Source organism: Exiguobacterium chiriqhucha RW-2, from assembly GCF_000416965.1.
GTDB classification, from domain to species: domain Bacteria; phylum Bacillota; class Bacilli; order Exiguobacteriales; family Exiguobacteriaceae; genus Exiguobacterium; species Exiguobacterium chiriqhucha.
On record NZ_ATCL01000009.1, the window covers coordinates 1 to 363,486 of the forward strand.

Annotated in this window: 346 protein-coding genes, 3 tRNA genes, 1 other RNA gene, 2 pseudogenes, 3 riboswitches and 2 other annotated features; of the genes and pseudogenes, 274 read left to right on the plus strand and 78 right to left on the minus strand. The window is 52.1% G+C overall.

The genetic code is table 11. The features are described from left to right. From M467_RS31685 to M467_RS17315, 5 genes are all read left to right on the plus strand, one after another. Window positions 1-441 (plus strand): hypothetical protein (locus M467_RS31685; protein ID WP_235045155.1); only part of this gene is annotated, 441 nt, incomplete at its 5' end. A 176-nt stretch (window positions 442-617) separates the two neighbouring features. Then, complete coding sequence (locus M467_RS17300) at window positions 618-974, plus strand: flagellar protein FlaG (RefSeq protein ID WP_021065396.1); 357 nt, start codon at window positions 618-620, stop codon at window positions 972-974. 12 nt (window positions 975-986) lie between these two features. After that, window positions 987-2,666, plus strand: a complete 1,680-nt coding sequence (gene fliD, locus M467_RS17305) for a flagellar filament capping protein FliD (protein WP_021065397.1) — start codon at window positions 987-989, stop codon at window positions 2,664-2,666. 14 nt (window positions 2,667-2,680) lie between these two features. After that, the gene (gene fliS, locus M467_RS17310; protein ID WP_021065398.1) at window positions 2,681-3,055 is read left to right on the plus strand and encodes a flagellar export chaperone FliS; all 375 of its coding nucleotides are present in this window, start codon (window positions 2,681-2,683) and stop codon (window positions 3,053-3,055) included. Next, window positions 3,052-3,405, plus strand: a complete 354-nt coding sequence (locus M467_RS17315) for a flagellar protein FliT (RefSeq protein WP_021065399.1) — start codon at window positions 3,052-3,054, stop codon at window positions 3,403-3,405. The genes fliS and M467_RS17315 overlap by 4 nt, the downstream gene beginning before the upstream one ends. Before the next feature lie 35 nt (window positions 3,406-3,440). Here M467_RS17315 and M467_RS31380 read toward each other — a convergent pair whose 3' ends face one another. Continuing rightward, window positions 3,441-3,818, minus strand: coding sequence for a DUF3021 family protein (locus M467_RS31380; protein ID WP_021065400.1), 378 nt, complete (start codon window positions 3,816-3,818; stop codon window positions 3,441-3,443). A 191-nt stretch (window positions 3,819-4,009) separates the two neighbouring features. On the opposite strand from M467_RS31380, the gene M467_RS17320 reads away from it, so the two are divergent. Together M467_RS17320 and M467_RS17325 are read left to right on the plus strand one after the other, a co-directional pair. Continuing rightward, window positions 4,010-4,195 (plus strand): hypothetical protein, encoded by a 186-nt coding sequence (locus M467_RS17320; protein ID WP_021065401.1) that lies wholly within the window; start codon window positions 4,010-4,012, stop codon window positions 4,193-4,195. Window positions 4,196-4,343: 148 nt separating this feature from the next. Continuing rightward, complete coding sequence (locus tag M467_RS17325) at window positions 4,344-4,970, plus strand: hypothetical protein (RefSeq protein ID WP_021065402.1); 627 nt, start codon at window positions 4,344-4,346, stop codon at window positions 4,968-4,970. Between the two features lie 157 nt (window positions 4,971-5,127). Here M467_RS17325 and M467_RS17330 read toward each other — a convergent pair whose 3' ends face one another. The 8 genes from M467_RS17330 to M467_RS17365 form a co-directional block, all read right to left on the minus strand. Then, the gene (locus tag M467_RS17330) at window positions 5,128-5,628 is read right to left on the minus strand and encodes a DUF1572 family protein (RefSeq protein WP_021065403.1); all 501 of its coding nucleotides are present in this window, start codon (window positions 5,626-5,628) and stop codon (window positions 5,128-5,130) included. Window positions 5,629-5,882: 254 nt separating this feature from the next. Continuing rightward, window positions 5,883-6,548, minus strand: a complete 666-nt coding sequence (locus M467_RS17335; RefSeq protein ID WP_021065404.1) for a DUF2225 domain-containing protein — start codon at window positions 6,546-6,548, stop codon at window positions 5,883-5,885. A gap of 9 nt (window positions 6,549-6,557) precedes the next feature. After that, window positions 6,558-7,001, minus strand: a complete 444-nt coding sequence (locus M467_RS17340) for a YaaR family protein (RefSeq protein ID WP_021065405.1) — start codon at window positions 6,999-7,001, stop codon at window positions 6,558-6,560. A gap of 21 nt (window positions 7,002-7,022) precedes the next feature. Next, the gene (locus M467_RS17345; protein ID WP_021065406.1) at window positions 7,023-7,847 is read right to left on the minus strand and encodes a flagellin N-terminal helical domain-containing protein; all 825 of its coding nucleotides are present in this window, start codon (window positions 7,845-7,847) and stop codon (window positions 7,023-7,025) included. Then, a complete protein-coding gene (locus tag M467_RS17350; protein ID WP_021065407.1) occupies window positions 7,831-8,211 on the minus strand; it encodes a flagellar protein FliS in 381 nt (126 codons plus the stop codon). The genes M467_RS17345 and M467_RS17350 overlap by 17 nt, the downstream gene beginning before the upstream one ends. Next, window positions 8,208-8,498, minus strand: a complete 291-nt coding sequence (locus tag M467_RS17355; RefSeq protein ID WP_021065408.1) for an EscU/YscU/HrcU family type III secretion system export apparatus switch protein — start codon at window positions 8,496-8,498, stop codon at window positions 8,208-8,210. The genes M467_RS17350 and M467_RS17355 overlap by 4 nt, the downstream gene beginning before the upstream one ends. A 9-nt stretch (window positions 8,499-8,507) precedes the next feature. After that, window positions 8,508-10,172 carry a hypothetical protein gene (locus tag M467_RS17360; protein WP_021065409.1) on the minus strand — a complete coding sequence of 555 codons (1,665 nt, stop codon included), beginning with the start codon at window positions 10,170-10,172 and terminating at the stop codon, window positions 8,508-8,510. A gap of 90 nt (window positions 10,173-10,262) precedes the next feature. Then, on the minus strand, window positions 10,263-10,757 hold the full coding sequence (locus tag M467_RS17365) for a competence protein ComK (protein WP_031199784.1): 495 nt from the start codon (window positions 10,755-10,757) through the stop codon (window positions 10,263-10,265). A 273-nt stretch (window positions 10,758-11,030) separates the two neighbouring features. Here M467_RS17365 and cspD point away from each other — a divergent pair, with 273 nt between their 5' ends. The 11 genes from cspD to M467_RS17420 all read left to right on the plus strand — a co-directional run bounded on the left by cspD (window position 11,031) and on the right by M467_RS17420 (window position 23,375). After that, the gene (gene cspD, locus M467_RS17370; protein WP_021065411.1) at window positions 11,031-11,228 is read left to right on the plus strand and encodes a cold-shock protein CspD; all 198 of its coding nucleotides are present in this window, start codon (window positions 11,031-11,033) and stop codon (window positions 11,226-11,228) included. Window positions 11,229-11,541: 313 nt separating this feature from the next. Beyond that, complete coding sequence (gene hpf, locus M467_RS17375) at window positions 11,542-12,102, plus strand: ribosome hibernation-promoting factor, HPF/YfiA family (RefSeq protein ID WP_021065412.1); 561 nt, start codon at window positions 11,542-11,544, stop codon at window positions 12,100-12,102. Window positions 12,103-12,243: 141 nt separating this feature from the next. Beyond that, a complete protein-coding gene (secA, locus tag M467_RS17380; protein ID WP_021065413.1) occupies window positions 12,244-14,766 on the plus strand; it encodes a preprotein translocase subunit SecA in 2,523 nt (840 codons plus the stop codon). Between the two features lie 54 nt (window positions 14,767-14,820). Continuing rightward, window positions 14,821-15,921, plus strand: coding sequence for a peptide chain release factor 2 (gene prfB / locus M467_RS17385; protein ID WP_021065414.1), 1,101 nt, complete (start codon window positions 14,821-14,823; stop codon window positions 15,919-15,921). A 61-nt stretch (window positions 15,922-15,982) separates the two neighbouring features. After that, complete coding sequence (locus tag M467_RS17390; protein WP_021065415.1) at window positions 15,983-16,840, plus strand: YitT family protein; 858 nt, start codon at window positions 15,983-15,985, stop codon at window positions 16,838-16,840. A 107-nt stretch (window positions 16,841-16,947) separates the two neighbouring features. Then, window positions 16,948-17,280, plus strand: coding sequence for a cytochrome c551 (gene cccB, locus M467_RS17395; protein ID WP_021065416.1), 333 nt, complete (start codon window positions 16,948-16,950; stop codon window positions 17,278-17,280). A 433-nt stretch (window positions 17,281-17,713) separates the two neighbouring features. Continuing rightward, window positions 17,714-18,400, plus strand: coding sequence for a cell division ATP-binding protein FtsE (gene ftsE / locus M467_RS17400; RefSeq protein WP_021065417.1), 687 nt, complete (start codon window positions 17,714-17,716; stop codon window positions 18,398-18,400). Beyond that, window positions 18,390-19,292, plus strand: coding sequence for a permease-like cell division protein FtsX (gene ftsX / locus M467_RS17405; protein ID WP_021065418.1), 903 nt, complete (start codon window positions 18,390-18,392; stop codon window positions 19,290-19,292). Before ftsE ends, ftsX begins: the two co-directional genes overlap by 11 nt. Before the next feature lie 30 nt (window positions 19,293-19,322). Next, window positions 19,323-20,696, plus strand: a complete 1,374-nt coding sequence (locus M467_RS17410) for a murein hydrolase activator EnvC family protein (protein ID WP_021065419.1) — start codon at window positions 19,323-19,325, stop codon at window positions 20,694-20,696. A gap of 98 nt (window positions 20,697-20,794) precedes the next feature. Next, window positions 20,795-22,198, plus strand: coding sequence for a S41 family peptidase (locus tag M467_RS17415; protein ID WP_021065420.1), 1,404 nt, complete (start codon window positions 20,795-20,797; stop codon window positions 22,196-22,198). 40 nt (window positions 22,199-22,238) lie between these two features. Next, window positions 22,239-23,375: a PDZ domain-containing protein gene (locus M467_RS17420; RefSeq protein ID WP_031199785.1), complete on the plus strand. Its 1,137-nt coding sequence runs from the start codon at window positions 22,239-22,241 to the stop codon at window positions 23,373-23,375. Window positions 23,376-23,416: 41 nt separating this feature from the next. On the opposite strand, the gene glpK is transcribed toward M467_RS17420, so the two are convergent. From glpK to M467_RS17435, 3 genes are all read right to left on the minus strand, one after another. Next, window positions 23,417-24,934, minus strand: coding sequence for a glycerol kinase GlpK (gene glpK / locus M467_RS17425; RefSeq protein ID WP_021065422.1), 1,518 nt, complete (start codon window positions 24,932-24,934; stop codon window positions 23,417-23,419). A 30-nt stretch (window positions 24,935-24,964) separates the two neighbouring features. Next, complete coding sequence (locus tag M467_RS17430; RefSeq protein ID WP_021065423.1) at window positions 24,965-25,672, minus strand: MIP/aquaporin family protein; 708 nt, start codon at window positions 25,670-25,672, stop codon at window positions 24,965-24,967. Between the two features lie 101 nt (window positions 25,673-25,773). Next, on the minus strand, window positions 25,774-26,658 hold the full coding sequence (locus tag M467_RS17435; RefSeq protein WP_144060644.1) for a sulfite exporter TauE/SafE family protein: 885 nt from the start codon (window positions 26,656-26,658) through the stop codon (window positions 25,774-25,776). A 114-nt stretch (window positions 26,659-26,772) separates the two neighbouring features. Between M467_RS17435 and uvrB the strand changes: the two genes are divergently transcribed. The 4 genes from uvrB (at window position 26,773) to M467_RS17455 (ending at window position 33,291) form a co-directional block, all read left to right on the plus strand. Continuing rightward, the gene (uvrB, locus tag M467_RS17440; RefSeq protein ID WP_021065425.1) at window positions 26,773-28,749 is read left to right on the plus strand and encodes an excinuclease ABC subunit UvrB; all 1,977 of its coding nucleotides are present in this window, start codon (window positions 26,773-26,775) and stop codon (window positions 28,747-28,749) included. Further along, window positions 28,750-31,623 carry an excinuclease ABC subunit UvrA gene (uvrA, locus tag M467_RS17445; protein ID WP_021065426.1) on the plus strand — a complete coding sequence of 958 codons (2,874 nt, stop codon included), beginning with the start codon at window positions 28,750-28,752 and terminating at the stop codon, window positions 31,621-31,623. A 66-nt stretch (window positions 31,624-31,689) separates the two neighbouring features. Next, the gene (locus tag M467_RS17450) at window positions 31,690-32,868 is read left to right on the plus strand and encodes a DUF4097 family beta strand repeat-containing protein (RefSeq protein WP_021065427.1); all 1,179 of its coding nucleotides are present in this window, start codon (window positions 31,690-31,692) and stop codon (window positions 32,866-32,868) included. Window positions 32,869-32,931: 63 nt separating this feature from the next. Further along, a complete protein-coding gene (locus M467_RS17455; RefSeq protein WP_021065428.1) occupies window positions 32,932-33,291 on the plus strand; it encodes a hypothetical protein in 360 nt (119 codons plus the stop codon). Between the two features lie 49 nt (window positions 33,292-33,340). Here the strand turns inward: M467_RS17455 and M467_RS17460 are convergent, their stop codons facing one another. After that, on the minus strand, window positions 33,341-33,697 hold the full coding sequence (locus M467_RS17460) for a hypothetical protein (protein ID WP_021065429.1): 357 nt from the start codon (window positions 33,695-33,697) through the stop codon (window positions 33,341-33,343). A 153-nt stretch (window positions 33,698-33,850) separates the two neighbouring features. On the opposite strand from M467_RS17460, the gene hprK reads away from it, so the two are divergent. From hprK to M467_RS17520, 12 genes are all read left to right on the plus strand, one after another. Beyond that, entirely contained in the window at window positions 33,851-34,789 is a 939-nt protein-coding gene (gene hprK, locus M467_RS17465) for an HPr(Ser) kinase/phosphatase (protein WP_021065430.1), read from the plus strand. Beyond that, the gene (lgt, locus tag M467_RS17470; RefSeq protein WP_021065431.1) at window positions 34,789-35,607 is read left to right on the plus strand and encodes a prolipoprotein diacylglyceryl transferase; all 819 of its coding nucleotides are present in this window, start codon (window positions 34,789-34,791) and stop codon (window positions 35,605-35,607) included. The genes hprK and lgt overlap by 1 nt, the downstream gene beginning before the upstream one ends. Then, complete coding sequence (gene ppaX / locus M467_RS17475) at window positions 35,607-36,257, plus strand: pyrophosphatase PpaX (RefSeq protein WP_021065432.1); 651 nt, start codon at window positions 35,607-35,609, stop codon at window positions 36,255-36,257. Before lgt ends, ppaX begins: the two co-directional genes overlap by 1 nt. After that, window positions 36,250-36,732, plus strand: coding sequence for an acyltransferase (locus tag M467_RS17480; RefSeq protein WP_021065433.1), 483 nt, complete (start codon window positions 36,250-36,252; stop codon window positions 36,730-36,732). Before ppaX ends, M467_RS17480 begins: the two co-directional genes overlap by 8 nt. A 295-nt stretch (window positions 36,733-37,027) precedes the next feature. Further along, window positions 37,028-38,500 (plus strand): tetratricopeptide repeat protein, encoded by a 1,473-nt coding sequence (locus tag M467_RS17485; protein ID WP_021065434.1) that lies wholly within the window; start codon window positions 37,028-37,030, stop codon window positions 38,498-38,500. Between the two features lie 68 nt (window positions 38,501-38,568). Further along, on the plus strand, window positions 38,569-39,522 hold the full coding sequence (trxB, locus tag M467_RS17490; RefSeq protein WP_021065435.1) for a thioredoxin-disulfide reductase: 954 nt from the start codon (window positions 38,569-38,571) through the stop codon (window positions 39,520-39,522). A gap of 125 nt (window positions 39,523-39,647) precedes the next feature. Continuing rightward, window positions 39,648-40,520, plus strand: a complete 873-nt coding sequence (gene rapZ, locus M467_RS17495) for an RNase adapter RapZ (protein ID WP_021065436.1) — start codon at window positions 39,648-39,650, stop codon at window positions 40,518-40,520. 1 nt (window position 40,521) lies between these two features. Next, window positions 40,522-41,517, plus strand: coding sequence for a gluconeogenesis factor YvcK family protein (locus M467_RS17500; RefSeq protein WP_021065437.1), 996 nt, complete (start codon window positions 40,522-40,524; stop codon window positions 41,515-41,517). Between the two features lie 31 nt (window positions 41,518-41,548). Beyond that, entirely contained in the window at window positions 41,549-42,502 is a 954-nt protein-coding gene (whiA, locus tag M467_RS17505) for a DNA-binding protein WhiA (RefSeq protein ID WP_021065438.1), read from the plus strand. A gap of 87 nt (window positions 42,503-42,589) precedes the next feature. Beyond that, the gene (locus tag M467_RS17510) at window positions 42,590-42,826 is read left to right on the plus strand and encodes a hypothetical protein (protein WP_021065439.1); all 237 of its coding nucleotides are present in this window, start codon (window positions 42,590-42,592) and stop codon (window positions 42,824-42,826) included. A 95-nt stretch (window positions 42,827-42,921) separates the two neighbouring features. Then, window positions 42,922-43,437 (plus strand): DUF2179 domain-containing protein, encoded by a 516-nt coding sequence (locus M467_RS17515; RefSeq protein WP_021065440.1) that lies wholly within the window; start codon window positions 42,922-42,924, stop codon window positions 43,435-43,437. A 63-nt stretch (window positions 43,438-43,500) separates the two neighbouring features. Continuing rightward, on the plus strand, window positions 43,501-43,941 hold the full coding sequence (locus M467_RS17520) for a hypothetical protein (RefSeq protein ID WP_031199788.1): 441 nt from the start codon (window positions 43,501-43,503) through the stop codon (window positions 43,939-43,941). Between the two features lie 39 nt (window positions 43,942-43,980). Here the strand turns inward: M467_RS17520 and clpP are convergent, their stop codons facing one another. Both clpP and M467_RS17530 read right to left on the minus strand, forming a co-directional pair. Further along, window positions 43,981-44,556 (minus strand): ATP-dependent Clp endopeptidase proteolytic subunit ClpP, encoded by a 576-nt coding sequence (gene clpP / locus M467_RS17525; protein ID WP_021065442.1) that lies wholly within the window; start codon window positions 44,554-44,556, stop codon window positions 43,981-43,983. A 151-nt stretch (window positions 44,557-44,707) separates the two neighbouring features. After that, window positions 44,708-44,780: transfer RNA gene (locus M467_RS17530), tRNA-Arg, on the minus strand. A gap of 122 nt (window positions 44,781-44,902) precedes the next feature. Here M467_RS17530 and M467_RS17535 point away from each other — a divergent pair. The 20 genes from M467_RS17535 to M467_RS17630 all read left to right on the plus strand — a co-directional run bounded on the left by M467_RS17535 (window position 44,903) and on the right by M467_RS17630 (window position 66,311). Continuing rightward, window positions 44,903-46,045, plus strand: a complete 1,143-nt coding sequence (locus M467_RS17535) for an RNA polymerase factor sigma-54 (protein ID WP_021065443.1) — start codon at window positions 44,903-44,905, stop codon at window positions 46,043-46,045. Between the two features lies 1 nt (window position 46,046). Continuing rightward, the gene (locus M467_RS17540; protein ID WP_021065444.1) at window positions 46,047-46,304 is read left to right on the plus strand and encodes a glutaredoxin family protein; all 258 of its coding nucleotides are present in this window, start codon (window positions 46,047-46,049) and stop codon (window positions 46,302-46,304) included. Between the two features lie 109 nt (window positions 46,305-46,413). Further along, complete coding sequence (locus M467_RS17545; protein ID WP_021065445.1) at window positions 46,414-47,442, plus strand: sugar-binding transcriptional regulator; 1,029 nt, start codon at window positions 46,414-46,416, stop codon at window positions 47,440-47,442. 59 nt (window positions 47,443-47,501) lie between these two features. Then, window positions 47,502-48,509 carry a type I glyceraldehyde-3-phosphate dehydrogenase gene (gene gap / locus M467_RS17550; RefSeq protein ID WP_021065446.1) on the plus strand — a complete coding sequence of 336 codons (1,008 nt, stop codon included), beginning with the start codon at window positions 47,502-47,504 and terminating at the stop codon, window positions 48,507-48,509. 98 nt (window positions 48,510-48,607) lie between these two features. After that, complete coding sequence (locus M467_RS17555; RefSeq protein WP_021065447.1) at window positions 48,608-49,792, plus strand: phosphoglycerate kinase; 1,185 nt, start codon at window positions 48,608-48,610, stop codon at window positions 49,790-49,792. Between the two features lie 18 nt (window positions 49,793-49,810). Further along, on the plus strand, window positions 49,811-50,563 hold the full coding sequence (gene tpiA / locus M467_RS17560; protein WP_021065448.1) for a triose-phosphate isomerase: 753 nt from the start codon (window positions 49,811-49,813) through the stop codon (window positions 50,561-50,563). Then, the gene (gene gpmI / locus M467_RS17565; RefSeq protein ID WP_021065449.1) at window positions 50,564-52,102 is read left to right on the plus strand and encodes a 2,3-bisphosphoglycerate-independent phosphoglycerate mutase; all 1,539 of its coding nucleotides are present in this window, start codon (window positions 50,564-50,566) and stop codon (window positions 52,100-52,102) included. Between the two features lie 37 nt (window positions 52,103-52,139). Further along, window positions 52,140-53,432 (plus strand): phosphopyruvate hydratase, encoded by a 1,293-nt coding sequence (gene eno / locus M467_RS17570; protein ID WP_021065450.1) that lies wholly within the window; start codon window positions 52,140-52,142, stop codon window positions 53,430-53,432. 382 nt (window positions 53,433-53,814) lie between these two features. Next, complete coding sequence (locus M467_RS17575) at window positions 53,815-54,612, plus strand: phosphotransferase enzyme family protein (RefSeq protein WP_021065451.1); 798 nt, start codon at window positions 53,815-53,817, stop codon at window positions 54,610-54,612. A 255-nt stretch (window positions 54,613-54,867) separates the two neighbouring features. Continuing rightward, complete coding sequence (galU, locus tag M467_RS17580; RefSeq protein WP_021065453.1) at window positions 54,868-55,749, plus strand: UTP--glucose-1-phosphate uridylyltransferase GalU; 882 nt, start codon at window positions 54,868-54,870, stop codon at window positions 55,747-55,749. Window positions 55,750-55,770: 21 nt separating this feature from the next. After that, window positions 55,771-56,979: a glycosyltransferase family 4 protein gene (locus M467_RS17585; protein WP_029595061.1), complete on the plus strand. Its 1,209-nt coding sequence runs from the start codon at window positions 55,771-55,773 to the stop codon at window positions 56,977-56,979. Beyond that, window positions 56,976-58,316 carry a glycosyltransferase gene (locus M467_RS17590; RefSeq protein WP_021065455.1) on the plus strand — a complete coding sequence of 447 codons (1,341 nt, stop codon included), beginning with the start codon at window positions 56,976-56,978 and terminating at the stop codon, window positions 58,314-58,316. The genes M467_RS17585 and M467_RS17590 overlap by 4 nt, the downstream gene beginning before the upstream one ends. Before the next feature lie 55 nt (window positions 58,317-58,371). Continuing rightward, window positions 58,372-59,259 carry a YitT family protein gene (locus M467_RS17595; protein WP_021065456.1) on the plus strand — a complete coding sequence of 296 codons (888 nt, stop codon included), beginning with the start codon at window positions 58,372-58,374 and terminating at the stop codon, window positions 59,257-59,259. A 73-nt stretch (window positions 59,260-59,332) separates the two neighbouring features. After that, window positions 59,333-59,557 carry a preprotein translocase subunit SecG gene (secG, locus tag M467_RS17600; RefSeq protein ID WP_012726902.1) on the plus strand — a complete coding sequence of 75 codons (225 nt, stop codon included), beginning with the start codon at window positions 59,333-59,335 and terminating at the stop codon, window positions 59,555-59,557. 102 nt (window positions 59,558-59,659) lie between these two features. Continuing rightward, window positions 59,660-60,400: an alpha/beta hydrolase gene (locus M467_RS17605; protein WP_021065457.1), complete on the plus strand. Its 741-nt coding sequence runs from the start codon at window positions 59,660-59,662 to the stop codon at window positions 60,398-60,400. A 15-nt stretch (window positions 60,401-60,415) separates the two neighbouring features. Next, the gene (gene rnr, locus M467_RS17610) at window positions 60,416-62,809 is read left to right on the plus strand and encodes a ribonuclease R (protein WP_021065458.1); all 2,394 of its coding nucleotides are present in this window, start codon (window positions 60,416-60,418) and stop codon (window positions 62,807-62,809) included. A gap of 49 nt (window positions 62,810-62,858) precedes the next feature. After that, the gene (gene smpB / locus M467_RS17615) at window positions 62,859-63,329 is read left to right on the plus strand and encodes an SsrA-binding protein SmpB (RefSeq protein WP_029595066.1); all 471 of its coding nucleotides are present in this window, start codon (window positions 62,859-62,861) and stop codon (window positions 63,327-63,329) included. A gap of 49 nt (window positions 63,330-63,378) precedes the next feature. After that, window positions 63,379-63,734, plus strand: a transfer-messenger RNA (tmRNA) gene (gene ssrA, locus M467_RS31565). Window positions 63,735-63,861: 127 nt separating this feature from the next. Then, window positions 63,862-64,017, plus strand: a complete 156-nt coding sequence (locus tag M467_RS17620) for a hypothetical protein (RefSeq protein ID WP_021065460.1) — start codon at window positions 63,862-63,864, stop codon at window positions 64,015-64,017. 590 nt (window positions 64,018-64,607) lie between these two features. Then, a complete protein-coding gene (locus tag M467_RS17630; RefSeq protein ID WP_021065462.1) occupies window positions 64,608-66,311 on the plus strand; it encodes an ATP-dependent nuclease in 1,704 nt (567 codons plus the stop codon). A gap of 650 nt (window positions 66,312-66,961) precedes the next feature. Here the strand turns inward: M467_RS17630 and M467_RS17635 are convergent. Both M467_RS17635 and M467_RS0115770 read right to left on the minus strand, forming a co-directional pair. Beyond that, window positions 66,962-67,369 carry a hypothetical protein gene (locus M467_RS17635; RefSeq protein ID WP_021065464.1) on the minus strand — a complete coding sequence of 136 codons (408 nt, stop codon included), beginning with the start codon at window positions 67,367-67,369 and terminating at the stop codon, window positions 66,962-66,964. Window positions 67,370-67,371: 2 nt separating this feature from the next. Further along, window positions 67,372-67,962 carry a TIR domain-containing protein gene (locus M467_RS0115770; protein ID WP_021065465.1) on the minus strand — a complete coding sequence of 197 codons (591 nt, stop codon included), beginning with the start codon at window positions 67,960-67,962 and terminating at the stop codon, window positions 67,372-67,374. A gap of 407 nt (window positions 67,963-68,369) precedes the next feature. On the opposite strand from M467_RS0115770, the gene M467_RS31385 reads away from it, so the two are divergent. Both M467_RS31385 and M467_RS17640 read left to right on the plus strand, forming a co-directional pair. Continuing rightward, the gene (locus M467_RS31385) at window positions 68,370-69,236 is read left to right on the plus strand and encodes a hypothetical protein (RefSeq protein ID WP_021065466.1); all 867 of its coding nucleotides are present in this window, start codon (window positions 68,370-68,372) and stop codon (window positions 69,234-69,236) included. 254 nt (window positions 69,237-69,490) lie between these two features. Next, on the plus strand, window positions 69,491-69,955 hold the full coding sequence (locus M467_RS17640) for a hypothetical protein (protein WP_144060645.1): 465 nt from the start codon (window positions 69,491-69,493) through the stop codon (window positions 69,953-69,955). A 48-nt stretch (window positions 69,956-70,003) separates the two neighbouring features. Here M467_RS17640 and M467_RS17645 read toward each other — a convergent pair whose 3' ends face one another. Next, entirely contained in the window at window positions 70,004-70,195 is a 192-nt protein-coding gene (locus tag M467_RS17645; RefSeq protein ID WP_021065468.1) for a hypothetical protein, read from the minus strand. Window positions 70,196-70,334: 139 nt separating this feature from the next. Between M467_RS17645 and M467_RS17650 the strand changes: the two genes are divergently transcribed. The 3 genes from M467_RS17650 (at window position 70,335) to M467_RS17660 (ending at window position 74,713) form a co-directional block, all read left to right on the plus strand. Beyond that, window positions 70,335-71,747 (plus strand): NAD-dependent epimerase/dehydratase family protein, encoded by a 1,413-nt coding sequence (locus M467_RS17650; protein WP_021065469.1) that lies wholly within the window; start codon window positions 70,335-70,337, stop codon window positions 71,745-71,747. 160 nt (window positions 71,748-71,907) lie between these two features. Beyond that, window positions 71,908-72,999 carry a phosphotransferase gene (locus M467_RS17655; protein WP_021065470.1) on the plus strand — a complete coding sequence of 364 codons (1,092 nt, stop codon included), beginning with the start codon at window positions 71,908-71,910 and terminating at the stop codon, window positions 72,997-72,999. A gap of 157 nt (window positions 73,000-73,156) precedes the next feature. Beyond that, on the plus strand, window positions 73,157-74,713 hold the full coding sequence (locus M467_RS17660) for a SulP family inorganic anion transporter (RefSeq protein WP_021065471.1): 1,557 nt from the start codon (window positions 73,157-73,159) through the stop codon (window positions 74,711-74,713). On the opposite strand, the gene M467_RS17665 is transcribed toward M467_RS17660, so the two are convergent. Continuing rightward, window positions 74,710-75,039, minus strand: a complete 330-nt coding sequence (locus M467_RS17665; protein WP_021065472.1) for a YolD-like family protein — start codon at window positions 75,037-75,039, stop codon at window positions 74,710-74,712. The two genes, M467_RS17660 and M467_RS17665, sit on opposite strands and share 4 nt — an antisense overlap. Further along, entirely contained in the window at window positions 75,036-76,331 is a 1,296-nt protein-coding gene (locus M467_RS17670; RefSeq protein WP_021065473.1) for a Y-family DNA polymerase, read from the minus strand. The genes M467_RS17665 and M467_RS17670 overlap by 4 nt, the downstream gene beginning before the upstream one ends. A 236-nt stretch (window positions 76,332-76,567) precedes the next feature. Between M467_RS17670 and secA2 the strand changes: the two genes are divergently transcribed. The 6 genes from secA2 to M467_RS17695 all read left to right on the plus strand — a co-directional run bounded on the left by secA2 (window position 76,568) and on the right by M467_RS17695 (window position 86,291). Further along, window positions 76,568-78,937 carry an accessory Sec system translocase SecA2 gene (gene secA2, locus M467_RS17675; RefSeq protein WP_021065474.1) on the plus strand — a complete coding sequence of 790 codons (2,370 nt, stop codon included), beginning with the start codon at window positions 76,568-76,570 and terminating at the stop codon, window positions 78,935-78,937. A 1-nt stretch (window position 78,938) separates the two neighbouring features. After that, the gene (locus tag M467_RS17680) at window positions 78,939-79,760 is read left to right on the plus strand and encodes an SLAP domain-containing protein (RefSeq protein ID WP_021065475.1); all 822 of its coding nucleotides are present in this window, start codon (window positions 78,939-78,941) and stop codon (window positions 79,758-79,760) included. Window positions 79,761-80,052: 292 nt separating this feature from the next. After that, window positions 80,053-82,797 (plus strand): bifunctional 2',3'-cyclic-nucleotide 2'-phosphodiesterase/3'-nucleotidase, encoded by a 2,745-nt coding sequence (locus M467_RS0115780; protein ID WP_021065476.1) that lies wholly within the window; start codon window positions 80,053-80,055, stop codon window positions 82,795-82,797. Window positions 82,798-83,006: 209 nt separating this feature from the next. After that, a complete protein-coding gene (locus tag M467_RS17685) occupies window positions 83,007-84,449 on the plus strand; it encodes a carbon starvation CstA family protein (protein WP_021065477.1) in 1,443 nt (480 codons plus the stop codon). Window positions 84,450-84,544: 95 nt separating this feature from the next. Then, entirely contained in the window at window positions 84,545-85,216 is a 672-nt protein-coding gene (gene trhA / locus M467_RS17690; RefSeq protein WP_021065478.1) for a PAQR family membrane homeostasis protein TrhA, read from the plus strand. A 157-nt stretch (window positions 85,217-85,373) separates the two neighbouring features. Beyond that, a complete protein-coding gene (locus M467_RS17695) occupies window positions 85,374-86,291 on the plus strand; it encodes a proline dehydrogenase family protein (RefSeq protein WP_021065479.1) in 918 nt (305 codons plus the stop codon). Between the two features lie 15 nt (window positions 86,292-86,306). Here M467_RS17695 and M467_RS17700 read toward each other — a convergent pair whose 3' ends face one another. The 3 genes from M467_RS17700 to M467_RS17710 all read right to left on the minus strand — a co-directional run bounded on the left by M467_RS17700 (window position 86,307) and on the right by M467_RS17710 (window position 88,547). Further along, a complete protein-coding gene (locus tag M467_RS17700) occupies window positions 86,307-86,876 on the minus strand; it encodes a YcxB family protein (RefSeq protein ID WP_021065480.1) in 570 nt (189 codons plus the stop codon). Window positions 86,877-86,959: 83 nt separating this feature from the next. Continuing rightward, window positions 86,960-87,514 (minus strand): hypothetical protein, encoded by a 555-nt coding sequence (locus M467_RS17705; RefSeq protein WP_021065481.1) that lies wholly within the window; start codon window positions 87,512-87,514, stop codon window positions 86,960-86,962. 130 nt (window positions 87,515-87,644) lie between these two features. Beyond that, entirely contained in the window at window positions 87,645-88,547 is a 903-nt protein-coding gene (locus M467_RS17710; protein WP_021065482.1) for an SDR family oxidoreductase, read from the minus strand. A 214-nt stretch (window positions 88,548-88,761) separates the two neighbouring features. On the opposite strand from M467_RS17710, the gene M467_RS17715 reads away from it, so the two are divergent. The 6 genes from M467_RS17715 to gcvH all read left to right on the plus strand — a co-directional run bounded on the left by M467_RS17715 (window position 88,762) and on the right by gcvH (window position 95,810). Continuing rightward, complete coding sequence (locus M467_RS17715) at window positions 88,762-91,173, plus strand: 3-hydroxyacyl-CoA dehydrogenase/enoyl-CoA hydratase family protein (RefSeq protein WP_021065483.1); 2,412 nt, start codon at window positions 88,762-88,764, stop codon at window positions 91,171-91,173. Window positions 91,174-91,192: 19 nt separating this feature from the next. Further along, entirely contained in the window at window positions 91,193-92,365 is a 1,173-nt protein-coding gene (locus M467_RS17720; RefSeq protein WP_021065484.1) for an acetyl-CoA C-acetyltransferase, read from the plus strand. Between the two features lie 13 nt (window positions 92,366-92,378). Next, the gene (locus tag M467_RS17725) at window positions 92,379-94,163 is read left to right on the plus strand and encodes an acyl-CoA dehydrogenase family protein (RefSeq protein ID WP_021065485.1); all 1,785 of its coding nucleotides are present in this window, start codon (window positions 92,379-92,381) and stop codon (window positions 94,161-94,163) included. An 87-nt stretch (window positions 94,164-94,250) separates the two neighbouring features. Further along, window positions 94,251-94,979, plus strand: coding sequence for a hypothetical protein (locus M467_RS17730; protein WP_021065486.1), 729 nt, complete (start codon window positions 94,251-94,253; stop codon window positions 94,977-94,979). Between the two features lie 45 nt (window positions 94,980-95,024). Further along, a complete protein-coding gene (locus M467_RS17735; protein ID WP_021065487.1) occupies window positions 95,025-95,387 on the plus strand; it encodes an arsenate reductase family protein in 363 nt (120 codons plus the stop codon). Window positions 95,388-95,426: 39 nt separating this feature from the next. Further along, on the plus strand, window positions 95,427-95,810 hold the full coding sequence (gene gcvH, locus M467_RS17740) for a glycine cleavage system protein GcvH (protein WP_021065488.1): 384 nt from the start codon (window positions 95,427-95,429) through the stop codon (window positions 95,808-95,810). Window positions 95,811-95,852: 42 nt separating this feature from the next. Here the strand turns inward: gcvH and M467_RS17745 are convergent, their stop codons facing one another. Next, window positions 95,853-96,905 (minus strand): PTS sugar transporter subunit IIC, encoded by a 1,053-nt coding sequence (locus tag M467_RS17745; protein WP_021065489.1) that lies wholly within the window; start codon window positions 96,903-96,905, stop codon window positions 95,853-95,855. Between the two features lie 187 nt (window positions 96,906-97,092). Here M467_RS17745 and M467_RS17750 point away from each other — a divergent pair, with 187 nt between their 5' ends. The 12 genes from M467_RS17750 to M467_RS17805 all read left to right on the plus strand — a co-directional run bounded on the left by M467_RS17750 (window position 97,093) and on the right by M467_RS17805 (window position 108,736). Then, window positions 97,093-97,350: a thioredoxin family protein gene (locus M467_RS17750; protein WP_021065490.1), complete on the plus strand. Its 258-nt coding sequence runs from the start codon at window positions 97,093-97,095 to the stop codon at window positions 97,348-97,350. Window positions 97,351-97,803: 453 nt separating this feature from the next. Then, a riboswitch (SAM riboswitch) is annotated at window positions 97,804-97,909 on the plus strand. Window positions 97,910-97,986: 77 nt separating this feature from the next. Then, window positions 97,987-99,015 (plus strand): methionine ABC transporter ATP-binding protein, encoded by a 1,029-nt coding sequence (locus M467_RS17755; protein WP_021065491.1) that lies wholly within the window; start codon window positions 97,987-97,989, stop codon window positions 99,013-99,015. Continuing rightward, a complete protein-coding gene (locus M467_RS17760) occupies window positions 99,005-99,667 on the plus strand; it encodes a methionine ABC transporter permease (RefSeq protein ID WP_021065492.1) in 663 nt (220 codons plus the stop codon). The genes M467_RS17755 and M467_RS17760 overlap by 11 nt, the downstream gene beginning before the upstream one ends. Before the next feature lie 30 nt (window positions 99,668-99,697). Continuing rightward, entirely contained in the window at window positions 99,698-100,531 is an 834-nt protein-coding gene (locus M467_RS17765; RefSeq protein WP_021065493.1) for a MetQ/NlpA family ABC transporter substrate-binding protein, read from the plus strand. A gap of 101 nt (window positions 100,532-100,632) precedes the next feature. After that, window positions 100,633-101,847 (plus strand): MDR family MFS transporter, encoded by a 1,215-nt coding sequence (locus M467_RS17770; RefSeq protein ID WP_021065494.1) that lies wholly within the window; start codon window positions 100,633-100,635, stop codon window positions 101,845-101,847. Window positions 101,848-102,019: 172 nt separating this feature from the next. Then, window positions 102,020-102,781: a Fe-S cluster assembly ATPase SufC gene (sufC, locus tag M467_RS17775; protein WP_087576453.1), complete on the plus strand. Its 762-nt coding sequence runs from the start codon at window positions 102,020-102,022 to the stop codon at window positions 102,779-102,781. A 12-nt stretch (window positions 102,782-102,793) separates the two neighbouring features. Continuing rightward, window positions 102,794-104,062 (plus strand): Fe-S cluster assembly protein SufD, encoded by a 1,269-nt coding sequence (gene sufD, locus M467_RS17780; protein WP_021065496.1) that lies wholly within the window; start codon window positions 102,794-102,796, stop codon window positions 104,060-104,062. A 1-nt stretch (window position 104,063) separates the two neighbouring features. After that, window positions 104,064-105,284 carry a cysteine desulfurase gene (locus M467_RS17785; protein WP_021065497.1) on the plus strand — a complete coding sequence of 407 codons (1,221 nt, stop codon included), beginning with the start codon at window positions 104,064-104,066 and terminating at the stop codon, window positions 105,282-105,284. Then, the gene (gene sufU, locus M467_RS17790; protein WP_021065498.1) at window positions 105,274-105,708 is read left to right on the plus strand and encodes a Fe-S cluster assembly sulfur transfer protein SufU; all 435 of its coding nucleotides are present in this window, start codon (window positions 105,274-105,276) and stop codon (window positions 105,706-105,708) included. Before M467_RS17785 ends, sufU begins: the two co-directional genes overlap by 11 nt. Window positions 105,709-105,727: 19 nt before the next feature. Beyond that, entirely contained in the window at window positions 105,728-107,125 is a 1,398-nt protein-coding gene (gene sufB / locus M467_RS17795) for a Fe-S cluster assembly protein SufB (protein ID WP_021065499.1), read from the plus strand. Between the two features lie 134 nt (window positions 107,126-107,259). Then, a complete protein-coding gene (locus M467_RS17800; protein WP_021065500.1) occupies window positions 107,260-107,634 on the plus strand; it encodes a YciI family protein in 375 nt (124 codons plus the stop codon). Window positions 107,635-107,761: 127 nt separating this feature from the next. After that, window positions 107,762-108,736: an L-lactate dehydrogenase gene (locus tag M467_RS17805; protein ID WP_021065501.1), complete on the plus strand. Its 975-nt coding sequence runs from the start codon at window positions 107,762-107,764 to the stop codon at window positions 108,734-108,736. A gap of 35 nt (window positions 108,737-108,771) precedes the next feature. On the opposite strand, the gene M467_RS17810 is transcribed toward M467_RS17805, so the two are convergent. Further along, window positions 108,772-110,154 (minus strand): alanine/glycine:cation symporter family protein, encoded by a 1,383-nt coding sequence (locus tag M467_RS17810; RefSeq protein ID WP_021065502.1) that lies wholly within the window; start codon window positions 110,152-110,154, stop codon window positions 108,772-108,774. A 92-nt stretch (window positions 110,155-110,246) separates the two neighbouring features. Here M467_RS17810 and M467_RS17815 point away from each other — a divergent pair, with 92 nt between their 5' ends. From M467_RS17815 to M467_RS17850, 8 genes are all read left to right on the plus strand, one after another. Then, window positions 110,247-110,519: an acylphosphatase gene (locus tag M467_RS17815; protein WP_021065503.1), complete on the plus strand. Its 273-nt coding sequence runs from the start codon at window positions 110,247-110,249 to the stop codon at window positions 110,517-110,519. A 241-nt stretch (window positions 110,520-110,760) separates the two neighbouring features. Further along, the gene (brnQ, locus tag M467_RS17820; protein ID WP_021065504.1) at window positions 110,761-112,080 is read left to right on the plus strand and encodes a branched-chain amino acid transport system II carrier protein; all 1,320 of its coding nucleotides are present in this window, start codon (window positions 110,761-110,763) and stop codon (window positions 112,078-112,080) included. Between the two features lie 114 nt (window positions 112,081-112,194). Continuing rightward, window positions 112,195-113,376, plus strand: a complete 1,182-nt coding sequence (locus M467_RS17825) for an MFS transporter (RefSeq protein WP_021065505.1) — start codon at window positions 112,195-112,197, stop codon at window positions 113,374-113,376. Window positions 113,377-113,393: 17 nt separating this feature from the next. Next, window positions 113,394-114,239, plus strand: a complete 846-nt coding sequence (locus M467_RS17830; RefSeq protein ID WP_021065506.1) for a DUF72 domain-containing protein — start codon at window positions 113,394-113,396, stop codon at window positions 114,237-114,239. 14 nt (window positions 114,240-114,253) lie between these two features. Continuing rightward, on the plus strand, window positions 114,254-115,594 hold the full coding sequence (locus M467_RS17835; RefSeq protein WP_021065507.1) for a bifunctional metallophosphatase/5'-nucleotidase: 1,341 nt from the start codon (window positions 114,254-114,256) through the stop codon (window positions 115,592-115,594). Window positions 115,595-115,642: 48 nt separating this feature from the next. Beyond that, a complete protein-coding gene (locus tag M467_RS17840) occupies window positions 115,643-116,023 on the plus strand; it encodes a YutD family protein (protein ID WP_021065508.1) in 381 nt (126 codons plus the stop codon). 165 nt (window positions 116,024-116,188) lie between these two features. Further along, window positions 116,189-116,494: a hypothetical protein gene (locus M467_RS17845; RefSeq protein ID WP_021065509.1), complete on the plus strand. Its 306-nt coding sequence runs from the start codon at window positions 116,189-116,191 to the stop codon at window positions 116,492-116,494. Between the two features lie 100 nt (window positions 116,495-116,594). Next, window positions 116,595-117,263 (plus strand): DUF975 family protein, encoded by a 669-nt coding sequence (locus M467_RS17850; RefSeq protein WP_021065510.1) that lies wholly within the window; start codon window positions 116,595-116,597, stop codon window positions 117,261-117,263. Window positions 117,264-117,300: 37 nt separating this feature from the next. Here M467_RS17850 and glpX read toward each other — a convergent pair whose 3' ends face one another. After that, entirely contained in the window at window positions 117,301-118,281 is a 981-nt protein-coding gene (glpX, locus tag M467_RS17855; protein WP_021065511.1) for a class II fructose-bisphosphatase, read from the minus strand. A gap of 158 nt (window positions 118,282-118,439) precedes the next feature. Here glpX and M467_RS17860 point away from each other — a divergent pair, with 158 nt between their 5' ends. Further along, window positions 118,440-118,883, plus strand: a complete 444-nt coding sequence (locus M467_RS17860) for a DUF86 domain-containing protein (protein ID WP_021065512.1) — start codon at window positions 118,440-118,442, stop codon at window positions 118,881-118,883. Window positions 118,884-118,887: 4 nt separating this feature from the next. Continuing rightward, window positions 118,888-119,658: a TIGR01457 family HAD-type hydrolase gene (locus tag M467_RS17865; protein ID WP_021065513.1), complete on the plus strand. Its 771-nt coding sequence runs from the start codon at window positions 118,888-118,890 to the stop codon at window positions 119,656-119,658. Window positions 119,659-119,692: 34 nt separating this feature from the next. On the opposite strand, the gene M467_RS17870 is transcribed toward M467_RS17865, so the two are convergent. After that, window positions 119,693-119,950 (minus strand): NifU family protein, encoded by a 258-nt coding sequence (locus M467_RS17870; protein ID WP_228617585.1) that lies wholly within the window; start codon window positions 119,948-119,950, stop codon window positions 119,693-119,695. A 96-nt stretch (window positions 119,951-120,046) separates the two neighbouring features. Here M467_RS17870 and M467_RS17875 point away from each other — a divergent pair, with 96 nt between their 5' ends. Further along, window positions 120,047-120,340 (plus strand): DUF1462 family protein, encoded by a 294-nt coding sequence (locus M467_RS17875; RefSeq protein ID WP_029595112.1) that lies wholly within the window; start codon window positions 120,047-120,049, stop codon window positions 120,338-120,340. A gap of 38 nt (window positions 120,341-120,378) precedes the next feature. On the opposite strand, the gene M467_RS17880 is transcribed toward M467_RS17875, so the two are convergent. After that, entirely contained in the window at window positions 120,379-121,809 is a 1,431-nt protein-coding gene (locus tag M467_RS17880) for a S8 family peptidase (protein ID WP_021065515.1), read from the minus strand. A 238-nt stretch (window positions 121,810-122,047) separates the two neighbouring features. Further along, window positions 122,048-123,103, minus strand: coding sequence for an NAD(P)/FAD-dependent oxidoreductase (locus M467_RS17885; RefSeq protein ID WP_021065516.1), 1,056 nt, complete (start codon window positions 123,101-123,103; stop codon window positions 122,048-122,050). Window positions 123,104-123,200: 97 nt separating this feature from the next. Between M467_RS17885 and M467_RS17890 the strand changes: the two genes are divergently transcribed. Then, the gene (locus M467_RS17890) at window positions 123,201-123,437 is read left to right on the plus strand and encodes a YuzB family protein (RefSeq protein ID WP_021065517.1); all 237 of its coding nucleotides are present in this window, start codon (window positions 123,201-123,203) and stop codon (window positions 123,435-123,437) included. Between the two features lie 210 nt (window positions 123,438-123,647). Then, the gene (locus M467_RS17895) at window positions 123,648-124,859 is read left to right on the plus strand and encodes a NupC/NupG family nucleoside CNT transporter (RefSeq protein ID WP_021065518.1); all 1,212 of its coding nucleotides are present in this window, start codon (window positions 123,648-123,650) and stop codon (window positions 124,857-124,859) included. A 96-nt stretch (window positions 124,860-124,955) separates the two neighbouring features. On the opposite strand, the gene M467_RS17900 is transcribed toward M467_RS17895, so the two are convergent. Continuing rightward, on the minus strand, window positions 124,956-125,534 hold the full coding sequence (locus M467_RS17900) for a nucleotidyltransferase family protein (RefSeq protein WP_021065519.1): 579 nt from the start codon (window positions 125,532-125,534) through the stop codon (window positions 124,956-124,958). Window positions 125,535-125,612: 78 nt separating this feature from the next. Further along, window positions 125,613-126,200: an ECF transporter S component gene (locus tag M467_RS17905; RefSeq protein WP_031199812.1), complete on the minus strand. Its 588-nt coding sequence runs from the start codon at window positions 126,198-126,200 to the stop codon at window positions 125,613-125,615. A 159-nt stretch (window positions 126,201-126,359) separates the two neighbouring features. Next, a riboswitch (FMN riboswitch) is annotated at window positions 126,360-126,501 on the minus strand. A 97-nt stretch (window positions 126,502-126,598) separates the two neighbouring features. Here M467_RS17905 and M467_RS17910 point away from each other — a divergent pair. Then, window positions 126,599-126,955 carry a HesB/IscA family protein gene (locus M467_RS17910; RefSeq protein ID WP_021065521.1) on the plus strand — a complete coding sequence of 119 codons (357 nt, stop codon included), beginning with the start codon at window positions 126,599-126,601 and terminating at the stop codon, window positions 126,953-126,955. A gap of 40 nt (window positions 126,956-126,995) precedes the next feature. Here the strand turns inward: M467_RS17910 and M467_RS17915 are convergent, their stop codons facing one another. Then, window positions 126,996-127,238, minus strand: coding sequence for a hypothetical protein (locus M467_RS17915; RefSeq protein WP_021065522.1), 243 nt, complete (start codon window positions 127,236-127,238; stop codon window positions 126,996-126,998). A gap of 128 nt (window positions 127,239-127,366) precedes the next feature. Here M467_RS17915 and M467_RS17920 point away from each other — a divergent pair, with 128 nt between their 5' ends. Further along, window positions 127,367-128,221, plus strand: coding sequence for a Rossmann-fold NAD(P)-binding domain-containing protein (locus tag M467_RS17920; protein WP_021065523.1), 855 nt, complete (start codon window positions 127,367-127,369; stop codon window positions 128,219-128,221). Window positions 128,222-128,256: 35 nt separating this feature from the next. On the opposite strand, the gene M467_RS17925 is transcribed toward M467_RS17920, so the two are convergent. Next, on the minus strand, window positions 128,257-129,234 hold the full coding sequence (locus M467_RS17925) for an NAD(P)/FAD-dependent oxidoreductase (RefSeq protein ID WP_021065524.1): 978 nt from the start codon (window positions 129,232-129,234) through the stop codon (window positions 128,257-128,259). Window positions 129,235-129,500: 266 nt separating this feature from the next. Between M467_RS17925 and M467_RS17930 the strand changes: the two genes are divergently transcribed. The 5 genes and pseudogenes from M467_RS17930 to ptsG (M467_RS17950) form a co-directional block, all read left to right on the plus strand. Beyond that, window positions 129,501-130,712, plus strand: coding sequence for an NAD(P)/FAD-dependent oxidoreductase (locus M467_RS17930; RefSeq protein WP_021065525.1), 1,212 nt, complete (start codon window positions 129,501-129,503; stop codon window positions 130,710-130,712). A gap of 126 nt (window positions 130,713-130,838) precedes the next feature. Then, window positions 130,839-131,156, plus strand: coding sequence for a YuiB family protein (locus tag M467_RS17935; protein ID WP_021065526.1), 318 nt, complete (start codon window positions 130,839-130,841; stop codon window positions 131,154-131,156). A gap of 105 nt (window positions 131,157-131,261) precedes the next feature. Then, entirely contained in the window at window positions 131,262-132,107 is an 846-nt protein-coding gene (gene glcT / locus M467_RS17940) for a glucose PTS transporter transcription antiterminator GlcT (RefSeq protein ID WP_021065527.1), read from the plus strand. Between the two features lie 217 nt (window positions 132,108-132,324). Further along, window positions 132,325-133,824: pseudogene (ptsG, locus tag M467_RS17945) on the plus strand (glucose-specific PTS transporter subunit IIBC); the annotation flags it as partial. A 140-nt stretch (window positions 133,825-133,964) separates the two neighbouring features. Continuing rightward, window positions 133,965-135,902 (plus strand): annotated as a pseudogene (gene ptsG / locus M467_RS17950) (glucose-specific PTS transporter subunit IIBC); the annotation flags it as partial. 137 nt (window positions 135,903-136,039) lie between these two features. Here the strand turns inward: ptsG (M467_RS17950) and ptsP are convergent. Then, a complete protein-coding gene (gene ptsP / locus M467_RS17955; RefSeq protein ID WP_021065530.1) occupies window positions 136,040-137,758 on the minus strand; it encodes a phosphoenolpyruvate--protein phosphotransferase in 1,719 nt (572 codons plus the stop codon). A gap of 329 nt (window positions 137,759-138,087) precedes the next feature. Between ptsP and M467_RS17960 the strand changes: the two genes are divergently transcribed. Together M467_RS17960 and M467_RS17965 are read left to right on the plus strand one after the other, a co-directional pair. Further along, a complete protein-coding gene (locus M467_RS17960; protein WP_021065531.1) occupies window positions 138,088-139,530 on the plus strand; it encodes a leucyl aminopeptidase in 1,443 nt (480 codons plus the stop codon). A gap of 135 nt (window positions 139,531-139,665) precedes the next feature. Beyond that, entirely contained in the window at window positions 139,666-140,325 is a 660-nt protein-coding gene (locus tag M467_RS17965) for a DUF429 domain-containing protein (protein ID WP_021065532.1), read from the plus strand. 4 nt (window positions 140,326-140,329) lie between these two features. On the opposite strand, the gene ytvI is transcribed toward M467_RS17965, so the two are convergent. After that, window positions 140,330-141,457, minus strand: a complete 1,128-nt coding sequence (gene ytvI, locus M467_RS17970) for a sporulation integral membrane protein YtvI (RefSeq protein WP_021065533.1) — start codon at window positions 141,455-141,457, stop codon at window positions 140,330-140,332. Window positions 141,458-141,542: 85 nt separating this feature from the next. Between ytvI and M467_RS17975 the strand changes: the two genes are divergently transcribed. After that, on the plus strand, window positions 141,543-142,331 hold the full coding sequence (locus tag M467_RS17975) for a MazG nucleotide pyrophosphohydrolase domain-containing protein (protein WP_021065534.1): 789 nt from the start codon (window positions 141,543-141,545) through the stop codon (window positions 142,329-142,331). Between the two features lie 126 nt (window positions 142,332-142,457). Further along, window positions 142,458-144,401 carry an N-acetylmuramoyl-L-alanine amidase gene (locus M467_RS17980; RefSeq protein WP_021065535.1) on the plus strand — a complete coding sequence of 648 codons (1,944 nt, stop codon included), beginning with the start codon at window positions 142,458-142,460 and terminating at the stop codon, window positions 144,399-144,401. A gap of 54 nt (window positions 144,402-144,455) precedes the next feature. Here the strand turns inward: M467_RS17980 and M467_RS17985 are convergent, their stop codons facing one another. From M467_RS17985 to M467_RS17995, 3 genes are read right to left on the minus strand one after another with little or no spacing between them, the layout of a single operon-like run. Continuing rightward, window positions 144,456-145,496, minus strand: coding sequence for a ribonucleotide-diphosphate reductase subunit beta (locus M467_RS17985; RefSeq protein WP_021065536.1), 1,041 nt, complete (start codon window positions 145,494-145,496; stop codon window positions 144,456-144,458). Further along, on the minus strand, window positions 145,453-145,959 hold the full coding sequence (locus tag M467_RS17990; RefSeq protein ID WP_021065537.1) for a flavodoxin domain-containing protein: 507 nt from the start codon (window positions 145,957-145,959) through the stop codon (window positions 145,453-145,455). The genes M467_RS17985 and M467_RS17990 overlap by 44 nt, the downstream gene beginning before the upstream one ends. Before the next feature lie 29 nt (window positions 145,960-145,988). Next, on the minus strand, window positions 145,989-148,256 hold the full coding sequence (locus tag M467_RS17995) for a ribonucleoside-diphosphate reductase subunit alpha (RefSeq protein WP_021065538.1): 2,268 nt from the start codon (window positions 148,254-148,256) through the stop codon (window positions 145,989-145,991). Window positions 148,257-148,765: 509 nt separating this feature from the next. Between M467_RS17995 and M467_RS18000 the strand changes: the two genes are divergently transcribed. The 12 genes from M467_RS18000 (at window position 148,766) to M467_RS18055 (ending at window position 158,721) form a co-directional block, all read left to right on the plus strand. Beyond that, complete coding sequence (locus tag M467_RS18000) at window positions 148,766-148,999, plus strand: DUF1871 family protein (RefSeq protein ID WP_021065539.1); 234 nt, start codon at window positions 148,766-148,768, stop codon at window positions 148,997-148,999. 12 nt (window positions 149,000-149,011) lie between these two features. Next, on the plus strand, window positions 149,012-149,260 hold the full coding sequence (locus tag M467_RS18005; RefSeq protein ID WP_021065540.1) for a NifU N-terminal domain-containing protein: 249 nt from the start codon (window positions 149,012-149,014) through the stop codon (window positions 149,258-149,260). Next, window positions 149,257-150,057 (plus strand): glycosyltransferase family 2 protein, encoded by an 801-nt coding sequence (locus M467_RS18010; protein ID WP_021065541.1) that lies wholly within the window; start codon window positions 149,257-149,259, stop codon window positions 150,055-150,057. Before M467_RS18005 ends, M467_RS18010 begins: the two co-directional genes overlap by 4 nt. Before the next feature lie 3 nt (window positions 150,058-150,060). After that, window positions 150,061-150,555, plus strand: a complete 495-nt coding sequence (locus M467_RS18015) for an Lrp/AsnC family transcriptional regulator (RefSeq protein ID WP_021065542.1) — start codon at window positions 150,061-150,063, stop codon at window positions 150,553-150,555. After that, a complete protein-coding gene (locus M467_RS18020; protein ID WP_021065543.1) occupies window positions 150,552-151,739 on the plus strand; it encodes an aminotransferase in 1,188 nt (395 codons plus the stop codon). Before M467_RS18015 ends, M467_RS18020 begins: the two co-directional genes overlap by 4 nt. A 58-nt stretch (window positions 151,740-151,797) precedes the next feature. Then, a complete protein-coding gene (locus tag M467_RS18025; protein WP_021065544.1) occupies window positions 151,798-153,042 on the plus strand; it encodes a lysine N(6)-hydroxylase/L-ornithine N(5)-oxygenase family protein in 1,245 nt (414 codons plus the stop codon). A 194-nt stretch (window positions 153,043-153,236) separates the two neighbouring features. Continuing rightward, window positions 153,237-153,629 (plus strand): S1 domain-containing post-transcriptional regulator GSP13, encoded by a 393-nt coding sequence (gene yugI / locus M467_RS18030; protein ID WP_016509788.1) that lies wholly within the window; start codon window positions 153,237-153,239, stop codon window positions 153,627-153,629. 94 nt (window positions 153,630-153,723) lie between these two features. Beyond that, window positions 153,724-154,722 carry a Gfo/Idh/MocA family protein gene (locus M467_RS18035; RefSeq protein ID WP_021065545.1) on the plus strand — a complete coding sequence of 333 codons (999 nt, stop codon included), beginning with the start codon at window positions 153,724-153,726 and terminating at the stop codon, window positions 154,720-154,722. Window positions 154,723-154,790: 68 nt separating this feature from the next. Next, on the plus strand, window positions 154,791-155,954 hold the full coding sequence (locus M467_RS18040) for an iron-containing alcohol dehydrogenase (protein WP_021065546.1): 1,164 nt from the start codon (window positions 154,791-154,793) through the stop codon (window positions 155,952-155,954). 106 nt (window positions 155,955-156,060) lie between these two features. After that, entirely contained in the window at window positions 156,061-157,413 is a 1,353-nt protein-coding gene (locus M467_RS18045) for a glucose-6-phosphate isomerase (RefSeq protein WP_021065547.1), read from the plus strand. A gap of 98 nt (window positions 157,414-157,511) precedes the next feature. Next, a complete protein-coding gene (ytkD, locus tag M467_RS18050) occupies window positions 157,512-157,985 on the plus strand; it encodes an RNA deprotection pyrophosphohydrolase (RefSeq protein WP_021065548.1) in 474 nt (157 codons plus the stop codon). Continuing rightward, window positions 157,966-158,721 (plus strand): alpha/beta hydrolase family protein, encoded by a 756-nt coding sequence (locus M467_RS18055; RefSeq protein ID WP_021065549.1) that lies wholly within the window; start codon window positions 157,966-157,968, stop codon window positions 158,719-158,721. Before ytkD ends, M467_RS18055 begins: the two co-directional genes overlap by 20 nt. 35 nt (window positions 158,722-158,756) lie before the next feature. Here the strand turns inward: M467_RS18055 and pckA are convergent, their stop codons facing one another. Further along, complete coding sequence (pckA, locus tag M467_RS18060; RefSeq protein ID WP_021065550.1) at window positions 158,757-160,328, minus strand: phosphoenolpyruvate carboxykinase (ATP); 1,572 nt, start codon at window positions 160,326-160,328, stop codon at window positions 158,757-158,759. Window positions 160,329-160,643: 315 nt separating this feature from the next. Then, window positions 160,644-160,763, plus strand: a riboswitch (SAM riboswitch). A gap of 132 nt (window positions 160,764-160,895) precedes the next feature. On the opposite strand from pckA, the gene metK reads away from it, so the two are divergent. After that, the gene (gene metK / locus M467_RS18065) at window positions 160,896-162,104 is read left to right on the plus strand and encodes a methionine adenosyltransferase (RefSeq protein WP_021065551.1); all 1,209 of its coding nucleotides are present in this window, start codon (window positions 160,896-160,898) and stop codon (window positions 162,102-162,104) included. Between the two features lie 40 nt (window positions 162,105-162,144). On the opposite strand, the gene M467_RS18070 is transcribed toward metK, so the two are convergent. Then, window positions 162,145-162,642: a hypothetical protein gene (locus M467_RS18070; RefSeq protein ID WP_021065552.1), complete on the minus strand. Its 498-nt coding sequence runs from the start codon at window positions 162,640-162,642 to the stop codon at window positions 162,145-162,147. A 164-nt stretch (window positions 162,643-162,806) separates the two neighbouring features. Here M467_RS18070 and M467_RS18075 point away from each other — a divergent pair, with 164 nt between their 5' ends. Then, complete coding sequence (locus tag M467_RS18075) at window positions 162,807-163,277, plus strand: GNAT family N-acetyltransferase (protein WP_021065553.1); 471 nt, start codon at window positions 162,807-162,809, stop codon at window positions 163,275-163,277. A gap of 89 nt (window positions 163,278-163,366) precedes the next feature. Further along, window positions 163,367-164,083, plus strand: coding sequence for an alpha/beta fold hydrolase (locus M467_RS18080; RefSeq protein WP_021065554.1), 717 nt, complete (start codon window positions 163,367-163,369; stop codon window positions 164,081-164,083). Window positions 164,084-164,113: 30 nt separating this feature from the next. Here M467_RS18080 and mnmM read toward each other — a convergent pair whose 3' ends face one another. Both mnmM and mnmL read right to left on the minus strand, forming a co-directional pair. Beyond that, window positions 164,114-164,686, minus strand: coding sequence for a tRNA 5-(aminomethyl)-2-thiouridylate-methyltransferase MnmM (mnmM, locus tag M467_RS18085; RefSeq protein ID WP_021065555.1), 573 nt, complete (start codon window positions 164,684-164,686; stop codon window positions 164,114-164,116). Continuing rightward, a complete protein-coding gene (mnmL, locus tag M467_RS18090) occupies window positions 164,640-165,617 on the minus strand; it encodes a tRNA modification radical SAM protein MnmL/YtqA (protein ID WP_021065556.1) in 978 nt (325 codons plus the stop codon). The genes mnmM and mnmL overlap by 47 nt, the downstream gene beginning before the upstream one ends. Before the next feature lie 176 nt (window positions 165,618-165,793). Between mnmL and M467_RS18095 the strand changes: the two genes are divergently transcribed. The 4 genes from M467_RS18095 to M467_RS18110 all read left to right on the plus strand — a co-directional run bounded on the left by M467_RS18095 (window position 165,794) and on the right by M467_RS18110 (window position 171,374). Then, the gene (locus M467_RS18095; RefSeq protein WP_021065557.1) at window positions 165,794-166,984 is read left to right on the plus strand and encodes an MDR family MFS transporter; all 1,191 of its coding nucleotides are present in this window, start codon (window positions 165,794-165,796) and stop codon (window positions 166,982-166,984) included. A gap of 42 nt (window positions 166,985-167,026) precedes the next feature. Continuing rightward, window positions 167,027-167,245 (plus strand) — a binding site (T-box leader). A 38-nt stretch (window positions 167,246-167,283) separates the two neighbouring features. After that, the gene (gene leuS / locus M467_RS18100) at window positions 167,284-169,689 is read left to right on the plus strand and encodes a leucine--tRNA ligase (protein ID WP_021065558.1); all 2,406 of its coding nucleotides are present in this window, start codon (window positions 167,284-167,286) and stop codon (window positions 169,687-169,689) included. Between the two features lie 117 nt (window positions 169,690-169,806). Next, a complete protein-coding gene (locus M467_RS18105) occupies window positions 169,807-170,847 on the plus strand; it encodes a hypothetical protein (protein WP_021065559.1) in 1,041 nt (346 codons plus the stop codon). A gap of 14 nt (window positions 170,848-170,861) precedes the next feature. Then, complete coding sequence (locus M467_RS18110; RefSeq protein WP_021065560.1) at window positions 170,862-171,374, plus strand: pyrophosphohydrolase domain-containing protein; 513 nt, start codon at window positions 170,862-170,864, stop codon at window positions 171,372-171,374. Between the two features lie 44 nt (window positions 171,375-171,418). Here the strand turns inward: M467_RS18110 and M467_RS18115 are convergent, their stop codons facing one another. Further along, a complete protein-coding gene (locus M467_RS18115) occupies window positions 171,419-172,693 on the minus strand; it encodes a BaiN/RdsA family NAD(P)/FAD-dependent oxidoreductase (protein WP_021065561.1) in 1,275 nt (424 codons plus the stop codon). Window positions 172,694-172,821: 128 nt separating this feature from the next. On the opposite strand from M467_RS18115, the gene M467_RS18120 reads away from it, so the two are divergent. Continuing rightward, window positions 172,822-174,519 (plus strand): putative polysaccharide biosynthesis protein, encoded by a 1,698-nt coding sequence (locus tag M467_RS18120; RefSeq protein WP_021065562.1) that lies wholly within the window; start codon window positions 172,822-172,824, stop codon window positions 174,517-174,519. Next, complete coding sequence (locus tag M467_RS18125; protein WP_021065563.1) at window positions 174,519-175,229, plus strand: pseudouridine synthase; 711 nt, start codon at window positions 174,519-174,521, stop codon at window positions 175,227-175,229. Before M467_RS18120 ends, M467_RS18125 begins: the two co-directional genes overlap by 1 nt. Window positions 175,230-175,312: 83 nt before the next feature. Here M467_RS18125 and M467_RS31575 read toward each other — a convergent pair whose 3' ends face one another. Then, window positions 175,313-175,534 carry a DeoR family transcriptional regulator gene (locus M467_RS31575; RefSeq protein ID WP_081637897.1) on the minus strand — a complete coding sequence of 74 codons (222 nt, stop codon included), beginning with the start codon at window positions 175,532-175,534 and terminating at the stop codon, window positions 175,313-175,315. A 306-nt stretch (window positions 175,535-175,840) separates the two neighbouring features. On the opposite strand from M467_RS31575, the gene pepV reads away from it, so the two are divergent. The 6 genes from pepV to M467_RS18155 are packed head-to-tail and all read left to right on the plus strand — an operon-like array spanning window position 175,841 to window position 182,858. Beyond that, window positions 175,841-177,226, plus strand: a complete 1,386-nt coding sequence (gene pepV, locus M467_RS18130; RefSeq protein ID WP_021065564.1) for a dipeptidase PepV — start codon at window positions 175,841-175,843, stop codon at window positions 177,224-177,226. 59 nt (window positions 177,227-177,285) lie between these two features. After that, entirely contained in the window at window positions 177,286-178,437 is a 1,152-nt protein-coding gene (locus M467_RS18135; RefSeq protein ID WP_021065565.1) for an MFS transporter, read from the plus strand. 4 nt (window positions 178,438-178,441) lie between these two features. Continuing rightward, complete coding sequence (gene thpR, locus M467_RS18140) at window positions 178,442-179,017, plus strand: RNA 2',3'-cyclic phosphodiesterase (RefSeq protein ID WP_021065566.1); 576 nt, start codon at window positions 178,442-178,444, stop codon at window positions 179,015-179,017. Next, a complete protein-coding gene (locus M467_RS18145) occupies window positions 178,987-179,826 on the plus strand; it encodes an NERD domain-containing protein (protein WP_081637898.1) in 840 nt (279 codons plus the stop codon). The genes thpR and M467_RS18145 overlap by 31 nt, the downstream gene beginning before the upstream one ends. Before the next feature lie 21 nt (window positions 179,827-179,847). Beyond that, the gene (gene pulA / locus M467_RS18150) at window positions 179,848-182,013 is read left to right on the plus strand and encodes a type I pullulanase (RefSeq protein WP_021065568.1); all 2,166 of its coding nucleotides are present in this window, start codon (window positions 179,848-179,850) and stop codon (window positions 182,011-182,013) included. Between the two features lie 50 nt (window positions 182,014-182,063). Further along, window positions 182,064-182,858: a phosphotransferase family protein gene (locus M467_RS18155; protein ID WP_029595153.1), complete on the plus strand. Its 795-nt coding sequence runs from the start codon at window positions 182,064-182,066 to the stop codon at window positions 182,856-182,858. 45 nt (window positions 182,859-182,903) lie between these two features. Here the strand turns inward: M467_RS18155 and cydS are convergent, their stop codons facing one another. Continuing rightward, window positions 182,904-183,014: a cytochrome bd oxidase small subunit CydS family protein gene (cydS, locus tag M467_RS31875; protein ID WP_021065570.1), complete on the minus strand. Its 111-nt coding sequence runs from the start codon at window positions 183,012-183,014 to the stop codon at window positions 182,904-182,906. 135 nt (window positions 183,015-183,149) lie between these two features. Here cydS and trmB point away from each other — a divergent pair, with 135 nt between their 5' ends. Both trmB and M467_RS18165 read left to right on the plus strand, forming a co-directional pair. Beyond that, on the plus strand, window positions 183,150-183,797 hold the full coding sequence (gene trmB, locus M467_RS18160; RefSeq protein WP_021065571.1) for a tRNA (guanosine(46)-N7)-methyltransferase TrmB: 648 nt from the start codon (window positions 183,150-183,152) through the stop codon (window positions 183,795-183,797). Window positions 183,798-183,902: 105 nt separating this feature from the next. Next, window positions 183,903-184,412 carry a hypothetical protein gene (locus M467_RS18165; RefSeq protein ID WP_021065572.1) on the plus strand — a complete coding sequence of 170 codons (510 nt, stop codon included), beginning with the start codon at window positions 183,903-183,905 and terminating at the stop codon, window positions 184,410-184,412. Window positions 184,413-184,436: 24 nt separating this feature from the next. Here the strand turns inward: M467_RS18165 and dhaM are convergent, their stop codons facing one another. The 4 genes from dhaM to M467_RS18185 form a co-directional block, all read right to left on the minus strand. Beyond that, window positions 184,437-184,805 carry a dihydroxyacetone kinase phosphoryl donor subunit DhaM gene (gene dhaM / locus M467_RS18170; protein ID WP_021065573.1) on the minus strand — a complete coding sequence of 123 codons (369 nt, stop codon included), beginning with the start codon at window positions 184,803-184,805 and terminating at the stop codon, window positions 184,437-184,439. Next, entirely contained in the window at window positions 184,798-185,388 is a 591-nt protein-coding gene (gene dhaL, locus M467_RS18175) for a dihydroxyacetone kinase subunit DhaL (RefSeq protein WP_021065574.1), read from the minus strand. The genes dhaM and dhaL overlap by 8 nt, the downstream gene beginning before the upstream one ends. Window positions 185,389-185,411: 23 nt before the next feature. Next, on the minus strand, window positions 185,412-186,389 hold the full coding sequence (dhaK, locus tag M467_RS18180; protein WP_021065575.1) for a dihydroxyacetone kinase subunit DhaK: 978 nt from the start codon (window positions 186,387-186,389) through the stop codon (window positions 185,412-185,414). A 104-nt stretch (window positions 186,390-186,493) separates the two neighbouring features. Beyond that, complete coding sequence (locus tag M467_RS18185; RefSeq protein WP_021065576.1) at window positions 186,494-186,796, minus strand: PepSY domain-containing protein; 303 nt, start codon at window positions 186,794-186,796, stop codon at window positions 186,494-186,496. A 136-nt stretch (window positions 186,797-186,932) separates the two neighbouring features. Between M467_RS18185 and M467_RS18190 the strand changes: the two genes are divergently transcribed. Further along, window positions 186,933-188,006 (plus strand): M42 family metallopeptidase, encoded by a 1,074-nt coding sequence (locus M467_RS18190; protein ID WP_031199836.1) that lies wholly within the window; start codon window positions 186,933-186,935, stop codon window positions 188,004-188,006. Between the two features lie 127 nt (window positions 188,007-188,133). After that, window positions 188,134-189,150, plus strand: coding sequence for a PTS sugar transporter subunit IIC (locus tag M467_RS18195; RefSeq protein WP_021065578.1), 1,017 nt, complete (start codon window positions 188,134-188,136; stop codon window positions 189,148-189,150). Window positions 189,151-189,199: 49 nt separating this feature from the next. Here M467_RS18195 and M467_RS18200 read toward each other — a convergent pair whose 3' ends face one another. Continuing rightward, window positions 189,200-189,532, minus strand: a complete 333-nt coding sequence (locus tag M467_RS18200; RefSeq protein ID WP_021065579.1) for a hypothetical protein — start codon at window positions 189,530-189,532, stop codon at window positions 189,200-189,202. 114 nt (window positions 189,533-189,646) lie between these two features. Between M467_RS18200 and M467_RS18205 the strand changes: the two genes are divergently transcribed. From M467_RS18205 to M467_RS18230, 6 genes are all read left to right on the plus strand, one after another. After that, window positions 189,647-189,958: a thioredoxin family protein gene (locus tag M467_RS18205; protein WP_021065580.1), complete on the plus strand. Its 312-nt coding sequence runs from the start codon at window positions 189,647-189,649 to the stop codon at window positions 189,956-189,958. Between the two features lie 5 nt (window positions 189,959-189,963). Next, entirely contained in the window at window positions 189,964-190,755 is a 792-nt protein-coding gene (locus M467_RS18210; RefSeq protein WP_021065581.1) for a DUF1444 family protein, read from the plus strand. A gap of 48 nt (window positions 190,756-190,803) precedes the next feature. After that, complete coding sequence (gene ytpR / locus M467_RS18215; RefSeq protein WP_021065582.1) at window positions 190,804-191,424, plus strand: YtpR family tRNA-binding protein; 621 nt, start codon at window positions 190,804-190,806, stop codon at window positions 191,422-191,424. 53 nt (window positions 191,425-191,477) lie between these two features. Then, a complete protein-coding gene (locus M467_RS18220; RefSeq protein WP_021065583.1) occupies window positions 191,478-192,413 on the plus strand; it encodes a hypothetical protein in 936 nt (311 codons plus the stop codon). 88 nt (window positions 192,414-192,501) lie between these two features. Continuing rightward, the gene (gene murC, locus M467_RS18225; protein ID WP_021065584.1) at window positions 192,502-193,809 is read left to right on the plus strand and encodes a UDP-N-acetylmuramate--L-alanine ligase; all 1,308 of its coding nucleotides are present in this window, start codon (window positions 192,502-192,504) and stop codon (window positions 193,807-193,809) included. Between the two features lie 102 nt (window positions 193,810-193,911). Continuing rightward, window positions 193,912-194,364 (plus strand): Dps family protein, encoded by a 453-nt coding sequence (locus M467_RS18230; RefSeq protein ID WP_021065585.1) that lies wholly within the window; start codon window positions 193,912-193,914, stop codon window positions 194,362-194,364. 40 nt (window positions 194,365-194,404) lie between these two features. Here M467_RS18230 and M467_RS18235 read toward each other — a convergent pair whose 3' ends face one another. After that, a complete protein-coding gene (locus M467_RS18235) occupies window positions 194,405-195,517 on the minus strand; it encodes an aminopeptidase (protein WP_021065586.1) in 1,113 nt (370 codons plus the stop codon). Window positions 195,518-195,690: 173 nt separating this feature from the next. Between M467_RS18235 and M467_RS18240 the strand changes: the two genes are divergently transcribed. The 4 genes from M467_RS18240 to ccpA all read left to right on the plus strand — a co-directional run bounded on the left by M467_RS18240 (window position 195,691) and on the right by ccpA (window position 199,318). Continuing rightward, on the plus strand, window positions 195,691-196,209 hold the full coding sequence (locus M467_RS18240; protein ID WP_021065587.1) for a DUF948 domain-containing protein: 519 nt from the start codon (window positions 195,691-195,693) through the stop codon (window positions 196,207-196,209). A 22-nt stretch (window positions 196,210-196,231) separates the two neighbouring features. Continuing rightward, on the plus strand, window positions 196,232-196,948 hold the full coding sequence (locus M467_RS18245) for a YtxH domain-containing protein (protein ID WP_021065588.1): 717 nt from the start codon (window positions 196,232-196,234) through the stop codon (window positions 196,946-196,948). Window positions 196,949-197,086: 138 nt separating this feature from the next. Then, window positions 197,087-198,178, plus strand: a complete 1,092-nt coding sequence (locus M467_RS18250) for a bifunctional 3-deoxy-7-phosphoheptulonate synthase/chorismate mutase (RefSeq protein ID WP_021065589.1) — start codon at window positions 197,087-197,089, stop codon at window positions 198,176-198,178. A 126-nt stretch (window positions 198,179-198,304) separates the two neighbouring features. Further along, window positions 198,305-199,318: a catabolite control protein A gene (gene ccpA / locus M467_RS18255; RefSeq protein WP_021065590.1), complete on the plus strand. Its 1,014-nt coding sequence runs from the start codon at window positions 198,305-198,307 to the stop codon at window positions 199,316-199,318. A 49-nt stretch (window positions 199,319-199,367) separates the two neighbouring features. Here ccpA and M467_RS18260 read toward each other — a convergent pair whose 3' ends face one another. The 3 genes from M467_RS18260 to M467_RS18270 are packed head-to-tail and all read right to left on the minus strand — an operon-like array spanning window position 199,368 to window position 201,808. Continuing rightward, window positions 199,368-200,537, minus strand: coding sequence for an acetoin utilization protein AcuC (locus M467_RS18260; RefSeq protein WP_021065591.1), 1,170 nt, complete (start codon window positions 200,535-200,537; stop codon window positions 199,368-199,370). Beyond that, entirely contained in the window at window positions 200,534-201,166 is a 633-nt protein-coding gene (locus M467_RS18265) for an acetoin utilization AcuB family protein (RefSeq protein WP_021065592.1), read from the minus strand. Before M467_RS18265 ends, M467_RS18260 begins: the two co-directional genes overlap by 4 nt. Window positions 201,167-201,178: 12 nt before the next feature. Continuing rightward, on the minus strand, window positions 201,179-201,808 hold the full coding sequence (locus M467_RS18270) for a GNAT family N-acetyltransferase (protein ID WP_021065593.1): 630 nt from the start codon (window positions 201,806-201,808) through the stop codon (window positions 201,179-201,181). Between the two features lie 155 nt (window positions 201,809-201,963). Between M467_RS18270 and acsA the strand changes: the two genes are divergently transcribed. Then, window positions 201,964-203,670 (plus strand): acetate--CoA ligase, encoded by a 1,707-nt coding sequence (gene acsA / locus M467_RS18275; protein ID WP_021065594.1) that lies wholly within the window; start codon window positions 201,964-201,966, stop codon window positions 203,668-203,670. A 44-nt stretch (window positions 203,671-203,714) separates the two neighbouring features. Here acsA and M467_RS18280 read toward each other — a convergent pair whose 3' ends face one another. Continuing rightward, entirely contained in the window at window positions 203,715-206,189 is a 2,475-nt protein-coding gene (locus M467_RS18280; protein ID WP_021065595.1) for a transglycosylase domain-containing protein, read from the minus strand. A 167-nt stretch (window positions 206,190-206,356) separates the two neighbouring features. Then, window positions 206,357-206,554, plus strand: a binding site (T-box leader). A 47-nt stretch (window positions 206,555-206,601) separates the two neighbouring features. Here M467_RS18280 and tyrS point away from each other — a divergent pair. After that, complete coding sequence (tyrS, locus tag M467_RS18285; RefSeq protein ID WP_021065596.1) at window positions 206,602-207,849, plus strand: tyrosine--tRNA ligase; 1,248 nt, start codon at window positions 206,602-206,604, stop codon at window positions 207,847-207,849. Window positions 207,850-207,956: 107 nt separating this feature from the next. Beyond that, window positions 207,957-208,583: a GTP pyrophosphokinase gene (locus tag M467_RS18290; RefSeq protein ID WP_021065597.1), complete on the plus strand. Its 627-nt coding sequence runs from the start codon at window positions 207,957-207,959 to the stop codon at window positions 208,581-208,583. A 43-nt stretch (window positions 208,584-208,626) separates the two neighbouring features. On the opposite strand, the gene rpsD is transcribed toward M467_RS18290, so the two are convergent. Together rpsD and M467_RS18300 are read right to left on the minus strand one after the other, a co-directional pair. Next, complete coding sequence (gene rpsD, locus M467_RS18295; RefSeq protein WP_021065598.1) at window positions 208,627-209,226, minus strand: 30S ribosomal protein S4; 600 nt, start codon at window positions 209,224-209,226, stop codon at window positions 208,627-208,629. A gap of 222 nt (window positions 209,227-209,448) precedes the next feature. Then, on the minus strand, window positions 209,449-209,931 hold the full coding sequence (locus tag M467_RS18300) for a GAF domain-containing protein (RefSeq protein WP_021065599.1): 483 nt from the start codon (window positions 209,929-209,931) through the stop codon (window positions 209,449-209,451). A 236-nt stretch (window positions 209,932-210,167) separates the two neighbouring features. Between M467_RS18300 and ezrA the strand changes: the two genes are divergently transcribed. Together ezrA and M467_RS18310 are read left to right on the plus strand one after the other, a co-directional pair. Next, window positions 210,168-211,898, plus strand: coding sequence for a septation ring formation regulator EzrA (gene ezrA, locus M467_RS18305; protein WP_021065600.1), 1,731 nt, complete (start codon window positions 210,168-210,170; stop codon window positions 211,896-211,898). Between the two features lie 74 nt (window positions 211,899-211,972). Further along, on the plus strand, window positions 211,973-213,544 hold the full coding sequence (locus tag M467_RS18310; protein WP_021065601.1) for an amidohydrolase: 1,572 nt from the start codon (window positions 211,973-211,975) through the stop codon (window positions 213,542-213,544). 45 nt (window positions 213,545-213,589) lie between these two features. Here M467_RS18310 and M467_RS18315 read toward each other — a convergent pair whose 3' ends face one another. Next, the gene (locus M467_RS18315) at window positions 213,590-214,408 is read right to left on the minus strand and encodes an NAD kinase (RefSeq protein ID WP_031199840.1); all 819 of its coding nucleotides are present in this window, start codon (window positions 214,406-214,408) and stop codon (window positions 213,590-213,592) included. Between the two features lie 155 nt (window positions 214,409-214,563). Here M467_RS18315 and tpx point away from each other — a divergent pair, with 155 nt between their 5' ends. The 5 genes from tpx to M467_RS18340 all read left to right on the plus strand — a co-directional run bounded on the left by tpx (window position 214,564) and on the right by M467_RS18340 (window position 219,584). Next, complete coding sequence (gene tpx, locus M467_RS18320) at window positions 214,564-215,052, plus strand: thiol peroxidase (protein WP_021065603.1); 489 nt, start codon at window positions 214,564-214,566, stop codon at window positions 215,050-215,052. A 99-nt stretch (window positions 215,053-215,151) separates the two neighbouring features. After that, complete coding sequence (locus M467_RS18325) at window positions 215,152-216,039, plus strand: class I SAM-dependent methyltransferase (RefSeq protein ID WP_021065604.1); 888 nt, start codon at window positions 215,152-215,154, stop codon at window positions 216,037-216,039. 126 nt (window positions 216,040-216,165) lie between these two features. Next, entirely contained in the window at window positions 216,166-217,377 is a 1,212-nt protein-coding gene (locus M467_RS18330) for an acetate kinase (protein WP_021065605.1), read from the plus strand. 433 nt (window positions 217,378-217,810) lie between these two features. After that, window positions 217,811-218,404, plus strand: coding sequence for a 3D domain-containing protein (locus M467_RS18335; RefSeq protein WP_021065606.1), 594 nt, complete (start codon window positions 217,811-217,813; stop codon window positions 218,402-218,404). Window positions 218,405-218,561: 157 nt separating this feature from the next. Further along, window positions 218,562-219,584: a serine hydrolase domain-containing protein gene (locus tag M467_RS18340; RefSeq protein ID WP_021065607.1), complete on the plus strand. Its 1,023-nt coding sequence runs from the start codon at window positions 218,562-218,564 to the stop codon at window positions 219,582-219,584. Window positions 219,585-219,632: 48 nt separating this feature from the next. On the opposite strand, the gene M467_RS18345 is transcribed toward M467_RS18340, so the two are convergent. Then, a complete protein-coding gene (locus M467_RS18345; RefSeq protein ID WP_021065608.1) occupies window positions 219,633-220,070 on the minus strand; it encodes a universal stress protein in 438 nt (145 codons plus the stop codon). A gap of 183 nt (window positions 220,071-220,253) precedes the next feature. Here M467_RS18345 and M467_RS18350 point away from each other — a divergent pair, with 183 nt between their 5' ends. Both M467_RS18350 and M467_RS18355 read left to right on the plus strand, forming a co-directional pair. Beyond that, window positions 220,254-220,979: an SDR family oxidoreductase gene (locus tag M467_RS18350; protein WP_021065609.1), complete on the plus strand. Its 726-nt coding sequence runs from the start codon at window positions 220,254-220,256 to the stop codon at window positions 220,977-220,979. Window positions 220,980-220,991: 12 nt separating this feature from the next. After that, window positions 220,992-221,714 (plus strand): metallophosphoesterase family protein, encoded by a 723-nt coding sequence (locus tag M467_RS18355; protein WP_021065610.1) that lies wholly within the window; start codon window positions 220,992-220,994, stop codon window positions 221,712-221,714. A gap of 43 nt (window positions 221,715-221,757) precedes the next feature. On the opposite strand, the gene M467_RS18360 is transcribed toward M467_RS18355, so the two are convergent. Continuing rightward, window positions 221,758-222,855: a M24 family metallopeptidase gene (locus tag M467_RS18360; RefSeq protein WP_021065611.1), complete on the minus strand. Its 1,098-nt coding sequence runs from the start codon at window positions 222,853-222,855 to the stop codon at window positions 221,758-221,760. Window positions 222,856-223,016: 161 nt separating this feature from the next. Between M467_RS18360 and M467_RS18365 the strand changes: the two genes are divergently transcribed. Beyond that, window positions 223,017-224,327 (plus strand): DRTGG domain-containing protein, encoded by a 1,311-nt coding sequence (locus M467_RS18365; protein ID WP_021065612.1) that lies wholly within the window; start codon window positions 223,017-223,019, stop codon window positions 224,325-224,327. A 44-nt stretch (window positions 224,328-224,371) separates the two neighbouring features. Here M467_RS18365 and M467_RS18370 read toward each other — a convergent pair whose 3' ends face one another. Beyond that, window positions 224,372-224,686 (minus strand): YtpI family protein, encoded by a 315-nt coding sequence (locus M467_RS18370; protein WP_235045157.1) that lies wholly within the window; start codon window positions 224,684-224,686, stop codon window positions 224,372-224,374. 77 nt (window positions 224,687-224,763) lie between these two features. Between M467_RS18370 and M467_RS18375 the strand changes: the two genes are divergently transcribed. Further along, window positions 224,764-225,729 carry a DHH family phosphoesterase gene (locus M467_RS18375; RefSeq protein ID WP_031199843.1) on the plus strand — a complete coding sequence of 322 codons (966 nt, stop codon included), beginning with the start codon at window positions 224,764-224,766 and terminating at the stop codon, window positions 225,727-225,729. Window positions 225,730-225,747: 18 nt separating this feature from the next. Here M467_RS18375 and M467_RS18380 read toward each other — a convergent pair whose 3' ends face one another. After that, window positions 225,748-225,939 carry a YtzJ family protein gene (locus M467_RS18380; RefSeq protein WP_021065615.1) on the minus strand — a complete coding sequence of 64 codons (192 nt, stop codon included), beginning with the start codon at window positions 225,937-225,939 and terminating at the stop codon, window positions 225,748-225,750. Between the two features lie 102 nt (window positions 225,940-226,041). On the opposite strand from M467_RS18380, the gene dnaE reads away from it, so the two are divergent. The 15 genes from dnaE to coaE all read left to right on the plus strand — a co-directional run bounded on the left by dnaE (window position 226,042) and on the right by coaE (window position 245,668). Continuing rightward, entirely contained in the window at window positions 226,042-229,212 is a 3,171-nt protein-coding gene (dnaE, locus tag M467_RS18385) for a DNA polymerase III subunit alpha (protein WP_021065616.1), read from the plus strand. Window positions 229,213-229,286: 74 nt separating this feature from the next. Further along, on the plus strand, window positions 229,287-229,841 hold the full coding sequence (locus M467_RS18390; protein WP_021065617.1) for a FadR/GntR family transcriptional regulator: 555 nt from the start codon (window positions 229,287-229,289) through the stop codon (window positions 229,839-229,841). 14 nt (window positions 229,842-229,855) lie between these two features. Further along, entirely contained in the window at window positions 229,856-230,710 is an 855-nt protein-coding gene (gene accD, locus M467_RS18395; protein WP_029595180.1) for an acetyl-CoA carboxylase, carboxyltransferase subunit beta, read from the plus strand. Beyond that, the gene (locus tag M467_RS18400) at window positions 230,703-231,638 is read left to right on the plus strand and encodes an acetyl-CoA carboxylase carboxyltransferase subunit alpha (RefSeq protein WP_021065619.1); all 936 of its coding nucleotides are present in this window, start codon (window positions 230,703-230,705) and stop codon (window positions 231,636-231,638) included. Before accD ends, M467_RS18400 begins: the two co-directional genes overlap by 8 nt. Before the next feature lie 160 nt (window positions 231,639-231,798). After that, a complete protein-coding gene (gene pfkA, locus M467_RS18405; protein ID WP_029595181.1) occupies window positions 231,799-232,767 on the plus strand; it encodes a 6-phosphofructokinase in 969 nt (322 codons plus the stop codon). Between the two features lie 95 nt (window positions 232,768-232,862). After that, window positions 232,863-234,605, plus strand: coding sequence for a pyruvate kinase (gene pyk / locus M467_RS18410; RefSeq protein ID WP_021065621.1), 1,743 nt, complete (start codon window positions 232,863-232,865; stop codon window positions 234,603-234,605). A gap of 67 nt (window positions 234,606-234,672) precedes the next feature. Next, window positions 234,673-235,137, plus strand: coding sequence for a DUF441 domain-containing protein (locus M467_RS18415; RefSeq protein ID WP_021065622.1), 465 nt, complete (start codon window positions 234,673-234,675; stop codon window positions 235,135-235,137). Between the two features lie 183 nt (window positions 235,138-235,320). Continuing rightward, window positions 235,321-236,433 (plus strand): citrate synthase, encoded by a 1,113-nt coding sequence (gene citZ / locus M467_RS18420; RefSeq protein WP_021065623.1) that lies wholly within the window; start codon window positions 235,321-235,323, stop codon window positions 236,431-236,433. Between the two features lie 118 nt (window positions 236,434-236,551). Then, on the plus strand, window positions 236,552-237,820 hold the full coding sequence (gene icd / locus M467_RS18425) for an NADP-dependent isocitrate dehydrogenase (RefSeq protein WP_029595182.1): 1,269 nt from the start codon (window positions 236,552-236,554) through the stop codon (window positions 237,818-237,820). Between the two features lie 30 nt (window positions 237,821-237,850). Continuing rightward, entirely contained in the window at window positions 237,851-238,786 is a 936-nt protein-coding gene (mdh, locus tag M467_RS18430) for a malate dehydrogenase (RefSeq protein WP_021065625.1), read from the plus strand. A gap of 185 nt (window positions 238,787-238,971) precedes the next feature. Next, the gene (locus tag M467_RS18435) at window positions 238,972-239,676 is read left to right on the plus strand and encodes a response regulator transcription factor (protein ID WP_021065626.1); all 705 of its coding nucleotides are present in this window, start codon (window positions 238,972-238,974) and stop codon (window positions 239,674-239,676) included. Then, window positions 239,673-241,400, plus strand: coding sequence for a two-component system histidine kinase PnpS (pnpS, locus tag M467_RS18440; RefSeq protein WP_021065627.1), 1,728 nt, complete (start codon window positions 239,673-239,675; stop codon window positions 241,398-241,400). The genes M467_RS18435 and pnpS overlap by 4 nt, the downstream gene beginning before the upstream one ends. 207 nt (window positions 241,401-241,607) lie before the next feature. Next, window positions 241,608-244,205, plus strand: a complete 2,598-nt coding sequence (gene polA, locus M467_RS18445; protein ID WP_021065628.1) for a DNA polymerase I — start codon at window positions 241,608-241,610, stop codon at window positions 244,203-244,205. A gap of 20 nt (window positions 244,206-244,225) precedes the next feature. Then, the gene (gene mutM, locus M467_RS18450) at window positions 244,226-245,050 is read left to right on the plus strand and encodes a DNA-formamidopyrimidine glycosylase (RefSeq protein ID WP_021065629.1); all 825 of its coding nucleotides are present in this window, start codon (window positions 244,226-244,228) and stop codon (window positions 245,048-245,050) included. 12 nt (window positions 245,051-245,062) lie between these two features. After that, window positions 245,063-245,668, plus strand: coding sequence for a dephospho-CoA kinase (coaE, locus tag M467_RS18455; protein WP_021065630.1), 606 nt, complete (start codon window positions 245,063-245,065; stop codon window positions 245,666-245,668). Between the two features lie 17 nt (window positions 245,669-245,685). Here coaE and M467_RS18460 read toward each other — a convergent pair whose 3' ends face one another. Next, window positions 245,686-246,168 carry a site-2 protease family protein gene (locus tag M467_RS18460; protein WP_021065631.1) on the minus strand — a complete coding sequence of 161 codons (483 nt, stop codon included), beginning with the start codon at window positions 246,166-246,168 and terminating at the stop codon, window positions 245,686-245,688. A 155-nt stretch (window positions 246,169-246,323) separates the two neighbouring features. Here M467_RS18460 and M467_RS18465 point away from each other — a divergent pair, with 155 nt between their 5' ends. The 8 genes from M467_RS18465 to M467_RS18500 all read left to right on the plus strand — a co-directional run bounded on the left by M467_RS18465 (window position 246,324) and on the right by M467_RS18500 (window position 254,477). Next, window positions 246,324-247,355, plus strand: coding sequence for a glyceraldehyde-3-phosphate dehydrogenase (locus M467_RS18465; RefSeq protein WP_021065632.1), 1,032 nt, complete (start codon window positions 246,324-246,326; stop codon window positions 247,353-247,355). 231 nt (window positions 247,356-247,586) lie between these two features. Next, window positions 247,587-247,973: an adenosylmethionine decarboxylase gene (speD, locus tag M467_RS18470; protein ID WP_029595188.1), complete on the plus strand. Its 387-nt coding sequence runs from the start codon at window positions 247,587-247,589 to the stop codon at window positions 247,971-247,973. Window positions 247,974-248,084: 111 nt separating this feature from the next. Beyond that, window positions 248,085-248,456: a hypothetical protein gene (locus M467_RS18475; RefSeq protein WP_021065633.1), complete on the plus strand. Its 372-nt coding sequence runs from the start codon at window positions 248,085-248,087 to the stop codon at window positions 248,454-248,456. Between the two features lie 12 nt (window positions 248,457-248,468). Further along, the gene (gene nrdR, locus M467_RS18480) at window positions 248,469-248,936 is read left to right on the plus strand and encodes a transcriptional regulator NrdR (protein WP_021065634.1); all 468 of its coding nucleotides are present in this window, start codon (window positions 248,469-248,471) and stop codon (window positions 248,934-248,936) included. A gap of 42 nt (window positions 248,937-248,978) precedes the next feature. Next, window positions 248,979-250,331: a DnaD domain protein gene (locus M467_RS18485; RefSeq protein ID WP_021065635.1), complete on the plus strand. Its 1,353-nt coding sequence runs from the start codon at window positions 248,979-248,981 to the stop codon at window positions 250,329-250,331. Between the two features lie 5 nt (window positions 250,332-250,336). Next, window positions 250,337-251,251, plus strand: a complete 915-nt coding sequence (gene dnaI, locus M467_RS18490) for a primosomal protein DnaI (protein ID WP_021065636.1) — start codon at window positions 250,337-250,339, stop codon at window positions 251,249-251,251. 312 nt (window positions 251,252-251,563) lie between these two features. After that, entirely contained in the window at window positions 251,564-253,501 is a 1,938-nt protein-coding gene (gene thrS / locus M467_RS18495) for a threonine--tRNA ligase (RefSeq protein WP_021065637.1), read from the plus strand. A 112-nt stretch (window positions 253,502-253,613) separates the two neighbouring features. After that, window positions 253,614-254,477: a DUF1002 domain-containing protein gene (locus M467_RS18500; protein WP_031199847.1), complete on the plus strand. Its 864-nt coding sequence runs from the start codon at window positions 253,614-253,616 to the stop codon at window positions 254,475-254,477. A gap of 52 nt (window positions 254,478-254,529) precedes the next feature. Here the strand turns inward: M467_RS18500 and M467_RS18505 are convergent, their stop codons facing one another. After that, window positions 254,530-254,739 carry a hypothetical protein gene (locus tag M467_RS18505; protein ID WP_021065639.1) on the minus strand — a complete coding sequence of 70 codons (210 nt, stop codon included), beginning with the start codon at window positions 254,737-254,739 and terminating at the stop codon, window positions 254,530-254,532. Window positions 254,740-255,077: 338 nt separating this feature from the next. Here M467_RS18505 and infC point away from each other — a divergent pair, with 338 nt between their 5' ends. From infC to pheT, 9 genes are all read left to right on the plus strand, one after another. After that, window positions 255,078-255,608 (plus strand): translation initiation factor IF-3, encoded by a 531-nt coding sequence (infC, locus tag M467_RS18510; protein ID WP_021065640.1) that lies wholly within the window; start codon window positions 255,078-255,080, stop codon window positions 255,606-255,608. Window positions 255,609-255,638: 30 nt separating this feature from the next. Continuing rightward, on the plus strand, window positions 255,639-255,833 hold the full coding sequence (gene rpmI, locus M467_RS18515) for a 50S ribosomal protein L35 (protein WP_021065641.1): 195 nt from the start codon (window positions 255,639-255,641) through the stop codon (window positions 255,831-255,833). Between the two features lie 28 nt (window positions 255,834-255,861). After that, window positions 255,862-256,221 (plus strand): 50S ribosomal protein L20, encoded by a 360-nt coding sequence (gene rplT, locus M467_RS18520; protein ID WP_021065642.1) that lies wholly within the window; start codon window positions 255,862-255,864, stop codon window positions 256,219-256,221. A gap of 86 nt (window positions 256,222-256,307) precedes the next feature. Next, window positions 256,308-256,562 (plus strand): hypothetical protein, encoded by a 255-nt coding sequence (locus M467_RS18525; protein WP_021065643.1) that lies wholly within the window; start codon window positions 256,308-256,310, stop codon window positions 256,560-256,562. Window positions 256,563-256,585: 23 nt separating this feature from the next. Further along, the gene (locus M467_RS18530; RefSeq protein ID WP_021065644.1) at window positions 256,586-257,068 is read left to right on the plus strand and encodes a dUTP diphosphatase; all 483 of its coding nucleotides are present in this window, start codon (window positions 256,586-256,588) and stop codon (window positions 257,066-257,068) included. A gap of 23 nt (window positions 257,069-257,091) precedes the next feature. Beyond that, window positions 257,092-258,171 (plus strand): M42 family metallopeptidase, encoded by a 1,080-nt coding sequence (locus M467_RS18535; protein ID WP_021065645.1) that lies wholly within the window; start codon window positions 257,092-257,094, stop codon window positions 258,169-258,171. A 1-nt stretch (window position 258,172) separates the two neighbouring features. Next, a complete protein-coding gene (locus tag M467_RS18540; protein WP_021065646.1) occupies window positions 258,173-258,919 on the plus strand; it encodes a TrmH family RNA methyltransferase in 747 nt (248 codons plus the stop codon). 301 nt (window positions 258,920-259,220) lie between these two features. After that, window positions 259,221-260,243 (plus strand): phenylalanine--tRNA ligase subunit alpha, encoded by a 1,023-nt coding sequence (pheS, locus tag M467_RS18545; protein ID WP_021065647.1) that lies wholly within the window; start codon window positions 259,221-259,223, stop codon window positions 260,241-260,243. A gap of 12 nt (window positions 260,244-260,255) precedes the next feature. Next, window positions 260,256-262,631 carry a phenylalanine--tRNA ligase subunit beta gene (gene pheT / locus M467_RS18550; RefSeq protein WP_021065648.1) on the plus strand — a complete coding sequence of 792 codons (2,376 nt, stop codon included), beginning with the start codon at window positions 260,256-260,258 and terminating at the stop codon, window positions 262,629-262,631. A gap of 41 nt (window positions 262,632-262,672) precedes the next feature. On the opposite strand, the gene M467_RS18555 is transcribed toward pheT, so the two are convergent. The 3 genes from M467_RS18555 to rnhC form a co-directional block, all read right to left on the minus strand. Beyond that, window positions 262,673-263,695, minus strand: a complete 1,023-nt coding sequence (locus M467_RS18555) for a PTS sugar transporter subunit IIC (RefSeq protein ID WP_034796886.1) — start codon at window positions 263,693-263,695, stop codon at window positions 262,673-262,675. A gap of 327 nt (window positions 263,696-264,022) precedes the next feature. Next, window positions 264,023-264,835, minus strand: a complete 813-nt coding sequence (locus M467_RS18560; protein ID WP_021065650.1) for an alpha/beta fold hydrolase — start codon at window positions 264,833-264,835, stop codon at window positions 264,023-264,025. Window positions 264,836-264,907: 72 nt separating this feature from the next. Next, window positions 264,908-265,819, minus strand: coding sequence for a ribonuclease HIII (gene rnhC, locus M467_RS18565; protein WP_021065651.1), 912 nt, complete (start codon window positions 265,817-265,819; stop codon window positions 264,908-264,910). Between the two features lie 123 nt (window positions 265,820-265,942). Between rnhC and M467_RS18570 the strand changes: the two genes are divergently transcribed. The 7 genes from M467_RS18570 (at window position 265,943) to M467_RS18600 (ending at window position 273,997) form a co-directional block, all read left to right on the plus strand. Then, window positions 265,943-266,344, plus strand: coding sequence for a hypothetical protein (locus M467_RS18570; protein ID WP_021065652.1), 402 nt, complete (start codon window positions 265,943-265,945; stop codon window positions 266,342-266,344). Beyond that, on the plus strand, window positions 266,344-266,865 hold the full coding sequence (locus M467_RS18575) for an NfeD family membrane protein (RefSeq protein WP_021065653.1): 522 nt from the start codon (window positions 266,344-266,346) through the stop codon (window positions 266,863-266,865). Before M467_RS18570 ends, M467_RS18575 begins: the two co-directional genes overlap by 1 nt. Window positions 266,866-266,868: 3 nt before the next feature. After that, window positions 266,869-268,383, plus strand: coding sequence for a flotillin family protein (locus M467_RS18580; RefSeq protein ID WP_021065654.1), 1,515 nt, complete (start codon window positions 266,869-266,871; stop codon window positions 268,381-268,383). Window positions 268,384-268,526: 143 nt separating this feature from the next. Next, window positions 268,527-269,498 (plus strand): BMP family lipoprotein, encoded by a 972-nt coding sequence (locus M467_RS18585; protein WP_021065655.1) that lies wholly within the window; start codon window positions 268,527-268,529, stop codon window positions 269,496-269,498. Beyond that, entirely contained in the window at window positions 269,495-271,138 is a 1,644-nt protein-coding gene (locus M467_RS18590; protein WP_021065656.1) for a methyl-accepting chemotaxis protein, read from the plus strand. Before M467_RS18585 ends, M467_RS18590 begins: the two co-directional genes overlap by 4 nt. A 155-nt stretch (window positions 271,139-271,293) precedes the next feature. Further along, window positions 271,294-271,863 (plus strand): helix-hairpin-helix domain-containing protein, encoded by a 570-nt coding sequence (locus M467_RS18595; protein WP_021065657.1) that lies wholly within the window; start codon window positions 271,294-271,296, stop codon window positions 271,861-271,863. A 1-nt stretch (window position 271,864) separates the two neighbouring features. Beyond that, window positions 271,865-273,997, plus strand: coding sequence for a DNA internalization-related competence protein ComEC/Rec2 (locus M467_RS18600; protein WP_021065658.1), 2,133 nt, complete (start codon window positions 271,865-271,867; stop codon window positions 273,995-273,997). A gap of 59 nt (window positions 273,998-274,056) precedes the next feature. Here the strand turns inward: M467_RS18600 and M467_RS31580 are convergent, their stop codons facing one another. Further along, complete coding sequence (locus tag M467_RS31580) at window positions 274,057-274,221, minus strand: YqzM family protein (RefSeq protein WP_016508105.1); 165 nt, start codon at window positions 274,219-274,221, stop codon at window positions 274,057-274,059. A gap of 90 nt (window positions 274,222-274,311) precedes the next feature. Here M467_RS31580 and holA point away from each other — a divergent pair, with 90 nt between their 5' ends. Further along, window positions 274,312-275,322 carry a DNA polymerase III subunit delta gene (gene holA, locus M467_RS18610; RefSeq protein WP_235045161.1) on the plus strand — a complete coding sequence of 337 codons (1,011 nt, stop codon included), beginning with the start codon at window positions 274,312-274,314 and terminating at the stop codon, window positions 275,320-275,322. A 9-nt stretch (window positions 275,323-275,331) separates the two neighbouring features. Then, a complete protein-coding gene (locus M467_RS18615) occupies window positions 275,332-275,766 on the plus strand; it encodes a GNAT family N-acetyltransferase (RefSeq protein WP_021065660.1) in 435 nt (144 codons plus the stop codon). A 30-nt stretch (window positions 275,767-275,796) separates the two neighbouring features. Here the strand turns inward: M467_RS18615 and rpsT are convergent, their stop codons facing one another. After that, entirely contained in the window at window positions 275,797-276,057 is a 261-nt protein-coding gene (rpsT, locus tag M467_RS18620; protein WP_021065661.1) for a 30S ribosomal protein S20, read from the minus strand. 220 nt (window positions 276,058-276,277) lie between these two features. Between rpsT and lepA the strand changes: the two genes are divergently transcribed. From lepA to hemW, 5 genes are all read left to right on the plus strand, one after another. Then, window positions 276,278-278,101, plus strand: a complete 1,824-nt coding sequence (gene lepA / locus M467_RS18625) for a translation elongation factor 4 (protein WP_021065662.1) — start codon at window positions 276,278-276,280, stop codon at window positions 278,099-278,101. Between the two features lie 101 nt (window positions 278,102-278,202). Next, window positions 278,203-279,279 (plus strand): 3-phosphoserine/phosphohydroxythreonine transaminase, encoded by a 1,077-nt coding sequence (gene serC / locus M467_RS18630; RefSeq protein ID WP_029595204.1) that lies wholly within the window; start codon window positions 278,203-278,205, stop codon window positions 279,277-279,279. Further along, window positions 279,257-280,420, plus strand: a complete 1,164-nt coding sequence (locus tag M467_RS18635; RefSeq protein ID WP_021065664.1) for a 3-phosphoglycerate dehydrogenase family protein — start codon at window positions 279,257-279,259, stop codon at window positions 280,418-280,420. Before serC ends, M467_RS18635 begins: the two co-directional genes overlap by 23 nt. Window positions 280,421-280,432: 12 nt before the next feature. Further along, a complete protein-coding gene (locus M467_RS18640) occupies window positions 280,433-281,617 on the plus strand; it encodes a DUF1015 domain-containing protein (protein ID WP_021065665.1) in 1,185 nt (394 codons plus the stop codon). A 65-nt stretch (window positions 281,618-281,682) separates the two neighbouring features. Continuing rightward, complete coding sequence (hemW, locus tag M467_RS18645; protein WP_031199852.1) at window positions 281,683-282,852, plus strand: radical SAM family heme chaperone HemW; 1,170 nt, start codon at window positions 281,683-281,685, stop codon at window positions 282,850-282,852. Window positions 282,853-282,891: 39 nt separating this feature from the next. Here hemW and M467_RS18650 read toward each other — a convergent pair whose 3' ends face one another. After that, window positions 282,892-283,497 (minus strand): DUF1054 domain-containing protein, encoded by a 606-nt coding sequence (locus M467_RS18650; protein WP_021065667.1) that lies wholly within the window; start codon window positions 283,495-283,497, stop codon window positions 282,892-282,894. Between the two features lie 191 nt (window positions 283,498-283,688). Between M467_RS18650 and hrcA the strand changes: the two genes are divergently transcribed. The 8 genes from hrcA (at window position 283,689) to M467_RS31390 (ending at window position 294,929) form a co-directional block, all read left to right on the plus strand. Beyond that, window positions 283,689-284,711, plus strand: a complete 1,023-nt coding sequence (gene hrcA, locus M467_RS18655; protein ID WP_021065668.1) for a heat-inducible transcriptional repressor HrcA — start codon at window positions 283,689-283,691, stop codon at window positions 284,709-284,711. A 17-nt stretch (window positions 284,712-284,728) separates the two neighbouring features. Then, the gene (gene grpE, locus M467_RS18660; protein WP_021065669.1) at window positions 284,729-285,301 is read left to right on the plus strand and encodes a nucleotide exchange factor GrpE; all 573 of its coding nucleotides are present in this window, start codon (window positions 284,729-284,731) and stop codon (window positions 285,299-285,301) included. Between the two features lie 29 nt (window positions 285,302-285,330). After that, the gene (dnaK, locus tag M467_RS18665) at window positions 285,331-287,154 is read left to right on the plus strand and encodes a molecular chaperone DnaK (protein ID WP_021065670.1); all 1,824 of its coding nucleotides are present in this window, start codon (window positions 285,331-285,333) and stop codon (window positions 287,152-287,154) included. Window positions 287,155-287,263: 109 nt separating this feature from the next. Then, complete coding sequence (gene dnaJ / locus M467_RS18670; RefSeq protein ID WP_021065671.1) at window positions 287,264-288,373, plus strand: molecular chaperone DnaJ; 1,110 nt, start codon at window positions 287,264-287,266, stop codon at window positions 288,371-288,373. An 18-nt stretch (window positions 288,374-288,391) separates the two neighbouring features. Then, window positions 288,392-289,330, plus strand: coding sequence for a 50S ribosomal protein L11 methyltransferase (gene prmA / locus M467_RS18675; RefSeq protein ID WP_021065672.1), 939 nt, complete (start codon window positions 288,392-288,394; stop codon window positions 289,328-289,330). A 3-nt stretch (window positions 289,331-289,333) separates the two neighbouring features. Beyond that, the gene (locus M467_RS18680; RefSeq protein WP_021065673.1) at window positions 289,334-290,080 is read left to right on the plus strand and encodes a 16S rRNA (uracil(1498)-N(3))-methyltransferase; all 747 of its coding nucleotides are present in this window, start codon (window positions 289,334-289,336) and stop codon (window positions 290,078-290,080) included. Window positions 290,081-291,016: 936 nt separating this feature from the next. Further along, a complete protein-coding gene (locus M467_RS18685; protein WP_021065674.1) occupies window positions 291,017-292,993 on the plus strand; it encodes a DUF4435 domain-containing protein in 1,977 nt (658 codons plus the stop codon). A 238-nt stretch (window positions 292,994-293,231) separates the two neighbouring features. Beyond that, the gene (locus M467_RS31390) at window positions 293,232-294,929 is read left to right on the plus strand and encodes a reverse transcriptase domain-containing protein (RefSeq protein ID WP_021065675.1); all 1,698 of its coding nucleotides are present in this window, start codon (window positions 293,232-293,234) and stop codon (window positions 294,927-294,929) included. Between the two features lie 718 nt (window positions 294,930-295,647). Here the strand turns inward: M467_RS31390 and M467_RS18690 are convergent. Continuing rightward, entirely contained in the window at window positions 295,648-299,307 is a 3,660-nt protein-coding gene (locus tag M467_RS18690) for a S8 family serine peptidase (RefSeq protein ID WP_031199854.1), read from the minus strand. A 339-nt stretch (window positions 299,308-299,646) separates the two neighbouring features. Between M467_RS18690 and M467_RS18695 the strand changes: the two genes are divergently transcribed. The 26 genes from M467_RS18695 (at window position 299,647) to M467_RS18820 (ending at window position 323,266) form a co-directional block, all read left to right on the plus strand. Beyond that, the gene (locus tag M467_RS18695) at window positions 299,647-300,291 is read left to right on the plus strand and encodes a class I SAM-dependent methyltransferase (RefSeq protein WP_021065677.1); all 645 of its coding nucleotides are present in this window, start codon (window positions 299,647-299,649) and stop codon (window positions 300,289-300,291) included. Beyond that, window positions 300,288-300,755, plus strand: a complete 468-nt coding sequence (locus tag M467_RS18700) for an S-ribosylhomocysteine lyase (protein WP_021065678.1) — start codon at window positions 300,288-300,290, stop codon at window positions 300,753-300,755. The genes M467_RS18695 and M467_RS18700 overlap by 4 nt, the downstream gene beginning before the upstream one ends. Continuing rightward, window positions 300,756-301,694, plus strand: a complete 939-nt coding sequence (locus M467_RS18705) for a PLP-dependent cysteine synthase family protein (protein ID WP_021065679.1) — start codon at window positions 300,756-300,758, stop codon at window positions 301,692-301,694. Next, complete coding sequence (locus M467_RS18710) at window positions 301,660-302,817, plus strand: bifunctional cystathionine gamma-lyase/homocysteine desulfhydrase (RefSeq protein WP_021065680.1); 1,158 nt, start codon at window positions 301,660-301,662, stop codon at window positions 302,815-302,817. Before M467_RS18705 ends, M467_RS18710 begins: the two co-directional genes overlap by 35 nt. Window positions 302,818-302,949: 132 nt before the next feature. Then, window positions 302,950-303,828 carry an EamA family transporter RarD gene (gene rarD, locus M467_RS18715; protein ID WP_021065681.1) on the plus strand — a complete coding sequence of 293 codons (879 nt, stop codon included), beginning with the start codon at window positions 302,950-302,952 and terminating at the stop codon, window positions 303,826-303,828. A gap of 91 nt (window positions 303,829-303,919) precedes the next feature. Next, window positions 303,920-304,585 carry a deoxyribose-phosphate aldolase gene (gene deoC, locus M467_RS18720; RefSeq protein WP_021065682.1) on the plus strand — a complete coding sequence of 222 codons (666 nt, stop codon included), beginning with the start codon at window positions 303,920-303,922 and terminating at the stop codon, window positions 304,583-304,585. A 77-nt stretch (window positions 304,586-304,662) separates the two neighbouring features. Then, the gene (rpsU, locus tag M467_RS18725) at window positions 304,663-304,857 is read left to right on the plus strand and encodes a 30S ribosomal protein S21 (protein WP_029334745.1); all 195 of its coding nucleotides are present in this window, start codon (window positions 304,663-304,665) and stop codon (window positions 304,855-304,857) included. A 33-nt stretch (window positions 304,858-304,890) separates the two neighbouring features. Continuing rightward, window positions 304,891-305,340: a GatB/YqeY domain-containing protein gene (locus M467_RS18730; protein WP_021065683.1), complete on the plus strand. Its 450-nt coding sequence runs from the start codon at window positions 304,891-304,893 to the stop codon at window positions 305,338-305,340. Between the two features lie 136 nt (window positions 305,341-305,476). Next, on the plus strand, window positions 305,477-305,989 hold the full coding sequence (locus tag M467_RS18735; protein ID WP_021065684.1) for an NfeD family protein: 513 nt from the start codon (window positions 305,477-305,479) through the stop codon (window positions 305,987-305,989). Continuing rightward, window positions 305,986-306,966 carry a flotillin-like protein FloA gene (gene floA, locus M467_RS18740; RefSeq protein ID WP_021065685.1) on the plus strand — a complete coding sequence of 327 codons (981 nt, stop codon included), beginning with the start codon at window positions 305,986-305,988 and terminating at the stop codon, window positions 306,964-306,966. The genes M467_RS18735 and floA overlap by 4 nt, the downstream gene beginning before the upstream one ends. 5 nt (window positions 306,967-306,971) lie before the next feature. Beyond that, window positions 306,972-307,406, plus strand: coding sequence for a hypothetical protein (locus tag M467_RS18745; protein WP_021065686.1), 435 nt, complete (start codon window positions 306,972-306,974; stop codon window positions 307,404-307,406). Between the two features lie 134 nt (window positions 307,407-307,540). Then, window positions 307,541-308,497 (plus strand): PhoH family protein, encoded by a 957-nt coding sequence (locus M467_RS18750; RefSeq protein WP_031199860.1) that lies wholly within the window; start codon window positions 307,541-307,543, stop codon window positions 308,495-308,497. Between the two features lie 18 nt (window positions 308,498-308,515). Beyond that, complete coding sequence (locus tag M467_RS18755; RefSeq protein WP_021065688.1) at window positions 308,516-310,597, plus strand: HD family phosphohydrolase; 2,082 nt, start codon at window positions 308,516-308,518, stop codon at window positions 310,595-310,597. Then, window positions 310,575-311,051 carry an rRNA maturation RNase YbeY gene (ybeY, locus tag M467_RS18760; RefSeq protein WP_021065689.1) on the plus strand — a complete coding sequence of 159 codons (477 nt, stop codon included), beginning with the start codon at window positions 310,575-310,577 and terminating at the stop codon, window positions 311,049-311,051. The genes M467_RS18755 and ybeY overlap by 23 nt, the downstream gene beginning before the upstream one ends. After that, a complete protein-coding gene (locus tag M467_RS18765; RefSeq protein WP_021065690.1) occupies window positions 311,048-311,398 on the plus strand; it encodes a diacylglycerol kinase family protein in 351 nt (116 codons plus the stop codon). The genes ybeY and M467_RS18765 overlap by 4 nt, the downstream gene beginning before the upstream one ends. A 35-nt stretch (window positions 311,399-311,433) precedes the next feature. Continuing rightward, window positions 311,434-312,342 (plus strand): GTPase Era, encoded by a 909-nt coding sequence (gene era, locus M467_RS18770; RefSeq protein ID WP_021065691.1) that lies wholly within the window; start codon window positions 311,434-311,436, stop codon window positions 312,340-312,342. A gap of 3 nt (window positions 312,343-312,345) precedes the next feature. Continuing rightward, entirely contained in the window at window positions 312,346-313,095 is a 750-nt protein-coding gene (gene recO / locus M467_RS18775; RefSeq protein WP_021065692.1) for a DNA repair protein RecO, read from the plus strand. A gap of 288 nt (window positions 313,096-313,383) precedes the next feature. Next, the gene (gene glyQ / locus M467_RS18780) at window positions 313,384-314,277 is read left to right on the plus strand and encodes a glycine--tRNA ligase subunit alpha (protein WP_370447070.1); all 894 of its coding nucleotides are present in this window, start codon (window positions 313,384-313,386) and stop codon (window positions 314,275-314,277) included. After that, window positions 314,270-316,324, plus strand: coding sequence for a glycine--tRNA ligase subunit beta (gene glyS, locus M467_RS18785; protein ID WP_021065694.1), 2,055 nt, complete (start codon window positions 314,270-314,272; stop codon window positions 316,322-316,324). Before glyQ ends, glyS begins: the two co-directional genes overlap by 8 nt. A 21-nt stretch (window positions 316,325-316,345) precedes the next feature. After that, window positions 316,346-316,975, plus strand: a complete 630-nt coding sequence (ccpN, locus tag M467_RS18790) for a transcriptional regulator CcpN (RefSeq protein WP_021065695.1) — start codon at window positions 316,346-316,348, stop codon at window positions 316,973-316,975. Next, window positions 316,962-317,810 carry a pyruvate, water dikinase regulatory protein gene (locus tag M467_RS18795; protein WP_051627707.1) on the plus strand — a complete coding sequence of 283 codons (849 nt, stop codon included), beginning with the start codon at window positions 316,962-316,964 and terminating at the stop codon, window positions 317,808-317,810. Before ccpN ends, M467_RS18795 begins: the two co-directional genes overlap by 14 nt. A gap of 107 nt (window positions 317,811-317,917) precedes the next feature. Further along, entirely contained in the window at window positions 317,918-319,738 is a 1,821-nt protein-coding gene (gene dnaG, locus M467_RS18800) for a DNA primase (RefSeq protein ID WP_235045158.1), read from the plus strand. A gap of 35 nt (window positions 319,739-319,773) precedes the next feature. Continuing rightward, window positions 319,774-320,868, plus strand: a complete 1,095-nt coding sequence (gene rpoD / locus M467_RS18805) for an RNA polymerase sigma factor RpoD (protein ID WP_021065698.1) — start codon at window positions 319,774-319,776, stop codon at window positions 320,866-320,868. Between the two features lie 133 nt (window positions 320,869-321,001). Continuing rightward, the gene (gene cccA, locus M467_RS18810) at window positions 321,002-321,340 is read left to right on the plus strand and encodes a cytochrome c550 (RefSeq protein WP_021065699.1); all 339 of its coding nucleotides are present in this window, start codon (window positions 321,002-321,004) and stop codon (window positions 321,338-321,340) included. A gap of 97 nt (window positions 321,341-321,437) precedes the next feature. Beyond that, window positions 321,438-322,154 carry a tRNA (adenine(22)-N(1))-methyltransferase gene (locus M467_RS18815; protein ID WP_021065700.1) on the plus strand — a complete coding sequence of 239 codons (717 nt, stop codon included), beginning with the start codon at window positions 321,438-321,440 and terminating at the stop codon, window positions 322,152-322,154. Further along, window positions 322,154-323,266, plus strand: coding sequence for a Nif3-like dinuclear metal center hexameric protein (locus M467_RS18820; RefSeq protein ID WP_021065701.1), 1,113 nt, complete (start codon window positions 322,154-322,156; stop codon window positions 323,264-323,266). The genes M467_RS18815 and M467_RS18820 overlap by 1 nt, the downstream gene beginning before the upstream one ends. Before the next feature lie 42 nt (window positions 323,267-323,308). Here M467_RS18820 and M467_RS18825 read toward each other — a convergent pair whose 3' ends face one another. Continuing rightward, complete coding sequence (locus tag M467_RS18825) at window positions 323,309-324,262, minus strand: 4-hydroxy-3-methylbut-2-enyl diphosphate reductase (protein ID WP_021065702.1); 954 nt, start codon at window positions 324,260-324,262, stop codon at window positions 323,309-323,311. Window positions 324,263-324,382: 120 nt separating this feature from the next. Between M467_RS18825 and M467_RS18830 the strand changes: the two genes are divergently transcribed. The 5 genes from M467_RS18830 to M467_RS18850 all read left to right on the plus strand — a co-directional run bounded on the left by M467_RS18830 (window position 324,383) and on the right by M467_RS18850 (window position 330,035). After that, window positions 324,383-326,146: an ATP-binding protein gene (locus M467_RS18830; RefSeq protein WP_021065703.1), complete on the plus strand. Its 1,764-nt coding sequence runs from the start codon at window positions 324,383-324,385 to the stop codon at window positions 326,144-326,146. Continuing rightward, window positions 326,143-327,081, plus strand: coding sequence for a sugar ABC transporter substrate-binding protein (locus M467_RS18835; RefSeq protein ID WP_021065704.1), 939 nt, complete (start codon window positions 326,143-326,145; stop codon window positions 327,079-327,081). Before M467_RS18830 ends, M467_RS18835 begins: the two co-directional genes overlap by 4 nt. A 52-nt stretch (window positions 327,082-327,133) precedes the next feature. After that, complete coding sequence (locus M467_RS18840) at window positions 327,134-328,486, plus strand: DEAD/DEAH box helicase (RefSeq protein ID WP_031199865.1); 1,353 nt, start codon at window positions 327,134-327,136, stop codon at window positions 328,484-328,486. 81 nt (window positions 328,487-328,567) lie between these two features. Then, a complete protein-coding gene (locus tag M467_RS18845; protein WP_021065706.1) occupies window positions 328,568-329,470 on the plus strand; it encodes a deoxyribonuclease IV in 903 nt (300 codons plus the stop codon). After that, window positions 329,427-330,035, plus strand: a complete 609-nt coding sequence (locus M467_RS18850) for a hypothetical protein (protein ID WP_235045159.1) — start codon at window positions 329,427-329,429, stop codon at window positions 330,033-330,035. Before M467_RS18845 ends, M467_RS18850 begins: the two co-directional genes overlap by 44 nt. A gap of 33 nt (window positions 330,036-330,068) precedes the next feature. Here M467_RS18850 and M467_RS18855 read toward each other — a convergent pair whose 3' ends face one another. The 3 genes from M467_RS18855 to M467_RS18865 all read right to left on the minus strand — a co-directional run bounded on the left by M467_RS18855 (window position 330,069) and on the right by M467_RS18865 (window position 334,026). Further along, window positions 330,069-330,239 (minus strand): DUF1427 family protein, encoded by a 171-nt coding sequence (locus tag M467_RS18855; protein WP_021065708.1) that lies wholly within the window; start codon window positions 330,237-330,239, stop codon window positions 330,069-330,071. A 92-nt stretch (window positions 330,240-330,331) separates the two neighbouring features. Continuing rightward, on the minus strand, window positions 330,332-332,497 hold the full coding sequence (locus tag M467_RS18860) for an RNA degradosome polyphosphate kinase (RefSeq protein ID WP_021065709.1): 2,166 nt from the start codon (window positions 332,495-332,497) through the stop codon (window positions 330,332-330,334). Next, the gene (locus tag M467_RS18865) at window positions 332,494-334,026 is read right to left on the minus strand and encodes a Ppx/GppA family phosphatase (RefSeq protein WP_021065710.1); all 1,533 of its coding nucleotides are present in this window, start codon (window positions 334,024-334,026) and stop codon (window positions 332,494-332,496) included. Before M467_RS18865 ends, M467_RS18860 begins: the two co-directional genes overlap by 4 nt. A 189-nt stretch (window positions 334,027-334,215) precedes the next feature. Here M467_RS18865 and M467_RS18870 point away from each other — a divergent pair, with 189 nt between their 5' ends. The 4 genes from M467_RS18870 to M467_RS18885 are packed head-to-tail and all read left to right on the plus strand — an operon-like array spanning window position 334,216 to window position 337,687. Then, window positions 334,216-334,974 (plus strand): metal ABC transporter ATP-binding protein, encoded by a 759-nt coding sequence (locus tag M467_RS18870; RefSeq protein ID WP_021065711.1) that lies wholly within the window; start codon window positions 334,216-334,218, stop codon window positions 334,972-334,974. Then, window positions 334,971-335,834 (plus strand): metal ABC transporter permease, encoded by an 864-nt coding sequence (locus M467_RS18875; RefSeq protein ID WP_021065712.1) that lies wholly within the window; start codon window positions 334,971-334,973, stop codon window positions 335,832-335,834. Before M467_RS18870 ends, M467_RS18875 begins: the two co-directional genes overlap by 4 nt. Further along, the gene (locus M467_RS18880) at window positions 335,821-336,231 is read left to right on the plus strand and encodes a Fur family transcriptional regulator (RefSeq protein WP_021065713.1); all 411 of its coding nucleotides are present in this window, start codon (window positions 335,821-335,823) and stop codon (window positions 336,229-336,231) included. Before M467_RS18875 ends, M467_RS18880 begins: the two co-directional genes overlap by 14 nt. Before the next feature lie 58 nt (window positions 336,232-336,289). Further along, entirely contained in the window at window positions 336,290-337,687 is a 1,398-nt protein-coding gene (locus tag M467_RS18885; RefSeq protein WP_021065714.1) for a bifunctional ADP-dependent NAD(P)H-hydrate dehydratase/NAD(P)H-hydrate epimerase, read from the plus strand. Between the two features lie 50 nt (window positions 337,688-337,737). Here the strand turns inward: M467_RS18885 and M467_RS18890 are convergent, their stop codons facing one another. Continuing rightward, entirely contained in the window at window positions 337,738-338,319 is a 582-nt protein-coding gene (locus M467_RS18890) for a hypothetical protein (protein WP_021065715.1), read from the minus strand. 71 nt (window positions 338,320-338,390) lie between these two features. Continuing rightward, window positions 338,391-339,512, minus strand: a complete 1,122-nt coding sequence (gene ispG, locus M467_RS18895; protein WP_021065716.1) for a flavodoxin-dependent (E)-4-hydroxy-3-methylbut-2-enyl-diphosphate synthase — start codon at window positions 339,510-339,512, stop codon at window positions 338,391-338,393. A gap of 217 nt (window positions 339,513-339,729) precedes the next feature. On the opposite strand from ispG, the gene M467_RS18900 reads away from it, so the two are divergent. Then, the gene (locus tag M467_RS18900) at window positions 339,730-341,406 is read left to right on the plus strand and encodes a methyl-accepting chemotaxis protein (protein ID WP_021065717.1); all 1,677 of its coding nucleotides are present in this window, start codon (window positions 339,730-339,732) and stop codon (window positions 341,404-341,406) included. Between the two features lie 43 nt (window positions 341,407-341,449). On the opposite strand, the gene M467_RS0115795 is transcribed toward M467_RS18900, so the two are convergent. After that, entirely contained in the window at window positions 341,450-341,896 is a 447-nt protein-coding gene (locus tag M467_RS0115795) for a hypothetical protein (RefSeq protein ID WP_021065718.1), read from the minus strand. A 182-nt stretch (window positions 341,897-342,078) separates the two neighbouring features. Between M467_RS0115795 and M467_RS18905 the strand changes: the two genes are divergently transcribed. The 22 genes from M467_RS18905 to M467_RS19010 all read left to right on the plus strand — a co-directional run. Then, on the plus strand, window positions 342,079-343,722 hold the full coding sequence (locus tag M467_RS18905; RefSeq protein WP_021065719.1) for a Na/Pi cotransporter family protein: 1,644 nt from the start codon (window positions 342,079-342,081) through the stop codon (window positions 343,720-343,722). Between the two features lie 108 nt (window positions 343,723-343,830). After that, a tRNA-Met gene (locus M467_RS18910) sits at window positions 343,831-343,907 on the plus strand. A 5-nt stretch (window positions 343,908-343,912) separates the two neighbouring features. After that, window positions 343,913-343,986: transfer RNA gene (locus M467_RS18915), tRNA-Ile, on the plus strand. A gap of 125 nt (window positions 343,987-344,111) precedes the next feature. After that, the gene (locus M467_RS18920; protein ID WP_021065720.1) at window positions 344,112-345,581 is read left to right on the plus strand and encodes an alpha-amylase; all 1,470 of its coding nucleotides are present in this window, start codon (window positions 344,112-344,114) and stop codon (window positions 345,579-345,581) included. 83 nt (window positions 345,582-345,664) lie between these two features. Further along, complete coding sequence (locus tag M467_RS18925) at window positions 345,665-346,273, plus strand: superoxide dismutase (RefSeq protein WP_021065721.1); 609 nt, start codon at window positions 345,665-345,667, stop codon at window positions 346,271-346,273. A gap of 166 nt (window positions 346,274-346,439) precedes the next feature. Further along, entirely contained in the window at window positions 346,440-348,497 is a 2,058-nt protein-coding gene (locus M467_RS18930; protein WP_021065722.1) for a peptidoglycan D,D-transpeptidase FtsI family protein, read from the plus strand. Window positions 348,498-348,650: 153 nt separating this feature from the next. Then, complete coding sequence (locus tag M467_RS18935; protein WP_021065723.1) at window positions 348,651-349,586, plus strand: PstS family phosphate ABC transporter substrate-binding protein; 936 nt, start codon at window positions 348,651-348,653, stop codon at window positions 349,584-349,586. An 83-nt stretch (window positions 349,587-349,669) separates the two neighbouring features. After that, a complete protein-coding gene (gene pstC, locus M467_RS18940) occupies window positions 349,670-350,614 on the plus strand; it encodes a phosphate ABC transporter permease subunit PstC (protein WP_021065724.1) in 945 nt (314 codons plus the stop codon). 1 nt (window position 350,615) lies between these two features. Continuing rightward, a complete protein-coding gene (gene pstA / locus M467_RS18945; RefSeq protein WP_021065725.1) occupies window positions 350,616-351,527 on the plus strand; it encodes a phosphate ABC transporter permease PstA in 912 nt (303 codons plus the stop codon). Between the two features lie 103 nt (window positions 351,528-351,630). Beyond that, window positions 351,631-352,392 (plus strand): phosphate ABC transporter ATP-binding protein PstB, encoded by a 762-nt coding sequence (gene pstB / locus M467_RS18950; RefSeq protein ID WP_052013661.1) that lies wholly within the window; start codon window positions 351,631-351,633, stop codon window positions 352,390-352,392. Window positions 352,393-352,407: 15 nt separating this feature from the next. Next, window positions 352,408-353,070: a phosphate signaling complex protein PhoU gene (gene phoU / locus M467_RS18955; protein WP_021065727.1), complete on the plus strand. Its 663-nt coding sequence runs from the start codon at window positions 352,408-352,410 to the stop codon at window positions 353,068-353,070. 119 nt (window positions 353,071-353,189) lie between these two features. Further along, window positions 353,190-353,960, plus strand: a complete 771-nt coding sequence (locus tag M467_RS18960) for a DUF4912 domain-containing protein (RefSeq protein ID WP_021065728.1) — start codon at window positions 353,190-353,192, stop codon at window positions 353,958-353,960. A 14-nt stretch (window positions 353,961-353,974) separates the two neighbouring features. Continuing rightward, the gene (locus tag M467_RS18965) at window positions 353,975-356,176 is read left to right on the plus strand and encodes a 1,4-alpha-glucan branching protein domain-containing protein (protein WP_021065729.1); all 2,202 of its coding nucleotides are present in this window, start codon (window positions 353,975-353,977) and stop codon (window positions 356,174-356,176) included. Between the two features lie 84 nt (window positions 356,177-356,260). Continuing rightward, the gene (gene rpmG / locus M467_RS18970) at window positions 356,261-356,425 is read left to right on the plus strand and encodes a 50S ribosomal protein L33 (RefSeq protein ID WP_255313299.1); all 165 of its coding nucleotides are present in this window, start codon (window positions 356,261-356,263) and stop codon (window positions 356,423-356,425) included. 55 nt (window positions 356,426-356,480) lie between these two features. Further along, window positions 356,481-357,035 (plus strand): 5-formyltetrahydrofolate cyclo-ligase, encoded by a 555-nt coding sequence (locus tag M467_RS18975; protein ID WP_021065730.1) that lies wholly within the window; start codon window positions 356,481-356,483, stop codon window positions 357,033-357,035. Then, on the plus strand, window positions 357,014-357,784 hold the full coding sequence (locus M467_RS18980; protein ID WP_021065731.1) for a DUF92 domain-containing protein: 771 nt from the start codon (window positions 357,014-357,016) through the stop codon (window positions 357,782-357,784). Before M467_RS18975 ends, M467_RS18980 begins: the two co-directional genes overlap by 22 nt. Before the next feature lie 169 nt (window positions 357,785-357,953). Continuing rightward, window positions 357,954-358,910 carry an L-lactate dehydrogenase gene (locus tag M467_RS18985; RefSeq protein ID WP_021065732.1) on the plus strand — a complete coding sequence of 319 codons (957 nt, stop codon included), beginning with the start codon at window positions 357,954-357,956 and terminating at the stop codon, window positions 358,908-358,910. A 155-nt stretch (window positions 358,911-359,065) separates the two neighbouring features. Next, window positions 359,066-360,118: a rhomboid family intramembrane serine protease gene (locus M467_RS18990; RefSeq protein ID WP_021065733.1), complete on the plus strand. Its 1,053-nt coding sequence runs from the start codon at window positions 359,066-359,068 to the stop codon at window positions 360,116-360,118. 15 nt (window positions 360,119-360,133) lie between these two features. After that, on the plus strand, window positions 360,134-361,156 hold the full coding sequence (locus M467_RS18995; RefSeq protein WP_021065734.1) for a M42 family metallopeptidase: 1,023 nt from the start codon (window positions 360,134-360,136) through the stop codon (window positions 361,154-361,156). Beyond that, a complete protein-coding gene (locus tag M467_RS19000) occupies window positions 361,153-361,347 on the plus strand; it encodes a YqgQ family protein (protein ID WP_021065735.1) in 195 nt (64 codons plus the stop codon). Before M467_RS18995 ends, M467_RS19000 begins: the two co-directional genes overlap by 4 nt. A 93-nt stretch (window positions 361,348-361,440) precedes the next feature. Then, window positions 361,441-362,403, plus strand: a complete 963-nt coding sequence (locus M467_RS19005) for an ROK family glucokinase (RefSeq protein ID WP_021065736.1) — start codon at window positions 361,441-361,443, stop codon at window positions 362,401-362,403. A 241-nt stretch (window positions 362,404-362,644) separates the two neighbouring features. Next, the coding region (locus M467_RS19010; RefSeq protein ID WP_021065737.1) for an LTA synthase family protein at window positions 362,645-363,486 on the plus strand (842 nt) is incomplete at its 3' end.

A 363,486-nucleotide genomic window follows, 5' to 3' on the forward strand; every position in this document is an offset into this window, starting at 1 on the left:
ACAGAGGGGACGACATATGTGAGCTCTGTGCCGAGCCGGGTGAGCGTGGACGCCGAGGGCCTCTTGACGGTCCCGGCGGGAGCAACTTATGGAATAGTAACCATTACTGTAAAAAATGGGGTTGTGAGTCACAAGATTACGGTGACCGTTTCAGAGAATCCTTACAACACACTTAAAGAATTAATGGTTTCTGATTCTACAATTTATCTTAGAAGAGGAGAGTCCTATTCTCTATCTGTTCAAGGGATTTATTTATTGAGAACTGAAGATTTAACTCTAGGATCGACTGGAACCACCTATATCAGTTCAGTCCCGAGTCGATTAGTTGTTAGTGGTGATGGCGTTTTATTAGTACCTTCAAGTGCAACCACTGGGTTAGCGGTCATCACCATTAAAAACGGACAAAAATATGTAAAGAAAACTATCCACATAATCAACTAAATGATAGGTGTCTAATTTCATCCAAAAACAGAAACAATCCTGTGACGATTGTTTCTGTTTTTTAGTACAAAAAATACATTACATAAATTGAGTAAAGAAAACTCTTCATCAATAAGTGAAGAGTTAGGTATTTATTGCCGATACTAATTATGAATATAGTAAAGGGGAGTATAAAAATGAGCTCTACGATTTCGGAAATTCGCCTTCATTTGCCATCTTCAGTATTACCGTATGAACAAACAAAAAATATATTTAGTGAGGATTCTCAAACACGGTTGGCTACTGAGGGATTTGTAGTTTTGCCAACTCCTCAGCATGTTACAAAACTAGAAACAGCAATCGAAAAAGCTAACCAATCATTAGATTTGCAACGAGCGGGGTTGAAATTTGTTAAGCACGAAAAGTTAAATGATTACTACATTCAAATTGTAGACACTAATAACGAAGTTATTAGAGAAATTCCTAGCAAAAAATCACTTGATTTTTTTGCTGCTTTCATGGAATTCAATCGATTGTTCGATGAACGTGTATAAAGGAGGCAAATCATGACAACACCTATCCGATTCGGCGGACTAGCTAGTGGGATTGATACTGATACAATTATTAAACAATTGATGCAAGCAGAGCGAGTCCCCGTCGATAAACTTGAACAGAAAAAACAGACCACCGAATGGAAGCGTGATGCGTATCGTGAAATTAACCGATCACTCATGACACTCCGGAACAGTGCAGTCGATTTGATGTTCAGTCGAAACTTCTATGCAAAAACTTCTAGTTCATCTGATGAGTCACGCGTCTCAGTTGTAGCAGGACCATCGAGCGGTAACACAGCAATTCGTATTGAATCCGTTGGTCAGCTTGCGACAGCTGCAACCCAAGTTGTCGAACCAAAAGACAAAAATGGGAATGCAGTTACAAAGACAACAAAAGTTGCAGATATGAACTTGCAATCGGCCACTCAAGAAGTGACATTATCTACCGTTACAAAGGAATGGACACTCTCGCCAAAACCAAGAGCAGGGACAACAATCACTTTGAAAGATGCAACGAGTAATCCTATTGATGCATCAACCTATACTTACGATGAAGCGACAGGGAAAGTAACGATGAACGATGGGACAGATGTACCTATCGGAGCAACCGCAACCTATACTTCCGGTTATCAAGTGCAAATTCGTTCCGTCAGCGGTGGCGATTTTAAAACCATTCAAGTAGCAGAAGATGCTACTATGGAGAATTTAGTAACTGCTTTAAATGGAAAAGATTCAGGGATTTCCGCATTTTTTGAGCCGGTTTCTGGGAAGTTGTCACTTACTCAAAAACAAACGGGTGAAGATGCGATTATCGAATTTGATGCTACTACCAAAGCTGCTTTAGGGATTGATCCGGCAGCCGTTCCACAAAAAGGAATGAACGCTAATTTTATAGTGAATGGCATTTCCATGACACAAAGCTCGAACACTGTGACAATTGATAATATGACGATAACGTTAAAGTCGCAGTTTACGGCAGGCGAAGGTGCAGTTACTCTTTCTGCGGCAACTGACACACAGAAAGTCTTTGATAACATAAAAGCGTTTGTTGATAAATATAATGAAACAATCGATCTTATGAACAAAAAAGTAAAAGAAGATCGTTTCCGTTCATTTGCGCCACTTACGCAAGCACAGCGTGATGAATTGTCAGATGACGAAGTTAAAAAATGGGAAGAAAAAGCGATGAGTGGGATGTTACGAGGTGATACAATTATTCGAGGGGCAATGGACTCGCTCCGGAGTAATTGGTCAAGCACTTCAATCGCGACGAACGACACAGACATGCGCCAATTGTTTCAAATCGGTCTATCAACCGGAGCAGACTTCACAAACGGTGGGAAAATTGAGTTGAACGAAGAAAAACTCAAAGCCGCTATCGAAAAAGATCCAGACCAAGTATATCAGTTATTCGCCAATACGAAGAGTGGGTTACTCACACAAGTTCGTGATGCTGCAACTAGCTCACGTTCGTCGATCACACGGATTGCCGGCGCGGAAGGCTCTGGTGCACCGACATATTCGATGGGGCGCGAAATGACAGAAATCGATACTCGGATTAGACGATTAAATGATTTGTTAATCGATAAAGAAAATGCCTATTACCGTCGCTTTGCAGCGATGGAAACGGCCATGAACCAGGCGAACTCACAAGCCGCCTCACTGCAACAGTTCTTAGGCGGAGGCATGTAAGAGGAGGAATTTAAATGGTATCCAACCCATATGCAGCATATCAAAATAGTGCGGTCACGACCGCAAATTCGCAAGAATTGACGCTCATGCTTTATGATGGGGCGCTCAAGTTCATGCGCCTCGCCAAACTCGCCATCGAGCAAGGGAATTCAGATTTGAAGAACACGAACATCCAAAAGACGCAAGCCATCTTCCAAGAGCTTCGTCTGACACTGAATAAAAAAATCGCCGTCTCCGCGAATTTGGATTCGCTCTATGAGTACATGTGGCGCCGTCTCGTCGATGCGAATGTCAAGAACGACACGACGATTCTCGACGAAGTGCTCGATTTCACGACGGAACTCCGCGACACGTGGAAGGAAGCGATGAAACTCGCGAAGCAAGCATGAGACCCATCGATGAGATCATCTTCAAAACACAGCGATTAAAAGATTTACTAGCGAAAGTGCCGGAAGAGCCGACATATGACACGTGGATGGATCAAATCCATGAGTTGCTCGATGACCGCGAGCAGTTGCTTGCGGCGCACGGACCGAACTTGAAGGATGCTGACCAGACGGTGATTCGTCAGCTCGTCGATGATAGTCAACAGATCGCACGTTTGATTGAGGCGGAGCACCAACGGCTCGGGATGACGCTCGGGACGGCGCGACAAGAACGGAAAACGGTCAAGTCGTACGTCGACCCGTACGAAGACGTCGATTCGAACTTCTCAGGATTATTCGATCAACAGACATGAAACAGCTCGAAGGCGCGCCTTCGAGCTGTTTTCGTTCATGAAGATTTGACTTGTCGTCGTACTTTCAACAGGGTTCTAGACAAGGTGAACAAAATCAACCCGCTCACATTAAACTTCAAGTAAACCAATAGGGCATCATGTAACGACGTCACCGGTAGAAAACCACTGAATATGACGAGCGGCAGAATCGTCACATGCATCGTGGTCCAATGAATCAAAATCTGTTTCGGGAACGACCAACGTTTCACTTCGTAGATGACGCTTGTCAGACCAAGGAAAAATGCCATCCCGCCATAGACGAGCATATTATGTACGCCTTCCATATTTCCACTCCACCACTGATACGTTGCAAGCAATCCGAATAGCGCGAACCACTTCACGCCACGAACGAATCCTATTTTCAATAACATCATCTATATCGTCCCCTCATGTATTTGTTATCATCATTTACGACCCGATTACTAAAAAGTTTCATTCCATTTGATAGGGATGCAAAGATGTCTGATTTCATTTACAATCGACTCAATACCATTTAAACCGGTAGAAAACCGGGTAAATACCACTGTAACCGTTGCTTCTTTTCTGGAAAGGGGAGGGAAACGAGATGAGTGAGAAAAAAGTGAAACCTGAGTCTGTGAAAAACCGTCGTTACTTCGTCTATGGTCCAGAAGGGGCGTATGATGAATATGTGGAACGTGACCCTAAACTTGAAGCGTACATCGAAGACGATGCGCCAATCGAGGACGGTCCCGATCCATATGAAGAAGAAGAGCTCAAATCACGAGGATAAGTCAGTTAAAGTCAAGGTCCAATCACGGGCCTTGACTTTTATTTGTATGGGGTAATAACCCTATACGTTTTCTTACACCGGTCATGCTAGACAATCCAGTATGCTTATCTTATCAACCACCACTCACACGGAAAAGGAGAGAATGAAGATGAACATGAAACGATATGGATTGCTCCTCGCTTTACCTTTAACACTGCTTGTAGGCTGCGGGGAAGCCGATGAACTGAAGACGACGACCGACACGGAGGAAGTCGTCGAAGCCGAAACGACGGAAGAACCAGTGGTAGAATCAACAGAAGAAGTAGAAGTGCAGGAGAGCGAACTTGGGTCGAACCAGATTTATATGAAGAACAAAGCGCTCGACATTAAAGAGACGATTGGCTCCATCAACTTTGCCATCGATAAAGTACAGACGTCCCGACTCACTGTCAACGAAGCGTACAGCGACTCGTTTGATGGACAAGAAGAAGTGACAGTCGTCGCGATGAACATGCTCGTGGAGAATACGATTGATGAGACGGTCAATTTCTATCCGGACCAGGCGACGCTCGTGACGAACACAGGGGAGCAAGTGTCAGCTGACTTGTGGTTCTCGGATGACGTCGGCGGCGAGTTCCTCGGGAAAGTGAAGAAGGAAGGGAACGTCCTCTTCTTCGTCAAGGCGATGCCGGAAGAGTTAGCGGACCTGAAAGTCGTCATTGACGGACCGTCGGACACGAACTATGAGTCAATCGGGGAATCCCGCTACGAATATACAATCAACGTCGAGAAATAAAGGATGGCCGCTCCAGGGAACTGGTGCGGCCATTTGCTATCCTTTTGTTGTGGAAGGATTTTCTAATGATTAGTTCCGTAAAATTGCCGAGGAGCGATATGGATATACAATCGACATCACTAAATAAGAGAACGAATATCTCCGCGATGCGAGTCTCTTATTTTCGTTGATGTGGCAACGGGATTGTCAACACGTTCCAGTTCTCACCGGCGAACAGCTTCGCGAGATAGACGATCTGTCCGACATGATAACTGTAGTGCGACACTTGCTTCTCAATTGCCCAGATGACGGTCTTTTCCTCACCACGGATGAAAACGGTCTTACTGAGGTCTTCCGGCGTGAGACTCGATAGCACGTCGTCCAATAGCTGCCAACGTTCGTCCCACGTCGCCATCAGTTCGGCGCGGGATTGTTGTTGGTCCTCGAACTCGGCGTCGCGGTTCCGGTTCGGCTTCTCGCCGTCCGTCGTCAAAAAATCGGTCCAGCGGGATTTCATGTTGTTCGAGATGTGCTGCACGATGACCGCGAGCGAGAGTGTGTCTTTCGCGAGCACACGATGCATATCCTCGTCGTTCACTTGGTTCAACGCGTCTTCGGCGAGCTGTTTCTGTTCCTGAAAAATCGAGCGTACCGTTTCGATATAGCGAGTTTCAAACATGGAATGACCTCCTTTGGATTCCTCATAAGCATACCCCAATCTGAACGTGATAAAAATAATTGAGAATGAACCTTGTAACACGCCGCCGCGCAATCGGTTCTTGGGTGCCCTGTTTAGGTTTTGACGTGAGTCATGTCGCGTATATCTCCTTTCGGTTTGGGGGTTTACTCATGAAGAGAGCCGACCGCGTTTGCCCGTGAGTGGATGAGCGCGGTTTTTTTGTATGCCAAAAGGGAGAGCCGTGGCTCTCCCTTTTAGGCATGTTCGATTCTAAAGTCTTCCCAATGTGACCGGGCCTGGGTACGGATTCGCTCCGACACTTCCTTACTGCCGAGCAAGATGCCGTACCAACGCCTCGCGTCTTCATATAGACCGAGCGCGGCCGACAAGTCGGCGATTCGCAGCATGAGCTGATCGTACGGGAGGCCGGTCCGGATTTGATCCGTGTATGCCTCCTGTACCTCGTTGTACTTGTCGAGCGTCCGCTTCATCCATTCCTTCTCGGACGACTCGTCGCCCGTCAAGCGATACATCCAGACGAGGCGCATGCCGAGCATGGCGACGACGGACGGTTTTTGGCCGCTCAATTGGGCTGTCATGACGGCGAACTTGTAGAGCCGGATGACGTGTTCGGCCGAACGGTCGCCCGCGAGCGCATCGGCGTTGACCCGATTGAAGTAACCCGTCTCGAGCGCCTCACGATGTGTCTTCCTCACCTTATCGAACGAATCGTGGAAGACGAGATGACAATGGCTGCAGACGGTCGGCTCATAAAAATATGGGTTGGCGCCGCCGTAAGTCGTATATCCGTCCTTCGCGACTTCCTGCGGTCGGATGTGGCGCGACAAAACGCGCGGTGTCTCACTCTGTTTCAAACAATACGGACATTTCACTTTTTTCGAAAAGATATGTTCTGCCATATTCTCACCTCACACGTATACGTTGACGAGCAGGCCGCGAATCTCACCGACTTGATCGAGGAGCGACAAACGTGATGCTTCGCCCGAGATGACTTGATCGGTCAAGGCAAGTAGCTTCTGGTCGACTTGTTCGACAATCTTATAAATTTTGGCTCGGCCACGGCGGTTGAAGCCGCGTTTGTCCTCGAGGCGGAGTGCCGCGTCAACGGCGTCTTTCATAAAGTCTTTAATGAGCTGCTTATATTCAGCGAGTGACTCGACCGTCTGGCTCTCGGCGAGGAGCTCGCCTTTCTCTTGGATGGCCGCGATTTGGCGTTGGAAGCGCTCATGCTCGCGGTCCTCACGTTTTTGACCGATGACGTTCTGGAACGAGACGCCGGGCTCAGCCTCGGGGCGTTTCGCCTTGCCGGCGCCGTGAAGCGACTGTGTCTCCATGATGCGACGAATGTCCATAGGGATCCGTCCTTCCTTAAGTTAGTTCAACAATTGTAGCACGCCTTGCGGCAATGCGTTCGACTGGGCGATCATCGCCATGCCGGACTGATTCAAGATGTTGAGGCGGGCGAAGTCCATCATCTCGCGCGCCATGTCGGCGTCGCGGATGCGTGACTCGGAAGCCGTCAAGTTCTCAGAACCAATCGTCACGACGCTCACATTCGCCTCGAGCCGGTTCTGGATAGCACCGAGCTTCGAACGTTCGAGCGAGACCTTTTGGATGGCGGCGTCAAACTTGGCGATGGCGTCGTTGGCGCCACCTGGTGTGGTCACGTCCAAGCCGTCAATCCCGAGTGCGGCAGCACGCATGTCGTCGACGTTCAAGACGACACCTTCACCGCTACCGGCCCCGAGTTGGAAGAAGAGCGTCTCATTGCCGGCGATATAGTCACCGTTCATGATCTTCTTCGAGTTGAACTCGGTCGTCTCGGCGATTCGGGTCACTTCATCGGTGAGCGCTGAAATCTCGTCTTGAATCGCCTTGGCGTCATCACCGCTCAACGTCCCGTTCGACGCTTGGACCGACAGCTCCCGCATCCGCTGCAGGAGGGAATGCGTCTCGCTCATCCCGCCTTCGAGCGTCTGGGTGAGTGAGATGCCGTCGAGCGTGTTGCGTTCGGCCATCGACAGCGAGTCGAGCCGGATGCGCATCTTCTCGGAGATGGCGAGCCCGGCCGCGTCATCGGACGCCTTATTGATGCGGACACCGCTCGAGAGGCGGTCCATCGTCTTCTTCATCGTCGCTTGGTTAAGAGTGAGCGACGAGTAGGCTTTCAGTGCTTGGACGTTATTGGTAATTTTCATAACGGTTTCCTCCTGCCGGTACGGGTTTCAGACGAGCGTTCTCGATTGCCTCGCCCCAGGTCTGGTCGAGCTCGGTCGCGAGGCCGTGGAGCTCTTCGATTTTGTCCATGTCTTGCTCGATCAACGCCTCAAGGCTTGATTTTGCCATATAGAGGTAAAGCTCATCGAGTTGAGCCGAGATGATGCCGCCACCGTCGTGGAGGCCTTGATGGAGCTTCGCGAGCAATTCGCGTGCTTGACGTAAGTGGCGATTGCGTTCGGCGATGGTCGCTGTCCTGGCGTTTGCATAGTGATAGACGAGCGCGTGGAGCATCGCTTGGGTCAGCTCTTCCGGGCTCATTTCGTATAATCGGTTCGATTTCATGATGGATCTCCTTTGATAGTGTCGAGTTCTTCAATCAGTAATAGCACTTCGGCCATGACGTCATACAGTTGGGGCGGAATCGCGTCCCCGAGGTCGAGGTCAAGCAGGTGGCCAAGGAGCGAATGGTCATGCTCGATGGCGACGCCGCGCGCTCTCGCCTCATCTAAGATTTTATCGGCGACGGCACCCGTCCCGCGGGCGACGATGACCGGGGCACGGTCAATCGTCTCGTCATAGCGGACGACGGCGGCCGTCTTGCGTTTCGTCAAATCCATGCGTTGATACATAACAGCCTCCTAGATGCGGAAATCATAGCCGGTCGTCTCGAGCGTCGGGCGCTCGGTCTCCGGTCGGTCGGACTTCGTCAATGGGCGGAACTGGGTCGTCACGCTCTTGTAGCCGATCGCCTCGAGCGTCGTCTCGATCTTGCCGAGCAGGGGACGCGCGAGTGCCTCGACGGTCGGGTCATCGTGTTCGAGCGTGAGCCGGAGATTCCGGTCGATCGCTTCGAGCTTGACGCCAATCTCACCGAGCCGTGGCGTCTCGAGCCGAATGTAGAGCACGCTGTTCTCCCAGTCGACGACGTCCCCGGCCTCACGGTTTTGGATATGGACGTGGATGCCGGTGTCAATCTCTTGGACTTTCGCCGGCAAGGCAAGGATGAGCTGATGGAGCTGCCCACCGTCCAACCGGTTCAACGTCTGTTGGACTTGGAAGAACGAGGCGAGTCGTTGTGCCTCGGGTGTCGCCGCGTCGGCTTTCAATGACAACGTCGACGCCTGGACGCGCTGCGCCGTCTCTTGGATGACGCGGCCCGATAGGTTCGGGTCGACCTTGAACGGCGTGACGCGCGGCAGTTCACCGGCGCGGGTCGCCTGATGCGGGATGTATTCGAGCCGGACGTGGTTCGGCACGTACCGGAACTCGTTCAAGCTGGCGCGCACTTCTTTGATGAGCACGGCGCTCTCGGCCGGTTTCGTCGACAGCAGGCCGAGGGCGACGTCGAGTTTCGCCGTCATCACGACGAGCGCCTTCTCTTGGGTCGCGCTCGTATGTAACAGGGCGTCCGTCTTTTGGATGAGCTGCGTCAAGCGGGTCGATACCGTCTCGAGTGCGGGACGTGCCTGATGCGGGTTCGTCTCGACGAGGGCGGCGACTTGGCCGAGCTGTTTCGTCACCGTCACTTGTTCGCTTCGGAACGTGTTCGTCACGGTCGCGAGATGCGTCGTCACTTCTTTGACGAGCACCGGGCGTCCGAGGACGGGCGGTAACGCCTCACGCGGTTCGATTCGCGTCGGGCGCGGCTCCGGCAACGCGTTGATGAGCCGATCGACCGTCTCCGGTGTCGGGGTCATGCGCTCGCTGACGGGGCGTGACAGATTGACGTGCTCGATGAACCGTTCTTTCTGCGGGTACGGCGCGTCAGGTGCCGGTGGTTTGATTTGTTGTCTCGCTTCATCTAATGACGCGACGGCGAGATCGCGCGCGACATCACGCGGGAGCGTCGGCGCCTCAACTGTCTTCAGCCAAAGGACGGCATCGCGCATGTCACCTTTGAAGACGGTTTCGAGCAGACGCACCGTGTCCTCGTTCATCGGCAGCCGTCCTGATTGGAGCAAACGGCTGACGGCGCTCCGGACCTCGGGCGGGAGCGATGCGAGCAACGCCTGAATTTTCGTATCGAGTTTTACCGGTTGACTGGTCGGCATGTCCGGCGTCTCGGGTTCAGGCTTGACGACAATCGTCGCGATGAGCTGGCCGTCTTGTTCGGCGAGTGTCAGTTGGAACGGGTTCGTCTTCGGGAGCCCGCCCTCGAACGTGACCTCGACGTGCTCGCCATTGATTTTGACGATCCCGGAGTCGGGTCCGGTCTGTTTGACGAGCTCGGCTTTATAGATGCGATTCGTCTGGATGCCGGCTGTGACCGCAACGGCCGCGGTCATGGGGGCTTGGATTTGCATAGTTGTCACCTCGACCAATATATCGACCTCTTTTTCAAAAAGTGAAGCGAAACCGACAGAAAAAAACCTCCCGTCGATTCGACGGAAGGGTCAAGAGTTGAGCGTTGCGCTCTGGTTTAATTGTTGGAACCGGGCGACGAGTTCGCCCGTCGCTTTCAATTGATTGCGGAGGACGTATGAGGTCGCGTTCGTGGCAATCCGGTGACCGTTCTGGGTGACGACCAAGCCTTTCGACTCGATCGGGTCACTCGTGATGTCACGGACGTGCGACCAGGCGTACCATTCACATTCAGGACGCTTCGGGGACATCGTCGGGAAGAAGACGAGCCCGGACGTCGGTTCGATGACGACAGGCACTTTGCCTTTGATTCCGGCGACGCGCTTGGCGACGAAGATGCGCTCCTCGATCGAACTGCTGTACTGGCGGCATGAGAGCTGTAGGAGCTGGTAAGGCCGGAGCGGGGTCGTAATCTCAGAGCCGTCCTCGAGAATGACGCGCGATTGAGCGGACATCTCATAACAAGGTAGGATGGCTACAGTCCGCTTCGTAATACGGTACTTTTCCTCGGAATGGTAGGGGCGCATATGGCTGCACCGTCCTTTTCGTATTAGATTTTCAGGCTCGGCTCGCCCAGATGGCGTACAAACCTAAATCATCCCTTTCATGATATATCACAAAATATGTAAATTCAATAACTCTATATGAAAAGTAGGGGAATAGAATTCCAATGTAAGCCAAAAGACGATTCATTTACAAAAATATGAGAAAGTGTTTGTCACGCTTCCAAGAAGGTGGTAAGATTACCGATAGAGGGAAAGCCTCTGTATTCTTCAATGGTGAAAGGAATGGATTTACACATGGTAGGTAAAGTAAAATGGTTTAACTCAGAAAAAGGTTTTGGATTCATCGAAGTAGAAGGCGGCAAAGACGTATTCGTACACTTCTCTGCAATCCAAACTGACGGCTACAAATCACTTGACGAAGGTCAAGAGGTAGAATTTGAAATCGTTGATGGCGAGCGTGGCCCACAAGCGGCTAACGTTACAAAATTATAATTTCAAGCCGTAAGCCGGTTCCCTCGTGGAGCCGGCTTTTTATTTTTCTTACATAGCGTCCTTCGAATCAAAATCGCGTTTAAGAACCGGCAGAACGGGTAGTTTCTTTTTATACCGCCGATTCAAGTTGAAGACGACGCAATCGGAACAAAATTGTCATTATTTTCTGATGATAACGTTTTCAAACGATTTGAATTCGGGGTATACTATAAATGAGCCACCTGGTTCCACTTTCTTTTCAGAAATGAAGCAGGAGATTCGGTCCAGATCGACGAATCATTGGGTCAAGCGGTTATTTTAAGGAGGAGTTCAGATGATTTATAACATTCGCGGCGAAAACATTGAAGTCACACCAGCTATTCAAGACTATGTCGAGAAAAAGTTGGACAAATTGACTCGGTATTTCACAACTCCTACGGATGCACAGACGGCTTACGTCAACTTGAAAGTGTACAATGAGAAGCAAAAGGTGGAAGTGACGATCCCGATGCCGAACTTGTTGCTCCGTGCTGAGGAAACAAACCTCGACATGTACGCGGCGATTGACCTCGTCGTCGATAAATTGGAACGTCAAATCCGTAAGCACAAAACGAAACTCAACCGTAAATCACGTGCCAAAGATGGCGGTATCGGCGAGTACTTCAAGTCACTCGAAGGTCCTGAGGACGTGGTCGTCTACGACGAGGACGAGGCAGAACTCGAACTCGTGCGGACGAAGCGTTTCACGCTCAAACCGATGGATACGGAAGAAGCGATTCTTCAGATGGACATGCTCGGCCACAGCTTCTTCGTCTTCTCAGACGCAGAAACGGGCAACACGAACGTCGTCTATCGTCGTAAAGACGGGAAATACGGCTTGATCGAACCAGAATAATTTAACCTTGAAACCACACGGCCCTCCAACTCGGAGGGCCGTTTCGTTTGGCCTTTCCTTGAAAGCGAGGGTCACTTCGGTTAAACTGTACATTAGGGAAAAAACATGCATTTTTCAGTGAATGCAGAGGAGATAAAGCGTATGGCGAACTTTTTGAAAGATTTATTTGCTCCACAGAAACGAGTATTGAAAAAAGCAGAAAAAGCGGCCGACCTCGTCGAGTCGTTCGCCGAACCGATTAAGGCATTGTCTGACGAAGCACTTCAGGCGAAGTCGATTGAGTTCCGGGAGCGTTTGGACAAGGGCGAGACGCTTGATGATATCTTGCCAGAAGCGTTCGCGGTCTGTCGCGAGGCGTCTGAGCGTGTGCTCGGCATGCGCCACTACCGTGTCCAGCTCATCGGGGGCTACGTGCTCCATAACGGTGACATCGCTGAGATGAAGACCGGGGAAGGGAAGACGCTTGTCGCGACCCTTCCGGTATATTTGAACGCGCTCACGGGCCGCGGCGTCCACGTCGTGACGGTTAACGAATATTTGGCTCGCCGTGACAAAGAACTCATGGAACCGCTCTACTTCGCACTCGGTCTTTCGGTCGGCCTCAACGTGTCGAACATGGACCGTGTCGAGAAGCAGGCGGCGTATAACTGTGACATCACCTACTCGACGAACAACGAGCTCGGTTTCGACTACTTGCGTGACAACATGGTCCTTTATAAAGAAGACCGTGTCCAACGCGAGCTCTACTTCACAATCGTCGATGAAGTCGACTCGATTCTCGTCGATGAGGCGCGGACCCCGCTCATCATCTCGGGTTCGGCCCAAAAATCGACAGAGCTTTACACACGGGCCGATGCTTTCGTCCGCACGCTCAAAATCGAGGACGACTACACGGTCGACGTGAAGACGAAGTCGGTTCTCCTCACGGACAAAGGGGTCGACCTCGCCGAGAAGTTCTTTGGCATCGACAACTTGTTCGCGATCGAGCACGTCTCGGTCAACCACCACGTCGGGCTCGCCCTTCGTGCCAACGCCGTCATGCATCATGACGTCGACTACATGGTCCGTGACGGCCAAGTCATGATCATCGACCAGTTCACCGGTCGGGTCATGGACGGACGCCGCTACTCGGAAGGGTTGCACCAGGCGATCGAAGCGAAAGAAGGCGTCGAGATTCAGCGTGAATCGATGACGCTCGCGACGATCACGTACCAGAACTACTTCCGTATGTATGAGAAGCTGGCCGGGATGACCGGAACGGCGAAGACAGAGGAAGAAGAATTCCGTAACATTTACAACATGCAGGTCGTAACGATCCCGACGAACAAACCGATCCTTCGAGAAGACCGTTCGGATCTCATCTTCAAATCGATGGATGGCAAGTTCAAAGCTGTCGTCGAAGAAATTATGGCAGCCCACGCGACGGGACAACCGGTCCTCGTCGGGACGGTCGCCGTCGAGACGTCGGAGCATTTGAGCAAGCTTCTCTCGAAGAAGAAAATCAAACACGAAGTCTTGAACGCGAAGAACCACGCCCGTGAGGCCGAAATCGTCGAGAACGCCGGCCAAAAAGGTTCGGTCACGATCGCGACGAACATGGCAGGACGCGGAACCGACATTAAGCTCGGCGAAGGCGTCATCGAGCTCGGCGGATTATATATCGTCGGGACCGAGCGCCACGAATCACGCCGGATTGACAATCAGCTCCGTGGACGGGCCGGACGACAAGGGGACCCGGGTAAATCCCAGTTCTACTTGTCACTCGAAGATGAGCTCATGCGCCGCTTCGGAACGGACAGCCTCCAGAACATGATGGAGCGCCTCGGTATGGACGACACGCAACCGATTGAGAGCCGTATGGTCTCGAAAGCGGTCGAGTCGGCCCAGAAACGTGTCGAAGGGAACAACTATGACGCTCGGAAACAGCTCCTCGGTTACGATAACGTCATGGCCGACCAACGGAAAGTCATGTACAAAGACCGGGCCAGCATCCTCGAGAACGAATCGGTCACGAACATCGTCCGTTCGATGATTCAAGAGACGGTCGAGACGGGCGTCGCACAATATACACCGCTCGAGCTCGTGCCGGAAGAGTGGAACATCGATGAGCTCGCGCACTGGGCCAACCAGACGCTCGCCCTCGAGCAGCCGGTCGAAGGTAAGGACTTCTACGGCAAAGAGCGCGAAGAGATCATCGAGCTCTTGAGCGAACGCACGACCGCGCAGTATGAGGCGAAACGCCAACTCGCGCCGCCGGAACGCTTCAACGAGTTCGAGAAGATCATCGTGCTCCGTGCCGTTGACTCACACTGGATGGCACACATCGACCACATGGACCAACTCCGTCAAGGGATTCACTTGCGTGCCTATGGACAGAACGACCCGCTCCGCGAGTATCAGGCGGAAGGCGTCAACATGTTCGACGCGATGAACGTGGCCATCTCCGAAGAAGTGACCGGCTTCGTGCTTCGTGCTGAAGTCGGCGACAACCTCCGACGCGAGAAAGTCGTCGAGGAGGAAGTGGCGGTGTCTGGCAAGGACGACACGCCACTCAAGAAAAAGCCGGTCCGTCGCACGGAAGACCAACGGCTCGGGCGCAACGACCCGTGCTGGTGTGGTTCAGGCAAGAAGTTCAAAAACTGCCACGGCAAACAACAGGCTTAATTTTGAAAGAGGCGAGTCCGCTCGCCTCTTTCCTACGGAAAGGTGACCTACACTATGGAAATTTCAGATATTCGCAACGAACTCGAGGCGATGGCGAAACGCCTCGAGAATTATCGCCAATCGCTCAACCTGACAGAGAAGCAGGCTCGCATCGCCGAGCTCGAGAACGAGATGACGTACCCAGACTTCTGGGACAGCCAAGAGAAGGCGCAGAAAGTCATCGACGAGTCGAACGCGCTCAAAGCGATGGTCGACAAATACCAAGAGCTCGCCGATGGGCATGAAGACGGCGAAGTCACGCTCGAACTGATCAAAGAAGAGCCGGACGCCGAGATGCAAGGTGAATTAGGAGAGATGGTCACGGCGCTCAAGGCCGATTTCGACGCGTTCGAACTCGAAATCCTCTTGAACGGACCGTACGACGCCAATAACGCCATCCTCGAGCTTCACCCGGGGGCGGGCGGTACCGAGTCGCAAGACTGGGCCTCGCTCCTGCTTCGGATGTACCAACGCTTCGCGGACAAGCAAGGCTGGAAAGTCGAGACGGTCGACTATCTGCCGGGCGAAGAAGCCGGCGTCAAGTCGGTCACGCTCCGCATCGTCGGGCATAACGCCTACGGCTACTTGAAGGCGGAGAAAGGGATTCACCGTCTCGTCCGCATCTCGCCGTTCGATTCGTCGGGCCGCCGCCATACGTCGTTCGTCTCGTGTGACGTCATGCCGGAATTCAATGACGACATCGAAATCGAAGTGAAGACCGAAGACCTCCGGATCGATACGTACCGCGCGTCAGGCGCCGGCGGTCAGCACATCAACACGACCGACTCGGCCGTCCGGATCACGCACGTGCCGACGGGCGTCGTCGTCTCGTGTCAAGCCGAGCGTTCGCAAATCAAGAACCGCGAAGCAGCGATGAAGATGCTCAAGGCGAAACTGTATCAACGCGAACTCGACGAGCAGCAACGCAAACTCGATGAGATCCGCGGCGAGAAGACAGACATCGGTTGGGGCAGCCAAATCCGTTCGTACGTCTTCCACCCGTACGCGATGGTCAAGGACCACCGCACGAGTTATGAAGTCGGGAACACGAGCGGCGTCATGGATGGCGACATCATGGGCTTCATCGACGCTTACCTCCGCAAGACAAATATGTGATGCAAGTGGCTCAAGGACTGACGTCTTTGGGCCACGTTGTATGTAGAGGAGAAAACCTTTAATGAAGCAAATCGTCAAAGACTATATCTATTTACTGACCGGGTCCGTCTTCGTCGCCTCGGCGTTCAGTTTGTTCCTATTGCCGAACAACCTCGCCTCGGGCGGCGTCAGCGGGATCTCAATCATCACGTACGAGCTGTTCAACATCTCGCCAGGGGCGTTCCAGCTCGTGTCGAACGTGTTGCTCCTCCTCGTCGGCTGGATGATTCTCGGGCTAGGCTTCGGCGTGAAGTCACTCGTCGGGTCGATTTTTTTACCGGGCGTGATCTTATTTTATGAAGCGATTGACGCGGGTGCGGCCGTCAATGACACGTTGCTCGCGGCCATTTTTGGCGGGGCAGGCGTCGGCATCGGTCTCGGGCTCATCTTCCGGGGACGGGCCTCGACCGGTGGGATGGATTTGCTCGCGCAAATCTTACATAAGTTCACCCACATCCCGCTCTACCTCTGTATCGCCATCCTCGACGGGGCGGTCGTCCTCGTCGCTGCTGTCACGTTCTCGTTCACGACGGGACTGTATGCACTGATCGCCCTCTTCATTACGATCAAGATGATCGACTTCGTCCAGCTCGGCTTCACGCAGGACAAGATGGCGTATGTCATCTCAGAGAAACGGGACGTCATCACGCGCGCCGTCTTCGATGAGCTCGACCGGGGCGCGACGGAGATACAAGCGATCGGGGCGTACTCGCGTCTCGAGCGCCCGATGCTCCTCGTCGTCGTCCGCCAGAACGAAGTGAGCCGGCTGAAAGAAATCATTCGCCGCATCGATCCCGATGCGTTCCTCATCTTCAGTGAGGCGCACGAGGTGATGGGGCAAGGGTTCACGTCGGACAAACGCTATATCAACGTTCCCTAAGTTGTGGAATCTTTGTGTATTTTTCGTGAGTTAGGTTAGAAAGCGGTTCATAACGGCTATAATGGTAAAAGTAGGTTATTTCTACAACTTAGGAGGGGAACCCTATTATGAAGAAATGGATGATGGCGATTGGACTTGGCGCCATGCTCACGCTCGGTGCGTGCGGCGGTGGCGATGAAGAAGAGTCGACGAGCAACGGGGACGGCGCCAACACGGCGTCGGTCGACGCGGAAGCGGTCTACGCACAAAACTGTGCGGCATGTCACGGCGCAAATCTAGAAGGGATGAGCGGTCCGAAACTCTCGGACGTCGGCTCACGTCTATCGGCCAGTGAAATTGAAGAAGTCATCAAAAACGGGAAAGGCGCTATGCCTGCGAATGTGATTGAAGACGAAGAAGAAATCACGGCTGTCGCCGCTTGGCTCGCCGAGAAAAAATAATCATGGGGAACCACGAGACGACTCGTGGTTTTTTTGTTTCCTTCAATCTCGACTGAATCCGGATTGTCAGTGATTGAAGCGAGGGAGTTGCGAACGCGGGTAGCTTTTGAATGTGCGTTTCATCATATGTGTCCGAGTCGTGAAATCTGTCTTCAACGCGACAATTTCACACCGAACTCAATCCAACTGAAACATTCCTGTAATGGTTATTTAAAAGTCCGATTGCTATAATTGTAGGCGCTTGAACTATATTGCCTGTCGCCTTTTTGGGTCAGGTTGGCACGAACAGGGTCCCTTGACAGGACGAGTGCTTATCGTGTAGAACAGAGGCTAGACGAAAATATTCACTTAACTAACTAATCCAATCTTCGTCATAGATGCATGAAACGTGATAGATGCATAAAAAATATATAAAAAGGGTAGGGAATACGTTATGATTTCGATGCAAAAAGTCAGCAAAGTATATCCAAACGGCGTCGTCGCCGTCGATGACCTCGAGTTAGAGATTCAAGACGGCGAATTCTTATACGTCGTCGGACCATCCGGCGCCGGGAAATCGACGTTTATGAAGATGATTTATCGGGAGGAGAAACCGTCGAGCGGTCTTCTTTTGATTGACGGGATTGACGTCGGCAAGTTGAAAAACCGCCACGTCCCGAAATTACGCCGTCAACTCGGCGTCATCTTCCAAGACTATAAGTTGTTGCCGTCACTCACGGTATATGAGAACGTCGCGTTCGCTCTCGAAGTCGTACAGGCCGACACGAACACGATGCGTAAGCAGGTCATGGACGTGTTGAACCTTGTCGGACTGAAACATAAGGCGCGCAACTATCCGGATGAACTATCGGGTGGGGAGCAACAGCGTGTGTCGATTGCTCGTGCCATCGTCAATAAGCCAAAGCTCATCATCGCCGACGAGCCGACGGGTAACTTAGACCCGGACACGGCTTGGGGCATCATGGAAGTGTTCCAAGAGATTCACCGTCGCGGTGCAACCATCGTCATGGCGACCCACAACCGTGATATCGTCGACAAGATCCGCCATCGCGTCATCGCGATCGAGAACGGGAAAGTCGTACGCGATGAAGAGAAAGGAGCATATGGCTATGATATTTAAAAGTGGATTACGTCATCTGCGCGAAGGGTTCAAGGGAACACTACGCAACGGTTGGATGACATTCGCGGCCATCAGTGCCGTTACCATCACCTTGTTACTCGTCGGGGTATTCGCCCTCGTCATGTTCAACGTCAATGAGATTTCAGAGAACGTCGAGAGCGACGTCGAGATTCAAGTATTCGTCACCCGGACCGCGGAGGAAGCGAACGTCGAGAAGCTCGGTGAGAACTTAGAGCAGATTCCAGGCGTCGAATCGGTCACGTTCAGCTCGAAAGAGGATGAACTGGAGAACTTCCGCAACCAACTCGGGGAAGATGCGAACGCCTACGGGACGGTCGAGAAGGACAACCCGCTCCACGACCGCTATATCGTCAAGGCGTCAGACCCGCTCAACACGGAGACGGTCGCTGATGCGGTGCAATCGCTCGCTAACGTCGATAAGGTCACATATGGACAGGACTATATCGACAAGATGTTCGCCTTCTTCAACGGGATTCGCATCGGCGGACTCGTATTGATCGTCGGTCTCACGCTCATGGCGATGTTCCTCATCTCGAACACGATCAAGATGACGATTTTCTCACGCCGTCGCGAAATCGAGATCATGCGTCTCGTCGGAGCGAAAAACAGCTTCATTCGCTGGCCGTTCTTCATCGAAGGGCTTCTCCTCGGTGTATTCGGTGCGCTCATCCCGATCGCCGTCATCTACTTCGGTTATGACGTCGCATATAGTGCTTTACAACCATCGCTAGATCAACTGAATAGTGATATATTTAAATTGATTGATCCATCGATTTTGACGACGCAAGTGTCACTCGTCCTCTTAGCGCTCGGTGCCTTCATCGGGATCTGGGGTTCGACGACATCGCTCGGTCGATTCTTGAAAGTCTAATCTAATTTAAATATGAGGAGGAGTTGGCGGATGAAACGTTCGCTTGCGCTTGGATTGAGTTTGACGCTACTTGCCTCGCCTGTATGGGCGACGGAGAAAGACACGCTGAAAGCACGACAAGATCGTTTATCCAATCAATTGGAGGAATCCAAGAAAGCGCAAGACGAGACGGACGCCGAGCTCGAAGTCACCGAGGCGGAACGCGACGCGGTCACGACAGAAATCCGCGCCGTCAATGAGCGTCTCGAAGGCTTAAGTGAACAGATCGCCGTCCAACAGGAAGAAGCGGACGCGGCGCGCACCGAGCTCGAGGAAACCCGTGATCAACTCACTGCCCAAGGGCAGTACCTCGAAAGCCAGAAGGCGCTCCTTAGTGAGCGTCTTCGTGTGCTTCAAGTACATGAGGACCAGTCCTATCTCCAAGTCGTCTTCGAGTCCCGTTCATTCGGAGACTTCGTAACGCGGCTCTTGACCGCGCAGACGATTGCCGATCAGGACCGGGACCTCATACATAGTTACATGAGTGAAGTCGAGCGGCTCGAAGCGCTCGAAGCACGGCAGCGGACCCAGCTCTCGTTCCTTAAACAGAAAGAGCGGGAACTCGTCGTGACGAAACAGGCGCTCGACGTCGCCGCTGAACAAAAGCAGGGTTTGTTGTCGGAACTGAACGAACAAGTCGAACTACTCGAGCTTGAGAAGATGAGCCGTGAAGAAGAACAGGCGCTCATGAGTGAGCAGAGCCGGATCATCGCCGGTCAACTCGAAGCGATCGCCCAAGCGGAGCGGGAAGCCGCCGCCCGCGCCGAGGCCGAAGCGAAGGCCAAGGCCCAAGCAGAAGCACAGGCAAGAGCCGAGGCAGAGGCGAGAGCACGAGCTGATGCCAAAGCGGAAGCGGACAAGCGGGCAGACGACAAAGCGCCAACCGCCCCAGCTCCTGCTCCAACAACCCCACCGCCTGTGGAAACCCCGACGGACGTGACGGGACCGGCGACCTCGTTCGTGCGGCCGGTATCCGGCTACGTGTCGAGCCCTTTCGGCCCGCGGCAAAACCCGCTCACGGGCGTGGCGGAGTCGCACCGTGGCATCGATCTCGTCAATGCGACCGGGACACCGATCGTCGCGGCGGCACCAGGCATCGTCATCAAGGCGGCCCCGGCGACCGGTTACGGCAACGTCGTCTTCGTGTCCCATATCGTCGGCGGGGAAGTATGGACGACCGTCTATGCCCATCTCGACGCGATTACGGTCACGTCGGGGCAAACGGTCGGAGCCGGACAGACCGTCGGTACGCTCGGCAGCACGGGCTGGTCGACAGGCCCGCATCTCCACTTCGAATTACATCGCGGACAATGGGCGCCAGGGCAACCGAATGCGGTCGACCCGGGTCCATACATCGGTTACTGATGAGACGGACGTGTTCCAAATTTCTGGAACACGTCCGTTTTTCTGAACTTTTTGCTATACTGGATGAAAGACTGACAAAGAGAAATGAGGGACTACCCGTGAAAAATACAACCGCAGGATTACTAGCCGGTGCCACGTTCGTCGCCGGTGCCGGTGCTGGGCTCGCGACGATGGCGTTCACCGATACAGCGTTACCGATTCAACCGAAAGCGGAAGGCTGGGACAAAGTCGACCAAGTCCGACAATTGATCGAGACGCATTCGTTAAAGGATATCTCGGAAGAAGACTTGTTGACCGGTGCCCTCGACGGGATGACGGGAGCGCTCGACGACCCGTACTCGGACTTCCTCGACGCCGAAGAGACGTCACAGTTCACTGACTCGATCGAGTCGAGCTTTGAAGGAATCGGCGCGACTTTGGAGAAGAAAGGAGAAGACATCTTAATCGTCGCTCCAATCAAAGGCGCACCAGCCGAAGAGGCGGGTCTCCGAGCTGGAGACGTCATCACGGCGGTTGACGGGGAATCGATTGAAGGGATGGCCGTCGAAGAGGCGGTCCAACTCATCCGTGGCGAGAAAGGGACCGTCGTCACGCTCACGATCCGTCGCGGCGGCCAAGAGGCCGACTATGAGATTACACGCGATACGATTCCGATCGAGACCGTCTATTCAGAAGTGAAAGAACAGGACGGCAAGAAAATCGGCTATATCGAGGTGACCCAGTTCTCTGAGCCGACGGCCGATGAGTTTTTGGAGCAGCTTGAGACGCTCGAGTCAGAAGACATCGATAGCCTTATCATCGACGTGCGCGGGAACCCAGGTGGCTTGCTTCCGGCCGTCATCGAGATGACCGAAGGGTTCGTCCCGACGAATAAACCGGTCGTCCAAATTGAGAACGCGGACGGGGAACGCGAGTCGCAGAGCGGCCGCGCCCGAGAAGCGAAGCCGTACGACTTGTTCGTCTTGACGGACGAAGGATCGGCGTCGGCATCTGAGATTTTGGCTGGGGCGCTCAAAGAAGGGGCCGGTGCAACGATTATCGGCAACAAGACTTTCGGAAAAGGGGTCGTCCAGACGGCGTTCGATTTAGAGGACGGCAGCAACTTGAAGCTGACGACGAGCAAATGGCTCACGCCGGACGGCAATTGGATTAACGAGAAAGGCATCGAGCCGGACGTCGAGGTCAATCAACCGGATTACTTCGGGGTGAACCGCATCCTCGCCGACACGGACTCGCTCAAAGTCGGCGACTACGGCGAGGCGGTGTCGAACCTGCACACGGTCTTGTCGGGCATCGGCTATGAGCCGGGCGGACAGCCAGGATATTACGGCGACACGATGGCCCGCGCCGTCAGCGACTTCCAAGCCGACAACAATTTGCCGGAAGACGGGGTCGTCAATGAGGCGACGGCGTCGGCGCTTGAGTCACGCTTGCTCGAGGTGATTCAAGATGAGGCGAACGATGCCCAATTGAACCGAGCGCTCGAAGAAGCTGCAAAATAAGGATTAGGGAAAGGATTGGACAAGTGTGGACGTTCTACGAATGAGTTTTACTGCTTTGTTGACCTTGATCGGTAGTCCGCTACTCTGGGCGACACTCGTCGCCCTCGCTTACATATCCATGACGCGCATCAAACGGGAGCGAGGCATGTTCCGCTCACGGCGACGTTCGCCGAAGTCGGACTGGCGCCATTTTGTGTGGCCGAGCCTGTTGCTCGCCGTCATCGGTTCAGCCGCATTGATTTTGCTCGAGACGACCGTCAACTGGGAATGGCTCGTGACGTTCAGCGTGCTGTATGCGCTCATCGTCTTGACGATGCACCCACGTTTCAGCAGCCCGGCGTTCCCGTTCCTCCTCATGCTGACGGCGGTCGCGTTGCGTGACGTCGTCGACTACGGCGCCGTCTCGGGCTGGATGGACCGGCTATCCGAGGTCGAGTGGCCGGTATATGCGCTCGTGTTCGGCGTCGTCACATTGGCGGAAGCGATTCTCTTACGTTGGAACGGGTCGATTGAAACATCACCGACGCTCATCTTGTCCAAACGAGGCCAGTTCATCGGCGGACATGTCGTCAAACGGCTTTGGTTTTTCCCGCTCGTCGTCTTTTTGCCACCGTCGTTCGGTCTCGACATGCCGGTGCCGGTCATCTTGCCGATCCCAATCGGGGTCAGCCTGTTATCGACCGGGGCCTTGCCAGGGACGCTCCTCGGTCGCCTGAGCCTGTATCGCGGCTTGCTCGCGCTCGTCGCCCTCGGTTTGTTCGGGGCGTCGTACGTCATCGACGTGCCGTATGCGGCTTACGGCTTGCTCGTCGTGTTCGTCTTGTATGAGCTAGCGCTTCAAATGATCAAGCGAGAGAACCGCGGGACGACACCAGTGTTCATCAACGGCAACCGGGGCGCGGTCATCATCGACACGCTCCCGGGTTCGCCAGGTGAATCGATGCAGCTCATCCCGGGCGAGTCGATTTATAAAGTGAACGGGACGGTCATCACGGGCGGGAGCAGCTTCTATGAGGCGCTCCAGCTCCATAAGCCGTACATCAAGCTCGAGGTGCTCAACTTGAACGGAGATATCCGTTTCGTGCAACGGGCGATGTATGAGACCGACCCGCATGAGCTCGGCATCTTGTTCGTCGCCGAGCCGGCGAGTCCGCGTCTGCGGTTACGGAAATTATAAAAGGGAGCATCCTTGGCGGATGCTCCCTTTCGTGCGTTCGATTAAAGTTCAAGTTTCGATGGTTTGAAGCCCATCGTCGCTTCGACGGCGTGTTGCCAGCCTTTATACAGATTTTCGCGGTGTGCCTCGTCCATGTTCGGTTCGAACTGGTGGTCGAGTTTCCACTGCTGTTTAATCTCAGCTTGGTCTTTCCAGAACCCGACGGCGAGTCCGGCGAGGTAGGCGGCACCGAGGGCCGTCGTCTCGCTCACTTCCGGACGTTCGACCGGCACGTTCAAGATGTCCGCTTGGAACTGCATGAGGAAGTTGTTGTTGACCGCACCACCATCGACGCGGAGTGTCTTCAACTCGATGCCAGAATCTTGTTCCATCGCCGTCAAGACGTCGCGCGTCTGATAAGCGAGTGATTCGAGCGTCGCCCGGACGAAGTGTTCTTTCTCCGTACCGCGTGTGAGGCCGAAGATGGCACCGCGGACGTCCGAGTTCCAGTACGGGGCACCGAGACCGACGAAGGCAGGGACGACGTAGACGCCGTCAGTCGTTTCGACACGGTTGGCGTACTGTTCCGTATCTTTCGCCGACTTGAGCATGCGGAGTCCGTCACGGAGCCATTGGATGGCCGAACCGGCGACGAAGATCGATCCTTCGAGCGCGTATTCGACTTTGCCACCGTAACCCCAAGCGATTGTCGTGAGCAATCCGTGGTTCGATTTGACGGCTTCTTCACCCGTGTTCATGAGCATGAAGCAACCCGTACCGTACGTGTTCTTACCTTCGCCTGACTCAAAGCAAGCTTGACCGAAGAGGGCAGCCTGTTGGTCACCGGCTGCACCGGCGATTGGGACTTCGAAGCCGAAGAAGTGGTACGGAATCGTGTTGGCATATACTTCACTCGACGGTTTGACTTCTGGGAGCATCGATTTTGGTACCGTCAAAATCTCGAGGAGCTCATCGTCCCACTTCTGCTCATAAATGTTGTACATGAGCGTCCGTGAGGCGTTCGAGTAATCCGTGACGTGGGCGTGACCGCCTGAGAGCTTCCAGATGAGCCATGTGTCGATTGTCCCGAAAAGGAGATCGCCAGCTTCCGCTTTCTCGCGCGCACCTTCGACGTTGTCGAGAATCCATTTGACTTTCGTTCCTGAGAAGTAGGCGTCAATCAAGAGGCCCGTCTTGTCACGGAACAAATCCCCGTGTCCGGCCGCGTTCAGCTCGTCACAGATGCCAGCCGTTTGCCGCGATTGCCAGACGACCGCGTTATAGACCGGGCGTCCTGTCGACTTCTCCCAGACGACGGCCGTTTCCCGTTGGTTCGTGATTCCGATGGCCGCGATCTCTTTTGGATCGATATCAGCCGACCCGAACGCCTCGGCCATGACGGCGAGGACAGAACCCCAAATCTCGTTCGCGTTATGCTCGACCCAACCCGGTTTCGGGAAGTATTGTTTGAACTCACGTTGCGCGACTGTGACGATTTTCCCGTCATGGTCGAAGATGATAGCCCGTGAGCTTGTCGTTCCTTGGTCAAGTGCTAAAATGTAACGTTTTTCTTTCTCCATATGAGAGAGCCTCCTTAGAAAGTAGAGAGATTATGGTACAAGAATGCCGTACACCAATGCGGCGATGATCGCCCCGATAATCGGTCCGACGACCGGGATCCATGAATAGCCCCAGTCCGACGTGCCTTTGTTTTTAATTGGAAGGACTGCGTGCGCAATCCGCGGCCCTAAGTCACGAGCCGGGTTGATCGCGTAACCCGTAGGTCCCCCGAGCGACATCCCGATCGACACGACGAGGAACGCCACGATGAGCGGATTCAAACCGTCGGTGAACGTGTTGGCCCCGAATGACAAAATCCCGAAGACGAGGACGAACGTACCGATGATCTCAGAGATCAAGTTGAACGGCGTGTTGCGGATGGCCGGTGCTGTCGAGAACGTGGCCAATTTGCCGCCCGGATCATCTGTCGCGTCATAGTGTGGCTTGTAGTGCAGGAAGACGAGGACGGCCCCGATGAACGCCCCGATAAACTGCGCCAAGATGTAGCCTGGCACATCAGCCCAAGGGAATGAGCCTGCTGTCGCGAGCCCGACCGTGACGGCAGGGTTCAAGTGCGCCCCTCCGTAGATTCCGGCCGCGTACACCCCGATCATAACGGCGAAGCCCCAACCGAACGTGATGACGACCCAGCCTGCGTTCTCCGCTTTCGAATGGCGTAGGACGACGCCGGCGACGACACCGTTACCGAGCAAGATGAGTAGCATTGTACCGATAATTTCACTGACGAATGCTGACATGTGATAATCCCTTCCTTCCATATTAAATTTGGCTTACCACTTCATTATATGCCCCAAATGTAAGCGTTTCAAAACCGAATATGCAAAAAAAGCCACTTTTCTTATGAAAAGTGGTTTTGATTGACAATACGCCGTTTGAAGTCGAGTCCAATCCCGATAAGAAAAGCGAGCAGGACCGCCAAACTGACGTACGCGAGCGGCGCATAGACGGCGGCACCGAGATCGAGCGCGATCGAGGTGATGACGGCCATATACAACCAGGCGAGTCGGTTAGAGATCTCTTTATCGTGATAGCGATTCGTGAGCGTGGCGCCGAACGGGGCTCCGATGAAAGCGCCGATGACCAACGCGAGCGGCGTCACGTAGTCGAGCGACAGCGACGGGAGATAACCGACGAGTCCGCCGAGCGAGATGAACAGGACGGCAGCCAGGCTCGTTCCGACCCCGTGATGTGTCGAGAATCCAAGCCAACTGACGAGGAGCGGGACGATGATGAAGCCGCCACCGATACCGAGCAGCGCCGACAACAGCCCGGCCATCATCCCGATGACGAGGGCGGCAAGCAGCGATGATTTTTTCGGCTTCTGCGGTTTAGATGTTTTCTTTAATAGCGTAACGGCAAAATAAGATAGGATAGCCAGATAAAATAGATTGAGCAACCAGTCATACGAGCCCGAGATCGAGAGGACGAGCCGGCTCGACAGCTGCGCCGTGACGGCACCGGCCAAGCCGACCGTGATGCCTGTCGACCAGGACACGTTGCCGAGCGACGTATGTTTCTTGGCGCCGGACAGGCTCGTCCCGACGACGAATAGGAGCGACGTGGCGACGGCCTCGGCCGCCGAATATCCACTAAAGAGCAACACCGGGACGATGATGACCCCGCCGCCGATGCCGAAGAAGCCGGACAAGGCGCCGACGACGGCACCGAGCGGGATAAAGAGAAGCGACCACATGACGACCAACTCGTTTCTGTTTAGATTCACTCTCCATGATAACGAAAAGCGGAACGATTTGGGAAGCGTGTCAGAAGCGAATATTTGTTCGTGTATGTGATATAATCAAGCCAATATGCAAGGTAAAGAAAGCGAGGAATATACATGGATAAGATTAGCGTTCCGTTCGACTTACATTCAGAATATAAGCCGGCCGGCGACCAACCAGAAGCGATTCGTCAGCTCGTCGAAGGAATCAATCGCGGCGACCGGTATCAGACGTTGCTCGGTGCGACCGGCACCGGGAAGACGTTCACCGTATCGAACGTCATCCAAGAAGTGAAGAAGCCAACGCTCGTCTTGGCCCACAACAAGACGCTCGCCGGACAGCTTTACTCCGAGTTCAAAGAGTTCTTCCCGAACAACGCCGTCGAATATTTCGTCAGTTATTACGACTACTACCAGCCGGAGGCGTATGTGCCGTCGACCGATACGTTCATCGAGAAAGATGCCTCGATTAACGATGAAATCGATAAACTCCGCCACTCGGCGACATCGGCCTTGTTCGAGCGGGACGACGTCATCATCGTCGCCTCCGTCTCCTGTATTTACGGTCTCGGTAACCCGGAAGAATATAACAGTCTCGTCTTAAGTCTCCGCGTCGGCAAAGAGATGGGGCGCGACCAGATGCTCCGCAAACTGATCGACATTCAATATGAACGGAACGATATCGATTTCCAGCGCGGCCGTTTCCGTGTCCGCGGGGATGTCGTCGAGATTTTCCCGGCGTCACGTGACGAGCAGTGCTTGCGCGTTGAGTTTTTCGGTGACGAAATCGACCGCATCCGCGAGATGGACCCCCTCACCGGAGAGATTATCGCCGACCGGGAGCACGTCTCGATCTTCCCGGCGTCCCACTTCGTCACCCGTGACGAGAAGTTGCAAAAAGCAATCGTCAACATCGAGGCCGAGCTCGAACAACAGCTCGAAAAGTTCCGCGAAGAAGGCAAACTGCTTGAAGCACAGCGCCTCGAACAACGGACGAACTATGACCTCGAGATGATGCGCGAGATGGGCTACTGTTCAGGCATCGAGAACTATTCACGTCATTTGAACTTGACGGAGGCAGGGGCGACGCCGTACACGCTCATCGACTACTTCCCGAAAGACTTCTTGCTCATCGCCGATGAGTCGCACGTGACCCTCCCGCAAGTGCGCGGCATGTACAACGGCGACCAGGCCCGAAAACAAGTGCTCGTCGACCACGGTTTCCGTCTGCCTTCGGCCAAAGACAACCGACCACTCAAGTTCGACGAGTTCGAGAAGAAGTTGTCGCAAGCGATCTTCATCTCGGCGACACCGGGTCCTTACGAGCTTGAACATACACCGAACATGATCGAACAAATCATCCGGCCGACGGGTCTACTCGACCCGACGATCGAGATTCATCCAATTAAAGGACAGATCGACTACTTGATGGATCAGATTCGCGACCGCATCAAACAGGACGAACGCGTCCTCGTGACGACGCTCACGAAAAAGATGGCCGAGGATTTATCGGACTATCTGCGTGAAGCGGGCATCAAGGTCAACTATATGCACTCGGAAATCAAGACGCTCGAGCGGATTGAGATTATCCGTGACCTGCGTCTCGGGAAATACGACGTCCTCGTCGGAATCAACTTACTGCGGGAAGGACTAGACATCCCGGAAGTGAGTCTCGTCACGATTCTAGACGCCGACAAGGAAGGGTTCCTCCGTTCGGACCGATCGCTCATTCAGACGATCGGGCGGGCGGCGCGGAACTCGAACGGGCACGTCATCTTGTTCGCTGATAAGATGACCGACTCGATGACGCGCGCGATTGAAGAGACCGACCGTCGTCGCTCGATTCAAGAAGCTTATAATGAAGAACACGGCATCACGCCGCAGACGATCCGTAAAGAAGTACGCGGCGTCATCCGCGCGACGGTCGACGCCGAGGAGGATGTGCTCGAATCACTCAGCTCGATGAAGCCGGCTGAACGTGAGGAAGCCATCGCCAAGCTAGAAGAAGAAATGAAACAAGCGGCCCGCGACCTCCAGTTCGAACGGGCGGCCGAATTGCGTGACTTAATCTTGGAGTTGAAGGTAGGGAATTAAATGGCTGAAAAGAAAAATGCGATCGTCATCAAAGGGGCGCGCGTCAACAACTTGAAAAACATTGATATCGATATTCCACGGGACCAGCTCGTCGTCTTGACGGGCTTGTCCGGTTCCGGTAAATCGTCACTCGCGTTCGACACCATCTACGCCGAGGGGCAGCGCCGTTACGTCGAGAGTCTATCGGCCTACGCTCGCCAGTTCCTCGGACAGATGGACAAACCGGACGTCGATACGATTGAAGGGCTGAGCCCAGCCATCTCGATCGACCAGAAGACGACGAGCCGTAACCCGCGCTCGACCGTCGGGACGGTGACGGAAATCTATGACTACTTACGTCTTTTGTTCGCTCGCATCGGGAAACCGGTCTGTCCGCGTCACGGTATCGAAATCTCGAGCCAGACGATCTCACAGATGGTCGACCAAGTGATGGAGCTTCCGGAGAAGACGCGCCTGCAAATTTTGGCGCCAATCGTCTCGGGCCGCAAAGGGACGCACGTCAAAGTGTTCGACTCGCTCAAAAAAGAAGGGTTCGTCCGTGTCCGTGTCAACGGGGAGACGATTGAACTGACCGATGAGATCGAGCTCGACAAGAATAAGAAACATTCGATTGAAGTCGTCGTCGACCGTCTCGTCGTCCGCGCCGACGTCGAAGGACGTCTCGCCGACTCGCTCGAGACGGCGCTTCGCCTCGCCGACGGTCGGGCCATCATCGACAAGATGGACGGCACCGAGCTCTTGTTCAGTGAGCATCATGCCTGTCCGATTTGCGGGTTCTCGATTGGGGAGCTCGAACCGCGCATGTTCTCGTTCAACTCGCCGTTCGGCGCTTGTCCGACATGTGACGGCCTCGGCACGAAGCTCGACGTCGATCCGGAACTCGTCATCCCCGATCCGTCGAAGACGCTGAAGGAAGGCGCGGTCGTCGCTTGGCAGCCGACAAGTTCACAATATTATCCACAACTGCTCGCCTCGATGTGCAAACACTTCGACATCGACATGGACGTCCCGTTCGAACGGTTATCGAAGCGCGACCAAGATCTCGTCTTGCACGGGACGGACGAAGAGTCGTTCCTGTTCCGTTACGAGAATGACTTCGGACAAGTTCGGACGAACACGATCTTCTTCGAAGGGGTGCTCCGCAACATCGAGCGTCGCTATAAAGAGACGACGTCGGACTATATCCGTGAACAGATGGAGACGTACATGGCGACACACGCCTGTCCGACATGTAGCGGCTACCGGTTGAAAGAAGAGACGCTCGCCGTCAAAATCACGGGCCACCATATCGGCCAAGTGACGAACTTGTCGGTCGTCAACGCCATCGACCTGTTCGATTCGATCATGACGGAACTGAGCGAGAAAGATATCGCCATAGCCCGTCTCATCTTGCAAGAGATTTGCGAGCGGCTCAGCTTCTTGAACAACGTCGGTCTCGACTATTTGACGTTGTCACGCGCCGCTGGGACATTATCGGGCGGAGAAGCGCAACGGATTCGTCTCGCGACGCAAATCGGTTCGCGACTCACAGGCGTGCTCTACGTCCTCGATGAACCGTCAATCGGGTTGCATCAACGGGACAACGATCGCTTGATTGCGACGCTCAAACAGATGCGCGATATCGGCAACACGCTCATCGTCGTCGAACACGACGAGGACACGATGATGGAGGCCGATTATTTGATCGACATCGGACCGGGCGCCGGGGAGCACGGGGGTCAAGTCATCGCCGCCGGCACACCGAAACAACTCATGAAAAACAAAAACTCACTGACGGGCCAATACTTGTCCGGTAAGAAGTTCATCCCGCTCCCGGCCGAACGAAAAGTGCCGGATGAGCGCTTCTTGAAAATCTTGAAGGCGGAAGAGAACAACTTGAAAGGGGTCGACGTCTCGATCCCGCTCGGTATGTTCATCGCCGTTACCGGTGTGTCCGGTTCCGGGAAGTCGACGCTCATCAACGAGATTCTGTATAAATCGCTCGCCCATCACATCAACCGGGCCAAGGCGAAGCCAGGGAAGCATAAGAAGATTGAAGGACTCGACCATATCGATAAAGTCATCGATATCGACCAGTCGCCAATCGGACGGACGCCGCGGTCGAACCCGGCGACGTATACCGGCGTATTCGATGATATTCGTGACGTGTTCGCGTCGACGAACGAGGCGAAGATGCGTGGGTACAAGAAAGGCCGCTTTAGTTTCAACGTCAAGGGCGGACGCTGCGAGGCGTGCCGCGGGGACGGAATCATCAAAATCGAGATGCACTTCTTGCCGGACGTCTATGTCCCATGTGAAGTGTGTCACGGAAAACGCTATAACCGTGAGACGCTCGAAGTGAAATACAAAGGTAAGACGATTGCCGACGTGCTCGATATGACGATCGAGGAAGGGCTCGACTTCTTTGACAAGATTCCGAAAATCAAGCGCAAGATTCAGACGATTTATGACGTCGGTCTCGGCTATATGAAACTCGGGCAACCGGCGACGGAACTGTCGGGTGGGGAAGCGCAGCGCGTCAAGCTCGCCTCTGAGCTCCATAAACGTTCGACCGGCAAAACGATTTATATTTTGGACGAGCCGACGACGGGACTTCATGTCGATGATATCGCCCGGTTGTTGAAAGTGCTGCAACGCCTCGTCGAGAACGGGGACACGGTACTCGTCATCGAGCATAACCTCGACGTCATCAAATCGGCCGACTACTTGATCGACCTCGGACCTGAGGGCGGTGACGGTGGCGGTACAATCGTCGCGACCGGGACTCCGGAAGAAGTCGCTGAAGTGGCAGCCTCGTATACGGGTAAGTATTTGAAGCCGGTGTTAGAACGGGATTCGGCCCGAGCGAAACCAAAAGCAGGAAAACGGAAGTAAGGTATAGAAATGATGAGAAACGGGAACATGATTGACGTGTAACCAAATCGAAGGGGGAAACGAACAGTGAAACAAGAAATGCGTGAACTGATTCTCCAGCAAGTGAAAGATGGAAAGCTGACGATTGAAGAGGGCATGACCCAACTCGAGCGACTGGAACGGCTCGAACCTGAGCGCGTCCAAGCGCTCGAGGAACGTCAAGAGACGGAGAAAGTCGATGCGTATTCGGTCGAGTCGCTCACGACGAAACTGACGTCGGCCGTCGAAGGACTCGTGACGAAACTTCGTGACAGCGACTTCACGTTCAGCTCGAACTTCGGACCAGAAGTGACGTATTCGAAATCGTTCCCGTTCACTGGGAAAGACATCTCGCTCGACTTGTTCAACGCCTCGGCGACGATTGTCTCGTCCGACAACGACGAGTGCGAACTGATCGTCACGGGCCGTCCGCTCCGTCAACAAGACGCGGATAAGGCGCTCGAACAGCTCCAGTCGGCGGTCAAGCATTCGGTCATCGGCGACCGTCTCGTCGTGTCGCTCCGTGACAAACTCGTCCGGGCCCACGTCGAATTGTACGTCCCGCATCATCATTTCGATCACCTGCACGTGCAGACGCTCAACGGGGAAGTCCGCGCGGACGGCCTCGATGTCGAGAGCGTTCGCATCCAGACGGCGAACGGCCGGGTCGTGCTCCATGACGTGCACGCCTCAGAGCTGCTCCTCAATACGGGGAACGGCACGGTCGAGGTCGAAGCGGTCGAGTCAGAACTCGTCCACGTACGGACCGGCAACGGTGCCGTCATCGTGAACGGGAAATATGACAAGGCGTCGCTCAAGACCGGCAACGGGAATATCCGGGCCGAACTCGCGACGGCCCGTCCGGCCAAGTTCGAGCTCGTCTCGCTCGCCGGAAACATTCGTCTCGTCTTGCCGCACGGCGTCGAGGTCGAAGGGGAACTCGAGACGAACTTCGGTGGACTTCACTGTAACTTGGACGAGCTCGAGTTGATCCGTGACCGGAAAGATGTCGCCCAGCGTCGTCTTGAATTCCTGTCGGGACGCGGTCAGACACCACGCATCGAAGTCGAGGCCGGAACACGTACCGGTACAATCGACCTCGAACACGGCTCGCTCCATACGCCGTCGACGTTCCTCGAAGAGGACAAGCACGAGCCGGTGGAACCGATCGACCCGGTCGACCCGGTCAATCCGGCCGACTTGAACAACCCGTTCCATCAGCAATGACCGACAACCCGAAGGCCTCTCGCCTTCGGGTTTCTTTTAACTCTACAGACGAGGAGGGACGGGATGAAGCGATTTGTGTCAACGTACGGATGGATGATGATTGCGGTGCTGTTGCTCGGTGGATGTGACGACGAACAGCGCATCGTCAGTGGGAACGAGCCGGCAGGCGACGAAGCGATTGCCATCGCCTGGGCGTATGTGACCGCGCGAAACTGGCAGGAGCCCGCAATCGATGCGGGAGCGAGTGCCGAGGTACATCGTGTCACGGTCGATGATGGCTATGAACTGTTGGACGATGCGTATACAGGGACCGAGGCGCTCGCCGTCTCGTTCGAAGCGGACCCGAACAGTAGCGTCGGCGTCCCGACAATCTTGGTCGCACCGGAGTCGAACACCGTGGTCGGTTATTTGCCGGGCGAATGAGACACCCATGACAAAACCCGAAGGCGAATGCCTCCGGGTTTTTGTCGTGTCATAGATTCATTTGATACTCCATCTGTTCCCAATCCATCATTTGACCGTCATACAGCGTGAATGAGCCGATGATAAACAGGATAAATAGGACCGGTCCGGCGATAAGCAAGAAGATTCCGAGATACCGCATCTTCTTCGATCGGTTCCAATAGAAGATGATGGCGACGATCATCGATAAGAGCGACCCGGACAAGAACAAACCGACGATGTTCAAGATGAACAATAAGAGCACCGTCTCGTTCTTCGTCGCCGCATATTCGCGCCACATGTCAAATAGTGACTTGACCAAGTAGACGAGCGCCGCGATCCCGACGATAAAAATAAAGACAATGGCAATCCAAAATAGTGAATTCATGTGATTTCACCTCCCTATTCGTCTATACCCGTTCTACGCAATTGCCACGATTTAGTTTCACCTCTTTTTTTCGACACGCTTCGGCTCACTTTCGTTGACACTTCTCAAGAAGAGCTATGATACAATAATGAGCGTGAAAGGGGCAGATTACTCATGCAAAATATCGTACGCACGGCTCAACTCGTTGAGCGCTTCAAACTTCAAGTCATCGCCGGGGAAGAAGGACTTCACCGTCCTGTCGCCACACCGGACCTCAGTCGACCAGGACTCGTCCTTGCCGGCTATTATACCCACTATGCGAAAAATCGGCTTCAAGTGCTCGGGAAGACCGAGCTCACGTTCTATGCGAGCTTGTCGGAAGAGAGCCGCCGCGAGCGGGCGAAGATTTTATGCACGGAATTGACACCGGGCATCCTCATCACGCGCGGCTTCGACATCCCGAAAGAGATTGAACAAGAAGCCGAGGCGGCTAACGTTCCGCTCATGCGCACGAACGCGGTCACGACCTCAATCGAGTCACAAATCACAAACTTCCTCGAGATGGAACTCGCACCGATGACGGCGATGCACGGCGTGCTCGTCGACATCTACGGCGTCGGCGTGCTCATCAAAGGGCAGAGCGGCGTCGGGAAATCCGAGACCGCCCTCGAACTCGTCAAGCGGGGCCACCGTCTCGTCGCTGATGACTCGGTCGAGATTCGCCAGACCGGGGACCAATTGCTCGTCGGTTCAGCGCCGAAGCTGATTCGCCACTTGCTCGAGATTCGCGGAATCGGCATCATCGACGTCATGACGTTGTTCGGCGCCGGTGCCGTCCGTTCGCACAAGAAAATCAGCTTGATCATCAACCTCGAGAACTGGGATGCGGGCAAAGTATATGACCGCGTCGGGCTCGATCACAACACGATGAAAATCATCGACAGTGAAGTGCCGATTTTGACGATTCCGGTCCGTCCGGGACGTAACTTGGCCGTCATCGTCGAAGTCGCGGCGATGAACTACCGTCTGCAGAACATGGGCATCAATACGGCCGAAGAGTTCGCGGAGCGGCTCGCGAACGCCATCCATGACAATGAAGGAGACATGGAATAATGGTAGAGCCAACATTTGACCGCGTCGCGTTTGAGATCGGGTCACTCCCGATTTATTGGTACGGCATGATTATCGCCTTCGGGGCGATGCTCGGCCTCGTTCTCGCCTTGTTCGAGGCGAAGCGCCTCAATTATGATTCAGAACGGGTCGTCGACGTCATCATCTGGTCGATTCCGATCAGCATCGTTTTCGCCCGGATTTACTACGTCATCTTCCAATGGGACTACTATAGTCAGAACCTCGGCCAAATCATCGACATCCGTCAAGGCGGCATCGCCATTCACGGGGCCATCTTCGGGGCGCTGCTCGTCGTCATCATCTATTGCATGCGCAAGTCGATGTCGTTCTGGAAGATCACGGACATCCTCGCACCGTCGCTCTTGCTCGGACAGGCGGTCGGACGCTGGGGCAACTTCATGAACCAAGAGGCGCACGGTGCCGAGACGACGAGTCGTTTCTTGAAAGAGACGCTCTTCCTCCCGGACTGGATCGTCAATCAGATGTATATCGACGGGGCCTACTATTTGCCGACGTTCTTATTCGAGAGCGTCTGGAACATCATCGGCGTCATCTTGCTCGTCGTATGGCGTATGGTCGGTAACCCGCCGCGCGGCTATATCTTCTTGTCGTATCTTGTCTGGTACTCGATCGGTCGCTTCTATATCGAAGGACTGCGGACCGACAGCTTGATGGCCGGTGATCTCCGGACGGCACAACTCGTCTCGATCGCGATGATCGTGTTCGGTATCTTCATGATGATCGTCCGCCGTAAAGCGAAACGATACGACGACCCTTCAGAGAAAGGACTGTTTGATTGATGGATACACTTCTATTCGATTTGGATGGTACGTTGCTCGATACGAACCCGCTCATCATCGCGAGCTTCCGTCACACGCTCGGGTATTACTTCCCAAACGAGACGTATCGCGATGAGGACATTTTCCCGTTCATCGGACCGACGCTCGAGAAGTCGTTCAAAGCGCTCAATGAGCCGGAATGGAAAGAGATGCAGGCGTTCTATCGCAGCTTCAACATCGCCATGCACGACCAACTCGTCGCCGAATATCCGGGTGTGATCGAAGGGTTGTACCGCCTTCACGCCAAAGGATACAAGATGGGCGTCGTCACATCGAAAGGCCGTCCCGTCGTCGAGCAAGGCTTGCGTTTGTTCAACATCGACCACTTGTTCGACGTCGTCATCACGGCCGACGATGTCGTCCATGAGAAACCGCATGCCGAACCGGTCGAGCTTGCGCTCCGCGCGCTTGGGTCGACGGCGGACCGCGCCGTCATGGTCGGCGATAATGACACGGACATTTTCAGCGGCAAGAACGCCGGCACGAAGACGGTCGCCGTCGGCTGGGCGTTGAAAGGCCGCGCGTTTTTAGAAGCGCTCGAGCCTGACGTCATCATCGACTCGATGGAACATTTTGAGGCGTGGCTCGACGAGGTTACGGTCCATGCGTAAGACGGAACGGTTTCGTCTCGACGGGCCGAACCCGCTCTGGCAGATGTATCGGACGATTCGTTTCCTGCGCGTCTTCAAGAACACGACCGTCGTCTTGATTGGCCGCTACTTCCCATCCGTCAAAGCGAAACGCTGGTTGTACCGGACGTTACTCGGCATGGAAATCGGGGAGTATAGCGCGCTCGCCCTCATGGTGACACCGGACGTCATGTTCCCGGAGCGAATCTCGATCGGCCGTAATACAGTCATCGGGTTCAATTCGACGATTCTCTGTCACGAGTACCTCGTCGACGAGTACCGGATCGGGGATGTCCGCATCGGGGACGAGGTGTTGATCGGGGCGAACGTGACGATCCTTCCTGGCGTCACGATCGGCGACCGGGCCGTCATCGGTGCCGGTGCCGTCGTGCATCGCGACGTCCTGCCCGGAGAGCGCGTCGTTGGCGCAAAGCTCCAAACCATCGACACAAAATAGACACAATTTAGCGCGAAATCATTTTGAGGTCAAGACATGTTCGTCCTCATAAAATTACTAGAGCGGTATCACTTTTTTTAAAGGGGATGCCGCTTTTTTGTGTCTGTGGGCGCTGACACGAAACCCTCATATTTTTGTCAAAAAGCATTTAGCGGACCTAGCAAAATATATTCATTATAGAAGGAATATAGTCCCGATTTTTTTTAAGTTTTTCAGTTGCCCTCACTGATTGAGTGCGGTATTCTTAACCCTGCAACTAAAAAAAGATTTAGAGATGATGTGGAGGATTTAGAATATGGAAGCGAACTATGAAGCAGTAATGACGCTACCCGAACCAGAATCTCCGCTCGCCGCGGAGCTCCACTACTATAGAGGTCGTCGTGCGTTACGTGAAGGTCGCCTAGATGAAGCGACTTTTTTCATGGCTGAAGCCACTGCCGCTGCAGCCCACCGCGTCGACTATCACAAACAGTACGCTGAACTGTTATTTGAAGTAGGGGAGATCTACCACGCCAATGACGTGTGGAAACGGGTGCTTGAACTCGATGAAACGTCAACAGAGGCCTTATATCACCTTGCGAGCAACTGCGCCTATATCTCTTTATATGAAGAAGCAGCGATGTATGCGAACCGATACCTCGAAGTCGAGGCACACGGACGCTACGCGGACTCGGTCCAATCCCTGTTAGAACTGATTGAACTCGAACAAGAACTCGAAGATGACGAAGAAGACGAGCTAATCACGTGGCACACCGAGGCCCAACAGCATATCGACAAAGGCCGCCTGTTCGCCGCCAAGTCGACGCTCGAACGGTTAATCGATCGCTATCCGCGCTTTTGGCCGGCGTTCAACAACTTGGCCGTCGTCAATTTCTATCTCGGCAACGATGACGCGGCTTTCGAGACGCTCGAGTACGTGCTCGATGAGAACCCGGGCAACTTGCATGCGCTCTTGAACACGATTCTGTTGTTGCATGAAGCCGGACAATCAGAGGCGGCGCTCCAACTGTCGGTCCCACTGACACGTGTCCGTCCGCTCCAGTTCGATTTACGCTACAAACTCGCCACGACGCTCGCGCTCGTCGGTCAATACGACCGCGCGTACGAAGAACTCCGCCTGTTGAAAGAACGCGGATTCCGTGGGGATTCACTGTTCGGGCATTGGCTCAGCGTATCCGCCTACAAGACCGGGCGTCTTGAAGAAGCGGCTACCTATTTGAACAGTGACGAGTTGAAACAATTCGAAGAGAAGAGCCCGTACGACATCCGCGACAACCTCGAGTTCCGCTCGGCGCTCGTCCAAGGATTGCGCCAAGAAGAAGACGCGGCTCGAATCGAAATCATCCGAATCATCTCGAAGCTCGCCGATGACGAGGCGTTCGAAGCGCTCGCGTTGACGAGCGGCATCACCGACAACGAGACGGTGCTTGCGTTCGCAGAGAAGTGCCGGGCCGAGATTTGCCAGGCCCCGTTCACAGGCGATGTCCGCATCGCTCGGGCATATGACGCGCTCTTGCTTGCCGAGACGGAAGTGTCGGAAGCAGAACAGATGAGCCTCGACGGCGACTTTTATGAACGGTTCGCGCTCTTGCTGCTCGCCGGTGCATCATTCGAGGACACAACGGCATCGGCCGCTGCCCTCGTCTGGATGTTCTATGCGAAACGGGACGCTCTCGTCCTCGACGACTGTGCCGATGCGTTCGGTATCGATGTCGCGACGCTCACGGAGACGATCCGTTCGTTCAAACAAACACTCGAACAAGCATAAAGATAGACGATACCTCCCTAGGTTTCTTATACTGAAGTCAATCAATTTCATGCAGAGGTGGAATCATTATGACAGAAGAAAAAATCTATGACGTCATTATCATCGGGGCCGGCCCAGCCGGAATGACGGCGGCACTTTACGCGTCGCGTGCCAACTTATCGACACTTATGATCGAACGCGGCATCCCAGGTGGACAGATGGCGAACACGGAAGATATCGAAAACTATCCGGGCTATGACAGCATTCTTGGTCCAGACTTGTCTCAAAAAATGTTCGACCACTCGAAAGCGTTTGGTGCGGAGTACGCCTATGGCGACGTCCAAAGCATCTCGGACGAGACGGAGTATAAAGTCGTTCACGCCCACAACCGCGACTATAAAGCGCGGGCCATCATTCTCGCCTCAGGCGCGCAATACAAGAAAATCGGTGTCCCGGGCGAAGAAGAGCTCGGCGGCCGCGGTGTCTCTTACTGTGCGGTCTGTGACGGAGCATTCTTCAAAGGCAAGAACTTGTTCGTCATCGGTGGCGGTGACTCGGCAGTCGAAGAAGGCGTGTTCTTGACGCGCTTCGCTGACAAAGTCACAATCGTCCACCGTCGCGACGAGCTTCGCGCGCAAAAGATTCTTCAAAAACGGGCGTTCGACAACCCGAAAATCGACTTCATCTGGAACCACACGCTCAAAGAGATCGTGGAAGCGGACGGAAAAGTCGGTGGGGCGCGTCTCGTCAGCACGGTCGACGGAACCGAGTCGGACCATGAGATCGATGGCGTGTTCATCTATATCGGCATGAACCCGATCACTGGTTTCGTCAAAGACCTCGGCATCACGAACGAGCAAGGCTATATCGTCACGAACGAAGCGATGGAGACGACGATCCCTGGGATTTTCGCAGCCGGAGACGTTCGCGACAAGACGCTCCGTCAAGTCGTCACCGCGACGAACGACGGGTCGATTGCCGCTCAAAACGCGCAACATTATATCGAGGGACTCCTCGAGGCGTTGCACGAACAAAACGCGTGACTAGAGACAGAAGGGATTGCGGGCGACCGCAATCCCTTCTCTTTTTTTCAGGCGTTCGTTATACTAAAGACAGAAGAGAGCTACACACACGGCTCGGTTGTCAATTTTAAGGGGGCGTCAGTGACATGGAAGACTTTAAAGGATTAGAAGAATTGATTATCATCAGCGGGATGAGCGGGGCCGGGAAATCGGTCGCGATGAACAGCTTTGAGGACCTCGGCTATTTTTGCGTCGATAACTTGCCGCCGGTGCTATTGCCGCAATTGATTGACGTCATCAGCTCGGTCCGACCGAAAATTGCTGTCGCGATCGATACGCGCACGCGTGACTTCATCGACAGCCTGTTCATCGTCATCGACGACTTGGAACAGAAGAACGTGCACCCGCACTTACTCTATCTCGACACACGGGACGAAGTGCTCGTGCGCCGCTATAAAGAGACGCGCCGGTCGCATCCGCTCGCCCCGGAAGACGCACCGCTCGTCGGCATCGGTCTCGAGCGCTCGTTACTCGAAGGCTTCCGTGACCGGGCCCATACGCTCTATGACACGACCGACTTGAAGCCACAGATGCTCAAAGACCGCATCCTGCTCCAATTCAACGAGGAACGGATTCCGTTCACGGTCAACTTCATGTCGTTCGGGTTCAAGCACGGCGTCCCGCTCGATATCGATTTGTTGTTCGACGTCCGCTTCATCACGAACCCGTTCTATATCCCGGAGCTCCGTCCGCTCACCGGACAGACGGAAGAAGTCCAGAATTACGTCATGTCGCACCCCGAGGCGCGGGCGTTCTATAAGAAACTGATCGACATGCTCGAATTTCTGTTACCGCAGTACAAGCGCGAAGGGAAGACGCAAGTCGTCGTCGCCTTCGGCTGTACGGGCGGGAAGCACCGTTCGATCACGTTCGCCGAGAAAGTGTCGGCCCATTTCGCCGAGCGCTATAACGTCAAGACCGTCCATCGCGACCTCGCGCATGCGACGAAGGAGAAGTGAGATGAGACGCGAAAGGAAAGTTGTGGCCATCGGTGGCGGTACGGGCCTCTCGACGCTCGTACGGGGCTTGAAGCACTATCCGCTCGACATCACGGCCATCGTCACGGTCGGGGACGATGGGGGCAGCTCGGGACGTCTCCGTGACGAGTTCCACATGTTACCGCCGGGCGATATCCGGAACGTCATCCTCGCCTTATCCGAGGTCGAGCCGCTCATGGACAAGATTCTGCAATATCGGTTCGACAGTGGTTTTGGGCTCGAAGGCCACTCGCTCGGCAACCTCATGCTGACGGCGGCGACGCATATCTGTGAAGGCTCGTTCGTCAAGGCGGTCGACGTCTTGTCCCAGCTGTTGAACGCCCAGGGCAAGGTGCTCCCGGTGACGGAGACGCTCATGACGCTCGCGGCCGAGTTCGAGGACGGGACGATTGTCAAAGGCGAATCGAAAATCCCGCTCGTCGAAAAACCGATCAAGCGCCTATTTTTGCTCGAAGAAGGCATCAAGCCGGCGGCCGGTGTCGTCGAGGCGATCGAGGACGCGGATTTGATTGTGCTTGGACCAGGGAGCTTATATACGAGCATCATCCCGAACCTGTTGATTCCGGAAGTGCGCGACGCCATCGTCCGCTCCGGGAAGCCGGTCGTCTATATTTGCAACGTCATGACGCAGCCGGGCGAGACGAAAGGGTACGACGCGATGAAGCATTTGAAATCGATTGAGGCGTATCTCGGCAAGTCGACGGTCGACACGATTGTCGTCAATAACGAGCCGATCGAGGACATCTATTTAGAGCGTTACCTCGAGGACGGCTCGGAAGAGGTCCGGTTCGATCGCAAGAAGCTTCGGAACTATGGCACGAACGTGCTCGCCGGTGACATCGTCGACTATAATCGCGATTACATCCGCCACGACTCGGACGCCATCGCCGGCCTCGTCATGCAGCGCGTGCTGCGCATCAAGAAACCACGCTCGTTTCAAGAGCTCGAGCTGAAATAAGTTGTGATTGAACAGAAAGGAGGGGACTGACATGAGCTTTGCCTCTGACGTCAAAAAAGAACTGACGCAACTCGTTGTGACCGATGCCGAGGCGAAAGCGGAACTGTCCGCGCTCGTCCGGATGAACGGGGTCATCTCGCTCGCCTTAGGGCGGGGGATGACGCTCGACGTCTCGACCGAGAACGCCGCCATCGCACGCCGAATCTATTCCCTCATGAAACGGCTGTACGACCATCATCTCGATTTGTTCGTACGGAAGAAAATGCGGTTGAAGAAGAACAACGTCTATATCGTCCGTGTCGCCCAACGCGCCGAGACGATGTTGAAGGACCTCGAGATTCTCGGGGAGAATTACGAGATGATTCGGACGCTCAACTCGGATATGACACGCGACGAGAACCTCGCCCGGGCGTATTTGCGCGGGGCGTTCCTCGCCGGCGGATCGATTAACCATCCGAAGACGTCATCGTATCACCTCGAGGTATATAGCTTGTACGAGAACCATAACCAGGCGCTCCGGGACCTCGCCAACCGCTTCGGCTTGAACGCGAAGACGCTCGAGCGGAAGAAAGGTCATATCCTCTACATCAAAGAGAGCGAGAAAATCTCGGACTTCCTGAAACTCGTCGGCGCCACGCGCGGTATGCTCGACTTCGAGGACGCGCGCATCATCAAGGACATGCGCAACTCGGTCAACCGGCTCGTCAACTGTGAGACGGCGAACTTGAACAAGACCGTCGGTGCGGCGCTCCGCCAAGTCGAGAACATCAAGTTCCTCGAGCGCACGGTCGGGCTTGAGATTTTACCGGTCAAACTCCGAGAAATCGCTGAACTCCGGGTCACCCATCAAGACGTCTCGCTTCAAGAACTCGGCGAGATGCTCGAGACGGGACCAATCTCGAAGTCAGGAATCAACCACCGGCTCCGTAAAATCGACCAGATCGCGGACAAGGTGCGCAACGGTGAAGAAATCAGCTCATCGTGACGTTGGTTGCGCCAAAACCATTCTTCCTATATAATTAGCAATTGTGTATAGGACTTTAGAAATGTAACTTAAAGGAGCTTCATGATTATGTCGAATGCAAAGAAAAGAATCTCGCTCACGATTGACGCTGACTTAGACCAGGTCATCACGGAGCGTGCGAAACAAATCGGGATCCCGAAAAGTGCCCTCGTCACGTTCGCGACAAGCCTCTTCCTCAACCAATTGCGGGCCGAAGAAGTATTGTCAGGCGACACGAATGCCATCTATCAGGTCATCCGTAAAGACTATGAACTGCTCACGAGCGTTGATAACTTAGACAAATAATTGCGAAAGGCTGACTCCGGTCAGCCTTTTTTGGTTGCATCCGGCCCTGAAATTTGAAATAGTGGTTGTATTGAATTCGAATGGAGGTCGTTCCAATGGGGCAAATCTTGCTCATCCTAGTATTACAACTCGTCTATGTACCGGTGCTGACGCTTCGTACCATCATGCTCGTCAAAGGAAAAACGATGATTGCGGGGCTGTTCGGTACGCTTGAGACGCTTATCTATATCTTCGCGCTCGGCATCGTGTTCCAAGATTTGACGACACTCGGGATGATCGTCTATGCGGTCGGCTTCGGACTTGGGATTCTCGTCGGCGGTTACGTCGAGCGGAAACTTGCGATCGGCTACAATATGATTCAAGTCCACACACAAGAGTTCCCGGCCGAGCTCATCCAGAAGATGCGCGACAGCGGCTACGGGGTGACACACTACCAAGGGCAGGGACGTGACGGCATCCGCTATCGTCTCGATGTCTTGGCAGCGCGGACACGGATGAAAGATTTGCGCCAGATGGTCGAGGAGTATGAACCGAAGGCGTTTCTCGTCGCTTTCGATCCAATCGACTTTAAAGGCGGCTATATGATGAAAGGGCTCCGACGCCCGAAATGAACAGGACGACTCACGAAAGTGGGTCGTTTTTTTCGTAGGACGGGGAATAGACGTACAAAGGGGATGAGCGGGTTGAGACGAAAAGGATTATGGATTGTTGTGATTGGGTTGCTCGTGGTCGGCGGGGCGTTGTACGCCACCTCGTTTTGGAACTCGGAGTCGTCACTGAAACCACCGCTCCCGACGGTCCGGGTCGGAACCGTGACTGCGGAAGTGAAACAGTCGACATTCTGTTGGTCGGACGGGGGAGAGGCTGTATGCGAGGACCACGCTCTGCCGGAGGCGGATGACCTGCAGCTCGTGCCGGTCGAAGCGGGTGCCGAGATTGATGTCGAGTTCCACGCCGAGCCGTCGAACGCCTCGTTCCATCAACTCGTCGATGGGGAACTTGTCCCGGCTGAACCGGTCGTGCCAGACGAGCCGGGCGTCTATGTATTCGAGACGGGCGGGGATTGGCCGCAAGGCGATAGCCGCTATGTGTTCGGGGTCGAGGTCAAAGAGTAAACAAAAACCCCATTCTCCGAGGAGAATGGGGTTGCGTCATTAACGCGTCATGACTTTGTCGATGAGACCGTAGTCTTTCGCTTGTTCAGCTGACATGAAGTAGTCGCGCTCTGTGTCGCGCTCGATGACTTCAAGCGGCTGACCTGTGTTATCGGCCATGATTTGGTTCAATTTCTCACGCATCTTGATGATGCGTTCGGCATGGATTTTGATATCCGATGCTTGACCTTGCGTACCGCCGAGCGGTTGGTGAATCATGATCTCTGCGTTCGGAAGCGCGAAGCGTTTGCCTTGTTCACCGGCTTGGAGCAAGAAGGCACCCATCGATGCGGCCATTCCGATACAAATCGTCGACACGTTCGGCTTGATGAAGTTCATCGTGTCATAAATCGCCATTCCGGAAGTGATCGAACCACCCGGGCTGTTGATGTAAAGTGAGATGTCCTTATCTGGGTCCTCGGCTGCAAGGAAGAGAAGCTGGGCGACAATCGAGTTGGCGACGTTGTCGTCGATTGCACTTCCGAGCAAGATGATGCGGTCCTTGAGCAAGCGTGAGTAAATATCGTACGCGCGTTCCCCGCGACCTGTTTGTTCGATAACTGTTGGAATTAACATTGAATCTGCCTCCTTTATGTAGGTTGTAAACATATCATACCGCTATAGTCAATGTTGGTCAAACGATAGTCATCGTTTTTGACCTATTCCACGGTTTGACGATTCTAAAACGACAAAAGAGGCCAGGCATATGCCTGACCTCTTGCTGTGATACACCCGGAGAGATTCGAACTCCCGACACCTGGCACCGGAAACCAGTGCTCTATCCCCTGAGCTACGGGTGCATGTTCTCTGACACGATTTATTATACATTTGTTTTTTTAAAAAAGCAATCCTGTTCGGCTCACTTTTTTTGAGCGCGATTTCCCGCTGTTCGATACAATAGGAAGCGAGAGGGGTGTGACCGATGCAACGGCAAGAACAGCAACAACTTCAAACACAACAGCTGACCCAGGACATGGTTCGGCGGCTGCCGATTCTCGAGGCGGACCGGACCGCGATCGCCTTTCAGCTCGGCCGGTTGGCTCGACGCAATCCATGCATCGCCACGGGGAGCGGTGCGGTCGAATGGGTAGCCGATACGGCGAGTGGGTTCGAGGAGCGATTGTTCGAGCAAATCGAGGAAGGGAGCGGGACTGAGGCCCAGCGCGCGCTCCAGAAACGGCTCGTCCTCGCGCTCGACCATCGTGGTCTGCTACCGGAGAGCGACTTCGTGCTCGCCCATCGTTTCGAGGTCGATGTGGCGGACATTGAGGCGGCGCGCCAGGCGCTCTTGTTTCTAGAACCGACAGGGATCGGGGCGAAGAATGAGCGCGACTGCCAATATCGGCATGCGATTGAACATGACGACCCACTCGTCTTAGACGTGTTCGAGGCGCTCGACGCGCACCTTGACGACATCCCGGGACGACTCGACATCTCGGTTGCCGAGTACGAACGAGTGACGCGTATCGTGGCAACGCTCCCGAAGACGCCATTATTATATGAAGGAACCGAACACGTCGTCCCGGAACTTGAAGTCGTCCGTCGTGACGGCGAGCTCGTGACGACATGGTTCAGCCCGACGCTCGATGCGGCTCGAATCGGGGACGACCGCGAGGCAAAATGGTGGCATGAGACGCTCGAGATGCGGAACGCGACGCTTCGATTGGTATGGGCCGTCATCGCCGAACGGCAACGCGACTGGTTGGACGGGAAGCTCGTCTTACATCCGTTGACGCGAAAAGAAGTCGCCGAACAAATCGGCAAGCACGAGTCGACCGTCGGCCGGGCGATTCAAGGCAAGTACGTGACGACCGAAGGCGGCGTGATGGCGTGGCGTCACTTTTTCGTCCGGGCCTCGCACGGGCAATCGCCGTTCATGGTGAAGAAGGCGCTCGCCGAACTGATTCAACAAGAGACGTCGCCGCTGAGCGATGCCGCACTCATGCGCGAGCTGGCAAGGCTCGGCTATACGGTGACACGACGGACCGTGGCGAACTATCGGGAGGCGCTCGGTTTTGGAAACTCGCGGGAGCGGGAACGACAACTATGGAAAGGAGGGGACTGACATGGTCCTGACGTTATACCGCCGTGCCAACTGTTCGCTTTGCGAGGAGGCACTCGTCATGCTCGAATGGCTCATGGAAGACTATCCGTTTGAGCTCGAGCAGATCGACATCACCGGCAACGAAGAACTTGAGGCGAAGTACTTGTTTGAGATTCCTGTCGTCTTACACGAGGGGCGTGTCATTAGTCAAGGTCGATACGATGACAGTAAAGTTGAAGATTTTGTTAAGTATACGCTTACATCGAAAAAAAACGTTTGAAGGGGTTGCAAGACGGAAAGGTGATTGATAAGATGAAGTCGTAGCGGTGGGACGCAAATATAAAAGTGGGACAAAAATTGTCCATGCTTTAAGTCGAGGGGGAATGAGTATGATCCAGCAGCTGATTCAAGTTCAGAAGCAAATCGTTCCCGACATGCTCGATACGCTCCGACATCGTTACGATATCTTACATTATGTCCGTTTGATGCAGCCGATCGGCCGCAGGACATTGGCCACAAGCCTCGGGCTGACGGAACGAATCCTAAGACGAGAAGTCGACTTTTTGAAAGACCAAGGTCTATTGATGGTCGCTACTCAAGGTATTTCCCTTACGGAATCGGGCCGAAACGTTCTCCGGGACTTGCACGAGGTCATGGGAGAGATCCTAGGCATCTCGGAAGTCGCACGAGAACTCGAGCGCAAACTAGGCGTTCGCCAAGTCGTCATCGTACCGGGTGATTCCGACGAGACGTTCTGGGTCCAGCGAGATATCGGTCGGGCCGCCGTCACGCAACTGAAAGCGAGACTGGCACCGGACGACAATATCATCGCGGTCACAGGCGGGACGACGATGGCATCGGTTGCGGCTATGATGTCGCCCGATAAAAAAGAACGGCCGATGCATTTCGTGCCGGCACGCGGCGGACTCGGAGAGACGCTCGAGTTACAGGCGAACACCGTCTGTTCTCGGATGGCCGACCGGGCCCATGCCGACTATCATTTACTCCACATTCCGGACGAGGTATCGCAAGAGACGTTCGAGCGGATGGTGGAGGAACCTAGCATTAAAAATGTACTGGAAATGATTAGAGCGGCGCGAATTGTGGTACATGGAATTGGTGAGGCGGAAACGATGGCGAAACGCCGTCATGCGTCACCAGAGCATTTGCGGATGATTGAACGGCACGATGCCGTCGCCGAAGCGTTCGGATATTATTTCAACGCGGAAGGTGAAATCGTGCACCGGGTCAAGACGGTCGGGATCCAATTGGAGGAGCTCGACGACATGGACACCGTCATCGCTGTCGCCGGAGGAAAGTCGAAGGCACAGGCGATCGCCGCATATGCGAAACACACGCCGAACATCATCCTCGTCACAGACGAAGGTGCGGCGACAGAATTATTAACTCGTTATTAAAGAGTTGACCCCCGTTGGCTCTTCAATAAATAGCTTCTACCCTAAGGAGGAAATTAACTATGGCAGTAAAAGTTGGTATTAACGGATTTGGACGTATTGGTCGTTTGGCATTCCGCGAGATTATCAAAAACGAAGGAATCGAAGTTGTTGCAATCAACGACTTGACTGACACGAAGATGCTTGCTCACCTTCTCAAGTACGACACGACTCAAGGTCGTTTCGACGGAGACGTTGAAGTACACGACGATCACTTCCTCGTAAACGGCGAGAAAGTCATCACACTTGCTAACCGTAACCCAGAAGAACTTCCATGGGGCGAGCTCGGTGTTGACATCGTACTCGAATGTACTGGATTCTTCACAGACAAAGAAAAAGCGGAGCTTCACTTGAAAGCTGGCGCGAAAAAAGTTGTCATCTCGGCTCCAGCTACAGGTGATATGAAGACTGTCGTTTATAACACAAACCACGACATCCTCGATGGTACAGAGACAGTAATCTCTGGTGCTTCATGTACGACAAACTGCTTGGCGCCAATGGCTAAAGTTCTCCAAGACCAGTTCGGAATCATCGAAGGTCTTATGACAACAATCCACGCTTACACAGGCGACCAAAACACGCTTGACGCTCCACACCCGAAAGGCGACTTCCGTCGTGCGCGTGCGGCAGCAGCTAACATCGTACCGAACACAACTGGTGCGGCTAAAGCAATCGGCCTCGTTATCCCAGAACTTCAAGGTAAACTTGACGGTGCGGCACAACGTGTACCAGTTGCTACAGGTTCACTCACAGAGCTCGTAACAGTTCTTGAGAAAACTGTATCTGTTGACGAAATCAACGCAGCAATGAAAGCAGCAGCGAACGAGTCTTACGGTTACACTGAAGACGAAATCGTATCTTCTGACATCGTCGGAATCACTTACGGTTCACTCTTCGATGCAACACAAACTAAAGTAATGACAGTTGGCGACAAGCAACTCGTTAAGACAGTTTCTTGGTACGACAACGAAATGTCTTACACTGCACAATTGGTTCGCACACTCAAGCACTTCGCTGAAATCGCGAAGTAAGTTCGTGAACTAAATAGAATCAAATAGGAGCGGAAACAAGAGATTGTTCTCCGCTCTATTTATGAAATTGACACGCACGACATATGGAGGCGAAGGTTATGAACAAACAGTCTATTCGTGACATCGATGTAAAAGGGAAACGCGTCTTTTGCCGCGTTGACTTCAACGTTCCACTCAAAGATGGCGTCATTCAAGATGAAACGCGGATTCAAGCGGCACTTCCAACGATCAAGCACTTGATCGACGGCGGCGCGAAAGTCATTTTGGCGAGCCACCTCGGCCGTCCAAAAGGCGAGAAGAACCTCGAGTTCTCACTCGCACCGGTCGCTAAACGTCTCGCTGAACTTCTCGGCAAAGAAGTACCCCTCGTCGAAGAGGCGTACGGTCCAGTCGCAGAAGAAGCCGTTTCAAAACTTGGTGAAGGTGACGTCGTCGTTCTCGAGAACGTCCGTTTCTACCCTGGTGAAACGAAAAACGATCCAGAACTCGCTAAAGGTTTCGCGGCACTCGCTGATATCTTCGTCAACGACGCGTTCGGTGCGGCTCACCGTGCCCACGCTTCGACAGAAGGCATCGCGCACCACGTCGACCACGCGGTTGCTGGTTTCTTGATGGAGAAAGAACTTGAAGTCCTCGGCAAGGCACTCTCGAATCCTGACCGTCCGTTCACGGCGATTATCGGCGGATCGAAAGTTGCTGACAAGATTGGGGTCATCGACCACCTTCTTGACATCGTGGATACACTCATCATCGGTGGCGGTCTCTCGTACACGTTCTCGAAAGCACTCGGGCACGAAGTAGGGACATCACTCCTTGAAGAAGACAAGCTCGACCTCGCTCGTCAGTTCATGAAAAAAGCAGAAGACAAAGGCGTGAAGTTCTTGATGCCAGTCGACTGTGTCATCACGAAAGAATTCGGCGAAGAGACATACGTCGGACCAGTCGATATCGACTCAATCCCAGCGGATCACATGGGTCTTGATATCGGACCGAAGACAGTCGAACTTTACGCGGCAGCGATTCGCGAATCGAAACTTGTCGTTTGGAACGGACCGATGGGCGTATTCGAACTTGATAAGTACGCCAACGGAACGAAAGGTGTCGCTCAAGCACTTGCAGACAGCGATGCATACTCAATCATCGGTGGTGGGGATTCAGCGGCAGCAGCAGCCAAGTTTGGCCTTGCTGACCAAATGAGCCACATTTCAACTGGTGGCGGCGCTTCACTCGAATTCATGGAAGGCAAGAAACTTCCAGGCGTCGAAGCGTTGAACGACAAGTAAAACAGAGGAGGGTTATCGATGCGTAAACCGATTATTGCAGGTAACTGGAAAATGAACAAAACACTCTCGGAAGCCGTCGCTTTCGTAGAGGAAGTTAAAAACAATATCCCGTCAACGGACAAAGTTGACGCGGCGATTGGTGCACCAGCAGTATTCTTGGCCCCAATGGTAGAAGCGGCTAAAGGATCGAACTTGAAACTCAGTGCACAAAACATGTACGACAAAGACAGCGGGGCATACACAGGCGAAATCAGCCCGGCCATGGTCGCTGACCTCGGCGTGACATATGTCATCCTTGGACACTCAGAGCGTCGCGAATACTTCGGCGAATCAGATGCGTTCATCAACAGCAAAACGAAAAAAGCGTTCGAACACGGTCTTACGCCAATCGTTTGTGTCGGTGAGACATTGGAAGAGCGCGAAGGCGGCAAGTTCGAAGAAGTCATCAAGACGCAAGTCGAAGGTGGCCTCGCGGACCTCTCAGCTGACCAAGTCAAACAACTCGTCATCGCGTACGAGCCAGTTTGGGCAATCGGCACTGGTAAATCAGCGGACGAAGCAGATGCGCAAAGCTCATGCAAATATGTTCGTGACGTGGTAAAAGGTCTTTACGGTGAAGACGTGGCGGCTGCGGTTCGCATCCAATACGGTGGTTCTGTAAAACCTGAGAACATCAAGGAGTATATGGCACAAGAAGACATCGACGGCGCACTCGTCGGCGGTGCTTCACTTGAAGCTGCTTCGTTCCTCAAGTTGTTGGAGGCGATTTAAATGGCAAGACCAGTCGCCCTCATCATCTTGGATGGTTTTGGAATGCGGAACGAGACGTTCGGTAATGCGGTCGCTGCGGCGAACAAACCGAACTTCGACCGCTTCTGGGAGCAGTATCCACATACGCTCTTGAACGCGAAAGGCGAGTACGTCGGCCTTCCGGAAGGTCAGATGGGGAACTCGGAAGTCGGTCACTTGAACATCGGTGCCGGCCGGGTCGTCTATCAGTCACTTTCACGCGTCAACAACTCCATCAAAGACCGTTCACTCTTCGACCGCCAAGCGATGAACCACTTGGCCGGACATGTGAAAAAGTATGATTCGAGCCTTCACATCATGGGCCTCGTCTCAGACGGTGGGATTCACTCTCACATCAACCACATGTACGCCATCGTCGAGTTTGCAAAACTTCATGGTATCGAAAAAGTATTCATACACGCTTTCACGGACGGCCGTGACTGTGATCCGAAATCAGGCGCTGGCTTCCTCGAACAAACGGAAGCGAAGCTCGCTGAACTCGGACTCGGTCAAGTCGCTAGCGTGTCTGGACGTTACTATGCCATGGACCGCGACAACCGTTGGGAACGCGTCGAGAAAGTATACGACGTGCTCGTCAACGCGAAAGGCGAAGTCGGCACGAATGCAGTCGACGTTCTTAAACAGTCGTATGCAGACGGCTTGACGGATGAATTCGTTCTTCCGACGGTCATCGAGAAAGACGGTCAACCGATTGCGACGATTAAAGACAACGACGCAATCATGTTCTTCAACTTCCGTCCGGACCGGGCGATTGAACTTGCGAAAGTGTTCAAAGAGAAGACCGGCTTCAAAGGCTTCGAACTTTCGAGCGCACATCCAGAGAACATCTTGCTCGTCTCGATGACGAAATTCTCGGATGAAATCGACACGGATATCGTCTTCCCACCAGAAGATTTGAAAAACACGCTCGGTGAGACTCTCGCCGCGCAAGGGTACAAACAGCTCCGCGCTGCGGAAACTGAGAAATACCCGCACGTCACGTTCTTCTTGAACGGACAACAAGAAACACCGTTCGAAGGTGAAGATCGTTTCCTCGTACCGTCACCAAAAGTGGCGACGTACGACTTGAAGCCGGAAATGAGCGCATACGAGCTCACGGAAGGTCTTCTCGAACGCATCGAATCGGACACGTATGACGCGTATATCATCAACTACGCGAACCCGGACATGGTCGGCCATTCCGGTATGCTCGAACCGACGAAGAAAGCTGTCGAAGTCGTCGACGAATGCCTCGGTAAAGTAGTGGACGCACTCATTGCCAAAGGCGGCGCGGCGATCATCACGGCGGACCACGGGAACGCTGACCTTGTCACGAACCCGGACGGATCACCGATGACGGCCCACACGACGGAACCAGTACCATGTATCGTCACGAAAGAAGGGGTGGAACTGAAACCAGTTCTAGAAGGCGCCTTGTGCGACCTCGCCCCGACGCTCCTTCACCTTCTCGGTGGAGAGCAACCGGCCGAAATGACCGGCACATCAATCGTCACGAAGTAACTCAAAAAACTTTCCAAACAAAAAGGAGCGAATTTTCATGTCAATGATTACAGAAATTTACGCACGCGAGATTTTGGATTCACGCGGTAACCCAACAATCGAAGTAGAAGTCTTCACAGAAGACGGCGGTTTCGGCCGTGCCCTCGTCCCATCAGGCGCATCAACTGGTGAGCACGAAGCAGTTGAACTCCGTGATGGCGACAAGTCACGTTACCTTGGTAAAGGCGTACTCAAAGCCGTTGCTAACGTAAACGACACAATCGCACCAGAACTCATCGGCTACGATGTATTCGATCAAAACGCACTCGATAAGAAAATGATCGAGCTCGACGGTACGAAAAACAAAGGTAAACTCGGCGCAAACGCGATCCTTGGTGTCTCTATGGCAGCAGCACACGCAGCAGCAGACGAGCTCGGCCTTCCACTTTACACGTACCTCGGTGGATTCAACGCGAAGACGCTTCCAACTCCAATGATGAACATCATCAACGGTGGTTCGCACGCTGACAACAACGTTGACTTCCAAGAGTTCATGATCATGCCTGTTGGCGCACCAACGTTCCGCGAAGCGCTCCGCATGGGTGCAGAAGTATTCCACGCCCTCAAATCAGTTCTTTCTGGTATGGGTCTTAACACAGCTGTCGGTGACGAAGGTGGTTTCGCACCAAACCTTAAGTCTAACGAAGAAGCGATCACAGTTATCCTTGAAGCGATCGAAAAAGCTGGTTACAAAGCTGGCGAAGACATCTACCTCGCAATGGACGTTGCGTCTTCTGAGTTCTACGACAAGTCGACTGGCAAGTACGAACTCGCTGGCGAAGGCAAGTCAATGACAACTGCTGAGCTCGTAGACTTCTACGCTGAGCTCGTAAGCAAGTACCCAATCATCTCAATCGAAGACGGTTGCGACGAAAACGACTGGGACGGCTTCAAATTGCTCACTGACAAAATCGGTGACAAAGTTCAGCTCGTTGGGGATGACCTCTTCGTAACGAACACTGAGAAATTGGCTGAAGGTATCGAAAAAGGAATCTCGAACTCGATCCTCATCAAAGTTAACCAAATCGGTACGCTCACAGAAACATTCGACGCGATCGAAATGGCTAAAAAAGCTGGCTACACAGCTGTTATCTCACACCGTTCTGGTGAAACAGAAGATGCGACGATCGCGGACATCGCTGTTGCGACAAACGCTGGTCAAATCAAAACTGGTTCGCTCTCGCGTACAGACCGTATCGCGAAGTACAACCAACTTCTCCGCATCGAAGACATGCTCGGCGATGTAGCGAAATACGACGGTATCAAGTCGTTCTACAACCTCAAAAAATAATTGATTGTTTCAGGTCCGCCTCGTGCGGGCCTGTTTTTTTGTTGGTGGATCAGACGTTCATCAGACGGTGGGACGCTTTCCTGGGGTGATGCGGATGCCTCCGCAGCGCATGCGCGCTTTACGGGGTCATCCTTGCATCACTCTCCCCAAGGAGTCGCCCACCGTCTGATTCAGTCGCGCGCCAATCTATCGTCTTGCAGGATTCGACAATGGGTGTATGTATATTCCGAGATTCGCCTGTCCGCGCGGCAGCGATGCTTTCTGCAGGGAATCTACAGTGCCGCTTGGACGGGGCGCGAACGCTCCGTGTCGAGGCTCATGGTCATCGGTACCCCTTGTTGCGGTATACTGAACGTGACTGATGAAGAGTAGGGGGGATTAGATGGACCGATCAAATGAGCAAGAGGAAAGATTGAGCGGCGGGAACGTATCGATCGTCTATAAAAAGGGGAATCACGTCTATCGGACGCAGAAAGAGGGGAGTGCGAATGTCCATCGCTTGTTAAAGCACTTAGAGGCGAAGGGGATATCGGGCGTGCCGCGATTTATCGGGGTGGATGAACAGGGCCGAGAGGTCTTGACGTACCTCGAAGGCGAGACGGCTGATTATCCGTTGAAAGCCTATATGTGGTCCGATGAGGCGATTCAGGATGCCGCTCGGCTGATGCGCCGGCTGCATGACGCGACGGCGGATGTCGCATGGCCATCGGACTGGCAACCGCTCGACCATACGCCAGAACCGTTTGACGTGATTTGCCATAACGACTTCGCCGTCTACAATACGATTTTCCATGACGGGAAAGTGGCAGGGGTCATCGACTTTGATTTGGCGGCGCCCGGACCACGAGCCTGGGATATCGTCTATGCGCTCTATACGTTCGTCCCGCTCAGCCGGCGTCATCAAGCCGAGTCGGGTGAAGTTGTTCACTATGAGGCGAAGCGCGATGATGGGACGTACAAACGACGAGTCTCTCTCTTCTTGAAAGCATACGGCTGGGAAGGGTCGACAACAGAGTTACTGACGATGTTGCTGTTACGAATCGATGCGCTCTGTCGATTGATGAAACGGAGAGCTTCGGAAGGGGATGCGGCGTTCCAACACATGATCGATGAAGGGCACTATGACCATTATCAAGAAGAGTACCGGTTCATCGAGGTGCACGGACGGAAGTGGTTCTAAGAAAGGTTTGAGACGAACGCTTGCCGACCGTTCATTCCGGGAATAGAGTAGTGTAGGTGAAAGGAGGCGTTCGTCATGATGATCAGCGGTTTTCTCCTTCTTCTCATCGCGCTCGGTGTCGGTGGTTGGTTCCTGTATAAGTATATGGACGACCGGAAATGGTCGTGACGTATGTCACGGCCGTTTTTTTGTGTGCGTGAACGCTAGGAAATTGGGTATAATCATCAGATACAGCATAAAAAAGGAGAGACGTCCATGACACGCGTACGGAAAGCCATCATCCCGGCCGCCGGGCTCGGCACCCGCTTCTTGCCGGCGACGAAAGCGATGCCGAAAGAGATGCTCCCGATCGTCAACAAACCGACGATCCAATTCATCGTGGAAGAAGCCGTCGCTTCCGGCATCGAGGACATCATCATCGTGACCGGGAAGAACAAGCGCGCCATCGAGGACCATTTCGACCGGGCCATCGAGCTCGAACAGAACCTTGAGTCAAAAGGAAAGACCGAACTCCTCGAGTCGGTGCGCCACTCATCGAACCTTGCCAATATCCACTACATACGGCAACAAGAGCCGAAAGGGCTCGGTCACGCGATTTGGTGTGCCCGCAAGTTCATCGGCGACGAACCGTTCGCGGTCCTGCTCGGGGACGATATCATCGAGGCGGATGTGCCGGCGACGAAGCAATTGATTGACCAGTACGAGCAGTATGAGCGTTCGATTATCGGGGTACAGCGCGTCCCGTATGAAATGACGAATCGATATGGTATAATTGACCCGCTTGCCGTCGAAGGGAAGCTGATTCCGGTCCGGACGTTCGTTGAGAAACCGGCCGTCGGTGAAGCCCCATCGAACCTCGCCATCCTCGGCCGCTACATTTTGACGCCGGACGTCTTCGAGGCGTTGTCGGCGCAAGAAATCGGGACGGGCGGCGAGATCCAACTGACGGACGCCATCGCCCGCTTGAACGAGGTGGAGACCGTCTTCGCCTATGAATTTGACGGGCGTCGCTATGACGTTGGGGAACCGATCGGCTTCATCGAAGCGACGATTGCCCACGCGCTCTGCGACCCAGATTTAAAAGCCAACGTCCACACGCTCTTGAAGCGCTTCGTGGACGAACTCGAACAACAGTAAGGTGTGTTATTTTTGAAAACAATGTTAATGGTCTGTCAAAACTATTATCCGGAAATCGGCAGTGCCGGTAACCGGATGCAAAATATTACGCATCTCATGAAAGAACGCGGTTACGAGGTGGAGGTCATCACGGCCGCCCCGTCGTATCCGAACTTCAACTTGTATAAAGACGACCGCTTCTGGAACGACAAGGCGCTCAACAACCAGCCGTTCATCAAGCGTCTCATCACGAAAAAACGCAAGCATACGTCGAACATGGTGAGCCGGCTCGCTTTGTTTTTGGAACAGATGATTAAAGGCGTCGCCGCCGTCCAAAAGCTCGACTCGAAACCGGATGTCGTCTTTGCGACGACCCCGTCTTTTTTTATGGCGTTCGTCGGTGTGTATGCGAAACGGAAGTATGGCGTCCCGTTCATCTTGGACGTCCGTGACCTCTGGCCGGAGTCGGTGAAAGGCGTCGGCGTGTTCAAACACGACTGGATGCTCGCCCCGGCGTTTTGGTTTGAGAAGCGGCTGTATAAGGCGGCCGATGAAATCATCATCAACTCGGAAGGGTTCCGTAGCTATCTGCGCCAACGTGGTGTCGACAACGACATGATTCACTATATGCCGAACTCGATTCGAGAGAGCGAGCGCAACCTCGAGCGGACCGTCCCCGAGGACGACCGGATGGAGATTCTGTACGCCGGGAACATGGGCCTCGCCCAAGACGTATCGCTCTTGCTCGAGCTTGCGGAGCGGTTCCGTGACGAACCGCGCGTCCATTTCAAATTGATTGGCTACGGGTACCGGAAGAACGAGTTGAAAGACATGATTAAAGCCCGCGGTTTCAAGAACTTCCTCTTCCTCGAGGCGATGCCTCGGACGGAGGCGTTCCAAGCCATCAAGAACGCGGACGTCGCGTTCGTCAGCCTGATCGAGCAAGAAGTGTTCGATACGGTCATCCCGGGCAAACTGATCGATTATATGGCGGTCGGCAAACCAATCGTCGCGGCGGTGTCAGGCCATGCGGCGAATGTCATCGAAGCGGCCGAAGTTGGTTACGTGTCACGGAAACGCGACATCAACGAAATCGAGCTCATGCTCCGGAAACTGCTCGAACGTCCCGAGTTGCGTGAGAAGTACGGCGTGAACGGGATCCGTTATGTGAAAGACAATCTGTGTTGGGAAAACAACATACACGTCCTCGAAGACGTGATAGAAAAAGTAACGATGGAGGAAACACGATGAAGTCAGTATGTATGTTTGTATGGAACCATTTTACGAATGATGCGCGCGTCTTGCGCGAATGCTCGGCGCTCGCCGAGGCGGGCTATGAAGTCGATTTGATCGCGCTCCAAGACCCGAAAAATCCGTCGCTCCCGAAAGAGGAGATGCGTCCGGAAGGATTCCGCGTCATCCGCGTCAAACGTCAGCCGTCGATTCTCGCCAACGGGATGAAGGCGCTCAAATCGGTCCGCACATGGGTCAGCGCAAAGAAGACGCGTCAACTCGGGGCCGGACTCGTCGGCGCGGGACTGCTCGTCCTCGCACCACTGACGATGCTCGGACTCGGCGCGGCAGCGGGTGCGATTTTGTTCCCACCGGTGCGTAAAAACATCGTCAACGCGAGCGCGATGCTCGAGATGGTGTTCACTTCGACGAAGAAGTCGTACGATTTCTATCACGCCAACGACTTGAACACGCTCCCGCAGGCATTGATTGCCGGGAAACTCGTCAACAAAGGTAAAATCGTCTACGATTCGCACGAAGTACAGACGGACCGGACCGGTTACGGTTATATCCAAAGTAACCTCGAGGGCTGGCTCTTGCCATACGTCGACTCGATGATGGTCGAGAACCACACGCGCGCGGCGCACAATGAGGAACTCTACGGCTTCTATCCGTACGTGCTCCACAACTATCCTTTCTATCGTCCGCTCGACTTCACGCTCCGCAAAGACTTGCATGCGCTCCTCGACTTGCCGAAAGATGAAAAGATCCTCTTGTACCAAGGCGGCATTCAAGCCGGCCGCGGACTCGAGCAGCTCATCCTCGCCGTCAAGGACTTCAACGAAGGCACGCTCGTCATGATTGGGGATGGGAAACTCAAGCCGGTGATCAAACAGATGATCGAGGACGAAGGCGTCAGCGACCGCGTCAAGATGATTGACAAAGTACCGGTCGAGGCGTTACCGTACTATACGATGAACGCGTATCTCGGTTTCCAAGTGTTGAACAACGTCTGCTTCAACCACTACTCGGCGTCATCGAACAAGCTGTTCGAATATTTGATGGCCGAAGTACCGGTCGTCTCATGTGACTTCCCGGAAATCGAACGTGTCGTCGCCGGCAACGACGTCGGTGTCGTCGTCGATTCGCACGACCCACAATCAATCGCCGAAGGCGTCAACCGCCTGCTCGACGATCAAGCACTCTACGCTCGTGTCAAAGAGAACACGAAGACGGCGCGTGAGCAATATAACTGGGATTTGGAAAAAGAGGCACTCTTGAATGTCTACACGAACGTCGTGGACCGCAAGTTGCCGATTATGAAAGACGGTGCGCCAAAGCCAGTTCAACAGTAAGACTTAGACTGCGGCTTTGTGCCGCGGTCTTTTTTATATGGAAGGGGGACAAATGATGAAACGTCAGCAACAACATCTATTGCGTCAACAAGTCTGGAAGAAGCTCCAATCGATTTCCTTGAAGGATATCGCCTGGATCGTCGCCGGCTCATTCATTCTCTCGTTCGGGGTGAACTACTTCACCGTCCCGAACGATTTCTCGGAAGGCGGCCTGCTCGGGGTCACCATCATCCTGTACTACATGTTCGGCTGGGACCTCGGGGTCACGTCGATTATCGGGAACGGGATTTTATTCATCGTCGGCTATAAGCTGCTCGACCGCCGGACGATGGTCTATTCGGTCGTCGCCGTCATCGCGACGTCATTCTTCCTCAGCTTGACCCATGACTGGGGCAGCCCGGCCGAGGACAAACTGCTCGCGGCCGTCTACGCCGGGATCATGATCGGTGTCGGCATCGGCATGGTGCTCCGCGTCGGCGGGACGACCGGGGGCGGGGTCATCATCGCCCGCCTCATGGAGCGGTATTTGCATATGAGCGTCGCCGTGTCGATGTTCATCATCGATGCCATCGTCGTCGGGGCGTCGGGCTTCATCCTCGGGGAACAGATCGTGCTCTATACGTTGATCGCCATCATCATCGGCTCGTGGGTCATCGACCTCGTCGCCGAAGGGCTCAATATCCGTAAGGCTGTCACGATCATCAGCGACAAGCAAGAAGAGCTTGCTGTCGTATTGACGGAGACGCTTGGCCGCTCGGCGACGATTATCCACGGTCACGGCTACTATACGAAGCAGGATAAGAACATGCTGTATATGATCGTCGACAAGCGCCAAGTCGGTCCACTCAAGAAAATCGTCGAAGTGACAGACCCACGTGCCTTCGTCGTCATCCACCAAGTGAAAGAGGTCATCGGGGAAGGGTTCAGCTACCCGTCCCGATAATTTGAAAGCTGGTGTTTTGACGCCAACTTCTATATAATAAGAAGCGTGTAAAAAGAAGGAGGAACTGACTACTATGCAAACGATCGCTACAATCAGCCTACTCGTCGTGGCTGTTTTATTGATTGTCGTCGTACTGCTCATGTCAGGTCGGTCGCAAGGTCTTGGGGCGATTGCAGGTGGCGCGGAGCAGTTGTTCGGCCGCCAGAAAGCGCGCGGCTTCGACGCTGTTTTGAACCGAACTGCAGCTGTACTAGGCACATTGTTTTTCATTTTAGGATTACTAGTCGCATCACTATGATGAAAGGCTGATCGTTCTCGATTTTCACGTGAGGCGGTCGGCTTTTGTTTTTTTCAATTATTTTTTGGGAATAATGGATTGTATGAGGAGATGACGTTAGCAATGAAGATTACAGCACCGAAACCGTTCTTCTTTGAAGGCGGACCACGTGCCGTGTTGATGTTACATGGCTTTACCGGATCGAGCGCGGATGTCCGCATGCTCGGTCGTTTCCTGCAAAAAGAAGGCTATACGTGTATGGGTCCCCAGTACCGGGGCCATGCCGTCCCGCCGGAAGAATTGCTTCAGTACGGACCGGCCGACTGGTGGGAAGACGTCTTGAACGCCTACCAATCGTTGAAAGATAAAGGCTATGAGGAGATTGCCGTCTGTGGCCTCTCGCTCGGAGGCGTCATGTCGCTACGCCTCGCTTCGGAGGAAACCGTCAAAGGCGTCATCCCGATGTGTGCCCCGACCGGAATCGATGCCGAGGACCGGTTATACAAAGGAGTCAAAGCCTACGCTCGAGAATATAAATCTCGAGAAGACAAATCACCTGAACAGATCGAACAGGAGATGGCGGATTTCAAACCGATGCCGACGCTCAAGGACCTCCGTGCCTTCGTCCGTGACACGACGACAAAACTCGAAGATATTTTCGTCCCGGCGCTCGTCGTCCAAGGGGCGAAAGATCAAATGGTCGATCCTGAATCTGCACACGAAATTTACGAGGCGATCAACGCGTTCCAAAAAGAACTGCTCATGTATGAGGAGTCGGGACACGTGATCACACTCGATAAAGAAAAAGAGAAACTGCACCAGGACGTGCTCGATTTTCTCGAAACGTTAGACTGGTCAGTCTAAAAAGGAGGTGTCACGTTGAATTTACGTGACCAACTACTAGAAATCATCCAAGCCAGTGATAAAGCACTGACGGTGGACCAATTGACCGAGCGTCTCGCGCTCGAGTCGACGGATGCCTTTAAAGAGCTCATCCGCACCTTGAACACTCTCGAAGAAGAGGGCTTAATCGGCCGCACACGGACGAACCGTTACGGGACGCTCGCCGTGCTCGGCCAAGCAGCGGGAATCATCTCGATTCACCAACGCGGCTTCGGCTTCTTATCGGTCGAAGGGGAGACGGAGGACGTGTTCCTTCCGCCCGACCAATTGAAAGACGTCTACCACGGGGACACGATCCTCGTCAAAAAACGCGAGGACAACCGCGGCAAGACCGAGGGCGTGCTCCTCAAAGTCTTGAAGCGCGGCTTGTCGGAGTTCGTCGGGACGTATACGCTCCCGAGCGGACGCCTCGACCAGTTCGCCTTCATCGAGCCGGACGACAAGCGCATCAACTTCTGGCCGGTCGTCAACCCGGACAAATCGCTCGGTGCCGTCGATGGCCATAAAGTCGTCGTCCGCATCACGAAATATCCGGACGGACGTTTCGCCGGAGCGTGTGACGTCGTCCGCATCATCGGACACAAGAACGACCCAGGCGTCGACATCTTGTCGATCGTCTATAAGCACGGCATCCCGACGGAGTTCCCGGAAGATGTCATCGACCAGGCGAACGCCGTGCCGGACGAGGCAGACGAGAAGGACTTCATGGGACGCGTCGATCTTCGTAACGAGACGATCTTCACGATTGATGGCGAAGACGCGAAAGATTTGGACGATGCCGTCCACGTCAAGAAACTCGACAACGGCAACTATGAGCTCGGCGTCCATATCGCTGACGTGTCACACTACGTGACGGAAGGCTCACCGCTCGACGTCGAGGCGTTCGAACGGGGGACGAGTGTCTATCTCGTCGACCGCGTCATCCCGATGTTGCCGCACCGTCTCTCGAACGGAATCTGTTCACTCAACCCGCACGTCAACCGTTTGACGCTCAGCTGTGTCATGGAGATTTCCCCGCAAAACGGGAAGGTCGTCAACCATGAGCTGTTCCCGAGTGTCATCAAGACGACGGAGCGGATGACGTATACGAACGTCCGTGAAATCATCGAACGCGATGACGAAGCGACGCTCGAACGGTACGAGCCGTACATCCCGTTGTTTGACCTCATGGCCGAGCTCGCGGAAGTACTCCGCACGCGCCGTAACTCGCGTGGTGCCATCAACTTCGATTTCGCCGAGGCCAAAGTCGTCGTCGACGAAGAAGGCAAACCGGCCGACATCGTCTTGCGTCCACGCTCGGTCGCCGAGAAGTTGATCGAAGAGTTCATGCTCGCGGCCAACGAGACGGTCGCTGAACACTTCCACAAGATGGACGTGCCGTTCATCTATCGTGTCCACGATAATCCGAAACCGGACAAGCTCGATTTCTTCTTCGACTTCGTCGCGAACTTCGGTGTGCACATCGAGCGCTTCAAAGGACAGAAGGTCGAACCGAAGACGCTTCAGAAAATTTTGAAGGCGATCTCGGGTGAACCGGAAGAGCCGGTCATCAGCACGATCATGCTCCGTTCGATGCAACAGGCGAAGTACGATGACGTCTCGCTCGGCCACTTCGGCCTCGCGACCGACTTCTATACGCACTTCACATCGCCGATCCGTCGCTACCCGGACTTGATTGTCCACCGTCTCATGCGCACGTACGTCTTTAACGGTGACGTGTCCGAGAAGACGATCGCCAAGTATGAGGACCGTCTCGACTCGATTGCTGAACAGGCGTCGAAACGTGAGCGCCGTTCAGTTGATGCCGAGCGCGAGACACAGTCCTTGAAGAAAGCCGAGTACATGGAATCACGTCTCGGTGAAGAGTTCGACGGCGTCGTCAGCGGCGTCACGAACTTCGGGATGTTCATCGAGCTCCCGAACACGATCGAAGGGCTCGTCCGTCTCCAGTCGATGGATGACTACTACCACTTCGACGAGTCGCAGCTCATGTTGCTCGGCGAGCGGACGAAACGTCAGTTCCGCATCGGTGACGCGGTGCGCGTCAAGGTCGACGCTGTCAACTTGGACGAGCGCACGATTGACTTCACCGTTGTCGGCATGCCGAAGCGGGAACAGTCGCGCCGTCGCCAACCGACGACGATCAAAGCGACGGAAGGCCGTCCGAAGAAGGACGACAAAAAAGGCCGCGGCCGTGACGACAAACGTCCGAAGCGCGGCAAGCCTGGGAAACCAGGTCAAGCCGGCAAACCGTCTAAACCAGGCGAGAAGCCGAAGACGTCGCAAGGACGCTCGGCACTCGACTTGAAGAAGAAAGACGGTCAAAAACGAACAGGCGACGCCAAACGCGGAGCGAAGAAGCGTCGTTGATGGGAGGGGGCGACCCCTCCTCCATATTGAAGTAAAGGACTGAATGTCTATGGCCAAGAAGAAAGATTCGAACGCACTCGCGCAAAACCGAAAAGCGTCCTTCGATTATGCGATTGAAGATACGATTGAAGCCGGCATGGTGTTGACGGGGACCGAGATTAAATCGGTGCGGCAGTCAAAAATCAATATCGCCGACGCGTATGTCCGCTTTGACGGTGGCGAGGCGACACTTCATAACTGTCATATCAGCCCGTTCGAGCAAGGGAACCGGTTCAACCATGAGCCGCTTCGTGTCCGAAAGCTATTGTTGCATAAGAAGCAAATCAATCAGCTCATCGGCGCGCAAGGCCGTGACGGGTATACGATCATCCCGCTCAAAGTGTATCTGAAGAACGGCTTCGCCAAATGTCTCCTCGGCATCGGGCGCGGGAAGAAGAAGTATGACAAGCGCGACGACTTGAAGAAGAAAGATGCGAAGCGCGATGTCGACCGGGCACTCCGGGACCGGCAAAAATACTGACAGCGAGACCTGATTGTGGTATAGTTGTTGTAGCACCAATTACCACCTCGGGGACGTTATGGATTCGACGGGGGTAGGTCGGTCGTATGTGGCGTGTCGAGGGGTCGGCCTCGTTAAAACGCAAACGCCTATAACTGGCAAAACTAACACACAACTCGCAGCAGCCTAAGTGCCCTGCGGATCCTGACATCCATCGCTTGTGTGGATGATTATCAGGGTCTCAAACTAAGCAAGCTACGCTTCAACCTCGCCGTCTGAGGGCGCGAAGAAGAGATGAATCAGACTGGATGCGACAACGCCTGTTTATCGGCAGTGTCACATTGAGATTCAATAGATAAACTACACACGTAGAAGCATGCGTTACGATGCCTTCGGACGCGGGTTCGACTCCCGCCGTCTCCATTTTTAAGTAGTCTGCAACGACTGCAATCAATGATTTGTAATGAAGACCTTCTAATTTCATTGAGATTAGAAGGTCTTTTGATGTGAACGGAGCAAGTCAATCACAATGAAATGAAAGTAGGTGAATCGAATGGGAAAATATCAATTGGATACGAAAAGTAAAGTAGCTGCTGCCAAGTATCAAGACGGTAAAAAACCAGCTGTCTCGAACAAAAAAGATAAGATCAATCAGATTCGAGAAGCATATTTGCAGAAGAAAAATGAGAAGAAACAAGCTGGTGAATGATCAGACAGCTTAGCTGACTTCAAGTGCTTTGCCATTAGAAGTTAAAATAAACAAAGAGGGTCACCCGTGCGTAGTTTATGCCTAGGTGGCCCTTTTCTTGTTTTGCAGTTTGTTAATGAGATTCGATTTGAATTTCACCCCAAGTTAAACAAAGCCGCAATGATTGCATCACTCCAATTCTGGAGCATGAATAATCTGAGTGCGATTAAAAGCCTTACGATGAGGAGTGTGCCGAACGGGATGAGTTTGTTCTTGTTCTTTTTTAAAAGGCTGCGAGTTACGAGCCATACACCCGAATATGACAACGCCTATTTATCAGCAGTGTCATATTGAGATTCAATAGATAAACTACATACCTAGAAGTAGCATACGTTACGATACCTTGAATTGCGGGTTCGACTTCCGCAGTCTCCATTAAGAAGTAATTGAATTTAATTACTTCTTAATTCTTTTTTTTAAGATTTAGAAGGAAATTTTATATATACAAATATAACCTAAAATGATAAAATATTTTTGATTTAAATGGATAAAAAAAGAATAATTTACAATTAGTTATAAAAATTAAATTTTAGTCTTATGGAGGAATTATTGTGTACATATCTAAAATTCATATTCATAACTATAGATCTATTATTGATGAAAAGTTCGAACTCTCTGGATTTAATTTATTGGTTGGTGCCAATAACTCGGGGAAATCAACTGTCATAAATGCAATTTTGACGTTTTATGAAAAAATAAAATTTAATTCCAAAAATGATTTTCCTAAAATTGGTTTTTTTGATAAAGAGTCTTGGATAGAAATCACTTATGGATTAGAGAAAGAAGAATACGATAATCTCCCTGACGATTATAAATCTTTAGATAAAAATTTAACGATTAGAAAATTGTTATATTCTGCAGATAAACAAAGGTTTAGCACAAGTCAGAGTAATTTATTTGCTGTAATTGATGGTCAATTAGATGAAAAACTATTCTTTGGAGCTAAAAATGTAGGTAATGCTAAATTAGGTGAGGTTGTATACATACCAGCTGTTAGCAATATATCGGATAATTTAAAAATGACAGGCCCATCTCCACTTAGAGATACTATTAATTTTTTATTTAAAGAAGCTGTTCAAGAGCATCCGAGCTATAATAGCTTGAAAAAAGCATTCGATAATTTCAATGAATTTGCAAATGAAGAAAAAGGAATTTTTAATAACATTGCAAATCCTTTGAATAAAGGAATCGAAGAATGGGGTATCTCATTTAAATTAAGAATAAACCCTATTAGTACAGATGAGATTACTAAAAGTTTAATTACTTATCACTTTAATGATAGAAACATAAACAATGAAGAAGTAGGGATAGATCAGTATGGTCACGGATTTCAAAGGTCTATAGTATTTAATTTAATTAAACTTTCAGCAAGTTTTAAAAAAGAAAAAAAATCTGTAAAAAAAGAATTCAATCCTAAACTAGTAATTTTATTATTTGAAGAACCTGAAGCGTTTTTACATCCTACCCAGCAAGATCAATTGGCATATAATTTAAAAAAACTATCTAAAAATCAAGAATATCAAATCCTAATTACAAGTCATTCATCTCTATTTATCGGAAAAGCAAATGATCAGTTAAATCAAATTATTAAAGTCAATAAGTCTAACGGATGTTCAACTTTACATCAGCCGACATTAAAAGAGTTAGAAAATTTCTTTGCTTACAATAAATATTTTAAAACATTATTTGAAGATGATTTAATTGAGGGTGTTGACGAGGAATTATCAGTGCAAGAAGAGAAATTTAGATATCAATTATGGTTAGATTCGGAAAGGGCATCTATGTTTTTTGCCGATAAAATTATTATCACTGAGGGAGCTACTGAAAAAATATTATTAGATTATTTATTAGATAATGATTGGGCAGATTTAAAAAAAGAAAAAATTTATGTTTTAGATGCGATGGGCAAATATAATATTCATAGGTACATGAAATTACTATGTTTATTTGGAATTAAACATTCAATATTTATTGATTCTGACTCGCAAGCAAAAGGTAAACGTATAAATCAACATCGGATTTTAAACAATCATATTAACGAGTGTGTAAACGAATTCACAATTTCAGATGCCTATTTAATTGACCCTGACTTAGAGACATTTTTGAATTTGCCGATGCCTAGAAAAGATCGTAAACCTTTAGATATGATAATGGCTCTAACTGAAAATAAAATTAATCCTGATAAACTTGTAGAATTAAAAGCAATAATTTCTAAATTAATTGATTTGCATGAACTCGAATTACAAACTTTATAAAAATGGAAGTACGAGTTAAACTGACATAATGATATGAGACACGTATAAAAAGCACCTTAATTTGGCCACTATTACCCCGTATTTTATCGGTGTCAGGTAGCCATTTTTTCTTGAATACGTTTTTTGTTATAGTAATTTAGATAATAATTCACCCGTTCAAACACTTCATTGTACTCATCTCTAAGAAGATATACAATCTTCAGAACTGCTAATTTCTCAACTCTCTTTCGATATCCACGTATTTTTTGAGGTTTCGTTCTCCGTCTTCAGGGGGGGGGGCTGATGTTCTTTTTTGCTATCCTCACTCGCGGAATCAGGACCGTGTCCGTAGGCATACTGTTTCCCAATTGGCTAATCAAATCGATAGATTTCATTCAACCCAGAACATCTTAGCCATGTGTGAATCTAAGATTCGCTTTTGATTTCGTGTTTTTCCATAAATCTATCTAATCTTCAACTCACTACGTAGTTTATTTTCTATCACAACTGCCCATTTCACTTCGCTTTAACATGCATTTTTGACCACGCAAAAACACCTCCGATGCCAGCACTTTTTAAAAGTGTATCACTCAAAGGTGTTTTAAATATTGTCTCAAAAAAATTAGCAGAGCATATGTCATACTTTGCAACTTATGCGTCTTTTAGTGTATTTAATTTTTAGATAAACAAATCGCCAAAAAAATTGCAATTATTATTGAGAAATAAAACATAAGGAGAGTTTTTGAAAAACAAACTATTAACCATGAATCAATATCCTTCTTGAAATCAGAAGTATCCATGGAATAGTCTATTGTTTCATCCGATTTTATTCTGACCACATCATACAATTTGCGAAACAGCTTTTCTTGGTGAAGATAAAATCCATCTAAAAACCAAAAAAATATAGTTGGAATTAATGCGATGTATATATATCGAGAGTCCATATCCTTGACATTTGCAAATGCCAATATTGCAGCTACAAGGGTTACTGCCCATCCTTTAAGATAGAACGAGTTTGAGGCCATTCTACTAATAGTTTGTTGAATGAATTCCAAATGCTTTATTTTATGTTCTGCCATATTTACTCACTCCTTTCAATTGGTTCATTTCCAGTTACCCATCTAGCCAAATCTATATACTTATTAGGGTTGTCTTGAATCCAAATTGTTATTTCGCCATTTTCATTTGTACCATGTACTCCATATGAGTATAAACTTAAATATTCTTGCCCTATAAATTCTTCACTGTTTGTGTAAGTTTTAGTTATTGGTAAAATTGCAATCCTTCCGACTTTAGAATCGAAATATCCTATTTCCCAAGGAACCCATTTGGATTCTGGTGATGATTCAGAATATGCAACTAACATTGTTTTACAATTGTTCATTCTGCTTCTTAATCTATCAGCAGTAGACTTATTTACCTGACTTCTATCTAACTCAGGATCATCTATCCAATCAATATAAACGTCCAATGAATAAATATTTTCAATAAATATTTTTAGTCCATGAATGACTTCTGCATCATGAAAGCTATGAGAAATGAAAACATCATATTTCTTACCATAATCGAATGATGAAGAGGCATGTTTTAATATTTTTTCGCTACTTTCATAAAAATTCTTATTTTTTTGAGCCAATTTTTTTAACTCAGTTTCATTAAACTTCATTGCCATTATTTTTTACCCCTTTATAAAGTCTATTATCCCCCTATGATGACTTCTTAGTTATGTATTATTTAAATTTACAGGAATGTCCTGCATTTAGTATATAGTATATTTACAAATAGTATCTGTAATGTAGTATTTGGAAAAGTAATTTCATTATCGAGGTTGCCAGATAATTAGTTTGTTTCAGCCTGTCTAAATTTTTAATACATAGATAGTGAGCTACATTTGAAAGATGGAATATAATTATTACTGAGTGAATAAGAGAAGTTTTACAAAAATGTTTATAAAATTTATTCGATTCTCTACTAGGAAAACCTATAAGTGCGTTCTTGTATTAGACACTTTAATTATAAAGAAAGATAAACGATATTATTATAAATCATATCTGGCTAATTATTTTTGGAGGATAAATTATGAATGAATTAACAAGAGAAAACATATTTTTATTTATGATCAATAATATTGATGAAGTGGATATAGGTTCTTTCTCTGAGTCAAATTATATAAAAGAAATATATGAAATAAATTTAATTGTTTTAAATGAGATTGAAGAGAAATTTTACAGCTCAACTCCAAATTTTAATATTGACTTAATAAATCAATTGGAAATTAATATCACAAATATTGAAGATTTAACTAAAAATAATAATTTTGAGTTAAGTAACGATTTAATTAAAAAACTAATTACTGACCTTACTGTGTTTAATAATAATAATTATGAAAATAAAATGAAATCACAAAACCTTTTTAATAAATTGCTAAAAATATTAATGGATTGGTCTGATAAGGCTTTAAAAAGAAAATTTAATAATATAAGGAACCATGTTAAGTCATTTAATGATAAAAATTATAAAAAGATATTTTTATCATATGCATTTGAAGATCATCTGTATACCTTAGCGCTATTTTATTATTTTTATTCTAATCAATTATATCTGTATGTGGATTGGCTTATAAATGATGAAATTCCAAAAACTGATTATTTAAAAAGAAATTTATTTGATAATTTAAGTGACTCTGAACAGCTTTTATTTTTACAAAGCCCAAATATGGAGTTAAATATCCAAGGAAACCCTAGTATTAAAGCTTGGTGTGCATGGGAGTTAGGTAGTTTTTTCTACAAAACTAATTCTCAATTTAGTGGAAACCCTTATAATTATGACTCCAGTAGAAAATATAAATTTTTTATAAACATTTATCGAACTAATGCAAGTAAAAGTCATCGAATATTAGAAGGTTTAACTGAACTAAGTGGTATATCACCAAATGGATTAACTTAGATTTTCACTTTAAGAATTGCTGATTAAATAAGGAATTTAATTTAGAAATATTTATCAAATAAAAAACAATCATTTTATACTTTGACAACTCTACGCGACAGCCGTATTTTATAAATTTGAGAAAGTTAAGTATAAGAATTTGGTGCGTCTTCTATTAACCCACGCATACTTGGTGCTAATCGGGATTATAATGGTCATCGTCGGACTTGCGTTTGCTTTTTACTCAATCGATGTAACATAATCATGACGAAGAGATGAAAACAATTGTAGTATCTAGGCTATATGTAGCCAAAGTATTCGGAAATGTTGAAGTGACGAGAACTGATTTTTTTGTCTACGCGGACGAGACGACAGGGGAAGTCGTCGACACGTTCCTGGCATCGAAATGGGAAGATGACGTGACGGATGTCATCGAGGATTCGGTCATGACGGCGTTTGGCCGTGATGTCACGTACGATGTTTTTTACGATGAAGTAGCCGTACGAGAACTCGACACCGCGGCTGCGAACCCGCTCGCCTATAAAACGGCCGACGTCGTACCGACAATCTTGGTGACGATTCATCGGGAGCCAGCGTCAGGAGACGAGGCACTCGTCCGCACTTGGATGGCGGCGCTAAAAGAGAACGACATGTTACGCCATGCGGAAGTTCATGTCGACTATGTCGCTAAAAATGGGGAGATCCTCAATGACGGTACCCCGTTAATTCTATCGTTCTAATGAAAAAACACTTTCTGCGCGCAGGAAGTGTTTTTGTTCAATCAATGGTCACCACAAGTTAAACAAATCCGCCACAATCGCATCACTGCCGTCTTGGAACATAAACAAGCCGAGCGCGATTAACAGCCCTCCGATGACGAGAGTACCGAATCGTATCAGTCCGCTCGTGTTCTTTTTGAGTAAGCCGCGAATCACGAGCCCTCCACCAATCAATAGCATCAAGAAATACCAAAACCCCATAGCCATTCCTCCTCTGCCTGTAGTTGAGTCTAGTTTACATATATTTTCCAGTACATACTGTAGGGCGTGAGACTGATTTAATCTAAGCCCAAGACGGGTACAGTACCTTTATGTGTAAATAAAGGGGAGAGTGACCACTATGCGGAAAACCATCGTCATCGCGGGGGCGAGCGGCTATATCGGCTCGAACGTGATGGACCATTTAAAAGAAGAATACGACATCATCGCCTTATCTCGTTCGACGAAGAACAAAGAAGACGAGGACCACATCACGTGGCGGTCGTGCGATTTGTTCTCGTATGAACAGACGCGCGAGGCGTGCGAGGGGGCGGACTATGCCATGTTCCTCGTCCACTCGATGATTCCGGACGGCGGGCTGACGCAGGCGACGTTCGAAGACATGGACGCGCTCATCGCCGATAACTTCGCCCGGGCGACGAAAGCAAATGACATCGAACAGATTGTCTATTTGAGCGGGATCATCCCGAAAGAGTCGAAGACGTTGTCACGTCACTTGAAGAGCCGGCTCGAGGTCGAACGGATTCTTGGTGGCCAAGGGGTACCTGTGACGACGATTCGGGCCGGACTCATCATCGGTCCAGAAGGTTCATCGTTCCCGATTCTCGCGAAACTTGTCAAACGGTTGCCGGTCATGATTCTCCCGAACTGGACGAAGACGGAGACGCATCCGATTGACCTGCGTGAAGCCGTCCAAGCGCTCATCTCGGTAATCGGGGCCGAAGCACTGTATGACCATCATATCGATATCGGTGGACCGGAAGTGATGACGTATCGCAAGATGATTGAAGATACGGCTGACGTCATGGGCAAACGTCGCGTCATGATCGATTTCCCGTTCCCGACGATCAAACTGTCCCGCCTTTGGGTCCTGGCCGTGACGGGTGAACCGAAAGACACCGTCTATCCGCTCGTCGAGAGCATGGGCCACGCCATGGTCGCGAAAGACACGACCGGCGTCAAGCAAGGGGAGATTCCGTTCAAGGAAGCGGTCGAGCACGCGCTCGAGGAAGAAGAGAAGCAGAAGTCGGGCGGCAGCAAGAAGAAAAAAGCACCGCAACAGTATACCGTCCGCTCGATTCAACGGTTCGGTCTGCCGGATAACAAATCGGCGCTATGGATGGCCGACACGTATTTCGAGTGGCTCGGCCGGCTCGCCTATCCGCTCATCCAGACGACGAAAGAAAACGATGATTGGGAGATCGCCCTCCTCCGTCCATCATTCGTCGCGCTTCATCTGTCGCTCGAAGACGAGGCGACGGACGATATGGCCTCTTATGAAATCGATGGCGGCTTGTTCGCGAAGTTGAGTGAGGATGACAAGACAGGCCGACTTGAGTTCAGACGGCTCCCCGAGTCGGACCAAGGGCTCGTCGCCATCCATGAGTTCGTGCCGGCGCTACCATGGTGGTTCTATACGAAGACGCAGGCGAAAGCCCATCTCGTCGTCATGTGGCTGTTCGGCCGTCACGTCCGTCTGCTTGGGGAAGATGCGGATGAGGGCGATCAAGTTGTCGAAGCGCCGACGAATTAACGAAGACGCATCCATCGCGATGCGTTTTTTTGTTTTAACAAATGTCAGGAATTAAAAATAGCGATATACTCGAATGAATAATTTTCGTTAAAATGGAAAATGAATCAAGTGGATCCGCTGAAAGATGAATCAAATCGAGTTGAACAATGGAGGATTGAATATGTCGATGACGATTCAACAAAGGACCAAAGAAAAACGAATCAAGGCGCTCCGACATGCTGGTGTCACCGAACCAATTTTTCTTGGTGAAGGTGCGTGGCATGACGCATGGAAAGTGTCAAAAGACGGTCGCGAACTGGTTTTGCGGATTCCGAAAGAAGTCGCTTACGGAAAGCCTGTTACGTTCGATCATGATGCCTTGATGGCAGAGTATGCCGCTACGAAATTGTATTATCAGTCCGTGAATCGCGCGGTTCAAGGAGCTGCTCCAAATTTTTTTGAATTCTACGTGTCTGCTGAGTTCACGTATACGTTAGAGTCATTCGGAGGTGTCCCTCTTTCTTTACCTGCGATGACGAAAGAACAAGCTTCGCAGGTGGGAGCTCAGATTGGCGAGATTTATCGAAAAACCGATCAAATCCGACACGATGTCGAGGGGTTAGGTTATTTGATGTGGACGGACGAGAAGAGATTACACGGCAGTTTGAACGGGGACCTTCACACGTTTATCCGGGAAGAAAGTGCTGAGCACTTGGCAGACTATAAAACGTTATGCGCCACGTATCCCGAGTTTAAAGACGATGTAGTCGAACAAATGCTCGATGCCGCGACAGAACTTCGCAACGATCAAATCAGCGTGCCGAGTCTCGTCAATCAAGATGCGTCTCCCGAAAATATTTTATTGAACGGCAATCGCGTCTGTTTGATTGATCCTTATCCGATTGTGTATGCACCGCGAGGCATGGCTGGTAATTTCATGAACTTATACGAGACCTTTTTTGTCGCCCTTTCACATACGGAACGCTATCAGAGGCATCGATTTGATTTGTGTGAAGCACAATTAAAAGGAATAGCAGAAGGGTTTCTTGCAGGCTACAGCGACGGGAATCAGTCAATTGTTCGAGAAGTGAGAGGGGAACAGTTGCTCCAAATACTCGAGACGGCTTACCTTCACCATCAGCTGTTACTTCAAGAAGAATTGACACGGGAGGATACGATTCGTTATGGAAGCAAGGAAGCCATCACAACCCGGTTGTTCGTATTATGTGACGCACTGAAACAGTTCGCCACCTCTCGATTGACTGAACTATGAATTTGTTGTTGTACCCCGGTCACTCTTCGACGCATCCATCGCGATGCGTCTTTTGTTTTGTCGATTATGTTAACGTTTCGCCAGAGTCGTTTACAAAGGGCAGGGACAGGCGTACACTGAACTCGTTTTCGACTGAATGGAAAGAAGGAATGCAAGAATGGACAACTTCATGACATCACGCCAAGGATGGCAAAAAGACATCTCGGCCGGGATCACCGTTGGGGTCGTCGCCGTGCCGCTCGCGATGGCGTTCGCGATTGCCTCTGGCGTCGGACCGGTGTACGGCCTCTATACGGCCATCATCGCCGGTATCCTCGTCAGCCTGTTCGGGGGCTCGACGTTCCAAATCGCCGGACCGACCGGCGCCTTCATCCCGATTGTCTCGGGCGTCATGCTCGCGCACGGCTACGAAGGGTTGCTTGTGACGACGTTCCTCGCCGGGATCCTGTTGTTCCTCATGAGCGTGCTCCGCGTCGGACGACTGATCCGCTTCATGCCGCGGGCTGTCACCATCGGGTTCACGGCCGGAATCGCCGTCGTCATCTTCGTCGACCAGCTCGATGAACTGTTCGGCATCTCGTTTCAGAAGGCGCCGCACTTCCACGAGAATTTACTGAAGCTCGTGACGTCGTTACATGAAGCGAGTTTATGGCCTGTCTTCATTGCCGCCATCGGTTTCTTGACGCTCTGGCTCGTGCCGAAACTGCCCGTGAAATTGCCACTTCTCTTGATGGCGATGCTCGTGCCGACGTTCGTCAGTCTCGTCATCCCAGGGGAAGTCGCGACGATCGGCAGTGCCTATGGCGGCATCCCGAGCGGACTGCCTGAGTTCGACTGGCTCGTGATTGACCTCGATTTGATTGCGACGCTCATGCCATCGGCGTTCGCCATCGCCTTCCTCGGGGCGCTCGAGTCGCTATTGTCGGGTGCGGTCGCGGACGGCATGGCCGGTACGAAGATGAACCCGGACAAGGAACTGTTCGGGCAAGGGCTCGCCAACGTCGTCGTCCCGTTCTTCGGCGGGATCCCGGCGACCGGCGCCATCGCCCGGACGGCGACGAACATTCAAGCAGGTGCCGTCAGCCGCCGCTCCGGCGTCATCCACGGATTGACGGTGCTCCTCGCCGTGCTCGTGTTGGCACCGCTCGCGAGCTATGTCCCATTGGCCGCACTCGCCCCGATTCTAATGCGCGTCGCTTGGAACATGTCGGAGCGGCACCACGTCTTCGAGATGCTCAAGCATCGGTCGGCCGAGTCGCTCGTCCTGCTGATCACACTCGGTCTGACCGTGTTCGTCGACCTCGTCGTCGCCGTCGAGGTCGGGGTCATCTGTGCGCTCGCCTTGTTCGCGAAACGGATGGCCGATACGATCGACGTCCGCGAACAGACGGAACGGTATGTGACGCGGGACGGCCAGGTCGTCTTCAGCGTCGAGGGACCGCTCTTTTTCGGCGCGATCGAGATGTTTGAGCACGTCCTGCATCATATCCATGACGAGCCCGACGTGTTCATCTTCAACTTCCATCGCTGTCCGGTCATCGATGTGACGGCCGTCGAAGAGATTCGCCGTGTCGTCCGGGAGCTGAAAGCGGCCGATCGTCGTGTCGTTTTCGCGCACTTGTCGGCACCGGTGCGGCAGACACTCGCGCATTACGGCGTCCTCGATGACGTCGATACGTTCGAGACGACGCAGGAAGCGGTTGACGCGTCTTAACGGACGGACAGAATCTGACCGAACGGGATGCGAAGCACCTCGGTGTCGAACAGCTCGACTTCACGCTCGGCGTAATAGATGGCGTGGACGTAACCGCGCACCGTATGGGTCATGCCGTTATCGAACAGCGTTAGCTCGACGGCGTCCCCTTCACGGATGGCGCGTTCGAGCTCGGTCTGCCACAAGTAGAGGAGCTGCTCATCCAAATCGGGTAGCTCGATCTTTTGGACGTGGGCGTAATATTTCTTCAGGAGCGCCACATGCTCGGGCATGAGGAACGGGATCCATTTCAATTCACCGCGGTCTTTGTATCGGGTCTGGCTCATGACGATTCACCTCCTTGTTTATGTCCGCCGATTAACCGCTGGCGGGTACGGAGCGGACTGTCTTTCAGTAAACTCGATGCCGGGCGGATCGTGCCGCGCCCGAAGCGGACGTTCAAGCTATCGACGAGGTCGAGGAAGTCGAACCGGCGCGCCCGGGCCCACTCGTCTTCGAAGAACGACAGCTGAACGTGGTCGCTCCGGGGCTCGAGTTTGCCGAGGGCGACCGAGACGTAACGGACCGCCTCCGTCTCGTCCCACGCGTCGAGGAAAAGCGTCAACAACACCGGCAAGAACTCGCGCTCGTCCGCTGTGAAGCGGGCGAGTTTTTTTTGTTTGCTGAACCCGCGCCGCTCGCTCGTCCGGGTGTAGCGGACGCCGAGATGGACGCTCCCGCCGACGAGTCCGGCCTGTCGCGTCCGCATCCCGACCTCGACCGCAATCGCCTGCAGGACGAGCCGGATGGCTGCGTACGTCGCATAGTCCTTCACGAGCGTGATGCCGTGGCCGATCGTCCGGGGCCGTTGCCGCTTCGCCCCGAACAGGGAGCTCGGCGGGAGGATCGTCGGCGACTCGTCGATGCCCCAGGCGTGATGCCACAGCTCGGCGCCGATGACGCCGAACTTCTCATGGAGCGTCTCGAGCGGATAGCGGGCGAGGTCACCGATCGTCTCGATGCCGAGCCGCCGGAGATGGACTTCCATCTTCGCCCCGACGCCCCACATCTTGCCGATCGGGGCCGGGTGGATCAATCGTTCGACGTCGTGGAGGAAACAGCTGGCGACACCCATCTTTTTTCCATGTAGGTCGAGGACGAGCTTGGCGAGGACGTTGTTCGGCCCGATGCCGATTGTGACCGGGATGCCGGTATAGCGGAACACGGTCGAGCGGATGAGGCGGGCGACGTGCGCATCGTTCCCGAACAGCCGCTCCGTCCCGGTCAAGTCGACGAGCGTCTCGTCGACCGAGTAGACGCGAATCGCCTCCGGGGGTGCGAACTGATGCAAGATGTGGACGATTTGCACGGACACGTTCAAATAATGACTCATCCGGGCCTCGGCGTAGATGACGTGCCGTCGCTCGTGCCACGGCAACCGGTCGATGTGGAACCGTCTAGAGCCGGTCTTGATGCCGAGCTTCTTCATCGGCGGCGTCGCGGCGAGGACGAGGGCACCGTGGTCCTGCAGGTTCGATAAGACGACGAGCTTTGTCTTGTACGGGTTCAATTTGCGGGCGGCGCACTCGCAACTGGCGTAGAACGAGACGCTGTCGATACAAAAAATCCGACGTCGCATAGCCACCTCTCCTTTTTACGAACAAGCGTTCTGTTTTTCTCATCGTATCACGGTCTCACGCCGTCTCAAATAGAAAAATGAAAACAAATTTTGAAAAGAGTTAAAAAAAGGATGGCTGATGCATGAAATTCCATCTTTTTGGAATTTACCGAAATAATAAAGCGAGGCGGAAACAAAATCCGTTATAATGAGAGGGTAGCTAGACAAATATGGTTTCGGACGATGGAGGCTATCCTGTGATTGATTTTGTGAAGCAATTGACCAATGATCAGGCACGACGATTGAAAACCTATAAGAAACAAGTCGAACGCATCAACGCGTACGAGGAAACGATGCGCGCTTTAGACGATGAGGCGCTTCGCCAGTACGCGCTCGAACTAAAACAGCGGCTCACGGACGGTGCGGATGTCCGCGCCATCACGGAGGAAGGGTTCGCCCTCGTCCGCGAGGCATCCGTCCGGACGATCGGGCTCCGTCATTATGACGTCCAACTCATCGGCGGTCTCGCGCTGCTCGAAGGAAATATCGCCGAGATGCCGACCGGGGAAGGGAAGACGCTCGTCGCGGCTCTCCCGGCGTTCGTCAAGGCGCTCGAAGGGAAAGGCGTCCATGTCATCACGGTAAACGACTATTTGGCGATGCGTGACGCCGAACAGATCGGCAAGATCCATACGTTTCTCGGGCTCACAGTCGGACTGAACGTCCCGGAGATGGAGCTTGCTGACAAACAGGCGGCGTATGCGGCCGACATTACATACGGGGTCGGGACCGAGTTCGGGTTCGACTATCTTCGGGACCATTTGGTCGGTTCGCCGCAAGAACGCGTGCAGCGTCCGTTCCATTTCGCCTTGCTCGATGAAGTCGACAGCGTCTTGATTGACGAGGCGAAGACGCCGCTCATCATCGCCCAGAAGGATGAGTCACACGTCCGCTTGAAACGTCTCGCCCAAACCGTGTTCGGTCAATTGACGGAAGATGACTATACGGTCGACCTCGAGGCGCGCGCCGTCATGTTCTCGGATCAGGGCATCGAGAAGATTGAAGCGTTGTTCTCGGTCGACAACTTGTTTTCCGCCGAGCACCACGTCCTGTATCACTACATGATGCAGGCGCTCCGGGCGAACGTGTTGTTCGAGCGGGACGTCGACTATATCGTCCAAGAAGGCAAGATCGAGTTGATCGACTTGTTCACGGGTCGGGTCATGGAAGGACGCAGCTTGTCGGAAGGCCTCCATCAGGCGCTCGAGGCGAAAGAACAGCTCGACATCACCGAAGAGAACAAGACGACGGCCGAGATTACGATTCAACACTACTTCCGGATGTACCCGCTCCTCGGCGGCATGACCGGTACGGCCCAGACGTCACGCGAAGAGTTCATGAAGACGTATCAGATGGACGTCGTCCAAGTGCCGACGAACCGGCCGCGTCTGCGTGAAGACTTGCCGGACCTCGTCTTTGACACGATCGCTCATAAATATGCGGCGGTCGGACAAGAAGTGGCGGCCATCCACGCGACAGGACAACCGATTTTGATTGGGACGACCTCGATTGCTCAATCCGAAGCGGTGAGCGAACAGCTCGAGCGACAGGGCATCACGCATGAGCTGTTGAACGCGAAGACGGTCGCCCAAGAAGCCGAGATTATCGCCGAGGCGGGACGGCTCGGACACGTGACGATTGCGACGAACATGGCCGGACGCGGGACCGACATCGTCTTAGACGAGACGGCGCGCGAACGCGGCGGCTTGTATGTCATCGGGACGGAACGACACGAGTCGCTCCGCGTCGACAATCAGCTCCGTGGACGGTCGGGACGCCAAGGCGACCCAGGCATGTCACGTTTCTTCGTCTCGCTCGAGGACGACCTCGTCAAACGATATGCCGCCGAGCGGTTGAAACGTGTCGAGCACAAACTGAAGCCGGACGAGCACGGGGAGATTCGCCATAAGGAAGCAGGCGACATCATCGAATACGCCCAGACGACGATCGAAGGCGTCGGCGTATCGGTCCGTGACTACATGTTCAAACTCGACGACGTCTTGAACGAACAGCGCCGCATCATCTACTCGATTCGCGATGAGGCGGTCGACGCCAATGCGACGGCCATCTTGAACAACGTGCTCGCCATGATGCGCCTCGCGCTCAACGAGACGCTCGACCGTCATATCGACGCTGAGCTCGTCCCGGAAGAGTGGGCGACTGACGCGCTTATCGAGGACTATATGTATTTGACGCAACAGGCGCCGACATGGGACGACACGGTCGGAGACAAAGACGAGTTGAAACGAGCACTCGCACCATGGATCGACGGCATCGTCGCGATGGCGCAAGAGCGTATCGAGGGCTACCCGGAAGTCATCGCCTTCGCGCGGCAACAACTGCTCAGCCACCTTGATATCCGCTGGACGAACCATTTGACGACGATGAACGCCTTGAAAGAGGGCATCGGACTCCGCAGCTACGGCCAGGAAGACCCGAGTCGTCAGTTCGGCAAGGAAGGGCTCGAGATTTTCCAAGAGACGTATCTCGATATCGCCCGCGACGTGACGATTCAACTGTGCCAGCTTGATCTATACTTTGCGCAACGGGAAGAGGAGGGGCTGTGACATGTTCGGACTGTTGAAACGAAAGAAAGTCGAGACGATCATCCGCCAAGACGACGAGCGGGCGCTCCGCCTCGTGTTCGATGAAGGGATGGATATCTCGAAAGAAGATGAGTACGTGTTCCGTTATCATGCGACGACGCTGCCGCCGCTCGCGGACAACCAGTTGTCGATTGAACTGCTCAGTGCGACGAAGAACCCGGGAGGCCTGTCCGTGGTCGCCTTGTTCCGCAACACGGTCGCGACCGAGTTCTCGCTCGACGAGATCCCGGTGCTCTTGTTGAACGAACGCCGCGAACCGCTCGGCCAGAAGATGCTCAGCCGGATGGACTTGCCGTCGTTTGAGGCGATGACGAGTAAGCCCGTCTATCTCGACTTTTTCGAAGAGGAACTGTTCACCGATGTCGACGAACTCGACACCGAGTCGATTCAGCTCGCCTTCCAAATGAACCCGACGGCACCGCTCCAAGATGTGACCGACGCCGAACGGGACGCGTTCCCAGACGTGGCGTGGCACCGCCTGAAGCGGATGAACGTCCTCAGCCGTCCGGTCGCCGAAGGCCAGTTCGATTTGTTGCTCGTCCATCTCGACGTGACCGACACGGAAATCGGCGCCTCACTCCTCGTCCGGAACGGCTATTCCGAGCAGGCGCTCCAAATCCCGCGCCTCCCACTCGAGTTGATGCAGCGAGACGAGGTCGTCGGCCGGGCCGATGCCGTGCTCGCCGAGCCAATCTTGCCGAAACACGACTATCCGCTCCACGTCCGCTTCCCGCGGCCGGAAGGCGACAACGACGGACCAATCTCGATTCGCATCCGTTCGTGACGATATGACCATCCCCGATACGCGTCGGGGATGGTTTTTTAGGTCTAATGGACTGCTTGTGCGAAGTCTAGCCTCTGTACAAGTTCGACCAAAAAAATCTCGTGAAGCGAAGTCGTCTGTTCGGTTCCATCATACTGATTCGGACCTTTTCTATGTTCTCGGAAAGTCGTCTGAGACTAGACCTTTCTTTACCAAATTTTAAAGGAAATAGGGCGTTAGATTCATTAAATTGAGAGTCCGGCTATGGTATATTTAGTCCGCAATGCACACCACATGAATGGGGAGAAAAATCATGTCTAAATTTACGAAGATGGCCATTGCTACGTCGCTCATCGTCCCAACACTTATCCCGCTCCAACACGCGGCAGCGGAAGACGAGGACGTCGTCAAACTGCGCTTCTTGGAGACGACCGACCTACATACGAACATTACGAACTACGATTACTTCCAGGACAAAATCGATAACACGATCGGGTTGACGAAAGTCGCGACGTTGATTCAGCAACATCGCACGGACGCCGGAAAGCCGAACACGTTCCTATTCGATAACGGGGATACGCTTCAAGGGACGCCGTTCGGGGATTACGTCCGCGAGCAACACCAAAAAGCACCAGGCGCGTTCGAGCATCCGATGTATCAAGCGATGTCGGCGCTCGAGTTCGACGCCGTCACACTCGGGAACCACGAGTTTAACTTTGGGCTCCAGTTCTTGTATGACGCGATGCAAGGGTCGAAAGGCAAGCTTCGCTTCGTCAACTCGAACGTGAAGGACTTGTCAGGTGAGCCGATCGTCTCGAAATACAATGAAGACGGACAAGAAGTCCAAATCATTGAACGCCAAGTCGTCGACGGGGACGGCGAGACACATACAATTAAAGTCGGTGTCTTCGGTGTCGTGCCGCCAAAAATCATGTCGTGGGATTCAGGGAACCTCCAAGGCAAGGTGACGGCAGATGATATGGTACCGGCAGCAAGAGCGGCCGTCGCCAAATTGAAAGAGCAAGGGGCGGACGTCGTCGTCGCGCTCGCGCACTCAGGGATCGGGGAAAGTGCGGCACTTGCGGAAGAACAGTCAGATGGGGAAGAGAACGTCGGCTACACGCTCACGAAAATCGAAGGGCTCGACATGGTCATGACCGGTCACCAGCACGGGCGTTTCCCAGACGCGAACGGCATGTTCAAAGATTTCCCGCACGTGAACATGGAGAAAGGGACAATCAACGGCAAGCCGGTCGTCATGGCGAACAACCAAGGGAAAGACCTCGGTGTCATCGACCTCGACCTCGAGCTCGTCGACGGCAAGTGGAACGTGCTCGACGCGAATGCGAAACTCGATACAGTCAAGGCGGACACACCGGTCGACCCAACGATCGCCTCGCTCATCGACGCGGACCATAAGGCGACGATCGAATACATCAACCGCCCGGTCGGTGAGATTCAAGACGATATCCAAAGCTACTTCGCGCTCGTCCGTGACGACGCGTCGGTCCAGTTCGTGACGAACGCGCAGAAATGGTACGTCGAGAGAGAACTCGCGACGAACCCGGAACTCGCGGCGTATAAAGAGCTTCCAATCCTCTCGGCCGGGGCTCCATTCAAAGCGGGTAACCGTAACTTGACGGACGCCAGCTATTACACAAACATCCCGAAAGGCTCAATCGCATTGAAAAACGTGGCCGACCTATACGTCTTCCCGAACACGCTCGAAGTCGTCAAAGTGACAGGCGCGGACGTGATGGACTGGCTCGAGATGTCAGCTGGGGCGTACAAACAAGTGTCGGATACGAACGATGAATTGCTCAACTTGGAGTTCCGCAGCTACAACTTCGATATCCTTGACGGCCTCACGTATGAGATTGACGTGACGGGTCCAGCCAAGTTCGATGCGGGCGGGAAATTGATTGAGGAAAACAAAGATGCGAACCGCATCAAGAACGTGAAGTACAACGGCAAGCCGATCACACTCGACCAAGAGTTCCTCGTCGCGACGAACAACTATCGCGCTGGCTCGACATCGTTCCCGGGACTCGGTGGCGGGAAGAACATCGTCTATCGTTCGGCGTATGAGACACGGAACGTCATCTCGGACTATATCGTCTCAGGCAAGCTCGAATACAAAGCGGATGACAACTGGAAAATCGTCGCTGATGCGAAACGGACAGCGAAGTTCGAGACGGCCGATGCCGGCAAACAGTACGTCGACCTGTATGAAGGTATCGAAGCGACCGAGACGACACGTCCGGATGCGGCGAATCGCTTGTTCCGCACATACACGATCGAACTCGATCAAGCGGCAGTCGAACTCGCCCTCACGGTGAACACGATCAAACCAGGTGCGAAAGCGGTGACAGGGACGACGACACCGAACGCCAACGTCACGTTGAAAGATGGCGACAAAGTGCTCGCGACAGCGAAAGCGGATAAAGACGGTGCGTATACGCTCGTGACGAAACCGCTCAAGCTCCGCCAATCGCTCACCATCGTCTCTGAACTCGATGGCGCTTCGGTCACGGAAACGAAAGTCGTCGGTGCTGGCTTCGTCGGTACACCGGCGCTCGCGTCGAAGTTGACGTACGCCAACACGAACGTCATTACCGGAAAAGCGACACCGGAGACGAAGTTGACGCTCAAGCGTGACGGCAAGACGATCGCGTATGCGACGGCTGACAAGAACGGATCGTTTGAATTCACGAAACGGGCCGGCTTCATCTATGGCGACTATGAAGTCGTCGCCAAAGATGTGACGGGAACGGTCGCCAAAGCGAAGGCGTTCACGCTCAAGAAAGCGGCCATCGCGACACCGAAGAACACGAAAGGCGTGAAAGCCGGCACGAAAGCAATCATCGGGAAAACGACACCGGGAGCCGTCGTCGTCTTGAAAGACGCGAAAGGCAAACAAGTCGCCAAAGTGAAAGCGAGCTGGGCCGGAACGTATACATTCACATTCAAAAAAGGTCTCGCCAAAGGAAGCTACGCGGTCATCGCGAGCGACTATACTGGCGCAGGGGCGAAGCAAGCGAAGTTCGCCTTGAAATAAGCGATTCAACCGAGACGGCGTCCTAAAAGGGCGCCGTTTTTTCGTGATCGAAAAAGTGTCAAAAAAGTGAACGAAACCCCTTACAAAATTTTGGGAACTCCTGTATAATCAGTCACGTAAGCGTTTACATTATACGTGTAAAACAACGGGATTCATTTTTTCGGGGCCGACGGGGATCGGCTACATATGTACAAAAGGGGACAGCACACATGATTACATTCTTTATTGCCTTGGCGATTTTATTCGTCGGGTACAAAGTGTACGGCAGCTATGTCGAGAAGACGTTCGGCATCAAAGAAGAGCGGACGACACCTGCCTATGCGTCACAGGACGGCATCGATTACGTGCCGATGGGGAAAAAACGGAACTCGATGATTCAACTGTTGAACATCGCCGGTGTCGGGCCGATTTTCGGACCAATCATGGGGGCTCTCTACGGACCGGTCGCGTTCCTATGGATCGTCTTCGGGTCGATTTTCGCGGGAGCGGTACACGACTATTTGACGGGCATGATCTCGCTTCGTAACAACGGAGCGCACTTGCCGCAGCTCGCTGAGAAGTTCCTCGGCCGCTCGCTCCGCCACGTCGTCAACGGGTTCGCACTTTTGCTTTTACTCTTGGTCGGGACAGTATTCGTCACGTCACCGAGTAACATGATCAACAACTTGTTCGACGGCAATGCGACGACGCTCACGATCGTCATCTTCGCCGTGTTCGCCTACTACATCTTGGCGACGCTCCTTCCGGTCGATAAAATCATCGGACGCATCTATCCGTTCTTCGGGGCGCTCCTCATGATCAGCGCCGTCGGGATCGCTGTCAGCCTGTTCGCACAAGGCTACCAGATTCCAGAGATGACACTCACGAACATGCATCCGGATGGCTTGCCGATTTGGCCGCTCCTCTTCTTCACCATCTCGTGTGGGGCGTTGTCTGGTTTCCACGCCACGCAGTCGCCGATCATCTCGCGGACGACGATGAAAGAAAGCAATGGCCGTGAAATCTTCTATGGCATGATGATTGTCGAAGCGGTCATCGCCATGATTTGGGCCGCTGCAGCCATGGCCATCTTTGAGCCAGGCGAATTGCTCGGGCTGATTCAAACGGGTACACCGGCACTCGTCGTTCAAGAAGTGGCGACACTCATGCTCGGCAGCATCGGCGGCACACTCGCCATCCTCGGTGTCATCGTCTTGCCAATCACGTCAGGTGACACGGCGTTCCGTAGCGCGCGGATGATTATCGCCGACTACATGAGCATCGCGCAGAAGAAATTCTCGTCACGCCTTTGGATCGCACTTCCACTCTTCGTGATCTCATACGCGCTCACGAACATGGACTTCCAGATGCTCTGGCAATACTTCAACTGGGCCAACCAGACGACGGCGGTCATCGCCTTGTTCGTCGGGGCGATGTACTTGTACATCAAAGGGCGCAACCACTATATCGCGCTCATCCCAGGGACGTTCATGTTGTATGCCGTCTGGTTCTACATTTTGACAGCACCGATCGGCTTCAAGATGGATGGGGTCATCCCGTACGTCATCGCTACCATCGGGACGATCACGTTGCTCGTCTTGTTCCACATGCGCGCGAAAGCGATGCGAGCACAAAATATGGAATGTGACGTTCCGGTGAAGGAAGTCGCATAATTCACAGACATGGGTCGCTTCGGCCCATGTTTTTATTTGCGTTGAAATCGGGAAATGACCATACTAGAGGAATAGATTTGAAAGGTGGGACCTGAATGGATCAAGAGAAGCTAAAAGACATGCTCCATGCCGATACGCTTGGAGAAGAGATTGCGAGCGCCATCACCCACGGGCTTGGCGTCATCTTTAGCATCGTCGCATTCGTTCTGCTTGTCATGACGGCAACCGAGACGGGAAGCACAGGTAATGTCATCGCGGTGAGCGTGTTCGGGGCATCGATGATTTTACTGTATCTGTTCTCGACACTCATGCATGCGATTCCGCACCCACGGGCGAAGCGCGTGCTCCAAGTGTTCGACCATGCCGGGATTTACTTACTCATTGCGGGGAGTTATACGCCGTTCGCGCTCGTGTCGCTCAAAGGGACGCTCGGCTGGACGTTGTTCGGGATCGTTTGGGGCGTCGCCGTGCTAGGTATTGTCTGGAAGTTGTTCTCGACGGGGAAATACATGTGGGTGTCGAACGTGACCTATCTCGGCCTCGGCTGGATTTGTGTCATCGCCATCCGCCCGCTGTACGAGTCGCTCGGTCATAACGGCTTCATGTTGCTCCTCGCCGGAGGGATCGCCTATTCGGTCGGGATCATCTTCTACGTATGGCAGAAGTTGCCGTTCAACCATGCGATTTGGCACTTGTTCGTCCTAGCCGGAAGCGTGTTCGTTTTCCTTAGTATCTTGCTCTATGTGGCACCGAATACGGGCCTGTGAAACGGACGTCCTGCTGGGCGTCTGTTTTTTCTGAATAGAGGGAAATGAAATCCTGAAAACGATTACAAAATTACAGACGAATTGACGTTTGTATGTCATAATAATTTCAGACATCGTCATAGAGATAGATGGGTGTAAACGTAAGGGGGAAAATCAGATGGAAAAAGTGTTGCGCGATGGATTTATCTACATGTCTCAAAACAAAACACTCAACAGTTTGGCTAAAAAATACGGGCTTCGGTTCGGGGCTTCGCGCTTTGTGGCGGGGGAAGATTTTAAGACGTCGGTACCGACGATTCGCGAGTTGAACGCGAAAGGATTATCGGTCACGGTCGACCATTTAGGGGAGTTCATCACGACGGTCGCGGAAGCGAACGAGAACCGTGATGAAATTATCCGGGCGATTGAAATTATGGCAGAAGAGAAACTCGACGCCTACATGTCACTCAAACTGACGTCACTCGGATTCGACATCTCGGACGAGTTGATTGAAGACAACATGCGTCAAATCTTGACGACGGCTCAAGCGGTCGGTGTGTTCGTTGCTATCGACATGGAAGACGAGACACGCTGCGAGAAGACGCTCGACTTATTCAAGAAGTTGAAAGCTGACTTCGACGGGCTCGGGACGGTCATCCAGTCGTACTTGTACCGCTCGGAAGACGACATCAACCATCTCGCACCGCTCAAGCCGAACCTCCGGATCGTTAAAGGGGCATACAAAGAGCCGGCGACGGTCGCATTCCCGGAAAAGGAAGACGTCGACCACAACTACTTGAAGCTCGTCAAACTCCATCTTGCGAACGGGAACTACGCTTCTATCGCGACACATGACGACCACATGATCGATGCGGTCATCGAACATGTGAAACTGAACAACATCCCACTCGACCAGTTCGAGTTCCAAATGCTGTACGGCATCCGGGTCGAGCGTCAACTCGAGCTCGTTCGCCAAGGCTATAAAGTCCGCGTCTACGTGCCATACGGCCGTGACTGGTATGGCTACTTCATGCGCCGCCTCGCAGAACGTCCGGCGAACGTTGCGTTCGTGTTAAAAGGAATGGTCAAGAAATGAAACAAGCACACGGGTTCAACGTGAACTCGTGTGCTTTTCTGTGTTCATATGTTTGTCGAGGATCCGCTCGATTTCACTCTGTTCGACTTCTGTGACTCCATTTTTCACTTTCGGGATAATCAACGCCTCATCTTCTTCGTAATAGAGGAAGCGATGCGTCTCGTTCTCGTTCACTTTGAGAATGGATGTCCATGGGACTTGAGTTGTTCGATGGATGTTGCCACGAATGGCCTGCATTTCGATGTGCGTATCAGAAAGTTGAAGCGTGATGTCTGTTGGCCAGGCACTGTCTTTATTAACTAGACGAAATTGCCGAAGGACGAATGGTGCATATAAATCTTTAAGGAGGGGTCTGAGCAACAGCGCGAACAAAATACCTACACCGATTACAGTGAGTAAAAATAAAACGATTGACTCGGACCGGGGTAGAATAAAGGTTGTTGCTAAATATCCGAGTAGGAATGCGGGGATACTCATGACAGTCAACCATATTTTGCGGCTCTTCTTATGTTGAGGTGAATGGTAAATCATGTCTTGTTGAAATGATAGAACATCTTCAAGCGTCATTTTATATGCGGTGATCATTTGAGGTACTCCTTTCTGATTAAATCATATACGTGTACGTTCAGAAACATCGGACCATGTCTGTCTTCAGATCACATAGAAAATCAGAGTGTGATATTTAAGTGTTTTTGTAACAGGTCATTAATCTTAATTTGTTCCGTCTCGCTCAGCATATGGTGTTGCTTCGGGACAACAATCGTATCTCTTGCTTCCACATATAGATAATGATTTTTCTCATCGCCACTTACTCGTTCAATCGCTTCCCATGCGACTTGAAGCCGTTTATTCACATTGTTGTGAAGCGAGTTGCGCTCAATCCCGTGCTCATTGATGTACAAGGTGATGTCACGTGGCCATTTCGTCTCTTGGTTCAGTAGATAGCGGAATTGCCAAAGTGTGATGTTTACATACGCTTTTTTTAAGAAGGGAAACAATAGAAGCGCTAGGAACAAACTTGAACCGATGGCGAGTCCGAGAAATAGAGGGACAGAAATCGTTTGAGGTAACAAAAAAATTGCGAGCAAGAATCCCCATAATACTGTAAGCAACATCAATACAATCGTGACGCGTCTCGCTCTTCCTTTATGATAATCGGAATTTTCGATGAAGTTTTTTTGTAAGGCGAAAAAATCATCTTTTGTCAATTGAAAATGAATCATCAAGCGTTGGCTCCTTTCTTCCGTATAATCGTCTAAATGACAAGTTGACGCCTGCAAATTACGCTAACATAGGATGGATGAATTTTCCATACAAAAGGCCCAGTGACTGAACACTGGGCCTGCGACAATATTATCCGTTGATGACCGTACCACCGTTGACGTGCATGACCTGCCCGCTGACGTATGTCGAGTCGTCGCTCGCGAGATAGACGTAAGCCGGGGCGAGTTCCGCTGGTTGGCCCGGACGTTTCATCTCGGCCGAGTCACCGAACGAGGCGACTTTTTCTGCCGGGAACGTCGCTGGGATGAGCGGCGTCCAAATCGGACCTGGTGCGACGCCATTGACGCGAATTTTCTTCTCGGCCAAGTTCTTGGCGAGCGAACGCGTGAACGCTGTGATCGCACCTTTCGTCGACGCATAGTCAATCAATTGGTCGTTACCTTCATACGCCGTGATTGACGTCGTATTGATGATGCTCGCGCCTTCGTTCAAGTATGGAAGGGCGGCTTTCGTCAAATAGAACATGCTGAAGATGTTCGTCCGGAACGTGCGCTCGAGTTGGTCGTCCGAGATGTCGAGGAGCGACTCTTGTGGATGTTGCTCGGCGGCATTGTTGACGAGGATGTCCAAATGTCCGAACGTCTCAATCGTCTGTTTGACGACGTCTTGGCAGAAGGCCGAGTCGCCGATGTCCCCTTGTAGCAACAGACAGGCTTGGCCGAGTTCCTCGATGCGCTCTTTCGTCGCCTCGGCGTCCTCGAGCTCGTTTTGATCTTTATAGACGATGACCGTGTTCGCGCCTTCGTGGGCGAAGAAGATGGCGACCGATTTCCCGATTCCCGAGTCGCCTCCTGTGATGATGGCCACTTTATCTTTTAGTTTATCGCTTCCTTTATAGCCTTCACGCTCATAGATCGGGAACGGCTCCATCTTCGAGTCGATCCCCGGTTGATGGGCCTGCTCTTGGCCGTCCTTCTTGAACGATTCAAAATCATGTCGGTTCCCCACTGTGTTTAAACGATTATCACTCATGTATACATTCCCCTTTCTAAAATTGACTCTTTGTGTCTATACCACAGTGACCGAGAAATAAATCGTCCTCAGTGAAATTGGAACGAATTTGAAAAATGAACGCTTGCGAATGAATTGTCATTCATTTATGATAGAAGAGTAAACACGATGGTGATTGCGATTTTTTTTACGCTTGAAATGAATCACTATTCATTCTCATTGAGGGGGGAACAATATGACGAGTCACATCGAACAATCAGCCGACCTCCGTTTGACGAGCAATATCCGTTTTGCGGTCGTCATCGGTTCAGGAGTAATGGGGGCGGGGATTGCGGCTCACTTGGCGAACGCGGGGATTCGTTCGCTCATGCTCGACATCGTACCACGTGAATTGACGGCGAAAGAAGAAGCGAAAGGGCTCACGCTCGAATCACCAGAAGTGCGGAACCGCATCGCTTCCGAGAACCGTCAGAAGCTATTGAAACAAAACCCGGCACCACTCGCGACAGCGGAGCACTTGAACTTCATCGACGTGGGGAACTTAGAAGATGATCTCGAGCGCTTGAAGGAAGCGGACTGGGTCATCGAGGTCGTCGTCGAACGGCTCGACGTGAAACAACAGCTGTTCGAGAAAATCGTTCCTTACATCCGTGAAGACGCGATTCTCAGCTCGAACACGTCTGGTATCTCGATCGAGGCGATGGCGAGCGTATTGCCGGAAGGCTTGAAGACACGTTTCCTCGGAACACACTTCTTCAACCCGCCACGTTATTTGAAACTGCTCGAACTCATCCCGACGGAGCAGACGGCACGTCCGGTCATCGATTTCATGGCCCGCTTCGCGGAGGACCGTCTCGGGAAAGGCGTCGTCGAGGCGAAAGACACACCGAACTTCATCGGTAACCGCATCGGTACGTACGGACTCCTCGTCACGTTCGAAGAGATGCTCAAGCAGAACGCCTCGATTGGCGAGATGGACTCGATCACCGGACCGCTCATCGGCCGGCCAAAATCGGCGACATTCCGTACGCTCGACGTCGTCGGCATCGATACGTTCGTCCACGTCGCTGGTAACGTCTATGAGACACTCGACGCAGGTGAAGAGAAGGACACGTTCGACGTCCCAACTGAAATGAAGACGCTCGTCGAGAGGGGCTGGATCGGTCAAAAGGCCGGACAAGGCTTCTATAAGAAAGACGGCAGAGTCATCCAAGAACTCAACCTTCACACATTCGAGTACGAGCAATTGAAAGCGATTACAGGCCCAGAGCTCGATCAAATCAAATCGCTCCCGGGCTCGAAAGCGAAGTTGAAAGGTGCCATCTTGAACAAAGGACGCATCGGACAACTGCTCTGGCCGGTCACGGCGAAGACGCTCGTCTACTCGGCTCGTCTCACAGGCGAAATCAGTGATTCGATCGTCGCTATCGATGACGCGATGAAGTGGGGCTTCGGCTGGAAGTTCGGACCGTTCGAGACGTGGGACGCACTCGGTGTCGAGAAATCGGTCGCCCGCATGAAAGCGGAAGGTTATGACGTCCCGGCGTGGATCGACGAGATGCTCGCTGCCGGACACACATCTTTCTATAAGGGAGACCAGTATTACGACCAAGCGTCACAGACGTACGTTGAGAAGACCGTCAACCCGAAAGAAGTGAAACTCGCGCCGCTCGCCAAATCGAACGGCATCGTGCTCGAGAACGGTGGGGCCCGCCTCATCGATATCGGAGACGACGTCGTCGCCCTCGAGTTCACGTCACCGAACAACGCGATCGGTGTCGATATCATGCAGATGATTGAACAGTCAATTGACCTCGTCGAGACAGACTTCAAAGGACTCGTCCTCGCCAACGACGGCAAGAACTTCTGTGTCGGCGCCAACCTCGCGATGATGCTCATGGAAGCGGAAGACGAGAACTGGTACGAACTCGACTGGATCATCAACAAGTTCCAACAAGTCGTCCAGAAGATTCGCTATGCGGGTCGCCCGGTCGTCGTCGCGCCTTACGGCATGACGCTCGGCGGTGGGACAGAAATCAGCTTGCCGGCCGCACGCATGCAGGCGGCGCTCGAGACATATATGGGTCTCGTCGAAGTCGGTGTCGGCCTCATCCCAGGTGGGGGCGGAAACGTCAACACGTACCGTCGACTCCTCGAGCAGACGCCGAAGTCGATGCAAAACATCGAGAAAGCGGCGCAACAGACGTTTGAAAACATTGCCATGGCGAAAGTATCGAAGTCGGCCTATGACGCGAAAGCGCTCGGCTATCACCGTCCGGTCGACGGCATCTCGATGAACCGCGACCACTTGACGTTCGATGCGAAACAGACGGTACTCGGTCTCGCTGACGGCTATACGGCACCGGTTCGTGAGAAGTTGCCGGTCGTCGGTCAAACGGGGAAAGCGACGCTCGAACTCGCGGCGTACGAGATGTTCTACGGTGGCTATATCTCTGAACACGATTTGAAGATTGCGAAAAAACTTGCCCACGTCATCAGCGGCGGCGATTTGGCATACGGCACGATGGTCGACGAGCAGTACTTCCTCGACATCGAGCGCGAGGCGTTCCTAAGCCTCATCGGGGAACCAAAATCGCAGCAACGGATGCAACATATGCTCGTCAAAGGCAAGCCACTTCGGAACTGACAAAAGGGGGACTTAACAGATGAGAGAAGCAGTCATCGTGGCCGGCGCACGAACGCCGGTCGGAAAAGCAAAACGCGGTTCGTTCCGAAATGTTCGCTCGGACGAACTCGCGGGTCATGCGATTAAAGCGACGCTCGAGCGGTCTGGCTACACGGGACCAATCGACGACGTCATCATGGGATGCGCCATGCCGGAAGCGGAACAAGGGATGAACATCGCCCGCTACGCGGCCGTCCGGGGCGGCTTGTCGCACGAAGTACCAGCCATCACGATCAACCGTTATTGCTCGTCAGGTCTGCAAGCCATCGCCGACGCGGCAGCGAAAATCATGATCGGCCAAGCGACGGCGGTCATCGCCGGCGGTATGGAATCGATGAGTCTCGTCCCAATGGGCGGACACGTCATCCGTCCGAACCCGACGATCATGGAGACGGCTCCGGAATACTATATGAGCATGGGCCACACGGCAGAACGTGTCGCGGCCGAATATAACATCTCGCGCGAAGACCAAGACTTGTTCGCGATCGACAGCCACCAAAAAGCGGCGGCGGCGATTGCGGGCGGCAAGTTCGAAGAAGAGATCGTCCCGGTCACGGTCGTCGAGCAAGTGCTCGGCGAAGACGGGAAAGTCGCGGAACGTGAATTCGTCGTCAAACATGACGAAGGCGTCCGTGCCGACTCGACGCTCGAGGCGCTCGGTAAACTGCGCCCGGCGTTTAAAATTAAGGGTTCAGTGACGGCGGGGAACGCGTCACAAGTGTCAGACGGCGCAGCGGCCGTGCTCGTCATGGAGCGCGAAGAAGCCGAACGTCAAGGCTTGAAACCGATGGCGAAATTCCTCTCGTTCGCGGTCGGCGGTGTCCGTCCGGAAGTGATGGGAATCGGGCCAGTCGTCGCCATTCCGAAAGCACTCGAGATGGCCGGCGTGAAGCTCGAAGAAGTCGGATTGTTTGAATTGAACGAGGCGTTCGCGAGCCAATCGCTCGGCGTCATCCGTGAACTCGGGATCGACCCGTCGAAAGTGAACGTCAATGGCGGCGCGATCGCTCTCGGGCATCCGCTCGGTTGCACGGGCGCGAAACTCGCGGTCTCGATCTTGCATGAGATGAAACGACGCAATGAAAAGTATGGGGTTGTGACGATGTGCATCGGTGGCGGTATGGGTGCTGCTGGCGTCTTCGAATTACTATAAGGGGGAATTGACAATGGAACGTACAGAACACGAATTGATTAAAGGCGGTAGCTTCGTCATCGACGCACTCGACGCGGATCGTTTGTTCACACCGGAAGACTTCTCAGATGAGCACAAAATGATTGGCGACACGACGGCGAGCTTCGTCGACGACCGTGTCATGCCTGTCCTTGGACGCATCGAGAAACACGAGTTCGATCTCTCGGTCGAACTGTTGAAAGAAGCGGGCGAGCTCGGCCTCCTCGGCGCGGACGTGCCAGAAGAGTATGGCGGTTATCAGCTCGATAAAATCTCGTCATCGATCATCACAGAGCGATTCGCCAAAGCGCGTTCATTCGCCCTCAGCTACGGCGCCCACGTCGGCATCGGGACGCTCCCGATCGTCTTCTTCGGGACAGAAGAGCAAAAGCATAAGTACTTGCCGAAACTCGCAACTGGCGAATGGATTGCCGCCTACGCGCTCACAGAGCCAGGCTCAGGCTCGGACGCGCTCGGTGCGAAAGCGACGGCCGTCTTGAACGAGGCCGGCACACACTACGTCTTGAACGGGGAGAAACAATGGATCACGAACGCTGGTTTCGCGAACGTGTTCGTCGTCTACGCGAAAATCGACGGCGACAAGTTCAGCGCCTTCATCGTCGAGCGTGAATTCAAAGGTGTCTCGACAGGCGCCGAAGAACAGAAGATGGGCATTAAAGGCTCATCGACACGGACGCTCATCTTAGAAGACGTCGAAGTCCCAGTCGACAACCTCCTCGGAGAAATCGGCAAAGGTCACGTCATCGCCTTCAACATCTTGAACGTCGGTCGTTACAAACTTGCGGTCGGTGCGGTCGGTTCGTCGAAACGTGCGTTCGATCTTTCGGTCCAGTACGCGAACGAGCGCAAACAGTTCAAGACACCGATCAGTCAGTTCCCGCTCATCCAAGAGAAACTCGCGACGATGGCTGCGAACATTTATGCGATGGAGAGCTCGGTCTACCGGACGGGCGGTCTGTTCCAAGACAGCCTCGACGCGCTGGGCGACGACAACATGCGTGACGGTTCGAAAGTTGCCCAAGCCATTGCCGAATACGCGATTGAATGTTCACTCAACAAAGTGTTCGCCTCGGAGACGTTTGACTACGTCGTCGACGAAGCGGTTCAAATCCACGGCGGCTACGGCTTCATGACTGAATATGAAGTCGAGAACTTGTACCGTGACTCACGCATCAACCGCATCTTCGAAGGAACGAACGAAATCAACCGCTTAATCGTACCGAGCACGCTTCTTAAGAAAGCGATGAAAGGCGACTTGCCGCTTCTCGCCGAAGCACAGAAGCTCCAGAAAGAGCTCATGAGCTACATGCCACAAGAACTTGACGGTACGCCGCTCGCACGTGAGAAGATGCTTCTGTCGAACATGAAGAAAATCAACTTGATGATTGCCGGAACTGCCGTCCAGAAATATCAGCAGGCCCTCCAAAACGAGCAAGAGATCCTCGCGAAGATTGCCGACATCATCAGCGCCATCTATGCGCTTGAAGCGGCCATCGCACGGACGGAGAAAGCCATCGCTCGCACAGGCGCTGAGAAGAACCAGCAGAAAGTCCGCTATACAGAAATCTTCGCCGAGCAAGTGTTCAAGCAAGTCGAACTCATGGCGAAAGAAGTCTTGTATGCGGCCGCATCGGGCGACGAGCAGCGCATGCTCTTGTCGGCGATGAAGAAGTTCAGCCGCTATCAGCCGATCAACGTCATCGGCACGAAGCGCGAAGTCGCAGCGAGCCTCATCAAAGCGAACAAGTTCATCGTATAAGCAAGCGAGAGAAAGGGTGGCCGGACGCGGTCGGCCCTTTCTTTTTGCTGTCTGCGGACGATACAATGGACGAAGGAGGGGATACGCATGAAACGAGATGACTTATTAGAACGGATGGATGCAATCGGCCGCTCGGTCGCCAAGCATGAGGGCACGCTCATGCTCCTCGCGCTCGGTTCAATTGGACTTGAGATGGATCGGCTCGACGACTATTCGGACCTCGATTTCTTTTTGATCGTCGAGGACGGGCATAAGGCCCGCTTCATCGACAATTTGGACTGGCTCGCGGTCGAGCCGTTGGCGTACCAGTTCCAAAACACGAAAGACGGGCACAAGGTCATGTATGAGGACGGCATTTACGCCGAGTTCGCCGTGTTCGAGATCGTAGAGATGCCTGGAATCGCTTATACACCGGGTCGTGTCGTTTGGCAGCGTGACGAGGCGCTCGATACGTTTGCGACGCCGAAGCTTGTCACACGCCCTTCAGACGCCGCACATCGCTACGAGGAAGCGCTGACGAACCTATACGTCGGACTGCTCCGGGAACGGCGCGGTGAACAGCTCGCTGGCTTCGAACTCATTCAAGTCGCGGCTGTCAACAACGTGTTAATCGCGTACGGGGAGACGAGCGACCCGTTCAACCCGACGCGACGGGTCGAAGGGACACATCCGGAGCTCGTCGCACGTCTACAGGAGTGGTTACCCGGTTACGGAAAATCGGTCGAGGCGGCCGCAGCCATCCTCCGCCACATCGAGGCGCACCACTCGGTCAATCCGGCGCTCAAGCAAGAGATTGTGCGCTTGCTTGAAACGTGAACCGACGAATCGGAATATGCTACAGTAACAGGAGAGGTGATGAACATGGTGACACTATATGGCTATCCGCCATGCAGTACGTGTAAAAAAGCAGAGAAGTGGTTGAAAGAGAACGGCATCGACTATACATATATCCATATCGTCGAGGCGACGCCGTCGAAAGACGAGTTGGCTGAACTATGGAAACAGTCGGGTCTCCCGCTTAAAAAATTCTTCAATACGAGCGGCCAAGTGTATCGGAACGAAGGCATCAAAGACAAGCTACCAAATCTATCAGAAGACGAACAACTCGAGCTTCTTGCGAGCAATGGTATGCTTTTAAAGCGCCCAATCGTGACAGATGGTCAAAAATCAACTGTCGGATTTTCAGAAAAGTCGTTTACAGACGTTTGGGGCGAAGTGCTATAATACTCGTGTGAGTCTAATTCATTTGAGGGGGAAGTTAAGATGAGCAAAGTACCTGCCAATCTACGTTATTCAAAAGAGCACGAATGGGTGGAAGTGAATGGAAGCGTCGCCCGCATCGGGATCACGGATTTCGCACAAAGCGAACTAGGGGATATCGTCTTTGTCGAACTTCCTGAAGTCGGTGGCACGATCTTACTCGATGAGCCATTCGGTTCGGTTGAATCGGTCAAGACCGTATCAGAGCTTTACGCACCGATCTCTGGGAAAATCACAGCAGTGAACGAATCACTTGCCGATTCACCAGAACTCGTCAACGAAGCACCGTTTGAAGGCGCTTGGATGATCGAAGTCGAGTTGAACGACGCGTCTGACGTCGACAAGCTCATGTCAGCCGAAGAATACGAAGCGATGATTCAAGGCTAAACAAAACCCGGTTTCTCTTTACGAGAAGCCGGGTCTTTTTGATTAATCGAAGTCGAGACGGTAATGATCAGGCTGGATGAGCGACGTCCGGTTGAACAACCGATAGAACAGAATCCCGAGTGCGATTGGGATGAGCCCGAACAAGACGACGACGAGCATGACGTTCCAGAGCGCGAATCCTCCCGGCATCAAATGTAAGGCGTTGACCGGACCGATGAGACCGGAGACGCCGAAACCGGCACTGATCGGTGTGCCTTCGATTCGAAGGATCCCGGCGAGTGCTCCGAGGATGGCTGCATTGGCGAGCACCGGTAGCATCATGATTGGACGACGGACGAAGTTGGCCATTTGAATCTTCGGTGAGCCGAGGAAGTGGGCGATTGACGTTCCGGTCGCATTCATCTGCCAGCCGGCGATGGCGAGACCGAAGCCGGCGGCGACGACGCCAAGGTTGGCGGCCCCGGCAGCGACACCAGACAGGCTGATGGCTGTAGCGATCCCGACCGTCGAGATTGGCGAGACGATGATGAGCGAGAACGCCATCGCGATCAACATGCCCATCACGATCGGTTGCAGTTCCGTCATCGTCATGATGATTGTTCCGACGTACGTCGTGATCTGTGAGATGTAAGTGAGCAGGAACGCCCCGATGCCTCCAGCGACGACGATGACCGTCATCGGCAAGACGAGCACCGTGTATGTCTTCAAGCGTGGCGACAACTGCATGACGAGAAACGTCGCGAGAGCGGCCGTCACACCGGCCGTGATGACGTCACCGATTCCGGCCATGAGGAATGTGCCTTCCTCGACGCGGATGGCGCCACTTCCGACCTGGGTCGCGATGCCGATCGTCCCGGCCTCGAGCGCCGAGCGTCCGAACTGCATGGCGACGGCGACACCGATGATGACCGGTAAGAGGCGCATCGCAATCGTCGTCGCATCTAAGATGAACTGCAAGGACGGAAAATACGGCAAGATGGCTTTCGTTAATTCACCGAGCAAAGCGCTCGGGATGAGGGCGATGAGAATGGCAAGACTGAGGCCGTTCAAGACGTTCATTAAAAATTGTTTTCCGGTAAGCTTCTCTTCCGTCATTGGGGATTCACCTGTCCTTTTCCACTGGTTTGCTGTTATGTACAAAAGCGATAAAGTTAATGACCATACTATGCCTCTTTCTGCCGAGCGTCAACAAAAAATGTTGAAATGTTCAGAATTTTCCATTTGAGCACAACTTTTGAACCGACTGGCCCGGATTCATATACTTAGAAGAGAGGTGAGCAAAATGATGACAGACGGATTCTTATATATATACGCCCCAATGTGCGGTACATGCGCCGTGGCCGAGCGGATGCTCTCGGTTGTCGAGGCGGTCGACCCAGAATTGAAGATTGAAAAACGCGATGCCAACTTTATCCCGAACGAGCTCGAGGCGTATCAGGTCATGAGCGTTCCGGCGCTATTGAAGCTGGAGAATGGCCAAGTTCGCGATCGTTTGTACGCGTTTCAAAACGTCCAGCACGTCCTATCTTTCGTTAAATGAGATAGGATGATTAGAATAATCTGAAAATTTTAAATAATCAGTTGACACAGAAAGTTCACGAATGATATATTCATTACAACATCTTACTTGAACACAACATAGGACGAGATTTTCCCGTCATCAAGACGTTTTCGAACAACCGCTGCATGAGCTTACGCGATTTCAGGTGGACCTTCCCTTCGATTGTCCCCCAAAAAAATCAAGCGTCGGGGCACCGGTCGCGTAATTGCATGGTCCGTTCGAAGACCGAGTGATGGTTGGGTAAAAATCCCCCATATAAGGATGAATGCTCTGATCGGGCAAAAGAGGTTCATCTATGGGTTGTCCTTCAGTGACTCAAGGTGCTACGTTCTGTGTCATCCTCGGATGGCACCTTTTTTTATTTTGCTGAAAAAAATAGTTTGACATGAAAATAATGTGTCGCTATGATAAAGCTAATCAAATACGCAACCACTCTTATCAAGAGAGGCTGAGGGACTGGCCCTATGACGCCCAGCAACCGCGGAGCAATCCGAAATGGTGCTAATTCCAGCAAGGTGTATACCTTGGAAGATGAGAGCAATCGTTGTCCGTACGATAAAGTACGCACGTTTGCTCAAACGTGCGTACTTTTTTTGTTGTCAGGAGGGAAATGGATTGATTCAATTACGCAATGTGGCCAAATGGTTCGACACGAAAAACGGTCGGGTCCAGGCGGTCGATGATGTGTCGCTTACTATCGAAAGCGGCGAAATTTTTGGAATAATCGGATATTCAGGGGCGGGGAAGTCGACGCTCATCCGCTTGCTCAACCGACTCGAGGCACCGTCAAGCGGTGAAATCGTGGTCGCCGGCAGCGAGCTGACGAAGCTCACGCCGAAGGAACTGCGCGGGGTACGTAAAAACGTCTCGATGGTGTTCCAACACTTCAACTTGTTATGGTCGCGCACAGTCGCTGAGAACATCAGCTTCCCGCTCGAGCTCATCGGGGTACCGGCGAGCGAGCGCAAACGCCGCGTCCAAGAACTCGTCGAGCTCGTCGGCCTCGCCGGACGAGAAGATAGCTATCCGTCACAACTATCAGGCGGCCAAAAGCAGCGAGTCGGGATAGCCCGTGCGCTCGCTACGAATCCAGAAGTGCTCCTCTGCGATGAAGCGACGAGCGCACTCGACCCGAAGACGACGGATTCGATTCTCGAACTGCTCGTCAGCATCAACAAGAAACTCGGTTTGACAATCGTCCTCATCACCCATGAGATGCACGTCATCCAAAAGATTTGTCACCGTGTCGCCGTCATGGAGGCCGGAAAGGTCGTCGAGACCGGACAAGTCGCCGACGTGTTCCAACATCCGGAACAGCCGATCACGAAAGAGTTCGTCAAGCAGATCGGCGCGGTCGAAGACATGTCGCTCACATTCGAACATTTGAAAGCTCGTTATCCGAGCGGTCAAATCGTCAAGCTCAAATTCTTGAACGAGACGGCCGAACAACCGATTCTGTCGGAAGTGTTGAAGCAGCATGACATCGGCTTCAACATCATCGGCGGGAACGTGACGCAGTCACAAGTCGGTGCCCTCGGGACATTATTCATCCAATTGATCGGAGAGCCGGCTGAAGTCGAGCGGGCCATCGCCTCAATCCGATCACAGGCAGTGGAAGTGGAGGTAGAAAGCGATGTTTCCTAATGTAGATTGGCAAGTCATGTTAGAACAGACGTGGGAGACGCTCTATATGACGCTCGTCGCCGGAGCCGCGACGTTCGTCATCGGTCTCGCCCTCGGGATGCTCCTATATGTCACAAACGAGCCGCTCATGATGAAGAACCGTCCGATTTACACGGTCATCAGTGCGGTCGTCAACATCTTCCGGTCAATCCCGTTCATCATTTTGATTATCTTGCTCATCCCGTTCACGCTACTCGTCGTCGGGACGATGCTCGGGTCAACGGCAGCACTGCCGGCACTTATCATCGGTGCGGCCCCGTTCTATGCGCGGATGGTCGAGCTCGCGCTTCGCGAAGTCGACCGCGGCGTCATCGAGGCGGCTGAATCGATGGGTGCGACAAAATGGCAGATCGTCTATAAAGTATTGTTCCCAGAAGCATTGCCGGCCATCGTGTCAGGCATCACGGTCACGATTGTCGCGATCGTCGGTTACACGGCGATGGCAGGGGTCGTCGGCGGTGGAGGACTCGGGAACTTGGCGTTCCTTGAAGGCTTCCAGCGTTCACAAAGTGACGTCACGTTCGTCGCGACCGTCTTAATCTTGGTCATCGTCTTCGTCATTCAGTTCATCGGCGATCGACTCGTATCTGTAATTGATAAGCGTTCTGCTTAATCTAAATAGAAAATTTGGAGGGGTTTTATAATGAAATCATGGAAAACAGTACTCGGTTTAACGGCAGCTTCAGCACTTACGATTCTCGCGGCTTGTGGCGGTGGGGATTCAGAATCAGGTTCAGGCGATGACAAGACACTCGTCGTCGGCGCATCAAACGTCCCGCACGCTGAGATTTTAGAGCACGTCCAAGACGAATACGAAGAGAAGGGCTATACGCTCGAAATCAAAAAGTTCCAAGACTACGTCCTCCCGAACAAGACGCTCGCAGACGGGGAGTTGGACGCGAACTACTTCCAACACGAGCCGTACCTCGAGTCGCAAATGGCTGAAAACAAAGACTACAAATTCGCTTCAGCCGGCGGCGTTCACATCGAGCCGATCGGTGTGTACTCGAAAGACTACGCGTCACTCGATGAGCTTCCAGAAGGCGCTGAAATCATCATGAGTTCGTCGGTCGCTGACCACGGACGTATCCTCACGATGCTTCAATCTGAAGGGTTGCTCACACTCGCAGACGGCAAGACAACGGACGCGACGGTTTCAGACATCGTCGACAACCCGAAAAACTTGGAGTTCAAGACGGACGTCGAAGCGGCACTTCTCCCGCAAGCGTTCAACAACGGTGAAGGGGACGCGGTCCTCATCAACACGAACTACGCGATTGATGCCGGCCTCAACCCACTCGAAGACGCAATCGCTCTCGAAGGTGAAGATTCACCTTACGTCAACTTGATCGTCACACGTGAAGGCGACGAAGATGATGAGCGCGTCAAAGCACTCCTTGAAGTCCTCACGTCAGAAGAGACACAACAGTGGATCTTGGATGAGTACAAAGGTGCGGTCGTACCGGTCAAACAATAATTTCGTCAAGGCCCGGGCTATCCCGGGCCTTTTTTATTTGGAGTAGTTTTGGTTCACCAATAGAAGTACACTACATATATGTAGGAAAAGGGGGGATCCGGATGAACATACGACACATTCATCCGCTGACGCTGGGTGTCTTGTTTGGCACATTTTTTGCCCGGCTGTCGACATTTTTTGTTATGCCGTTTTTTGCGATTTATCTCGCGACGCTCGGTTTCTCGGCGAGTGTCATCGGGACGGTGTTCGCCATCTCGGCGCTATCGGGTCTGTTCATGAGCTTTTTCGGGGGAACGCTGTCTGACCGGTACGGGCGCAAACAGTTGATGCTGATCGGCATCGTCTTGAACGCCTTGACGTTCAGCGGCTTCGCGCTCGTGACAGAATTATTTTGGTTTTACATATTTTCGGTACTCATGGGTGTGTCGCGGTCGTTCCTCGAACCGGCGTCTCGCGCGCTCATCAGCGATACGACGCAGCCGGACCAGCGCGTCATCGTCTATAACGTCCGCTACTTTTTAATCAATATCGCGGCGGCGATTGGGCCATTGCTCGCGGTCGTCTTGTCGCTCACCGGCGCAAAGAGCGCCTTCTTCGTCGTGACGGGCGTTTACGTGATGTACGGACTCGTCATTTCGACGCTGTTCCGAAAGTATCCGTTCGAGGAAGGGGACGGCGTCAAAGTCCGGCCGCGCTTGACGGAGACGTTCCGTGTGTTACAACAAGATAAGACGTTCCGCTTCGTCATCATCGGGATGATTTTTGCCATCATCGGCTATAGTCAGTTCAATGCGACGTTGCCACAGTTCATCGCTTTCCATGACGGATTCAGTGACGGCTCGCGTTTGTTCGCCTATCTATTGACGGTCAATGCGATCACCGTCCTTGTCGTCCAATATCCGATTATGCGATTCGGGATGCGGGTCTCACCGATCAAGTCACTCTTCTTCGGTGTCGCCACGCTGTCGTCGGGACTCCTCCTGATCGGCTTCGCGACCGAGACGTGGATTTTATTCGTCGCGATGGTCATCTTCACGGTCGGCGAGGTGCTCATGTTCACGATGACGGACGTGTTGACGGACGAATTGGCACCGGCCCATCTGCGCGGGACGTATTTCGGGGCGATGGGGTTGACGGCGCTCGGTCAGACGATTGGCCCCGTCATCGGAGGAGTGTTGCTTGATGGATTCGACAATGCAGCGTTGCCAGTGTTTGGAAGCTTGGCCGTATTGACGGCGTGTGGCGCCTTCTTCTTCACCGGCGCCTTGAAAGAACGGAAAGCAAGTTTGGCGTTAACCGAGGAAAAAGTTGGATAATGTCTTGATTTCCCGATATTCTCATTCTCAACATTTATGTTTTATTGAGAATGAATAATAAGGTGAGTCGCTTGAAATAAAAAATTGCCTAGATTAAGATTAGAATATATCTAATCTACGCCAAAAATGGCGAGAAAACGGAAGGGGTATCCGAATGTCTAACGTACCACACATGAAAATTGATGACCTCCGCGTCTCAATCGAAGGAAAAGAGATCGTCAAAGGTCTTAATCTTGAAATTAAAGGTGGCGAAATTCACGCCATCATGGGTCCTAACGGGACGGGTAAATCAACACTCGCATCGGCACTTATGGGTCATCCATTGTATGAAGTAACAGGCGGAAGCGTCGATTTGAACGGTGAAGACGTACTCGAGATGGAAGTCGACGAGCGCGCGCAAGCCGGAATGTTCCTCGCGATGCAGTATCCTGCTGAAATCAGTGGTGTCACGAATGCCGATTTCTTGCGTTCAGCAATCAACTCGCGCCGTGAAGAAGGCCAAGAAATCTCGCTCATGAAGTTCATCCGTGAACTCGATGCGAAGATGGACGTCCTTGAAATCCCTTCAGCAATGGCACACCGCTATTTAAACGAAGGTTTCTCAGGCGGAGAGAAAAAACGTAACGAGATTCTTCAGATGATGATGATCAAACCGAACATCGCCATCCTCGATGAGATTGACTCAGGTCTTGACATCGATGCGCTCAAAGTCGTCGCGAAAGGCGTCAACGAAATGCGCAACGAAGAGTTCGGCTGCTTGATCATCACGCACTATCAACGTCTCCTCAACTATATCGAGCCAGACTTTGTTCACATCATGATGGACGGAAAAATCGTCATGTCAGGTGGCAAAGAGCTTGCACAACGACTCGAAGCAGAAGGTTACGACTGGGTGAAGCAAGATCTTGGAATGACAGTAGACACAGAAGCGTAAGGAGGCTGTACGATGACCGTACAATTTGAATTGGATGCACAAGCAGTAGCGGCACGTGCAGAGGCGCTCGGTGGACCTTCATGGATGGTCAACCGTCGCAAAGAAGCAGCAGAACTTGCGCCGACTCTCGCCTTGCCAAAAGTTGAAAAGATCAAGATTGATAAATGGGACTTCGTCTCTGGAGACGTCGAGCTCACGAAGCATGACGGCTTGACGCCTGAAATCGAAGCACTTCTTGGAGACCACCGTACAAACGTGCTCGTTGAACGCAACGGTCATGTCGTCTACAACGAACTTGCGACGCCAGAAGGTGTCCTCTTCATGGGCATCAACGAAGCGATGGAACAACATCCGGACCTCGTCGAGAAATACTTCATGACGGAAGGTGTCCGCGTGGACGAAGAACGTTTGTCTGCGTTGAACGCTGCCCTCATGAACGGCGGTGCGTTCTTATACGTACCGAAGAACGTTCAGTTGAAAGACCCGCTCCAAGCCATCTTCACGATGGAACAAGCGAACGGCGCGCTCTATCACCACACGATCATCGTCGCAGACGAAGGCAGTGAATTGACGTACGTCGAGAGCTTCCTCTCGAACACGAACGAGCCGCACACGGTCAACGCTGTGACGGAAGTGTTCGCTGGCGCGAACGCGAAAGTCGTCTTCGGTGGCGTCGACCAGCTCGCTGAGTCGGCTCTCTCGTTCATGAACCGCCGCGGTGTCGTCTATGAGAACGCACGCCTCGAATGGGCGCTCGGTCATATGAATGACGGCAACTCGGTCGTTGAGACGAAAACACACCTCGTCGGAGACAACACGTTCTCAGACACTAAAGCGGTCACGATCGGTCGTGGCGCACAGAAACAAAACTTCAACATCCGGACGGACCATTTCGGGAAGTCTTCAGAAGGGTTCATCTTGATTCACGGTGTCCAAAAAGATTCGGCCACGGCCATCTTCAGCGGGACATCGATGATTCACCATGGCGCTTCGAAATCGAACGGCGTTCAAACGGAACGTGTGCTCATGTTGTCTGAAAAGGCACGTGGAGATGCGAACCCGATTCTCCTCATCGATGAGGACGACGTCATGGCAGGTCACGCCGCTTCGGTCGGACGCGTCGACGACGTGCAGCTCTACTACTTGATGAGCCGCGGTTTGTCACGTAAAGAAGCCGAACGGTTGATCATTCACGGATTCTTGAACCCGGTCGTCGAGCAACTCGCGATCGAGTCGGTCAAAGACCGTCTCCGTGAAGTCATCGAAGGGAAAGTACGTTAAGATGATTGATGCCTCGATTCGTAAACAGTTCCCGATTTTAGATCAGGAAATCAACGGTCATCCGCTCGTCTATCTCGACAGCGCGGCGAGCTCCCAAAAACCGCTTGCTGTCATCGAGGCGATCGAGGATTACTATCGCCGCATCCACTCGAACGTGCACCGGGGCGTCCATACGCTCGGGACGCACGCGACGGATGCGTATGAAGGGGCGCGGGAGCGCGTCCGTTCATTCATCAACGCCGCCGTCCCAGAAGAAATCATCTTCACACGCGGGACGACGACGGCGATTAACCTCGTCGCGTCAAGCTACGGGGACGCCAACGTCGGCGCGGGGGACGAAATCGTCCTCACGCCGATGGAGCACCACGCCAACTTGATTCCGTGGCAACAGCTCGCCAAGCGTAAAGGGGCCACGCTCCGTTACGTCGAACTGACGCCGGACGGTCGGGTCACGCTCGACGCGGTCCGTGCCGTCTTGTCGGACCGGACGAAAATCGTCGCCATGAGTCACGTCTCGAACGTGCTCGGCACGATCAACCCGATCACCGACGTGGCGAAGCTCGCCCATGAAAAAGGCGCGGTCATGGTCGTCGATGCGGCGCAAAGCGCACCGCACCGGAAACTTGACGTGCAAGCACTCGATTGCGACTTCCTCGCCTTCTCAGGCCATAAGATGCTCGGTCCGACCGGGATCGGTGTCTTATACGGGAAGAAGCAGTTGCTCAAAAACATGGAACCGGTCGAATTCGGTGGCGAGATGATCGATTACGTCGACTTGTATGAGTCGACATGGAAAGACATCCCTTACCGGTTCGAAGCAGGGACGCCGATTATCGCCGGCGCCGTCGGTTTGGCAGCGGCCATCGACTTTTTAGAAGACCTCGGTCTCGAGAACGTCGAAGCCCACGAACGGGCGCTCGCGACGTACGCCATCGAACAGATGCGTACGATTGAAGGCATTGAAATTTACGGACCAGAGGAACGGGTCGGACTCGTCACGTTCAATTTAGGTGACGTGCACGCTCACGACTTAGCAACCGTCTTGGATATGCAAGGCATCGCGGTCCGGGCCGGCCACCACTGTGCCCAGCCGCTCATGCGTCTCCTGAAGCAATCATCGACAGCCCGAGCGAGCTTCTACTTGTACAATACGAAAGAAGAGGTCGACCGCTTCATCGAAGGGCTACGTCAAACGAAGGAGTATTTCAATTATGAGTTTTAACAATCTCGACATGTTGTACCGACAGGTCATCATGGATCATTATAAAAACCCAAGAAACCGTGGCGTCATCGAAGATGGCGTGACGGTCGACTTGAACAACCCGACATGCGGGGATTCACTCCGACTCCAACTCCAAGTCGAGGACGGAATCGTGAAAGATGCCAAGTTCGAAGGTGAAGGCTGTTCAATCAGTCTCGCGTCGGCATCGATGATGACTCAAATCGTGAAGGGCAAGTCTGTTGACGAGGCACTCCAATTGGCCACCATCTTCTCGGAGATGGTCCAAGGAAAAGACTATGATACAGACAAGTTCGACCTAGGCGACATCGAAGCGTTGTCTGGCGTCTCAAAGTTTCCGGCTCGCATCAAGTGTGCCACGCTCGCGTGGAAAGCGCTTGAAAAGGGAGTCGACGAGGAAGCGTAAGTAGAAGGAGGAGACCGATATGGCGAAAAACATGCCTGACATTGGCGATTATAAATATGGCTTCCATGACCGAGACATCTCGATTTTCCGTTCAGGCCGCGGCTTGACGAATGAAATCGTAGAGACGATCTCGCGCATGAAAGAAGAACCGGCATGGATGCTCGAGTTCCGCTTGAAATCACTCGAACAGTTCCGCAAAATGCCGATGCCGACATGGGGCGGCGATCTCACAGCACTAGATTTCGATGAGATCACGTATTATGTCAAACCGTCTGAAAAGACAGAGCACTCGTGGGACGAGGTTCCTGAAGAAATCAAACGTACGTTTGACAAGCTCGGAATCCCGGAAGCGGAGCAAAAATACTTGGCAGGCGTCTCGGCTCAGTATGAGTCTGAGGTTGTCTATCACAGCATGCAAGAAGACTTTGAAGCGAAAGGTGTCATCTTCAAAGATACAGACACAGCGCTCAAAGAAAACGAAGACCTCTTCCGTGAGTACTTCGGAAAATTGATTCCACCGACGGACAACAAGTTCTCGGCGCTCAACTCGGCTGTATGGTCAGGTGGCTCGTTCATCTACGTACCAAAAGGGGTGAAGCTCGAGCAACCGCTCCAAGCTTACTTCCGCATCAACTCGGAGAACATGGGTCAGTTCGAGCGGACGCTCATCATCGTCGACGAAGGCGCTTCTGTCCATTACGTCGAAGGATGTACAGCACCGGTCTACACGACGAACTCACTCCACTCAGCGGTCGTTGAGATTTTCGTCAACAAAGACGCATACTGCCGCTATACGACAATCCAGAACTGGGCGAACAACGTCTACAACTTGGTCACGAAGCGTGCTGTTTGTGAAGCGGGTGGATCGATGGAATGGATCGATGGCAACATCGGTTCGAAACTCACGATGAAATACCCGGCCGTCATCTTGAAAGGTGAAGGCTCACGCGGTATGACGCTCTCAATCGCTCTCGGCGGTAAAGGGCAGCACCAAGACGCGGGCGCGAAGATGATTCACCTCGCACCGAACACGTCGTCGTCAATCGTCTCGAAGTCGATCTCGAAACAAGGCGGAAAAGTCTCGTATCGCGGAATCGTCCACTTCGGTCGTAAAGCGAAAGGTGCACGTTCGAATATCGAATGTGACACGCTCATCATGGATAACCAGTCGACGTCGGACACGATCCCGTACAACGAGATCTTGAACGACCAAGTCTCACTCGAGCACGAAGCGAAAGTCTCTAAAGTGTCAGAAGAGCAACTCTTCTACCTCATGAGCCGTGGAATCTCGGAAGAAGAAGCGACGGAGATGATCGTCATGGGCTTCATCGAGCCGTTCACGAAAGAATTGCCAATGGAATATGCCGTCGAAATGAACCGTCTCATCAAGTTTGAGATGGAAGGATCGATCGGATAATCCTGAATAGATGAGGAAAGACGGTTGACATGATTTCATGTCGACCGTCTTTTTGTGTAGGCAATGCCTGTAAACAGGGAATAGGGAATGGGATAAGATGATGCGTGACTGTAGATTCGAGAGGAGAAGATCACATGATGTTCTTGGTAACGGGATATTTCAACGCTGACAAAATGAACGAAAAGACCGACCTGGAAATCGATCAAATCATGGCTACGTGTGAACCATACTTACAGGAGCTATATGCAAGTGAACAGGTGTTGATGGATATGGGGCTTGAAGCGAGCATGAAACAACTCAAGCGGGAGTCACATCAGATTTCGATTACGGATGGGCCTGTTACTGAATCGAAGGAAGTCATGGGAAGTGCGTTCGTGATTGAAGCGTTGGATATGGAGGATGCGGTCAGAATCGCTTCCATCCATCCGACGACCCAAGTGCCCGAAGCGGAAGCATTAGGGTGGCGGCTCGAGATTCGGCCGGTTCACTATTATCGGGAGCGAGAGTGACATGTGTCATAAACATGGTTTTGTTTAGAAGCGAATTCCTCACAAGTGAGTTCGCTTTTTTTGTCGTGAAACGAACGCCAGTCGGGTATGCTAAGTAAGAGAACACGTTTAGAAAGGGATGAAGCATATGGATCACTTGAACACGATTGACCCAGAAGACATCACCCGTATCGCCGTCGTCGGCGCTGGATGGGTCGGCGTCAGTTTCGCCTATCAACTGTCGATGGCCGCGCTCTGTGAAGAGCTCGTCTTGATTGATTCGAACCACGCCAAGGCTGAAGGAGAGGCGATGGACCTCAATCACGGGATATCATTCGCCCCGAGTCCGGTCCGGATTTGGGCAGGTGACTACTCGGACTGCCGCGACGCCGATATCGTCGTCATCACGGCCGGTGCCGCGCAAAAGCTCGGTCAGACCCAGATGGACCTCGCCGAACAAAATGCGAAGGTCATGCAACATGTCACGGAACAAATTATGGCGAGCGGATTCGACGGCATCATCGTCGTCGCGACGAACCCGGTCAATGTCATGGCACACGTCGTCTGGAAGGCGTCCGGCTTGCCGAAACATCGCGTTATCGGTTCAGGAACAGTCCTTGATACGGCGCGTCTCCGTTATAAGGTAGGCGAGTACTTCGACTTGTCGTCGCGGAACTGTCACGTCTATTACATGGGTGAGCACGGTGCCGGGGGCTTCGTCGCCTGGGACAACGCCCGCGTTTACGGGAAGTCGATGAAGCAGCTACTTGAGGAGAATGAATCGTATCGCCAAGAAGATTTGGACGCCATCTATCAAGGAGTCCGCGATGCGGCGAATCAAATCATCGAATATAAGAGCGCGGCGTACTACGCGATCGGGCTCGGGCTCCTCCGAATCGTCCGCGCCATCGTCCGGAATGAGAACTCCGTCGTGACAATCGGTGCCCATCTCGATGGCGAATACGGTGCCTCAGGTCTCCATATCGGCGTACCGGCCTTGATTGACCGGACTGGTATCCGCCAAATTATCGAGATTGAACTGACGGACGAGGAACAAGGACAGTTCGATGCCTCGGTCGGACGGATTCGCCAAGCGATTGACAACATCGAATCATCAACATAAAAAGGACCCGGCTGCAATCGCAGCCGGGTTTGTCATTACGACGCCTTCTTCTCGGCGACGTCTTTCTTATAATATTTCTCGGACGTGAAGAACTCGGTCGTCAAGCGCTTCACTTCGCCGCTCAACATCAAGACGGCAATCATGTTCGGGATAAGAATCATCGCGAGCATCAAATCAAGGAAGTTCCAAATCATCTGTGCTCCACCGATTGCACCGATGACGATTGAGCCGATATAGACGACTTTCATCAGGAAGCCGGCCTTCAAACCGAATAAGTACTCGGCTTGGCGCGACCCGTAGAAGATGATGACGATAATCGTCGACAAGACGAAGAAGATGAGCGAGATTGTGACGAGCAGGCTACCCGTGTACCCGAAGTACTGTTGGAACGCGATGGTTGTCAGGGCTGCTGGATCGTTCATCGCATCGGCCCGTGTCCATACACCGGACGACAAGACAACGAACGCCGTCGTGCTACAGATGATGAGCGTATCGATGACGATCCCGATCACGGCCCAGAAGCCTTGCCGGACCGGATGATCCGTTTGCGCAGCGGCGTGGGCAATCGGTGCCGTCCCGAGTCCTGCCTCGTTCGAATAAAGACCACGGGCGAAGCCCCAACGAATCGTCTCGGCGATGGCGGCACCAGCGAAACCACCGAGCGCGGCCATCGGTTGGAATGCGTATGAGAAGATGAGCCCGAGTACTTCCGGGATTTGTGAGAAATTCATCAAGACGATAATGAAACCGGCACCGACATAGACGAGTGCCATCGCCGGGACGATGACTTCCGTCACTTTCGCGATGCGTTTCATACCGCCGAAGACGACGAGGGCGACGAGCCCGGCGACGATAATCCCGGTCACAAGGGTATTGCCGTTGAACGTCTCTCTGACGGCCGAACTGACGGCGTTTCCTTGAACCATGATACTCGGGATGAGTTCGATCATGAGAGCGAAGGCGAACCATGAGGCGAGCCATTTCAGCTTCAAGCCTTTCGCCATATAGTAGACGGGACCGCCGACAAATTCACCGGTCTCGTTCTTCTCGCGGTAACGGACGGCGAGGACGCTCTCCGAGAACTTGATGGCCATCCCGACGACGGCGATGACCCACATCCAGAAGATGGCGCCCGGCCCGCCGAACATGATGGCGGCCGGTACCCCGATGATATTGGCGGCACCGATCGTCGAAGATAAGGCTGACGTCAACGCCTGGCGGGGACTGATATCACCTTCACCTTTTGGTTTTTTGAAAACACTGCCTAACGTTTGTTGCATTATGTAGAGGGGGTATCGGAATTGGAAGAATCCTAAACGAATCGTCAAATAGAGTCCAGACAAAACGAGTAACGAGATGATTGGCACACCCCATAGCCAATCTGAAATTGTCGTCACCACAGTCACAAGTTGTTCCACATCACCACTCCTATCCAGTATTTTACTTATATATTGTTGCCTAACGAGACAGAGGCTAAACCCATTCTTTCAAATTAGAGGAGGAGACTTATATGAAACAAGCACAGCATCTTATCGTATCGGGCCGGGTCCAAGGGGTCGGCTTCCGTTACTTCGCGCAAGCGACTGCCCTTGAATACGGCATCACAGGTTGGGTCCGGAATTTGAATGACGGGACGGTTGAACTTCAAATCGAAGGAGACGCGGAGAGACTCGAATCATATAAACGCGCCCTCTATGACGGCAATCGTTTTGTCGGGGTCGAACGGATTGAAGCGGAAGACACGACGGTCGAATCATTCCGGAAGTTTGATATCCGTTATTGACCATTTTTCTCATTTACAGCTAGTCAATGAGTGTGACCAACCGATAATTTGTAAATTAAGGGAACGGTTCCATACAATAAATCCACATTTCAAAAAAATAAACATCATTTTTATGGATAGGGTGGTCAAAAAAATGAAAGTGTGTATAATGAAATAGACCAAGCGGTTTATTGTCAGAAAATTTAGTCATTTGATTCATTGGGTAACACGGAAGGTATTACATGTATGTGGAGGTAGTTGTATGAAAAAATCGACATTATTCCCGTTAGCATTCACGATTTTCGCATTATTCTTCGGGGCCGGGAACTTGCTGTTCCCACCGATGCTAGGTGCGATGGCAGGACAGAACCTCGTCCCAGCCCTAGTCGGCTTCGTCATTACCGGCGTCGGGCTACCATTACTCGCGCTCTTCGCAGTCGCGCGGGTCGGCGGTGGATCTGACCAAATCGCTCGGTATATTCCGAAGCGACTTGCGCTCGTCTTGACGGGATTAATGTACGTGGCGATTGGACCGTTCTTCGGGATTCCTCGGACGGCAGCAGTCACGTATGAGATGGGAGTCGTACCGTTCCTCGGTGCGCCATCTACGCTCACGCTCGCAATCAGTTCAACTGTCTTCTTCGGTTTGACGTTCTTCTTGACGTTACGCGCTCAGAAATTGATTGAAGTCATCGGACGTATCATCACGCCAATCCTCTTGCTCTTGCTTGCGGCAATTGGAATCACGAACCTCGTGGCTCCACTCGGGAAGCCGGTCGCACCAGCAGAAGGATATGAGACGTGGATTGGTGCCCTCGGGGAAGGCTTCAAACAAGGCTACTTGACGATGGACGTCTTCGGCGCTCTCGTCTTCGGTGCCATCGTGCTCGTCACGCTCAAAGCGAACGGTATGACGGACCAGAAAGAAGCATCTTCACTCCTTCGGACGTCTGGAATGCTCGCTGTCACATGTTTAATGCTCGTCTATATCTCGCTCGGGTCGATTGGAGCGAACATGACGGGCCAAACGGGAACGACGGACGGAGCAAGCTTGCTTCAAGCGTTTGCAGGTTCGTCTTTCGGACAAGTCGGAATGCTCGCGCTCGGGGCTGCGGTCTTCCTCGCTTGTTTGACGACAGCGGTCGGACTCATCACTGAGTTCTCACGCTTCATCAGCAACACGTTCGAATCACTCAAGTATTACCAAGTCGTCATCGCGACGACGTTGTTCGGCTTCATGATTTCACTCGTCGGACTCGGTATGTTGATTGAAATCGCAGTACCGCTTCTCACGCTCTTGTATCCGGTCATGATCGCACTCGTGCTCGTCTCGATTACGGAGCGGATTCAACGCAACCCGCATGTCGCGATGAAGGCGACTGTATATACGGCCCTCGTGCTCTCGCTCTTCGAGACGACACACGGATTGGCGCCGTCAGCAGTTACAGCTTGGATCACGAACTTGCCGATGGCTGAGATCGGACTCGCTTGGGCAGTTCCAACATTGATCGTGTATGTGATCACACTGTTTTTACCGAAAAATCGTTCCAACCAATCACTCGCTCAATCACGCATCTCATAAGCAAGTGTTTGAACACCCATCCTCTGGTCAAGGATGGGTGTTTTGCTGTCTTATCGTTTGCTCATTTCATTCATCAACAAGTAAAATGAAAGGATGAAAAGGAAGTGACATACATTGACGACTAAACAAAAGAAACAATTGGCGATTCTCATGTTGAACATGTTCATCGCTGTAGCAGGATTCGGGATTATCATACCGATTATTCCTGATTATTTGAAGATGATTGGAGAAGGCGGAACCGCTGCCGGACTCATGATCTCTGTCTTTGCCGGGGCCCAGCTGCTCATGTCGCCGATTGCCGGGAAATGGGCGGACGTTTACGGCCGCAGGCTCATGATCATCCTCGGACTCATCGGGTTTACCATCTCGATGGGCGTCTTTTACTTATCAGACAACTTGACCGTCCTGTTGATTTCACGGGCGATCGGCGGCGTCGGGGCCGCTCTCTTGATTCCGGCCATCTTTGCTTACGTGGCCGATATCACAACGCTCAAACAACGGGCGAAAGGGAACAGTTATATTTCCGCGGCAATGTCGCTCGGGATTGTCATCGGCCCAGGAATCGGTGGTTTCTTCGCCGAATTCGGGTTGAAGGCACCGCTCTTGTTATCGGCGATCGTATCATTCGTTGCCGTCATCTCGTCAATCATTCTATTGAAAGAACCGGACCGTGAACCGTATGTCCAAACGAGTGAGAGTGAATCGTTACCGCGTCAACTCGTGTCATCGACACGGAAACCGTATTTCTTCGTGCTCGTCATCAACTTGGTCATGGCGTTCGGTTTGATGGCATACGAGTCGGTCCTCGGTCTGTTCGTCAGTGAGACGTTCAGCGCAACGCCGCAACAAATCGCGGTCATGATCACCGGGACGGGAATCGTCAGCGTCATCGTCCAGCTGTTCGCGGTCGATCGTCTTGTCTCGCTGTTCGGTGAGATTAAAGTCGTGCTCATCTTTATCATGCTCGCTGCGCTCGGTTTCTTGTTCTCACTGTTTGCCGGGTCTTACACGATTTTCTTCGCGGTCACGTTGATTATCTTCTTGTCGACGTCAATTTTACGACCGGTATTGAATACGCTCGTATCGAAAATGGCAGATAAAGAGCAAGGGTTTGCGATGGGGATGAACAATGCTTATATGAGCATCGGGAATATCGTCGGACCAACGCTTGCCGGAATCGCCTTCGATATCGATATGCGCTATCCGTTTGTGATGGGGCTCGTCCTGTTGCTCGTGACGTTCGCGGGAACGTTGAATTGGTCGAAACGGAACACGGCGGCCACGTTCGAACAATAAGTTGAGGAGGGAATGTGATGATTTATGTCGGTGTGACGGGGTGGGGAGACCATGATTTACTGTATACGACCCCAGAAGAACGAAAACATAAACTGTCGACCTATGCGGGGCATTTCCCGACCGTTGAAATCGATTCCTCGTTTTATGCGATTCAACCGGTGAAGAATTACGAGAAGTGGAACTTGGAAACACCGGAGACGTTCCAATTCATCGTCAAAGTTTCCAGGGAAATGAGCGGCCATGACCGGGAGCCGAAGCTACCTCTCGCCGAGCTGTTCGAGCGGTATCGAACGTCTGTCGAACCGCTGAAACAAGCTGGGAAGCTACGAGCCGTGCTCGTCCAACTCCCGCCCTGGTTCGATGTCTCGAAGCCACATCTCGATTATTTACGGACGATCCGTGACGAGTTGCGCGACTATGACATCGCCATCGAGTTCCGGAACCCGACGTGGTTCTCCGAGGCGTTCCGGGAGCGGACGCTCGCATTCTTAAAGGAACAACGCTTCATCAATACGATTTGTGATGAGCCGCAAACGAAAGAGAGCAGCATCCCGTTCGTCCCGGTCGTGACCAATCCGGACGTGGCCGTCGTGCGCTTGCACGGCCGCAACACCGCCGGCTGGCTCCGAAAGCCGGGCATGACGAGCCAAGAATGGCGTCACGTCCGCTGCCTGTATCGCTATAGTGAGGATGAACTGCAGGAGCTCGCTGCGGCCCTCAAACAAGTCGATGAAACAGCGAAGTCGGTGTACGTCTACTTCAACAACAACTCGGCCGGCGACGCGGTACCAAACGCCAAACGGTTGATTGAGATTCTCGGTGCTGAATATGAACTCGCCCCGAGCCAAATCAGTCTGTTCTAGGAAGGGGGATCGTCTTGAGAACGATTACGATGTTCCATTATAATGACTTACATTCGAAATTCCATAACTGGCCGCGGTTCGTCTCGTTTTTGAATGAGCATCGGACGGACGAGACGCTCGTCTTCGATCTCGGCGACCATGCCGATCGGACCCATCCGGCGACAGAAGTGACGCGCGGACAAGTGAACGTCCGACTGCTCAATCGGATTCGACCGACGGCGGTCACGATCGGCAATAATGAAGGCATCACGTTCCCGCACGACTGGCTCGCCCATCTGTATGACGAGGCCGCGTTCCCGGTCCTATTAGGGAACGTCTATCAAGCAGCTGGTGAACGACCGGAATGGGCGTCGGAGACGCTCATCGTCGAACGAGAGGGAATTCAGATCGGGCTGTTCGGAGTGACCGCTCCGTATGAAGAGCTTTATCCTGAACTCGGCTGGGCCATCGAAGCACCACATGCGGCAACGGCGCGTGCCCTCGAGACACTTCGAGACTGCGACGTCATCATCGCGCTCAGCCATCTCGGCTTTTATGCCGACGAGCGGCTGGCCGAGGCGTTCCCAGAAATCGATGTCATCCTCGGAGCCCATACCCATCACGTGCTCGATGAGGGTGTCGTCACGAACGGCGTCCTGATTGCGCAGGCCGGCAAATACGGGCAGTACGTCGGGCAAATCGAGCTGACCATCGAAGGAAAGCAGGTCATCGAGAAACGGGCTTGTCTCCACGATGTATCGGAGCGCGAACCTGATGAAGCGACGGTCGCGGTTCTAGCCGCAGAGTATGGTCAAGCCGAGCGTCTGCTCGATGTGACGATTGCCGAGACACCAGGTTATGAAAGTGACTGGTTCGGTCCGTCGGCCATCGGAGACCTATTGGCGAGCGGACTTGCGGACTGGTGTGACGCCGAGTTGAGTATTATCCCATCCGGTGTCTTGTTAGAAGGTTTGCGCCCGGGCCACGTCACGCTCAATATGTTGCACCGGATTTGTCCGCATCCGATCAACCCTTGTCTCTTGACGCTTGACGGGGCGACCCTCGTCCGATTTTTGAACGATGTCCAAGAAGATGCGTTCACGACAATGCATGTCCGTGGCCTCGGTTTTCGCGGGACGGTGCTCGGTAGCCCGATCCTCCATGGAATCGACAGCCGACACGGTCGCTATTCGATCAATGGTGAGGAAATCAAGCTAGACGGGACGTATCGTGTCGCCACGGTCGACATGTTCACGTTCGGACCGCTCCTTCCGTATTTGGCCGATCAGCCGAAGCGTTACTTTATGCCGGAACTGCTTCGTGACGTGTTACGCGAGACGATCGTGACCCGTCATAATGCCATCCGAAAAGGATAGGGACGGGACCGGTCGGCATGCTATGATAGAACAGTGGAGGTGTGAAACATGATTAGAGTGAATCGCCACGGCTATACCGTCATTGAAGAGAAACGTGACGGTTTTGACGAGGAAGCGTTCATCGCACGCTATAGCGACGTGCTTGATAAATACGATTATATCGTCGGGGATTGGGGCCACGGACAGCTTCGGTTGAAAGGGTTCTATGAGACGAAGTCCAAGTTCGCGACGTATGATAATCGAATCGATCACGTGATGGATTACGTGTATGAATACTGTAACTTTGGGTGCCCGTTCTTTGTACTCAAAAAAGAGACGGAAATCGATGAGGCGGAAGACGGTCCAGTCTTCGGTGGCACGAAACAACCGCTCAAACTGAAACGCAAATTCAATAAATCGGAAGAAGCCGAGCCTTCGACCGGTACATGACGCGCTGATGACATCAGCGCTTTTTTGTTACATTTATTTTCCAAATGTTTCTTTTAGGTGAAAAGACGGTGTGACAGGTTTAGGGATAGGAAAATTGTGATAACTTATATTTAAGGTTATTGTTTCTGTTCGGGTTTTTGTGGGTTTTGGAAGTGAGGTGGAAGTATGCAACACGTACAAACGGCGACCGTCGGTGACCGCGATGACGTCCATAATCGAATTCATAATTTCGGCTTGGGCGTACTGGCGATGTTGTTCTTCGGGTTCGGGAGTATCATGACGTTTTACTTCACCGCCGCAGTCCTGATTTATGAGGTTGTCCACGTCTTGCTAATCCGCCGCTTTGAATATCGTCAGGCGTTTTTGAGAAGCCGCCTCTTTAAAATTATTTCGTTGGCGGCAGTGGCCACAGGTGTGCTCTTATTTATCGTATCGATGTCACAGTTTTTCATGGGCAACGTCATGTATTGAAGGGAAAGGAAAAACCTTTTCCCTTTTTTCGTGTTTTTTTGAAACTTTTCGTGAAGTGATGACGTACACTGAAGAGAGAACTCAAAAAAGGATGATGAAAATGACTGCACAACTTAAGCAACATGCACAACAAATGTTAACTGGTAAGCGTTGGCTACTCGCCGGGCTATTAATTTTGTTCGTCGTCTTGAACGGGATTCCACAATCGTTCGCGCCTCCTGTAGATCCAGAAGCGGTCCCAACAGCAGCGGACACGGGACTTACGTTCTTGTCGCTCCTCCTCACATTATTGATCGCACCGCTCGCCATCGGTTGGTCTTGGCTCGTCCTATCTGTATCGCGCGGTGACAAGCCTGCTGTTTCGACGTTGTTCGAGCCGTTCAAAACGGGATACGTCAAGCACGTGCTCGCCCCGTTCTTCATGGGATTGTTTATCTTCCTTTGGTCGCTGCTCCTCGTGATTCCGGGAATCATCAAAAGTTTCTCGTACTCACTCACGTATTACATCTTACGTGACCAGCCGGAATTATCGGCCCTCGAGGCGATCACCGAATCACGCCGGATGATGGACGGGCATAAGATGGACGCGTTCAAACTCGTCCTCTCGTTCATCGGTTGGTTCCTTCTCGGGGTCATTACACTCGGTATCGGTTTCTTGTACGTCTATCCATACTTTACGACGACGTATGCGACGTTCTACGATTCACTTCGGAAAGCAGAACAACCGCAGACGAACCATGTCGGGACAGATTTTGAACAAGGATTCTAAACGAAAACCTCCGCTCATCGAGAGCGGAGGTTTTGTATTAGGCGTTGACTTCTTGTTTTTGGAGGTAGGGCTTGAGCGATAACGTGTGTTCGGCGACGACTTTACGAATCGTCTTCGTCTTCGATCGCATGACGAGTGACGTCGTCTCGACGATATCGTCCGTCAAGAATTTTACGCCGTCGAGCAATTCGCCCGATGTGACGCCTGTCGCCGCAAAGATGCAGTCGTCGCTCTTGACGAGGTCGTCAAGCGTGAGCAATTGGAGTGGGTCCTCGATGCCCATCGAGATGACACGTGCTGTCTCTTCCTCGTTCATCGGGTGGAGCCGTGCCTGCATGTCACCGCCGAGCGCTTTGACGGCCGCTGCGGTGATGACGCCTTCTGGTGCGCCGCCCGTACTGATGAAGATATCGATCGGGTTCGACTTGACGGCCGCTGCGATTCCAGCGGAGACGTCGCCGTCTTCGAACAGCTTGACGCGTGCGCCCATGTTCATCGCCGCTTGACGGAAATGTTCATGACGATCACGGTCTTGCATGATGACGGTCACTTCCTCGATACGCTTGCCGTTATAAAGGGCGGCTTTCTCGATAATCGACTCAAGCGGTTCGTCGAGTGAGACTTTGCCTTTTAAATTCGGTCCGACGACGAGCTTATCCATATACATATCTGGTGCGTGGAGGAGGGCGCCTTTATCCGCGACCGCGATGACGACCATGGCGTCCCCGAGTCCTTTGGCGACGATCGATGTCCCTTCGAGCGGGTCGACGGCGATATCGACTTCTGGTCCGAACGTCGTGCCGAGACGTTCCCCGATGTATAGCATCGGCGCCTCATCGAGTTCACCTTCACCAATGACGACAGTTGCATCCATATTGATCGTACCGAGTACTTCACGCATGGCCGATGTCGCTGCGTCATCCGCTTCATTCTTCTGACCACGACCGATCCATTTCGATGAGGCCAATGCTGCTGCCTCGGTTGCTCGTACGATCTCTAACGCTAATTCTCGTTCCATAGTGTTGTACCCTCCACGTGATATCTATTTAATGTGACATACTAATAGTTGTGTTAATCCGTGGATTAGTGTATCACAATTACGTAAATGATGTAAATAGGAGAGATTCTTTTCTCGAACGAGAAAAAGGATTACTATAGGAGGCAGGGGGGATTGCGATGTATTTTGTAAACAGAGAAAAGATTAACGAGACGTTGACCCATATGGAGACGATGCTCAGTCGACTCGATCAATTAGAGGGGGACGCGTTCACCATCGAGCTGGCGAAACAACGTTTGGCCGTTCACTTGATGGAGGGCGTGATTGACGTCGGCAACTCGATGATTGACGGGTTCATCATGCGTGACCCGGGCAGCTATGAGGATATTGTCGACATCTTGCTCGACGAGCGTGTGCTCGACGCTGAGACGGCGGAAGCGACGAAAGCGCTCGTCGGATTACGGGCGCACTATGTCAGGGAGTTCGTCACGGCAAATTCGGCCCGGTTCGACGCCTGGGTCGACCGTGATAAATCAACGTTCGAGGCATTCCCGGAGCAGGTCCGACGCTATCTCGAGGTGGAGCTCGGTCCTGTATCAGCATTTTTACCAGAAAGCGAGTGATTGGATGAATCCGATTAAAGGATACTTATTTGATTTAGATGGCACGATGTATGCGGGGACGGCCCCGATTCAAGCAGCGGTCGATTTTGTGAATCGACTCGAGGCGACTGGCTTCCCATACTTATTCGTCACGAACAACGCGTCGATGACGCCGGAGCAAGTGGCGGATAAACTTGTCTCGATGGGTGTGCATGTGACGCCTGAGCACGTATTGACGAGTGCGATGGCGACGGCCCGTTATATCGAGAAGATGACGCCAGGGGCGACGATTTACATGATCGGGGAAGATGGCCTGCGCCTGGCGCTCGAAGAACGCGGTTTCCATGTGACGGAAGAGGCGAAGGCGGATTACGTCGTCGTCGGGCTCGACCGGCACATCACATACGAAAAGTTGGCGAAAGGCGCGCTCGCGATCCGTTCCGGCGCTCGTTTCATCTCGACGAACGGCGATATCGCCATTCCGACGGAACGCGGCTTTTTACCAGGGAACGGTGCGCTCACGTCCGTCTTGACGGTAACGACGGAAAAAGATCCGTTCTTTATCGGCAAACCAGAACCGGTCATGGTCGATATCGCGCTTGAAATGATTGGTCTCACGAAAGAAGAAGTCGTCATGGTCGGGGATAACTACCATACTGACATCTTGTTCGGGATCAACGGCGGGATTCGGACGCTCCACGTCAACTCAGGCGTGCATGGTCCGGCTTTCATTCAGGAACAAGAAAAACTCCCGACCTATATGGTCGAGAGCTTGGACGAATGGACGCATGCATGAAAAAAAGGGATGACATGATTGTCTCCCTTTTTGTTTAGAATACTTGTTCGACTTCAACGATGCCAGGTACTTCTTCGATGAGCGCGCGCTCAATCCCGGCTTTCAATGTAATTGTTGAAGATGGGCAGCTGCCGCATGCACCCATCAAACGAAGTTTGACGATGCCTTCTTCTACATCAACGAGTTCGACGTCACCGCCGTCGCGAAGCAAGAACGGGCGTAATTTATCGAGTACTTCTTGGACTTGATCAAACATTTCCATGGTATCTACCCCTTTCTGGTTCTCTTTCATTCTAGCAAGTTTGAGATTGTTTCTCAATCATTAACGCTGAGCGTTTTGTGACGATGCCCCTTCTTGATTTTTGTATAATAGGAAAGAAGAGGGGGAATGGACATGAAAATCACAGTATATGGGGCCGAAGTACAGTGTGCGAGCTGTGTCGGGGCGCCGAGTTCGATTGAGACATACGAATGGTTGCAAAGCGCATTGGCACGGAAATACCCGAATCAGGCGTTCGAGTTCGAGTACATCGACTTTGAGACGGCAGATGATGACATCGCCGAAGCAATCAAGCAAGACGAGTGGTTCTATCCGCTCGTGCTCATCGATGGGGAAGTGGTGGACGAAGGGGTCGTCCAACTCCGAAAAGTCTATTCGGCCATCGAACAGACGACAGCATGAAAAGAGTCGAGCGACGATTGTCGTTCGACTCTTGTGCGTTATAGAAGACGGAACGACGACGTCGCCGAACCTGCCGTGTAACCAGCGAGCGTCGCATCAGATTTTACTTGATACGTCCCACGTTGTGACGAAGAGCTTGTCGAGAGCGTGAACGTGATGGCGCCCGTTGAACTTGTCTTGCCTGTCCCTGTGAGCGTCGCGCCGTTTGGCTGTGTGACCGTCACACGGACGTCGGCGTTCGCGACCGCTTGGCCGTTCGAATTCAGGACTGTTGAAGAGATCGAGACGACTTCACCAGCGTAGTAAGTTGATTTCGATGTCGATACTGTCGTCGTGAGCGCTTGGACCGGTTGCGTCGTGCCACCAGACGTCGGTGCTTGCACGAGTCCGTTTCCGAACCATGTGTCACGTCCGGCCGTTCCGAGGTCGATTGACTCTTGTGACAGTTTCGTGCGGAGTTGCGAGCTCGACAACGTCGGGAACGCTTGCTTCATGAGTGCGAGGTTACCGGCGACGTAAGGTGTCGCCATCGATGTCCCGCTCATTTGACCGTAGCCGCCGTTCGCGAGTGTCGAGTTGATACTCACACCTGGTGCTGCGACTTCGACCGTGCTACCTGTCGCCGAGAACGAGGCGCGGTTGTTGTTGATGTCCGTCGCCGCGACGGCGATGGCCGAGCTGTAACGGGCTGGGTAGTTGACGAGGTCACCTGTACCGTCAGCGCGTCCGTTGTTACCGGCTGCCGCGACGACGAGGATACCCGCGTTATTGGCGCGATCGACGACTTGTTGGAGCGTCGTCGATGGACTTGTCGTCCCGAGACTCAAGTTGATGACGTCCATATCGTTCGTGATCGACCAGTCAATCCCGGCGATGATACTCGAGAGGCTACCACTACCGTTGGCTTCGAGTGCTTTAACGGCATAGATGCTCGCCTCATGGGCAATCCCGACCGTTCCGATGCTGTTGTTGCGGGCACCGATAATCCCGGCGACGTGCGTACCGTGACCGTTGTCATCCGCGTATGAGCTCGTGACTGTACTGAACGAGGCACCACCAGAAATCGTCAAATCAGGGTGCGGCGAGATTCCGGTATCAACGACAGATACTTTCACGCCTTTCCCGGTGTAGCCACTCTGCCAAGCTGATGGAGCTTTCAACTTCGGAATGCCCCAGTCTTGCGTCTGATTTTCGATTTGTACCGTTTGATCGACTTCCACGTGGGCGACGTTCGGGTTGTTCTTCAAGCCATTCAAGGCAGCCTTCGGTACTTCGAGCGCTGCGGCCGGAATGTTTTTGTACTGTTGGCGAACTTCCATGCCTTCAATCGAGAGCGGGATGTTTTTCGCCGATTCCTTGAAGACGACGATGACACGTTCTTTCTCTTTGTTCGGGGCGGCTTCTGCGCCTCCTGGAACGGTTGACAAGACGAGCAGTGAGGCGAGGACAGTGCTGCAAACTTTTTTCAACTTGTTTCCTCCTTCGGGTTATGTAGGCGAGGTGACGCGATGTCGAACTGCCGTGCCCATAGAGTAACAAGTTTTCCCATCGGGTAAAATATGTCAATGGAATTAAAAATCTGAATATTTAGATAAGGATACAGGGGATTCAGATACAAGACTTTTGACTCAAGGAGATGGCAGCAGAACGCCAAATCGAATCCGATAAACAAAAAAACGGGTGACCCTAAAGGTCGACCCGTTCATGTTATTTAATGACTTTATGTTTCCAAAGAATCCCGGACTTGAGCAGTCGAGCGACTTTTCCGGTGAGCGACTGTTTGCCCATGAAGACACCGAAGCCGGCCTTCTTCCCGAGCGAGCCGAGCGTTCCTCGGAGTTTGATATCCGGTAAATCCGGATAACTGACGCCTTTCCATTTACAGAGCAACACTTGGACGATCTGTTCCGCTTGCGCTTCAGCGAGTTGACCGGAAGGTGCATACGGAAGGCTGGCGTTGTCTCCGACGACGAAGATGTCCGGCTGTTCCGGGACGTAATGGTGCGGTGTCAATTTGACGCGCCCGCCGCCATCGAGTTCCCACCCTTGATTTCGGACGACGGCGACCGGTTGAATCCCAGCCGTCCAAACCGTCAAATCAGACGGGAAGTGTTGCTCGTGATTCCATAGGCCGTCGGCGTCGACCCGGACGATATTCGACTGGTTGATGACCTCGACGCCGTGCTCTTCGAACCAAGACTGGACATACATCGAGACGCGGCTCGATAGGAACGATAAGACCGATGGGCCACGGTCGAACAAACGGACCGTCAAATCAGGACGGCTCTCGCGCAGCTCGCTGGCGAGTTCGACACCCGATAATCCAGCACCGACGATTGAGACGATTGAACCGGGCGACAGACCGTTGATGGCTTGTTGGGTCTTACGTGATTCTTCTAACGTTTGGATGCTGTACGTGAACTCGGCGGCGCCAGGCACGTTGTGATACTTGTCCTCGCATCCGAGTCCGATGACGAGGTCGTCATACGGTACTTTTTCACCGCTCGCGAGCAGAACCATCTTGTCTCCAGCGTCGATATCGGTGACTTGACCGTATATGTAATCGATCTCTTCTGGAAAATCGATACGGATATCGCGATCCGATACGGTCCCCGCCGCAAGTGCGTAATACTCTGTTTTTAACCCATGGTAAGGTAGACGATCGATGAGTGTGATCGATACGTCCTTCAGCTGATGGCCGAGGACGCGTTCGATTACACGCATACCCCCGTAACCGCCTCCCAAGACGACTAATTTGCGCATAAAAATCCCCCTTTGTTACACTTCAACTGTATCATGTTATAATACGCCGTAGAAGAACCATTTTCCTGTTTTGAGGGAAAGGGGAAGGGTGAATGACATGATGAATCCGATCATTGAGTTCTGTGCCTCCAATTTGGCGATGGGCTCGCAAATCGCCCGGGCCAAACTAGAGTCCGATCCAGACCTAGATGTCGTTGAATACGGCTGTACAGGCTACTGTGGCGTCTGTTCGCTCGACTTGTTTTGCCTAGTCGATGGAGAGGTCGTGACGGGAGATACGCCAGAGCAACTCGTGACGAACGTATATGAAAAAATTGAAGAAATGGCTTGGTGAAAAAGTTTGAAGCAACTTCAAACTTTTTTTATTTTGACTGTTTTGACCCGTTGCATTTTTAAAAAGGGTCTGTTATATTCAAAGAGGTTCGAATGTAGGTTGTCTGACGTTTAACAACATAAAAAGAAAGCGTTTCAAACGGTAGGACACATCTCGATTCGGGTATATCACAATATCAGGTTTCCCCAATATGAAAGGAGCACAACACCAATGAATATCATGAGCGTGGTTGGTATTTTGGCACTAATTGGAATCGCTTACATCTTTTCAACCAACCGTAAAGCCATCAAATGGCGTACCGTTCTTGCCGCTTTCGCGGTACAGTTTACGTTCGCTTTCCTCGTCCTCTTCACATCAGCAGGACGTAGCGCGTTAGAATGGATCTCAGGAGGCGTTCAGAACGTCTTGAACACAGCAAATGACGGAATCGCCTTCGTTTTCGGTACAGCTGTAGGAGGGGACAACTTCGTCTTCGCATTCCAAGTGTTGCCGATTATCATTTTTATGTCTTCTTTAATCGCTTTGCTTTACTACCTCGGTGTCATGCAATGGGTCATCCGTATTCTCGGGACAGCCCTTGCGAAAGCTCTCGGCACATCACGTAAAGAGTCGCTTTCAGCGACGGCAAACATCTTCGTCGGTCAAACGGAAGCACCACTTGTCATCAAGCCTTACCTTCCGACAATGACACAATCGGAGCTCTTCGCCGTTATGGTCGGGGGACTCGCGTCGGTTGCCGGTTCGGTTCTCGCTGGATACGCTGCCCTTGGTGTACCGCTTGAGTACTTGCTCGCAGCGAGTTTCATGGCTGCACCTGCTGGTCTCATGTTCGCGAAAATCATCGTTCCTGAAACAGAAGAGTATAATGATGATATCGAAATTGCTGAAGATGAAGAGGACAAAGCAGCGAACTTCGTCGATGCGGCCGCTCGCGGTGCGTCTGACGGTCTCTTCCTTGCATTGAATGTCGGTGCGATGCTTCTCGCGTTCGTTTCATTGATTGCACTCGTCAACTTGATTCTTGGTGGAATCGGCGGCTTGGTCGGATTCGACGGTCTCTCGCTCGAATTGATTCTTGGTTATGTGTTCGCACCACTCGCATTTGTCATCGGTGTACCGTGGGCTGATGCCGTTCAGTTCGGTAGCTTCCTCGGTCAGAAACTCGTCTTGAACGAATTCGTTGCCTTCTCAGAGTTCGCACCAATAATTGGAACGGGTGAGCTCTCAGCACGTACGGAAGCGATGATCGCCTTCGCACTCTGTGGATTCGCTAACATCTCGTCACTCGCGATCCTTCTCGGTGGTCTTGGTGGAATGGCACCGAACCGTCGGAACGATATCGCGCGCATGGGTGTCCTCGCGATTCTCGCAGGTACGCTTGCTAACTTGATGTCAGCCACGCTTGCTGGTTTGCTTCTCTAATCAAATACGATTTACTCAGAGTGATCACTTCGGTGGTCACTCTTTTTTTTTGTAGATGAATGAATAGCAAAACCCGACCGTATCGGCGGTCGGGTTCTACAGTCCGTGACGAGTCACGTCCACTTCTTGAAGTTTCGGCCAAGTGGCTTGCCAATTCTTATTTTGGATCCGCGCTTGATAAATGTGGTGATGCGGGGATCCGTCTTCAAATGCTGGGGTCGGTCGCAATTTCAGTCCAATGATGTCGTCAATGCCGTAAGGGGCAGCCAACTTCAACCGTCCGCTGTTGTCGAGGCTGACACCGATGGCTGTGACGGTCTCGGGGAAGTGGGCCAAGGCGTCGGTCGCAGACTGATAGGGTGGCAATTGATTGACCAGGTGCATGCGGGCTTGGTTTTTGACCGACCAAGCGACGTTTGGTAACAGAGCGTATAGTTGTGCCTCATACTCTTTTTCGATTGCTTCGTCGTTGTGAGATTGGTCAAAGTAGATGACGTCGACATCTTCGGTCGGCGTCGGTACTGGATAGCCGTGCACGTCATCCCATATCTTCGCCCGTACGTATCCGGCACAGATCCACCAGTCGGGTAAATTGAGCGAAGCGACGGTCGTCAATAGACGCATCAATTCATCGTCATTTTCTAAAAAAAGGGTCACCTCTTCAGTCGTGTTCAATCCATCTCCTCCAATCCTCTCCTAAGCATAACGTATCCAAATAAAAAGCACCTCGATCGAAATCGAGGTGCATGTCAGTTACGCTTGAAGTTGCATCCGCTGGCGTTCGATCCACGGCTTCAACTTGAGGAAGAGTGGGACGAACAAGGCGCTGATCAACAACGCTTTAATAAGGTTGAACGGCAAGATGCCATAGAGGACGAGGTCCGTTTTGACTGCCGGTTGCGCCATCTCGGTCATGCCGAAGAAGAACGCGTATGCTGGTAAGATGAGCAAATAATTCAAAATCGCCAAGCTGAGTGCCATCGTGATTGTGCCGGCCACGAGGCCTGAAGCGAGCGCTTTATTCGTTTTACGTTTATGGTAGAACCATGCGACCGGATACATGAAAGCGACACCTGCAAAGAAGTTTGCGACTTCACCGACCGGAACGCCGCCACCGTTAAAGACATAGTAGAGGACGTTTTTTAGAGCGACGACCACGACGCCTGCGAGTGGGGAAAACACGATTCCGGCGACGAGCGCGGGAATGTCACTAAAGTCCACTTTTAGGAATGGTGGTAGGAATGGCAGCGGGAAGTTAAAGAGCATGAGGACAAAAGAAATGGCCCCGAGCATCGATAGCGTCACCAGTGTTGTCAATCGTTTGTTGCGCGTTGTTTTCATCAAAATCTCTCCTTTTGTCGCTCCTTGATGAATGGCACCCGTCGCATAGAAAAACCCGATTGTATCAAACAATCGGGAGAGTTTACGCGCATACGAAATAGATGTTCTCGTCGGCGTTTAGACCACGCCAAAGAAAACATCCGGATATCGGTCGGATGCCGCCATCTTCTCCCATCCAGACTATACTGTCGGCTTTCGAATCTCACGAAATCAGCAAGCAACGCCTTGCTCGCTCACGGGCTGAGAAGATCATGTCTTCAATACCGCCGGTCGGGAATTTCACCCTGCCCCGAAGATGGAACGATTTAATTTTTTTTGTTACAGTTTAGTTATACAAGATATTTCACAAAATCTCAAGTCAGTTGACTTGAAGTTAAGATAATGAAGGAGGAGTTCAGATGATTCATTTGACAGAGTCAGCTGCATTGCAAGTCATCGATATGATGAAACAGACAGAACACCCCGAAAATCAGTACTTGCGCATCAAGGTACAAGGTGGGGGATGCACCGGCCTCTCGTACGGGATGGGGTTTGATGAAGACAAGACGGATCGAGATATCCAGTTCGACCATCACGGCGTCCGTGTCATCGTCGCTGAAGCCGATCATGGCGTCGTCGATGGCCTCGAGATTGACTATAAGCAGTCGATGCTCGGTGGCGGGTTTACGATTAAAAACCCGAACGCCATCGCCACGTGCGGATGCGGTTCGAGTTTCCGGACGGCGTCGAACGCCGGGACACCTGGAGATTGCTAAACGAAAGGCCAATCATATGGACGATTGGCCTTTTTTTGGTTCAGTCGTTTTCTTCCATCAAAATCAAGCGAATCACTTTTGACGTTGCATCCAATTCGATGTGATGTTGCCAAGGGCGAAACGCCGTGATTTTACACGTGTCGGTCGTGATTTGGAATGAACAGACGCTCTCTTCCTCTTGGTCAAGGACCGAGTAGCGGCTGAAATCCGATAAACTTTGGTAGATGGCGTATTGCTTCGGTAACTCACACGTCCATCCTTTTTCTAACATGATTTGATGCATGGGCCTCGCCTCTTTCTTTTCTATATATATAAGAATAACAAAAAAATTCAAGGAAGTGGAAGATTAGGCGAGAGGATGCAAGGGAAAATGAAAAGAGATGTCATTTTTATGTAGGAGGGGTAGGGACGATGAGAAAAGTATTGATATTCGGTGGGTCACGTTATTTTGGAAAGCGATTGGCACTTCGTTTGGCGGAAGCCGGGGATGATGTGACGATTGTGACGCGAGGACAACTGCAAGTACCTGAGGCGGAAGGAATCCGTTCGATCAAAGGGGACCGACAATCGGTGGCGACGATGAAAGACTTGTCGCGCGATCATTATGATGTCGTCTATGACAATATTTGTTTTAACCCATATCAAGCGAAAATCGCCTCGGACGCCTTCATGGACCAAGTCGGAAAATACGTTCTCACGTCGACGATGTCCGTCTATGCACCGGGTGCCGATTTGAAAGAAAGTGACTTCAATCCGCTCCACCACGACTATCATCTTGAATCCGAACATGACTATGGTCAAGGGAAGCGGGAAGCCGAGTCCTACTTCTTCCATCGCGCCTCATTCCCGGTCGCGACCGTCCGTTTGCCAATCGTCTTAGGCCCGGACGACTATACGGACCGTCTCAAGTTTTATATCGATGCTGTCCGTCGAGAAGAACCGGTTGTCCTGCATCATCCCGAAGCGAAGATGGGCTTTATCTCAAGTTTTGAGGCGGCGGCCTTTTTAGAATGGGTCGGTCGGGCCAACGTGTCCGGACCGTTCAATGCGGCGAGTGAAGGGATCATCTCACTTGGGGCGCTCATGGAACGGATTGGCCATCACTTAAATAAACCCGTCCAAATCATCAAAGACGGCGAGTCGTCGCCGTACGATACGGACGTCGACTATTACATGTCAATCGCCGAGGCGAAAAAGGCAGGTTTTGTCTTTACCCAACTCGATGACTGGCTCGATCGGGTCATCCTCCAAACAATCCGTAAATGAAAATGGCCCTCATCATCGCGATGAGGGCCACATCTTTATTTCCCGGCGAATACCGAAGTCGAATGTTGCGGGTGACGCGCTGTCGGGTCGACGAGCTGCTTCACTTGGTTGATGGCAATCGGAGCTTCTCCGAAGCCTGTCGCAATCAATTTTACTTTTCCTTCGTACGTGGCGATGTCACCACACGCGAAGATGCCGGCGACCGTCGTCTCCATCCGCGAGTCGACGCGGATCGTGTTCTTCTCGAACTCCATGCCCCAGTTTTTGATTGGGCCGAGCGATGAGACGAAACCGTAGTTACAGATAAGGTCATCGATCTCGACGAATTTCGATTCGCCGTCCTTGTCTGTCAATTCGACCGACTCGATGTGCGTCTCACCTGAAAGTGATTCGATGTTATATGGCGTCCAGACGTTAATCGTCGACGCTTTCATCTGTTCGACCGTATGCTCGTGGGCACGGAACCGGTCGCGACGGTGGACGATATGGACTTCTTTGGCAATTCCTTCGAGCATGAGTGCCCAGTCGACAGCCGAGTCGCCGCCGCCGGCGATCATGACGCGACGATCACGGAATTTCTCCATGTTGTCGACGAAGTAATGAAGGTTCGCATAGTCTTCACAACCATCGAGACCGAGTGGTCGTGCGGCGAATGCCCCGTTCCCAGCCGTGATGATGATCGCTTTCGTATGGTACTCGTCTTTATTCGTCGTAATCTGGAACGTGCCGTCCTCGAGACGCTCGACTGTTTCAACTGTCTCCCCGAGGCGATAGTCCTGTTCGAACTGATCGGCTTGGGCTTTCAATTGGTCAATCAAATCTTGGGCTTTCACTTTCGGGAAGCCGGCGATGTCGTAAATATATTTTTCTGGATACAGTGTCGACAATTGTCCGCCGAGTTGTGGCAAACTTTCAATCAACGCCGTATCGAGTTGGCGCATACCTGCATAAAATGCGGTGAACAGTCCGATTGGGCCGCCACCGATGATGATCACATCTTTCGTCGATTTCATCGAATTCCTCCTCAAAACGTATACATCTATTATAGTGACAATCGTGAATTAAATCCATTCTGTACAAACATGCTATACATTCAAAAAAAATTCAAGAAGATATGCTTTTCCATTGAGAAAACAAAACAAACAGCGTACAATGAACGAGAAGCAATTGTGAACATTGGTTGAACAAGGTTTAGGCTTTATTGTGAACACTCATGTGAAAAAACACACAACATGGTTGTTCAAGAAAACAAAACTATCAAAACAAGGTGGAAATGAACATGAAACGACCTAACATTGTTATTCTTGGCGCAGGTTTCGGTGGACTCATCACAGCGGTCAACCTCCAGAAGACGCTCTCAGCTGGCGACGCGAACATCACGCTCATCAACAAGCATGATTACCATTACCAGACGACGTGGCTTCATGAGCCAGCGGCCGGAACGATGAAACCGGATCAAGCTCGCATCTACATCAACGACGTCGTGAACCCGTCACGTGTGAAATTTGTCAAAGGGATCGTCGATCGCGTCGATACTACGGCAAAACAAGTCTTGCTCGTAGACGGTTCAGCCGTTGAATATGATTATGTCGTGTTCGCACTCGGCGGCGTACCTGAAACATTCGGTATCCCTGGCCTTAAAGAGAACGCGATGACAATCAGTTCATTGAACAGCGTCCGTAAAATCAAAGAACATATCGAGTACTCGTTCGCTCAATATAAAACGAACGGTTCAGCTGACCGCTCGTACGTGACGATCGTTGTCGGTGGCGCAGGATTCACAGGAATCGAGTTCCTCGGTGAGCTCGTCAACCGTGTGCCTGAGCTTTGCAAACAGTATGACGTGCCACGTGAAGCGGTTCGCATCGTGAACATCGAAGCCGCTCCGACTGTACTTCCTGGTTTCGACCCAGAACTCACGACGTACGCGCAGAAATGGCTCGAGCGCAACGGCGTCGAGATGAAACTCGGCAACGGCATTAAAGGCGTTGAGCCTGGTGTTGTCACGTTCGGTCCACTCCAAGGCGACACGACAGAGACGATTGAAGCGAACACGATTCTCTGGACAGGTGGCGTCAGCGGTAGCCCGATCGTTGAGAAGTCTGGCTTTGAAGCGGTTCGGAACCGTGTCATGGTCGAGGCGGACAACCGTGCCCCTGGTCACGACAACGTCTTCATCATCGGTGACTGCTCGGCTGTCATGGATCCGGTCTCAAACCGTCCATACCCACCGACTGCCCAAATCGCGACACAACAAGCGCACAACGTGGCGAAAAACATCGCAGCACTCATCAACGGGAAATCAACTTCGAAATTCACGTATGAGAGCAAAGGGACAGTCGCATCACTTGGCCATAACGATGGCATCGGCATCGTCATGGGCAAAAAGATCTTCGGTCGTAACGCTTCATTCATGAAGAAAGTGATCGACAACAAACACTTCCTCGAATTGAAGAAGTACGGTCTCGTCCTCAAAAAAGGTAAATTCTAAGCCATATATCTGAGTGGCCCGCTCATAGGAGCGGGTCACTTTTTTATTGTCGGTGGCGTACGGTTCACCTTTGACCTAAGCGCAAACGATTCGGTATAATAGACAACGGGAAAAGGGGGCAATCGCATGCATATTATCCAGGCTGTCATTGGGGCGATTCTTTATTTGGTCATCTTCTTCAGCATCGGCTTCATTTTGAACATGCTGCTTAAAAAAACATGGACGCTCGTGTTCATCTATCCGATTTTCGTCATTATGATGATTGATAACGTCAAGCTCTCGAGTTACATCACTGAGACGTCGACCGCGCTCGCCAACGTTTACGAACGCGTGCTCGGTCTTCAATTTCTGGATGTGTTCATGCTCGGTTTCGGGTTGCTCGGTGCGATTTTGGCTGGGGTCACGATTCGCTACTTGCGCAAGAGTGGTTATTCAATGTTTTAAAGACGACAGAAATGTTCGTCTTTTTTGTTTTCCGCCTACTTTTTTGGGGGATGAACCGATATACTTAGTACGAAACGATTATAGTGAGTAAGGGATGCGATACGAATGACATTACCGATGTATACGATCAAGAAAGTGTTGAATAATAGCGTTGTCATTTGCCAACATGATCCGGAACCGGAAGTCATTCTACTCGGGAAAGGGATTGGCTTCGGCAAGAAAGCGGGCGATCTCGTCGACCCGGCCAGTGTCCCGGAGAAAGTGTATCAACTGACGGACAAAGAAGAACAATCGCAATATCGTGAACTCGTCAAACACGTCGACGAGGACTTTATTGCTTTCATGCAAGAAATCGTCGGCTTTATCGAGAACAACACCGGTAAAAAAGTCGACCAGCATATTCATATCGGTTTGACCGACCACTTGTTCTTCACGATGAAGCGGATTGAACAAGGGATGGAAGTCACGAATCCGTTCTTGCTTGAGACCGAATCGCTCTATCCGAACGAGTACGCGCTCGCCGAACGTATCGTCGATATGATTCACGAGCGGCTTGACGTGTTATTGCCGGACGCGGAGATCGGTTTCATCGCGCTCCACATCCATTCGGCGACGACGTTCAAAAACGTCCTCGAGGTCAATCGACACAACCAAATTATCGGGCAGATCGTTCAGACGATTGAGAGTCGTTTGAACGTCAAAATGGACCGGAGTTCACTCGATTATAAGCGCTTACTTCGGCACTTAAGGTACGCCGTTGAGCGGGTTGCGACGGGTGAGATGGTGGAGGCCCCACAAAAAATTGAAAAGGTATTGCGCGAAGAATATCCGCTATGCTATAGTACTGCTTGGGAGCTGATGGGCATCATGGAACGCGAATTAAAGCGTCCGGTCCCGCGAGGTGAAGCGACATATTTGACGATGCATCTCCAGCGCCTAACAAGTAGATAACTGATACCACGTATCTTACGTGTTACTGATTCGATCAGGCATGAGTAAGGAGTGGAACGCAACGATTTCTCTATTAGGAGAGGTCTACGTTCTATACCTTATTCATGCCTGTTTCTGTTTTTATAAACGTTTATTATGAAAACGTTTAGATACGTCGGTTGTCTGACATCTACAGTCGTCTTTCCGCACGAAACAATCACAAAAAGGAGGATTTATCATGTTTAAGCAGATCTTTGGTGTTCTTCAAAAAGTCGGTAAAGCACTTATGCTTCCTGTTGCGATTTTGCCGGCAGCCGGTCTTCTTCTTGCATTCGGTAACGCGATGCAAAACCCGGCCCTTACATCACGCGCTGGTTGGTTAACGAACGAAGGCGTTGTGAAATTCGCTCAGCTCATGGAGCAAGCGGGTGGCATTATCTTCTCGAACTTAGCACTCTTATTCGCAGTCGGTGTCGCGATCGGTTTAGCAGGGGACGGCGTTGCCGGACTCGCGGCCATCGTCGGATTCCTCATCATGAACAAAGTTATGGGTGTTTGGCTTGAACTCACACCTGAAATCATCGCACAAGGTGATCCGGCTTACGCATCAGTACTCGGGATTCCAACGCTCCAAACTGGGGTATTCGGAGGTATCATCGTCGGTCTGATAGCCGCCTGGGCATATAATAAGTACTTCAACATCGAGTTGCCGCAATTCCTTGGCTTCTTCGCTGGTAAGCGTTTCGTCCCAATCGTTACTGCGGTATTGGCAGTTGTCGCTGGTTTCGTCATGCTTCTCATCTGGCCACCAGTTCAGCACGGCTTGAACACGTTCTCAAACTTCATGTTGACTGAAAACCGCACGTTCGCGGCATTCATCTTCGGTTTGATCGAACGTTCATTGATTCCATTCGGTCTTCACCACATCTTCTACTCACCATTCTGGTTCGAGTTCGGCTCGTACACGGATGCAGCGGGTAACATCGTTCGTGGTGACCAAGCGATCTTCTTCGCACAAATTCGTGATGGCGCTGAGCTCACAGCCGGTACGTTCATGACTGGTAAGTACCCGTTCATGATGTTCGGTCTTCCAGCAGCAGCACTCGCAATGTACCACGAAGCACGTCCTGAACGTAAAGCAGTCGTCGGTGGTCTCTTGGCTTCGGCAGCACTTACATCGTTCTTGACTGGTATCACTGAGCCGATCGAGTTCTCATTCTTGTTCGTTGCTCCACTCTTGTTCGCAGTACACGCAGTCTTCGCTGGCCTTTCATTCATGGTCATGCACATCTTGAACGTCAAAATCGGGATGACGTTCTCGGGCGGTTTGATCGACTACCTTCTCTTCGGTGTACTTCCTAACCGTACAGACTGGTGGCTCGTCATTCCAGTCGGTCTCGTGTTCGCAGTCGTTTACTACTTCGGATTCCGCTTCGTTATCCGTAAGTTCAACCTTAAAACACCGGGCCGTGAAGATGAAGTCGTTGAGCAATCAACTGCTACAGGTTCGGAACTTGCACAAGATATCCTCGTTGGTTTCGGTGGTTCACAAAACATCAAACACCTTGACGCATGTATCACACGTCTCCGCGTCGAAGTAAAAGATAAGAGCCAAGTCAACAAAGAAGAGTTGAAACGCCTTGGGGCAGCTGGTGTCCTTGAAGTCGGTAACAACATTCAAGCCATCTTCGGACCACGTTCGGATGCGTTGAAATCAGAAATGCAAGCGGTCATCGCTTCAGGTAACGAAAAGAAAGCTAACTAATTGAAGCTATAAGCCAATCCATTATGGGTTGGCTTTTTTTGTATGGGTGAAACGGTTTCAGCCTACTGGCAGATGGGGAAAAGTAAGTATTCTGACAAAAGGAGGGAACCATGATGTGGAAGAAAGTGTTTGGTGTTTTGCAGCGAATCGGGAAGGCACTCATGCTTCCGGTTGCGATTCTACCGGCAGCCGGTCTATTACTCGCATTTGGTACCGCGTTCCAAAACCCTGATCTCGTTTCGCTCTTACCTTTCTTGGCAAACGATTCACTCGTCCTCGTCTGGCAAGTTATGACAGATGCCGGGGATATCGTGTTTGCCAATCTAGGTCTTCTGTTCGCCGTCGGTGTCGCCATCGGGCTAGCCAACGGGGACGGTGTTGCCGGGTTAGCAGCTATCGTTGGTTATTTGATTATGAACAAGGTTATCAGCACGTGGAACGGTATTACCGCGGAAATAGCCCAGGGAGACCCGGCCTATGCCACGGTACTCGGGATTCCGACGCTCCAAATGGGGGTATTCGGGGGTATCATTGCCGGTTTGATTGCCGCATTCGCGTACAACAAGTACTTCAACATCAAGTTGCCGGATTTCTTAGGGTTCTTTGCAGGGAAACGGTTCGTGCCAATCGCGACCGCCGCGTTCAGCTTATTGATCGGGATTGCGCTCGCCTATATTTGGCCGCCAATCGGTTCAGCGATCAACACGTTCTCGAGCACGATCATTGAAGCGAACGTCGCGGTCTCCGCCTTCGTCTTCGGTTTGGTCGAACGTTCACTAATCCCGTTCGGTCTGCATCACATCTGGTACTCTCCGTTTTGGTTCCAGTTCGGGGAATATACGAACCAAGCGGGGGATCTCGTCCAAGGGGACCAACGGATCTTCTTCGCCCAGCTTCGTGACGGGGTCGAATTTACAGCCGGTACGTATATGACCGGTAAATTCCCATTCATGATGTTCGGATTACCTGCCGCTTGTCTCGCCATGTTCCATACTGTCCCGAAAGAACGTCGCAAAGACGTTGAAGGACTTTACTTCTCAGCAGCCCTCACTTCATTCTTGACGGGAATCACCGAGCCGGTTGAATTCTCGTTCGTCTTCGTTGCACCTCTTCTCTTTGGTATTCATGCCGTCTTTGCTGGACTTTCCTTTATGACCATGCACTTGCTCAATGTTAAAATCGGGATGACATTCTCGGGCGGACTCATTGACTATCTCTTGTTCGGGGTATTACCGAACCGGACAGCCTGGTGGCTCGTCATTCCAGTCGGTCTCGTCTTCGCGGTCATCTATTACTTTGGGTTCCGTTTCGCAATCACGAAGTTCGACTTGAAAGTACCGGGACGTGAAACCGTCGCCGAAGGCAAAGGCGCCCGCGCCGTCGTCGGAGATGATTTACCGTATGAGGTGCTCGTTGGACTCGGTGGACCGGATAACATCAAACACCTCGATGCTTGTATCACACGCTTGCGTGTCACTGTGAACGATGTCAAACAAGTCGATAAAGACTTGCTGAAAGATTTGGGAGCGGCCGGAGTGCTCGAGGTCGGGGATAACATTCAAGCCATCTTCGGTCCGAAATCGGATACGCTCAAATCGCAAATCGCGGCCATCATCGAAGGCGGCGAATATAAACCGAAAGAAAAAGCTGTCATCACACCGGAAGCGGCTGAACATGCCGACCATCGATTCCTTGCCCCGATGTCGGGTGTCATCTTATCGCTTGACGATGTGCCGGACCAAGTCTTCTCGGGCCGGATGATGGGTGAAGGATTTGCCATCGAGCCAAGCTCGGGACAAGTCGTTGCGCCGGTCACCGGTCAAATCACCACGTTCTTCCCGACGAAACATGCAATCGGCCTACTCGCGGACGACGGACGAGAGATTCTCATCCACGTCGGACTCGACACGGTCAACCTGAAAGGGGAGGGCTTCGTCGCCAAAGTGAAAGAAGGCGACCGGGTCGAAGCAGGGGACGTCTTGCTCGATGTCGACCTCAACTTGATTCGTGACAAAGTCCCATCGCTCATCACGCCGATCATCTGGACGAACGGAGACGGCAAAATCGTCGTCGTCCCATTCGGAGAGACGGTCGTCGCCGGGGAAGCGCTCGACTTCAGAACGGATGACAAAGGAGCCGAGTAAACAAAAAAGAAGCTCTCGCAACCGCGAGAACTTCTTTTTTTGTGTTACTTCTTAATATCGAATTTTTCACTGAGGAAGTTCACGACTTCTTCAGCTGTATCCATGTTGAGGACGTCGTTGACGATTGCTTCTGTTTCCGACTTCGTCAAACGCTTCACGAGGCTACGTGCGCGAAGGACGCTTGAAGCCGACATCGAGAATTCGTCAAGACCGAGTCCGAGCAGGATTGGAATCGCAAGCTCTTCTCCAGCCATCTCTCCACACATACCGACCCATTTACCGGCTTTGTGTGCTTCTGTGATGACGTTGTGGAGCAAGTTCAAGATGGCCGGGTTGAACGGTTGGTACAAGTACGAGACTTTCTCGTTCATGCGGTCCGCTGCCATCGTGTATTGAATCAAGTCGTTCGTGCCGACTGAGAAGAAGTCGACTTCTTTCGCGAATTGCTTCGCCATGACGGCAGTCGATGGAATCTCGACCATCATCCCAGTTTCGTAGTTACCGACAGCAATTCCTTCTGTCTTCAACTTCGCTTCTTCTTCAAGCAAGATGGCTTTCGCAGCACGGAACTCTTCAAGCGTCGCGATCATTGGGAACATGATGGCGAGGTCACCGTGCGCTGAGGCACGGAGAAGCGCGCGAAGCTGTGTGCGGAACAAGTCCGTCTCTTCGAGGCAAAGGCGAATCGCACGATAGCCGAGGAACGGGTTCATCTCTTTTGGAAGGTCGAGGTAAGACAATTCTTTATCTCCACCGATATCGAGCGTACGGATGACGACTTGTTTGCCGTCCATACCTTCGATGACTGCTTTATAAGCTGTATACTGCTCTTCTTCCGTCGGGAACGTTTCCGAGTCCATGTAGAGGAACTCAGTCCGGTAAAGACCGATGGCGTCAGCGCCGTTTTTCAATACGCCTTCGAGGTCGTTCGGTGTACCGATGTTCGCTGCAAGTTTGACCTTGTGGCCGTCGGCTGTGATCGACTCTTCGTTGACGAGTTGTTTCAACTCTTCTTTATACGCTTCGAATGCAGCGCGTTTTTCGTTATATTCGTTGACGAGTTCTTCAGACGGGTTGACGAACACGTCGCCCTCTGTCCCGTCAATGACGACGAGATCGCCATTTTTGATTTCTTCGAGTGCTACTTTTGTACCGACGACGGCAGGGATCTCGAGTGAACGAGACATGATTGCCGAGTGAGACGTACGTCCACCGATGTTTGTCGCGAATCCTTTGACGTACTTACGGTTGAGCTGAGCTGTATCAGACGGCGTCAAATCTTCAGCGATGATGATGACTTCTTCTGAGATTGAGGCTGGCGTCATGAACGTGACACCGAGAATGTGCGCCATGACACGTTTCGTGACGTCACGAACGTCTGCTGCGCGCTCACGCATGTACTCGTTATCCATCGATTCAAAGATCATGACCATCATTTGAGCGACTTCATCGAGCGCCTTCGCAGCGTTCATGTGTTCGCTTTCAATTTTGTCGTTCACTTGTGAGACGATCTCAGGATCCTCGACGATGAGCAAGTGAGCCGAGAAAATCTCAGCCTTGTCTTCACCGAGCTCACGAAGCGTGATTTGACGGATTTCTTCGAGTTCTGTTTTTGACTGAGCGATGGCCGCTTGGAAACGGGCTTTCTCAGCTGCTACGTCCTCGATTTTGTTTGTCGGGATGTCGAATGAAGGTGTCTCCATGACGAATGCTTTCGCAACTGCGATTCCTGCAGATGCGCCAATACCTTTAATGTGTGACATAAGCGTAGTCCCTCTCTTCAAAGAAATAGTGGTTTCCAATGTTATCTCGTTAGTTCTTACCCGAAATGAAAAAGGAACTAACGAAAACCTGGAAGATTAAAGTAGCAACGGTCTACTACTAGGGGAAGCCTCGACCGAACAAAATGGCCTCGCCTCAACAGTGAGGGATGCCTGATTGCGTACTTTCTTATCCTATCATAAAATAAATCATCGTCACAACGAGGAGTTAACGCCTGAATTCGAAGAATTCATGACTCTTACGCATACTGTTTCATTATTTCGCCGAAGTTCGTTATGCTAACCATATATAAAGAAGGGAAGTGGCAAACATGTATCAAGTGAAGGATTTAGATTGGAACGGTTCATACGACACGATCGTCGTCGGAATCGGTGCGGCCGACACGATTGACGAAGGCCTCGATACGTTGTTTAACGGGCGCGTCAAGTCGCTCATCCAAGCGTCGGATATCTCGACGAAAACAGGGGAACTGTCCATCGTCCCGACGTTCGAAGGAACGGTCAAACGCATCCTATTCGTCGGTCTTGGACAACGCAACGAGAATACGCCTGAGAACGTGCGCAATTGGTTCGGGAAAGTCGCGAAACAAATTAAAGCACGCGCCTTCACAAACGTCGCGGTCGCGCTCGACACGTTCGGACCGAACACGGCGAAACTGTTTGCCGAAGCGTATGAGATGGCGACATATGAGCACCCTACATACAAATCTGAACCGAAGCCGGCGAAGTCAGACGTGACGATCACGTTGCTCGGTGCTGGTGTAGAGGAAGAGGCGTTGACGGGTGCCGCTTACGGACGCGGTGTCAATGTCGCACGGACGCTCACGATGATGCCGGCCAATATTTTGACGTCGGAAACACTCGCGGACTATGCGGTCGAATTGGCCGAACGTCATGGATTCAGCCATCGCATCTTGGAGAAGGAAGAGATGGAGGCGCTCGGGATGGGGGCGCTGCTCGCCGTCAATCAAGGGTCGACCATCCCGCCGAAATTGATTGTCCTCGAATACCACGGTGCAGGCGATGCAGCGCCCGTCGCTGTCGTCGGAAAAGGAATCACGTTTGATACGGGTGGTTACTCAATCAAACCGAAAGACGGCATCGTCGGCATGAAAGGCGACATGGGGGGCGCGGCGACCGTGCTCGGCCTATTCGAGACGCTTGCGACGACGAAACCGAACGTGAACGTCATCGGCGTCATCCCGTCGACGGACAACATGATCTCAGGGGACGCGTTCAAACCGGATGATGTCATCACAGCGATGAGCGGGAAGACGATTGAAGTGCTCAATACCGACGCGGAAGGTCGTCTTGTCCTCGCCGACGCTGTCACCTTTGCCAAGACGTATGAACCACAAGCCATCATCGATGTGGCGACGCTCACGGGCGGTGTGCTCGTCGCACTCGGCACAGAAGTGACTGGTTGCCTGACGAACGATGCGTCGCTCTACGGCGCCTTAGAAGCTGCGAGCCGAGAGACGAATGAACTCGTCTGGCAAATGCCATACTTCGACGTCTTCATTAAACAAGTCCGGAAATCAGAAGTCGCAGATTTGAACAACTCGCCGGGCCGTTATGGGCATATGATCTTTGGTGGCGCGTTCGTCGGTGAGTTTGTCGGCGACACGCCTTGGCTCCACCTCGATATCGCCGGGACGAGTGAACGTTCGGCGGCAAGCGATCTCGGACCAAAAGGACCGACTGGGGTCATGGTGCGCACGCTCGCATTGATGCTCGAAGAGTGGAAACGTTGAAGTCAGGATTGTTATTGATTGGCTTAGCCGTCGTCTCCGGACTCGGATACACGGCTTGGCCGAGTCAATGGTTGTTGGGAGTGACCGTCTTATGCGCGGTGCTCGGAATATTGTTTTTGATGCAGGAGGGACGACGTGGTCGGAGTAGGAATTGATGGCGCGCGCGGGAGCTGGGTACGAATCACGTACGACAGCATCTCGCTCTGTTTGACCATCTCAGAAAAGTTGGAAGATTTATTGATTGAAGGGGCCGTCCATTTTGTCGACATGCCGAAAGACTTGGCGACGATTGATGCGCCGGACCGGTCGTGTGATGCCTGGATGCGGTCACAACTGAAGCAGCGGAAGTCGTCCATCTTCACGCCGCCGATTCAAGACGTGCTCATGGAGGCGTCCTATGCCGAGGCGAATGCAAAGAGCCGGGAACTGGTCGGAAAAGGGATCAGTAAACAGGCGTGGAACTTGGTGCCGCGTATCCGTGAGTTTCAAACGATCACGGATGCAGATGTCTACGAGTCGCATCCTGAAGTGTGTTTTGCCGTCATGACGGGAAACGAGGCGTCCTTCAGCAAGAAGACCGAGGCGGGAGAGCTTGAACGGATCGAGTTGTTGCGCCGTTATTCGAACAGCTCACCATGGAAATGGAAGATGTCGAACGTGCAAGTCGATGATATCATCGACGCCTGTATTTTGGCCGTTGCCGCCTATGAGGCGGGCACGACCGGGATGGTTACGCATCCGGACCAAACTGAAGGGGCACCGTTCGTGGCGGTACCGAAGACAAAAGAGCGATGACATGTCATCGCTCTTTTGGTGTCGTCGGCCCGATGACGAACTTCCACATATAGTGGAACACTTGGGCGTTATAGAGGGCTTTAAGCAGGACGGCCAATACCGGCCCTAAAATGAAGCCGAGTACCCCGAACAGCTGGAGTCCGACAAAAATCGAGATGAGGGCGGCGAGCGGGTCGAGGCCGATGTGAGAGCCGACGATTTTCGGTTCGGCCAGATTGCGTTGCACGATAACGACGATATAGAGGACGACGAGCCCGATCGCGAGGAACCATTCGCCCGTGACGGCGGCATAGGCGGCCCACGGCAATAACAGCGTCCCGACACCGAGGTACGGCAACAAGTCAAAGATGGCCGCGAGCAGGGCGAACGAGAACGGGTTGTCGACACGAAGGATGAACATGCCGATTAAGACGATTCCGAACGTGATCGAGATGAGCGTCAATTGCGCGCGGACGTAACCGAACAGCGCCGAGCGTAAATTCGTCATGACGAGCTCGAACTCCTTGAAGCCTTTTCGTTCATTCAAGCGAGCGATGGACTTCATATAGTCCGGCCAGTCTTTCGTGATGAAGAACCAGGCGAGCACGATGACGATGAACAAGAGCAAGACGAGCGGCAACGCGCTCAAGATGTCCTGCAACAAGCCGGCGACACCTCGGGACAAGACGCCGATCGCGGCGCCGAGTTGGACACCGATTTCGGTGATACCGCCTTCGAGCGAGTTCGCCTGTTCGGGGTTCAGCCGTTGGATGCTATCGTACGCATCGTTGACCAACGGGGCGAGTTTTTCATTGAATAGGCGTTGTATGTATTCGGTGAACGTTTCAATCTGGGCAGGCAGTTTTTCGGCGGCAATCGTCAAGTAGCGAATGAGTTGCGTCACGACGATGGCGATGATTCCGCTGACGACGCTCATGACAATCAACAAAGAAACGAGTGTGCCGAGGGCGCGTGGTAACTTGGTCTCACGCTCGATCCAATTGACGAGTGGGACCGTCAACAAGGATAACAAGAGAGCGAACACGAATGGATACGTGTACGTGAAGAGGACACTCAGTCCCCAGATGACGAAGACGAGGCCGATGATGACGAGCAGGAAACGAAGTAATTGCCATAGTCTGGCTGGCGACAAGATGCATAGCCCCTTTCTTAACAATTTGATTGAGCATAGTATACCACGCAGGCGGTAAATAAAGAGGATGGATAGGTGATTAAATATGAAGGAATTACAACGACGAATCGATCAAATGATTATTCATTTAGGTGGCTATTGGCGGCCACTATCGGGGTTGGCCCGACTGCTAGAAGAAGTCGGTGAAGTCGGCGGAGCATTGTATGCGAACGACCAATCGGCGCTACGGGAAGAACTGATGGACGTGTTCGTCATTTCGACGTGTCTGGCGAACCAGTACGCCATCACGCTTCAGCGTCAAGAGGCCGGAAATGGTCAGGAGGCGCAGGACAAGACGTACTATCGGCTCGTTCGTGAGGCCGGGGAAGTCGGACGGATTTTAAACGCCTATGAAGGGGACAAAAAACTGAAGGCGTCCGCGACGCCGGGTTCGTTGCAGCGACATATCGAGGCTGTCCAACGAGCGGTCCTCGACCTTGCGTCCCAAAACGACTTTGATTTATATGCAGCGATTGGCTCACTCATCGAAGACAAGTCATCCCGGGACTTCGGACGTTTCGACCATACCCCGGACCCGATCACGGAAGCGTCGGTCCGCGCCTACGTGGCGTATGTCGAAGGACGCTATTGGGGTGGAGTAGCGGCTAAACCTTTCGAGGAGGCGAGCCGATATAGAGAGCGAGAAGGGCATTTGACGCGATTTTTAAAAATTGCCGAAGTGGAAGGGCTTGATGGATTCGTGATCCGTCAGCCAGAGCCTCCGCTCCAAACAAACGGCTCGTTGACTGCAGCTTTCCAGCTCCCGGACTCTTTCGTGGTCGAGACCGAGCGGCATGGTGCCGATTCGTTCTTGATTGTTCGAAAACAAGGGTAAAAACATTCCCCTTTTTTGTAAAAAGTATTCATCGTTTTTTCAAATATTTACTTTTTTAATAAAAGCAATGTGCTACTATGAAGGTGTTGTCAGTTGCGATGCGCGTAGAAGAAAGGAATATTTTGGATGAATATGAAGCTTTTTAAACTTGCCCTCATCATGATTGTCTTGTTGTTTTCAATCCAAATACCGTCAGCTGAAGCGGCTACTTTGGAAGGAGAAACAACTGTCAATCTGAATGTGCGCGCTACACCGAGCACGAACGGGAAATTGATTCAAACGCTAAAAAAGGGAACAAAAGTAAAATATGGAACTTATAACAAAGAGTGGAGCAAAATATATTTAAACAGTCGTACGTATTATGCTTCAGCACAGTATATCAAGCGAATCGCTACACCATCTTCGACCGTAACGAAGCAAGCGGCCACTTCGACAGGCGTGACCACGGTCAACTTGAATATCCGTGTGTCCGCCCATAGCAAAGCGACTGTCTATCGGACGCTCAAAAAAGGCACGACCGTCCAATATGCGGTCCACAACTCGTCTTGGGCAAAAGTGTATATCGGCGGCAAAACGTATTATGCGGCCAAAGCATACATTGCCCCGAAAGTCGTCGCCTCGACACCGACCGTGACGAAAGAGGATGGTTATGCCAACCGATCGTTGAAGCTGTTCGGTGAACGAAATCAACGGTCGACCGTATTGAAGGTGCTTCCGGTCAAGTCGAAAGTCGTCTCGAGCAAGTACAACACGAGCTGGTCAATCGTCTATCTCGGCAATGAGACGTTCTTCACGCCGACCGCTTGGATTACGTCGGGAGCGCCAGCCACTCCTCCGGCGACGACAAAACCGCCAGTAGTGAAAACGGATGGTTACGCGAATCGTGAGTTGAAGCTGTTCGGTCAGCGCAATCAACGTTCAACGGTGTTGAAGGTATTGCCGATTAAGTCGAAGGTCGTCTCGAGCAAGTACAACACGAGCTGGTCGGTCGTCTATCTCGGGAACGAGACGTATTACACGCCGACAGTTGGGATCACGACGGGTGCGCCTCCGGTAGCAAAACCGCCGATAGCGAAGCCACCGGTCATTCAAAAAGTACAAGGCTATGCGAATCGGAATGCGAACCTCTACAAGAAAACGCTTCAGTCTTCACCGGTCGCTCGCGTATTGCCGAAGTATACGACCGTGACTTACAGTAAACATAATTCGAGCTGGTCGGTCGTCTATATCGGAACGGAGACGTTCTATACGCCAACGTCTTGGCTGACGGCTGGAAAGGCCCCGGCCGCCCCTGCGGCCACGCCGAAAGGGAAAGTGTACACGAATACACCAGGAGACGTGTTGAACGTTCGGGCGAGCGCTTCGGCGAGCTCGGCGGTTCTCGGTCGCCTCGCGCACGGGACTCAAGTCGACCATTACGGTTCGGCGAACGGTTTCTATAAAATCAAGTACAATGGCCGCGATGGCTACATCTCAACGGCTTACGCGATGACGCTTAAACCGAATGCAACGAGTGGCGCCGTCATCGTCCTCGATGCGGGCCATGGAGGCGGTGACCCGGGAGCGGTCAATGGATCACTCTATGAGAAGACGATCGTCCTCGACGTGACGAAGCGGGTCGAGACGTATCTTCGGTCGAAATATGGATATCAAGTCCGGTTAACGCGCTCGACGGACGTCTATTTGACGCTCGATCAACGCGTTCAGACCGCTAAGACACTTCGCGGCAACTTGTTCGTCAGCTTGCATACAAACGCAGCGACGACGCCTGCGGCCAAAGGGGTCGAAACATTCTATTCGTCTTATTCGGCCCATAGCGCCAAGAGCCGTGTCCTGGCGACGAATATCCAATCCAACTTGATGGGGAAAATGTCCGGGATGACGAACCGTGGCGTCAAGACGGCCAACTATTATGTCATCAGTTATAATACGATGCCATCGGCCCTCGTCGAACTCGGCTTCATTTCATCTCCGCAAGACGTCACACATTTACGAAATAACACCTCACGTCAACGGATGGCGGAAGGTGTCGCAGAAGGAATTGCCCAATACGTACGCGCTTATCATTAAGCTTCATCCATTATAAAAATCCCCCGACTCACGATGAGTCGGGGGATTTTGTGCTTACAGGTCGTCGAAGCCGTTGGCGTCGGTGACTTTCGCGTACGAACGTGATTTTTGTTCGAAGAAGTCTGACTTGGTCGCGTTCAATGAATCATCTGAATAAGCGCGAATCCAAGGCATGACATCCTCATTGAACCCTTCATACAGATCGTTCAAGCCGATGACACGGAGACGCTTGTTGGCGAGATATTTGACGTAGTCGCGCATCTCGCTGACGTCGAGTCCATCGAGATCACGCAACACATACTCACACCATTCGATTTCAAGGTCGACGGCTTCCGCCATCGTGTCGTAGACGAACTGACTGAAGCTACCGTCCGCGTCAATCTCCGGATTTTCCGTCAAGACGGCCCGGAGCAACTGGCTGACGAAATAGGAGTGCTGCATCTCGTCGCGCTGGATGTAACTGATCATCGTCGACGTGCCGACCATCTTCTGATGGCGCGCCAAGTTATAGAAGTAGGCGAAACCGGAATAGAAGTTGATGCCTTCGAGAATGATTGAGGCGACGAGCGATTTGGCAAACGTCTCGGCCGTTTGATCGGCGCGGAAGTCCTCATATAAGTCCAAGATGAATTGATTGCGTTTCATGACCATCTCATCGTCCTTGGCGATATCGAAAATACGATTTTGTTCGCTGAGCGGGACGAGGCTCGAGAGGACGTAGCTATACGATTGGTTATGCACGACTTCTTGTTGGGCGATGACGGCGAGCACGGCGTGCACCGACGAGTCGGATGAGAACATTGATGACTCGAGGATGTAACGCGTCTGCACCGAGTCAAGGATTGACAGCAGACCGATGATGCGTTTGAAGGCATCCTGCTCGCGCTCCGTCAACTGTGGCCATTGCTGCATGTCTTTGGACATCGAAATCTCATCCGGGATCCAAAAGTTCGAGAGCAGTTGCTTATAGATGGTATAAAACTGTGGATAGGCGATGTCGTTCCAATTCACGATGGAACTCGTCTCGCCCCCGATAATGGCTGTCGCCCGGTTAGGATGTTTGGGCGACAGTAGTTTGATCTTTTGAATGTTCATGGACATATACTCCTTCTTCGGCGTTTCTAGCCAACCGTTCGGCCCAATGACGGACGTTGTACGGTTGATTGCGCGGTGATTGCTCGATTTTCAACGTTTCACCGGCGAGGGGGATCCCGTATTTCGAAAGGTGGTACGCCATCTCATCGACCGCTCGACAGAAGTGGACGAACATCTTGTCCCCGGTCCCGAATACGGCGGCTTGGCGAAGCGGCACGTCGAGCTCTTTCAAGACGAGCCGGAACGTGTCTTTCATCTCGTCCGGCAAGACGCCGTCGGCCCACGTGTACGATCCGAAATAGACGAGGTCGTACGTGGCGAGCGATCGGGCTTCGCGATGGCCGATGCGGTCCGCCTCGAACAAGACGACGCGGTCGCCCCGATTAACGTGGCTTTCCTGAATCAGCTCGGCGACTTCTTCTGTATTCCCACTCATGGAACTATAGACGATGGCGATGTGCATGGTTGTTCCCACCTTTCTGTTACGTGACGTTATGAAGCACACGATTCACATTCGTCGACTTCAACAGTCGTCGAACGCGTGTAGTAGATTGATTTCATTCCGAGCGACCACGCCTCGAGGTGCATCGAGAGGAGTTCGGTCGCTTTGACGTCGTTTTTGACGTACAGGTTGAAGCTGATTGCTTGGTCGATGTGACGCTGGCGCGCCGCGTTTTGACGGATGCTCCAGAGTTGGTCGACTTCGAACGCTGATTTATAGAACCAGTTCGTCTCCGAGTTGAGGTCAGGGACCGTCACCGGAATCTTATAGTTTTTCTTCTCTTCCGAGTAGACCTTCTTATAGACCGGGTCGATTGACGCGGTGCTGCCAGCGATGATGGCCGTCGACGAGTTCGGAGCGACCGCCATCATATAGGCGTTGCGGACACCGTTTTGATGGACCGCTGCGGCGAGACCGTCCCAATCGAGTTCGTCGTGTGAGCGATAGTTGCGGCGCTTGAAGTACTCACCCGTGTGCCATTCCGATCCTTCGAAGACCCCGAACGCGCCTTTTTCTTTGGCGAGTTCCATCGAGGCTTGAATCGTCAAGTAGGCGATTTTCTCGTACAGCTTCTCCGCGTATTGGACGGCATCGACCGATTCCCAACGGATGCCTTCAAGTGCGAGCAAGTGATGCCAGCCGAACGTACCGAGTCCGACGGCGCGGTATTTCTGGTTCGTGATCATCGCTTGTGGCACTTCGATCGTGTTCAAGTCGATGACGTTATCGAGCATCCGCATTTGAATCGGGATGAGTCGCTCGAGGACGTCCGATTTGACGGCCCGGGCGAGGGCGATTGAGCTCAAGTTACAGACGACGAAGTCACCAGGGGTCTTCGTAATGACGATTTTTCCGTCTTCCGTGTACTCTTCATCGATTGTCGTCGGCGACATGTTTTGCGCGATCTCTGAGCAGAGGTTCGAGCTGTAAATCATGCCGGCGTGTTTGTTCGGGTTGGCGCGGTTCACGGCGTCGCGGAAGAACATGTAAGGAGTTCCTGTCTCGAGCTGTGAGCGCATATACCGTTTGACGAGGTCGATGGCCGGTACCGTGACGCGAGTCAGTTCAGGCGTATTGACGCACGCCATATATTTCTCCGTGAATGAACCGCCGTTCTCTGTCTCATCATAGAAGTCTTCGAGGCTGAAGCCCATGACCGTCCGGATCTCGTGCGGGTCGAACAAGTGCCAGTCACCGCGGGCTTCGACCGTACGCATGAACAAGTCTGGCAAACAGACGCCCGTGAACAAATCGTGGGTCCGGAGACGCTCGTCCCCGTTATTCAATTTCGCATCGAGGAACTCGAAGATGTCCTTATGCCAAATGTCGAGGTAGACGGCAATCGAGCCTTGACGCATGCCGAGCTGGTCGACCGAGACGGCCGTGTTGTTCAACTGTTTCATCCAAGGGAGCGCGCCGCTCGAGACACCTTTGAAGCCTTTGATGTCACTGCCGCGTGAGCGGATCTTGCCGAGATAGACGCCGATCCCGCCGCCGCCTTTCGAGAGCGTGGCCACGTCCGTGTTCGAATCGTAGATGCCGCGGAGTGAGTCATCGACCGTATCGATGAAGCATGAGCTGAGCTGCCCGTACGATTTCCCGGCGTTCGAGAGCGTCGGTGTGGCAACCGTCATATAGAGATTCGAGAGTGCCCAGTACGCTTCTTCGACGAGTTTGACGCGCTGGTCGGCATTCTCCTTTTGCATGAGCGTCATGGCGATGACCATGAACCGCTCTTGCGGTAACTCGTATAGGTTCTTGACATGGTCACGGCCGAGATAACGGTCCGACAACGTCCGGAGACCGATGTAAGTGAACATGCGGTCGCGTGACGGGTCAATCAACGTCTCCAAGTAGGCAATGTCTTCTTTTGAGTACGTATCGAGTAGGGCCGACGTGAAGATGCCTTTTGTCGTGAGCGTCTCAATCATCGGATAGAGCGCACCGTAACGCATCGAGGCGTCATAGCCACGGTTTCGTGCCGCTTCTAAATAGAGGCGGTTTAAGTACATCTCAGTGGCAACGAACGTCCAGTCCGGCTCTTCTGCCTGCAACATGTCGAGGGCGTGCATCGTCAAGAGTTCATATACTACATCTTGTGTCAGTGTCTTTCCTTCGAGCGCCCGAATGGCCCGTTCTTCATATCGTTCAACACTGAGTTGTGGGTAGCGTTGTTTAAGGGATTGGATCAATGTCGAGACGTCAGCGAGCGTTGGCGTCGCAGCCAACAGCGTCTCGTGGTGGATAGGGGATGTCAAAACGATCACTCCTTCTTCGGATGTAGATATTATAAAGGTATAGCGGAACTTGTCCGATACGACGTCAATGTGAGCGGAACGTGATAAATATCCGTTAACTATATATTGACGTTTTCTTGTCTTTTTAATCATAAATCACCTATATTTAGTTTTGCAATCTTAACATTCGGCAAACTGCAGACGCTTGAATTACTTTTACTCAAAAACGGCGCTGTCATCCGATTTGAGATGAGATTTGAGATAGAAAAAAGTTTGAGCGACGGTTAAACGACAGCACATTCATTTTTATGTAAGCGGTCAATCGAGAAGCGAACGACCTCATTCGGCAGTCGCCTTCGTTGTTTTTTGAGAAAATCCTGCTTCTTTTCACTGTTGATTCATTACTATATATAGTGGTCGCTTGTTTTTGAAAACGAGGGAAAATCGAACGCTCACTAGCATCGGATTGAAAAGTGAGGTAGATTGAGGGAGTACGATTTGAAATCAAGGTAAAAAGAAGGGTTTAACAAATGAGAGCAGAAGACTTATTATTAGCATGGGACCCACTCGGTTACGGGCTTGGGTCGTATGGACCAGAGTTTGATGATATCGCCTTGGCGCTCATCCACATCGACACGATCGATGAGTTGGATGAAACGATTCGCCGGATTTTGACAGACGCGTTCGGCGACTGTCCGACCGAATCGGAAACACGGGCCATGGCGGCACACTTACTCGCGTCTTCAGAATCTTGTCACTTATAAGGGGGAACCACGATGTTACGTATCGATCCAACACCGAATCCAAATGCAATGAAAATCACACTTCCTGAGAACGTCTTCGGCGCGAAAAGCCAAAGCGTAAAAGCTGGCGAAGAGACGGACCAACCGCTTCTCGCGAAACTCGTCGCCATCGAAGGCGTGGAGAGCGTATTCGCCTATGGCGATTTCGTCACGGTATCAAAAGAGAATGGCGTGAGCTGGGAAACAATCTTGCCACACGTCGAAACTGCTTACCGCGGATGAACCCGCTCGTTTCCATCGTCATCCCGGTCTATTCACGGGAGACAGAATTGACCGAACTGCTGGAAAGCCTGGTCGTCCAGACGTTTCAACAGTTCGAAGTACTTGTAATCAATAATGACGGGCCGCCAAAACAGCATCTTTTGGCGCCTTTTTTGAATCGATTGTCGATTCGTTATATCGAACTTGGCGAGAACCATCACGTCAAAGCCCGCAATCTCGGCGTGCAAGAGGCGAACGGCGAGTATGTCTTGTTGCTCGACGATGACGATCTGCTCATGCCGACACATCTCGAGCAGGCGCTCGAGGACATCCGCGCGGCCGACCTCGTCTTCACGGATGCGGAACTGTTCCGCTTCATATGGGAAGACGGACGCCGACGCGTCACCGACTGGGAGGCGTTCGCCTACGACCTCGATTTGGAACGACTCCGTCAAGACTCGACGTTCATCCCGTCCGGCACGCTGTATCGAAAACAGCTCCACGAGACGATTGGACCGTTCGACGAGGATGTCTATAACTACTGGGACTGGGATTTCATTCTACGTGTCAGCGAAGTCGGGACGATTCGGCATCCCGCGCGCGCGACCGTGCTATACGCGTTCAACGGCACGGACAATCTGTCGGCCAAACAAGATGAGACGCGTCGTCGTTACTTTGATCGGTTCTGTCACAAGCACGGCCTCGTCAATATGGAGATGAAAAACTTCCATATCGTTCAAGCCGAGCGACGGGACTACGTGAGACAGACAGAGAGAACGTTCACAGGGGCGTTCCCCGGTAGAACGGAAGGAGAATAAATTATGTACACATCGAAAGAATTAGAACTGCTCGAGTTGCTAGAAGAGAAAGGCTACCTCGAGACGAAATTGTTGGCGAACTTGCTGGCGACAGACGAGGCGACCGTTGAGGCGATGCTCGAGAAGTTCAAGGCGGACGGAATTTTGCTCGGTTTCCGGGCGATGGTCAACTGGCAAAAAATCAATCGGCACGACGTCACGGCGTTCATCGACGTCAAAGTCACACCGAAACGTGGCCGCGGCTTCGACGAGGTCGCCGAGCGGATTTATCGCTTCCCTGAAGTGACGGCGCTCTATTTAATGTCAGGGGCTTACGATTTGCAAGTCGTCATTCGGGCGAACTCACTTCAAGACGTCGCGTCGTTCGTGTCGGATAAACTGTCACCGCTCGATTCGGTCGTCTCGACGACGACGCACTTCAAATTGAAGACGTATAAACACGATGGCATCTTGTTCACCCCACAAGTCGAAGACAAACGGTTGAACATCACGCCATGAAGTCACTATCTCAACAAGTCGTCTCGATGAAGCCGTCCGGCATCCGCCGATTCTTCGATTTGGCACAAACGATGGAAAATGTCGTCTCTCTCGGGGTGGGGGAGCCAGATTTCATCACGCCATGGAATGTGCGCGAGGCGAGCTATGCGGCGCTCGAGCAAGGTTATACGGCTTATAGCGCCAACGCAGGACTCCTCGAATTGCGACAAGAAATCGCGAGTTATATGACGGACCGCTTCGGGGCGACGTATGATCCGGCGACGGAATTGATTGTCACGACGGGCGCCTCGCAAGCGCTCGATATCGCGTTCCGGGCGCTGCTCAACCCGGGTGACGAGGTCATCGTCGTCGAGCCGGCCTTCGTCTCGTACGGACCGCTCATCGAACTCGCCGGCGGGACGGTCGTTCCTGTCGCCTGTCGTCCGGAGAACGGGTTCCGTTTGAACCGGGACGATGTCGAGGCGGCCATCACCGAACGGACGAAGGCGATGCTCCTCTGTTTCCCATCGAATCCGACCGGGGCCACGATGACGGGCGAAGAGCTCACCGAAATTGCGGAACTCGCGACGAAACACGATCTCTGGGTCGTCAGCGATGAGATTTATGCCGAGCTGTCTTACGATGAGCCGTTCACGAGTTTCGCGACGCTCCACGATATGCGCGAGCGGACGATTGTCGTCAACGGGTTCTCGAAGGCGTTCGCGATGACGGGCTGGCGGCTCGGGTTCACATGCGCGCCGGAAGTCGTGACGCGAGAGATGCTCAAAGTCCATCAATACGGCATGATGTGTGCCCCGACACTCGTCCAATTCGGCGGTCTCGAGGCGCTCCGTAGTCGCGACCAACATGTACCGAAGATGGTGAAGAGCTATCGACAGCGCCGTAACTACTTCATCCAGGCCCTCAATGACGCCGGATTACCGACGCACGTGCCGGGAGGCGCGTTCTATGCCTTCCCGTCAATCCGTCACACGGGCTTGACGAGCGAAGAGTTCGCCGAGCGTCTCTTGCTCGAGGAACGGGTCGCGGTCGTACCGGGCAACGCGTTCGGTGCGAGTGGCGAAGGTTTCGTCCGTGCCAGTTACGCGACGTCGGTCGAACAGTTACAAGAAGCGATTCGTCGCATCGATCGGTTTATGAAACAGTTCGAGGTGACGACGACAACAACAGACTCTCAGCGATGAGGGTCTGTTTACGTTTTAGCGGTATAATAGGTGGGAAAAGACGAGCGAGGTGAAGCCAATGGAACAAGTGGATTTTGTAGCGATCGGCTGTGGGCCGTACAATCTCGGATTGATGGCGCTCAGTGAAGCGACGTCATTGAAGGGTGTCTGTTTTGAGGAACGGGACGACTTCAAGTGGCACGAAGGCATGCTGCTCGAGTCGGCGACGATGCAGACGCATTACTTATATGATCTCGTGACGCTTGCCGATCCGACGAACCGTCACAGTTATTTGAACTATTTGAAACAGAACGGCCGCTTGCAGACATTCATCGTCCAGGAGAGCCCGACAATTCCCCGGACGGAGTTCAACCGGTATTTACAATCGGTCGCCGCCTCGCTCGACACGATCAAGTTCTCACACCGGGTCACCGATGTCCGTCCGGCGGCGGATGGGTTTCTCGTCACGGTCGAGACACCGGATGGGGAAACGGTGCTGTCGTCACGTCACGTCGTCATTGGTACGGGAGCAGAACCGCTTGTCCCAGACGCCTTCCAAGATGTCGTCCATACGAGTTCGTATCGGATGGAGCGGGAGCGCTTGCTTGAAACCGATCGCATCGTCATCATCGGTAGCGGTCAAAGCGCGGCTGAAGTGTATCTCGACTTATTGACCCGGTCCGATAAAATGCGCCAACGCATCGATTGGGTGACGCGCTCGGATGTGTTCGAATCACTAGAGAGCGGTAAGCTCGGCGAGGAAATTTTCAGCTTGCCGTATGTCGACTATTTCAATCAATTGCCCTATGCGGAGCGGGAGCAGCTCGGGAAAGCGTTCGAGCGGTTCCGGAACGGGGTCAATCCTGAGACGCTTCGGGCGATTTATGGATTTTTGTATCATCGGACGGCGGACGGAAGTGATCAAGCGACGAACCTGTACACGCAGATTGAAATCGAGCACATCGCACACGAAATCGTTTATACTGTCGAAGGGACGCAACAATATACGGGGCAATCGTTTACGGGTGAATATGATGCGGTCGTGGCGGCGACCGGATATCGACCGCGCATCCCGACATGGGTCGAACGGTTCGACATCGAATGGGAGGCGGACCAGCAGTGGCGCGTCAACAATCGCTATCAGATTGCGACGAAGACGACATTGGCGGGAAGTTTATTTACCCATACGAATTTAGAACATTCGCACGGTCCGGCGGCGACGAATTTGGGGATGGCAGTGTATCGAAACGCGATCATGTTGAATGAAATGATGGGGGAAACGGTGTTCGATGTGGCCGCTCAGCAACCGTTTACAAGTTTTTGAACAAAAAAAGGGCTAGGCGTTAGCCTAGCGGAATCAGGGGGGAATACTTGAAGTCTTGCTTGATTTGTATTTACCCGACCCGTCGACTTTGAAACACAAAAACAATCCCAAATAATCTTTTTTACTAATTTGTACACTTTATCGAAAAAAGTATGTTATAGTAAGTTGATGAATTTAGCATAGGAGTGTTTGTAATGGCAAAATACGAAAAAGATCAAGTTTTAAAAGGTAAAGTAACAGGAATCCAACCTTTCGGTGCGTTCGTCGCACTCGACGACGAGACTCAAGGTCTTGTCCACATCTCTGAAATCTCACACGACTACGTGAAAGACGTGAACGAGTACGTTCAAGTCGGTCAAGAAGTTGAAGTGAAAATTCTTGATGTTGATGAAGCATCTAAGAAAATCAAGCTTTCAATGAAAGCAACACAAGAAGCTCCAAAACGCGAGAAGTCGGCTAAGCCAGCTCGTCGTGGCGCACCACGCCGCAACGAAGCTTCAAACTTCAAGCAAGAAGAAGCACCAGGCTTCACTGTCCTCAAGGACAAGCTCGAAGACTGGATCAAAAACACGAACTTCAAAAAGTAAGTGATTGAGACGACCTGCCCTGTGCAGGTCGTCTTTTTTTTGTACAGGAAATGTCCCACACGTTCACGAACAGTACAGAAAAGGAGTGAGGACCATGAAAATCGGAATCATCGGTACGGGCGGGATTGCCAAGACCGCCCACATCCCGCAATATATCGCAGCAGGCGCAGACGTCGTCGCCGTCATGAATCGGACACGCGAACGCGGGGAGGCGGTGGCGAAGCAGTTCGGAATCGAACGGGTGTACGAGACGGTCGAGGAGATGCTCGCCGAAGAAACACTCGATGCGGTCAGCATCTGTACACCGAACGCCTTACATAAACAACAAGTCATTGCCGCACTCGAGGCCGGCTGTCACGTCCTCTGCGAGAAACCGCCGGCCATCTCGGCTTACGAGGCGAACGAGATGCTAGAAGCGGCCAGACGAGCTGAGCGAACCCTTCATTATGGCTTCCATTACCGGCATCGGTCGGATACCCAACTATTGAAGCGGATGATCGAGGCGGGTGAACTCGGACACATCTATGCCGCGACCGCGCTCGCCCTTCGGCGCCGTGGCATCCCGGGATGGGGCGTGTTCACGAATAAAGAGTTGCAGGGCGGCGGCGCACTGCTCGATATCGGGGTGCATATGCTCGACCTTGCCCTCTATTTGATGGATTATCCGAAGCCGGTCGATGTGGTCGGTCACGTCGGTCAATATCTCGGAACACGACCTGGTGTCGGGCTGATGGGCGATTGGGACGCGGACGCGTTTTCGGTCGAAGACACGGCGCGGGCGATGGTCACGTTCGATAATGGGGCATCCTTGTTCTTAGACGCGAGTTTCATGGCCAACGTCGACGCGGCGGACACGATGCGGGTCGAACTGCGTGGGACGAACGGTGGCGCGTCGCTGTTCCCACTCGTCATCCATACGGAAGAGCACGGGGCGTTGTTCGATAAGACACCGGCTCACCTCGCGCTCGAAGACCCGTATGCGAGACAGATTCACACGTTTCTCGAGGCGTGTCGTCAGGAGCCGTCGTACCAGCAAGCGGAACAGGCGGTGACGCTCCATACAATCATCGACCGCATCTACGCTCAGGCCTGATTGCTTTTCAATCACAAAAAACAGGGTATATAGTGTAGGTGTTACATATTTTCGAAGGAGGATGAATTATGCACAACTTTGAATACAAAAACCCGACGAAACTTATTTTCGGGACTCATCAAATCGAAAAACTCGCGAGCGAGTTACAGGCGCTTGACGCCAAGAAAGTGATGCTCGTCTATGGAGGCGGGAGCATCAAAAAGAACGGCACGTACGAAGAAGTCGTGGCCGAGTTAAACAATGCTGGGATCGATTACGTCGACTTCTCAGGCGTCGAGCCGAACCCGCGCATCGAGACGGTACGTCGCGCGGTCAAACAAGCACGCGAAGAGAACATCGACGCGTTGCTCGCGGTTGGCGGTGGTTCGGTCATCGATTGTACGAAACTCATCTCGGCGGCCATCCCGTATGAAGGCGATGCTTGGGATATCGTGCTTCGCGACCACATCCCGACAGAAGCGGTCCCGTTCGGTACGGTGCTCACGCTAGCGGCGACTGGTTCTGAAATGAACTCGGGCTCGGTCATCACGAACTGGGAGACGCAAGAGAAATATGGTTGGGGTCACCCGCTCGTCTATCCGACGTTCTCGATTCTCGATCCGCGTTATACGGTATCGGTACCGAAAGATCAAACGATTTACGGTATCGTCGACATGATGAGCCATTGTTTCGAGCAATACTTCCACCCGAACCATGCGCCGGTCCAAGAGCGTATGACGGAAGGTGTGTTGAAAGCGGTCGTCGAATCGGCACCGAAACTCGTCAATGACTTGGAGAACGTCGACTTGCGCGCCATCATCTTGTTCGCCGGAACAATCGCCTTGAACGGTGTGCTCCAAATGGGCGCCTCGGGCGACTGGGCGTCACACAACATCGAGCATGCGGTCTCGGCTGTCCATGACATTCCACACGCAGGCGGACTCGCAATCTTGTTCCCGCGCTGGATGGAGCATGTGCTTGAAGAAGACAACGCTGCTCGATTTGCACGCCTCGGGACGGAAGTGTTCAACGTTGAACCGGCCAGTAACGATCTTGAGACGGCGAAACGGACGATTGCAGCTGTCCGCGCCTTCTTCGACGAGCTCGGTGCACCAAGCTCACTCCGTGACTATGACATCGATGAATCGACATTTGACGCCATCCTCGACTCGGCGATGAAACGAGGCGCATTCGGTCGCTTCCGTACGCTCGAACGTGAAGACGTCGCAGCGATTCTTGAACTGAGCAAATAAGGCGATTTCATGCCTATTTTGCAATAATGATTGAACGAATCCGACGTTTCCGTTTATGATGGGTCATGTATGGCTCTTCAATGAGCGATTTAAAGGAGGAAATGACATGTCAACAGTACGTTTCGATTATTCAAACGCCCTGTCTTTCGTCGGGGAACATGAAGTCGATCAATTGCAAGAAACCGTGAAAGCAATGCATTCGGTCATTCATGACCGCAGTGGGGCAGGTAGCGATTTCCTTGGGTGGGTCGACCTTCCAACAAACTACGATACGGATGAGTTTGCTCGCATCAAAGCGGCTGCGGAACGAATCCGTGAAAATTCGGACGTCCTCGTCGTCGTCGGAATCGGTGGATCATACCTCGGCGCACGCGCGGCAATCGAGATGCTCCAACATTCATTCTTCAACGTGTTATCTAAGGAAGAACGCAACGCACCACAAGTCTTCTTCGCCGGCCACAACATCTCGTCGACATACTTGACGGAGTTGCTCCAAGTGCTCGAAGGCAAGGACGTCTCAGTCAACGTCATCTCGAAATCGGGAACGACGACTGAACCGGCCATCGCGTTCCGTGTCCTCAAACAGTTCATGGAAGACAAGTATGGTCAAGATGGCGCACGTGAACGCATTTATGCGACGACAGACCGTGCCCGTGGCGCCTTGAAGACGCTCGCGGATGCAGAAGGCTACGAGACGTTCGTGATTCCAGATGACGTTGGAGGTCGTTTCTCGGTGCTCACACCGGTCGGACTCCTTCCGATCGCGGCAGCAGGCATCGACATCGACGCCCTCATGGAAGGTGCACGCGATGCCCAAACGGCTTACTCGTCTCCGAACTTGGTGGACAACGAAGCGTACCAGTACGCGGTCGTCCGTAACGCTTTATATGCGAAAGGCAAGTCGATCGAGTTGCTCGTCAACTACGAACCAGCCTTGCATTACGTATCGGAGTGGTGGAAACAGCTTTATGGCGAGTCAGAAGGGAAAGACAACAAAGGGATTTTCCCGGCGGCAGTCGACTTCTCGACGGATCTCCACTCGATGGGACAATACATTCAGGAAGGTCGTCGTGACTTGTTCGAGACGGTTATCCGTGTCACGAACGTCCGTCACGCGATGAACGTGCCGGAAGATTCACAAGACCTCGATGGCTTGAACTTCCTCGCTGGTGAGACGATTCAATTCGTCAACGACAAGGCAGCTGAAGGAACACTCCTCGCCCACACGGACGGAGAAGTCCCGAACCTCGTCGTCGAATTGCCAGAGATGACGCCGTACCACCTCGGTTACTTGTTCTACTTCTTCGAGAAGGCATGCGCGATGAGCGGATACATCCTCGGAGTGAATCCGTTCAACCAACCAGGCGTTGAAGCGTATAAAGCGAACATGTTCGCGTTGCTTGGAAAACCAGGTTACGAAGAGCAAAAAGCTGAGCTTGAAAAGCGCTTGAACCAATAATTTTGAGTAGGTCCGCTCCGGCGGGCCTATTTTTTTGTTTGAAACTAGTGGAAGACAAGGTAAAGTGAGAGTAGACAGGGGAAAGAAAGGGATGGACTATGTTGACATTCACGGACTACTATCACAATAAAGTCGAGTTGAGCTTTGCGCACTATCCATTTTCGGATACACCGCTCCACGTCTGGGTCGTCGCTCGCTTTGAAAATCAATGGGTGCTGACGAAGCACAAGCAGCGCGGGCTCGAGTTTCCGGGTGGGAAAGTCGAACCCGGCGAACACGAGGATGACGCCGCGATTCGGGAAGTGTATGAAGAGACGGGCGGTGTCGTGAAGACGCTCCATTATCTCGGCCAATATCGCGTGCTTGGGCGTGGCGACACGGTTATTAAAAATATTTATTTCGCCGAAATCGAACGTTTCGACGATCATCCGGCGGTCGACGAGACCGATGGGGCCGTCCTTATGAAGGAATTGCCGACGAATCTGCTCCGGAACAATCGGTACAGCTTCATGATGAAAGACCGGGTGCTCCCGGAAACGATGAAGGTGCTCTATGAAAAACAATTGGTTTGACAAGGTCGAGGTCCTGCCGCCGTACGCCGGTTATCCGGTCCATCGTGGCTGGTATGCGACGCGTGACGGTGAGGACGTCGTCGCCTATACGATCACACCGAAACGGCCGAACGGACATGTCCTGTTCTATCTGCGCGGCGGAACAGGACGCATCGGGGATGTGCGTTTGCCCCGGTTGATGCAGTTCGCTGCCAAAGGTTTTCACGTCGTGGCGCCCGTTTACCGGGGTAACCATGGCGGGAGCGGGAAAGAGGACTTCGGCGGCGCCGATCTAGAGGACGTCCTGTCTCTCTACGATCGCGTCCGTCGAACGGATACGTTCATTCATGCCCTTGGTTTCTCGCGCGGGGGCATGATGGCGTTGTCGCTCGCCGCGGAACGACCGCTCACGTCCGTCACGTCATGGGCGGGTGTGACCAATCTCGAGTGGACATATGAAGAACAGCGTTCGATGCGGAAGATGTTGCGCCGTATGACCGGGGGCGACCCGGAAGCGGCCCGTGCCGCTTATGTTGAGCGCTCGCCGCTCTACAAGGAATGGGATGCACCGACGTTGTTGATTCACGGCACCGATGATGAACAAGTCCGCCTCCGCCATGCGACGGCGGTCGCGGAACGGATGGGGGAGCGGGCCGAACTTTGGGTCGTCCCATTCGCCCATCAACTCCCGTTTTGGGAAAAATGGAAGACGACCGATGCGGCGATGGAATGGATGCTCGCCAACTCAAAAAAATGAGACGACTGCCGAATCGGCAATCGTCTCATTTTTCGTTATACGATGATTGGTCCGGCCGCAACGACCGCCTCACTCGCTTTCGTGAATCGTTTGAAATTGTCCTGGAACTTCCGGGCGAGCGCCGTTGCCTCGGCATCGTAGCGCGCTCCGTCTTTCCATGTGTCCCGCGGATTGAGCACGTCGCCTGGCACGCCGTCAATGTGGCGTGGAATCTCGACATTGAAAATGTCGTGGCGCGTCGTCTCGACGTCACGCAATTTGCCGTTGACCGCCGCGTTCACCATCGCCCGTGTATAGGCGAGCTTCATCCGTGATCCTTCTCCGTACGCGCCGCCGGTCCAACCCGTGTTGACGAGATAGACGTCGACGTCATGCTTTTCAATCAGCGTACCGAGCATGTCCGCATAGCGCTCCGGTGCGAGTGGCAAGAACGGTGACCCGAAGCAGGTCGAGAACGTCGCCTGTGGTTCAGTGACGCCGCGCTCCGTGCCAGCGAGTTTTGACGTATACCCTGACAAGAAGTGGTACATCGCCTGCTCTTTCGTCAATTTGCTGATTGGAGGCAATACCCCGTATGCATCGGCCGTCAAGAAGACGATCGTGTTCGGATGACCGGCCCGTGACGGAAGCATCGCGTTATCGATGAATTGAATCGGATAGGCGGCCCGTGTGTTCTCGGTGAGCGAGATATTCTTATAATCCGGTGCCCGGTTCTCGTCTAAGACGACGTTCTCAATCAATGAGCCGAAACGGATGGCATCGTAGATTTCCGGCTCGTTCTCGCGCGACAAATTGATCGTCTTCGCGTAGCAACCGCCCTCGATATTGAAGACGCCGTCGGGTGACCAACCGTGCTCGTCATCCCCAATCAAATGGCGTTCCGGGTCGGCCGACAGTGTCGTCTTCCCAGTTCCCGATAGACCGAAGAAAAGGGCCGTCTCGCCGGCGTCCGATACGTTCGCCGAGCAGTGCATCGATAACACATGTTGTTCCGGCAACAGGAAGTTCATGACCGAGAAAATCGATTTTTTAATCTCGCCGCCGTATTCTGTTCCCCCGATCAGAATGGTCCGCTTGGCGAATGAGACGAGAATGAACGTTTCGGAGTTCGTCCCGTCGATGATTGGGTCGGCCTTATAACTAGGTGCATAGATGACCGTGAAGGGCTCGAAGGCACCTTTCGTCGGCCATTCACGCAAGAACAACTGTTTGGCGAACAAATTGTGCCACGCGTATTCCGTGATGGCACGGACCGGGAGCGTATAGTGCTCGTCTGCCCCCGCAGAAGCCTCGAGATAATAGAGCTTGTCTTTCGTTTCGAGGTGCGTCAACACTTTGTCGAGTAGCGCGGTGAACTTCTCTTCCGCGATCGGTTGGTTGACTGGACCCCAGTCTACTAAATGATTGCTGACTTCATCTTGCACGACGAATTTGTCTTTCGGTGACCGTCCTGTGAATTTCCCGGTACTGACCGATAAAGCCCCGTCTTTCGTCAGTACGCCTTCACCGTTGCGAATGGCTTCTTCCACCAGTTCTGGAACCGTCAAGTTCCGCATCATGTCGGCACCTTTAATTAATTCTTCGATTTTCAGGAGCGTTGTCGCCATCCTGAATCCCACCTTTCCCCTAAATAGATGTGGATGAAATCCGCATACTTCCGCGTTTAATCAGTATGACGTTTTTATTATATGTGACATACTAATCAAAAACAAGCATTTTTTACCCTTTAAAGTAAGCGCTTTCTTACATTGTCATTCTAACATATTCTGTACCAGGTCATAGTACAAAAACCAAAACGGACAAAAAAATGTTTGATATTTCACAAACATAACTATTTGACCGTTTGTGAAAAGTTTGACGAATTCGGTCGATACGCTTGACAGAACGGGGTGTCATTTATATGATGGTCTTCGTAACGGATACTCTTATTCTGAGCGGTGGAGGGAACAAGGCCCTACGAAGCCCAGCAACCGTCCGATTTTTCATTGTTATTCGGAAAAGGTGCTATCCTGAAGCGAAGCGTAAGCTTCGAACGATAAGAGGGTAAGGAAGAACGATTCAACCTTTCCCATTTGAACATGGCGAGAGGTTTTTTTCATTACCGTCCCAAAGCAACGCGTAAGGGGAACGAGTACCGTCCACACATCACCCTTTATTATAGGAGGTTTTTCGAAATGGCAAACTTGAACCGTCGACTTTTCACTTCGGAGTCCGTCACGGAAGGACATCCGGATAAAATTTGTGACCAAATCTCAGATGCGATTTTGGATGCAATTTTAGCTGAAGATCCAAACGCCCGCGTTGCGGCTGAGACGTCTGTCACAACAGGTCTCGTGCTCGTAGCAGGTGAAATCACAACATCAACTTACGTGGATATCCCGAAAGTTGTTCGTGAAACTGTTCGTGAGATCGGCTACACACGTGCGAAATATGGTTTCGATGCAGAGACTTGTGCTGTCCTCACATCGATCGATGAGCAATCGGTAGACATCGCGCAAGGTGTTGACCAAGCGCTCGAAGCTCGTGAAGGACAAATGACTGAAGAAGAAATCGATGCGATCGGTGCTGGTGACCAAGGTCTCATGTTCGGTTACGCAACAAAAGAGACGCCGGAACTCATGCCGCTCCCGATTTCACTCGCTCACAAATTGTCACGTCGTTTGGCAGAAGTTCGTAAGAACGGCACGCTCGCTTACCTTCGCCCAGACGGTAAGACACAAGTGACAGTCGAATACGACGAAGCGAACAACCCAGTTCGCATCGACACAATCGTCATCTCGACACAACACGCGGAAGACATCACGCTCGAGCAAATCCAAGCTGATTTGAAAGAACACGTCATCGATGCAGTCATCCCGGCTGAACTCATCGACGCGGACACGAAATACTTCATCAACCCGACTGGCCGCTTCGTAATCGGTGGACCACAAGGGGATGCAGGTCTCACAGGACGCAAAATCATCGTCGATACGTACGGTGGATACGCTCGTCACGGCGGCGGCGCGTTCTCAGGTAAAGATCCTACCAAAGTTGACCGTTCAGCAGCGTATGCAGCTCGTTACGTGGCGAAAAACCTCGTTGCAGCGGGACTTGCTGACAAAGCAGAAGTTCAACTTGCTTACGCAATCGGTGTTGCTCACCCGGTATCGATCGCGGTTGATACGTTCGGCACAGGCAAATTGAGCGAGACTGAGCTCGTCGAACTCATTCGTGAGAACTTCGACCTCCGTCCGGCCGGCATCATCAAGATGCTCGACCTTCGTCGCCCGATTTACAAGCAGACAGCAGCTTACGGCCACTTCGGTCGTACAGACGTTGAACTCCCATGGGAGCAAACGGACAAAGCGGCAGTGCTCGAAGAAGGCGCGAAACGCTTCGCATAAGCATAGAAAAACGACCTTTCACGCGAAAGGTCGTTTTTTTTTAGGCTTGCGGCTTGTCTTCAGTTGTCGCGTTCTCTTTGCCAAGTGCGGTATCTTTCGCTTCGACGACTTTCTCGCCAATAGATTGTAAATCCGATTTCGCTTCTTGTGCCGTCCCGACGACTTTGTTCACGTCTTGTTTGACCGTGTCGACTTCACCGGCGACTTTTTCATAGACGTTTTGCACGTCGGTCGCGACGTCTTGAATGACCTCGGTCGCTGCTTTCACTTGACCGATGACTTGTGACGCCGTTCCGGCCGGGTCTTGTTTGACCGTGTCGACGAGACCGCCGACCGATGACTTCGCGCTCGAGAACGATTGTTTCGTGTTCTCACGGTTTGACGTGCTAAGTAAGGCGAGTAGGCCGCCGACGAGGGCGCCGAGGAGCATCCCGGTCACGACTGTGATTTTTGGGCCTCCTGTGTTCGTCTGTTCAAACTGACGGTTCGGATGATTGGCTTGCTCGACTTGTGGATCGTGTTGTAGTTTCGGTTCCATGGTAACACTCCTTTTTATAAGTTGGCATTGATACTCTTATACCCGACACAAAATGGAAAATAACGTCTTCCTTCATTTCGACATCAAAAAGTAATGAACGGGCAGGATATTTTTTTGCCGATGGGGAATGTTACTACTAGATTGGCCAAAAGGGGGATGCCGTTATGAAGATTCGAGAAGCCGTGCCAGAAGATGCCGCCACCATCCGCGACATTGCGCTCGCGACGGTCAGTGAACAAGACGAGGTTCGTTCGAAAGTGATGGAACGCGCCTATCAGCAAGAAGAGATCGTCCGCGCCATCAGTTCGAGCGAGGAAGCGAAAGAGCAGTTGTTCATTGTCGGTGAGGCCGAAGGCGACGTCATCGGATTCTATCACGCCATCGACCGCGGGGACACATGGGAAGTACTCCGTCTCTATCTTCATCCGGCTCATCACCGCCAAGGTCTCGGGACAGCGCTGTTGTCGCATCTACGGGAGCGGAAAGTCCAACCGATTGAGCTGTACGTCGAAAGCTCGAACGAGCAAGCCATCGCTTTTTTGAGTCATGAGGCGTTCATCGAACTGAATCGCATCCAAGAGGAAGTGTACGATCAACCGATGGAGCTGATTCATTTACGGTACGACCCGCGCTAAGACCCTAGACGGATTTTCAACCAAACATCAGTCTGGGCTGATGTTTTTTGTTAGTATAAAGATATGTGATAACAAAATGAGGTGACAGCATGGCATATGAAGAAGAATCACGAAAAGGGGTCATCGTGATCGTATATCCGCTCCAGTTCACGTCGCGGTTAAGTGAGGCGTTTTTAGGACGGTTGCGGGACGAGTATGAAGTCCTCGTCGTGACCGGCCAGACGGTCGGATTGACGGCGGAAGACCATAAATTATTAATCAAGAACACGTTGCGCGAGGCAAGTCAATACAAGCTACCGATTCACGTCATCGCGTTCAGTCTCGGGGCGTTGTTGACTAACCGTCTGCTCCAGGAATATGATGTGCCGCTTGGTAGTCTGACGTACATCTCACCGCTATTCGACTGGCATCCGTCCCGCCAAATCGGCGGACTGAAGCAAGTCGTCGCCAGTGCGGTCGATCGTTTCCGTCCCGACCTCCCGCTCGGCATGATGACGTTCATGGGTGGCGGGGAAGAGTCGTCGCGCTTCGGAGAGATCACGTACGGTCAATACCGTGAAATCGAAGAAGAGATCGTCGAACATCAAGAAGAGAAAAAACATCTACCGCGTCTGCCGCTCGCTTGCTTCTATGCACCGGACGACCGCTTCGCCGATGTGAAATTGACACTCAACGTCTGTCGGAAAATCGGTGGCGATCAAGTGTATATCCGCCGACTCGAAGGATTCCCACATTTCGGCTACGAACGATTGAATACGAAATTCGCGGAGACGCTCATCACGTTTTATGAATTGATTCGAGAATGAAGACAGGCGACTCGCATGAGTCGCCTGTTTTTATTCTCGTTTTTCAATCGCCACGATGAACGGGGGATGATTGATTTGATTGATGAAGCCGTAACGGAGGACGCCAGCCCGCTTTTGATCGAGTGCCTCGGTATACGCGAGCACCTCGTCACGCTCGACTTTGCCACTCTCATGGCCGTGATAGATGACGACGACGATGACGCCACCGACGGCCATGACGTCGAGCAGTTGCTCGAGGGCGTCGATGGTCGTATTGCCGGTCGTCGTGACCGACTTGTCGCTCCCTGGTAAATAACCGAGATTGAACACGGCCGCTGTGATTGGGCGTGTCTCGTCTGCCACGATGTCCCGGACCGTGTCGTGGCTATCATGAATGACGGTGACACGGTCCGTCAATGTTGCCTCCTCGATACGAGTCCGTGTTGCCTCGACCGCCGCGGCTTGAACGTCGAACGCATAGACATGTCCCGTCGCTTCGACGAGTTCGGCTAAAAACAATGTGTCGTGCCCGTTGCCGGCCGTCATATCGATGGCGACGGCACCTGGCGTCACATGTTCACGAAGTAGGTATTTCGCGAACGGTAAAACTCTCATTAATCCCATGGCTCTCATCCTTCTTTTTTCCTTGGAAAGAATCACGACGCATTAATTCGGCATCGATGGCGTTTAGGACGGCCATCTTGTGCCGGCTCCACGTCGGACCGATCAACAGATCGGGTGGACCGTCACCGGTCAGACGATGGATGACCATCTCGGGCGGTAATACTTCCAATTGATCACAGACGAGCGAGACGTAAGTCGTCTCGTCCATGAGCTCGAGCAGTCCTTTTTCGTATTGTCTGGCGAGCGGGGTCTGCTTCAAGACGTGGAGCAAATGAATCTTGATTCCTTGTACGTCCATTTTAGCAACTTCTCGCGCCGTGTCGAGCATCATGTCCGTCGTCTCGCCCGGCAAACCGTTGATGATATGGACAACGACGCTGATTTGGCGTCGCCGGAGTTTGTCGAGTCCTTCCAAGAACGTCTTGTAGTCGTGACCACGATTGATTTTCCTCGCCGTCGCATCGTGAATCGTCTGCAGGCCGAGTTCGACCGTGAGTGACGTCCGTTCATTCAACTCGGCGAGATAGTCGACGACGTCGTCTGGCAGACAGTCCGGTCGGGTCGCGATCGATAGACCGACGACACCGTCCTCCTCAAGGGCGGGCTCGAATAATTCCTGGAGCCGGGAGACGGGGGCATACGTGTTGCTGAACGCTTGGAAGTAGGCGATGTAACTGGCGTGTTTCCATTTTCGGTGCAGCCGCGCCTTCACTTCGGCGAATTGGACCGAAATCGGATCACAGGCATTGCCTGCGAAGTCGCCACTTCCGTCATCCGAGCAGAACGTACACCCGCCCTTCGAGACGAGCCCGTCCCGGTTCGGACAAGTGAAGCCCCCGTCGAGCGGTACTTTAAACACTTTCCCGCCGAACTCGCGGCGATATGCTTCATTTAATTTGTGATATCTGGCTTCGCCAAACGGATGTTGCATGAATATCCTCTCCTTCTTTGCTCATGCTATCACAAAGATAAGTCACCGTTATTTCATAATAAGTAATTTTTCTTGACAGTTATGAGGCGTTCCGTTAGCTTGGAGGAGGACTTATTTTTGATTCGGCCGTCGTGCCGAATTTTTATCGTTTAACGGGTAGGAAAGGAGTAACTGGTATGAACAACAAAATGCCGATTTCGGTATGGATTTTGGTCATCGCGATGGCGCTCAATACGACGGCGGCGTCTTTTTTATGGCCATTTAACACACTCTATATAAATGGATATTTAGGCGAGTCAATGACGCTCGCAGGGGTGGCGTTGCTCGTTAACTCGGCGCTCGCCATTGCCGGGAACTATATCGGGGGGACGCTGTTTGACCGGATCGGCGGGAAGCGGACGCTCATCCTCTCGGTCGGCCTATTGCTCGTGAGCTCGCTCGGGTTCTTGTTGTTCCATGCCACGTTCCTCGGCTACTTGGGCTGGCTCGGCTTAATCGGGTTCTCCGGCGGTCTCGTCTTCCCGACGGTATACGCCTTTGCCGGCTTGATTTGGCCGGAAGGCGGACGCCGTTCGTTCAACGCGATTTACGTCGCTCAAAACGTCGGGGTCGCCCTCGGGACAGCGATGAGCGGACAGATTGCGCGCATCGATATCGAGTTGATTTTCTACGCCAACTTCTTCTTATCGGTCTTATTCGTCGTCGTCCTCTTATTCGGGCTCCGTTATTTGAAAGACCCGGCACGTCCGGTCGTCCAGTCGCAGCTTGAGGCTGCGGCGACGACGTTATCGAGTGCGACGATGAAATCGATGTGGTTCGTCGCCATCGGCTACGCGGCCCTTTGGTTCGTTTACGTGCAGTGGCAAGGGACAATCGCCGTCCATTCGAAAGACCTTGGCGTGACAATCAGCCAATATTCACTCCTTTGGACGGTGAACGGAGCCTTGATCGTGTTCGCTCAACCGCTCCTCAACCGGGCGCTTCGTTACTTTGAAGATGATTTGAAGAAGCAACTCATCGTCGGCGCCGTCATTTTCCTCGCTGCCTTCGCGGTCGTCCCGTTCGCGGGGGGCTTCACGATGTTCATGGTCGCGATGATCGTCATGACGATCGGGGAGATGTTCATTTGGCCGGCCGTTCCGACGATTGCCGCGAAACTCGCACCGCCGGGGAAAGCAGGTCAGTTCCAAGGACTCGTCAATATCGCAGCCTCGGTCGGTCGGATGATCGGTCCGACCGTGTCGGGTCTCGTCTATGACGTATTCGGCATCGGTGCCGTCTTTACAATGCTATTCTTGCTCACGGCCATCGCGCTCGCGTTCTTCATTTTCATGAAGGACATCCGAGTACCTGAAAAATCAAGTTGACGCTCTAAAACAGATTGGGCTAAAATGAACGAGTGAGATCATACACATGCGTAGAAGAGGAATAGTATCGTGACGTCTGTATTTGTAGAGAGCCGGTGGGTGGTGTGAACCGGTATATGGACCGCGAGAACTCGCCTTGGAGCAGTTCGCCTGAACGAACAGTAGGGTGAACCGGAGTTACGCCTCGTTACCGGCGTCTCAAGTGGCAGAAATGCAACATGGGTGGTACCGCGGAAAGCTTTCAAGCCTTTCGTCCCATTACCGGGGCGGAAGGCTTTTTATTATGCAGAGGAGGATGAATGTTGGACTATTTTAAACATCAAGACATCGAGCCGAAATGGCAAAAGCGTTGGGACGAGAAAGATGCATTCCGGACGACAGAAGACCCGGACAAGGAGTGTTTCTACGTCCTTGACATGTTCCCTTATCCATCAGGAGCGGGACTTCACGTCGGTCACCCGGAAGGTTACACGGCGACGGACATCATCGCCCGCATGAAACGGATGCAAGGCTTCAACGTCCTCCATCCAATGGGTTGGGACGCGTTCGGTCTTCCGGCCGAGCAATATGCCCTCGACACAGGGAACGACCCGCGCGAGTTCACAGAGCGCAACATCGGCACATTCCGCCGCCAATTGAAAGAGCTCGGTTTCTCATACGATTGGGATCGTGAAATCAGCACGACCGACCCGAAATACTACAAGTGGACGCAATGGATCTTCACACAACTTCATGACCGCGGACTCGCCTATGTCGACGAAGTCGCCGTCAACTGGTGCCCGGCCCTCGGGACGGTACTCGCCAACGAAGAAGTCATCGACGGATTGTCGGAGCGGGGAAGCCACCCGGTTTACCGTGTGCCGATGAAGCAGTGGGTGCTTCGTATCACAGAATACGCCGAGCGCTTGCTCGATGATTTAGAAGGGCTTGACTGGCCAGACAGCGTCAAAGAGATGCAACGCAACTGGATCGGCAAGTCGGTCGGGGCCGAAGTCGATTTCAAAGTCGACGGTCACGATAAAGTCGTGACGGTGTTCACAACACGTCCGGACACACTTTACGGCGCGACATACGTCACGCTCGCACCGGAGCACCCGTTTGTGAAAGCAATCGCGACACCGGAACAAGTCGTCGCCATCGAAGCGTACGTCGAAGAAGTCTCGAAAAAGACAGACCTCGAACGGACGGATCTCGCCAAAGAGAAGACGGGTGTATTTACCGGCGCTTACGCCATCAACCCGGTCAACGGGGAGAAGCTTCCGATTTGGATCGCTGACTACGTGTTGTCGACATACGGCACGGGCGCGGTCATGGCCGTACCTGGACATGATGAGCGCGACTATGAGTTCGCGAAGACGTTCGACCTTCCGATCCGTGAAGTCGTCACAGGCGGCAACTTGGATGAGGCGGCTTACGTCGAGGACGGCGTCCACGTCAACTCAGGCAGCTTGGACGGCCTCAATAAAGCCGACGCGATCGCCAAAATCATCGAAGAACTCGAACTCGCCGGCACTGGCCGTGCGAAGACGACGTATCGTCTCCGCGATTGGTTGTTCAGCCGTCAACGCTATTGGGGCGAGCCGATTCCAATCATTCATATGGAAGACGGTACGCTCAAGACCGTTGCGATTGAAGAGCTTCCGCTCGAACTCCCGATTATCGATGAAATCAAGCCGTCGGGTACGGGAGAATCACCGCTTGCGAACGCCGACGAGTGGTTGACGTACACGGATCCTGTGACCGGTGAGAAGGGGCGTCGCGAGACGAACACGATGCCACAATGGGCCGGCAGTTGCTGGTACTACATTCGCTTCATCGATCCGCACAATGAAGACATGATTGCGGATCCAGAGAAGTTGAAGCGTTGGCTTCCGGTCGACTTATATATCGGTGGTACGGAGCACGCGGTCCTACACTTGCTCTACGCTCGTTTCTGGCATAAAGTGCTCTATGATATCGGCATCGTTCCAACGAACGAGCCGTTCCAAAAGCTCTATAACCAAGGGATGATTCTCGGTGAGAACAACGAGAAGATGTCGAAGTCAAAAGGGAACGTCGTCAACCCGGACGATATTATCAAATCGCACGGTGCTGACACGCTTCGCCTTTACGAGATGTTCATGGGACCGCTCGACGCAGCCATCGCTTGGTCGACGAACGGCCTTGACGGCGCTCGTCGCTTCCTTGACCGCGTCTGGCGCTTGTTCGACCAGACGGAGCTCACGGACGGCGCTCCGTCGGCCGACTTCGAACGGACGTACCATCAGACGGTGAAGAAAGTGACAGAAGACTACGAGGCGCTCCGTTTCAACACGGCAATCTCGCAACTCATGGTCTTCATCAACGAGGCGTACAAACAAGACACGCTTCCAAAACAAGAGATGGTCAACTTCATCAAGATGCTGTCCCCAGTCGCGCCACACTTGGCCGAAGAGTTATGGGAACGTCTCGGCATGACAGAAGACTTGACGTACGCGGCATGGCCGGCGTTCGATGAGTCGAAACTCGTCAGCGACACGATTGAAGTCGTCATCCAAGTGAACGGGAAGCTTCGTGCGAAGATGCACGTGGCCCGCGACGCTTCGAAAGAAGCGCTCGAGGCCGATGCGCTTGCGAACGAACGCGTTCAAGAGTTCACGGAAGGAAAGACGGTCCGCAAAGTGATTGTCGTTCCAGGGAAACTCGTCAATATCGTCGTAGGATAAGCAAAGGAATGTGTGACATTGTCACACGTTCCTTTCTTTTTCGTCATGTCGTTTTCTTTTCGGGTCGGGTTTGTTACACTAAAGGGCGATACTGCATATAAAGGGGACGAAACGTCCATGAAACGTTCATACGTACTATATACGACGCTATTTGCCGTCGTCGTCGGTGTGATTTTATGCTATGTGTTCGTCTTTTCGGACGAGGACATCCAAAGCCAAATCGCCTCGACGTTTGAGAAAATCGATATTCAAACGAGCCATCAATCGACTTCGGTACCTCCCGTCGAAGCCTCGCCGGACGAGGAGGACATCGATACGACCGATGCCCTTGAACAGATTCAAGAGATTGATGAAGTGTATTATAGTGACACGATCGGATCGTATCTCGTCTTGACGAAAAATAAAGAGTTCTTCGAAGTGAGCGGGAACGCCAATCGCGTGAATTCGTCGCTCATATTGGAGAACGAAGGGCAACCCTATCGGTTCGGCGAGTTCATCGGCATGCGCATGATTTCCGAAGACAAGATATATGCCGTCACGGCGAACGGGGTTCTCGTGACAATCGAGCGGGTAGAAGGCCGTTGGACGGAACAACGACGCAAATTGATTAAAGGAATCGCCTCGACAGATCGGTTGTTCGGCCTCGGTTACGATGAAGAGACGAAACGATTGATTATCATGAGCCGTTTGGAGGACACGCCGGATGTAGAACTGTTGTACGTCCAAGAGCGGACGCTCGAGGAAGAGACGGCCAACGACAGTGAGGCGGAAACGGATACATCGTCGGAAACCGATTCAGACGACGATTCGACATCGACGACAGATGAAGCGGATGCTGAAGCAGCACCGGAACCGAAGACGGAATGGGCTGTTGAGTCGAGAAAACCGCTTACGACCGAAGGAATGAGCGCCTCGATTCAACAGAAGTTCGAGAACTTCCGCGGTGTCGGCCTCGTCGAACGCCAAGGGCGCATTTACGTCCTTGATTCGGAAGAACTCGTCCTCTATACGGTCAACCCGGACGAAGGGACGATGAACGGACAGATGGTGACACCTCGCGTCTACGGCTCGACCGGCATGTTCCTGCAAGACAATGAGATATTCGCCATCGTGCGACCAGATGTGTTCGACCTTGACGATTTCGTCTCGGTCGACTGATAGGAGAGAATGAGATGAGCAAACGTTACTTTTATGAAGAGGTTCGCCAGTTCCACGAGACGTTCGGACACCCGGAGGCGAGTGCACCGCAACCGCTCGGCTTAGACCGTGCTGTCAAACGTTCGGTCTGGACGGCAGAAGAAGCTGTCGTCGAATTTTTACATCAATCGGCACGGAATGAAGACGAGTTCCTTGCTGCCGTCGCCACGTTCCAACAAGGATTCGAACAGGCGGTTCAAAAATCGCTCCAAGACGCACCGCCGACGGACGACGTCGCTCGCCTCGTCGGACAAGGTGATGCGCTCACGGACGCCCTCTATTTCGTGATGGGCAGTTTCGTCGAACTCGGGCTCGACCCGGTTCCGTTGTTTGAAATCGTGCAGCGTGCCAATATGGCGAAGCTCGGACCAGACGGCAAGCCGATCCTCCGTGCGTCAGACAATAAAGTCATGAAGCCGGAAGGCTGGTTGCCACCCGAGCCAGAGCTCGAGGCGGAAGTAAGACGTCAACTTGAAGCAAAACAGTGACACTAAAAAGAGAGCCGATCGCACGTGCGATCGACTCTCTTTGTTTATACGGTCGTCTGTTCCGCGAACTGTGCCGCGTGTGAACCGGCACAGTGTCCGGTCGTGAAGGCGGCCGTGATGTTATAACCACCCGTATAGCCGTGAATATCGAGCACTTCGCCGGCGAAGAACAAGCCGTCTGCTTTCTTCGACATCATCGTCTGTGGGGCGATTTCTTTGACGGAAACGCCGCCGCCCGTGACGAACGCTTTATCGAAATCGAGCGTTCCGGTGGCGTGCAACTCGAACGTCTTCAATCGGGTCGCGAAATCGATGACCGATTGTTTCTTCAGTTGACTCGCGTCCTCTTCGCCGAACGCGAGGTCGGCCAACAACAAGTCGAGCATACGCTCCGGGATAAATCCTTTCCAGACGTTCTTAACGGCCCGCTTCGGTTGGTCTTGCACTTGGTTCCAAAGCTCTTGATACAGCTCGTCACGTGCCATATCCGGGAACAAGTCGAGCGAGAGGGCGACGACGCGCTCTTTGCTACGTTTGCGTTCTTTAATCGTATATTGACTGCACCGGAGGGCAATCGGACCCGAAATCCCGAAATGCGTGAAAATCATGTCGCCACGGTGTGTCTTAATCGGCTTGCCTTTCTTGCCGTGAACGGTGAGGGCGACGTCACGGAGCGACAGCCCTTGCAGCTGTTTCGTGCCGATGAACGCATCGTTCAACAAAATCGGTACTTCAGTCGGGAACAGCTCGGTGATCGTATGGCCGGCTTTCTCGGCCCATGGATAGCCGTCCCCGGTCGAGCCGGTGTGAGGGACAGATTGTCCACCGACGGCGATGACGCAAGCGCCGGCCTCAATCCGCTCGCCGTCCTCGAGTTCGACCGCTTCGAACTCATTTGCTTCATTAAAATGGAGCGTCTTCACTTTCGCATTTTTGCGAATCTCGACACCGAGTTGGTCGATGGCCCCGAGGAGCGTGTTGACGACGTCTTGCGCTTTATCCGTCACCGGGAACATCCGGCCGTTATCTTCCTCTTTTAACGGGATGCCGAACCCGGTGAACAAGTCGATAATCGACTGGTTGTCGAACTGGGCGAGGGCGCTATATAAGAAGCGTCCGTTCCCCGGGATGAATTGAATCAACTCGTCGACGGGCTTGCGGTTCGTCACGTTACAGCGTCCTCCGCCAGAAATGGCGAGCTTGCGTCCGAGCTTCGAACCTTTATCAATTAGGAGCGTGTTCGCTCCGGCTTTGGCGGCGGCATAGGTCGCCATCAGACCGCTTGGGCCTCCTCCGATGACGATTACATCTTTCATCATGGTATCCCTCGTTTCTCTTTCAAATCAAATTCGTAACTTTATTATCTGCAACAGTAAGAGTATAATGAGAAACGGTCGTTTTGTAAAATTAGGTACATTAGTTGTGAAACAATAGATGGAGGTATCTCATGTCATCAAGCGTCAAACAAGATTCAGGACGAGAGTCCTTCGTCAAAGGCACGCTGCTGCTGTCAGCCGGAAATTTGATTTCACGTGCACTCGGACTGCTCTATACGTTCCCGTTCCAAGCGATGGTCGGGATTGCCGGTGTCACGCTCTATCAGGCGGCGTACACCTATTATGCGCTCATGATCGCCATTTCGACGGCGGGGATTCCCGTGGCCGTATCGAAATTCATCGCCAAGTATAATGCGCTCGGCGAATATGGCACGAGTCAGCGCTTGTTCCGCCAAGGGATGAAGCTGATGCTCGTGACCGGAGTCGTCGCTTTTTTATTACTGTTCTTCTCAGCACCGTGGTTATCGGAACTCATGGTCCGCAACTCGGAGAACAATCAGCAATATATCGACTCGTTGACGCTCGTCACGCGTAGCGTCAGTTTCGCCCTCCTGCTCATCCCAGCGATGAGTATGGTGCGCGGCTATTTCCAAGGACATCAGGACATGGCCCCGACGGCCATCTCCCAGGTCATCGAACAGATTGTCCGCATCATGTTCCTGCTCAGTGGGACGATGCTCGTCTTGTTCGTCTTCTCGGACTCGGCACTCATTCGTCCGCTCGCCGACTCGCTCGGTGGCACCGCTGCCGTGGCGACGACCGAGTTGAACGGTTTGAAAGTGCTCGCCGTCACGATTGCGACGTTCAGCGCCTTTATCGGTGCGATTGGTAGTATCGTCGTGCTCGCCATGTACTGGCGCAAACGGAAAGACATCCATCGTCAAACCGATAATCCGGCCGGCACACCGGTCCGTTCGATGAAATCACTATTGCTCGAGTTGCTCAGCTATTCGATTCCAATCGTCATGGTCGGTCTGTCGACGCCGCTCTATCAGTTCGTCGACCAGTTGACGATGGTCAATACGTTGCTCAACTCTGGGAAGTCGGTCGCCGAAGCGACGTCCGCGTTCGGATTCTTGACGGGGAACGCCCATAAAATCGTGTTGATTCCGGTATCGATTGCGGCGAGTGTGTCGATGGCGACCATCCCGCTCGTGACAAAATCGTTCACGCACGGCGATATGAACAAAGTTCGCAATCAAGTGAACCATATTTTCCAAGTATCGTTCTTTGTCACCATCCCGGCCGTCATCGGATTGGTCGCGCTCGCGGAACCGTTGTTCGGGACGTTGTTCCCAGGTGACCGCGAAGGGTGGGTCTACCTGCTCCACTACGCACCGAGTGCGTTCTTCCTCGCTTATTACTCGGTGGCGGCGGCCATCCTGCAAGGGATCAACCGTCAATATTTCACGATCTTCGCGACGGCGATGGGTCTCATCACGAAAGCTGTGCTCAACGTACCGTTCGTGTATGCAATCGGCGGGATCGGCGCTGGTTATGCGACGATCGCCGGTTATATCGTCGCGATTATCCTCATGGTTTGGAAAATCCAACGGGCGCTCCAGTTTCCGTATAAGCAACTGTTGCGTCGGACGATGCTCATGTTTGCCATGGGTGGCGCGATGTTTATCGCCGTGTATGGCTCGCTGTTCGTCACGCTCCGGAATGAACCGAGTTGGAGCAATGATATCGTTGCCACGATCGTCGGTTTCGGAATCGGTCTCGTCGTATACGGCTATCTCGGTTGGAGAAGCCACTTGGCCGGAAAACTATTAGGGAAACGATTCCAGTATCGGAGGAAAGCTTAATGCGAATTGATAAATTATTGGCGAACATGGGATACGGTTCGCGCAAAGACGTCAAGATTTTACTGAAACAAGGGGTCGTCCGTGTCGATGACCAACCTGTCAAAGACGCGAAACGTCAAGTCAACCTTGAAACGGAACGGGTGACCGTGCAAGGCGAGGTCGTCGAGTACAAACCGTTCGTCTACTTGATGATGAACAAGCCGGTAGGTGTCATCAGTGCGACCGAGGACAAGGTCGAATCGACGGTCGTCGATTTGATCGACCCGTCCTACGCCCATTACGAGTTGTTCCCGGTCGGACGTCTCGACAAGGACACGACCGGTCTGTTGCTTCTCACAAACGATGGGGCGTTCAATCATGCGCTCATGTCACCGCGTAAACATGTCGACAAAGTGTATGTCGCCGAAGTTGACGGGGAGATGACGACAGACGATGTCCGTCACTTCGCCGAGGGTGTCGAGCTTGAGGACGGCTATACGACGAAACCGGCCCGACTTGAGCTCATCAGCAAATCCGGACGTCGTTCGACGGTCCGGCTGACGCTCTCGGAAGGGAAGTATCATCAAGTAAAACGGATGATTGCCGCGGTCGGGAAACACGTCGAGCAGCTCGAACGGGTCCAAATCGGCGAGCTCGAGCTCGACCCGACGCTCGAACCCGGGGCGTATCGGGAATTGAGCGAAGAAGAAGTCGACTTGTTCTTCACATGAAATGAAGGCACGTGTCAGCCGACACGTGCCTTTTTGGGCGCAAAAAAAGGGACCCGTTGCCGGAATCCCTCGTAACTTGTTATTTAATTTGCCGTCTTGAGCGAACGTTTTGATGATGTCCACGTTCCGCGACTCGGACTTTCAACCAGATTGTTGTATTCAAGCACGTTCAAATCACGCTGTACGGTGCGTGATGTGATCCCGAACTCCTCTACTAGTTCAGAAGTGGTGACGCATTCCCTTTCGTTAATGAACAAATAAATGGACTTGATGCGGGTTAGCATACGATCTGTTGAACCTTTCATTGGATAACCTCCCAATGCGTAGAATGATGAAAGACAAAACCTACGGACGACAAATGAAATATGAAATTGTTATTTTCTAAAATTACACCTTTAGTATACCGCTCCTGCATAGAATTGCAAGGGAAAAGAACGAACAATCGAAATGTAAAGAAACGATTATGAACGTAAATATCGAATGAAGGATATGTAAAGACGTAGACAAAAGGCTAAAAGACGAACGAAAAAATATTTTCGAAATGAATGTTCGTCTTTCTAACATTTGGATATACTAATAAGGGAGAGAACATTCGCAAAGGGGAGATCCATATGAATTGGAGACAAGAAGTCGACGCACGAAAAGACGCATTTTTAGAAGATTTAACAGGGTTATTGCAAATCCCAAGCGTGCTTGATGAGACGAAGACCGGCCCGAACGAACCGTTTGGACCTGAAGTCCGCCGAGCTCTCGATTACATGTTTGCACTCGGAGAGCGAGACGGGTTCGCTACGAAAGACGTCGCCGGATACGCGGGGCATTTAGAATACGGGTCAGGGGAAGAAATCGTTGGCATCCTCTGTCACTTAGACGTGGTGCCGGCTGGGGAGGGATGGACGTATGGGGCGTTCAATCCTACCATCGCCGACGGGAAAATATTCGCCCGTGGCAGCAATGACGATAAAGGACCGACGATGGCTGCTTATTACGGACTGCGCATCGTGAAGGAACTTGGATTGCCGCTATCGAAACGCGTCCGCCTGATTGCAGGTTGCGACGAGGAGAGCGAATGGCGTTGTGTCCGCGAATACTTCAAACAAGAGGCGATGCCGACATATGGCTTCGCACCGGACGCTGACTTTCCAATTATCAATGCTGAAAAGGGGCTATACGATGGCGTCTTGAAGCAGCTCCCAATTCAACGGGTGCCAGGCTCGAAACATCACTTGGTCTCGTTCGTGAGCGGAGAACGGCCGAACATGGTCCCGGACTTTGCGACAGCGGTACTCGAGACAGAAGACGTTCTCGAAGAAAAGTTTGAAGCGTATCTCGAAAAATATGAAGCGGACGGCACGTGCACATGGGACCAAGGGACGTATACGTTCACGATGAAAGGTGTGGCCGCCCACGCCATGGAACCAGATAACGGAGTCAACGCGGCCTACGTCCTCGCCGGCTTCTTGTTGACGCTCCCGCTCGACATTCAAGGAGAGCGCTACATCGAGTTCATTCGTCACGTGTTCGCCGATTCACGCGGGATTTCACTCGGTATCGAAGCGAGTGATGAGACGGGTGATTTGACGATTAACGGTGGCGTGTTCCGCTATCAAGGGGACGAACGGACGGCGACGGTGAATATCCGTTATCCATACACCGCGAAATTCGAGGAACGGTTGCAAAACTTGAAAGAGATCGCCTTGTCGTTCGGGTTCGAACTGTCGACGCGTCATCATATGCCGCCGCACCATGTGGCCGAAGACCATCCGCTCGTGAAAACGTTGGCAGGCGTCTATGAGCGTCAGACCGGCGAGTCAGCGCACTTGATGGCCATCGGCGGAGGGACGTATGCGCGCTCGCTCGAGGCTGGTGTCGCTTTTGGGGCGCTGTTCCCTGGAGCGAAAGACGTCGCCCACCAAGTCGATGAATACATGGAAATTGAAGATTTACTTCGCGCCGCCGCCATCTATGCGGAAGCGATTTATGAGCTCGCTAAATAATAACCCGTGAGAGCTGACTGATTCGGTCGGCTCTCTGTCTGTTAGGAAGGAAGTTTACTGTGAACCAACAAAAAATATCGTTTCAATCGATTTACGTCGCCATTTTCTTTGCCCAAGGAGCCCTCATTCCTTACATGGCACTTTTCTTCTCGCAGTCACGTTTTGATTTGTCTCCGGGTCAGGTCGGAACAATCGTCGCCATCATGCCGATCCTCTCAATCGGTGTCCAACCGCTATGGGGCATGCTCGCCGACCGAACGGGGCGGGTTCGGGCTTGGCTGATTATCGCGATGCTCGGGGCGGCTGCCTTATCGCTCACGTTCTTGTTCGCGACGTCTTACGTATGGATTATTATATTGATGATTGCCTGGTCCATCTTCCAATGTGCACACATCCCGCTCGTCGATATGATGACACTCGAGTATACGTCACGCGCCAAAATCGACTACGGGGCCATCCGGCTGTTCGGATCGGCCGGATTTGCGATTGCGGTGTTCGTCATGGGTCGCATCTCGGACACGACATGGGGCCTCGCGAGTACGTTTTTACTCAGCGCGGTCATGCTGGCAATCGGTACGCTGTTCGTGCGGAGCGTATCTGAACAGGAACCGAAGCAAGTACACACGACGGCACCGTTCCAATGGTCGGCCGTCTGGAATGGGCCGTTCATCGCCTTTTTGATTGGGGGCATGCTCGTCTTCGGCCCGATTTACGCGAATAACTATTACTTCGGAATTTATGTGACGAGCATCGGAGGCTCGACGACGCTCGTCGGGACACTGTTCCTTGTCGCGGTATTATGCGAAATTCCATTCATGAAAGTGGCGTACCAAATCGTCTCACGTCTAGGTACGGTTAACGTGCTGGCGGGAGCCGCCTTGATTTCGGCGCTTCGCAACGGCTGGTTAGCACTTGAGCCCCCGATTTGGGTCGTTTGGATTCTTGCCATCGTTCAAGGACTGGTCGTCGGATTATTGATTCCGGTCGCACTTCAATTTGTCCGCAGCCTTGTCAGTCGCAACGTCGTCTCGACGGCGATTGGCGTCTATATGGCCATCACGTCAGGACTAGCGACGGCCGGATTCAACCTCCTCAGTGGATTTATCATTGAATATAACAGCATCATCGGTGTATTTTGGATGTACACGGTGGTCAGCATCGTAGGAGCGGTCCTCTTCTTTGGACTGAGACGTTTTCGAGTGAAAGGATGATGGCATGTCGACACATTATTTTTTGGCGCTACCCATCGAGGACGAAAAGTTCGAACATGTACAGCGGGACATCTTGCCGTTTTATTCGTATCGTCGGACGTATCGTCCGGAGGAATTTCATTTGACACTTCAGTTTCTCGGTTCATTGGACGATGATGAAGTCGAGGCAGTGAAAGAACTCACACGTGAAGTGACAACGTCGACGGCCCCGTTCGTGCTGACGTTCCAGCAAATTGACCACTTCGGTAGACCGGATCGTCCGCGTGTCTTGACGATCGTCCCGGAACCGTCCGTGGACTTGACGGCGCTTACCGGGACGCTTCGACGAAAGTTATCCGAAGAGATTCCAGCACTCGACCGTAAACCGTTCGTCCCCCACGTCACACTCGCGAAGAAGTGGGACACAGGCACACGAATCCCGTACATCGCCCCGACGTTTACCATCGAGGAGCCGATTGAAACGGTCGTACTTTATCGAATCAATCCAAACCATACCCCTGCCTATGAGGCAGTCGAAGTATTTCCGTTACAGCGGTCAGAGGAGGACACATGGCGATCCCGATTAAAATTTTTGACGTAACATCTAAATATGAACGAAACATGCTCGACCAGTTCAATCGCTTTCAAGAGTATGTCGAGTCCGATGTCGCTCGCATGCGTCGTCTTCACGATTCCAATCGGTTGAATCCTCCCGAAATCATGGAGTTTGAGAACCCGTGGTGGAAATTTTGGCGCCGTACGGAACGCATCGAGCTCGAACCGACACCGCTCTCGGAGTCGCAGTTCCAGACGTTGCTCGCGAACCGCCGTCATATCCAAAAACTGCAGTACGCCTGTGAAGGGGCGACCGAGGCGGACGTCCCGTTGTTGCCGTTTTTGCGAGAATACGGATATCGCAAGATGGTATCCGAATGGAACGACCAACACTTCTTCATGTATCGTCCGGTCGTCGAATGGAACGGGGCGACGGTCGAACTGAGCCATCTCATCATCGGACCATCGCATATTTACCTGGTCGAATGGCTCGACGGCGACCGCAGCATCTATCACATATCGAAGCAGAAGACGTGGATTCATCAACCGCTCAAAGGGGAAAATAAACGTGTAGTCAACCCGCTCATCGCGTTGACGCGCACCGAAGAAATCGTTCGACAGTTTCTTCCGTCCTATGACGGGGTCATCCAAAAAGTGACGGTGGCCCCACAAGGCTATTTCGATCATGTGCCTGAAATTCGGTCGACTCAGTTCATCTCACGCGCGGATTATGAGCCGTGGATGAAACAAGTGAACACGAGGGCGCCGATCGTCAAAGCCCAACAAATTCGAGATGTGGCGAAACTACTAGATGCGACAGCCCAGATGCCGTTTCGACAATTTTTGGACCAGTAGGTAGGAGAGGATGGAACGCGTATGCATCACACACCAAATCAGCAAACGACGTCTCATGTGACGATTGAACGGGCTTCCTTGCTCTCATTCGAGACGATTCGACTCGAGGTCATTGCCGAATATGAATCCGTACCGGTACAAATCGAACAAAACGGTCGACCGGTCGATTATGTGGTGCTCAACGAATGGACGACAGAGGCGGGCACGATTGAACGAGATATCCAATTGACGCGCCCGGTTACGCTCGAAGCGGTCTATACCGTGTTTCACCCTGGACATAAGACGATTGTCGTCGTGCCCCGCGAAATTGTGCATACGGACGAGTTTGAACGTCGCTATGCCTATGACGGACCGCTCGGCCTTTCATTTTCCGGGCAATCGATTGAGGCATATGTCTGGTCGCCCGTCGCGTTTTCGATTTGGTTCGTCATCCATGATCCCGAAACGCATCGTGAGATTGAACGGTTTCGCATGTCTCGGAGCGGTCGAGGCGTCTGGCATGCCGATGTTCCTAGACTGTACGAAGGCTATTTTTATCGACTGTACGTCAAGACACCTGTCGAAACGAACGAGGTCGTCGATCCTTACGCCAAAGCCGTCAGCCTAAATGGCGAATTTGGCGTATTGATTGATGTTGAGACAGCCGTCGCTGAGCACGTGGAGCCGGCAGAACGCCCGCCTCTCCGCAAAGCGACAGATGCCGTCATCTATGAACTGCATATCCGTGACTTCACGAGCCACCCTGCGTCGACGAGTCGACGGCAAGGGCTGTACGCCAGCATCGTCGAGACCGGGCTTGAAACCCGGGCGAGGAACAGTGCCGGTTTCGATTATTTGAAAGAACTTGGGGTCACGCACCTGCAGTTATTGCCGGTCCATGATTTTGGAAGCGTCGACGAAGCGACCCGGATGCCCTACAACTGGGGTTATGATCCGATCCATTGGTTCGGGTTGGAAGGCAGTTACGCCTCGAAACCTGACGAGCCGCTATCACGCATTCTAGAGTATGCCGAAATGGTCGATGCCTTGCATCGCCATGACATGCGCGTCGTCGTCGATGTCGTCATGAACCATATCTTCATCCGTGAGCAATCGTCGCTCGAAGCACTCGTCCCGTACTATTATTTCCGTTATGAACATGACGGGACGGTGGCGAACGGGACCGGCGTCGGAAACGACACGGCCTCAGAACGGTATATGATGCGACGGATGATTGTCGATTGTGTGACGTACTTTGCCGAGACGTATCACGTCGACGGTTTCCGGTTCGACTTGATGGGCATTCATGACGTCGAGACGATGAATCAAATACGGGCCGCACTCGATAAAATCGATCGCTCGATTTTGATTTACGGGGAAGGATGGGATTTGGCGACACCGCTCAGCCCGTCATTGAAAGCCTCGTCGCATAACGCGGCTTTCATGCCCCGAATCGGTCATTTCAATGACATGATGCGGGACGCCTTGAAAGGGTCGACGTTCAATGACCGGGAGCGCGGGTTCGTCTCCGGGAACGAGTGGCGGGAGTGGGAGCTTCGCGAATGTATCACCGGAGCGGTCCAAATCCCGAACGTCACCGTCGGGCGTTTCCCGAGCCCGCAGTATACGATCAACTACGTCGAAGCACATGACAATTATACGACGTACGATAAATTGCTCTTGTCGTGTGAAGATATGGACGAGACGATGCGGTTGCGGATGCAACGGTTCGCCACAGCCATCGTCATCACGTCGCAAGGCGTCCCGTTCCTTCACGCCGGCCAAGAGTTTGGTCGAACAAAACAAGGGGTTGAGAACAGCTATAATGCACCGGACCGAATCAATCACTTCGATTGGGACTTACGTGACGAGCGGCAAAGTGAGGTCGAGTTTGTGAAGACACTACTCAAGTTACGGCGCCGTCACACGTGTTTCCGTTACGATACCCGGCAAAAAGTCATCGAACAGTTCAAGTTCTTACCGTCGCCCCCGGGCGTGATTGCATACGAGCTGACGGCGAGCCATTCTTATGATGCCTGGCAGCGCGTCCGCGTCTATCTGAACGGAACGTTCCACGATGTGACATTCCAAGCGGAGGGGGACTGGAACGTCTACGTCCAAGGGGAAACGGCGAGCCTCGTCCCGATTGAACGAAATCCGAGCCAGATTCAAGTCGAGTCGTTGTCAATGACGATTATCGCGTGTTAATATGGTGATTGTATCTTTGTAATTCTTAATGAGATTTGAGCGTGATGAATATGTATTCAGATATAATCGGTGCGCTCGGTGAAGAGTGGACGGTGGCTTCCGCAGGCGGGATTACAGGCGAAGCGTACGTAGCGACGACGCGCCAACAAAAAATCTTTGTCAAACGAAACTCGTCCCCGTTTTTAGCCATTCTTTCCGCCGAAGGCATCGTCCCCAAATTGCTGTGGACGAAACGGATGTTTAACGGTGACGTCCTCAGTGCCCAACAGTTCATCGAAGGTCGTGAGCTCTCGCCAGCCGATATGAAACGGGCTGATGTGGCGGCACAGCTTGGGAAGATTCATCATTCGAAAGAGCTATTATTCATGTTGCAGCAGTTGAATCATACACCGGTCACGTCCTCACTGTTGCTCCGGCAATGTGCCGCTTACGAGCAAGACGAGGCGGACGTGACGATTGATGAGGCAATTCGTTGGTTGTCGGTCCATCAGCCGATTGATGACGAACGTGAACTCGTCGTCTGCCATTCAGACTTGAACCATAACAATTGGATTGAGGATGAGACCGGTCTGTTATATTTGACCGACTGGGATGACGCCATCATCGCCGACCGTGCCTTTGATTTGGCCATGGTCGTCTACAGCTACGTCGACGAGGTGGACTGGGAGACGTGGTTCAGCCATTACGGTATCCGTTTCACGTCCGAGTTACACTATCGAATGCACTGGTATGCGATTGCCCAGACGGTTCTGACCTTATATGGTGAACAGAATGGCATCGCCCGAGCAGAAGGATTGACCGTGCTCCGGGAATTGCTCGATGAAGCAGAGGAACGGACACAATGAAAAAAGGGATGGATCACAAGTGTGAGCCATCCCTTTCCATATGCATCAGACATCATCAGGTTTCATGAAATACGCCCATACGAACGTCGCGATGACGGCGCCGAAGAACGTCAACGGAGCCGCGTAAAAAATAAGAAATTGATCTAACGTGCTCATCGATATAACCTCCTTGTGAAGGATGATTCATGTTCATTAAACAATGATTTCGTGTATAATCGCAAGGGGACTGCTCGCGCGAAGCGGCTAGTCAGCTGAAACTTGAACATTTCTTGAACGAAAGGTTGGAAAAACATGCGTTTACGTCACAAGCCTTGGGCTAAAGAATACATGGAAGCTCAAGAACACGTCTTTATTACTCATCCCGAAACGTTAAAAGGGAACTGGAAATCAGAATTTAAGAACGACAATCCGCTCTTCATCGAAGTCGGGTCGGGGAAAGGGCAATTCATTTTAGGGATGGCCCAGCAGTTCCCGGACGTCAACTTCATCGCTATCGAGTTGTTCGAGAGCGTCGCCGTGTCGATCGTGCAAAAGCTCGTCGAAACGCCGATGCCGAACGTCCGCGTTTTGACTGTGGATGCCAAGCAACTCGTCGACTATTTCGAAGCCGGCGAAGTCGACCGCGTCTATTTGAACTTCTCAGATCCATGGCCGAAGACCCGACATGCGAAACGTCGTTTGACGTATAAGACATTCCTCGCCACGTACGAGGCTGTGTTGCCACGCGGAGGCGAGATTCACTTCAAGACGGATAACCGCGGACTGTTCGAATATTCACTCGAAAGCATGAGTCAATACGGCATGTACTTCACAGATATTTCACTTGATCTTCACGCGAACGAACCGGCAGATAACGTCCGTACCGAGTACGAAGAGCGCTTCAGCGCCATGGGACAACCGATTTATCGGATGGAGGCCGCGTTCCGCCCGAAAATTTGACACGCTTTTTTCTTATTTTAATAGCATTTTCTTCACACTTTTTTCTTTCTTCTTGGTACAATAGGAATGACGCTAAACTGGAATTAGAGAAGGGGGAACATGGGGATGTTGAAAAAAGCATGGGCAAGCCTGCTTGCACTAATCTTCATTCTAACAATCGCACCACTTAATACCTCGGCAAATGAGGCGTTCTTGGACGCCCTTGAAGAGGATTTGAAGGCCACGCACTATGATTACAAAGAAGGAACGGCTGAAATCGTAAAAGAAGAGACGCTCCGTCACTCGAATGGCAACGAAGTCATCGCGGCGGTCGTTGAAATTGATACGGTCCGTGACGGCATCTTCATCACACGTAAGACGGAGTTCCATTACTATGATGCGACGGACAACAAAATCCTCGCAACAGCTGACCTTGCAGAAGTCGAAGGCGCGACTGAATTTGCAGACGCAAACATCGACATGCTCGGACAACAAATCGTCTATTGGTTGCCTGTCTTGATCTTGTTACTCTTGATCGCAATCCCGGCTGTCATCTTGTTCGTTGTCGTGCCACGTTTCTACTCGACGACTGAATACATGAACCCGATTTACGAGAAAAACGATAACCCACGTTAAAAAAAGAGCCGCGAGGCTCTTTTTTTATGCCATCTTTAACTGTTCGACGATTTGAGCAACGTCCATGCCGTTACCGGCTGAGACGGAAGCGACGAAGGCGCTCTCGACGATCGGGCCGTCATAAAACTGGACGGTCTTCTCGCCTTCATACATATCGACGGCCAGTTCGGCGTTCATCGTGGCCGAACCGATATCCGATAAGATGAGTGCCTCTTTGTCGACGGCTTCAATGGCTTCAAGGATTCGGGTCACATCAGTCCCGATGCTGCCGTCTTCAAGCCCGCTCGCTAAATGAATCGGAACGGACGGGGCCATCTCTTTCATCAAGTCTTGAATCCCTTCAGCGATTTTAGCGCTATGGGATACGATGATGAGCTCTACGATATCACTCAACCTCCTTCATAATCGCTTTTAAGACGATTGAACTCGAGAGTGCCCCCGGGTCGACAGTGCCGCGAGAGTTCTCACCAAAATAAGACGCCCGTCCTTTCGTGGCGACCATATCTTCGGTCGCACCGACGAGTTGATCAAGTTTTGCGTCAAAGTCGTCGGACTCGTTCAAGTCACTCAAGAACGGGTCCCACACATCGACCATCGTCTTTTGGCCAACTTCCGATTTCCCGCGCGCCTTGATCGCTGTCGCTGCTTCGACAAGCGCTTCTTTGACGAGATTGAAATCGGCTTCGGTCGCGTCACCAAACTTAGGCGCTGCCTTGACGAAGGCGGAACCGTAAAGTGGACCGGCTGCACCACCGACTTTCGACATGAGCGTCATCCCGACTTTCTTACTCAAGTCGCCGAGAGTCGCGTAGTCGTCATCGAGGACAGCGACGACCGCTTCAAAGCCACGCGACATATTGATGCCGTGATCTCCGTCGCCGATGGCGCGGTCGAGATCGGTCAATGTATCCTTGTTCGCCTCAATCTCTGATTGGGCGTGCCGTAATGCTTGCTTGAATCCTTCAATCGTCAACATTGCATGAACACCTCATTCGTAGATTAGAGTTTGAAACCGAGTGCCGCCGATGGTGCATCGAGATAGCTCGTCAACTCTTCATCGAGCGGCAAGAGTGTGATCGAGAAGCCGTGCATCTCGAGTGATGTCATATAGTTGCCGACGTATTTTCGTTTCAATGAATAGCCGGCATCTTCTAATTTTTTCGCGACGAAGTGATACGTCACGTACAGTTCAGATAGAGGCGTTCCGCCCATACCGTTGACCATGACGGCGACTTCGCCGGGGCTGACTTCTTTTTTCAAATGATCAAGCAAGTCATCGACAATCGCATCGACGTTCGTCGTCGGTTTCCGTTCGACGCCGCGTTCTCCGTGAATCCCGATTCCGATTTCCATTTCTTCTTCGTTCAAATCGAATCCAGGTTTACCGCTCACCGGCATATAGCAAGGTTCGACGGCCATCCCCATTGAGCGGACATTGGCCGCGACTTTCTCTGCAAGCGCTTTCACTTCATCGAGCGACTTCCCGCTCGCTGCGGCTGCACCGGCAATCTTGTGGACGAACACGGTACCGGCGACACCGCGACGGTCTTCTTTGTTCGTGATAGCGACATCATCGGCGACGACGACGTGGTCGACTTTAATGCCTTCGGCGTCCGCGAGCTCGGCGGCGAGTTCGAAGTTCATGACGTCACCTGCGTAATTTTTGACGACGAGCAATACGCCATTGCCGCCATCGGCCGCTTTGATGCCTTCGAGTACCATGTCCGGTGTCGGGGACGTGAACACTTCACCGCATACGGCGGCATCGAGCATCCCATCGCCTACATAACCGGCGTGCGCTGGTTCGTGACCGCTCCCTCCACCTGAGACGAGTCCGACTTTCCCGGACTTGGCCCCGTCGGCACGACAGATGACATTGAATCCTTCCACACGACCGTACAGTTCAGGGTGGGCGTGGACCATACCTTCGACCATTTGTGACACGAGCTCGTTTGCTTCACCGATCAGTTTCTTCACGTGGGATCACTCCTTTTTGAGTTTGAAAAGTACCATATTCAATTTTCCACTCTTTTGGGTGAATTAAACAAAAAAAGTCGGCGAAAATATTCGCCGACCTCATCTCATGCATATTCAAGTAGAGCGCCAGTCTCTGAATCGACTGTGAATTGGTACGTCTTCTCTTCGTCGTTCTCGAGAACCGAGATGCCGCCTTTGAAGACGTCGTACTCGCGTCCGTCATACGTATAAATCTCAGGTGATGCCGAGATCCATGCCCCTTGGACGTGACCTTTGGCTGAAAATGCACGCTTCGTGTACTCAAGCGCATCCTCGGCCGATAAGCTTCGTTCATCTAACACTTTTTTCGTCATAAGTGCGGCTGCGATGGCAACCCCGATTCCAACTAACCAATATCTTTTCTTCATATGACTACCTCCCCTTGAACTATGGCTATCATGTACATCGTACCAAAACCTGTACCCCATTGGAACGAAAACCATTCGCATCTGTCGAAAAGTTCTGTATATAATGAAAGAAGAACGGTTGAAGGGATGGATGGAAATGGAACAAAAAACGAGAGACTTATTCAAGACGTTGACAGAGCTTCCGGGCGCGCCCGGGTTTGAATCAGAGGTCCGCCGGTTTGTTCGTGACCGAATCACACCGCACGTCGATGAAGTCATGACGGATGGCATCGGCTCGATCTTTGGGAAACGAGTCGGCGATGAGGCGGGACCACGCATCATGGTTGCCGGTCATATGGACGAAGTCGCATTCATGGTCACCCGAATCACAGAAAACGGGATGCTGTACATACAACCGCTCGGCGGATGGTGGAGCCAAGTGCTCATGGCACAACGATTTGACATCGTGACGGCGGATGGATTGATTCCAGGGGTCGTCGCATCGACGCCGCCGCACTTGCTTGGACCGGAGGCGATGAACAAGCCGATGGACATGAAGCAAATGTTTATCGATATCGGGGCCGATACGAAAGAAGAGGCCGAATCGTGGGGCGTACGTCCGGGTCTACCGGCTGTGCCGACGAGCGAGTTCACGCCACTCAAACATCCGAAAAAAATTATGGCCAAGGCATGGGACAACCGCTACGGCGTCGGGCTCGCCGTCGAGTTGCTCGAAGAGACGACAAAAGCCGATCACCCGAACATCTTGTTCGCCGGGGCGACCGTACAAGAAGAAGTCGGTCTCCGTGGTGCCCAAACAGCAGCCGAAATGATTCGTCCGGATGTCGCGCTTGTCCTCGACGCATCACCAGCCAACGATGCATCAGGCAATAAGACAGAGTTCGGACAGCTCGGGGAAGGGGCACTCATTCGTATCCTCGATCGGGTCATGGTCATGTCTCCTGAGATGCGTGACTTCCTGCTCGATACGGCATCTGATGAAAACATTAAGACCCAGTATTTCGTCTCGCCAGGTGGCACGGATGCGGGTCGCATCCACATGAGCGGGGAAGGGGTGCCGACGGCCGTCATCGGTGTCGCGGCGCGTTATATCCACACGCATGCCTCGATTTTGCATACGGAAGACTACGACGCGGCGAAAGCGCTCCTGAAGGCACTCGTCAAACGACTCGATCGCTCGACGATGGAGACGCTCCGGGCTTCACGCTAATTGAACGAAGAACGTCACTCGTGGAGTGGCGTTTTTTTCATATTGAAATTTCCCGAGAAACGCTTATACTGATAAAAGTGTGAAGACAGAAACTTTACGACTGACAAGACAGAAAAGAGGAATTTCCATGCTTAAGAAAAAAGGGATTACGCTCAGTCCGTCGCTCTATTTCGTGACGGCTCTCAGTTATATGGCACTCGGATTATTCAGTACGCTCATTATCGGCTTGATTATGAAGACGGCCGGAGGACAGTTGCTCGAGACGAGCCTGTCCGGATTTGGTTCGACACTCATCGAGATTGGTGACGTGGCCATCGGCTTGACCGGGCCTGCCATCGGGATCGCCATCGCCTATGCACTCCAGGCACCACCGCTCATCTTGTTCTCGGCACTCGTCGTCGGGGCGTTCGGCTATGAGTTCGGACCGGCCGGCAGTTATGTGGCGACGTTGCTCGCCGTCGAAGTCGCCAAGCTCGTCTCGAAGTCGACGAAACTCGATATTTTGGTCACGCCGTTCACGACGATCGGCATCGGTTATTTAAGTGCGACCTATATCGGTAAATACGTCGGGTTGTTCATGACACAGCTCGGCACATGGATCGAATGGGGAACGGAACAGCAGCCACTGTTCATGGGCGTCGTCGTCGCGACGTTGATGGGGCTCGCGCTCACGGCTCCGATCTCGAGCGCGGCCATCGCCCTCATGCTCGGTTTGAGCGGGATTGCCGCCGGCGCGGCGACGGTCGGGTGTGCTGCCCAAATGGTCGGGTTTGCCATCACGAGCTATCGGGACAATGGCATCGGAGGCGCCATCGCCCAAGGCATCGGTACATCTATGCTCCAAGTCGGCAATATTGTCAAAAACCCATGGATTTTGTTGCCGCCGACCGTGGCCGGCGCCGTGCTCGCGCCGATTGCGATTCTGTTGTTTGAACTCGAGAGCGTCGCGGCAGGCGCTGGCATGGGAACAAGTGGACTCGTCGGACCGATCGTCATGCTCGAAACGATGGGCTTCAGTTGGTATACGTTCATCGTCGTCTTCGGCTTTTTAATCGTCGGGCCAGCGGTGCTCAGCTACGCCGTCTATCAAGTGTTGGTCCGGATGAACCGGATTCGACCGAACGACATGAAAATCGAATATTGAACATACGAAAGAGAGCGTCCCGGCAAATAAGCGGGACGCTCTCTTTCGTTCACCACCCGAAAAAATTCCGGACGATTTCGACCGTTTCCCGCGGGACGCGGAAGCTCGCGAGGAATAGTACGAGCAGGACGGCATAAACGGGGAGTAAAAAACGTTTTCGAATGATGGGCAGCCTGCGCACAAGACGCTTGCCGACGCGTTCAAGTATGTAAATCACGGCGAATCCGACGACGAGCCAAATGAAAATCTCGCCTCGTGATTTGTCCGTATCGATGAACAAATAACCGTAGCGCAGAATCGCCAACATGCCGATGACGCCGACGAGTTGTTCAAGTGGATGCTTCATTTCTGGATTCAACTGTTCGCGTGTCCATTTTGTCATGACTTCACCTTTTTCACGTAGTCTTCACTCCCGACTATCATAAAACACGAGAGCGGAATGTGACAACGGACTTATGCTATCATGAATGAGGAAAAAAGAACAGGAGTGGTGAAGATGAAACAACTGACAACGATGAACGAATATACAGCAGCGAAACAAGGGAAGAGCGTCCTCATGTTTTCAGCAACATGGTGCGGCGATTGCCGTTTCCTCGACCCATTCATGCCGGACATTGAAGCGAAGTTCTCAGACTGGTCATTTTATTACGTCGATCGTGATGAATGGATGGAGCTTGCGCAAGAACTCGACATTTTCGGAATTCCAAGCTTCGTCGCTTTCAACGGCGGACAAGAAGTCGACCGCTATGTCGGACGCGAACGGAAGACGCCGGAGCAAGTCGAAGCCTTCCTTCATGGGTTAGGGTGATTTAAATGGAGCGGAATGAATTACGTCGTCATCTCGAAAGTAAGTTCACGGACGGATACCGGACCTCGTACGACCGCGAGAATGAGGTGTTGCGCATCGAACGGGCGACCGATCGTTTCGGCGTCAACATCCGTCTCGCCCCGCTCGTAGCGAAAACAAAAGTTCGAGGGGAAATCGCTGTCGATGAGGTCGTAGAATACATCAAGACAGCGCTCACCGCGGATGATGACATCACATTAGCGGGTAATGAGGCCAATCTTTATCCTGTCATCCGTTCTGCTTCGTTCTCGACCGAGACGAAACGGGGCGAGACGTTGGCGATGACGCCGCATACAGCTGAGACTGCCGTCTTTTACGCCCTAGATTTGGGTAACGGCTATCGATTGATTGAAGAGCGACATTTGGGCGGGATGACGCTCGAACGCCTTGATGAGTTGGCGCGGGATAACGTCAAAAAATTACCGACCGATTTAAAAGAAGATACCGTTGCCGGCAACACGTTCTATTTCCTGGCGGCACGGGACGGCTACGAGGCGTCGCGTATCTTGAACGATGACTTTTTACGAGTTATGGAACGCCGCATCGAAGGCGATATGCTCGTCGGAGTGCCGCATCAAGACGTCATGATTATCGCGGACATCCGCAACGATCAGGGTTATGATGCGATGCAACAGCTCATGTTCGACTTTTTCACGAACGGTCGGATTCCGGTGACGGCTCTTTCTTTCCATTATGAGGCTGGCGTACTCGAGCCAATTTTCATTGTCGGAAAAAAGAACCCACCAACCGACGCATAATCTGCTAAACTATTTGTGTCTAGTTTGAAAGAAGGGGCGTTTTTACGTATGCAAATCAATGCTTTTTATAACCGTGAAGGAATCGGCGATGTCCTCATGGTCCTGTTAAGAGAAGGCGATCGCCATCATCAAGTTGTTGAACGGAAAGACGATGTCGCCATCGTTAAGTCGACGACAGGGAAAGTCAATGGCTACAACGTGTTCAACGCGAGCAACTATTTTGATGTCAGCGATTGGCATGGACCGGTCGAATTGACGGCCGAATTGATTGAGACGCTCGGTGTCATCTTGCGCAAACAAAATATCGAAGCCGAGTTGTCGGGCGTGGACTTTACCCCGAAATTCGTCGTCGGCTATGTCAAAGAAGCTGAGAAACACCCGGATGCCGATAAATTGTCGATTTGTCAGGTCGAGACTGACCAAGGTATGGTCCAAATCGTCTGTGGCGCACCGAACGTCGCGGCCTGCCAAAAAGTCGTCGTCGCGAAACCGGGTGCAGTCATGCCATCAGGTTTGATCATTCGCCCGTCTAAATTACGTGGTGAGAGCTCACACGGGATGATTTGTTCGGCGCGTGAATTGAACTTGCCTGATGCACCGCAAGAAAAAGGAATTCTCGTATTAGATGACGAATATGAAGTAGGTAAAGCATTTGAAATCGGTCGCTAAACTCGACCGATTTTTTGCTAAATAGGATTGAGTGAAAAAGCGAGGAATCAAGTATGGATGCATATGAACGTTCATTAAAACAGCAAGCAGACCGAATTCGACGCGAACTATCCCAAGAAGGGAAGAAAGGTGCGCCTGCACCGAAGCCCGAGCCGAAGGATGAATTTGTGCCGTCGGATGTACCGTCTCCGATTTATGGATACGCCCGACCGAAACCGAAAATCATCCTGCCGACTGAACATTCTCCGGAGACGCGAGACGATTCAGCGATGCGTCAAGCGAAGCGAGTGGCCGTCCCAGTCGAGGAAATGTCAGAGGCGGTGCCACCAAGCGTAACGCCTGAGCCTGAGAACGAACCGGTAATTGATTCTGTAGATGAATCGGTGATGGAGTCAGTAGACGAATCCGTTGTTGAATCAGTAGATGAATCGGCGCCGGACACGGACGAAGCGATGACACCACAGTCTGACTTTGATGTCATAGCGGACGAAGCGCCAGTAGTGGAGACGCTTGAGGAAATGGTGGCCGAGCAAACAGATTCACCAATCGAAGCGTCAATTATTTCCGCGGAAACATCGCAACCGATTGACGAGAGTCCGACCGTCTTGGAAGATGAGCCGGATGAATCAGATACAAAACCGCTTCTCGGGGAAGTCTCGATTGTAGAGAGCGGATTTGCCTCGGTCTTCATGGGGTCGACCGATTTGAAATCGTCAAAGATTGCCGTTCGTGAAGAAAAACAAGATGTGACCGAACCATCGTTGCCGACCGAGGCATCGGTCGAGACGGTGGCACCGATTGTTGAGGATGTTGCGAAAACATTACAGTCGGACGAACCGGTCGATGTGCCTGATGAAGAAACATTGACGCCCGCCATGGGCGTGTCATACAAAGCGGAAGGCCCTCCGCTCAACGTCATGATGACGCCGCAAGACCGGATGGCGATGTACAAGAGTCGCCGATTGGCTAAAAAAAACAATAATCTGTAATAGCATGACTCCGGTAGTTTTGCTATAATGACAAAGGTTTGTCGCATTTTTGAAACAGACCGCAATGAATTAGGGGGGCTATTTACAGATGAACCGTTATCACTTCGTCGGAATTAAAGGAACGGGCATGAGTCCTTTAGCTCAAATTTTAAATGACATGAATAATGAGGTCCGAGGTTCGGACGTTGACAAAGCATTTTTTACTGAAGAAGCATTGAACCGTAAAGGAATTGAAATCCTTCCGTTTGACCCTGAAAACATTACTGAAGGGCAAATCGTCGTCCAAGGTAACGCCTTCACAGACGATCACCCTGAAGTTGTTCGGGCACGCGAACTCGGATTGACGATATACAAGTACTATGAGTTTCTAGGCGAGTTGGCTGACCACTACACTAGTGTCGCCATCACTGGATCTCACGGGAAAACATCGACGACAGGTCTGTTGGCCCACGTCATGCGTGGCATCGAGCCGACATCATTCTTGATTGGCGATGGTACGGGTGAAGGTGTCGAAGACTCGAAAAACTTCGTTTTCGAGGCTTGTGAGTATAAGCGTCACTTCTTATACTATCGTCCGGACTATGCCATCATGACGAACATCGACTTTGATCATTCTGATTACTTCTCAGGACTCGATGACGTCATCGACGCATTCCAAGAGATGGCCAAGCAAGTGAAGAAAGGCATCATCGCTTGCGGGGATGATGAAAATCTTCAACACATTCAAGCGAACGTGCCAATCGTCTATTACGGTTTTGGCGCTCATAACGACTTCCGCGCCGAGAACGTGAACTCGACGGATAACGGGACGACGTTTGACGTGTATTTGCGTGACGACTTCTATGGGACGTTCCGGATTCCAGGATACGGGAACCATAGCGTCTTGAACGCACTTGCCGTCATCGCGACATGTGACTACGAGAACTTACCGAAAGAGTTGGTCAAAGACCGCCTCGAGACGTTCAACGGCGTGAAACGTCGTTTCAGCGAATCGACGCTCGGAAGCCAAGTGTTAGTGGATGATTATGCCCACCATCCACGGGAAATCAGTGCGACAGTGGAAGCGGCGCGTAAAAAATACGTCGGCCGTGAAGTTGTAGCTATCTTCCAACCGCACACGTACACGCGTCTTAAATCATTCATGGATGATTTCGCTGCGGCATTAGCCGAAGCGGATGCCGTTTACTTGTGTGACATCTTCGGTTCGGCTCGCGAACAAGAAGGTACAGTTACGATTGAAGACCTGCAATCGCGCATCGAAGGCGCGAACGTGTTGAAGCGCGGCGGAACGCAAGTGCTCCAGGCACATGACAATGCCGTCCTCCTGTTCATGGGGGCTGGGGACATCCAGACTTATCAACGCGAATATGAGAAACACGTCCAACTTGAAGCGTGAATCGAGAGCGAACGGCTGATGCCGTTCGTTTTTTTTGTGTTTAACATCGAGCTAAGACGGTAATAATACTAGCGACTGAATTTGGAAAAGGAGATGTTAAGGATGGCAAGCCAAGGCGCATTAAACACATTGAACAAAGAGGTAGCCAACTATGGCCTCTTATTCGTCAAACTGCACAACTACCATTGGTACATTAGCGGCCCTCACTTCTTCACGTATCATGAAAAATTAGAGGAACTGTATAATCTCGTCGCCGAACTGTACGATGACGTGGCGGAACGTCTATTGATGAACGATGGCGAACCGTATGCGACGATGAAGGAGTATCTCGAACATTCGACGTTGCAAGAAGGGGACCGCCACGCGGATACCGAGCAGATGATTAAAGATGTCATCAGTGACTTCAAACAGATTCGCCAAGAGATGCAAGACGCGATGGAGAACTTCGAAGACGGGGACGAAGCCATCGAGGACACATTCGTGTCTCATATCGAACGACTCGAAAAAGAGATTTGGATGATGTCGGCTGCGCTCGGTAAAAAGACGAAGCTGTAACGAAAAAACAAGCGTGCCGTCATCGGCACGCTTGTTTTTGTTATTTCAAGTTCTCTGGGTTGAGTGGCAAGAGCGAGTCGACGACGAAACGCCCGTCCTTACGAATCAAGACATCATCGAACCAAATCTCGCCGCCGCCGTAATCAGGGCGTTGGATATTGACGAGGTCCCAATGGATTGACGAGTTGTTGCCGTTATAAGCGTCATCATACGCCTGACCCGGTGTAAAGTGGAAACTGCCGTCGATTTTCTCATCGAACAAGATATCCTTCATCGGATGTTGGATGTACGGGTTGACGCCGATGGCGAACTCGCCGACGAAACGTGCCCCTTCGTCCGTATTGAACACTTCATTGATTCGGTCTGTGTCGTTCGCTGTCGCATCGACAATCTTTCCATCTTTGAACGTCAACGACACGTTCTCGAACGTGAAGCCGTGATACGGTGACGGCGTGTTGTACGTGATGACACCGTTGATCGAATCTTTGACCGGAGCTGTGAACACTTCACCGTCCGGAATGTTCATTTGGCCAGAACACTTGATGGCCGGAATGTCTTTAATTGAGAACGTGAGGTCCGTCCCTGGTCCTTTGATTGTGACACGGTCGGTCTCATTCATGAGGCTGACGAGCGCGTCCATGGCCCGGTCCATCTTACCGTAGTCGAGTGTGCAGACGTTGAAGTAGAAGTCTTCGAACGCCTCAGTCGATTTACCAGCGAGTTGTGCCATCGACGGCGATGGATAACGGAGCACGACCCATCTCGTTCCTTTGACGCGGTCCTCGGTATGCATTTTACCGATAGTGGCCCCGACGAGTTTTTGTTGCTCGGCCGGCACGTCTGACAGTTCGTTGATGTTGTCACCGGCACGAAGGCCGATGTAAGCGTCCATCGCTTGCATCTGTTTGCGTTCGATGTCGGCCATGAGTTCGAGCTGTTCCCGGCTCGCTCCCGTATAAAGTTTGCGCAAGATGCGGCTCTCTTTCAATAAGACGAACGGATGCCCCCCAGCCTCATACGCCTTTTCGACGAGCGCTTCGACAAGCGATTCCTCGACGCCGAAATTTTCAATGAGAACGCGTTCCCCCGGTTTCAATTCGACTGAATAATTGATTAATCCATCAGCGAGTTGCGTGATTCTTGGATCTCTCATACGAACACCCCTTTTAACTTTTTTAAATTTATTTCTATTTTAGTGTAATCGAAAACATAAAAACGGGTAAAGGAATAATCAGACCGGATGGCGAAAACGGTTGTGACAAATCTTTTGAGTCATAATGGTGCTATAATGAAACCACCACATTATCGAATAGGAGGAATGGATGCATGGAAATCACATTAGGAGGCATTGCAGGGCTCGTCGCAGCACTCGCATTTGTCGTACTCGTATTTTTCTTGGCACGTGTTTTGTCGAACGTCAATCGGACACTCGGTAGCGTCGCCAACACAACTGAAAACTTAGAACGTCAATTAGACGGAATTACAATGGAAGTGACGGCGCTCTTACATAAGACGAACCGTCTCGTGGATAACGTCGAAGAGAAAACAGAATTGCTCGCACCGGTGGCACACGCCCTTGATGAGCTCGGCACGTCACTCAACGAAGTGACAGAGTCGGTACGGACGGTTTCTTCTTCTGTTCACGTAGCAGCAGACGAGAATAAAGAGCAGATTGCCCAAGCGGTACGTTGGGGATCGGTCGCTGTAGAATTATTTAAGAAAAACAAAACAGAAACGTCTTCAGACGAACGACCATCACGTCGTCGCGGCCGTCGGGACCGTAAACAAGAACCGACTACGGTTTCACCAGGGTTGATTGCGACAGACGATACAATCAAATCATAACTATCACAAGGAGGAAGTAACGATGACATACGACAAGAACAAGACATATACGAATGAACAGCAATCAAGCGGTGGGTTTTTAGCTGGTGTCGTCCTCGGCGGCGTGATTGGTGCAGCAGTAGCACTCCTCACATCACCGAAGAGCGGACGTGAAGTACGGACATACCTCGACGAGAAAACGGCGACGTCGCGTGAGCGATTGACCGTCAAGTCGAAAGAAGTTCGTGAAAAAGCAGAACCGGTCGTCGGCGAATGGATTAAAGTAGCGAGCGATAAAGCGGCTCCGGTCTTAAACCTCGTCAAAGACAAGGCCCGTGAAGCGGCTGAATTGAAACAACAAGTCGATGAAGACGAATTGTCAATCGAAGAAGCGATGGAGAAAGCTGATCAACTCGTAGCGGAGGCGGAAGCCGAAGTGAAAGAGCAACTCGATAAGGCTTCAGAAGAGCAGTCGAACGAAGCAAAAGATTCGAACGAAGCGAAAGCTTCAAATGAGTCAAACGAGTCGTCGAAGTCAGAAGCGTCGACAGACAAACCGAAACAATCAGACAGTAAGCCGAACGCGAACAAATCGAACGCGACGAAATCGGCTGCAAACAAACAAAACACAACGAGCAGCCGTGACCAGTCGGAAGACTATGAGTCAGACTTCGAGGCACCTGTGAAAGACTTGCTCGACGATGAGTCGAAACAAGAATTGAACAACTTGAAGCAAGACCTTAAAAACGGCAACAAATAAGTGATGACGCGTCCGGGACTAGCCGGGCGCTTTTTTTTGTTGATTTTGTGTCGTCAGCCCATTTCCCTATGACAAAGCGATTAAAGTTCGTTATAATTAGGAATCTGGAAAGAACGGCTTAGAAATGAGAGGGTAATTATGAGTCCACAAGATCAGTTGAATCGATTACGTCGCGAGATGGATGAGTTGAATCGTGAGATGCTCGACTTGCTCAGCCGCCGTGGCACACTCGCTGTTGAGATTGGAAAAGTAAAACGTCTGCAAGGTGTGGAGCGATACGATCCGGTACGTGAACGTGAGATGCTCGACTTCATCGCGGCAGAGAATCCGGGTCCGTTCGAGACGGCTCGCTTGCAACATCTGTTCAAAGAGATGTTTAAAGCTTCGGCCGAACTGCAAGGCGAAGACCGTGACAAGACGCTACTCGTTTCACGGAAACGCCAAGCCGAAGACACGATCGTCACGCTCGATGATGTCAAAATCGGCAATGGACGTCCGCAACTGATTGCGGGACCATGTGCGGTCGAATCGTTTGAGCAAGTGAACGCCGTCGCTGAGAAATTGGCGCTGTCCGGAGTGAAAATCTTGCGGGGCGGGGCGTACAAGCCACGTACTTCACCATACGACTTCCAAGGTCTCGGCTTCGAGGGATTGAAACTGCTGAAGCAAGCGGCAGATCGTCATGACTTACGGGTCATCTCTGAAATCATGACGCCTGGTGCGGTCGAATCGGCACTTCCATACGTGGACATCATCCAAGTCGGTGCGCGCAATATGCAAAACTTCGACTTGCTGAAAGAAGTCGGGAAGACGGATAAACCGGTGCTCTTGAAGCGTGGCTTATCGGCTACGATTGAAGAGTTCATCTATGCGGCCGAGTACATCATGGCGAGCGGCAACAGCCAAGTCATCTTGTGCGAACGCGGCATCCGGACATATGAACGGGCGACACGCAACACGCTCGACATCACCGCGGTCCCGATTTTGAAACAAGAGACGCATTTGCCGGTCATGGTCGACGTGACGCACTCGACAGGACGACGCGACTTGTTACTGCCAGCGGCCAAAGCGGCGCTTGCAGTCGGGGCGGACGGGGTCATGGTGGAAGTACACCCGAACCCGGCCATCGCCTTATCGGATGCCCAGCAACAACTCGATTTCGATCAGTTCGATCAATTCGTGGACGGGCTAACGGCCCAGTTCCCTCAACTTGATTTGGTGAAAAAGTAAGCTTTCCAATTGGAAACGTTTTATATAGCGTGAAGACAGGGTAAAATGATGACAGATACCTGTCTTCCTTTTTTGACACGTTTTTTGAAAATCGTTTGAAAATCATTGCTTGTAGGAGGAGTTTTAATGAATAGTAACAATGTAACCATCTATGATGTCGCACGAGAAGCCGGGGTGTCGATGGCAACCGTCTCACGCGTCGTCAACGGAAACCCGAACGTCAAACCGACGACCCGCAAGAAAGTCCAGGATGCGATTGACCGTCTCGGCTATCGTCCGAACGCTGTTGCACGTGGACTGGCCAGTAAGAAGACGACGACGGTCGGCGTCATCGTCCCAGATATCTCGAACATCTTCTTCGCAGACCTTGCCCGCGGAATCGAGGACGTCGCGACGATGTACAAGTACAACATCATCCTCGGGAACTCGGACTCGAACCGTGACAAAGAGATCCATTTGTTGAACACATTGCTCGGGAAACAAGTCGACGGCATCATTTTCATGGGCGGTCGTCTGCATGAAGACCTCGTCAACGAGTTTAAGAAGTCACCGGTCCCAATCGTCCTCGCGGCGACACTCAACCAAGGGTATGACCTCCCTGCGGTCAACATCGATTATGAGCAAGCGGCATACGACGCGACCGAAATGTTGATTGGCCACGGTCATAAACAAGTCGGCTTCATCACAGGTCCACTCGAGCAACAAATCAATGGCGAGAAGAAATTCTCTGGCTACCGCCGTGCCCTTGACGACGCCGGACTCCCGTTCCGTGAGAGTGACGTCGTCCTTGGGAATTACACGTACGCATCAGGCCTTGAGGCGATGCAGAAGATGCTCGAACGTGACGATTGCCCGAAAGCGATTTTCGCCGGTACGGATGAGATGGCACTCGGTGTCATTCACGCGATTCAAGACGCCGGTTTCTCGGTCCCGAACGATTTTGAAGTCGTCGGCCATGATAACACGCGTCTCGCTACGATGATTCGTCCGAAATTGACGACGGTCGTCCAACCGATGTATGACATCGGTGCCGTTGCCATGCGTCTCTTGACGAAAATCTTGAATGCGGAAGAAGTCGAAGAGAAGAACGTTGTCTTGCCGCACCGCATCGAACGTCGCGATTCGGTACGTCAAGACTGAATAAAAATCCCCTCGCCTGTCGGAGTCACTCCGCGGACGAGGGGATTTTTTAGACATATAGTGATTTGCGATCGTGCGAAATGAACGGCCAGAACGCCCGTTTCGTCACTTCCCAATTTTTCTCCTCAATTTGTTGGCGTCGGGGAATATGTTGGAACGTGTACGGATGGTCATCCCAGCGTGTCGGCAAGGCTAAATCCGCTTTGTCCTGCCACTGCTCGATCCATTCGGGCGGAATGTCGCCGCTGTACGGCGCCTCGCGCGTCAGTCCGGCCCACACTTGCGCCCAAGCCCGGGGTACGGTCCGATACCAATCATAGCCGCCGCCGCCGAGGGCGACGAGTCTTCCTTCCGTATACTCGTCGGCAAGTCGAGAGGCGATTTGAGGAATCTGTTCGAACGTCCGAATCGTCGAGGCAAGGTGCGTCAACGGATCAAAGGCATGGGCGTCGGCCCCGTTCTGCGTCACGATGATATCCGGCTTGAACCATTCGCACGCTTCCCGGAACACTGTCTCGTAACAGCGCAAGAACGACTCGTCTTGGGTGAACGCATCGACCGGGACGTTCCAGCTATAGCCGTACCCATTCCCGTTGCCGCGCTCTGTGACGGCTCCTGTCCCCGGGAACAGGTAGCGGCCGGTCTCGTGGATGGATAACGTCATCACATCGTCATCGTCATAAAACAGCCATTGTACGCCGTCTCCGTGGTGGGCGTCAGTATCGACATAGAGGACCCGGCTGCCGTACGCTTTACGGACGTGGGCGATGGCAACCGCTGCGTCGTTATACACGCAAAATCCGGACGCTTTCCGCCTCATCCCGTGATGGAGGCCGCCCCCGACGTGAAAGGCGCGCTCCAGTTTACCGCTCGCGACCAAATCGAGTGCGTGAACGGTGCCCCCGACGAGCCGGGCCGCCCCTTCATGGATGGTTGGGAAAATCGGCGTGTCTTCAGTGCCGAGGCCGAACTTGTTCGCTTTCAATGTCGACAGCTCACCGGCCGCCGCCGCTTGAACCGCTTCGATATAATCAAGGTCATGGACGAGCGCGAGCGACTCGACCGAGGCGAGGGGCGGGGCGATGCACTCGGAGGCCTGAAGTTTACCTGAGGCGATGAGCAGGGACGTCGTCAGCTCCAGGCGGACCGGATTGAACGGATGATCCGCATGGAAGCGGTACGAGTTCTCGTTCTCCCCGAATATGTAGGCCGGTCTCATTGGGACATCTCCGGACCGAGCACGTCATAACCTTCGCGTTTCAACCGTTCGATGATGCGGAGCGGATTCATCGTCTGGACGCGGAACGAGATGATGCGTTTATACGGGTCGGGCGTCGGGTGAACGAACACGTTGATGATGTTGACGTTCGTCTTGGCGAGGAGCCGGGTCACTTTCTCGAGCGTCCCCGTCGTGTTCTCGACCAAGAGCTCAATCTGAGAGCTCGGCTCGAGCGCGCCCGTCAATTGGACGAAGTAACGCAATAAGTCTGTCTCGGTCAAGACGCCGACGAGTTTGCCTTGTTCGACAATCGGCAGGCAGGTCAGGCGATACTCATAAAACAGAGCGGCCGCATCTTCGAAGAAGTCGTACGGATGTGCCGTCGTCACATCTTGACGCATGATGCTCGAAACGGGGTTTTTGAAGTCGGCGCTCTCGCTCTCCGGATGGAACACGCTCGTCGCTCCGCTCATCTCGAACTGGCCGACGATTCCGACGACTTGTCGGGCCGGGTTGGTGACGATGAGATGGCGCACTTTATGATCACGCATGAGCTTGGCCGCATGGGCGATCGTGTTGGTCGGTTGAATCGTCACGACATGACGGTTCATCATTTGTTCAATCAACATCCAGGTCCCTCCTTAGTCATACATGAACCGGCGCCGCAGCCGGAGCGAATCGAAATGGTCGATCGTTTCTTGCCGGACGTTCTTGCCAATCCGTGCCATGAGACAGTTGGCCGGATGCGAGGCAATCTCCGGGTCATCGGTCGGGAAGAAGACGAGTCCGCCGTGGTTCATCATCTTTTCCATCACTTTCCGATAGTCCCAGATAGAGAGCCCGCTCCCTTTCAAGTCCCAGTGCCAATAATATTCGGTCGTCAAAATCAAGAAGTCATCCATATGCGAGTCCATCATTGACACTTCAAGCAGTTGCTTGCCGATCCGTTGGCCACGGAAGCGCGGGCTCACTTCGATCGCGCCGAGCTCGAGGATATAGGGGTCGTTCCCTTCACTCCAACGTTCATATGGGTCCGGATATAAATACGTGACATAACCGATGACGAGGTCATCGACGCGGGCCACGATGATGCGGCCTTCTTTCAAGTGAGCGATTTCGACGAGCGCCTTGTGTTGGTCCTCAGGTTCACGAAATGCGGTCAATCCCTCATCGAGCCGATACGTGGCCAACACGTCGCTCTCGATCGGTCCATCGATGATTACGGCTCCGAGTGAGGTTTCCCACACCTTTGAATGATATTGTTTTTCCATGGAGTCACCACCTTTTCCACCTTCTATTATAGCGCTTTCATTTAGCTTGTTTCACACTCTTTTGGAGATTTTGGAAATTCATTGATTTGTCATAATATTAACACTATACTGAAAGTGGTTATACCATTCATTACAGGGGAGGCGAATCTTTAGCGATGGAAAAATTGAAAGCGTTATCAGGGGAACATCAATTGGCGTCGTATGAAGATGCTTGTCAGTCGTTCGAGTGGACACAAGCAGAAGCATTATTTTCTTGGAATTTGACGGGGAACGTCAACATGGCGTACGAAGCAATCGACCGTCACGCAGAAGGTGAACTCGCCACGAAGCTGGCGTTGCTCTATTTCGATGGGGAACGAGAAGAGCGCTACACGTATGAGGACATGAAACGAGAAAGCAATCGGGCCGGAAACGTTCTGAAATCGGTTGGAGTGGAGAAAGGCGACCGCGTCTTCATCTTCATGCCACGGAGTCCAGAACTTTATTTTATTTTGCTCGGTACACTCAAGCTCGGGGCGATTGTCGGTCCGTTGTTTGAGGCGTTCATGGAGCAAGCCGTCCACGACCGTCTGCTCGACTCGGAAGCGAAAGTCATCGTCACGACCGAGGCGCTCCTACCGCGTATCCCGGTCGATCAACTCCCGCACTTGGAGACGATTTTAATCGTCGGTGACGAGGTAAAAGAGGCAGGGAAAATCATCGACTACCGCAAATTGGCGGGTGATGCCTCGACCGATCTCGACATCACGTGGGTCGACCGCGAAGACGGCATGATTTTGCATTATACGTCAGGGTCGACCGGGAAACCGAAAGGTGTCTTGCATGTCCATAACGCCATGGTGCAGCATTTGATGACCGGCAAATGGGTGCTTGACTTGCAACCGGACGACATTTACTGGTGCACAGCCGATCCAGGTTGGGTGACGGGTACGAGCTACGGGATTTTCGCACCGTTCTTGAACGGGGCGACGAACGTAATCGTCGGGGGACGATTCAATCCTGAGTTCTGGTATTCGGTCATCGAACGGTTCGGTGTCACGGTCTGGTACAGCGCGCCGACAGCGTTTCGGATGCTCATGGGTGCCGGAGAAGAGGCGTTTGAAAAATATGATTTGTCGTCACTCCGCCATATCCTGTCGGTCGGAGAACCGCTCAATCCGGAAGTCATTCGTTGGGGGAACGAATCGTTCGGATTACGGATTCATGACACGTGGTGGATGACAGAGACCGGCGCGATGATGATTTGTAACTATCCGACGATGGATATCAAACCGGGGTCGATGGGCAAAGCTATCCCGGGTTGTGAAGCGGCCATCTTAGACGACCGCGGTCAACCACTCCCGCCTCACCGGATGGGCAACTTGGCACTCAAGACGCCATGGCCGTCGATGATGCGGAAAATTTGGAAGAATGACGCCAAGTATGAGAGCTACTTCTGGGGTGACTGGTACGTCTCGGGTGACTCGGCGTATATGGACGAGGACGGTTACTTCTGGTTCCAAGGCCGCGTCGATGACGTCATCATGACGGCAGGGGAACGGGTCGGTCCGTTCGAAGTCGAGAGCCGTCTCGTCGAGCATCCAGCTGTCGCCGAGGCCGGGGTTATCGGGAAACCAGATCCGGTCCGCGGCGAGATCATCAAGGCGTTCATCGCGCTCCGTAAAGGCTATGAGCCGTCGGACGAGTTGAAGGCGGAGATTCAAAAGTTCGTCAAAGAAGGTCTCGCGGCTCACGCGGCTCCGCGTGAGATCGAGTTCAAAGACAAATTGCCGAAAACGCGAAGCGGGAAAATCATGCGTCGCGTCTTGAAAGCATGGGAGTTGAACCTCGAGACGGGTGACTTATCGACAATGGAAGATTGAACGACAAAAGGTCGACACGCGATGTGTCGACCTTTCTTGTCGGATTAGGCGCCGTCTGCAGCTTCGGCGTCTTCTTTCTTCTTGTCTTCCTCAGCCTTTTTCTCAGCTTCGGCTTTCTTCTTTGCTTCTTCTTCAGCTTTCTTCTTATCAGCTTCCGCTTTTTTCTTTGCGTCGGCTTCTGCTTTCGCTTTTGCGTCAGCCGCTGCCTTTTCCTTCGCAGCAGCGTCAGCTTCTTGTTTCTCTTCTTCAGCCTCTTGTTTCTTCTCTTCGGCTTCTTCTTTCTTCTTCGCCTCTTCTTCGGCTTTCTTCTTCGCTTCCTCTTCCTTCTTCTTCTCTTCGACTTTTTTTTTCTCAGAGAATGAACCAGAGTCACCGAAGTCGCCAGCTCTTACGCTAGCCGGTTGTACGAAGCGAGCGTTCGAGTTGAACACTTCTGGACGATCGAGATAGACGTTGTTGGCAATCTTAGACCACATACCTTGTGTCCGTTGGTAGTAGCGGCCATAAGCGCCTCCGTCAGTCAAACCATTTTCTTTATCATATCCTGTCCAGACAGCAAGCGTGACACCCGGTGTCGAACCGACCAAGTAGGAGTCGCGAATATCTTGGGTCGTACCCGTTTTACCCATCCAGTCGCCGGGGACGTTCAAGAGCGAGTTGGCATACGTCGCTGTTCCTGACGTATAGACGTCACGGAGCATATCGACAATCAAGTAGGCCGTACGATCTGAGTAGATACGTGTCTTCTTCGGATTTTTCTCGTAAATGACTTCACCTTGATACTCGACGCGGTCGATGATATACGGTTCGACATGTTCACCACCGTTGGCAAGCATCGCATAACCTGAGGCAAGTGATGCGAGTGAGACCGAGCTGACACCGAGTGCCATTGATGGCGCGTCGCGTGTATCGTCAGGGACGTTCATGCCCATCTGAATCAATTTCTCCGTATCACTTCTAAAGTCGCCTTGCTCTTCGTAAATTTTCACGGCCGGGACGTTTCGCGATAGCTTCAACGCGTCACGAGCCGTCATCGGTCCACGGTAGCCGCGGTCTTCGTTTCGAACCGAAATCGTATTCGGGTTTGTACCGTTTTGGTATTTATACTCCTCATCGATGATGACCGTATCCGTCGTGATGAGACCTTTTTCAATCGCGTTCGCATAAACGAGTAACGGCTTCGCTGTCGACCCGATTTGGCGTTCCATTAAACGGGCGCGGTTGAAGTCATCGGCCTTACCGTTCACATAACGACCACCGACGAATCCGAGGATGCGACCGGTCTTGTTGTCGAGCATGATGGCTGCCGTTTGCTCCGGACCTTGGTCAGGATCGACATTTGGTGAATTGTTTGGTCCAAAGTTATTGACGTTCCGGGCCGGTTGTTGCATCGATTCGTGAACTTGTTTATCGAGTGACAAATGAATCTTGTATCCACCTTGACGGAGCGCGTTGTGAGCGCGACGTCCGTACGTGTTCGTAATTTCTTTGCGCTCTTCTGCACTTAATTCGTTCACGTTCACGCCATCTTGTTTAAGCATGTGGTCCCGAACGATAATGAGAGCATCTTCTTCAGCCCATTGCACGACATACGGATAGCGGTCACGCGGCTTCGATTGCGTCTTCATGAAGTCGTTTGTGATGTCGTAGTTGTATGCAGCGTCGTAGTCTTTTTTCGTGATTTTCCCGGCTACGTACATCCGGTTGAGTACCGTTTTCATCCGGTTGATGGCCGGTGCCACGTCCTCTTTAATGACACCGCCTTGGTAATACGGTGTGTACAAGAACGGGTTTTTCGGAATCCCGGCGAGGAAAGCAGCTTGTGGCAACGTCAATTTCTCAGCCGATGTGTTGAAGACACCGCGAGCGGCTGCTTCAATCCCTGAGATGTTGCGTCCCATCGAGTTTCGTCCGAATGAGACGACGTTCAAGTACGCGTTCAAGATCTCATCTTTGTTCATTGCTTTCTCGAGGCGAAGGGCGAGTAAAATCTCTTTCGCTTTTCGTTCGAACGACACTTCGTTCGTCAGCATTTGGTTCTTGATGAGCTGTTGTGTGAGCGTAGAGCCACCGGTCCGATCTTCCGATCCGGTCGCTTCTTGTAAGATGGCACGGAGCGTCGCTTTCGGGACGACACCATCGTGTTCGTAAAACTCGACGTCCTCTGTGGCGAGTAATGCGTCGACGACGAACGGAGAAACTTTATCGACGGCGACGGGAATCCGTACTTCATCCGTCGTGTAGTTTCCGATTCGTTCACCGCTTCCAAAATAAATGTCAGAAGTCGATGAGTACGTGTTGATTTGTGACGTCATCGTCTTATATGCAGGTGCCGGCATATCCTTGACGAGGGAAGCGAAATAACCCGCTCCGATTCCTGCGCCTAAAAATCCAATGAGAACGACCGATATAATCGTTAGGAGCAGGACGTTCCACGATACATCGTAAAATACATTGGCATAACGGCGGGCTTTCAAGGACTTTGGTTGGTTCCATGTGTCTCGAATCTTTTGCAGCATGACAGCCTCCTTAATATGGTGTAAAACTATTTTGGACAGTAATATATACGATTATAGCACAAGTCATTGCCGACCTTCCTCCCAATCAACTGTCGGCTGCAAGTTTCCATCTTCCAGTTGACAATTTGGAAATAGAACTTATAAAATGTAAAGCATAGTCCATAAACAAAGATGCTATGAAGAAAGCGAAGTAGTCGACTGACCGCTTGTCCAGAAAGCTAGTGGGTGCTGTGAACTAGCCAATGTCAATCGATGAATTACACTTTTGGAGCGTGCCGTTCGGCCGGGTCGAGACCGTTATCTCTCGCTACAAGTGGCCACAGCTGTGGCAATTAGGGTGGTACCGCGGAATCTCCGTCCCTTCTCATATGAGAAGGGACGTTTTTTTATGTCAATCGAAGGAGTGGAACAGATGGAATTATTGAAGGATTTAGAATTTCGAGGTCTCGTCAACCAAATGACGGACGAAGATGGATTGAAAGAACAGTTGAACAAACCGACGACGCTTTACACCGGGTTCGACCCGACGGCAGACTCGCTTCATATCGGGCACTTGCTCCCGATTTTAACACTCAAACGTTTCCAAGAGGCGGGACACCACGTCATCGCCCTCGTCGGTGGCGCGACCGGGATGATCGGTGACCCGTCAGGTCGTTCGGACGAGCGTTCGCTCAACACGCTCGACACGGTCAAACAGTTCTCGGATCGGATCAAAGACCAATTGAGCCGTTTCCTCCCGCTCGAAGGTGAGAATCCAATCTCTATCCGCAACAACTACGAGTGGACGGAAGAGTTATCGATTATCGATTTCTTACGTGATATCGGGAAACACTTCCCGATCAGCTACATGCTCGCCAAAGACTCGGTCGACTCACGTTTGGAGAACGGAATCTCGTACACGGAATTCTCATACATGTTGTTGCAATCGTTCGACTTCTTGAAGTTGTACGAAAACGAGAACTGCCGCCTTCAAGTCGGGGGCAGCGACCAGTGGGGCAACATCACGGCTGGACTCGAACTCATCCGCCGCTTCGGTCACTCGGAGAAGGCGTTCGGGTTGACGGTGCCGCTCGTGACGAAGTCGGACGGTCAAAAATTCGGGAAGACGGCCGGTGGTGCAGTCTGGCTCGACGCCGATAAGACGACGCCGTACGAGTTTTACCAGTTCTGGATTAACGTCGACGACGCTGACGTCATCAAGTTCATCAAATACTTCACGTTCATGTCGCACGAAGACATCTTGGCGCTCGAAGCAGAAGTGGTCGCTGCACCGGAGAAGCGTGTCGCCCAACGTCGTCTCGCTGAAGAGATGACAAAACTCGTCCACGGAGAAGCGGGTCTTGATCAAGCGCAACGCATCACGACTGCCTTCTTTAGTGGCGACTTAAAAACGCTCAAACCAGAAGACATGGATGCCGCATTCAAGGGCATGCCACAGTTCGAGCTCGAAGGCGAGCGCAACCTTGTCGACCTTCTCGTCGAAGCGAAGATTGCACCATCGAAACGTCAAGCCCGTGAAGACGTTCAAAACGGGGCGATTTACTTGAACGGGGAGCGGGAGCAGTCGCTCGATAAGACGGTGACACGCGCCGATACGCTCGGTGAGTTCACCATCATCCGTCGCGGTAAGAAAAAATACTTCGTGATCCGTCACGTCTGATGCATGCGTCCATGTCCGCCAATGTTGCGAACATGGACGTTTTTTTCTGACTCAACATCGATTCGGTCTGCTACGATAGCAAGTATAGACGACAAGGAGGCTTTGTTATGGACATTGAAGAATTTTTTGGCGAGCAGTTCCATCAATGGCGGGAGCGGTTCCGGTACTACGAGATGGCGATCACTGAACTCGAGAGCGATCTCGGCATCATCGACCTCGATTGGCAGACGCGGCTCGGCTATTCGCCGATTGAACACGTGAAGACGAGGATGAAGACGTTGCCGTCCATCATTCGGAAGATGAATCAAAAAGGGCTTCCCCTCGAAGTGGAAGCGCTGTGGGACAATATATCTGACGTCGCCGGAGTGCGAATCGTCACGAGTTTTCGTGATGACATCTACGCCATCCTCGATCATTTGAAAAAACGGGACGATTTAGAAATTGATGAGATTAAGGATTACATCCAACATCCGAAACCGAGCGGCTATCGGAGCCTGCACCTCATCGTCCGAACGAAAGTATATTTGGCGGAACGCGTCATCTGGGTGCCAGCCGAGATTCAAATTCGTACGCTCGCTATGGACTTTTGGGCGGCGACGGAGCATAAGCTTCATTATAAATACCAGCACGTCGTCCCGGAGGCGTCGAAACTCGAATTGATTGAAGCGGCGAAGATGGCGGATGCGCTCGATACCCAGATGGGCCGGATTCGTGAACAGATTTTAAAGAAATAAAAAAATCCCCTTTCCTGCCGAGGCAGGGAAGGGGATAAAAGCATTAACGTGAGTAGTACTCAACGATAAGTTGCTCTTTGATTTGGTCGTTCAATTCAGCGCGCTCAGGAAGACGTACGAATGAACCTTCGAGCTTCTCAGCATCGAATGTGACGTAGTCTTTTGTAGCTGGTGCTACTTCGAGAGCTTCAGCGATCGCTTTGAAGTTTTTAGACTTCTCGCGAACTGAGATGACTTGACCTGGTTTTACACGGTAAGACGCGATGTCTACACGTGAACCGTCAACTTGGATGTGACCGTGGTTGACGAGTTGGCGCGCTCCGCGACGTGTGCGAGCGAGACCCATACGGTAAACGAGGTTGTCAAGGCGTGACTCGAGCAAGAACATGAAGTTCTCACCGTGGATACCTTGCATTTTCCCAGCATCGTTGAAGATGCGACGGAATTGCTTCTCGTTGATTCCGTACATGTGACGGAGTGCTTGCTTCGCTTGAAGCTGAAGACCGTATTCAGAGATTTTACGACGACCATTTCCGTGTTGACCTGGTGCGTAAGGACGTTTTGCTAATTCTTTACCCGTTTCGCTAAGCGAGATGCCTAAGCGACGCGAGAGTTTCCAAGCTGGACCTGTGTAACGAGCCATGTTTGGACTCCTCCTTGTTGTTCATGTATTTTGCACAAAAGAACAACGGTGTCAAAGACGGGTGACGCCCCTTTCTAGGTTCAAGCACCTTCACTTGATAGCGAAGCTACGAGATGCTCCTCCGACTCAGTCGAGGCCCGAAAGGTGGATACGTCTGTCAATGACTGCTATCGTCATTTCATGCACAAAAATCAGTATACGACGAAACGATTCGCTTGTCAATCAGATGAAGCGAAGTAATGTCTGGCAAAATTGCTCGAGCCCTTGGCGGTCGACATCTGAGAAGCGGTCGAACTCGGGGCTGTCGATATCGAGGACACCGATCGTCTTGCCGTCGCGAACGAGCGGGACGACGATTTCTGAGTTAGAAGCCGCATCACAAGCGATATGGCCTGGGAATTGATGAACGTCTGCAATGAGTTGCGTCTCTTGCGTTGAGGCCGCCGTGCCGCAAACTCCTTTACCGAACGCGATATGGACACAAGCCGGAAGGCCTTGGAACGGTCCGAGGATGAGGGCATCTTCTCCCTCTGTTAAATAGAAGCCGACCCAGTTGATGCGGTCGAGGAACTGGTTAAGCAATGCGCTCGCGTTCGATAGGTTGGCGACACGGTTCGTCTCGCCTTCTAGAAGTGCTGCCAACTGTTTATTGAGCATGTCGTACCCGGCGGCCAAGTCGCCAGTGTAAGTCGTTGTTTGAAACATTTGATTCCCTCCTATGAATGAATGCATGATGAATTAGCATTATGGTACACGCATTTTTTCGGTTTGTCTTCTTAAAAGATTCGCGTGAAAAATAACATTCTCTCCCTAAACCGTTGGAAAACCTATGCAAATCATTGGTTCTATAATATGATTAGTATTATCTATACTCATAAAATACTTCATTTATTCATTTAGATACATAAGTCCATGAAAGCGGCTTGGAGGTTGTGACAGAGATGGATTACGGAATCTACGGAATTTTAATTGGAATCATTGTCATCGCATTAGGGGCCATGCTGGGAAGCATGCTCGTGCGAAGGAATTTTTACCAGAAAATTGATGATTTAGACATGCGCAAACAAAGTGTGCTCAGCGCCAGCGTGCCGGCTGAACTGCAAAAGTTCAAACAATGGCCGATGGAAGGCGAGACGAAAGAGAAGTTCGAACGATGGCACCAGTCGTGGGACGAACTCGTAAGTGTACATACGGGGCAAATCGATGAGGCGCTCTATCATGCCGAAGAAGATTTGGACAAATATCGCTTCCTTAAAGTGAAATCCGATTTGAACGCGACGGAACAGTTGATTGAAGAGCTCGAGTCGATGGTACACGCCATGCTCGATGAGATGGATGAGTTCAATCAACACCATTCGTCGCTTCTCGATATCGTCAAAAAAGACGAGAAAGAGTTGTATCAATTCCGGAAGACGCTCGTCGCCCAAAACAGTGCGTTTGGCCCGACATACGAGCTCGTCGAGTCTGAAATCGCGGCAGCGGAAGCGAAGCGGACCGAGATGATCACGTTGAAGCAGGAAGGACAAGTGTCGGAGGCGTATATCGCCGGCCAAGTCTTGTCTGAGAAAGTGACGAAGATTCGTGAACTCGTCGGCGTCATCCCGCAGTTCGTGCGCACGGTGCAAATCGATTTGAAACAACAGCTCAACCAGTTGCGCTCGGGTCATAAAGAGATGCAAATGGACGGCTACGCGCTTGAGCCGCTCGGTTTAATGGAAGAGATCGAGCAAGCGGAAGATCGCCGGGCCGCGCTCATGGACCGGATTGAACAACTCGACTTCGATCATTTCGAGATGGACATGCAACAGCTCAGCTCGGACATCGATCAGCTGTTCGAAGCGTTCCGGACCGAAGTCGATGCACGCCAATACGTGAAAAAAGAATTCGCGACCGTGAAAGAACGTGACCGCCAGACGAGTGAAGTCATGGCTCGTCTCCATCAAGAGATGACCCGCCTCGTCAGCAATTACGAGATTAATGCCCGTGTCGGCGAAGAGTTTGAACAGCTCGAAAGGGAGCGTGCGACGCTCACAGCGAACGTACTCGACATCGAACAGGCGCTCGTCGCCCAGATGATTCCGTTCAGCATGATTAAATCAAAAGTACAAGAAGCGAAACGTTCGCTCGATCAGTTCAGTGCGATGCATGAACGGTTCATCGAGAACACGAACTCCCTTCGCAAAGAAGAACTCGAAGTCCGCAACAAACTCGAGTCATGGAAGCGCGAACTGTCTGCCCATCGCCGTTTGCTCGCGAAGAGCGCCATGCCGGTCGTTCCGACTGATTTGACGAGCGATATGCGCCAGTTGCAAAAAGGCGTGCAATCGTTGGATGAACAGTTCGAGAAAGCACCGTTTAATATGACGTATATCGTCGGCCTCAGCCACGACGTCGAAGAGACGATGGACAACTTCCGGGACCGGGTCAAAGCGCTCTTGCGCCAAGTCACGTACGCCGAACAGCTTCTGCAGTATGCGAACCGCTATCGCCGTCGCGACAACGAGGTGCATATCGCCTTGACGCTCGCCGAGAACAAGTTTTTACATGGTGAGTATGGGACGGCCGTCGAAATTGGCGAGCGTGTCCTCGGACGTTTCGATGAAGGAGCGGCCCGTGAGATTCGCCAACGTGTCGAAAAAGGATTGGAACAGCAAGAGCTATTACGAAAATAATGATGCATGAAGATTGACGTAAACGGGAATTAACGTGTACGTCAATCTTTTTTGAATCGAGGAGGAATTTTGTGATGGGAACGCTATGGGTTAACGGAAAGATTTATACGATGAACAAAGAGCATGAACAAGCTCGTGCCATGTACGTGGAGCACGGCCGGATCTTGAAGATGGGGGAAGAAGGCCACCTTCGTCGTACATACGCCGGAAGAATCAAGCAAATTGTGAATCTTGAAGGGAAGAGCGTCTATCCGGCGTTCACCGACTCACACATCCACTTGATCGGGTACGGGGAAGCGCTCGACCGGATCGATGCGACCGAGACGACGGACTTGCAAGCTCTGCTCGAATCGATGAAGCAAAAGGGTGGAAACGACGATTGGATCGTCGCGGAAGGGTTCAATGACCGTCTGCTTGGCGAAATGCCGACGCGTGAGATGATTGATGCCGTCATTCCGGACCGCCCCGTCGTCTTGAAACGGGTCTGTCGCCACGTTGCCGTCGTCAACTCGAAAGGGTTGGAACGGCTCGGCTTGATTCATCATACCGTCATCGAAGGCGGGAAGCTCGGACGCGATGCGGACGGCAAGTTGAACGGGGTACTGTACGATGCGGCGCTCGACCTGCTCCACAAAGAGCTGGGCGGGAATCGCGAGAAAAATGTCGCCTCGCTCCACCGGGCCATCGACTCTCTGTTCGCCCACGGCATCGTCAATGCCCATACGGAAGACTTGTTCTATCACGGTGACCCGCTCGAGACGATTCAAGCGTATGAAGACGTGTTGGCGGACCTCCCGTTTCACGCGCATCTGCTCGTCCATGAACAAGTCGTCGATACGTTGATTCGTCACGATGCGCTCGCCAAGCGCCCGCGTTTTGATTTCGGGGCGATGAAATTGTTCGTCGACGGATCGTTCGGGGGACGGACGGCACTCTTGTCGGAACCGTACACGGATGATCCGGCACAGCGGGGAATCGAGGTCCATCGTCCGGATCATCTCGAGGCGCTTGTCAAAAAGGCGCGGTCCTACGGGATGAACGTGGCGGCCCACGTGATTGGGGACGCCGCCGCCGAACAGTTCATCACGCTGCTTGAGAAATATCCGGCCAAGCGCGGGACGAGAGACCGAATCATTCACGCTTCACTCTTGAACGACGCGCTCTTGAAACGGATTCAAGCGTTGCCGGTGTTGATTGATGCCCAACCGATTTTCTTGTCGGACGACATGAACTTGTTGTTCGACCGGCTCGGCAACGACCGCGTCGATGACGCCTACCGCTTCAAATCGATGCTCGATACGGGAGCGCTCGTCCTTGGAGGCAGTGACGCCCCGATTTCTACCGTCGATGTACGGAAAGGTTTGTATGCGGCGGTCACCCGTCAGTCATTTGAGGAATCAGGGGCGCTCAACCCGCCGGAACGCCTATCGATGTATGAGGCGCTCCGTAGCTTCACGTATGCACCACGTGTCGCCACAGGCACACACGGACGCGACGGCTTGTTGATTCAGAGCTATAACGCGACGTTCACAGTGTGGGAAGAGGACTTCTTCGACTTGCGTGGACGCGACATCCTCGACAACCGACTCGTCATGACGGTCGTCGACGGGGCTCCGGTATACGAGGCCGACGTCGTCAACACGTAATAAAAAAAGGCTAGCCATCCACGAGGACGGCTAGCCTTTTGTCGTTTAGAAGAATGAGCGTTGGACTTTGTGCCAGAACGAGTTGTTTTTCAGTTTGACCGTCTTGATGACCTGGTCAGACAGTTCGATATCGATGCGGTCTGTATACTTCAAGCTGAGCGCCTCGTTGTCCATGCCGATAATCGGATAGTCGTTCCCGTCCTCAACGATGCGGAGCGAGAGTTTGCGTGAGTCGTGCACGATGAACGACGAGCCGAGCGTGCGGTAACGATTATTGTTCACCGAGGCGATCTCGCTCACTTGCATACATGGGATGAGCGGGTCGACGATGGCGCCGTCGAGTGATTTGTTGTACGCTGTCGAGCCGGTCGGTGTCGAGACGACCATGCCGTCACCGCGGAACGTCTCGAAATGGAGGTCGTCGATGTACACTTCGATGGCGAGCGATTTGATGATACTCGACTTGATTGAGGCTTCGTTCAAACAAAGCATCGGAGTCGATTCATTGATGGATGCCGACAAGAGCGGGTATTTCCGCACTTCGAGACCGGCTTCGATACGGGCGCTGTTGTCCGAGAACAAGCGATCGACTTCGTCGAGTTTATGTATATCGAAGTCGCAATAAAACTCGTTCAAGCCGCGGCCAAACCCGACGTAGATGGCATCTTGACGGAATCCCGTATAGCGGACGGCCTGCAAGAACGCGCCATCTCCCCCGATGGCGACGATGATGTTGGCGTCTTCAGGACGATTGACGACGTTGAAGCCATATTTCTCACCGATTTCGATTAATTTCTTTACTTCTTTTGTAAAGTCGTTGACGTTACGATGGTACAAAAAAACGTTGTTTCTCATCCTAGTCATCCCCTTTGTCAATTGAGTCTCTTTCATTATACAGCGTTTTAGACGCTCGATATAGGGAAAATCACAATCAGGCCGTCTGAGGCAGGATGCTTGTCATCGAGACGGCGCCATCGCTATGATGAAGAAGTATAAATCATGCAAAAGGGGATGAAACGATGCCAACATTTAAAGGCAATACCGTTACACTGCAAGGGAACCCGGTCAAAGTCGGAGATACTGCACCGGACTTTACAGCGCTCACGACGGCACTTGAAGAGGTGACGCTCGCGTCATACCCAGGCAAGAAATTGATTAGTGTCGTTCCATCGATCGACACAGGTGTCTGTGACACGCAAACACGCGCATTCAACGAGAAGGCGTCATCGCTCGGCGGTACCGTCTTGACGGTGTCAAACGACTTACCGTTCGCACAGCGTCGCTGGTGTGCGGCGTCAGGACTTGATAATGTCGTCATGTTATCGGATCACCGCGACCAATCGTTCGCGAAATCGTACGGCGTATTGATGGAAGAACTCCGTCTTCTCGCACGTTCGGTATTCGTCATCGACTCGGCCGGTACGGTCCAGTACGTCCAGTACATGGATGAGATGACTGAGGAAGTTGATTTCGATGCGGCGCTCGAGGCGTTTGACGCTGCGAACTGATTCGCTTGGCGAAACGACCACGAATCGCTTACACTAATAGAAGTGAACCGACCGGCTCTCCACAAGAGGGCCGGTTTTGTATGGAAAGGATGATCGAAGATGGAACGATTTGAACAACTGTATCGGGATTGGAAGAAAGAAGCGAAGAAGCTGACGACAGACCTTGACTTATTGCCGCTCGAGGCATTGATTGAAGTGTTTGAGCGAGTCAATGTCGAACAGGAGAAAACGGATGATGTCCGCAAAGCCGTCAGTATGCTCGTCCTCGAGGAGACGACGACACTCCCGCCGAACCATCAACCGACGCCGGACGCCGTCAGCCTGTTCATCGGGTACTTGGCGACGAAACTCGTCAAGGACGGGGCGAACGTGCTCGAGCTCGGTAGCGGGACGGGGACACTCGTCCACGCCGTGTTGACACAATTGAAAGATGCCACCGCACAGGCGGTCGAAGTCGATGAGACGATGCTGCGTCTGTCGTACGCAATCAGCAACCTGCTCGGGAAGCCGGTATCGTACTTCCATCAAGACGCACTCGCACCGCTGTTCGTCGAGCCGAGCGACTTGGCACTCGTCGATTTGCCGATCGGCTATTATCCGAACGATGACATGGCGTCTGGCTACGCCTTGAAACGGGATGAAGGCCATTCTTACTCGCACTTCTTGTTGATCGAGCAGGCGATGCGTCACTTGAAACCAGGCGGTCACGGGATCTTTGTCATCCCGAACAATTTGTTTGAACAGGATGACGAAGGGAAATTAAAACAGTGGATGGACCGTGAGGCTGTCGTCAAAGGTGTTCTTCAATTACCGACGACGATGTTCAAAGACGAGCGATATGCGAAAAGCCTATTGATGTTACAAAAGCTTGGGGAAGGCGTCAAACGCCCGAAACAAGCACTCCTCGTCGAGTTGCCATCGTTCACGGATGTGCGTGCTGTTGCCAATATTGTGAAACAGATTGACGATTGGTTTAAAACAACATAATTTTTATTGGGCAAAAGACTTGAAAAACATATGCCATATCAAGTATCTTCATTATGATACAGTTATCGGTTTTTAAGAGAACAGATAAAGACTCGTGTTTAAATCGAAAGGTAAGAGGTGTATGACATGACAAAAATTATGGCAGTCAACGCAGGTAGTTCGTCATTAAAGTTCCAACTTCTCGAAATGCCATCTGAGAAGATGCTCGCCGTCGGGCTCGTCGAGCGTGTCGGAAAAGAAGATGCGATCTTCACGATTAAATATGGCGAAGGACAAAAGTTCCATATCGTCACACCGCTTCATTCACATAAAGAAGCGGTCGAGCTCTCGCTCGAAAAATTGATTGACCTTGATATCATTCAGTCGTTCGACGAAATCGCAGGCGTCGGTCACCGTGTCCTTCACGGAAAAGAGTTGTACGCGGATTCGGTCGTTATCGACGATGAAGTCATGAAGAACATCGAATCGTTCGTCGAACTCGGACCGCTCCACATCCCGCCAAACTTGACGGGGATTCGTGCGTTCCAAACGATTTTACCGAACGTACCGCAAGTCGCGGTCTTCGACACGGCGTTCCACCAGTCGATGCCGGAAGAGAACTTCTTGTACAGCCTTCCGTACGAGTACTACACGGAGCACGGCGTCCGGAAGTACGGTTTCCACGGAACGAGCCACAAGTACGTCACGCAACGTGCGGCAGAGCTTCTCGGTCGTCCGCTTGAAGACCTTCGTTTAATCTCATGCCACCTCGGTAGCGGTGCATCAATCGCAGCGGTTGCCGGCGGTCGTTCGATCGACACGACGATGGGCTTCACGCCACTCGAAGGAATCACGATGGGAACGCGCTCGGGATCACTTGACCCGGCCCTCATCCCGTTCTTGATGCAGAAGACTGGCAAGTCGGCTGAAGACGTATTGAACGTCATGAACAAAGAGTCAGGTGTCTACGGTCTCTCGGGTATCTCGAGTGACTTGCGTGACATCGAGCAAGCAGCGGCTGAAGGCAACCACCGTGCCGAAGTCTCGCTCAAAATCTTCTCGAACCGCATCCACGGCTATATCGGTCAATATGCGGCAGAGATGAACGGTGTCGATGCGATCATCTTCACAGCTGGTGTCGGAGAAAACTCTGACGTCATCCGTGAGCGCATCCTTCGTGGCCTTGAGTTCATGGGCGTCTACTGGGATCCATCACTCAACAACGGAGCACGCGGCAAAGAGTTGTTCATCAACTACCCGCACTCACCGGTCAAAGTCATCATCATCCCGACGAACGAAGAATTGGTCATCGCACGCGATACTGTTCGCATCGCCAACCTCGTCGAATCACACGTTTAAGCTGTTACAACGTCCGTTCCGTACTCATACGGGACGGACGTTTTTTTAGTGCTTTTGGCATACGGCACGAGATGGTTTTGTGACGATGGGCCGAATCGAAAGTGCTCGTTTGTAACATTTGACGTAAGGAAACATGGTTTTCGTAACAAAGCAGATATATTAATCCCTTTAATTGGAAATTAATATGACGAAACCTAAAGATTTTTATCAAAGCCGTCATCTTCCCTTAAAAGATGGCGGTTTTGTAATGTAATCGTAACTTAGCTGACACTCAAATGAATTTTAGTTGTAAACGCACGGTCATACGATTCGTCATATAGTTATCTGGACGAAACATTCCGTAATCGATACGACATGTTTCAACTGGAACAGCACCACAGATTCGACAACACGAACTTACAACGAACAAACCGACTAGGAGAGGACAAACCACATGCTCAAAAAAATTGGAACGGTCTTACTACTGACGGTCATGACACTCGCTATGCTCTTACCCCAACAACAAGTTGAGGCGTCTTCAAAAGTTTACGTACAAAGCCAAGTCAACGGATTGAACGTCCGCTCGGCAGGGACGCTCAGCGGTAAAGTGATTGGGAAAATCAATAAAGGACAACAACTTCAACGCACTGGCTCAAAAGGAGCTTGGATTCGCGTCAACTACAAAGGCAAGTCAGGTTGGATCGCTACAAAGTACTTACGCACCGTGAAGAAAACGGTCGCGAAGGCTAGTGTGAAAACATATACGATGAACGCATCGGCTTACACACCGTACTGCAAAGGATGTTCAGGCGTTACGGCATTAGGCTGGAACGTACGGGCACAAAAACGTAACGTCGTCGCTGTCGACCCGCGCGTCATTCCGCTCGGTAAGAAAGTACAAGTGTACGTCGGCGGGAAGTTGATGGGCACATACACAGCGGCTGACACAGGCGGCGCCATCAAAGGTAACAAAATCGACATCTTAATGTACTCACAAAGTGCGGCCCTCAACTTCGGTCGTAAGACAGTAACTGTCAAAGTATTATAATATGTGAACGACAAAGGGCCATCGCATCTGCGGTGGCCCTTTGTTATATGGTTAATGAAACCGCTTTGGCTCGGTTTTGGAACAGGACTTCAGAAAAATAAAGGAAGTTCGGGTTTTGTCCAGAAATATACACGAGGCTTGAAAGGGGGAGATTGACTTGAAGACATCTTACGTTGCATTGGATTCGTACGTTAGGCATATTCAAAACCTAAATCATAGCAGTGCCGCCGCGCTGCTAGTCCTGCAAGACGATCGCATCGTGTTCGAAAATTATGACGGATTCCATTCGAATCATGATGCAAAAGTGGTTGACGTCAATTCGATGTTCAACGTCGCTTCGGCCCGTAAAAGTTATTTGGGGCTGGCGATTGCCTATGCGTTGTATGAAGGCAAGATTCGGCATCTCGACGATTTGGTCTCTAATTATTTTGATGAGCATGACGTGGACACGTTTCGAGGGACGACGATTCGGCACTTGGTCACGCACTCGCACGGACTGAACCGGGATGAGACGGGTGTGCTATTTCGGGAGTTCGATGCGGGTGAAGGATGGGCATATCGGAACGTGAACGTCGAGATCGTGACGGATTTGTTTAAACGGTTATACGGATATGACTTCACGCACTTATTAAGGGAGCGGGTGTTTCGGCCGATGGGACTCTCGCGGACGGAATGGGCGACCGATGCGGCACCGAGTTTCGTCAAAGTCATTGACGATCCTGACGAGGAAGCGTCGTATAAGTTGTATCCTTTTGATGATGGAATGGGGTCGAACCTACATACGACTGCGCGAGAATTCGCGGCATGGGGCAATCTTCATCTGAATATCGGACGTCATCATGGCGTTCAGATTGTGCCGGAAGAAGTGATTCGTCTCGCGACATCGATTCAAAGTCCCGCATATCCCAACTCAACGTTCCCGACAAACGGGCTGTTTTGGTATGTCCAAGGCGAGCCGAAAGCGTGGAGCGAACTAGGGGAGGCTGTACCAGCTGGGTCGTATCAAATTCTTGGGAACACCGGGCCATTGCTATTGGTTATTCCTGCTTATCGAACCGTCGTCGTCAGAATGTATAACAAACTCTATAATTATGGTGGCGATCGATACCTCGATTACCTTCGCGAGTTCAGTAATTTGGCGGCTGAGACGGTTCGACCGATTGATAACCTGATGCCATAAGCGACTACACACGAAAGGGCCAACGCATGCGCGCTGGCCCTGGAAACGTTATTGGCGGACGATCAGAACGTCACACTTCGAGTAGCGGACGATGCTTTCAGAGACGCTACCGATGAAGAAGCGTTCGACGGCGTTCAACCCGGTCGCTCCACAGATGATGAGATCAATGTCGTGATTCGGTGCGATTTTTTTAGCGATTGTCACTTTCGGAGAGCCGTACTCGATGACCGTCTCTACTTCTTTGACACCTCGTTCTTTCGCGCGATTGACGTAGTCCTCGAGCAGTTCTTTCGCATACGTCTCGGCACGCTCGGTAATCGTCCGGTCGTACGCTTCAACCGTGGCGAATGTCCGTGTATCGATGACGTGTCCGATATACAGTTTGCCATCGTTTCGAAGTGCGACGTCGATTGCTGTTTCAAATGCACGTTCGGCCTCTTTCGAGCCGTCGACGGCAGATAGAATATGTTTGTAGACAATTGCCATGTAAATCCCAACCTTTCGCTTGAAATGTACGTGCGGCTTACATGTATAGTATACCACTTCTGCTTCAATTCACGCCCGGTTCTTTCAGAAATGTGTGAAATTTTCACAACTTTCTGATGGAACAGGTTGAAGTTTGGAAATGGGCAAGCGGAACGGGTAAGATGATACAGAGGAGGGATGACGATGAAACATGTAGTCATCACGGCCGGTGCGAAAGGGATCGGCCGCATTGTGACGGAACGATTATTGGAGGAAGGTTGGCACGTCAGTGTATTGCAGCGGAAGCCGATCGATTGGCAACATGAACGGTTACATATGGTCGAGGCCCCGTTGACGGACCGCGAAGCTGTCCTGAGTGGCTATGAAGAGGCGGTGGCCAAATTCGGAGAGCCGGACGCGCTCATCTTGAACGCCGGGCCTTACATCTTCGAACGGAAGTGTCTCGTCGATTTGACGGACGAGGAGTGGGACGAGGTCATCAGCGGCAACTTGTCAGCCTCGTTTTGGCTGATGCGCCGGGCTATCCCGAGTATGCGGGCAAAACGATTCGGCCGCATCATCACATATGGCTTCCCGGAGAGTGGGACGGCACCGGGCTGGGTTCATCGGTCGGCGTTCGCGGCCGCCAAAACCGGGCTCGTCAGTTTGACGAAATCGGTCGCACTCGAGGAAGCGGCACACGGCATCACAGCCAATATGATTAACCCGGGCAATATCGTCGGCGCGCAAAAAGAAATGCGAATCGAAGCGGCCGAACCGGACGACCAGACCCCGGTCGGACGACACGGGACGGGCGAAGACATCGCCCGCATGATTCTATTCCTGCTCGCCCGTGACTCCGATATGGTCACAGGTGCCATCATCGATGTGACCGGAGGCGTCAACGTCGTCCATCAATACCGAAAATAAGGGGGAAACCGCATGAAATTGGCCATGTTGACCGATATCCATGGAAACGTCCAAGCGCTCGACGCGGTGCTGGCCGAGCTCGATCGCCAGCAGGTCGACGAGATTTGGAGTTTGGGCGATATGATCGCGATGGGGCCCGACTCGAACGAAGTGATGGCACGTCTGCTCGACCGTGGTGTACACATGATCACCGGCAACCATGATGAGGCTGTCTTGTCGCTCATGGCCGGGACGGGTCACCCTGACAGTTATGCCCATACCCGTCCGCATCACGAGTGGGTGGCGCGCACGCTTAGGCCTGACTATGCGGACGCGCTCTTCAAGTTGCCGCGTACGATTGAACGCGTTGTCGAGGGTACGCGGGTATATGGGATTCATTATCATATCCCGAGCGAGAAGCGGGACGTGCCGATCACCGAGGAGCCGTTCCATGACATCGTCGAGGCGACGCTTTCGAACATGCAGTCGCTGTATGGGTCTTATGAAGCGGACGTCATCTGTTTCGGGCATCATCATCCGGAGCATGTGTTCCATGACGACACGAAACATTATTTCAATTCCGGTGCGCTCGGTGTCGCCCGTGACGACTTGGCCCGTTACGGCATCCTCGAGTGGGATGAGACAGGGTTCGCCATCCATCCGCAGTCGGTCCGTTATGACAAGCGGGCATTTCTAGAGGCGATGGAACGGAATGATGTGCCGCAACGTGACGTCATGTTCCGACTCTTTTATTGACCATGAAAAAGACCAGCCGCGTGCGGCTGGTCTTTGTTGTGACTCAATTGATTTCTTGGAGCGTCTTCGGGTAACTCGTCAACAAGATCGGACCACTCTCGGTCATGACGATATCGTCCTCGATGCGGACGCCGCCGACGCCAGGGAGATAAATTCCTGGTTCGACGGTGAACGTCATCCCGACTTGGGCCGTCATATCATTGTTGGCCGCCATCGATGGGAATTCGTGCACCTCGATGCCGATTCCGTGTCCGACGCGATGCGTGAAGTATTCGCCGTAGCCGGCCGACGTGATGACTTGGCGAGCCGCGATGTCGATGGACCCGAGCGTCGTCCCGACGTTCGCCATCTCGATGGCGGCTTCTTCGGCCTTGAGGACGGTCTCGTAAATCTCACGTTGCTTCGTGCTCGCTTCGCCGTAGACGACGGTGCGCGTGATATCCGAGGCATAGCCTTGCCAAATGACACCGAGGTCGAACAAGGCGAAGTCGCCTTTCTTCAAGCGGTTATTGCCGGGTACGCCATGCGGATCGGCACTGTTCTCGCCGAACAAAACGAGCGTGTCGAACGACATCTCGCGGACACCTTGTTTCTTCATCGCATATTCGATCTCGGCGATGACCTCGAGCTCGGTCACACCTTCACGCAAGGCGCGAATCCCTGCCTCAATCGCCATATCAGCGAGTTCGGCGGCGCGTTTCATCAGGCGGACCTCGTCCGGAGACTTAATCATGCGAAGCGCCTGAAGCTCTTCGGTCAAGTCGATGATTGAGAGACCGGCAAAGCCGGCGCGGAGCTGTTCGACGCGGTTGTAGGTCAAATGCTCGCCTTCAATCCCGATGCGCTCGGGGATAATCTGTTGGTCGAGGAACAGTTTGACGACTTTGTCCCATGGATTTTCGTGGTCCATGTACGTGACGATATCGCCATTCCAGTCGCTCGCCTCGACGATGCCTTTTTCAAGTGCCGGACAGACGAGAGCGGTCGTGCCGTTCTTCAAGACGAGGATGGCGATGAGCCGCTCATGTGCCTCGGCATATACTCCCGAAAAATAAAAGACCGATGCTTTCGACGTGACAAAAGCAGCGTCTAACCCTTTAGTGGCCAAAGATTGTGCAATATGGTTGGTTCGTTGATTCAACTCGTTTCCCTTCCTTCTCGTTCATTGGCGTTCTGTTTCATTATACCGTTTTCCAAAACGGAAAGGAAATGTCACATTTTCAGTAGTACAGTTTGAAGAAGGAAGACTGATACAGTATACTGAGGATGACAGAAAATGTATTGAGGAAAGGGACTCGTGACATGACAACAAAACATGAACAGATCATAGCACATATCGAGTCGCTCGATGTCGGATCTAAAATTTCGGTCCGCCAAATCGCGAAGGAATTGGCAGTATCAGAAGGAACGGCGTATCGGGCCATCAAGGAAGCGGAGAATTTAGGCTTCGTCTCGACGATTGAACGGGTCGGAACCATTCGTATCAAACGTAAACATAAAGAGAATATTGAGAAGCTGACGTTCGCAGAAGTCGTCAATATCGTCGACGGGCAAGTGCTCGGTGGCCGAGACGGGCTCCATAAAACGCTCTCGAAGTTCGTCATCGGGGCGATGAAGCTTGAGGCGATGATGCGTTATATCGACGTCGACTCACTCGTCATCATCGGAAACCGGGAAAAGGCGCATGAACTTGTGCTCCAGTCCGGTGGCGCCGTGTTGATCACGGGGGGATTCGACACGACCGATGAAGTGAAACGGATGGCCGATAAGTATCACATGCCGGTCATCTCGACGTCGTATGACAGTTTCACCGTCGCGACGATGATCAACCGGGCCATCTATGACCGCTTGATTAAAAAAGAGATTCTACTCGTCTCGGATATCGTCATTCCGCTGCACGACACGTTCTATTTGAAAGTGGACGATACGGTCAAACGGTGGCACGAACTGAACGAACGGACGAAACATAACCGCTATCCCGTCATCGACGAGCAGATGAAAGTCGTCGGCGTCATCACGGCGAAAGACTTGCTCGACCGTCCGCACGACACTGAAATCGAGAAAGTGATGACGAAGAGCCCGATCACGGTCGGTGTTCAGACGAGCGTCACCAATGCGGCGCACCAAATGGTTTGGGAAGGCATCGAGATGTTGCCGGTCGTCGACAACTATGGCCGCCTGCTCGGCATCATCAGCCGCCAAGACGTGTTGAAGGCGCTCCAACTCGCCAACCGCCAACCGCAAGTCGGCGAGACGTTCGACAATATGATCACGAACCAGTTGAAAGAAGATCCGGCTTCGAACGGGACGGCGTTCACCGTCGAGGTCGCGCCACAGATGACGAGCCACATGGGGACGGCATCGTCAGGGGTGTTGACGACGTTGCTCGTCGAAGGAGCGACCCGCAGTCTGCGCCATATGAAAAAAGGCGACCTCGTCGTCGAAAATATTACGGTCTACTTTATGAAACCGATTCAAATCGAGAGTCAAATTCGCGTCTCGGCCAACGTGTTCGACCTTGGCCGGAAGTTCGGGAAAGTCGATGTTGAGATGACACAAGGCACCCAACTCGTCGCCAAGGCGCTTGTCACGGCGCAATTGATTGACCGCTAACAAAAAAACGAGCTGATGCCATCATCAGCTCGTTTCTATTTCTCTTATGATTGGTTGATTGGCTCTTCGCTAGCGAGCGGATAGATTTTACGATAGCGAATGAACCCGACGATGGCGTTGCCGACACCCAAGACGAGCATAGCGATGCTGACGATCCAACCGATCGTCGAGCCGAGTCCGAGTCCGCCAACCATTTGGTTGACGGCGAAGAGTGCGAGAAACATGCTCAGCCAGATGAGCGCTTGCGTGTTGAACAGTGCTTTCCGGTACGGTGTCTTCGTCAAATAAGCGCGTCGTTTGGAAACGAAGTAAGCGCCTAACGAAAACAGAATGAGTCCGATCATAACTAATTGACCCAAGTGAAGAAACCCCTTTCAGACGTGTAATCTGTTATCATCATACCATAGAATAGTGTTCAAGAAAGCGAGGAATGGCAATGGCACATTGGCCAGAGGCAGCAACGATATTGAAATTGATTGAAGCGGCGGACACGATTATGATTCATCGACACGTCCGTCCCGACCCTGACGCGCTCGGGAGTCAGCTCGGATTAAAGCGGATTCTTGAAGTCGCCTATCCGGAAAAGCAGGTCTATGTCGTCGGCGGTATCGTCCGTGATTTAGAGTTTTTAGGTAAGATGGAGCATGTCGAACCGGAGATGTATCAAGAGGCGCTCGTCATCGTGCTCGATACGGCTAACCATGAACGAATCGATGGGCCGCACGCCTTGACCGGCAAAACGGTCGTCAAGATTGATCACCACCCTGACGAAGATGCGTATGCGACCCATCAAATCGTCGACACGACGGTCAGTTCCACCTCAGAGATGATTGCTGAACTTGCAGGGATTTGGGGGCTTGAACTTGACGAGGCGTCCGCATTCTTGTTGTTCGCCGGAATCGTCGGCGACACGGGACGGTTCCAGTTCCGCAACGCGACGCCACGTACGTTCGAAGTCGCGGCCGAACTGATTAACCATGGTATCGATACGAACCGGTTGTATCGTCAAATGTATAAGACGAATTTGGCGACGTTGCAACTCCAAGGCTATGTCTTACAAAACGTCAATGTGACCGACGCGGGTGTCGGCTACGTCAAAATCGATGCAGACGTCTTGCGCACGTTCCATGCGACACCGGAAGCGGCGTCGCTGCTCGTCAACAGCTTCTCTGGCCTTGAAGGGCTGAAGTGTTGGGTCATGTTCGTCGAGAACAAGGACGAGATTCGTGTCCGGATCCGTTCGAAAGGACCGGTCATCAATGAAGTGGCGAAACGCTATCGCGGCGGTGGTCATCCGATGGCCGCCGGTGCCACGATCGATAAATGGGAAGAGATGGACGAGGTGATCACGGCGCTCGATGAAGTCGCGGCCCCGTTCACGTTCGAAACAGAAGAGAGCTGACCCGTTGGTCAGCTCTCTTCAGCGTTTATCCTCTTCTTGTGGAATGAACCACGTACCACGGTCGGTCACATCCTCGACGACATCGAGTTGATACTCGGTGATATAACGACGGAGTCGTTCGATAATCTCCGGACTGTCGGCGAAGACGGTCTGGCCGTTCTGTAAATTCTCTAGCTTGTCACGTGCGATTTTACCCCGATTAATAATCATACGGTTTATACCCCCTTTTAGGAGAAGTTTTGTCTATAATTATTGTATCAGACAAGTGCCAAAATGAGTTTTACAATTGTGAAAAAAGAAAGGGGGACTCTTGTGATCCACTTGAATGTACGATCGGCTTATAGCTTGATGCAAAGTACGATTCGGCTCGAACAGTATGTCGCCCAGATGGCCGAACGGGGGAGTCGAGCAGTCGCTTTGGCCGACGATGCGTTATACGGCTTGCCGCAATTCGTCCGGTTATGTGAACGCTATGCGGTTAAACCCGTTATTGGATTACGGACGACGCTGCGAATGGATGGATTCGACGTCTCCGTTCTCGTCTATGCGTTGACCGATGAACAAGTGCCCGAACTGTATCGCATCGTCCAGGCCGATGGCTTGACCGAAGCGACCGAACTGGCGGTGCTCATCTTACCGGAGAACTGGAAAGCGAACGACCCGGTTCACCGTCGCCGTCTCTATAACCATTTGCTCGGTTATGTGAATGAAGACAGACTGTGGCTCGGGTTGCCGGCGCCGCAGTCGACGGAACAGACGCTGATGCTCCGGCAATTACGCGAGATGCGTGACGAACTGGGGACACGACTCGTACCGGCCCCGGACACGTGTTACATGAGACCGGAGGATTTCGAGGCGTATCGCGCCATCGTCGCCATCGGTGAAGGCGAGCTCATCTCACAAGAAGATGTGCATCGGAAAGGAAAGTACGTAAGACTGCCGAGCGAAATGAACGATTGGTTCGACCCGATCGAGCTTGAGGCGTTGGACGAGTTCGAATCCCTCATCTCGGTCACACGCTTGCCGGAGGCGACCTCGTCGATTCCAGAGATTGAACATGCGATCGACCGACTGAAGCGTCTCGTCGCCGAACGATTAAAGGCGCTCGACTTGTTCCAAGAGGAATATATCGAACGAGCCCGCTATGAACTCGACGTCATTGCGCGGACCGGTTTCGCCTCGTATTTCCTCATCGTCGAGGACATCGTCCGCTACGCTAGGGAGCAAGGCATTGAAGTCGGTCCGGGGCGTGGGTCCGCGGCCGGATCACTCGTCAGTTTCGCGCTTCACATCACCGAGGTCGACCCGGTCCGGTTCGAGCTGTTATTCGAACGCTTTTTGAACCCGGAACGAATCACGATGCCGGATATCGATTTAGACTTCGAAGACGAGCGGCGCGACGAGGTCGTCCGCTATGTCCTCGATAAATACGGGGCCAACCACGCCGCCCAAATCGGGACGCTCGCGACGTTCGGCGCGAAAGCGGCGCTACGTGATGTCGCGCGGGCGCTCGGGCTGACGCTTGAAGAAGGACAGGCGGCCAGCAAACAAGTGAAAGACGACGGGTTGGCCGGGATTTTGGCCAATCCGACGAAGATGAAATGGTTCGCCGGCAGTCAGAAGCGGTCGCAACTGTTACACATCGCCGCCCAGCTCGAAGGATTGCCCCGTCAAGCCTCGGTCCACGCGGCCGGACTCGTACTCAGTCGTGACGCGCTTGATGACGTCACCCCGTTACAGCCGACAGCAGGGGAGCAAGTGACCCAATATAATATGAAGGATCTCGAAGCGCTCGGCCTGTTGAAAATCGATTTGCTCGGCCTGCGCAACTTGACGAGACTCCGTCAGATGGAGACGCTCATTCGCGAGACGGATGAACTGTTCTCGCTGAAGACGATTCCATTGAATGACGCCAAAACGTTGCGGGTGCTCGCTCGCGGTGACACGGACGGGATTTTTCAGTTCGAATCGGAAGGGATGAAACAAGCGCTCCGGCAAGTGAAGCCGACCACGTTCGAGGATATCGTCGTCACGATGTCGCTCTATCGTCCAGGTCCGATGCAGTTTATCGATACGTATGCGAAGCGAAAGCATGGCATGCCGCATCAGCCGGTCCACCCGGTCGTCGGTGAGATTATGCGTACGACGAACGGCGTGCTCGTCTATCAGGAGCAAGTCATGCGCCTCCTGCGAGAACTTGCCGGCTACTCGTATGCCGAGGCCGATTTGATTCGCCGTGCCATCGCCAAGAAAGATGTAGCGGCCATCGACGTTGAGAAGAGTCGATTCTTGGAACGTTCGTCGGAGCGGTTCGACAGCGACTCGATGCGACAAGTATTCTCGTGGATTGAGAAGTTCGCGGGCTACGGTTTCAACCGTTCGCACGCGGTGGCCTACAGTTTAATCAGTTATCGCTTGGCTTTCGTGAAGGCGCACTTCGAGCGGATTTTTTATCTCGTTACGTACGACAAGACGAACCAACTCGTTCGCATGCTGCGAAAAGGGAAAATTCCCGTCTATCCGCCGGACGTCCTTCATGGCCAAGCCGGGGCCTTTTTAGAAGGGCCAGGGGTCCGTCTCGGGTTGAAGGCGGTCCAAGGCTTGACGAAACGCGACGTCGAACGGTTGATTGAACACCATTCCGAATTCACCGACGTAAAACGTCTGCTCGAACTGATGGAGTGGGGCTCGAAAGACCAGCCGAAGTTGCGGCGCCTGCTCGGAGCCGGTGCCCTCGACCGGATGTATCACGGCGATCGCCACCGTGCGTTCGAGGCCGTTGAACGGCTTCGCGAGGAGACAGAGACGCATCTGCTCCCAGATGAGCTGTCCGCACTCGGTTTGAAGCGCTCGGCACCAATCGAGCCGAATTGGTCCGAAGAAGAACGGGAAGCACTCGGGACGTGGATCGTCCACTCGCCGTTGACGACGGTCGCCCCGCTCTCGATTGAGACGGTGACGATCGATGAAGTGTTGAACGGCGAACGGGGATTCATCGTCGTCTATGTCGATGCGATTCGTACGTTCAAGACGAAAAAGAATGAAGAGATGGGTGTTGTCATGGTCGATGACGGCGTCTTGCAAGACGAGGTCGTGATTTTTCCACGCGTGTTCACCCAATTCTCTCGTTCACTTTACGTCGGGAACGTCCTCTTGCTCGAGGTGCATCCGAATGAACGGGACGGGCGTCGCCAACTCGTCGTCGAACGCGTCCGGCCTCTCCACGGCCAAGCGTTGTTTGTCCGATTGCGTCTGGAGTCGTTCGCCGACCTTGAAGAACTATTGCGAACAGCGCCAGGGGATGTCCCCGTCATTTGCCGATTCTCTGATTCGAAAGAAGTGAAACAACTCGCCTCGACATATGCCGTCAATCCGACAGAAGCATTGTTGCAAGGATTGAGGCAGCGGTTCGGCGATACGGATGTCGTGTTGAAACGGGTCGACTCGAAATTGCCCGGCACGGGAACTAGTACCAAGTCATAAAAAGTGGTATAATCTGTTTAATTGGTCTGACCACTTTAGAGATAATGCCATCCAAAAGGGAGTTGAACGGTCAGATGCATGGAAAACACGCATCCTCATTTCACGAAAACATTTCTAAAATCAGAACGTTAATCGTCCAGGCCGCACTCGAGCCGGGCGACCGTCTCCCGTCAGAACGGGAACTCGCTGAAACGCTGTCCATCAGCCGTGCGTCAGTCCGTGAAGCATTACGGGCTCTCAGCTTCCTTGGGATTGTTGAGACGAAACACGGCGGCGGCACGTTTTTGTGCGAACAGGATCGGCACCGTTACATTGAAATCTTGTCAGAGTTCATCGTCACGAAACAGACGAAGGCGTCGGACATCGTCGATATGTTGCGTTTGCTTGAGCGCTTGGCGTTGACGGAGGTCGAACCGACCCCGGAACGCATCGCGTTGCTCGAGTCGAGCGTTGAGACGGACCGCGCCTTCAGGCAAAACCTTATCTTCGGATTAAAGAATGAACTGTTCATTCGAATCTGGAGCGAAGTGAACCGGTTTTATGACGGCACGGACGCAGGCGACCTATATACGGAAGACGAACGTAGACGATTGTTGGAGATGTGGCGTGGGGCGGGGATGCCGGAATGAACGAGGGGGAAGCGATGACTGCTTTTTTCAAGAAACCTAAACGATATATGCCATTGCGTCAACGAGAACCAAAGATTGATGCACCACAAGGCTTGATGACGAAATGTCCATCTTGTAAATATATGCATTACACGAAACAGTTAAACGAGAATCATAAAGTGTGTGATTGCGGCTACCATTTCCCGCTCAGTGCAGATGAGCGGATTCACATGTTGGTCGATGGTCAATCGTTTGAAAAATTTGCGGGACCGCTCGTCAAAGAGAACCCGCTTGATTTTCCAGATTATGAAGATAAATTGAAAAAAGACAGGGAACGAACTGGGATTGAGGAAGCAATCGTTTGCGGTCGTGCCACAATCGATGGGCTCCCGGTCGTCGTCTGCGTCATGGATGCCCGTTTCCGTATGGGGTCGATGGGCGCCTACGTCGGAGAAGCAATCGCCTCGGCGGTCCGGACCGCGACGAAAGACGGATTGCCGGTCGTCTTGTTCACGGCCTCGGGCGGTGCCCGCATGCAAGAAGGCATGGTCAGCTTGATGCAGATGGCCAATACGTCAATCGCCTTGAAAGAACATGACGAGGCGGGTCTTCTGTATGTCGCCTACTTGACGCATCCGACAACAGGTGGCGTGTCGGCGAGTTTCGCGATGCTTGGTGATGTGAACGTCGCCGAACCTGGAGCGTTGATCGGCTTTGCCGGTCGTCGCATCATCGAACAGACGATTCGTGAAAAATTGCCAGACAACTTCCAAACTGCCGAGTTTCTATTAGAAGCGGGTCAATTGGACGCCGTCGTTCATCGTGAACAGATGCGTTCGTTCTTGAAGAAGATGATCGTGTTACACGGCGGGGAGGTCCATCATGTTTGATCCAATCAAAGAAGTAAATGAACAGCTCGGGAAGTTGCGTGAGACGGCGGAGACGAAAGGAATCGATTTATCCCGTGAAATCCGTCACCTTGAAGCGAAGCTTCATCGATTAGAAAAAGACATTTATGGGAATATGAAACCGTGGGATCGCGTGCAGCTGGCGCGAAATCCGAAACGCCCGACGACGCTCGATTATATCGATCGCCTGTTCCCGGATTTCATCGAGTTGCACGGTGACCGTCACGGCTATGATGACGCTGCGATTGTAGCGGGATTGGCCACACTCGACGGCGTCCCGGTGACGATTATCGGTCATCAACGTGGGCGGAACACGAAAGAGAACATGAAACGCAACTTCGGGATGCCACATCCAGAAGGCTATCGCAAAGCGCTTCGTTTCATGAAGCAAGCAGAGAAGTTCAATCGTCCGGTCATCACGTTCATCGATACAAAAGGCGCCTACCCTGGGAAAGCGGCCGAAGAGCGTGGACAAAGCGAAGCGATTGCCCGCAACTTGTTTGAAATGGCGACGTTGAAAGTTCCGATTATCTCGATTGTCATCGGGGAAGGCGGATCGGGCGGTGCGCTCGGGATTGGTGTTTGCGACCGGTTGCTCATGCTTGAAAACAGCACGTACTCGGTCATTTCACCAGAAGGCGCGGCTGCCCTGCTTTGGAAAGACGCGAAGCTTGCGGAACGCGCTGCGGAAACGATGAAGATTACGGCACAAGATTTGTTGAATTTAGGGATTGTCGATGAAGTCGTCACCGAGGTGTTTGGTGGTGCCCATATCGATGTGTCATTACAGTCATCACTCTTAAAGCCTGTATTAGCACAACACATGACTGAGTTGCGAGGACGGACTCAAAACGAGTTGTTGCAAGGGCGCGCTGCCAAATATCATGAAATTGGCACAATTGGCTCGTGAAAACGTTAACAATCGCTTTGCGTTCACGTTAAATCACTCACGAGTTGACTGCTTTTGAGCATACCCCATGCTTTTTTTTCACATACTTGTGTTGTAAAACAAAGGTCAGACATGGTATTTTATTTTCAGATTTCGTTAAAACACATAAGAGGTGAGTGACGTGAATTTAAAACGTATTGCGGTATTGACAAGTGGGGGAGACGCCCCCGGAATGAACGCTGCAGTCCGTGCCGTGACCCGAAAAGCGATTTTCGAAGGTCTAGAAGTGTACGGTGTGTATAACGGCTATCAAGGTCTAATCGAAGGAGATCTCGTTGAATTGAACCTCGGTTCTGTCGGTGACATCATCCAGCGTGGAGGAACATTCTTACGTTCTGCCCGTTGCCCTGAGTTTAGAACGGAAGAGGGCCGTGCCAAAGCGGTCGAGCAGTTGAAGAAATTCAATATCGACGCGCTTGTAGTCATCGGGGGCGACGGTTCTTACCGTGGCGCCCAGAAGTTGACGGAACTTGGATTCCCGACAATCGGGCTTCCAGGAACGATTGACAACGATATCCCAGGAACGGATGCAACAATCGGGTTCGATACGGCGCTCAATACGGCGCTTGACGCGATTGATAAAATCCGTGACACGGCGTCGTCGCATGAGCGGACGTACGTCATCGAAGTAATGGGTCGTGATGCAGGTGACATCGCACTTTATGCCGGTCTTGCCGGTGGTGCCGAGTCAATCCTCGTCCCAGAACGTCCAGAAGATTTGAGTGCCATCGTCGACCGCATCAACCATGGTGTGGCGCGCGGTAAGAAACATTCGATCGTCGTTGTCGCCGAAGGCGCAGGCAGTGCCGAAGAAATCGGAAAAATGATCGCTGAGAAGACAAACTCAGAGACGCGTGTAACGATTCTTGGACATATCCAACGCGGCGGTTCCCCGACTGCTGCTGACCGTGTGCTTGCGAGCCGCATGGGTGCGTATGCCGTTGAGATTTTACTCGAAGGCAAAGCCGGACGTGTTGTCGGTATCCGCGGCGGTAAGATGATGGATCTTGATATCGATGAAGCGCTCGACCATAACAAACATTCGATTGATATGCAGTTGATTGATCTTTCGAACCAACTTTCGATTTAACGAGTAGCAGTGAACTCCACAGAGACGGGATCAGGTCGGTTGACCCCCCGTTTTCTGTGTGTAAATGTAATACATCCCCTAGGAGGTTTTTATTTATGCGTAGAACGAAAATTGTATGTACGATTGGACCAGCTTCAGAGAAACGTCTTCCAGAAATGATTGAAGCCGGAATGAACGTCGCTCGTCTCAACTTCTCACACGGTGACTATGAAGAGCACGGCGCACGTATCCGTGACATTCGCGAAGCATCAAAAGCTGCCGGTAAAGTCGTGACGGTACTTCTTGACACGAAAGGTCCTGAAATTCGTACACATACGTTTGAAGAAGGAAAAGCACTCCTCGAAAAAGGCAAAGAAGTCATCATCGTCTCGACAGAAGAAATCGTCGGAACGAAAGATCGTTTCTCAGTCACGTACGAAGGCTTGTACGAAGACGTTGAAGTCGGTTCACGCATCATGCTCGACGACGGACTCATTGGTCTCCTTGTCGTTGAGAAACTCCCGAACCGTGACCTTCGCTGCGTCATCGAAAACGAAGGCGTCATCAAGACGAAGAAAGGTGTCAACTTGCCTAACGTCAAAGTGAACCTTCCTGCCCTTACAGACAAAGACATCGCCGACATCGAGTTCGGTATTTCTCAAGACATCGATGTCATCGCGGCATCGTTCGTACGCCGTGCGTCTGACGTCGTTGAGATTCGTCAACTTCTCGAGCGCAACAACGCGTCACACATCAAAATCTATCCAAAAATCGAAAACCAAGAAGGTGTCGACAACATCGACGAAATCTTGGCGATTTCTGACGGTTTGATGGTCGCTCGTGGTGACCTCGGAATCGAGATCCCAACAGAAGAAGTCACACCAGTTCAAAAAGAATTGATCAAGAAGTGTAACGACCTCGGGAAACCGGTCATCACGGCTACACAAATGCTTGATTCAATGCAACGCAACCCGCGTCCAACACGTGCGGAAGCATCTGACGTTGCCAACGCCATCCTCGATGGTACGGACGCAGTCATGCTTTCAGGTGAGACGGCAGCAGGGGACTACCCAATCGAGTCAGTTCAAATGCAAGCAGCAATCGCTGTTCGTACTGAGCAAATGCTCGACTACAAAAACTTGCTCAAAGATCGTCAGAAGCGCAGTGAGCACACGGTAACGGATGCGATCTCACAAGCGGTTGCCCACACGGCAATCAACTTGAACGCGAAAGCGATCTTGACACCGACACAATCAGGTTACACGGCTGCTCGTACAGCGAAGTATCGTCCAGAGGCGAACATCATCGCGGTCACAGAGTCAGAGCGTGTGGCACGTCAATTGAACCTCGTTTGGGGCGTGTACCCAATCGTGGCTGACACGATGCCGAACAACACGGATGAGATGTTGGTACAAGCTTCAGAAGCAGCTCGTCACGCTGGATTCGTTACAGACGGTGACCTCGTCGTCATCTCGGCTGGTATCCCGGCTGCGACTGCTGGTACGACAAACATGATGAAAGTTCATATCGTCGGTCACGCCCTCGCAAACGGACGTGGGATCGGTGAGCGTGGTCTCGTCGGTGAAGTCGTCGTTGCGAACAATGCAGACGAAGCGAATGCGAAAGCGAAAGAGGGCATGATCCTCGTCGCACCATTCACAGATAAAGAAATGATGCCAGCGATTGAAAAAGCGGCTGGAATCATCACAGAAGACGGTGGATTGACGAGCCATGCCGGTATCGTTGGACCATCACTCCGCAAGCCGGTTATCGTCGGTGTCGAATCAGCGACATCAACGTTCCGCGACGGACAGATGATTTCAATCGACCCACTTACTGGTAAAATCTACAACGCGTAATCGAATGCCAATCGAACCGACCTTTTCATGAGGTCGGTTCTTTTTCCATTCAGAAAGAGAGTGTGTGATGAGTGCCTATTTATTCTTGCTGTTGCTCGTATTGATTGGGGTTATCTCCCATAACCAGTCGGTCATCATCGCCAGCAGCGTCCTCTTGATTATTAAAGCGGTCGGATTCGGCGACCAATTGTTCCCGACGCTCGCCTCAAAAGGCATCCATTGGGGGGTAACGATTATTACAATTGCCGTCCTCGTGCCGATTGCGACCGGCGACATCGGATTCCGGGAATTGTGGAATAGTATTAAAGGTCCAGTCGGCATCATCGCGTTCGCCTCTGGAATCTTCGTCGCGCTTGCCGCCGGCCAAGGGGTCCAACTGATGCGGGTCGACCCCGTCGTCACGACGGCATTGCTCGCTGGGACCATCCTGGCCGTCGGTTTCATGAAAGGCGTGCCGGTCGGACCGCTCGTCGGAGCCGGCATCGCCGCCTTGATTTTAGGTGGATTTAGCCTGTTACAAAAATGGTTCTGACATTTTTTGACGGCTGGATACGCTTACATTTCTTTTTTTCAGTAAATTGTTTATACTAGATAAAGGACAGGGTGGAGCGAGCTCGAAACGGATTGGGGAGAGTCTTCGACTCCTCGCCCTTATTCCCTACACACAGACTGTATATGCGGTCGATCACTTTTAAAGACTGAGGGGGAGTTATTGATGTCAACGACAAAAGGTTTAGAAGGAATTGTGGCAGCGGCCTCAAAAGTCAGTTCGATTATCGACGGACAATTGACTTACGGAGGATACACGATTGACGATTTGGCAGACCACGCCACATTCGAAGAGGTTGTTTTCCTATTATGGAACGACCGCCTTCCGAAAGAAGATGAATTAACTGAGCTCTCAGCAGCGCTCGTGAAAGAAGCCAAATTGCCAGAAGACGTCATCGCGACGCTCGAACGGGCACCGAAATCGGCCAATGCGATGGCGACGATTCGGACTGCACTTTCACAGCTCGCGCTTTATGATGAAGAGTCTGAAGATATGAGTCCGGAAGCGAACATGCGCAAAGCGATTCGTCTCCAAGCGCAAATCGCCACGATTGTGACGGCATTCGCTCGTCTTCGTAAAGGCGAACAACCGGTTGCACCAAAACAGGGCTTGTCTTATGCGGGCAACTTCTTGTACATGTTGAATGGAGAAGAGCCGAGCGAGGTCGCCGAGAAGACGATTGACAAGGCACTCATCCTTCACGCCGACCATGAATTGAACGCTTCGACGTTCACGGCACGCGTCTGCGTTGCCACATTGTCGGATATTTATTCTGGTGTGACGGCGGCGATGGGCGCCCTTAAAGGCCCGCTCCACGGAGGTGCGAACGAGGCGGTCATGAAGATGCTTCATGAAATCGGATCGGTCGACAAAGTCGAAGACTACGTCCGCGGCAAGTTCGAACGCCGTGAGAAGATCATGGGCTTCGGTCACCGTGTCTATAAGGACGGCGACCCACGCGCGAAACACTTGAAAGAGATGAGCCGCCAATTGACTGCTCAAATCGGCGAACCGGAATGGTACGAGATGTCTGAGAAAATCGATCATCTCGTCGAGACGGAAAAAGGCTTGAAACCGAACGTCGATTTCTATTCGGCGTCAACATATTACGCGCTCGGCCTCGACGAAGAGTTGTTCACGCCGATCTTTGCTGTCTCACGCATGTCGGGCTGGATTGCCCACATCCTCGAGCAGTACGCGGACAACCGTTTGATCCGTCCTCGCGCTGAATACATCGGCGAGACGAACCGGTCATACGTCCCGGTGAACGAGCGTTAATTGACGCCGAACGAGAAGTTCGAGTCACAATTTAGACATAAACTTTGGTAAACTAACAATTGACGTAGGTCGGCGCTCGCGTCGGCCTACATAAATGTACTTAGGGGGATTCATTATGTTGACACAAAACGAAAAGATTACAGTTGAAAACGGTGTATTAAACGTACCAAACGTACCGACGATTCCATTTATCATCGGCGACGGCACAGGACCTGATATTTGGAACGCATCAGTGCGCGTCTTTGATGCGGCTGTCGAAAAAGCATATGGCGGCGAGAAGAAAATCGAATGGATGGAAGTGTACGCTGGGGAGAAGGCCTACAACCAAAAAGGCGAATGGCTTCCAAACGAGACACTCGATCAAATCCGTGAATATTTGATTGCCATCAAAGGTCCATTGACGACACCGGTCGGCGGCGGAATCCGTTCACTCAACGTAGCACTCCGTCAAGAACTTGACTTGTACACGTGCTTGCGCCCGGTCCGTTACTTCACAGGCGTCCCTTCACCGGTCAAACGCCCAGAGGATACAGACATGGTCATCTTCCGTGAGAACACAGAAGATATCTACGCAGGAATCGAATACGCGTCAGGTAGCGACGAAGTGAAGAAGTTGATCTCATTCTTGAAAGAAGAGATGAACGTCAACAAAATCCGTTTCCCAGAAACGTCTGGAATCGGAATCAAGCCAATCTCGTCTGAAGGAACAAAACGTCTTGTTCGTGCGGCGCTCGAGTACGCCATCGCGAACAACCGTAAATCGCTCACGCTCGTTCATAAAGGAAACATCATGAAGTTCACAGAAGGCGCCTTCAAAAACTGGGGCTATGAGCTTGCAGAAGAAGAGTACGGCGACAAAGTCTTCACATGGGCGCAGTATGACCGTATCAAAGAAGAATCAGGCGAAGCGGCTGCGAATGAAGCGCAATCGAAAGCAGAAGCAGAAGGCAAAATCATCGTAAAAGATTCAATCGCTGATATCTTCTTGCAACAGATTTTGACACGTCCGCGTGAGTTCGATGTCGTGGCCACGATGAACTTGAACGGTGACTACATCTCGGATGCGCTCGCTGCCCAAGTCGGCGGAATCGGGATCGCCCCTGGAGCGAACATCAACTACGTGACGGGCCATGCTATCTTCGAAGCGACACACGGTACGGCACCGAAGTATGCCGGCCTCGACAAGGTCAACCCGTCATCGGTCATCTTGTCTGGTGAAATGATGCTTCGTCATATGAACTGGAACGAAGCGGCTGACCTCATCATCAACTCGATGGAGAAGACGATCGCCTCGAAAGTCGTCACATACGATTTCGCTCGTCTCATGGACGGCGCGACAGAAGTGAAGTGTTCAGAGTTTGCGGATGAATTAATTAAAAACATGTAAGACATCAGCTAAACCAAGGGGGAGAGCACAATGATTCGTCGCAATAAAATCTCGGTTATCGGTAGCGGATTCACGGGGGCCACGACGGCACTGTATTTGGCTCAAAAAGAACTCGGTAACGTCGTCTTGCTCGATATCAAAGAAAACGAGAACCCGACGAAAGGAAAAGCGCTCGATATGCAAGAGACGGCGCCGATTCAAGGGTTTGACTCGTGGATTACAGGGACGTCGGACTATGCCGAAACGGCGGACTCGGATATCGTCGTCATCACAGCGGGAATCGCGCGCAAGCCAGGCATGAGCCGGGACGACCTCGTCTCGACGAACGCCAAAGTGATGCGGGCGGTCACGAAAGAAGTGGCCCGTTACTCGCCGGACGCGATTATCATCGTCTTGACGAACCCGGTCGACGCGATGACGTATGCCGCCTTCAAAGAGTCGGGCTTCCCGAAAGAGCGGGTCATTGGTCAATCCGGTGTGCTTGATACGGCCCGGTTCCGGACGTTCGTCGCTGCGGAGTTGAATATATCCGTGAAGGACGTTTCTGGATTCGTGCTCGGCGGGCACGGGGATGACATGGTCCCGCTCATCCGCTACTCGTATGCGGGAGGAATCCCGCTCGAGAAATTGTTGCCGACCGACCGCATCGAAGCAATCGTCAATCGGACCCGTAAAGGCGGCGGTGAGATCGTCCAACTGCTCGGGAACGGATCGGCCTACTATGCGCCGGCCGCGGCCATCGTCGAGATGGTCGAAGCGATTCTCAAAGATCAACGGCGTATTTTACCGGCCATCGCGTATCTCGACGGCGAATACGGTTTCCACGACTTGTATCTCGGTGTTCCGACGATTCTTGGTGCGAACGGAATCGAACGTGTGCTCGAACTTGAATTGACGGAAGCCGAAACGGCGGCGCTACAGCGTTCAGCCGACTCGGTCCGCTCCGTCCTGAACGTCCTCAACTGAGGGCTTACCTCGTCTGCCATGGCAGACGAGGTTTTTTGTATGCGTGGCGCATGCTACACTGAAAGCAGAACGTGGATTTGTTTTGTTTTTGTAAAGATTTGCTTTGAGGTTGGTCGTAGGTGGCATTGATTTGTAAAATAGGTAGTGTACATGACTGAACAGATAGATTAGAGGAGGAACTAAGCGTGGCTGATAAAGTAATTGTTGTCGATGACGAGGTGTCGATTGCGACGTTATTAAAGTTTAATTTAGAACAAGCCGGATTCGAAGTCGAGACGGCGCACGATGGAAAGACCGGACTTGAACTGGCCGAGAAACAAGATGCCGTCTTGATTGTCCTCGATTTGATGTTGCCTGAGATGGACGGTCTCGAAGTTTGCAAACGGCTCCGCCAACAAAAAGTGAACACACCGATTCTCATGTTGACGGCGAAAGACGATGAGTTCGATAAAGTACTCGGCCTCGAACTCGGTGCCGATGACTATTTGACGAAGCCGTTCAGCCCACGAGAAGTCGTGGCCCGGGTCAAAGCCATCCTGCGCCGTTCGGCCCCACAAGAAGCTCCGGCGACAGACACGGACGTCATCGAGATTGGCGACGTGAAAATCATCGCGTCGAACTATGAAGTGTTCAAAAACGGCGAACGGCTCGAGTTGACACCGAAAGAGTTCGAACTGTTAGCCTACTTAGCCAAGAACAAAGGACGCGTTTTGACGCGCGACCAGCTCTTGTCGGCGATATGGAATTACGATTTCGTCGGAGATACGCGCATCGTGGACGTTCACATCAGTCACCTCCGGGAGAAGATTGAACCGGTGACAAAAAAACCGACCTATATCAAGACGATTCGCGGCCTCGGTTATAAGATGGAAGAGCCGATGCCCGAATGAAGACGTACCGCTCGCGGTTTTTGACGACGCTCATCCTGCTCGTGACGGGCGTCTTATTGACCCTCGGGATCGTGCTCGGTCAATTGTTCAAAGACTTCTATTTAGATTCTGAACGCGACCGCTTGAAAGAAGACGCTGAGTTGGCCGCGCTCTATTTAGACGGAGGCGACCTTGCGGACATCCAAGACTACGTCGGTCAAATCGATGATGAGAGCAGTTTCGATATCTTGCTCCTCAATCGTCGGATGGAAGTCATCGCCGGGACACCGTTTCGGGTCGGTTCCTTTGATTTCCGGATGGATGCCTCGTCGATTCCGGAAGGCGGGACGTTCGGCAACGAGACACGCGAGGACTTGATTCAGTTCACGAAGCCGATCGAACTGTCATCCGGTGACACGGTATATTTGAGTTTTATCCGTTATGTCTCCGATTTGGAAGGGGTGTATGACCGGATTTGGCTGACCATCGCGCTAGCCTTGATTTTCTCGTTCTTCTTAATCCTTTTCGTGTTACACAACCTGACGAACCAATTCATCCGACCGATCGACGAGGCGACCATCGTCTTGCGGGAACTGGCGGACGGGAACTATCGGGCCCGCGTCTACGAGTTGCGAAACGATGAGGAGACGGGCAGCCTGGCCGGGTCGATTAACGTGCTCGCCCGCAACTTGGAGACAATCTCACTCGGGGAATCGGTTCAACGGGCAAGGCTTGAGTCGCTCATCGAGTATATGGGGGCAGGGTTACTTTTGGTCGACGAACGTGGCATCGTGACGCTCGTCAACCGCTCGTATCGCGACATGTTCCAATATGATGAGTTGATGATCGGTCAGTTTTATCATGGAATTTTGCCGAGCCCGGACGTTGAGACGCTGATTGAAGACGTCTATTTGACAGAGGAGCCGCATCGCCGACAACTATCGATTCGGTCCGGTTTCAACCAAAAGACGTATATGGTATCGGCCGCACCGATTTTCAGTGATACAGGCATGTTGCGCGGGACGACGCTTCTCTTTAACGACATCAGCGAGTTGAAGCGACTTGAGAAGATGCGCAAGGATTTCGTCGCGAACGTCAGTCATGAACTGAAGACGCCGCTCACGTCGATTCGTGGTTTCAGCGAGACGCTGCTCGACGGGGCGAAAGAAGTGCCGGAACTACGCGATCAATTCTTGGATATCATTCAAAAGGAAGCGACGCGCATGCAGATGCTCGTCGAGGACTTGCTCGAACTGTCGCGGCTCGAACGGGAAGACTTCCATTTGGAGTTCACCCCGGTCCAACTCAATCAGCTCGTCGAGGAAGTCTGTCTCGTGCTCAGTCAAAAAGCGGAACAGAAATCGATTCACTTGGAGTCGCGTCATGATGGGGAAGTCGTCTTGCAGGCGGACATGAACCGAATCAAACAAGTCATCTTGAATCTCGTCGCCAATGCGATTAACTACTCGCCGGAAGGTAGCCAGGTCGAGATTGCGGTCGAGAAGAGACCGGACGGCTCTTATTTGATCGTCAAAGACAACGGCATCGGCATCGCGCCGAAAGAAGTGGGCCGAATCTTTGAACGGTTCTACCGGGTCGATAAGGCGCGGAGCCGAAACTCCGGCGGGACGGGTCTTGGTCTTGCCATCGTCAAGCATATCGTCGATCTCCATCACGCGACGATTCAAGTCGATAGCGTCGAAGGCGAAGGAACGACGTTCACCATCAAATTCCCGAGTGCTTAACAAGGAATTCATGGTGAATTCATACCGGCTTTACAAAGCGATGCTACTCTATGGATGAGACCTCTTCATCATCTCGTGTCCCGATTGGTGCTCATCTCCACTCGATCGGGAAGATCGACCCTTTTCTAGTACCTAGAAAAGGGTCTTTTTTTTCGAACGCATGTACCCGTATGATATGATGGAACCAGATAGAATGGAGGTTGTCCAATGAATAAACTACTACTCCTTGACGGAAACTCACTCACGTATCGTGCCTTTTTCGCGTTGCCTCCGATGACGGATGCGAGCGGTCGAAACACGAACGCCGTGTACGGGTTCACGATGATGTTATTGAAGCTGATGGAAGACGAACAGCCGACACATTTCGCGGTCGCGTTCGATGCGTCGAAAAAGACGTTCCGCCACGACACGTATGCCGACTATAAAGGTGGACGGCAAAAGACACCGGGTGAGCTCCGCGAGCAATTCCCGATCGTCCGTGAGATTTGCGAGGCGTTCGGTATCAAAGTACTTGAGCTCGACCAGTACGAGGCCGATGACATCATCGGGACGCTTTCAAAAAATACCGCGTTCGACCAAGTGACGGTCGTCACCGGTGATAAGGATTTACTGCAGTTGATTGACGACCGTGTCACCGTCTATTTGACGAAGCGCGGTATCACCGACGTTGAGGCGATGGACGCGGCGGCATTCCACGAGCGGTATGAGGGACTGAGCCCGCTTCAAATGATTGATTTGAAGGGGCTGATGGGCGATAAATCCGATAACATCCCGGGCATCCCCGGTGTCGGTGAGAAGACGGCCCTCAAATTGCTCACGGCCTACGGTTCCGTAGAAGGCCTGTATGAACATACGCACGAACTGAAAGGGAAACAAAAAGAGAAAGTCGAGGCGAACGAGCGAGAAGCGCTCATGTCGAAACAATTGGCGACGATTTATACCGACGTGCCGATTGACGTCACCATGGACGAGCTCACGTTCCATCCGTATGACGCTGGAAGAGTGAAGCCGCTGTTCATGAGCCTGCAGTTCAAGTCGCTTCTCGGGAAACTGAGTCTCGACGCGTCGAGCGAGGAAGCCGTGGAAGTGCGTGACGTAAACCACATCGGGATTGACGAGCAAGATTTGACAGAGGCGGTCCTCTTCCTCGAACAACTTCGCGACGATTATTTCGAAGAACCGGTCATCGGCGTAGCCATCGCTTCAAAAGCCGGAGTGACCGTCGGCGACGTGTCGCTCTTAGACGTCTCGACTGTCCGCGAGTGGCTGGCGGATGAAGACCGGGCCACGATTTGTCTCGATGCGAAACAGACAATCATTCAACTGAAGCGCCACGGCGTGTCGCTTCGAGGCTACGAGGACTTGCTCGTCGCCGGCTATTTGCTCAACTTGTCGGGCGGGACGACGCTCGACTCGATTGCCGCCCATTTCGAATATGCGTTGCCGGAAGACGAGGCCGTATACGGAAAAGGTGCCAAACTGCACGTGCCGGATCAAAACGTCCTCGACCAGCACCTCGGGGAGAAGGCGATGGCCATCTTGACGTTGTTCGTCAACGTCAGTAACGAACTCGTCAAAAACGAGCAGACATCGCTGTATGAGGATTTGGAACGACCGCTCGCCTCGGTGCTCGCTGAGATGGAGTGGGCCGGGATTCATGTCGATGTGGCGACGTTGAAGGTGATGGAAGACGATCTTCGCGAACGCCTGCTTCAGCTCGAGACCGAAATTCACAGTCTCGCCGGTGAAGCGTTCAATATCAATTCACCGAAGCAACTCGGCGTCATCTTGTTCGAGAAGCTGGCGTTGCCGCCGGTCAAGAAGACAAAGACGGGGTACTCGACGGCGGCGGACGTGCTTGAGAAGCTTGCACCACTCCACCCGATCGTCGAACATATCATGCATTACCGCGAACTTGGGAAGTTGCAGTCGACGTACGTCGAGGGGTTACAGAAAGTCATCAAGGACGACGGGAAAATCCATACCCGTTACACGCAGACGTTGACGCAGACGGGACGATTATCGTCGGTCAACCCGAACTTGCAAAACATCCCGATTCGCTTGGAAGAAGGGCGCCGGATTCGTAAGGCGTTCACGGCGAGCGAATCCGATTGGGTGCTCTATGCGGTCGACTACTCACAAATCGAACTCCGCATCATGGCCCACATGTCGCAGGATGAAAAGATGCTCGAGGCGTTCCTGCATGACGAGGATATCCATACGTCGACGGCAGCCAACGTGTTCCGGGTCGCCAAAGAAGAAGTGACGTCGCTCATGCGACGCCAAGCGAAAGCGGTCAACTTCGGAATCATCTATGGCATTAGTGATTACGGGCTGTCGCAAAACCTCGGCATTAGCCGAAAAGAAGCGCAGACGTTCATCGATACGTACTTCGAGCAGTTCCCAGGAGTGAAACGATTCATGGATGCCGCCATCGAACGGGCCCGGGAACACGGCTACGTCGAGACGATGTTGAAACGCCGCCGCAATATCCCGGACATCCATTCCCGCAACTTCAACTTGCGCGGTTTCGCCGAACGGACGGCCATCAATACGCCGATTCAAGGGACGGCAGCCGATATTATCAAGAAAGCGATGATTGACGTCGATGTGGCGCTCCGCGAATCGGGCTTACGCTCGAAACTATTGCTTCAAGTCCACGATGAACTCATCTTCGAAGGACCGAAAGCAGAGACGGAAGCGCTCGAAAAAATCGTCAAGCAAGCGATGGAGCACACAATCACCTTGGATGTCCCGCTCCGCGCGGACGGTTCGTTCGGTGAGACGTGGTTCGACACGAAATAAGATCGAGAAAGGAAATCAATATGCCTGAATTACCAGAAGTGGAGACGGTCTGTCGCCGATTGCGACCGTTCGTCTCCGGAAAAACGATTGCAAATGTCGAGGTGCTCGACGCGAAAATCATTCGGGGACACGAACCGGAGATTTGGAAACAACAGTTGCTCGACGAGACGATTCAAGACGTCGAGCGGCGTGGGAAATTTATTTTGTTCAAGTTGACAAACGGATATCTCGTTTCGCATCTCCGAATGGAAGGGAAATTCTTCCCGCATGACGAAATGGTCAATCCGGTCAAACATACGCACGTCGTCTTCACGTTCACGGACGGGACGACGCTTCATTACAACGATGTCAGAAAGTTTGGCACGATGGAACTGAAGACGAATGACGACTTGTATGTGACACCGCCGCTGTCGCTGCTCGCACTTGAACCGTTCGATTCGGGAGTGACGGCAGAGACGCTCCACACCCGCTTGAAGAGGATGAATGTCCGTGCCATCAAGACGGCACTCCTCGACCAGTCGATTTTCGTCGGCCTCGGCAACATTTACGTCGATGAGACATTGTTCCGGGCCGGGGTCCATCCGACTCGTCCGTCGGCCTCGCTCTCGCTTGACGAGGTGCGCTTGGTGCATCAAGAAGCTGTGGCCGTGTTGACAGAAGCGATTGAACGCGGCGGGAGCACGATCCGAAGCTATACGAATCCGGATGGGGCGAGCGGAACGTATCAAGAGACGCTCTATGTGTACGGACAGACCGGTGAGCCGTGTAAACGATGCGGCCGACCGATTGAAAAGATGAAATTGGGCGGACGGGGCACGCACTACTGTCCGCACTGCCAACAGTAAGAGGTGGACATGATGTTGAAGATTGGTTTGACAGGTGGAATTGCGACAGGGAAGTCGACCGTATCCCGTCTGTTTCGAAAACAAGGAATTCCGATTATCGATGCCGATAAAATGGCACGGATCGTCATCGAGCCGGGAGGCAAGGCGTTCGCGGCCGTTCGTGAGGCGTTCCCACAATGCTTCTCGGGCGACGCGTTGAACCGTCAGGCGCTCGGACGTGAGATTTTTCATGATGACGCCAAACGTCAGTTGCTGAATCAGCTCATGCATCCGGCCATCCGTGAGGAGATGCTCGAGGAGATGCGTGGATATGAGACGGCAGGGGAAACGGTCGTCATATTCGACATCCCGCTCTTGTTCGAAGGGACGATGCGGGACCTCGTCGATTATACGGTCGTCGTCTATTGCCGGGAAGAGATTCAGTTGATGCGCCTCATGGAGCGGAACGGCTTGACGAAAGCTGAAGCGCTCGCGCGCATTCATGCCCAAATGCCGATTGAAGAGAAGAAGCAACAGGCTGATTTTTTAATCAACAACAACGGTGCCTTAGGCGATTTGTCGGCCCAAGTGGCCCGCCTCGTCGAACAATTTGAAGACATGAAAAAAGAAGGCGACTGAGCGCCTTCTTTTTTTGTTCAGTTTAACGGGTCTGAGTCTGGTCTGCCTTTCTTCCATGTATCGAAGATGGCTCGGCCGTCACTCGGATGACCGTTCGAATAATAAATCGGATAGAGCGAGAAGAAGACGTAATAAAACGAGAAGTACGCGAATTGATACGTATAAAGCGTCGGTTCAATCTCCCGCATCAAGATGAAGGCGTTCACGATCAAGATGCTCGATAGGTTGAAGATGGATCCGCCCGCGTAGACGATACTGCGGGTCAATCGGTTACTATATTTCAAGTCACTGAACTGACACCACGCGTCATAGAAGTAGACACGGTTGAATTGTAGGCGCCCGACTTTGAATAATTTTTTACCGGTTCCAATCTCCATATCGAGCGAACCCCCAAAGAGTTTCGCGAAGAAGAAATGGCCGAATTGATGGATAATCGTCACTATCGGCAAAATGATGAAAAACGAGATGATAAATTTGTCTAAATCGGTCCAATCGAACATGCTGTCCTAGCTCCTTTCCAAGCTCTACACCAAATTTCCCTCTTTTTCAAATCTGAAACTGTAAAAAAGTGAAAGAAATGTGACGATTCATAGTGAAAACGCTTCCATTTTTCCGTTATAATGGTGTCGTAACGCAGAAAAAAGGGGGACTTTACATGGGGACGAAAGTTGCAATCAATGGATTTGGTCGAATCGGGAGAATGGTGTTCCGAAAATTGATGCTCGAAGGGCGTCACGACGTGGTCGCCATCAATGCGAGTTATCCGGCGGAGACGCTCGCCCACTTGATTAAGCACGACACGGTCCACGGACCGTTCACACTCACGGTCCGGGCGCATGGGGATGCGCTTGAAGTTGATGGGAAGCGAATCATGCTCGTCTCCGAGCGTGATCCGGAGCGGTTGCCGTGGAATGAGCTCGGGGTTGAAATCGTCATCGAGGCGACTGGTAAATTTAATTCAGATGTCGGGGCGAAAAAACATTTGACGGCAGGTGCGAAGAAAGTTATTTTGACGGCACCAGGAAAAGGGGAGCTGCGGACGATTGTCATGGGGGTGAACGATCGTGATTATTTACCGGAGCACGATCACGTCATCTCGAACGCCTCGTGCACGACGAACTGTCTCGGTCCGGTCGTTAAAGTATTGGACTCGACGTTCGGAATCGAGACGGGGCTCGTCACAACCGTGCATGCCTATACGAATGATCAAAACAATATCGACAATCCGCATAAAGACCTTCGGCGCGCTCGCGCTTGTGGTAGTTCCATTATACCGACTTCGACCGGGGCTGCCAAAGCCATCGGACTCGTCTTGCCTGAATTGCAAGGGAAGTTGAACGGGATGGCACTTCGCGTACCGACACCGAACGTCTCACTCGTCGACCTCGTCGTCGAGTTGCGCCGTGACGTGACGGTAGATGAAGTGAATCAGGCGTTCGAGCGTGCCGCACATGGAGAGATGACGGGTATTCTCGGTGTCTCGAACGAACCGCTCGTCTCCATCGACTTCAACGGGGATGAACGTTCATCGATTATCGATGCCGATTCGACGATGGTGCTCGGGGGCAATCACGTCAAAGTGCTCGCTTGGTACGATAACGAATGGGGCTATTCGTGCCGTGTCGTCGACTTGTTGGACATGGTCGCGAGCTACCTACAAATCGGACAACAAGAAACCCACGTCTGAAAAAATATATTTACACAAAAATATTTTCAATGAATTGAAACAAATGTCTTGTATCGACGTCCCAAACGCGATACACTCTAACTCGTGAACTTCAATTGGTCTGACAAACGCAACTTAAAGGGTTAGGACCTCTTAGGACTAACTTGCCCCCGTGGTTGTGGGCGATTCAGGCACAAAGTGAGTGATCATCAACTACTTTGAGACCATTGATGTAAAGGGGGATCCACTAATATGGATACTATGGGACGTCACATTATTACAGAACTTTGGGAGTGCAATCCCGACAAATTGAACGATATCGACTACATCGAGCGCTTGTTCGTCGATGCAGCACTTCGTTCGGGCGCTGAAGTCCGCGAAGTCGCTTTCCACAAATTTGCGCCACACGGTGTAAGTGGAGTCGTTATCATCTCAGAATCACACTTAACGATTCACAGTTTCCCTGAGCATGGCTACGCATCAGTCGATGTGTTCACATGTGGGGACCGAATCGATCCGGCCACAGCTTCGCAGTACATCGCGGAAGGCTTGGAAGCAAAAGTTCGTGAGGACGTGAAACTTGATCGCGGAATGGGACCGATTCGTGTTCCGGAAGCACAAGTTGCAATCAGCAAATAATCAGATTGACCTTTTGAGGCTGGCCGAATTTCGGTCAGCCCTTTTAATTGTTTTGTTAACCGCTTAATTTTGATATGCTTAACCTATATAAATAAGGTGTCGAGGTGGATAATGGGATTATTGGATAAGTTTCAAACACATGTCCAGACGGACGATTCGCATAAAAATGAGGCGCTGCGCACACGTTATGTGGCGGCTTCGCCGACCGCCGTGCTCACATGGCTCCGCGATCGGATTCAAACAGAAGGACAAACGGTTCGCCGTGTCGATACAGACCGGGGCGAAGTGGCGTTTAACGGCGACGGCTGGGACGCGCTGGCGACAGTCATTCAAGTGGATGGCGGACGCACGGCTGTCGACTTCACGTTGAACCGTGACCAGATGCTCGGGCCGGACCTTGGTCAAATCGTTACCACATACTATGAGGCGCTGCAAGTGAAGTTCCCGCTCCGCGCCATCGGGAATCAATCTGTCGAACGATAAGGAGGGCTGAGCATGCGTTGTCCTAAATGCGATCATAATGGAACGAGAGTGCTCGACTCCCGACCAGTACAAGATTTCTATTCGATTCGTCGCCGTCGCGAATGCGAGGAGTGCGGCTATCGCTTCACCACGTTTGAAACGGTCGAACAGACCCCGCTCATCATCGTTAAAAAAGACGGGAATCGGGAAGAGTTCAGCCGGGAGAAAGTACTTCGCGGGATTATTCGGGCGTGTGAGAAACGACCGGTCACGCTAGAGCAACTCGAAGGCGTGGTCACGAAAGTCGAACAACAGTTACGCGCGCTCGGTCAGTCCGAGATTCCGAGTGAGCAAGTCGGTGAGCTCGTGATGAATGAATTGGCACGTGTCGATGAAGTGGCCTACGTCCGCTTCGCGTCCGTCTATCGCCAGTTCAAAGATATCTCTGTGTTCTTTAAAGAACTTGAAGATTTAATGAAGCAAGAAAAATCGACCAACTAGAGGGGCGGCCTGCTGGTCGCCTTTTTTCAGGGGAGACCTATCATGGAAAAAGAACGAATACTGTACGGGACTGACGAACTGTTGATTATGAGCACTGGGCTCATCGATCGCGAGTCGTATCAGTCGTTGTACCACTTATATCAGCCGGTCATCGGTGTGAAGGCGCTTGCGATGTATCAGACGCTTTGGAGCGAGCTGAAGCCCGGGAAGATGAAATCGAATTATATGTCGCACAGCGCGCTCTGTGAAATGCTCGATTACTCGATTAACGAGCTGACGGACTGTCTGTTCCGGCTCGAGGCGATCGGACTCGTCCGGACGTATAAGACGAAAGATGAGCGTTTGACCCAGTACGTATATCAACTGCGTGTCCCGCTCGCACCCCATACGTTCTTGAACGACGGACTGTTGTCGAGTTTTCTCTTCTATAAAGTCGGGGAAGTTCGCTTTAAACAGTTGCAAGGACGATTCACGATCGATCCATTGCCGGCCGGGATTATCGAGGTGACGAAAGACTTTAATGAAGTGTTCGACGTCAAAGGCGTCAATCATATGGCGTTCACCCAAAAGAACTACGAGAAACCTGACCGCGCCAAAATCGAGATCAACTATACGTTCGATATGGAAATCGTCAAAAAACTGACGAACTTCCCCGTCGGCTTCTTCACGAAGAAGCTCGATGAGACGATCACGAAGCTTGCCTACGTCTCACAAATCGATGAAGAGACGATGGCCGAGATGTTGAAGGAGTATTTCGTCCACGAGGCGTATCTACCACTCAGCGAGCAAGAGAAGCGCGACGGCTGCCGCCAAATGGTGTTGCAGTTGAAGAAGAAACAAACGCGCCATCGGAAAGTGAAGTCGGACGAGACGGTAAAAGCAGAAATCGGTGATTTGCATGACGTGACGGTCATGGAAGAAGCGCATCCGCATCAATACGTGTCGACGTTACGGAAGACGCCACAACTGTCGAAGAGTGACGAGCAACTCATTATCGATCTCGTCGATACGCTCGGGCTCGCGCCAAGTGTCATCAATGCATTGTTCTATTACTGTATCGAAGTGAAGAAGCAGACGCGGCTCAGTGAGAACTATGTCATGCGGATCGCGACGAGTTGGAAGACGGCGGGCTATTTAAACGCCAAAGACGCGTTGGAACAAGAAGCGACACAAGATGCGCTCATCGAGAAGAAACAGCAGAAACGGGAGAATGTGCAACAGCGGACGACCGTCGGCTCGAGACGCAAAGACAAGACCGAGATGCCAAAATGGCTCGAAGACGAGGCGAAAGAGCAACGGACGTACGATCAAAAACGAAAACAAGAGCTCGAGGCATCGGTCCCGGACGACGCGGAACTCGTTAAGCTGTTGAATGAATTGAAAGAGAAAGGATGAGGGACATGGAACGCATCAATCAAACGCTCGCCCAAATGATGAACCGGAAAGAAGTGCGGGAAGCGTACGAATCGATTCGCCGGCGCACCCTCGAACATCCAGAAGTCGTCGCTTTTTTAAAGGCGCATCCGGAGTTAGACGAGACGGCGGTCGAAGTCGGCTTTACGAAGCTCAGTGAATATGCGGAACAGATGGACGGTAAGAAGCTCGTCGAGGAGCAAGCCGTCATCCCGGGCCATCAGCCGGTGCTCTATGTCGACCTCGGTCAAATCGCAATCCGTTATGAAGAGACGGTGAAGCATCGTCAAGCACGGCGCCAAAAAGAGATGGACCGGAAGTTCAAGAGTCTATTCTTGCCGGAGGAAGTGCGAGAGGCGAGCTTTGAATCGTTCGACTGGTCCGATGACGCCCGTAAAATCGCACTCCGTGAATCGATGCGGTTCGTCTCAGGCATGAAGACCCGCCAAAAAGTGAACGGTTTATACCTTCACGGCAGCTTCGGCGTCGGGAAGACGTACTTGCTCGCGGCGATCGCCAACGAGCTGAAAGTGGCGGACATCGAGACAATCCTTGTCCACGCCCCGGGATTCGTCTCGGAAGCGAAACGGAAAATCCGGACCGACTCGTTCGATTCGTTTTTGACGTCATTCCAACACGTGCCGGTGTTATTGATTGATGACATCGGGGCCGAGGCGATCAGTCCGTGGGTACGGGATGAACTGTTCGGCATTATTTTGCAGTATCGCATGATGCATCGCTTGCCGACGCTTTACAGCTCGAACTTCAGCGGAGAAGAGCTCGAGACCCACTTCTCGATCGACGGTTCGCCACAGAACAAAATGAAGGCGCAGCGGCTCATGCAACGCATCTCGACGACGACGACGCAAATCGAGTTAAAAGGTGAGAATCGACGGCGGTAAAGGGATTGTATTTCTGGAACGAGTTGACTATACTAATAAGCATATAACCGATGCATTGAAGAGGACATGAGACGTCGTAACGGGTTTCAAAGCGAGGGAAGGCTGGTGAGAGCTTCCTAAACACGCCGATCGCCTTACTCCCTCAGAGCACCGTACGGGTCAATCGTGCGGCGATTCACACTCGTTATCGTGTGTTCGAGCCAAGCGGATCGCTTGGGAACGAGGGTGGTACCACGAGAATCAAAGCTCGTCCCTTTCATAGGGATGGGCTTTTTTTATTTTCTTTTAAATGTAGAGAGGGGAAGTTGACACATGATTCAATTGACATTTCCAGATGGGGCCGTCAAAGAGTTTGAGGCCGGCATCACAGCAGAAGAAGTAGCAGGTTCGATCAGTCCAGGACTCCGAAAAAAAGCAATCGCGGCCAAAATCGATGGTGAGATGATTGATTACCGTCGTCCGATTGAACAGAACGGTAAAATCGAGCTCGTCATGCCCGACTCAGAAGACGGCATCGATTTGATGCGCCACTCGTCAGCCCACTTGATGGCCCAAGCCATCAAACGGTTGTACGGCGAAGAAGGTAGCATCTACCTCGGCATCGGACCGACAATCGAGAACGGGTTCTATTACGACATCGAGATGGACCGCCGCATCAACGAGGAAGACCTTCCAGAAATCGAGAAGATGATGAAACGAATCGTCGACGAGAACTTGGACATCACACGCGAAGTCGTCTCGCGCGACGAAGCGCTCGAGCGCTACAAACAGCTCGGGGACCCACTCAAAATCGAATTGATTGAAGATATCCCGGCGAGCGAGACGCTCACGATTTACCATCAAGGCGAATTCTTCGACTTGTGCCGCGGACCGCACGTCCCATCGACATCGAAATTGAAAGTGTTCAAGTTGATGAGTGTGGCCGGTGCTTACTGGCGCGGCGACTCGGACAACAAAATGCTTCAGCGGATTTACGGAACGGCGTTCGCGACGAAAGAACAACTCGCGGAGCACCTGCGTCTATTGGAAGAAGCGAAAGAGCGCGATCACCGCAAACTCGGGAAAGAACTCGATCTCTTCTTCGTGTCGCAAGAAGTCGGCCAAGGTTTGCCGATGTGGCTCCCGAAAGGTGCCTCAATCCGTCGTACGGTCGAACGTTATATCGTCGACAAAGAGCTCGAGCTCGGGTATCAGCACGTCTACACACCGGTCCTCGGTTCGGTCGACTTATATAAGACATCGGGGCACTGGGATCACTATCAAGACGATATGTTCCCGAAAATGGAGATGGACAACGAAGAACTCGTCCTTCGTCCGATGAACTGTCCGCACCACATGACGATCTATAAACATGAGCCGCGCTCATACCGCGAACTCCCGCTTCGCATCGCTGAGCTCGGCGGTATGCACCGTTACGAGATGTCAGGGGCGCTCACAGGCCTCCAACGCGTCCGTTACATGGTGTTGAACGACGGGCATACGTTCGTCACACCGGAGCAGATGAAACAAGAGTTCAAAGATATCGTCCACTTGATTCAAGAAGTGTACGCCGACTTTGGCATCAAGGATTATCGCTTCCGCTTGTCGTACCGTGACCCGGCCGACAAAGAGAAATACTTCGACAACGATGCGATTTGGGAAACAGCCCAACGTCAATTGAAAGAGACGATGGATGAGCTCGGTCTCCCTTATTTCGAAGCGGAAGGTGAAGCGGCATTCTACGGACCGAAACTCGACGTCCAAGTCCGCACGGCGCTCGGCAAAGAAGAGACACTGTCGACAGTCCAACTCGACTTCTTGCTCCCTGAGCGATTCGACTTGACGTACACAGGACCAGACGGCAAAGACCATCGTCCGATTGTCCTTCACCGTGGTGTCGTCTCGACGATGGAGCGTTTCGTCGCTTACTTGATCGAAGAGTATAAAGGAGCGTTCCCGACATGGCTCGCCCCGGTTCAAGTCAAATTGATTCCTGTCTCGCACGTTCACGACGAATATGTCGCAGAAGTGAAGGCAGAGCTCGTCAAGCGCGGTGTCCGTGTCGAAACGGACCTCCGTGACGAGAAGCTCGGCTATAAGATCCGAGAAGCACAGATGAAGAAAATCCCGATGACACTCGTCCTCGGTGATAAAGAGCGCGATGAGCGTGCGGTCAACATCCGCCGCTACGGACAGCAAGAACAAGTATCGGCCACACTCGATGCGTTCTTGGCATCCCTCACAGAAGAAATCGCGAACCGTTCACGTTAATCGGTCGACCATCCTTCGCCGGAAGGGTGGTCGTTTTTTCGGTCTCAAGACGGATGCGGAACGGGTGATGGAAACGTAAGGTAGAAGAAAGGAGTGATTCATTTTGAATTATATGAAACCATTAGTGGCGTTGACGATCGGTTCGGTCGTCGCGACAAGCATGATTCCAAAAGTAAACGCAGAAGCCATCGTCGATGACACGATTGTCACACTCGGTGAATCATTATCAGCCAGCCAACGGGATTGGGTGCTCGAACGAGTTGAGGCACCGGCTGGAATTGAACCGATCATCACGACCGCGGCCGATGAAGATAAGTACTTAGGGGATGCCGTCCCACAAGCACAACGCGGCGGGGGTATGTATTCATCAGCCCGTATCAAACTGACTGACGGGACTGGACTCGATATCAAAACGGAAAACGTGACATGGGTCACCGAAGATATGTATGCGAACGCGCTCGTGACCGCCGGTGTCACCGATGCCGACATATACATCACATCTCCGATTCGTGTCACCGGGACGTCGGCCTTGACGGGCATCATGAAAGCGTACGATCAGACAGCGGAAGAGACAGGCATTCAATTGTCCGAAGAGCGGAAAGACTTGGCACAGGAAGAACTGGCTGTCACGTCTGAAATCGGGAAGACAGTCGGTCAAGAGGACGTGGCCGGTCTCATGAACGAGATTAAAGCTGAGATTGCGAACAAGGCACCGGAGACGAACATTGAGATTCGCGATATCGTCATCCAAGTGTTGAATCAAAACAATGTCCAATTGTCTGATACGCAATTGACGCAATTGACGACGCTGTTCGAAAACATGCAGCAAGCGAACCTGGACTGGGGAGCGATCAGCAACGGGCTACAAGGGGCCGGACAAGACGTCCAGGCGTTCCTCGAGACCGAGGAAGTCCAAGGTTTCTTCGCCCGCTTGTTCGAAGCACTCAGCAACTTCTTCAAGTCATTAACGAATTGATCGACGTTGACTATGTGATAGATGGTATTGAAAAAAGGGCGAGCGCCCTTTTTCAATACCATCGTTTATGGATATAGTCGCGAGCGGACTCATGGTCGTCGACAATCTTCAACGTGATTCGGTTCATTTCTTCTAATAAGTCCGTCAAAATCGCTTCGAGCTTGGCATCACTCACTTCATGGTGGCGCATCGTCTCTTGTACGATGTGTTTGATTTGGTCGTGATAATCATGGTCGTCTTTCACTTGCTTTCTCCAAGACACGGTCCATCCCTCCTTTTTTATTTTATTCCCTTGGAAAAGGTATTGCGAAACAGCGAAATGACTGTTATCATCATAAAAGTGTGAGCTACCAATTATTCATGCGCGAATTCTTGACATCTTAATCCTATTGGTGTTAAGATGACATAGTGATTAAATACAACAAAGCAGAAGCGCCCGCTTCTCACCTCGTCCGAACAGATTCGGTCAGGTCCATCATGTACGTGAAGCAGTCGAGCCTTGGTCTCTACTGTCTCCGAAATGATGTGTGGGCGGGAAACTGCCGACGCTTTTTTTATTGCCATGTTGTCTTATCAATCTAAAACTCGTGCAACCGCACGATGGAGGTGCTAACCATTAGCAAAGAGCTCTTTATCAACGAAAACATTCGTGCCCGTGAAGTTCGCTTAATTGGAGCGGACGGTGCACAACTCGGTGTGCAATCGCGTAATGAAGCATTACGTTTAGCAGAAGAGGCTGAACTCGATCTCGTCTTGGTCGCCGACAAAGCTAACCCACCGGTCGCTAAAATTATGGACTATGGGAAATACCGTTTCGAACTCCAGAAAAAGGAGAAAGAAGCGCGTAAAAACCAAAAAGTCATCCAATTGAAAGAAGTGCGCCTCAGTCCGACAATCGAGGAAAACGATTTCCAAACGAAATTGCGTAACGCTCGCAAATTCCTTGAAAATGGTAACAAAGTGAAAGCGTCGATCCGTTTCCGCGGACGCGCCATCACACACTCGGAAATCGGCCGACGCGTCATGGAAAAATTGGCGGCGGAATGTGCCGACTTGGCAACAGTTGAGCAAAAGCCGAAGATGGAAGGACGCAGCATGTTCTTAGTGCTGGCTCCGAAGAAAGAAGATTAATCATCGAGTCATAGTGGGGAGGAAATACTCATGCCGAAAATGAAATCGCACCGTGGTGCTTCTAAACGTTTCAAACGTACTGCATCAGGTAAACTCAAGCGTTCACACGCTTACACAAGTCACTTGTTTGGTAACAAATCGACTAAAGCGAAACGTAAGCTCCGTAAAGGTGCTATCGTCTCAGCTGGAGACTTCAAACGCATTCGCAACATGATCGCGAAGTAATACAGAAAGAATTTAGGAGGGAAACCATATGCCACGCGTAAAAGGCGGTTATACGACTCGTCAACGTCGTAAAAAGCAAATCAAGCTTGCCAAAGGTTATTTTGGCTCGAAACACATTCTATTTAAAGTAGCAAAACAACAAGTCATGAAGTCACTCATGTACGCTTACCGTGACCGTCGTCAAAAGAAACGTGATTTCCGTCGTCTTTGGATCACACGTATCAATGCGGCAGCACGCACAAACGGTCTTTCATACAGCCGTATGATGCACGGCCTCAAGCTTGCAGGAATCGACATCAACCGTAAGATGCTTGCTGAGCTTGCTGTGACAGATGCACAGGCATTCGCGTCACTTGCTGATACAGCTAAATCAAAATTGAACGCGTAATCGTTCAATCGACAGCGCCGAGACCTTATCTCGGCGCTTTCTTTTTTCTGATTAATTCCTTAAACTTAAGATAAGGAGGGCGGACTATGAATCCATCTGTCTTGGCCATCGTCGCGTTGGCACTCATCGTCTTGAACGTCTACACCTATTTGCAGGCGAAACGGTACACGCTCGGCGAAGGTGATTTCAACGTCTTATATGCTTATGCCGGCGGTGCGATCGGTGCTCTGTTTGGGCTTCATTTGACGCGGAAAAAGGCGGTTCATGCCCCAAAAAGCGTTCAAATACAAGTATTGATTTTGGCAGTCGGCTGGTCTTTAATGATTTTAGTACTGCTTTGAATGCAGAATAGGAGGAGCAACCGGTGAACTGGACAACATTATTTGATCGGCAGCGTAAATTAGATGAGCGGATCAAAGAAGAACATCAACTATCCGGGAACCAATTTGATGAGCGGCTACTCGCTTTGCTCGTCGAACTCGGTGAACTCGCCAATGAGACCCGTAGCTTTAAATTTTGGTCAACGAAGGGCCCGTCGCCTCAAGACGTGATCTTAGAAGAGTATGTCGACGGCATTCATTTCTTATTGTCGCTCGGTCTTGCCCTCGGGTATGAACGCGATTCGTTCCCAGCAGGTAGCTCGTATCTTGATGCGACTGACGCTTTTTTAGACGTGTTCCGCAAAGTGACGAACTTTGGTTTGTCGAAGACGGAACCGATGTACGAGACGCTGATGGCGGCTTATCTCGAACTTGGCTATACGCTCGGCATCAACGAAGAGTTGATGGTGATGGCGTATATGGCAAAAAATGAAAAGAACCATGAGCGACAAAATCAAGGTTACTAATCGAAACGAAGGAGCGATGTCCCATGAACGAATCATTACATATGCTGAAACGCTTGACGGATGCCACCGGTGTCCCGGGAAATGAAGGAGAAGTCCGCTCATTGATGCGCGAATACTTGGAGCCTCACGTGGAAGCGTTCGAACAAGACGGGTTAGGCAGTCTGTTTGGACGGGTGACGGGCAACGCGGATGGACCGCGTGTCATGATTGCCGGCCATATGGATGAAGTCGGCTTCATGGTGACACGAATCGAAGAAGGGGGCTTCTTACGTTTCCAAGCGCTCGGTGGCTGGTGGAACCAAGTATTGCTCGCGCAACGCATGGACGTCGTCACACGCTCAGGCGAAAAAATCCCTGGAGTCATCGGTGCGAAACCGCCGCACGTGCTTCCGCTCGAGGCGCGCAAGAAACCTGTCGAGATTAAAGACATGTTCCTCGATATCGGTGCGACGTCGAAAGATCAAGTCGCGGAGTGGGGCATTCGCCCGGGCGATACGGTCGTCCCGCACTGTGAGTTCACGGTCATGAAAAATGAAGACTTCTTGATGGCCAAAGCGTGGGATAACCGAATCGGTTGTGCCATCGCCATCGAGGCGGCAAAACGATTGAAAGACGACGAAGTTCCGGGTGTTGTCTTTACTGGAGCGACGGTCCAAGAAGAAGTCGGGTTGCGCGGTGCCGTCACGGCTGCCAACTTGGTCAAACCGGACGTCGCCATCGCCGTCGATACGGGTATTCCTGGAGATACACCAGGGATGACACCGGCAGAAGGATTGTCGAAACTCGGGGAAGGCGTTCAAGTCATCTTCTTCGATGCGACGACCATCACGAACCCGCGCCTCATCGATTTGATCGTCGAAGTGGCGAAAGAGAACGACATCAAGTACCAATTGGATTTGACGCCGGGCGGTGGAACGGACGCTGGCCGCTTCCATTTGGCAGGTGTCGGGATGCCGGCCGTCGCGCTCACGGTACCGGTCCGTTATTTGCATACGAATGTCTCAATCATTCACAAAGCAGATTATGAAGCAGCCGTCGATTTGGTCGTAGCGCTCACGAAACGACTCGACCACGAAACGGTTCAATGGTTGAAAGAGGGATAATATGACGAAAATCACGTCTACGAAAAGTGAGACGATTAAGCGCTTAAAGCGTTTGATGACGAAAAAAGGCAGACAAGAGTCCGGACAATTTTTGGTCGAAGGCGAGCATTTGGTCGACGAGGCCATCCGTGCCGGACGTCTCGTCCAGCTGATTATGGGGGAGTCGTATACCCCGAAAGGATCATGGCGCCTTGATGAGATGCCTGTCCTTGAACTATCCGACCATGTGGCTGACTTATTGTCAGAGACAGAGAAAACGCAAGGTGTGTTCGCTGTCGTCAAGATGGCCCCGGTCGAACGAAAGATGAAACATGTGCTCGTTCTCGATCGAATCCAAGACCCAGGTAATCTCGGAACGATGATTCGAACGGCGGACGCGGCCGGCTTTGATACGGTCCTTCTCGGCAAAGGGACGGTCGACCCGTTCAATGCCAAAGTCGTGCGCGCGACACAAGGTTCTTTGTTCCACGTCAACGTGAGCTCGGTCGATTTGCTCGAGACGTTGCCTGAATTGAAGAGCGAAGGCTTCCAGATTTACGGCACGGCTCTCGCGAAAGCGACATCGTACGAGCAAGTCGATTTTAGTGAGAAGGTCGCGCTCGTCATCGGCAACGAGGCACAAGGCGTACATCAAGACGTGCTCGACTTGTGTGACACGCGTGTCCATATCCCGGTTCTCGGCGATGCCGAATCGTTGAACGCGGCCGTCGCAGCCGGTATTCTCATGTATCGGATCGCGCTACAATAACCTTGTCAGCACTGACGAATCGTGATAGGTTAATTACATCGAACAAAATAATGAATAGACGTTGAAAGAGCATAGTACGCGAACTACCGAACGAGTACAGGGAGCATGGGCCGAGACTGAGAGCCGATGCCTTGGTCGGCGCTGAATTCACTCTCGAGTCGTGTTGGAGACAACACCGAAGTAGCATCCCGATACCGATGCTCTCAAGTGGGCCGATTTCGGCCAAGTAGGGTGGTACCGCGATTATTCGTCCCTTCAGTCATCGACTGAAGGGACTTTTTTTGTAGAGGAGGAAATAAGAATGAAAGAACAGTTGGAACAATTACAACAAGAGGCGTTGCAAGAGATTCAAGCGGCATCTTCGCAAAAAGAGTTGAACGATGTCCGCATCAAATATTTAGGGAAAAAGGGGCCGATGACCGAGGTGCTTCGCGGGATGGGGAAACTCTCACCTGAAGAACGACCAGTCGTGGGTGAACTCGTCAACACGGTCCGGACGACAATCCAAGACACGTTAGAGGCACGGATTGAGGAAGTGAAGGCAGTCGAGCTCGAAGCGAAACTGGCGGCTGAAACGATTGATGTCACGCTCCCAGGTCGGACGTCACTGCCAGGTCATACCCACTTGCTCCAACAAATTGTCGATGAGATGGAAGATTTGTTCGTCGGTCTAGGCTATACGATTGCCGAAGGTCCGGAAGTCGAGACGGATTTGTACAATTTCGAGATGCTCAACCTCCCGAAAGATCACCCGGCCCGTGATATGCAGGATTCGTTCTATATCACAGACGAGACGCTCCTCCGGACACATACGTCGCCTGTCCAGGCGCGGACGATGCTACAAGCAGAAGGGAAGCCGATTCGCATCATCTGCCCGGGTAAAGTATACCGTCGTGATGAGGATGACGCGACACATTCGCATCAGTTCATGCAAATCGAAGGACTCGTCGTCGATGAGCATATCTCGATGGCCGATTTGAAAGGCACGCTCGAAGTGTTCGTCAAACAGTTGTTCGGTGAGACGCGTGAGATTCGTCTCCGTCCGAGCTTCTTCCCGTTCACAGAGCCGTCGGTCGAAGTCGATATCTCTTGTTTCAAGTGCGGCGGCAAAGGCTGCAACGTCTGTAAGAAGACAGGCTGGATTGAGATTCTCGGAGGCGGAATGGTGCATCCACGCGTGCTTGAGATGGCAGGCTATGATTCGACGAAGATGTCCGGATTTGCATTCGGAATCGGTGTCGAACGGATGGCGATGTTAAAACATGGGGTGGACGATATTCGTCACTTCTATACAAACGACTTACGCTTCATCGAGCAATTCTAAGGGGGATCACACATGTTATTATCAAAAAAATGGTTGAATCAATATATTGACGTATCCGATTTGAGCGGACAAACGCTCGGTGACTTAATCACGAAAAACGGGATTGAAGTGGAAAGCGTCGTCAGCCGGTCGGAAGGCTTGTCGGGACTCGTCGTCGGGCATGTCCTCGCTTGCGAGAAGCATCCTGAGGCAGACAAATTGAACGTGACGACGGTCGATATCGGTGCGGATAGCCCGGTTCAAATCGTCTGTGGCGCGCCGAACGTCGCCGCTGGTCAACACGTCATCGTGGCGACGGTCGGAGCTCGTCTCCCAGGCCTTAAAATTAAGAAAGCGAAGCTGCGCGGCGTCGAGTCGCAAGGGATGATTTGCTCGCTCGAGGAACTCGGGTTCGAGAAGAAACAAATTCGTGAAGACGAGCAGGATGGCATTCACACGTTCCGCGAACCGGTCGAAGTCGGTGCGGACGTCATCCGTCTGTTAGACCTCGACGATGAAGTGATCGAGCTCGGATTGACACCGAACCGTTCAGATTGCTTAAGCCTTTACGGGATCATTCATGAAGTCGCGGCCATCCTTGAGCGCCCATACACATTACCGACTGCCGACGTGACGACAAATGTCGCGAACACGGTCAGCGTTCGTCTCGAGACAGACAACTGTCCGTACTATGCGACACGCCGTGTCGACGGCGTCGTCATCGGTGACTCGCCACAATGGTTGAAAAATATTTTGATCGCAGAAGGCGTCCGCCCAATCAACAACGTCGTCGATGTGACGAACTACGTCATGCTCGAGCTCGGTCAACCGCTTCATGCGTTCGATACGGCGAAACTCGGAACGACGATTGCTGTTCGCCAAGCGTATGACGGGGAAGAAATCGTCACGCTCGATGACGTGACGCGCACGCTCGATGCCTCGATGATGGTCATCACGGACGGCGAGCAGCCTGTCGCCATCGCCGGCGTCATGGGTGGAGCGAACACCGAAGTCGATGCGACGACGTCGAGTATCATCCTCGAGTCGGCCTACTTCGCACCGGCATCGGTCCGTAAGACGAGCCGTACGCTCGGTTTACGCTCGGATTCGAGTGCCCGCTTTGAAAAAGGGGTCGACCCGGAACGGTTACAATTGGCCCTTGACCGTGCGGCCGAACTCATCGTCGAAGTGAGCGGTGGCACAATTAGCGACATCGTCATCGCTGGGGACAAAGACTCTGCGGCTCGGACGATTGATGTCTCGGTCGCTTATATCAACCATCGACTCGGAATGGACCTCGAGCAAGAGACGATTGTCCGCATCTTGGAACGTCTCGGTCTCGATGTGACCGGGGACGAGACGTTGACGGTCCACGTACCGTCGCGTCGCCCTGACTTGGAGTTGCCGGCTGACATCACGGAAGAAGTGGCACGCCTCTATGGCTATGACAGTCTTCCGTCGAGCCTTCCGGCGTCACACTCGAAAGGGTACCTCCCGAAAGAAAACGTGTTGCGCCGTCGCGTCCGTCGCATCCTCCAAGGCGCAGGATTGTCGCAAGCGATCACGTACTCGCTCACGAGCGTCGGGAACGCCTCACGCTTCAGTGGAGCCGACTTGACGCAAGTGAACTTGGCAATGCCGATGAGCGAAGAGCGTTCGGTACTCCGGACATCGCTCATTCCAGGTCTGTTGGAGGCGGCTCGTTACAATACGTCGCGTCAACAAGCGAACGTGCGATTGTATGAGACAGGACGCGTCTATGTTGAACAAGGCGAGACGTTGCCACGTGAAACGGAGCGCGTCGCCGGCGTATTGACGGGACTTTGGTACGATCACCGTTCACAAGGTACGCGTGTCCCGGTCGACTATTTCGTCGCCAAAGGAGCCGTTGAGACGCTCTTGTCTGCGCTACGTGTCGAAGCGACGTATGAGGCGGCCGTGATTGCCGATATGCACCCAGGTCGTACCGCAAACGTGCTCATCGACGGACGTGTCATCGGTTACGTCGGACAAGTCCACCCAGGCGTGTCGAAAGACGTGTATGGATTGAAAGAAGTGTACGTGTTCGAACTCGACTTGGACGTGTTGCAACAGTCAGCCGAGCTCATCTATGAAGACGTACCACGTTTCCCATCCATCACACGTGATTTGGCGCTCGTGTTGAAACGGGACATCCCGGCCGGTCAAGTCGAAGCGACCATCAAACAGGCGGCAGGACCGCTCTTGATTGACCTCGCCTTGTTCGATGTCTATATGGGGGAGAACGTAGGGGACGATGAGAAATCAATCGCCTTCTCGCTCAAGTATCAAGATCCGACCCGCACCCTTCAAGATGAAGAAGTGACGGCGTCGTATGAAGCGATTCTCACTGCCGTTCAAGCGGCACACGGTGCGGAAGTTCGCGCATAACCTAAAAAGGTGTCCACCACGTGTGGACACCTTTTTTGAGTTTACTGGACTTCAAGAGCCAAGTCGCCGAACTTTGTCCAACCGACGAGGCATGTCACTTTATACAAGACGAGCGTGATGACGGCCGGAAGGACGACTCCCGTTCCAACGAAGATGAGGAACGCGTCCATTCCTTGCGCGGCAAGGATGTTGAGCGGCGCAATCAATGAGTTGAGCCCGAGTCCCGCGATTTCATAAGGGACTTCGAGTGAGAAGACGAGCGTCGCAATCGGCGCGCTGATCATCGCCGCGATGAAAGGCGGCATGACGACGCGAGGGTTTTTGACGACGTTCGGGAACTGGACTTTCGGTGTGACGAAGAACGAGGCGACCAAACCGCCTGGATCTGTTTGACGATATGCCATGAGCGTGAAGCCGACGAACTGGGCCGTACATCCGATCAACGCGGCGGCACTGGCGACCGGGTCGAGTTGAAGCGCGATGGCGAGTGCGGCCGATGAAGCAGGTGACATGAGCATGACACTAAATACGAGCGCGATGACGAGTGATGTCGCGATTGGTGACGTATTGACCGAAGCGGTGATGCTGGCGCTGATTGAGTTGATGAGCGGTGTCGTGACGGCTGCTGCGCCGACTCCGACGATGCCGCCTCCAAGGACAGCCGTGACCGGGACGACCATCATATCAAATTTCGTTTTCCCGAGAACACGTTTACCAAGCCAAACTGCAGCCGCTGCTGCAATCAAGGCGCTGATCGGTTGACCGGGCACGAGGACGAGCCCGCTCTCGGTCGCTTGGAGCGCCGCACCACCGACGGTTGCCGCAATCATCGAGCTGAACAAAATGAGCGTATTGCCGCCGAGCTGATAAGCGACACCGGCACCGAGTGCCGGGGCGAGCAATGATTTCGCGACTTGCCCGATCAAGACGAGTGTCTCGATGCCGGCCATCTTCCCAATCGTTTCAATTAAGAGTCCAACCCCGAGCGTGACGAGGACGGCGCTTGCCATTCCTGCTGATATTTTGATCATTCGGTCCATTGCGTACTGTTTCACTTCCATCATCTCCTCTATGTGTGTCAATCCAATAAAAAAACCTATCCAGATGGGATAGGCGCGTCGGTCATACCATGAGCGCCTCGTCCGAAACCATCGAAACAAGGGCCCAAAAATTCGTCTCGGTCATCGAGTCGATTTTCAGTCCCTCAGTCGAATAATAATCAGTAGGCCGTGTTGCGCATGGGTTTTCATCATTGCCAGCTCCTCCGTTTGTTAAGATTTGTCTAAGAGTAACACGATATTTTTCAATAATCAATATTTTCTGAAAATTAATTTGAAAAAAATTGAAAACCGCTCAAAAAGAAAGACGACCCAATGAAGGATCGTCTCGTATTAAGACGTGCTGGCTGCAAGTGAGCCAACTTGTTGATCGATGAATGCCATCGAGATTGAATTGAAATGATCGGGTTGGTCGACATTGACGACATGGCCCGAGTCAGTGACGACTTGGACACGAGCCGTCGGCTGATGTTTCGCAGTCCGTTCGACGGCTTCGAGGAACATGTAGTCCTCGTCGCCCATAATATAGAGAATCGGTACGTTCGTCTCGATCGAAGAGAAATGACGAAGCAACGGATTCATATTCTCGGTCATCTTGAACCAGCGGATGAACTCGCGTTGACAGAGGTTGGCCGCATCGCGGACGAACATCATGCGTGATTTCTTATGACGCTTCTTCGGTAATAAAATCCACGCGAACAGCTGATATAGCCACATGTACGGCACGAAGCTCTGTACGAGACTACCGAGGCGAATCAACAACGTCGAGCGGACGTTGAACTTGACGATGGCCCCGCCGAGCACGACTGAAGCGATTCGTTCCGGATGGTGCTCGAACATCGCTTGAATGACAATCGTCCCGAGCGATAGGCCGACCATGTGGCCTTTTTCAATCTGTAAGTGGTCCATGACCTCGACGACGTCTTCGACAACGACATCGAGCGTATACGCGTTCAGCGGTTGATTCAACGACTGTTCTGCGTTGTAAGAGCCGCCATGTCCGCGTAGGTCGAGCAGGAGCACGTTATATTTCTTTTTGAACGGCCGAATTTGACGATACCAATGCGACAGACTTCCACCCGCGCCATGGATGAAGATGACCCAAGGATGGTCGTCGCTTAATGTGTACGTTTTATAATGCAACATGAACGCTATCCTCCAAAAATTTTTAAGTTCATTAAACCCTAAAAATAATATACCATATCTACAAATGTAGGACTATCGTTTCAACTCGCTCAACCGGATTGCTTTTTTCGTGTTGGCGAAGTGAACTTTCGCGACCTCGTTCAAACGGGATTGACCATAACGAAGAATCAAATCGGCCGCGACTTGGTCGACTTTGGCGCCGGCGCCTTTCGGTAACGTGACCCCGAGTGTCGCACTTAACTTGTCCATTTCTTTTAAGAACAAGGCGCGAGCGAGAATCGAGGCGGCGGCCACGGCGACATGCAGTCCTTCCGCTTTCGTCGAGAAATAGACGTCGTCTTTGACGACTGCTTTTTCGGACCGAAGGTGGTTATAGTAGATGTTCTTTTCAGCGAACTGATCGATTAAAATGGCGTCCGGTGTCGCATCGAGCTTCTGTAATAAGGCCGACAAGGCGGCGTTATGGGCGACGGCCGTCATTTTGCCTTGCGTCATCGTCCGTTGCATTTTATTATACGCCGGATTGTGCAACGTCGCCTTCTGATAGGTGATGGTGACGTGCAAGTCTTTGGCGATTCGGACGATCTCTGTGTCCGACAGCAGTTTGGAGTCTTTGACCCCGAGCTCTTTGACGAGAGCGATTTTCTCTTTTGGCACGTAGGCGGCGACGACGACGAGCGGTCCGAAATAATCACCTTTTCCGACTTCGTCGCTCCCGATGACAGACCAGTCCGAAAAGCCTTCCGGCAGAACATTTTTCGGAACGCTCGGTTCTTTTTTAATGCTCGTTCCCCATTTGGCGGCTTCCGTGTCGGCATCACGTCCTTGGAACATGACTTTACCCGAATTGTAGACCGTAATCACACACTGAGGTGTTTTAGCACTGAATCGTGCGTGTGGCGGAGGATTGACTGAATGGGCCCGATAACTCGCGATGAGTTCCTCCTGGGCGGTAGCTGATAATTTAATGACTTGATTGCCCAATGTGAGCACTTCCTTTCTAACGCTAGCAAATCAATCTTACATTTTTTTTAGTTATTTTGAAACCAAAGTTTCGCTCTAAACGTATAGACAAGTGAGTAAAGAAAGAAGCGAGGTGAGTCGGAGATGTGGTGGCGCGATGACACGGATGAAGATGAGGCAGAATCTCTCTATAAACATATTCTCGAGCTAGAAGCTCGGATTGCAAAACTGATCGCCCATCAAGTCAGGGTGCGTCGCTTGCTCATGCAGGAATCGTCGGAAGCGGCGACCGAGCAAATCATTGCGTTACAAGCGGAAGTCGATCACTATTTGTCACTTCTGCGACAAGAACGGATGGAGGCGGTCGACCGCTATGATCGCTTACGTCTCGAGCAGACGTTAGGACGGGTCCGACAGTCGGTCAATCAACCGACCCGACCGTTGGCAGAGTGGGACACGATTGAACAGGCGCTCGCGCTCGAAGTCGAACATTTGCGCCGCGTCCTTTCGTACGAACGACAGCGTCGCGCCGAGGAGGAGTGGTAATGGAATCGTTAGATCAGCTGTATTGGTGGGTACTCATCATCGCGGGTCTCGGTACATTCGTGTACATGATTTTTTCAGATGCGTTCGATGTATTTGATGGTTGGTTCAATCCCGCCGTCATCTTATCCTTTTTAGCGCTCGGTGCGGGAATCGGATTGATTTTAAATGCGCTTGCCCACGTGTCGCCAATGATAGGGCTTGCCGTCGCCCTCGTCGGTTCATTCGCGCTCACGACGCTCCTGTACTTATTCGTCCTCTTGCCGCTATCGAACGCGGAAGAATCGATCGGAATGACCGATGAATCCCTCGTCGGCCTGATTGGTCGATTGACGGTCCCGGTCCCAGAAGGTGGGTTTGGCGAAGTGCTCGTCGAATCGGTAACGGGATCCGTACTAAAAACGGCTAAGAGTGTCGACGGAAAAGCCATCGATACGACACAACGCGTCGTCATCATCGAAGTCGAACGAAACATTGCGGTCGTCATGGAGTATGACGAACCGACAATCCGAAAGGAGTTTTAACGTATGAACACAGCTATTTTAGCCAGTATTATCGTCGGGGTGATTTTGCTCGCCTTAATTTTCGTCTTCGTGTTGAAGTATCGCACGGTCGGACCAGATGAGGCGCTCATCGTTACCGGCAGCTACTTAGGGAAAAAGAACGTCCATAGCGACGCGTCAGGCAACCGTGTGAAGATTATCCGTGGGGGCGGAACGTTCGTCTTGCCGGTGTTCCAGCAGGCTGAACCACTCAGTCTTCTCTCGAGCAAGCTCGAAGTGACGACGCCGGAAGTGTATACCGAGCAAGGTGTACCGGTCATGGCGGACGGGACGGCCATCATCAAAATCGGCGGCTCAATCAGTGAGATTGCCACGGCGGCCGAACAATTCCTCGGTAAACCGAAAATCGAACGCGAGAACGAGGCGAAAGAAGTGCTCGAAGGTCACCTCCGTTCAATCCTCGGTTCAATGACAGTTGAAGAGATTTATAAGAACCGTGATAAGTTCTCACAAGAAGTGCAACGCGTCGCCTCACAAGACTTGGCCAAGATGGGTCTCGTTATCGTCTCGTTCACTATCAAAGATGTTCGTGACAAGAACGGCTATCTTGAATCGCTCGGGAAGCCGCGAATCGCGCAAGTGAAGCGAGATGCCGATATCGCCACGGCCGAAGCGGACAAAGAGACGCGCATCAAACAAGCAGAAGCGATGAAGGACGCGAAGAAAGCGGAACTTGAACGTGCTTCAGAAATCGCGGAAGCCGAGAAAGAGAACCAGCTTCGTATCGCGGCGTATCGCCGTGAACAAGACGTCGCCAAGGCCCGCGCCGACCAAGCGTATGAGCTCGAAGAAGCGAAAGCGAAGCAAGAAGTCACCGAGCAACAGATGCAGGTCCAAATCATCGAACGTCAAAAGCAAATCGAGCTCGAAGAGAAAGAAATCATGCGTCGTGAGAAACAGTACGATTCTGAAGTGAAGAAGAAAGCCGACGCCGACCGTTACGCGATCGAGCAGTCAGCCGAAGCCGACAAGGCACGTCAAATCGCCGCAGCCGACGCCGAGAAGTACCGCATCGAAGCGGAAGCGAAAGCCGACGCCGAACGGGTCCGCCTCGCCGGTGTGGCCGAGGCCGATTCGGAACGGGCCAAAGGGGAAGCCGAAGCCGACATTATCCGCTTGACGGGTCTCGCTGAAGCCGAAGCGAAACAAAAGATTGCCGAAGCGTTCGAGCAGTATGGTCAAGCCGCCATCCTCGACATGGTCGTCAAGATGCTTCCGGATTATGCGAAACAAATCGCAGCACCGCTTGGCAATATCGACAAGATTACGGTCGTCGATACGGGCAGCGGCAAAGACGGCGGAGCCGGCAAAGTCACGGGTTACGCCACCGACTTGATGGCATCGCTGCAACAGACGCTCAAAGCGTCGTCAGGAATCGATATGAAAGATTTACTCGACAACTTTGCTGGAAAAGGCAACGTTCAGCCGAGTGCGAATCGCGAGTTGAGCGAGTCAACGTTCGCCGCGACGGAAGAATAAGTAGGGAGCCACAGACAAGTCATCGTCTGTGGCTTTTTTTGTTTCACTCAAATTCCCCTAAATTTGAAACGAAAGGCTTCAAACTCGATCGGTTTCTGACGATAAGTGAGATGTCAGACCATTAGAGAGAGGAAGTAGCGATTATGAAGAAATCACTCATCATCGGCTTGTTGGCCGCATGTGTGACTTGGTTGCCAGGTTGTCAGTCTGTGATTGACCAACCGGAAGCAACCGTTGAAACCCGTCAATCGATGGGCGTCGTCTTGTCTGATGTTGGTCTCGGGGACCAGTCATTCAGCGATGCGGCGATGCGCGGCATGGGACAACTCCGTGAGACGGGGGAATGGTTCGTCGACTACCGCGAATTGGATGAGACGGAAACGTACAAGGCCGGGTTCGAACAGCTCGTCGCCGACGGACATGACGTCATCATCGGGCTCGGGTTCGCTTGTCAAGAGGACTTGGAAGCGGTAGCGGCCGAACATCCGGAGCAACAGTTCGCGTTGATCGATGCCGTATCGACATTACCGAACGTCATGTCCGTGACGTTCAAAGAGACGGAAGGAAGTGCGCTAGCCGGTGCAGTCGCGGGGCTCGAGACGGAATCGAACAAAATCGGATTTATCGGGGGCGTCGACAACGAACTGATTCAAAAGTTTGGGACTGGCTTCGAACTCGGAGCGAAAAGTGTCAACGATGACGTGACGATGCTCGTCGACTATGCGAACGATTTTGCATCACCTGAAATCGGGCGCGAATTGGCAGAAAAACAGATTGAAGCCGGAGCGGACGTGTTATACGCCGCTGCAGGACTGACAGGGGTCGGAGTTCTAGAGGCGGCTGAGCGGAACGGTGTGAAGGCCATCGGGGTCGACAGTGATCAATCGATGATTGCACCGGACGCGGTCATCACATCGATGTTGAAACAAGTTGATTTGGCCATCGTTGAAATCGCGAATCGACTCGAGAACGAGGCGTTCAATACCCACGTCGAACTCGGAATCGATCAAAACGGTGTCGGTTTGGCCGCTCTTCGTCGTGTCCAGTGGGATGACGAAGAGACAAAACAGTTTGAGGCGTTTCAGAAACAGTTGATGGAGGGGACGCTGAAATGAGTTTACGGAAACGGTTTATCTTTTCGACCGTGTTCACGGTCTTGTTGATTGTGTTGATGATGAGTTACGTTTTGACGACACTCAATCGTCTACAGACGTACAATGAACAATACGGCACGCAAATGATCGAGCTGTCACAGCTCGAGACGTCGCTCTTACAAGAACAGTCGCTTTGGACATCGCTCGGCGAGCAGATGAGTCAATCGACGCTGACGCAACTCGAGCGCATCCGGGCGACGAACGGAGAAACGTTTGCGATGCTCGAACAGACATATCTGATTCCGGAGTTCGCGACGCACCTTGAACGGGCGACAACGAAGTATGAACGGATTGAAGCTGAAGTGGAGACGGCCGAGGCCGGCGGAATTGCGGCCCGGATTCAAGCCGCCAAACTCGAAGGAGTATTGAACGATGTGAACACACTCCTCTTGAAAAATGGTACGTTCTATGAGGCGCTACAGGCCGAGGCGGCGAGCGAGACGAAACGTCTCCTGCTCGTATCGGTATTGTTGACGGTCTTCGTCATCGGCGCACTCAGTGTCTATAACTTCTTCTTCGCCCGCTCGATCACCCATCCGCTCGAGCGAAACGTTGAGGCGGCGGAAGCAATCGCGGCCGGCCGGTTAATCACGTTGCCGGATTCGACGCGCCGTGATGAAATCGGACGGTTAGAGCGGGCCATGCAAGAGATGACGATGTCGCTCCAGACGGTCATCGGGTCCATTCGCGTCACGTCGATGAAAGTGAACGATATGACGGAGACAGCGGCCGCCGAGAACGAGGCCGTGGTCAGCACGACGTCGAACATCACGAATGCGGTCGATGAGATGGCGAACGGGGCGCAGTCGATTGCAACGGAACTGCAAGAGACGCTCGAATCGGTCGGCATCATGGCGACCTCGTTCGAGACGAGTTTGAACCAGACGAAGCAGACGACTGAACAGACGACCGAGATGACTCGTGAAGTCGCGGCCGGTATCGAGACGCTGACGGACCAGGAAGCGATTCTAGAGCGCTCGAGCGCGCGCAACGCATCACTCGTCAATCGGATGGATGACTTCGCCCGGAAGACCGAAGAGATTGAGAAAATGGCGAAACTCGTGGAAGACGTCGCCGCCCAGACGAACCTGCTCGCCTTGAACGCCGCCATCGAGGCTGCACGGGCTGGCGAGGCCGGACGCGGATTTGCAGTCGTCGCCAGCGAAGTCAAGAAGCTGGCTGAAGAAAGTAACGTGGCGACACGTTCGATTTTCGGAGTCGTCCAGACGATTCGCGATGAGGTCGCCCGCTTGACGGATATGGTCGAAGAGTCGAGTCGTGAGCAGACGGCACAGCTCGAGGCGTTCGGATTGACGAAGCAGGCGTTCAGTCGAATCCATGACCGGACCGATCACGTCGCCTCGTTCGTCGGGACGATCGAGCGCGAGATGGTCGCATCGAGCACGGAAGTCACGAACGTCTTGAAACGGGTCGAGGAAGTGAGCGGCGTGACCGAGGAACTCGCGGCGGGCAATGAAGAAGTCGCGGCCTCGATGAAAGAACAACAAGCGAGCTTCGATCAAATTTTCGCCTTGATGCAGGAGTTAGAAGGGCAGGCCGCCGCACTCGCGAGCCAAGTCCAACATTTTGAAGAGAACTGAGACAAGTTTCGGCTTGTCTCTTTTTTGTCGTCTCGAAGCGGATGCGACACACGTCCATCAGGGTCATAAGCGCGTCAGAAACGTCAAAGGAGGAACGGGCGCACCGATGTCTATTTGCTCATACTAGAGGGGAGACTCACGCGAGGAGGAGACGTATGGAAAAGTGGAGACGGTATGTCGTCGTGCTGCTCGTCGGATTATTCATTGGGGTGGGCTATATGTTTTACTCGAAAGAACCGGAGACGCCGATGGTCGAACAGTTCGTGGCGACACCCGAGCCGGAAATCGAGCCGAGCGTCCCGACCGAAATCGTCGTCTATGTGACCGGGGCGGTCGAGGCGCCCGATATGTATACGATGCCGCAAGGGGCCCGTGTCGGGGATGTGTTGTCTCTCGCCGTCTTGACGGCCGAGGCTGATCCCGAACAATTGAATTTGGCCCAATTGCTCGTCGATGGGACGAAAGTGAGCGTCCCGAAAAAAGGGGAGACGGTCGTTGTGCCGGCCGCTGAAGAAGCGGGCGGGGGGACGAACGGGGTCCATGTTAACAGTGCGACGAAGGACGAATTGATGACCGTACCGGGCATCGGTCCGGCCAAAGCCGAGGCGATTCTCAATCATTTGAAACAGCATGGGCCGTTCAAGTCATATGAAGAGATCGGCAACGTCAAAGGGTTCGGGGAGAAGACGTTAGAAAGCATGGAAGGTTATCTCTTGGTTCCATGACATGCCACTGTATCCATTGTTGCCAATCAGCCTATTCATTGCCGGGATACACGGATCAGTCGCCCTCTGCCTCCTGTTGTCTGTCGCCATCGCCTTCACTTGGCGTGGTCAATTCGTTTATGCGCACGTTGGTGCCGTCCTGCTCGTCCTGTTCGTGTTCGTACGTCCTGACGCCGAACCGTTGCCGGTGGACGGACCCTATCTGTTCGCCATCGAGAGCCGGCGGGACAATGGCCAATCGGCGCGGCTGTATGGACAAATCGACGGAAAGGAGGGTGTATTGACCGGCCGTGACCTCTCGCTCGGTCGTCCCGGAGAGACGTGCCTCGTCACGTTCACGCAGACCCCGTTCGCACCGTTGCGCAATACAGGTGGGTTCGATGAGGCGGCTTGGGCGTATGGGGCCGGACTTGCGTTCAAAGGGAGTGACGTCGCCATCGAGGCGTGTCGTCCGAGTGACGGCATGAGTGGACGGATGCTCCGTTGGAAGGAACGACAGCTCGCGAGAATCGAGACGACGTATCGGCCGGATGTGGCGCTTTATATGGAGGCGTTATTGTTCGGGGAGAGTCGGTTGCTCGATGAGGATACCTCGTTTTCTTACCGGGTGACAGGTCTGCTCCATCTGCTCGTCATCTCCGGGTCACATATCGCGCTCCTCGTGCTCGGATTGCGTTGGACGACGCGGCCGTTGCCGTTGCGACGTGAGACGAAGACAATATTGATTCTCGTTGTGGTCACGTTGTTCGGATGGTTGACCGGGTTTTCGCCGCCAGTGGCGCGGGCCGTGCTCGTCGCCGACGTGTTGCTCGGGCTGTCACTGTTTGGTTACCGTGTCCGCGACCCGATTCGGTTGCTCAGTTGGTGCGCCGCGTTCTTGCTCGCCTTGCAACCGTACTTGCTATGGAATTTAGGGTTTCAGTTGACGGTTGCGATGACGTTGTTCTTGCTCGTGACTCGCTCGATTTGGACAGGACCGTTCGGGCTGGCCGTATATGCTCAATGGTTCGGGCTCATCTTGTTATGGCCCGTTCAACCGATTATATCGGTGTTGGCACCCGTGTATAACGTCGTCGGCGCTTTCTTAATTTCCTGGATCGTCATTCCGCTCGCCCTGTTCGCGTATATCGTGCCGACCGCTGAACCACTCCTGCATCCGATCCTCGATGGCCTGAATGGGACGTTCGCCCTGCATCACGTCTGGCGACCTTGGCTTCCGCTGCATGAGTTTACGTTTTGGCACGCTCTTGGCCTCGCTGTCGTCCTGTGGGGCGGATTGATGCTCCTTGAGTGGAAACGATGGAGCGGTTGGGGGCTTGCCGTGATTGCGCTCTTGCTCATGCATGGCGTCCTTGAATGGGTCGAAGAGCCGCGCGTCACGTTTTTAGACGTCGGACAAGGCGATGCCGTCGTCGTCGAGTACGGCGAGGTCACGGGCGTCATCGATGTCGGCGGAGTGTTTCAAGACCCGAAAGAATCGAAACGGTCCACCTATGACCCGGGAGCGGACGTCGTCGCCCCGTACATATGGAAGCGAGGGGAGACGCGCCTCGACTTCTTATTGCTTACCCATGCCGATCATGATCACGTCGGCGGACTGCCCGGTTTGCTCTCGTCCATCGAAGTCGATGAGGTGTGGCTCTCGGCGGAAGTAGCGGATCAAGGCAAACGGGACGAGTTACTGGCCGAGCTGGAGACCTATCAAGTCCCGGTCAGGCTCCTGTCGAGCGGGGATAGGCCGTATCCATGGATGTGGGTCGTCGCACCGGGAGAGGCGGGCGAGGACGAGAATGCGAACTCGGTGTCGCTGTTCATGCAGGTCGGGGCGCTCACGTATTTATTGACTGGGGATTTGCCGGACACGCGGGAAGAGATGATTCCGACCGTTGACGTCGATGTGTTCAAATTAGGGCATCATGGGTCGAACACATCGTCAAGTGAGGCGCTGTTGAACCGAATCAATCCGGAATGGGTCATCATCAGTGTCGGAAGGAACAATCGTTACGGACATCCGCATCTTGAGACGTTGCAACGTCTCGAGGGAAAGCGGGTATTACGGACGGACGAGGACGGGATGGTCGTCTGTGAACGAAATCGGTGTCGCGGGATTGTGACGAAGGCAGTACCGCCATGAAAAACTATGATAAACTAAAAAAGCGATTGCTCCCCCGGGGCAATCGCTTTCTGACTGACTTATAAGCTCAAGAACTTGATGAGGACACCAATCGCGAAGATGGTGAAGAAAAAGCCGAACGGGACGATGAAGCCGATTGCTGAATCGATGGCATCGTTACGTTTGCACTGTACGTCGTTCTCGAACGGGTTTTCGCTTTGTGGGCGAACAGAGTTAATATGCATAGTGAGTCCCTCCTTGAAATGGTTCCGTCCTAAGTATAGCGAATCAGTGAAGGATAATCTATGTTTAGATAAGAATAAATTGTGAAAGTGGTGTGTGTTTTGAATGAACCGTGGCTGCATAACGGAAAGTTGTCGAACGTGTACGTCCTGTTTGGGACAGAAAAATATTTGCTAGAGACGTGGGAGCGGGCCATCATCAAAGCGGCCAACCCATCTGGTGACCACTTTGATGTCATGCAGCTCGACTTGCACGAGACGTCACTCGACACGGCGCTCGATGAGGCGGAGACGGTACCGTTCTTTAGCGAGTATCGGACCGTCATCGTCAAACAAGCGCAGTTCTTGACGGGGGCAAAAGAGAAGCAAAAGCAAAACGTCGAGCGATTGACCGAATACGCGTTACAACCAGCGCCTTATTCCGTACTCGTCTTTATTATCGAAGCGGAGAAGCTCGACGAACGGAAAAAAGTCGTCAAGCGCTTAAAAGAGCGGGCCATCGTGCTCGAAGCGAAAAAGCCGAGCCAGTCGGAGCTGATGCGCTACGTAGGCGACGAGCTGAACCGGCGCGGCCAAAAAATGGAGCGGGCGACCGTCGAACGGCTGTTATTCCTCTGTCAGGATGATTGGGGCAAACTCGTCCGCGAGCTCGAGAAGTTGCAACTGTACGCGAGTGAAGGGGCAGAGATTCCGATTGATATCGTCAACGATCTCGTCCCGCGGACACTCGAAGACAACGTGTTCCAACTGTCCGAGTTTTTAGTGGCCCGTCGTGCGGATGCGGCGCTTCGGCTCGTCCGTGATTTAGAGAAGCAAGGTCAAGAGCTGATCGGTTTGTTAGCACTCCTCGCGCGACAGTATCGGAATATGTATCTCGCGAAACAGCTGACGGAGAAGGGGTATGGCGAGAAGCAAATCGCCTCGAAAATCGGGGCGCATCCGTATACGGTGAAACTGGCCTCGCAAGCGAGCCGAAATTTCTCCGAGGCTCAGCTCGGACGGGCACTGACATTGATTGCCGACGCGGATGAGGCGATGAAGACGGGACGGGGTGACAAGCAGATCGTGTTTGATACGCTCGTCTGCCAATTGACATTACTGTGAGGTGAGGACATGGGGTTACAGGAAGTAGGGTTAGAAGCAGTGATTCCGCTTCGACACGAAGTGTTGCGGCCAGGATTGCCGGTGGAGACGTGTTATTTTGAAGGGGATGACGCGGAGACGACGCGTCACTTCGCCTGGGTCGAAGGCGGTCGTGTCGTGTCGATTGCGACCGTCATGCGGCAACGCCGTGAGTTTGCGGGCGAATACGTGCCGTTTCAATTGCGCGGCATGGCGACCGCTCCCGATGTCGCCGGGAGGGGCATCGGCTCTGCCTTCTTGCAGGCGCTCCATCGTGAGCTCGACGCCGACTGGTGGTGTAACGCTCGAGCCGTAGCGGTCCGGTTTTATGAACGGAACGGATTGGAGACGGTCGGTGACGCTTTTGACATCCCAGGCATTGGTGACCATTACGTCATGCGAACCCAAAAAACAGCCGGCTCCTAATGGAGGCGGCTGTTTCGTTTTAGTCTCTAATTAGAGAGCTGCGATGCGAGCTGCAAGACGTGATTTGTCACGGCCAGCTTTGTTTTGGTGGATAAGACCTTTTGCTGCAGCTTTGTCGATTTTCTTCGTAGCGAGGACGAAAGCTTCTTGAGCAGCTTCTTTGTTTCCTTCGAGTACGAGAGCGTCAACACGTTTCACTGCTGTACGCATTGCTGCTTTCTCTTGCGAGTTCGCGACGCGACGCTTTTCAGAAGTTTTTGCACGTTTGATTGCTGATTTGATGTTTGCCATTGTTTTGTCACCCCCTGAAACAAGAAAGTGTATGTTCTTATTACTTCAAGTAATCATTCAACAGAACAAGCACAATTGTAGCAAACGCTTATTCGAAAAGCAACCACTTGATGATTATTCTGAAAACTATATGTGGTATTGTTGAAGTAGGTCGTACACATTAACTTAGGATTTTGATATAATGACACGGTATGCATGAGAAGGATAGGTGAACCCATATATGAACAAACAAGAATTAGAGAATCGTCAGAAGAAGATTCGGAACTTTTCCATCATCGCTCACATCGATCATGGGAAGTCGACGCTCGCTGACCGGATTCTCGAGAGAACTGGTGCGCTCACGGCGCGTGAAATGAAAGAACAGACGCTCGATGCGATGGATCTCGAACGGGAACGTGGGATTACAATCAAGTTGAACGCCGTTAAATTGAACTATACCGCAAAAGACGGAGAAGAGTACATCCTTCACTTGATCGATACACCGGGACACGTCGACTTCACGTATGAAGTGTCACGTTCACTCGCAGCATGTGAAGGGGCTGTCCTCGTCGTCGATGCGGCGCAAGGCATCGAGGCCCAGACGCTCGCGAACGTTTATCTCGCGCTTGATAACGACCTTGAAATCATCCCGGTCATCAACAAGATCGACTTGCCGTCTGCGGACGTCGAACGCGTCCGTCAAGAGATTGAGGACGTCATCGGTTTGGATGCGAGTGATGCCGTACCGGCTTCGGCCAAAGCGGGAATCGGGATTGAAGAGATTCTCGAACAGATCGTCGAACTCGTCCCAGCACCGACGGGAGATCCGTCAGCGCCACTTCAGGCGTTGATTTTCGACTCGTATTATGACGCTTATCGCGGCGTCGTCGCTTCGATTCGAATCGTCAACGGTTCGGTCAAAGTCGGAGACAAGGTACAAATGATGTCGACGGGCAAATCGTTTGAAGTCACGGATCTCGGCGTCTCGACACCGAAACCGTTATCGGTGAAAGAATTGAATGTCGGCGACGTTGGGACGCTCTCGGCGTCGATTAAAACGGTCGGCGACGTTCGTGTCGGTGATACGATCACACTCGCCAAAAACCCTTCGACGGAACAACTCCCGGGTTACCGGAAGATGAACCCGATGGTATACTGCGGTCTCTATCCGATTGACGCGGCGAAGTACAACGATTTGCGTGAAGCGCTTGAACGGCTTCAGTTGTCGGACGCGGCGCTCGAGTTCGAGCCGGAGACGTCACAGGCACTCGGATTCGGATTCCGGAGCGGATTCCTCGGCATGCTCCACATGGAAATCATTCAAGAGCGAATCGAGCGCGAATTCGGCATTGATTTGATTACGACGGCACCGTCGGTTATCTATCACGTCACGACGACAGCCGGAGACGTCATCCACGTCGACAACCCGTCGAAGATGCCAGAACAGCAAAAAGTTGAATTGATTGAAGAGCCATACGTCAAAGCGGCCATCATGACACCGAACGATTATGTCGGTGCCATCATGGAGCTCTGTCAGAAGAAACGCGGTAGCTTCATCGATATGCAGTATATCGACACGACCCGCGTCAAAATCACGTACGACATCCCGCTCAGTGAGATCGTCTACGACTTCTTCGACCAGTTGAAGTCGAGCACGAAAGGCTATGCGTCGCTCGATTACGACTTGATCGGCTATCGTCCGTCGCGACTCGTCAAGATGGATATCCTCCTCAACAACGAGCTCGTCGATGCCTTGAGCTTCATCGTGCACCGTGATTTCGCCTACGAACGTGGGAAGGTCATCGTCGAGAAGCTGAAAGCACTCATCCCGCGGATGCAGTTCGAAGTGCCGATTCAAGCAGCAGTCGGAACGAAGATTGTGGCCCGCTCGACAATCAAGGCACTCCGTAAGAACGTTCTCGCCAAATGTTACGGTGGTGACATCTCGCGGAAACGTAAATTGCTCGAGAAGCAAAAAGAAGGTAAAAAGCGCATGAAGATGGTTGGTTCCGTCGAAGTGCCACAAGAAGCATTCATGTCCGTCTTGTCGATGGACGAAGAATAATCGTTCGCCCTTATCTCCGGATAAGGGCGATTTTTGTCATTTGGCAGGATTCGGCACGTCGGGCACGGAATAGTACGTACTTACAGAGAAATAGAGGAGGAGTGGCGGTGATCTATAATTTTTCAGCCGGGCCGGGCGTCTTGCCGGAACCGGTCTTACGTGAAGTGCAAGCCGAGTTTCTTTCCTATAAACAAGGGGTGTCCATCGTCGAGATGAGTCACCGTTCCGACACGTTCGCCACAATCGTCGAGCAGCTCGAGGCGAGACTGCGGCGGTTGATGCAGATTCCTGACGACTATGCAGTCCTGTTTCTACAAGGCGGTGCCACCCTACAATTCTCGATGGTGCCGATGAACCTGCGCGAGTCGGGGCGCTTCGCCTATCTCGACAGCGGGATTTGGTCGAAAAAGGCGATTGCTGATGCGAAACACTACGGTGACGTCGTCGTCGCCGGCAGTTCGGCAGCGGTCAAGTATCGAGACCTTCCCGCATGGCCGGAGACGATTTCAGACGTCGACTATCTTCATGTGACGTTGAACAACACGATTGAAGGGACGCGCTATACGAAACTGCCGGACACGGGAGTCCCGATCGTCGCCGACGTCTCGTCGAACATCTTGGCGGAAGCGATTGACGTCAAGCGCTATGGGCTATTATATGCCGGTGCCCAAAAAAATATCGGGCCGGCCGGATTGACGCTCGTCATCATCCGTCGCGATTTGATTGTCGACCGTGACTTGCCGTCATACCTCGCGTACAGCAAGCACGTTGATACGCTGCTCAACACGCCATCGACGTTCAGTCTATACGTCGCCGAGCGCGTGCTCGCCTGGGTCGAGGGAGAAGGCGGGGTCGAGGCGATGGAACGTCGCAACGTCGAGAAGAGTGGTCTATTTTACGACGCCTTGGATGCATCGCCTTTGTTTCATGCCGTCGTCTCGGGCAAGCAGCGGTCGCTGACGAACATCCCGTTCACGACCGGGGATGCCGAGACGGACCGGGCGTTTCAACGATTCGCCGAGGCACGCGGATTAATCGAGCTCGGGGGTCACCGTTCGGTCGGCGGCCTGCGAGCCAGTCTATACAACGCGATGCCGCTCGAAGGCGTGAAGCGTCTCATCGATGTGATGCATGAGTTTGAACAGGAGGGACAAGATGTTTCATATAAAAACGTATAATCAAATCGCAGAAGACGGGTTACGGCGTTTCGAGCCGAGCGAGTATGCCGTCAATGACGCCGAACAAGCGGACGCCTGGGTCATTCGGAGCCATGACGTCCATCAGGCGGACATCCCGCCTTACTTGCTCGCCATCGCCCGGGCCGGTGCCGGCGTGAACAATATCCCGCTCGACCGGCTCGCCCGTCAAGGGGTCGTCGTGTTCCATACGCCGGGCGCGAATGCGAACGCGGTCAAAGAACTCGTGCTCGCCAGCATGCTGTTATCGGTCCGTCCGATTTTGGAAGGGGCGAACTGGGTCAACAATCATACGTTTGCCGATCAGACATCGCTCGAAGAAGCGATGGAACAACAGAAACGGCGTTTCGTCGGGTCCGAACTGCGAGGCAAGCGCGTCGGCATCGTCGGTCTCGGTGCAATCGGGGCGTCGCTCGCGAACGATTTGCTCCATCTCGGCATCGACGTCATCGGGTACGACCCGCACTTATCGGTCGACGGGGCCTGGAATATCTCACAACAAGTAAAACGGGCGAAGCAGTTGAGCGAGTTGCTCGCCGACGTCGACATCCTGACGATTCATATGCCGCTCACGGATGACACGCGCCACATGATTGATGCGACATGGTTCAAGCAGATGAAACCGGGCGCTACCGTTTTGAATTTCGCCCGGGGTGAACTCGTGAATGACGCCGATTTGTTAGAAGCGCTCGATGACAACGTGGCGACATACATCACCGACTTCCCGAAACAAGTGCTGCTCGGACATCCGCAAGTCGTCGCGTTCCCGCACCTCGGCGCCTCGACCCACGAGTCTGAGGTGAACTGTGCAATCCAAGCCGTCGATACGCTCAAACTGTATCTCGAGACCGGTAGTATCCGAAACTCGGCCAATTTCCCGAACACGGAACTTCCTTACGTCGGCAAGCGGCGTTTGGCCGTGCTCCATTTGAACGTCCCGAACATGGTCGGTCAAATCGCCAGCCGGCTCGCCGAGAACGGAATCAATATCGACAACATGGTCAACCGGAGCCGCAACGACGTGGCCTATACGTTGATCGACATCGACAACCATAAACATGAGACGCTATCTGTGCACGCCCTGTACGACATCGAGGGCGTCATGCGCGTCCGCGAATTTTAAGGAGGAATAATTATGGTCGTATTCAAACCGTTTGCCCCATACATGCCAACCCATCCCGAGAACGTCGCAGCCGACCCGTACGATATCGTCAGCGTCGAACAAGCACGTGTAGACGTCAAACTGCGTCCCGACTCGTTCCTTGCGGTCGATAAACCAGAAGTGTTCACGGCGGACATGCCGCTCGAGGCGTGGGGACAACGAGCCCGTCATGAGCTCGAACGGCTTTACGAGAGCGAGTTGACCGAACGGACCCACGGATTTTATGTTTACCGGCTCACTGATCAAGGGCGTGTCCAGACAGGGCTCGTCGCCACATTCTCGGTGACCGATTATGAGGCCGGTCGCATCAAGATTCATGAGCACACCCGTGCCGCGAAAGAACGCGAACGCGTCGAGCACGTATCGGCGACGAAAGCGCACACTGGCCCGATTTTGATGAGCCACGCGCCGGACGAAGGGTTGCGTCGCATCTTGGACGACGCGACGACAGGAGAGGCGTTGTTCGCCTTCACGGACAGTGAAGGTGTCATCCATGAAGGCTATGCCGTGCCATCCAAGCATCAAGCACGCGTCATCATGATCGGGGCCAGCATTTCGGCCATCTATATCGCCGATGGGCATCACCGGGCCAAAGCCGCAGCCGTCGTCGCACGGAGCCCGATTCATGAAGGGGAATCGAAACAAGAGCGGGACCACTTCCTCGGCGTCTTGTTCCCGAGCGATGAGCTGACGATTTTGCCATATCACCGGATCCTGAATCAAGTGGACACAGAAGAAGTGATGGTGCTGCTCGAAAGTCTGGATTTATCGTATGACCTCGAGTCGGTCCCTGCTTTGTATGTCCCGAACGAGCGGGGCACGTTCGGTTTGTCTTACCGGGGCGAGCATTTCATGCTCAAAAAACTGCAGACGACGACGTCGCTCGACGTCGCGACGCTGCAACGGGATGTGCTCGAACCGTATTTTCACGTCACGGACGTTCGCACCGATCACCGAATCGATTTCATCGGCGGCAAGGACGCACCGAAACGTCTCGCCGACTTGGCTGAACGTGATGACGTCGTCGTATTGACGTGTCATGCCACGGCGATGGAAGAGCTGATGCGCGTCGCCGACGAGAACGGTCAAATGCCGCCAAAATCGACGTGGTTCGAACCGAAACTGAAGAGCGGTCTGTTCATTCATCGGTTCGATTGAACGTGCAGAGTGGCGTCCCGGCGTGAAAAGCGTTATAAATGGAAGAGAAGAAAGGGGTGGCCGCCATGGCTAAAGCCGTATATCTTCACATTCCATTTTGTGAACATATTTGTTATTACTGTGATTTCAACAAGGTGTTCTTAAAGAACCAACCGGTTGATGACTATTTAGATGCACTTGAACGGGAAATCATCCTATCGCTCGAACAATATCCGACCGATACGATCGAGACGATCTTTATCGGCGGTGGGACACCGACGGCGCTCAATGAGGCGCAGATGAAACGACTCATGGACATGGTCGCACGTCATCTGCTCCCGCTCGCGTCTCCGAATTTGGAGTATTCGGTCGAGGCGAACCCGAACTTCGTCAGTGCGGAGAAACTCGACACGATGAAGCAAGGAGGAGTCAACCGCGTCAGTTTCGGCGTCCAAACGTTCGACGACGGCGGACTCGAGCGCATCGGACGGACGCACCGGGCCGATGACGTGTTTGCGACCGTGACGGAAGCTGCGAAGCGATTCGATAACATCTCGATTGACTTGATGTTCGGGTTGCCGGAACAGACGCTCGAGCAGATTGAGCGCGACCTCGACTTGGCGTTCGAGCTCCCGATTCAACACGTGTCTTCCTATTCGTTGATTCTCGAGCCGCACACCGTGTTCGCGATTCAAGAACGAAAAGGAAAGCTGCGCCTGCCGGGTGAGGACATCGAAGTCGCGATGTATTTGAAAGTGATGGAGACGCTCGAACGGCGTGGGTTGAAGCAGTACGAGATTTCGAACTATAGCCTCGAAGGGCGCGAGAGCCGTCACAACCAAGTGTACTGGCGCAATGAAGAGTATTACGGCTTCGGCGCCGGGGCGCACAGTTATTTGAACGGGGAACGCCGGGCAAACATCGCCCCGATTCCGCATTATATTAAGGCGGAAGGCTTGCCGGTGCGCAATACGACGACGCTCGAGACGGTCGAGAAGATGGAGGAGGAACTGTTCCTCGGACTCCGGATGCGCCAAGGCGTGTCGTTTGCGACGTTCGAGTCGAAGTACGGTGTATCGATGCGTTCGGTGTTCGGGCACGTCTTGACGGAGCTTGAGGCGAAGCGGTTGATCGAGACGACGGACACGCACGTCCGCTTGACCGAATCAGGACTCCCGCTCGCCAATGAGGCGTTCGCAGCCTTCATCGGCGAGGCACGCGTGAACGACACGCACGGCCAGGCTTCCCACTCATAAAAACAAGGGCGGACCCATCTCGGGTCCGCCCTTGACTGCTTATAGGACTAAATCGCGGTAAATCGGCATGAGCCGGCTGAACGTATCCTCGACGAGCGCCAGGAAGGCAGCTTCGTTTTGGAGGATGGACGCGTCAGCCGGGAGTTGACGGCCGATCAAGAAGTCGGCTTTCTTCACGGTCGCGAAGCGTTCCGTCATCGTCTCAATCGATTCGGACGACATGTCCTCGATTAAGAATGCATCTTTCTTCATATGGTCCCCGGCGATATGGAAGTCGGGGAACTCTGATTTGAAGTCGAGCGCCATGAGCCGGCGGCCGATCGCTTCCTTGTTCGGCATCTCATAGATGAAGGCGAGCCAGACGAAGACGCGGTCGTCGAATAAGCCGACCTGGAAATGGGGATGTTTCTTATAGCCGCGTTTGTCATGGCAGATGGCCATCCATGTGTCTTTCGGCGGATTGACCGTCCGGCGCGCATGTTTGGCGACATGTAAATAGAGTGGGATGCCGACGTCGGCTTCGAGCTGGGGCCCGACCTCGTCATAAATCCGGTGGAACAGCGGTTGAATCTCGGAGCGGATCCCGGCCATCCGGGCGTCGAGTCCGTCCTGCGTGAATACATCGAATTGTTGTGTTGTAAACATCTAATCACCTCATGTCGTATCATACAGAATGTTGGGGCGACATGCATCATCGGACGCTCGAACGGACTGGAAAAAATGAGCCAAATGAATTGACAAATAAGGAGAACATGATAATATTTGAAGTGTGATTAGCACTCAGTAAATATGAGTGCTAATAAAGCGAGGCCAATCCTTCAGAGAGGAGTGACGTTGTGCTGACAGAGAGACAATTGCTCATTTTACGAGCCATCATCGATGATTATATTCAGACGGCCCAACCGGTCGGGTCGCGGACGTTATCGAAGCGGGATGACTTATCATTCAGTTCGGCGACGATTCGGAACGACATGGCCGATTTAGAAGACATGGGTTTGATTGAAAAGCCGCATACGTCGGCCGGACGCATCCCGTCCGAGGTCGGCTATCGGTATTATGTCGACCATCTCGTCGAGACGAAAATCATCGACGAGCGTGAGACGTATCGTCTCGGTGAACGACTGCGCGCTTCGGCCCAAGAGTCGGAAGTGCTCATCCGTCAAGCCGCTGACCTGCTCTCTGATTTGACCAACTATACGACGGTGGCACTCGGTCCGAACAGCCAGATGAATCGTCTGGCCCGAATCGATTTGATGCCGCTCGACGAACGGCGCGGCGTCGTCTTGATCGTGACCGATCAAGGCCACGTCGAACATCGGACGGTCGTTTTCGACTCCCCGATGGCGCCTGACTTGGTCGAACAGACGATTCGTTTCTTGAACGATCGTCTCAAAGGGACTCCACTCGGTCAGCTGAAGTTCCGAATCGGGGAAGAAGTGGCCAAACTTCGACTCGCGCACCAGGAACAATTTGAGTTCATGATGCAACTCATTCAATCGACCGTCGAAGTCCAACATCCTGCTTCGCTATATCTAGGGGGGAAGAAGAACATCTTCAACCAACCTGAGTTTCAGACGCTCGACACGTTGCGTCCGTTCCTCGAATGGATTGATGAACAGGAACGGTTGACCGACTGGCTCGAATCGTTGCCAAACCGCGAGATTTATGTGAGCATTGGTAGCGAGAATGGCATCGTCGCGCTTCAAAATTGTAGCGTCATCACGTCCGATTATACACTCGACGGAAAGACGTTCGGGACAATCGCCATGATTGGACCGACCCGGATGGACTATCGACACGGTGTCCAAATGATGGGGCAAATCATTGAGGCGTTAAGGCGAACGAAATTAGAAGAGTGATGGAAAGGAGCCTCATTATGACAACTGACAAACAAAACGGGCCTGAACCAGAAGAAGTGCTCGAAGAAAAAGATTTTGATCCGAAACAGACAGAAACTGTCGAAGCAGAAGAGGTTTCAAATGTTGAGTTTGTGGAAGAAACTTCTGAAGGGACGGATTTACAAAAAGAGATCGACGCACTCAAAGCGAGCGAGCTCCGCATCCGAGCGGACTTTGATAACTTCCGTCGTCGGACGAACGAAGAGAACGCGAAACGCGTGAAGTTCGCATCACAGTCGGTCATCGAGAAGTTGATTCCGCTCATCGACAACTTCGAGCGCGCGCTCCAAGTTGAGGCGACTTCGGATGACGCCAAGCAGATTCAAGCGGGCGTCGACATGATTCATCGTCAGTTGCTGGACGTGTTGAACGGTGAGAACGTCGAAGTGATTGAAGCGGTCGGTCAACCGTTCGACCCGAACTATCATCAAGCGGTCATGCAAGAGCCGAGCGATGAGTTCGAATCGGGCATCGTGACGATGGAGCTTCAAAAAGGATACACGATGCACGGACGCGTCATTCGTCCGAGCATGGTAAAAGTCTCAGAATAACATTACTTAATTAGATGGAGGAATAGACAATGGGTAAAATTATCGGAATTGACTTAGGTACAACGAACTCATGTGTGGCAGTCATGGAGGGTGGCGAAGCAGTCGTCATCTCAAACGCGGAAGGAAACCGTACGACACCATCTGTCGTCGCATTCAAAGGCGAAGAGCGTCAAGTCGGAGAAGTGGCGAAACGTCAGGCCATCACGAACCCGAACACGATTCAATCGATTAAGCGTCACATGGGAACGTCGCATACGGTCGAAGTCGACGGTAAAAAATTCACACCGCAAGAAATCTCGGCAATCATTTTGCAAAAATTGAAAAAAGATGCAGAAGACTACCTCGGTGAAACGGTAACAGAAGCAGTCATCACTGTACCTGCCTACTTCAATGATGCGGAGCGTCAAGCGACGAAAGATGCAGGGAAAATCGCTGGTCTCGACGTCAAACGAATCATCAACGAGCCGACGGCAGCTGCACTCGCTTACGGTCTCGATAAAGGTGAAGACCACACGATCTTGATTTATGACCTCGGTGGCGGTACGTTCGACGTCTCGATTCTCGAACTTGGCGACGGCGTCTTCGAAGTTGTCGCAACAGCAGGGGACAACCGTCTCGGTGGTGACGACTTTGACCAAAAAGTCATCGACTATCTCGTGTCTGAATTCAAAAAAGAGAACGGCATCGACCTCGCACAAGACAAGATGGCGCTCCAACGTTTGAAAGATGCAGCCGAGAAAGCGAAAAAAGACCTTTCAGGTGTAACGAGCGCACACATCAGCCTTCCGTTCATCACGGCCGGAGCAGCTGGTCCGCTTCACCTTGAAACGACACTCACACGTGCGAAATTCGAAGAGTTGACAGCCGACCTCGTCGAGCGCACGATGGAGCCGACACGCCGCGCATTGAAAGACTCAGGTCTTACACCATCTGACCTCGACAAAATCATCCTCGTCGGTGGTTCGACACGTATCCCAGCGGTTCAAAAAGCGATTCACGACTTCACGAAGAAAGAGCCGTTCAAAGGCGTGAACCCGGATGAAGTCGTCGCCCTCGGTGCCGCCATCCAAGGTGGCGTCCTTGCCGGTGACGTCAAAGACGTCGTCCTTCTCGACGTGACTCCGCTCTCGCTCGGTATCGAAACGATGGGTGGCGTGATGACGAAGTTGATCGATCGCAACACGACGATCCCGACTTCAAAATCACAAGTCTTCTCGACGGCGGCTGACAGCCAGCCAGCGGTAGACATCCACGTCCTCCAAGGGGAACGTCCGATGGCACCAGACAACAAGACACTCGGCCGCTTCCAGTTGACGGACATTCCGCCGGCACCACGTGGTGTGCCACAAATCGAAGTCAAATTCGACATCGATGCGAACGGAATCGTTCACGTATCGGCGAAAGACCTCGGTACGAACAAAGAACAGTCGATCACGATTCAATCGTCTTCAGGTATCGACGAGGCTGAAATCGAGCGCATGGTGAAAGAAGCGGAAGCGAACGCGGAAGCTGACAAGCAGCGTAAAGAAGAAGCTGAACTTCGCAACGAGACGGATCAACTCGTCTTCGCAACGGACAAGGCAATCAAAGATCTCGGCGACAAAGTTGACGCTACGGACAAAGAGCGCGCTGAAGCTGCGAAAGAAAAAGCGAAAACGGCACTCGAAGGCACAGACCTCGAAGCCATCCGTACGGCGAAAGACGAATTGTCGAACGTCGTGCAAGAGTTGACGCAAAAAGTATACGCGAACATGGCTGAACAGCAAGATGCTGAAAGTGCCGAGACGCAGACGGAAGCGAAAGACGACAACGTCGTCGACGCTGAGTTTGAAGATCTCGACGATCGCAAATAAGGCAACCGATAGAGAGGAGAGCGCCAAAGCAGGTTTCTGCTTTGGCTCTTTCCATGTTAAGGTAGATTCGATAGAATTTTAGTTTAGACAGTGTAGAGGAGAGAGTAACGTGGCGAAACGAGATTATTATGAAGTGCTTGGCCTAGATAAATCGGCCTCGGCGCAAGACATCAAGCGTGCCTATCGCAAGCTGGCACGCCAATATCACCCTGACATCAACCAAGAGCCGGATGCGGCCGACAAGTTCAAAGAGCTCGGTGAAGCGTACGAAGTATTGTCAGACGAGCAGAAACGGGCCCAATACGACCGCTTCGGTTTTGAAGGGGCCAGTCAATTCGGCGGCGGTGGCGACTTCCAAGGCGGCTTCGGCGACATCTTCGACATGTTCTTCGGTGGCGGTGGTGGACGTCGTCAAGACCCGAACGCCCCGCGACGCGGGGAAGACTATCAATACGTCGTCGATCTCGATTTCATGGAAAGCGTGACCGGCAAGACGGAAATCATCGATCTTGAAATCGAAGTCGAATGCGACACGTGTATGGGCAGCGGCGCCAAGCCGGGAACGAAACCGGATACGTGTAGCCGGTGTGGAGGCAGCGGTGTCGAGACGGTCGAACAGAACACGATTCTCGGACGGATGGTCAATCAGCGGACGTGTAGCCAATGTCACGGTAGCGGGAAGACGATTAAAGAAAAATGTGAGACGTGTCACGGCGCTGGCCATGTGAAGAAACAGAAGCAAGTCGAAGTCAAGATTCCAGCCGGGATTGACAACGGTCAACAGATCCGTCTATCAGGCAAAGGTGGTCCTGGCTTTAACGGCGGTCCAGCCGGCGACTTGTATATCGTCGTTCGCGTCCGGGCGCATGAAATCTTTGAACGGGTCGACCAACATATCACGATGGAGATGCCGGTCACGTTCGCCCAGGCCGCACTCGGTGCGGAACTCGAAGTTCCGACCGTTCACGGTAAAGTGAGTTTGAAAGTCCCTGCTGGTACGCAGACCGGTTCGCGATTCCGGTTGCGCGGCAAAGGGATGCCGAGCGTCCGCGGTGGCGGCAACGGCGACCAGTACGTCAATATCGTCATCATGACGCCGACGAATATGACCGACCGTCAAAAAGAATTGCTCCGTGAATTCGAAGAGATTAGCGGGGAAGCAGGCGTCGAAGAACAACACGGCCTGTTCCAAAAGATGAAGAAGTTTTTTAGCCAGTAAAAGGAGCGTGTTCAAACAATGAAATGGTCTGAAATTTGTGTCCACACGACACAGCAGGCAGTCGAAGCCGTATCGAATTTACTACATGAAGTGGGGGCACAAGGGGTCGTCATCGAGGACGTCGAAGATTACGACCAGATGATGGCCGAAGACCATTTCGGCGAGATTTGGGACGTGTCGGGCCGCGAATCGTATCCTACTTCCGGCGTCTATGTGAAAGCATACGTCCCGGCCTCGGGTGATTTTCAAGACACGTTCGCCGCGTTCAAAAAAGAAGTGGACGGCTTGCGCCACGTTCTCGACATCGGCACAGGTGACGTTACGGTCGTCGAGATGGACGAAGAAGACTGGGCCCATTCGTGGAAGCAATACTACAAGCCCGTCAAAATCTCACAACATTTGACGATCGTCCCGCTTTGGGAAGATTACGAGCCGCAACCGGAAGAGAACGTCATCTTGCTCGATCCGGGCATGGCGTTCGGGACGGGGACGCATCCGACGACGATGCTCTGCATTCAAGCGATCGAGAACTATATCCGACCGGGTGACCGATTGATTGACGTCGGCACGGGATCAGGCGTCCTCGCCATCGCCGCTGCCAAGCTCGGGGCCGAACGGGTCGAGGCGCTTGATTTGGATGCGGTCGCCGTCGAGTCGGCGCGCCAAAACGTCGAGACGAACGGTGTCGGCCACATCATCGACGTGAAGACGGGTGACTTGTTGAAAGGGATGACGGGCGAGTATGACCTCGTCGTCGCCAATATTTTGGCCGATGTCATCATGCTGTTCATCGATGACGCTTACGCACGCGTCAAGCCAGGTGGTTATTTCATCACATCGGGCATCATCGGGCAGAAGCGCGCCGAAGTGACGGAAGCGCTCAAGGCGTCCGGATTCGCGATTGAAGAGACACGGGTCATGGAAGACTGGGTCGCCATCATCGCGAAGAAGGACTAAGCCATGCAACGTTACTTTTTACCGCGTGACTCATTTGTCAATGACACGGCCATGTTACCGGCCGACGTCGTCCATCATATCGGGACAGTGCTCCGGGAGACGCCCGGTTATCGCATGGTGCTCTTAGACGGTACCGGTCTCGAGTATGAGGCCGAGGTCGTGACGCTCGAGAAGAAGACGGGCACGGCCCGTGTGCTCGAACGCCGTCAAGCGACGACCGAACTTCCCGTCGACGTGACGCTCGCTTATGCGCTCCCGAAAGGCGATAAAGTCGAACTCGTCGCCCAAAAAGGGACCGAGCTCGGCATGCATCACTTTTGGGTGTTCGAGTCGAAACGCTCGGTCGCCAAATGGGACGCCAAAAAGGCACCGAAAAAAGTCGAACGGCTCCAAAAAATCATGCAGGAAGCAGCCGAACAGTCGTACCGCGCCGTCGTTCCGATGTGTCAACATATCACACCTCGAGAACTGGCGGACCGGATCGATGCATTCGATGCCGTCGTCATCGCCTATGAGGAAGAAGCGAAGCAAGGGGAGCAATCAATGTTTGCGACCGTATTGCAAGCACTTCAACCTGGGGCGAAACTACTGCTCATCGTCGGGCCCGAGGGTGGCTTTGACGAAAGTGAAGTGAACGATTGGACGGTACGTGGGGCCAAGCCCTGTGCGTTCGGACCACGCATCTTGCGTTCGGAGACGGCGCCGCTCTATGCGCTCGCAGCTATCTCATATGCGCTCGAATTGAATTGATACGTCAAACGGCTCTCGCGTATGCGGGAGCCGTTTTTTAATAATTGTGAGGAGGTGTATCTTTGTTTGTAGTTAGTACATTGTTATAGTTGACTAACCAGGAACAAATTGCGCTTTTCTGGAGGTAAAAAGGTATGGGCATCTTAAAGGTATAGCCATGTTGCTGATTGCTTAGAGGCTAGAAAAGTAGCTTTGGAGTCGACTCCTTTATCCGTTCTTACATAATTTTTCTTTGATTAGGGATAAAAAATAGACAATGAAATAAATCTTAATGATTCAAAAGTTGGAAGAATTGTAAAATAATCGAATACGACTGGAGATGGGGGTGAACTTGCGGTAATATAAGATAATTCGAAGAACAATTTAATCGGGGATATAATTAGAATGTATTCAATGAAGGTTCTTATAAATTCTCATATATTTAAAACTAACTAACGAATAATTCATTTCCCCCCAAATTTTCGAGAACAACGAAGATGGTAATGCAAGTTGTTTCGACTATGTTGATTACGGCCACAAGATTTAATAACCTCTGATATCTTTTGTACTATCAAATGCCACATTCTATACTTGTCATTAGCATACACGTTAATTAAATGACTCTAAGTCTGATCAAGAAAGGACTGGGGCGTTCTGAAAGATCGGTTCTGCACAACCGGCCACCAAATACTAAGTTAATAACCAAAACATGGATAAATCGGGCGTGAGATTTTAAGTGTAAAAATATTAAAAGGCGACTAAATACAACTTACTAATAAACAAAAATAGATAAAATAAATAGATGATATACTAATAGAATGAGATGTAAAAATAATATTGAAAACAAGAAATTAAATTTCGTACACTTTAAGTTACGATAAAAATTTTTAGAATCATAAGTTCGCTAAAAATGTTATTTCCAATGCGATTTTAATAAGATTTCAAGGAGGGAAAATAGTGATTTATGTAGTTCGTGAAGAGTTACTAAGATATGTAGATAATATGTTAGAAATTACAAATAGTTTTAAAATCATAACCGACTGGCTAATAAAAGAAAAAAAAGAAGCAAACACTTTAAATCTTCAGGAAATACCTGATAAATTTTATGTTGTGAAAATTACAGATTCGCAATCAAAGTTGGTCGAAATTGAAAAAGAAATTAAAAAAACATCTGTCGATAGTGATGAATACATAACTTATATTCACAATAAATTGGAGACGACAAATTGGGCCTCATTTACAAAAATTAGAGATATGGCAAGTTTTTGTGAAGGGAAAGAAATAGGTAAAGATGTTAAATATTCAGAAATAGAAAAAATTGAATTCATTAAAGTGCTTAATCATTTCGTGCCGCTTATAAATGAGATAATTAATCGGATTTCTGCTATTTCTTTATATACAAAAATTCACAAAATTGAAAACAATATTGTGATCATTGGTCGAAATGGTTCGGGAAAAAGTAATTTTGCAAGAGAACTAAATGGGATATTAGCTGATGAAATGTCAATCATTTCTGCACAAAGATTGCTTTATTATAATCCACCTTCAGAAATTTCAATAGCCAATGATTACTCTCAAATAATTAGAGAATTTCAAAGTAAATCAAAGTTGAGTAAAGATGATAATTATCAAAATTTAGTATTAGATGATTTTACTAACTTACTTTTAGCACTATTTGAAGAAAAGAGAAAGAATGTATATAAATATTATATACAAAATAAAAAATCAATTTCAGTGATTGATGAAACTATTGAAATTTGGGAAAAAATTTGTTTGGATAAAAAAATTATACATGTGTTAGATTTCGAATTAATAGTAGAATCTGAATCTGGGGAAAAATATGAATTCAATATGCTGAGTGACGGTGAGAAAGCAGTATTCTATTATATAGGGCATACACTTTTAGCACAAAAAAGTGGATACATACTGATTGATGAACCTGAAAATCATTTACACCTTTCAAGTTGTATTAAACTATGGAATATACTTGAAAACAAAAGAGAGGATTGTAAATTTATTTATATTACACATAATCTAGAATTTGCAACATCTAGAACAAATAAAACTCTTATTTGGAATGAACGTTATCAGCCTCCTTTTGATTGGCAGTTTGAAATTATAAATGATGATCAATCTATTCCAGAACGTTATTTGATTGAAATGTTAGGTAGTAGGAAAAAAATTATTTTTTGTGAGGGTGTCGAAAGAAAAAGTCTGGATTACTACGTATACTCTGCTCTATTTCCTGAGTATCACGTCATACCTGTAGGGGGACACAAAGAAGTAATATCTTATGTTCGAGCATCAAAAAAAAATAAATTTTTATCACATATTAAAGTGGTTGGTATTATAGATGGAGATTTTATGGATGAAAGTAAAGTTGAACAGTATAAGAAAGATTTAATATTTGTTCTTCCTTTTAATGAAATTGAAAACTTTTTTTACTCTAAAGAAATGCTATTAATCATGATTGAGGAAACTGATAGCGAAGAGATTAAAGGCTCAGATGCTTTCGGAAAATTCAAGGCCGAGTTTTATAAGTTATTAAGAAAACACAACAATGAACTTAGTCTAGAATATACTAGACATAAGTTAAATGAATACATTTCCTCTAACTCTCTTACTACGAAATCAACAGATAAAATTGAAGATTTAAAGAATGGAATTCAGGATTACTTTAAAGATAAGAATATAGACCAAATTTATGAGGAATATTCAAACAAAATTATCCTATTGATTGAACAAGATAATTTTGATGAGCTTATGAGAATTCATAATTTGAAAAGAAATTTAATACCATTAGGTCAACGTTTTATTGTAGAGAACTATGAAGCGAGAGTGAAAATATTAATCCAAAAAAATAATCCAGATAAACTTAAGCAAATAAAGAGTATATTTGGAAGTTTTTACACTGATATCGCAAATTTAAAATAGGTTTGGCAATTGATTTAGCATGAGGTATAAAGTAAAATAGTGGAATACTAATGTAACCATTTATAATTGATCATTAGTCGGTGATATCGCTGACCTAATTTTTATTGTGTACTTTATTCGCTGCCATGTTGTTTTTGTTGGTAGTTGTTCTCGTTAGTTGTTTAATGCGTTTCGATTTTAGAATGGAAGAATTAAGAATGGTTACATTAGTATATAATTTAAACTGTGGAGAAGTAATTTGAACAATCCATTTAGTAATTTAACTGTAAAATTAAAAAAAAGTGATGATGAGTTAATTAATGCTTTTGGGAGCTTATCAACGTTTGAAGATGTGGCATCAATTCTGGAAGTGTCTAGTCATGCACTATGGATTATCCTTGTAAAAAATAAACCTTATAACTATAGAGAAGCATCAATCCCTAAAAAGGATGGTGGAGAAAGAAAAGTTTATATTCCAAATAATAATCTATTCATTTTACAACAGAAGTTAAAGTATGTTCTTGAACTAATATATTCTCCCCATTTTACATCACACGGTTTTGTAAATGATAGAAGTATTATTTCTAATGCTGAACGTCACGTTAACAAGAAATTTGTGATTAATATTGATTTGAAGGATTTTTTCCCAACAATCAAATATAATCGGATTGTAAATATGTTTGTTAAAGTTTTTAGATGCTCTCCTAATATTGCAAATACTTTAGCAAACATTGTTACACATCACGAAGGTTTTTTACCTCAAGGGTCTCCCATCTCTCCATTGATTTCAAATGTAATAGCTAGAACAATGGATGATCAACTATTTAAACTGTGCAAAGAAATTAAAGAAGTTCAATATACTAGATATGCTGATGACTTAACGTTTTCGACAAATCGAAAGAAAATACCGAATAGCATAGTAAAAAATTCAAATAATAGTTACGAACTGTCTGATAAACTGATTAATATTATTGAAAATAATGGATTTGAAATTAATTATAAAAAATTTCGTGTTCAATCTGAATATGATCATCAAAGCGTTACTGGTATAAAAGTCAACAAAAAACTTAACATAAACAAATCATACATCAGAATGGTGCGCGTATATCTTTACATTTTTGAAAAAAATGAAGATATAAACCAAGCTATTAAAGAATTTAATTTACGAAGACCCAAAAAATCGAATTTAAAACATCGATTAATAAAAAACGAATTTCAAAATCAAATTTTCCATCTCAAAGTTTTAAAGGGAATGATTGAATTTATTGGGTCCGTCAGAGGTAGAAGAGATAGAATTTTTAACAAATTTTCAAAGCGGTTTAATACAATTTGTGAAACTGCCGGATTAAATAATATTCAAATTAATATTCCTCTACTTTTAGAAGAAGTGATTGATAATAAAATATTGGTAGTTGGGAATAATGATCAGTATTTCTATACTTTAGATCAAGGAATCAATACTAAAGAAATTTCTCTTTCTAAGTCACTAGCAGTAAGTAACAATGAAAGGGGAATAATATCTACAAAAGCGAACTGGACAACATTCCGAGATGATTTTGAAGGGACACACTACTATGATTTTCATACTATACCCTTATATAGAAAAAATACAACTGATGTATTATCCTATTTGAAAATTAATCGAGTAGCGGAAAATGATTTAATCTATTTTGAAGGACCTGAAGAGCTTACTAAAAATTTACAAGAAATTAATACTGAAATCGAGTCTTTAAAAATTGGAAATGTAATATTAGTTGGGTTACATAATAATACCATTGAAATTTTTGAAGGTATTTTGACAAAAAGAATTTTATTTGGTGAGAGTAAATTTATTTTTAAACCAATTTCAAACGAGAACCTACCCATTTCTTTTGGATTTGTATTTAATCAAGTTGGCAATTTAGTGGGTACACTTTCTCGTGGTAACTCAGAATTATATGTTAACTCAATTAAATAAAAACAAATTCTATATTCGACTTAATCGCGTTGTCAAAATTCCATTTCAATCTGATAACAATAATTTTTACATTTGTTTAATTAAACTAAACCGCTTTATAAAACTCGGGCGTTACAATCCGAGTTTTATAAAGCGGTATTTTTAATATTTGTAGACTTTAGTAATTGTCAATAATGATGAAAAAATAAGATTGAATGCTCTATATAAAAACTATAAAATTTCGTTCAAAATAATTAAATTAAAAACAGATTATTAGATTTTAAAAGGGCGAAATTTTGCAGATGATTATGTAATAATTAAACCTTTTCTAAGAATCGAACAGATTTTGATATGGAAAAAATGTCAATAATAATTCGCAGAAGCATACAGAAGTAAAATCAGATTTATCAAAGAATATAAAAACGTAAACGAAATTAGGTAAATCTAATTTTTAAATTCGTTTAGTAAGGAGATGTCTTACTTTTCCTAAAAATTCAATCCAATTGTCAAGGTGAATGACTTAGTTATGGCAATAAGCAAATTGTATAACTCTAGAAAAATCCATTTTATATTAGAACTAATCTCTATACGCATAGTATTATGAAAATTCCTTTATAAACATAGCTATTGATTTTTTATTGCTACTATAAAAGTTTATATAAATATTAAATGTGTTTTAGATACTGCAATTGAATATTTAAAAATAGGCTCCCGCGTTCGCGAGAGCCTACCGGATTTATTATTTGACGAGTGTGATCGTCTTCGTTGTCACGTTACCGGCGAGGTCGGTCGCCTCGAACGTGAACGTGTTCTCACCTGATGTCACAGGAAGCGTGACCGTCTGTGTTTTTGCGAATGAACGCATCTCATACGGTGCTTTCAGCGCTTGGCTGAATTTCAAATCACCGTTGACGACGAGTTTCACTTCGTCGAAGTTGTCTTTCACTGTCACAGCGACGTCGACCGACGTTTGTTTTTTACCGATCTTCTTCGGTAGTTTTCCGAGTTCAATCACGGCTGGTGTCGTGTCTACGAAAATCGCACGTTGGAAGTTGGCGACGTTTCCAGCCGCATCCTCGGCGACGAACCGTAACTTATGGACACCGTCCGCGAACGTCCGCGTCGTGTCGAAGATGTGTTCTTTCTTCGCATCGTCCCATGTGAGCGGAACGTCAACACCGTCGACTTGGAACGACTGAATCGCAGATGCGTCTTGAATCGTTCCAGCGACCGGGACGACCGATGTCGCGTATGGCGTCAAAGCGAGCGGGGCGTTCACGAACACGCCCGGCTTATCCGCGTCTGTCGAGTAAGCGACCGTCTTCGTCATGCTGTTGCCGGCGTGATCGACGACGCGAACGCTGACTTGATCGGCGTCACTGACGCCTGTGAACGTATAGGCCTTGCCATCAGCTTGCTTGGCGACGGATTTTCCGTTCAAGAAATATTCGACCGAATGGATGCCAGAGAATTCATCTTTCGCTTGGACCGCCAAGCTCTCACCTTGCCATTTCGTCGTGAACGTCGGGTCCGTGTAATCGACTTTGACTGGGAAGCGAAGCGTCTGGGCTTGTTTCTTCATGTAATCGATACTTCCTTCGATTTCATAGAAGTACTTGCCGGCCGGGGCTGGCTTGCCGTTCAACTGGCCATCCCATGTGTAAGCGGCCGAGTAGTAATAAGGTGTGTTGGCACCGCCGTCAAAGTAGTTCTTGCGAAGCTCTTCGTCTTGGAACAACGTCCGGACGACATTGCCGGCCTCGTCGACGATGCGATATTTGACGTCCTTGGCGTTACGGAGCAACGAGAACACCGGTACGGCAACGTCTTTTGAGCCATCTTTGTCTGGTGAGAAGGCGATTGCGTCGGCAGAGACCGATTCGTCAAGGTTCGAACCGAGATAGTTGCCTGTTTGATCGACCATACCTGATACTTCGTAGAACGAGCCGTCTTCATAGATGGAGGCATCGAAGATTGGCGCCTTGCCCCAGTCTCCTTCGAAACCGACGAACGGTACGACGAGTGACGGGTTGCCCTCAGGACCGTTGACGTCCGTCAAGCGGACGAATCCATCAACGAAGTAACCGTTCTCGAAGACGTCTTTCGCCGGCACGAGACCGTCGAGTGTTTTTGGATTGAGCACTTTTGCTTTCGAGACGTCAAGTGCGACTTTGAGTTCTACTTTCGCGTTCGGTTTTACTTTGACCGTACTGACTTTCTTCCCGTTGACCGTCACTTTTGCATTCTCGAGCGCTTGGGCTTCCATCGCGTTCTGAACGAGTCCAGCCGTCTGCTCGATAGCGAGATCGGTCTGGAGTGACGAAGACACGTTATACGATACGGCCTTGTCCGACAAGTTCTCGACGACAAGCGTGAACGTCGCCTTGCTGCGGTTCAATTCCTTAAGCGCGACTTTCGCTTCTTTCGTCTTCTTCTCGTACGCGATTGCCGGTGTCGAGACGGCAGCATGCAATTGCATGAGACCAGCTCCACCACGACGCGGCGTGTAAGGGAGGTTTTGTTGTAACTGTTTGTTGAGCGGTCCGATATCCGTGACAGCTTTCGATGTGTTGATGAGCAAGTTCTTCGCCATCGTGACGCGTGCTGTTCCTGTCAAATTGAAGTCGCGGTCGACGCGTTCGAGGACGAGGGCAGCTCCGCCGGCCACGTGTGGGGCAGCCATCGATGTACCGCTCATCAAGCCGTACTGGTTATCATTCAACGTCGAGAAGATCTGTCCGCCCGGTGCTGAAATCTCTGGCTTGAAGTCGAGGTTTGGCGTCATGCCCCACGACGTGAAGTTCGAGAGCTGACCAGCCGCGCCGTTCGTGACACTGAGGCGATCGCCGGCAAAGCCGATTGTCATCTGTTCACCAGCGAGGAGACGTTGTTGCAACGTGTTCCCGTCTTTGATGCTAAGCGAGGCCATCGGGATTTTCGGGTTGGCCAATGCCATGCTCACATAATCGCCGTGACCGACAGCTCCACGGACAATGACGCCAGCTGCGCCGTTCGCTTCGGCTGTCTGTTGAATGTTTGAATAGAAGTAACTGCCGTCGCGAACCGCGAGGACGATTTTTCCTTTAACGTCTTTTCCGACGTATTGGCTCGGTTGGCCGTCGCCGACGTAAACGAGGTCGTAATTGCCTTGCGTGAAGGCAGGACCGTCTTGTTTTTTCCAACCGATTTTGTCAGTGGCGTCACCCGACTTGACTGAGAACGCGTCCAATTGAATTTGATCGTTCTCGAGCGAAGCGACGGATGTCGACGCCGAGCTGACACTCGGGGCACCGACGACGCCCGTGTCCGGATTATCGGCGTACGGAAGGTCGTAACCGTTGCCGAAGTAAGCCGAGTTTCCAGCCGAGATCGACATGAAGACACCGTTATCGACGGCACGTTGGACGGCTTGTTGTTCCGGTGAGTCGGCATCGACGAATCCGGCCGTTGAGCCGAGACTCATGTTGATGACGTCCGCACCGAGTTTGATGGCGTCATCGATGGCTTTGATGTAGATATCGCCGTATGTCGAAGCATAGTTCGGGTCGTTACTGAATACTTTGAGCCCGAGCACTTGTGCCTCAGGAGCGACACCTTTCAAGCCACCGGCCGCTTCATCCCCGTTGGCGGCGACAGTACCCGAGACGTGCATCCCGTGCATCGAGGCGCCAGGTGAATCGTCACGGATATCATCGTTCTCATCATAATAGTTATAAGCGTATGGGACTTTCTCGTTTATGTAAGCTCCAGGCATGCCGAACGTGCTGACGGCCGTCTCGACTTCTGTTTGAGACAACTCGGCTTTTGAATCATCCGTAAGACGGAAGTCACGGTGGTCGGCGTCAACGCCTGTATCGATGACAGCGACGATCGTCCCTTCGCCCGTGAACCCGTAATCGCCCCACGTCTGCTGTGATTGGACCATGCCATTACTCGTGACCATGTCCGGTTTGACTTCTGGACGTTCGTACTCGTTGACGACGTGGACGCTTGCGACTTCAGGCAACGCCTCGACCTTTTTGACGTCGGTCGCTGTGAGCATCGTACTGAAACCGTTGAAGACGGTCGTGAACTCTTCGAGCGTCACGGCCTTGACGCCTTTTTTCGAGATGGCAGCTTTCGCTTTCTTTTGTTCGGCTTTGACGAGCTTTTGAGCGCCGTCTTTCTCCGTTTTCGTCAACTCGTTAAACTTTTTACCCTTTTTCTTTGCTTGTTCGATGGCTGGGGCACCGACAAGTTCGACGACGACGCGCAATTTCTCATGTTTGTCGGTCGAGCTCACGCTTTGTTTGACAGATGGCTTGGCTAGGACAGGTTCTGCGCCGAGGCCGAGTAGGCCGGGCGTCAACGCGAGGCAAGTCGCGAGGGAGACGTTCAAATAAAATTTCGGTTGTGGCAATTTAGTATCCTCCAATCGTTTTTTGAAAAAATAAATCCATTTGTGGAAAATGATAGCGGATTTCAAACCAAAATTCTTCCTATTTTTTAAACGATAGGGTAATGAATTTGAACAAATTAAAAGATTCTGACAATTACTTTGGACCTATCCACGTTAAAATGTGGATAGGTCTTTTCTCATTTCCTGACTCTTTCATCGGATTAACAATAAATAATTCATCTCTCTCAAACAATATGGGCAATTCGCTTGAGATTTTAATCTAAAGTTGATACAGTCTGTAGTAGATAAATCATATAAAACTTATCGATATAGTCGGAATAAAGATGATGGGGTGATAACATGGGATTACAATTCATGGACATTTTTAAGGAATGGGCGTTAGAATATGACGCGACCGTGACCGGACATGACGAACAGTATCGTGAAGTGTTCGCCGGGTACGAGACGATGCTCAACGAGATCGTCGACCAATTAGAAGGCCGGGTCATGGAATTCGGAAGCGGGACAGGGAACTTGAGTGCAAAAATCTTGGAGCGCCACGAATTGATTTCGGTCGAACCGTCTCCGGAAATGCGGGCCGTCGCGGCCGAGAAGTTACAGCTCGATATCGTCGACGGTGACTTTCTCAACTATCCGACGGATCAACAGGTCGATACAATCGTGTCATCCTATGCGTTCCATCATTTGACGGATGATGAGAAACGGACGGCGATTCGAAGTTACGTCGAACACCTCGACGCCCCGCGCTTCGTCTTGCTCGATACGATGTTCGCCTCGCAAACAGCGAAACGGGACATCTTGGACTGGGCCGAAGCGAACGGCTATACCGATTTACTCGAGGATTTGAATCGAGAGTTTTATCCATATACCCAGACGATTCAAGCGATGCTCGAAGCAAACGGCTATACGGTTACGCTCACGCAAAAAAATAAATTCGTCTGGCTCGTCGTGGCCACGAAACAATCAGGAGGAACTCAATCATGAAAAGTTATAAAGTCGAAAGCTTTAATTTAGACCATACAAAAGTACAAGCGCCTTACGTCCGTTTAGCTGGAGTGAAGAAAGGGACGGCCGATACGATTTATAAATATGACATTCGCTTCATTCAACCGAACGAAGGGCTTATGCCGATGCGCGCCGTCCATTCGCTCGAGCACTTGATTGCCGAGAACAGCCGTAGCCACTCGAATCAAATCATTGACGTCTCGCCGATGGGTTGCCAGACAGGCTTCTATTGGACGATGTTGAACGACGGGGATTACGAAGCGATGCTCGACCTCGTTGAAGCGACACTCCGCGATGCAGCAAATGCGACAGAACTTCCAGCGCAAAACCCGATTCAATGCGGCAGCGCGAACCATCACGATTTCGAGGGTGCGAAGAAGCTCGCGGCCGACATGCTTGCTAAGCGTGACGAGTGGCACATCATCTTCAAGGACGAAGCGTAAATGATTGTCCAAAGCGTCTATGAATTGATCGGGGAGACGCCTCTTCTCGAATTGCGGACGTTACCGGTTCCTCCGGGTGTCAAAGTGTACGGCAAGCTCGAGATGATGAACCCGGGCGGTAGTGTCAAGGATCGGCTCGGTCTGCAATTGATTGAACGGGCGCTTGAACGTGGACAACTCGCACGCGGGGGAACGGTCGTCGAACCGACGGCCGGGAACACCGGGATCGGGCTCGCACTCGCCTGTCAACGTCACGGCATCAAGTTGATGACCGTCACTCCGGAGAAGTTCAGTCAAGAGAAGCAAGCGCTCATGGCGCTTCTCGGGGCGACCGTCGTCAACACGCCGACGGAGCTCGGGATGAAAGGGGCCATCGCGCGGGCGAAAGAGCTCGCCATCGAACATGACGCCTATGTGCCGGAACAGTTCTCGAATCCGGATAATCCGGACGCATACGTCGACACGCTCGCGCTCGAGCTTCAGGCCGACCTGCCGAACATCGATGTGTTCATCGCCGGGGCCGGCTCAGGGGGGACGTTTACAGGTGTCGCGAGCAAGTTGCGGCCGAACGGGACGAAGACAATCGTCGTCGAGCCGGAAGGGTCGATTTTGAACGGTGGAGCACCAGGGCCGCACAAGACAGAAGGCATCGGCGTCGAGGCGTGGCCGGCGTTCTTGCCGCGCGAGCTCGTCGACGGGATTTACACGATTACGGACGAAGAAGCGTTCTATTATGTCGCCCACCTCGCCAAACAAGAAGGTTTGCTCGTCGGAAGTTCATCCGGAGCGGCCATCGCGGCATGCGTACAAGAAGCGGCTCAGATGACAGAAGGCGTCATCGTGACGATTTTACCGGACAGCGTTGAACGTTATTTAAGTCAAGGAATAGTCAAGGAGGCAGAATATGCGTACAAAAACAGCACTCATTCACGGCGGTAAAACAACGGACCCGTTGACGGGAGCCGTCACACCACCGATTTATCAGACGAGCACGTATAAGCAAGACGGCATCGGCAATCTCCGCGAAGGATATGAATATTCGCGGACGGCCAACCCGACACGGACGGCACTTGAAACGCTCATCGCGGATATCGAGGGCGGTGCCAGCGGATTTGCGTTCGGTTCTGGGATGGCAGCCATCTCGACGATTTTAATGTTAATGAAATCAGGGGACCACGTCATCGTCGGTTCTGACGTATATGGGGGAACGTACCGTGTATTCAATCGAGTATTTCAATCACTTGGCTTGGAGGCAACTTTTGTCGATACGGCCGATACGCAAGCGGTCCGTGAAGCGCTCCAGCCGAACACGAAAATGATTTACGTCGAGACACCGACGAACCCGTTGTTGAACGTGACCGACATGCGCCTCATCCGCGCCATCGCTGATGAGGCGGACGTCCTGTTCGTCGTCGACAACACGTTCATGACACCGTACTTCCAAAACCCGATCGAATTGGGGGCGGACTACGTGCTTCATAGTGCCACAAAATATTTAGGCGGCCATAGCGACGTCGTCGCCGGTCTCGTCGTCGCCCGCACGGAAGAGCTTGGGGAGCGTTTGGCGTTCTTGCAAAACTCAGTCGGCGCGGTACTTGGACCACAAGACAGCTTCCTCGTTGTTCGCGGCATCAAGACGCTCGCGGTCCGCATGGAAGCGATTGAAGCGAACGCGCTCGCGCTCGTCGACTACTTGACGAAGCATGAAGCCGTCAGCCGTGTCTTGCATCCGAGTGTCGGCAGCGAAGAAGCGAAGCGGGTCCACTTGTCGCAGGCACGTGGTTTCGGTGGAATGATCGCCTTCGATGTCGGTTCAGCCGAAGCGGCCGAACTCGTCGTAGCGAAGACGAAGTACTTCACACTCGCCGAAAGTCTCGGCGCGGTCGAGAGCTTGATTAGCGTACCAGCTCGGATGACGCATGCGTCAATCCCTGCGGAACGCCGTCTCGAACTCGGGATTACGGACGGACTCGTCCGCATCTCGGTCGGCCTTGAAGATGTACAAGATTTGATTGAAGATTTGGAGCAGGCGCTCGCGACCGTGGCGACGATTCCGAACTAAGTTGCATAGCGATACGAGGTGCGCTCGCGAGCGTGCCTCTTTTTGTCGTGTGCAAGGTGAAAGAATTCGCTTGAATGTCCTAATCGCATCGACTACACTGACGATAATTGATTACGAGAGCGGGTGAACAGAGTGAACAAAGGCGTCATGCCAACGGTCGGGGCCTACGTCATGTGGGGCGTCCTACCGATTTATTGGAAGTTTTTGCAGGAAATACCGAGCGGTCAAATCTTGGCCCATCGCATCGTCTGGTCGTTCCTCTTCATCTTACTTGTCTTGAAATGGACGAAACAGTGGACCGAGTTCAACTATGCGCTTCGGCACCGGGCGACAAGGAACGCCTTTATGTTGAACGGATTTATCGTCAGTGCCAACTGGTTCGTCTACATATGGGCGGTCAATCACGGCTATATCATCGAAGCGTCACTCGGCTATTACATCAATCCGCTCGTGAGCATGGTGTTAGGTGTGCTTGTTTTTCGGGAATCATTAAATCGAGTACAATGGCTGGCGGTGACCGTGGCGGCAATCGGCGTGCTCGTCTTGACGTTCGGCTATGGGTCGTTCCCGTGGATCGCGTTCATTTTGGCCAGTACGTTCGGGTTTTACGGGATGGTGAAAAAACGCCGTCCACTCGCCTCGACGGTTAGCCTCGGCATCGAGACGCTCGCGGTCGTGCCGGTCGCTATCATTTTCTTGGGTTGGCAGACGTCTCAGGGAGGATTGACGATGACGACCGAACCGGTCATTTGGGTTGCGTTGGTCGGGACAGGCGTGATGACGGCGCTACCCCTTCTTTTGTTCGGGTATGGTGCCCAACATATCCCGTTCACGCTCGTCGGGTTTCTTCAGTTCATCGCACCGACGCTCAGTCTCGCAATCGGGGTCATTCTCTATAATGAACCGTTCACGGGCTATCACGTTTTTGCGTTCACATGTATATGGATTGCCATTTTCTTCTTTAGTTGGAACAGTTGGATCCAGACGCGGAAACGCCGTCAACTCGTCTGAATTGAAAGCTGTTACATTTCAAGAAAACATGATAATATGTTAGATGTCAGACCTATATGTCAGACCGATACATCAGAGGAGGAATTTTACGATGGAATTAGCACGTTATATCGACCACACAGCCTTGAAGGCAGAAACAACGAAAGATCAAGTCACAAAACTTTGTGCCGAGGCGCTCGAATACAAATTCGCAAGCGTCTGTGTCAACCCGACATGGGTGAAGTACGCGGCGGAACAACTCAAATCAGATGACGACGTCAAAGTATGTACGGTCATCGGCTTCCCACTCGGAGCTAACACGCCAGAAGTGAAAGCGTTCGAAACTAAAGACGCGATTGCAAACGGCGCAGGCGAAATCGATATGGTCATCAACATCGGTGCCATGAAAGACGGCGACTTCGATCTCGTTGAGCGCGATATCCGCGCTGTCGTCGAAGCGGCAAACGGAACGCTCGTTAAAGTCATCTTTGAGACGTGCCTCCTTACGAAAGAAGAAATCAAAAAAGCGGCTGAGCTTTCAGTCAAAGCAGGCGCAGATTTCGTGAAAACGTCGACTGGCTTCTCGACAGGCGGCGCGACAGTAGAAGATATCCGCCTCATGCGTGAGACGGTCGGACCAGATCTCGGCGTTAAAGCTTCAGGCGGCGTACGTGATTTCGAAGGCGCACAAGCGATGATCGATGCCGGCGCGACGCGCATCGGCGCATCAGCTGGAATCGCCATCGTTACAGGCGGACGTTCAGACAGCGACTATTAATAACTAGTGGTTGACCGCACGACTTACTTTCACTATAATATGTTATGACGTGTGAAACACGTTTCCTTAGTCGTGTAATTCGGAGGGAGGGAAAACTAGTGGAAACTCGTGTCCGTAAAAACGAATCGCTTGAAGACGCTCTTCGTCGTTTCAAACGCGGTGTTTCGAAAGATGGCACTCTTGCCGAAGTTCGCAAACGTCGTCACTACGAAAAGCCAAGCGTAAAACGTAAATTGAAATCAGAAGCTGCGCGTAAGCGTAAGAAATTCTAATTTCAGTTTCATTTGTAGAGAGGGTGTTAGCTCATGAGTCTTCAAGAACGCTTGACGGACGACATGAAGCAAGCCATGCGCGCGAAACAGAAAGATCGTCTCACGACGATCCGGATGGTCAAAGCGTCGCTCCAAAATGAGGCCATCAAATTTGGTCGACAAGATCTAACTGAGGAAGAGGAACTCACGGTGCTCAACCGAGAGATGAAACAGCGCAGAGACTCCCTCCGAGAATTCGAAAGCGCTGGTCGTGAAGACCTTGCTTCTAAAGTAGCTGACGAGATTGTCGTACTAGAGGCCTATATGCCTGAACAACTTTCTGAAGATGAAGTCACGGCAATCGTGAAAGCAGCTATTGCTCAAACGAATGCTACAGGCCCGTCGGATATGGGTAAGGTGATGGGCGTCGTCATGCCTCAAGTTAAAGGCAAGGCAGACGGTGGTCTTGTGAACCGCATTGTCAAACAACAATTGACGAATTAATGAGAGAGACAGAGATTTTTGGGTCAAACCAAAAGTTTCTGTCTTTTTTTGCGTATTCCGAAACCAAAAGCGAACTTGTTTCGTATACACTAGAGATAAGAGGTAGCTTGTGAACTCGGAAGGGGGTTGCAATACGATGACATTTGGTCTCGGAGTGATTCTGACGGTGTTTTTTGTCGGGATCGTCCTTCTAGGAATTGAAGTGTTCGTTGCCGGTTTTGGATTGTTCGGCGTGCTAGGGATTGGGGCTGTCGTCGCCAGTTTGATTATGGCGGGTGCCACAATCGGACAACTGTGGTTGTCGCTTGGTTTAGCCACGGCCATCGTCGCTGGACTCGGATTTTGGGCATATCGTCGCCTACAGTCCAATCGATCGCTCATGTATAAAGGGTTGATTTTGACCGATTCGACGTCAACAGACAAAGGGTATTTGTCCCACGATGACCGCAAACGGTTGCTCGGGAAAGTCGGGGTCACGTTGACGCCGCTTCGCCCGGCGGGTACCGCTGAGATTGACGGAGAACGGATTGATGTCGTGACAGAAGGTAGCTATCTCGATTCGCAAACGAAAATTCAGGTGTATAAAGTCGATTCAGGGCGCGTTGTCGTCCGCAACTTTATAGAGCCGAAGGAGGATGTAACAGAATGACACCAGAACTATTGACCACGTTACTCATCTCGGGTGGAGGATTGATTGCGCTCGCCGTATTCTTCACGTTCGTACCGGTCGGGCTGTGGATCAGCTCGTTCGCCGCTGGCGTCCACGTCTCGATCTTCACACTAATCGGGATGCGACTCCGTCGCGTCGTCCCATCGAAAATCGTCAACCCGCTCATCAAAGCGGTCAAAGCCGGCATCGGCTTGAACACGAACCAGCTCGAGAGTCACTTCTTGGCTGGAGGTAACGTCGACCGTGTCGTCAACGCCTTGATTGCGGCCCACCGTGCCGATATCGAATTATCGTTTGAACGTGCCGCAGCAATCGATCTTGCTGGCCGTAACGTGTTAGAGGCGGTTCAAATGTCCGTTAACCCGAAAGTCATCGAAACGCCGTTCATCGCCGGTGTGGCCATGGATGGGATTGAAGTGAAGGCGAAAGCTCGCATCACGGTCCGTGCCAACATCGACCGTCTTGTCGGGGGTGCCGGGGAAGAGACGATTATCGCCCGTGTCGGTGAAGGGGTCGTCTCGACGATCGGTTCACAACACAACCATAAGCACGTCTTGGAGAACCCTGACATGATTTCACGTACCGTATTGACGAAAGGTCTCGATTCAGGGACCGCGTTTGAAATCCTATCAATCGACATCGCCGACATCGATATCGGTAAAAACATTGGGGCGGTCCTCCAGACCGACCAAGCCGAAGCTGATAAGAAAATCGCGCAAGCGAAAGCGGAAGAACGCCGCGCGATGGCAATCGCCCGTGAGCAAGAGATGAAATCATCGGTCGAAGAGATGCGCGCCAAAGTCGTCGCGGCCGAGGCGGAAGTCCCACTCGCGATGGCCGACGCACTTCGAAACGGCAAACTCGGGGTCATGGATTACGTCAACTACTTGAACGTCCAAGCCGATACAGAAATGCGTAAAGCAATCGGTCATCCTGTCGAATCTGATAGAGAGTAACGGACATGGATGGACTCTGGGTACTACTCTTAGCCGCTTTCGGGATTGCCTCGGCGGTCATGAAGCGGATGGAGAAACCATCATCTACTGGAGAACGACCACCGAGTACGGATTTGAAACGTTATCTCGATACGGTCGGTGACATGATGAAAGAAGTCGAGGCGACGTTCGATGAGCCGCGCAACAAGCAAGACAAACCGGCTCCTCAGAAACTACGTCGCCGTGTCGCCGCACCGGCCGAAACAACAGACCGACATGCACCGCGTCGACGTGAAGAACTACCGCACGTGAGTGCCCAGTTCGAACAGACGGTCAAAATTCCACCGATTTCCGAGTCGACCGAGTCGCGGCCACAACCGCGCATCTCGATGAAGCAAGTTCGGCAAGCGGTCGTGTGGAGTGAAATTTTGCAACCGCCGGTGTCGAAACGCCGTCGTTAAACCTGAGGCAGTGACTCCGTGTCACTGCTTCTTTTTGTTGGAGGAATGGACGGTCTTTCTTTCACGAACGGCTTGATAGTGCTAAAGTAAAGAAGGAACAATCTACTGATGGGGAGGAGAAACAACCATTGATTATGACTGATAAAATTCCGTTCGTCATGGAACATGCGAACGAAGCGCAGGCGCTCCTCGGACCGAAGGACGAGGTATTTCAAGCCATCGAAGCAGAACTCGCGGTCGCACTCACTCCTCGTGGAGAAGAATTAATCATTCAGGCCGATACGGCCGATACGCTCGAATTGACGAAGGCCGTTATCAAGACGTTGCAACAACTCGTTAAAAAAGGGGCTCGCTTGAACGAAAGCGATGCCATCAGTGTGATTCAACACATCAAGGTCGGCAAGGGCGACGAGTTGCTCGAGCATTATGAGCGGGTCGTCTTCACGACAAACAAAGGGAAACCGATTCGGGCGAAGACGGTCGGGCAGAGCCGATATGTCCGGGCCATCGAAAAACGTGACCTCGTGTTCGGAATCGGACCGGCGGGGACCGGGAAGACATATTTGGCCGTCGTTTTGGCAGCGCGTGCGCTGAAAGAAGGCCAAGTCAAACGAATCATTTTGACGCGTCCGGCGGTCGAAGCGGGTGAAAACTTGGGCTTCTTGCCAGGGGACTTGAAAGAGAAGGTCGACCCGTACTTGCGTCCGTTGTACGACGCCTTGTTTGACGTCTATGGCGTCGAACAGACGAACCGATTGCTCGAACGCGGCACGATCGAAGTCGCGCCGCTCGCTTACATGCGCGGCCGGACGCTTGAAGATGCGTTTGTCATTTTAGACGAGGCCCAGAATACGACGAAAGAACAGATGAAGATGTTTTTGACGCGACTCGGGTTCGGCTCGAAAATGGTCGTCACCGGCGATTTGACGCAAGTCGATTTGCCGAAAGGTAAAGCGTCAGGACTGCAAGAAGCATTACATCTGCTTGAAGGTGTCGATGGGATTCATTTTGAACATTTCACGTCGTCCGACGTCGTTCGCCATCCGCTCGTCAAGAAAATCATTAACGCCTATAGTACCGAACTCACATAACCAAAAGGGGGGGCACTGATGCAGCAAGCACGTCATTGGACGGTCGCGACAATCTCCGTCCTCTTTTTTCTCATTTTAGGCGCGATTCTATACTTTACGGTGCGCCCATCCATCATTAGTGTCGAGCCGCTCGGGATTGCCGAACAGGACATTCGCTCGCCGGTCACGATTGAAGACCGGACGGCGACGGAGCGGTTACGACAAGATGCGATCAATAGCGTCGGCAGTCAGTTCTCGTTGCGGCGCGAGTTTGCCGATCAACAGATCGCCAAAGTCGAGCAACTGTTCGCAGCGTTCGAAGAGACGGAAGATGACACCGAGCTATCAGACATCAAAAATCGCTTGAACTCGACCGAGGTGAACGGATTCCTCGGCGATGATGAACTGAACCTTCTGCTCGAGGCGAGCGAGAACACCCGTCGTACGGTCGAAGACGTCACCGTGACGGCGCTCCAAGAAGTGATGGGTAACCGCATCGACACGAGCTCACAGTCCATCTCAGAAGCGAGAGATCGGGCTGAGACACTTGTCGACCAATCACCGCTCTCACTCGAGTTCCGGGCGATCGCTAACAGCCTGAGCGATCAATTGATCGTACCGAACTACGTGTTCGACTCTGAAGCGACACGTGAGAAAGAACAGCAGGCGGTCGATGCGGTCGAACCGGTCATCATTCAAGAAGGCCAGTTGCTCGTCAACCAAGGCGAGGTCGTGACGCGCGAAATCTACCGCAAACTCGAATTGACAGGGGCCATCGATCCAAATCGTTCATTCGCACCGCTGTTCGGGGCTTACTTACTGAGCGGACTGTTGACGATCGGTTTTCTGTTCATGTTAATCCGTTCGAAAATCCAACAACTGTTACTCCGCCCTAAAATCTTGATTACTGTCTATGGATTATTATTGTTACAGCTCGGCATCTTCTTTGGTGTCGGTTATATCGGTATCGAGTTCACGACATATGCGTACGTGCTCGCACCGACGGCATTCGTCGTCCTGTTGCTGCGTATCCTCGTCGATGAACGGGTCGCGCTCGCCTCGGCGTTGATCACGATGATTGCCGGGTCGATTGTGGCGAGTTTCGGGCAAAACACGAGCTTCATGACGGTCGTCTATTTCGCGACCGGAAGTTTCTTGGCCGTCTTCCTCGTCGAACCGAAGATTCAGCGCAAACGACTATTCTTGTCCGGTGTGTTGCTCGGCATTATCAATATCATCATGGTGCTCGCGCTCTTGTTCTTGCGCAACACGCAAGTGACGTGGGAGATGGTCGCCTACTTATCCGGTTTCGCCATCACGAGCGCGCTGTTGTCCATCGTGCTCACCTTCGGCTTCTTGCCGTTCCTTGAACCGTGGTTCGGCGTCCTATCGTCGGGTCGCCTCATCGAATTGATGAGTCCGACGCATCCGCTGTTACGCAAGTTGTTGATGGAGGCTCCGGGGACGTATCATCACAGCATGATGGTCGCCAACTTGGCCGAATCGGCTTGCGAGGCGATTGGTGCCGACGGACTGCTCGCCCGGGTCGCCAGTTATTATCATGACCTCGGTAAGACCGAGCGTCCGCTCCATTTCATCGAGAATCAGCAGAACGGCGTCAACCCGCACGACCGGCTCACACCGGAGGAATCAGCCGACATCATCATGGCCCATCCATATGACGGGGCCGATCTGTTGAGTCGTTATAAGTTGCCAAAAGAGATTATCGATATCGCCGAGCAACATCACGGCACATCGCTCTTGAAGTTCTTTTATGTGAAAGCAAAAGAGACGCGTGACGTCAATGAATCACGCTTCCGCTACCCGGGACCGAAGCCGCAGACACGCGAGGCGGCGGTCGTCATGATCGTCGATTCAATCGAGGCGGCGGTCCGGTCACAGAAGCAACCGACACCAGAACGGATTCGCCAGCTCGTCAGTGCGATTATTCGTGATAAGCTACAAGACGGGCAATTCGAAGACTGCGAGTTGACGACGAAAGAAGTATGGCGCGTCGGGGAAAGCGCGTGTGAGACGCTGACCGGCCTGTTCCATGAACGAATCGAGTATCCAGAACTGAAGAAAGAAGGAGACTTACATGCAAATCATTTCGAACGATGAGCACGGCTTATTGTCGGATGCTCAAATCGAGCTCGTTGAATCCATATTGGTCCATGCGGCGATGGAAGAAGACGTCGAAGAACCGAGTGAGCTATCGGTCACGTTCTTGACGAACGATGAGATTCAAGCCATCAACCGCGAATGGCGCGGGAAAGATGCGGCGACCGACGTCATCAGTTTCGCCTTTGATGAGATGGGAGAAGACGAGATGGACTTCATGCTCGATGAAGACGAGCCCCGTCTCCTAGGGGACTTGCTCATCTCGGTCGAACGTTGTCGCGAACAGGCGGCCGATTATGGCCACTCGTTCGAACGGGAACTCGGATTCTTGGCGATTCACGGATTTCTCCACTTGCTCGGGTATGACCATATGACGCCCGAGGAAGAAGCAGAGATGACGGCGCGCCAAGAACAAGTGCTCGCTCACTTCGAGCTGAAACGAGGCGAAGTGTGAAACCGTTCTGGTTCGCCTTGCACGGCATCGTGCACGCAGTGCGGACCGAACGCAACATGCTGATTCATCTCGTATCGAGCCTGCTCGTCGTCGTGTTTGCCTGGTGGCTCCCGACGACGAAACTCGAGAACTTGATTCTGTTCGGCTGGGTCGTGCTCGTCATCGCGCTCGAGCTGATGAACACGGCGGTCGAACGCACGGTCGACCTCGTCACGAAAGACATCCACCCGCTCGCGAAGCAAGCGAAAGACGTCGCGGCCGGGTCGGTCCTCGTCGCAGCGATCGGGGCCGCCATCACGGCCCTATTCATTTTTTGTCCTTATATAATCGACAAATTCGTTATATGATTGAACGTATTGCAAATTTAGAAAGCAGGTGCACTATGTATCAAGAAGATTTTAAATCAGGTTTTGTGTCCATCATCGGTCGTCCGAACGTCGGGAAATCGACGTTCTTGAATCGGGTCATCGGACAAAAGATTGCCATCATGTCAGACAAGCCGCAGACGACGCGCAATAAGGTCCAAGGTGTGTATACGACAGATGATTCGCAAATCATCTTTATCGACACGCCAGGGATTCATAAGCCGAAACACCGTCTCGGCGATTTCATGATGAAAGTCGCGACGAACGCACTACGTGAAGTCGACGCGATCCTCTTCATGGTCAACGTCACGGAACCGCGTGGCGCCGGCGATGAGTTCATCATCGAGAAGTTGAAAGGGCTCGACACGCCAATCATTCTCGTCATGAACAAAATCGATTTGATTCATCCGGACGAGATTCCGGCTGTCATCGAGCAGTATACGAACCAACTCGATTTCGCGGCATACGTCCCGATTTCGGCACTTCAAGGCAACAACGTCGAACCGCTCCTTATAGAAATCAAAAAGTTGCTCCCGGAAGGACCGATGTATTATCCGGCCGACCAAGTGACCGACCACCCGGAACGGTTCATCATCTCTGAATTGATTCGCGAGAAAGTGCTCCATAAGACGCGTGATGAGGTGCCACACTCAATCGCGGTCGCCATCGAATCGATCAAGAAACGGGAAAACTCGGAAATGATTGATGTCGAGGCCGTGATCATGGTCGAGCGTGATTCTCAAAAAGGAATCGTCATCGGCAAAAAAGGTGCGATGCTCCGCGAAATCGGGACAGAAGCGCGCCACGACATCGAGGCGCTCCTCGGGACGAAAGTGTATTTGAACCTATGGGTGAAAGTGCAAAAAGATTGGCGTAACAAGATGGGCCAACTCCGCGACCTCGGTTTCCGCGACGACGAGTATTAAGCCATGTTGCAAAAGGTCACGGGAATCGTCATTCGGACCGTCAATTACGGAGAGTCGAACAAAGTCGTCACCTTGTTCACCGAAGAGCTCGGAAAAGTTGCCGTCATGGCACGAGGGGCGAAAAAGCCGGGCAGCCGTCTGCATTCGTCGAGTCAGCCGTTCGTCGAAGCGGTATATATCTTTCCGGCGAGTCGCGGCCTCGGCCAATTGAAATCGTCGGATGTGATCACGTCTTATCCGGAAATCCGAAAAGACGTCGAGCGGATGGCATACGCCATGTATTGGCTCGAACTCGTCGACCGGACAGTAGAGGACCGCGTCCCGAACCGTCCGCTCTATCGCATTTTGAACGACGCCCTGCAGGCGCTCAATGCAGGGATGGATCCGGAAGTGATCACGCATCACTTCGAACTACGCATTTTGCACTTGCTCGGGGTCGCACCGGTCTTGACCGGTTGCATCCGGTGCAACGATGTGACCGACCCGATGTACTTCTCGGTGACGGCCGGCGGCTTCCTCTGCGCCCGGCACCAAGAAGAAGGATCGATTCGCATGAGCGAGCGTCTGGCGAAGTTGCTCTATTTGATGAGCCGGCACGAACTGTCCGAATTCAGTAACGTTCCGCTCACGAAAGAGACACGGATTCTGCTCCGACAGCTGTTTGATGCGTATATGGACTCCTATAGCGGTCTGCGGCTGAAGACGAAACGGGTCCTCGACCAAATGCAGCGATTGTACTTGAACGATGATTGACTTTTTCGACAAGATTCGATACCATAATCTACGATTAGACAAATGAAATAGCGTGCGCAATGAAGGAAAACAAGTAGCTTTTATACCGTGGGTGCAGCGAGTTCGGGAAGGTGGAAGCCGAACGCCAGGTTGAAGTGAATGGCAATTCCAGAGCGCCCACAATCCAAAGAGTGGCCTCATCTCGAGGCAAGTAGGGTGGAACCGCGGGTAATCCCGTCCCTATGTGCATGGCACATAGGGGCGTTTTTTGTCGTTTCAATACTTTTGGAGGTGTCACATATGAAGCACATGACCGTGCAAGAAATTATTTTGACGTTACAAAATTTCTGGGCGTCGAAAGGCTGTTTGACAATGCAAGCGTATGACGTTGAGAAAGGGGCCGGCACGATGAACCCGATGACGTTCCTACGGAGTCTCGGACCCGAGCCGTGGAACGTCTGTTACACAGAGCCATCACGTCGTCCGGCGGATGGACGGTACGGAGAAAACCCGAACCGCTTGTATCAGCATCACCAATTCCAAGTCATCATGAAGCCGTCGCCAAGCAACATCCAAGAGCTTTACTTAGAGAGCTTAGAGTTGATCGGGATTAACCCGCTCGAGCACGACATCCGTTTCGTCGAAGACAACTGGGAGAACCCGACGTTCGGTGCGGCCGGACTCGGTTGGGAAGTCTGGTTGAACGGGATGGAAATCACTCAGTTCACGTATTTCCAACAAGTCGGTGGCATCGAGTGCGATCCGATCGCCGTCGAGATCACGTACGGTCTTGAACGTCTTGCGTCATATATCCAAGAAGTCGAAAGCGTGTTTGACCTCGTCTGGACAGACGGATTCAAATATGGCGATATCTTCTATCAGCCGGAATTCGAACATTCAAAATATACGTTCGAGCTCTCGGACGTCGATATGTTGTTCACATTGTTCGATACGTATGAAAAAGAAGCGAAGCGTGCCTTGGACGAAAACCTCGTCTTCCCGGCTTACGACTATATCCTTAAATGTTCGCATACGTTCAACCTTCTCGATGCGAAAGGCGCCATCTCGGTGACAGAACGGACCGGTTTCATCCAACGCGTCCGTAACATGTCCCGTGCCTGTGCCGCCAAATTTATCGAAGAGCGGGAACGTCTCGGTTTCCCACTTTTGAACCAACAGAAAGCAGGTGCCCTTGATGCGTGACCTTTTATTAGAAATCGGACTTGAAGAATTACCAGCCCAATACGTCCTCCGTTCAGAGAAACAATTGGCGGAACGCGTAACTACCTTCTTGACGGAAGCCCGTGTCCAATTCGGTGCCATCACCGTTTATTCGACACCGCGCCGCCTCGCCGTTCTCGTCAAAGACGTGGAAGAGAACCAACAAGATTTGACGGAGACGCTTCGCGGACCAGCGAAAAAGATTGCCCAAGATGCTGAAGGAAACTGGTCGAAAGCAGCCGCCGGCTTTGCCCGTGGCCGCGGCCTATCGGTCGACGACTTGTACTTCGCCGAAGAGAAAGGTGTCGAGTACGTCTTCGCCGACCGTCATGAATCAGGTCAACCGACGAGCACGTTGCTCCCGGCACTCGAAGACGTCGTCCGTGGCATGACGTTCCCGAAAAACATGAAGTGGGGCACGAGCAGCCTACGCTATATGCGTCCGATTCGTTGGCTCGTCGCTTTGTTCGGTGCCGAACAAATCGATTTCGAAATCGAAGGCGTGAAGACGGGGAACGTGACGCGTGGTCACCGTTTCTTGAGTAAGGGTGACGTCGTCATCACGGAACCGGCTGCCTACGCTGAGACGCTTGAACGCGAGTTCGTTGTCGCTTCGTACGAAGACCGGAAAGGGCGCATCGAACGTCAAATCGAGGAGTTGGCTTCAGAACAGGGGTGGACCGTCCCGCTCGATGCCTCGTTGCTCGAAGAAGTGACGAACCTCGTCGAGTGGCCGACAGCGCTATTCGGTGAATTCGATGCCCGTTATCTCGAACTTCCGGAAGAAGTCTTGATTACGACGATGAAAGAACATCAGCGCTATTTCCCGGTTTATATCGGTGAAACGCTCAAAAACTATTTCGTGACCGTCCGTAACGGAAATGCTGAACACCTTCAAAACGTTGCCAAAGGGAACGAGAAGGTCATCCGGGCCCGCTTGGCAGATGCCGTCTTCTTCTATGAGGAAGACCAAAAGACGAAGATTGACGAACAACTCGTCCGTCTCGACCGCATCGTCTTCCATGAGAAGTTGGGCACGACGGGAGACAAGGTCCGTCGCGTCGAACAGCTCGCAGGAACGCTTGCGCCATTGTTCAATGCGGATGCAGCCAAAGTGGCGCGTGCCGGTGCCATCCATAAGTTCGACCTCGTCAGCCAAATGGTGTATGAGTTCACAGAACTTCAAGGAGTGATGGGTGAGAAGTATGCGCTCCAACAAGGTGAGGACGCGGAAGTGGCCGCGGCGATCCGTGAGCACTACATGCCGCGCTTTGCTGGTGATGCCTCGCCGGCGACATCGACGGGTGCCGTACTCGCACTCGCCGATAAACTGGATTCGATTGCTGCCTTCTTCGGAATCGGCATGATCCCGAGCGGTTCACAAGATCCGTTTGCGCTCCGTCGTCAAGCCCAAGGGGTCGTTCAAATTTTGGCGGATTGGAAGATTGCCTTGCCACTCGACAAATTACTTTCACAAGTTGTCGATTCGCAACTTCAGGCAGGACTTTACGATGCCGATAAAGAACAAGTCAAGGCGCAACTCGAGGACTTCTTCATGCTTCGCTTGAAGTATCGTCTGCAAGAGCGACAAGTCCGTTATGACGTCATTGACGCCGTCTTGACGACTGGCCTTGCGATCGACCGACTCGATGCGAGAGCGGATGCGGTTCAAGCCATGCTCGCGAGCGAGGCGAAACTGCTCATCGAACAATTGACACGCGTCGTCAACATCGCTAAAAAAGGCGAGGCCGGGGACGTCGATCCGTCATTGTTTGAAAATACGGAGGAGAAAGATCTCCACGCTGCCATCGAAGCGACGTTACCGGAGACGGAACGCGCGGTCGAGGCGGGCGACTATCATCAAGCAATCACATCATTGCGCGCCCTAGAACATCCGATTAGCACTTATTTTGAAAATACAATGGTCATGAGCGATGTCGAGGCGATTCGCGAGAACCGTCTGCGTGAGATGAAGCGACTCGCTGCGACAATCGAGAATGTCGCCGATTTTAGCGCGCTCGTACTCTGACCAAACTTGAGGGGGTTGGCTATGCAGCTGAATGAACGCCAACAGAAGATCGTTGAAATCGTAAGGGTCAACGGACCGATCACGGGGGAGCAGATCGCCCAAGAGCTATCGCTCACCCGGGCCACGCTCCGACCGGACCTTGCCATTTTGACGATGACTGGAATACTAGAAGCCCGACCGCGTGTCGGCTACACGTTCGTCGGCAAACGAAACTCATCCCTGCTTCGGGAAAAGCTTGACTCGTTGACGGTCGGAGACTTCATGTCGTCGGCGAAAGTCGTCAGTAACGAGATGACGGTGTATGACGCTGTCGTGACGTTGTTCTTGGAAGACGTCGGCTCGCTGTTTGTCGTCGGGAAAGACAATGAGCTCGTCGGCGTCCTATCGCGTAAAGACTTACTCCGGGCTGCCATCGGTAATCAAGATCTCGATCAGTTGCCGGTCAACGTCATCATGACCCGGATGCCGAACATCACGGTATGCGAGAAGGGTGAGACGTTGATTCGGGCCGGAATGAAGTTGATCGAGAAGCAAATCGATGCCATGCCGGTCGTTGAAGAGAAGGATGGCAAGCTGATTGTGCTCGGTCGCATGACGAAGACGAACATGACGAAAGTATTAATCGCGCTCGCTAACGATGAGTCGTTCTGAGGAGGAATCTGGTTTGACACTGACACAAAAACAACTCGTATTTGTCGTGAGCGATTCAGTCGGCGAGACGTGTGAACTCGTCGTCCGGGCCGCGAGCATCCAATTCCATGAGAATGCGATTGAGACGCTCCGCATCCCGTTCGTCGAAGATGAACAGACGATTCACGACGTCGTGACACAAGCGCGTGCCCAAGGAGCGGTCATCGCCTTCACGTTGGTCAATGAAGAACACCGGTCGTTGCTCGTCCGTCTCGGACAAGAGTACGGTGTGAAGACGGTCGATTTGCTCGGGGATTTGCTCGATGTGCTCGCTGGTCAACTCGGTGAGAGTCCGCGTGAAAAACCAGGACTCATCTATCGTTTGGACGAAGATTATTTTCGGAAAATCGAAGCGATGGAGTTCGCGGTCAAGTACGATGACGGACGTGATCCGCGCGGGTTGAAAAAGGCGGACATCGTCCTCGTCGGCGTCTCACGGACATCGAAGACACCGCTCTCGCAGTATTTGGCCCTGAAGCGCTATAAGGTCGCGAACGTGCCGCTCGTGCCGGAGTCACGCCCGCCGGAAGAACTGTTTGAATTGCCGCCTGACAAGTGTGTCGGCTTGATTATCTCCCCTGACAAATTGATTTCGATTCGGATGGAACGGTTGAAGTCGCTCGGATTAAAACCCGAGGCCGATTACGCCCAACTCGAACGGATTAACCGGGAGCTCGAATACGCCCGTGGGATTTACGAGCGGATCGGTTGCGAGGTCATCGATGTGACGAACAAGGCCGTCGAAGAGACGGCTGGCATCATTTTGCGGATGCTCGATCAATCAAAAGAGGATTGAGCACTCGGATTAGTAATCGACTGGTGATAACGGTATAATAGAGTACTGACATGACATTGAAACGGAACGTGGTGAACGTTCCGTTTCGTTGCGAGTTTGGATAGGGAGTGGTCAAGTTGCCGCGCATACCGGATGAAGTCATTGCGGAAGTAAAACAAGCCACAGATATCGTTGATTTAATTAGTGAACGCGTTGAATTGAAGAAGCAAGGACATCGTCTCGTCGGGCTTTGCCCGTTCCACTCGGAGAACAGCCCATCGTTCTCCGTGTCCCCGGAGAAAGGGATGTATCACTGTTTCGGATGCGGCGCCGGCGGGAACGTGTTCACGTTCGTTATGGAGACGGAAGGACTATCGTTTCCAGAGACGATTGAACGCCTCGCCACGCGAGCGAATATCGCAATCGAAGGTGGCGTGTCGGGCGACGAGGAATTATCGCGAGACCAAGTCCTCCGTAAACAGATGCGCGATGCGCATCGGGTCGTGGCCGACTTGTATCACGAGGTGTTGATGAAGACCGAGGCGGGCGAAGTCGGATTGACGTATTTGCAGCAGCGCGGTTTAGAGGAGTCGACGATCGGTCAGTATAAGATCGGTTACGCGCCCGACCATCGCCGATTCACCGTGGATTCATTAGAACGAAGAGGTTTCGACCTCGAGGTCATGGTAGAAGCGGGATTGATTTCTAAGTCTAGATCCGGTGAATATTTCGACCGGTTCGAAGGCAGAGTCGTCTTTCCGATTGCGGATCGAGACGGCACCATCGTCGGATTTAGCGGACGGGCGATCGATGAGCGACAGCCAAAGTACGTCAATACGGCGGATACTCCGTTATTTAATAAGAGTGAACTCTTATTCGGGTTCTCACAGGCCCGCGCCACGATGCGCAAACAAAAACGTGTCTTGCTCGTCGAAGGAAACGTCGACGTCTTACAAGTCGCGCAAGCCGGGACGAAAGAAGTCGTCGCCTCGCTCGGGACAGCGTTCTCGTCCCAACATGCCCGCGCCTTGGCCCGCATGGTCGAAGAAGTCATCATCTGTTACGACGGCGATACGGCCGGACAGGAAGCGACGATGAAAGTCGTCCGCTTGCTCGAAGGCTATCCGCTCGACGTGCAAGTGTTGATGTTACCTGAGAAGACCGATCCGGACGACTACATTCGGACGAACGGGGCGGAACAGTGGCGTAAATTGGTCGAATCGGAACGGTTGTCCGTCCTCGATTTCATGAACCGCACGCTCCGGCGTGGGAAAAACATGAATCGAGAAGGAGAACGGATACGGTTTATTGAATCTATGCTTGTGGAAATTAGTAAAACGGATAACTCGATTCGCCGTGACCTGTACGTGAAGAAGCTGGCCAACGAATTTGAGATTCCGGTCGAGACGTTATTGTCGCGGATGCCGAAGACGTCTTCGAAAGAAGCCGTCCCACAGCCCGTCCGCGAACCGGAGCCGGTCCGCCGGCGTTCGTCTAAAGCAAACGAGCCACGCTACGTCAAAGCGGAGAAGTTATTGCTGCGGGCGATGTTGAGTGGTCCGGAACGGGTTCGTTTCGTCCGGGACCGCCTCGGTCTGTCCTACCAGGACGAGGTGCACCGGATGTTGGCGACGGCATTGTATGAAATCGTCTCCGAGGACATGACACACGAGGAGTTCGAACAGGTCGCCCCTCCGTTCATGGAACGATATTGTGACCAACGTCCGGACTATGCGAATCGTTATGCCGAGATTCGACTCATGGCCGCACCGGATGAACTGACCGAAGAGGTTTTAGATGAATACATTAAGGTCATAAACAGTTATGAGGAACAGCGTCAAATCGAGCGGGCGAAAAGGGAAATCGGACAAGATGCCGAAAGTATAGTAGACCAGGCATCCAAGTTACAAGAATTGATTACCCGGAGTCGTCGGCTTCGTGAACGATGAACGTGGAGGAAGTTTGGAAGGAGTTGAACTGCTAGATGGCAGAGAAGAAAAAAGAGGATTTATTTAACGCCATAGAGGAACTTGAGAAATTAGGGAAGAAAAAAGGCGTCGTATCGATGCAGGAGATTCAAGATCGCCTCAGCCATTTCGAGGTGGACTCAGACTTTATCGATAACTTCATCGAAGATTTAGAAGGTAAAGATATCCGCGTCACAGAAGATGCGGCCGATGCCGAAGAGACGCCATCGAAAAAAGAAGACGAAGAGGTCGATTTGAACGACCTATCTGTCCCACCGGGCATTAAAATCAATGACCCGGTCCGCATGTACTTGAAAGAAATCGGACGCGTCGATCTTCTTAGCGCGAAAGATGAGACTGAACTCGCGAAGCGGATTGAACAAGGCGATGAAGAGGCGAAGAAACGCCTTGCCGAAGCCAACCTCCGTCTCGTCGTCTCGATTGCGAAACGTTATGTCGGGCGCGGCATGCTCTTCCTCGACTTGATTCAAGAAGGAAACATGGGCCTCATTAAAGCCGTCGAGAAGTTCGACTATATGAAAGGGTTCAAGTTCTCGACATATGCGACGTGGTGGATTCGTCAAGCAATCACACGTGCCATCGCGGACCAAGCCCGGACAATCCGGATTCCGGTTCACATGGTCGAGACCATTAACAAATTGATTCGTGTTCAACGTCAATTGTTGCAAGACCTCGGACGCGAACCGTCGCCTGAAGAGATTGCCAAAGAGATGGAGCTCACACCTGAGAAGGTGCGTGAAATCTTGAAAATCGCTCAAGAACCGGTGTCGCTTGAGACGCCGATTGGTGAAGAAGACGATTCACACCTCGGTGATTTCATTGAAGACCAAGATGCGATGGCTCCACAAGATGCCGCCGCGTATGAATTGCTCAAAGAACAACTCGAAGACGTGCTCGACACGCTCACGGACCGTGAAGAGAACGTACTCCGTCTCCGCTTCGGACTCGATGACGGCCGCACGCGTACGCTTGAAGAAGTCGGTAAAGTGTTCGGCGTCACCCGTGAGCGGATTCGTCAAATCGAGGCGAAGGCACTTCGGAAACTTCGTCACCCGAGCCGTTCGAAACGCTTGAAAGACTTCCTCGATTAATTGTGTTTTTTGAATAAAATGTGAAGTTTTAGAAGAAAGGAAGGAAAATGAGTGATTTTCCTTCCTTCTTTATTATTTTTTGAGTAAAATAGTGATGGGTAGAAATTTGGAATGAACATGAGGGGGAAATGCAATGCGTAATCCATTGTTACCGTTTGCAGCGATTGCGATCGTCGCAATCATTGCCATGGTCTCATTATCGTATTTTGGCGTAAACCAAGCACAACAAGCTGCTGAAGGTCCGTCTGTCACTGAGATGAACCCAGAAGACTTGTATGCGGCTAAAGGCTGCACAGGTTGCCACGGTGGAAATCTCGAAGGAGGCGTCGGTCCTGCCTTGACTGGTGTCGGCGAACGTTTATCGGCTGAAGAGATCACGAACATCATCGTCAACGGTAAAGGTGCGATGCCAGCTGGCCTCGCCACTGCCGAAGAGGCGGACGTGCTCGCGACTTGGTTGCTCGAACAATAAGAGGGAAACGTACTCCTAACGGGGTACGTTTTTTATTGTCCTGGCTATCAATATTCGTTACCCTAATAGTGAAGAAGTAGAAAAAGGAGTTGTCCCTATGCAAGAACAAGTGACGTTAGACCGGCGGCTGAAGCAAGTCGTCGATTTCATCCCGAAAGGTAGCGTAGTGGCGGACATTGGATCTGACCACGCTTACGTGCCGTGCTACCTCGTCCAACAAGGCATCGTCAATCGAGCCATCGCCGGCGAAGTGAACCGCGGACCGATGGAGGCGGCAAAAGCGCAAGTCGCGTTGATTGGCGCGACTGAACAGATTGACGTCCGTCTCGGTGACGGACTCGCCGTCCTCGAAGCAGATGAGGCGACTTGTATCTCAATCTGTGGGATGGGAGGAAGTTTGATTCGGTCGATTTTAGAGAGTGGCCGTGACAAGTTAGGCGCGGTCGAACGCCTCGTCTTGCAACCGAACGTGGATGGACAACACGTCCGCGAATGGTTGCTCGACGCAGGTTTCGTGTTGATCGCCGAGTCCATCGTCGAAGAGAACGATAAAGTATATGAGATTCTCGTCGGAGAACGTGGTACGGAGACCCGCTATAGTTCGGATGAAACGGAACGGGCTTGGCAGCTCATGTTCGGACCTTACTTGCTCGAGACACGGCCTGAGGCGTTCAAGCTGAAATGGGGACGCGAAGCGGACAAACTCGATTATGTGCTCGGTCAAATGGCCGAGGGGGCACAGACCGAGGCGCTCATCCAGAAACAGGAGGAGTTCAAGACGTTACGTGACAAAATGAGAGAGGTGAGCAACTAATGGCGAACGGAAACCATGTCATCCAATTGTTTGACGAATTTGCCCCGAAACATCTTGCCGTCGAGGGCGATAAAATCGGTCTCCAAATCGGTACGTTGAATAAACCGGTACATCGGGTCATGGTGACGCTCGACGTGCTCGAATCGGTCGTCGATGAGGCCATCGAACGAGACGTCGACTTGATTATCGCCCATCATCCACCGATTTTCAGTGCTCTCGAACAAGTGAACGACCGCAGTGCGGCAGGGCGCATCGTCATGAAATGCATTCGGCATGACATCGCCGTCTATGTGGCCCACACGAACTTGGACGTCTGCGAGGGCGGGGTCAACGACTGGATGAGTGAGGCACTCGGTTTGGTCGATCCGACGGTGCTCATCCCGACGTATGAAGAACCGGTGTATAAACTGTCCGTGTTCGTCCCGACGACGCATCGACAAGCCGTGTCGGAGGCGCTCGGCCGGGCCGGAGCCGGTCGTCTCGGAGATTATGGGGACTGTCAGTTCACCGTCTCGGGAGAGGGTCAGTTCACACCACTCGAAGGGTCGGACCCCTATCTAGGCCAACACGGCAAGACGGAACATGTCGAGGAAGTGAAAATCGAGACGATTGTCACGGAGAGCCAAAAGAAACGAGTACTCAAGGCGATGACGGACGCGCATCCATATGAAGAGGTCGCCTATGATTTGATTCGGGACGACATCGAGGGGCGTGTGTTCGGTCTCGGGCGCATTGGTCGTCTATCGACCCCGCTCACACTCGCTGCGTTCGCAGAGCACGTCAAGGCGAGTTTTGGCGTCGCGGCGGTGCGTATCGTTGGCGATCCGAACCGGACAATCGAGAAAGTAGCCGTCCTCGGTGGTGATGGGAACAAATACGTGTCGGCCGCCCATTTCAAAGGCGCGGACGTGTATGTGACGGGTGACTTGTATTTCCATGTGGCGCACGACGCGATGGCTCTCGGTCTTTCGGTCGTCGACCCGGGTCATCATGTCGAGAGTGTCATGAAGCAGGGTGTCGTCGACGTCATGCGGCAAAAAGGAGAACGTGCGAAGCTCGATGTCGAATTCTTCGTGTCCGAAGCCGATACGAATCCGTTTCGTTTCTATTGATGATGCGAAAACCCCGTCCTCTCACGAGGACGGGGTTTGATGTCACTTACGGAGCGCCTTCACTTTCGGGAGGATGCTACGGAGTTCAAGATAAGGGGTCTTGTCATGTGTGCTCAAATCGAGCGGGTCATATTGGCTCAAGAAGTCGATCACTTTCTTTGTGATCGGCGTCGGTGTCGACGCGCCTGACGTGACGGCGACCGTCTCGACACCATCGAGCCAAGCCAGGTCGAGCTCGCTCAAATCACCAATGCGATAGGCATTCGTGCCGGCAATCTCTTTAGAGACTTGGGCCAGGCGGTTCGAGTTATTCGATTTCGGGTCGCCGACGACGATTAACAGTTCGCAATCGCCGGCTTGTTCGGCCACCGCTTCTTGACGGACTTGTGTCGCGTTACAGATCTCATTATGCACTTCGACGTGTGGATAACGCTCTTGAATCATTTCGATCAAGGCCGAGACGTCCCATTGACTCATCGTCGTCTGGTTCGTGACGAGGATTTTCGTCTCATAGAGATGGGCCGGCAACGCCTCGAAATCCTGTTCATATTGTACGAGATGAACTTTGCCCGGGGCGACGCCCATGGCACCTTCTGGTTCCGGGTGTCCGTGCTTCCCGATATAGATGACCTCATAGTCGAGGGCCGTCTTTTCACGAATCAAATCGTGCGTGACCAAGACGTCCGGGCACGAGGCATCGACAATCGTCAATCCTTTCTCGATGGCACGTTTACGTACGAGCGGCGAGATGCCGTGAGCAGTAAAGACGACCGTTCCGCGGTCGATGGTCTCGAGTGCTTTCATGCGATCCTCGCCGTCGACCGTCTTGACGCCGAGGTCCTCGAACGCTTGGGTGACATGTCGGTTATGGACGATCATGCCGAGTATATGGATAGGACGCGGTAAATCTGGGTTGGCCACCGCTTCGTTGGCGAGCTTCATGGCATCGACGACGCCGTAGCAGTATCCGCGTGGACTGATTTTTTTAACTTTCATTTTGTAAGGAACGCTCCTTTCGCGATGCTTTCATACGTATTAGTCTAACATTGTTTCGAAAATACGAAAAGAATTGCGTGTATTCATGCTATAATCTTAAGGTTAGAAAGGAGGGACACCGTGGAACGCTTGAGAACATTGCTTGAAGTTCGAAAATCGTACTTCTTTCAGATTACATTTATTATCTTCATTATACTAGGACTTGTCATCTCTTCACTAGCGTTCTCTGCCGATCGTGTGACGGTGTCCCGGGCGGAAGAGCTAGCGAAAGAACAATTTGATTATGCGATTGACGGAAGTATCGAGAACCTAGAGACGCGACTCGGTAAACTGTATGAAGACTTGGTCTATCTCGGCGCCTACGTCGGAAACGAGACGTATATCGAAGAACGGATTCGAACCGGCTATTTGAATCAGCGCACGAGCTTTACCTCGATTTTTTATTACGATTTACGGGACGATGCCTTTAAATGGTACTCGCAACGTCAAGTGCCGGCCACGACGCTGAAAGCCGATGCAAAGTTTAACGAAGTGCTCAACGGTGGAGGCAACGACTTATTCATGAGTGAACCGATTTCCATCTCCGGTGACGTCGGGACGTTTTTGTACGTACCGGTCCTTGAGGATAACCGGTTGGTCGGGATGTTCGGCGGCAGCATCAGCGTGCTCAACTCCGATTTATATCGACGCATGCTCGAATCGGCGAACGACGATATGATTCTTTACTTGTTGAACGAGCGGGGCGAGGTGTTATCGACGTCGTTCAATCTCGTCACGGACGCGGAACGTCGTCTGCCTCGCTCGATTATCGAGGCGACGGACGACTATGCGGTCCGGACGATTTTCAGCACTAAGGATGACGTCATCATGTATGAACCGGACGCCCGCGTCACCGGCTGGAGCGTCCTCGCCAAACATAGTACTGATTCTGTGTACGAGGCGGTCTATGCGACGCGCTGGCAATATTTAATGATTACGCTCGTCACGTTCTTTTTAAGTATCATGGTCGGTTTGCTCTTGTCGAAGACGTTGACGAGCCCGCTCCTCGAGCTCGTGCAAAACATCAAGAAGCAGCAGTCGCTCGAACCGATTCAACTAGAACGGACCGGCTCCAAAGAAGTCGAGACGTTGCTTGATACGTATAACGACTATTCCCGCCGCATGGAGACGGCACGACGGGAACAGCTTAGCCAGCAACAATTGTTGCTTCAGCAAGAGAAGCTCGCCTCGCTCGGACAGCTTGCGGCCGGAATCGCTCATGAGATCCGCAACCCGCTCACACCGGTCCAAATCACGTTACAGATGGTGAAAGAGGGGCATAGCAGCCAAGAAATGCTTGACCTCGCCCTCTCAGAGCTCGACCGGGCCAACCATTTGATTACGACGATGCTCACGCTCGCCAAGCCAGATCAGGCGAAACTGCAAGAAGAATGGCTCGATATGACAGAGTTTGCGAGTCGCCTTGAATTCTTGCTCGACGCCGAGTGTTATAAACGGGTCACGAATTGGGAGTTGAACTTCCCGAACGACATGCCGCCGTTTTACTGCTCGAGCGACATGCTCATTCAAATCATTTACAACTTGTTCAAAAATGCGGTCGAAGCCGTCGACTCGAAAGGGGCCGACGGGAATGTGACGGTCACCATTCAGTTCACGGAGCGGGATTATCGCTTCTTGATTGAGGATAACGGCATCGGCATGACCGAGGCTCAAGTCAAATCGGTCGGATCGGCGTTTTACACGACGAAAGAGAACGGCAACGGCTTAGGTCTCTACATGATCCGCGAATACTTGAAAGCCGTGAACGGTGACATGAACATCGAGAGCGTTGAAGGAGAAGGTACGGCCATGATGATTAAAATCCCAAGGCGGTCGCACCCATGACGAAAGGATTCAAACATTACTGGTTATGGCTACCTGTCGTCTGGGCGTTGACGATTTTACTGATCACCTCGATTCAATTGCCGGAACGTTCGAGTGAGAACAACGAAGTCGGTTTCGTCTTCGTCAGTGAAAAGCATGAACACGCCAATAAATTATTGGCCGCTTTCGTCAGGACGGCGAATCAAAAAGGGTTCATCCCTGTCCCGACGACGAGCGAGGACTCACGGGTGTTAGAGAAAGAGAAGTTGGACGCCTTGATTGACCGCGGGGTCGAAGCGATTTTTGTGACGACGCTCGACGAGGCGTTCATTCGTCCGTCGCTCGAACGTGCCGAGCGGGAAGGGATCCCGATTATCGCGATTGACCGCATGATTGACCATGAGAGCGTCTTGACGTCCGTCATGTCCGACAACGTCGAGATCGGTCGCATGGCGGCGAACCATATCGCCGCCCAACACGCGGGGCTCGACCGTCCGATTCGAGTCGTCGAAGTGCGCGGGACGGCCAAAGTCCGCTCGACGATTGACCGGAGTCTCGGATTGACGGAATATGATAAGGCGAACGACAACCTTCAAGTCGTCGCTTCCATCACCGGAAACTATGATACGTTCCAAGCGGAGATCGAGATGTCACGTTGGCTCGAGGCTGACATCCCGTTCGATGCCGTCTTCTCGCATAACGATGACAATACGTTCGGTGTCGTCCGCGCCCTTGAAAGTCATGGGCTCAGCGACAAAACGCTCGTGTCGGTTGACGGGGTGACAGAAATTTATCCGCTCATCCACAACGGCAAAGTGAATGCGACGGTCGTCCAATCTCCGAACGAGATGATCGAGGTCGGATTTAAAGCGCTCGAACTACATTTGAGCGGCAAAAAAATCGCACCACACTACTACACATCGAGCTATTTATATGAAGGGCTCGCAAAAGATTAATTGACAAATGATTAGATTCCGCTATGCTAGGAAAAGTGGAAAGAAACAGGAGGTGTATCGATTGAACAGCTTCCAACAGTTCAAATTGTTACCGTTTATCGTCGATGCCTTGACAGAAAAGCGCATCACAGTACCGACGGACATTCAGGCCCGGATTATTCCGGCTGCGATGAATGGCCGCGATATCATTGGGAAATCACAAACCGGGACGGGGAAGACGCTTGCGTTCCTCTTACCTATTTTAGAAGCAATCGATCCGAAAGAAGAATCGGTCCAAGCCATCGTCGTCGCACCGACGCGCGAACTCGCTTGGCAGATTCACGAAGAGTTGAAAACACTCCTCGTCAAACAGCCGGACTATATTAAGACAAGTCTGATTGTCGGAGGAACTGACCGGGAACGACAAATCGACAAGATGAAAAACCCACCACAACTGATCATCGGGACACCAGGTCGTTTGCTCGACTTGATGAAAGTCCAAGCGTTATTCCCGCACAAAGTCACGCACTTCGTCGTCGATGAAGCTGACCAAATGCTTGACATGGGCTTCTTGCCTGAAGTCGACCGCATCGCGCAGTCGTTGCCAGAGAAACTTCAAACGATGGTCTTCTCAGCGACAATCCCTGAGAAGTTACAGCCGTTCTTGAAGAAATACTTGCACGACCCACGCTACGCGGAAGCGAGTGAAGAGCACCGTGTCGTTCCGAAAATCAAGCATCACGTCATTCCGGTCCGTCACCGTGACCGTAAGGCGTTGACGGTCGAAATCGCAAAAACGATTAACCCGTTCGTCTGTCTCGTGTTCACAAACACGAAACAAGATGCAGATGAGTTGGAGACGTCGTTCCGCGAGGCGGGACTCAACGTCGGCACGCTTCATGGGGACATGCAAGCCCGTCGCCGGAAGCAAGCCATCAAAGACATTAACGACGCGAAATATCAGTTCGTGATCGCCACCGACTTGGCGGCGCGCGGCATCGATATTAAAGGTGTGTCGCACATCATCAACTTCGGGATTCCAAAAGACCTTGACTTCTATACGCACCGCGTCGGCCGGACGGGCCGCGCCGGTGAGACGGGTGAAGCGTACACGTTGTATGAAGATCACGAGAACGGTCCGATCAATCGACTTGAAGAGCGTGGTTTCACGTTCAAGCACGTCGATGTGAAGAACGGGTCACTTCAAGAGATTAAGACACGCAAACGCCGCACGACCGACCGGAAGATGAAAGTCTCGCAAACGGCGCACAGCCGGATGGCGGGCGAAATCAAGAAGGCGAAGAAAAAGGTCAAGCCTGGTTACAAGAAGAAGTTCAAGTATAAGTTGAAAGAGACGGCCTCACGTGAGCATATGCAGAGCCAACGTCAGGAACGTCGCGAAGTTCGTAAGAAGAACCGTCGCTAAGCAAAAGAAGAATCGACTTCGTGGAGTCGATTCTTCTTTTTGTGTACACTAAAGACAGATGAGAATGAAGGAGAAATGACTATGTTAAAAATTGGTTCCCACGTTTCAGTTTCCGGTAAGAAGATGTTGCTCGCAGGAAGTGAAGAGGCCGTATCTTACGGTGCCAACACGATGATGGTGTATACGGGTGCGCCCCAAAACACACGTCGCAAACCGATTGAAGACTTGAATATTGAGGCGGCGCTCGTTCATATGGCGGCGCACGACATCGAGGAAATCGTTGTCCATGCCCCTTATATCATCAACTTGGGCAATACGACGAAACCCGAGACGTTTGAACTCGCCGTGTCGTTCTTAGCAGCCGAGATTAAACGGGCCGAGGCACTCCAAGTCGCGCGCCATGTCGTGCTCCATCCCGGTGCCCACGTCGGTGCCGGTGAAGACGTCGGACTCGCTCGCATCATCGAGGGCTTGAACGAAGTGCTCACTGGCGATGAGACGGTTAAAATCGCGCTCGAGACGATGGCTGGGAAAGGCAGTGAGCTCGGCAAGACGTTCGAGGAGCTAGCGACCATCATCGATGGAGTGACGCATAACGATCGTCTCTCGGTCTGCTTCGATACGTGTCACGTCCATGACGCGGGTTACGACCTCGTCGGTGATTTGGACGGCGTCATCGAACAGTTCGACCGAATCGTCGGATTGGATCGGCTCGGTGTCATCCACGTCAACGACTCGAAGAACGTCCGTGGCGCGAAGAAAGACCGGCATGAGAATATCGGATACGGGGAGATCGGCTTTGATACGTTGAACCGCATCATCCATCACGAGGCGTTCACCCACTTGCCGAAGATTTTAGAGACGCCATATATTCCAATCAGTGAGAAGACGAAAGTGGCACCATACAAGCAGGAAATCGAGATGTTCCGGGCGAACCGCTTTGACGCCGAGTGGCGCGAACAGTTCACGCTCGCGCACCAATAAGATGAGCGTCATCCGAATCGACCCGAACGTATATGACGTCTGGTCTGCGCTTCCGACATATTTTCAAGAAGCGAGCCCGTTTTATGTGGAAGGGCAGATTGACGAGGCGACAGCGTGGATTGAGATTCTCGGATATGGAATCGTGGCCGAAGTCGAAGTCATGCTCGTCGAGAAGACGCAGCGCCCGTTCGACCGCTATTGGCGGACGGAGGCAACGCCCGAGGTGACGGCGTATAGCCTCGTCGATGTGATCGGCCTCGACTTTCATCATCCGCTGCTGCGAACGGGCCTGTATGAAGGGGACACGGACGTCGAGATTCGTGATAAGTGGGAGCGGGGGTACCGCGTCCCTTCTGCGAAGTGGACCCGGGAGACGTTCCGCGCCCATTTGGCGGACGAGCAGGCGAGGTTACAACTCGCCCCGACGACTGTCTGTGAGGCATGCGGGGATGACTTGAGCCGTTTTGGAGCATTTGGGGTTCGTCTGATGGAGTATCATCTCGAAGCAGGAAGCGGTACATGGCTTTGCCCGACGTGTCACAAAGCAAGACATTACGATATGTAAAAAAAACGAAGCCCGCGGGCTTCGTTTTTTGAATTAAAATGGCCAGTTCGCGAGTGCGAATTGATATACTTTCATCCCAAGAAACACACCGAAGATGCCGATGACACCAGGTAAAACGGGTGGGGCAGGGAGCGGCAACTTCAAAGCGGTGAAAATCATGCCACAAATAAGACCAGCGAGCAATGACAATAGGATTTCTTGCATGAATGATTCCTCCATAATCGAAATGAAAACGCTTTATTAACAGGTAACCGAATTCATTATACAATGTTCATTCTCGTTTGAGAAGTCTAACATCAGTCATCTGTCATTTTCTCATTTTCAGCTCGTAAGCGAAGGACTTCCCGTTCGGCCCAGTTCGAAGGTTCCCGTTCAAACACGCTCGGAATGTTGTTCCAGCGGCCGCCCGTGTATTGATGGATGATGATTTGTGATTGAATTTGTTCTTGTCCGGCTTCTTGTTTCAAATACACATAACTGCCGTCAGCACGCTGGATTCTGGCTTTCACGTTATCGACGAGTTGTAGCGCGAGCATGTCTTTAATATACGACTTATGTCCCGCATCGAGGATTGGGAATAGAATCTCAATCCGTTTGCGCATGTTACGGGTCATCCAGTCGGCAGAGGAACAATATAAGTCTTCTTTCCCGTTTTGATAGAAGTAGAAGATACGCGAGTGTTCCAAATAGCGATCGATGATGGAGATGACACGGATGTTTTCCGAGATGCCTTTAATGCCCGGACGCAGACAACAGATGCCGCGGATGATTAAATCGATTTTGACGCCGGCCTGTGAGGCGTCGTATAGTTTCGTGATAATTGGCTTGTCGGTAATCGAGTTCATCTTGGCGACGATGCGGCCGTTGCCGTATTTCTCGTGCAGTTTAATTTCGTCCTCAATCTTTTGAAGGAAGAAGTCGTGCATGTCGTCCGGTGACGTCTCGAATTTATGCCACGACGGACGTTCTCCGTACCCCGAGAGCCAGTTGAAGAAGTTGGTCGCGTCCTCGGCGAGCTCTTCGTTCGTTGTCAACAAGCCGATGTCCGTGTACAGCTTGGCGGTCGAGTCGTTATAGTTGCCGGTACCGAGATGGACGAACCGTTGCAAGACGCCGCCTTCAAGAATACGGACGACGAGCGTTATTTTCGAGTGCGTCTTTAATTCTTTATAGCCATAAATGACGTGGGCGCCGGCTTTCTCGAGCTGTTTTGCCCATTGGATATTCTTCTCCTCATCGAACCTGGCCTTCAATTCGACGAGCACCGTCACTTGCTTCCCGCTCTCGGCGGCATCGGTCAGTGCCTTGATAATCGGCGAGTCACCGGACACCCGATATAACGTCTGCTTGATGGCGAGGACATTCGGATCTTTGGCCGCCTGGGCGATGAAGCGGACGACCGGGTCGAACGAATGGTACGGATGGTGGAGCAAGTAATCTTTTTTCAGTACCGCTTGGAACAAATCTTTCCCCGGTTCAAGTCCTTCCGGGACGAACGGAATGAGCGTCTCGTTAATCATCTCATCATACTCGATCCCGATTTTATTATAGACCCCGAACAAGAACGTCAAATCAATTGGACCATCGACGAGGAAGATGTCCCGGTCATGAAGGTCGAGCACGTCCTGGAGCATGAACAACAGCTCTTTACTGAGCGACCGTTGCTGCACCTCGAGCCGAATCGCGACCCCGTAGCGTCGTTTCTTCAACTCTTTCTCGATTTGTTTCAAGACGTCGCGGCTGCCTTCCTCATGGAACGGCATATCGGCGTTTCGGGTGATTCGGAATGGCATCGTCGACTCGACTTCGAACCCTTTGAACAACGAGTCGATGAACTGGATGATGACATCCTCGAGCAACATCAAGTCGGTATGGTCCTCATCCTCGGTCGGTAGCTCGAGATAGCGTGGCAAGACGGCCGGTACTTGGACGAGAGCGAGCCGTTTCTTGCCTTCATCGGTCGAGGCGATCTCGACGGCGATATTCAGTGATTTAGACAACAACATCGGGAACGGCCGATAGGCGTCGACGGCAATCGGCGTCAAGACAGGGAAGACATGCGTCCGGAAATAGAGTTTGACGAACTCGAGTTGCGTCTTATTCAAATGTTTCGGCCGCAAGAAACGGACGTTCTCCACGGCGAGCTGCTTGAGGATTTTCTTATATGTCGCGTATTGGACCTCGACGAGCTCTTGCGCCTTGATGGAGATGGCTTTGATTTGCTGCTTCGGCGTCAGACCGGCCTTATCTTCCGGACGGTTGAAGCCGGCGAGCACCTCGTCTTTCAATCCGCCGAAACGGACCATATAAAACTCATCGAGGTTCGAGCTGAAGATGCCGAGAAACTTCAGCCGTTCCATGAGTGGATTGCGTTCGTCCATCGCTTCTTGCAAGACGCGTTCGTTGAAGCTCAGCCAGCTGAGCTCACGGTTATTGAAATGTTCGGGTAAGTAGATGGTCATGAATCTCTCTCCTCTACGCGTAACTCGATTGATTGGTCAATCGCACGTTCCAAATGTTTTTTATGGCGGATGCCGCGCTGCAGTTCAAAGCGCGGGGATGTGTGCGTATGAAGCGTGAAGACAAGTCCTTCCTCGGTCGAGGATACGTCGACGTTCTCGACGACTTGACGTTCGGTCAAATCGAGCGCGTCGACGAGCTTGACGATGGAGCCGAGCAGCTCTAAGCTCTTCAACATCTTCGAGTCGAACCATTCAGGGAAGCCTTCGATATGTTGTTCGAGCAGGCGTCGCGATTTATAGGACGTCACCAAGGCAAGGGCGAGCCGGTCCTCGTTGTTCATCCCTTTAAAATCGTTCGTCGTAATCAAGTGGAACGTGTGGTCGCTCTTGTTGTTATGGTCGATATATTCACCGACATAAGCGAGCCGGCACGCCCCTTCTAAAAGACCGGGTTCGAACGGTTTCGGCTTAATCGTCTTCGTCTCAATCAAGCCGGTGTAGATTTGGCGGGCGAGATGAATTAAGTGTTGATGACGGACCGGGTCGACGGCATACTGCTTCTCGAAATGCCGGAAACTTTCTTCTTTGACGTCACCGAAACGGACCCGATTGTTTTCCTTTAAGTAGTACTCATAGAACAAGCCCTCGCGTAGTCCGTTGTTGCTCATCATGAACTCAGGCACTTTCAAATACTTCGCCAGTTCATCGATGGCGGTCACGGCCGGTGCGATGATGTCCATCCGGTCCTTCGATAAACCGTCGAGACGCCCAAGTTGTTTCGGCGACATTTGTATGAGTTCGTCGACGACATCATGCAGGCGGTCGGCCCCGAGCGTGTATTGATGAATTCCCTCGAGTGGGAACAAGGACATCGACTGTTCGACCCGAACGAGGTTTCGAGCCGTGCCTCCGACACCGACGAGCGGTATACCGTGCGGCTCGAGCCAGTCGATCTCTTTGAACGACTTTTTCAAGAACGTCGTCAATTGTTTACGCTCGTCTTTCGTTAGCGTGTCACCCTTCATGAAGTCCTCGGTCAATGTGACGGCTCCGAACGGGAAGCTGTGATAGAAGACGAGTTCACGATCTTTGAAGTAGGTCACTTCCATTGAACCACCACCGATATCGACTGAATAGCCGTCCTCGATATACGTCGAGTTGATGATGGCCGAGTAGCCGTAAAACGCCTCCTCATAGTCGCTCAACAACCGAATCTCCATGCCGGTCGCTTGCCGGACTTCTTCTAAAATGGCCTCGGAATTGCTGGCGTTGCGGATGGCGGCCGTCGCGACGGGCAACACTTCTTTCACTTCGTGATGCTCGTTCAAGCGATTAAAGTGATTCAGCGTCTCGATGAGCGCCTCGATGCCAGACTCGGACAGTTCATTGTCATCGGTGATATGGCTCGACAGTCGAGCCACTTCTTTCACGTTCAACCGTTCAAAATACTGACCGTGGCCGTTCACTTCAAAAATGACGTTACGAATCGAGTTGGACCCGATATCGATGACTGCTAGTTTTTTCTCCACGGAAAAACCCCCTCTGCGTTATCTCTAGTGTACAACGAAGATCATAAAATTACATACGGATTTCAGTTCGTGCGCCGCCAATCGGCTCGCATTGCCTCTATACTTGAAGCATGGACTGATATTCTGTATAATACAGACGCCAAGCAAGTAGAAATGATTACGATTTATAACACGAGAGAAGGGTAGCTTATGACGACATCCGTCGTAAAATTAAATCATGTTTCCTATCATTACGATGGGACCGCCGCGCTACAGGACGTGTCCATCGATATTAAACAAGGCGACTTTGTCGCCGTCGTCGGGGAGAACGGTTCCGGCAAATCGACGCTGATTCGGACGATTCTCGGATTGTTATCGCCGCAAACCGGATCGGTCGAACTGTTCGGCCGTCCCCAAGGACAGTTCAAAGACAAGTCTCGTATCAGTTACGTTTCCCAAAAAGCCGCGTCGTTTAACTCTGGATTTCCGGTGACGGTCGAGGAAGTCGTCGCCATGGGCCGCTATGGACGCCTCGGTCTATTCAAACGATTGAATATCGAAGACAAGGCGGCCATCCAAAATGCACTCGAGACGGTCAATATGTGGCAGTTTCGACATCGGAAAATCGGCAGCCTGTCCGGCGGTCAGCAACAGCGCGTCTTTATTGCTCGAGCGATCGTCAACCAACCGGACTTGCTCATCTTGGATGAGCCGACGGTCGGGGTCGACCAAAAACATTTGCGTGATTTTTATGAGGTGCTCCATCTGTTGCGCGAGCACACGTCATGTACGTTCATTCTCGTTACCCATGACTTGAACGTCGTCACCGACCTCGTCACGAAAGTCGTCCATCTCGATCACGGACGTATGGCCTGCAACTGTGGCTTGAAAGAATATAGTGAGCTCGGCGAATTGACGGCGATTAAACCGTACCCGGTCAAAGTGCTCGTCCATGAAGGTACGTCATGATCACGGATCTGTTCACGTACAGCTTTTTACGTTATGCGTTCATCGCAGCCGTCGTCATCGGGTTCACCGCGCCGCTCATCGGCTCGTTCGTCGTCGTCAGACGGATGAGCTTAATTGCCGACGCGTTGTCCCATATGACGCTTGCCGGAATCTCGTTCAGTCTGTTCCTCGGACAGTATATCTTGCTGTTCAGCGACTTGAACCCGCTTTACTTGGGGACGCTCGTCTCCGTGCTCGCCGCGCTCGGCCTCAATTGGCTCCGCGGAAAATACGTCCATTTCCAAGAGTTGTCGATTCCGATTATGATGTCGGCCGGGATGGGACTCAGTGCAATCTTCATCTCGTTGTCGCGCGGGTTTTCCATCGATTTGTCGACGCTCCTGTTCGGGTCAATCTCAGCGGTCAGTCTATCAGACATCTGGATGATTTTAGCAGTGGCGGGTTTCACGCTGCTCGTCATCATCGTGTTCTATAAACAGCTGTTGTTCTTGTCGTTCGATGAAGAACAGGCGAAAGTGTCGGGTCTGCCGAGTACGATGCTCCACGTGCTGTTCATGTTCGTCGTCGCGCTCGTCATCGCCGTCAGCATGCGCATCGTCGGCACACTGCTCGTCTCGAGTCTGATCACATTACCGGTCGCGGCTGCGCTCCGGTTCACGAGCAGCTTCAAGCAAACGATTCTCTGGTCAATCGTGTTCGGAGAAGTCGCGACGATTGGCGGACTCATCCTCGCCTATGAGCTCGATGTCGCCCCGGGAGGAGTCATCGTCTTGCTCGCCGTATTGATTTTAGCCGTCGTCATGCTGGCTGAACGACTCGGACTCGCTCGGAAGAAGGAGGTTCGTTATGAAGGAAACTGAACAATTGACCCGCCTGCAATCGTCGTCGCTCAAAGTGACACCGAAACGGATTGAGATGTTTGCCTTTCTCGCGGCGGAAGAGCGTTACGTCAGTGCCAAGGACGTGCTCGACTATATGCGCGCGAAACATCCGACGATGAGTTTTGACACCGTGTACCGCAACTTGAAGTCATTCGCTGAGGAAGGATTGCTCGAAGCGACCGAATTGAATGGAGAGAAGGCGTTCCGCGTCACGTGCGGGTCGAATCATCATCATCACCATTTGATTTGCCGCGGTTGCGGTAAGACGAAGCTGCTAGAGCTCTGCCCGATGCGCTATGTCGAGACGCTCGATCCTGATTTTGAGGTCGTCGATCATAAATTCGAGATTTACGGGTATTGTAAACAATGTAAGTGACAAGAAGGGATTGTGGATGCAATCCCTTTTTTGTCGAATCAAGAGAGGGGGAGTCGAGATGATTTACACCGCAGCCGAAATCAAACAAGCCGATGCGACGGCGTTCCGGCAAGGGATGCCGGCCGACGTGTTAATGGAACGGGCAGCATCAGCCGTGGCGGCCCGTCTGACCTTCCGGCCACGCTCGTCGGTGCTCGTCATCTGCGGCGCCGGCAATAACGGTGGGGACGGCTGGGTCGTGGCTCGAGAATCGGCACAGCGAGGGTGTGACGTCTTTGTCTATGCCCCATTTGGCGAACCGAAGTCTTCGGAAGGGGAACGGCATGCGGCGTATGCGCGCCGTTTCGTCACCATCGTCGAGGAGCCCCGAGACGCCGATTATGTCGTCGACGCCTTGTTTGGGGTCGGATTCCGTGGTCCGGTCACCGGAAAGGCGAGGGACGTCATCACTTGGATGCGTGAACAGTCGGCGCCGGTCATGGCGATCGATGTGCCGTCCGGTGTCCCGAGTGATGAGGCGTCAGAATTTGACGGACATGCGGTTAAGGCAGATACGACGTTTTCGCTACACGGCTATAAGCGGAGTGCCTTTTTAACTCAGACGGCTCCATATTATGGGACGGTCGAGATGGTCGATATCGGACTGTCACACAAGTCCGAATGGCGTGTGTTGACCGAGTCAGACTTTGATCGGGGGTTGCTCGAGCGCGACCCGTACGGTCATAAGAATCGATATGGTCATGGATGTTTGATTGGCGGGAGCCGTCATTTGATTGGAGCCCCGTTCTTGGCGGCCCGGGCGGCGTTACGGACTGGCATTGGCTTACTGGACTTGGCCATCCCATCGGAGGCGCACATCATGGCATCGAGTTTACCGGAGGCGATGTATTATGGCATCGATGAATTACCGGACAAAACGTATGCGGCTACGGCGATTGGGCCAGGTCTCGTCGACGATGAACGGTCGGACCGTTTATGGCAAACCGTCAGTCGTCAATCGAAACCGCTGATTGTCGATGCGGGCGCCTTGACGACGGAACATCTCGCAGCGGAAGGTCCTCTCACGTTGACGCCGCACCCGGGAGAGTTCGCTCGCTTGACGGGACGGTCCGTCGCCGAGATTGAAGCGGACCGGTTCCGTATCGCGTCAGACTTCGCACGGCAACATGGGATTCACCTCATCTTGAAAGGGACGCATACGCTCATTGTCAAACCAGACGGGACGGGGGCGGTCAATACGATTCAAGCCGCGGTGCTCTCGAAAGGAGGGAGTGGCGACGTGTTGACCGGAATGTTGCTCGCGCTCTGGGCGCGGACGGACCGAATCGACACCGAGTCTTCCCCGAACGAACAAGCCGTCCTATGGCATGCCTTGGCGGCACAAGCCGCGAGTCGGCAGATGCATCCGGCGAGTGTCCTCGCAACAGACGTCATCGAAGCGATCGGACGCATATAAAAAAGCCCCGTATACAGTGGATATTCTTATCCACGTATATGGGGCTTTTTTTAAATGGTGATGGACTTGGTCGTCTCGAAGCGATTGACGATGTGGAGCGCCTCGTTCCAAGATGTGATCCGCTTCACGCCATCCGGTAACGGTTTGCGATTATACGGCGCGTCGAACAATAGGACCGGGATGGTCGTCTGTTCATGGATCGAGATCGCGTTCTCATAACGGTCCTCCATGAATAGGTCGAGTTCGAGCTGTTTGACGACGCCGACCTTGTCATGGCTCCCTGTCATGATGAGCGAGTCGAGTGGGAGTTCATGCTGCCGAATCCACTCCTCGGTGACGGCGCGGACGGCTTCGCTGCGGGCCGTGACGTAATGGAGACGGTGTGCTTTTCGCATGTGCCAAAGGACGTCGTTCACTTCAGAGTGGGGAAGTGAGCGACGATAAATCGCTTCCTCGTGGCCTTGCTCAATCATGAAGCGCCAAAACGCCTCTTGTGTCATATCGGTATACGTATGCAACTCGTATTCGGTCGCTTTGTGGTAATCGATGGCGTATCCGAGCGCATCGTTCATATAGTGAAAACAACTTTGCGGATCCGTGACGGTTCCGTCGAGGTCTATTCCAATGTGCATCTTCGTCCCTCCTTGCTCATAACCCTTATTGTACCAAAAGCCCGCTCGGTTGCAACCGAGCGGGCGAAGGATTAGTTAGATTGGTTGGCGAGTTCTTGCTCCTCGAGTTCGCGAGCGGCAAGTTTCTCGGCGACGATGGCGTCGATTTCTTTCTTCAACTCTTCGACCATCGTGGCTTCAGGCACTTTACGGATGATTTTCCCGTGACGGAAGAGCAGGCCTTCGTTGCGGGCACCGGCGATGCCGATATCGGCTTCACGTGCTTCACCCGGTCCGTTGACCGCACAGCCGAGCACAGCGACCTTGATGTTGACATTAATGTTTTGGATATACTCTTCGACTTCTTTCGCAATCGAAATCAAGTCGATTTCGATGCGTCCACATGTCGGGCATGAGATAAGCGTCGCCGCGTTGGCCGCGAGACCGAACGATTTGAGCACTTCTTTGGCGACTTTGATTTCTTCGACCGGGTCGTCAGATAGTGAGACACGGACCGTCGAACCGATACCGAGCGAAAGGATTGCCCCGAGGCCGGCAGCAGACTTGAGTGATCCCGAGAAGAGCGGGCCTGATTCCGTGATTCCGACGTGGAGCGGGTAATCGAACGTCTTGGCTGCGAGCGTATACGCTTCGAGGGCCAAGTTTACGTCAGATGCCTTAAGCGAGATGATCGTGTTATAGAAACCGAGGTCTTCTAAGATTTTGACGTGGTGCATGGCACTCTCGACCATTCCTTGAGCCGTCGGATAACCGTACTTTTCAAGGAACTGCTTTTCGAGTGAGCCGGCGTTGACACCGATGCGAATCGGGATGCCTTTTGCTTTAGCGGCGTTGACGACCGCTTCGACTTTCTCGCGACGACCGATGTTACCCGGGTTGATTCGAATCTTATCGACACCGCTCTCGATGGCTTTGAGCGCCAATTTGTAGTCGAAGTGAATATCGACGACGAGCGGGATATTGATGCGGCTCTTAATCTCAGCGAGGGCATCGGCAGCGCGCTCATCCGGACAAGCGACGCGGACGACTTGGCAGCCTGCTTCTTCAAGACGCAAAATTTCGGCGACGGTCGCTTCGACGTCATGTGTTTTCGTTGTCGTCATCGACTGGATGACGACCTCATTCGATCCCCCAATGATGAGGTTGCCGACACGAATCGGACGGGTTAATGAACGATGCAAAATTTCTGACATATACGTAATCTCCTTCTTTTGGAAAGGTTCCAATCGATTTAAGATGAGTGGTTTCCTTATTATCATAACGAAATGTTTGTGAAAAAGCACCCGGCAAGCGCTTGCGAGATGTGCTCTTACGAAACGCTAACGTTATCTTAACAGATGCTTCATAATTTTCCACCGTCTGAAGACCGATATATTCAATGAAATGACGTGTGAAGAGGTGGAATGAAGGATGTTGAAGCGATTTAAGCGATTGAAGCGTCGAAACGAGTGGACGATGGCAAGTCGGTTGACTTGGACGTTGATGCCAATCATGCTCATATCATTTTCAATTGTATTCGGTTGGTTCGCCATGAAAGCCGAACAGTTGATGACCGACGAAATCGAAAAACGGTTGCATCGAGAAGCGACTGTGATGCGGGAGACAATCAAGACGACGTATGGGGCGTACGTCGCGAACGAAAAGATGTTAACCCGTTCTCTAAAGTCGACGTATATGCAACAGGCTTCGATCTTAGCTGCAGACGGACTCGAAGCGAGTCAGTATTTGGTGACCAATGATAATATCGAAAAATTGAGCGGGAAAAAAGTTGAAGACCGGTTTAGCAATCGCCTAGATGAGATTTTAGTGGAAGACGTGAGTGTCAGTGATCAACATGATGAGTTTATCGTTACGACGCCGATTCCTGAACTTCAGGCTCATTACGTCATTGTTGTGACGAAACAGTCGGTACTCGGTTCGATGTGGGCACTACGAGAAATCGTCTTCGTTGGCCTGATCAGTATGCTCGTGTTCATGATTGGCTTGTTTGCCGTCATGATTCGTCGTGAGGTCAAGCCGTTGACGCAGTTTGCCGAACGATTGCGTGAGTCGGTGGCGACGCGCTCATTCACAGCAGTCACATTAGACGCCAACTCAATTGAAATGCGAAGTATAGAGCAGGCATACAATACGTTAATTGGATTATGGACGCGCTCGCTCGTGACGATGACCGAGACGTCAACAGCATTCGAATCAAGCTTGCCGCTGTTCAGAAGACAACTGGAGGCGAATGAACAGCAAATCGTGGGCTTTAAGGAAGTAGCGGCCACGGTCGCGCTGACAAGTCAGTCTTACCAGTCGTTCACGACCGAGTCGACCAATCGGTTTACCGATATCGCTGCCCACGTTCGTTCATTCGAAAAAGATATCGCTGCAATCGATCAACGGACAGAGTTACTAAATCGAACGATTGCGTCAGAAATGGAATCGTTCTCGAGCGTCAAAGGAGCGAGTGAATCGTTTGCCATCAAAGCGGCAGCGGTCCAGCAACGATTATTAGACAGCGAGGCGACATCAGAGCGAGCGGATGATGCGCTAAAGAAAATCCTTTCTGTCGCGGCTGCGACGAAAATGTTAGCGCTCAACGCCTCGATTGAAGCAGCACGTGCCGGTGAACATGGTAAAGGATTTGCCGTTGTCGCCAGCGAAGTCGGACAGTTGGCGAAAGCAACGAACGAATCGACGTTATCTGCTGTGGCTACGATTGAAGCCATTCGGCAAGAACGAAGCGAAGTGTTCATGGAAATGGAACGCTTCGAATCCGACATTAAATCATTAGGGGAGGCATTGCGTAATGTCGAAGCGGGAATCGAGAAAATTGATCATGAGGTCACAAAACAAATGAGCCAATTCCAAGCGATCACGGAACAGACATCGCTGACCGGACAGCAGTTGCTTGAAATGGCGGAAGCGAATGGTCAATTGACCGAAATCGGAATGATGCTCGAGCAAAAACTGCATGACTTACAAGACGGTGTCGAAGAATGGACGGATACACAACGAGCTTTACAAACGGCAGGAACCCATCTCGGCAATCAAAGCGAACGTCTTCACGACGTCTTGCATGATTTGGCACCACTCCAATAAACAAGGCCGGACGAGCGCATAGAAGCGTTCATCCGGCCTTGTTTTATGATGTTCGTTTAATCGGGATTCGCGATAATGGGACGACTACATAAATGAATAATAGTAGAATCCCGAACCACGACGCGGACGGCGAAACGTGATACAGGACGACGAGACTGACTGTCGGAATGAGCGACATCGCGACCGCATACGGCCATGCTTGTCGATACGGCCACATTTTTTTCGTGCGCCATTTCGTGACGAGTTGGACGAGGAGGGCACTGAGGGCGACGAGTCCCATATAGAAGAAGAAAATCGCGAACGCATGTAAGAACAACCACATCGGCCAAAAGAAATTTGGTTGTAACACGATGTAATCGAGTACCGTGACGGTCAACGTCAACACTAAACTCGCCATCATATAGGCGTGAAGCGGGGCCAAGCGGAGACGTAACGCCTGCTTGGACGGGTAAAGGCTATGGCGGATAAACTGAATCGTTGTCTTGAACATAAATGGAACTCCAATCTGTTATAGTACAAAACTAGAAAAACAAACAAAAATCATACAGTGGTTTAATAAAACCTTAACATTAAACCTGTTTACATCGAATGGGTGATGCGGGCATAATGAGTAGGGCATTAAAAAAACCAAGCAAACACAACTAATTTACAATCAAAAGGAGTACAAAAATCGTGGAATACAATTTGCAAGAAATGTTATTCATGTTTTTTGGAGGATTAGGAATCTTCCTCTTCGGTATCAAATCGATGGGAGACGGCCTCCAAAAGTCAGCAGGTAACCGCCTGCGTGACATCCTTGATAAGTATACATCGAATCCGTTCCTCGGAGTACTAGCTGGTATCATTGTAACAGTCTTAATTCAGTCATCGTCAGGTACGACTGTCATCACGGTCGGTCTTGTCAGCGCCGGGTTCATGACGCTCCGTCAAGCAATCGGGGTCATCATGGGGGCGAACATCGGGACGACAGTGACAGCGTTCATCATCGGTTTCGATGTCGGCGCCTATGCGTTACCTGTTATCGCCGTTGGTGCGGTATTGATTTTCTTCTTTAAAAAAGAGAAGTTGCAACATTTGGGTCAAATCTTCTTCGGTTTCGGGATGCTGTTTTACGGTCTTGAGCTCATGGGAGAGGGTATGAAGCCGCTCCGTTCGAGCGAATACTTCATCGACTTGACGCAATCGATGAGTGACAACCCGTTCCTCGGCGTCATCGTCGGTACGGTGTTCACCGTCATCGTTCAATCGTCATCAGCAACGATCGGGATTTTGCAAGAGTTGTATGCCGGTGGATCAATCGACTTGGACGCGGCACTTCCGGTCTTGTTCGGAGACAACATCGGGACAACGATTACAGCGGTACTCGCTTCAATCGGTGCCTCGGTCGCAGCCCGTCGTGCGGCAGCAGCCCACGTTATCTTTAATATTGTCGGGACAATCTTATTCATGATTGCACTCGTACCGTTTACAGCATATATTTACTGGATCACAGATGTTTTAGCGATTGAAGACAAGATGCAAATCGCCTTCGCCCACGGGACGTTCAACGTCGTCAACACGTTCATCCAGTTCTGGTTCATTGGAACGATTGCTTGGATCGTGACGAAAATGGTTCCTGGTGAAGATTCAATCGTCGATACGAAAGCACAGCATTTGGATCCAATCTTCATCCAACAGTCACCATCGATTGCCGTCGAGCAAGCGAAGTTTGAAGTCATCCGCATGGGCGACTTCGCAAAACTTGGCCTTGATGAAGCGCGCAACTACATGACGACTGGCGATAAGAAACATGCCGAGAAGTCAGCGCACATTGAAGAGGCGCTCAACTCGCTTAACTCAAAAATCACAGATTACCTCGTGAAACTCGCTGCCGTTGATTTGACGGAGCAAGAATCACAAGAACATAAGACACTCATGCATGCCATCAACGATATCGAGCGAATCGGTGACCACGTCGAGAATATTATCGAATTGATCGATTATAAGACGGCGACACGTGTCACACTATCGACCGGTGCTCAGAAAGAGTTGACGGAAATGTACGATTTGACACGGGCCACGCTCGAGAAGTCACTTCAAACGTTGGCGAGCGGAGACATGGTCGAAGCGCGTCAAGTCATCGAGATGGAAGCGAAACTCGATATGCTGGAGCGTCAGTTCCGTAAAAATCACGTCGTCCGCTTGAATACAGGCGAGTGTGACGGCCAAGCCGGAATGTTCTTCGTCGATATGCTCTCGAACTTGGAGCGAATCGGTGACCACGCCATGAACATCACAGAAATCACGCTTGAAGATAGAAACGAAGCAACAGTCTAATCCAACGGTCCTTCCGGCTCATTTGAGACGGAGGGACTTTTTGGTTCAATGTGACTTTTGATTGACAGTGACGCGTTCATTCAGTATATTATTACTGTATAACAACGTGGCGGTGTAGCTCAGCTGGCTAGAGCGTACGGTTCATACCCGTGAGGTCGTGGGTTCGACTCCCTCCGCCGCTACCAATAAAGGACCCTTAGCTCAGCTGGTTAGAGCAGACGGCTCATAACCGTCCGGTCGTAGGTTCAAGTCCTACAGGGTCCATTTTGTGAACAGCTTTCTGATGAAAGCTGTTTTTTGTTTTCATTTTTAGTTTTCAAACTCGAAGTCCTGGGTAAATATCCGTTAGCATTTTGTTTTTTGAAAAATATGAAATGAGGCGAAGCGAGATGGAACGAAATCATACGATGATGCAATTTTTTGAATGGCACGTCCCGGCTGACCAGAAACATTGGAAGCGATTGAAAGAACGAGCTTCTGAATTGAAGGAAGTCGGAATTACCGCATTATGGTTGCCCCCTGTCACGAAAGGACAGAGCGACGAGGATACGGGATATGGCGTGTACGATTTGTATGATTTAGGGGAGTTTGACCAAAAAGGAACGGTCGCGACCAAATACGGAACAAAAGAGGAATTACTCGAGGCGACGAAGCATGCCCAAGAACTTGGAATGCAAGTCTATATGGATGTCGTCTTAAACCATAAAGCCGGGGCCGATGCGACCGAGAAGTTCGATGTGCTCGAAGTCGACCCGGAAGATCGCACGAAAGTGCTGTCAGAAGAGCCGTTCGAAATTGAAGGCTGGACCAAGTTTGATTTCGAAGGTCGAAACGACAAACATTCCTCTTTCAAATGGAACTTCCATCACTTTAACGGTACAGATTATGACGCTGCGAACGACCATAGCGGTATCTTCTTCATCCTCGGTGAAAACAAAAAATGGAACGACAACGTCGATGACGAGTTCGGTGTCTATGACTATTTGATGTTCGCCAATATCGATTATCACCACCCAGAAGTCCGTGAAGAAGTTCTTAGCTGGGGCAAGTGGTTTATCGAAGAGACGCAGTGCGACGGGTTCCGACTCGATGCCATCAAACACATCAACTATGATTTCGTTAAAGAGTTCAGCCAGAAAATGAAAGCTGAAAAAGGCGACAACTTCTATTTGGTCGGTGAGTTCTGGAAGTCAGAGCTCGATGCATGCCGTGAGTTCCTCGACAACATCGATTATCACGTCGATTTGTTCGACGTGCCGCTCCATTACAACTTGCAGCGTGCCTCGACAGAAGGAGAATCGTTCGATATGCGGACGATCTTTGACGATACGCTCGTCCAGTCCCACCCGCTCCACTCAGTGACGTTCGTCGATAACCACGATTCACAACCGGCGGAAGCACTCGAGTCATGGGTCGAAGATTGGTTCAAACAAATCGCCTACGGTTTAATCTTGCTTCGCCAAGACGGGTACCCTTGTGTGTTCTATGGGGACTACTACGGCATCAACGGACCGCACCCGGCCGATGGAAAGAAAGTGGCAATCGATCCGCTCCTTTATGCACGCCGGGAGAAAGCGTACGGTCAACAGGACGACTACTTCGATGACGAACACGTCATCGGTTGGGTCCGTCAAGGTGTCGAGGAGATCGAGCGTTCGGGTTGTGCTGTCCTCATCTCGAACAGTGAAGCAGCCGAGAAACAGATGTTCGTCGGCGAGCACCGTGCCGGCGAGAAATGGGTCGATTTGACACAGACCGTCGATGAGGTCGTTGAGATTGATGAAGACGGACATGGGGTATTTAAAGTAGCGGCAGGTTCGATTTCGGTTTGGGCGTTACCTGAACAAGACGTCGAGTGAAGCATTACAATTGAGTCGACCGTCACAAATCTGTTACATTTAAAACGAACGTTGTTCAAACCAATTTAAGGGGGATTTTAGTTATGGCTAAATTTGAATTACCACAACTTGATTACGCATACGATGCACTTGAACCACACATTGACGCACGCACGATGGAAATCCACCACACGAAACACCACAACACTTACGTCACGAACGTAAACAATGCACTCGAAGGAAAAGACGTGAACTACTCTTCACTCGAAGAGTTGCTTCAAAACCTCGATTCACTTCCTGCTGACATTCAAACAGCGGTCCGCAACAACGGTGGCGGTCACTGGAACCACTCATTCTTCTGGAAATTGTTGAAGAAGAACGAGAACGGTGCTCCGACGGGCGAACTCGCTTCTGCAATCGACGAAGCGTTCGGCAGCTTCGACGCGTTCAAAGAGGAGTTCACGAAAGCAGCGACAACACGCTTCGGCTCTGGTTGGGCTTGGCTCGTCGTGAAAAACGGCAAACTCGAAGTCACATCGACTCCAAACCAAGATTCACCGATCATGGAAGGCGTTCAGCCAATCCTCGGTCTCGATGTTTGGGAGCATGCGTACTACTTGAACTACCAAAACCGTCGTCCGGATTACATTCAAGCGTTCTTCCATGTCATCGACTGGGATTACGTCGCGAAGCTCTACGCAGACGCAAAATAATGACACAGTCCCGGGATTCGATTGAATCTCGGGATTTTTTCTACATTTCATTATTTTGTAAACAAATTATGATATAGTGAAAATCGAGTCGAAAAATAGAAATAACACTGACATATACGTCACCTATACTTATAGAAGGAATTGAATCAGAAAGGAGACAACTGAATTGGCCAGAAACCGTGTGAAAGTGCCGAAGAAACGGCGCAACCACCTTCCGTTGCGATTGAACTTATTGTTCTTTATCGTCTTCATCTTATTCGCGACACTCATTTTCCGTTTAGGCGTCGTCCAAATCGTCAACGGTGAGTTGATTGCCCGTGAAGTTCAGAAGACCGAATCAAGCAAAATCAAGTACGAGGTACCGCGCGGTAAAATCTATGACCGCAACGGCCAAGTGCTCGCCGACACCATCTCGAACTACTCGGTCATGTATCGCCGGTCGCAAGTGACGAAGACGGAAGAGCGCCTCGAAGTCGCCATCAAGCTCGCGGAAATCGTCGACGTGCCGGAGAAGGACCGTAAAGTGACGGAGCGGGACCGCAAGGATTATTGGATTGCCATCGATCCGGAGCGCTCGCAAGAACGGGTCCAAAACCTGTTGGCTGATTTATCGGAAGAAGAACGGGCCGCCTTGTCGAACCAAGACGTCGACCAGTTGTTGCTCGATTCCATCACGGACGCGGAAATCACGTTTGATGATGCGACCGAAGAAATCATCGCTATCAAACATAACATGGAGTCAGGCTATGCGCTCGACCCACAAGTCATTAAAATCGGGGCGTCTCCAAAAGAAATGGCACTGATTGAAGAAAACTTGGAACTGCTCCCTGGCGTCAGTGTCGAACCGTATTATCAGCGGGATTATCCGTTCGGTGAGACGTTCCAAAGCTTCCTCGGAAGTTATCGTCAAATCCCAGCCGAGCAGCGCGCTTCGTATCAAGCGAAAGGGTATGGCTTGAACGATCGGGTCGGAACGTCTTATCTCGAACAACAGTATGAGGACGTGCTACGCGGAACCCCGGCCTATGACGTCTTCACGACGTATAAAGGGGAACCGGTCGGAGAACCGACTCGCGTTAGCGGGAACCCAGGGAAAGATATCATCTTGTCGACGGACATCGAATTCCAAAAAGAAATCGATGAGATTTTGAAGAAAGCGATTCGAGCCGGCCGCTCGGGCAGCCCGCACTTTGACCGTGCCTTCGCCGTCGTCATGAACCCGCAAACGGGTGAATTGCTCGCCCTCTCGGGACAAGAGCTCGACTATGAAACGAACAAATTCAAAGACGTCTCGACCGGGACGGTCCTGCGGGCGAGTCAAATCGGCTCGACAATCAAGGGAGCGACGGTCGCGTTCGGACTTGAAGAAGAAGTCATCCAACCGGGTGAATATATTTATGACACGCCGATTCGGATCGGTTCGTCACTCAAGTCGTCGTACCGGAACATGGGGAACATCAACGACCTTGATGCCCTCGCGTTATCATCGAACATTTATATGTTCCAAATTGCCCTGCGGCTCGCCGATTACTACTCGACCGGCCAAATCGTCGGAGAGAACGTGACCGAGGCATTCAATACGATGGAACATTACTATAAGCAGTTCGGACTCGGAATTGAGACAGGGATCGACCTCCCATATGAATCAATCGGATTCCGTAGCGTACCGGACCGTGTTACGCTCCTCATGGATATGTCGATCGGTCAGTTCATCTCATACACGCCGATTCAATTGGCGCAGTATACGTCGACGCTTGCGAACGGCGGATACCGGATTCAACCGCATCTCTTGAAAGAAATCATCGAACCTGGCTCGCTCGACGAAGCGAACAAGCAAGTCGTCAGCACGTTCCAACCGAACGCGCTCAATAAAGTCGATATTCGTGATGAATTTCTTCAACGGGCGCGCCAAGGATTCCGGCAAGGGGTCGAGAGTGGAACGTCTCGTATCCTGCAACAGACGGGAATCACGGCGGCCGGTAAGACCGGTACCGCTCAAGCGATCGCGGAAGGGCCAGATGGTCAAGCGAAGCGAAACGCGAACGGTGAACCGATTAAGACACTCAACTCGAACCACGTCGGCTGGGCGCCATATGATGACCCGGAAATCGCTTGGGCCATCATCATGCCAGGCCTCGAGGCGGAAGGGATCAACACCCGTGTCGCGCACGACATCATGAAGGCGTATTTCGACTTAGAAGACGTCCAAGCACAGATTCAATAAAGAAGTCACTTCGGTGGCTTCTTTTTTTCGTCTTTACAATTCTTTTACGTTCCGTTTATTTCTCGTTAATAGTAGTTTATTAGGATGTTAATTGTAGGACAGAACAACGAAGCCACAACACAAATCAAAGCAAACTCAAGGAGGACGTCAGAAATGTCTTGGATGAAAAAATCAGCTTTAGTCGCTTCAATTACTTCGGTGGCCATCATCGGTGCCGCGTGTGGGAACAATGAAGAAGGTGGCGCAGCCGACGGTGAAGGACTTTCAGGTAAAGTCGTCATGGACGGTTCGTCAACAGTCTTCCCGATCATGGAAGCCGTAGCCGAAGAATATTCAGCTGAACAGCCAGACGTTGAAGTCACGGTCGGTGTCTCAGGTACGGGTGGCGGATTCAAACGTTTCGTAACAGGCGAGACGGACTTCTCGAACGCATCACGTGAAATCAAAGAAGAAGAAGCGGCTGAAGCCGAGAAGAACGGTGTCGAGTACACGCAACTCGCTGTCGCCCTCGATGGCCTTTCACTCGTCGTCAACCCAGAGAACGATTGGGCACAAGATATCACGATTGAAGAACTTAACAAGATGTGGACAGACACGAACGTGAAAACATGGAAAGACGTCCGCTCAGACTGGCCGGATGAAGAAATTTCATTCTTCTCACCAGGTAAAGACTCAGGTACGTTCGACTTCTTCAACGAAGCGGTCCTTGACGACACGGATATCCGTGAAGACGCACAGTTGTCAGAAGACGACAACGTCCTCGTGACAGGTGTCGCCGGCACGAAAGGTGCAATCGGATTCTTCGGATACGCATACTACATTGAAAACCAAGATACGCTTCGCGCGTTGAACGTCGAAGGCATCGAGCCGACGACTGATACGATCAACGATCTTTCATACCCGCTCTCACGTGAGATTTACACATACGTGAACAACGCGTCATTGAAAGACAAGCCACAAGTCGCTGACTACACACGCTTCTTGAATGAAAATGCAGCAGCCCTTTCAGAAGAAGTTGGATATGTCGGAATGGAACAAGCACGATATGATGAGAACGCTGAAGTGATCGACGAGATCGCTGGCGAGTAATAGCGCAGAAGGCAGAAGGTGAGAGTCGCTCTCGCCTTCTCGCCGTGCTTTCTAGTATGAAGAGGTAGGGAGCGATACACGAGATGAATCAACCAAACAAAGGGCTGTCAATTCGAGAGATGATTGAAGCCAATAAGAAAAAGAAATATAGTACGACGAACGTGTTTGATAAAGTCATGCCGTTCTTATTATTCTTGAGCGCATTCGTTTCGGTCGTCACGACGGTCGGCATCGCGTTCACACTCGGTTTTGAACTGTTCAAGTTTTTCGAGCGCGTACCGGTCGCCGAGTTTTTAGGCTCGACCGAATGGTATCCGCTTAGTGCCGATCAACGTTTCGGCGTCTGGGCCCTCGTCATGGGGACACTCCAGATCACGGTCATTGCCATGATTGTCGCTGTACCACTCGGTTTGGCGTCGGCGATTTATTTGAGCGAGTATGCGTCTGAGCGTGCCCGCACGATTTTGAAGCCGATTCTTGAAGTGCTTGCTGGCGTTCCAACGATTGTCTTCGGATTCTTTGCCTTGTCGTTCGTCACACCGATTTTGCAAGCATTGATTCCAGGGCTTCAAATCTATAACGCACTCAGCCCAGGAATCGTCGTCGGAATCATGATCATTCCGATGATCGCTTCGATTTCGGAAGACTCGATGAGCGCCGTCCCGAAAAAGATTCGTGATGGAGCCCTCGGCCTTGGCGCGACGCGTCTTGAAGTCGCGATTAAAGTCGTTATGCCAGCCGCGCTCTCAGGGATTATCGCCTCAATCGTCCTCGGGATGAGCCGTGCCATCGGTGAGACGATGATCGTAACAATCGCAGGTGGGTCACAACCGAACTTTGAGTTCAACCCGCTCAACGCGATTCAAACGATGACAGCTTATATCGTCCAAATCGCCAAAGGTGATGCAGGATACGGGACAATCGAATACTACAGTATCTATGCGGTCGGCGCATTGTTGTTCATCTTTACGCTCGTGATGAACTTATTCGCGAACTGGGTGACGCGCCGCTTCAGAGAGGAGTACTAATATGGCATTGCCGAACAGTGAGTTCAAGAATACGAAGAACTTGATGGACCGTGCTTCCGTTTCACAACGGATTAAGCGCCGTCTCCAATTAAATGAAATCTTTAAGTACGTCTTTTTAGCGGGACTTGTCTTTGCCCTGCTCGTCCTATCGACATTGATTTATGATGTCGTCTCTAAAGGTGGCGGCTGGGTGAACTTGGACTTCATCCGTAACTTCCCATCCCGTCGTCCTGAACAGGCCGGGCTCTATCCAGCCTTGATTGGATCACTTTGGTTGATGATGTTGATCGTTCCGATGGTATTTATCGTCGGTGTTGGTGCCGCGATTTATCTTGAAGAGTACGCACCAAAAAACCGTATCACGTCATTTATCGAAGTAAATATTTCAAACTTGGCCGGTGTCCCGTCAATCGTTTTCGGATTGCTCGGATTGACGATTTTTGTTCGCATTATGGAACTTGGGAACTCAATCATGGCCGGAGCTCTCACGCTCGGACTGATGAGTTTACCGATTGTTATCGTCGCGTCACAAGAAGCGCTCCGTTCCGTCAAGATGGAATTGCGGCACGCGTCGCTCGCACTCGGAGCCTCGAAGTGGCAGACGACGTTCAACGTCGTCTTGCCGTCGGCGATTCCAGGGATTATCACGGGAATCATCTTGGCCGTATCGCGAGCAATCGGGGAAACGGCTCCATTGATCATGGTCGGAGCAGCGACGTTCATTTCGACGACGCCGAGCAATGTGTTCTCTGATTTCACAGCGCTCCCGATTCAAATCTACAACTGGACGAGCCGTCCGCAAGCTGAATTCCAAAACTTGGCCGCTGCCGGAATCATTGTATTGATGACGATGTTGATCATCATGAACTCGGCTGCCATCTATATCCGTAACAAGTACACGAACCGACATTAAGTCGTAGCAGTAAACGAGGAGGACTCTCGAGATGATGAAACAAAAAGAACTCAAAGGAGATCATGAAGTGAATACAACGACGACTCAACCGAACGAAACGGTGATGCAAAAAGAAAGTGCCTATGTCGTGAACAACTTGAATTTATGGTATGGCGACGATCAAGCGTTGATCGACGTCAACCTCGACATCAAGAAAAACGAAGTGACGGCCATCATCGGTCCGTCGGGTTGCGGGAAGTCGACGTTCATCAAGACGTTGAATCGGATGGTCGAGCTCGTGCCGTCTGTCCGTACGAACGGTGAAATCTTGTATCATGGTCGCAACATCTTTGACCGCGATTATAAAGTTGAAGATCTTCGCACGTCGGTCGGTATGGTGTTCCAACAACCGAACCCGTTCCCGAAATCGGTGTATGACAACGTGGCGTACGGGCCACGTACACACGGCATCAAAAACAAAAAAGTACTCGATGAAATCGTCGAGCGCTCGCTTCGTGGCGCCGCGATTTGGGATGAAGTAAAAGATCGCTTGAACGAGAACGCCTATGGCCTCTCGGGTGGACAGCAACAACGTCTCTGCATCGCCCGCACACTTGCCATCGAACCGGACGTCATCCTCATGGATGAGCCGACGTCAGCGCTCGACCCAATCTCGACACTAAAAGTCGAAGAGCTCGTCCAAGAGTTGAAAGAGCAGTACTCGATTATCATCGTCACGCACAACATGCAGCAAGCAGCTCGTGTATCGGATAAGACGGCGTTCTTCTTGAACGGAGAAGTCGTCGAGTTCGATGCGACCGATAAAATCTTCTCGAATCCAACGGACAAACGGACTGAAGATTACATTTCTGGCCGGTTCGGTTAAGAAGGGGAGACAATCATGGCACAAAATCGCACATTTTTTGATACGAAGTTAAACGAATTAGAAGACAAGGTTGTTCGCTTGGCGAATTTGACGATGCGTCAAACGGCTACGGCCATCGAAGTGCTTGAAAAACATGATCTCGTACTCGCTCAGACTGTCATCGACAACGACAACGAACTCGATGACCTCGAGCTCGAAATCAATGACGAGGCGATTCTGTTGATCGCGAAACAACAACCGGTCGCGACCGACCTTCGTCGCTTGATCGTGACGATGAAGTCGGCGACAGACCTTGAGCGCATCGCGGACTATGCGACGAACATCGCCAAAGCCGTTGCGCGCATCGAGCACGTCCCGTACGTGTTAGACATCAAGCCGCTCAAACAGATGGCCGAGCAGTTGATCGACATGCTCGAGCTGGCGACTCGTGCTTATCGTAAAGGCGAGGTCAGCCGGGTGCGTGACTTGAACGAGATGGACAAAGTCATCGATGACTTGAACTTGCAGGTCATCAAACAATACATGGGATCTGTGCCGACAATGGCTGTCGGGACGAACGATGTCTATGAGTTTTCGAACATCGCCCGCTATTTAGAACGCATGGGCGATCACGTGACGAATTTCGGAGAACATCTCATTTTCCTCGAAAAAGGGAAACATTATGATTTAAACCAGTAAGAAAAGTGGTAAAGAACAACAGACCAGTTGTTCTTTACTTTTTTTTTGTGCAGGAATTCACGGGTTGGAGGCGAATAGTAGAACACATGGATTTTTTTTAGGAAGGGAGCCACAAATAGATGGAAGAGAAAATCGTTTCCTTGAAACAACAAGGGCTAACGTTAAAACAGATTGCAGAACAATTAGACATGCCGATCGGGAAAGTCCAGTACGCTTGGCGCAAATGGCGTTCCCAACACGGTGAACCAGCCAAGCCGGTAGCCGCCGCTCCAAAACGAAAGACCGAAGGGAAGAAAGCAATGACACCGAAATCGAAGCAAGTACCCGCCTCATCTGGGACGCAGGTCGCTTCGACGCTGCAACATGAGCTGCCAGTCCAATCACCGCTTCTAGATAAAGGCCCAGATGGGTTCTGGAAGCTCCCTGACCGTTATGATCAAGATTTGATGCATGCGGTCGTTCAATCGCCGAACGCCGTCTACGTCTTTTGGGAGGTTTCTGACAGCGTCAAGGAGACGTTGTCGATGCAGTTCATGCGTCCGTGGGAAGATTTGCCGAAGGCGTTCCGGATCCTCGACATCACGTTGCTTGATTACGCGAGCGGGCATGCGAACCGTTCGTATACGTTCGAATTGCCGGAGATGACGAACAGTTGGTTCGTTCGGCCACTCGATCCGAACACGACGTATGTGTTCGAATTTGGGATTCGGACGATGGAAGGGGAGTTTCTTCCGTTGCTCGCATCTTCACCGATTGATACGCCACGTGCGGAGCCAGCCGGCCATGGTCGTTTCGCTGAACCGGTACGACGTTGGCAATACGGGGAAGTCGAGTCTCCTGAACTGCTCGACACGCTACCTAAATATTCTGCATACCGATTCGTGCGCTGAGGAGGATTTATTTGATGAAACCAGGTTATTTTTCACTCGTCCTTCATGCCCACCTTCCGTACGTGCGACATGAAGAGAAACACCGCTTAGAAGAGAGATGGGTGTATGAAGCCATCTCCGAGACATATATCCCGATTCTTTGGCAAATCGACCGTCTGCAAAAGCCGCTTCATTGGACGGTCAGCATTTCACCGCCCGTCGTTGAGATGCTCGCCGACCCGCTCGTCCAGGACCGTTACGTGGAACATTTGGATGAGATGCTCGAATTGATTGAGATTGAGCTCGCCGAAGGACGGAGCGAACAGGAAGTTGAGACGCTCCATTTTTATCGCGGGCGCTACACCGATTTGAAAACAACGTTCCTGCATTGGGAAAAGAACTTGAACCATGCGTTCCGTACATATCGTGAGCAAGGGTTCATCGATATGGTCACATGTACGGCGACGCACGGCTTCAACCCGCACTTGTTCACGGAGCAGGCCGCCCGTGCGGAAATCCGTACCGGTTTGAACTGTTTCGAGCGTCATTACGGGTTCCGCCCGACCGGTATTTGGTTGCCGGAGTGTGCCTATACGCCGGGTGTCGACCGCATCTTGTACGAGGAAGGCGTTCGTTATACGTTCGTCGATGAGCACGCTTTACTCGATGCCGACCCTACTCCGGACAAGGGGATTGGCGCACCGGTCTACTCGCCGCATGGCGTCGCCTTGTTCCCGCGTGACCAAATCATCTCCGGGAAGATTTGGAGCTCGATGATCGGGTATCCGGGCCATCCTGACTATCGCGAGTTTTATCGTGACCTCGCCTATGACCGCGACTGGGCGTATATTGAAAAGTTCATGCACCCAGAAGGGATTCGATTCGATACCGGTCTGAAGATGCACCGCATCACGGGCGACTCGGATGAGAAAGACTATTATGTCCGCGCCTGGGCCGAACATCAAATCGACAACCACGCCCTCGATTTTGCGCAGACGCTCGAAGGGCATCTCGAGGCCCATGGTGGACAAATGTTCCCGCCGTTCCTCGTGACGGCACCGTTCGATGCCGAGTTGTTCGGACATTGGTGGTTTGAAGGACCTGAATTCCTCGGCAAGGTCGCCGAGCGGCTCGAAGAGTTCGGAATCGAGACGATTACGCCGGCCCTGTTCCTCGAGCGCCACTTCCAAGACCTCGAGACAGTACACGTCTCGATGAACACGTGGGGGCGTAAAGGTTATGGTGACGTGTGGATCAACGAGCGCAACGAATGGATGCTCCGCCACTTGCACATGATGGAGACACAACTCGTCAAAGACGTGGCCGATTATCGTCACGCCTCACCGCTCGTCGATCGGGCGCTCATTCAACTCGTGCGACATTACGTCCTCGCCGTATCGAGTGACTGGGCCTTCATCCTCGACGGACAGACGACGGCTCAATATGCAGCCGAACGCTTCCGCGAGCACACACGCCTGTTTGCTGAGCTCGAGACGGCACTGTATCAAGACAAGTTATCGGATGAACTGCTCGCCGACCATTATCGCGCGTATCCGTTCCTTGATGATGTGGACATTGACATCGACACGTTCCTGTCTCCGCACGACTATTACGTGACTGAGGAACGTGGCAGTGAAGGCGAGGCGATTCTCGTCTTGACGCCAGAATATACAGGCAACGTCGTCGGTGATCTCGGACGCCGTGTCATCGACGAGGTCGAAGCCCGGGCGGCGGAAGGCGAGACGGTGTACGTCTTGACCCCGTTCAAGGAAGGGTTACCGGAGTATGAACGTCACAACCACGTCCACGTGTACCGCGTCCGTCTGACGAGCCCGTTCTTGGAGCACGTGATGAACCAAGTCGCGGCCCAAAACGTGGCGTACGTCAAACTTGCGCATGAGCTCGTGGCCAAAGTTCCGTTCAAAGCGATCCATCAATTTGATTGGATGACGATTCCTGCGGCACGTTCGCTTGCGAAAGCACTACAAGTTCCGTTATACTCAACTATGTTGTCCTTTGAAACGACCCGCAATCCGCACGGACATGGCGGTCTGTTCGACGCGATTCACCGAATCGAGAACAGCGTCCTCGCTGAAGCCGACACGGTGTACATCTGCGAACAACTATCGACTGAGGAAGTCGGAATGCGCTATGCGATTGGTGATAACGTAAAAACCTGCCTGCCGCTCGATGCTTCGCCATACGGGCAAAAACGTTTGAAAAAGAACACGAAATAACCTTGCTTTTTCAAATAAAAATTGGTAGGATAATTGAGTATGCTTAGACTGTAAAGCAAAAGCACTTGATACAACATTAGTAAGATGGGAGTGAAAGAAATGCGCGTTAAAATCACACTAGCTTGCACAGAAACAGGCGATCGCACGTACATCACGAAGAAAAACAAACGTAACAACCCAGAGCGCCTCGAATTGCGCAAATACAACCCACGTCTCCGTCGTCACACGCTTTACCGCGAAGTGAAATAATGAGACTGGCCGTCACTCATGTGGCGGCCTTTTTTTTGAACAAGGGGGAATTGAAGTGATTGAAAAGAAACAACTTCGGCAAGACGTACATCGTCAAATCCGTGAACTCGACGACCGGTCGGACCGGGACCGCGTCATCATACATACATTGACCGAACTGAAGGCGTGGCAAGAGGCGGACACGGTGGCTGTTACGCTCGCCCTCGATTTAGAGATTGATACGTTGCCGCTCATCCGCTTAGCATGGAAGGCAGGAAAATCGGTGTTCGTGCCGAAAGTTACGAAACAGGGACTCACGTTCCATGAGATTCATTCGTTAGAAGACCTCGAGCCGGGCGTCATGAATATATTGGAGCCGACGACTGAAGCGACGATGCGCTCGATTGACGTCTGTATCGTCCCCGGCCGCGTGTTTGACCGGTCCGGCTATCGAATCGGATGGGGAGGCGGCTATTATGATCGCTACCTCGCCACGTACAAAGGGACGACCATCGCGTTGGCCTATGACGTCCAACTGCTCGATGAGATCCCGATTGAGCCACACGACATTCCTGTCGAATTCATCGTGACGGAAAGGGAAACGATTTTATGTTCGCCATCTTCGTTGTAACTTGTTTGGTGGCCTTTGCCGGCTATCGATTGCGCTCGTTGACCCGCTCCGGAGCCGTCTTGACGGTCGTGACGGGGGCGGTCATCGGCTACGGTTTCGGTTGGTTCGGGCTCTATTTACTCGGTGTCTTTTTCTCGACATCGTCGCTCGCCTCGAAATATCGTGCCCGGGACAAGGCGCCTGTCGATGAGATTGTTGAGAAATCGGGTCCCCGTGATTTCGTACAAGTGCTCGCCAATGGGGGCGTCGGCATGGTGACGGCGCTTGGAATGATTCTTGCGCCAAACGACGCCTGGTTATTCGCCTATGTCGCCTCGATTGCCGCGGCGACGAGTGATACGTGGGGATCTGAGTTCGGCGTCCTCGCCAAGCAGAAACCGCGCTCGATTCGGACGTTCCGTGAAGTCGAACCGGGAACGAGTGGTGGGGTGTCCGTGTTCGGAACGGTCATGTCGATCGTCGGGGCCACGGTCATCATCCTCGCCTCGCTTCCATTTATCGAGATCGATGTGACGTTCGCGCTCGTCTTGATCGCCCTCGGATTGAGCGGCAGCGTCGTCGACACATTGTTAGGGGCCACGGTGCAACGGAAATACCGATGCCGTGTGTGCGGCAAGTTGACCGAGAAGAAAATACATCATCGTGAGCCGACGGCTTATGTGTCGGGCTGGCGTTTTCTCGGCAATGACGCCGTCAACTTTTTGTCGATCGCCGCGGCCGCGACGATTAGTTTCCTCTTGTTACGATGAGGGTAGTACAGAAAATGTAGATGTTTCAAACGAATGTGAATTTTGTCACAATATCGCCAAAGTGAAAACGGTTTCCTTAGTAGTGAGTGTTTGTGAATGATGTTACAATCTTTATGTAACAGACATAACAAAAACATGAAACAGATTGTTCGAAGGGTGGAGAATCAATATGGAAACATTAAATCATGCAAAAGTAACACGCGTCGCGCTCGTTGGGGCCGGAGCGGTCGGTGCCAGCTTTGCGTACCAATTGACGACAGCAAGTCTTTGTGAGGAACTCGTCATTATCGACATCAACAAATCGAAGGCGGAAGGCGAAGCGATGGACTTGAACCACGGCGTCTCGTTCGCTTCTTCACCGATGCGCGTCTGGGCAGGGGACTATACGGACTGTGGTGCAGCAGATATCGTCGTCATCACTGCCGGTGCTCCGCAAAAACCGGGTGAAACTCGCCTCGACCTCGTCGAGAAGAACGCCAAAATCATGAAATCGATGATTGGGGACATCATGGCATCTGGATTCGACGGCATCATCATCATCGCCTCGAACCCGGTCGACATCATGACACATTTGGCTTGGAAATACTCAGGTTTACCGAAACACCGCGTGTTCGGATCAGGAACGGTACTCGATACGTCACGTCTCCGTTACATGCTCGGCGACTATTTCAACGTCGATCCACGCAACTGCCACGCCTACATCATGGGTGAGCACGGAGACACGGAATTCGCGGCCTGGAGCAACGCCCGCATCTACGGGAAGTCGGTCGAGCAGTTGCTTGAAGAGAACGACGAATATACATGGGAAGACCTCGAAGACATCTACGTCAACGTTCGGGACGCGGCGTACCACATCATCGAGCGCAAAGGCGCGACGTACTACGCCATCGGCCTCGGTTTGCTCCGTCTCGTCAAGGCTGTGCTCCGTAACGAGAACACGTTGTTGACGGTCGGCGCACATTTAGATGGTGAATACGGCTTGAACGATATCCATATCGGTGTACCGGCCATCATCAACCGCCAAGGAGTCCGTCAAGTCGTGGAAATCGAGTTGTCAGACGAAGAAAAACAAAAGATGCATCATTCGGCAGAAGTGTTATTGAAAACGATGCAACCTGTCTTATAAGAACGATTACTCGTTCTGTCATGACCGTAGTTGGCTCCCGCCACTACGGTTTTTTTGTGGACCGACGGAAGAGCGGGGCAGATTGGGGCGATGCTCGATTTTGTCGTCCTGCCCAAATTCCTTTAGAATGAAAGTATAGAAGGAGGTGAGCCAACATGACAGAACCAGCTTGTTTTTGGGAAGATGTATATCGTGCCGTCGAAGCAGGAGGACGCATCGAGGGCGTCTTAGAGCCGTCGCGGGCACTTTTATTGTTTGACACGAAAGCGGGGGATGTCTATCACCTCTACATACGGACAGATAAGGCGTGGGCGAACCATGTCGCCTTGGACGTCGAGGCGGTCATGAACTCGTTTCGCTTGGCCCGAATCGGCCGCGAGAAGCTCCATGTCCACATTTATGGTGACCCGCTCGTCGATGAAGAGCGTCTGTCGTCGCTCACGTTCCCGATTGCGGCAAAAGTGAAGCTCGAGATGCGGCCGTGCGCCGAAACGGAAACGTCATATCGCCCGCGTGCCGTCGCTCTCGACCAACAACGGAAAAATGAACTGAAGCAACGGTTCGCCTTTGGGAAGCCTCAGTTCGTCTATGCGCTCATGTTCGTGACGTTCCTCGTCATGTGGTTCGCCGAATCAATCGGCTCGACGCTCGATCCGAACACGCTCATCCGCTTCGGTGCGAAAGTGAATCCTCTCATCGACGAAGGAGAATGGTGGCGTCTGATCACACCGATGTTCCTTCATATCGGTTGGTTCCATTTCGCCATCAACATGTTCGCGCTCTGGTCACTCGGCCCGCTCGTGGAACGGATGTACGGCTCGACGCGTTTCGCCACCATTTATCTGTTGGCAGGTGTCATCGCCACGGTCGCCTCGTATGCGTTCAGCGAAGCCATCTCGGCCGGCGCGTCCGGGGCATTGTTTGGGCTTGTCGGCGCACTGCTCTATTTCGGACTGCGCGACCGCTCCTTATTTATGAAGACACTCGGCCCTCCTCTGTTTATTATGTTAGGATTAAACGTGGGACTCGCTTTCGTCCTTGGCGCTAGTTTGGACCATTCCGCACACGCGGGTGGACTCGTCGGGGGCTTTCTGATGGCGGGAGTGGTCGGCTTACCGGATGAACACGTGAAGAAACGTCGCTTGCTATTTGCGGGGCTCGTGTTCGTGGCGTCCGGCGCATTATTTTGGCTCGGCTACAATCGATGACAAAGGAGTAAGGGTATGATTGAAACGTTGAAGCAATTGGTTGAAATTCCAAGTCCGTCCGGGATGACGGACGAGGCGATCGGATTCGTCGAACAAGAACTGACGGCACTCGGGATCCCCACGAAACGCTTGAACAAAGGGGCGCTTCTGGCGACATTTGAGGGCAAATCGGATCGAGCACGTCTGTTGACGGCCCATGTCGATACGCTCGGCGCGATGGTGAAAGAAATCTTGCCGAGCGGCCGCTTGCGCTTGACGCAAGTCGGCGGATACGCCTGGACTGCAATCGAAGGGGAGAACTGTCTGGTTCATGCCGAGACGGGTGCGCCGATTGAAGGAACGATTCTCATTCATCAATCGAGCGTCCATGTCTATAAGGACACGAATAGTGCCGAACGGACGGCGTCAACGATTGAAGTGCGCTTGGACGCGGACGTCCATACAGCCGAAGACGTAAGGGCCCTCGGCATCGAGGTCGGGGACTTCGTCTCGTTCGACCCGCGCTTCCGTCAGACCGACGCCGGTTATATCAAATCACGTCATCTCGATGATAAGGCGTCCGTTGCCATCTTGCTCGATTTGGCGAAAGATCTGGTCGAGGCGGAGTTGCCACACCCGGTCCATTACTTGATCTCGAACTATGAAGAGGTCGGGTTCGGGGGCAACGCCGGAATTCCCGAAGCGGTGACTGAATATATCGCTGTCGATATGGGTGCGCTCGGGGACGGGCAACACTCGGACGAGTATACAGTTTCGATTTGTGCGAAAGATTCGTCAGGCCCGTATGATCTCGGGTTGCGCCGTCAATTCACCGCGCTATGCCGTAAACATGACATCGCCCATAAAGTCGATATCTATCCGTACTATGGATCGGACGCCTCGGCTGCAATCGGAGCCGGCTACGATGTGCGCCACGCGCTCGTCGGCCCAGGCATCGAGTCGAGCCATAGCTATGAGCGGACGCATCTCAAATCGCTCGAAGCGACGCGGGAACTGCTGTACCGTTTCGTGCTCACCGCGATGGAGGACGAACGATGAAAAATTTTTATGACGTCCAGCAATTTTTGAAATCGTTCGGCACGATCATTTATATCGGGGAGCGCGATGCCGAGATCGGGCTCATGATGATGGAACTCGATGAGTTGCATGCGGGCGGAATGATTGAACAACGGGAATATGATACGGCCAAGATTATTTTGACCCATGAACTGAAAAATTCAAGAGATTGACAGAAAAACCCCTAGTGCAAAGGTTTGCACTAGGGGTTTAATAGTGTAAACTATGGGATGAAAGCGATTTAATCGAGACGAGGAGTGGAACACATGAAGTGGTTATTAGGAATCGACATTGGTGGAACGACGGTGAAGATGGCCGTCCTCGATATGAACGGGATTATTTCTGACAAGTGGGAGATTACAACGGATATTCGTGAGAACGGGGTACATATTCCGACTGATATTGCCGCTTCATTCGAAGCCTATTTAGAAACGTCGGGCAAAGCGAAGCAAGATTTTGCAGGTGCGGGCATCGGGGCACCAGGCTTTATCAACTTTTCAGAAGGTGTGGTCGAATATTCACCAAACATCGGCTGGAAAAACTTTGCGCTCGTCAGCGAGTTCGAGAAAGCGGTCGGTTTGCCGGCCGTCTTAGAGAATGACGCCAACGCTGCCGCACTCGGTGAAATGTGGAAAGGGGCAGGCGAAGGCGCATCAGAACTGCTCGCCATCACGCTCGGCACAGGCGTCGGCGGCGGTGTCATCACGAACGGCAATATCGTCCACGGGGCTGCAGGTATGGCTGGGGAAATTGGCCATATTACGGTTGAACGTGACGAGTCGAAAGCCGTCATGTGTGGCTGCGGCCGTAAAGGTTGCATCGAGACGATTGCTTCGGCTACCGGAATCGCCCGTCTGGCACTCCAAAAACGTAAAGGTCGGACGACATCGTTGAACGAACTGAACGAAGTGACGGCACGCGACGTGTTCGAAGCGTATAAAGCGAATGATGTCGTCGCGACAGAAGTCGTGAACGAGATGACCGAATATCTTGGATTGACGATTTCGAATATCGCCAACACGTTGAACCCGAAAATGATTGTCATCGGCGGAGGCGTCTCGAAAGCACGCGAAGCACTCCTCGAGCCGCTCGACGAGCAGTTCAAACGGTTCGCCCTCGAGCGCGTCTATGCGTCGACGGCGTTCAAAATCGCGGAACTCGAGAACGATGCGGGTGTCATCGGTTGTGCGTGGCTTGCCCGTAAACACTTTATCCCGACTCGTGTATAACGTTTGTCCATGCACGCCTGCGACTTGATGCAGGCGTGTTTTATATTGGGAACGGGTATGGGATAATGTAAAATTTGTAATGACGGAGTTGATTTTTTGTTAAAAAAGGGGTAAGATTTGGACTTGATACAGGACTGTTATCGTACGTGAAATGGATAACAAGCCAATTGGACTTATAAAAAAATAGGGGCACCGAGTCTGTTGAACTCGTCGCCCGTTGAACAGAGGAGGAGGCCGTCAGATGAAGTCATCTCAGAGCTTCTCGAAGCTTACTATGCGACTGAATGATACGGTCCGCGCTTCGTTTCATGAATATCGGTTATTTTGGATTTTCTCGCTATTACTTTGGACGAAGACGTACGTAGTTTACCAATTTTTCTTCAATATCCCGATTGAAAACACCGCTCAGGCATTCATTCTGCTGATCAGCCCGATCAGCTCCACTCTATTCCTATTCGCGTTCAGTTTCTTCTTTAAAGGAAATAAGCAGAAATGGGTCTTGTACATGCTGTATGCCGTAGCATCGTTCATCTTGTTTGCGGATGCCGTCTATTACCGCGAGTTTACCGACTACTTGACGATGCCGGTCATCTTGCAACCGTCGAACATGGAGACGTTGTCGACATCGTTCACGTCACTGTTGGAATGGAAAGATTTGATTATCCTCGGGGACGTGCTCGTCTTGCCGTTCATCTTATGGCGCATCAACGCGACAGCGACGGCTGCCTCTCATCGGAGAGCGCTCGTGACGTTCGCGACGGCCGTCGTCGTGTTCTTGTTCAACTTGTCGCTCGCTGAAACAGAGCGTCCGGAACTGTTGACTCGTTCGTTCGACCGGGAACTGTTGGTCAAGAATATCGGGACGTTCAATTTCCACGTCTACGATGCGATGCTTCAAACGAAAACGTCGGCCCAGAAGGCGATGGCTGACGGGTCAGAACTCGCCAAAATCGAGAAGTACACCCGTCAACACTATGCAGCACCGAACCCGGACTACTTCGGGAAGTATAAAGGCAAGAACGTGGTCGTCGTCTCGTTCGAGTCGGCCCAAAACTTCACGCACAACATGAAAGCGTCGAACGG

Coding starts and splice junctions, on each gene's coding strand:
- M467_RS17335 (WP_021065404.1), bottom strand. CDS start 6,548: ATGGCAGAACATATCTTTTCGAAAAAAGTGAAATGTCCGTATTGTTTG.
- M467_RS17510 (WP_021065439.1), top strand. CDS start 42,590: ATGTCGAATGCAAAGAAAAGAATCTCGCTCACGATTGACGCTGACTTA.
- mutM (WP_021065629.1), top strand. CDS start 244,226: ATGCCTGAATTACCAGAAGTGGAGACGGTCTGTCGCCGATTGCGACCG.
- M467_RS18110 (WP_021065560.1), top strand. CDS start 170,862: ATGAGCAAACGTTACTTTTATGAAGAGGTTCGCCAGTTCCACGAGACG.
- M467_RS18350 (WP_021065609.1), top strand. CDS start 220,254: ATGAAACATGTAGTCATCACGGCCGGTGCGAAAGGGATCGGCCGCATT.
- M467_RS18035 (WP_021065545.1), top strand. CDS start 153,724: ATGAAAATCGGAATCATCGGTACGGGCGGGATTGCCAAGACCGCCCAC.
- M467_RS17315 (WP_021065399.1), top strand. CDS start 3,052: ATGAGACCCATCGATGAGATCATCTTCAAAACACAGCGATTAAAAGAT.
- M467_RS17985 (WP_021065536.1), bottom strand. CDS start 145,496: ATGAACATTCAAAAGATCAAACTACTGTCGCCCAAACATCCTAACCGG.
- M467_RS19000 (WP_021065735.1), top strand. CDS start 361,153: ATGAAAAATTTTTATGACGTCCAGCAATTTTTGAAATCGTTCGGCACG.
- uvrB (WP_021065425.1), top strand. CDS start 26,773: ATGGATAAGATTAGCGTTCCGTTCGACTTACATTCAGAATATAAGCCG.
- galU (WP_021065453.1), top strand. CDS start 54,868: ATGACACGCGTACGGAAAGCCATCATCCCGGCCGCCGGGCTCGGCACC.
- secG (WP_012726902.1), top strand. CDS start 59,333: ATGCAAACGATCGCTACAATCAGCCTACTCGTCGTGGCTGTTTTATTG.
- M467_RS18230 (WP_021065585.1), top strand. CDS start 193,912: ATGGCAAGCCAAGGCGCATTAAACACATTGAACAAAGAGGTAGCCAAC.
- M467_RS18145 (WP_081637898.1), top strand. CDS start 178,987: ATGGCGATCCCGATTAAAATTTTTGACGTAACATCTAAATATGAACGA.
- ytpR (WP_021065582.1), top strand. CDS start 190,804: ATGCAAATCAATGCTTTTTATAACCGTGAAGGAATCGGCGATGTCCTC.
- M467_RS18240 (WP_021065587.1), top strand. CDS start 195,691: ATGGAAATCACATTAGGAGGCATTGCAGGGCTCGTCGCAGCACTCGCA.
- M467_RS18005 (WP_021065540.1), top strand. CDS start 149,012: ATGTTACGTATCGATCCAACACCGAATCCAAATGCAATGAAAATCACA.
- M467_RS17540 (WP_021065444.1), top strand. CDS start 46,047: ATGGTCCTGACGTTATACCGCCGTGCCAACTGTTCGCTTTGCGAGGAG.
- glyQ (WP_370447070.1), top strand. CDS start 313,384: ATGACCGTGCAAGAAATTATTTTGACGTTACAAAATTTCTGGGCGTCG.
- pstA (WP_021065725.1), top strand. CDS start 350,616: ATGGCATTGCCGAACAGTGAGTTCAAGAATACGAAGAACTTGATGGAC.
- nrdR (WP_021065634.1), top strand. CDS start 248,469: ATGCGTTGTCCTAAATGCGATCATAATGGAACGAGAGTGCTCGACTCC.
- M467_RS17640 (WP_144060645.1), top strand. CDS start 69,491: ATGAAAACAATTGTAGTATCTAGGCTATATGTAGCCAAAGTATTCGGA.
- M467_RS17325 (WP_021065402.1), top strand. CDS start 4,344: ATGAACATGAAACGATATGGATTGCTCCTCGCTTTACCTTTAACACTG.
- M467_RS18695 (WP_021065677.1), top strand. CDS start 299,647: ATGGGATTACAATTCATGGACATTTTTAAGGAATGGGCGTTAGAATAT.
- M467_RS18080 (WP_021065554.1), top strand. CDS start 163,367: ATGGCATATGAAGAAGAATCACGAAAAGGGGTCATCGTGATCGTATAT.
- glcT (WP_021065527.1), top strand. CDS start 131,262: ATGACATTACCGATGTATACGATCAAGAAAGTGTTGAATAATAGCGTT.
- sufD (WP_021065496.1), top strand. CDS start 102,794: ATGACCGTACAATTTGAATTGGATGCACAAGCAGTAGCGGCACGTGCA.
- M467_RS17685 (WP_021065477.1), top strand. CDS start 83,007: ATGATTACATTCTTTATTGCCTTGGCGATTTTATTCGTCGGGTACAAA.
- yugI (WP_016509788.1), top strand. CDS start 153,237: ATGGCAAAATACGAAAAAGATCAAGTTTTAAAAGGTAAAGTAACAGGA.
- M467_RS18615 (WP_021065660.1), top strand. CDS start 275,332: ATGGGGTTACAGGAAGTAGGGTTAGAAGCAGTGATTCCGCTTCGACAC.
- smpB (WP_029595066.1), top strand. CDS start 62,859: ATGGCCAAGAAGAAAGATTCGAACGCACTCGCGCAAAACCGAAAAGCG.
- fliS (WP_021065398.1), top strand. CDS start 2,681: ATGGTATCCAACCCATATGCAGCATATCAAAATAGTGCGGTCACGACC.
- M467_RS18735 (WP_021065684.1), top strand. CDS start 305,477: ATGACATTTGGTCTCGGAGTGATTCTGACGGTGTTTTTTGTCGGGATC.
- rapZ (WP_021065436.1), top strand. CDS start 39,648: ATGGAAGACTTTAAAGGATTAGAAGAATTGATTATCATCAGCGGGATG.
- thrS (WP_021065637.1), top strand. CDS start 251,564: ATGATTCAATTGACATTTCCAGATGGGGCCGTCAAAGAGTTTGAGGCC.
- sufU (WP_021065498.1), top strand. CDS start 105,274: ATGAGTTTTAACAATCTCGACATGTTGTACCGACAGGTCATCATGGAT.
- cccA (WP_021065699.1), top strand. CDS start 321,002: ATGCGTAATCCATTGTTACCGTTTGCAGCGATTGCGATCGTCGCAATC.
- M467_RS18165 (WP_021065572.1), top strand. CDS start 183,903: ATGTTGAAAAAAGCATGGGCAAGCCTGCTTGCACTAATCTTCATTCTA.
- M467_RS17350 (WP_021065407.1), bottom strand. CDS start 8,211: ATGAAATCGAACCGATTATACGAAATGAGCCCGGAAGAGCTGACCCAA.
- M467_RS18000 (WP_021065539.1), top strand. CDS start 148,766: ATGAGAGCAGAAGACTTATTATTAGCATGGGACCCACTCGGTTACGGG.
- M467_RS18570 (WP_021065652.1), top strand. CDS start 265,943: ATGTGGTGGCGCGATGACACGGATGAAGATGAGGCAGAATCTCTCTAT.
- trmB (WP_021065571.1), top strand. CDS start 183,150: ATGCGTTTACGTCACAAGCCTTGGGCTAAAGAATACATGGAAGCTCAA.
- accD (WP_029595180.1), top strand. CDS start 229,856: ATGACTGCTTTTTTCAAGAAACCTAAACGATATATGCCATTGCGTCAA.
- M467_RS0115795 (WP_021065718.1), bottom strand. CDS start 341,896: ATGTTCAAGACAACGATTCAGTTTATCCGCCATAGCCTTTACCCGTCC.
- M467_RS18260 (WP_021065591.1), bottom strand. CDS start 200,537: ATGAGACCGGCCTACATATTCGGGGAGAACGAGAACTCGTACCGCTTC.
- M467_RS17365 (WP_031199784.1), bottom strand. CDS start 10,757: ATGCGCCCCTACCATTCCGAGGAAAAGTACCGTATTACGAAGCGGACT.
- trxB (WP_021065435.1), top strand. CDS start 38,569: ATGACAGAAGAAAAAATCTATGACGTCATTATCATCGGGGCCGGCCCA.
- gap (WP_021065446.1), top strand. CDS start 47,502: ATGGCAGTAAAAGTTGGTATTAACGGATTTGGACGTATTGGTCGTTTG.
- M467_RS18205 (WP_021065580.1), top strand. CDS start 189,647: ATGAAACAACTGACAACGATGAACGAATATACAGCAGCGAAACAAGGG.
- M467_RS18590 (WP_021065656.1), top strand. CDS start 269,495: ATGAGTTTACGGAAACGGTTTATCTTTTCGACCGTGTTCACGGTCTTG.
- M467_RS18310 (WP_021065601.1), top strand. CDS start 211,973: ATGGGAACGCTATGGGTTAACGGAAAGATTTATACGATGAACAAAGAG.
- M467_RS18885 (WP_021065714.1), top strand. CDS start 336,290: ATGATTTACACCGCAGCCGAAATCAAACAAGCCGATGCGACGGCGTTC.
- M467_RS18220 (WP_021065583.1), top strand. CDS start 191,478: ATGGATGCATATGAACGTTCATTAAAACAGCAAGCAGACCGAATTCGA.
- M467_RS17725 (WP_021065485.1), top strand. CDS start 92,379: ATGGAACGTACAGAACACGAATTGATTAAAGGCGGTAGCTTCGTCATC.
- M467_RS18845 (WP_021065706.1), top strand. CDS start 328,568: ATGTTAAAAATTGGTTCCCACGTTTCAGTTTCCGGTAAGAAGATGTTG.
- M467_RS18380 (WP_021065615.1), bottom strand. CDS start 225,939: ATGATTATTAATCGGGGTAAAATCGCACGTGACAAGCTAGAGAATTTA.
- M467_RS18575 (WP_021065653.1), top strand. CDS start 266,344: ATGGAATCGTTAGATCAGCTGTATTGGTGGGTACTCATCATCGCGGGT.
- tyrS (WP_021065596.1), top strand. CDS start 206,602: ATGGAATTATTGAAGGATTTAGAATTTCGAGGTCTCGTCAACCAAATG.
- M467_RS17710 (WP_021065482.1), bottom strand. CDS start 88,547: ATGAGTGATAATCGTTTAAACACAGTGGGGAACCGACATGATTTTGAA.
- M467_RS18095 (WP_021065557.1), top strand. CDS start 165,794: ATGAACAACAAAATGCCGATTTCGGTATGGATTTTGGTCATCGCGATG.
- M467_RS18640 (WP_021065665.1), top strand. CDS start 280,433: ATGGTCGTATTCAAACCGTTTGCCCCATACATGCCAACCCATCCCGAG.
- M467_RS18755 (WP_021065688.1), top strand. CDS start 308,516: ATGCAGCAAGCACGTCATTGGACGGTCGCGACAATCTCCGTCCTCTTT.
- dnaI (WP_021065636.1), top strand. CDS start 250,337: ATGGAACGCATCAATCAAACGCTCGCCCAAATGATGAACCGGAAAGAA.
- dhaL (WP_021065574.1), bottom strand. CDS start 185,388: ATGTTGACGATTGAAGGATTCAAGCAAGCATTACGGCACGCCCAATCA.
- M467_RS17735 (WP_021065487.1), top strand. CDS start 95,025: ATGGTGACACTATATGGCTATCCGCCATGCAGTACGTGTAAAAAAGCA.
- mnmM (WP_021065555.1), bottom strand. CDS start 164,686: ATGGGATTAATGAGAGTTTTACCGTTCGCGAAATACCTACTTCGTGAA.
- M467_RS18710 (WP_021065680.1), top strand. CDS start 301,660: ATGCGTACAAAAACAGCACTCATTCACGGCGGTAAAACAACGGACCCG.
- M467_RS18200 (WP_021065579.1), bottom strand. CDS start 189,532: ATGACAAAATGGACACGCGAACAGTTGAATCCAGAAATGAAGCATCCA.
- M467_RS17975 (WP_021065534.1), top strand. CDS start 141,543: ATGAAGGAATTACAACGACGAATCGATCAAATGATTATTCATTTAGGT.
- pnpS (WP_021065627.1), top strand. CDS start 239,673: ATGAAGACGTACCGCTCGCGGTTTTTGACGACGCTCATCCTGCTCGTG.
- pyk (WP_021065621.1), top strand. CDS start 232,863: ATGCGTAGAACGAAAATTGTATGTACGATTGGACCAGCTTCAGAGAAA.
- M467_RS17720 (WP_021065484.1), top strand. CDS start 91,193: ATGAGAGAAGCAGTCATCGTGGCCGGCGCACGAACGCCGGTCGGAAAA.
- rplT (WP_021065642.1), top strand. CDS start 255,862: ATGCCACGCGTAAAAGGCGGTTATACGACTCGTCAACGTCGTAAAAAG.
- gcvH (WP_021065488.1), top strand. CDS start 95,427: ATGAGCAAAGTACCTGCCAATCTACGTTATTCAAAAGAGCACGAATGG.
- M467_RS17645 (WP_021065468.1), bottom strand. CDS start 70,195: ATGGGGTTTTGGTATTTCTTGATGCTATTGATTGGTGGAGGGCTCGTG.
- secA (WP_021065413.1), top strand. CDS start 12,244: ATGGCGAACTTTTTGAAAGATTTATTTGCTCCACAGAAACGAGTATTG.
- M467_RS18280 (WP_021065595.1), bottom strand. CDS start 206,189: ATGCTGCAAAAGATTCGAGACACATGGAACCAACCAAAGTCCTTGAAA.
- M467_RS18985 (WP_021065732.1), top strand. CDS start 357,954: ATGGAAACATTAAATCATGCAAAAGTAACACGCGTCGCGCTCGTTGGG.
- M467_RS17410 (WP_021065419.1), top strand. CDS start 19,323: ATGAAACGTTCGCTTGCGCTTGGATTGAGTTTGACGCTACTTGCCTCG.
- M467_RS18870 (WP_021065711.1), top strand. CDS start 334,216: ATGACGACATCCGTCGTAAAATTAAATCATGTTTCCTATCATTACGAT.
- M467_RS17605 (WP_021065457.1), top strand. CDS start 59,660: ATGAAGATTACAGCACCGAAACCGTTCTTCTTTGAAGGCGGACCACGT.
- M467_RS17655 (WP_021065470.1), top strand. CDS start 71,908: ATGTCGATGACGATTCAACAAAGGACCAAAGAAAAACGAATCAAGGCG.
- M467_RS17860 (WP_021065512.1), top strand. CDS start 118,440: ATGTATTTTGTAAACAGAGAAAAGATTAACGAGACGTTGACCCATATG.
- M467_RS18995 (WP_021065734.1), top strand. CDS start 360,134: ATGATTGAAACGTTGAAGCAATTGGTTGAAATTCCAAGTCCGTCCGGG.
- M467_RS17520 (WP_031199788.1), top strand. CDS start 43,501: ATGAGCGGGTTGAGACGAAAAGGATTATGGATTGTTGTGATTGGGTTG.
- glpK (WP_021065422.1), bottom strand. CDS start 24,934: ATGGAGAAAGAAAAACGTTACATTTTAGCACTTGACCAAGGAACGACA.
- M467_RS18265 (WP_021065592.1), bottom strand. CDS start 201,166: ATGTTGATTGAACAAATGATGAACCGTCATGTCGTGACGATTCAACCG.
- M467_RS17355 (WP_021065408.1), bottom strand. CDS start 8,498: ATGTATCAACGCATGGATTTGACGAAACGCAAGACGGCCGCCGTCGTC.
- M467_RS17990 (WP_021065537.1), bottom strand. CDS start 145,959: ATGCACATCGCCATCGTCTATAGTTCCATGAGTGGGAATACAGAAGAA.
- M467_RS18825 (WP_021065702.1), bottom strand. CDS start 324,262: ATGAAAGTTAAAAAAATCAGTCCACGCGGATACTGCTACGGCGTCGTC.
- M467_RS17890 (WP_021065517.1), top strand. CDS start 123,201: ATGATGAATCCGATCATTGAGTTCTGTGCCTCCAATTTGGCGATGGGC.
- M467_RS18045 (WP_021065547.1), top strand. CDS start 156,061: ATGTCAACAGTACGTTTCGATTATTCAAACGCCCTGTCTTTCGTCGGG.
- M467_RS18015 (WP_021065542.1), top strand. CDS start 150,061: ATGTACACATCGAAAGAATTAGAACTGCTCGAGTTGCTAGAAGAGAAA.
- M467_RS18965 (WP_021065729.1), top strand. CDS start 353,975: ATGAAACCAGGTTATTTTTCACTCGTCCTTCATGCCCACCTTCCGTAC.
- M467_RS18210 (WP_021065581.1), top strand. CDS start 189,964: ATGGAGCGGAATGAATTACGTCGTCATCTCGAAAGTAAGTTCACGGAC.
- M467_RS18105 (WP_021065559.1), top strand. CDS start 169,807: ATGAAACGTTCATACGTACTATATACGACGCTATTTGCCGTCGTCGTC.
- M467_RS17815 (WP_021065503.1), top strand. CDS start 110,247: ATGAAACAAGCACAGCATCTTATCGTATCGGGCCGGGTCCAAGGGGTC.
- M467_RS17595 (WP_021065456.1), top strand. CDS start 58,372: ATGAAACGTCAGCAACAACATCTATTGCGTCAACAAGTCTGGAAGAAG.
- prfB (WP_021065414.1), top strand. CDS start 14,821: ATGGAAATTTCAGATATTCGCAACGAACTCGAGGCGATGGCGAAACGC.
- M467_RS17555 (WP_021065447.1), top strand. CDS start 48,608: ATGAACAAACAGTCTATTCGTGACATCGATGTAAAAGGGAAACGCGTC.
- M467_RS18900 (WP_021065717.1), top strand. CDS start 339,730: ATGTTGAAGCGATTTAAGCGATTGAAGCGTCGAAACGAGTGGACGATG.
- M467_RS17730 (WP_021065486.1), top strand. CDS start 94,251: ATGAAACGAGATGACTTATTAGAACGGATGGATGCAATCGGCCGCTCG.
- M467_RS17910 (WP_021065521.1), top strand. CDS start 126,599: ATGATTCATTTGACAGAGTCAGCTGCATTGCAAGTCATCGATATGATG.
- M467_RS18365 (WP_021065612.1), top strand. CDS start 223,017: ATGACAACAAAACATGAACAGATCATAGCACATATCGAGTCGCTCGAT.
- clpP (WP_021065442.1), bottom strand. CDS start 44,556: ATGTTAATTCCAACAGTTATCGAACAAACAGGTCGCGGGGAACGCGCG.
- pstC (WP_021065724.1), top strand. CDS start 349,670: ATGAATCAACCAAACAAAGGGCTGTCAATTCGAGAGATGATTGAAGCC.
- cspD (WP_021065411.1), top strand. CDS start 11,031: ATGGTAGGTAAAGTAAAATGGTTTAACTCAGAAAAAGGTTTTGGATTC.
- M467_RS18835 (WP_021065704.1), top strand. CDS start 326,143: ATGACGAAAGGATTCAAACATTACTGGTTATGGCTACCTGTCGTCTGG.
- M467_RS17345 (WP_021065406.1), bottom strand. CDS start 7,847: ATGAAAATTACCAATAACGTCCAAGCACTGAAAGCCTACTCGTCGCTC.
- M467_RS17850 (WP_021065510.1), top strand. CDS start 116,595: ATGACTGCACAACTTAAGCAACATGCACAACAAATGTTAACTGGTAAG.
- M467_RS17420 (WP_031199785.1), top strand. CDS start 22,239: ATGAGTTTTACTGCTTTGTTGACCTTGATCGGTAGTCCGCTACTCTGG.
- hprK (WP_021065430.1), top strand. CDS start 33,851: ATGCAAAATATCGTACGCACGGCTCAACTCGTTGAGCGCTTCAAACTT.
- M467_RS18860 (WP_021065709.1), bottom strand. CDS start 332,497: ATGACCATCTACTTACCCGAACATTTCAATAACCGTGAGCTCAGCTGG.
- M467_RS17830 (WP_021065506.1), top strand. CDS start 113,394: ATGATTTATGTCGGTGTGACGGGGTGGGGAGACCATGATTTACTGTAT.
- fliD (WP_021065397.1), top strand. CDS start 987: ATGACAACACCTATCCGATTCGGCGGACTAGCTAGTGGGATTGATACT.
- M467_RS17500 (WP_021065437.1), top strand. CDS start 40,522: ATGAGACGCGAAAGGAAAGTTGTGGCCATCGGTGGCGGTACGGGCCTC.
- mdh (WP_021065625.1), top strand. CDS start 237,851: ATGATTCGTCGCAATAAAATCTCGGTTATCGGTAGCGGATTCACGGGG.
- M467_RS18195 (WP_021065578.1), top strand. CDS start 188,134: ATGCTTAAGAAAAAAGGGATTACGCTCAGTCCGTCGCTCTATTTCGTG.
- ccpN (WP_021065695.1), top strand. CDS start 316,346: ATGCAGCTGAATGAACGCCAACAGAAGATCGTTGAAATCGTAAGGGTC.
- M467_RS18020 (WP_021065543.1), top strand. CDS start 150,552: ATGAAGTCACTATCTCAACAAGTCGTCTCGATGAAGCCGTCCGGCATC.
- M467_RS18855 (WP_021065708.1), bottom strand. CDS start 330,239: ATGCAAGAAATCCTATTGTCATTGCTCGCTGGTCTTATTTGTGGCATG.
- M467_RS18345 (WP_021065608.1), bottom strand. CDS start 220,070: ATGGCAATTGTCTACAAACATATTCTATCTGCCGTCGACGGCTCGAAA.
- M467_RS18400 (WP_021065619.1), top strand. CDS start 230,703: ATGTTTGATCCAATCAAAGAAGTAAATGAACAGCTCGGGAAGTTGCGT.
- rpoD (WP_021065698.1), top strand. CDS start 319,774: ATGGCAGAGAAGAAAAAAGAGGATTTATTTAACGCCATAGAGGAACTT.
- gpmI (WP_021065449.1), top strand. CDS start 50,564: ATGGCAAGACCAGTCGCCCTCATCATCTTGGATGGTTTTGGAATGCGG.
- pstB (WP_052013661.1), top strand. CDS start 351,631: ATGCAAAAAGAAAGTGCCTATGTCGTGAACAACTTGAATTTATGGTAT.
- hemW (WP_031199852.1), top strand. CDS start 281,683: ATGGCTAAAGCCGTATATCTTCACATTCCATTTTGTGAACATATTTGT.
- tpx (WP_021065603.1), top strand. CDS start 214,564: ATGCCAACATTTAAAGGCAATACCGTTACACTGCAAGGGAACCCGGTC.
- M467_RS17750 (WP_021065490.1), top strand. CDS start 97,093: ATGATGACAGACGGATTCTTATATATATACGCCCCAATGTGCGGTACA.
- M467_RS18325 (WP_021065604.1), top strand. CDS start 215,152: ATGGAACGATTTGAACAACTGTATCGGGATTGGAAGAAAGAAGCGAAG.
- M467_RS18190 (WP_031199836.1), top strand. CDS start 186,933: ATGGAACAAAAAACGAGAGACTTATTCAAGACGTTGACAGAGCTTCCG.
- M467_RS17390 (WP_021065415.1), top strand. CDS start 15,983: ATGAAGCAAATCGTCAAAGACTATATCTATTTACTGACCGGGTCCGTC.
- M467_RS17660 (WP_021065471.1), top strand. CDS start 73,157: ATGGACAACTTCATGACATCACGCCAAGGATGGCAAAAAGACATCTCG.
- era (WP_021065691.1), top strand. CDS start 311,434: ATGTATCAAGAAGATTTTAAATCAGGTTTTGTGTCCATCATCGGTCGT.
- M467_RS18245 (WP_021065588.1), top strand. CDS start 196,232: ATGACATACGACAAGAACAAGACATATACGAATGAACAGCAATCAAGC.
- M467_RS18330 (WP_021065605.1), top strand. CDS start 216,166: ATGACAAAAATTATGGCAGTCAACGCAGGTAGTTCGTCATTAAAGTTC.
- rpsD (WP_021065598.1), bottom strand. CDS start 209,226: ATGGCTCGTTACACAGGTCCAGCTTGGAAACTCTCGCGTCGCTTAGGC.
- M467_RS17770 (WP_021065494.1), top strand. CDS start 100,633: ATGAACATACGACACATTCATCCGCTGACGCTGGGTGTCTTGTTTGGC.
- grpE (WP_021065669.1), top strand. CDS start 284,729: ATGACAACTGACAAACAAAACGGGCCTGAACCAGAAGAAGTGCTCGAA.
- M467_RS17745 (WP_021065489.1), bottom strand. CDS start 96,905: ATGACGGAAGAGAAGCTTACCGGAAAACAATTTTTAATGAACGTCTTG.
- ptsP (WP_021065530.1), bottom strand. CDS start 137,758: ATGTCACACATTAAAGGTATTGGCGCATCTGCAGGAATCGCAGTTGCG.
- M467_RS17545 (WP_021065445.1), top strand. CDS start 46,414: ATGATCCAGCAGCTGATTCAAGTTCAGAAGCAAATCGTTCCCGACATG.
- M467_RS17800 (WP_021065500.1), top strand. CDS start 107,260: ATGATGTTCTTGGTAACGGGATATTTCAACGCTGACAAAATGAACGAA.
- trhA (WP_021065478.1), top strand. CDS start 84,545: ATGGATCAAGAGAAGCTAAAAGACATGCTCCATGCCGATACGCTTGGA.
- deoC (WP_021065682.1), top strand. CDS start 303,920: ATGGAATTAGCACGTTATATCGACCACACAGCCTTGAAGGCAGAAACA.
- pheS (WP_021065647.1), top strand. CDS start 259,221: ATGAAAGAACAGTTGGAACAATTACAACAAGAGGCGTTGCAAGAGATT.
- M467_RS18485 (WP_021065635.1), top strand. CDS start 248,979: ATGGAAAAAGAACGAATACTGTACGGGACTGACGAACTGTTGATTATG.
- M467_RS18235 (WP_021065586.1), bottom strand. CDS start 195,517: ATGAGAGATCCAAGAATCACGCAACTCGCTGATGGATTAATCAATTAT.
- M467_RS17320 (WP_021065401.1), top strand. CDS start 4,010: ATGAGTGAGAAAAAAGTGAAACCTGAGTCTGTGAAAAACCGTCGTTAC.
- M467_RS18960 (WP_021065728.1), top strand. CDS start 353,190: ATGGAAGAGAAAATCGTTTCCTTGAAACAACAAGGGCTAACGTTAAAA.
- sufC (WP_087576453.1), top strand. CDS start 102,020: ATGAAAATTGATGACCTCCGCGTCTCAATCGAAGGAAAAGAGATCGTC.
- M467_RS18925 (WP_021065721.1), top strand. CDS start 345,665: ATGGCTAAATTTGAATTACCACAACTTGATTACGCATACGATGCACTT.
- M467_RS18750 (WP_031199860.1), top strand. CDS start 307,541: ATGACTGATAAAATTCCGTTCGTCATGGAACATGCGAACGAAGCGCAG.
- M467_RS18335 (WP_021065606.1), top strand. CDS start 217,811: ATGCTCAAAAAAATTGGAACGGTCTTACTACTGACGGTCATGACACTC.
- M467_RS18290 (WP_021065597.1), top strand. CDS start 207,957: ATGGACATTGAAGAATTTTTTGGCGAGCAGTTCCATCAATGGCGGGAG.
- M467_RS18795 (WP_051627707.1), top strand. CDS start 316,962: ATGAGTCGTTCTGAGGAGGAATCTGGTTTGACACTGACACAAAAACAA.
- ppaX (WP_021065432.1), top strand. CDS start 35,607: ATGGATACACTTCTATTCGATTTGGATGGTACGTTGCTCGATACGAAC.
- M467_RS31580 (WP_016508105.1), bottom strand. CDS start 274,221: ATGCATATTAACTCTGTTCGCCCACAAAGCGAAAACCCGTTCGAGAAC.
- M467_RS17340 (WP_021065405.1), bottom strand. CDS start 7,001: ATGGACATTCGTCGCATCATGGAGACACAGTCGCTTCACGGCGCCGGC.
- M467_RS18990 (WP_021065733.1), top strand. CDS start 359,066: ATGACAGAACCAGCTTGTTTTTGGGAAGATGTATATCGTGCCGTCGAA.
- M467_RS0115770 (WP_021065465.1), bottom strand. CDS start 67,962: ATGGCAATGAAGTTTAATGAAACTGAGTTAAAAAAATTGGCTCAAAAA.
- M467_RS17865 (WP_021065513.1), top strand. CDS start 118,888: ATGAATCCGATTAAAGGATACTTATTTGATTTAGATGGCACGATGTAT.
- prmA (WP_021065672.1), top strand. CDS start 288,392: ATGAAATGGTCTGAAATTTGTGTCCACACGACACAGCAGGCAGTCGAA.
- M467_RS17585 (WP_029595061.1), top strand. CDS start 55,771: ATGTTAATGGTCTGTCAAAACTATTATCCGGAAATCGGCAGTGCCGGT.
- cccB (WP_021065416.1), top strand. CDS start 16,948: ATGAAGAAATGGATGATGGCGATTGGACTTGGCGCCATGCTCACGCTC.
- murC (WP_021065584.1), top strand. CDS start 192,502: ATGAACCGTTATCACTTCGTCGGAATTAAAGGAACGGGCATGAGTCCT.
- M467_RS17695 (WP_021065479.1), top strand. CDS start 85,374: ATGGAAAAAGTGTTGCGCGATGGATTTATCTACATGTCTCAAAACAAA.
- M467_RS18700 (WP_021065678.1), top strand. CDS start 300,288: ATGAAAAGTTATAAAGTCGAAAGCTTTAATTTAGACCATACAAAAGTA.
- M467_RS17300 (WP_021065396.1), top strand. CDS start 618: ATGAGCTCTACGATTTCGGAAATTCGCCTTCATTTGCCATCTTCAGTA.
- M467_RS18315 (WP_031199840.1), bottom strand. CDS start 214,408: ATGACTAGGATGAGAAACAACGTTTTTTTGTACCATCGTAACGTCAAC.
- tpiA (WP_021065448.1), top strand. CDS start 49,811: ATGCGTAAACCGATTATTGCAGGTAACTGGAAAATGAACAAAACACTC.
- M467_RS18155 (WP_029595153.1), top strand. CDS start 182,064: ATGTATTCAGATATAATCGGTGCGCTCGGTGAAGAGTGGACGGTGGCT.
- M467_RS0115780 (WP_021065476.1), top strand. CDS start 80,053: ATGTCTAAATTTACGAAGATGGCCATTGCTACGTCGCTCATCGTCCCA.
- M467_RS18875 (WP_021065712.1), top strand. CDS start 334,971: ATGATCACGGATCTGTTCACGTACAGCTTTTTACGTTATGCGTTCATC.
- M467_RS18070 (WP_021065552.1), bottom strand. CDS start 162,642: ATGGAACCGAAACTACAACACGATCCACAAGTCGAGCAAGCCAATCAT.
- M467_RS18375 (WP_031199843.1), top strand. CDS start 224,764: ATGGCACATTGGCCAGAGGCAGCAACGATATTGAAATTGATTGAAGCG.
- ftsE (WP_021065417.1), top strand. CDS start 17,714: ATGATTTCGATGCAAAAAGTCAGCAAAGTATATCCAAACGGCGTCGTC.
- hpf (WP_021065412.1), top strand. CDS start 11,542: ATGATTTATAACATTCGCGGCGAAAACATTGAAGTCACACCAGCTATT.
- M467_RS18650 (WP_021065667.1), bottom strand. CDS start 283,497: ATGTTTACAACACAACAATTCGATGTATTCACGCAGGACGGACTCGAC.
- ybeY (WP_021065689.1), top strand. CDS start 310,575: ATGCAAATCATTTCGAACGATGAGCACGGCTTATTGTCGGATGCTCAA.
- M467_RS18635 (WP_021065664.1), top strand. CDS start 279,257: ATGTTTCATATAAAAACGTATAATCAAATCGCAGAAGACGGGTTACGG.
- M467_RS17515 (WP_021065440.1), top strand. CDS start 42,922: ATGGGGCAAATCTTGCTCATCCTAGTATTACAACTCGTCTATGTACCG.
- M467_RS18125 (WP_021065563.1), top strand. CDS start 174,519: ATGCGAATTGATAAATTATTGGCGAACATGGGATACGGTTCGCGCAAA.
- M467_RS18580 (WP_021065654.1), top strand. CDS start 266,869: ATGAACACAGCTATTTTAGCCAGTATTATCGTCGGGGTGATTTTGCTC.
- M467_RS18820 (WP_021065701.1), top strand. CDS start 322,154: ATGGCGAACGGAAACCATGTCATCCAATTGTTTGACGAATTTGCCCCG.
- M467_RS18730 (WP_021065683.1), top strand. CDS start 304,891: ATGAGTCTTCAAGAACGCTTGACGGACGACATGAAGCAAGCCATGCGC.
- M467_RS17915 (WP_021065522.1), bottom strand. CDS start 127,238: ATGCATCAAATCATGTTAGAAAAAGGATGGACGTGTGAGTTACCGAAG.
- M467_RS18555 (WP_034796886.1), bottom strand. CDS start 263,695: ATGATGGAAGTGAAACAGTACGCAATGGACCGAATGATCAAAATATCA.
- M467_RS17960 (WP_021065531.1), top strand. CDS start 138,088: ATGTATCAAGTGAAGGATTTAGATTGGAACGGTTCATACGACACGATC.
- M467_RS18010 (WP_021065541.1), top strand. CDS start 149,257: ATGAACCCGCTCGTTTCCATCGTCATCCCGGTCTATTCACGGGAGACA.
- M467_RS17535 (WP_021065443.1), top strand. CDS start 44,903: ATGCAACGGCAAGAACAGCAACAACTTCAAACACAACAGCTGACCCAG.
- rpsT (WP_021065661.1), bottom strand. CDS start 276,057: ATGGCAAACATCAAATCAGCAATCAAACGTGCAAAAACTTCTGAAAAG.
- acsA (WP_021065594.1), top strand. CDS start 201,964: ATGGAAAAATTGAAAGCGTTATCAGGGGAACATCAATTGGCGTCGTAT.
- ispG (WP_021065716.1), bottom strand. CDS start 339,512: ATGTCAGAAATTTTGCATCGTTCATTAACCCGTCCGATTCGTGTCGGC.
- M467_RS18890 (WP_021065715.1), bottom strand. CDS start 338,319: ATGCACATTGGAATAGACCTCGACGGAACCGTCACGGATCCGCAAAGT.
- M467_RS18460 (WP_021065631.1), bottom strand. CDS start 246,168: ATGTTCGATTGGACCGATTTAGACAAATTTATCATCTCGTTTTTCATC.
- M467_RS18185 (WP_021065576.1), bottom strand. CDS start 186,796: ATGAAGAAAAGATATTGGTTAGTTGGAATCGGGGTTGCCATCGCAGCC.
- metK (WP_021065551.1), top strand. CDS start 160,896: ATGGCAAACTTGAACCGTCGACTTTTCACTTCGGAGTCCGTCACGGAA.
- M467_RS18540 (WP_021065646.1), top strand. CDS start 258,173: ATGACGAAAATCACGTCTACGAAAAGTGAGACGATTAAGCGCTTAAAG.
- M467_RS17620 (WP_021065460.1), top strand. CDS start 63,862: ATGGGAAAATATCAATTGGATACGAAAAGTAAAGTAGCTGCTGCCAAG.
- M467_RS18300 (WP_021065599.1), bottom strand. CDS start 209,931: ATGTTTCAAACAACGACTTACACTGGCGACTTGGCCGCCGGGTACGAC.
- M467_RS17905 (WP_031199812.1), bottom strand. CDS start 126,200: ATGAAAACAACGCGCAACAAACGATTGACAACACTGGTGACGCTATCG.
- M467_RS17845 (WP_021065509.1), top strand. CDS start 116,189: ATGCAACACGTACAAACGGCGACCGTCGGTGACCGCGATGACGTCCAT.
- floA (WP_021065685.1), top strand. CDS start 305,986: ATGACACCAGAACTATTGACCACGTTACTCATCTCGGGTGGAGGATTG.
- M467_RS19005 (WP_021065736.1), top strand. CDS start 361,441: ATGAAGTGGTTATTAGGAATCGACATTGGTGGAACGACGGTGAAGATG.
- lepA (WP_021065662.1), top strand. CDS start 276,278: ATGAACAAACAAGAATTAGAGAATCGTCAGAAGAAGATTCGGAACTTT.
- ftsX (WP_021065418.1), top strand. CDS start 18,390: ATGATATTTAAAAGTGGATTACGTCATCTGCGCGAAGGGTTCAAGGGA.
- ytkD (WP_021065548.1), top strand. CDS start 157,512: ATGTTGACATTCACGGACTACTATCACAATAAAGTCGAGTTGAGCTTT.
- speD (WP_029595188.1), top strand. CDS start 247,587: ATGGATACTATGGGACGTCACATTATTACAGAACTTTGGGAGTGCAAT.
- M467_RS18270 (WP_021065593.1), bottom strand. CDS start 201,808: ATGGAAAAACAATATCATTCAAAGGTGTGGGAAACCTCACTCGGAGCC.
- pckA (WP_021065550.1), bottom strand. CDS start 160,328: ATGGCGACAACGCTCCTGAAAATCGAAGAATTAATTAAAGGTGCCGAC.
- M467_RS17665 (WP_021065472.1), bottom strand. CDS start 75,039: ATGAGCCAGACCCGATACAAAGACCGCGGTGAATTGAAATGGATCCCG.
- infC (WP_021065640.1), top strand. CDS start 255,078: ATGGAGGTGCTAACCATTAGCAAAGAGCTCTTTATCAACGAAAACATT.
- M467_RS17885 (WP_021065516.1), bottom strand. CDS start 123,103: ATGCGCAAATTAGTCGTCTTGGGAGGCGGTTACGGGGGTATGCGTGTA.
- brnQ (WP_021065504.1), top strand. CDS start 110,761: ATGAAAAAATCGACATTATTCCCGTTAGCATTCACGATTTTCGCATTA.
- M467_RS17920 (WP_021065523.1), top strand. CDS start 127,367: ATGAGAAAAGTATTGATATTCGGTGGGTCACGTTATTTTGGAAAGCGA.
- M467_RS31380 (WP_021065400.1), bottom strand. CDS start 3,818: ATGATGTTATTGAAAATAGGATTCGTTCGTGGCGTGAAGTGGTTCGCG.
- M467_RS18600 (WP_021065658.1), top strand. CDS start 271,865: ATGCCACTGTATCCATTGTTGCCAATCAGCCTATTCATTGCCGGGATA.
- M467_RS18745 (WP_021065686.1), top strand. CDS start 306,972: ATGGATGGACTCTGGGTACTACTCTTAGCCGCTTTCGGGATTGCCTCG.
- citZ (WP_021065623.1), top strand. CDS start 235,321: ATGTCAACGACAAAAGGTTTAGAAGGAATTGTGGCAGCGGCCTCAAAA.
- polA (WP_021065628.1), top strand. CDS start 241,608: ATGAATAAACTACTACTCCTTGACGGAAACTCACTCACGTATCGTGCC.
- M467_RS18705 (WP_021065679.1), top strand. CDS start 300,756: ATGATTGTCCAAAGCGTCTATGAATTGATCGGGGAGACGCCTCTTCTC.
- M467_RS17430 (WP_021065423.1), bottom strand. CDS start 25,672: ATGTCAGCATTCGTCAGTGAAATTATCGGTACAATGCTACTCATCTTG.
- coaE (WP_021065630.1), top strand. CDS start 245,063: ATGTTGAAGATTGGTTTGACAGGTGGAATTGCGACAGGGAAGTCGACC.
- phoU (WP_021065727.1), top strand. CDS start 352,408: ATGGCACAAAATCGCACATTTTTTGATACGAAGTTAAACGAATTAGAA.
- pepV (WP_021065564.1), top strand. CDS start 175,841: ATGAATTGGAGACAAGAAGTCGACGCACGAAAAGACGCATTTTTAGAA.
- pulA (WP_021065568.1), top strand. CDS start 179,848: ATGCATCACACACCAAATCAGCAAACGACGTCTCATGTGACGATTGAA.
- M467_RS18525 (WP_021065643.1), top strand. CDS start 256,308: ATGAATCCATCTGTCTTGGCCATCGTCGCGTTGGCACTCATCGTCTTG.
- M467_RS17635 (WP_021065464.1), bottom strand. CDS start 67,369: ATGGCAGAACATAAAATAAAGCATTTGGAATTCATTCAACAAACTATT.
- M467_RS17330 (WP_021065403.1), bottom strand. CDS start 5,628: ATGTTTGAAACTCGCTATATCGAAACGGTACGCTCGATTTTTCAGGAA.
- leuS (WP_021065558.1), top strand. CDS start 167,284: ATGTTGGACTATTTTAAACATCAAGACATCGAGCCGAAATGGCAAAAG.
- M467_RS17485 (WP_021065434.1), top strand. CDS start 37,028: ATGGAAGCGAACTATGAAGCAGTAATGACGCTACCCGAACCAGAATCT.
- M467_RS18115 (WP_021065561.1), bottom strand. CDS start 172,693: ATGATGAAAGATGTAATCGTCATCGGAGGAGGCCCAAGCGGTCTGATG.
- M467_RS17785 (WP_021065497.1), top strand. CDS start 104,064: ATGATTGATGCCTCGATTCGTAAACAGTTCCCGATTTTAGATCAGGAA.
- recO (WP_021065692.1), top strand. CDS start 312,346: ATGTTGCAAAAGGTCACGGGAATCGTCATTCGGACCGTCAATTACGGA.
- lgt (WP_021065431.1), top strand. CDS start 34,789: ATGGTAGAGCCAACATTTGACCGCGTCGCGTTTGAGATCGGGTCACTC.
- M467_RS17680 (WP_021065475.1), top strand. CDS start 78,939: ATGTTCGGACTGTTGAAACGAAAGAAAGTCGAGACGATCATCCGCCAA.
- M467_RS17840 (WP_021065508.1), top strand. CDS start 115,643: ATGATTAGAGTGAATCGCCACGGCTATACCGTCATTGAAGAGAAACGT.
- M467_RS17700 (WP_021065480.1), bottom strand. CDS start 86,876: ATGATCACCGCATATAAAATGACGCTTGAAGATGTTCTATCATTTCAA.
- M467_RS18920 (WP_021065720.1), top strand. CDS start 344,112: ATGGAACGAAATCATACGATGATGCAATTTTTTGAATGGCACGTCCCG.
- M467_RS17360 (WP_021065409.1), bottom strand. CDS start 10,172: ATGCAAATCCAAGCCCCCATGACCGCGGCCGTTGCGGTCACAGCCGGC.
- M467_RS17805 (WP_021065501.1), top strand. CDS start 107,762: ATGGATCACTTGAACACGATTGACCCAGAAGACATCACCCGTATCGCC.
- M467_RS17670 (WP_021065473.1), bottom strand. CDS start 76,331: ATGCGACGTCGGATTTTTTGTATCGACAGCGTCTCGTTCTACGCCAGT.
- M467_RS17705 (WP_021065481.1), bottom strand. CDS start 87,514: ATGATTCATTTTCAATTGACAAAAGATGATTTTTTCGCCTTACAAAAA.
- M467_RS17590 (WP_021065455.1), top strand. CDS start 56,976: ATGAAGTCAGTATGTATGTTTGTATGGAACCATTTTACGAATGATGCG.
- M467_RS17930 (WP_021065525.1), top strand. CDS start 129,501: ATGAAACGACCTAACATTGTTATTCTTGGCGCAGGTTTCGGTGGACTC.
- M467_RS17895 (WP_021065518.1), top strand. CDS start 123,648: ATGAATATCATGAGCGTGGTTGGTATTTTGGCACTAATTGGAATCGCT.
- M467_RS18535 (WP_021065645.1), top strand. CDS start 257,092: ATGAACGAATCATTACATATGCTGAAACGCTTGACGGATGCCACCGGT.
- M467_RS17715 (WP_021065483.1), top strand. CDS start 88,762: ATGACGAGTCACATCGAACAATCAGCCGACCTCCGTTTGACGAGCAAT.
- M467_RS18465 (WP_021065632.1), top strand. CDS start 246,324: ATGGGGACGAAAGTTGCAATCAATGGATTTGGTCGAATCGGGAGAATG.
- glpX (WP_021065511.1), bottom strand. CDS start 118,281: ATGGAACGAGAATTAGCGTTAGAGATCGTACGAGCAACCGAGGCAGCA.
- M467_RS17980 (WP_021065535.1), top strand. CDS start 142,458: ATGAATATGAAGCTTTTTAAACTTGCCCTCATCATGATTGTCTTGTTG.
- M467_RS18055 (WP_021065549.1), top strand. CDS start 157,966: ATGAAAAACAATTGGTTTGACAAGGTCGAGGTCCTGCCGCCGTACGCC.
- M467_RS17455 (WP_021065428.1), top strand. CDS start 32,932: ATGAAGCGATTTGTGTCAACGTACGGATGGATGATGATTGCGGTGCTG.
- cydS (WP_021065570.1), bottom strand. CDS start 183,014: ATGAGCACGTTAGATCAATTTCTTATTTTTTACGCGGCTCCGTTGACG.
- M467_RS17875 (WP_029595112.1), top strand. CDS start 120,047: ATGGACATGAAAATCACAGTATATGGGGCCGAAGTACAGTGTGCGAGC.
- M467_RS18815 (WP_021065700.1), top strand. CDS start 321,438: ATGCAAGAACAAGTGACGTTAGACCGGCGGCTGAAGCAAGTCGTCGAT.
- rpmI (WP_021065641.1), top strand. CDS start 255,639: ATGCCGAAAATGAAATCGCACCGTGGTGCTTCTAAACGTTTCAAACGT.
- M467_RS18935 (WP_021065723.1), top strand. CDS start 348,651: ATGTCTTGGATGAAAAAATCAGCTTTAGTCGCTTCAATTACTTCGGTG.
- M467_RS18980 (WP_021065731.1), top strand. CDS start 357,014: ATGTTCGCCATCTTCGTTGTAACTTGTTTGGTGGCCTTTGCCGGCTAT.
- M467_RS17575 (WP_021065451.1), top strand. CDS start 53,815: ATGGACCGATCAAATGAGCAAGAGGAAAGATTGAGCGGCGGGAACGTA.
- M467_RS17765 (WP_021065493.1), top strand. CDS start 99,698: ATGAAATCATGGAAAACAGTACTCGGTTTAACGGCAGCTTCAGCACTT.
- glyS (WP_021065694.1), top strand. CDS start 314,270: ATGCGTGACCTTTTATTAGAAATCGGACTTGAAGAATTACCAGCCCAA.
- M467_RS31575 (WP_081637897.1), bottom strand. CDS start 175,534: ATGAAAGGTTCAACAGATCGTATGCTAACCCGCATCAAGTCCATTTAT.
- M467_RS18680 (WP_021065673.1), top strand. CDS start 289,334: ATGCAACGTTACTTTTTACCGCGTGACTCATTTGTCAATGACACGGCC.
- whiA (WP_021065438.1), top strand. CDS start 41,549: ATGAGCTTTGCCTCTGACGTCAAAAAAGAACTGACGCAACTCGTTGTG.
- M467_RS18025 (WP_021065544.1), top strand. CDS start 151,798: ATGGAACAAGTGGATTTTGTAGCGATCGGCTGTGGGCCGTACAATCTC.
- M467_RS17760 (WP_021065492.1), top strand. CDS start 99,005: ATGTTTCCTAATGTAGATTGGCAAGTCATGTTAGAACAGACGTGGGAG.
- M467_RS18560 (WP_021065650.1), bottom strand. CDS start 264,835: ATGTTGCATTATAAAACGTACACATTAAGCGACGACCATCCTTGGGTC.
- M467_RS18040 (WP_021065546.1), top strand. CDS start 154,791: ATGCACAACTTTGAATACAAAAACCCGACGAAACTTATTTTCGGGACT.
- mnmL (WP_021065556.1), bottom strand. CDS start 165,617: ATGCAACATCCGTTTGGCGAAGCCAGATATCACAAATTAAATGAAGCA.
- M467_RS17650 (WP_021065469.1), top strand. CDS start 70,335: ATGCGGAAAACCATCGTCATCGCGGGGGCGAGCGGCTATATCGGCTCG.
- thpR (WP_021065566.1), top strand. CDS start 178,442: ATGTCGACACATTATTTTTTGGCGCTACCCATCGAGGACGAAAAGTTC.
- M467_RS18880 (WP_021065713.1), top strand. CDS start 335,821: ATGAAGGAAACTGAACAATTGACCCGCCTGCAATCGTCGTCGCTCAAA.
- ccpA (WP_021065590.1), top strand. CDS start 198,305: ATGAATAGTAACAATGTAACCATCTATGATGTCGCACGAGAAGCCGGG.
- M467_RS17925 (WP_021065524.1), bottom strand. CDS start 129,234: ATGAAATCGACGAAAGATGTGATCATCATCGGTGGCGGCCCAATCGGA.
- sufB (WP_021065499.1), top strand. CDS start 105,728: ATGGCGAAAAACATGCCTGACATTGGCGATTATAAATATGGCTTCCAT.
- M467_RS18390 (WP_021065617.1), top strand. CDS start 229,287: ATGCATGGAAAACACGCATCCTCATTTCACGAAAACATTTCTAAAATC.
- M467_RS18500 (WP_031199847.1), top strand. CDS start 253,614: ATGAAACCATTAGTGGCGTTGACGATCGGTTCGGTCGTCGCGACAAGC.
- M467_RS18250 (WP_021065589.1), top strand. CDS start 197,087: ATGAGTCCACAAGATCAGTTGAATCGATTACGTCGCGAGATGGATGAG.
- M467_RS17480 (WP_021065433.1), top strand. CDS start 36,250: ATGCGTAAGACGGAACGGTTTCGTCTCGACGGGCCGAACCCGCTCTGG.
- M467_RS17935 (WP_021065526.1), top strand. CDS start 130,839: ATGCATATTATCCAGGCTGTCATTGGGGCGATTCTTTATTTGGTCATC.
- rpmG (WP_255313299.1), top strand. CDS start 356,261: ATGGGAGTGAAAGAAATGCGCGTTAAAATCACACTAGCTTGCACAGAA.
- ezrA (WP_021065600.1), top strand. CDS start 210,168: ATGGATTACGGAATCTACGGAATTTTAATTGGAATCATTGTCATCGCA.
- uvrA (WP_021065426.1), top strand. CDS start 28,750: ATGGCTGAAAAGAAAAATGCGATCGTCATCAAAGGGGCGCGCGTCAAC.
- M467_RS18475 (WP_021065633.1), top strand. CDS start 248,085: ATGGGATTATTGGATAAGTTTCAAACACATGTCCAGACGGACGATTCG.
- M467_RS17870 (WP_228617585.1), bottom strand. CDS start 119,950: ATGAAAGAGAACCAGAAAGGGGTAGATACCATGGAAATGTTTGATCAA.
- M467_RS17460 (WP_021065429.1), bottom strand. CDS start 33,697: ATGAATTCACTATTTTGGATTGCCATTGTCTTTATTTTTATCGTCGGG.
- M467_RS18595 (WP_021065657.1), top strand. CDS start 271,294: ATGGAAAAGTGGAGACGGTATGTCGTCGTGCTGCTCGTCGGATTATTC.
- M467_RS18585 (WP_021065655.1), top strand. CDS start 268,527: ATGAAGAAATCACTCATCATCGGCTTGTTGGCCGCATGTGTGACTTGG.
- M467_RS18075 (WP_021065553.1), top strand. CDS start 162,807: ATGAAGATTCGAGAAGCCGTGCCAGAAGATGCCGCCACCATCCGCGAC.
- pheT (WP_021065648.1), top strand. CDS start 260,256: ATGTTATTATCAAAAAAATGGTTGAATCAATATATTGACGTATCCGAT.
- M467_RS31385 (WP_021065466.1), top strand. CDS start 68,370: ATGAATGAATTAACAAGAGAAAACATATTTTTATTTATGATCAATAAT.
- eno (WP_021065450.1), top strand. CDS start 52,140: ATGTCAATGATTACAGAAATTTACGCACGCGAGATTTTGGATTCACGC.
- M467_RS18120 (WP_021065562.1), top strand. CDS start 172,822: ATGTCATCAAGCGTCAAACAAGATTCAGGACGAGAGTCCTTCGTCAAA.
- M467_RS18415 (WP_021065622.1), top strand. CDS start 234,673: ATGAGTGCCTATTTATTCTTGCTGTTGCTCGTATTGATTGGGGTTATC.
- M467_RS18355 (WP_021065610.1), top strand. CDS start 220,992: ATGAAATTGGCCATGTTGACCGATATCCATGGAAACGTCCAAGCGCTC.
- dnaK (WP_021065670.1), top strand. CDS start 285,331: ATGGGTAAAATTATCGGAATTGACTTAGGTACAACGAACTCATGTGTG.